Genomic DNA, 458,062 nt, shown 5'->3' with positions numbered 1-458,062 from the left:
AAAGACGCATGACCCCTTTTCAACGGCCTGTCCGCAGGCCTTTCCTCAGCCATGGAGACCAACCGTGATGCGCAAAACGCTATTGCTCGCCCTGTTTGCCCTGTTCAGCGCCAATCTGGCGCTGGCCGACGCCGCCTGCGACGCCAAGGCCGCCGACAAGAAACTGGCCGGCGCCGCCAAGCAAAGCTTCCTGAAAAAATGCGAGAAGGACACCGCCGCGGCCCAGGCCAGCTGCGACGCCAAGGCGGCCGACAAGAAGCTGGCCGGCGCCGCCAAGCAGAGTTTCGCCAAGAAGTGCGTGAAGGACGCGCTGGCCAAATAAACCGCGCCAGTCCATCGCGAAACGGCGGGGAGCCCGGCTTCCCGCCGTTTTTTTTGCGCCGCTTGCCGCAGCGCAAAAAAATAAACAATCCAGACGCCGAAAAAACGCCCAATCAACAATGACTTGGATGCAATAGTCTACACTTGAACAAGGTATGGCTTGTGAGTGTTGGCAATGAACTCGCTGTCTGGATACAACTCCTCTCTCTCGTCTTTCGACAGTCTTTTGCCGAACTTGAGCAGTTTGTTGTCCAGCGGTTTGCTGCTGGGCGCCAACAGCAGCACCGGCAGCGCCTCGGCCAGCTCCACCGCCGACCCCATCCAAGTGGAACTGTCCGGCCTCGGCCAGCTGATGTCCATCCTCAATACCTTCCAGAGCAGCTTGCAGCAACTGTACGCTCCGGAGTTGCAATACAACAACAGCAGCGCCAGCAGCAGCAATCCCGGCGTGGCCAGCGTCAGCGCCGCCAGCGGCGCGCAGAACGCCAACTACCTGCTGACCGTGTCGCAGCTGGCGCAGGCGCAAAGCGCCAGCACCAGCTTCACCCTGCCGGATACCAGTTCCACCTCGGTGGGCACCGGCAGCCTGACCATCACCACCGGCAGCTACACCTACACCAGCTCGACCTCGGCCAGCAGCTTCACCGCCAACGACACGCCGGTAACGGTCAGCATCACCAACGGCACGCTGTCCGGCATCGCCAGCGCCATCAACGGCGCCAATGCCGGCGTGGTCGCCAACGTGATCCAGAACGCCTCCGGCGCCTATCAATTGCAGGTCAGCGCGGCCAGCACCGGCAGCAGCAACAATTTCCGCATCGCCGTCAGCGACAACGACGGCACCAACACCGACCAGAGCGGCTTGTCGCGCCTCGCCTTCGATCAGACCCTGGCAGTGGGCAGCGGCCAGAACCTCACTCAGACCCAGAGCGCGCTCAACGCCGCCTATACCGTCAACGGCGCATCGGCTTCCAGCAGCAGCAATTTCGGCATCCAGCTGGGCAGCGGCGTATCGGCCAACCTGCTGGCCACCGGCAGCAGCACCATCTCGGTCAACATCGACTTCGGCCAACTCAATACCAACGCCCAATCGCTGGCCACCGCCTTCAATACCGCGCAGGGCAGCATCAACAGCCTGCTGGGCAACCAGGTCAGCTTCAGCAACGATCCCATCGCCAGCCAGCTGCCCCAGCTGCTGAATCAACAGGCGCAAACCACCTACAGCAACGGCAGCTCGCTGCTGACCTCGCTGAGCCAGATCGGCCTGAGCTATCAAAGCCCGGCGCAATACGGCCTGGGCGGCACGCTGAACCTGAACGTCAGCTCGCTCCAGGCCGCCTACAACAGCGACTCCACCGGCACCGCCAATCTGTTGTACGCGGTGGAGCAGGCGCTGAACTCGCTGGCCAACAGCTATACCACCTACGGCAACGGCTCGCTGGTCAACGAGACCAACGCCTTGCTGAAACAGCAACGCACCAACCAGCTGGCCAGCAACACCCCGCTGACGCCGAACACCTTCCCGTTCAACCTGAACGACCTGCTGCAGACCAACAGCAATCTGTCGGCCCAGCAGATCAGCGGCCTGGCCACCTACGCGCTGGTCTACTCGCTGGGCGCGCCCTACGCGCTGGACTCGCTGCTGGTAGGCCAAGGCCTGGGCCTGTCTCCCAACGGCACCTTCTCCGCCACCGCCTGATCGCCCGCTTTTGACCCTGCCCGTGTTTTGCGCGTAAAATTCATCGGATGATTGGATGAATTAGAAGACCCAGATGAATCCGAACCCCGCAATCAAACGCTCGCTGGTGGATATCGCGCTCGACAGCCTGGGCCGGCAATTGGCCGACGGCCGGTGGCCGGTGGGCAGCCGCATCCCCACCGAGCCCGAATTGGCCGACGAGCTGGGCATCAGCCGCAACACCGTGCGCGAAGCCGTGCGCGTGCTGCTGTACGCCGGCCTGCTGGAAGTGCGCCAGGGCGATGGCACCTATGTCCGCGCCACCGTCAATCCCGGCGAGGCGATGCGCGCCATCAGCCGCGCCAGCCTGCGCGAGCACCTGGAAGTGCGCTGCCTGCTGGAGGAAAGCGCGGCGCGCCTGGCCGCCCTGCGCGCCGGCGCCGATGACCTGGTCCGCATCGAGGCGACGCTGCATACCCTGGCCCGCCAGGCCGACGATACGCCCGAAAGCTACGCCGAGCGCGACATCGCCTTCCATCTGGCCATCGCCGACGCCAGCGGCAACCAGGCGCTGGCCGGCCTGTACCGCTATTTCTCGCGCGCGGTGCAGCAAAGCGTGCAGGACGCCATCCGCGACGAAGCGCTGCCGGATCCCGGCCTCGCCGAGCACGCCGCCATCTTCGAAGCCATACAGCAAAAGCGGCCGGACGCCGCCGGCGACGCCGCCGCCGCCATCACCCGCCCGTTGCTGGCCACCTTGGACCAGTTGCTGGCCGCGCAAAACCAATAACCAGGAAACGCCATGCCCGACCGCGATATCCAAAATCCGCCCATCGCCGACGAATTGCTGATCGACGACGACGCGCCGCCCGCCACCAGCCTGCCTGCCAGCCGCGGCAGCGCGTTGTTGCTGTTGCTGGGGCTGGTGCTGGTCGGCCTCAACCTGCGTCCGGCGCTATCCAGCCTGGCCCCGGTGCTGGCCATGGTCAGCCGCGACACCGGGCTGACCCCGGCGCTGGCCGGCCTGCTCACCACGCTGCCTGTGGCCTGCTTAGGGCTGTTCGGCCCGCTGGCGCCGCATCTGGCGCGCCGCCTGGGCAGCGAAAAAACCATCGCGCTGGTGCTGGCGCTGCTGGCGGCCGGCATCGCGCTGCGCACTCAACTGGGCGTGTTCGGCCTGTTCGCCGGCTCGGCGCTGGCCGGCGCCGGCATCGGCGTGATCGGCGTGCTGCTGCCCGGCATCGTCAAACGCGACTTCGCCAGCCGCGCCGGCCTGATGACCGGCGTCTACACCATGGCGCTGTGCCTGGGCGCGGCGCTGGCGGCGGGCTTCACCGTGCCGGTCGCCGAGCATTTCGGCCGCGACTGGCGTCCGGCGCTGGCGCTGTGGGCGCTGCCGGCGTTGCTGGCCATCGCCGTGTGGTGGCCGCAGCTGAAAACCCGCCACGCCGCCGCCGCCGGCCAATGGCAGGTGCGCGGGCTGCTGCGCGACCCGCTGGCCTGGCAGGTGACGCTGTTCATGGGCCTGCAATCGTCGCTGGCCTACATCGTGTTCGGCTGGCTGCCGTCCATCCTGATGGACCGCGGCCTCAGCGCGATGGAAGGCGGACTGATGCTGTCGCTGTCCACCATGGTGCAGGTGCCGGCCTCCTTGCTGGTGCCGATGCTGGCGCACCGCTGCCGCAACCAGCGCCCGCCTATCGCCATCACCTTGCTGGCGGTGATCGCCGGCTTGCTGGGCATGCTGTACGCGCCGACCGGCAGTCTGCTGCTGTGGGCGATTTTGCTGGGCTTCGGCCAAGGCGGCCTGTTCAGCACCGCGCTGAGCCTGCTGGCGCACCGCTCGCCGGACCAGCACGTGGCGGCCCACCTGTCGGGCATGGCCCAGGGCATAGGCTATATGCTGGCCTCGCTCGGCCCGTTCGCGGTGGGCGTGATCCGCGGCCACAGCCACGCGGCCTGGCCGCTGGCGATGCTGTTCTGCCTGATCGCCGCCGCCGCGCTCACCGTCGGCATGCTGGCCGGCCGCAAGCGGCTGGTGGGCGTGCGCGCGGTCGCCGTCTGAATCCGCTGCCGAATGCGAAAAGCCCGCCGTGAAGGCGGGCTTTTTCATGCCGAAAGCGGCCGGACTCAGCGCGGCTTGGCGACGATGCCGTAGCGGCGCCACAGCGCCACCAGCTCTTCGCGCGCCAGCGGCAGCTCCGCCTCGCCAAGACGCAGGCTAGCGGGCAGGCTGTCCGCCGCGCCGTCCCAGTCCGGCAGCGCCTCGTCCAGCAGGGCAGGCAGATCGCGGTCGTCCACCACCGCCAATTCGCCGCCTATCTCCAGCAGCAGCATGCCGTCCGGCGTCAGCCAGGCGGTGCGCGCGGCGACATCGTCGTCGTAAGGCAAGGTGCTCCAGCCCCTGGGCGTGCGCCGGGCCGCCAGCGGCGCCGCGTCCAGCGTCACGTAAACCTTCTGCGGCCCGTTCTGCACATAACAGCGCCCCTGGCCATCGCGGCCGTAGTTGCGGTTGAAGAACTCCACCATCGCCTCGTGCTGCAGCCGTTCGTCCTTGATCCACCACTGCCCGCGCGCGTCCAGCCGCAGCCAGCCGAACACCGCCGGCACATTGGGCCATTTGGCCATCGCGGCCAATACCATTGCGTCCATCCTGCTTCTCCCGCGGGCGCCGCCCGCCTGTTTGTTCTTGCCCGCTCAAGCCGCCGCGCGCAGCGCGGCCAGCGGCGGCGCGCGCGTCACCCTGCCCACCAGCGGCCAGCCCGTCAGCGTCACCACCAGCACGCCGCCGCCCATCCCCAGCGGCAGCAGCCACCAATTGATCAGCACCGGCAGCGAAAACAGCTTCACCGCCGCCAGCACGCCTATGCCCATCGCACCCAATGCCGCCAGCAGGCCGGACACCGCGCCCAGCCACACCAGCTCGGCCAGCACCACGCTGCGCAGCTGGCGGCGCGAGGCCCCCAGCGCGCGCATCAGGCCGATGTCGGCCAGGCGCTCGTCGCGGGTGGCCGTCAGCGACGCCCACAGCACCAGCACGCCGGCGGCCAGCGCCAGCAGGAACATCGCCTCGATGCCGCGCGTCAGCTTGTCCACCATCGCCCTCACCTCCGCCAGTATGCTGCCGACGTCTATCACCGTGATATTGGGGAAACGCTCCACCAGCGCGCTGGCGAAGGATTCGTCCGCCGCCTCCAGCCGGAAGCTGGTGATCCAGCTGGCCGGCTGCTGGCGGAATTGCCCCGGCGTGCCGATGACGAAGAAATTGACGCGGAAGCTGTCCCACGGCACTTCGCGCAGGCTGGTGACCTTGGCGCGGTAAGTGGTGCCGGCCAGGTCGAAGGCCAGCGTGTCGCCCAGGCGGATGCCCAGCTTGTCGGCCAGGCCGCGCTCCACCGAGAACTGCGGCTTCACCCGCTTCTCGTCCGGCCACCATTTGCCGGCCGTCACCTGGTTGCCCGGCGGCAGGTCGCGGCGCCAGGACAGATTGAACTCGCGCTCGGCCAGCCGGCGCGCCTGCTCGCTGTCGTAAGCGGCCGGCCGCACCGGCTGCTCGTTGATGGCGATCAGCCGCGCCCGCGCCATCGGCGACAGCTCCGGCTGCGGCCTGCCGGCGACGGCGAAGGCATCGCGCAGCGCGTCCAGCTGGCCGGGCTGGATATTGATCACGAACTTGTTGGGCGCGTCGGCCGGCACGCTGCGCTGCCAGGCGCCGATCAGGTCGTCGCGCACGACGGTCAGCGTCAGCAGCGCCATCAGCCCGACCGACAGCGAGGCGATCTGCAGCACCGCCAGCCAGCGCCGCCGCGCCAGATTGGCGATGCCGAAGCGCCAGCCCACCTTGCCGCCGCGCGGCAGCCGCCGCAACAGCATCACCATGCCCAGCGCCAGCGCGCCGGCCACGCCGAGAAAGCCCAGCATCGCCGCCAGCAGCCAGCCGGCCAGCGCGAACTCCCCCACCTGCCAGGATGCCAGCCCCAGCAGCGTGGCCAGCGCCAGCACCGGCGCGATCACGCCCTGCCGCGTCGGCGGCAGCTCATTGCGCAGCACCGCCGCCGGCGACACGTCGCGGATGCCCATCAAGGGCGGCAGCGCCAGGCCGGAGAGCAGCAGCAGCGCCGCCAGCGGGCCGATCAGCCACGGCAGCCAGCCGGGATCGGGCAGCATCTCGCCGACGTAGCCGCTGAACAGCTGCATCAGCCCCAGCTGGATCAGGAAGCCGGCCAGCGTGCCCAGCAGGCCGGCCAGCAGGCCCAGCAGCAGGAACAGGCTGACGAACAGCCCCCACACCTCGCCCGAGCCCAAGCCCAGGCAGCGCAGCACCGCCACCTGCTGCCAATGGCGCTGCAGGTAGCGGCGCACCACCAGCGCCACCGCCGACGCCGCCAGCGCCACCGTCAGCATCGCGGTCAGGCCGAGGAAGCGCCGCGCCCGCTCCAGGCCGGTGCGGATTTCCGGCCGCATCTCTTCCACATCCTCCAGCCGGCTGCCCGGCGGCTTGCGCGCGCTCAGCCAGCCGCGGAAAGCGGCCACCTTGCGGTCCTCTCCGGCGAACAGCAGCCGCCAGCGGATGCGGCTGCCTTCCTGCACCAGGCCGGTGGCGGCCAGGTCGGCGCTGTTGAACATCAGCCGCGGAATGAAGTTGTAGACGTCCATGCTGCCGTCCGGCTCACGCACGATCAGGCCGGACAGCTTCAGCTGCAGATTGCCGACGCCGATCTCGTCGCCCAGCTTCAGCTTGAGCCGGCTCATCAGCCGGGCATCCATCCAGGCCTGGCCCGGCTGCGGCTGCAGGCGGCCACTCTGTTCGCTGCCGTCGGCCAGCCGCACCGTGGTTTCGCCGCGCAGCGGGTAGCCGGCGCTGACCGCCTTGTACTGGGCCAAGGCGGCCTGGCCTCCGGCGAAGGCCATAGACGGGAACACGATGTTGTCGGCCATCGCGAGGCCGCGCCTGCGCGCCTCGGCGCGGATGGCTTCCGGCGCCGGCGCGTTGCCGCTAAGCACCAGATCGGCGGCCAGCAACTGGGTGGCCTGGGTGGTCAGCGCCTTCTCCACCCGGTCGGAGAAGAAGGCGACGCTGCTCATCGCCGCCACAGCCACCAGCAGCGCCAGGCCGAGTATGGTCAACTCGCCCGACACCAGTTCGCGGCGGATGAAGCGCAGCAGCAGGGTCAGCCGTCCTCGCAGCGTCATCCGGCGCGCGCTCCGTTCAGCTTGCCGTCCACCAAGCGGTGGATGGCGTCGCAGCGGCTGGCCAGCTCGTTGTCGTGGGTGACCAGCACCAGCGCGGTGCCTTGCTCGGCGTTCAGCTGGAACAGCAGGTCTATGATCTGGCGGCCGGTGTGCGGATCGAGATTGCCGGTGGGCTCGTCGGCGAACAGCAGGCCGGGATGAATGACGAAGGCGCGCGCCAAGGCCACCCGCTGCTGCTCGCCGCCGGACAGATGGCGCGGATAGTGGCCGAGGCGCGCCGCCAGCCCCACCCGCTCCAGCATCTGCCGCGCCGCCTCGCGCGCGTCGTTGCGTCCGGCCAGCTCCAGTGGCAGCATGACGTTTTCCAGCGCGGTCAGCTGCGGCAGCAGCTGGAAGTTCTGGAACACGAAGCCCACCCGGTCGCGCCGGAGCAGCGCGCGCGCGTCCTCGCTCAGCCTGGAGAGCGGCTTGCCGAACAGCGCCACCTCGCCATCGCTGGGATGGTCCAGCCCCGCCAGCAGCGACAGCAGCGTGGACTTGCCGGAACCCGAGGTGCCGACGATGGCCACGCTCTCGCCGGGATACAGGGTCAGCGAGGCGCTGCGCAGGATGTGCAGCACGTCGCCGCGGAAATGCACCTGTTTGGCCAACTCCCTGGCGGCCAGCACCGCCTTTTTCTCTGGATTGCTCATGCGCTCTATCGTTTGCAAGATACTGTTCCCCTTGTTGCTGCTGTGGCAGCTGCCGGCGCACGCCGCCACCATCCTGGTGTACGGCGACAGCCTGTCGGCCGGCTACGGCCTGGCACCCGGCCAGGGTTGGGCGGCGCTGCTGGCCCGCGAGCTGGCGCCGCGCCACAAGGTCGTCAACGCCAGCGTGTCCGGCGAAACCAGCGCCGGCGGCCTGTCGCGCCTGCCCGACGCGCTCGCCCGCCACAAACCGGACGTGCTGATCCTGGAGCTGGGCGCCAACGACGGCCTGCGCGGCCTGCCGCTGGCCGACATGCGGCGCAATCTGCAGCAAATGGTGGACCTGGCCAGCCAGCGCGGCGCCCGGGTGCTGCTGGTGGGCATGGCGCTGCCACCGAACTATGGCCCCCGTTACGGCGCCGAGTTCCGCGCCGCCTACGACGAAATCGCCAAACGCAACCATCTGGCCTATGTGCCGTTGCTGGTGGCGGGATTCGCCGGCGACCTGGCCAGCTTCCAGCCCGACGGCCTGCATCCGCGCGCCGAGAAGCAGAGCACCATGATGCGCACGGTGAAGGCGAAACTGCCAGTGAAATAATCCAGCAACAAGATTGACTTGTTCGCATCAGCACGAACAAAATAGGCCAATCGCATAATAACATCCGCCGGCCGCGCCCCGGAGCTTCGCCCCGCGAAATTTCCCGCCCTGCCGGCCCACCCACATGCCCGATCATCCCCCCTCGCTCTGGCAGCGCTGGCTGCGGCCGTACCGCGGCCTGCCGGCCGGCGTCTACATCCAGACGCTGTGCAGCTTCATCAACAACGTCGGCGGCATCTCCAAGCTGTTCCTGCCGCTCTACCTGCGCGAAAGCTACCACCTGCCCTACAGCCAGATCGGCGCGCTGATGGCCTTTTACGGCGCCGGCATGCTGGCCGGCTCGCTGAAGGGCGGCAGCCTGAGCGACCGCTTCGACAGCCGGGCGCTGGCGGTGCTGGCGCTATCGCTGTCCGGCCTGTGCATGCTGTTGCTGGCGCTGCGGATTCCGGTGTGGCTGTTCATGCCGGTGCTGGTGCTGTCCGGCATGGCCGACGGCGGCTTCCGCCCGGTCAACCAGCGGCTGGCGCTGGAGCCGTGCACGCCGCAACAGCGTCCGGTGGCGCAGGGCATGATGCGGGTGGCGTTCAATCTGGGCGTCGCCATCGCCGGCATCAGCAGCGGCTTTCTCGCCGCCTACGGCTACCAGTGGGTCTACGCCGCCAACGCCGGCGGCACGCTGCTGGCCGCCTGCTGGCTGGCCTGGTCGTACAGCCGCCGCCGCGCGCTCACCCTCCCCGTCCGCCGCGATGAGGAAAGCGGCGGCGCGCTGGCGGGCCCTTGGCGCGACGTCAGCTTCCTGCGCAGCATCGCCGCGCTGATCCTGGTGACGCTGGCTTTCGACCAGATGTACGTGACCCTGGCGCTGTTCCTGCGCGAACACTACCAGCTGGGCGCGCAGTGGGTCGGCTACCTGTTCACCGTCAACGGCCTGATGGTGGTGGCGCTGCAGATCCCGATCAGCCGCCGCATCCTGCGCTGGGGGCTGGGGCGCAGCACCCAGCTGGGCATCCTGCTGACCGGCTGTTCCTTCCTGTGGCTGAACGCCGGCCACGGCGCGCCGTGGGCGGTGCTGATGATGGTGACGCTGACTTGCGGCGAGCTGCTGCTGTCGCCGTGCTACGCGCTGCTGGTGATGCACCGCTCCGAAGGCCGGCTGCGCGGCAGCTATCTGGGCCTCTACAACGCCGCCTGGAACGGCCGCACCCTGGTGGCGCCGGCGCTGGGCACCGCGCTGTACGGCCATTTCGGCGGCGCGGCGCTGTGGTGGCTGTGCGCGCTGGCCGCCTGCCTGGGCGTGGCCATCCAGCACGGCGCGCTGAAGAGGATGCTGAGCCCGGCCGCAGCCTGAGCGCGCGCCGGCGGCCAAATAAAACACCCCGCCGGCTTGCGCGGGCGGGGTGCGGGACGGAATCCGGATCAGCCGCGGATTACAGGTCCTTGGCGTTTTCGGCCAGGTAGGAAGCCACGCCTTCGGCGGACGGCTTCATGCCCTTCTTGCCCTTGTTCCAGCCAGCCGGGCACACTTCGCCGTGCTCTTCGGTGAATTGCAGCGCGTCAACCATGCGCAGCATTTCGTCGACGTTGCGGCCCAGCGGCAGGTTGTTCACCACTTGGTGCTGCACCACGCCGGACTTGTCGATCAGGAAGGAGCCGCGGAAAGCGACGCCGCCATCGGCTTCCACGTCGAAGGCCTTGCACAGGTCGTGCTGGATGTCGGCGACCAGGGTGTAGCCGACTTGGCCGATGCCGCCCTTTTCCACCGGGGTGTTGCGCCATGCGGCGTGGGTGAACTGGCTGTCGATGGACACGCCGATCACTTCCACGTTCTTGGCCTTGAAGTCGGCCAGGCGGTGGTCGAAGGCGATCAGTTCGGACGGGCACACGAAGGTGAAGTCCAGCGGGTAGAAGAACACCACGGCGTACTTGCCGGCGGTGGCTTGCTTGAAGGAGTAGTTGTCAACGATCTGACCATCGCCGAGCACGGCGGAGAAGGTTTTTTCACCAGCGAAGAACGGGGCTTGCTTGCCAACGAGTACGGCCATTTGGATCTCCTTAAAGGTCTTGGTATGACAACGCTTCCCTGATCGGGCATCGGAAAACGTCGCGGAATGCGAGGCTTTATAAATCAGCCTGGCCAGGCCCGGCAAATTGTAAATCGATATCGTTGCGATAAAGTTTTGCAATCGGCGCCGGGCGCGCGGCCGGCCGGCGAAACGCCGCTGATCTATCCGACCAAGATGGGGGTGCCGAGTTCAGCTTTCAAGCCCGCTGCCGTCTGCGCGGCCGCCGCCGGGCGCAAAAAAAAACGGACAGCGAACTGTCCGTTTCATCTTGGCTCCGGCCGGGCTCAGGCAGTCGGCTCCGCCTTCTGGCGCAGGCGCAGGTTCAGCTCGCGCAGCTGCTTGTCGTCCACCGCGTTCGGCGCGTTGGTCAGCAGGCACTGGGCGCGCTGGGTCTTGGGGAAGGCGATCACGTCGCGGATCGATTCCGCGCCGCACATCAGCGTCACCAGACGATCCAGGCCGAAAGCCAGGCCGCCGTGCGGCGGCGCGCCGAACTTCAGGTTGTCCAGCAGGAAGCCGAACTTGTTCTGCTGTTCTTCCGGGCTGATCTTCAGCGCGCCGAACACCTTCTCCTGGATGTCGGCGCGGTGGATACGGATGGAGCCGCCGCCGATTTCCCAGCCGTTCAGCACCATGTCGTAGGCGCGGGCCAAGCACTTGCCCGGATCGGTAGCCATCAGATCTTCGTGGCCCGGCTTGGGGCTGGTGAACGGATGGTGGCAGGCGGTCCAGCGGTCGGCTTCCTCGTCGTGTTCGAACATCGGGAAGTCCACCACCCACAGCGGACGCCATTCGCGCACGAAGTAGCCGTCCTTCTCGCCGCGCTCGTGGCCGATCTTGATGCGCAGCGCGCCGATCGCCTCGTTCACCACCTTGGCCTTGTCGGCGCCGAAGAAGATGATGTCGCCGTTTTGCGCGCCGGTGCGCTCGATGATGGCCTTGATGCCGTCGGCGGACAGGAACTTCACGATAGGCGACTGCAGGCCCTCTTCGTTCAGCTTGGTGATGTCATTGACCTTGATGTAGGCCAGGCCCTTGGCGCCGTAGATGGCGACGAACTGGGTGTAGTCGTCGATTTCCTTGCGGCTGATGCCGGCGCCGTTCGGCACGCGCAGGGCCACCACGCGGCCATTGGCCATATCGGCGGCGCCGCGGAACACCTTGAACTCTTCCGACTTCATCACGTCGGTCAGTTCGGTGAACTTCAGCGAAACGCGCATGTCAGGCTTGTCGGAGCCGTAGTAGAACATGGCGTCGCCGTAGGTCATGCGCGGGAAGATCGGCAGCGTCACGCCCAGCACGTCGCTGAAGATCTCCTTCGTCATGGTCTCGGTGATGTCCATGATCTGGTCCTCGTTCAGGAACGAGGTTTCGATATCGATCTGGGTGAATTCAGGCTGGCGGTCGGCGCGCAGGTCTTCGTCGCGGAAGCACTTGGTGATCTGGTAGTAGCGGTCGAAGCCGGCCACCATCAGCAACTGCTTGAACAGCTGCGGCGATTGCGGCAGCGCGAAGAACTCGCCCGGATGCACGCGGGACGGCACCAGGTAATCGCGGGCGCCTTCCGGGGTGGAGCGGGTCAGCATCGGCGTTTCGATGTCGATGAAGCCCTGCTTGTCCAGGTGGTTGCGCACGCCCATCGCCACCTTGTAGCGCAGGCGCAGGTTCTTCTGCATCGCAGGGCGGCGCAGGTCGATCACGCGGTTGGTCAGGCGGACGTTTTCCGACAGGTTCTCGTCGTCGATCTGGAACGGCGGCGTGGCCGCGGCGTTGAGGATCTCGATTTCCTTGGCCAGGATTTCGATCTCGCCGGAGATCATCTTGCTGTTGGCGGTGCCGGCCGGGCGCTCGCGCACGATGCCGCTGATCGACAGCACGTACTCGCCGCGGCTGCTGTCAGCCAGCTTGAATGCTTCCGGGGTGTCCGGATCGATCACTACCTGCACCAGGCCTTCGCGGTCGCGCAGATCGATGAAGATCACGCCGCCGTGGTCGCGGCGGCGGTGCGCCCAGCCCTTCACGGTTACGGTCTGGCCGAGGTATTTTTTATCGATAAGTCCACAGTAATCGGTACGCATTGGGTAAACCTTTTTATTGAATCCGGTGAATCTCCCGCGAGGGAGGAAGGCGTTTAGGGGCTAGACAGGGTGACGGCCTAGCCCTGCCGATTATGTTCGTCATTCAGGCGCGGACGCTGGGCGCCCGGCGGCGGATTGGGCACCACCACGCCCATCGAGATGACGTACTTGAGCGCGTCGTCGACGCTCATGTCCAGTTGGCGAGTGTCGCTGCGCGGCACCACGATGAAATAGCCGGAAGTCGGGTTCGGCGTGGTCGGCACGTACACGCTGACCAGTTCCTCGCCGTTCTCCGCGTGGCGGAGGATTTCCAGGGCCGGCGTGCCGGTCTGAAAGGCCACGGTCCAGGCGTTCTGGTGCGGCCAGCGCACCAAGAGCGCGTTCTTGAACGCGTTGCCGGAATCGGAGAACAGCGTGTCGCTGACCTGCTTGACGCTGTTGTAGATCGAGCGCACCACCGGGGTGCGCGACAGCAGGCCGTGCCAGAAGGCCACCAGCTTGCGGCCCAGCACATTGGCGGCCAGCATGCCGGTGCCCATCACCACCAGCACCGCGAACACCACGCCCAGGCCCGGCACATGGCGGCCGAACAGCGCCTCGGGCCGCCACTCCACCGGCAGCAGCGTCAGCGTCTGGTCCAGCGAGCCGATGATCAGGTTCAGCACCCACAGGGTCACCGCCAGCGGCAGCCAGATCAGCAGGCCGGCGATCAGATACCCCCGCAGGGTCATTTTTATCTTTGGCGATACCGACATCAATCGCAACCGCAGCCGGTGCCGCAGCTATGGCCGCCGGAACTGGCGGCGCCGCCCGCGGCGCTGGAGGAGGAGCCGCCCTTGAAGTCGGTGGCGTACCAGCCCGAGCCCTTCAGCTGGAAGCCGGCGGCCGACAGCTGCTTGTGATAGTCGGCGCTGCCGCAATCGGGACAGGCCGCGAGCGGAGCGTCGCTCAGTTTTTGCAGATGCTCTTTGGCGACGCCGCAGGCGCCGCAACGATATTCATAGATCGGCATAGTTTTATTTCCCCGCCAATTGACCACAATGGCATAATACAACCGGATGCTGCACTGCACCACAGCTGGAACTAAACTGCGCGCAAGGCTGACTGTACAGGTGCGGCCACCTGCTTTCAAACTCAAGTGCGCCGCCTCGCAAACCTGCGATTATATCCGACTGAAACGGCAATACAAAAACCACTTTTACATCATCGCATCGCAACACCGTCCTGCAACGCTATCCCGGAGGTCTACATGGTTTACCAAGAGGGTCAGATGGAAAGCATTCGCAACATTCTCGCCGGCAAGAAGGGACTGATCGTCGGCATCGCCAACGAGAACAGCATAGCCTACGGCTGCGCCAGCGTGCTGCGCCAGCTGGGCGCGGAATGCGCGGTCACCTATCTGAACGAGAAGGCCGAGAAACACGTGCGGCCGCTGGCCGAGGCCTTGCAGGCGCCGCTGTTGCTGCCGCTGGACGTGGAGCAGCCGGAGCAGATGCGCGCGGTGTTCGAACGCATCGCCGGCCACTGGGGTGAACTCGACTTCATCATCCACTCCATCGCCTACTGTCCGGCCGACGACCTGCACGGCCGCGTGGCCGATTGCTCGCTGGCCGGCTTCCAGCAGGCGATGCGGGTATCCTGCTACTCGTTCATCGAAATGGCGCGGCTGGCCGAGCCGCTGATGAAAAAGGGCGGCAGCCTGATCACCATGAGCTACTACGGCGCCGACAAGGTGGTGGAGAACTACAACATCATGGGGCCGGTCAAGGCGGCGCTGGAGAGCGTGTCGCGCTACCTGGCCAACGAGCTCGGCCCCAAGCGCATCCGCGTGCACGCGGTATCGCCCGGCCCGCTGAAAACCCGCGCCGCCTCCGGCATCGCCCATTTCGACCAACTGATCGAAGACGCCATCGCCCGCGCGCCGCAAAACCGCCTGGTCGACATCGAAGAAGTCGGCATGACCTGCGCCTTCCTGATTTCCGACGCCGCCAGCGGCCTGACCGGCCAGACCATTTATGTAGACGGCGGCCACCACATCAAGGCTTGAGGAGCTCAGCATGACCCACGACGACCACGCTTTCGACGACATCCTGCAGCAAGCCCGCCAGCTGGGCGCCCTGCCAATGGCGGTGGCCCACCCCTGCAGCCGCGAATCGCTGCTGGGCGCGGTGGAGGCCGCCGAAAACGGCATCGCCACCCCCATCCTGGTGGCGCCGCTCGCCAAGCTGAAAAAACTGGCCGGCGAACTGGAAATCGACCTCAAGCGCTTCGAATGCATCGATGTCGAGCACAGCCACGCCGCCGCCGAACGGGCGGTTCAACTGGTGCGCGACGGCTACGCCGACATCCTGATGAAGGGCAGCCTGCACACCGACGAGTTCATGAGCGCGGCGCTCGCCCGCGATACCGGCATCCGCACCGACCGGCGCATCAGCCATGTCTGGGTGATGAAGGTGGAAAGCTACCCTCGCTACCTGTTCATCACCGACGCCGCGATCAATATCGAACCGGACCTGGTCACCAAGCGCGACATCTGCCAGAACGCCATCGACCTGACCCACGCGCTGGGCATTCCCTGCCCCAAAGTGGCGATACTGGCGGCGGTGGAAACCATCAATCCGGACATGCGCTCGACGCTGGACGCCGCCGCGCTGTGCAAAATGGCCGACCGCGGCCAGATCACCGGCGCGGTGCTGGACGGTCCGCTGGCCTTCGACAACGCCATCTCCAAGGAAGCCGCCCAGAGCAAGGGCATCGTCTCGGCGGTGGCCGGCGATCCGGACATCCTGCTGGTGCCGGACCTGGAGGCCGGCAATATGCTGGGCAAGCAGCTGACCTATCTGGCCAATGCCGCCTCCGCCGGCATCGTGATGGGCGCGCGCGTGCCGATGGTGCTGACCAGCCGCGCCGACGACGCCAGCGGCCGCCTCGCCTCCAGCGCCATCGCCAATCTGCTGGCCCACACTCGCCGGCAGGACGGAGAACGGCCATGAGCGCCTGCCTGCTGGCCATCAACGCCGGCTCGTCCACGCTGAAGTTCCGCGCGTTCAGCGCCGACGGACAAACGCTGCTGGCGCGCGGCATGGTGGACCGCTTCGGCGCCAAGGACGCCAGGCTGAGCCTGGCCGACGCCAAAGGCCAGCAACTGGACGAGCGCGGTCTCGGCGATGCCGCTCACGACACCGCGCTGGCGGCGGTGCTGCACGGCCTGGCCGACCAAGGCCTGGAAGCGCGGGCGCTGGCGCACCGGGTGGTGCACGGCGGCAGCCGCTTCCTGCAAGCGGTGAAGATAGACGCCGACGTCCGCGCCGCGCTGGACGACTACATCGCGCTGGCGCCGCTGCATCAGCCGGTCAGCCTGGAAGTGATCGACGCCTTCGCCGGCCTGGACAGCCGCCTGCCGCAAATCGCCTGCTTCGACACCGCCTTCCACGCCGGCCAGCCCGCCATCGCCACCCGCTTCGGCATCGCCCGCCACTGGCACGACGAAGGCGTGCGCCGCTACGGCTTTCACGGCCTCTCTTACGCCGCCATCGCCCGCCGCCTGCCGGAGGTGGGCCTCGCCCACGCCAAGGTGGTGGTGTGCCACCTGGGCAGCGGCGCCAGCGCCTGCGCGATCGAATCCGGCCAGAGCGTGGCGTCCAGCATGGGGTTTTCCGCGGTGGACGGCCTGATGATGGGCACCCGCCCCGGCTATATCGACCCCGAGGTGATCCTGTACTGGCAGGAGCACGAGGGCATGGGGGTGAAGGACGTGCGACGCGAGCTGTACAAGAACTCCGGCCTCTTGGGGGTATCGGGCATCTCCGCCGACATGCGCGAACTGCTGGCCAGCGAGCAGCCGGCCGCGCGCGAAGCGGTGGAGCTGTTCTGCTACCGCGCCGCGCGCGAGGCGGCCAGCCTGGCGGCGGCGCTGCGCGGGCTGGACGCGCTGGTTTTCACCGCCGGCATCGGCGAGCATTCCGCCGAGGTGCGCGCCAGGATACTGCAGCAGCTGTCCTGGCTGGGCTTCGAGCTGGACCACGCCGCCAACCTGGCGCACGCGCGCCGGCTCACCACTGCCGGCAGCCGCCTGCCGGCCTATGTGCTGCCCACCGACGAAGAAGGCGAAATGGCCCGCCAGGCGGCGCGGCTGCTGTAGGCGACGAAAAGCCCCCGCGGCGCGAAGCCGGCGGGGGCAGTTCCAAACACAAAAGGCCCCGCGTTGCGGAGCCTTTGCGTATTCTTTTCAGCCTGGGCTGAAGATCAGGCCATTGCCTTGACCTGAGCGGACAGACGGCTCTTGTGACGAGCGGCCTTGTTCTTGTGGAACACGCCCTTGTCTGCAATGCGGTCGATCACTTTTTCGGAAGCGTGGAATACTACCTTAGCGGCAGCCTTGTCACCGGCTTCGATTGCCTTGAGCACTTTCTTAACTGCGGTACGGAACGCAGTACGCAGGCTGGCGTTGTGCGCGCGCTGCTTAAGGGCTGTGCGTGCACGCTTGCGAGCTTGTGCGCTGTTAGCCATGAATCTATCTCCTGATGAGCGGAATCTGAAACTCGCGATTCTAAGCCCTAAACTCAGGTTTTGCAACAATAAACGGGCCGGCGTAAACTAGCGCCCTTGCTCAACCCGCCCTGTGTTGCCTAATTCCCAATGAACCTGCTCAAGGCTCTGGCTGCAGTCAGCAGCATGACCATGGTGTCCCGCGTCCTCGGCCTGGTCCGCGATACCCTGGTTGCACGAACTTTCGGCGCCGGCCTGTCCGCCGACGCTTTCAACGCCGCTTTCAAGATTCCCAACATGCTGCGCCGGCTGTTCGCCGAAGGCGCGTTTTCCCAGGCCTTCGTGCCGATACTGGGCGAATACAAGCAGAACAAGACCCACGAGGAAACCCGCGAGTTCGTCGCCAAGGTGACCGGCGTGCTGGGATCGGTGCTGCTGCTGGTGACCGCGATAGGCATGCTGTTCGCGCCGCTGATCATGTGGATCTCGGCGCCGGGCTTCTACCGCGAGCCGGCCAAGGCGGCGCTGTTCGCCGACATCCTCAGGGTGTCCTTTCCTTATATCTTTTTCATTTCGCTGTCGTCGATGACCGGCAGCATCCTCAACAGCTGGGGCAAGTTCTCGATCCCGGCCTTCACCCCCACCTTCCTGAACCTCAGCTTCATCGTGTTCACGCTGGCCTTCACCCACTACTTCCATCCGCCGATCATGGCGCTGGCCTGGGCGGTGTTCGTCGGCGGCTTGGTGCAGCTGGTATGGCAGCTGCCCTTCCTGAAACAGATAGGCATGCTGGCGCGTCCGGTGTTCGCCTTCCGCGATCCCGAAGTCTGGCGGGTGATCCGCCAGATGGGCCCGGCCATCTTCGGCGTGTCGGTAGCGCAGATCTCGCTGCTGATCAACTCCACCTTCGCCTCCTTCCTGCCCACCGGCAGCGTGTCGTGGATGTATTACGCTGACCGGCTGATGGAATTCCCGTCCGGCGTGCTGGGCGTGGCGCTCGGCACCATCCTGCTGCCGTCCCTGTCCAAGCACGCCGCCAGCAAGTCCGACGCCGAGTTCAGCGTGCTGCTGGACTGGGGCATCCGCCTGTCGCTGCTGTTGGCGGTGCCGGCCACCGTCGGCCTGGGCCTCTTGTCCGGCCCGCTGCTCTACACCATGTTCATGTACGGCAAGTTCAGCGCCCATGACGCGCTGATGTCGCAGCAGGCGGTGATCGCCTACTCCTTCGGCCTCCTGGGGCTGATCCTAGTGAAAGTGCTGGCGCCCGGCTTCTACGCGCGCCAGGACATCAAGACGCCGGTGCGCATCGCGGTGACCACGCTGATCGCCACCCAGGCGATGAACCTGGCCTTCGTGTTTCCGCTCAAGCACGCCGGCCTGGCGCTATCCATCGGCCTGGCCTCCTGCCTGAACGCCGGCCTGTTGATGCACACGCTGCAAAAACGCGGCATCTACCGCCCAGAGGCCGGCTGGAAAAGCTTCCTCGCCAAATTGGCCACCGCCATCGCGGCGATGGCCGCCGCGCTGCTGGCGGCGCAATGGCTGCTGCCAATAGACTGGCACGGCCACGCTTGGCTGCGCGCGCTGTGGCTGCTGCTGCTGGTCGTGATCGGCGCGGTGGTCTACTTCGCCGTGCTGTTCGCGCTGGGCTTCCGCCCGCGCCAATTCATGCGCCGCGAGCATTGAGCATGCGCCGGACGCTTGACTTGCTGCCGCGCGCCGAGCGCCAGGCGGCGGCGGTGCTGCTGGTCAGCAGCCTGTGCATGGTCTGGCTGCAGTATCCGGCCAACCGCTACTGGATGCTGGAAACCCTGGCGCTGGCGCAGCCCCGGGCGGCGGACGCCTTCCGCGCCGCCGTGATCGCCAATCCGCATACCGAGCTGTTCCGCGCCGCCTACTGGGCGCTGGCCAGCATCGCCGGCTATGCGCTGCTGCCGCTGCTGCACATCAAGTTGAAAGGCGAGCGGCTGGCCGACTACGGCGTAGCCTGGCCGGACCGCGCCGCGCTGAAAACCGACCTCAAGCTGTTTCCGCTGTTTTACGCGCTGATGCTGCCGCTGGTGTGGTGGGCGTCGGCGCAGCCCGGCTTTCTGGCGATCTACCCGTTCTTCCGCCTGAGCCCGGGCGAGACGTTGTGGCCGCACTGGCTGCTGTGGGAGCTGCTGTATTTCGCCCAATTCGCCGCGCTGGAGTTCTTCTTCCGCGGCTATATGGTGCACGGCCTGAAGCCGCGCCTCGGCTGGCTGGCGATTTTCGTGATGATCATTCCTTATTGCATGATCCATTTCGAAAAGCCGGCGCTGGAAAGCCTGGCCGCCATTCTCGCCGGCGCGGCGCTGGGCTGGCTCAGCTACCGCTATAAATCAATCTGGCTGGGCGTCGCGCTGCATTGCAGCGTGGCGCTGACCATGGACCTGATGGCGCTATGGCGCAAGGGCCTGCTGTAAAGGAAACCGATATGAGCACACACGCCACTCCCGAACATTCGCCGCTGGGCAAAACCGTCAGCTATCAGGATCAGTACGATCCCAGCCTGCTGTTCCCGATCGCGCGCCAGACCAAGCGCGACGAGATCGGCGTGGCGGAAGCCGCGCTGCCGTTTGCGGGCGTCGACATCTGGACCGGTTTCGAGCTGTCCTGGCTGAACGCGCGCGGCAAGCCGCAAGTCGGCATCGCCACCTTCCGCATCCCCGCCGCCAGCCCCCGGCTGATCGAGTCCAAATCGTTCAAGCTGTACCTGAACAGCTACAACCAGACGCGGATGGACAGCGTGGACGCCCTCGCCGCCCAACTGGCACGCGACCTGACCGACGCCGCCGGCGCGGAAGTCGCCGTCTCCATCGCGCTGCCGCAAGCCTTCGCCGCCGAACAGGTACGCGAACTGGCAGGCGAGTACATCGACGACCTGGACATAGAGGTCGACCACTACGCGCCCTGCCCCGAGATTCTCAAAGCCGACGCCGCCGACATCGTCAGCGAAACCCTGTGCAGCAATCTGCTGAAATCCAACTGCCTGGTCACCGGCCAGCCGGACTGGGGCAGCGTGTCCATCCGCTACACCGGGCCGAAGATAGACCGCGAGGCGCTGCTGCGCTACCTGATCGGCTTCCGCCAGCACAATGAGTTCCACGAGCAATGCGTGGAGCGCATCTTCGTCGACGTGCTGCGCGCCTGCGCGCCGACCGAGCTCACCGTCTACGCCCGCTACACCCGCCGCGGCGGCCTGGACATCAACCCCTGGCGCAGCAACGCCGACGCCGCGCCGACGGACAATATCCGCACCGCGCGGCAGTAAGGGCCCGCGTTGGCCAAAACAAAAGGGATGCCTGCCGGCATCCCTTTTTTATGCGCCTGGCCCGGCGTCAGAACGGCGCCGGCGCCTCGAATTCCATTTCCTCGAAAGTCACCGGGTGGCGCAACACCAGCCGGGACGCGTGCAGCAGCAGGCGGTCGGCCTTGGCCAGCGCCTCCGGCGGCGCGTAGATGTCGTCGCCCAGGATCGGGTGGCCCATGTCCAGGTGCAGCATGTGCATGCGCAGCTGGTGGGCGCGGCCGGTTTGCGGGTCCAGCTCCACCCGGGTGATGTCGCGGCCGGTGTCGCGCGAAATCACGCGGAAATGGGTGATGGCTTCCTTGCCGTGCTCCAGGTCTACTTTCTGCCGCGGCCGGTTCGGCCAATCGATGAGCAGCGGCAGGTCGATGACGCCGCTGTTGTTCTCGACGATACCGTCCACCACCGCGATGTAGCGCTTCTTCACCTTGCGCTCCATGAAGGCGATCGACAGCGCGCGCTGCATCTCCGGGCCGCGCCCCATCACCACCAGGCCGGAAGTGGCCATGTCCAGCCGGTGCACAGTCAGCGCGTCCGGATACGCCTTCTGCGCGCGGCTGATCAGGCAGTCGGCCTTGTCCTCGCCGCGCCCCGGCACCGACAACAGGCCGCTGGGCTTATCCAGCACCAGGAGGCAGCTGTCGGCGTAGATCACGGAAAGGCCGGTGTCCGGCGGCGGATTGTAGTGTTCCAGATTATGTCTTTGCATGGCTAACGGCTTTGAAAATCGATTGGCGGCGATTATCGGCGCTAAAGCCTTTCGCCACAAGCTGTTACCGTCTTTTCTCCGCGGCGCTGTCACTTGAAATCCCGGCGAGCTGCCGTCACCCTGTCCTGACAAGACGACAAAGGACGCATCATGACGGAACGCTTCTATCAAGACCCCTACCAGACCCGCCTGTCCACCCGCGTGCTGTTCCACGACGACGCGGGCTTGATCCTGGAAGACACGCTGTGCTACCCGCTGGGCGGCGGCCAGCCTGGAGACAGCGCCATGCTGACGCTGGCCGACGGCGCCGCGCTGCGCATCGCCGACACCCGCCGCGACCGCGATACCCGCGCCATCCTGCACCAGACCGACGGCGACGCCCGCCTCGCGCCGGGAACCGAAGTGACGCTGGAGCTGGACTGGGAACGCCGCTACCGCCACATGCGCATCCACACCTGTCTGCATTTGCTGGGCGTGGTGATCCAGGCCGGCGTCACAGGCGGCAACATGACCGCCGAATCCGGCCGCCTGGACTTCGCGCTGCCGGAAGGCATGGAGCTGGACAAGGAGCATATCGAGGCCGAGCTGAACCGGCTGGTGGCCGCCGACCTGCCGCTCGCGGTGAAAATGACCAGCGGCGAAGCGTTGAAGGCCCAGCCGGAGCTGATCCGCACCATGTCGGTGACGCCGCCTCTGCACCTGCCGGAAATCCGGCTGATCGAAGTAGAGGGCGTGGACCTGCAGCCCTGCGGCGGCACCCATGTGGCGCGCACCGGCGAAGTCGGCCGGGTGCGGGTGAAAAAGATAGAGAGCAAGGGGGCCCGCAACAAGCGGGTGGTGGTGGAGCTGGCGGATTAAGCGAAAACGGGAGCCTTGGCTCCCGTTTGCGCATGCGGCCGGCGGCTCAACGCGCGTCCAGCGCCATTTCGTGTTCCGGCTGCTCCGGCTTCTCGTCCAGCGTCATCCGGTGCAGCCACGGCGCGATGATGATGGTGAGCAGCGCGATCGCCCCGGTCACCACGCCGATCTGGGTGAACACGCGGCTGTAGATCTCCAGCGTGGCCAGCGGGCTGGTGACGTTGTCCGGCGCGGCGGTCAGGCCCGCCACCCAGCCGGCGATCACCGACGACGCGGCCGAGGTCAGGAACCATGCGCCCATGATGAAGCCCATCAGACGCTGCGGCACCAATTGCGCCACCATCGCCAGGCCCAGGCCGGAAATCAGCAATTCGCCCACGCTCTGCAACAGATAGCTCAACACCATCCAGTTGGACGATACCAGGCCTTGCGCGTTGGCGTACTTGGCGCCCAGCGGCAGCACCAGGAAGGCGCCGGCGCACAGCACCATGCCGATCGCGAACTTGTGCGGCATCGGCAGCCGGTTGCCCAGCTTGTTGTAGCAGACGGCGAGCAAAGGGCTGGCCAGCATGATCCAGAACGGATTCAGCGATTGGAACTGCTCCGGCTGCACCGGGATGCCGAACAGCGTGTGCTCGGTATTGTGGATGGCGAAGAAGTTCAGCGACAGCGGCATCTGGTTATACAGCACGAAGAACACCGTCGCCTGCAGCATCAGGACGGCGGCCACAATCATCTTCTTGCGCTCGGCGCCCTTCAGCAGCAGCGTTTCCTTCACGTACAGACCCACCACGCCGATCGACAGCGCGGCCAGCACCACGTTGGCGATGATCTCGTGCTTCAGCAGCAGCGCGGCGGCGCCACAGGCGACCACCACCCCGGCCAGCACCGCCAGCCAGGTGGACAGCTTGGGTTGGCGGAAGTCGGCGTCGGAACCGTAATGCTTCACCCAGCCCTGCATCAGCAGGAAGTTGGCGACAGTGATCAGCATGCCCACCACCGACAACGCGAAGGCGTGGGCGTAGCCGAACTTGTCGGCCAGCCACGGCGTGGCCAGCATCGACAGCAGCGAGCCGATGTTGATCGCCATGTAGTACATGGTGAAGGCGCCATCCAGCCGCGGATCGTTTTCCTCGTAGCACTTGGACAGCAGCGACGACGGGTTGGCCTTGAACAGGCCGTTGCCCACCGCGATGGTGCCCATGCCCAGGTAGAGCAGGCCGATATGCTCGGCCGACGCGGTCACCATCCCGTAGCCGGCGGCCAGCACCAGCGCGCCCAGCAGTATGGTCCGCTTGGTGCCCAGCACCTTGTCGCCCAGCCAGCCGCCGACGGCGATCAGGCCGTACACCAGCGCGATGAAGGACGAGAACAGCGTGAACGAGTCAGCCTCGCGCAGACCCAGCGCCTTGACGAGGTAGACGGCCAGAATGCCCTGCAGGCCGTAGAAACCGAAACGTTCCCAGAATTCGATCGAGAAGATCAGGTAAAACGGCTTGGGCTGCCGCAGGGGGTTGAGCGCGGTCGACGTCATGAATAAGTTCCTCGCGATGCCACGGCTGCGATGCCCTGAAGGGCCTCCACGGCGGCAACGACGACGACGGACGCTCAGCGCGCCGGCCGTTGCCGGTCGCGCCAAGATGGGACAGACAGTGGTCACTACTGAAAAATTAAGCAAACTTCCGCCATCAATCAGAAAAACACCGAAATTGCAGGCATCAATCGATGAAAGATAGCATTCAGGAACTATTGATGAAGCATATGGACCTTGCTGTCAATGCGGGATGCCGCCAACAGGCCAAAATATCCCAACAGCACTGGCAACATATAGTTAAGCATTAGATAATTTAACGTGGAAATTATTATTTTTCACAGCAAATACGATTTATATTTCTTTTTGTAAGAAATTTAAGCATTTAATTGCAATTTTAAGCGGCGCATTGAAATCACCCCCTTGCCGCCCCTGGCGGGTCCGGCATCGCACAACCTGGCCAAAAGAACAGGACAGCCGGCATCCCCACGGACTATTCCTCCAAGTACATGCCAGAAGAAAGGACGCCCGCCATGCCGCTGCCCCGCCTCAGCCTCGCGCTGCTGTGCCTGCTCGCCTTGCCAGTCCGCGCCGCGCCGAATCCGACTTTCGATCCCACCCCGCTGCCCTGGCAGGAACTGGCGGCCCGCCTGCGCCACACCTATTACACCGGCGGCGTCCACAATGAAAAATGGTGCCTGCCACCGTTCAACTGCACCTATCCGCGCAGCCCCGGCCAGCCCAGCAACCCGCTGTTCCCCAAATGGTGGGTCAGCGACTGGACCATGTACCGGGTGTTCAAGAACTACGAGCAATACCCGCCGCCGTACAGCTCTCCACCGGCCGGCCTGAGCCCCGACGATTATGAAGTGTCCTACGGCGCCAGCTACTACGACGCCAGCTACGTACCGGCCGACGGCGACGGCAAGGGCGCGATGATGGAACACTACGAGAAGCGCTGCTTGCCCATTTTTCCCGGCAGCAACCACTACAGCTGCAGCTTCGTCTCGCTGGGCAACAAGGCCTATTTCCTGACCTACGCCGACCGCCTGCCGGGCATGCCGCAATGCTGCCAGTTCTCGCTGAACAACCATCCGCCGCGGCAGGACTTCATCCGCCACCTGCCGTACAACAAGGCGGAAAGCAGCCACCTGGACAACAGCCTGCAAGCCTATTCGCGGCTGGTCGGTCCGCAGAAGATCCTGTTCGGCTACGCCTTCTACAAGCAGGCCGCCCCCGACGCCGACGGCGGCAAGCCTTATCGCCATCCGCAATCGTTCTACTTCTCCGGCGACCCCAGCCCGGAGCCGGACGCGCCCATCGTCAGCCAGAACTACAGCCACTTCCGCGCCGAAAAGCCCGATCCGGCGCAAACCTGGGACCAGGTGGCGCAAATGTGCCCGGCCAAGCCGCAGTGGTGCTGCCTGTTCGCCAGCGACTGTCCGGACAAGCCGGCCACGCCGGACGAAAACAATCCCAAGTCCTGGGCCACCGCCCGGCCCTAGGCCAGCAAGGCGGCCAGCAGCCGCTCTTGCGCGGCCGCTTGCCGCCGCAGCGAATCGGCGAAGCGTCCCGGCAGCGGCGACGCCGGCCGATATTGCGGCAGGGCCAGTTGCACGCTGAAGGGGATGGATGCGGCCAGCGGCCTAGCCACCAGGCCATCGCCGGCCTCGGCCAACGCGGTCAGCGGGTTGACGATGGCCACGCCCAGCCCCAGCCGCACCATCGCGCACACCGAGGCGGCGCTGTGGCTGGACAGCTGCATGCGCCGCGACACCCCCTCGCGCGCGAACCAGGCATCCACCTGCTGGCGGTAGCTGTCGCTGGCGGCCAGGCTGATGAAGGACAGCCCGGCGAAGTCGGCCGCCTCCAGCCTGCGCTTGGCCGCCAGCGGATGGCCAGCCGGCAGCACGCACACTTCATCGCCCTGCCACAGCGTCTGCGTCTGGCAACCGGCCGGCGCCTGCTGCTGCTCGGTCAGCCCCAGATCGAAGCGCTGCGCCGCCAGCCAATCCTCCAGCCATGGCGACTCCTGCGGGCTGATGTCTATGCCGACATCGGGAAATCCGGCGACAAAGTCGGCGCACGCTGCCGGCAGCAGCGTCTGGGCGAACACCGGCAGGCAGGCGATGGCGAGCTGGCCTCCGGCGAACTGGCGGATCGCCGCCGCGCTGCCGACGATGCGCTCCAGGCCGATGAAGCTGCGCTCCACTTCGGCAAACAGCTGCAAGGCTTGCTGGGTGGGCCGCAGCCGTCCCCGGCTGCGTTCGAACAGCGCCAGCCCCAGCAATTGCTCGCAACGCGCCAGCTCGCGGCTGACCGTGGGTTGCGAGGTATGCAGCAGCCGCGCGGCGCCGCTGACGCTGCCGCTGGTCATCACCGCGCGGAACACTTCGATATGACGCAGATTGACGGACACAGCCGCTCCCCCTGGAAATCAGCCCATATCATAAATGAAAGATATGGCCACAAATTGCTATTTTATTTTTATGGAAAAGCGGCTGATGATGGGAAAAACCCATCCGGAAGCCCCAGCATGCACGCATTCGACACCCGCCAGCTCGCCGCCATCGCCCAGCAATACGGCGCGCCGCTGTGGATCTACCACGCCGACACCATACGCCGGCGCATCGCCGAACTCTCGCACTTCGATACCATACGCTATGCGCAGAAAGCCAACTCCAACACCCACATCCTGCGCCTGATGCGCGAACAGGGCGTGAAAGTGGACGCGGTGTCGCTGGGCGAGATCGAACGCGCGCTGGCCGCCGGCTATCAGGGCGGCGCGCAAGCCGACATCGTCTTCACCGCCGATGTGCTGGACCGCGCCACGCTGGCGCGGGTGGCGGAGCTTGGCATTCCGGTCAACGCCGGCTCGATAGACATGCTGAGCCAGCTGGGCGCGGCCTCCCCCGGCCACCCGGTATGGCTGCGCATCAATCCCGGCTTCGGCCACGGCCACAGCCAGAAAACCAATACCGGCGGCGAAAACAGCAAGCACGGCATCTGGCACGCCGATCTGGAGCTGGCGCTGGCGGAGATTCGCCGCCACCGGCTGCAACTGGTCGGCATCCACATGCACATCGGCTCCGGCGTCGACTACGGCCACCTGCAGCGGGTATGCGGCGCGATGGTGGAGCTGGTGCAGCGGCTGGATTGCGACATCGAGGCCATTTCGGCCGGCGGCGGCCTGTCCATCCCCTACCGCGACGGCGACGCCCGCATCGACGCCGATCATTACTTCGAGCTGTGGGACGAGGCGCGCCGCCAGATAGCCGACCGGCTCGGCCATCCGCTGCGGCTGGAAATCGAACCCGGCCGTTTTCTGGTAGCAGAATCCGGGGTGTTGCTCAGCGAGGTACGCGCGGTAAAAAACATGGGCAGCCGCCGCTTCGTGCTGGTGGATGCCGGCTTCAACGACCTGATGCGGCCGTCGCTTTATGGCAGCTACCACCACATCACCGTCCTCGATGCGCAGGGCGCGGCGAAATCCGGCAGCGTCGACACCGTGGTCGCCGGCCCGCTGTGCGAATCGGGCGATGTGTTCACCCAGCGCGAGGGCGGCACCGTGGAAGCCCGGCCGCTGCCGCCGGCCGCGGTCGGCGACCTGCTGCTGTTCCATGACGCCGGCGCCTACGGCGCGACGATGTCCTCCAACTACAACAGTCGGCCGCTGCTGGCCGAAGTGCTGGTGGATGGCGGCGCGGTGCGCCAGATCCGCCGCCGCCAGACCATGGCCGAGCTGCTGGCGCTGGAAGCCTGAGCCGCCGCCGGCAAACGTGAAAAAGCCGGGCAATGCCCGGCTTTTCGCGCATCCCGCCTGGATGGAAGACTCAGTTCTTCAGTTCCATCTTGTTGATCACGAACTTGACGCCCGGAATCTGCTCGGCGATCTGGCCGGCGCGGAACATCTGCTGGTCGTCGCTCATTTGGCCTTCGATCGTCACTTCGCTCTTGTTGCTGCTCACTTTCAGGCCCAGCGCCTTCAGTTCGGCATCGCTATCCAGCGCCTGCTTGACGGAGGCGGCCAGCTCGGCGTCGGTCGGCGCGGCAACCGCAACGGCGCCTTCGGCATAAGCCTGAGTGGCGAAGGCGCCCGAAAAGGCCAGTGCGGCCAACAGCAGGGTTTGGCTTGCAAAACGTTTCATCATTTTCTCCAGATTTCTCGCGACAAATGCCGGCTGGCGCAATTCCCATCCGGCGCACCACACGGAACGGCTCCATGTTAGCGATGAAACTTTTCCGTTTTGTTGCAGCTCAATGACACTGAGCTGACTGCGGCATTCCAGCGACACGCTGCGCGACCCGCAGGTTACAATCCATCCCATTCATCAAGAGAAGGCCGCCCGGCCAGTAGGCATGACCCATATCCTGTCCCCGAAACGCTGGCCGCTATGGCTGGCCTTGCTGCTTCTCGCCGGTTGCGGCACCACTACGCCGACCGGCAGCCTCCCCTCCCTCCCTAGCGCCGGCGGCGGCGACGCCAGCAGCCTGGCCGCCCTGCCCGCCTGGAACACCCAGACGCTGGGCGACACGCTGCAAGGCCTGCGGCAAAGCTGCAAGAGCCTGCAGAAAAAACCGGCTTGGCGCGGCGTGTGCCGCGAAGCCGGCCAGTTGGCCGACAACGATGGCGACGCGGTGCGCCGCTTCTTCGAAAACCGCTTCACCGCCTGGAAGCTGCGCGACGGCAGCCGCGACAGCGGCCTGATCACCGGCTATTACGAGCCGCTGCTCAGCGGCAGCCGCACCCGCTCCGAGCGCACGCCGTGGCCGGTATACGGCGTGCCGCGCGACATGGTCAGCGTCGACGTGCCGATGAGCCAGCGCAACCGCGGCGCGCTGCGGGCCAGGCAAATCGGCCCGAACCGCCTGGCGCTGGCCGCCGGCGGCGATATCGAAGTCAACCCGGCTGATTTCCCGGCCGATCCGCGCGGCATCCGCCTGAAGGGCCGCTTGTCCGGCTCGCGCCTGCTGCCCTACTTCACCCGCGGCCAGATCAATCAGGGCAGCATCGCCGGCAGCGCGCCGGTGCTGGCCTGGGTGGAAGACCCGGTGGAGCTGTTCTTCCTGCAAGTGCAAGGCTCCGGCCGCATCCAGCTGGACGACGGCAGCTTCATCCACGTCGGCTTCGCCGACCAAAACGGCTATCCCTACCAGTCGATAGGCAAATGGCTGGTCGACCAGCGCCAGCTGACGCTCTCCGACGCGTCGATGCAAGGCATCAAGGACTGGCTCGCGCGCAATCCGCAACGCCGCGACGAGCTGTTCGCGGTGAATCCCAGCTACATCTTCTTCAAGACCACCCCGGGCGACAACGGCGGGCCGGTCGGCGCGCTGGGCGTGCCGCTGACCGGCGGCTACAGCATCGCGGTCGACCCCCGCTACATCCCGCTGGGCGCGCCGATCTATCTGTCCACCACCTGGCCGCACTCCGCCGAACCGCTGGTGCGGCTGGTCCACGCTCAGGACACCGGCAGCGCCATCAAGGGCGCGTTGCGCGCCGACCTGTTCTGGGGCTACGGCACCGAGGCTGGCATGTACGCCGGGCGGATGAAGCAGCAAGGCAGCTTGTGGCTGCTGCTGCCCAAGGGCCTGTCGCCGTCGGCGACGCTGTAAACGAGCGCGGGGGCCGCCCGCCCCCGCGTTTTCCTTCCGGCCCCAAGCGCAAGCCGCCCAGCCGGATCCGCACGCATTCGATGCTGGGCATCCGCCGCGCTCAGCCCTCCACCTGTTCGCCGATGCGGCCCAGCCGCTGCAGCCTGGCATTGATCGCGCCGCGGCTGCGGCCATGGTCGGCCGCGATCTGCTTCAGCGGCAAGCCGGAATCGAAAGCCTGCAGCAACTGGGTCTCCTCCAGCTCCGACCAGGGGTGGCCGGCATGGTCTGGCGGCGCGCGCCGCGCCCGACCATCCATCATTTCCAGCGCCCGCGCCGCCAGAAACAAGGCCCGGATCACTTCGGGCTGATCAAACACCGCCAGCGGCGGCAAGGGTTGGCCGCCATCCGGATCGACTCCATTGGCGAGGGCTTCGATTATGCTGCGGGCTTCGGTTGGCGACATGCGCGGGCTCCCGGAAAACGCGATGGCGAGGCGAATGCTGGCGAAACAACCGCAAAATCATAGCAGCGCGAAGCCACCCGGCCGCCTGTCAGTTCAACCACTCCTCAGCGCCGGCAAGCGGCCACCACCGCCTGGCTCACCGCGCCGCTGTCCACGTCTTCCAGCCAAGCCGCCACGCCGCTGAACTCCGGCCTCTGGCCGGCGGCGAACGCCAAATGCCTGCTGAGCGCGGCATGGCCGCCGCCATCCAGCGCGAACGGCCCCCACAGGCCGCGCACCACTGCATCATGCCGCAGCAGGCTGCCGCGGTTCTCCCCCGCCTCCACCCAGCTTTGCAGGCCATTCTCAAACAGTGCCAGCATCAGCCTCTGCCCCGTTTTCACCGGCGTTTGCGCGCGCAGCGTCACATCCACCCCATCCGCGAACGTCCGGCTATCCAGCTGCAGCGTCGCGCCAGACGCGCTCTGCGGCAAGGCCTGCGCCAGCTCGCCATCGCCGCCGGGCCGCCAATCGCGGCCGTTGAGCAAGAACTGCGGCGTGTAAACCACCGCGCCGCCCGCCTGGGCGGCATGCCGGCGCTGACGCTCGGAATAAGCGGCGCTGGCGAAGCGGTCGCGCCAGCCCAAGCCGTCCCAGTAATCGACATGAAAGGCCAGCGCCAGCGCCTGCCGCCCATCGACAAAGGCCGGCGGCAGGGCCGACAGCCAGCGCTCGGCCGGCGGGCAGCTGCTGCAGCCTTCCGAGGTATACAGCTCCAACAGGGAAACCTGGCGCGCGGGGCCGGACTCGCCATGCGCCCGGCACGGCGGCGAAGCGGCCGGCGCGGCCCACGCTGCGGCGGACAGGCAGCAGGCGATGAATATGCGGATCATGCGGCGCTCCCGGCGACAATACGCTTGTTAGTCGGGCGGACTTGCGCGGCCTTACAGGCAAAGCGGCATCCGCTCCGCTCGCGGCCGGCCTCCTCGCCGGCGCGCAACGCAGCGCCGGAAGCCCGCCGCATGGAATGCGGGAAACGCAAGCGCGGAGCTTCGCCGAAATCCGCAGGCGGCAGGATGCAATGCCATTCCATCAAGACAGCGGCAGACTAATCTAGATAAGACAAAATCCGCTTCATGCTTTTTGAAAAGCCGCACGCATCCACAGGCCGGGAATGAAAAAACAATCGGAACCGTCGCTTGCCGCGAGAATAGGGAACGGAAAAGAAACTAAAGAAAATCGCAGCGAGAAAACAAATTGGAAAGGAAAAAACGACCCGCGCCATTCAAAAATTGATGTCCACGCCAGCGGCTGGCGGATAAACCCGACATGACGGCTCAATTGATAGCGCCCGCATGCCGCAAACAGCGGCCAGGGTCATTCGGCGGCGGGTTTCGGCCCTCATTAGCTGCGCAAAGCCCGCAAACCAGGAAAATCACCCGCTTTGAAGCCACAGCCGCCGCTATTCGCCGCCTAGGCTTACCGCCGGAAATGCGAAACGGCTTACGGAATAAACCGTAAGCCGCCGTATTATTTGGTGGCCCCCCCGAGAGTCGAACTCAGCACCAACGGATTATGAGTCCTAAATTCAAACCATATCCAGGCGGTGACATGTGTTGACAAAATCAACATAACCAATTGCTTTAAAAGTAAAAAATACAACCCATCACAAAAAAAATAGATGATAAGAATTGACCCAAAGGCACTCAACAGCCCTACAATAAAGCATGTAGGGCATATCATGGCACGCGTTCCACTAACCATCAATCGAATCGAAAAGCTTTCTTGGTCTGTCCCATTCCCCGTGGACACTAACTTAAGGTGGATAATCCCCACCAAGGAGCAGTGTTCATGATCAAGACCAGACGTACTTTCCCGGAGGCCCTCAAGCGCGAAGCGGTTGAGCAGGTACTTGCCGGCACCCCGTTACGGCATGTTGCCCAAGCCTTCGACATTACCGAGTCGCTGCTGGGCAAGTGGAAGCGTCAACTCCAAGACGCAGGACCCGATGCCTTCCCTGGCCGAGGCAAACAGACCGGTGAAGCCGCCGAGCTCAAGCGACTGCGGGATGAACTGGCCCGCGTTACCATGGAGCGCGATGTCCTAAAAAAGGCGCTCGCCATCTTCTCGCAACCCATGAAGTGAAATTCCGCGCGATTCAGGCGCTGTCGGACCGCTACCCGGTAGCCCCGATGTGCCAACTGTTTCGTGTGTCCCGCAGTGGCTACTATGCGTGGCTACACCGCCCACCTTCGGCGCGAGAGATGGCGAACCGACAACTACTACGTGAAATCCGGCTGGTGCATGCCGAGGTCAATGGTATTTATGGCCATCGGCGTATTCATGCCGAACTTCTTGCACAGGGCTTCGCCTGCGGGCGGCATCGCATCGCGGGCCTGATGCGGCGAAACGGTATCAGGGTTAGAACTCGTAAACATTGTCGACCCGTCAGTGGTGGTCAACACCTTCTACCCGTGGCGCCTAATCTGCTGCAGCGACAATTTGCTGCTGGTGGCGACATCAATCAGCGTTGGGTGTCGGATATGACCTATATCCGGACCGGTGAAGGGTGGCTGTACCTGGCGGTGGTGCTCGACTTGTACTCCCGGGCGATAGTGGGCTGGGCCATGCATCATCGAATGCAGCAAGAACTGGTGCATGCTGCCCTGACGATGGCAGTGGCGCGCCGCCAGCCTTCAGGAGAGGTGATTCTGCATTCGGACCGCGGGAGTCAGTACTGTGCCTTTGACTACCAGGCATTGCTGAAACGGCACGGAATGGTACCGAGCCACTCCCGCACCGGGAACTGCTGGGATAATGCAGCGATGGAGAGCTTCTTCCGTTCATTGAAGTCGGAACGTGTTTATCTGACCCACTACCGGAGCTACGAGGAGGCGCGTACGGATGTGTTTGATTACATCCGCTTTTACAATCACCAACGACGTCATTCAACCCTGGGGTATCTGACCCCGGTTGAATTCGAACGCCGCCGTTCAGAGCTTAGTGCTTAACCCTCTGTCCATGGAGAGTGGGACAGACCATCCTGGGGATGGCAGGCAGGCGCGGAATCCTATGGCTATGTAGTATTTCTGATGAATCAGAAAGCCGTCCGCTATCTGAAAAAGTCCATGGGTTGGGAAATCGGCACCGGCCCCAGCGTAGTCGTGGTTGATGCCGGCAAGGCGAAAAACTTGAGCTCGACGACATTGCGCAACGACGCCTATGCCTTCATCTTCGACCAGGAAGGCCTGATGGCCAGCCTGAGCATAGAAGGCACCAAGATTTCGCTCATCAAGCGTTAAGCCCAGCCCATCCCAATTTGATGCCGCCTTGTCGTACCATCGGCACAGCTAAAGGCGACGCTCCTACTCTAGAAACCATGGGGCGCCAGGCCAAATGATTTGGCATGTGCACTCCAACGCACAGACCGCTACCCATCCTTGCCTCACGCTCCGCAGTACTGAACTCTGTTCCATCGCAGGCGCTCAACCTTGAAGCCGAGTACGAATCACGCGTGAAGGAGTCTCCCATGCCCAGATACCACATCAAAACCGAACGCAACACCGCGGGACATTTTGTTGGCTGGTCTGTCCACAATGCCCAGCATCCTCCGCCTTCGCATATCTATCCCTTGTACGAGATGGCGGAGTCTGAAGCCATGCGGCTGGAAAGGGAGAGCAATGGGCAAGAGGCTGCCGTCACGCCGTCGCTATCTACCATCGCCCCCCTCCTGCATCGCCGCTGATGGGAGTGACTGCAAAGCTTCCTTGTGATCTCCGACGCAGACGAACGCGGCCAACAGGCAGATGAGCATAGAATGGACTTGACGGTTCAAGAGAGGAAAAACTGCAATTGCAGCGGATAGATCAAGCCTTGCAACGCATACGCGACGGCAGTTACGGCTACTGCGCAGTCAGCGGCGAGCCCATCGGAATAGACCGCCTTCAGGCTCAGCCCACCGCTACGCTATCGCGCGCTGCCCAGGAAAAACTGGAAGCCCGGCAAAAACAGAGCTAGTTATTCTGCTATGGCAGGGGCCCGGACAGGCGTTGATACTCCTTCTTCACCACTTCGTAGCATTCGCAGGTGCGCTGCTCCAGCCCAAAACGATCGAGAATGGTGATATGCCCCCGCACATAGCGGATCAAACCGGCCTTCTGCAACTTCAGGGCGGCTTCGGTCACGCCCTCGCGGCGGACGCCCAGCATATTGGCGATCAACTCCTGGGTCATGACCAACTCGTCCCCGGCCAAGCGATCCAGGCTCAACAGCAGCCAGCGGCACAATTGCTGATCCAGCGAATGGTGGCGATTGCAGACCGCGGTTTGTCCCATCTGGGTGATCAAGGCCTGGGTATAGCGCAGCAGCAAATGCATCATCGGCCCCGCGCGATTGAACTCGTCTTTCAAGGCCTGCGCTTTCAAGCGATAGCCATAGCCAGCGCTTTGCACCACGGCACGACTGGGCGTGGTCTCCCCCCCCATGAACAGGGCGATGCCGACAATCCCCTCCCAGCCCACCACCGCGATTTCCGCCGAAGCCCCATCCTCCATCACATACAGCAGCGACACGATGGCTGTCGTTGGAAAGTAAACATGGCTCAGCGCGCAGTCCGGCTCGTACAGCACCTTGCCCAAGGGCATTTCTACCGGCTCCAGATGCGGGCGCAGCCGCAACCACTCGGACTCCGGCAGTCCGGCCAGCAAACCATTCCGCCTAGGATTATCGTCGATGGTCATCATCACTCCCGAGTGAGCACGCACTGGGCCGGCTCGCATGAATCGGCAATTATCCAGCATATGCAATACCGTTAATATTTACTATGGCTGCCAATCACTGCGCGCTATGTATGACAGCGTACAGATCAATCGCGGGAAAAGCGCCAATTCTCAAGAACTGTCACAAGCTGTTTACGATCCGTTTCCGTCTGCGGCCGGTGTCTGCCGGATGGAACGCGCCGCCTGGAGCATCGCCATGAACTCCATCACCTTACCACCTTGTTCCTACCAGGCGCGCTGGCCAATTCCCAGGGCTATCTAGCGCCGGCCATTGTGCTATGGGTGGCCGCCGCCATCGTGTCGCAATCCTTACGCATGGCCAATACCTGGCAAAAGTGTGTGGTGTTGCGCGCCGGCAAACTGCGCGGAGTCAGCGGACCAGGGCTGTTCCTGATCATCCCGGTGGTAGACAACGTGGTGGCAACCATAGACGAAAGAATCCAGACCACCACCTTCAATGCCGAACAGGCCTTGACCCGCGACACGGTGCCAGTGAACCTGGATGCCATCATCTTCTGGCATGTCCACGACACGCAAAAGGCGGCGCTGGCCATCACCGATTATCGCCAGGCGATAGACCGCGTGGCGCAGACCTCGCTGCGACGAAATGACAGGCTCGTCGATGCTGGGCGTGCTGCTGAGCGACCGCCACAGCACCGACCAGGAACTGTGCCGCAAGGTAGGCGAAAAGACGACGGAATGGGGCATTACGGTGCACTCAGTGGAAAGCCGCGACGTCGCCATACCAGTGGTGCGGCAGGACTCGATGTCGCGTCAGGCGCAGGCCGAACGAGAAAAGCAGGCCCGCATCATCTTGGGGTCCGCCGAAGCCGAAATCGCCAACAAGTTCGTCGAGGCGGCCAATGTCTATGCCGACCACCCGGCCGCGCTGCAATTGCGGGCAATGAACATCATCTACGAAACCACCAAGGAGCGCGGCACCACCATTCTGATCCCGAGCACCATTGTGGACAGCCTGAATCCAATGGTCGCCGCTGGCACAAGCCGCGCCTCCAGGCGACAGGCCACGCCCCACGCCTCCGCCAACCACGCCAACCCGGTCGAATCCACCGCATTGAAATAAAGTCCGGTATTTGAAACGCTGCTTGATAGACCACATCGACCACCCACTAATTATTCCTGATCGGAATTCGGTGCCGCCTCGCGCAATATAATCGCCGGAAATAGGACAACCCACGCGAGGCGCTGCACAAAAACGCTACCCGGCCGGCCCATTCTTCGCATTCAGCATACTGCTAGTATCCAACCTCTTCAGATCAATATCTGCTTAGTCATCCCCCAATCGACGTCACCAACCTGATTTTCCACTATGTACGTTATCGAACAGACCATCCAAAAACCGAATGCCAATCTACAGATTCTTAATGGCTGCCTGGAGATCATGCGATGAAAAACGATATGCAATTACAACAGGATGTAATAGCGGAACTTAATTGGGACCCATCTATCAATGCCACCCATGTAGGCGTATCTGCTAGTGATGGCGCGGTAACGCTAACCGGACATGTCAGCAGTTATGCCGAAAAATGGGCAGCGGAGCGCGCGGCGCTGCGCGTAGCCGGCGTCAAAGCGCTGGCCATTGAAATGGATGTCCAATTACCGAATGCAGACCGGCGTGACGATGCCGATATATCCCGATCAGTCGCCAATCTACTGCAACAAATGGCTGAAATACCTAAAGAAGGTTTGCAAGTCATGGTGGAAAAGGGTTGGGTCACGCTATCTGGAACGGTGGAATGGGATTATCAGCGCCAAATCGCTACACGGATGGTACGACATTTACTGGGTGTCACCGGCGTGAGCGACAATATCGCCATCCGCCCCAAACTATCCATGAACGAGGTGAAGGGTGGTGTGGAAAATGCGCTTCGCCGCCGGGCCATAGCCGATATGGACAGCATTTCCGTAACCATTCAGGGAGCAGATGTGATTCTGAATGGTTCAGTGCATAGCTGGTCTGAACGCGAATTAGCCGATCATGCCGCCTGGGGCATGCCGGGCGTACATCAGGTGATCAATAGAATCAAGGTAGTAATCTAGATCAATATGACAAAGGCATTTTAAATCATGCATCCTTAAAGGAAATATCATGAGCTCAGCACAATCCCCAGTTTATGTTTACAACACCCATCAAGAAGCGGAGGATGCCATCCGCCTGCTAAGCAAAGGTGGTTTCGACGTAAAAAAACTATCTGTCATTGGGAAAGGCTACCACAGCGAGGAAAACCCGGTCGGTTTTTATACCGTAGGCGACAAAATGAAAGCCTGGGGAGGCATAGGCGCATTTTGGGGTGGTTTATGGGGATTACTGCTTGCTCCCGCGGTTTTCTTTTTGCCTGGCGTGGGAATGGTTGCCATGGCCGGCCCGGTTGTTGCAGCACTGGTCGGTGCCCTGGAAGGCGCGGCGATTGTGGGCGGGGTATCCGCATTAGGCGCTGCGCTGACCCGAGTTGGCATTAACGCCGAACAGGCAGTGAAATACGAAACCGCGCTGAAAGCCGATAAATATGTGCTGGTGATACACGGTGGAGAAGCCGACGTTGCCAAAGCGCATGCCATTCTAGATATTTCGACGGGATGGAAAGAAGCCTAATTCGAGTAGCACCATACAGCTACCGCGCTATCGGAATCTCAACACCCATTTAGAGCCGATAACAAAATTTCTCAATAACCCGTAAGCAAATCAGGGAGCAAGCTAGCTGTTGCATCCCAGACGATTTACTGAGTAAACGCCTCTGGAAACTTACCCTGGCCCGCGAGGGTTTGGGTAAGCTCCTGGAAACGTTCAAGGCCCAGACAAGATGATCGTCAAACTGCTCAAACAAGCCCATCCGTCAGGAAATTCGGCAAGCAACCGGCACTCTGGCCGAACTAGCCGCTCGCTACAACGTCACCATGGACACCATCCGAAAATGGAAGAGCCGCGACAGCGTCGAGGATCGTTCCTACACAGCGCACCGCTGCAGCCCCCCCTGACGCCAGCCCAGGAACGCATCGCCGTCAAACTTGCAACCCAAAAGCAAAACGACTTACAGCTCTTGCTGTAAGTCGTTGTTTTATTTGGTGGCCCCCCCGAGAGTCGAACTCGGCACCAACGGATTATGAGTCCATACCAACAGGCAACTTTGCCTCACAATGCATAACTTTACAAAGGCTTAGTCACTATCATCTAACTTTAGAGCTTCATCAGCTGACAATAGCGTTGATCCTTCGTTGTACTTTTTGTCCCACTCCTCGCTTCCCCACTCCATCCCAACTGGCGCGGCATCAAGCCATTCTCGCTCTTCCTGAGTAAGCGGCGGATAGTACACATCTACTCGTTTTCTATTGGGCATTGTCGGCTCCCCGAGCATAAGACCGTGGGGCTTTGCCCCACACCCCACAAACGACCGCGTTTGATCCTCGCGGGCTGGGGTGAATACCCCAGCCCCTTATTCAGCGTATCCTGCTTGCGCTTGTCAAGGGCAAGACAAGTGGCCTGCGGCCACCCTTGACAAGAGAATGACATCAACTCAATCCAAAGCAATTCAAATTCTGGCACGCCAAAAAAATCTAAACTTCAAAGTATTTACTAAGCAACGTTTGAAAAGGATAGGATTTAATCATATCTTGCATATCAGATCTAATCATAGAAAAATCATCGCAATTTTCGACGAGGTACTGATAGATTTCTTTTAACGCATTAATCGAGTCAAATCTATCTTTCAAAAGACCAGGATCATTATTTAAGTTAAACGCCTTTAGCGTTTCATCCACCCTCTCCTTATCTAAAAGACCAATACCACTCCGAGGAATTATCCTCCCCTGCTCATCAATATTTACATAATCAACAAAGTAATCCACATCCGGCTTTATAAGCTTTTCTGGATTATATTTTGGAGATTTTGGACCATCCTTATACTGACCGCAGCGAGTATTTTCCTTGCAGGATCCAAACAAATTACTCCAATCAAAAGTTAGCTTCGGATATGTTTTTTTATCTTTGAAATGTTCAATTTGCTGCTTTGAAGAAGAAACTTTAGATTCACAATAGGCACAATAATCCCCTTGCATTACATTCAACACTTGCCGGATATCCGCCTTATCTTGAGGCGAAACGCTACCCCAATTATCTCTACCATGCTTATATTTAGACAAGCAAACTGGAGCCAATGGACGAACTAGCTTCTTCATATAAACTCACTTATTTTCTTTACTTATTCTTCTTTTTATTTCATTAAATTTTATATCTGCCAACAATTTAATCACCACAGGGTGATCATTACCAAAATGGCTCTGCAAATGATTGCGCAAATACTGAGCACGCTCATCATCCTCACTATTTTCAGATAGCTTCTGGTAAAACTCTTCTAGCATCGCAGTTTCTTCAATCTCGGGGGAGGAGGATGTAGACATGATATGAGCTAAAATATCTACACTACCGACACCCTTAGTTTGCCACGTTACTGGCTGAACAACTGGATCACCTTCTGAATTCAACACAATCTGCCGGATAGAATTTTTATCGACAGTCGAAAGTACTTGAGGACTATGCGTCGTGATAATAAATTGAATTTTAGGGAATATACTTCTAAGCTTGAGAATAATATGTTGCTGCCAGCGAGGATGCAAATGCATTTCTATCTCATCAATGATAACAATACCTTTCCCATCCAGAGGATTCTCTCGATTAGGATTTAGCATTATCATTCGCCTAGACAAATCAGCCACTATCAAAAATATTGATTTTTGCCCATCAGAAAGCTGATTAAAGGAAACCTCTCTATTTTCTATTTTTATAGCAAACCCTGCTCTTTTTAGATCCACAAAAACATCTTGCACCTCAGGAAGCGCAGCTTTCAAGGCTTTTTTTACAATATTAATATATTCTTCAGCTTGATTATTACCTAATGCCAGATTTTTAAGTTCTGGCACTGAATTCTTATAGAGCGCCCAAAGAGGACTATCCTCCGCAACCAATCCACTTTCCACAAGTCTTTTAATCTCATCACCAATCGATCCATCAATAGTGACAAGACTGTTTTCTGCTGAAGGCGGCTTCACACCTTCACCTGCAAAAAAAATAAACCATTTAGAGAAGCTTGATATATCCCCCTCACCACCTAAGCAATCTTTGTATGCATAGAGTCGCGAAGATGGATTGGCATTAACAACTACGCCCAAATTCGAATCGACCTTTGACTTTGATCTGATGGTCGAATAGTAAGCAAAGACTGGCAGATTTATCTGAAAATGCGAGTTAGTGATTCGATACAAGTCAGCAAGTTCTCTAATCTCCTCCAAATTACTATCCTGCTTCTCCTCTGCACCAAGAACAGCTCTTTTTAATGCTGAACTATAATAATTATTTCTTTCCAGCACAAAATCAGCACCAACCTCAGCATATCTCGCGCTATCATTTTTAATATCCAGAAGCGATATTCTCTGGGCGGCCTTACCTTCTTTCTCAATCGTTGATGGAATCCACGAAATTATTTTCGCCATTCCATCCACAATAGATGTTTTACCAACGCCATTATCCCCGATAATAACCGTAAGATATTCATCAAAATTCAATTCAAAATGAGAAAATCGCCTAAAATCAAAAAAACGCATCTTATGTAAAAATAAACGGGCATCGTTTTGCTCAAGAATTTTTTCAAATTCTATAATTAGCTCTTCTGCATGATCATCTCCAGCAATAATTTGATTCTTGTATGAACGATATAATTTGGGGATATAGTTTTTTCTCTTTTTGCTTACTTGAATCGATTTTTCTACTTTTATTGATTTAATTCCTTTTTCTGACACAACATTACTCCTTATGTATTCTCTTCAAAACATCGGGACCATATTTTTTAGCCAATGAATTTATAAATACAGGCTCTATATGACTAACATGAGAAAGCAGGCCCTTCAAATGCAAAATCTCTTCATAATTCATCCTTCCCAATTGATATTCATGAACAAGGTGCTTTATATATCTTTTTCGCTCGCGCCCTACTGAAATGGTATCTGAATTAGACAGAGTAACACCAGTCACATGACGGTTATGCGCCCTTGATGAGAATTTTGTTTTAGCATTATTAAGCACAACTCTATTCCCAAACTCTGAAAAAAGAGTGTCTCTCACCAATTCTGGAATCTTAAATAAAGCCCCTTTTTCATTAGTAGAGAAAGTTAAATCATCAGCATATCGAGTGTATGATATATGGTTGATTTTGCAATATTTTGAAATAACGACATCAAAAAATAACATGCAAAAATTTGACACCATGGGAGACGAAGGAGCTCCAACACTAAGAACCAACTTCCCTCCTTTCCTTTTACTTGGACACCAAAAAAGCAACTGATCAATTAAAAGCCGCTCCCCTAGAGAAGATGGCTCACAGACCTCTTCATGCAGGTGGTAAACTTTCCAAAATATATTAGGGTCAATCGAATTAAAGAAGTTCTCTAAGTCTAGCTTGAGTAAATATTTTTTATCCACATGCGCTAATGCATTATCTTTGATGCTTAACCCTTTTCTATACGCCATAGCACAAGGATGTATAGCTAGCGGCATTAATTCTAAAAATGCACGCTGATATTTCTTAAGCTCTTTTGAAGGGTGCGCAATTAATCTATAGCCATGTGTTCGCTTAGGTATTGTATAGACCCGATATTTCAAAGAAGCACTAGCCAGGAATTTTTTAACTGCGCTAGGAGACTTATCTAACTTTCCAGCTAGTGATTCGATAATTCCCACAGAGATACTCCTTTAAAAAAAAAGCCCAAGAAAAATCTTGGGCTCCCACTCTCTACTAGAGGAAGCGAAAGACTCGCATCCTAAATGAGGAACGAGTTTAGGATGCGAGTCTTTCGCAACCCCAAACCGTTCAATAAATTAGAGTCTGGCTAAACACCCGACTGGACATAGAGTCCTAAGCTAGAGAGCCTTCTAAGTTTACTCCAATCAAAGCGTGGCAACAAATCCACTCTAGAACAGGCAAGAAAAACCACAATTATATCAACCACATGCAGACATTTCTGTGGGGGGACTGCCTGCCTCTACACTACTCCGAAGGTTGCTTGGGATGCTTACGATGTCGCTTCGACACACGTCGTTGACTCCCGGCGTACAACGCAACCAGTGCGAACACAACTACAACGACAATGAGTCCAACTAATGACTCCACAGCCATACAACTCCCCCCACCAAGGTTTCGCATGCGAAATCCTAGCTCTGCTGCCAGAGCAGGCAACATAGAGAACGCCCATGCTCACCTCATTGCAGCAGCTTGCGTCGGGCCTCTGCCAATGGCAAGTACTCGATCAGGTATCCCTCTTTTTCCCATATAGGGCGTTTTTCCGCAAGAAACGGCGCATTCGCCTTGTTGTCACGAACCATCATGAGCCGATGTCCTTCAGGTGTCGTTACGAGGTAGGCATAAGTGGCATAGGTGTACTCGGTCAAGTTCAGGGGACCATCCGGTGTCGGCATGATAATCGGGTCTTGCTTGTGGTCAGACATGTCATGCCTCCAGAATCAAACGACGAATCAGCCAGAGCGCAGTTGCCAAAGCCAGCCAAAAGTAGCGGGTTTGCCAGAAGATGCTGCGGTGGCGTTCGTCCCATGCCACCAAAATCCAGTTCAAAAGCATAGTGGTTCCTTTCTGTTGTCGATGCTTTACGGCATCGTGCTCGGTCCTGCGCTGTTGCCGCCGCGGCATGCTGTCCTCGCTCCGCTGCGGGAGCTGCCACGCCGGCAACAGCGGAGGGGATCAAATCGGCGTGGCATCCTCGACTTGCACCAACACCACGATTTCGCTATTGCTCAATTGCTTCGCGTTGCTCACAGCCCAGGATGTGAAGGGGAAGAAGCTGCGGTCTTGTGTCTCCTTCTGTGTCTTGAGGCCGCCGATGACGTATACGTCGCCGGGCTTTGCATCGAAGGTCGTGGTCAGGTTGCGCGTCATAAGCGTGGGCGAGCTATTGACCCCGGTCTTGGTGGGAACGAAGTTGGAGACTTCCTGGTTAAGTTGCAGGCTGACCACTTCACCGCGGATCTGTGGCCGGGCCTCGATCACGATCCCTGACGGCTTGTAATCGACGGACTGGACCGGATTGCCCTTGCTGTCGTAGCTGACCTGGCCAAGGACGGGAACGTTTTCACCGGATTGGAAGCGAGTCTGCTGACCATCTGCGGCCAACACATCCGGGCGCGTGACGACATTGAACCGACTATCCATGGCAAACAGCTCGGCCAGAACATCCAGCGATGTGGACTGCAAGCGGAATACCGACGAGCCGGCCACGGCCGCGTCAGCCGCTCCGATGTGTAGCAACAGCTTTTGCGAAGCACTGCGAATGACGGCCCCCAGATTGAAACCCTCGTTGTTACCGCCGCTGACCTCGTAAACGACCGCCCGGACACGCACTTGCTTGGCCGGCGTATCCAGGCTGGCGAGATAGCCTTTCAGCTTGGCTACTTCCTCTTCGGTACCGTTGAAAACCAGCGTATCGGTCGGCCGGCTTTGCAAGCTCAACGGGGAGTCACCTTTGTCGTTACTGGCCTTGGGGGTACCGTCGCTACGCGGAGCCGGGCGGTTTTGTACGAAGTGGCCGGTAGCGAACAAACCGCCGATCAGGTCGCCCAGGTAGTTGGCATCACGATAGCGCGGGTGATAAATGAACACTTGGTCGGCAATGGGCTTTTCACCGTCTTCGCGCAATCGAATGAAGTCCACACCGCTACGCCGCTCCACGACGAAACCGGCGCTACGCATCGCCTCCAGGAACATGCTCTTTGCCTGTGCAGGCGGGATGCGCTCTAGCGACATGGTGAATACCGCATCCGACTTGGCTGCCTTAGGGTCAATGACGAATGGCGACTTCTGGATTTGGGTGTAGTAGGCCATCACGAGGTCGCTGACCGGGATACGGTCGAAGGTCATCGAAATGACGGGAATCGGTTTGCCAAATGCTACGGCGGGCGGTAACAGCGTGGCTAGGCATAAACCCCGCGCAATGGAACCCAGCAAGGACAGAGCAGCCAGCGGGCGCGAAACATTCATTTGGGCAACGCCTCCCCGAGCAACGATGAATCACTCTTGGCCGAACCAGACGAAAACGAGACAGCCTGGCCATCTACCTCGGCAGAGGTGGCAAATCCGTCAGGCACGAATCTAGTCGGCGTCACCGTTTGGATGCCTTCCGGGGTTCTGACCAGCACACGTATGCTCTCCCCGGTGGACAAGTAGCCCACGAGGGCTACCCTGCTTTTCCGCGAAGAAGGCTTACCGGCAGATAGCTTTTCCTCCAGCAAGCCGGAGGATGCAGCATTGGCGGTTTGCTTGGTTTGCGGTACCGCCGGCTTGTGGGAATCGCCCAGCAGATAGGGAGCAAACACACTGTATAAGCCATAAAGGCCAGCAGCTGGCGCAAGCAGCGCGCAGCTGAAAACCAGCACGTTTTTCTTAGTAAAGAGTGTGGCACGCCCATCTACCTTGACCTCTTTACCGACGCCGCCGACATGCGAGTCATACAGCCCGAAGTAATCTTTGTCGTACTTGGCCTGATACTGGCTGATGACATCCTTGATGCGCATCTTGTGGCCTTCGTAAATAGTGATCACATAGCGATTCTTCCAATACGGGATGGCCGCGAGCGCGGTGTGCTTTTTCATGTGGAAAGTCTGCTGAATCGTAGCTTTGACAAAGCGGTTCAGCGATGTGTCGATGTCCTGGCAGAGAAAGACCAGATCGCAGGTCACACCCGTGACCGGGTGGGCATAGTGCCGATGCATGCGGAAGAACTTCTTGTGCTCTTCGGATAGCTTGCGATCCGGGCCATGGGTTTCCCAGGCCTCATCGATCACCACTAGATCGCCGGGTCTGACGAAGCTATCAACCTCGCCGTTGGTGGCCAGCAGCAACTCGGGATCAAAGAAAAAATTCGGTGCCAGGATGATATCCGGTGTGAGCGGGATGATTTCTCCGAGTGTCGCCTCTGGTTTGGCAAGCGCCTTCCGCTCGATCAGGTCGTGAATCTTGTCCTGCCGGATGTTGCGGATATTGGTGAGCACCCGCCGCCCCTGGGCGATGGCGGGGACGATCACCGATTTGACCGCTTCGAATGACTTGCCAGAGCCTTGCAAGCCGCAATAAACGTACATGGCCATGATGGAGTTCCTTAGCCGATGACTGGCAAGCGCCGGATGAGAAAACGGCTGATAGAGGCGCTAACGATCAGCGGCAAACCATATTGAAGTTGCAGGAGACTGGCGTAGTACCAGACACCTGCCGGCACAGCCCGAATCAAGCCGGACAGATTTAACGCATTGGGTAGTGCATAGCTGATGACTTCGGCCAAGATTTTCACTACGAAGAACATGCCAAAGGCGACCACGAACTTGACCAGGACCGAGCGGAAAACCCATCCCAAGGCGGTCCAGATTGCCGATTGCAGAAATGCCCACATGGCTATGCCCTCAATACGATAAAAAACGCCATCAGCCCCCAGCAGGCAGCAAAGACAGGCTCCAGAATAGGACGAACCTTCTCGAGCATGGCGCATTGCTCATCCAAGTGATGCACCGCCCCTTCTCGGAAAAAGGACAAGTCCAGATCAACTGAAGGGCATTGACCATCGCCGGAAGGCAAGGTCACGCCCTTCAATGGGTTCAAGGCATCAATGACGGGCTGCATGATCTGTAAACCGGTAGGCGTCTCTTCCAACTGCGGTTCAGCTACCGTCGGCGCAGTTCCAAGATCGACGGTTGCGCCTTGGCTACCGGTGCCCGTATTGGTAGTAGCGCCAGTACCACCCCATGTTCCAGGCAGAGTAATTGATGGGTCCCAATATGGCGTCCCGGGGCGGGCATCGGCCCAGCCGGCCGGAGCCTGATCATTAGAGCCAACCGCAATAGGAGCTAATGCCCCGCTCAGCGGAGTAGATACACCAGTAGCCTTGATATCGGATGCGCTGATCGAATTGGGACGGGATAAATCCGGAGGCCATGCAAGACCTGGCGCACGCTGTCGCGCATCATCTATTGCTGAAGAAAGCGCGGCAGCAATAAGTGCAGGGTTCACTTGATCATTGGCACGAGAGTCCGGCAAGTCTGATGCTGCAAGAGTATTGCTAGTGATTGGCCGAGGTTGATAGCGTAGGTCCTTCAACAGCTTGGGAGGGGTCTTCTCCATGATAAGGACCAGTTGGTAGATATGGTTATCACCGACATAGCCAAGTCCTGTGCAGGCCGAAACGCTATAGCCAGAAGCATCCAGAGTGCCGCGGGGGCAGTTGCAAACAGTGTCCGGCGTTGGACAAGCATATTGCTTGGTACGCAGGAAGATCGCGGTGTCACCATTGGGACGATTAGCAAAGACTGCATCGTTGGGGTAGCCCATCACCATCAGAGCATCCACCAGGCTGGATGAAGGTAAGGCACGTGTTGGCATCTGCGACAGGTCCATACTCGGACCAGAGAATGTAACGCTGGCACCGTCACCATGTACCAATACCCCTGGCGTTTGCTCATCGAATACCCCGGTATTCACGGCCATCATCAGCGGCGCCGCTAACACTACTGACTTCCCCAAGAATCGAACAGCTGACGAACGGGCAACTGTTCGCATGATCTGTGCGCCAAGCTGGGTATTCACTTTGAGCGTGGCCAGTTTGTCAGCCAATGCAGCGCCCATTGCTGCGTTGACAGCGACAGATGAGGACGGCATTCCATTCACCAGGGCAGAACCGGCTAAAGCGCCCTGAGACAGCACAATGGCAGCGCCACATAGTAAACGCTTCATATGGATTTGAGCCCTTGGACCACAGCATTCCCGCAAGAGACGCCCAGTGCGAAAGCAGCCAGATACCACCATTCAGCAGCCATGTGCATTCCTTCAACAGATTGATCAGTCGAAATGCCCGGACTTTCGCATGCGAAAGTCCGGGTCCGGACGCTTAGCCCTTCATGCGCTTGCGTACAGCATCGAAAGCGAAGCCGATGGCAACCAGGCCGATCATGCTGATGCAGATCGAGGCAACGGCTTGGGCTACCTTAGCGACAGGGAATGCAGCCACGAAACTGTCGATAAGCGCCGCAGTATCCACGCCGCTAGTAGCCGGAGCGGGGTCCGCAGCAAAAGCGAGCGCCGGGACGGCCAAGATGGCAACCAGAGCAAGTTTTTTGATATGAGCATTGGTGTGCATTGCGTTTTCCTTTTAAACACGGGTTTTGAACGGTTTGAACAAGAAGGCCCCATAACGGGCAATAACCCAGCTCGATACAACCATGGCAAAGGCAAACGCCCAGAAAACGCCAGCGGTTTGCCAGTTGACCGATTGGGATTTCTGCATCGCGGCATACTCCTGCGGCGAAAGCAGTACGAGGGTCTGGCATTGCTCGATCTGGGTCGTATCCAGATGCAGCAAGCCGGACTCATCAGAGCGGACACACTGAGCCATGGGGTGGCCTTCGCAGGTGCGTCGCAGAATTGGATAACCGGGGAAAAGTTGGGTCTGAACTGAAATCCAGCCCAACGCTATCCGATCGATTCACGAGGCCGGGCAGCTGTGGGCGGTTTGCCCCTCCCCTCAGATCGGCCCTAGCTTCGACAAAAGTGGGTTCCGTACAGTTATTGACACTAGTCGAACTAACTGCGGGCTCGCTTCGCTCGCGGTTAGGTGCGAACTCGACCGTCCATTCATGGCGTCGGGATTGAATGAAGACACCATCCTCGCAGTCAGCGACACCCAGAATACGAACTCCGACTTCCTCGCCATACCGGTTTGTACGGCCGGTTTCGCGACATAGCCGTATGGGCAAATCACTCAACCTAAGACCAGTGCCACCCAGCGCTCGCACGAAACCCGCCCAATCACCAGCATCGGCAGCTTCAGCTGCCCGGCTGATCACTTCACTGTCTATCACCGTGCCGTCGTTCGCAGCGATACGCCGCAGCTCGCGCCACAAGGTGACAGGCGCGACGCCAACCTGCTGGAACTGGCGAATGCCCCAGCACGATGCCCAAGCCAGAACACGTTCGGCAGCCGTGACCGTATCCATGCCGTCGAAGTTAACGCCCACCGGCTCGCCATCGCTTTTCTTGCCATCCACGTTCTTGCAAACATACTTGGCGACGTAGCCGGCGGCCGTACCGCGCTTCCAATCGATTTCGATGCACTTGAAGCGGGCCTCGACATTGCCGGCCAGCTCCTCACGATCTTCACGAGTGGCATATTCGCGGAAGATCGCAGCCAGTTCGTCGGCCTGGCTGGCAGAAACAAAAAGCAGCAAGTGCCAATGCGGGCAAGCATCGTGATGCGGCTCGGCAATGCGGAAGCCATAGGGGGAAATCTCGCGGCGATGCAGTTCCGCACGGATGCAGGCGTAAACGCCCGATAGGTATTGCTGGGCTTGGCGCGGCGTTCTGCCGCAATATTTTGTGTTCTCGATGACCCCGCCTTTGTTGAGCTTGCGGAAGGCATGGAAGCGAGATGGGCAGGTAATTGTCAGGAAAAGCGCCGCATGTTCCAGGGAGCGGGCAATCGCCTCAAAACCGGCAATACGGGTCATCAACTCCGCGCGGCGGTTATCTGGATTCGAGACGGACAGGTCGGCCAACTCGGCCAGCGTGAATTCGTCGCCCAGCTCATTGAAAGCAACCAGGCTTTCCAGCAACGAGCGGTTGCGGCAACGTTGCGAGCGGAAGCGGGCCAAGGTGTCATTAGACACATACAGCCCAGCCCGCTGATTGACCAGGCCGGTGCGGATGGATTCCGCCTCTACCTTGCGGGCCACACCACGCCGAAAAACCTTGCGCCAGAAGCCTTCATCGGTCAGGCGTTTGAAAATACTTTCGTGGCTCACGCTCCGCTTGCCTGGCGGCGGTAACCGCGTGCACCCTTCTGGCGCTTCTTCATCATCGAAGAAGAAAACATCGCGCTCCGCCAGGTAGTCGGCCAAGCGCTGGAAAAGTGATATGTAGTCGGAGCCACTGCACAGTCGCTGCACGGAGAGAATGTGCTGCACGGTTTCCTTGGCGGCCTGGCATAGTTCGGCATCGCTGGCACCCAACTTGAGAGCACCGCCGATTTCCACGAGGTGATCACGGCAATCTTGCACATAGAGGTTGGCGGCACGACGGGCATCGCCGTCGTACCGGAACTCCTCGGAAAAAAGCAGCTTGTTATGCTGCCGCCGAATCCGCTTGGCGAACTGCGTGGGAACAGTGCGGAGCCAGCTATCCACCCACTCACGATCTTCCACGAGGCAGGCGCGGCGGTATTCGAGTGACAGCGGGTGCAGCATGATCAGTCCTCGAGAGCGTAGTAGCTATTCACAACTGGCCGGCGAGAAAAGCGCTCGCCAGTTTCCTTGTCGGTGTAGACAAACGATTTGCCACGATAGCCACCACAACTCACAAGGCATTCGATAGTCTCTCCCGACTGGCCTATCCGCTTTTTCGAACGAACTTCAACAGTAGCCGGCGGGCTATATTCATCTGGTGCCGGCAGAGTGACCTCGGTGTAGAAAAACTCCTCCGACTTACGGATCGTATTCACGCGTCCGCGCAGAACAGACTGATTGGGCTTCAAATTCAGCTTGATGGCTTCTTGAGGGGTGCTCATTTGGATTCCTTCCTTAAAGATTCATATGTACGTGGGGCTTAAGAGAATTCTTTTTCCAGGCAGCGCTTTCGCAGAAGCTCCAAATTGACCAAGGAGTACTTGCCAACAGAAACAACGGGGAGGTAGCCCTTGTTGACAAAGCCAACTACGACCCCGACAGGGAGCCCTACTAGCTCTGCAAAGCGCTCTCTAGTCACCAACGGAGGGGCATAGTTGTGCGACGAGGCTGCAACGGAAGTCACGCCCATCAACGACGAAGGTGGTTGTGCGGCATGCGGCCATGTACTATGACTGGATGTAATTTGGGACATAGTGTAAATTTAGCTCCATGCAAAATCTGCATGGTGCGAAATTACCATCAACGGTAAGAATACGCAATGAGCAACGAGACAAAAATCGAGGAACGGCTGCGTGCCGCCATTGAACAGATCGCACCCAACCAAACAGCTCGTTATGACTTGCTGAGCACAGCAACCAGGATTGCAAGACACAAATGGGTGAACTGGGTTAACAGGAGACAAAGCCTATCAGTCGAGATGCTGGAAGCATTCCTGACCGGCTGGCCTGAGATGGCAAGTTGGATAGCAACTGGTGCTGGGACAAAGCCAAGCCCGCATATGGATCGGATCGACGAGATAGTGCTTGGTCGAAACGATCAAGGGCAGTCTGTAACAAATATTCCCCACACAGTATCCCAGTATGGCAAAGGCACCCCACCTGCATTTGAGTGGGGTTATGACGGTAGTGGCCCGCGCGAACTGGCGATGAACATCTTGCACATAATGGGGATGTCGTCCCCGGTAGCCGATTACTTCGCGAGACATTTCACAGAGCGGTTTCTATTGGGCATCCCGCAAGAAGGAGGAAGTATCGATATCAAGCTGGTTCAAAACTGGCTGCAAGAAATCAAAGAGGATATCCAGAAGAAGACAGATGAACATCGCAGGCTTGAAGAGCTCAGGCAAGCACATGAAGCGCAGGTCAGAGACGCGATGGAGAAATTCAATGCAGGAAAGGAATAACAAAGTATCAAATGGCAATCAAACCAGTGAAGACAGGCTGGCAGGTCAACATCCAGCCAGGAGGAAGGGGGGCCAAGAGGTTTAAGAAGACATTTCCCACGAAAGCAGAAGCTGTAGCGTGGGAACGATATGTAAGGGCAAAGGCCCAGCAGGAGCCCGAGTGGGCTCCTGCCAAGAAAGACCCTCGCTCACTCTCCGAACTTGTTGACCTCTGGTTTCAGCACCATGGTTCAGGCTTACGATCTGGACAAGGCACGTACCAAAGGCTACTGCTCATGTGCCAAGCGATGGGCAATCCACGCGCCGAGACTTTTTCCGCAGACCTATTTGCGGCCTATAGGGCAAACCGGCTCGCGGACGGAATCTCCGCCAGCAACATGAATCGTGAGCATGCCTACATGAGAGCCGTTTTTAACGAGCTAACTAGGCTTGGCTTATGGAAAAAGGAAAATCCGCTCCAGAAGCTACGCTCCTTCAAGATACAGGAGCGGGAGCTCTCCTACCTAACCGCAGAGCAGATACAAGCTCTGCTCCAAGCATTGCAAACCGGCCGTAACCCGCACGTCCAGCTCATCGCCAAGGTGTGCTTGGCAACTGGCGCGCGCTGGGGAGAGGCTGAGGCCCTTCGCAGATCGCAAGTCAGGAATGGGGTGATCCAGTTTGTACAAACCAAATCATCCAAGGCGAGAGCCATACCGATTACATCGGAGCTAGAGAAAGAACTGTGCGATCACCATCGGGAACACGGCAATGGAGAAAGGCTGTTTGAAACCGCCTTCTCCGCATTTCGAGAAGGGGTGGAGCGCGCCAGCCTGAAGCTGCCGACGGGACAGCTGACCCACGTCCTTCGCCACAGCTTTGCCAGTCACTTCATGATGAACGGCGGCAATATCCTGGTGTTGCAAAGGGCGTTGGGCCACCACAACCTCACCATGACCATGCGCTACGCCCATCTTTCACCTGACCATTTGAGCGAAACCCGCATGCTGAACCCGCTACGCGCGTTGAACCTTTGTTGAACCCGACAAAGCAAAAGGGGTTGCGCTTGCGCGCAACCCCTTGATTTTTTGGTGGGCCCCCCGAGAGTCGAACTCGGCACCAACGGATTATGAGTCCGCTGCTCTAACCAGGCATGAGCTAGAGGCCCAGAGCGCGCCATTATAACAGTAAAAAACAAAAATCCCCAAGCGCTTTATTCAAGATGCTTGGGGATTCCTTAGCCGTCAAATGCCGCTTTACTGGCCGCCCGGCTCGTTGTCGAGGAAGCTGCGCAGGCGTTCCGAACGGGTCGGATGACGCAGTTTGCGCAGCGCCTTGGCTTCGATCTGGCGAATCCGCTCGCGCGTCACGTCAAACTGCTTGCCCACCTCTTCCAGCGTGTGGTCGGTGTTCATGTCGATGCCGAAACGCATGCGCAAAACCTTGGCCTCGCGCGGGGTCAGGGTGTCCAGCACTTCCTTGGTGGCGTCCTTCAGGCTGGAATACATCGCCGCGTCGGACGGAGCCAGGTTGTTCTGGTCCTCGATGAAATCGCCGAGATGGGAATCGTCGTCGTCGCCGATCGGGGTTTCCATGGAGATGGGCTCCTTGGAAATCTTCATGATCTTGCGAATCTTCTCTTCCGGCATCTCCATCTTCTCGGCCAGCTCCGCCGGATCCGGCTCGCGGCCGCTTTCCTGCAGGATTTGCCGCGAGATGCGGTTCATCTTGTTAATGGTCTCGATCATGTGCACCGGAATGCGGATGGTGCGCGCCTGGTCCGCGATGGAGCGGGTGATCGCCTGGCGAATCCACCAGGTGGCGTAGGTCGAGAACTTGTAGCCGCGGCGGTATTCGAACTTGTCCACCGCCTTCATCAGGCCGATGTTGCCTTCCTGGATCAGGTCGAGGAACTGCAGGCCGCGGTTGGTGTACTTCTTGGCGATGGAAATCACCAGACGCAGGTTGGCCTCGATCATTTCCTTCTTGGCGCGGCGCGCCTTGGACTCGCCGGCCGACATCTGGCGGTTGATTTCCTTCAGCGCCTTGATCGACAGCATCGCGCGGTCCTGCAGGTCCGACAAGCGGGTCTGCTTCTCGATGATCGCGTGCTTGAAGCGGGTCAGCGCCTCGCTCCAGGCCTTGCCGGACGAGATTTCGCTCTCCACCCAGTCAAGATTGATCTCGTTGCCCGGGAACACCTTGATGAAGTGGGCGCGCTCCATGCGCACGCGGCTGACGCAGATGTCCTGGATGTCGCGCTCGTAAGTGCGGATCTCGTTGACGCGGCCGCGCAGCGACTCGCAGAGGCTTTCCACCTGGCGGGTGGCGAAGCGGACCAGCATGAACTCGGTGGTGATCGCGTCCTGCAGCTCCAGGTATTCCTTGCTCTGATGGCCCTTGCTGTTCAGCACCTTGACCATCTTGTCGAACAGCAGGCGCACGCCGGCGAAGTGCTCCAGCGCTTCTTGCTTCAGCTCTTCCAGATTGGCGGCGGCGTCGGCGTCGGCGTCGACTTCCTCGGCGTCCTCCTCCTCGTCCTCGTCCTCTTCCAGCAGCTCGTCTTCGGCTTCCGGCTCGGCGTAGGCGGCTTCGTCGCCGCTGGGCGCGTTGAGGTCGATGAAGCCATCCACCACCTCGTCGACGCGGATTTCATCGCGCGCCACGCGTTCCATCAGCTCCAGCACCTCGGCGATGGTGCCGGGGCAGGCGGAGATGGCCTGGATCATGTACTTGAGGCCGTCTTCGATCCGCTTGGCGATTTCGATTTCGCCTTCGCGGGTCAACAGCTCGACCGAACCCATTTCGCGCATATACATGCGCACCGGGTCGGTGGTGCGGCCGAATTCGGAATCCACCGACGACAGCGCCGCCTCGGCTTCTTCCACCGCGTCCTCGTCGGCGACCGCCGGCGTGGCGTCGGACATCAGCAGGGTTTCGGCGTCAGGCGCTTCTTCGCATACCTGGATGCCCAGACCGGAAATCATCGTCACGATGTTTTCGATCTGCTCCGCGTCGGATACGTCTTCCGGCAGGTGGTCGTTGATTTCGGCGTAGGTCAGATACCCACGCTCCTTGCCCAGGGCGATCAGCTGGCGCAAGCGTTTCCGCTGCTCTTCCAGGCTCATCACCTCCTGTTGGCTGTCCTGCACATCTTTCTGGTTTTCGGGAGAGGCCGCCATTTCGCTTCCTGCTTGAAAAAAAGCCGAAAAAAACAGTTGATTATAACACAACTACCTGGGTTTTTCCGCCGAACCTGTTAGTTCGGCGACGAGAACATTTCCCGCAACAACTGGCCGAGCAGGGCTTTCTCCTCGGAGGTCAGCCCTTCGTGCCGGTCCTTCTGTTTTAGCCGCTCCAGCTGGGCCGCATGCAGCATTTTCAGCAGCCTGGCGTTGCCGTCCTGGAACTGCTGCCGGTCGTCCGCGCCGGGGTCGGCGAACTCGTCCGGGTCCTGCATCGCCTGCTGCAGCACGCTGTCGATCAAGCCCTCGTAGGGCGTGCCGCGCAAGCCTTCCACCAGCTGCGCGGTATTGGGCTCTTCGCCGTGCTCCTGCACGCGCTCGGCCAGCATCGCGAAGCAGGCCAGCTCGTCCGACAGCGCCAGGCTGTCCGGCAGCCGCACGTCCGGCGCCCAGCCGGGGTTCATCAACAGCCACTTGATCAGCTTCCTGACCATTGAGGTATTCATCACCCGCTGCGACTCGGCCGGCAGCTTGTAATCTCGCCTGCCGCTCTTGCCGCTTGCCTGCCGCGGCTTGCCGCCGGTCAGCATGTCGAACTCGTCGACCTCCACGCCGGCCAGTTCGGCCAGGCGCTTCTTGATGATGAAGCCCAGCGCCGGCGCGCTGATCTGCGCCAGCAGCGGCGCCGCCCGCCGTATCAGGTCGGCCTTGCCTTCCGGCGTGCTGAGATTGACCTCCTTGCACAGCTCGCGGGTGAAATACACCGACAAGGGCAGGCTTTGCTGCTCCAACACTTCCTCAAACGCATCGGTGCCGAATTCGCGCACATAGCTGTCTGGATCGTGCTCGGCCGGCAGGAACAGGAAGCTCAGCGCCTTGCCGTCCACCAGCTGCGGCAGGCTGTTCTCCAGCGCGCGCCAGGCCGCCTTCTGCCCGGCCTTGTCGCCATCGAAGCAGAAGTACACCTGGTCGGCGTGCTTGAGCAGCTTGCGCACATGCTCGCCGGTGGTGGCGGTGCCCAGCGTGGCCACCGCGTAGCCGACGCCGTACTGCGCCAGCGCCACCACGTCCATATAGCCTTCGACCACCAAAACCCGGTTCTTATCCCGTATCGCCTGGCGCGCCTCGTACAGGCCGTACAGCTCGCGGCCCTTTTCGAACAGCGGCGTTTCCGGCGAGTTCAGATACTTCGGCTCGCCCTTGCCCAGCACCCGCCCGCCAAAGCCGACGATGGCGCCGCGCTGATTGCGGATCGGGAACATCAGCCGGTCGCGGAAGCGGTCGTAGCGGCGGCCGCTGTCCTCCGCCACGATCACCAAGCCGGCCTCCACCAGTTTTTCGTCCTGGTAGTTGGCGGTGATCGCCTCCAGGTTCTGCCAGCCGTCCGGCGCGTAACCCAGCCCGAAACGGGCGGCGATCTCGCCGGACAGGCCGCGGCCCTTGCAGTAAGCCACCGCGTTGGGCCCGCCTTTCAGCTCGCGGCGGTAGTAGTCGCTGGCCATTTGCATCAGTTGCTCCAGCGACACCTGCTTCTCGCGCGCCTTGCGGCTGGCCTCGGGATTGACCGCCCGCTCGTCGGGCACCTGCATGCCTATGCCTTCGGCCAGCAGCTTGACGGCGTCGACGAAGCCGACGCCCTGGTACTCCATCACGAAGCCGATGGCGGAACCGTGGGCGCCGCAACCGAAGCAGTGATAAAACTGCTTGCTGGGACTTACCGTAAATGAGGGCGATTTTTCCTTGTGGAAGGGGCAGCAGGCCATATAGTTCTGCCCGCCCTTCTTCAAGGGGACGTAGCGGTCCACCACGTCGACGATGTCGACGCGGGACAGCAGTTGATCGATGAAGTCCTGCGGAATCAAGACAGCGCGGCCCGGCTACGCTCAGGCGCTGAGCGCGGCCTTGATCCAACCGGACACCTGCGCCATGTCGGCGCGGCCGGCCAATTGAGGGCGCAGCGCGCCCATCACCTTGCCCATGTCCTGCATGCCGGCGGCGCCGGTGTCGGCCACGGCCTTGGCGATCAGCGCCTCGATCTCGGCCTGGCTCAGCTGCTGAGGCATGTACACCATCAACACATCCATCTCGGCCTGCTCCTTGGCCACCAGGTCCAGGCGCTGCGCGCTCTGGTATTGGGCGATGGAGTCACGACGCTGCTTGAGCATCTTGTCGATGACGGCGGTGATGCCGGCGTCGTCCAGCTCGATGCGCTCGTCCACTTCCTTTTGCTTGACGGCGGCCAGCAGCAGGCGGATCGCGCCCAGCTTGTCGGCTTCCTTCGCCTTCATGGCGGACTTCATGTCGTCGGTGATTCGAACTTTGAGGCTCATGGTCGTGCTCGCTTGGGATTCAGGCGCTGCGGCGGCAGCGAGGAAAAGGCGGGAGTACAAATGGCAAAACCGCAGGCATGGCCTGCGGTCCTGCTTGGTGCCGGGAAAACTCTTAGTAGAGTTTCGGCGGCAGCATTTGGCTGCGGATGCGCTTGTAGTGGCGCTTAACCGCGGCGGCGTGCTTGCGCTTGCGCTCGGTGGTCGGCTTCTCGTAGAACTCGCGGGCGCGCAGTTCGGTCAGCAGACCAGTCTTTTCCACAGCGCGCTTGAAGCGACGCAGAGCAACTTCAAACGGTTCGTTCTCTTTAACGCGAATATTCGGCATTTACTTAAGGGTCCTTAGATTTCTTTAGGGCGCGGCCAGGGCCGCTGCCTGTAAAAACAGCATTTTAGCAATGTTACTGCATTTGTAAAAGTCTGAAACGACAACGTCAGGTCATCTTGTGGTGTTTTGCGCGTTCGGGCGCGGCCAGCCTGGGCCATGAACATCACGACTTGACGGAAGAAATCACCCCCTCACTAGGAGAACTTGGCGTTGCACTATAAAAACGTTTCGGCATCCGGCCGGCCTGATAGGCGGCGCGGCCAGCTTCCACGGCCAGTTTCATTGCGCGCGCCATCAACACCGGATTGCGGGCGCCGGCAATCGCGGTATTCATCAGCACGCCGTCGCAGCCCAGCTCCATCGCGATCGCCGCGTCGGAAGCGGTGCCGACGCCTGCGTCCACGATAACGGGGACCTTGGACTGCTCGATAATCAGTTGCAGGTTCCACGGATTCAGGATGCCCATGCCGGAGCCGATCAGGCTGGCCAGCGGCATGATCGCGCAGCAGCCTATCTGCTCCAGCTCGCGCGCGATGATGGGATCGTCCGAGGTATAAACCAGAACATCGAAGCCCTCCGCCACCAGCACCTCGGCGGCCTTGAGGGTTTCCTTCACATTGGGGTACAGATTGTTGGGATCGCCCAACACTTCCAGCTTGACGAAACGGTGGTCGTCGAGCAATTCCCGCGCCAGCCGCAAGGTGCGGATGGCATCCTCGGCGGAATAGCAGCCCGCCGTGTTGGGTAGCAGGTTATACCGGCTTTTCGGCAAAAAGTCCAACAAATTCGGCTCGTTAGCGTTTTGCCCCAGGTTCACCCGGCGGATCGCCGCGGTGACGATCTCGGTGCCGGACGCGTCCAGCGCCGCCGCGGTCTGCTCGAAATCCTTGTATTTGCCGGTCCCCACCAGCAAGCGAGAACCGAACTCCCTGCCGGCTATCACCAGTTTATCGTCCACCTGCGTTCCTTTTCTTCCGTTGACGTCGACATGGCGCGGGCGGATGGTCTCAGCCGCCGCCGACCGCCACCACGATCTCCAGCACATCCCCGTCCGCCAGCAGCTCCGCCGCATGCTGGCTGCGCGGGACGATCTCGCCGTTGCGCTCGATGGCGATGCGCTTGCCGCCCAGCTGCAGCGCGTCGACCAGCTCGGCGAAGGTGGCGATGCCGGCGAAACTGCGGTCTTCGCCGTTGATGCGCAAATTCAATTGACTCATCTTCTCTCCACGCGTTGCACCACCGCCAGCTGGCGGACGGCGTTCAGCACGCGCTCCAGGTGCTCGACGCCTTCCACCTGCAGGCGGAAGTGGATGTTGAACAGGCCGTCGCCGTCGCGGCTGCTGTCCTGGGTGTCGGCGCTTTCGATATTGGCCGACGCCTGCGAGATGGCGGTGGCGATGTCGGCCAGCGCGCCGCGCTCGTTGCGCGACAGCACGCCGACAGTGACGCCGAACATCCGGTCGCGCTGCGCCTCCCAGTTCACTTCCAGCAATTTGTCGTGGTCGGCGCGGCGGGCGTTCGGGCAATCGACGCGGTGTATCACCAGGCCCTGGCCCTTGGTGATGACGCCCAGTATCTCGTCGCCCGGCAGCGGGTTGCAGCACGGCGACAGCTGCACCATGCCGGCCTCGTTGCCGCGGATGGTGATCGGGCCGACGCGCACGCCCTCGCCCAGGCGCTCGCCGGCCAGCTCCAGCATCCGGCGCGCCACAACGATGGGCAGCAGCTTGCCGGTGCCGATCTCGGCCAGCACGTCGTCGAAACTGCTCATTTTCTCGCCGTAGGCGGCGAAATACTCGACCCGCAGGTCGTCGCTGACCGCCAGCGGCGTGGTGGCCAGCGCGCCCACCGCCTGGCGCAGCAGCTTCTCGCCCAGCGCCACCGCCTCTTCGCGCTGCAGGCTCTTCAGGTAGTTGCGGATGCCGGAGCGGGCGCGCCCGCTTTGCACGAAGGCCAGCCACGACGGATTGGGCTTGGCCTGGGTGGAGGTGATGATCTCGACGGTGTCGCCGTTGCGCAGCACGGTGCGCAGCGGCACCAGCGCGTGGTTGACGCGCGCCGCGATGCAGCGGTGGCCGACATCGGTGTGCACCGCGTAGGCGAAATCCACCGGGGTGGCGCCTTGCGGCATCACCATGATCTTGCCCTTGGGGGTGAACACATAGACCTCGTCCGGGAACAGGTCGATCTTGATGTGCTCGAGGAATTCGACGGCGTCGTCGCTCTCCTCCTGCATGTCCAGCAGCTTCTGCAGCCACTGGTGGGTGCGCTGCTGCGCGGTGTTGACGCCGCCGCCGCTCTTGTACATCCAGTGCGAGGCGACGCCGGCCTCGGCCACGCTGTGCATCTCGCGGGTGCGGATCTGCATCTCCACCGGCGTGCCGTAGGGGCCGAACAGCGTGGTGTGCAGGCTCTGGTAGCCATTGCCCTTGGGGATGGCGATGTAATCCTTGAACTTGCCGGGAATCGGCTTGTACAGGCTGTGCAAGGCGCCCAGCGCCAGGTAGCAGGCCGGGATGTCGTTGACCACCACGCGGAAGCCGTAGATGTCCAGCACCTCGGAGAAGGACAGGTGCTTCTCCTGCATTTTCTTGTAGATGCTGTAGAGGTTCTTCTCGCGGCCCTTGATGGTGGCTTCGATATTGCTTTGCACCAGCCGCTGGCTGACCGCCTGCAGGATCTTGTTCACCACTTCGCGGCGGTTGCCGCGCGCGGCGCGCACCGCCTTCGACAATACGCCGTAGCGGTGCGGGTGCAGATGTTTGAACGCCAGGTCCTGCAGTTCGCGGTAGACCTTGTTCAGGCCGATGCGGTTGGCGATCGGCGCGTAGATTTCCAGCGTTTCCAGCGCGATGCGGCGGCGCTTGTCCTCGCGCATCGAGTCCAGCGTGCGCATATTGTGCAGCCGGTCGGCCAGCTTGACGATGATCACGCGGATATCGCGCGCCATCGCCAGCACCATCTTGCGGAAGCTTTCCGCCTGCGCGGCTTCCTTGGTCTGGTATTCCAGCCGCTCCAGCTTGGAGAGACCGTCGACCAGATCGGCGACGATCTTGCCGAATTTCTCGATCAACGTCGGCTTGGTGACGCCGGTGTCCTCCAGCACGTCATGCAGCAAGGCGGCCGCCAGGCCCTGCACGTCCAGCCGCCACTCGGCCAGCATCGTGGCCACCGCCAGCGGATGGGTGATGTAGGGCTCGCCGCTCTTGCGGGTCTGGCCTTCGTGCGCCTCGCGGCTGACCGCGAAGGCCAGCTTGAGCAGCTCGATGTCTTCCGGCTTGAGGTAACGCCCGGCATTCTCGAAGAATGCCGCCGCGTCGGAATCGATCAGGGCGTTGTAATCAATGCCTGTCTCTATGCCGGTGCCCATCGTCCGCTCCGTCAGCTATCAGGCCTTGCCGCGGTTGAGGATTTCCTTGCCGACATGGCCGGCGGCGATCTCGCGCAGGGCGACCACGGTCGGCTTGTGGCGGCCCGGCTCGACAAAGGCGCTGGCGCCGGAAGCCACCTGGCGCGCGCGGTAGGCGGCGGCCAGAGTCAGGTCAAAGCGGTTCTGGATGCGGTCCAGGCAGTCGTCAACAGTAATGCGGGCCATGGTTTCTCTCGGATGGATTAAAGGTTGCAGGGTTCACTATATCGAATTTTCGCCTTTGCAATACAGCAGCGGCGGACTATTTTTACTGCGCGCCGGCCGTGCCCATGCGGCGGAACATCTCGGCCAGGCGGCGGCACTGCGGCCCGCTCTTCAGGCGCTGCGCGCGGACGATGCTGATCAGGTCCTGGCGGGCGCGCTCGAAGTCGTCGTTGACCACGATGTAGTCGTACTCGGCGATCTTGTCGATCTCGGCGCGGGCAGAGGCCAGCCGGCGCAGGATCACTTCCTCGGCGTCGGTGTCGCGGCCGCGCAGGCGGCGCTCCAGCTCCTCGATCGAGGGCGGCGCGATGAAGATGCCGATGGCGTCGGGAAACACCGCGCGCACCTGTTCGGCGCCCTGCCAGTCGATTTCCAGCAGGATGTCCTGGCCGGCCTCCAGGCGGCCGCGAATCCACGGCGCGCTGGTGCCGTAGCAGTTGCCATACACCTCGGCGTGCTCGAGGAAATCGCCGCGCTCCACCATGGCGTCGAACACCGAGCGCTCGACGAAGTGGTAATGCTTGCCGTCGATCTCGCCCTTGCGCGCCGCGCGGGTGCTGTAGGACACCGACAGCTCGACGCTGGGCTCGGCCTGCAGCAAGGCGGCCACCAGCGAAGTCTTGCCGGCGCCGGACGGCGCGACCACGATGTAAATGTTCCCGATAAGCTGGCTCATAAATACAAACGTTTGCCGGAGAGTAATTTTTCAGGATAGCACAGCGGCCCGGCAATTGTTAAGCAAAGACATATTTTCACGTCAAGATTTAGGCGTTTGAACGCTTGCTGGCCGATAATGCCGCCGTTTTCATACCCCTGTAACTCGCCCGGAGTACCGCTTCATGCAACTGCTGGAAAGCTTGTTCAAGCTCAAGGAACACGGCACCACGGTGAAGACCGAAGTCATCGCTGGCTTCACCACCTTCCTGACCATGGCCTACATCATCCTGGTCAACCCGCTGATCCTGTCGAGCACCGGCATGGACCTCAACGCGGTATTCGTCGCCACCTGCCTCGCCGCCGCGCTCGGCACCGCCATCATGGGCCTGGTGGCCAACTACCCGATCGCGCTGGCGCCGGGCATGGGCCTGAACGCCTACTTCACCTTCAGCGTGGTCAAGGGCATGGGCCTGTCGTGGGAAACCGCGCTGGGCGCGGTGTTCATCTCCGGCCTGGTCTTCCTGGCGGTCAGCCTGTTCAAGGTGCGCGAGGCCATCGTCAACGCCATCCCGCAATCGCTGAAGTTCGCCATCTCGGCCGGCGTCGGCATGTTCCTCGCCATCATCGCGCTGAAGAACGCCGGCGTGATCGCCGCCCATCCGGCCACTTATCTGACGCTGGGCAACATCCACAGCCCGACCACGCTGCTGGCCATCCTGGGCTTCTTCCTGATCGTGGCGCTGGAATACCGCAAGGTGCCGGGCTCCATCATCATCGGCATCCTGGTGGTGACCGTGCTGTCGATCGCGCTCGGCCTGTCGCCGTTCAAGGGCATCGTCGCCCCGGTGCCCAGCATGGCGCCCACCTTCATGGCGATGGACATCAAGGGCGCGCTCAACGCCGGCCTGATCGGCGTGATCTTCGTGTTCTTCTTCGTCGACCTGTTCGACACCACCGGCACCCTGGTCGGCGTGTCGCACCGCGCCGGCCTTTTGGACAAGGACGGCAAGCTGCCGCGGCTGAAGCGCGCGCTGATGGCCGACTCCATCGCCATCACCGCCGGCGCCGTGATGGGCACCTCGTCCACCACCGCCTACATCGAATCCGCCGCCGGCACCGCGGTGGGCGGCCGCACCGGTCTCACTGCGATGGTGGTGGCACTGCTGTTCCTGGCCGCGCTGTGGCTGTCGCCGCTGGCCGCCACCGTGCCCGCCTACGCCACCGCGCCGGCGCTGTGCTACGTCGCCGTGCTGATGGCGCGCGGCCTCGCCGAAATCGAATGGAACGACCTGACCGAATCCGCGCCGGCGGTGATGACCGCGCTGGCGATGCCATTCACCTTCTCCATCGCCGACGGCATCGCCTTCGGCTTCATCAGCTACGCGGTGATCAAGATCCTGGCCGGCCGCTTCGCCGACCTGAAGCCGGCGGTGCTGGTGATCGCCGCGCTGTGGGTGTTCAAGCTGGCTTTCTTCGCCTAAAAGCACAATAATCGGCTTGCAAATCTGGCCTGCCGCCTTTGCGGCAGGCCTTTTTGCTGAGCGCCGCCCGTCGGCAAACCACGCAGTCTCTTGATTTCGAAGTACAATAGCGCCATGGAAAACCTCAGCAATCTCGACTACTCCAGCTACCTGAAGGGCTGGATCCGCACCGTGCCCAACTGGCCGCAACAAGGCGTGATGTTCCGCGACATCACCCCGCTGCTGCAAAACCCGAAAACCTTCCGCATGCTGATCGACATCTACGTCCATCGCTACATGACCGAGAAGGTGGACCTGGTGGCCGGCCTGGACGCGCGCGGCTTCATCATCGGCTCGGTGCTGGCCTACGAGCTGAACGTCGGCTTCGTGCCGATCCGCAAGAAGGGCAAGCTGCCGTTCACCACGGTGGAAGAGGAATACGAACTGGAATACGGCAACGCCGCGGTGGAAATCCACACCGACGCCTGCAAGCCCGGCGACCGCGTGGTCCTGATCGATGACCTGGTGGCCACCGGCGGCACCATGCTGGCCGGCTACAAGCTGCTCAAGCGCATGGGCGCCGACGTGCTGGAAGCCGCGGCCATCATCGAATTGCCGGAACTGGGCGGCGGCCAGCTGGTGCGCGACGGCGGCCTGGACCTGTTCACCGTCTGCAGCTACAAGGGCCACTGAGCCCGCGCACGCGAACCAGGAGCCTCCGGGCTCCTTTTTTTGCGCGCGCAAAAAAGCCCGGCGCAAGGCCGGGCAAGGGACACGGAGTCATACCGTTGCTCAATTCTGTTCCAGCGACACCTTCACCGCCTGGCCCTTGACCCGCAGCTTCAGCGGCGCGCCGGGAGTATTGGCCCAGTCGCCGCTGACCTTGCTGGCCTGTCCGCTGACCTGGTAGTCCAGCTTGGCGGCCTTGCTACCGGTGAACTCCAGCTTCACCATCTGGCCGTTGACATCCACGCTGGCTGCCGGCTGCGCGCCCTGCAGCGCGATGTCCGCCTTGATCGCCTGGCCATCCAGCGCCACCGCGCGGCTGGCGCCGTCGAAGTCCAGATTCACCGCGTTGCCCTTCAGCCGCAGTTCGCCGACCTGGCCCTTGACGTCGCTCTTGACCGCCTCGCCGGACAACCTCACCGCGCCGTATTCGCCGTTCAAATCGACATGCAGCGCCTGGCCCCGCATCTGCACCTGGTCGAAGCGGCCGGACACGTCGCCGTCCACCGCCTTCAAGTCGACATCCAGCTTCTTGCCCGGCTTGACGTTGCCGCGTATCACCAGCCGGCAGCGCTCCGCCGCCACCGCGCCCAGGTCGATCCGGAAGGTCAGGTCGCCGCCCTGGCGGGTGGCCGCCACCTTGCAGTCGGCGTCGGACCAATTGCGCTTCTCCAGGCTCAATTTATACGGTTTGGCGGCGTCGGCGGTCAGCTCCAGCCGGGCGGCGTCGCCGCGGAAAATCAGCCGGTCGATGTTGCCGGCCTCCTCGGCCCGGGCCGCGCCGCTGCCGATCAGCAGCAGGCAGGCGGCGGTCTTGGCGATATCCATCATGCGTCTCCTCGTCATGGTTCAGTGCAGGTACAGCCAGTAGCTGGCGACATTGACCGCCACCGCGGCGGCGGCGGCCAGCGCGTGGATCGCCAGCTGGCCGCGGCTGTGGCGCAGGATGCGGCGGCGGGCGAAGGCGGCGGCGGCCAGCTGCCGGGTTTCGGTCAGGATCGCCAGCAGGCGGTTTTCGCTGCCGCGGTCGGATACCGCGTCGCGGATGTAGCAACGGTAGTCGTTGAGAATCTTGCGCAGCTCGGCTTCCGGCAACCCGACCAGGGTCAGTTGCAATTGCTGCAGGCAGGCATCGTTTTTCATGATCAACACTCCCAATGGATGGCGAAGCTCTGGTTCAAGCCGCGGCGTTTTCGCGGTCCTTGCCGGAAACCAACTCGATTTGATACTTCACATAGGACACCAGCACGCGCCAAGTCAGCCGGGTCAGCCACACGCAGAACACCAGTCCCAGCGCGCCGGCCAGCAGCAGGCCCAGTCCGACGATGGCCGCGCTCATCCCCACCGACATCCCCGGCAGCGCGTCCAGATGGACAAAGCTGATGCCGTCCTTCACCGTGATCTTCTTCTCGCTGATCTCCAGCACGCTGTTGCCGTCTTTCAGCACCGTCAATCCATGCGGGCCGCTGGCCTCGATCTTCACCTCCTGGCCGCCGGCCGACGCCTGCAGACTGGTCAGCCGGCCGTTGTCGTCGACCCGGAACGCGGCCTGGTCGCCGCCGCTGCCGCTGTAGGCCAGCGCCGCCACCGCATGGCTGTTGATGCTGACTTCGTCGTCGTCCGTCTGCTGCAGCAGCAGGCGCGCCGGCTGGCTGGCGTCCACCTTCAGGCTGTCGCCGTTGCGGCTCACCACGATGGGATCGCCCTGGCGGGTAGTCAGCCGGATCGTGCTGCCGGAGTCCGGCTCCAGCACCAGGCGGCCATGCTCGATGCGGAACTCGCCCGAGGCCGAGCCGTCGTCCGCCTTGACGTCCACCAAGCCCGGCGCGCCGCGATGGCCGATATCCAGGCTGTCGACGCTGAACTCCGGCCAGCCGAACAGGCTATGGCTGCCCCAGCCCAGCACCACAGCCAGGCCGGCCACCAGGAAGCTGACCGACACCACGTAGCCGATGGTCAGGAACATCAGGTAGACCATGAAGGGAATGGCGAGGAAGAAATTCAGCACGCCCAGCCCGGCGATCGACGCCACCACTCGCGACAGATTGCCGAAGGAGCGGTGCTGCTCCCATTGCCGGTAGTGGTTCTGCGCCTTCAGTTCGCGCGCCAGCTTCTGCGGGCTGCCCAGCGCCGCCACCACGTCGGCCTCGTCGCGGCCGTCGGCCAGCGCGTCGTTGAAATACTCTTCGTAATCGGAGAGGATTTCGCGCACCATTTCCGGCCTCTGCCCGGACAGCGCCCTCTCCAGCTGCTGTAAAAAGTCCTTGCGAGTCATTGCGATGTCCCTTCAGTCGAGGCCGCCGGTTCGTCCCGCAGCACGTTTTCCACTTCCGTCACAAACTCCTGCCATTCCTGGCGCATCACTGCCAACTCCCGCCGCCCGATATCCGTCAGCTTGTAATACTTGCGCGACGGGCCCGACGACGACTCCACCAGGTAGGTGCTGACCCAGGACTCGTTCTGCAGCCTGCGCATCAGCGGGTAAATGGTGCCTTCGCTGATCTCCATTCCCTGCGACAGCTTGCTAACCAGTTCGTAGGCATAGCTGTCCGCCTGCGACAGCACCGCCAGCACGCACATGTCCAGCGTGCCCTTCTTCAATTGCGTTTTCATCTTTAACCTTCCTAGCCGACTGGCAATACACGATACCTTGCATTACAAGGAACCAAGGTGGACTGCTGCATCCGCATCTGTGACTGAACTGTATGACAAGATACCTTGCATCGCAAGGTATCTTTCATTGCAGAATGGCATGCCGATGGCAATGACGTTTTTCCGCCACAACATTGTCATCCCTGCTGCATTGCAAAAACCGGATCAGCAACCATACTTCAGCCATGCTTTTGTCTTCGCCAACGACATGAAACGGGAGAAACGCGTAATGGCTGAATCCGCAAAACCCTCCATCGCCCTGGTGTTGGGCGGCGGCGCCCCCAACGCCACGCTGATGGCCGGCGCGCTGGTGGCGCTCACCGAAGCCGGCGTCAGCTTCGACATCATCTCCGCCTCCGGCGCCGGCGCCATCGTCGGCCTGCTCTACGCCGCGCCGCGGCAGGGCGATGCCATCTCGGCGCTGAGCAAGCTGGCCGATCTGGGCGTGTCCGATCCCATCTACAATCTATTTCCGGTCAACTACAAGGTGTTCAACAAGCCGGGCAGCCTGGCCGACGCCTGGCGCCGGCTGCAATCGAGCAATCCGCTGCTGCAGGCCATCCAGAGCCAGGCCGACCAGGGGCCGGCGCAAAGGCTGCTGGCCGATTGGACCTCGCTGCTCCTGGCCAGCTTCTGCCCCAGCAGCCTGGCCAGCGACAGCCAGGGCCTGTGCGCGCACGTGCCCTTCATCGAGCAGGTGGTGGACTTCGCCAAGCTCAAGGACATCCGTCCCGAGTTCTACCTGAACGCCTACAACATCAGCCACGGCGCCATGCGTTGCTGGGACAAGCGCGAGGTCACCCACGAGCACTTCCTGGCCGCGCTGTCCTTCCCCTTCATCTATCCGCCGTACCCGCTGGAGGACGGCTATTACATCGAAGGCGCCGCCATCGACACCCTCAACTTCAAGCGCCTGTTCGAACTGCATCCGCACATCGACTACACCGTGGTGTTCGACGTGCTGGGCAGCGACCGGCTGCTGCACCCGCCGCGCAATCTGTACGACGCCTGGGTGCAGTCCATCATCGCGCCGCTCACCGCCATCGCCCGCGACGACCTCAGGCTGTTCGAGGCGCTGCACAACCGCGACGAGCAGGGCCAGCCGCGCACCGAGGTGCTGAGAATCAATTTCGACGCCCACATCGGCAAGGAAAGCGCGCGCGAAGAGCTGGACTGGTCGTACTCCAACCTGGCCAGGCTGTACCAGGCCGGCTACCAGGCCGGTAAGGACGCCTGTCGGCAGCATGCGCGGCAATTGGGCATCCAGGCCTGAGCTGCGTAGTTGCAACTATTCAATCCGGCGAAGCGGCCGGTTACTCTGAAGCTGGCGCGCGCGACCGCTGCGCGGATTTCCAGGAGGCAGACCATGGCACTACCCACCGCAGTCAACAGCCAGATCACCGACGCTGTCACCCAGGCCAACGTCAAGGTGGTGGGCGACGCCCCGGCGATGGCGATAGGCGACCTCTACCAGTCCATCGCCCACTCCGCCGGCATCCTGTACGAAAACGCCGCCTCGTCGCAGCAGCCGCTCGCCATCGCGGGCCAGGCCGCCAGCAACCAGGGCGTGATCCAAATTTACAGCGTGGACGCCGGCGAGCCGGCGCTCGGACCGATGGACGCGGCAGAGCTGGAAGCGCTGATCCGCCAGCTCAAATCCGAATAGCGCCGCCGCGCCGCATAGAAAAAGGGCTGCCGGATGGCAGCCCTTTTCTCTCGTCAAACCGTTTCGTTTCGAGCTAGCTTAGTACCAGTCTATGCCGGCCTTGGCGGTGGAAATCACCGTGCCGGCCTCGCCCTTGACGATCTTTTCGATGTCTTCCAGCGCGCCGATCACCGCCTTCTTGCCGGTCAGGCGGGCGAACTCGCAGGCGGCCTCCACCTTGGGGCCCATCGAGCCGGCGGCGAAGCCCAGCTTGTCCATCTCGTCCGGATGCGCATGGCGAATGGCCTTGGCTTCCGGCGTGCCCCAGCCGACGAACACGCTTTTCACGTCGGTGGCGATCACGAAGTAATCGGCGTCCACTTCGCGCGCCAACAGCGCGGAGGCCAGGTCCTTGTCTATCACCGCCTCCACGCCGACCAGCTTGTCGCCCTGGTACATGGTGGGTATGCCGCCGCCGCCGGCCGCGATCACCACCACGCCCTTCTCGATCAGCCACTTGATCGGCCGCATCTCGAAAATGCGCTTCGGTTTCGGGCTGGGCACCACGCGGCGGAAGTACTCGCCATCGGCCTTCACCGCCCAGCCCTTCTCCACCGCCAGCTTCTCGGCTTCGTCCTTGGAATACACCGGGCCGACGAACTTGGTCGGGTTCTTGAACGCCGGATCGTTGGCGTCCACTTCGGTCTGGGTCAGGATGGTGGCGATCGGCACTTCGAACGGCAGCACATTGCCCAGTTCCTGCTCCACCATGTAGCCGATCATGCCCTCGGTCTGTGCGCCAAGCACGTCCAGCGGATACGGCGTCACCTTGCCGTCCACGTGGCGCGCGTAGGCGTCGTTCTGCAGGCCCAACAGGCCCACTTGCGGCCCGTTGCCGTGGCACATCACCAGATTGTGGCCCAGCCGGGTGACGGCGGCCAGCTGCTCGGCGGCCACTTTGACGTTGGCGCGCTGGTTATCGGCGGTCATGGCTTCGCCACGACGCTGCAGGGCATTGCCGCCCAAGGCTACGACGACTCGCATATTCTGTTCCTCGGTCTTGCCGGGCCCGCCGCGCGTGGCGGCGAGCCGCGTTCTGAATGTGAAACCGGCCAGGGCTCCCGGTCAGGGAAGCCTTGGCCGGCGAAGTTGCTGCGGATGGCTAGCGCTGGATCATTCGCCCAGCGTGGCCACCAGGATGGCCTTGATGGTATGCATGCGGTTTTCCGCCTGCTCGAAGGCGATGCAAGCCTCGGACTCGAACACGTCCTCGGTCACCTCGATGCCATTGGCCAGCTCCGGATACTGCGCGGCGATTTCCTTGCCCACCTTGGTTTCGCTGTTGTGGTAGGCCGGCAGGCAGTGCATGAATTTCACCTGCGGGTTTTCCGCGGCGGCCATCAGCGCGCTGTTGACCTGGTACGGCTTCAGCAGGCGGATGCGCTCGGCCCACACTTCGGCCGGCTCGCCCATCGACACCCAGACGTCGGTGTGGATGAAATCGGTGCCCTTGACCGCGGCCTTGGCATCTTCGGTCAGCGTGATGCGGGCGCCGGTCTTGGCAGCGATTTCGCGGCATTCCGCCACCAGCTCGTCGGTCGGCCACAGGTGCTTGGGCGCGCCGATGCGCACGTCCATGCCCAGCTTGGCGCCGATCACCAGCAGCGAGTTGCCCATATTGTTGCGGGCGTCGCCAAGATAGGTGTAGCGGATCTGCGAGATCGGCTTGTCGCTGTTTTCCCACATGGTCAGCACGTCGGCCAGCATCTGGGTCGGATGCCATTCGTCGGTCAGGCCGTTGTACACCGGCACGCCGGCGAACTTGGCTAGCTCGTTTTCCACCATGTGCTGGTCGAAACCGCGGTATTCGATGGCGTCGTACATCCGGCCCAATACGCGGGCGGTGTCCTTCATCGATTCCTTGATGCCGATCTGCGAGCCGGACGGCCCGAGGTAGGTGACGTTGGCGCCTTGGTCGTAGCAAGCTACTTCAAAAGCGCAACGGGTGCGGGTGGAGGTCTTTTCGAAGATCAGGGCGATGTTCTTGCCCTTCAGGTGCTGCTGTTCGGTGCCGGAGTACTTGGCGCGTTTCAGGTCGCGGGCCAGGTCCAGCATGTAGCGGATCTCGCGCGGGGTGAAGTCCAGCATGCGAAGGAAGTTACGGTTGCGCAGATTGAAAGCCATGATGTTGCTCCTGATTAGAGTCTGGGCAAGCCGGCCGTCGCTCCCGGAGGAGCCGGCGGTCAACCTGTCGTATTACAAACAAACTAGATGCGGATTTCTTTTTCCGGCCGGACGCGCCGGCCGGGACAACAGCCTTACAGCTTCACTTCGTCGCGGATGATCGGGCAGGTCATGCAGTGGCCGCCGCCGCGGCCGCGGCCCAGTTCGGAAGCCGGAATCTCGATCACCTCCACGCCGTGCTCGCGCATCAGGCGGTTGGTGTAGGTGTTGCGGTCGTAGGCCACCACCACGCGGCGGTCCAGCGCCACCACGTTGTTGCCGTCGTCCCATTGCTCGCGTTCGCGCTGGTAGGCGTCGCCGCCGGTCTGGATCACGCGGATCTCCTTCAGCCCCAGAGCCTGGCGCACCACTTCCACCAGTTTCACGCCTTCATGGCGCTCGAAGCGGATCTCGCCCTCGCGGTCGCCGGCGTAGATGCTGGTGCAGGTGATTTCATCCACCACGTCCGGGAACACCGACAGCAGGTCGATGTCGAGGAAGCTGAACACGGTGTCCAGGTGCATCGCCGCGCGCGATTTCGGCATCTGGCAGGCGATCACGCGCTTGGCGCCGCCCTCGCGGTGCAGCACGCGCTTGGCCACTTGCACCACCGCCTGCGGGCTGGTGCGCTCGCCCATGCCGATCAGCACGGTGCCGTTGCCGATCGGCATCACGTCGCCGCCTTCCAGCGTGGCTGGGCCGTGATCGGAATCGCAACCGCCCCACCAGATGTTCACCTTGCCGGCGAAGTACGGATGGAACTGGTAGATCGATTGCAGGATCAGCGTTTCCTGGCGGCGCGCCGGCCAGTACATCGGGTTCAGCGTCACGCCTTCGTAGATCCAGCAAGACGGGTCGCGCTGGAACAGGCTGTTGGGGATAGGCGGAATCACGAATTCGGACTGGTCGAGATAGCCGCCGAACAGGCCTTTCGGGTCGAACGGCAGCTCGAACTTGGCGATGCCACCCACCAGGTGGTCGGCCAGCTGCGACGACGGCATCTCGTTCAGCCAGCTGCGCAGATCCTGCAGCATGCCGATGCCGACGTTGTCAGCCTTGACCTTGCGGTCCAGCACCCAGTTGCGGGCGGCCTTGTCGTCCAGCACCTTGGCCAGCGCGTCGTGCACTTCGATCACTTCGATGCCGCGGGCGCGCATCTGCTCCACCATGTAGGCGTGGTCACGCTGAGCGCGCTCCACCCAGATCACATCATCGAACAGCAGGTCGTGGCAGTTGTCCGGGGTCAGGCGCTTGTGGGCGAGGCCGGGACGGCACACCATCACGGTTCGCAGCTTGCCGCACTCGGAATGAACACCAAACTTGGTCATAACGATACTCCTTGAGTCTTGTTTGACTTCAGGGGCGGGCGATCCGCCCCCACGACTGGTTTCGAAATCTTTCGCTTACAGGCCGATCTTGCCGACGGCCAGCATGTAGGCCGCGATCACCGCCAGCACCACCACGATGGCGGCCAGCGCGGCTTCGATCAGGTTGAACGGCTTCTGGCCCTGCTCCTTCTTGGCCCACAGGTAGAACAGCAGGCCAGGGGCGTACAGCACCATCGACAGGAACAGGTATTTCGGACCGGCGGCGTAGATCAGCCAGCCGCCGTAGACGGTGGCCAGGATGGCGGTGCCCAGCTCCTTGCCGCGGCCCTCGCCTTGGGCATAGCCTTCGCCGCGTTGCGCCACCAGCCAGGAGTAGCCGGCGCACAGCAGGTAGGGAATCAGAATCATCGAGGTGGCCAGCGACAGCAGTGCCAGGTAGCCGGCCGAACTGAACAGCGTGATGATCAGGAACAGCTGGATCAGGCCGTTGGTCAGCCACAGCGAGGCGGCCGGCGTGTCGTTGCCGTTGACGGTGCCGAACACCTTGGGCATCACGCCGTCCTTGCCGGCGAGGTAGGGCGCTTCGGCGGCCAGCAGCGTCCAGGCCAGCAGCGCGCCGCCGACGGAGATCACCAGGCCCGCGTTCATCAGGTTGGCGCCGAAGGTGCCGAAGGCCTTCTGCAGCACGTAGGCGGTGGACGGGTTCTTCAGCGCGGCAAGCTCAGGCTGGGTCATCACGCCCAGCGACAGCACCGACACGGCGACCAACAGCGCGATGGTCAGCAGGAAGCCGATCACGGTGGCCTTGCCCACATCCTTCATGCTTTCGGCGCGGCCGGAGAACATCGAAGCGCCCTCGATGCCGATGAACACCCACACCGTCACCAGCATGGTGCTCTTCACCTGGTCGACGATGGAGCCGAGCTTGGCGTTGCCCCAGAAGTCCAGGCTGAAGGTATCGACCTTGAAGGCGAACACGATCAACAGAATGAACAGGGCCAAGGGCACCAGCTTGGCGATGGTGGTGATGGTGTTGATGAAGGCTGCGCCATGCACGCCGCGCAGCACCAGGAAGTGCAGGCACCACAGCAGCACCGAAGCGCAGGCGATGGCGGTGGGCGTATTGCCATCGCCGAAAGCCGGAATCCAGAAGGCCAGCGCCGAGAACATCACCACGAAGTAGGACACATTGCCTATCCAGGCGGAAATCCAGTAGCCCCAGGCCGAGTTGAAACCCATGTAGTCGCCGAAGCCGGCCTTGGCGTAACCATATACGCCGCCCGACACCTCAGGCTTGCGCGAGGCCAGCATCTGGAACACGAAGGCCAGCGCCAGCATGCCGACGAAGGTGATGGCCCAGCCTATCAAGATGGCGCCGGCGCCGGCGCCGGCCGCCATGTTCTGCGGCAGGGAGAAGATGCCCCCGCCTATCATCGAGCCAACGACCAGCGCCGTCAGCGCGCCCAGCTTCAGCCTGGGCGCGGCGCCTTCGGCCACACCGGCTTGGCTTGCAGTTTCTGTGGACATTTTCGTTCTCCGATCTGAGATGTGAAACCGAGCATTCCGTACTGTTTTATTATTAAATTCTTATCATCTGAAATAATGGTATACCCGTTAAAATCAGGCTTTCCAGGCATGTCGTGTATTCAGTTGACCTACATCAAGCGGGCTTTCCCGCGCCGCCCTCGACCTCATGCAGATGCGACCAGGCCTTACGACAAGGCGTCACGGCAACTTACCGAAAGGGGATGCCGGCGCTGGCGCCGCGGCCAGATTCAGCATAGCCGGAGGGGGGTGAAACGGAAGCCGGCATCGCCAACGCCATGACCTTGGACAAAAACTACAGAATTTCAGGCTGTATTGAAGTGAGGAACAGCGGAACAGGCGCGGCCTGTCAGGACAAATGCGATCGGCGCGGCGGCCAAATCATGCGTCCGCCATGCTTAGACAGACTCCCGGGCGGCGCGGAAAGTTCAGCCTGCGGGCGCAGCCTGGCGGCGGATAAAAAAAACGGATACGGCCCACCACCGTATCCGCCAACACACACATCAAGAGGAAATGCCAAACTGCAGGGATAAAACCTTACTTGCCGGGCTTGTTGATGTTCTTGAAGATCATCCACAGCGCGCCCAGCACCACCAGCATCGTCACTACGATAGTCAGCAGGCTCAAACGGCCCACGTCGTCAGACATCAACAGGGTCAGCAATTCCATGATTACTCCTCCCGGCCCGCGGCCTCAGCTCCTTGCTGACGACATATTACCCACTCAGCCATGTCGGAAATTGACCCACATCAAATGCCAGAACCCAGCCATTTGATGCAGAGCAAATAAAAAAGCCCTCGGCGGCGGCCGAGGGCTTTCTGTATGCAAATCAGTGTTTTATCTGTCTACTTGCCGCCATTCATGTCCTTGGACAGGAAGAAGGCGTCGGAGAAGAACTCGTCTTCCGGCAAACCGCGCTCGCGGGTGAAGCTGCCATGCGCCGCCTCCACCATCACCGGCGCGCCGCAGGCGTAAACCTGGTGGCCGGACAGGTCGGCGAAGTCTTCCAGCACCGCCTGGTGCACGAAGCCGGTGCGGCCGCTCCAGTTGTCTTCCGGCAGCGCCTCGGACAATACCGGGATGTAGCGGATGTGCGGGTGCGCCGCCTGCCAGCTCTCGGCCAGATCGGCCATGTAGAGGTCGGCCTTGCTGCGCGCGCCCCAGTAGAACAGCATCGGACGCTGGATGCCGTGATGGATCGCATGCTCGATGATGCCCTTCACCGGCGCGAAGCCGGTGCCGCTGGCGATGAAGACGATGGGTTTGTCCGACTCCTCGCGCAGGAAGAACGATCCCAGCGGGCCCTTGAAGCGCATGATCTCGCGCTCCTTCATCTGGCTGAACACGTAGTCGGAGAACGAGCCGCCGGGCTGGTGGCGGATATGCAGCTCAAGGAAGGCGTCGTCGTGCGGCGCGTTGGCGATGGAGAAGCTGCGCTTCTTGCCGTCCTTCATCAGGATGTCGATGTATTGGCCGGCGCGGAACTGCAGGCGCTCCGACACCGGCAGCTTCAGCTTCAGCACCGCCACGTCGTGGATCTTGTCCATCTTCTCCACGCGGCACGGCAGCGTCTTGATCTGGATGTCGCCGGCGCCGGTCACTTCGCGCACCTCGATGCTGACATCGCCCTGCGGCCGCGCGCAACAGAACAAGGCCATGCCCTGGGCGCGTTCGCCGGCCGACAGCGCCTTCTCCTGGAAGCCGTCCTGGCTCACTTCGCCTTCCACCACCTTGCCTTTGCAGGCGCCGCAGGCGCCGTCTCGACAACCGTACGGCAGGCCCACGCCCTGGCGCAGCGCGGCTTCTAGAATGGTTTCGTGCGCTTCCACACCGAATGCATGCCCGCTGGGGAGCACCTTCACCTGGCAAGTCATATCGTATCTCAATCCCGAATTCTGGCTAAAATGCACACCATGCGTACTTTGCTGATTATCGGCGCCGGCGATGTGGCCCGCCGCGCCCTGCCCTCTTTGCTCGCCCATTGGCGGGTGCTGGCGCTATGCCGCCACCCCGCCGCCGCCGAATCCTGGCGGGCGCTCGGTGCCCGGCCCATCCTCGGCGACCTCGACCGCGGCGACAGCCTGGCGCGGCTGGCCGGCATCGCCGACGCCGTGCTGCTGTGCGCGCCGCCGCCGCCATCCGGCGCGGAAGACCCGCGAATGCGCAAGTTATTGTACGCGCTGGCAAAAGGCGACAGCATACCACAGCGATTTGTCTATATCAGCACCAGCGGCGTTTACGGCAACGCCAACGGCATGCTGATAAATGAAACTGCGGCGCTGCTGCCACAAAGCGAGCGCGCCCGGCGCCGCGTCGACGCCGAGCGGCAATTGCGCCGCTTTGTTGGCCGCCACGGCGGCGCGCTGACGATATTGCGCGCGCCCGGCATCTACGCCGACGACAGGCTGCCGCTGGCGCGCTTCGCCAACGCTTCGCCGCTGATCGTCGACGCGGAGGACAGCTACAGCAACCACATCCACGCCGACGACCTGGCCAGCCTGTGCGCCGCCGCACTGCGCCGCCGCCAGGGCATCCGCGTCTACAACGCCTGCGACGACCTGCCGCTGCCGGTCAGCCGCTGGTACCGCCAGTTGGGCGCTACGCTCCAGCTGCCCAGCCTGCCCGAGCTGCCGCGCGCCGAAGTCCAGGCGCGGGTGACGCCGCAGCAGTGGTCGTTCCTCGCCGAATCGCGCCGGCTGGACAATCTGCGCATCAAACGGGAATTGGGCGTGCGGCTGCGCTGGCCCAGCGTGCTCGACTATCTGGCGGCGCTGGCCCAGGATGAGCCGCGCAAGGCGGCAATACTCGCAAGCCAGGCCAAGATTCGGTAACATCGCGGTTTTTTTGAGTTTTCAGCAGGCCAGCAAAATGGAAAATCCGGCTTTCAATCGCGCGATCCGCAGCTTTGTGCTGCGCCAGGGCCACCTGTCCGCAGGCCAGCAACGGGCTATGGACGAAGGCATGCCCAAGTGGGGCATAGCCTACCATCCGGAGACGATCGATCTGGAACAGGCCTTCGGCCGCGCCGCGCCCAAAATCCTGGAGATCGGCTTCGGCATGGGCGGCGCCACCGCCGAAATCGCCGCCGCCAACCCGGGCAACGACTATCTGGGCATTGAAGTGCATGGCCCCGGCGTAGGCAATCTGTGCAAATTGATCGCAGAGAAGGAATTGACCAACCTGCGGCTGATGCGCCACGACGCGGTGGAAGTGCTGGACAATATGCTGGCCGACGGCTGCCTGGACGGCGTGCACATCTTCTTTCCCGACCCTTGGCACAAAAAGCGCCACAACAAGCGCCGGCTGATCCAGGCGCCGCTGGTGGAAAAGCTGCTGCGCAAGCTGAAGCCGGGCGGCTATATCCATGCCGCCACCGACTGGGAAGACTACGCGATCCAGATTCTGGAAGTGATGAACAGCGTCGATGGCCTGGAAAACAGCGCCGACGGCTACGCGCCGCGGCCGGACTACCGTCCGCTGACCAAGTTCGAAGCCCGCGGCATCAAGCTTGGCCACGGCGTGTGGGATGTGATCTTCCGCCGCAAATAAGCCTCGCCCATCGCTCGCGGCCCGCCTTGGCGGGCCGTTTTCATATCGATCACCTCGCCAGCAAAGCCTTGATGTCGTCTACCAGCTCATGCGGCTCCACCGCCGGTTCGTAACGCTTCACCACCCGGCCGCGCGCGTCGATCAGGAATTTGGTGAAGTTCCACTTCACCGGATGCGGGTGGTCGGAGTCCGCCTGGGTTAGCCAGCGCCACAGCGGATCGGCGCCGGCGCCGTTGACTTCCAGCTTCGCCATCAGCGGAAAACTGACGCCGAAGCGGCTCTGGCAAAAAGCCAGGATCTCGTCGGCGCCGCCCGGCTCCTGGCCGCCGAATTGGTTGCAGGGAAAGCCGAGCACCGAGAATCCCTGGCCGGCGAAGAAATCCTGCAGCTCCTGCAAGCCGGCGTACTGGCGGGTGTAGCCGCATTCGCTGGCGGTATTGACCACCAGCAGCACTTGGCCGCGATACGCCGACAAGTCGCAGACGGTGCCGTCCGCGGCCCGCGTGGTGAAATCGTAGAACGTGGCCATCGCAACCTCCATCCCGTATAATGCCGCAGCCCGGAACGGCAACCGCCTGCGGCCCGACACCCCAGGCCCGGGCAGGCGGAAGCCCCGCCGCGCCCCAGTCAGTCACCCCCGAGGTTCATATCCATGCTGTTCAATCCCAGCCGCCAGGACGCCCGCCGCTTTTTCTTCGATACCTGGAGCAAGTCCAAATCCGGCCAGGCTTTGTCCGATCTGGAACAAATCGTCCTATCCATTCTTATAGACCACCCTGAGTATCATCCCATCCTGGAAAACCCGGAGGCCTTCCTGGAACAGGAGTGGACGCCGGACATGGGCGAGACCAATCCCTTCCTGCACCTGGGCCTGCACGTCGCCATCGCCGAGCAGCGCTCGATAGACCAGCCCTTCGGCATCCGCGCGCTGTACGCGCAGCTGGCGTTGCGCCACGGCGACGAGCACCGCGCCCAGCACGAAATCATGGAATGCCTGGGCGAGATGATCTGGCACGCCCAACGCTACGGCTGCGGCCCCGACGTCAACCGCTACATTTCCTGCGTGCGCGGCAAACTGGGCATGGGCGAGGAAGAACAGCCGCGGGTCAACCCCAACGATGTCCCTGACTAAGCCTGGCGCGGCCGACAAAAAAACACCGTGGAGGAGGACCGGCCACGGTGCAACAAGCGGGGCAACTCAAACAGCCACGGCTGTTCAAGCCTTCCCAACATAGTCAGAAAATCAAGCGATATCAAAATCTTTTTAAATAAAATCAATAAAATAGACACTGTCATCTCGAATAAAAGCCGGCTATCCCATCAGAAATAGCCAGCTTTTATCAATTCTGATTTTTCCTGCTTAAATATTCTCTTACACAATCCGATTGCGCGCCTCGCCGCGGACAAAGGCTTCGATATTCTCCGCCAGCTGCGCCGCCAGCCTGCGCATCGCTTCGGCGCTGGCCCAGCCCACATGCGGGGTGACGATCAGATTGGGCAGCCGCGCTTTCAACAGCGGATTGTCCGGCGCCGGCGGCTCGCTGCTCAGCACGTCGAAACCGGCGCCGCCCAGCTGGCCGTACTTCAGCGCCGCCACCAGATCCGCCTCGTCCACCAGGCCGCCGCGCGCGGTGTTGATCAGGATGGCGCCCGGCTTCATCGCCATCAGTTCCGCCTGCGCGATCATGCCGCGGGTTTCGTCGGTCAGCGGACAGTGCAGCGACACCACGTCCGCGCGCGCCAGCGCCGCGTCGAACGGCACCCGTCCTTCCCTGGCCAGGCCCGCGCCCTTGCGCTCGGCGAACAGCACCTCCATGCCGAAAGCGCGCGCCATCGCGGCCAGTTCGCCGCCTATGCCGCCCGAGCCGATGATGGCCAGCACCGCGCCGCGCATCTCGCGTATCGGCGCGCCGAAATGGCAAAACTGCTTGGCCTGGCTCCATACCCCGGCCGCCACGTCGCGCTGGTAGGCCGGCAGGTTTTTCATCAGCGCCAGCATCAGCGTCAGCGCATGCTCGGCCACGGTGTGGTCGCCGTAGTGGCGGACATTGCACACCGCGATGCCGCGCTCGCGGCAGGCCTCGACATCCACGTGGTTGTAGCCGGTGGCGGCGATGGCGACCAGCTTCAGCCCCGGCAGCCGCGCCAGCGCCTCGCGGCCGAGCGGCACTTTGTTGCTGATCAGCACTTCGGCGCCGGCGGCGTGCTCCAGCAGCTGCTCGGCGGCGGTGGCCGGATATTCGCGGTAATGGGCGGGGAAGCTGAAAACGGGAACCGGGACAGGCAGGCTGTCCCGGTCCAGAAATACAATGTTGCGAGAAGTCATTGCGCGGCGGTCATCGCTCGAAAGTGATCAAATCCCGATAAGCATGCCAGCTGGCCAGCGCCAGCACCGGCATGATGATGATCAGGCCCAGGTAATAGGTGGCGAAGCCCACCACCGTCATCGCCACAATGATAACGGCCCATAGCCCCATCGTCAGCACATTGCGGAACACCGCCTGCACGCTGGCTATCATCGCGGTGATGGTGTCCACTTCCTTGTCCAACAGCAGCGGGATCGACACCACGCTGACCGAGAACACGACCTGGGCGAACAGGAAGCCGACGGCGAAATAAGCGATCAGGAATTCCAGATTGTCCGGATTGAACGCGTCGGCGACGATCTCGTTGAGGTTGGGCAGCGCCGCGGTGTCGTAAAACAGCGCGAACATCAGCAGCGACACGCGGAACCAGCCGAACACCAGCACCGCCAACAGCACCGCGTACAGGCTGAAACCCGGCATGTTGACGCGCCAGGCCGCCATGCTGTGCAGCAGCTTCACCCGGCCGTGGCCATCAAAGGCCTCCATCTGCTTGGCGATGTCGTAGATGCCGATGGCGAGGAAGGGGCCGGCCAGCAGGAAGATGGTGGCGAAGGTGATCACCAGCTCCGGCGCCTGCTCGGCGTAAACGCCCAGCAAGTAGCCCATCAGCACGAACACCGCGCCGTAGAACAAGCAGTCGGCCGGCGCTTTCTGGAAGTCGCGGAATCCTTTCTTCAACCACACAAACGGCTGCGAAAACGCTACCCGGCGCGCGACTGGGCGCACAGGAGGGACTTCATGTTGAGTGACATCCATGGCATACCCCTTGCATCGCGTGGAAAGACAGAGACATGGCGCTCTGAATTTCGTTATATGCCACCCCGGGGAAAACACAAAGACGCCGCCGGACTGCTACAATCCGGCGATCAAACCCAATCACGCGCAAGGAAACGCCATGAGCGAACTGATCATCGAAGAACTGGTTGTCGGCGAAGGCGCCGAAGCGGTAGCCGGCCAGGAAGTCACCGTCCACTACACCGGCTGGCTGACCGACGGCACCAAATTCGACTCCAGCAAGGACCGCATGCAGCCGTTCAGCTTCCCGCTGGCCGCCGGCTACGTGATCAAGGGCTGGGACCAGGGCGTGCAAGGGATGAAAGTCGGCGGCAAGCGCAAGCTGACCATCCCGGCCGAACTGGGCTACGGCGCCCGCGGCGCCGGCGGCGTGATTCCGCCCAACGCCACCCTGGTGTTCGAAGTGGAACTGCTGCAGGTGGGCTGATCGTCCCCGTGGCTTAGCCCATGAAAAAGGCCATCTCGCGATGGCCTTTTTTGTTTCCCGGACGGCTATTTCTTCGCGCAGGACACCCGGCGGCGCTTCAGCCAGACCCCGCCCACCACCAGCAGCAGCAGCGCCACCGCGCCGAGAATGCCGGCCTGGCCGCGATGGACCATCGTCATCAGCCATTCGCGGTTGGCCGCGCCGTAATAACCGAGGTATACCCACACCGGCACCGAAATCAGCGCGGCGAAGCCGTCCATCAGCAGGAAACGCCAGTAAGGCACGCGCCGGGTCATGCCGGCAGTGATGAAGATGGGGGAGCGCAAGCCCGGCAGGAAGCGGGCGACGAACAGCACCCAGTTGCCGTACTTGGCGAACTTCTCCTGCACCGCCTCGAAACGCTCCTGGGTAAGGATGCGGGCGATCGGGCGGAATTTCAGCACCTTGTTGCCGAAGGTGCGGCCGGCCATGAACATGATGCCGTCGCCCACCAGCACGCCGGCCATGCCCACCAGGAACATGTAATGCACATTGGTATACCCCAGGCCGGAAATCACGCCGCCGGCCACCAAGGTAATGTCCTCTGGAATCGGCACGCCGAAACCGCAAACCAGCAACACCGCAAATACAGCCAGGTAGCCATAACCGGTGAAAAAGTCGAGAAGTATCTGCAGTGTATCCATTATTGTTCCGTCTGCCGGCAATCAAGTCATCACGACCAGGCGGCCGGCAGTTCGGCAAAAGTCCAAGAACGGGGGTGTATAATAGCACACCTCTAGTTCACGATTTCTTGACATGACACGCCCTATCCGGCTGGAGATTGACCTCTCCGCCATCCGCCACAATTTCCTGTTTACCCGCCAGCGCGCTCAAGCCAAGCGCCTGTTCGCCGTGGTCAAGGCCAATGCCTACGGCCACGGGATATTGGACACTGCAAAGGCGTTGGCCGACTTGGCCGACGGTTTTGCCCTGCTCAATATCGAAGACGCCGTCGCGCTGCGCGAAGCCGGCATCGATCGCCCCATCGCGCTGCTGGAAGGCCCGTTCGACGCCGCCGAAGCCGCCGCCATGGGCGAATATCGGCTCTGCGGCGCCGTGCACTCACTAGAACAGATGGCTTGGCTGGCCAAAGGTTCCGCCGCGCGGCCGGCGGAAGTCTGGCTGAAGATCAACAGCGGCATGAACCGGCTGGGCTTCCGCCCCGAGCAAGCCGGCGACGCGCTGGCCCGCTTGCGCGCCGAACCCGCCATCCGCCCCGCCGCCATCATGACCCACTTCGCCACCGCGGACGAAGCCTATGGCGTCGACGAGCAGTGGCGCGACTTCGCAACGCTGGCCCGCGACAGCGCCCTGCCGGTCAGCGCCGCCAACTCCGCCGCCCTGCTGCGCCATCCGCATACCCACGGCGACATCGGCCGCCCCGGCATCGTCCTGTACGGCGCTTCGCCGTTTGAGGACTCCACCGGCGCGGCGCTGGGCCTGCGGCCGGCGATGACGCTGTCGGCCGACATCATCGCCGTGCAGCAGCTGCGCAACGGCGACGCGGTCGGCTATGGCCGCCGTTTCGTCGCAGACCGCGACATGCGCATCGGCATCGTCGCCTGCGGCTATGCCGACGGCTATCCGCGCATCGCCGCCAACGGCACCCCGGTGGCGGTGGACGGCGCGGCCAGCGGCACGGTGGGCCGGGTGTCGATGGACATGCTGGCGGTGGATCTCAGCCATCTGCCGCAGGCCGGCGTCGGCAGCCGCGTCGAGCTGTGGGGGCCGCAAGCGCCGATCGAGCGCGTGGCCGCCGCCGCCGGCACCATCAGCTATGAGCTGATGTGCGCGGTGGCGGCACGGGTGCCGCGCAGCCTGCGCGCTTAAGGCATTCCGCCAGCAGCGGCCCCGCCAGCGCCCCGCAGGCGTGGGCCGACCACAATATCGGCAAGCCGCCGGCCCCCGGCTGCGGCCAGGTCCATTGCCAGGCCAGCCGCAACAGCAGCAGCGCCGCCAGCAAGCGCCCCGTCCAAACGGCCCGCCCTTGCCACGCCAATGCCGCCCACCAGCCGTACAGCACGCCGGACGCGCCCAGAAACGGCCCCGCGCCCGGCAGCAGCAGTTGCGCCCAGGCTATCGGCCACGGCAGCAGCAAGGCCAGCCAGCACAGCATTCGCGCCTGGCCCGCGCCGCCTATCCCGGCCAGCAGCAGCAGGCCAGCGCAGTTGAGCGCGGCATGCCGCCAATCGGCATGCACCCAGCTGCCGCTCCAGGCGCGCCACCACTCTTCGCTCAACGCCGGATCGAAACGCCAGCGCCGCGCCGCCGCGCCCAGCGGCAGGCATAGCGGCAACAAGGCCGGCAGCAGGCTGGACGGCAATCTCACCGCCGCCGTCGGACAGCCAGCAGGCCGCCCAGTCCCAGCAAGGCCAGCAGCAGCGGATCGGCGGCCGCTACGCTGCCGGCGGCCCCCGCCGGGCTCGCCGGCGATGGCGGCAACGATGGATCCTGCCGCTGCGGCGCGCCCGCGGCAGCCTGCAGGTCGACATACGAGGGATCGTGGTCGGACGAGCGGTAGGCATCGGTGGCGTAATAGTTTTGTTGTTGCGCGGCCGATTTGAACTCGCTGCCGTATTCCAGGACGCCGGGTTCGTCGGCGTTGACATGCCACTCCCCCGCCCGGCTCACCCATTGCCCCAGCGTCGCGTCGGCCAGCACGTGATCGAGATTGCCGGACTCGCCGCCGTAGACATAGGAATAGGCGTCGGGCTGGAAACGCGCCAGCTGGTTGGCTAGCCCGCCCTGCTCCAGAATCCGGATCGGGTCTTCCTTGGCGTAGGCGTTCATGTCTCCCATCACCAGCAAGCCGGACTGCGGCCCCTGCGCGCGCGCCTGCGCCCATTTCAGCAGATCGCGCGCCGCCTGCGAGCGGGTGAGGTTGCAATTGCCCTGGCCGTCGCCCAGATCGATATCGGCCACGCCGTCCACCTGGCTGTCGGCGCAGCTGCTGCCCTTGGATTTCAGATGATTCACCGCCAGCGTCAGCTTTCTGCCGTCGCCCAGCGCGAAAGTCTGCGCCAGCATCGGCCGATTGCGCGCTGGGTCGCCCACCGCCACCACCTCGGCCGCGCCTTGCGGGCTCAGCCGCGCCGGCCGGTACAGCATGCCGGGCGAGATGGCGTCGCTGCCTATCCTCTCCGCGCCGGGAGCGGCGAAGCGGTACTGCTTGTCCGCAGGCTGGCCATCGTTCAGCGCCGCCGCCAGTTCCTGGATCGCCGACTGCGGACCGAAACCGTCATTCTCTATCTCCATCAACCCCACCGCGTCGGCGTCCAGCGCGCGGATGGCGCTGACGATCTTGGCTTTCTGCCGCAGGAAATCGGCGCGGGTCTTCGCGCCGCGCGCGGTGGGAAAGCCGCCGCCCAGTCCGTCGCCGTTGAAGAAGTTGAGCACATTGAAGCTGGCGAGCCGCAATTGGCCCGCCAGCCGGGCCGGCGCCGCCGGGCGCGGATTGGCGGCCACTACGCGCGGCAAGTCCAAGGGCTGGATGCGGTAGCCGCCGTTGCTGAAGGACACCACGCCGGTCAAGCCGTCCAGACGGTCGCCCACCCGCAGCGTGTGGGCCGCGGACAGACCGCCCGGGCCGGGCAGCCAGGCGTCGGCGTTCTGCCAGGTTTTGCCATCGTCCAGCAGCAGCCGGTCGCGCAGATTGGCCGCGCGCAGCGCCTGGGCCGCGGCGCTGCCCGGCGGATGCAGCTGGGTCGGCAGCCATTGCCGCGACTGGCTGGACAGCATCAGTTCGCCGTAGCGGCCGTAGTTGTAGCTGTCAGCCACGTACAGCGGCTGCTCTAAAGCCACCGCCATGCCGGCCAGCGCCTCCAGCTGAGCCGGATCCCCGCTCAGCGGCAGGCGCAGCGGCGTCAACGCGAGCGCGCCTTGCGCGCCGCAGGCTTGCACGTCGGCGGCCGCCGCCGGCTGCAGCTGCGTTTCGCTGCCGGCGTCGCCCTTGCGGGCGAACTCCACCACCTTGCCGCGCACGCCGACCACATCGCCGCGCCTCAGCACCGGCACCGCCAGCTTGCCGGTGTAGACATAGATGCCTTCCGAGGTGGCCGGGTCCTGATCCTGGTTTTGCGGCGCTTCCTGCATGAAGAAGCCCACCGGGCCGTCCTTGCCGTAGAGCAGGCCGCTGACCACGCCCTGCGCGACAACGGTCTGACCCTGCAGCGGACTGGCGGCGCCCGCGCCCTGGATCTGGTGGATGCGTTGCGTCGCGGCCGTCGAACAGGCCGCGCCGGCCGGCAGGCTGGCCGCGGCCAGCAACAAAGCCAACCCGCCGCGCGCGGGTTGGCTGGTGAACAATCGCTTCATTTTTATAGGTCATCCCGAGTGAAGGAGCGGCAATTCTAGCCGCCACGATATGACATTAGGATTTAATCCTGCTAAAAATGAAGGGATTTACAAAAAAAATGCCAACCCGGACAGGTTGGCATTACACGAGAAAACGGCGGCTCGGACCGTCAGGCCACCCGTTCGATCGCCTGCGCGATGGCGCGCGCCCAGTTGTCAGCCAGCGACTTGTCGTCGGCCTCCACCATCACCCGCACCACCGGTTCGGTGCCGGACGGACGCAGCACCACGCGGCCGCGGCCCTGCAGCGCCGCCTCGGCCTCGGCCAGCGGCGCCGCCGCCGCCTGCTTCCAGTCGCAGCCGTTGTGGCGCACATTGATCAGCGTCTGCGGAAACGGCTGCCAGTCGCTGCAGATTTCCGCCAGGCCAAGGCCCAGCTGCTTGACGCTGGCCAGCACCTGCAGGCTGGAGATGATGCCGTCGCCGGTGCTGTGCTTGTCCAGGCACAGGATGTGGCCGGACGCCTCGCCGCCCACCTGCCAGCCATCGCCATGCAGCATTTCCAGCACGTAGCGGTCGCCGACCTTGGCGCGGCCGAAGGGCACGCCCTGCTTTTGCAGCGCCAGCTCCATCGCCAGATTGGTCATCACGGTGCCGACCACGCCGCCTTTCAGTTCGCCCTTCGCCGCGCGCGCCTTGGCGATCACGTAGATCAGCTGGTCGCCGTCGTAGACGCGGCCGGCGGCGTCCACCATGATCAGGCGGTCGCCGTCGCCGTCCAGCGCGATGCCGAAGTCGGCATGGTGTTCCAGCACCGCCAGCTGCAGGATTTTGGGATAGGTGGCGCCCACCTTGTCGTTGATGTTGTAGCCATTGGGTTCGCAGCCGATTTCCACCAATTCGGCGCCCAGCTCGTGGAACACCTTGGGCGCGATGTGGTAGGTGGCGCCGTTGGCGCAGTCCACCACCAGCTTCAGGCCCTTCAGGCTGAGCTCATTGGGGAAGGTGCTCTTGCAGAACTCGATGTAGCGCTCGGCGGCGCCGTCGATGCGGCGGGCGCGGCCCAGCTCCTGCGACGGATTGGTCGCCATCGGCTGCTCCAGCATCGCTTCGATCTCCAGCTCCAGCGCGTCATCCAGCTTGTTGCCGCCTTCGGCGAAGAACTTGATGCCGTTATCCTGGAACGGATTATGCGAGGCCGAAATCACCACGCCGGCTTCCAGCCGCAACGCGCGGGTCAGATAGGCGATGCCGGGCGTCGGCAGCGGGCCGGTCAGCAGCACATTGACGCCGGCGGCGGTGAAGCCCGCCTGCAGCGCGGCCTCCAACATGTAGCCGGAGATGCGGGTATCTTTGCCGATCAGCACGGTGGGACGGCTGTCCCGGTCGTGGTTGACCAGCACGCGGCCGGCGGCGTAACCGAGCTTCATCACGAATTCCGGGTTGATCGGAAACTTGCCGACCTCGCCACGCACGCCATCGGTGCCAAAGTATTTGCGACTCATCAGTGTTCTCTATCGTCGATTGAATGCCGGGTCGATGTCGGATCCCGGACAAAACCTGCGCCATTTTGCCATCAGCGCGGGGACAAAAACCAGTTTCAGATCAAGATTCCCGCAAGGCTTGCCATAATTGCAGCGCCTGGCGGGTAGCCTTGACGTCGTGCGCGCGGATCACCGCCGCGCCGCGCCGCGCCGATTCCAGCGCCGCCGCCACGCTGGCGCCCAGGCGCTCGGCCGGCGTTTCCTCGCCGGTGATCGCGCCCAGCATGGACTTGCGCGACAGACCCACCAACTGCGGCACGCCGGCGATGCGCTCGATCTCGTCCAGCCGCTTGAGCAGCGCCAGGTTGTGCGCCAGCGTCTTGCCGAAGCCGAAGCCCGGATCCACCAGCAGCCGTTCGCGGGCGATGCCGGCGTCCAGGCACAGCTGGACGCGGCGCTGCAGATAGCCTGCCACCTCGGCCACCACGTCTTCGTATGCCGGCTTGTCCTGCATGCTGTCCGGATTGCCCTGCTTGTGCATCAGGCAGATGGCCGCCTGGCTGCCCGCCGCCAGCGCCAAGGCGCCTTCGTCCTCCAGCGCCGACACGTCGTTGATCAGGTCCACCGCGTCCAATGCGATCGCCTCGCGCATCACCGCCGCGCGGCGGGTATCCAGCGACAGCGGCGCGCCGATGCCGCGCAGCTGCTCCAGCACCGGCAGCACCCGATCCATCTCTTCTTCCGGGCTGACGAAAGGCGCGCCGGGGCGGGTGGATTCGCCGCCGATGTCCAGAATGTCCGCGCCTTCGGCCAGCATCGCCTCGGCTCTGGCCAGCGCGGCGTCGACGCGGCTGAAGCGGCCGCCGTCGGAAAACGAGTCCGGCGTGACGTTGAGGATGCCCATCAGCAGCGGGCGCGACAGATCGAGCGTGAAACGCCCGCACAGCAAAGTTTTCATGTCACTCTCTAATCAAGGCGCGGCCAGCGTCGTTTGGCGGCTGACGCAAGCGGGGAAAGGCCATTTATGGATGCAAAAAACCGGGCAAGCCCGTAAAGGCTTGCCCGGTTAGGATACGGATCCGGTTATCAGACTTCCTGGGCCGGATCGGACGTCGCCTCGACCGGAGCCGTCGGCTCGGCCGGCTTGTCCTCCGGCTTGGCGGCGAAACTGCTGCCCGGCTTCGGCGGACGCGGCGGCTTGCCGTCCATGATGTCGTTGATCTGCTCGGCGTCGATGGTCTCGAACTCCAGCAGCGCGGCGGTCATCGCCTCCACCTTGTCGCGGTTCTCGTCCAGCAGGCGGCGCGCCAGCGCGTACTGCTCGTCGATGATGCGGCGGATTTCCTGGTCCACCTGCTGCAGCGTCGCTTCCGACAGGTTCTTGTGGGTGGTGATCGAGCGGCCGAGGAACACTTCGCCCTCGTTTTCGCCATACACCATCGGGCCCAGCTTGTCCGACATGCCGTAGCGGGTGACCATGTCGCGCGCCATCTGCGTCGCGCGTTCGAAGTCGTTGCTGGCGCCGGTGGTCATCTGGTTCATGAACAGCTCTTCGGCGATGCGGCCGCCGAACAAAATGGCCAGACGGTCCATCAGGTAGCCGCGGTCGTAGGCGAAGCGGTCCTGCTCCGGCAGCTGCATGGTCACGCCCAGCGCGCGGCCGCGCGGGATGATGGTGACCTTGTGCACCGGGTCGGACTTCGGCAGCAGCTTGGCGACCACCGCGTGGCCGGACTCGTGGTAGGCGGTGTTCTTCTTCTCTTCCTCGGTCATCACCATGCTGCGGCGCTCGGCGCCCATCATGATCTTGTCCTTGGCGGATTCCAGGTCTTCCATGTCCACCAGGCGCTTGTTGCGGCGGGCGGCGAACAGGGCGGCCTCGTTGATCAGGTTGGCTAGGTCGGCGCCGGAGAAGCCCGGCGTGCCGCGCGCGATCACCTCGGCGTTGACGTCGGCGGCGATCGGCACCTTGCGCATGTGCACGTTCAGGATCTGCTCGCGGCCGCGGATGTCCGGCAGCGGCACCACCACCTGGCGGTCGAAACGGCCCGGCCGCTGCAGCGCCGGGTCCAGCACGTCCGGACGGTTGGTGGCAGCGATCACGATCACCGTGGAATTGGTGTCGAAGCCGTCCATCTCCACCAAGAGCTGGTTCAACGTTTGCTCGCGCTCGTCGTTGCCGCCGCCGAGGCCGGCGCCGCGCTGGCGGCCGACCGCGTCGATTTCGTCGATGAAGATGATGCACGGCGAGTTCTTCTTCGCCTGCTCGAACATGTCGCGCACGCGGGCCGCGCCGACGCCGACGAACATTTCCACGAAGTCGGAGCCGGAGATGCTGAAGAACGGCACCTTGGCTTCGCCGGCGATGGCCTTCGCCAGCAGCGTCTTGCCGGTGCCGGGACTGCCTGCCAGCAGGATGCCGCGCGGGATGCGGCCGCCCAGGCTCTGGTAGCGGGAAGGATCGCGCAGGTAGTCGACGATCTCCTTCACCTCTTCCTTGGCCTCGTCGCAGCCGGCCACATCGGCGAACACCACGGTGTTGGCGTCCTGGTCCAGCATGCGCGCCTTGCTCTTGCCGAACGAGAACGCGCCGCCCTTGCCGCCGCCCTGCATCTGGCGCATGAAGAACACCCACACGCCGATCAGCAGCAGCATCGGGAACCAACTGATGAAGATGCTCATCAGCATCGAAGGCTCTTCTTCCGGCTTGGCGGAGAAGCGCACGTTGTTCTTGATCAGGTCGCCCACCAGCTCCGGATCATACGGCGCATAGGTGGAGAAAGCCGTGCCGTCGGTCAATTTGCCCTTCAGCCATTGGCCGCGCAGCGGATGCCCCTCGATGGTCAGGGATTGCACTTTGCCCGACTCGACATCGCTGACGAACTGCGAGTACTCGAGCTGGTTCTGGGTGTCCTGGCGCTTGTTGAACTGATTGAAGACTGTCATCAGCACCAGGCCGATGATTACCCAGATGGCGATGTTTTTGCCGATATTGTTCACGAGTAGCGGACTCCTCTGTGCCCTGACTTTTTGGTTGCTTGTAGTAAATTGCTACGATTGTACGCCCCGCGGCAACTTGTGTCAGCGGCGACCCTTGCCCAGCAGATAGATTTCACTGGAACGATCGCGCGATGCCTTGGGTTTGCGGGTGACCACCTCGTCGAACAGCTCGCGCATGGCCTTGAGGTAGGACTGAAAATCGCTGCCCTGGAACACTTTGACGAGAAAGTGGCCGCCGGGTTTCAAATGATCGCGCGCAAAATCCAGAGCCAGTTCGCAAAGCAGGAAGCTTCTGGCCTGATCGATGGCGCTCATTCCTGACATATTGGGCGCCATGTCGGAAATTACAAGGTCAAGCGCCCGGCCGTCCAGCAAAGCTTCGAATTGTCTGAGCACGTCCTCTTCGCGGAAGTCGCCCTGGATGAAGCTGACGCCCGTCACCGGGTCCATATCCAGGATGTCGAGCGCGAACACCTTGCCCTGCTCGCCGACAATGCGCGCCGCCACCTGCGACCAGCTGCCCGGCGTGGAGCCGAGGTCGGCCAGCACGGTGCCGGGACGAATCAGCTTGTCCTTGTCGTTGATTTCCAGCAGCTTGTAGGCGGCGCGGGCGCGGTAGCCATCCTTTTGCGCCATCTGCACATATTGATCGTTGACGTGTTCCTGCAACCAGGAGTTGCTGCTCTTGCTTCTTGCCATCGTGGCGGATGCTTTCTGTCGGTTCAATCGTCAGGATAGCCGAATTGGCCGCTTTGCATCGCGCTATCCTGTTGTTTTTCGGTTATTTCAGGCCCGGACTTTGGGTACGGGGCCAAATTCTAGTAGAATCGGGTTTTGCTTTGAATTCCCTAGTTTCCATGAAAATTGACCTCAAGCCGTTTCAGCGCAAGTACCTGCAAGGCCTGGCGCACGGCATCGACCCGGTGGTGATGGTAGGCAACAACGGCCTGACCGAAGCCGTAGTCCGCGAAATCGCCATCAGCCTGGACGCCCATGAATTGATCAAGGTGCGCGTGCAAGGCGACGACCGCGAAGCCCGCGTCGCCATGTTCGAGCAGATCTGCGAAGAACTGGGCGCCGCCCCGGTTCAGCACATCGGCAAGCTGCTGGTGCTGTGGCGCCCCAGCGACAAGCAGCGCATCGCGCTGCCGAAGAACAAGCAGGCGCTCAAGGGCTGAGCGCCGCGCGCCGGATGTGAGAAAGCGGTGGCCGCGGCCACCGCTTTTTCTTTGCCCCGCCGCCGGCCGCGCTAGCCGCGGTCCTGCCAGACGTAGGCCAGGCCCAGCAGGCTCTGCAGCAGGTAGATCAGGCTGGAGATCGCGTGCCAGGTGGCGAAGCCGCCGCCGAACAGGCCTTCGGCCGCGTGGTTCATCTGCTGCTTCAGCGTGACGATGATGGGGGCCACGCCGAACTGGTTGATCAGCGTGCAGACCAGCATGCCGACGATCAGCCAGAAGCCGCCGTGCTTGAGCCCGGCCACGCCGTTGCGCCACACCTGGTCCACCAGCAGGATCACGCCGCACACCAGGCCCACCCAGGCGATGACGGCGAACAACCTGCCCGCCACCATGCCGGCCGTGGCCGCGTCCAGCGACTTGAACAAGACCGGCGCCACGATGATGCCGATCACCCACAATCCGCCAATCCAGAAGGTTTTGGCGAGAGCACGCAAGCCGTCCATCTTTCCCCCAAACTCGGCAACGGTCGCGGCCGGAAAAAACGCGCGGAACAGCGTGCCGCGCGTCGTTCAGGCCGGACTCAGATGTATTTGACGTCCAGTACTTCGTATTCGCGGATGCCGCCCGGCGCCACCACTTCGGCCACGTCGCCGGCTTCCTTGCCGATCAGCGCGCGCGAGATCGGCGAATTGACCGACACCTTGCTGACCTTGATGTCGGCTTCGTCGTCGCCGACGATCTGGTAGGTGACGCTCTCTTCGGTTTCCAGGTCCATCAGGTCGACCGTGGCGCCGAACACCACGCGGCCATCGGCGTCCAGTTCGGACGGATTGATGATCACGGCGTTGGACAGCTTGGCTTCCAGCTCGGCGATCCGGCCCTCCACGAAAGCCTGGCGCTCCTTGGCGGCGTCGTACTCGGCGTTTTCCGACAGGTCGCCATGCGAACGCGCTTCGGCAATGGCCTCGATCACCGCCGGACGCTCGATGCTCTTCAGGCGTTGCAGTTCTTCCTTCAGAAGCTCGGCGCCGCGTACAGTCAACGGGACTTTGATCATTACAGTATTCTCCACAGGCGGTTGTCCGCCTTCATCAAAAGCACAAGCCGCCGTACGGGACGGCGGCTTGCACAAGCGGGTTTCAGCGGGATTGTAACGGCAAATCGCCTCTACATCAAAGCCTACCCGTCAATACCCCTTCCTCAGCCTCGGATCTGCGCGTGCAGCTCTTGCACGCTGTAGACGTCGAAGGCTTCGGCGTGCTTCATCCCCACGCACACCGCCTTGGCGGCGGACAGCGTGGTGTATTGCGGCACCCGCGCCTGCAGGGCCGAGCGGCGGATGGAGTGGCTGTCCTGGATCGCCAGGCGCTTTTCATCCACGGTGTTGACCACCAGATCCACTTCGCCGTTCTTGATCATGTCGACGATGTGCGGACGGCCTTCGTTCACCTTGTTCACCACCTGCACGATCAGGCCGGCCTCGGTCAGATGCTTGGCGGTGCCGCGCGTCGCGCAGATGCCGAAGCCCAGCCGTTGCAGTTCGCGCGCCACGTCCACCGCGCCGTTCTTGTCGGAGTCGCGCACCGACAGGAACACCTTGCCGGTCTTGGGCAGGCGGTCGCCGGCGCCCAGCTGCGCCTTGACATAGGCTTCGGCGAAGGTCTTGCCCACGCCCATCACCTCGCCGGTGGACTTCATTTCCGGCCCCAGGATGGTGTCGACGCCCGGGAACTTGATGAAGGGGAACACCGCTTCCTTCACCGCGTAGAACGGCGGAATCACCTCGCTGGTGAAGCCTTGATCGGCCAGCTTGATGCCGGCCATCGCGCGGGCGGCGATCTTGGCCAGCGGCGCCGAGGTCACCTTGGAGACGAAGGGCACGGTGCGCGAGGCGCGCGGGTTCACTTCCAGCACGTAGATGGTTTCGCCCTGAATCGCGAACTGCACGTTCATCAGGCCAACCACATTCAGCGCGCGGGCCATCGCCACGGTCTGGCGGCGGATTTCATCCTGCAGCGCCGGGAACAGGCTGTACGGCGGCAGCGAGCAGGCCGAGTCGCCGGAGTGGACGCCGGCTTGCTCGACGTGCTGCATGATGCCGCCGATCACCACCTGCTCGCCGTCGGACACGCAGTCGACGTCCACTTCGATGGCGTCGTTGAGGAAGCGGTCCAGCAGCACCGGGCTGTCGTTGGACACCTTCACCGCCTCGCGCATGTAGCGCTCCAGATCGGCCGGCTCGTGGACGATTTCCATCGCGCGGCCGCCCAGCACGTAAGACGGACGCACCACCAGCGGGTAGCCGATCTCCTCGGCCAGCGTCATCGCCTCGGCCGGCGCGCGCGCGGTGCGGTTCGGCGGCTGCTTCAGGCCCAGCTCCTGCAACAGCTTCTGGAAGCGCTCGCGGTCTTCGGCGGCGTCGATCATGTCAGGCGTGGTGCCGATGATGGGCACGCCGTTGGCCTCCAGCGCGCGCGCCAGCTTCAGCGGCGTCTGGCCGCCGTACTGGACGATGACGCCGAACGGCTTCTCGATGCGGCAGATCTCCAGCACGTCTTCCAGCGTCAGCGGCTCGAAGTACAGGCGGTCGGAGGTGTCATAGTCGGTGGACACGGTTTCCGGATTGCAGTTGACCATGATGGTCTCGAAGCCGGATTCGCGCAGGCTCAATGCCGCGTGCACGCAGCAGTAGTCGAACTCGATGCCCTGGCCGATGCGGTTCGGTCCGCCGCCCAGCACCATCACCTTCTTGCGGTCGGTGGGCTGGGATTCGCACTCTTCCTCATAGGTGGAGTACATGTAGGCGGTATTGGTGGCGAACTCCGCCGCGCAGGTGTCGACGCGCTTGTACACCGGATGCAGGCCCAGCGCCCAGCGCTTGGCGCGCACCGCGGCCTGATCAGAGCCCAACAATTCGCCCAGGCGGCGGTCGGAGAAGCCCTTGCGCTTCAGGCGGCGCAGCTCGGCGTAGTCCAGTTCCTCGATCTTGCGGCCGCCCAGCGCTTTTTCCTCGCCGATCAGGTCCTCGATCTGCGCCAGGAACCACGGGTCGATCTTGCTGACGGCGTGGATGTCGTCGCGGCTCATGCCGATGCGGAAGGCGTCGGCGACGTATAGGATGCGCTCCGGCCCTGGGGTGCCCAGCTCGTGGCGGATGGCGGCTTCGTCGGTGGTGACAGGGTCGAAGCCGGACAAGCCGGTCTCCAGGCCGCGCAGCGCTTTCTGCATCGATTCCTGCAGCGTGCGGCCCATCGCCATCACTTCGCCCACCGACTTCATCTGGGTGGTCAGGCGGTCGTCGGCCTGTGGGAATTTTTCAAACGCGAAACGCGGGATCTTGGTGACCACGTAGTCGATCGACGGCTCGAACGAAGCCGGGGTGGCGCCGCCGGTGATGTCGTTCTTCAGCTCGTCCAGCGTGAAGCCCACCGCCAGCTTGGCGGCGATCTTGGCGATCGGGAAGCCGGTGGCCTTGGACGCCAGCGCGGAGGAACGGCTGACGCGCGGGTTCATCTCGATGACGATCATCTCGCCGGTGGCCGGATTGGTGGCGAACTGCACATTGGAGCCGCCGGTATCCACGCCGATCTCGCGCAGCACCGCCAGGGAGGCGTTGCGCATGATCTGGTATTCCTTGTCGGTCAGCGTCTGCGCCGGGGCCACGGTGATGGAGTCGCCGGTGTGCACGCCCATCGGGTCGAAGTTTTCGATCGAACAGATGATGATGCAGTTGTCGTTCTTGTCGCGAACGACTTCCATCTCGTATTCCTTCCAGCCCAGCACCGACTGCTCGATCAGCAATTCATGGGTGGGGGAGGCTTCGAAGCCGCGCTCGCAGATCGCCAGGAATTCTTCCTTGTTGTAGGCGATGCCGCCGCCGGAGCCGCCCATGGTGAAGGACGGGCGGATCAGCGTCGGGAAGCCCACCTTGGTCTGCGCTTCCAGCGACTCTTCCATGGTGTGGCAGACGAAGGACAGCGGGCAGGACAGGCCGATCTTGGCCATCGCCTCCTTGAAGCGGCCGCGGTCTTCGGCCTTATCGATCGCGTCTTCGGTGGCGCCGATCAGCTCGACTTTGTATTTTTCCAGCACGCCGTGCTTGGCCAGGTCCAGCGCGCAGTTCAGCGCGGTCTGGCCGCCCATGGTCGGCAGGATGGCGTCCGGACGCTCCTTGGCGATGATCTTCTCCACCACTTTCCAGGTGATGGGCTCGATGTAGGTGACGTCGGCCATGTCCGGGTCGGTCATGATGGTGGCCGGGTTGGAGTTCACCAGGACTACCTTGTAGCCCTCCTCGCGCAGGGCCTTGCACGCCTGGGCGCCGGAATAGTCGAATTCGCAGGCCTGGCCGATGACGATGGGGCCGGCGCCAATGATCAGGATGCTTTTAATGTCGGTACGCTTTGGCATGGTCTTAACTCTATTTCAATAATCAATTCGGTCTGGCCGCGCGGCAGCCCGCGCGGCGCCCTCACACTCAACCCAGCCCCGCCGCCGCCAGCTTGGCGCCGAAGCCGACGAACACCGCGCCCACCGAGCCGCCCAGCGCCGCCGACAGCTTGCGGCGGCGGCGGAAGGCCGCGGCCAGGCGGTTGCCGGCCAGGATCAGCAGCGTCATGTAGCTCAGGCTGCACACCTGCACGATCAGGCCCAGGCCGGCGAAAGTCAGCGCCGGGTACGGGTAGCCCGGATCGACGAACTGGACGAAGAAGGACACGAAGAACAGGATGGCCTTCGGATTCATCAGGCTGATCAGCAGCGCCTTGCGGTACGGATGGCCGCTGGCCAGCGCCGACGGCGCCGCCGACGCTTCCTCGCCGCGCCGCATGCGCCGCCAGCCGACGATGGCGCCCTTCACCATATTGAAGCCCAGCCAGGCGAGATAGCCGCCGCCCAGGTACTTGATCACCGCGAACAGCGCCGGATTGGCCTGCAGCAAGCCCGCCGCGCCGATGGCGGCCAGCGTCATCAGGGTGAAGTCGCCGCTCATCACGCCGGCGGCGGCGGAAAAGCCGGCGCGGATGCCGCGCTGCGCCGCCACCGACAGCACGAACATCATGTTCGGCCCCGGCAGCAGGACGATGATCAGCGTGCCGATCAGATAGGTGGTGAGGTCGGTAATGCCTAACATGCTGTGCTCCGGATCACTTGCGCTCGGTCATCGCGCCGATGAAACGGTCGAACAGGTAAGCCACGTCCTCCGGTCCCGGACTCGCTTCCGGGTGGCCCTGGAACGAGAACGCCGGACGATCGGTCAGCGCGATGCCCTGCACCGTGCCGTCGAACAGCGAACGGTGGGTGACGCGGACATTGGCCGGCAGGCTGGTTTCATCGACCTGGAAGCCGTGGTTCTGGCTGGTGATCATCACGCGGCCGGAGTCCAGGTCCTGCACCGGGTGGTTGGCGCCGTGGTGGCCGAACTTCATCTTGGAGGTCTTGGCGCCGGAAGCCAGGCCCAGCAACTGGTGGCCGAGGCAGATGCCGAATACCGGCAGCTTGGTTTCCAGGATTTCGCGGATGGCGTCGATCGCGTAGTCGCACGGTTCCGGATCGCCCGGGCCGTTGGACAGGAACACGCCGTGCGGATTGAGCGCCAGCACGTCCTTGGCCGGGGTCTGGGCCGGCACGATGGTCAGCTGGCAGCCGCGCTCGGCCAGCATGCGCAGGATGTTGTGCTTGACGCCGAAGTCGTAGGCCACCACGTGGAAACGGGTGGACGACTGCACCTGGTAGCCGGCGCCCAGCTGCCATTGTTTCTCGGTCCAGGCGTACGGTTTACGGCAGCTGACAACCTTGGCCAGGTCCTGGCCGGCCATGCTGCCGAAACCGCGGGCCAGTTCCAGCGCCTTGGCCTCGTCGATGTCGCCGGCCATGATGCAGCCGGCTTGCGCGCCCTTCTCGCGCAGGATGCGCGTCAGGCGGCGGGTGTCGATATCGGCGATGGCGACGACGTTATGCTTTTTCAGGTAGTCGGACAGCGAGTCTTCGGCGCGGAAGTTGCTGTGCAGCAGCGGCAGATCGCGGATGATCAGGCCGGATGCAAAAACGGCGCTGGATTCGGTATCTTCCGAATTCGCGCCGACGTTTCCGATATGGGGATAGGTCAGAGTGACGATCTGCCTGGTATAGGAAGGATCCGTGAGGATTTCCTGGTAACCGGTGATGGCGGTATTGAATACCACCTCGCCGACCGTGTGGCCAGCGGCACCGATAGCACTACCTTTGAAAAGCGTGCCGTCAGCCAAGACAAGGATTGCGGGGGTGTTTGACACTGGCTGGCTCCTGTTGCATTTGCCTGGGCGCTTGTACAAAAACCGGCTGCGCCGGTTTCGTTTTCCACCCTGGGATTTTCGAATTTCTTATGTGAATAACGGGACTGAGCGCCTTGCGCCAGTCCCGTTTGGATAAACCTTTCTATAATATCGCGCATATTGCAATCGCACAATACGCCAACCGTCATTTTTTGCAAAAAAACCGTCACATCCCCGGCTTCACCTGCCAGCTGACGCTGGTGGGGCCCGCCGGCTGGCCCAGCATCAGCAGCAGCGGCTTGAGCGCGTCGTACTGTTCCGGCGGGCTGTCGGCGGTGCCCGCCATGCTGAAGGCGCCGCCGGCCGGCCAGTTGCCCTGGCCGTTGATCATCAGCGGCCCTTCCAGCGTGGACAGCGTGAAGTTCAGCCCCTGCGGCGTGCCGGCGGCGTCCAGCTGGTAGCTGCCGAAAGGCAGCACCGTGGTCAGCGGCGACGCCGCGCCGCGCCAGGCCAGCTGCACCGCGCCGCTGACTTCCTTGCCTTGGCGCGCCAATTGGGGAATGTTCAGCTGCAATTCGCCACCCAGCCTGGCCGCCTGCCAAGTTTTGGACAGATTGGCCAGCGCCGCCACCGGCATCGACAGCGCCAGGCCGCGCACTTCCTGCTTGCCCAAGCCCAGCTGCAGCAAGCCCGGCTGGCCGGCGCTGTCCAGATGCCAGACCAACAGGCCGGACAACAAGGCCTTGGGCTGCCATTGCCAGCCTAGCGGGCTCATGCCCTGCACTTCGCCGGCCGGCCCCAGGTACACCAGCTGGGCGCCGCCGTTCCAGACCGTGCCCCTGGCGTCGCTGACGCCCCAGCGGCCATCGCTCCAGCGCGCCACCGGCACCGCCAGCAGGTTGGCCGGCAGCGCCGACAGCGCGCCGGCCAGCAGCAGGACAGCCAGCCCCAGCCACTTGATCATCCGCCGCCTCATGCCGCCGCTCCCGCGTGCGCCAGCAGCGCCTTGATCTTGACCTGGCCCGGCACCGGCTGCGCCTCCATCTTCACGTTCACCACCCGCACCTGCTGCTGCGCCGCCAACACGCCGGCGAAACGCACCCAGGCGTCGAACCCCACCACGCCTTCCATGTCGACGCCGGACTCGCCGTCCTGGCTGAACTGCAGCGCGGCGACCGCCAGGCCCTGGCTCTTGGCGGTCTGCTGCAATAGCGGAATCAGTTCCTTGGCCGGCAGCGGCGTCTGCGCCGGCTGGCGCTTGAGCTTGTCGGCCTCGGCGGCCAGGCTGCGCACCGCGCCCAGCTCGGCCTGCAGCCGCGCCACCGACGCGCGGTTGCGCTGCAGCGAGGCGCTGGCCGGCTCCCACACCGCCAGGTACAGCAGCGCCGCGCCCAGCACCAGCGCCATCGCCGCCAGCAGGCGCTGCTCGCGCGCGCTGCGTTGCTGCCAGTAGTCGAGAAATTGTTGCTTGTAGGCTGTCATCACGGCTCCCGCGCCACCACCAGTTGTTTGCTGCCAGGCTGGCTGCTCGTCGCATCCAGCATGATCTGGCGCGCCGCCAGCACTTTGCGCCAGCGCGCCAGGCTTTCCGCCGGCACCTCGTTCACCTGCAGCTTCAGCCGGCCGGCCTCGTACTCCAGCGAGCGCGCTTGCAGATCGCGGCCGCTGGCCGCGGCCAGCGCGCCCATCAGCTCCAGCATGTCGTCGCGCGCCGGCAAGCCGTGGCTGAGCCGCAGCTTGTCGACCGCGCGCGTCATCAGCAGCGCGCTGCTGCCCGGCATCGCCTGGCCGCCGGTCCACGGCGCGGCGGCGCTCTTGATCTGCTGCGACAAGCTGTGCTTCTGCCAGGCGTACCAGCCGGACTGGCACAGCGTCAGCAGCAATTGCGCCGCCAGCAGGCCGCCCAGCAGCCAGCCGGCCCGCTTCAGCGACGGCGCCCAGTCGCGCCAGCGGCGGTTGGCCGCCAGCTCGCCCTGGGCGAAGTCGAAGCCGCCCTCGCGTTTCCCTTGTTTCCAGTCGTGGGCTGCGCCGCGCGCGCTGTCGCCCTGCCAGCCCGGCAGGCGGCTCAGCAGCTCCTCGGGACGCTCCACGCCGTGCAGTTGCAGCCGCGCCGGCGGCGACAGCGCCAGCAGCGAGGCGAACAGCGCCTGCTCCACCGCCGCGCCGCCGCGCGGCAGGCAGGCGGCGTACGGCGAGGCCGCGCGCACCAGATAGCGGTCGGCCAGCGCCGTCACGCTCCAGCCGTCGGCCGGCGGCGGCGGCAGCAGGCACTCCTCCGGTACGATGCGGTCGCACAAGCGGCCCAGGCTTTTCAGCATCGCCACCGCTCGGCGCAGCGCCGCCGCCTCGGTCACCGCCACCAGGCGGCGGCCGTCGGCCAGCGTCGGCCCCGGCGCGTACAGATTGGCGCCCGGATCGTTGCCCAGCCCCTCTTCCAGCGCGAAGCCCATCACCGCCGGCGTCGGCTGCTTCACCGCGTCCGGCAGCCTGGCTTCGGCGAACAGGGTGCGGCCGGCCGGCAGCACCAGTTCGCAATGGTCGGCCTTGGGCCAGCCTCCCGGCGCGCTGTCGCCCTGGGCGCTCAGCTCGCCGCGGGCGCCCAGCAGCGCCCAGGGCAAGCCCGGCTCGCTATCGGGCCAGCCCGCCCGCAGATAGAGTCGCAGCGTCGTCATGTTTTTCTCCACCGGGCCGCGCCGACTGGCTGCGGCCGTCATTGCCGTCCTGCCGCCACAACAGCTTGACGGCGTTCGGGCTACTGTAAATCATCGCTCGCATCTGCAGGCGCGCCTTGCCGAAGCTGGAGCGGCTGTCGAGCTGGAAATAACTGGACGCGGCGCCGTAGTCGGTGTCGGCGACGGCCACCGCGCCCGGCAAGCGGGCCTTGAAGTCGGCCGCGTCCTTGAAATAATTGCTCTTGCGCTGGTTCAACAGCACCAGCAGATTGCCGTCGCCTATCCCCGGCAGCAGCGTCTTCATCACCATGTCGGTGGCGGTATTGACGTTGATCTGGCTGACGCCGGGCGGCAGCGCCGCCACATGCGGCGCCAGCTTCTCCATCACTTCCGGCGTGTAGCCGGGCAGCCAGCGCAGCATTTCCACCCGCAGCAGCGGATGGTTGGGCTGCGGCGCGGCCGCGTTGCCGCTGTCTGCCGCCGGCTGGCGGCCATCGTCCTCCCGGCCGCCGCGCAGCGACTTGAGCAGCGGCTCCGACAGCTTGCTAGGCAGCCCCAGCGTCACCAGCAGGCGCTTGTAGAACACCACCTGGCGGGTATTGGTCTGGCCGTTCGCCACCAGCGAATTGAGATTGAAGCGGCCTTGCAGGTCGGACAGCGAGCCGCTCACCTTCACTCCCTGGGCCTCGGTTTGCGGCAAGGGCTGCGCCCACAGCTGCGACAGCGCCACCACGCCGTTGCCGGCCGGCCCGCTGTTGAAGCGCAGAATCTCCATCGCCCAACCCAGGCCGGCGTCGGCCACCAGCCGCAGCTGCGCGCGGCTCTTGTCGTTTTCCAGCTGGTGCCACCACAGCCCCTGCTGCCACAGCACCAGGCTGGCCGCGGTGGTGGCCAGCGCCACGATCAGCAGCGCCATGATCACCGCCATGCCGGATTGCCGCCGCCTCATGGCAGGCTCCAGATGCGGCGCACCGGCTGCTGCCCCGGCATCAGCACCCGCATTTCCAGCGCCCGCGCCACCCGGCCCTGAGCGGCATCGCCCATCGGCCAGGCGTCCTGCCAACTGCCGTCGTTCAACATCACCCGCCAGCTCACCTTCATGTCCGGCCCCAGCAGCGCGTAGCGGATCGGCTCGCCGCCGCCGGCGTCGCCGGCAGACCAGCTGAGGCCGCCGCCGCCGGCGTGATAGGAAATGCGCTCCATGCCGCCCAGATAGCGGGCGGACACCGACTCCAGCACCAGCGACTGGCCCTTGCCGTCCTGCAGCAGCGTCAGGCTGCTGGCGCCCAGCGCCAGCCCCTGCTGCTGGTCTCCGGCGCTGGGCTGCGGCTGCTGGCCGCTCAGGTCGCTCTCCAGCCGGCGGAAGGCGCGCGCCGCGTCCACCCATTGTTCGCCGGTCTGCATCAGCCGCTCGCGCGCGATCAACAGCGAGCCGAACGCCTTGTAACCCATCACCGACAAGATGGCCAGCAGGCTCATCGCCACCAGGATTTCCAGCAGCGTCATGCCGCCCTGCCCGCGCGCGCTCAACCGCCGCTCCCGGCCGTCTGGTGCAGGTAGCCGGTGACTTCGGCCAGCACGTAGTGGCCGCTGCCCGGCGCCAGGATGCGCACCACCACCTTGCGGAAATTGGGATTGGGAGTCGGCGTGATATCGCGCTCCCAGCGCCAGGCGATGCCGTCCTCCTTGCTCTCGCCGGCCTGCTGCCCGGGTTCGGGGAACTGCCGCAGCGCCTGCAGCGCGGCGATCTGGTTCTGCGCCTCCCAATTGGCCTGCATCCGCCGCTCCATGCCTTCGGCGTTGTCGGCGGCGAGGCCGGTGGCGCGCAGCAACGCTCCCAGCGCCACCGCGATGATGGCCAGCGCCACCAGCACTTCGAACAGAGTGAAACCTTGCTGCCGCCTCATGAGCCGTCCGCCACCGTCACCCGGCCCAGCGGCGACTGCAATATCGTCAAGCGCCGGCCCGCGCCGCCCAGCCTGAGCGCCAGCGTCGCCGCCCGGCCGTCCTGCCACAACAGCAGGGGCCTGCCCGCCGGCCAGGGCTTGCCGTCCAACAGCACGCCCTCGCCCTGGATGCCGTCCGGCCAAGGATGCTCAGCCAGCAGGTCGTCGCCGGCCGCCACCCAGTTGCCGTCGTCGTCCTGCCGGCTGAAGGCATAGCCCTTGGCGTTCCAGCTCAAGGCCAGCGTGTCGCCCATTTCGGCGGCGTCGCCGGCTTGCTCCAGCACCCGCGCGAAGCGATAGGCCTCGTCGTTCAGCAGACGATGGGTGTCGGGCCGCAGGCTGAGGGTCACGGTGGTGGCCAGGACGCCGATGATCAGCATCACCACCATCACCTCGATCAGCGTGAAGCCGCGCTGGCGCGGGCGCATCATGCCGGTTCTCGCTCAGGCGCGCTTACTTGCCGCTGTCCCAGTTGCCGATGTCGGCGTCGTTGCCCTCGCCGCCCGGCTCGCCGTCGGCGCCGAAGCTCCAGATGTCGATTTCGCCGTGCGTGCCCGGGTTGGCGTACTGGTAGGCGTTGCCCCACGGGTCTTTCGGCAGGCGCTCCAGGTAGCCGCCCGGCTTCCAGTTCTTCGGCTCCGGCGCCGCGGTCGGTTTCTGCACCAGCGCCGACAAGCCCTGGTCAGAGCTGGGATAGCGGCCATTGTCCAGCCGGTACAGCTTCAGCGCCTGACTGATGGCGCCGATGTCCTGCTTGGCGGCGACGATGCGCGCCTCGTCCGGACGGCTCATCACCTTGGGCACCACCAGCGCGGCCAGCACGCCGAGGATGACGATCACCACCATGATCTCGATCAGGGTGAAACCGCGCTGGGCGGTACGTTTCAACTGTTTCATCGCTTCTCCATCATTTGATCCGGCGGCGCTTGGCCATGCCGGGTTGCTTCCAATTTCCGAATATCCGTCAAACAGCCGGGCAGGATCTCATCCTCCCGGCCTGCAAGTCATTTTTCCTGATCGAGCGCCTGTTGCAGCAGCGTCTGCAGCGCGTCGACGCGCCGGCGCAGGCTGATGCACTCGCGCAAGGCCGACACGGCAAACAGATAGCCCGCGATGGCCGTCACGGCCAGCAAGGCCATCCACGCTCCCGACTGAAGAAAAACCACGGCGCCGATGCTGGCGGCAACCGCCAGCCATAGCGCCGGATGCCAGGCCTGGATGGGCAAGGGCCGCCGCGCCGCCAGCGCGGCGCGCGCCTTGTCCCTATCCGCCACCGCGTCCAGCAATTTCCGGTATTCGCGGTTGCGGATCGGGTCGGCGTCCAGCATCTTGTCTTTCGCCATGGGCACGGCTCAATGCACCATCTGGTTCATGTCGATGATGGGCATCATGATCGCCAGCACGATCAGCAGCACCATGCCGCCCATCACCAGGATCAGCAAGGGCTCCATCAGCGTGGTGAAGGTGGCCAGCTTGCGCTCCACCTCCTGTTCCTGCTGCTGCGCGGCGCGGTCCAGCATCTGCGACAGCGTGCCGCTGGCCTCGCCGCTGGAAATCAGGTGGATCAGCACCGGCGGGAACTGCTTGCTGGCGTTGAGCGCGCGCGACAGCGACACGCCTTCGCGCACCTTGGCCATCGCGTCGGCCACCGCGTCCTGCATCGGCAGCATGGTCATCAGGCCGCGCGCGGTCTCCAGCGCGGTCAAGAGCGGCACGCCCGAACCCACCAGAATGGACATGGTGCTGGCCATGCGCGCGGTGTTGAGCGCGCGGAACAGGCGGCCGAACACCGGCAGCCTCAGCACCCAGGCATGGAAACGGCGCTTGAGCAGCGGCGCGCGCAAGGCGCGCACCGTCAGCGCCACCGCCGCGACGATGGACGCCAGCAGCAGCAGGCCCCATTGGCGCAGGAAATCGCTGCACGCCACCAGCGCGCGGGTGAGGAAAGGCAGCGATTGCTTGGTCTGCGCGAACACGCTGACCACCTGCGGCACCACATAGGTCATCAGGCCGGACACCACCAGGATGGCGACGAAGGTCACCACCGCCGGGTAGGCGAGCGCCAGCGTCACTTTCTGCTGGGTGTTCTGCCGCTTATCCAGGTATTCCGCCAGCCGCGCCATCACCATGTCGAGGTGGCCAGACTGCTCGCCGGCCTGCACCAGCGAGCGGTACAAGGGCGAGAACACGCCGGGCGCGGCGGACAGCGCCTGGGCGAAGCTCTTGCCTTCCAGGATGTCGCTGCGCAGCGCCGCCAGCACGGTGCGGGCGCGCGGGCTTTCCGCCTGCTCGGTCACCGCGGTCAGCGCCTTCTCCAGGGTCAGGCCGGCGTTGAGCAGCGTCGACAGCTGCTCGGTGAGCATCACCAGCTCGGCGCGCGGCAGGCCGCGGCGCAACACATTGCTGCCGGAGTTGCCGGTCTTGGCGTTGACGCTGTCCACCGCCACCGGCAGCAGGCCGCGCTCGCGCAGCTGCGCGCGGGCGGCGCGGGCGGAGTCGGCCTCCAGCAGGCCATTCTGCTCCTTGCCGGCCGCATCGTAGGCGGTGTATCGGAAGGCGGCCATATCAGCTTCTCGTCACCCGCAGGATTTCTTCCAGGCTGGTTTCGCCGGCCTTGACCCAGCGCAGGCCGTCGTCGCGCAGGCTGCGCATGCCGTGGCGCTGCGCGTGGTCGCGCAGCCGCTGCTCGGAGGCGCGGTCGTGGATCAGCCGCTGCATGGTGTCGTCCACCAGCATCAATTCATACACGCCGTAGCGCCCCTTGTAGCCGGAGTTGCCGCAGGCCGGGCAGCCCACCGGACGGTAATGAATGGCATCCGGCTCGTCTTCCAGCGGCACCGGATGCGGCGCCTTGCACTGCGGGCAGACGCGCCGCACCAGCCGCTGCGCCATCACGCCCAGCAGGCTGGAAGCCAGCAGGAAGGGCTCCACCCCCATGTCGGTGAGGCGGGTCACCGCGCTGGCGGCGTCGTTGGTGTGCAAGGTGGCCAACACCAGGTGGCCGGTCAGCGACGCCTGCACCGCGATCTGCGCGGTTTCCAGATCGCGGATCTCGCCTATCATCACCACGTCCGGGTCTTGGCGCAGGATGGCGCGCAGCGCCTTGGCGAAGCTCATGTCTATCTTGGGGTTGACCTGGGTCTGGCCGACGCCGTCCAGGTGGTACTCCACCGGGTCTTCCACCGTCATGATGTTGGTGTGGCTGGCGTCCAGCCGCGACAAGGCCGCGTACAGCGTGGTGGTCTTGCCGGAGCCGGTGGGGCCGGTGACCAGCAGGATGCCGTGCGGCTGGTTGATCAGCTTGTCCACCGAGGCCAGCGTGTCGGCGGCCATGCCCAGGGTGGCCAGGTCCAGCCGCGCGTTTTCCTTGTCCAGCAAACGCAGCACCACCCGTTCGCCGTGGCTGGTCGGCAGCGTCGACACCCGCACGTCCACGGGCCGGCCGCCCAGCCGCAGCGAGATGCGGCCGTCCTGCGGAATGCGCTTCTCGGCGATGTCCATGCCGGACATGATCTTGATCCGCGACACCATCGCCGCGTGCAGCGCGCGGTGCGGGCTGACCACGTCGCGCAGCGTGCCGTCCAGACGGAAGCGCACCACCGAGCGATCCTCGAAGGCCTCGATGTGGATGTCGGACGCGCCGTCGCGCAGCGCCTGGGTCAGCAGCGCGTTGATCATGCGGATGATGGGCGCGTCGCCCTCGCTTTCCAGCAGGTCCTCCACCGTCGGCAGCGACTCCACCATCTGGTTGAGGTCCATGTCCTGGCCGATGTCGTCCACCATCTCCGCCGCCGCGCCGTCGCGGCTGGCGTAGTGCTCGGACAGCCGCTTCTCGAACTGGGCCTGCGTCAGCGTCTCCACCCCCACCAGCGTGCCGCCGTGCAGGCGCAGCGCCTCCGCCCACGCCGCCGGCCGCGCGTCTTCGCGCAGCAGCAGCTGGCGGCCGCTTTCGCCGTCCAGCAGGATCACGCCGTTGGCGCGGGCGAAGGGGAAGGCCAGCAGCGGCATCAGCGTGGGCTTGTTCATTTCGGCACGGCCTTCACGTCCCGCTCCAGGCTGGCCTTGATCCCGCCTTCCGGCAGCGACTGGATCGCCGACTCCAAGTCCAGCGGCAGTTTTTTCCCGTCGCGCTTGAGATCTCCCAGGATGTACTGGTAGCGATCCTGCGCGATGACGCGGCCGTCCTGCTCGCCGCGCAGGATGGTCGGCTTGAGGAATATCATCAGGTTGGTCTTGTTATGGGTCTTGGCGCTGTAGCGGAACAGCGCGCCCAGCCAGGGGATGTCGCCCAAGAGCGGCACCTTCTGCTCGGCGTCGTCCACCTGGTCCTGCAGCAGGCCGCCTATCGCCAGGATGCTGCCGTCGTCGACATTGGCGATGGTTTCCAGCACGCGGCGGTTGGTGGTGGGGCCGGCGTTGCTCCCGGCGTTCAGATTGGGGCTGGACGCCACCAGGCTGGCGGTTTCCTGCAGGATCTTCAGCCGGATGCTGCCGCCCTCGGAAATCTGCGGCGTGATTTCCAGGTTGAAGCCTATGGTCTTGCGGTCGTAGCTGGTGGTTATCACCGGCTGGCCGCTGGTGCTGCTGCTGGGCGTGCTCTGGTTGCCGATCGGGATCGGCACTTCCTGGCCGATCAGGATGCGCGCCTTTTCATTGTCGGTGGCCAGCAAGGAGGGGCTGGCCACCACATTGCTGCCGCTCTCGCTTTCCAGCGCCTTGGCCAGCGCGGCCAGATTGCCGTGCCGGATCCAGCCCAGGTTCACCCCGCCGGAGCCCGCCAGGCTGGTGGCCAGTCCGCCGACGCCGCCGGCGGCCAGCGCCGCGCCGGCGCCGATGATGGAGGTGCCGCTGGTGCCGCTGGTGGTCGCGCCGGAGAAGTTGGTGCCGCCTATCACCGCGCCGCCGGCCGCCTGCCACTGCACGCCTAGTTCCATCGCCCGGGTGGCCGACACCTCGACCACCAGCGCTTCGACCAATACCTGGGCGCGGCGCTTGTCCAGCATGTCGATCACGTTGCGCAGGTTCTGGTACATGCTGTCCGGCACGTTGAGGATCAGCGCGTTGTTGGTGGGGTCGGCCTGGATCATCGAGCCGCCGCCGCCGGCGCCGCTGCTGGCGCTGTCGTTGACCAGCGGGCTGGCCGCCGCCGGCGCGTTGGCGTTGGCCGGCGCGCCGCCTACCGCATTATTGCTGGCGCTGCTGCCCAAGCCGGAGCTGGAAGTGTTGCCGCTCAGCGCGCTGCTGCCGGCCGAGCTGCCGCCGTTGGTGGTGACCGCGGTGCGGCCCTGCAGCGGGCCCGGATCGCCGGTCAGCAGCGCGCGCAGCGTCTGCGCCACCTTGCCGGCCTCGGCGTTCTTCAGGTACACCACCCGGACGTTGGAGCCGGCCTGGCTAGGTTGATCCAGCATTTTCAGCAGGCTCTTGATCTTGCCTATTTTGCCCGGGGTGTCGGCGCGCACCATCAGCACATTGGCGCGCGGGTCGGCCAGGATGGTGGTCTTGCCGCCGTCGGCGCCGCCTTCCTGCATCAGCTTGTTCAGGGTGTTGGACAACTCCACCGCCGAGCCGAACAGCACCGGCAGCACCACGGTGTCGCCGGCGGCGGCGGACTCCACCGATTCGATGATGGATTCGATGCGCTGGATGTTGTCCGCGTAGTCGGTGACGATCAGCGCGTTGGATTGCGGATAGGCCGCCACGGTGTTGTTGGGCGAGACGATGGGGCGGATCACCGGCACCAGCTGGTTGGCGTTGCTGTTCTTCAACGCGAACACCTTGGTGATCAGCCGGTCGCCGTCGCCGCGCGGAATGCCGCGGCTCGCCTTGGCATGCAGCTTGGCGTCGGCCTCCGGCACGATCTTGACCACGCCGTTGCCCTCCACAGCGGCGAAGCCCTGCAGCCGCAGCGACGACAGCAGCACCTGGTAGGACATCGCGCGCGGCACCGGCCGGCTGGAGACGATGTTGACCGTGCCCTTGACGCGCGGGTCGATGATGAAATTCTTGCCGCTGATCTCGCCTATCGCCTTGACCACGGTCTCGATGTCGGCGTTGACGAAATTGAGCATGACCGTGTCGTTCTGCGGGGCTGCCAGCAGTTGGCAGCTATATGCCAGGGCCAGGGTGGCGACGAGTTTGGAAATTCGCATTGCACTCTCTTATTGGCGAATCATCGCGGCAGGATCGACCGCGGGTTGGGGCGGAGTATCGGGTACGGAATTCTGGCTGGGGACAGGCACCGGCACGGCGCCGGGACCGGCCTGCGGCGCCTGGCCGGGTTGCGGGGGCGGCAGCGGCTGTCCGGCATCGCCGTCGCCGGCAACCGCGCCGCCGCTGCGCGCCTGCAACGGCACGAATTGCTCATTGCCGCCGGAGCGGATGGTGACGCCATTAGGCGCGACCTTCACCAGCTCCCAGCCGTCGGCGGTCTGCTTGCCCTGCAACAGCGGCTGGCTGTGGCCGTTGCTGTCTATGATGGCGAAGCCCTCCACGCCGGGCCGGGTCGGCGCGTACACGCCCAGCAAGCGTATCGGCGGCGGCGCGGCCACCGGCTGCTGCGGCGCCTCGCCAAACCAGTGCGCCTGCGCGGCGGCGGCCGCCGCGGTTTGCGGCTGGGCCGGGGCGAGGGTGCGGTAGGTCTGCGCCGACGGCGCCAACAGGGCGGTCAGCTGCTGGCCCAGCCAGAACGCGGCCAGCCCCATGGCCAGGACCGGCAGTCCCTTGTGCCATTGCCGGCCAGGCAGCGTCCAGCGGCTGAAATCCGGCTTGCGACCCAATCTTGTCTTATCCCCAGAACCCATCGGCTTCCCGTTATAAAAATTATGCTGAACAGCTGTGGCTGCAGGCTTGCTAGATTAAGCAGCAAGAGGGTGCTTTTGCAATAGCCGGCTCGCAGATTTGATGACAAGTGGAAATTCAGCCATTGTTAATATTTACAGCCAGACAACCCAGTTCTTGGTTTCACGCTCATTGCCAATGGATTTACCGACACGTAAAAGCAAATTTTTGGCATTTTCGCATAAAAAAACGCCACGGCAAGGCCGTGGCGCCGTCTCTGGTTTTTTTCCGCTCAGAACTGGCTGTCATCCAGCGCCAGCGCGCTGTCCGCGCCATGCAGGATGGCGGCGGCCAAACCGGATACCTGCGGCAGCAGATGCTCGGCGAAGAAGCGCGCGGTGACGATCTTGGCATTGAGGAATTCGACGTCGGCGTCGGCCTCCTGCAATTTGTCCTTGGCGATCAATGCGGCGCGGCCCAGCTGCCAGCCGCCCAGAACGATGCCCATCAGCTTCAGGAACGGCACCGAGCCGGCGGCCGCCAGCTGCGGCTGGCTGCCGAAGGTCTCCAGGATGAAGGCCACGCAGCGCTCGGCGTCGGCGCTGGCCGCTTCAAGATTGGCAGCGATGCTGGCGAACCCCGCCGCCTGCAGCTTGGCGACCGTGGCATGCGCCTCGCCCAGCAGCGCGCGCGCGGCGACGCCGTGATCGGCAGCCGTCTTGCGGCCGATCAGGTCCAGCGCCTGGATGCCGGTGGTGCCTTCGTAAATGGCGGTGATGCGGGCGTCGCGATAGTACTGGGCGACGCCGGTTTCCTCGATGAAGCCCATGCCGCCGTGCACCTGGATGGCCAGGCTGGTGATCTCGTTGGCCTGCTCGGTATTCCAGCCCTTGACGATGGGAATCAGGAAATTCAGCAGCGCCTGGTTGCGCGCGGCTTCGCCCGGCGCCGGGTGGCGGCCGGCGCGGTCCAGCGCGGCGGCGGTATAGAAGGTCAGCGCGCGCTGCGCCTCGATCTGGGCGCGCATGGTCATCAGCATGCGGCGCACGTCCGGGTGCTGGATGATGGGCACGCCGGCCGGGTCCGGCGAGCCGACGGCGCGGCTCTGCACCCGATCGCGCGCGTACTCCACCGCTTTCTGATAGGCGCGCTCCGACACCGCCATGCCCTCGATGCCCACGCCCAGCCGGGCGTGGTTCATCATGGTGAACATGTAGTTGAGGCCCTTGTTGGGCTCGCCCACCAGGTAGCCGACCGCGCCGTCGTTGTCGCCGAAGCTCATCACAGCGGTCGGGCTGCCATGGATGCCCAGCTTGTGCTCCAGCGACACGCAGCGCACGTCGTTGCGCGCGCCGAGCGAGCCGTCGGCGTTCACCAGGAACTTGGGCACGATGAACAGCGAGATGCCCTTCACCCCGGCCGGCGCGTCCGGCAGGCGCGCCAGCACCAGATGGACGATGTTCTCGGCCATGTCGTGCTCACCCCAGGTGATGAAGATCTTCTGGCCGCTCACGCGGTAGCTGCCGTCCGCCGCCGGCACGGCGCGCGAACGCACCTGGGCCAGGTCGGAGCCGGCTTGCGGTTCGGTCAGGTTCATGGTGCCGGTCCACTGGCCGCCGGCCATCATCGGCAGGTAGATCTGTTTCAGTTCATCGGAGGCGTGGTGATGGATGGCCTCCACCGCGCCCAGCGTCAACAGCGGCGCCAGCGAAAACGCCAGGTTGGACGCGCACCACATTTCCTCCACCGCGGCCGCCACCAGCGCCGGCATGCCCTGGCCGCCGAACTCCTCCGGCGCGCGCAGGCCCACCCAGCCGGATTCGACATATTGCTGCCAAGCGTCCTTGAAGCCCGGCGCGGCGGTCACGTCGCCGTCGCGCCACTTGGCGCCCTGGTCGCCCTGCTTGTTGATCGGCGCCAGCACGCCCTCGGCGAACTTGGCCCCTTCCTCCAGCACGGCGTCCACCAGCTCCACCGAGCATTCGCCGTAGCCCGGCAGGCCGCAGATCGCCGGCAGCTCGGCCAGCTCGTTCAGTACGAAACGCATGTCCTTGACGGGTGCTTGGTAAATCATCGCCCTCTCCTCTGTTTTCTCGCGTTGGCCCGACTAGACCGGGCCGTGAAAAAGCCGGCGCTCCCTGATTGGGCGCCGGCTGCTGTTGTGGGTTCCGGCGGCTATGCTGCCTGCTCGGTCGGGGGCGCTTGCGGCCGCGCCCCCGGCTGCCGATTATTTCGACAGCTCGGCGATCAGCTCCGGCACCACCGTGAACAGGTCGCCGACGATGCCGTAATCGGCCACCTGGAAGATCGGGGCCTCTTCGTCCTTGTTGATCGCGACGATCACCTTGGAGTCCTTCATGCCGGCCAGGTGCTGGATCGCGCCGGAAATGCCGACCGCGAAGTACAGTTGCGGCGCCACCACCTTGCCGGTTTGGCCGACCTGGTAGTCGTTCGGCGCGTAGCCGGCATCGACAGCGGCGCGGGAGGCGCCGACGGCGGCGGACAGCTTGTCGGCCAGCGGCTCGATCACCGCCTTGAACTGCTCCTCCGAGCCCAGCGCGCGGCCGCCGGAGACAATGACCTTGGCCGAGCCCAGCTCCGGGCGGTCGGACTTGGTCAGTTCCTGGCCGACGAAGGCGGACAGCTGGCCGTCGGCCGCGGCGGCGATGCTTTCCACGGCGGCGGAGCCACCCTGGCCGGCGGCGTCGAAGGCCGTGGTGCGCACGGTGATCACCTTGATGGCGTCAGCCGACTGCACGGTGGCCAGCACGTTGCCGGCGTAGATCGGGCGCACGAAGGTGTCGGCCGATTCGATGGCGACGATTTCGGAAATCTGGGCGACATCCAGCAGCGCGGCGACGCGCGGCAGCAGGTTCTTGCCGAAGGACGAAGCCGGGGCCAGCACGTGGCTGTAGCCCTTGGCCAGGTCCACCGCCAGCGCGGACAGGCTTTCGGCCAGGCCGTGCGCGTAGTGGGCGGCGTCGGCCAGCAGCACCTTTGCCACGCCGGCCACGCTCTTGGCGGCGTCGGCGGCGGCGGCGGCGTTGTGGCCGGCCACCAGCACGTGCACTTCGCCGAGCTTGGCGGCGGCGGTGATGGTGTTCAGGGTGCCTGCTTTCAGGCTCTGGTTGTCGTGTTCAGCGATAACGAGAATAGCCATGTCTTACAGCACCTTTGCTTCGTTCTTGAGTTTGGCGACCAGTTCGGCGGCGTTGGCCACCTTGATGCCGGCGGAACGCTTGGCCGGCTCGGCCACTTTCAGCGTCTTCAGGCGCGGAGCGGCGTCGACGCCCAGATCGGCCGGCGTGGTCTTGTCCAGCGGCTTTTTCTTGGCGGCCATGATGTTGGGCAACTTGATGAAGCGCGGCTCGTTCAGGCGCAGGTCGGCGGTGACCACCGCCGGCAGGCGCAGCTTGACGGTTTCCAGGCCGCCGTCGATCTCGCGGATCACTTCGACGGTTTCGGCCGCCACGTCCACCTTGGAGGCGAAAGTGCCTTGCGCCCAGCCCAACAGCGCGGCAGTCATCTGGCCGGTCTGGTTGGCGTCGTCGTCGATCGCTTGCTTGCCCAGAATCACCAGTTGCGGCTGTTCTTTGTCGGCCACCGCCTTCAGCAGCTTGGCCACCGCCAGCGGCTGCAGTTCGGTGTCGGTTTCCACCAGAATGGCGCGGTCGGCTCCCATCGCCAGCGCGGTGCGCAGGGTTTCCTCGCACTGCTTGACGCCCATCGAAACGACGACGATCTCGCTGACCTTGCCGGCTTCCTTCAGACGCACAGCCTCTTCCACGGCGATTTCGTCGAACGGGTTCATCGACATCTTGACGTTGGCGATGTCTACGTCACTGCCGTCGGCTTTGACGCGGACTTTCACGTTGTAATCGACAACGCGCTTCACTGCGACTAGAACTTTCATATTCCTCCAGCAAACATCTGTGGGTTAATCGAACGCGGAAGGCAACGACGGCCAGCTGAGCCTGATTATGCCCCAAGCAAAATTCAAACGAGCGTTTGGTTTGTGCGCCAGCGCATGGCGCGTGGTGAAAATGCAACTCGGCGTCGATAGTACGCCATTTGCCGGTGGTTTGCATTTCAGGCGGAAGCTGTCACAATGCACCGCAGCATTTCCCTGTCATAACCAGCGGGAGTCCTCATGACCGTCTATTTCGAAGACATCGCCGTCGGCGACAGCGCCGAAGCCGGCAGAACCCTCACCGAAGCCGACGTGCTGCTGTTCTCCGCCGTCAGCGGCGACAACAACCCTGTGCACCTGAACCAGGTTTACGCCGCCGCCACCAAGTTCGAAACCCGCATCGTCCACGGCATGCTGACCGCCAGCCTGATCTCCGGCGTGATCGGCACCCAGCTGCCCGGCTACGGCACCATCTACCTGTCGCAATCCACCCGCTTCAAGTCCCCGGTGCGCATAGGCGAAACCGTCACCACCCGGGTCAGCGTGGTGGAGCTGTTTCCGGAAAAGAAGCGGGTCAAGCTGGCCACCCAGTGCCTGGTGGGCGACAAGGTGGTGTTGGAAGGCGAGTCGCTGGTGATCGCGCCGTCGCGCGGCTGAGTCAACAGGACTCGCCGTGCCGGGCCAGCGCCCAGCGCACCGGTTCGGCCACCAGCTCGTCGGGAAAGTCCAGCCGCCGCCGCAAGGCGGCGATCACTTCCGCAGAGCTGGGCGCATTGCCCAGCCCCACCGCCAGATTGGACAGCCATTTGTGATAGCCGATGCGGTAAATGGGACTGCCCGCCATCCGCTCGCGAAAATCGTCCGCGCTCCAGCCGAACAGTTCTACCAGACTCACGTCGTCCAAACCATGACGCACCGCAAAATCGGTTTCCGCCGTCTGCACCGCGAAACGGTTCCATGGACAGAACAGCTGACAGTCGTCGCAGCCGTACACTCGGTTACCAATCAAAGGGCGCAATGCCTGGGGAATCGCGGCCTTCAATTCTATAGTCAGGTAGGAAATGCAGCGGCGGGCATCCACTGAGTACGGCTCGACGATGGCGCCGGTGGGACAGACGTCCAGGCACTTGCGGCAGCGGCCGCAGTGGCCGTCCTCGGCGTCGTCGGCCGGCAGCGGCAGATCGGTGAGGATTTCCCCCAGGAAGAACAGCGAGCCCTGGCGCTTGGTCAGCAGCAAGGTATGCTTGCCGCGCCAGCCAAGGCCGGCCTGCGACGCCAGCGCCACCTCGGCCAGCGGCGCGCTGTCGGTGAACACCCGGTAGCCGAAAGCGCCGGCGGCGGCTTCGATGCGTTCAGCCAGCTTCTGCAGCCGGTTGCGCAGCACCTTGTGGTAGTCGCGGCCCAGCGCGTAGCGCGACAGGTAGGCGCGCGACGGGTCGGCCAGCACTTGCTCGGCCGCCCGCGCCGCCGGCCAATAGTTCATCCGCAGCGAGATCACCGACAGCGTGCCCGGCACCAGCTCGGCGGGGCGCAGGCGCAGCGCGCCATGGCGTTCCATATACTCCATCTCGCCATGGAAGCCCGCCGCCAGCCAAGCCGCCAGCCGCTGCTCGGCCTCGGCCGGCAGGCTGGCGCGAGTGATGCGCGCCTCGGCGAAGCCGGCCTCGACGGCCCAGGCTTTGATTTGGCGCGACAATTCGGGATAATCCGGTTTTTGAGGAGGATTCTCAGTCATGGCGATGGATGATACCAGCGTTCACAGCGGCAGCTTGCCGGACGAGGGCGCGACCCTGGCGCTGGGCGCGGCCTTCGCCGCCGCCGCCGCCCCCGGCCTGACCGTGCAGCTGCACGGCGACCTGGGCGCCGGCAAGACCACCTTCACCCGCGGCCTGCTGCGCGCGCTGGGGCATGCCGGCAAGGTGAAAAGTCCCACCTATACCCTGGTGGAAAGCTACGCCCTTAACGAATATAGTGTCCACCATTTCGATCTGTACCGCTTCGCCGATCCGGAAGAGTGGAACGACGCCGGCTTCAGCGAATACTTCGGCCAGGACAGCCTGTGCCTGGTGGAATGGCCGGACAAGGCCGGCGACCTGCTGCCGCCCGCCGACATCGTGCTGGAACTTGCCGTAGCCGGCGAGGGTCGCACTTATCATTTCAAAGCCCAGACTCAAACCGGACAGTCATGCCTCAATCGACTTTCGACCCCAAGCGCCGCGCGCTGCTAGGCGCAGCCGCCGCCACCTTTTTGCTCGCCGTCAGCCGCAATGGTTTCGCTGCCGGCAGCCAGATCGTCGCCCTGCGCATCTGGCCCTCCTCCACTTACACCCGCATCACGCTGGAGTCCAGCGCCGCCATCCAGTACAAGCAGTTCACGCTGGCCAATCCCAGCCGGCTGGTGATAGATCTGCAAGGCGTGCAGCTGAACGGCGTGCTGAAGGACATCAGCGGCCAGATCGCCGCCGCCGATCCCTATATCGCCACCGCCCGCGCCGGCCAGTTCGACCAGGACACCGTGCGGCTGGTGCTGGAACTGAAAACCGACGTCAAGCCGCAGGCCTTCTCGCTGACGCCGGTCGCCGAATACCAGCACCGGCTGGTGGTGGACCTGTACCCGGCCAGCGGCCAGCAGGACGACCCGCTGCTGGCGCTCTTGCAGGACTACAACAAGGGCAAGCTGGAACAGCCGCCGGCGCAAGTGAAGCCCAAGGCCAAGAACAACGGCCGCCCCATCATCGTGATGCTGGACCCCGGCCATGGCGGCGAGGACCCCGGCGCCATCGGCATGGTCGGCACCCGCGAAAAGGACGTGGTGTTGAAGATAGGTCATCAGCTCAAGCAGCTGATCGACGCCGAGCCGAATATGCGCGCCTACATGACGCGCAGCGACGACGTCTTCATCCCGCTGGGCGTGCGGGTGGCAAAAGCGCGCAAGCTCAACGCCGACCTGTTCGTCTCCATCCACGCCGACGCCGCGCCCAACCGCGCCGCCCGCGGCTCGTCGGTGTTCGCGCTGTCGGAAAAGGGCGCCACCAGCGCCTTCGCCAAGGCGCTGGCGCAGACGCAGAACGACTCCGACCTGATCGGCGGCGTCAAGATAGGCAGCAAGGACAAATACCTGGCCCACACCTTGCTGGACCTGACCCAGACCGCCACCATCAACGACAGCCTGAAACTGGGCAAGACGGTGCTGGGCCAGCTGGGAGGCCTCAACAAGCTGCACAAGAACGCGGTGGAACAAGCCGGCTTCGCGGTGCTGAAAGCGCCGGACATTCCGTCCATCCTGGTGGAAACCGCCTTCATCTCCAATCCGGACGAAGAACAGCGCTTGCTGACCGCCGAATTCCAGCAGCAGATGGCCAACGCCATCTTCAGCGGCGTCAAGCACTACTTCGCCTCCGGCGCCGCGCTGGCCGCCCGCGCCTGAGCGCGCCGCCCCAAATGAAAACCGCCGGTCTCTGCCGGCGGTTTTTTTATCGTCTGACGGGCGCGGCTCAATGCGCCGGCGGCAGGGCGTCGCCTGACGGCGACTCTTCCTCGGCCGGCACCTTGTACGACTCGCTGGCCCATTGCCCCAGGTCGATCAGACGGCAGCGCTCGCTGCAGAACGGACGGTAGCGGCTTTGCGGCTCCCAGCGCACTTCCGCGCGGCAGGTGGGACAGGCGACGATGCGGACGGAATCGGACATGAAACTCAGAATTTGCAATTGGTGAGGTAAAACTCGACATCCTGCTCGATCTGGCGCGGCCGGGCTTCGCCGGTGACCGCGTTGATGAAGCGGATGTTGAGCGCGTATTTGTTGGCCGACAGCTCGGGCAGCAATTCGAGATTGTCATCGTAGGCGACGCGGATCAGCTGCACCACCTTGCCGCCCGACATCTGCTGGAACGCGCCCTTGCGCGCGACGTAATGATGGGTCTTGCCGCTGTCGCGCAACAGCCGCAGCAGGATGTCCGACGCGTCGGCGGTGGGCATCAGCGGCGCCGCCCAGCGCAGCAGGTCCTGGCGGCGCGTCTCCGCCGAGCGCTGCTGCCACAGGTGATAGGACGGCAGGTCGAACTGGCAGGTGCCGCCGGGAATGCCGGCGCGCTGCTTGATGGCCATCAGCCATTCGTTCTCGCGCAGGTTCTGGCCGAATTTCCCTGTCAATGCCAGCAGCTTGCCCGACGCCCGTTCGATTTCCTCCAGCACGCCTTCCAGCGTCTCCTCGGCCACGTTGGGATTCTCGCGCAGCGCCTCCAGCACCTGCTTCTGCCGCTCCAGCTCCTGCAGCAGATCCGCTTTGAGATCGGCGCGCGAGGCGGTCTCCATCAGCTCGAACAACACCAGCAGCGCGGCGTGGTGATCGTAAGGGTCATCCTTGCCGACGAAGTAGGACAGCCGCCCATACAGGTATTCCAGGCGAAGCAGAATACGGGTGCGCTCGGTGACAGGAAATTCAAAACTGATCACGGCAGATCTGCCCTTCTCCAAGGCTTGCAGCAAGCCTATAACAATGCATTGACAAGATTTGCCAGATAATAACTGTGTTTGGCATCAACTTGAAGCCTCAATTCTGCCAAGCCGCCATTGTTGTCGATGATATCGTCGGCCAACTGGCGCCGACGCTCCCGCGGCAGCTGCGCGGCCATGATCGCGCGCACCGCGCTTTCCTCCAGGCCGCTGCGCCGCATCACCCTTTCCAACTGGATCTCCTCGCGACAATCCACCACCAGGCTGCGCGCCAGCAAGGGCGTGTAGCGCTCGCTCTCGAACAGCAGCGGCACCACCAGCAGCGCGTAATCGCCGCGCGCCGCCGCCAGCTGCCGCAGGCTTTCCTCATGGATGGCGGGATGGAGGATCGCCTCCAGCCGGCGCCGGCAAGCCGGATCGGCGAAGGCCAATTCGCGCATCGCCGCCCGGTCCAGCGCGCCGTCCGCCGTCAGCGCCGCGGCGCCGAATTCGCGCGCGATCGCCGCCATCGCCGCGCCTTGCGGGCCGGTCAGCTGATGCGCGATGCGGTCGGTATCCACCACCGGCACGCCCAGCTCGGCAAACCTGTCGGCCGCGGCGCTCTTGCCTGAGCCTATGCCGCCGGTCAAACCGACTACCGGGATAGCCATGTCAAATATCCATTTACGATTTGCGGCCCCCACACCAGCGCGATCCAGCCGGCGGCGGCGAGATAGGGGCCAAACGGGATTTCCTGACCGGGGCCGATCCGCGAGGCGCAGCGCATCGCCAGCCCGCACACCGCGCCCACCAGCGACGACAGCAGCACGATCAGCGGCAGCATGCCCCATCCCAGCCAGGCCCCCAGCGCCGCCAGCAGCTTGAAGTCACCGTAGCCGAAGCCATTCTTGCCGGTCAGCAGCCGGAAGCCATGGAACACCAGCCACAGCGACAGATAGCCGAATGCCGCGCCCCATATCGCATCGCTCAGCGGCACCAAGCCGGTGTGCAGGTTGAAAAGCAAGCCGCCCCACAGCAGCGGCAGAGTCAGGCTATCCGGCAGCAGCTTGGTGTCCAGATCGATGAAAGCCAAGGCCAGCAGGCAAGCCGTCAGCGCCAAAGCGCCGGCCAGCGGCCAGCCCCAGCCCAGCGTCCAGGCCAGAAAACCGAACATCGCCGCGCACAATGCCTCCACCAGCGGGTAGCGCAGGCTGATCGCGACGCCGCAAGCGCGGCAACGGCCGCGCAGCAAAACAAAGCTCAGCAGCGGCACGTTCTGCCAGGGCCGCACCGGCGCGCCGCAAGCCGGACAATGCGAGCCGGGCCGCCACAGATTGCAGCCCGCCTCGCCCTCCATCGCCGCCGCCGCGCCCTGCGCCGCCAGCCGCAATTCGGGAAAGCGGCGGTTTTCCGCCAGGTATTCGACGCTGTCCGCCAAAAACTCGCCATCCAGCATCTGCGGCAGCCGGTGGATCACCACATTGAGAAAGCTGCCCACCAATAAGCCCAACACCAGCGCCACGCCCGTCAGACAACCCGGATGCGTGGCCAGCAACCACGTAATATCCTCCAGCATCAACCCACCACCTGACCCATTTTGAAAATAGGCATGTACATCGCGATCACCAGACCGCCGATCAATACCCCCAGTATCACCATGATGGCCGGCTCCAGCAGGCTGGACAGCGCGGCCACCGCATTATCCACTTCTTCTTCGTAAAAGTCGGCCACCTTGTCCAGCATCTGGTCCAGCGAGCCGGACTCCTCGCCTATCGAGGTCATCTGTAGCACCATATTGGGGAACAGATCGGTGCGCTGCATCGAATAGTTGAGACTGGAGCCGGTGCTGACATCAGCCTGGATCCGGCGCGTGGCCTCGGCGTACACCTGGTTGCCGGCGGCGCCGCCCACCGAATCCAGCGCCTCCACCAGCGGCACGCCGGCGGAAAACAGCGTGGACAGCGTGCGCGCCCAGCGCGCGATGGTGGCCTTGCGGATGATGTCGCCTATCACCGGCAGCCGCAGCAGGATGCGGTCCATCTGCTCCTGCATCTTGGGGGTGCGTTTGAACGCGTAAAAGAAGGCGAACAGGCCGCCGAAAATCGTGCCGAAGATCAGCCACCAGAAATGGACGAACTGATCGGACAGCCAGATCACGAACAGCGTCGGCGCCGGCAGATTGGCGCCGAAGCTGGAGAACAGGTCCTTGAAGGCCGGGATCACGTAGATCATGATCACCGCGGTGATGATGAAAGCGGTGCCGACGATGGCCGACGGGTAGATCATCGCCGACTTGATCTTGGCCTTGATCGCCATCACCTTTTCCTTGTAGGTGGCGAGCTTGTCCAGCAGCGTGTCCAGCACGCCGCCGGTTTCGCCGGCGGCGATGATGTTGCAGAACAGCTTGTCGAAATACAGCGGGCGCTTGCGGAAGGCCTCGGCCAGCGACAGCCCGGTTTCCACGTCGGCGCGCACCTCCAGCAGCATCCGCGTCACCGCCGGATTGCTGTGGCCTTTCGCCGCGATGTCGAAAGCCTGCAGCAGCGGCACCCCCGCCCGCATCATCGTCGACAGTTGGCGCGTGAACAACGCAATGTCCTTTTCGGTGATCCGCTTGCCGAAGCCGGTGCGGCGCTTGCGGATTTTGGATACGTTGATGCCTTGGCGCCGCAATTGAGTCTTGGCCACGGTTTCCGACTCGGCGCGCAATTCTCCGCGTATCGCCTTGCCGGCCCGGTCTTTCCCTTCCCATTCCCAGATGTAGCCGGGATTCGTCTTTTTCGCAGCTGTCGTCGCCATCGATCCAACCTTCCCTGTCTGCATGCCATCCGCGCTTGAAGACCGTACGCGCTCAGTCGTTGGTCACCGCTTCGATTTCCGCCAGCGAGGTCACCCCGCGCTTGACCTTGAGCAAGCCGGCGTGGCGCAAATCAACCATGCCCTCCTGCAGGGCCAGGTCGGAAATATCGACCGCGGTGCCGTTTTTCATGATCAGCCGCGTCATCGCGTCGGTGATCGGCATCACCTCGTAAATGCCGGTGCGCCCGCGATAGCCGGTATTGCGGCACTCCTCGCAGCCGACCGGGCCATAGGGCTGCCAGCTGCCGTCCAGGTCTTCCTTGCGAAAGCCGGCGCGCAGCAGCGCCTCCTCCGGAATGTCGACCGGCTTCTTGCAATGGCTGCACAGGCGGCGCGCCAGCCGCTGCGCCATGATCAGCAGCACCGAGCTGGCGATATTGAACGGCGCCACCCCCATGTTCAGCATCCGGGTCAGCGTCGCCGGCGCATTATTGGTGTGCAGGGTGGAAAATACCATATGGCCGGTCTGCGCCGCCTTGATCGCGATGTCGGCGGTTTCAAAGTCGCGGATCTCGCCCACCATGATCACATCCGGGTCCTGCCGCAGGAAAGCCTTCAGCGCCGAAGCGAAAGTCAGGCCCGCCCGCTCGTTGACGTTGACCTGGTTGATGCCGGGCAGGTTGATCTCCACCGGGTCCTCCGCGGTGGAAATATTGGTGTCCGGCCGGTTCAAAAGGTTAAGGAAAGTATACAGCGACACCGTTTTGCCGCTGCCGGTCGGCCCGGTCACCAGCACCATGCCGTAGGGACGCGCTATCGTCGTCATCAGCAGCTGTTTTTGTTCCGGCTCGAAGCCCAGCTGCTCGATGTCCAGCGTCGCCGCCGACGAATCCAGTATCCGCATCACGATCTTTTCGCCATACAGCGTCGGCAGCGTGCTGACGCGGAAATCGATGGCGCGGCTCTTGGAGATCACCAGCTTGAGGCGGCCATCCTGCGGCAGACGCTTTTCCGAAATGTCGAGCTTGGAAATCACCTTGATGCGCGAGGCGATCTTTTCCTTCAGGATCAGCGGCGGCTGCGCCACCTCCTTCAACTCGCCGTCTATCCGGTAGCGTATGCGGTAATACTTTTCATACGGTTCGAAGTGGATGTCCGACGCGCTGCCGGCAATGGCGTCCAGCAGCATCTTGTGGATGAATTTGACCACCGGCGCGTCGTCCACCTCCACCTGGGGACCGCTGTCTACCTGGGCGTCCGGATCGGCGAACTCCAGGTCGCCGAAATCCTCGTTTTCCAGCTCCTTCAGCGCCGAGGTGGAATTGTCCTGATAGCGTCCCAGCGTCTTGGACAGCTTGTCATCCTCGACCACGACGATTTCCACCGTCAGACCGGTCTTGAAGGTGATCGCGTGATAAGCGGAAGTCTGGGTGGGGTCGGAAGTGCCGATATAGAGCTTGTTGCCGCGCTTGAGCAGCGGCAGCAGGCGCCGGCTGGCGATCAACTCGTCGTCGATCAGCCCCTTGGGCAGCTGTTCGGTATCCAGAGAGCTCATGTCCAGCAAGGGGTAGCCGAAAACCCGCGACGCGAATACCGCGATGTCCCGCGCGCTCATTTTCTTGCTGAGTATCAGTTGCTCGACAAAAGTGATATGCGAAGCGCCCGCCTGGCGCATGATGGCGTCCGCGTCCTGCTGCAGCAGCATATTGTGCTGAACCAGGGCCCTACCCAGGCCGGAAATCCCTGCCGAAGCTTCCATAGGCGAAATCGATCCAGTTTTGACGTTGTGGTCACGATCAGGCGCAGGCTGTGACGATATTATATGCAAAATCCGGCCGCGCCTCCGCCGCGAATCCCGCCAGGCCTGCCGCGGCATCCGAATCGGGTGGGGCAAACGCCATATTGCCATGAAAAAGGGACTGCCGAGGCAGTCCCTTTTCGATAGGCGAAGCGCCGGATCAGAAGTGGTGAATCAGGCCGAGGCCGAAGGAGCTTTCGTTTTGCGCGCCTTGCAGCTTCCAGTTGACGTGGCCGTAGGAGGTGTAGACGTCGGTGCGCTTGGACACCGCGTAATCAAGGCCCAGCACCCATTGGTCGTAGCCGGAGTTGCTCACGTCGCCGAAGTTCGCCAAGTTGACATTGTAACCCTTGGCATAGCTGAGGTACGGAGTGAAGGCGCCGAAGGTGTAGCCGCCGGTCAGCGCGATTTCACGCGTGCGCCCCAGTTGCACCGTCTTGGAATTCACCAGCCCCGGATTCTGCGCAACCAGGCCAGCCAAGTTCGCGCTCGCGGCGTTGCCGTTGTACAGCAGCCCGCCATTGTCGGTAATGCTGGTAGCCACGCCGCCCGCCGAGTTGATGCCTACATAGCCGCGCACTTGCTGGAAGCCCAAGGCTACGTAGATGTTGTTGGCGTTATAGCCGCCCTCGAAGCGGTGCCAGTCCTTCAGCGAGGCCAGCTCGCTCGGGGAACCCCAGCTGCCGAAGTTGTACTTGCCGAAGAAGCCGGAGTTTTCATAGCTCAGGCCGATGTTGGAGAACTGGCCGTTGGTCACGATGCCGGCTACGTTCTTGCGAGCCTCGTCCGCCGCGTACAGCACGGAGATGTTGAAGCCGTAGAACTCGGGGCCGTCGTAGCGGACGGCGTTGTTGTGGCGACCGTCCACGCGGGTGAACATCGCCAGGCCGCCCACGCTGGGCGCGCCGCCGAATGTCGCGCCGCCATTGTTGGAGTAATGGCCCGGGTCAACCTGCTCCATGTCGGAGTTCGCGTAGTCGGACAGTTTGCCGACGCGCACCTTGCCCCAGCTGTCGCCGGCCAGGCCGATGAAGCTGTCGCGGGTGCCGAAGCCGGTGCTGTTGCTGCCGTCCATGTTCAGGCGGCTTTCCACCTGCCAGATCGCCTTCAGGCCGCTGCCCAGGTCCTCATTGCCCTTGAAGCCGATGTAGGAGACCCAGTCATTGATCTCGGTGCGGGATTGCAGGCCGCCGGCCTGCAGCGCGCCGCCGAACGACGTGGTGTTGGCGTTGTAGGTTTTCAGGGATTCGACGCCGGCCGCGATGGTGCCGTAGATGGTGACGTCCGCCATGGCGGCGGCAGGCAGGGCGGCCAGTGCGAGTGCGATGAGCTTCTTGTTCATTGCAGATCCTTTCAAGTCAGTTGATTTTGTCCTGTTGACTTCGCGGCAGCGCCGTCTGTCCGGACATTTATGTGCCGACGGTATATTCCGCCGATCGCTGAAAGCAATATAAGACCGGCGTTGCAAAAAAACAAAGCTCACCCAGGAAAGACCAGTGAAAATTACCAAAAAAACAACAGCATCCCGCTAAACCATTGTTAACAAATAGTTCTAACTCGACCAGAACCTGCCAAACGGCGATGGAAAAACAACAAAACCATCCAATTGTTTCAATTTCACAACAGTTAATTTCCCGCCACGGCCGGTTTTCCCAACCCGCCATAAATCGCGAATGCATGAAAAAACCGCCAGTCGGCGGCTCGCTGACTGGCGGTGATGTCGGCCGCGCCGGAAAGGCCGGCGCGAATGCGGGGAAACTACTTGGCGGCCACCGGCTTGGCGCCCGGTTTGGCGGCCGGCGCCGCGCCGCCCACGGTCAGGTCCTTGCGCAGCTTATCCAGCGTCTTGTCGCCGATGCCGGAAACCTTCTTCAAATCATCCACCGTCTTGAACGGACCGTTTTTGGCGCGGTAGTCGATGATAGCCTTGGCCTTGGCCGGGCCGATTCCCTGCAGCGCCTCCAGTTGCGGCGCGGTGGCGGTGTTCAGGTTGACGGCGGCCCAGGCGAAATTGCACAGCAGCATCAGGCCGGCAAAGGCAGCGAACAGCTTCTTCATGGCAAACTCCTTGATTGAAGGTGCAAGACGGGTTTTGTCATTGAATGGACATCGCAGCGCTCAGCCGCGCTGCAGGATCAATTCTAAAACCACCTTGCTGCCCACGTATGCCAGCATCAATGACAGGAAACCGGCCAGCGTCCAGCGTATCGCCACCCTGCCGCGCCATCCCTGCAGGCGGCGCCCCAGCAGCAAAGCCGCGAACAACAGCCAGGAAATCACGCTGAACACGGTTTTGTGGGTCAGCGCGGCGGCCTTGCCGAACACCTCTTCGGAGAACACCACCCCCGTCACCAGCGCCACGGTCAGCAGCAGGAAGCCGACGGCGATCACCTGGAACATCATTTTTTCCAGCGTCAGCAGCGGCGGCAACTGCCGCGCCAGCAGCGACATCCGCTTATGGTGCAGCGAACGCTCCAGCAACAGCATCAGCACCGCGATCAGCGCGCCGATGGCGAACAGGCTGTAGGCCAGCATCGACACCAGGATGTGCAGCACGAAGGCCGGATTGGACAGGTCGCTCACCATGTGGCGGCCGGGGAAGGCGATGGCGAAGGCCAGCGCGGCCATCGCCAGCGGCATCATGAACAGCTGCAGGCCTTCCACTCGATAAAAGAAGCTGCAGGTCCAGTAAATCAGCAGCATGATCCATACCATCACCCCCAGCGCGTGGCCGACGCCCAGCGACAGACCGCCGCTGACGCTGAGCGGCGCCACCACCACCAGCGCCTGCACCAGCAACAGCACGCCAAGCAGGCTGTGCTCCACCCTCGGATTGCGCGGCCAGCGGGCCGTGCCCCGCCAGTTGGCCAGGTAGTGCCAGGTAAACGCCCCGTAGGACAGGATCAGGAACAGCGACAAAACGAGCAGGATGCTGGTCATATTATTTATGGAGTGTGATCAAATCCGGGCGCTCACCCGGCGGCTCGTGGTAAAATCGACAGTTTGAAAGTCTACACCAACCTGCCGTCCGGTGGCAGAGAGTAAGGACAGCACCATGCTAGACAACCTGACCAACCGCCTGTCCGGCGTGATGAAAACCTTGCGCGGCAACGCGCGGCTGACCGAATCCAACATCCAGGACGCGATGCGCGAAGTGCGCATGGCGCTGTTGGAAGCCGATGTGGCGCTGCCCGTCGTCAAAACCTTTATCGCCCAGGTGAAAGAGCGCGCGCTGGGCCAGGACGTGATGGGCAGCCTGACCCCGGGCCAGGCGCTGGTCGGCGTGGTCAACGAAGAGCTCGTCAAGCTGATGGGCGACAAGAACGACGAGCTTAACCTGGCCGCCGTTCCCCCCGCCATCGTACTGATGGCCGGCCTGCAGGGCGCCGGCAAGACCACCACCGTCGGCAAACTGGCCAAAAGGCTGAAGGAAACCCAGAAAAAGAAGGTGCTGGTGGTTTCGGCCGACGTCTATCGTCCGGCCGCCATCGAGCAGCTGAAACTGCTGGCCGCGCAGGTCGGCGTCGAATGGTTCCCGTCCGACGCGGCGCAAAAGCCGGTCGACATCGCCCGCGCCGCGATAGACCATGCCCGCCGCCACTTCTTCGACGTGCTGCTGGTGGATACCGCCGGCCGCCTCGCCATCGACGAAGCGATGATGGACGAGATCAAGGCGCTGCACGCCGCGGTCAATCCGATCGAAACGCTGTTCGTGGTCGACGCGATGCAGGGCCAGGACGCGGTCAACACCGCCAAGGCCTTCAATGAAGCGCTGCCGCTGACCGGCGTGATCCTCACCAAGATGGACGGCGACTCGCGCGGCGGCGCCGCGCTGTCGGTGCGACACGTCACCGGCAAACCGATCAAGTTCATCGGCGTCGGCGAGAAGGTCGCCGCCATCGAGCCCTTCCACCCCGACCGGATCGCCAGCCGCATCCTGGGCATGGGCGACGTGCTGTCGCTGATCGAGGAAGTGCAGAAGGGCATCGATCAGGACGAAGCCGCGGCGATGGCCAAGAAGCTGAAGTCCGGCAAGGGTTTCGACCTGGAAGACTTCAAGGCCCAGATGCAGCAGATGAAGAAGATGGGCGGCATGTCCAATCTCTTGGAAAAGATGCCTGGGCAGATCGGCCAGATGGCCAAGGGCATCCAGGGCGCCGAGGCGGAAAAATCGATGCGCCGCATCGAAGGCATCATCAACTCGATGACGCCGGACGAGCGCCGCAAGCCGGAACTGATCAAGGCCAGCCGCAAGCGCCGCATCGCCACCGGCTCCGGCGTGACGGTGCAGGAGGTGAACCGTCTGCTGGCCCAGTTCGAGCAGATGCAGAAAATGATGAAGCAGTTCTCCTCCAAGGGCGGGCTGATGAAAATGATGCGCGGCATGAAGGGCATGATGCCCGGCATGTAAGCGAAAACAAACGGGCGCCAGTCGCCCGTTTGTTTTGAGATGAAGACAAGCTGCGAATCGGCGGCAAGCCCGCGCCGACCCGCTACATTGAATAGCACGCAGCGAAGGCATGGCCGACATGCCCGACGCCCGGCTTAGCGCCGTTTGTATTGCAACCTGCCGCTGTTTGGCAAACCACGTTTGGAAATACCCCGCATGAATCTGACTACGTTGACCGCCCTGAGCCCGCTGGATGGCCGCTACGCCAGCCAGGTCGAAGCCCTGCGCAACCTGTTCTCCGAGTTCGGTTTGATGAAATGCCGCGTCAAGGTGGAGCTGGAATGGCTGAAGATGCTGGCCGCCGAGCCGGGCATCGAAGAGGTCAAGCCGTTCTCCGACGCCACCATCCGCGAAATCGACGACGTGATCGCCAACTTCAGCGTCGAGCACGGCGAAGAGGTGAAGGCAATCGAAGTCCGCACCAACCACGACGTCAAGGCGATCGAGTACTGGCTGAAGGAACGCCTGTCGGGCAACCCGGAAGTGATGGCCGCCAGCGAATTCATCCACTTCGCCTGCACCTCCGAAGACATCAACAACCTCAGCCACGCGCTGATGCTGAAAACCGCGCGCAACACCGTGCTGCTGCCGACGCTGGACGAAGTCATCCACAAGCTGCAGAAGCTGGCGCACGAGCTGGCGAATGTGCCGATGATGTGTCGCACCCACGGCCAGCCGGCCACCCCGTCGACCATGGGCAAGGAACTGGCCAACGCCGTTCACCGCCTGAAGCGCCAGCGCGAACAGCTGGTGCACCAGGAAATCCTGGGCAAGATCAACGGCGCGGTGGGCAACTACAACGCCCACCTGGTGGCCTACCCGGACATCGACTGGGAAAGCCTGTGCGGCCGCTTCGTCACCGGCCTCGGCATCACCTTCAATCCGTACACCATCCAGATCGAGCCGCATGACTACATGGCCGAGCTGTACCAGGTGGCGATGCGGGTCAACACCATCCTGATCGACCTCAACCGCGACATCTGGGGCTACATCTCGCTGGGCTACTTCAAGCAAAAGGTGAAGAAAGACGAAGTGGGCAGCTCCACCATGCCGCACAAGGTCAACCCGATCGACTTCGAAAACTCCGAAGGCAATCTGGGCATGGCCAACGCCATCATGGGCCACCTGGCGGAAAAACTGCCGCTTTCCCGCTGGCAGCGCGACCTGACCGACTCCACCGTGCTGCGCAATATGGGCGTCGGCTTCGGCTACACCATGCTGGGCCTGAAGTCCTGCCTGAAGGGCCTGAACAAGCTGGAGATCAACCCGGCGCTGATCGCCGCCGAGCTGGACAATGCCTGGGAGCTGCTGGCCGAGCCGGTGCAAACCGTGATGCGCCGCTACGGCATCGCCAACCCGTACGAGCAGCTGAAAGAGCTGACCCGCGGCAAGGGCGGCATCACCCGCGAGACGCTGCACGCCTTCATCAAGAGCCTGGACCTGCCGGAAAGCGTCAAGGCCTCGCTGCTGGAACTGACCCCGGCCAACTACCTGGGCAAGGCCGAGGAGCTGGCGCGCCGCATCTGACGCGCCGCCGTCCCGCACCGCCACGCGCCGCCTGCCTGCAGGCGGCGTTTTTCATTGCCGCGCGCCGCGCGCGCATCCCCGCCTCCATCCGCTGCGGCATGTTCGCCGCACGCGCCTGGCCCATCCCGCCGCCTATCACAGAATTTTGTAGTCAAAAAGGTAATTGCACCTGACAATGTAGTGTGAATAACACCAAAAATTATCAAAAAAGCTTCGCTGCAACAGGACGCAAGGCCCCGCGCCGGCGCAACCACCCCTCACCCGGGTAACCTGAATAGAGAATGGATGATCATGCAATCAATGTACGACCAATCCTCGAACACCCCATCCACCGACGACAACGACGCCGCGACCGCCTCCCCGCCGCCGGTGTCCGCCCGTCACCTGCTCAGCCTGAACGAGCGCGGCCATGCCGGGCTGTACCAGTACTTCATCGAGCACGACACCAACCGCATCCTGCAGCATCTGGACACGCTGCGCGGCATGGCCTTCACCCAGGACGCCGAAGACGGCCAGGTCGGCCCGCCGGAGCGGCCGTTCCCGTCGGTCTGCCTGATCGGCCTCGGCCGCTGCGGCTCCAATATCGCGCTGGACGTGGCGACGCTGGTCTACAACGCCCGCAAGTTCTACCTGAACGAGTTCAACCAGGACGACAAGAGCGCGCCGGAACAGGAGCAGCGGCCGCGGCGCTGGATACGCCGCAACCTGCTGTCGCCGCACAAGGCGGCCAAGCCGGCCTTCCTGATCGAGCCGATGGTGATGCTGGGCGACCTGGACAAGGACATCAAGGGCCGCATCCGCTTCTCGCGCCGCGGCGAGCAGGGCGACTTCATCAACAACTACAACAAGCTGAAGATCATGGACCTGGCCGAGGTCCACGCCGGCGGCGCCGGCAACGCGCCGATACTGGGCCAATACCTGGCCAAGATCATCCTCAACAAGGACACGCTGAGCTTCTCCGATCCGGACTGGACGCTGATCCATTCCTATCTGGTGGACTCCTGCGGCATCAAGGCCAACCAGTCGCGGCTGTACTTCTACATCTTCAGCGCCGGCGGCGGCACCGGCTCGGGCATGGCCTCGGAATTCGGCCTGGCCCAGCAGTACGCCTACATGAGCAAGACCTTCGAAACCCGCAGCGAAGGCAAGCCGGAGCAAGCCGACGACTACAGCTTCGTATTCGAGCCCATCTTCACCAGCGGCATCTGCATCCTGCCCAATATCTCCGGCCAGCACGCCGAGGGCTCGGAAGCGCTGCACATCAACGCCGGCCGGCTGCTGTGCAAATACCTGTCGGAAGAGTGGGACTTCTCCTACAACTTCGACAACGAGGAAGCCGGCGCCGAAAGCGTGATGCGTCGGATCCGGCCGTGGAACGCGATGATGCTGATCTCCAACGACATCATGCGCTACGCCGAGGAAAACGACGCCGGCAGCATCGAAAACCTCGATGTCAACGCGATGGAGCGCCACGCCAACCAGTACATCTCGCAGCAGATCTTCAACATCCTCACCGCCCAGGCCGTCACCAGCGACTACGACGAAAACTACTTCCTGCGCGCCGGCATCGACATGGGCGAAACCATACGGCTGGACGCCAACGACCTGTTCATGAGCCTGGCCGGCCCGGTGGCGGTGGCTTACGCCGAATCGGTGGTGTCCGACCCGCTGGGATCGGACGGCTTCGTCAACAAGCTGGACATCGACGACCTGTTCTTCCGCTCGATCGACCTGCCGCACTTCAACCAGCAGACCCAGGCGATAGAAGGCATCAGCCTGCTGCCGATAGAATCGGCCAGCTACCGCGCGGCGCTGGCCGACTACAAGCAGTCCGGCTACGCGGCGGAAAAACTGAACCAGCTGTTCTTCTTCCAGAACTGCTCGTCGGTGGTGGCCATCCTGTCGCTGCCCAAGGGCTACAAGCTGTCCTACCTGGACCTGAACCGCCTGAAGCGCCACCTGAACGACCTGTTCCCCAGCACCACGCTGAAGCGCTACGCGCTGGTGATAGGCGCGTCCACCAATCTGTCCCTGACCACGCTGGTGGCGAAGAGCCCCTGCCTGAGCGACGACTTCCTCACGCTGATCGTCGCCTTCATCAAGCGCTGCTTCGCCCACGGCAACCACCGTTTCGACGACAGCCTGGACAAGACGATACTGGACCTGATCACCGCCGAGCATTTCGATGAAACGGTGCTGGAGCGGCTGCTGAACGAGTACGAGAATCCGGCCAAGATCCTCGACACCAACTGGTTCGCCATCAAGCCGATGTACGAGAAGAAATACCGCGAGCTGATCCGCGACTCCAAGAAGTTCGTCTCGATCAACGACATCCGCCTGACCCGCGAGCACGTGCAAAAAGCGGTGTGCTATCTGCGCGAGATCTACCGCCACCGCATCGGCAAGACCCGGGTGGTTTCGCTCAACACCTACGCCCGCAGCAAGCACGCCTGAGCCGTCCGGCGCGCCGCTGCCAACCCCGCCGCGCCCGATGCGCCGCGGGGTTTTTACTAGCCGAAATAGTAAAGTAGATTATTTTTTTACTACGATGGGAAAAAGTGTCAACGGCATGGCCGCCTGGCCAGTTAATGCAGCTTGGACCCCTGGCGATGCGCCGCGGCGTCCGCAAGCACAATCCGGCCCCAAACCGCGCCAAAGCTGACATAAGCTGCAACAAGGGCGGCCCGGATTGCCATCGGCACCACCGGCCAGCCCGCGCGGCTCATGCCTGCTTGGGCGGCCGCTCGCCGCCCCCAGCCATGCGCCCGCCGCGCGCGCCGCAATCAAGAGGCAACACGTCCAGATGTGGATTGTAGAAACGGCCCTGAAACGGCCCTATACCTTCATCGTGATGGCCATCATCATCCTGCTGGCCACGCCGCTGGCGATCATGCGCACGCCGGTGGACGTGCTGCCGGAAATCGACATTCCGGTGATCAGCGTGATCTGGGGCTATGGCGGCTTGCCGCCGCAGCAGATGGCCGACCGCATCACCCAGATTCATGAACGGGTGCTGACCACCACCGTCAACGACATCGAGCACATCGAGTCACAATCGCTGTCCGGCATCGCCATCATCAAGATCTTCTTCCAGCCCGGCGTCAACATCCAGACCGCCATCGCCCAGGTGGTGGCGGTGTCGCAGGCGGTGGTCAAGCAGATGCCGCCCGGAGCCACCGCGCCGCTGATCATCAAGTACACCGCCTCCAGCGTGCCGGTGATCCAGCTGGGGCTGTCCAGCAAGACGCTGTCGGAACAGGACGTGTTCGACACCGCCGTCAACACGCTGCGGCCGCAGCTGGTGACGATACCGGGCGTCGCCATCACCTATCCCTACGGCGGCAAGGTGCGCCTGCTGTCGGTGGACCTGGACACCCGCGCCATCGCCGCCAAGGGGCTGACGCCCGCCGACGTGGTCAACGCGGTCAACGCGCAAAACCTGGCCCTGCCCTCCGGCACCGCCAAGATCGGCGGCACCGAATACGATGTGGCGCTGAACGGCTCGCCCGACACCATCGCCGGCCTCAACAACATCCCGGTGAAGACGACGAACGGCGCCACGGTATTCCTGCGCGAAGTGGCGCACGTGCGCGACGGCTTCTCGCCGCAGACCAATATCGTCAAGCAAAACGGCCAGCGCGGCCTGATGATGTCCATCTATAAAAACGGCGGAGCCTCCACGCTGGACGTGGTCGGCCACCTGAAGGAAAAGCTGCCCGGCCTGCTGCCGCTGCTGCCGAAGGGCATCCAGGTCAGCCTGCTGGCCGACCAGTCGATCTTCGTCAAAACCGCGGTGGAAGGCGTGATCCACGAGGCGCTGGTGGCCGCCGCGCTGACCGCGGTGATGCTGCTGCTGTTCCTCGGCAACTGGCGCACCACCTCCATCATCGCCGTCTCCATCCCGCTGTCCATCTTCTCGTCCATCGTCGCGCTGCACGCGATAGGCGAGACCATCAACGTGATGACGCTGGGCGGCCTGGCGCTGGCGGTGGGCATCCTGGTGGACGACGCCACGGTGACGATAGAAAACATCGAGCGCCACCTGCACATGGGCTCGCCGCTGTACACCGCCATTCTGGACGGCGCCGGCGAAATCGCCATCCCGGCTTTCGTCTCCACGCTGTGCATCTGCATCGTGTTCGTGCCGATGTTCTTCCTGGAAGGGGTGGCGCGCTATCTGTTCGTGCCGATGGCCGAGGCCGTGGTGTTCGCGATGCTGGCTTCCTACGTGCTGTCGCGCACGCTGGTGCCGACGCTGGCGCTGCTGCTGATGGGGCACCAGCACCGCGGCGGCCGCGTCGACGCCTGGATCCACCGCGTGCACGAGCGCTTCAATGCCCGCTTCGAGCGGCTGCGCGAAACCTATGTGCACCTGCTCAGCCACCTCTTGACCCACCGCAAGCGCTTCATCGCCGGCTTCCTCGGCTTCTGCCTGGCCTCCTGCGCGCTATACCTGCTGCTGGGCCGCGACCTGTTCCCGGAAGTGGACACCGGCCAGATCAAGCTGCACGTGCGCGCGCCCACCGGCACCCGCATCGAGAACACCGCCATCCTGGCCGACCAGGTGGACGCCGAAATCCGCAAGGCGATCCCGCCGGAAGACCTGGACTCCATCATCGACAACATCGGCCTGCCCTACAGCGGCATCAACCTGTCCTACAGCAACTCCGGCACCATAGGCACGCTGGACGACGAAGTGCTGATCTCGCTGAAGCCCGGCCACCGCCCCAGCGCAGGCTATGTCGACGCGCTGCCCAAGGCGCTGGAAAAGCGCTTCCCCGGCGTGGAGTTCTTCTTCCAGCCGGCCGACATCATCACCCAGATCCTCAACTTCGGCTCGCCGGCCGCCATCGACGTGCAAATCGTCGGCAAGAGCCAGGCCGACAACGCCGCCTTCGCCGGCCGGCTGCTGACGCGGATCCAGGCGGTGCCGGGCGCCGCCGACGTCCACGTGCACCAGCGGCTGGACGCGCCGTCGATTCGGCTGAACATGGACCGGACCCGGCTGCAGGGCATGGGCATCGCGCCGTTCGACGTGGCGCAGAACCTGCTGCTGCCGCTGTCCGGCAGCCAGCAGACCCAGCCGGCGTTCTGGCTGAATCCGGCCAACAGCATCGTCTACAACATGCAGGCGCAGACGCCGCAGTACCAGATCGGCACCCTGGACCAGTTGATGCAGCTGCCGATCAACCCGCCCGGCGGCCACGCCGCCAGCCAGCAGACGCTGGGCAATCTGGTCACCGCCGCGCCGGGACGCGAAGCCGCCATCGTCACCCGCTACAACATCCTGCCGTCGATCGACATCTACGCCAGCGCGCGCGGCCGTGACCTGGGCTCGGTGGCCGCCGCCATCCAGCGCATCATCGACGAGGAAAAGGCCCACCTGCCCAAGGGCAGCCAGATCCACATGCGCGGCCAGGTGGAAACCATGCAGTCCTCCTACCTGGGCCTGTCGGTCGGCATTCTCGGCGCCATCGTGCTGGTCTACCTGCTGATCGTGGTGAATTTCCAGTCCTGGCTCGACCCCTTCATCATCGTCAGCGCGCTGCCGGCGGCGCTGGCCGGCATCGCCTGGATGCTGATTCTCACCGGCACCGACCTGTCGGTGCCGGCGCTGACCGGCGCCATCATGACCATGGGGGTGGCCACCGCCAACAGCATCCTGGTGGTGTCCTTCGCCCGCCAGCGGCTGGACGAGGGCCTGCCGCCGCTGTCGGCCGCGCTGGAAGCCGGCGCCACCCGGCTGCGCCCGGTGCTGATGACGGCGCTGGCGATGATCATAGGCATGATCCCGATGGCCATCGGCTTCGGCGAAGGCGCCGAGCAGAACGCGCCGCTGGGCCGCGCGGTGATAGGCGGCCTCCTGTTCGCCACCGTCTCCACGCTGCTGTTCGTGCCGGTGGTGTTCGCCAGCTTCCACCGCCATCTGGCCAAACGCAAACAACAGGCGGCCGACGCGCCGGCTGCCGCACAGGACGCATGACATGACCGAATCCCGCCATGCCCACCAGGGCCTGCCCGAACTGCATTTGCACCATGAACGCCGCGGCGCGGTGGCGCGCAAGGCCCGCGTCGCCGCCGCCGTGATCGTGATCCTGCTGCTGGCCGGCCTCGCCCGCACGCTGCTGGTGCGCCACGCCGACGCCGCGGCGCTGGCCCGGGAGGCCGAGCGCCGCGCGGTGCTGACCGTCAGCGTGGTCACGCCGTCGCCCGCCCGCGCCGACGCCCGCCTCACCCTGCCCGCCACGCTGCAAGGCATGGCCGAGGCGCAGATCTACGCCCGCACCAACGGCTACATCAAGCGCTGGTACAAGGACATCGGCCAGCCGGTGAAAAAGGGCGAGCTGCTGGCCGAGCTGGACATTCCCGACATCGACAAGCAGGTGCAGGAAGCCCAGGCCAATTTCGGCCTGGCCAAAACCGCCTACCTGCGCTGGAAGACGCTGCGCGCGCAGGACGCGGTGTCGCAGCAGGAACTGGATGAGAAGGAAAGCGCCTACCGCCAGACCGAGGCCGAGCTGAAGCGCCTGCGCGACCAGCAAGACTTCGCCCGCGTCGTCGCGCCGTTCGACGGCATCGTCACCCGCCGCAACATCGACACCGGCAGCCTGGTCAACGCCGGCAACGGCGGCAGCGCGCAGGCCCTGTTCGCCACCGCCCAGATCGACCGCCTGCATCTGTACGCCTACGTGCCGCAAGCCCAGGCCGGCGCCATCCGCGTCGGCGACAAGGCCGACATCGCGCGCCAGGAAGCGCCCGGCCAGCCTAGCGTCGGCAGGGTGGCGCGCACCGCCGGCGCCATCGACCCCGCCACCCGCACGCTGCAAGTGGAGGTGGAAGTGGCCAACGCCGGCCATGGCCTGCTGCCGGGCCAATACGTCGACGTGTCGTTCAAGCTGCCCAACGGCGGCAAGCTGACCCTGCCCACCAACACCCTGCAATTCGGCGCCAAGGGCAGCCGCGTCGCGCTGGTGGACGCCCACCACCGGGTCAAGCTGCAAACCGTGGCGCTGGGCACCGACTACGGCCACGAGGTGGAAATCAAGGCCGGGCTGCAAGCCGGCGACAAGGTGATCGTCAATCCGCCGGACTCGATCCGCGACGGCCAGGCGGTCGCCATCGCCGCCGCCGGGGAGTGAGGCGATGCGCGCCCTTCCCCTGCTGATCGCGCTGAGCCTTGGCGCCTGCTCCGCCGTCGGACCCGATTACGTCCGCCCGCCCAGCGAACTGCCGGCGCAATGGAAAAGCGGCGACGGCTGGCTGCCGGCCGCCCCCGCCGACGCCGAGCCCAAAACCGAATGGTGGCGCACCTTCGGCGACGACGAGCTGAACCGGCTGGAAGCCGAGGCGCTGGCGCGCAGCCCGACGCTGCAGGCGGCGCTGGCCCGGCTGGACCAGGCCGAAGCGCAAAGCCGCGTCCATGGCGCGGCCGCGCTGCCGGCCGTCAGCCTGGGCGCCGCCGCCGCGCGCAGCCGCGTCTCGGCCGACCGGCCGCTGTCCAGCTACGGCAGCGTCAACAGCAGCGCCGTGCAGAACGACCTGAAGCCGACGCTCAGCGTCAGCTATGAGATCGACTGGCTGGGCCGGGTGCGCCGCGACATCGAAAGCGCGCGCGCCGGCGCCGAACAAGCCGCCGCCGACCGCGCCAACGTCGAGCTGCTGCTCACCGCCCAGCTGGCCAGCGCCTACCTGCAGCTGCGCCAAGAGGACGAGGAAATCCGGCTGTTGGACGGCACCATCGCCGCGCAGCAGCGCGTGCTGGAGCTGACCCGCATCCGCCATCAGGCCGGACTGGCCGCCGCCGGCGACGAAGCGCTGCAAGCGGCGGCGGTGAGCGCCAGCCGCGCCCAGCGAGAATTGCTGCTGAACCAGCGCCGCGTCGGCGAAGACCTGCTGGCCACGCTGAGCGGCGCGCCCGCTCCCGCCTTTCGCCTGGCGCCCGGCGCGCTGCCGGCGGCCATGCCGGCGGCGCCGGCCGGCGCCCCCAGCCAGTTGCTGCAGCGCCGGCCGGACATCGCCTCGGCCGAACGCGCGATGGCGGCGGCCAATGCCCAGATCGGCGTGGCCAAGGCAGCCTATTTCCCGCAATTGACGCTGACGCCGACCTACGCCGGCAGCGAATCGGCGTCGCTGGCCGGCCTGTTCTCCACCCCGGCGCTGATCTGGTCCATCGGCCTGCAAGCCAGCCAGACCGTGTTCGACAACGGCAAGACCCGCGCCAATGTCGGCTACGCCGAAGCCGGCTACCGCGCCGCGCTGGCCAATTACCGCCAGACCGTGCTGCAGGCGGTGCAGGAAGCCCAGGACGCGCTGGGCGCGCTGCGCGGCCTGGACGAGGCGCGCCGGCAGCAGGACATCGCCGTCCGCAATCAGGACCAGGCCTATGCCATCACCCAACTGCGCTACCGCGAGGGGCTGGACAGCGCGCTGACGCTGGCCATCACCCAGCAAAGCCAGCTGGCGGCCCGGCGGACGCTGGCGCAACTGCGCGGCAGCCAGTTGATCGCCAGCGTCAGCCTGCTGAAGGCCCTGGGCGGCGGCTGGCAAAGCGGCGATTGAATTCGCATATTCTGCAATTGCATTCTGTAAATCGTAATAAAACTGCTACAAAGAATGGAACAGGCCGCTCGGCCCCTTCGGGCTGAGCGGACGGTTTCACAGCGGCAGGCTTTCTTCCCCTCCCCCGCGGCATCCTGCCGCGCGGCGCCGTTCCAGGCGCGATGCCCACCGCAAAACCATGTCAATAAAATGGTCATAAACTCCGTATCGGAGTACGATAAAAAAATACCGACCGCAGCACTTGCATGAAATGGGAATATCAGCATCCTGCCAATCGGCGGATCGCCTGGAGGAGATGGACGATGGAAGTCACCCGACGCCAGCTGTTCAAGCTGACCGCCGCGCAGCTGGGAGCATCCAGCCTGGTCGCCATGGGTTTCGCGCCGCAGCTGGCGCTGGCCGAAGTGCGACAGTTCAAGCTGATGGGCGCGCGCGAAACCCGCAACACCTGTACCTACTGTTCCGTCGGCTGCGGCCTGATCCTGTACGGCCTGGGCGACGGCGCCAAGAACACGCACGGCGAGATCTACCATATCGAGGGCGATCCGGACCATCCGGTCAGCCGCGGCTCGCTCTGTCCGAAGGGCGCCGGCCTGCTCGACTTCATCCACAGCCCCAAGCGGCTGAAATACCCCGAAGTGCGCGAAGCCGGCAGCGGCGAGTGGAAGCGAATCAGCTGGGACGAGGCGGTTTCCCGCATCGCCCGGCTGATGAAGGACGACCGCGACGCGCATATCGTCGAGAAAAACGCCGCCGGCGTGCCGATCAACCGCTGGCTGTCCACCGCGATGCTGACCGCCTCGGCCGGCTCCAACGAAACCGGCATCATCTCGCAGAAATTCATCCGCAGCCTGGGCATCGTCGCCACCGACGCCCAGGCCCGTGTCTGCCACGGCCCGACGGTGTCGGCGCTGGCCTCCACCTTCGGCCGCGGCGCCATGACCAACAGCTGGGTGGACATCAAGAACGCCGACTTCATCCTGGTGATGGGCGGCAATGCCGCCGAGGCGCACCCGGTGGGCTTCAAGTGGGCGATAGAGGCGAAAAAGACCCGCGGCACGCGGCTGATCGTGGTGGACCCGCGCTACAACCGCACCGCCTCGGTGTCCGACCTCTACCTGCCGATCCGCGTCGGCTCGGACATCGCCTTCCTGGGCGGCGTGATCAACTGGCTGATCAAGCACGACAAGATCCACTGGGACTACGTCAAGGCCTACACCAACGCGTCGCTGATCGTGCGCGACGACTACCGCTTCGACGAAGGCCTGTTCTCCGGCTACGACGCCGCCAAAGGCAAGTACGACAAGAGCAGCTGGAACTACGAGCTGGGCGACGACGGCTACGCCAAGACCGACCCCACGCTGCAACACCCGCGCTGCGTCTGGCAGCTGTTGAAGCAGCACTACGCGCGCTACACGCCGGAAGTGGTCAACAATATCTGCGGCACGCCGGTGGACGGCTTTCTGCAGGTGTGCAAGGAACTGGGCGAGACCGCCCGCCCGGACCGGGCCGGCACCATCCTGTACGCGCTGGGCTGGACCCAGCACACCACCGGCACGCAGAACATCCGCACCATGGCGATGATCCAGCTCCTGCTCGGCAACGTCGGCATGCCCGGCGGCGGCGTCAACGCGCTGCGCGGCCACTCCAACATCCAGGGCCTGTCCGACCTGGGCCTGTTGTCCACCAGTCTGCCCGGCTACCTGACGCTGCCGAGCGAAGCCGACCACCCCGACCTGGCCACTTATCTGGCCAAAACCACCCCCAAGACCCTGCAGGCCAACCAGTTCAACTACTGGAGCAACACGCCGAAGTTCTTCGTCAGCCTGATGAAATGGATGTGGGGCGACAACGCGAGCAAGGACAATAACTGGGGCTACGACTGGCTGCCCAAGTGGGACAAGATGTACGACGTGCTGCACATGGCGGAGCTGATGTACCAGGGCAAGATGAACGGCTTCATCGTGCAGGGCTTCAACCCGCTGGCCAGCTTCCCCGACGCCGCCAAGGTGACCGAGGCCTTCTCCAAGCTCAAGTACATGGTGATCATCGACCCGATCGCCACCGAGACCTCCACCTTCTGGCAGAACCACGGCGAAGCGCACGACGTCGACCCGGCCAAGATCCAGACCGAGGTGTTCCGGCTGCCGTCGACCTGTTTCGCCGAGGAGGACGGCTCCATCGTCAACTCCGCGCGCTGGCTGCAATGGCACTGGAAAGGCGCGGAACCACCGGGCCAGGCGCGCGGCGACAACGAGATCATCGGCGAATTGTTCGTCGCCATCCGCGACCTTTACCGCAAGGAAGGCGGCAAGCTGGCCGAACCGATCCTGAAAGTGAACTGGAACTACCGCGACCCCAAGGCTCCGACGCCGAGCGAGCTGGCGATGGAGATGAACGGCAAGGCGCTGGCCGACCTGCCGGACCCGGCCGACCCCAGCAAGACCTTGGTGAAGAAGGGCGAGCAGATTCCCGGCTTCGCCGTGCTGCAAGACGACGGCCGCACCGCCTGCGCCTGCTGGATCTTCTCCGGCTGCTGGCCGCAGGCCGGCAACCAGATGGCGCGCCGCGACAACACCGACACCGGCCTCGGCAACACGCCGGGATGGTCGTGGTCGTGGCCGGCCAACCGCCGCATCCTGTATAACCGCGCCTCCTGTGATCCGTCCGGCAAGCCGTGGGACCCCGCGCGCAAGCTGATCAGCTGGAACGGCGACAAATGGGTGGGCGGCGACGTGCCGGACTTCAAGGCCGACGCCGCGCCGGACTCCGGCATGATGCCCTTCATCATGAACCCCGAGGGCGTGGGCCGGCTGTTCTGCGCCGACAAGCTGGTGGACGGCCCCTTCCCCGAACACTACGAGCCGATGGAAAGCCCGATCGGCACCAACCCGCTGCATCCTAAAGTTGTCTCCAGCCCGGCGGTGCGGCTGTTCGACAGCGACAAGAAGCGGCTGGGCACGCACAAAGACTTCCCCTATGTCGGGACCACGTACCGGCTGACCGAGCACTTCCAATTCTGGACCAAGTCGGTGCTCTTGAGCGCCATCGCCCAGCCCGAGCAGTTCGTCGAAATCGGCGAGGCGCTGGCCCGCGAAAAAGGCATCGTCCAGGGCGACATGGTCAAGGTCAGCTCCAACCGCGGCTTCGTCAAGGCCAAGGCGGTGGTCACCAAGCGGCTGATGGCGCTGAAGGTCAACGGCCAGACCGTGCACCAAATCGGCATCCCGCTGCACTGGGGCTGGGAGGGCGTGGCGCGGCCGGGCTATCTGACCAATGCGCTGCCGCCCGCGGTCGGCGACTGCAACACCCAGACGCCCGAGTACAAGGCCTTCCTGGTCAAACTGGAAAAACTGTAAGGAGCCGCCGCCATGCCATTGCAATCCCTGGATATCAAGCGCCGCTCCGCCAGCCCGACCGAAAGCCCCAAGGTCCGCCAGACGCTGGAAGTGGCCAAGCTGATCGACACCTCCACCTGCATAGGCTGCAAGGCGTGCCAGGTGGCCTGTTCCGAATGGAACGACATCCGCGAGGAGGTCGGCCACAACATCGGCGTCTACGACAATCCCACCGACCTGTCCGCCAAGGCCTGGACGGTGATGCGCTTCGCCGAGGAGGAAAGCAACGGCAAGCTGGAATGGCTGATCCGCAAGGACGGCTGCATGCACTGCGCCGACCCGGGCTGTCTGAAAGCCTGTCCGTCGCCGGGCGCCATCGTCCAGTACAGCAACGGCATCGTCGATTTCCACCAGGAAAACTGCATAGGCTGCGGCTACTGCATCGCCGGCTGTCCGTTCGACATCCCGCGCATCAGCAAGGAAGACAACAAAGCCTACAAGTGCACGCTGTGCTCGGATCGCGTCGCCGTCGGCCTGGAGCCGGCCTGCGTCAAGACCTGTCCCACCGGAGCCATCCAGTTCGGCTCCAAGGACGACATGAAGGAAGTGGCGGCGGAACGGGTGGCCGACCTGCAGCGGCGCGGCTATCAGCATGCCGGCCTGTACGATCCGCAAGGCGTAGGCGGCACCCACGTGATGTACGTGCTGCACCACGCCGACAAGCCGGAGCAGTACTCCGGCCTGCCCAACAACCCGGAGATCAGCCCCACCGTGCAATTGTGGAAGGGCTGGCTCAAGCCGCTGGCGACGATAGGCATCGCCGCCGCCGGCCTGTTCGGCTTCCTGCACTACATCACCGTCGGCCCCAACCGCGCCGACGGCGATGAGGAAAACGAAACCCGCGAGGAGGATAAGCGATGAAGGAAAAACTGCTGCAACGCTACAGCGCCGCCGAGCGGATCAACCATTGGATCGTCGCCATCTGCTTCGTGCTGCTGGCGCTGTCGGGACTGGCGCTGTTCTACCCGGCCTTCTTCTGGCTGACCGGCGTGTTCGGCACGCCGCAGCTGGCGCGCATGGTGCACCCCTTCGTCGGCGTGCTGATGTTCGTCGGCTTCTTCGTCCAGTTTTTCCGCTACTGGCGGCGCAACCTGATCAACGGCCAGGACATCCAGTGGATGCTGGCGGTGAAGGACGTGCTGCGCGGCCATGAGACGGTGGAGGTGGGCAAGTACAACGGCGGCCAGAAGGCGATGTTCTGGACCATGACCCTGTGCGTGGCCACCATGCTGGTCACCGGCGTCATCGCCTGGCGCCAGTACTTTTCCGGCTATTTTCCCATCCCGGTGATCCGGCTGGCGCTGCTGCTGCACGCCTGGGCCGCCACCGCGCTGATCGCCAGCATCATCGTCCACGTCTACGCCGCGCTGTGGGTGAAGGGCACGATACGGGCGATGGTGGAGGGGGTGGTCACCCATGCCTGGGCCAAGAAGCACCATCCCGGCTGGTATAAGGAAATGACGGGGAAGAAATAGCGAGTGTCCGCTGCGCGGACGACATGTTTAGGTGCCGGTTCCGCCCGGCAGACGGGCCAGGGGCTGAGCGGCCAGCCCTATCGCTGAGTGAATCGAAGATTCACACGCAGAGGCAATCCCAGGCCGCCCCAACAGCGCGGCGAAACCCCGGCACCAAACCCATTCCCAAGGAGCCGCCGGAACTAGCGGGGCGCTAACGTCGCCCCGCGTCGAACAACCGGCGTCTTAAAACCTTAGAAATGGCTTTGGAGCCGGCTTGCGCTGATGGGGAATCAGCCACGTCGACTCGATCCTAGCGTCGATAAAGATCGATTTCTTACGATGTAAATGGCAAACAATCTCAAAGCCTCAATATCAACCATGACACCCACCCAACCCATCCTCCCCGCCGAGCAGATCCGCGCCGGCGACGCCCCGCTGATGAGCCTGCCCGTGCTGCGGCCGCCGCCCGACATCTTCGCCCGCCGCGCCGCGCGGCTGCTGCAATTGGCCGACGGCCACGCGATGGCCGATTTTCTGCGGCTGTGCGCCGCCATCTGCCAGCAACAGCAGGCGCTGCACGACGCCTCCCGGCTGGATCCGCGCTCCGCGCTGGAAAAACTGCTCCAGTCGCTGGAGTCGGAACTGCCCGATCCGGTCCGGGGCTCTGCGGGCCTCTTGCTGGCGCAGGACGCCGCCGCGCTCAGCCGGCTGGCGGAACATCTGCTCAACGGCGAGTATCCGACGGACGGCCCGCTGTTCGCCGCCTTGCCGCTGCTGGGCGCCGCGCTGCAGGCGCAGGCCACGCGCAGCATCCGCCAGCGCCCGCTGCCCGAGCCGCAAAGCCAACAGGCGAGGTGCCCGTGCTGCGGCGGCCTGCCCTTGGCCTCGCTGCTGCTGCGCGGCGACAGCGGCCATGCCCAGCGCTACGTGCTGTGCTCGATGTGCAGCCATGCCTGGCCGGTGGGGCGGGTGCGCTGCCTGTCCTGCGGCAACAGCCGGGACCTGCATTACTACTCGCTGGCGGCGCAGGACCATGTCCCCGCCGCGCCCGACCATCAGCAACCGCACCAGGCGCGCGGCGCGCGCGAAGTGGAAGCCTGCGGCGAGTGCCATGGCGCGCTGAAGCAGATCTCGCTGCTGCTGGACACCAGCGCGGAAGCCGGCGCCGACGACCTGGCCAGCCTGGCGCTGGACCTGCTGGCCGGCGAGGCCGGCTTCGCCCGCATCGGCTTCAATCCGCTGTTTCTGCCTGGCCGGGAGCCGGCTTGAGATCCGCCCGCACTTGAGCCGCGGCCCCCGGCGCGAGATACTTGCCGTCAAACCGGCAATCACTCGCATGGACGCACGCATGACCCACCGCATCGTATTTGTAGAAGACGACGCCGATCTGGCGGAACTGATCAGCGACTTCCTGTCGCGCCATGAAATGGAAGTGGTGGTGGAGCCGCGCGGCGACGCCGCGCTGGACACCATCGCGCGCCAAGCGCCGGACATGGTGCTGCTGGACATCATGCTGCCCGGCAAGGACGGCCTGTCGATCTGCCGCGAGCTGCGCCCCAAGTTCGACGGCCCCATCATCATGCTGACCTCGCTGGACAGCGACATGAACCAGATCTTGGGCCTGGAGCTGGGCGCCAACGACTACATCCTGAAAACCACGCCGCCGTCGGTGCTGGTGGCGCGGCTGCGCGCGCAGCTGCGCAATCTGCGCCCGGCGCAAACGGCCGCGGAAGCGCAGCAGCCGGCCAAGGGCTCGCGCAAGGCGGTGTTCGGCCAGCTGTCGATCGACCCGGTCAGCCGCGACGTGGTGCTGGCCGGCGAGAAGATCCCGCTGTCCACCTCGGACTTCGACCTGCTGTGGCTGTTGGCCAGCCACGCCGGCGAAACGCTGAACCGCGACGTGCTGCTGAAGGAAATGCGCGGCGTCAGCTACGACGGCCTCGACCGCAGCATAGACGTGGCCATCTCGCGGCTGCGCAAGAAGCTGGGCGACAACCCCAGCGAACCGTTCCGCATCAAGACGGTGCGCAACCGCGGCTATCTGTTCTCGCTGTCCGGCTGGGAGTAAGCGCGGATGCGCCGTCTTTTCATCCAGTTCTACCTGCTGCTGATGTCCTGTTTCCTGGTGGCGGTGATCATGGTTGGCGTGGTTTACAAGCAGGCGGTGGACGATGTCGGCGAACGCTACCTGGCCGACCTGCTGCGCACCACGCTGTCGCTGATCGAGGCCGACCTGCGCGGCGTGCCGGAGGACCGCTGGAGCGAAACCCTGGCCAACGCCGACTACGGCTTCACCTTCCGCGTCAAAGTGGAAAAGATGAGCAACTACATCCTGGACGACGAGTCCAGGCAGGCGCTGGACCGCGGCGAAATCGTGATGCTGGAGGACAAATACCTGTTCCTGCAAAAGCTGCAGGACAGCAATTACCTGCTGGTGGCCGGCCCGCTGCGCTACCTGTTCTTCCTGCATAGGCTCAAGTGGTTCGACTACGCGCTGCTGGGCCTGTTGGGCCTGTCGCTGGCGATACCGGTGTTCCTGTGGATGCGGCCGCACTGGCGCGACCTGGTGGCGCTGGAGCGCGCCTCCGGCCGGCTGGCCAACGGCGACCTCTCCGCCCGCGTCGACCTGCCGCCGCACTCCGGCGTCCAGCACCTGGCCGTGGCGTTCAACCACATGGCCGACAACATCGGCGCGCTGATCAACAGCAAGAAAACGCTGACCAACGCCGTCGCCCATGAGCTGCGCACGCCGCTGGCGCGGTTGCGCTACCGGCTGGCGCTGCTGGAGGGCGACGAGGAGTCCAAGGAGCGCCAGGCGATAGAACGCGACCTCACCGCCATCGACAAGCTGGTGGAAGAGCTGCTGTTCCACGCCCGGCTGGACCGCCCGGAAGCGCCGCTGAAGCTGACCAGCTTCAACGCCATCCCCTGGGCGCGCGACCGCATCGCCGGCCAGGCGGCGCTGGCGCAGGAAATCCACTGGATAGAACCAGTGGGCGACACGCTGGAAATCATCGCCGACGAGCACCTGATCACCCGCGCGCTGGACAATCTGCTGTCCAACGCCCGCCGCCACGCCGGCTCCATCGTCGCCACCCATATCCTGATCGACAAGCAGCACTACTGCATCATCGTCGACGACGATGGCCCCGGCATTCCGGCCGAAGACCGCGAGCGGGTGTTCGACCCCTTCGTGCGGCTGGACGAGAGCCGCGGCCGCAAGACCGGCGGCCACGGCCTGGGCCTCGCCATCGTCGCCGGCATTGCCCGCGCCCATGGCGGCGACGTCAAAGTGGAAAGCTCGCCGATGGGCGGCGCGCGCTTTTTGCTTCGCTGGCCGACAGCCTGATGTACATTTTGTAACATAGAGATACACGCCTCCCCTAGACGCTCCCCCTTGCCATAGATAGCATCACGGCCTGAATTAGGACTTTTACGGGTCCGTTTCACCCCAATCGAAAGAAACTTAGGAGTTTCGTAAATGAAAAAGCTGGCTCTGCTCGCCCTGACCGCTGCTTTCAGCCTGGTATCCGCTAACGGTTTCGCCGCTGAAAAAGCTGCTGCTTCCGCTCCGGCCATCCACAAGGCCAAAAAAGTTGAAAAGAAAAAAGTAGCTTCCGCTGCTCAAAAAGCTCAAGCCGCCAAGGCTGACGCTTCCGCTCCGGCTAAAAAAGCTGCCAAAAAGCACGCTAAAAAGCACGTAGCCAAGAAAGACGCTTCCGCCGCTCAGAAAGCCCAAGCCGCCAAGGCCGACGCTTCCGCTCCGAAAGCCAAGAAGGCTCACAAGCACGCCGCTAAAAAGCACGCTGTGAAGAAAGAAGCTTCCGCTGCTCAAAAAGCTCAAGCCGCCAAGGCCGACGCTTCCGCTCCGAAAGCCAAGAAGGCTCACAAGCACGCCGCTAAAAAGCACGCTGTGAAGAAAGAAGCTTCCGCTGCTCAAAAAGCCCAAGCCGCCAAGGCCGACGCTTCCGCTCCGGTAGCCAAGAAGGCTCACAAGCACCACGCCAAGAAGCACGCTGCCAAGAAAGAAGCTTCCGCTGCTCAAAAAGCCCAAGCCGCCAAGGCCGACGCTTCCGCTCCGAAAGCCAAGAAGGCCAAGAAGCACGTAGCCAAGAAAGAAGCTTCCGCTCAGAAAGCCCAAGCCGCCAAGGCCGACGCTTCCGCTCCGGTAGCCAAGAAGGCTCACAAGCACCACGCTAAAAAGCACGCTGCCAAGAAAGAAGCTTCCGCTGCTCAAAAAGCACAAGCTGCCAAGGCAGACGCTTCCGCTCCGGCTAAAAAAGCTGCCCACAAGCACGCTAAAAAGCACGTAGCCAAGAAAGAAGCTTCCGCTGCTCAGAAAGCTCAAGCAGCCAAGAAAGAAGCTTCCGCTCCGGCCAAAAAAGCCGCTGCTAAAAAGCACGCTGGCAAGAAAGCCGCTGCTTCCGCCGCCAAGTAATTGACGCGCGAACGCCGCGGCTTTTCAGTTGCGGCGCTGTATTGCACGGGGCGCTCTGCGCCCCGTTTTCATTGCCAGGTGCCATCCGATGAAGCTGCCACGCCTTGCCCTCTGCCTGTCCCTGCTATCCACGCTCGCCCATGCCGCTCCGCTCAGCAAGGAGCACCGCATCCTGTTTTTCGGCAAGGACGACCGCGTGCTCGAACATCCCGACCACATGCCCTGGCAAACCGTGGGCCAGCTGGAAACCCGCTCCCGCACCATCTGCACTGGCACCCTGGTGGCGCCCGACGTGGTATTGACCGCCGGCCACTGCTTCGTCGACGAAAAGGGACGCTTCGACCCCGCCGTCAGCTTCACCGTGGGCCTGTGGGGCAATGAATACCAGGCGCTCAGCCGCATCAAGGAAGTGCAGGTGGACAAGGCCTTCCTGAAAGGATTGATCCACAAACGCGATGGCCTCTACATCCCGCCGCGCATCGCGCCGCGCGATTTCGCCTTCGTCCGGCTCGCCACGCCGCTGGGCCACAGCCAGGGCACCGTGCCGGTATTCTCCGGCGACGCCCAGGCGCTGAAGACGCTGTTGGCCAAGCAAAACTGGACCATCACCCAGGGCGGCTACCCGGTGGACGACCAGCGCCACCTGCGCGTGCACCACGGCTGCAAGGCCACCAAACTGCGCGACGACGGCCGCCTCACCCATCGCTGCGACACGCTGGAAGGCAATAGCGGCTCGCCCATCTTCGTCATCGACGCCAAGGGCCAGGCCACCATCGTCGCGGTGCAAAGCTCGGCGCCGCCGGCCTCCCGCCGCAAGCTGGAGGACAATATGAGCGTCTCCGCTCCGATGTTCCGCCAGGCGCTGCAGGCCTTCATCGCCAAATCGGCCAAGCCCGCCAAGCCGGCAAAATCGGCCCGCCCATGAAAAAAGCCGCCCGATGGGCGGCTTGTCGCATCTGCGGCGCGAACGCGCTCAGCCGGCCAGCGCCTGGCGCTGCAGCGCCAGCAATTCGCCTATGCCCTTGCGCGCCAGCGCCAGCATCGCCAGCATCTCCTCTTCGCTGAACGGCTCGCCTTCGGCGGTGCCCTGCACTTCGACGAAGCGGCCGCTGCCGGTCATCACCACGTTCATGTCCGTTTCGCAGGACGAATCTTCCGGATAATCGAGATCCAGCACCGGCTGTCCCTGATAGACGCCCACCGAGATGGCCGCCACCTGGTCGCGCAGCGGGCTGGCGTCCAGCTTGCCTGCCCGGATCAGCCCCTGGATCGCGTCGGCCAGCGCCACGTAGGCGCCGGTGATGCTGGCGGTGCGGGTGCCGCCGTCGGCCTGGATCACGTCGCAGTCGATGACGATCTGGCGCTCGCCCAACCTGGCCAGATCGATCACCGCGCGCAGCGAACGGCCGATCAGGCGCTGGATTTCCTGGGTGCGGCCGGATTGCTTGCCGGCGGCGGATTCGCGCCGCATGCGGCTGCCGGTGGAGCGCGGCAGCATGCCGTATTCCGCCGTCACCCAGCCCTGGCCCTTGCCCTTGAGGAAGGACGGCACCGTCTCCTCCACGCTGGCGGTGCAGATCACCTTGGTGTCGCCAAACTCCACCAGCACCGAGCCTTCGGCGTGCTTGGTGTAGCCTCGGGTCAGCCGCACGACGCGCATCGCGTCGGCACTACGTTGGGAAGGTCGCATGATGGCCTTGTCAAAGAAAGTGGAAACGGCGGCGATTATACCAGCCTCCGCCGGGCGGCCGGGCTCAGCTGCCCTTGCCCACCTGGCTGGCCAGGATTTCCTGATGCATGGTTTCCAGATTGGACTCCAGAATCAGCCGCCCGCCCTTCTGCGGCGGCGTCTTCTCGGTATCCAGCACATCGTCGCGATCGCCAAGCTCCACCGAATCGTCCAGCAGCGTGACCGCCAGCGCGGACAGATTGTCGCCGCCGGCGCCGGCGCGCCGCTCCGCCACATTGATCAGCGCCGGCAACACCTGGTTGACGTGGCGGCCGGCGAACACCTTTTCCATCTCGCCGTCCTGCACCTGCGACCACAGGCCGTCGGTGCACAACACGATGGAACAGCCCGGCCCCACTTCCTGGCGCTCGCCGATGTCGATGTCCGGGTCGCTGGTCGCCCCCAGGCAGTTGTAGATCTTGTTGCGGTCCGGGTGGGTTTTGGCGCCCTCCTCGCTGAGCAGGCCCTGGTCGATCAGGCGCTGCACCTGCGAATGGTCGCGCGAGCGCAGCCGCATGCCCTGCCCGTCCAGCAAGTAGAGCCTGGAGTCGCCGACATGGCACCAATACAGCTGGCCCTGCTGGATGATGGCCACCACCACGGTGGTGCTGGGCACGTCGGGCAGCCGGTGGTCGGCGGCGTATTCCAGGATCACCTGATGCACCGAACTGATGGCGTTGACCAGGAAGCGGTTGGGATAGCTGAGCGTCGGCGCGGCCTGCTGGTAGAACAGCTCGCTGAGTAGGTCCACCGTGATCTGCGCGGCCACTTCGCCGCGCATATGCCCGCCCATGCCGTCCGCCACCACCAGCATCACCGTATCGCGCGAATGCGCCAGCGCCAGCCTGTCCTGGTTGTAGCTGCGCCCTCCTATCCTGCTCTCCTGGAAAATCGACAGTTTCATTCGGTCCCCTCTCGATGGCGCCCGCCGGTCAGGCCGCGGATCCAGCCGACCAGCTTGTTGCCGTCGCCGGGCGGCGGCTCCGGCTGGCTGTATTCCGTCTCCTGCAGCCGCTTTTGCACCTCCATCACCGTGGCCGGCCGCAGATCCGGCGCCAGCGCCAGGCAGCGGTCGCACAATTCGGTCAGCTCGCGCGAATACAAGTGCCGGAACGCCTTGCCGGCCGGCTCCAGCCCATCCCGCTCCAGCCTCTCTCTGGCATTCGGCGGCGTGGCGCCGCCCATGCAAACGTACAGACAGGCGCCGATCGCGTAGATATCGGTCCACGGCCCCAGCGGCTGGTCTTTCTCATACTGCTCCGGGGCGGCGAAACCCGGCGTGTACATCGCGGCGAAATGCTTGTCGCGGCGCGACAGCGTCTGCCGCGCCGCGCCGAAGTCCAGCAGCAGCGGCACGCCGTTGCGCCGCAAATAGATATTGGCCGGCTTGATGTCCAGATGCAGCAGGCGCTGGCTATGCACCTCGCGCAGGCCGGACAGCAGCGCGGCGAACCACTTGCGGATCAGCCTTTCCTCCATCCGCCCCCCCGCCAGCTCCAGCTCGCGCCCCAGCGAGCGGCCGTCGGCGTACTCCATCACCATGTACACCGTCTGGTTGGCGCGGAAAAAATTGCTCACCCGCACCACGGTCGGATGCGCGATGCCCGACAACACCCGCCCTTCCTCGAAGAAACACTTCAAGCCCAGGTTGAAGGCGTCCCGGTCCATTTCGTGCGGCACCGTCACCTCGCCCTCGCGGTTGCGGTCGGCCAGGTTGCGCGGCAGATATTCCTTGATGGCGAACTTGTGGTCGTCATCATCCAAAGCCAGATAGACCACGCTGAAGCCGCCAACCGAAAGTTGGCGCACTATGGTGTACTCGGCGAGGCGGTAGCCTGCCGGCAGCGCGGTTTGCTTGCTGGATTGAGTCATCGGATGGCAGTTGTTATAGTGTCCACTGGCCCTGAATTGAGCTTAGCAAAGCAATTCGGGCCCGGCATTTGGAAATTGGACAGATACAGGAGCCCCGCATGATTCTGAGCATGACCGGCTTTGCCGCCGCTACCCGGGAATTCCCTGGCGGCATGTTGAGCCTCGAAGTTCGCGCCGTCAATCACCGTTACCTGGACGTGCAGATGCGCCTGCCGGAAGAGCTGCGCATCATCGAACCGCAGCTGCGCGAGCAGATCGCCGCCCGCGTCACCCGCGGCAAACTGGAGTGCCGCGTCGGCCTCAACCAGGTGGACAGCGCCGCCCCCACGCTGGAACTGAACCAGGCCTTCCTGAGCCGCCTGCTCGAGGTCTCCCGCGAAGTGCAGCAGCAAAGCGGCGAGAACAAAGGCTTGTCCGTCGGCGAACTGATGCGCTGGCCCGGCGTATTGAAAAGCAACGAACTGGCGCCCGAAGTGCTGCAACAGCTGTGCCTGGCGGCGCTGCAAACCGCGCTGGCCGACTTCAACGCCTCGCGCGGCCGCGAAGGCGAAAAACTGAAGGCGGTGCTGATCGAGCGCATCGAGTCGATGGAAGCCATCGTCGCCGCCATCAAACCGAAGCTGCCGCAAATCCTGGACAACTACATGGCCAAGCTGTCCGGCCGTCTGCAGGAAGCCCTGGGCAGCGTCGACGAAGACCGGCTGAAGCAGGAGTTCGCGCTGTTCGCGCAGAAGATAGACGTGGACGAGGAGCTGTCGCGCCTCACCACCCACCTGTCCGAAGTGCGCCGCATCCTGAAATCCGGCGGCCAATCCGGCAAGCGCCTGGACTTTTTGATGCAGGAACTGAACCGCGAAGCCAACACCCTGGGCTCCAAATCGGTCTCCACCGACACCACCCAGGCCTCGGTGGAACTGAAGGTGCTGATCGAGCAAATGCGCGAGCAGATTCAAAACATCGAGTAACACCTCACAACATCTCATCCCGTCTCACCGCAAGCGCCAAAGCCCCGTAAACCGGGGCTTTGTCATTTCATGATGTGACCTCCTCCCGCAAAAACGTAGCTGCGAAAAGTAGAGATTTCTGGCATAAGGCAGGAATGCCTACAGGAGCCGGGTCAGTCCAACATGCCCGAGCAGGCGCTGATCTTCCTGCGCCCGGCTGGAGCGTGGAGAGGCGATCCAGGCGTAGTAGCCACTGCGCCGAACTGGTACTGAATCTATTCCATAGGCTTAACTCTGTGTAGCTTCATGCTGAGCTCAGCTAGCTCAACAGCAAATTCGGGCGTAAGGATGATCGTTTCCTGCTCTAACCAACGTTGGGTTTCTTTAAGACGCAGAAGAGTCGGATGACTAAGGACAGTGCAGTCAGGCCAAGGAGCCCTGAAAGGTAGAGAGTGCGTATCTACTACCACAGCCGTGGCATCCGGAATCCAAAATACCGGATGCCGCTCGGCCACCTCCAAAGCTTCAGGAATTCGTATACCGTTGGGATCTAGGTCGCCGAAATGAACCCAAGGAATTTCAGAAGGTAGGCAGCCAATGAGTCGTGATGCCAGGGCGGTGTTCCAACCAGGGGAGTGAAGGAGCAGACAGCCTGGCGGTTTTGGGAGATCGACGAAAGTACCGAGGTTTTCGACTGTCAGGATGAAGTCGGGGAATGTGCCGATGAACTGCCACTCGGCATCGAAGGCGCGCTCTGGCAGAATTACCTCGGTTGTGAGGCGCTGCCAGAGTGTGAGATCGAAGTACTCCCCACTAGGCCCCTGGAGGCAAAGGCCGTCATTGACCCGGGCACGCAGAAGGTCATCCGTAGTGAGCGTCACTCCTGTGGGAGTAGCCGTTTCCCTCGACTTTGAGTGAGCCCCGGCGAATGCCGACCAGGTCTTGCGATTCAGGCGCTTGATGCCAGTAGGCAGGTCGAGATGCTCCCGACGAAGCTCACGTAGGCCGGCTGCGCTGGCTTTCTCGTTCAGGCCAGTAAAATGAGCTTCCGCGATAGCGTAGTCCGGCCAGCGCACAGCCAGGTAGTGGCGATAGTCCGTCAGCCGAACAGGAACCAGTTGGAAGATATCTTTCCGCTCCCGGATTGGGATCACTATCCCAAGGTCGTCTAAGTGTTCGATCAGGGGGGCGCTGGTCACCGCACGGCGAATCTCCCCTTGAAGGAGGAGGTTCAGGGCCAAAGCCCGCAGCTTGTCGTCGTCCCACCTCATGCGATGATGCGCTGGCCGCGGATCACGACCTGTTCGCGTTTGTTAACCTCCTGGCGCTGGAGGATGAAGATGGTCGAACGGCGGGGGCGCTCGAGGTCCGGCGCAGCGATGAGTGACTGGACATCCATGCGCTGGCAGAAGTCAGTGAAAGTGTCGAGCGCGTTCTGGTCGAGGCGTGTCGCTTCATCGAGCAGCACCTGCTGCATGGAGAAGCCCGCCGCCTTGCCGCTGATGCGCTTGGCCTCCTCGTTCCAAGTGCGCAGGATCATGATGAGGATGGCTGAGCCGACGCCGATGGCTTCACCGGTTGAGAGGCTGTCACTGACCGGCTCCCACACCCCCGTGATGCGCAGGACCTCAATCTTTAGGTTGAGGTAGTTCCGGTAATCGAGAATCTGGGCTCCGAGGATATTACCGCCGGCGATCTTCTTGTAGAGCCCAGACAGCACATCCTCAAGTGGAATATCCGTGTCGAAGAGGCTGTCCATTCCTGTGTCCTCGAGCGCCGCGAGCACACGCTTCATGGTCTCATTTTCCTCGAAACGGATCTGTACACCGCGGATAGAGCCAAAAGCGACAGCCTTCAACTCGTGGTTTAGCTTGGTGATCAGGCGGCGTGCGCTTTGAATGCGGGCACCAATGGCACCAGTGATGCCCACCGACTGGGTGCGCAGTTGGGACTCCTGAGCATCCAGGGTACGACGCAGTTCACCCATCTTATCCGCCATCTGGGCAAGCGCGACCTGTGGATCGTCGCTGGTGGCGATATTGCGAGGAATTCGTTGCTCGATATGACGATGCACCCGCTCCCAGATACGCAGAGTTAGGATGGCGCGACGTTCCTCTTGCAGGTCGGCAGTCTTGATCAGGGCTTCGACCTCCGCCGTGACGGTCGGATAAGCTTTTAGGCGCTCGATCAACTTGCCACCTTCGGCCCGTGATTCCGCAAAGGCCTGGATCGGATTACCGATCGTGTCAAAACGTTCCCGGTTTTTCTCGCTGTCAATCTTGCCCGTCAGGCCGACAGCGGCGATGGTTTTCCTCAATTCGCGCAAGGCTCGGCGTTCGGTGCGGATCGTATCGAATGCATCCCAAGATTTGCTCTGGGCCGCAGCCAGCGCCTTGTTGGCCGTGTCCAGTGCCGTTTCCAGGCGACCCTTTTGTTCGCTGGCCTTCTGGTGCCGATCGTAAGCTGCGTCTCGGGCTGTCGCCGTATTCTGGACAGTAGCCTTGGCGAACTCAAGTTCTTCGTCTGTCCCTTGCAAGCCCAGTGTCTTGAAGTTGTTTTTCGCTTTGGCTTGTTCGCCGCCTATTACTTGATGCTGCCGATAGGCTTCGCCATACGCGTCATGGGCCTTGCGCAAACCTTCCCGCATCACCTCGAGATACTTGAGCGTACGCTCCCTGTGCCCTTCCGCAACATCAAGCTGGGCCTGCAAAGACTCCATGATGCTCGACTGCTCATCATGAACACGCTTTTCTTCGGCATAGGCAAAGTGAGGGAGTACAGTCACCAGGCTTGCCAGGGAGTCGCGCTTTATGTTGAGCGCTACTCGCTGCTTGCTCCATTCGTTGACCTGGGCGGCCAGGCGTTCCCGCTCCCGGGAATCTGGCACTTTCCGGAGGATCGGCAGATCCTTGAGGATGGTTTGCACCGGCCCGTGGAAGCGCTGCACCCGGTCTTGCGCCGCTTGGGCAGCTTCGAGTTGGGCCGACAGTCGGCGCACTTCCTCGGCATAATTCGGGGGGTCGATCAGGTCTTTTTGCGGCTCCAGGCTCTGATATTTCTTTTTACGAGTGGCCACTTCGGCAAGTTGCCGCTCGAAGTTCACCAGGGTATTTTTGAGTGAGTTTCGGGCGATTTCTAGGCCAGTCAGCCGAGACTTTTCACTGGTAAGTGTCGGTTCGGGGTCGGGAGCCCAGGCGCCCTTTCCCAACGCTAATAACTGGTTTCCAAGTGATATGCGGCGCTTCCACAAGAGCTCGGTTTCGCTCAGATCGCGTAGGCGTGCCTCGTCTGCGCTTAACTGTCCCTCGAGTCGCGCAATTTCCGCCTCTCGTGCGCGTCGTCCGAGGGCCGGCCGCTCGGGACGACGGGTGACACGCACCCCCTCGATGTCGCCCAAATGCTCCTCAATGATTTCGCTATCCCCCACGGACTGGGCTTCTCGTTGATGCGACACCGCCTCCTCAGCAACAAACAACAGATTGTCTGGCCGATCAAGAAATTCAGTGGCCTGCTTGGCCGCTAGGGCTGGGGCGCTGACTACGATTGCTTCTACCCAGGTGCCAAGGCGAGCCTCAGCGACGGCGGCGTCCTCAGCGCTCAATTCGTCGAAATAGCTGGCAAAGAGGGTACCGTCCAGATGTTCGGCTAGGGCACCGATCCGCTGATCGAGCATGCCGGACTGGCTTCTCAACGCGTCGATGCGCTCCCGGATTCGGCGGATGCTGGACTCGAGCTGGACCCGAGATTCATGTACTTCCTCGGCCGCCTGCTGCCAGGTGTGCCACAGGGCTTCGCACTCTGTACGGACCTGCGTCTCTTCCAGCGCTACCCCACCGTCTCCCAACTGCGTGCGCAATTCGCTCGCACGCCGGAATTGACGAGCGGCTTCCTCTAGGTCTGGCAAGGCTTCCTTGATATCGGCAATCTGCTGGTTGGTTTCGGCCAGCGCATCGCTCTGGACCTGCTTTTCGGCCTCTAACCGTTCGCTGGTCGCATTGGTCAGGGCAATGTCATCCTCCAGCGCTGCCCGCGACGTGATGCCAAGGGTACGAGCGGCCTCCTGAATGGTTGCTTGTTGGCTAGCCAGCTGTTTCGTTCGGATGAGTGATGAGGAGAGCGTCTCCGCCGTTGCGGCCAAGGCCTGCATCTCGCGCAGCCAGCTGTCGAGACGCAGCGCCTCCGGGTAGGCCTCCTGGGGTCCCACGCCCTCACGCCCATCATCAGCCAGGATCCGGTTCAGTTCGACCAGCAGCCGATCGAAGTTCTTCTTCTGGTCGTCAAACGCATCCAAGTCGGCTTCGGTGCGGGTCAGATGCTCTGTGATATTGTCATACCGGGCATCGTATTCTTCATTGTAGGCCTTCGCTTCATCCGGCCGCAGCTTGGAATTGTTTAACGCCGCTTGCGCCGCGGCCAGGCACTTCTGAGCTGCCTCGAAAAGCATCGCCCGCTTGACTAGCGCCTCCACCGCCTTGTTGAGATCACCTAGTTCGCGAGAAATCCGACTGGTCTCTGCAGAGGCCGCCTTGTCCGCGGTGGTCGCCGCTGTTTCATCGGCTTGTGCTTTGTCCAACGCCGTCTTTGCCTGGAGGCTTTCCGCTTCGAGGTCAATGAGGCGCTCAGCCCGATTCTCGATTTCGATCCGCAGTTCCCAGGCCGTTTTCGTCCTGTCACGCTCCTCAATGGCCTTTGTCACAGCCTTGTCCGCCGCTTGATAGGCGTCCTTGAGATCCACCTCCTCCTGGACGATACGCTTCAAGTCCGCTTGCAACGATTCGGCTGTAGCTCGTTCTTCCCGTACCAAGACTTTCTGGTCGTTCCACTTCTGCTGCGTCTGGCCGTATTTGCTGAGCGCACCGTAATAGGCGTACGACGACATCTTCCAGCCGGCGTCAAAGAGGCCGCTGATCTCGGCGTGGGCCGAGGAGGCCTGGTCGAGTTCGTGCCGGGTGTGTCTGCATTGTCCCAGGCACTCGCGCAGGTTGGTGACGCGGCGTTCGAGCGACTGGTCTTCGGTGAAAAGGTAATTCCGTAGCCCGCTGCGGGTGAGGGTGGCGAGCGAGGAGCCTGACATGGAGCTCGCCAGGATTCGGTAGAAGCGTTCCTGCTCCTCGTAGTTCATCATCGGCATAGGGGTGATGCCGGCCTCGTAAAGGGCGCGCATATAGTTCTGCAAGGTACTGTGAGTCGTCACCTTGCCGCCCAAGAGGGCGAGGTGATCCTTCAACTGCTGGTAGGTCGGAATCCGGATGAGGCTACTGTCGCGCACGAGGAAGGCGTCGTACGGATCGACCATCTCAGGCAGGCCTTCGAGGGTGAAGAGCTTGAGGTCGATGTGGGGCATGTTACCGCGGGTGAGCAACACCCCGGCCCAGAGGCGCGTACCCTTGGGTGTCTGCCATTCGAGAAGGGTGTAGCAGGGGCCCTCCCCCAGGCGCCCCCAGAGCGTCGCGTCACCTGCCTTGCCAGCCTCGTCGCTGGTCACGTTCTTGAACGAAAGGAACCGCAGGTTCGGAATGATGGCCGTCAGGTACGCAGCCATCACTGTCGTCTTGCCGGCGCCATTTGGTCCCTGGAGACCCGTTAGGTGGCGATCGATCTCGAAGCAGTGAAAGAGGATGCCTTTCCAGTTGGTAATGATGAGGCGTAGGGCGTGGGCGCGCTGCATTGGGCCTCCTTAGGCGTTGTCCAGGGAGTCCGCATCCAGGAAATTGGACGGCTTGTCGGCGATTTCTTCGATTTCTCCCTCGCGCAGGAGACGCGTCAGGGCATCACCGAGTGATTCGCTGCCCCGTACTGGATCGGCAAAGCGCATGATCGAGATGTACGGCACGGCCACGGCGGTCTCGCCCTGGCCCTCTCGATGGATGAAACCCAGGCGCTTCAGCTCGGCGAGTGACGAGCGGACGACTTCCCGGAGCTTCCGGGCATCGACTGCGGTGTCTTTGCCGCGCCTACGCTCAATGTAGCCGAGAAGCCGCTCCTGGCCGAGGATATGTTCCATCAGTTCGATGATGCTGGACTCCGGAATGCGGCCGTTGTCGGCGAGCCACTTCGGGTCGAGGCGCATGAGGGCGAGAGTCTGGCCGACCAGCATATCCACGGCGGAGAGGTGCCGGTTACCTAGGGGCGGCGGCACGTGGTTCTTGTCGGGAAGGAGATAGAAGTAGCCTTCACTGCCGCACACAAGGCGGACGTTATACGCCTCATAGAAGCGCTCGAGATAGGGCTGCGCAGTGGCAATGAAATCATAGAGAAAGATGTCGGGGCTCGCTGAGATATGCTTGCCACGGCGCAACTCCAGATCAGCCTTGGCAAACTGGGGATCGGCGATCACATCGGCAATGGTTTCATAGGCCAAGGTCGGACTCCTTTTCAGGCCGCGTGGTAATTTGAAGCGACTGGGCTTCCAGCCTCGGCGTGAAGGAAATCCAGGCCTGGCGCACGATTTGGTTCGGTACGATCCCAAGGCGCAGGAGGCTCGGTGTGGCGCGGGCGAGCAGCGTGAACCACTGCTCGTCGGTAAATCCAGTAGCTTCCTCGAGCACTGCGGCGACGAGATCGATTTGCCCGGCCTGTTCGAGTCGCTCGACCAGGCGCTCAATAATCACATTGATCGGGTCATCGAGGGGCGCCTCGTAATTCTCGATCCCCCTCCGGTTGAGCATCTCTTCCTCAAGTTGTAGCACCGTCTCAGGGGTAGCGCGTTGGACTGTGCGCAGGTGCCGGAAGGGATCCGGCTCGACGCCCAGGAGGGTGTAAGGGTGGGAGGGGTATTGCCGCAACTGGTCCCTGAGGCGCGTGCGCAACCGATTGTCCGGATCCACCTGGATCACCAGGCGGATGTATTCGTTCACAGTGCGGAAATAATCGGTCCAGGCATTGATCCGGCTATCGCTCCAGGCACGGATGCGCAGGAGCTGGTTCCGGGCTCGTTCTGTGAGTAGGGTGACCTCGGCTGGACACGCGTCGATATCCCCGATTTCCAGAAGCATGCGGCTCAGGGATTCTGTGTGCTCGGCCAGCACAGCGTTGAGTTCCCTCAGGGTATCGCCGACGCTCACCAGCATGGCCGTACAGGTATCGACCGCCTTGGCCCAGCTCTGCTCGAAGAGCTTGCTGATATCGGTCCGCAATTGGATATGAATGGCGTCCAACCCGCGTTGGCGCTGGTCGATGGAGGCAACCAGTTGAAGCACAACAAAGCGCAGAGGCATTACTACCTGCGTTTCCCAGTGCGCAGTGTCTCCGCCAGCTTGTGCCGCCGCCACGATGGCAGCGAGCTCGGTGCGCATCCGAACCAGCATGAACTCCAGGCTTTGCCTGGTCAGGACCCGCTCACCTTCCATGTATTCGCCCAATGCCATTCCGAGCGGGGAGAGCGTAAATTCACCTTCGGTACTGACGCCACCTAGGTCTGTGCGTAAGAGGAGGCCTTGAAGCTTCAGGCGTGCAATGAGGCGCGTGCTGCGCTGTGCTATTGTTTCGGGATCACCATGGATCAGTTCGTTCAGCGGTATGTAAAGCTCGCGCAGCTTCCCCTCATCGACCACCGCTTCAATCCGGTCGTTCAGAAAGGCATGGATACCTGCAATGAAAGTGAGCTCCTCCTTGCCGAGGTCCAACGCATAACCGGCGTGCCAGGCTTCTGCCATGATTCCCGGTATGGTTAGCACTTCATCGGTCGAATTGCCGACAGATTCGCTGCTCGGTATCGTCCCGTCGGGCAGGGAAGGTTTAGCAATCATGGAATTATTCTTTTGGCGTAGAACTCGATTCTACGCCTATCCTATAAAGGTTGGTCAACACAGGATGATTCTAAAAGACCGGTTACGACCTCACAGATACGCCAACAAACAGAGCACTCTTCATAATCGTGTACCCAAGGGTGTACCCAAACGAAAAACTCGAATAAACAAACCCAATAGCAGAAATGGTCTGTCCCATTCCCCGTGGACACTAACTTAAGGTGGATAATCCCCACCAAGGAGCAGTGTTCATGATCAAGACCAGACGTACTTTCCCGGAGGCCCTCAAGCGCGAAGCGGTTGAGCAGGTACTTGCCGGCACCCCGTTACGGCATGTTGCCCAAGCCTTCGACATTACCGAGTCGCTGCTGGGCAAGTGGAAGCGTCAACTCCAAGACGCAGGACCCGATGCCTTCCCTGGCCGAGGCAAACAGACCGGTGAAGCCGCCGAGCTCAAGCGACTGCGGGATGAACTGGCCCGCGTTACCATGGAGCGCGATGTCCTAAAAAAGGCGCTCGCCATCTTCTCGCAACCCATGAAGTGAAATTCCGCGCGATTCAGGCGCTGTCGGACCGCTACCCGGTAGCCCCGATGTGCCAACTGTTTCGTGTGTCCCGCAGTGGCTACTATGCGTGGCTACACCGCCCACCTTCGGCGCGAGAGATGGCGAACCGACAACTACTACGTGAAATCCGGCTGGTGCATGCCGAGGTCAATGGTATTTATGGCCATCGGCGTATTCATGCCGAACTTCTTGCACAGGGCTTCGCCTGCGGGCGGCATCGCATCGCGGGCCTGATGCGGCGAAACGGTATCAGGGTTAGAACTCGTAAACATTGTCGACCCGTCAGTGGTGGTCAACACCTTCTACCCGTGGCGCCTAATCTGCTGCAGCGACAATTTGCTGCTGGTGGCGACATCAATCAGCGTTGGGTGTCGGATATGACCTATATCCGGACCGGTGAAGGGTGGCTGTACCTGGCGGTGGTGCTCGACTTGTACTCCCGGGCGATAGTGGGCTGGGCCATGCATCATCGAATGCAGCAAGAACTGGTGCATGCTGCCCTGACGATGGCAGTGGCGCGCCGCCAGCCTTCAGGAGAGGTGATTCTGCATTCGGACCGCGGGAGTCAGTACTGTGCCTTTGACTACCAGGCATTGCTGAAACGGCACGGAATGGTACCGAGCCACTCCCGCACCGGGAACTGCTGGGATAATGCAGCGATGGAGAGCTTCTTCCGTTCATTGAAGTCGGAACGTGTTTATCTGACCCACTACCGGAGCTACGAGGAGGCGCGTACGGATGTGTTTGATTACATCCGCTTTTACAATCACCAACGACGTCATTCAACCCTGGGGTATCTGACCCCGATTGAATTCGAACGCCGCCGTTCAGAGCTTAGTGCTTAACCCTCTGTCCATGGGGAGTGGGACAGACCAGAAAGGCTTTTATCAACCTACTCAGCAAACAAATTCATCACGACGCGTCACTGCGTGTCAGCGAAATCACAGAAGCCCCTCCAGCCGGGGCTTTTCTGTATCCCCTGGCCTTTTCCTGCGCCTGCGTCCTCAGCAGCCACCGCCACACCGCGGCCCCCTCCGCCTGAAATACCATTTAATGACATCAAATTATTTAAATAACTCTTAACAATGGCGGCAAGGTTTGTGACTCAAGCCAGGCTGGCCGGCGACGATAACGGGTTTATGCCGTGATGCATCCGCACCGCAAGCCACGCTCGATCACAGTGGCAAGCCGGGCAAAGACGACGTTGGACAGCAATGACACCGGCCCCCGCCGGTTTGAATGGAAAAGGAAACATCATGAGCGTAAGCAGCATCGGTGGCGGCGCATCCAACTGGCCCGTCCAGAACAGCGGTTCCGCCACTTGGCAGCAGAACCAGCAAAACTTCCAGCAGCTGGCTTCCGCGCTGCAGTCCGGCAACCTCGGCCAGGCGCAATCGGCCTACTCCAGCCTGACCGCCAACCTGCCGAATGGCGGCAACGGCTCCGGCTCGCAGAGCAACAGCCCGTTCGCCCAGCTTGGCCAGGCGCTGCAAAGCGGCAATCTGCAAAGCGCGCAGCAAGCCTTCCAGACGCTGCAAAGCCAGCACTCCGGCCACCACCATCGCCATGGCGGCGGCGGCGGCGGCGAATCGAGCGGCGCCGACGCTTCGACCTCCACCAGCGCTTCCAGCAATAGCGGCGGCACTGTCGGCTCGCTGCTCGACACCACTGCTTGATACCGCCAGCAAAACGCCCGCCCCACGCGGGCGTTTTGCTTTGCCAAGCCGGCGGCGATGGCCAGCCTATCGGTGTCCTGCTGCAGCACTGAGATATATCCATCCGCTTTCGCCGCCTCTAGAACATTCCGGCCTGCCCGCAAAACAAAACCGCCCTTCCAATAGGAAAGGCGGTCTTGTTTTGGTCGCGGAGATGCGCCGCGGCAGCTCAACAGGAAGCGACTTCCAGGCCATGCTCCTGGAAGTAGCGGGTCCAGAACGGGCTGGCCTGGATCATTTCATCCAGCCGCCGCGCTAGCGCCTCGCTTTCGTCAAACTTGCCCATCAGGTTTTTGCACTCGATCACCTTGTACATCGCCAAAGCATGGTCATTGCGCAGCAGCAAGACATTGCTGAAGGTTTCCAGCGCCCGCTCGTAATTGCCGTACTTCAAATCGGAGTTGCGCAGGAAGTTCATCTCCAGATTGATATCGTAGGCGACGGCCTCTATCTGCGCCGGCGTGAAGTCCTTGGTTTCGACGACGCATTTCTTGTAGCCTGCCATCCGGATATCGCCCTTGATCTGGCCATTCTTCACCGCATTGATATACATCTCGCTGCCGGCCAACGGCGTGGCGACATTGATTCGATACCAATTCGCATCCAAAGAGCGCAAAAACTCCCTGGTATCGTCGATATCGCGCAGCGTTTCGCCCGGCATGCCGATAATGATGTTGCAGTCGGTATAAATGCCCAAATCCCGGCAATCCTCGACCACCCGATTGGTAATCGACAGCTTCAGCGGTTTTTTCATTACCTCTTTCAACACCCGCGCGCTGCCAGACTCGACCGCCAGCGTCAATTGACGCACGCCGGTTCGGTACAGCTCCTCCAGCATCGGCCGATCCAAAGCGTACAAGGCCAAGGCATTGGGGAAAAAGCAAACCAGGTTCAGCTTTTGCGCGATCTTCAGCACGCTTTTCGCCCAGTCCTTGTCCCACAGGAACATATCGTCCTCTATCACCAAGGTATTGGGCGAATACCGTTCGCATAAATCGAAAAGTTCGCGCTCGATTCTCTCGATGGAAAAGCTGCGCATCTTGCGACCATGCACGGTATGCGCGGCGCAGAAGGTGCAATGGAATGGGCAGCCGCGGCTACCCATATAGGTTATATAGTTTGTTCTATCCCCAATCGAGGTATAGGCTTTGATGGTAGGGTTAAGATGATACGCCTCCAGATCGATGCAATCGTAATCAAGATCGGGAATTTCATCGAGATTGGAGATGAAGTTATGCTGGTAGAGGGCGCCGGCCTTCACGCTCTCCCGAGTCACCCACTGGGCGGAGGCATTGCAGTAATCCTGCTTGTTTTCCGCCGCCATCAGCTCCGACAGGGGCAACTCCCCTTCTCCGAAACAAAGCGCGTCAAAAGCCTCTGGACTATCCGCAAACACTTCGCGATACATGGTTGTGGGGAGGTTGCCACCGCAAATCCGGAATGCCTGAGGGAAAATCTGCTTCGAAATATCCGCCAAGCTCAAAAGATTTTCATACCCGGTGATGAACAAGGAGGAAAAACCTATCAGATCCGGCTCAAAACCAGACTTCTTCACAGAGGACAGCACTCTTTCAAACCAGTCATGAAAGGAAGTGGCGTCAGGATCATCCCAAGTCTGGTGTATTTCCGTGTTGAAATCGATTACCTTGACTTCAGCATCGCATTTTTCCTTCAGCCATGCGCTGATGGTCAACACGCCAAGCGGGACGTCGGTAATCAGCACGCCATATCTCTTGCCGTTCGCGTGAGTCCAATACTTGCTATTGGCGGATGGATTGACAAAAGCCTCAAAGGTAATGTTAGGCGGGATAATCAATAAACACTTGGAAGACATTGTTGACCTCGCGAACATGTAATCAATCCAGGATGCATCGCCTTTCAAACATCGACATGATAGCGCCAAGCAGCCGGCGCCACAGCCCTTATCCTGCTCTCCACTTCTATCGGACAATAGGGATATACCTTGAGACAGCCATTTCTTCCACTCGCCCCGCCTTGAGAGAGCCGCCGGACAAGAATGGGAAAAAGCAATACAAAATGCTCATTCCAAGACATAAAATGCACAACTCAACCAATCACTGAGCCTGCTTTAAAAAAACATTGCAAACAGCACGCCCTAGGCTAGCGCCGCGTCTATCAATATATGCGCTGAGATGCGCGTAAAAATCAAGCCGTCAATGCAGAAATCGATAGCGCGCGCGAGCGCCGGGCGGCGCCGAGAACATCGCCGACCCCGCCTGCGCATCCGCACCACTCACCGCCCGGCCGCGGCATCCGCCACGCGCCGCAGCGCGCACCCGCGCGGTTTGGACCGGCCGCAGCCCAGCAAGAGAATGACATTCGCACAAAAAAATCCCCATATCGGCAAAGCTGAGGCTGTCGCACCACGTCAGCGCCAGGATCGGGACAAAAAGGTGCTTATTTAGCTTTCTTGCTGCCGGAAAATCACGGAAAATAAGGCTTTACCCTTCGCGAAAGACGCACACCATGACCAAAGCCGAACTGATTGCCCTTCTCTCCGACAAGTCCGGCCTCAACAAGGCCGATGTACTGCGTGTTCTGGGCGCCTTCGACGAAGTGCTGCTGGACACCCTGGCCAACAACGGCGAGCTGAGCATCGTTGCCGGCAAGTTCAAGGTGAAGGAAAGCGCCGCCCGCACCGGCCGCAATCCGAAAACCGGCGAAACCATTCAAATCGCCGCCAAGCGCAAAGTGGCGTTTGTTGCCAGCAAGCAGCTGAAAGACCGCATCGCCTAAGCTTTGCGCGATCGGCAGATATGAAAAACGGGCCGGTTTCACCGGCCCGTTTTGCGTGTGGGCGCCGCTCAGTTCTGCTGCCAGATCAGGCGGGCGATAGCGGAAGAGTCCAACTCCCCCTCGCCTTGCCCCACCAGTTGGTCTATCAGTTGCATCGTCCGTTCCGCCGCCGGCAGGCTGATGCCCTGCTCGCGCGCGGTATCCATCACGATGTGCATGTCCTTGGCGTGCAGCTTGGCTTTGAAGCCCGGCGCGTAATTGTCGTCTATCATCCGCTGGCCATGCACGTCCAGCACCCGGCTCTGGGCGAAACCGCCCAACAGCGCCGCGCGCACCGGCGCCGGGTCAACGTCGCAGGCCCGCGCCAGCTTGACGATTTCCGCCACCGCCGCCACCCCCACCGCCACCGCGATCTGATTGCACGCTTTCGCCACCTGGCCGGCGCCGCTGGCGCCGATGTGGGTGATGGTCTGCCCCATCGCCTGCAGCGCCGGCCTGGCTTTCTCCAGCGCCTGAGCGTTGCCGCCCGCCATGATGGTGAGCGTGCCGTTGATCGCGCCGACTTCGCCGCCGGATACCGGGCAGTCGAGAAATTCGACGCCATGCTCGGCTAGCCGCGCGGCGATCCGGCGCGCGCCGTTGGGGGCGATGGTGCTCATGTCCACGCATACCAAGCCGGGCCGCGCGCCTTGCGCCGCGCCGCCCTCGCCCAACAATACGGACTCGACGTCAGCGGTATCCGACACATTGGTCACCAGCACTTCCACCTGCCCAGCCAGCTCCGCCGGGCTATCGGCCCAGGATGCGCCGGCCGCCAGCGCCTCGGCGGCGCTCTCCTTGCGCCGCGCCCATACGCTGACCTGATGGCCGGCTTTCAGCAGGTTGATGACGCAAGGGCGGCCCATGATGCCCAAGCCGATGTATCCGATATGCATGCCAGTCTCCGATTGATCGTCCTTGATCGGCAGAGCATAGGCGATTGCGCAAAGCTGCGCCAGCAGGGGATGCGGGAATCAGATCAGGGATTGCTGACCGGGGTTTTGCGGCCCGCCAGCCAGTCTTCGAACTCGGCCTGGCCATCGCCGGCCTGCCGTTCCAGGTAATAGACGAAGGCCAGGATTTCAGCCACCGCGCGGTAGAGTTCGGGGGGAATGTGCTTGTCCATGTCGACCTGCATCAGCAAGGACACCAGTTCCGGCGAATCGTGAACGAACACGCCGGCCTCCTGCGCGCATTCGATGATGCGCTGCGCCATCTGGCCGTAGCCTTTCGCCACCACGCGCGGCGAGCGCTGGCCATCTTGATAGGAAAGCGCCACCGCCGAACGGCGCTTGTCGTCATTCTGCGGGTTCATTCTGATTCACCACCAAGCTGGCCAGCGTCAAACCGGCGGCCGCCATGCCGTTTTGCAGCCGGGCCGCGTTCTGCTGAATTCTCTGTCCGGTTTCGCCTTCGTCGGCGCTGAATGAAACCTGGACCGACTGGCCGACCATCCGCACCCGCACCGCCATGCCGCCCAAGGCCGGCAGCTCCAGCGCCAGGCTGGTGTTCCAGACCGGGATATCTTCCTGGCCATCGCCGCGGCGCTCGTTCTGCAGCGCCTCCTGCTCGATTTGCAGCTGCATCGGCTGCCCAGGCCAGGCCATGCCCTGGAACTGCACCGCGCGGTTCTCCAAACCATCCAGTTGCCGCTGCACCAGGCCGCCCAGCTCCTGCAGCTGGGGCCGGGTCTGCGACTGGCTGGTCTTCGAGCCATCGTCCAGCGCCAGCGCATGCAAGGTCAGCGTCAACTTGGCTTGCGGCTCCTGCTTGAGCTGCTCGATCGGATGCAGGCCGTTGCTGAAATCCTTCAGATGCGACTCGTAAAACAAACCGCTTTGCTTGACGTCCTGCTGCAGCTGCTTGGCCAGCACCGCGGGCGGATGCTCGGCGGCATCCAGTTGCAACGGCTTGCTGGGCGCGGCGGATTCGTCGGAAGCGCCAAGCAGGGTGGTGAGGTAGCGCGACGCCTGGCTGAGCTTGACCGCCACCGAGCCGTCCTGCGCCGGCGGCGCATCCTTGCCGCCCTCTTGCAGGGCGAAGGTGAGAGCCGGCTCCAGCGAAACCACTTTCAGATTCAGCGTATCGCCGGATGGATTGACGCCCGGCGGCAGGCTGAGGGTGAACAGCCCATTCTTGATCAGCACCGCCAGCTGGTTATTGCCCAGTTGATCGGCCACTTTGGCAGTCAGCAACTCGCCTATCATCAGCGATGGCAGGCGGGAAGGCTGAACCAGCGCCTCCAGCAAGCGGGCGCCGTCTACCGGGGCCCTCAGCTGGTTCAGGGTTTGCGCGCCTTGCGTGGTGGTGGCGATCGCATTGGGCAGTGAAGGAATCATGAAGTGGGACTGTTACGATAAAGTGAGACGATCAACTCCGCTTCGCTGCGGGAAATGCCGCAACGCGACGCCACTTCGGACGCGGTGAGCCCCTGGCGTATCATTTCGATCGCCTGATTGTACGGGCTGAGTCCCGGCGCCGCCTGCGCCTGGTGCTCGCTCCGCGATTGCAGCCGGGCCACCTCGCGCTGCAGCGAGCTGATCTGCTGCTGCTGCTGATCCAGGTACAGCGAAGTGAGGCTGTCGCGCTTGCTTTCCAGCCGCTGCAGCCTGCCGAAAAGGTAGACCATGGCAACCGCCAGCGTCAGCCAGAGCACGACCATCAGATATGGGAAGAAGGCGCCGGACATGGAAAATTCCCCTCGGGTGAACATCCGCATTGACTTTAAGTGTATGGCGAAATACGGCACAACCCAAGTCAAAACCCCATCACCCGACAAGCAGTTGCGGCGCTTTTACGGCCAGGCCGCGCATCCGGCCGGCAGAGCCGGCATCGCTCACGCCTTGTATTGCCGGCTTAGCTTGGAACTCTGGCTCAACGCCCTCAGCTCATGCTTGACCTGCTCGGCCCAGGAAGCGATTTGCTGCTGGGTTTGCACCCGCAAGCCAAGCACCCGGCGCAAGGTATCGCGTTGTGCGCCGCTCAATTGCTGCGATTCGCCGGCCTCGAGCCGCTTCAGCAATTGCTGGGTGTAGGCTTCCTGGCTGCGGTACAACTCCACGAATCGGGGCCGATCATGGCTGCGCGCCACCTCCAGCGTTTGCGCCGCCAGCGGCTCCAGCGCGTCGATCAAATCTGCCAGCCCCTCGGCGCTCATCGCGAATTGCTGCTCCATGGCTGCCGTCACGCTCCCGATTGCGCGCTAGCGTCGTGCTGCTTCGCCGCGTTGGCCTTATCCACCTGCTGCCATGCCGGCAGGATGGTTTCCAGCAGGCCGCGGACTTCGGCGATGATTTCCTTGTCGTTCTTCAGGCTGGCCTTGGCCAGGCGAAGCTTCATGTACAGGTAGAGATCGTTGAGGTTGGCCGCGGCCTCGGACGCCTGATCCAGGTCCAGGGCGATCCGCAGCCCTTCCAGGATATCCACGGTCTTGGAGATCATCCGCGCCTTCTCGTCGAAACGGCCGGCATCCATCGCGATGCTCGCCGCGCCCAGCGCCTTGATGGCCCCTTCATACAGCATCACAACTATGCCAACCGGGCTCGCTCCGTATACCGCAGTTTTCAAGGCGTCATTGGCGTAAGCCTGATTGAACTGCTTGAGCATTCGCGAATTCAGCATGGGTCACCATCATTTCTAAAGCTACCGGACGGCTTATGCCGCCCGGCGTGATCTTACTTGGAAATCAGGTTGAACAGGCTGTTCGAACCCGACTGCATCTGGGCCAAAGTCTTGTTCAGCGCCGTGTATTGCTGAATCAGCTGGGTTTGCTTGGAGTCCAGCCTGGCCTGAAGCGAACTCTGCAGCTGGGTTTCGGTGCTGACCTTGCTCTTGATCGTGGCCCGGCTGGTTTCAATCAACCCTGTCGGCCCCAGCATGCCGTTGATCTCGGTATTGAAACGCTGGGCGAAACCGGTGTTGGCCGGGTTGCCGAACAGATTGGTCACCGCTTGCTTGTCTTTTTTCAGGGCGTCGTTGAACGCGGTCTGGTCCAGCTTCAGGGTGCCGTCCTTCTGCAACGAGATGCCCGCCTGCGACAGGAACGCCACCGAATTGACCGGATCCGCGCCCGCCACCGGCGTGGACAATACCTGCTGCAGCCGGGTCTGGATATCCAGTATCGACGCATTGCCTTTCATAGCGCCGGAACGGGCGGCCTTGACGTCGCCGACCACCTGGTTGTACGCGTCGACAAAAGCCTGGAGGTTCTTGCCGACCCCGGCGCTGTCCGGCGCCAGCGACACCGTGAACGTGCCGGCCTTGTACAAGTCGACTTCCGCGCCGGGAACCGCGTTGGACACCTTGTTGCTGCCGGCGGTGATGGCCACGCCATTCACCGTCAGGCTGGCATCCTGGGCATCCTGCGATTCCTTGGCGCCATTGTCGCTTTGCGACAGCCCCGCCAGCGTCGAACCGCCGGTCTTGCCGCTATCTGTGCCGCCGCCGGTGATGGTGAACTTGTTGTCGTTGCCCGATTCCGACGAAGCCAGCACCAGCTTGTACTGGCTGCCGTTCTGCACGATGGTGGCGTTCAAACCGATGCCGGCCGCGTTGATCTTGTCGTTGATCGTCTGCAGCGACACCGCTTCGTCCGGCTTGTCGCGCAGCTTCACGGTCTGCGTCTTGCCATTGATCTGGAAGGTCAGCTGGTCCGGCGCGCCGGCTATCGTCGCTTTCGGATCGGTAATATTCTTCCCGCCGGACTGGTCGAACACCAGCTGCCGGTTGGTCGCCAGATTGCTTACCGAAATCTGGTAGGTGCCGGCATTGCCGCCGCTGGTGGTGGAAACCGCCGCCATCGACGCATCGCTGACCGACGCCTTGAACACTTGCAGAAAACGGCCGGACGACAGGCTCGTCATGGCGGTCTGCAGGGCCGACAACGACGAACTGAGCTTGCCGACGGTGCTGAGCTGGGTGTTGTATTGGTCCGCCCGGCCCTGGCTTGCCGTCAACGGCTGTCTTTCAATCATCATCAGCTGGCTGACGATGCCCTGAACATCCAATGCACCCACGGAACTGGTAATGGCTGTCATGTTATATCCATGTTATAGCCGCATCGGGACAGTGAAATCAGGCTTTGTCCTTCAGCAAAAGTCCTTTGAAGTCGCCGATCGCCTTCGCGATGCGCAGCGCTTCCTCGGACGGAATCTGACGAATCACCTGGTTGTTCGCCTTGTCGACGACCTTGACCACGGTCGCGCCGGTGTCCTTGTCGACGGAGAACTGCAGGGAGCTATTGTACAACGATGCCGCAGTGTTCAGCTGGTTGACCGAATCCTGCAGTTGCTTGGGATCGGTCTGCTGCTTCTGCGCATCGGCGGACGACTGTTGCTGCTGGCTCTGCCCAGCCGCAGCGACAGCCTGCGCGGAATCCGCCAGAACCGATTGGTTCGGGTCGGAGGAAGGCGCCTGCGCCAACTCTACCAGTTGTTGACGTGGCGCCGGGGCGTTCGCCGTGTTGATGGAAGGCGACAAAACAGAAGGGATTTGCATGATCACGCTCCTCATGACCGCAGCTCCGGTTGCCCGACCGGAGCTGCAGACTGGCTTATACCATCAGTTTACACTTACTGCAGCAGCGTCAGCGCGGACTGGGGCAGGGTATTGGCTTGTTTCAGAATCGATGCGCCGGCCTGTTGCAGAATCTGGTTCTTAGTCAGGTTAGCCGTTTCCGAGGCGAAGTCCACATCCACGATACGGCTGTTGGCTGCGGTCAGGTTTTGTACGTAGTTTTGCAGGTTGGCCACAACAGCGTCAAACCGGTTCTGTACCGAACCCCAAGTCGAACGCACGGTGGAGATTTCCGCGATGTCGCTGTCCAGCGTGGACAGGATGGCCGACGCGCCGGACTGCGTGGTGATGTTGATGGTGCCGGTGGCGGTCAGCGACGAGTTGTAGCTGCACAGCACGCCGGCAGACGTCATGTCCACCGAGGAAATCGAAACCTGGTTGCTGCTGGCGCCGGACGAACCCACCTGGAAGGTCAGAATCGCGCTGCCCGACAACAGCTGAGTGCCGTTGAACTGGGTGGTTTGCACGATACGCGAAATTTCCTGGGTCAGCTGGTCCACTTCGCTTTGCAGCTGCGAACGGTTAGTGTTGCTGACGGAGCCGTTGGACGCCTGCACCGCGATTTCGCGGATACGCTGCAGGTTGTTGGCGATCTGCCCCAACGCGCCTTCAGCGGTCTGCCCGACGGAAATACCGTCGTTGGCGTTGTTGATCGCCTGGTTGTTGCCGTTGATGGCGGAAGTCAGAGTCTGCGAAATGGCCAGACCTGCGGCGTCGTCCTTGGCGCTGTTGATGCGCAGGCCGGAGGACAGACGTTGCAGCGACGTGGTCAGCGACATCTGGGAATTGTTAAGGTTCAGCTGGGCTTGCAGCGACGCTACGTTAGTATTGACGGTAATGGCCATGATGACTCTCCTGATACTCAGTGTGGGCAAAGAGGCTTGCTTACACTGCATATCGGCCGGCACATTCCGAACTTTACGGTGAAAATGTGAATTTTCACACTTTCATTCCCGCTGCCGTCTGCTCCCGCTTTGTCTTTATCGCTGTCCTGTTCGCATTCTCCCTGGCTTCCAGCGCCTTCGCCGCCTCCCCGGGGAGGCGGCGAAACCTTCATTCAAACCCTTATTGCAGCAGGGTCAGCGCGGCTTGCGGCAGCGAGTTGGCCTGCTTCAGGATGGAGCCGCCGGCCTGCTGCAGAATCTGGTTCTTGGTCAGGTTGGCGGTTTCCGACGCGAAGTCCACGTCCATGATGCGGCTGTTGGCGGCAGTCAGGTTGGCGGTGTAGTTCTGCAGGTTGGCCACCACCGCGTCGAAGCGGTTCTGCACCGCGCCGAAAGTGGAACGCACGTTGGAGATCTGCGAGATGTCGGCGTCCAGCGAGGACAGCACCGCGGAAGCGCCGCCCTGGGTGGTCACGTCGATGGTCTTCACCGCGCTCAGCGAAGCGTTGTACGACTTCAGCGTGCCGCCGGAGGTCAGGTCGGTGGCGGATACCGATACCTGGTTGTCGGTCGAGCCGGACGAACCCACCTGGAAAGTCAGCGTGGCGCCGCCGGACAACAGCTTGGTGCCGTTGAACTCGGTGGTCTGCACGATGCGCGAGATTTCCTGGGTCAGCTGGTCCACTTCGTTCTGCAGCTGCGAACGGTTGGTGTTGCTGACCGAGCCGTTGGACGCCTGCACCGCGATTTCGCGGATGCGCTGCATATTGTTGGCGATCTGGCCCAGCGCGCCTTCGGCGGTCTGACCGACGGAGATGCCGTCGTTGGCGTTCTTGATCGCCTGGTTGTTGCCGCGGATGGCGGACGACAGGGTCTGGGAAATGGCCAGACCGGCGGCATCATCCTTGGCGCTGTTGACGCGCAGGCCGGAGGACAGGCGCTGCAGCGACTGGTTCAGCGAGGAGCTGGAGTTGTTCAGGTTGATCTGGGCCTGCAGCGAGGCCAGGTTGGTATTGACGGTGATTGCCATTTCATTCCCCTTATCGGCCCAGAGGACCATCGAAAGTTCTTGCCTGTTGCAAGCAAGATCGGCCGACTTCGGAGAATGCTGACGAAAATGGTAATTTTACCAACAAATGCCGCGCATTCGCGGCAAACCATGAAAAATGGCCCCGGAGGGCCATGGGAGAAAACCGCGCGGCGGCGCGCCTAACCGTGCAAGATGCGGAACCAGTCTTCGTAATGGTCTTCCAGCCAGTAATGGCGGTTGAACCAGTCGCGCAGCGCGTCGCCCTCGCGCGCGGTGGCGTCCATATCGTGGGCGCGGGCGCGGATGGCCTCGATCCAGGCTTCGGCCTGGTTGGGCACCCGGCAGACCGGCGCGTCGTTGGTCTGGTAGGGATAAATGTCGGAACACACCACCGGCCAGCCCAGCACCCCATACTCCAGCAGCCGCAGATTGCTCTTGGCCTCGTTGAACGGGTTGATCTCCAGCGGCGCCACCGCCAGATCCAGGTTCAGACTGGCCACCTTGGCGGCGTAGTCGGCGAAGGTGACCGCATGATGCACTTCGGCGACGTAAGGACGGAACTGCGGCAGGCACATGCCCATGAAGACCCAGTCCACTTCCTTGTGCGTGGCGCGGATCACCTCGTGGATCAACTCCAGGTCGCCACGGTGCTGGCCGGCGCCGACCCAACCCACGCGCGGCTTGTCGCCGACGCGGCGTTCCGACTTCAGATCGCCCCAGATCGAGCGGCGCAGCCGGTTGGGCACCACCGCCACCTCACCCACCATCTTCTGGATGAGATCGGCCAGCGGCTGGGTGGACACCACCGCCGCGTCGCACAGCTTCAGCACGCGGCGCAAACGCTGCTTGGCGTCCGGATAGTGGCGCGACCAGTGGTCATACAGGCTGCTTTTCTCCGGCACGCCGCCGACCAGGTCGTCCAGGCCGAACACGATGCGCAGATCGGGGATATAGCGGCGATAAGCCTCCATGGTTTCATAGATGTAGTCGCTGATGCCGGTATGCAGCAACAGCGCGTCCGGTCCCTGGCGCACCAGCTCCACCACGGTGGGAATGCCGGCAGAGGGCTGGTGGATTTCGCCGTCCAGCTTGCCTTTCTCCTGCAGCACCTGCAAAGGCTGGCTCAAGCGGTATTCGCCGCTGCCGCCCGGCACCGGGATGCCCAGCACCTTTTTGCGCCCAGGCAGCTTGGCGTCCCAGGCGACGATGCGGTCGGACTCGATCGCCACTCGCTTGGTGCGCAGCGACAAGTGCCGGTTGAAGCCCGGATCGTTGCCCATCACCGGCAGCCAGCGCGCCAGCATCGCCTCCATCTCCTCGCGCTCGCGCACCGCCGCCTTCAGCGCGGGGCGGGGATCGGTGGTGACCCGGCCTATGCTCTTGGCGTGGTGGTGGTACAGCACCGCGTAAGGAGTGTAGACGTTGCGCAGGCCGCCGGCCTGGATCTTGAGGCAGAAGTCGACGTCGTTGAAGCAGACCTGGAACACCTCTTCGTCCATGCCGCCCACCGCTTCGTAGATCTGCTTCTCCACCATCAGGCACGCCGCGGTCACCGCGGAATAGTTCTGCATGGTCAGGCTGCGATTCAGATAGCCCGGGTACAGGTAGTCCATATCCTCGAATACGTGGTCCGCCACCGAATACATGCCGCCGGGCATGCCCAGCACGATGCCCGCATGCTGCACGCGGCCGATCTCCGGATAGAGCAGGCGCGCGCCCACCGCGCCGACGCCCGGCTGCTGGGCGGTAGCCAGCATGCGCTCCAGCCAGTGCGGGAACACCACTTCGGTGTCGTTGTTCAGCAGCAGCAGGTATTCGCCGCGCGCCTCGCGCGCGCCGAGGTTGCATTGCGCGGAGAAGTTGAACGGCGCGTCGTAGCTGAGGATGCGGATCCGCCCCGGATAGCGCGCCTGGACCTTTTCGTAGAACTCGAAGGTTTCCGGATCCTGCGAGGCGTTGTCGACGATCAGCACTTCGAAATTCTGGTAGCCGGTGATGCCGAACAGGCTGCTCAGGCAAGGCTCCAGGCATTCGAGCTTGTCCTTGCTCGGGATGATCACCGATACCAGCGGCGAGGCCAGCAGCTGGTATTCGTAGTAGAAGGTTCCCGCCACCAGGCCCTCGTCCACCGACGCCGGCAGGCCGCAGCGGCCGATATGGCTTTCCAGCGCCACCCGGCGCGAGGCATTGCCCAGGCTGTCCATCTTGGGATCCACCCACGGCAGCGACACCAGCACATCGTCGACATGGCCGATGGCGCCGCGGTCCCAATTTTCGTATATCCGCAGCAGCGCGTCGTAGCAATGCGCGCGCGGATACGGCTGCATGCCGCCGATCTTGGCCAGGGTCTCGCGCTGGAACGCCACCGCGTAGCTGGTGTAATCCATCGACCGCAGGTACTCCGGCGAGAAATCCGGCAGGAAGGACGGGCGGAAGCGCTTGCCCATCGGCGACACCACGTCATGGTCGGTATAGATCGCGCCGTATTCCGGATGCGCGTGGATCTCCTCGCCCAGCCGCGCCAGCGCGTTCGGCTGCAGGCGCGCGCCGGCCGGCAGCAGCATCACCCAGTCTGCCGGCACGTCGGCGATGATGCTGTTGATCACCTCGGAAACCTGTTGCTCGTCGTCCATGCTCGCCAGTTGCACCCAGCCCAGGTTCGGGCTGCTGCTGAACACCGGGTCCGGCTCCGGCGCGTCGGACACCACGATCAGCCGCCAATGGCGGTACAGCAGGTTTTCCATCGCGGTGAAGCTTTCCGACAAGCGCGTCAGGCGGTTGCTCGGCGCCAGCAGAATCAGGTTGAACACCGGCACCTGCTTCCAGGCCATCATCATCCGCTCCGCCAGCTGTTCGGCGTGCACTTCGCGGATCTGGCGGCGTTTCACCCACTTGCGGTAGGCCTTCAGGCCATCCACGTCGTTTTCGGCCAATGCGTGCGTGACGATGCGGCCCGGCTGCGCCAGCGGCTGCGGCTTGAGCGCTTCGGGCAGCAGCGCCGCGTACTGGGCCAGCAAATCGCCCACCCGCGGCTCCAGCAGCCGGTTCTCCAGCACATGGCGGCGCGCGGCGGCGGCTTGCTCGGCGCGCAGCGCGGCATCGTCGATCAGCTTGCTGATCCCGGCCACCCAGCCTTCTTCGGTATTGTCCGCCACCATCGCCAGCCCGCTGTCCTTCAAACCGGCGTAGGCGGTGACATCGGACACCACCGCGGCCGCGCCGACCAGCGCGTACTCCAGCCACTTGATGTCCGATTTGTAATCATTGAATTCGCTCTGCACCAGCGGCGCGATGCCGATGTCGATCTTGAGCTTGGCCAGTTCGGACAGGTATTCGTTGTAGGTGACGAATTCCGGCACCTTGCGCACATCCTTGATGCCGACGAAATCGGGAGGCACATCTCCCCAAAACACGAACTTCACCTGGCCGGCATACTCGTGGTAGATCCGCAGCAGCGCCGACGAAATCATTTCAACGTCTTTGGCGTGAGTGCTGGTGCCGGCGAAGCCGATGGTGACCTGGCCGCTATGCGGCAGCGGCTCTACCACCCGTTCGGTCGCCAGATGGTTATGGAACACGAAGACCTTGTCGTTGTAAGGCTTGACCTTCTCAACCAGCGCTTCGGTCGACACCGTCACCAGCGAGCACTGCGGCAGCAGCCACTCGATCCCCTTGAACGACGGCTCGCAGATGCTGTACATCACATGCTGCTCGGACATGTCCAGCAGCCAGTCATCCACTTCGTAGACGATGGGCTTGCCCGACGCGACGATCATTTCCAGCAAGGGCCGGAACTCCGGATAGGGAAACAGGCGCTGGACGATGAACATGTCCATCGCGTCGACGAAATCGCGGTCCTCCTTGAACGGGTACACGCCCTCGTAGCTGTGATCGGCCTGGTTCTTGAAATGGTAGGCTTCCAGCACCGGCGACATCAGGCAGAGCGGATCGCCAAGTCTCAGTTTGTAGCAGGCGGCATCCTGCAGATCTCGCGTCAGAACGCCGACGCGCGGTTTACGGATTTGGGATGGTTCCACGTTATTTTCCTGAGATTCCATGGCGGCAGCTCGCCAGGTCATGAATTGAATCGGGTCCGCAGCCGGACACCCCGGACGGCAATACAGCAAGAACGCACTCGAAGCGAACGAAAGAAAAGGGCCTGCCGGCCCTTGAGCGAAAACCGCGCCGCGGCGAAGCCCCGCGCTCCCATCGGAGCGGAGCCGCCGCGGCCGTCAGGCCGATCAGCGCCACTATAGCAGCCCGCGCCGTGGCGACGCCATGCCGGGCAATGCCGCCCATCGGTCCGCGTCGCCGTTCCGCCTCAAGCCTGGGCGGCCAGCGCGATCGGCGCGTCGCCTTCCGGCGCGGCGCGCGGCAGCAGGATTTCGGCCAGCAAGCCGTAGTTCTCCTCCGACCAGTCGTCGGGATTGACGCCATCCAGGCCGAAGATCCAGGCCCAGCGTCCCCAGAACGAGCTCTGCACCGACTGCAGGTAGCAATCGCGGTGGTGTTGGGCCAGGTCAAGCCGGCCCAGCCCGCGGTAACACTCCGCCAGGTAATAGTGGGCGAAGGCGTGGTCGCTCTTCAGGCGAAGAACGTTCTTGAGCCCCCGTTCCGCCCATTCGTAATTGCCGCAGCGCAGATCGTAGTTATGGACGAAATTCAGATCCAGGTTCATGAAGTACTGGTATTCCTGGATGAACTCGGCCGAGAAGTCCTCGGTATTGATGACCGCGGTGCGGTAGTCCGACCCCAGGCTATTGATCTTGATATAGCCCTTCTCTTTCGAGATTTCGTGGATCTCGCTGCCGACGATGGGGCTGGCGCAAGCGATGTTGAACCAGTTGGAGGCGATCTCGCGCAGATTGCGGCGCGCTTCTTCCAGATCTTCCTTGGTCTCGCCCGGCATGCCGATCAAAATATTGGTATTGGTGTAGATGCCCAGCTCGCGGCAATCCCTGGCCACCCTCTCCGAGATCTTCATCTTCAGCGGCTTCTTCATCTGCTTCTTCAGCACCTTCTCGCTGCCGCTTTCCACCGGCAGCACCAGGTGCCGCACGCCGGCGTCCCAGAAGGCCTGCAGCATCGGACGGTCCAGCGCGTACAGCGTCAGGCCGTTCTGATACACCGACTGCAGGTTCAGCGACTTCACGATGTCCAGTATCTTGTACACCCGGTCGGAATCGGCCATCAGGTGGTCGTCCTGGAAGATGACGGTTTCGGCGCCGTAATGCTTGACCAGCCGGGTAAAGTCCTCCTTGACCCGCTCCAGCGAGTGATAGCGCATCGACCTGCCGTGGGTGCGGTGCGAGGCGCAGAAGGTGCACAGGAAGGGACAGCCGCGCGATGTCATCACATGGAAGCCGCGCGTCTTGTCCAGATTGTGGTAGGAGGCCACCACCTGGTTGATTTCATGCTTGTCGATGTCGCACAAGTCGTAATCGAAGAACGGGATTTCATCCAGGTCGTCGATGAAGTCGTGCTTGGGAACCAGCAGCGCCTCATCCATCACATTGCTGCGCGTGATCCATGCCGACGAGCTGGCCAGGAAGGCCAGCGGATCTTCCGCCTGCAACAGGTTCAGCATCGGCTTTTCGCCTTCGCCGAAGCACAGGCCGTCGAAGAAGGTGCAACCCATGTCGCGGTAGATCTGCTCGTAGCTGTTGGTGGGGATATTGCCGCCGCCGACCACGATGCTGTCCGGCCATACCTCGCGCGCCATCCGGCCGCAATCCATGAAGTTGGCGAACGAGGGGCTGAACAGCGAGGAGACGCCGACGAAGTCCGGCGCGAAATCCTCGATCTGCCGGAAGAAATGGCGGCACAGCGCTTCGAACGAATCGAAGGGCACCGCGTCCAGCGCGTTGACCTCGGCGTTGAAGTCGATCAGCTTCACATCCAGCGGCAGGAACTTCTTCAAGTACGCCGAGATGGACAAGGGCCCCAGGGGCAAATCCGTGCGCGGGATGTTGTAGACCTTCCCATCGGCCTTGGCCAGCTGCACATTGTAGAACTCGGGCTTGGTGAACGAGTCCCAGGAAATGTGCATGGGCACGACAAACAACAGTTTTTTCATCCCACCCTCCTCGATCAACGTCCTGCCGCGCCGCGGGCGCGTCCCGCCAGGCAGGCGTTCATCCTCATCCCTTAAGATTACAAGAAAAAAACCGGCGCCCATCCCCAACGCGCGGCCGGCATACCCCGCTGTCGGCGCGGCGGGCCGCATCGACGTCAAACCTGCTTCATCCTGCAAAGCGGCAGGCGCCGCGCGCGGCGACCGCCCCTTACTCTGCTTTATCGGCCAAGCGCCTCCAGCCATGAGGGCAAATGCGGGCCGAGCATGCAATTTTCCTTGACCCAGGCCTTCAACCGCTCGCCTTCGCGGCCGGCCCGCTCCAGATCGCGCGCGCGTTCGAGCAAGACCTGGCTCCACGCCGCGGCCTCGTTGTCCGCCCGCGCCACCGGCGCTTGCGCCAGTCCCGGCCAGTCATCCAGCGCGCTGCACGCCACCGGGATGCCCAAAGCGCCGTATTCGAGCAGCCGTCGCCGCCCCGCCGCCTCGCGGCGGCCATCGGCGTGCTTGGGCATCACCGCCAAGTCTATTCCCAGGCTGGCCAGCTTGCGCGGGTAATCCTCGCTTGCCAGGTCGAAGGGATGGTATTCCGCCAGGTAGGGATGCAGCGCATCCGGACAGTGGCCGAATACGATCCAGTCGATCTCGCCGCCGGTGGCGAGGATGATCCCGGTGAGCAGCATCAGGTCCTCCACCTCGGCCTCCGTGCCGCTCCAAGCCACGCGCGGCTTCTTGCCCATGCCGCGCAGCGAGATCAACCCTTCCCAGCGCGCCTCGTCCAGCGCCTCCGGCACCAGGCGCACATCCTCGCAGAACGCGCCGGCCAGCGCCCGCAGCGCTTCGGTCGGCACGATGATCCTGTCCGCCTCCCGCGCCAGCGCCCGCAACATCGTTCTGGCGTAACGGTCGCTGACAGCGCCGCCGGCGTCCAGATCGTCCAACACCAGGATGGACAGCATGTCCGGCCGGCTGCGGCGGCTCAGACGCAGCCAATCGAGGAAGCCAGGCTCGAAGCGCGCGGCTTGCACCAGGACATCGGACGCCAGGCGTTCGAGCTCGCCGGCGCTGGGCAGGCGCTGCCCGGCCGGAAGCATGGTGGCCAGCAGCTTGCCGTCATCCATCAAGCGCAGCAGCGGCGCCCGCAAGCGGGCGGCGCCGGCCGGCGACGTGCCCGGCAGCATCAGCACGCGGGCGCGCTCGTAGAAATCGGGGTCCCACTCGGCGGAGTAGACGTTCTCCACCTGGAAAGCCTGCCGGCTGTCCAGACTCAAGTGCCGGTTGTACGCCGCGTCATGCCGCAGCCAGCCATACCAGCGCCGGGACAACGCCTCCTCGTCCAGCCTCGCCGCGAGAGGGGCCGCATCGGGCTGCCGCAGCGCGGACACGAACGGCGTCCAGACAAGCAGCTTGTCGGCGGCGCGGATCTTCAGGCATAGATCGACGGCGGCGCTGTCGGCATCCTCCAACGAGGCGTCGAGCCCGCCGATTTCCTCATACAGCGCGCTGGACATCAGCAGGCAGTCCAGCGGCACGGCTCCCGGATTGTGCTCGATCAGCTGGCGGCCCAGATCGCCGGGCGCCGCCGCGTCGGCGCCGTCGAACACCGATGCGGCGCCGGCGTCCGCGCCCAGCAGCAGCGGACCGCGCCAGACCGTTTTGCCGTCGGCTCGCAGCAGGCGCGGCGCCGCGGCGCCGACGCCTTGGCGCGAGGCCAGGCCAAGCAGGTCCGGCAACCAGTCGCTCCGGCCCACTTCCACCCGGCTGTCGAGGAACAGCAGGTAATCGCCGCTCGCCGCCTCGGCGCCCAATTGATAGCGTCCGGCCAGCGACAACTCGGAGGCGCACGCCACCCGCCGCGCCGCGGCAGGCAGCTCCGCCGCCGCCGGCGTCACCGCCAGAATCTCGCAAACCTGCTCCCAGTCCGCCGCCAACACGGCGTCGATGCTGGACGACAGGCTGACGCCGTCGCCGGCGTCGGCGATGATGACGGAAACCTTGCACTGGCCGGCCGCCAGATAGCGGATATGGAAGCTGCCGACTGCCGCCCCCGGCTGGATGACGGCCGCGCCGCCCTGCCGCTCCAGGTGCGCGGCCAATGCCCGCTCGCGCGCGGCGGCGGCGTCGGCCGGCTCGGCCGCCGCCGCTGGCAAATGCACCAGCATGTCGGCGATATGGCCGATGACCCGGCCGCCGTAGGCGTCATGCAGCCGCCACAAGGCGTCGCAGCCATCGGCCGCCGGCGCTTCGGAGAAAGCCCCGGTCTCCTGCAGCGCCTCGCGGCGGAACCAGACGCTTGGGCTGATGTAGTCGGCACCGCGCTGCAGGTCGAGATTGAAGTCCGGCTTGAACACCGGCCGGCAGCGCTTGCCGTCCGCGCCCAACTCGTCGCAGTCGCTGTAGATGGCTTGCCATTCCGGATGCAGCGAAGCGTGATCGCCCAGCGACAGCAGCGCGTTGACCGCCAATTCGGCGCCTGCCGGCAGCACCGTGATCCAGTCGCACGGCAACGCCCCTATCACCGCGGCGAAAGCCTGGGTCAGCTGGCTGGGATCGCGGGCGTCGTCTATGCGCAGCCAACCCAGCACGTCGGAGCCCTGGAAAGCCGCGTGCGGCCAGTCGAAGTCGGCGATGAAGATCAGTTGCCAATGCTTGTACAGCTGCTGCCCCATCGAGCCGATGGACTTCAACGCCTCCTGCTGGCGATCGGCGGTCAGCGGCATCAGAACGATGAAGCGGGGCTGGCTGCCCCAGCTGCGCACCATTCTTTCGGCGTGGATTTCGGCCTGCCACGGCCGCAACTCATTGCGCGCGATCCAGGCGTCGTAGCGGGCCTGCTCCGGGCTGGCCTGCGCGGGCTTCAGCGAAGGGAAGACAATCTCGTTCGGACCGCCCTGCGGCATCTTTTGCGACGCGGCGATGAAGCCCTCGAGCTGCTGCAGCAGCTCGAGCTGGTATTGGTGATAAACCTGCTGATAGTCCACCACCTTGCCATGGGCGGCGGCGATCGCCTGCGGCGTGTCCTCGAAGGTCACGCCCGGCAGCGCCAGCCCCAGCGCCAGCCCCGCCCGCTCTTCCGGTTTTTTGGAAAACACCGTTTCCATCACCACCACCGGGCAGCCGCACAGCAGCGCCTCGGAGATGATCGCCGAATTGGCGAAGGTGTACAGCACCTTGCCCTGCCTCAACAGCGCGGCCAGCTCCTCATGGCTTTGCGGCCACTCGTAGGTGATGACGTCGGTGTTCTGGAACAACGCCGGGAAATCCCGCTCCGCGTGCTTGTAGCGTCCCGGGTAAACCAGCACCCGGTGGCGGCTGTCGTCGTGCGGGTTGTCGTCGTTGTTGAAGATGGCGGTGTCGATCGATGGGATGAAAATGAAGGACGGGTCGGGATACTTGGCGTAATCGACATAATCCTGGTGCCAGAACACCAGCAGGTCCGACGGATCGTAATCCTTGGGGCCGCCCAACAGGCCGGGGTGGTTGAGAATGTAGCGCGCCACCGCCTTGCCGTTGAGCGGATTGCCATGCACCACTTCAGGGTAGACGACGATGGGGGAACGCCCGCTGGCTTTATGGCGATCGACGATGTCCTGGGTCAGATACGGCGTTCTGAGCTTGGGATCGGTTTCGGGGGAGAAGACATAGGCCTCCTCCCCCAGCTTGTTCAGGTAATGGCACAGCAGGTGCATGGCGCGCACGCCATTGGAGACCCGGGTATAGCCTGGCGCGCATATGTAGTAGGGCTGGTGACGCTCATTGTAGAATTTTTTTTCGATCTGCATATTCGCTTGCTTTCATGAATTCCAAGCATGGAAACCAGGGCCAGCCGCCGCCGCGCGGCCGGGTTTCCGAATCAGCGGCGGCGCCGCGGATGGGCATCGCGCGCAGCCGCCGTTCAGGCTCCGGCAAACGCATCGACGGAAAACCGTATCGCGTCGCCCAGCGGCGTCCAGGGCGCGAGGCCCAGCTCCGCGCGGGCGCGGCCGATATCCGGCAGGTACAGGTTGCGCGCCGGATTGCCGACGCTGGCGTCGGATTGCCCCAGAATACGGACTTCGGCGGCGGGACACACCCGGTCCCTGACCTCGCGCGCCAATTCGGCGATCGTGATCGCGGCATCCGATCCCACATTGAAGACCCTGGCCCCCCCCTCGCGCTGCAGCAGCGCCAGCATCCAGACCACCAGATCTCCCATGTACAGATAGGAGCGCGACGGACTGCCGTCCCCCGTTATGATGATAGGATGCCCGCGCATCGCGCACTGGATGAAATTGCCTATCGCGTAATGGATGTCCAGCGGCATGAAGGGGCCGACGAAGGCGAAGCAGCGCGCGACGCTCAAATGCCAGCCATGCTGCTGCGCATAGGCGGCGCAAAGAAACTCGGCCGCACGCTTGGCCTGGCCCAGCGCGGTGATCGGGTCCATCGTGTCCGGCGCGAACGGGTCGTCCTCGCGCAGCGGCCGGCCGGCGAGCGACGGCCCGTAGGCCGCGCCGGAGCTGGTGAACAGAAAATGCTCGGGCTGGGCCTCGGCGGCAAAGTCGAGCACGCGGCGGGTGCCGCTGACCAGCGTGTCGAATTTGTTCAGCGAAGTCTCGCCGCGGAAGGTTTCATGCGCCGAGGTGGTGGCGGCATGAATGAAGTGGCTGAAACGCTCCCTGGGAAAGGAGAAGTCGCGCACGTCGCCGACATGGAAACGGATGGCCGGATTCGCCGCCAGATGCGGCGCCTGCCGGGTGAAGGCCTCCGGATTGCGGCTGAGCGCCAGCACCCGGATGCCGGCGTCCAGCCTGGCGTTGGCATGGGCGATGGACTCCAGGATCCAGCGGCCGAACCAGCCGGTTCCGCCGCTGATGAACAGCGACGCGCCGCGCAGGCTGTCCCAGAGCTCGGGTTTGCGGCCCAGAATGGCGTCGAGATCCTGCTCCAACGTGCGCGGCGGCATGAGGCGGTGCAAAGCCATGCGCCTGGCGACTAACCCAGCACGACCAGCGCGCTGGCCCAGTATTCCGCCGCCTGGTCGTTGTGGACGCGGCGGTTGAAGGTCAGGTCGTAGCCATAGGCTTCGAAGTGATAGCCGACGCCGGCTCGCTCCGCCTCCAGGCCGGACAGCCACAATAGCGGCGGATAGCCTTCCTTGCGCAGCAGCAGGTCCGGCGAGCCGATGAAGGCGGCGCAGCTATCGTAGCCGCCTGCCAGCAGGAATGGCGCGGGCAGCGTTTCCAGCTGCTCGATCGCGGCCGGCACCGAATATTCCAGCAGGCAGGGGAAATAGAAACCGACCACCGGGCCTTGGCGCATCGCCTCTATCAGGCGGTCATGGCGCGCCCCTTCCGTCGGCGTCAGCAGGCCGGAGAGGCTGGGCTTGTGATGGTTGACGAAGCTGTACTGCGGCAGCTCGGCGTCGTACACGCTTTTCACCGCCGGCAGGTAACGCTCGTCCAGCGCCTGGCCGATATCGTCGTGCGCCGCCTGCGGCAGGAAGAAAGGCACATGCGCGCCGTTCAGCAGCCGGCGGCCGTCGGCGTCGCTCTCCAGCTTGGCCAAGATCGCGCGGGCTCGCTGCTCGAAAGCCGCGGCGTCCAGGCCTTCCGCCGCGCCCAGATGGCGGCTGATGCGCTGGTGGATGGCCGCGTAGTCTATCCGCGGCTGGTGCGGCAGGAAATAGCGCCGGGTCTGGCGGTGGCAGGCGGCCTGGGTAGCCGGATGCGGCAGGCAGCGGCCGTTGTCGTCGAAGCGCGGCGCGCTCTCGACGGCCGGGGTCATGACTGGTGCGTTCATTCGGAAAAGCCTTTACCGTGATTCTGTAGGTCGTGCCGTCATCAATCGTACAGGGAGTCCTGGTCGGAGAAACCCTGCCCCCACGGCAGCGGCAGGAACTTGGCGCCCGCGGTCTTTTCCGTGTGGATCTTGATGAACTTGGGATCTTCGCCGATCAGGCAGTCGGGCCGGTGCGGCCCCAGCCACGGGTTGCGCATGCCGCGCGCCAGCACTTCCTTCAGCGATGTCTCGCGCAGGTTGCCGATGGAGAAATCGATGTACGGGCACGGCGTCACTTCCATCGTCGAAGTGACGGTGATGATGCCCTTGACCGTGATGCAGCCCTTGTGCGAACCATAAGACGGCGTCATGTGCGAGAAGACGTTGTACTCCTTCTCCAGCTGCCGCAGGATGTCGGCGTCCTCTTTCTCGATGACGAATTCCGGGTGCTCGGTGCACGAGCCGGTCGGCTTGGCGTAGGACACGTAGAGGCCGATGCCGCGCTGGGTGACGTATTCGCACATCCGGCGGAATTCTTCGGTCTTGGCGCGGCCTTTGACCAGCACGGTCGACAGGATCAGGTTCAGCCCGGCGTCCAGGCAGGCGTCGACGGCGCGCATCACCCGCTTGTACGAGCCGGGCTTGTTGCGGAAGTTGTCGTGGTCCTTCTCGACGAAGCTGTCCAGCGAGATCTGCACTTTCTCGACGCCGATCGCCTTCAGATGCTTGGCGCGCTCCAGATCTAGGAACCAGCCGTTGCTGTCGGTGATGATGTAATGCTTTTCCGGATCGAGGGCTTCGATCACCTGATCGAAATCCTTCATCACCAGCGGCTCGCCGCCGGTGATCACGAAACGGGCCAGCCCCAGTTCGTCGGCCTGGCGCGACAGATTGCGAATGTCGTCGTAATCCATCTTGCTGCGGGTATCCACCACCTTGATCACATTCTTCAGGTGGCGGTCCATATAGTATTCAGCCGAGCAGTGCGTGCACTTGAAATTGCACAGATAGCTCTTTTCCAGGCGGATGATCGGGCTGATCTCGCCGCGTTCTTCCATTTCGGCGATGCGCGCCAACTTGGCCGCGACATAAGGCTTGCGCCGGGCGAGGTCGTTTCGTTTCGCCTGCTCTGCCTGGCTCAGCGCCAGGTTGGTGGTGTCCAGAGGAGCGTTCATATGGTGTCTCCTAACCATCGCGGCGGCGCAGCGGCCGCGAGCCTTTCGCGATGGCAGTCAGCTGTTTCGAGTGTATCAGAGAGGCTATGCAGAATGGCGCTTCTGCCTATTTATCTGTTTGCGCATTTCTACTGATGGTCTTCGGCATTTTCGGCCAAAACTTGAATCGGCGGGCTTTGCCGCATGGCGGGGTCGTCGTCGATATAGCCGCGGTAGACCTGCTGCACCGGCAGCAGGTCGTCCGGACAACGCGCGTGCCACGCCCAATCGCCGGCGCGCGGCGCCGCCGGGTCGAAGCGGCGCGCGGAGTCGGGCGGCGTGGTCAGCCGGCAGGCGTGCAGCAGCGAGATGAAATGGCCGCGGACGTCGCGCTTGGGGATCAGCATCTCGTGCCGGCACAAGGGACGCGGGTCGAAGCTGACCTCGGCGCCCAGCTCGTGCGCGGCGACGGCGGCGATGCGGTCGGCCGAGCTTTCCTTGAAGCGGATGATGCCGCCCGGGATATGCCAGCCGGGGCCGCAGAAGCGGTCGTCGCGCCAGGTCAGCAGCGTCCGCCCCTGTTCGTCGCGGATCAGCAGGTCGACATTGATCATCGGCGTCAGGCTGCTGACGAACAGGAAAATCTCCTCAGGCAGCCCTTCGCGCGCCGAGCCGACCGCCTGCCGCAGCGTGTCTATCGCGTCGAGTATCGCCTGTTGCCGGTCTGCCGGGTGTTTATGCATCGCCAGCCTCCGGGTCAACGGTTTGCAGGCGGTTGTCGGCCAGGAAGGCGACGGCGAAGCGCGCGCCGTGGCGGGCCTGGATCTGGCGCACCACCTCGGCGGAATAGCTGGCCGCCAGCACGATCACCGCGTCCACCTCTCCGTCCTGCAGCCGCTCCGGCGCGACGATGGGCAGATGGGTGGCCGGCGTGTAGCGGCCCTGCTTGAACGGCGCCGAATCCAGCACATAGCGGATGCGGCCGGCGACGCCCATCAGGCTGATCAAGGACAGCGCCTGGTGGCCCGCGCCCCAGATCGCCACCCGGCCCGGCGCGAAGCGGCCCAGGAATTCGTCGAACGACGCGCGCAGCGCCGTCTCGCAGGCGACCAGCGCCGACAGCCGCTGCGGCGCGCGTTTGCGGACCGTGGCCGACAGCACGTAGTCGTGCCAGGCGGCTCGGCAGTCCAGCACTTCGAAGCCGTTGGCCTCCAGCAGGCCGGTCAGCGTGCGCTCGGTGAAGTAGAACAGGTGGTCCGGGATGAATTCGGCGAACAAGCCCTTTTCGACGATCATGTCGAAATTCGGCACTTCCACCATGCCGACGGCGCCGTCGGCCAGATTGGCGGCGATGCCCTGCAGCGTCAGGTGCGCGGCCGGGATGTGTTCGAGGAAGTTCAGGATCATGAAGCCGTCGAACGGACCGTCCGCCAGCCTCGTTTCCGGACTGTCCACGAAGCCCCGCTCCACCCGCAGGCCGGCCTGGCCGCAGGCTTCCACCGAGGCCGGCAGATGCTCGACGCCATAAGCGTCCGCGCCGGCCTCGGCCAGCAGCGACAGGTATTCGCCGCGGCCGCAGCCCACCTCCAGCACCTTGCGCCCGGCCAGGCCGTGCCCGGCCAGCCAAGCGCCGAACTGCGCCAGCCGGAAGGCGCGCATTTCCGGCGAGATGCCGGCGGCGCGGATCACGTCGCGCCAGTACGGCACCGGCTCGGCGTCCAGTTGCAGCAGCCCGCAGCCGCCGCACTGGCGCAGTGCCAGCTCGACGCCGCGGTCGTCGGCCAGCCGCTCAGCCGCCGGCAGGCCCTGGGCGGCGGCCGGCATGTCGCGCTGCACCAGCAGCGGCTCATCGAACAGCCGCTGCGCGCAGATGCGGCAATGCGTGATGGCAGCCATCGCTCAGCCGCCCCGCTGGGCGGCTTCCGACGCCGGCAGCAAAGGAATCAGCATTTCCGCGCGCAGTTGCTCCAGCGGCAGCAGCGGCGACATGTCCTCCAGCGGCATCGACAGCATCGAGCCGTCCGGCTGCGGCAGCGCGGCGGCTTTGGGCTGCAGCGTCTCGTTCTCGTTCAGCCGCACGTCGCACAGTATCGGGCCTGGGTGGGCCAGCACCTTGGCCAGGCCTTCGGCCAGCTCCTCGACGCGCTCGATGCGCACCGCCGGCAGGCCATAAGCCTCGGCCAGCGCCAGCAGGTCCGGAATCGCCACCCCGGCCTCCGGGCCGGTGCCGATGTAGCGGCTATCGAAATAATTGCGCTGGGTGTTGCGGATCGACGCGTAGCCGTTGTTGTTCATGATGAACAGGCGGATCGGCAGTCGCAGGGCCTTCAGCGTGGCCAGCTCCTGCAGGTTCAGCTGCAGGCTGCCGTCGCTTTCCAGCGCGATCATCGGCTGGGAGCCATTGCCCAGGCAGGCGCCTATCGCCGCCGGCAGGCCATAGCCCATCGAGCCGAGGCCGGAAGTCAGGAACACCCGCTGGCCCGGCTTGTTGCGGAACACGGTATAGAACACCTCGACCGCCAGGCCGGAGCTGCCGGTGGAAATCAGCGTGTTTTCCGGCGCGGCGTCGGACAGCGCGTCGACGAAATGGTAGTGGCTGATCTGGCCGCTCGCCGGGAACGGCGCGCCGTCCTGCACCGGGTAGCGGCGCTTCCAGCCGGCGCAGCGGTCCAGCCACGGCTGCCACCTGGACTTGGGCAGATGGTCTGCGGCCGCCAGCAGGCCCTCCAGACAGGCTTTGGCGTCCATCGCCAGCGGCAGGTCGATTTCCATCTCCAGCTTGGCGATCTCGGCGGCGTCGACGTCCACCACCACCTTGCGCGCGGCGCGGGCGAAGCCTTTGGGGTTGTAGGCGGTGAGAATGTTGTCCAGCCGGCTGCCGATGGCGATCAACAGGTCGCAGTTCTGCACCGCGAAGTTGCCGGGCCGCAGCGCCACCACGCCGGGGCGGCCGGCGCACAGCGGGCTGTCCCACGGCATCAGGTCCATCGCGTTCCAGGTGGCGGCCACCGGCACCTGCAGCGCTTCGCTCAACCGGCGCAGCGCGTCGGCGCCGCCGGAAATGCGCACGCCGTGGCCGGCCAGGATCAGCGGCCGCTCGGCCTGCTTCAGCAAATCGGCGATGGCGGCAACATAGTTCTGGGCGGCCGGCGCGGCGTCCGCTTCCGGCTGCCAGCCAGGCAGGCTGTCCGGGTCGATGCGCGCCGCCTGCACGTCCAGCGGGATGTCCAGCCACACCGGGCCGGGACGGTCGCTGTGCGCCAGGTGCAGCGCCTGCTCCAGGTGCTGGCGGATGGCCTGCGGGTCGGTGACGGTGACCGCGTGCTTGGTCACCGGGCGCGCCATGGACACCACGTCCACTTCCTGCACGCCCTTCTGGCGCAGGCCGCTGCCTTGCAGCAGGTCGGCGCGCTTCACCTGGCCGGAGATCACCAGCAGCGGCAGCGATTCGATCCAGGCGCCGGCCACCGGCGTCAGGATGTTGGTGGCGCCGGGGCCGGTGGTCACCATGGCGACGCCGGTGCGCTCGGCCAACCGGCCGTAGGCCTCGGCGGCGATGCCGCAGGCCTGCTCGTGGTGGCAATGCACGGCGGTCAGATCCGGCTGCAGCGCCAGCGCGTCGTTCAGATGCATCGCGCCGCCGCCGGGCAGCAAAAACACGTGGCGCACGCCGCGCGCGGCCAGAAAATCCATCACGTAGTCCGCCAGGCGGACAAGTTTTGCGCTCATGCTTACATCCAGTAGGTCAGGCGGGTCTTGCGGTCCTTGTTGGCGCTGATCCGCTCGTCGGTATAGTAGGAATCGTCGACGTAGTGGGTGGACGAGATCTCCTCGAACACCACCCCGCCCCGGGTATGGAAGCGGTGGCGCACGCCGCGCTGCACGGTGATCACGTCGCCGGCCTGCGCCTGGCGCTCCTCGTCGTCCAGCCAGATGGTGATGTCGCCGTACAGCACGATGAAGGTTTCTTCCTTCTTCAGGTGGTACTGCTCCGGATGGGTCTGCTCCGGCAGCATCACGATCAGTTTCTTGCAGTACTCGCGGTTGATCACCGTCACCATGGTCAGGCCGAACTCGCTGAAACGCTCCATGCCGTAATGATGGGAAATCTCCAGGTCGGAACGCCCGGGCACCACGATGTTGGCGGTCTTGAACAGCGCCTTCACGGCATCCACCGTCTTCATCACCCTGTCGCGCAGGTGCTGCGGCTGCAATTGCGCGCTCAGCACCGGCGCGTCGGCGGCGATGTCGGCCGCGGCGGTGTAATGGGTGTACTTCGACCATTCATTGGCGGTCAGTTGCCCTTCCACCGGCGGGAAGGCGAAGGTGACGTTGTCTTCGGTCAGGCTCTCCCCCGCCTTGATCGGCCGGGTGGCGAACACGCCGCGGCGCAGCGAGCGCAGGCTGGCCTGCTCCACCGTCGACGCCGGGTCGCAGCCGCCGTCGCCCAGCATGGCGAAGGCGCGCGCGGCGGCCTGGATCCAGCGCCGGATCTGCTCCGGCGTGGCCGAGTAATTGTTGACGCCGTACGCGCCGGTCGGCAGGCCGACGTGCTTTTCGAACACCGTGGCACCCTGGGCGATGGCCAGCATCACCGGCTCCATCAGCTCCGGGTCTTCGTGGGTGGAATAGCCGATGCGCACGCCGGCGTACTGGTCGCGCAGCTGGCGTATCCGCGCCAGGTGCAGATTCTCGTTCGGGGTCGGGTACTCGGCCACGCAGTGCATGATGGTCAGGTCCTTGTCCCGGTGCAGCATGAAGCTGACCACGTTGTCGATGTCCTCGCGCCGCGCGCCGGCGGTGGAGGCCACCACCGGCTTGTCGCTGCGAGCGATGCGCTCCAGCAGCGGCCAGTCGGTGAACGAGCAGCTGGCCACCTTGATGATCTCGATGCCATGCGCTTCGATCAGGTCCACCGACTCCTCATCGAACGGCGTGCAGATGGTCTTGAAGCCATTGGCCTTCATCTCCCGCACCAGCCGCAGCATCTGCTCCGGCGCCAGCCGGGTTTCCTCGAAGCGCTTGACGTATTTGACGTCGTCGCGGCCCTTGAAGCTGGGGTGGATGAAGGTGTCCAGATTGCGGTACTGCAGCTTGAAGCCGAAGTCGAAATCGAAGCCCTGGCAGGATTCGCGGATGGCGCGGATCAGCGCGATGCCGTGCTCGACGTCGCCCATGTGGTTGTTGGCCATCTCGAAGATGAATAACGGCTTTCGCATGATGGGCCTCTCTTTCAATCAAAATTGGCGCCGAGGAAGGTTTCCAGCTTCCCGGCGGCGAAATCCAGCATCTGCTGGCTCAGGCCCGGATACAGGCCGATCCAGAAGGTGTCGTTCATGATGCGGTCGGTCACCGGCAACGGCGTGGCGCAGCGGTAATTGCGGCCTTGCATATAAGGTTGCCGGGTCAGGTTGCCGGCGAACAAGAGACGGGTGCCGATCCGGTGCTGATCCAGGTAATGCAGCAACTCCACGCGGCTGACCTGCGCCTCCGGCTTCAGCGTCAGCGGAAAACCGAACCAGGATGGCTCCGAACCCGGCGTCGCCTGCGGCAGCGTCAGGAATTCGGCGCAGCTTTGCAGCCGCTCCGACAGGTAGGCGAAATTGCGCTTGCGCGCGGCGATGAAGCCTTCCAGCCGGTCCATCTGCGCCAGGCCGCAAGCGGCCTGCATGTCGCTGATCTTCAGGTTGTACCCCATATGGGAATAGGTGTACTTGTGATCATAGCCGCAGGGCAGCTGTCCCAGCTGCCAGTCGAAGCGCTTGCCGCAGGTGTTGTCCTTGCCCGGCGCGCAATAGCAGTCGCGGCCCCAGTCGCGCACCGATTCCATGATCTGCCTGAGCAGCGGATCGGCGGTGAACACCGCGCCGCCCTCTCCCATGGTGATGTGGTGGGCCGGGTAGAAGCTGAGCGTGCCGATGTCGCCGAAGGTGCCGACCTTCTGGCCGTTGAAGGTGGAGCCGAGCGCGTCGCAGCAGTCCTCCACCAGCCACAAGCCGTGCTTGCGGGCGAAGGCGGCTACTTTTTCCAGATCGAACGGGTTGCCCAGCGTGTGGGCGATCATGATGGCCTTGGTGCGCGGCGACAGCGCCGCTTCCAGCAGCTCGGCGTCGATATTGTAGGTCGGCAGTTGCACGTCGACGAACACCGGCACCGCGCCATTCTGGATGATGGGATTGACTGTGGTGGGGAAGCCGGCCGCCACGGTGATCACTTCGTCGCCCGGCTGGATCGCGCGCGCGCCGAGCTTGGGCGAGGTCAGCGCGGTGAAGGCCACCAGATTGGCCGACGAGCCGGAGTTGACGGTCAGCACGTGCGGCAGGCCGATGAACTCGGCCAGGCGAGCCTCGAAAGCCGCGTTGAAGCGCCCGGTAGTCAGCCAGCCATCCAGCGCGGCATCCACCATATTGACGATTTCATCGGCGCCTATCACCTTGCCCGAGGGCGGCACCGCGGTCTGCCCCGGCAGGAAGTCAGCCTGGGCCAGGCGCGCTTCGGCGTGTTGACGCGCCAGGGCGAGGACGGCCTCTCGGCTAATATCGGTCATATCGTGATTCTCTCTGCTTAAACACGCGAGTAGGCCGCGATTTGTTCAATGGTGAAGGCCCGCATGTCCGCGCCGCGCCGCCAGGCGCGATGCCAGTCCAGCGTGGCAGACAAGGCCTCTTCCAGGCTCCAGCGCGGCGTCCAGCCCAGGCGCCGGCGCGCCTTGGCGCTGTCCAGCCTGAGGATGCCCGCCTCGTGCGGATGATCGGCGCCGTCGCGGTGCCAGCCGCCGCCGCCCCATAATCCGGCCAGCGTGTCGGCGACCCAGGACACCGGACGGTTGCTGTCGTCGGCCGGGCCGAAATTCCAGGCGGAGGCGGCGTCCGGCTGCCCCGCCGCCAGCCGCTCGGCCAGGCGCAGATAGCCGGCCAGCGACTCCAGCACATGCTGCCAGGGACGCACCGCGTCGGGGCTGCGGATGGCCAGGGAGCGGCCTTCGGCGAAGGCCTGCAGCAAGTCTGGCACCAGCCGGTCGGCCGACCAGTCACCGCCGCCGATCACGTTGCCGGCGCGGGCGGTGGCGATCGGCGCGCCGCCCGGATAAGAGCTGCGGTACGCCGCGCACACCAGCTCGGCGCAGGCCTTGCTGCTGCTGTACGGGTCGTGGCCGCCCAGCGCGTCGCTCTCGCGGTAGGCCCACGGCCACTCGTGGTTTTCATAGCATTTGTCGGTGGTGACCACGACGACGGCTTCGACGCCGGGACAGCGGCGCGCGGCCTCCAGCAGATTGGCGGTGCCCATCACATTGGTGGAGAGGGTGCCCAGCGGGTCGGCATAGCTTTGCCTCACCAGCGGCTGCGCCGCCAGGTGGAAGACGATGGAGGGTTCGGCGCGAGCCAGCGCGGCGGATAGCGCGGCGGAGTCGCGGATGTCCGCCAGTTCCGACGCCGCCGCGTCGCCTACGCGCGCGGCGTCGAACAGCGACGGCCGCGCCGACGGCGGCAAGGCATAGCCATGCACCCGGGCGCCCAGGCTGTCCAGCCACAGGCTGAGCCAGCCGCCCTTGAAGCCGGTGTGGCCGGTCAGGAAGACGCGGCGGCCGGACCAGAACGCGGCGTTCACCACTTTTTCCACGGTGCCTCCCCGCTCTGCCACAGCTCCTCGAGCAGGTTCTTGTCGCGCAGCGTGTCCATAGGCTGCCAGAAGCCGTTGTGCTCGTAGGCGGCCAGTTGGCCGCGGCTAGCCAGCGTTTCCAGCGGCTCGGTCTCCCAGACGCACTCGTCGCCGTCTATCAGATCCAGCACCGAGGGGTTCAATACGAAGAAGCCGCCATTGATCATGCCGCCGTCGCCGCGCGGTTTTTCCTTGAAGCATTCGACGCGCTCGTTGCGGATGTCCAGCGCGCCGAAACGGCCGGGCGGATGCACCGCCGTCACGGTGGCGTCCACGTTCTGGCTGCGGTGATAGGCGATGGCTGCGCCGATGTCGACGTCGCTGACGCCGTCGCCGTAGGTGAAGCAGAAGTCCCGCTCGCTCTCCAGGTGCTTGCGCACCCGCCGCAGGCGGCCGCCGGTCTGGGTGCCTTCGCCGGTGTCGACCAGCGTCACGCGCCAGGGCTCGGCATGGCGCTCATGCACCAGCATCTGGTTATTGCACAGATCCAGGGTGACATCGGAATTGTGGAGAAAGTAATTCGCGAAATATTCTTTTATCACATAGCCGCGATATCCCAGGCAGATGATGAAATCATTGATCCCGTGCGCGGAATAGATTTTCAAGATATGCCAGATGATCGGTTTGCCGCCGACCTCAATCATGGGCTTGGGACGCAAATGCGACTCTTCACTGATGCGCGTGCCAAGACCCCCGGCCAAAATCACGGCTTTCATACATCTCTCTCTTGTTGCACCCAGACCATATCAAACAAATGGGATCATCCATTGCCATGCAAGCTAGGTTATCGGCGTCGTCGGGAAAAGCGCGCCATGCGAACGCCGGCGAACCGCTGTTTCCCCCCGGCCGCACAGCTAATCCAGCGCCTGCGCGGGCCAACCTGCCCTGTGCTGATTATCGGCATCAACCGCGCGGCACTTGAGACAGCCCCGGCAATCTCCCAAATGGAATGTCGTCCCTGGCCGAACGCCGCGCCTGCCTCGCTCCACGCGCCGCAAGGAAGCGGCGATTCCGCTGCCCTCCTCGATGCGCCGCTGAAAGGTATACAGGTCGGCCGCGGATGGCAAGCGCGCGTCGCGGCCTGAAAATCGCCAAAAGCATATTTAAAATAAAAAAGCTCGCCTTTAGCATGCCGCCGCGTCATTTTCTCCCCGCCCGCCCGCGCGACGCGCGGGCGGATGCCCGGCGTCAGTTGGCGAAACACGCCTGCAGGGTGTGCATCAGATCTTGCACGCTCTTGGCCGCCACCGCCGGGTCGAACTCCACCCGCGCGTTGCTTCCCTTGCCCGCCGCCCAGTTGCTCACCAGGCACAGGTGGGCGTACGGCAGGTCCAACTCGCGCGCCAGCGCCGCCTCCGGCATGCCGGTCATGCCGACGATGTCGGCGCCGTCGCGCTCCAGCCGGGAGATTTCCGCCGCGCTCTCCAGCCGCGGCCCCTGCGTGCAGGCATAGACGCCGTCATGCACGCCGCTGATGCCGGAGGCCTGGATCGCCGCGCGCAGCCGCTGGCGCAGGCTGTCGTCGTAGGGCGAAGTGAACTCCGCATGCACCACCGGCCGCTCCGGGCCTTCGAAATAAGTGTGCTTGCGGCCCCAGCTGTAATCGATGATGTCGTGCGGCACCACCAGCCGGCCGGGCGCCATGTCGGGACGGATGCCGCCGACGGTGCCGATGGCGATCACGCCCTTCACGCCCTGGTTATGCAGCGCCCACAGGTTGGCGCGGTAGTTGATTTCGTGCGGCGCCAGCGAATGGCCGTAGCCGTGCCTGGCGATGAACACCACGTTTTGCTTGGCCAGCTTGCCGAAAGTCAGCGCGCAGGAGGGATCGCCGTAAGGCGTGCGCACCACCTGCCGGTGCGTCACTTCCAATACCGACAGCTGGGCCAGCCCGCTGCCGCCGATGATTGCCAACATATCCGTCTCCCCTCTTGTCATTGTGCGCAGCCCCGCCAGCAGCGCGGCTGTCGTTCCGATTATGTCTGAAAATCGCCCGGCTGCGGGCGGCAAATCGGCGCGCGGACGCGCTGCTTGGACAATTTCCTTGAAGTTGCGCATGCGCTGCCCTCACCCGCTCCGCATTGCCACCTGGGACCGCGCGGCCGATTTCGCGCGCGGCATTCTTCCGGCATGACTTCCTGCTTGCCGATTCAAATGATAATAGTTATCATTAACAAATGAACTCGAACCACAATAAATCCACGCCAAAAACGGACCCGCCGGCCGCGCCGCAGCTGCTGCACAGCCGGCAGCTGTTCGGCGCCGGGCGGGAAATCCTGATCGAGCATCAGGGCGAGATCTACCGTCTGCAGCTCACCCGCAACGGCAAGCTGATACTGATCAAGTAATACCCGCGAGCCAGCCGACGCCAGCCAGCGGAAACGACAACAATACCGGAGTTTCCATGGCCCTGTTCCGCGCCCCCCCCTTGATGCTGAGCCTGGCGGCAGCCTGGCCGGCCTTCGCCGACCCCGCGGCGCCCACGCTGGACGCCGTGCAGGTGACCGCCCACCGCAGCGAGAAGCCGCTGGCCGAAACCGCGCCCAACGCCAGGGTGGTGTCGCGCCACAAGCTGGACGACCGCCTGATCAACGACATCGCCGACGCCGCCAAATACGAGCCCGGCGTCGAAGTGGCCACCGACCCCAACCGCCGCGGCAACGCCGGCTGGACCATACGCGGCATCGACGGCAACCGCATCCTGATGCTGATCGACGGCGAGCGCCTGCCGGAAGCCTACGCCGGCGGCGGCAACGGTAACGGCGCCATTTCCGGACGCGACTTCGTCGAACTGGAAACCCTGCGCGCGATCGACATCGTCAAAGGCCCCACCTCCAGCCTGTACGGCTCCGACGCCATCGGCGGGGTGATAGGCTACCGCACCAAAACCGTCGACGATTTCGTGCCCGAAGACAAGGGCGTGGGCGGCAGCTTCAAGGGCTTCGGCGCCAGCGCCGACAACAGCTGGGGCGGCACCGCCGGCGTCGGCGTCAAGGGCGAGCGCGCCGACGCGATGCTGATCTACACCCACCGCAATGGCCATCAGGCCGACAATCAGGGCGGCAACGACAGCAGCAGCGCCGCCCGCACCACGCCGAACCCGCAGAACTGGCACAGCGACAACGTGCTGGCCAAGCTCGGCTACAAACTGACCGAGCAGCAGCGGCTGGAGCTGACGCTGGAGCATTATCGCCGCGACACCGACACCAATCTGCTGAACACCCTTTACCCGGCCTATGTCTCCAGGGGCCGCCCGGTGCCGGCGCAGCTGGCCCAGACCGCCGCAGACCGCACCCAGCGCGACCGCGTGTCATTGGGCTGGGAAGGCAAGCAGCTGGGGCCATTCGAACGCCTGTCCGCCAAGGTCTACCAGCAGAAGCTGGACAACGCCGACGACAGCTTCGCACGCTACGGCGACGGCAGCAGCGTCGCCTCCAACTACGGCTTCGAACAGAAAATCCTTGGCCTGAGCCTGGACGCAGAGCAGCGCTTTGCCGCGCTGGCGGCCGAGCACCAGCTGCTGTGGGGCGTGGACTTGTCCCGCACCGACACCAGCCGGCCGCGGATGAAGACGCAGTACAACGCCAACGGCAGCACCAGCAACGTCATCGGCGGCGAAACCTTCCCGAGCAAGACCTTCCCGGACAGCACCTCCGACCGCGTCGGCCTGTTCATCCAGGACGAGATGAAATTCGCCAACGGCATCGCGCTGTCGCCGTCGCTGCGCTGGGACCACTACAAGATGAACACCCAGCCCGACCAGGCCTATGCCAACAGCGGCGGCCAGGCGGTGCCGTCGTTCAGCGACGGCGCCTTCTCGCCCAAGCTGGGGCTGAGCATCCCCTTCGCCGGCCACTACACCGGCTTCGCCCAGCTGTCGTCTGGCTTCCGCGCGCCGCCGTTCGACGACGCCAACATGGCCTTCGTCAACCGCGCCTACGGCTACCAGGTGATCGCCAACCCGAATCTGAAATCGGAAACCAGCCGCGGCGTCGAACTGGGGCTGAAGGGCCAGTGGGACAGCTTCGACTTCGGCCTGACCGCCTACCAGAACCGCTACCGCGACTTCATCGAACAGCAAAGCCTGGGCACGATAGGCGGCTTGCTGACCTACCAGTACCAGAACATCGGCCGCGTCGACATCAAGGGCGCCGAAGCGCGCGCCGCCTGGCGCTTCGCCCCCGGCTGGCAGACCCAGGCCTCCATCGCCTACGCCCACGGCGAGGACCTGGACAGCCATGCGCCGCTCGCCTCGATCGCGCCGCTGTCGGCGGTGCTGGGCCTGCGCTACGACCAGTCCGGTTTCGGCGGCGAGGCGCTGCTGCGCGCCGCCGCGCGCAACACCCGCACGCCGGCAGTGTCGCTGCCACCGCCGTCCACCGCGCAGACCGCCGGCTTCCAGGCGCCGGGCTACGCCACGCTGGATCTGACCGCCTACTGGAAACCGGCCAAGGGCACCACCGTGCGCGCCGGCGTGTTCAACGTGTTCGACCGCAAGTACTGGAAAGCCGCCGACGTGCGCGGCCTGGCCGCAGGCGACGCCACGCTGGACCGCTACACCCAGCCTGGCCGCAACGTCAGCGCCAGCGTCGAATACCAGTTCTGATCCACCCGCCCCGCGGGCGGCCGATGCCGCCCGCTCCTCCACAGGAGAAAACCATGAGCCAGCTATGGGACCGCTACCAGACGCTCAAAGCCAGCCAACCCCGACTGCGCGCGCGCGACGCCGCCGCCGCGCTGCAGGTCAGCGAATGCGAGCTGACCGCCGCCGATCCGGCCGCCACCCCGCTCAGGGCCGAATGGCCGGAAATCCTGGCCGCGCTGGCGCCGCTGGGCCGGGTGATGGCGCTGACCCGCAACCACGCCTGCGTGCATGAGACCAAGGGCGACTACGCCAACGTCGAGATCGACGGCAAGGTCGGCCTGGCCATCAACCCGGTGATAGACCTGCGCATCTTCCTGTTCCACTGGCGCCACGGCTTCGCGCTGCGCAGCGAGACGCCCCGCGGCGTCCAGCGCAGCCTGCAGTTCTTCGACCGCCACGGCGAAGCGATGCACAAGGTCTACCTGACGGAAGCCAGCGACATCGCCGCCTACGACGATCTGGTCGCGCGCTTCGCCGCGCCCGCCGCCGCGCTGGAGCTTGAGCCGGTCGCGGCCGCCGGCGCCGAACAGCCCGACGAAGCCATCGACCGCGACGCCTTCCAGAACGAATGGCAAAGCCTGAGCGACGTCCACGCCTTCCACCCCTTCCTGCGCCGCTGGCAGGTATCGCGGCGCCAGGGTTTCCGCCTGGCGCCGCCGGGCCAGGCCTGGCGCGTGCGCGAGGACGCGGTGGAACAGCTGTTGCGCCGCGCCGCCGCCACCGCGACCCCCATCATGGTGTTCGCCGGCAACCGCGGCATGATCCAGATCCACACCGGGACGATAGTCAACGTGCAAGTGGTGGGCGACTGGCTCAATGTGCTGGACCCCGATTTCAACCTGCACCTGCGCACCGACCTGATCGCCGAAGCCTGGATCACCCGCAAGCCCGGCGACAACGGCGTGGTCACCTCGCTGGAGCTGTTCGACGAGCAGGGAGAGTCGCTGGCCACCTTCTTCGGCGAACGCAAGCCCGGCCGTGCCGAGCGGGCCGAATGGGTGAAGCTGCTGGGCGAGCTGCCGCCGCTGGAGCAAGAAGATGTCGCGTAAGACCATGCTGGCCGGCGCGCTGCTGGCAATGCTGGCCCTGCCCGGCCACGCCGCCGAGCGGCTGGTGGTGGTGACGCCCGACATCGCCGAGATCGTCGTCGCGCTGGGCGCCGCCGGCGACGTGGTCGGCCGCGACCGCAGCAGCAAGGAGCCGCAACTGGCCCATGCTCAGGTGGTGGGCTTTTCGCGCGCGCTGAACGCGGAAACCATCGCCGGCCTCAAGCCCACCCTGGTGTTGGGCAGCGCCGCCGCCCAGCCGCCGACGCTGTGGCCGCAATTGAAGCAGCTGAAGCTGCGGGCCGAAGAGGTTTCCGCCCGCGAGGACGGCCGCGACTTCGCCGACGCCATCCGCAAGGTGGGCCAACTGCTCGGCCGCGCCGACGCCGCCGCCAGGCTGGCGGCCGACTGGCAGCAGCGGATGCAGCCGCGGCCGGCGCGCGCCGTCCGTTACTTGGTCAGCTACGACGGCAGCCTGGTGGCCGGCAAGGACACCGCGCCGGATACCCTGATCCGCGCCGCCGGCGGCGTCAACGCCGCGGCCGGCATCAGCGGCTTCAAGCCGCTGGGCCGCGACGCCTGGCAAGCGCTGCGGCCGGACGTGATCATCCTGGGCAGCCACACCGCCGCGGTCTACGGCGGCAAGGACGCCTTCGCCAAACGACCGGAAATCGCCGCGACCCCGGCCGGCAAAACCGGCCGCATCTATCTGCTGCCGCCGCAGCAGGCGATGCTGATCGGCCTGGACAGCCCGGCGGTGGTCGAACGGATGGTGAGGATGTGAGCGCCGCCCGCCGCTTGTTGTGGCCGGGCCTGATACTGGCCAGCGTCGCGCTGCCGTTGCTGGCGCTGTCCAGCTCCGCCGGCCAGTTGGCCTGGCCGGATCTGGCCGACCCGCTGGTCAGCCAGCTGCGGCTGCCGCGCATCGCCGCCGCGCTGGGCGTGGGCGCGGCGCTGGCCGCCAGCGGCGCCGCGCTGCAGGCGCTGTTCCGCAATCCGCTGGCCGATCCCGGCCTGATCGGCACCTCCAGCGGCGCGGCGCTGGCGGTTATCGCCGTGCTGGCGCTGGGCTTGTCCGGCCTGACGCTGCCGTTGGCGGCTTTCGGCGGCGGCCTGCTCGCCACCTGGCTGATCCTGCTGCTGGCGCGGCTGGCCAAGGGCGGCATCGCCGGCCTGCTGCTGATGGGGCTGGTGGTGGGCGCCTTCTGCGGCGCGCTCTCCAGCCTGATCCTGTTTCTGTCCGACGACCTGACCCTGCGCTCCGCCAGCAGCTGGCTGGCCGGCAACCTGGGCTCGGCGCTGCCCGGCCGGCTCGGCCTCTGCCTGGCCGTATCCGCGTTGGGCATCGCGCTGTTGTGCGCGATAGGCCGCGACCTCGACTGCCTGCTGCTGGGCGAGGAAAGCGCCCGCTCGCTGGGCATCGACACCCGCCGTACCCGCCGGCTGGCCGCCATCGGCGCCGCGCTGGCCACCGGCGGCGCGGTCGCGCTGTCCGGCGTGATCGGCTTCGTCGGCATGATGATCCCCAACGCGCTGGCGCTGCTGGTGGGCGGCTGCCGCCGCCGGCTGATCCTGCTGTCCGCCTGGGCCGGCGCGCTGTTTTTGCTGGCGGTGGACACCCTGGCGCGCAACCTCGCCTGGCCGCTGGACCTGCCGGTGGGCCTGATGGCCGCCTTCGCCGGCCCGCCCTTCTTCATCTGGATTTTCCGCCGCCAACAAGGGAGCCGCTCCGATGCCTGACACCTACACGCTGAAAGTCCGCGAACTGGATTACCGGATAGGCGGACGCGCGCTGCTGAGCGACATCCGCCTGGACCTTCCCGCCGGCCAGGTATCCGCGCTGCTGGGGCCCAACGGCGCCGGCAAGACCACCCTGCTGCGCCTGCTGGCCGGCCTGGCCGCGCCCAGCCGCGGCGCGGTGCGGCTGGCCGGCCAGTGCGTGTGCCGGATGGACGCGCTGCAGCGCGCGCGCCGCATCGCCTGGGTGCCGCAGCAACTGCCGGCCGACATTCCGCTGACGGTGGCCGAATTCGTCGCGCTAGGGCGCATGCCCCACCTCGGCGCCTTCGCCCGCCCCGGCGCGGACGACCGCGCGGCGGTCGCGGCGGCGCTCGCCACCGTGGAAATGGAGCCATACGCCGGCAAGCGGCTGGAGCAGCTGTCCGGCGGAGAAAGGCAAAGGGCGGCCATCGCCCGCGCGCTGGCGCAGCAGGCGCCGGTGATCCTGCTGGACGAGCCGACCAACCACCTGGACCTGCGCCATCAACACCAGCTGCAACAGCTGCTGCGCCAGTTGGCGGGGCAAGGCCGGACAGTGGTGCAGGTGCTGCACGACCTGACGCTGGCCGCCGACTACGCCGACCGGGTGGCGCTGCTGGAGAGCGGCCGGCTGGTGGCCGCCGGCGCGCCGTCCCAGGCGCTGACGCCGGAGCGGCTGCTGGCGGTGTACCGCTGGCCGGTGCGGCTGCGCCACCACGCGCCGCCGCAAGCGGCCTGAGCGCGCCCATGAAAAAAGCCGCGCCGGATGCCGGCGCGGCTTTGTCGGACATCGAGCCTGCGTCTTACTTCAGCGCGTAGATGGCCGGCAGGTTGCGCCAGGCGCCGCGCACGTCCATGCCATAGCCGAACACGTAGCGGTCCGGCACGTCCAGGCCGACGAAGTCCGCCTGCATCGGCTTTTCCTTCGAGATCAGCTTGTTGGCGAACACCGCGCTGAAGCAGGCCTTGGCGCCCATCTCCATCACCTTGTCGCGGATGGCGGCCATGGTGTGGCCTTCGTCCAGGATGTCGTCCAGCACCAGCACCACGCGGTCGCGCACGTCTTCCTTCGGCGCCTGGCGCCATACCAGTTCGCCGCCATGGGTCTTGTCGCCGTAGCGGGAAACATGGACGTAGTCGAAGTCCAGCGGGAAGGCCAGACGCGGCAGCAATTGGCCGGTGAACACCACCGCGCCGCCCATCACCGACAACACCAGCGGGTATTCCTCGCCCAGCTTCTCGGTGATTTCCACCGCCATCCGGTCGACGGCGGTGCTGACTTCCTCGGCGCTGAACAGCACGTCGGCGCTGTTGATCAGCCCGCGGGCTTCGGAAATATTAGGCATGATGACTCCTTGACAGAACAGGCGGCGCCGCCGGGCTGCGGCGGCGCGAATGGAAAAACAATCAGTTGCGCTTCAGGCCGTCCAGGAAGGCGGCGAACTCGTCGGCCACCTCGTGGTGCTTCAGGCCGTAATTGACGGTGGCTTTCAGGTAACCCAGCTTGGAGCCGCAATCGTAACGGGTGCCCTTGAACGGCAGCGCCAGCACCGGTTCGCTCTTCAGCAGAGCGGCGATGCCGTCGGTCAGCTGGATTTCGCCGCCGGCGCCGGCGCCGGTGTTCACCAGCTTGTCGAAAATGCGCGGCGTCAGGATGTAGCGCCCCACCACCGCCAGGTTGGACGGCGCGTCTTCCGGACGCGGCTTCTCGACGATGTGCTCGACGGCCTGATGGCCATGCGCATCGGTCTTGACCTTGACGATGCCGTAGGAGCTGGTGTCCTGCGGCGCCACCGTCTCCACCCCCAGCACCGAGGAGTGGGTTTCGTCGAACAGCCGCACCATCTGCTCCATCGCGCCCGGCGCGCCTTCGATCAGGTCGTCGGCCAGGATCACCGCGAACGGCTCTTCGCCCACCACCGGACGGGCGCACAGCACCGCGTGCCCCAGGCCCAGCGCCTCGGTCTGGCGGATATAGATGCACGACACCGACGGCGGAATGATTTCCTGCACCAGCTCCAGCAGCTTGTGCTTGTTCTTGTATTCGAGTTCGGTTTCCAGCTCGTAAGCCTTGTCGAAGTGATCTTCGATCGAGCGCTTGTTGCGGCCGGTGATGAAGATCAACTCGGTCATGCCGGCGGCGATCGCCTCCTCCACCGCATACTGGATCAGCGGCTTGTCCACGATGGGGAGCATCTCTTTCGGACTGGCCTTGGTGGCCGGCAGGAAGCGGGTGCCCAGACCGGCAACCGGAAACACGGCTTTGGTGATCTTTTTCATCTCGATTCCGTAACGCAGTGACGATTTCAACAACGACAGCGCCGCATTCTAGCTCGACTTGGCTTCAGGTCAAAATGCCCATTGCTTCGACAAGGCCTCGCTCAGTTCGCGGACCAGCGGCTGCCAGTTTCCGGGCTGAGCCTGCCGCCATAGGCGCACCGAGGGATACCACGGCGCGACCGGCGCCTCCGCCAGGAAGAACGGCGCGCTTTCGGCGCGCAGCAGCGCCCACACCGGCTTGCCCATCGCGCCGGCCAGATGCAGGATGGCGGTATCCACGCAAACCACCAGATCCACCTGCGCCAGCAGCGCGGCGGTATCGGCGAAATCGTCGATGCGGCTGGCGCGGACGCATCCACGCAGCTCGTCCGGCACCGCGCCGGGCTGCAAGGCGATGAAATCGATATCCGGCGCTTGGCAGATTTCGGCGAACTGCGCGGGCGGAATCGATTTATGCTGGCGTCCGAGATCCGCCACGCCGACGCCCCAATGGCCGCTTTCCCACACCACGCCCACCCGGCGCCGCTTGCCGGCCGGCAAAACCGGCGGCGCCCCGTCCGGCAAACGCAGGTACGGCGCGGTCGGCAAATTCTCCAGCGTGACGCCCAGCAAACCCGGCAATGACATCAGCGGCAGCTGGCAATCGTGCTCGGGCGCCGCGTCCGCCTCCAGCAAGGTCAGGCCCTCGAACTGCGCGAACAGGCGGTGGAACGAGCGCGGGCAAGCGAACAGCAGCCTGGCCTGCGGATGGGCGCGCCGCAGCTGCGGCAGGAATCTCGCCATCTGCAAAGTGTCGCCCAGGCCTTGCTCGGTCCACAACAGCAGGGTGCGCGCGCCCAGCGCGTCTCCCTGCCAGCGCCTTGCCGTCAGCCTTGGCCGCAGCACGCAGCGCCAGCGCGCTTCGTACAGGGGCCAGGCCTCGGCGTATCGGCCGGCCGTCAACAGCGTGATCGACTGATTGAACTGCAAGGTGGCGTCGTCCGGCGCCAGCGCCAGCCCTTTTTGCTGCACCGCGATCGCCTCGTCCAGCAGCAGCGCGCAGCTGTAGGCGTTGCCCAGGTTGCTGTAGCGCGCCACCGACGGCCCGCCCAGTACCAGCGCGCGCAATTGGCAGTCGATGGCGTCGCGATAGCGCTGCTGGTGCTGGCGGACAATGCCGAGATTGACCCAGGCGTCGAGATGGCCCGGCTCCGCGGCCAGCACCTCTTGCAGCAAGGCCGCCGAGATGTCCAGCTCGCCCAGCTCCTTCAGCAGCACCGCGAGATTGCTCTTGATGTTGCACGACGTCGGGTTCAGCGCGGCGGCCGCCAGATAATCATCCAGCGCGCCGGGCGTGTCCTCCAGCTGCAGCCTGGCGTTGCCGCGGTTGGCCAGCGCCTGCCAATCCTGGGGGTTCAGCGACAGGCAGCGGTCGAACGCCGCGATGGCGCCGGCCCAGTCGCCATGGGCGGCGCATTGATTGCCTACCTCGAAATCCGCTGTCGCCATCATGCTTGATGTCATCCCGCCCTCTCTCAGTTGCCCGACAACAACGCCTGCAGGCCGGCTTCGTCCACTACCGCGACGCCCAGTTCCTGCGCCTTGGCGAGCTTGCTGCCCGCCTCCTCTCCCGCCACCACGTAATGCGTTTTCTTCGATACGCTGCCCGACACCTTGCCGCCGGCCGCCTCGATCAAGGCCTTGGCCTGGTCGCGGCTCAGCGTCGGCAAGGTGCCGGTCAGCACCAGCGTCTTGCCGTCCAGCGGCAGCGCCGCCGCCTCGGCGGCCTGCGGCAGTTCGGCCAGGATGGCTTCGCGCAAGCCGGCCAGACGGCTCAGCGACTCGCGCCGGCCCGGCTCGTCCAGCCAGTCGGCCAACGCGTTCACCACCTCGGCCGGCAGATCCAGCTCCAGCAGCGCGCGCCGTTCACTGGCGGCCAGCCAGGCCAGGCTGCGCTGCGCCGCGAGTTGCTGGCTGCGCACTTCGGTCAAGCGCGGAATGCCCAGCCGCGCCAGCAAGGCCGCGTCGTCCAGCCGCTCGCGCAATCTGGGCGACGGCGCATGCTCGTCGGCCGGGCGCACCTCGGCCAGCAGCGCGTCCAGCGCCTTTTCATTGTTGTCTTCGGCGAAGAAGTCCGCCAGCGATTCCGCCACCACCGCGCCGATGTCGGGCAAGGCGGCGAACAGCGCCGCCGGGCAGCGGCGGATCAACGCCATGCCGCCCAGCCAGTCCGCCAGCGTCTTGGCGGTGGATTCGCCGACATGGCGGATGCCCAGCGCGAACAGCAGCCGCGCCAGCGGCGGCGCGCGGCTGGCGTCTATCGCCGCGATCAGGTTTTCCGCCCACTTGCTGGCCACCTTGCCGGCCTTCACCGTTTCCGGCGTGACGCCCTCGTCCTCGTCGGCGCGGCGCTTCATCTCCAGCAAGTCTTCCAGCTTCAGCCGGTACAGGTCGGCCACGCCTTTCACGTAATCGTATTCGACCAGCTTGTCGATATAGCGCTCGCCCAGGCCGTCGATGTCCATCATGCGCCGGCCGGCGAAATGCTGGATCGCCTGGCTGCGCTGGGCGCGGCAGGACAAGCCGCCGGAGCAGCGGGCGATCGCCTCGCCCTCTTCGCGCGCCACGTGGCTGCCGCACACCGGGCAGGCGCTCGGCAAACGGTAGGCCGGGTATTGCGGCGCCTCGCCGGCGCTGAACAGATCGCCGCCCTCGGCCGGCTGCATCGGCCGGCGCTCCAGCACCACCGACACCACCTCGGGAATCACGTCGCCGGCGCGGCGCACGATCACCGTGTCGCCGACGCGCACGTCCTTGCGCCGCACTTCGTCCTCATTGTGCAGCGTGGCGTTGGTGACGGTGACGCCGCCGACGAAGACCGGCTGCAGCCGCGCCACCGGGGTGATGGCGCCGGTGCGGCCCACCTGCTCCTCGATGGCCTCGACCACCGTCAGCGCCTCCTCGGCCGGGAATTTATGGGCGATGGCCCAGCGCGGCGCGCGCGACACGAAGCCCAGCGCGTCCTGCTGGTCGCGGCGATTCACCTTGTACACCACGCCGTCGATCTCGAACGGCAGGCCGGCGCGGCGCGCCTGCACCGCTTCGTAGTAAGCGGACAGCCCCGCCACGCCCTTGACCACCGGCCGCAAGCTTTCTTCCACCACCGGGAAGCCCAGCTGCTTCAGCCAGGCCATTTCGCCGGCGTGGGTGTCCGGCCAGTCCGCGCCCGCCACCTGAGCGATGGCGTAGGCGAAGAACGACAGCCGGCGCTGCGCGGTGATGCGCGAATCGAGCTGGCGCAGGCTGCCGGCGGCGGCGTTGCGCGGATTGGCGAAAGTCTTGTCGCCGCGCTCGATCTGATCGGCGTTCAGGCGCTCGAAGTCGCGCTTCAGCATCAGCACCTCGCCGCGCACCTCCAGCAGCGCCGGCGGATTCGCGCCGTCCAGCTTCAAGGGAATGGCGCGTATCGTGCGCACGTTCTCGGTCACCTGCTCGCCGGCCACGCCGTCGCCGCGGGTGGCGGCGCGCGTCAGCACGCCGTTTTCATACAGCAGCGAAATGGCCAGACCATCGAACTTGGGCTCGGTGGCGTACTCGACCTCGGCCGCGTCCAGGCCCTTGCGCACCCGCTCGTCGAACTGGATCAGCTCGGCATGGCGCTCTGCCGGGTCGGCCAGCTGCATGTCGGAAAAGGCGTTGGCCAGCGACAGCATCGGCACCGCGTGCACGACGCTGTCGAATTCCGCCAGCGGCGCGCCGCCGACGCGGCGGGTCGGGGAATCGGAGAGCGCCAGTTCCGGATCGGCCTCCTCCAGCGCCTGCAGTTCTCGGAACAGGCGGTCGTATTCGGCGTCCGGCACGGTCGGCGCGTCCAGCACGTAGTATTCGCGGCCGTAGCGGTTCAGCAGCTCGCGCAATTCGGCGGCGCGCAGTTGGTTTGCGGTCATGGGAAGCTCTCGAACGGCAAAAGGGCCGGCAAGGCCGGCCCCGTCATCATAAATTCATCGCTCAGGCGAACAGGCGCAGGGCGGCGACGCTGCCCGGCGCGATGCCCCTGTCGTCCATGCTGCCGTAAATGTGCAGCAGCTGGTCGCGGATGCGGGCCAGGCCGGTTTCGGTCAGCACCCGGCGGTTGTCGTCCACCAGCTGCGCGTCGAATTCCTGGGCCAGGTGCTTGGCGAAGTGCACGGCGCGGTCGAACACATCTACGCCGCCGGCCACGCGCGGCACGTCGAACAGCAGCGTCAGCGCCGGGAACGACTTGTCCAGCAAGGTATGGAAAGTGAACGGCATCTGATCGGCCGCCACCAGCGAATACAGCGTGTTGCCGGAGTCGGCCAGGTAATGGAAGGCGCCGTCCGGCTCCAGCTGCAGGCCGGCGGCTTCGGCGAAGCTGCGCAGGCGCGCGCCCTCGATCGAAGCCTGAGGCACGATGTTGATGCCGATCAGCACGTCGACGTCGGCGCAGAAGCGGTCCAGTTCGCGCGCCGCCACCAGCTTTTGCTGGCGCTGCGGGAAGCTCACCGCCGCGTCGTGGTCCTCGGCGAAGCGCGACACCTGCTGGCAGAAGGCGGCCAGCTCCTGCTCGCCCACCGCGCCGGAGCGGTCCACCATCTGCATGCTGACGTTGATCTGCTTGTAACGGGTGCCGGGCAGCGCCTCGGCCACTTTCCACAGGCCGCGCTCGGTTCGGCCGATCAGCTGGGTGCGCTTTCCGACATTGAAGCGCGGCATCGCCGCCAGCTCGTGCGGCTCATGGAACATCACCTCGGCGATGAAATCCAGCGACGGGTCCAGCATCGCCACCACCAGCGCCTGGTGGTCGGCGGAGTCCATCGCCAGCTCGGCCTCGTCCTCCTCGTCCATCACCGGCACTTCCACTTCCTGCAGCGCGGGTTCGCGGCGCGGCGCCGGCTGCGGCTCGCGGACCGGCGCTTCCGCCGGCGGAATCTCGAACAACGGCTCGTCGTCCTCTTCCGGTGCCCTCTCCGGCTCCAGTTCCGCATCCAGCAGCACCGGCTCCATCCGGTCGGCTTTCACGCCGTCGCGGACATTGTTCTTCGGCACATCCAGCAGCACGTCGCCATGCGGGCGCGCGAAGGCCTGGTGCGTCCGCTTGCGGAAGCGCCATTCCTGAAACATGTTGAAACCCAGCACCAGGGCGATCACGCCGCCGCCCAAAATCAAAACACCAATCTGCAATTCGCTCATTAGCCAGTCCGCATTAAGGCGAATAATCGAGGCTGCCAGCCGCGCCCGTCGGCGATCCGGCCTGTCAGCCTCCCTCGATCCTGTCACCGCCTCGGCCGCAGCCATTCGGCGGCCGGCCCGTTCTGCAGCGGGCATTTCAGGCTCATTATAACGAAAGCCCGCCGCAGCGCGCCATTTGGCATTGCAAAAACGCTTGACAAACCCCCGACGCGAAAATGCCATTGCCAAGACGGCTGGGCCAAGCCATTAGACCAGCTACGCATTTCCCCGCAACCCTGTATAACGCTCAGGAAAATTCGCCAGGATGAATATGACATTTCAGACAGGCGAATTTATCCGGATCGCGTGCCAGAATTGGAGATAACTCTGTTACAGGGCCGTACTAGTCTGTACAACACTGCTTAGAACAGCACGGGGACTCTTTACGATGAAAAAATCCGACCAAGCCAGTTTCCTGCCTGTCGTACGCGAATTGTCGCGCACTTACCAGGCCTTTGAACAGTTCGCCAGCTTCAACATCCGCCGGCTGGGACTGACACCGCCACAGTTCGACGTGGTTACCACCCTGGGCAACAGCCAGGGCATGAATTGCAAGGAGCTGTCCGACCACACCCTGATCACCAAAGGCACCCTGACCGGCGTGCTCGACCGCCTGGAAGACAAGGGCATCGTCACCCGCAGCATGCAGCCCAACGACCGCCGCAGCGTATTCGTGGCTTTGACACCCCACGGCCAGCAATTGTTCAGTCAAGCCTTTCCGGCCCACCTCGACTACATGCACAACGCTTTCCTGCATTTCGGCGAGCAAGACCTATCCGGCTTCTGCAACGAACTGGGCCGCCTGCGCGCCAGCTTCAGCCAGGCATTGGAGCAACAGGAGAACGAGCCGGCCTAAGCCTAAGCAAGCCTCCTCCCGCTCAGGCGCGCCGCCTCACTGCCGGAAGCTCACCGGGATGGTCAGCACCGATTCCGCGGCCACTCCGCCGCGCCTGGCCGGCGCGAATCGCCAGCGCGCCACGGCGTCCATCGCCGCCTGGTCCAGGCGCCGGAAGCCGCTGCTGCGCGCCAGCGTAACCTTCAGAGCCCGGCCATTGACGCCGACTCTGACGCTGAGCAAGACCTCGCCCTCTTCTCCCAGCTGCAGCGACCGCTCCGGGTAAGGGGGCTGCGGATTCTCCAGATAGGCTGGACGGTAAAGCGCCTCATGGTCACCATCGCTCTGGCCTTCGTCCTTTGCCTCCATCCCGCCCGTAGCCGAAATCTGCCCGCCTCCCGCCGCATCAGTCGCGGCGGCCGCGGCATTTGCAAAACGGCCAGCCGGCGCAGACTGGGGCCCCGCGACGCCGGCGGCAAGCGATCCGGCCCCGGCATGTTCAGCCCTCTGCGACTGCCGGGCTGGCATCGCCGGCCGGCTTCCAGCCAAACCACCTCCGCCGCGCAGCGCGCCCGCGGCATGCGCAGCCGCAGCGCTCCCCGCCGCCAGACGAACCGCCAGCGGCGGCTCGGGCTGCGCCGGCACGGCATCGCGCGCCGGCCAGCTTGCCCAAATCCAGACTGCCAGCGCATGCAGGACCAGCGACAACAGGCAGGCTCGCCTCAACGTGAACATCGCGGCGCTCAGCAGCGCATGGCAGCGCCCAGCCGGCTGTAATGCCACCAGGCCAGCGCCATGCACAGCAGGTAAAACAGGAAAAACATCGCGAACGCCGGCAAAAAGCCGCCGAACCAGCTCAGCGACGAGCCGAAGGCCTTGGGAATGACGAAACCGCCGAACGCCGCCATCACCGAACTGACATTCATCGCCGACGCACCGCGCCTGCCGCCGCGGGCATAGGCCTGCAACAGGCTTTCGCCGCGCCGCTGCGCCTCGCGCCCGGCCAGCAACAGAAACACCTTGGGCGCCAATTGATAGGACGAGCCGTTGCCGACGCCGGCCGCGAGGAAAATCAGCTGGAACATGCCGAGAAACAGCCAGAACGAGCCGCCGCTGCCGGCCGACGGCAGGCTGAGATACACCCCGACGGTGCCCAGCGCCATCAGGAGATTGCTGGCCACGGTGGCGATGCCGCCGCCGATCCGGTCGCCCATCCAGCCGCCCAGCGGCCGCGCCAGCGCGCAGGCCATCGGGCCGACGAACAGATAGGGGCTGGCGTCCACTTGCGGAAACATGCTGCGCGCCAGCAGCGGAAAAGCGGCGGAAAACCCCAGGAAGGTGCCGTAGCTGCCCATGTACAGCAAACAGATGTACCAGGTGTGGGCGTCGCGCATCGCGTCCAGCTGGTCGCGCGGGGTGATGCGCAGCTTGGGCAGATCGTGCGCGTACAGCAGACAGGCCAGCGCCGCCAGCAGCACCAGCGGCAGCCAGACATAGGCGGCGTTCTGCAGCCAGACGTAATGCACGTCGCCGCCCCGGCCCCATACCTGCGGCTCGCCGGCATGCAGGCCGAACAGCGGATAGAGGATGCACAGCGGAATCAGCAATTGCGCCACCGACACGCCGAGATTGCCCAGCCCCGCGTTGATGCCCATCGCCAGCCCCTTTTCCGACTTGGGGAAAAAGAAGCTGGTATTGGACAAATGCGAAGCGCTGGCGCCGCCGCCCACGCCGCACAAGCCGGCAACTAGCAACAGTTGCCAGAACGGCGCGGCGATGTCCTGCACCACCGCGCCCACGCCCCAGGCCGGCAGCAGCAGCAGCAGCGTCGACAGGCCCAGCCACAATCCGCCGCCGACCCAGCTCCAGGCCCAGGAATAGATCAGCCGCATCAGCGCCCCCACCAGTGGCGGGATGGACACCAGCAGGAACTGCTGTTGGTCGGAAATGAGAAAGCCCACCGCCGGCAGATTGACCACCACCATGCTCCACATCATCCAGATGTTGAAATTCAGATGCAGCGAGAAGGTGGACAGCCACAGATTGCGCCGGGCGATGCCGCGGCCGCGGCTCAGCCAGAAAATGACGTTTTCCGGCTCCCAGCGTTTGATGCTTACGGTCATGGCTACACTTCCACAATGGCGAGAACGCGCCGGCGGCGAGCGACGACGCATTCCGTTCGGATCCGCAGAATGGTTTCGATCAGGCCTATCAAGGCGGCGCAGTATGCCATCCGGCCGCCTCGCGCCCTTTGCGCCGCGTCAATAGTGGAATCAGGCGGTCTCGCGCATCTTCAGCGCTTCGACGATGTCCACCGCGACGATGCGGCTGACGCCCTGTTCCTGCATGGTCACCCCCACCAGCTGCTCGGCCATTTCCATGGTCAGGCGGTTATGGGAAATATAGAGGAACTGGGTGCGCTCCGACATTTGCTTGACCAGGTCGCAGAAGCGGCTGGTGTTGGCGTCGTCCAGCGGCGCGTCCACCTCGTCCAGCAGGCAGAACGGCGCCGGGTTCAGAGAAAACAGCGAGAACACCAGGCTCATCGCGGTCAGCGCCTTTTCGCCGCCTGACAGCAGGTGGATGGTGCTGTTCTTCTTGCCCGGCGGCTGGGCGATGATCTGCACGCCGGCGTCCAGCAGGTCTTCGCCGGTCAGCACCAGCTCGGCGCGGCCGCCGCCGAACAGCGTGGGGAAGAATTCGCGCATCTTGGCGTTGACCGCCTCGTAGGTGGCTTGCAGCATCTCGCGGGTTTCGCCGTCGATCTTGGCGATGGCCTCCTCCAGCGTCGCCATCGCCTGGTTGAGGTCGTCGGACTGGCTGGCCAGATACTCGCCGCGCTTTTTCGCCTCTTCCAGCTCTTGCAGCGCCGCCAGGTTGACCGCCCCCAGCCCCTCCAGCGCCCGCGCCAGCCGGGCGATTTCCGCGGCCAGCGCGTTCGGCTTCACCCCTTCGTTGAGATCGGCCAGCAGCGCCGCCTCGTCGGCCTCGGCCTGGGCCAGCTCCTCGGCGAAGCGCTCCATCGCCAGCCTGGCCTCCTGGTGCTTGAGCAGCCAGTCCGAACGCGCCTGGCGCAGCGCCGGCAGCGCGGCGTTGGCTTCCTGCTGGCGCTGGCCCAGCTCGCGCAGCCGCTCGGTCAGCTGGTTGAGCCGGTCGCGCGCGGCGGCGAGGCCGCCTTCGCGGGACTCGCGCTCGGCCAGCGCCTGCTGCAGCGCCTCTTCCGGCACCGCCTCGTCGACGGTTTCCGACTCGGCGGCCAGCGTCTCCAGCCGTTCCTGCAGCTGCTCGTCGCGGTCGGCCAGCTCGCGGCCGCGGCGCGACAGTTCGGCCACCTTCTGCTCGGCGCTGTGAAGCGCCAGCTTGATCTCGTGCAGCACGCGCTCGGCGTCGCGCGCCTTGTTGCGCGCCAGTTGCAGGCCGGTTTCGGCATTCAGCCGGTCCAGCCTCACCTCTTCCAGCTGCAGCGCCAGTTCCTCCAGCGTCAGCGCCGCTTCCTCGCCCATCAGTTCGGCCTCGGCGATGCCGTCGTCGGCGTGCGCGCGCTCTTCCGCGATGCGCTGGCGCTCGGCCTCGATCGCCGACAAGCGCGCCGCGCCCTGGCGCGCCGCCTGGTCCAGCTTGACGTGCTCCAGCGTGGCGGCGTTCAGCTCCGCCTCCAGCCGGGTCAGCGAGCCCTTCTGGCCGCGCACCGCCTCGGCCAGCATATTGCCCATGCTCAAGAGGCTGTCGCGCTTCTTCTGCATCGCTTCGATTTCCGGCCGCCAGGCCTCGGCGCGGGCGCTGGCTTCGTCCAGCTGCCGCTTGCGCGCCATCAGGCCGTCGCCGCTGGCTTCGGCGTGGTAGCGCACGCTGGCGGCATCGACACGATGGCCCTCCGGCGTCAGCCAGCATTCGCCGGCCGCCAATTCGCCGCGGCGCGCCAAAGCGGCATCCAGCGTGTCGGCCAGGTACACGCCGGCCAGCCAGTCGCCCAGCGCGGCATCGAACGGCGCTTGCGCCTTGACCTCGGCCAATAGAGCCGGCCAGCTTCGCGCCGGCAATCCGGCGGCGGCCGCGCGCTTGCCGTCCACCAGAACCAGCGCGGCGGGCGGCTGCCCGGCCGGCAGCGCGGCGGCGCGGGCGGACAGGCGTTCGCCCAGCGCCGCTTCCAGCGCCTGCTGCCAGCGCGCGTCGATCTGCAGCGACTGCCACAGTTGCGGCGCGTCGGCCAGGCCATGCTGTTCCAGCCAGCCGGCCAGTTGCTCGCCGGCCGCCTCGCGCTGCAGCAGCGCCGCCAGCGCGGCGGCCTCTGCCTCGGCGCGCGCCAGCTCGGTGCGCTTGGCCGCCAGCTGCTGGTCCAGTTTTTCGCGCTCGGCAGCCAGGTCGGCCTGTTTGGCCTCGTCGGCCACCAGCCGCGCCCGCACCGCGTCCAGCGCGGCCCTGGCCTTGGCCACTTCCTGCTGCGCCGCTTCCAGCGCGGCGTGCTCCGGCAGGTTCAGGTCCGACAATTCGCGCGTCAGCGCGGCGTCGCGGCCGGCCAGTTGCTGCATGCCGCGCTGCCAGTGTTCGATCTTCTGCCGCGACAGGTCGCGCTCGCGGGTGAGGTTGGCCTGCTGGGCCACCATCTGCGACTGCCGCTGGTCCAGCACGCGGAAGGCGGCCTCGGCGCCCGGCAGTTCGTCGGCGCCGTCCTCCAGCGCCATCTGCGCCTCTTCCTGCCTGAGCTGCGCCTCTTCCAGCCGCGGCAGCCAATCGTCCAGCTCGGCCTCCACCTGCTGGCGGTTGTCGGCCAGTTGCTGGCGTTCGCTGCGCGCCGCCGCCAGGTCGCGCTCCAGCCGCTGCCGGCTCTGCTCGCGGTGGCGCTGCGCCTCTTCCAGCCGCGCCAGCTGCGCGTTGGCCTCGAACAGCTGCTGCTGCGCCTCGTGCACCGCGTCGCTGGCGGCGAAATGGCTTTCGCGCACCGTCTCCTGTTCGGTTTCCAGGTGGGTGGCCGCGCTCTCCAGCGCCGCCTCCTCGGTTTCGATGCGCGCCAGCTCGGCGCGGGCGGCCGCCTCGTTGCGCGCCGCCTCCTCGCGCCGCGCCAGCGCCAGCAGGTTCTGCTTGTGGGTCAGCGCGCCCTTGAGGTCGTGATACTGGGACGCCACTTCAGCCTGCTCGGACAGGCGCTCCACTTGGCGCTCCAGCTCCTGCTGCAGGTCGGCGATGCGCTCCAGGTTGGCGCGGGTGTCGGTCAGGCGGTTTTCTGTCTCGCGGCGGCGCTCCTTGTACTTGGACACGCCGGCCGCCTCTTCCAGATAGGCGCGCAGCTCTTCCGGCCGCGCCTCGATGATGCGCGAGATCATGCCCTGCTCGATCACCGCGTAGCCGCGCGCGCCGACGCCGGTGCCGAGGAACAGGTCGGTGATGTCGCGCCGCCGCACCTGCTGGTTGTTGATGTAGTAGCTGGATTCGCCCTGGCGGGTCAGCACCCGCTTGATCGCCACTTCGGCGTACTGGCCCCAGGGGCCGGTCAACTGGCCGTCGGCGTTGTCGAACACCAGCTCGACCGACGCCCGCGACACCGGCTTGCGAGTGGACGAGCCGTTGAAGATCACGTCCTGCATCGACTCGCCGCGCAACTGCTTGGCGGACGATTCGCCCAATACCCAGCGCACGGCGTCGATCACATTGGACTTGCCGCAGCCGTTGGGGCCGATCACCGCCACCAGTTGGCCCGGCACCGCGATGCTGGTGGGGTCGACAAATGACTTGAAACCGGCAAGCTTGATATGGGTCAGGCGCAAGACATCCTCACTGCTCGTATGTAGAGATTAAGCCAAAGCGGCATTTTATCAGGCCCGCCGCGCCAGCGGTGCGGCATGGCGGCCCCGGCCGCGCCGGCGAATTTGCGCTGGCCTGGGGCTGGGGCAGTTGTGCCATAATGGCCGTATGGAACCCTTATCGCTGTGCAATCATTTCCTGATCGCCATGCCCGGCATGGGCGATCCGCTGTTTGCCAAGTCGCTGGTCTACCTGTGCGAGCACGGCGAACACGGCGCCATGGGCCTGATCGTCAACAAGCCGTCCGGCATCGCCATGGCGCAGCTGTTCGACCAGATCGACCTGCCGCTGGACGACGAGGACACCCGCACCGGGGTGGTCTACTTCGGCGGCCCGGTGCAGCCGGACCGCGGCTTCGTGCTGCACCAACCCTCCGGCAACTGGCAGTCCAGCCTGATGGTCACCGACGACATCGCGCTGACCACCTCCAAGGACGTGCTGGCGGCGGTGTCCGAAGGCCGCAAGCCCGAGCGGCTGCTGATCTCGCTGGGTTACGCCGGCTGGTCGGAAGGCCAGCTGGAGCAGGAAATCGCCGACAACGGCTGGCTGACGGTGCCGGCCGACCCCGCCATCATCTTCGAACTGCCCTGCGAAGCCCGCTACGACGCCGCGATGGCGCTGCTGGGCATCGACCCCACCCTGCTGTCGTCGGAAGTCGGCCATGCCTGAAGGTTGCGTGCTGGCTTTTGATTTCGGCGAGCGCCGCATCGGCGTCGCCGTCGGCGACGCGATGCTGGGCATCCCCCACCCTCTGGCTACCATAGACACCGCCGTCACCGACGAGCGCTTCGCCGCCATCGGCAAACTGATAGGCGAATGGCAGCCGGCTCAGTTGGTGGTGGGCCTGCCCATGCACCCGGACGGCGTCGAACACGAAATGAGCGCGCTGGCGCGCCGCTTCGCCAACCGGCTCAAAGGCCGCTTCGGCCTGCCGGTATGGCTGGTGGACGAGCGCTATACCTCGGTGATCGCCGAGCAGCTGCTGGAAGAGGCCGGCGTCAAGAAAGGACGCAAGCAAAAACCGGCGCTGGACCAGGTGGCCGCGCAGGCCATCCTCGCCGGCTGGTTCGAGCAGCCGGGCACCGCAGTTTGATGCCGGCCAGGCTCTTCGCCCTGCTGCTGCTCGCCGCCAGCGTCGCCGGCTTCTGCTGGTTGTGGCGCCAGGCGCAGCTGGCCAACGCGGCGCGCGATTGGCCGATCGCGGCCGGCGTCGTGGAGCGCAGCGCGGTGGAATGGCGGCAGCGCCGCGGCGGCGACAACAGCGATCAGCGCGAGTACCGCGCCGACGTCGTCTACCGCTACCAGGCCGGCGGCCAGCACTACCGCGCCGGCAATATCCGCATCCCCGACGCCGGCTTCGGCGGCAGCCAGACGCTGGCCCAGGATACCGTCAGCCGCTATCCCGCCGGCGCGGCGGTACGGGTGCGCTACAACCCCGCCAAACCGCAGCAAGCCTGCCTGGAGACCGGCGCGCACTGGAGCCTGCGCGCCGGCCAGTTGCTGATGCTGCTGTTCGCCGCCGCCGGCGTCGCCCTGCTGCTCCGCCGCTGAGCCCTTCGCCACCGGGCGCCCGGTTCCCCTGCCAGAGAATCTCCGCAAGCCATTGTTTTGTTAGAAGCTATTAAGCGCCATTGAGTCGGGCGGGCAAACTGGCGATACTGATAGCGATGGCAGATTCAGCGGAGGGCCCCGCCATGAGCATCAGTCAAACCACGCAGATTTCACTGGCGAGCGCCGCCTTGCTCAACGGCGGCACCGTGCCGTCGCCGGTGGTGCAAAACGGCAACGCCACGCAGGCGCTGGCCGCCCAGGCGGCCCAGCTGTCGCAGGAGTCCAGCGTGGTGACGCTGCTGGGCGGCGGCGACAGCAGCGGCGCCACCTACGACCCCGCCGGCATGCTCAACGGCTTCGCCACCGCCGGCGTGCTGCAAGGCAGCGCGCTGAGCCCGAGCAGCGGCGAAAGCGCGCAGGACAGCACCGATCAGCAGGTGCTGGACCAAACGCTGGGCGTCAGCGGCGCCGCATCGTCCGGCCTCAACGGCAACTGGGCGACGGTGCTGCAAAGCAATCCGGCGCTGGCCGGCCAGGCGGTGGCGGACAGCACCAACGGCAATATCGTCGACACCCTGGCCTAGCGCCGGCCATGAAAAAAGCCCGGAATGCTCCGGGCTTTTTCGCGGGCCTCAGCGGCTGCCCTGCTTGCGGCTTTCCTTCTCTTTCAGCTTTTCCTCGCGCAGGATCGCGCGCTCGGCGGCGATGGCCTTCGCGCGCTTTTCCCACGCCAGCCATTCATCCGGGCGCTCCAGCGTGATGCGGCCGACCTGGCCGTCGCGGAAGTCGGTCAGCACGATCTCCGCCGCCTTCTGCATATTGATGCGGCCGCCGGACAGCACCGCGCCGCGCTTCCTGCCTATCATTTCCAGCACCTGCCAGTCCTGCCGGCCCTCCACGTCGTCCAGCTTGTAGCGCGCGCTCAATTCCGGCGCGTAATGGACCAGCAGATACTTCAGCAGCTCCAGCGTCACCTCTTCCTCGTCCATCGCGTTGCGGCCCACCGCGCCGCTGGCGGCCAAATTGTAGCCGCCCTCCTCCACCTCGATCTTCGGCCACAGCATGCCGGGGGTGTCGAACAGTTCGAAGTCGTCGGCCAGGATGATGCGCTGCTCGTTCTTGGTGACGCCCGGCATATTACCGGTCTTGGCGATCTTGCGGCTGGACATGCTGTTGATCAGCGTGGATTTCCCTACGTTGGGAATACCGCAGATCAGCACCCTGAGCGGCTTTTCCAGGCCACCGCGGTTGGGCGCCAGCTCGCGGCAGGCCGCCACCAGCTTCTGCGCCGGCGCGCGCTCGCCGGCGTCCATGCCCAGCGCCTGGGTATGGGGCTTGGCGTTGTACCAGGCCAGCCACTGCTGGGTGATAGCCGGGTCGGCCAGGTCCTGCTTGTTCAAGATCATCAGCCGCGGCTTGCCCTTCGCCATGCGGGCCAGCATCGGATTGGCGCTGGAAGCCGGCAGGCGGGCGTCCAGCAGCTCGATCACGACATCGATTTCTTTCAGGCGCTCGGTAATATCCTTGCGCGCCTTGTTCATATGGCCGGGGAACCATTGGATTGCCATTGTCAACGCTTTCTAATCGGGTCCAGCAGATAAGTCAGACCATTGTGGTCGAGTTCTTGCATCAGTTGCAGCAGCCGGCCGATCTCGCCGGGCGGAAAGCCTTCGCGGGCGAACCAGTTCAGGTAGTTGCCCGGCAGTTCGCAAATCAGGGTGCCCTTGTGCTTGCCGAAAGGCATGACGCGGGTGGTGAGGCTGAGCAGGTCTTCGGCTTGCATGATGGCAGGTATAGATTGAGGCTGGGCATTGTGCCAAAGCCGGCCAGCGCCGGCCAGGCTTGATATGGCGCAATCACGCAGCGGGTTTCGCTTTGGGCCGGCGCGGCGGCGATTTAGCATGTCGGCGCGACACCTGCGGCCGGCGCTGGTCCGGCCAGGCTTTTCGGTTCGCGCAGAGCCGTTTGCGGGCGCTTCGGCGCCCGCCTTTTCACGGCTGCGGCATGGGCTTGCGGTCGTTGAAATACAGGAAGCCCTTCACCACGCGGTAGATGTACCAAACCCACACCGCGAACAGCACTACGCCGCCCACCAACAGCCACAGCGTGGCGAAGCCGACGACATAGCCGAGCAGGGCCAGCCAGAAGGTGCGGATCTGCCATTCGAAATGGCTTTCGTACAAGGTGCCGCGCACATCGTCGCGCTTCACGTAGTTGATGATCACGCCGACCAGCGCGGTGACGCCGACCAGCAGGCTGACCGCCTGCAGGATGTACACCGCCAGCGTCAGATTGTTCAGCTTGCGTTCGCCTTCGTCGTGCAGCTCCAGCTCCATGCATCTTCTCCCGCGGGGTTAGCAATTCAGCAATTTTTCGAAACGCCCGGCCAGGCCGGCGCGCGCGCGGCGGCTGGCGTCCAGCGCCGCGGCGACGCCGCGGCCGGCGCCAGGCTGAGCCGGCCGCGGGCTCCAGCCCTGCAAACCGCCTTCGCCGCGGCCCCCGGACAGCAAGACCGGCAGCGCCGGCCGCCACGCCAGGCCGGCAGCAGCCGCCAGCTCCGCCGCGCGGCGGTTGGCGTCATCCAGCGCCGCCAGCTCGTCCAGCCCCAGCGCCACCTGCCGCCATTCCAGCAGCAGAATGCGCGCCGCCAACCAATCGGCCGGTTCGGCCAGGCGCGGCGGCAGGCCCTGCGCCGGCAAGCCGCGCCGCAGCGCCAGGCGCAAGGCCAGCAGGCGGATTTCCGGCAGCATGGACTCCAGCAGCGGCGCGCCGCCATCGCAAGCCGCCAGCCAGGAAGACAACTGCCCGGCCGGCGGCCCGGAGCGATAAGCCAGCCACTCGCCGTCGGTCACCAGGGCGACCGGGTACAGCGTGGACTCCGCCATCGTGGCGGCCTGGCTGCGGGCAAGGGAAAAGGCGTCTCTGACTTCGTTCATGGCAGGTGTCTCCGGATCGGGAACGGTGCGGTCGGACCGGAGAACATTCGCTTCTTGCAAGATCAAAAAAACAAATGCCACCGGTAACCGGCGGCATTTGTCGGGAATGTGCTCGCAGACCTCGTCGTCTTGGCCAAGCCTATCCCTGGCGCCGCCAGGATGAGCGGTACCAATAGGAATAGCGGTGGAAAAGGACGGCATTTCGGTCAGTCATGCCCAGCATGCTGCCAATGATGGCCGCCGCCGTCAAGCCATAGTTCCGGCGGCGGGGCGCGGCAACAAGCTGATCCCGCAAGAAAAAACCGGGCCGTCCTCGCGGAGCGGCCCGGTTTCGCGGCGCGGCGCGCGGCTTACATATTGGGGTAGTTAGGCCCACCGCCGCCCTCCGGCGTCACCCAGTTGATGTTCTGGGTGGGGTCCTTGATGTCGCAGGTCTTGCAATGCACGCAGTTTTGCGCGTTGATCTGCAGCCGCGGCTTGCCTTCGTCCTGGCCGACGATTTCGTACACGCCGGCCGGGCAGTAGCGCTGCTCCGGCGCATCGTACAGCGCCAGGTTGACCGCCACCGGCACCGACGCGTCCTTCAGCTTCAGGTGCGCCGGCTGGTCTTCGCTGTGGTTGGCGTTGGAGATGAACACCGAGGACAGGCGGTCGAAGGTCAGCTTGCCGTCCGGCTTCGGATAGGCGATCGGGCTGAACTCATAGGCCTGCCTCAGCGACTCGTTGTCGGCGTGCTTGTGGCGCAGCGTCCACGGCGCGCGGCCGCGGAACAGGAAGGTGTCCAGCGCCGAATAGATCATCGCCGGCCACAGGCCCCAGCGGAACGACGGGCGGATGTTGCGCACCTTGTAGAGTTCGGCATGCGCCCAGCTCTGCTGGAACTTGGCCGAATAGGCCTTGGCTTCGCCGCCCTGCGCCCGCGCCTCGTCGCCCAACAGCTCGAACACCGCCTCGGCCGCCAGCATCGCGGATTTCATCGCGGTGTGGGTGCCCTTGATCTTGGGCACGTTGAGGAAGCCGGCGGTGTCGCCGATCAGCGCGCCGCCCGGGAAGGTCAACTTGGGCAAGCTCTGCAGCCCGCCCTCGGTCAGCGCGCGGGCGCCGTAGGAGACGCGGCGGCCGCCCTCGAAGGTTTTCTTGATCGCCGGGTGGGTCTTGAAGCGCTGGAACTCCTCGAACGGCGACAGGTAGGGATTCTGGTAATCCAGGCCGACCACGAAGCCGACCGCCACCAGATTGTCTTCCAGGTGGTAAAGGAAGGAGCCGCCATAGGTGGCAGTGTCCAGCGGCCAGCCCACGGTATGGGTGATGTGGCCGGGCTGGTGATGCTCCGGCTTCACTTCCCACAATTCCTTGATGCCGATGCCGAAAGTCTGCGGATCGGCGCCGTCGCGCAGCTTGAAGCGCTCGAACAGCGTCTTGGTCAGCGAGCCCCTACAGCCTTCGGCGAACAGGGTTTGCTTCGCCCACAGCTCCATGCCCGGCTCGCCTTCCTGGTCGCCGTTCTTGCCGGTGCCGACCGCGCCGGTGGCCACACCCTTGACCGAGCCGTCGGCGTGGTACAGCACCTCGGCCGCGGCGAAGCCCGGGTAGATCTCCACACCCAGGTTTTCCGCCTGCTGGCCCAGCCAGCGGCAGAAGTTACCCAGGCTGACGATGTAGTTGCCGGCATTGTGCATCTGCGGCGGCGTCGGCAGCTGGATGGATTCGGTTTCGGTCAGGTAGAGGAAACGGTCGGACAGCGCCGGCGTGTTCAGCGGGGCGTCCAGCTCTTTCCAGTTCGGCAGCAGCTCGCTGAGCGCGCCGGTTTCTATCACCGCGCCGGACAGGATGTGGGCGCCGATTTCCGAGCCCTTCTCCAGCAGGCAGACGCTGACTTCGCGGCCCTGCTCGGCCGCCAGCTGTTTCAGACGGATCGCCGCGGACAGGCCAGAAGGCCCGCCGCCGACGATCACCACGTCGTATTCCATGTATTCGCGTTGCACCGTTTCTCCTTTGCGCCCGCCGGGACTTATTGATTTGATTGACATCATGCTATGAAGCGAGGATGCCGTCAAAATCAAACAAGCGTTTAAACGGTGCCACTGTTGCGCAATGCGACAATGTCCGATTCGCCATAACCCAGCGTGCGCAAAATCTGCTCAGTATGTTCTCCCAGAGCGGGAGGGGCTAGATTGTACTCGACTGGCGTGCCGGAAAGTTTGATCGGACACCCTACCAGCGGCACTTCTTGTCCGACATTATCCTCCAAAGCCAGCTGCATGCCGCGCGCCTCGGCCTGCGGATCGGCGAAAGCCTCCTCCACGTCGTTGATCGGGCCGCAGGGCACGCCGGCCTTGTCCAGCTCCTTCAGCCAGTGCTCGCGCGAATGGTGGCGGAACGCCATCGCCAGCAGCGGCACCAGCTGGGCGCGGTTCGCCACCCGCTGCGGATTGGTGGCGTAACGGGCGTCGCGCGCCCACTGCGGCTGGCCGATCAGCCGGCATACCTCGGCGAACTGCTTGTCGTTGCCGCAAGCCAGGATGAAATGGCCATCCGACGCGGCGAACACCTGGTAGGGCACGATGTTGGCGTGGGCGTTGCCCAGCCGCGGCGGCACCTTGCGCCCCACCAGCCAGTTGGACGCCACATTGGCCAGCATCGCCAGCGAGCAGTCGAACAAGGCCATGTCGATATGCTGGCCGGCGCCGCTGCGTTCGCGGGCGATCAACGCCGCCTGCACCGCATTGGCGGCGTAGAGGCCGGTGAACAGGTCGGACACCGCCACCCCCACCTTGTGCGGCTCGCCGTCGGCCGGGCCGGTGATGCTCATCAGGCCGGACATGCCCTGCACGATATAGTCGTAGCCGGCCAGGCCGGCATAGGGCCCGCTCTGGCCGAAGCCGGTGATCGAGCAGTACACCAGCCGCGGATTGACGGCTTTCAGGCTGGCGTAATCCAGCCCGTACTTCGCCAAGCCGCCCACCTTGTAGTTTTCCAGCAGCACATCGGCCTCGGCCGCCAGCTTGCGCACGATTTCCTGGCCGGCCGGCTGGCTGATGTCCACCGTCAGCGAACGCTTGCCGCGGTTGGCGCACAGGAAATAGGCTGCCTTGCCGTCGGGCAGGCTGGGCGGCGCCCATTGCCGGGTATCGTCGCCGCTGCCCGGCTTTTCTATCTTGACCACATCCGCGCCCAGATCGGCCAGCAGCTGGCTGGCCCACGGCCCGGCCAGCACCCGGCTCAAATCCACAACCTTGATACCCGCCAACGCTCCTGCCATCGCGCTCTCCTTGTTCTGGCCGCCAAGATCCATGGCGCGCCTGTCCGCCGCTAAAAAAAAGTGGCCCGGCAAGCCGGGCCCCCAAAGGACAGACAGGAATCAACGGCGCGGCCGGCCCTCCGGCCGCGCCGGCTTATCAGGCAAACGCCTGAATACCGGTCTGGGCTCGGCCCAGAATCAGGGCATGCACGTCATGCGTGCCCTCATAAGTGTTGACCGCCTCCAGATTCATCACGTGGCGGATCACATGGAATTCGTCGCTGATGCCGTTGCCGCCGTGCATGTCGCGGGCGACGCGGGCGATGTCCAGCGCCTTGCCGCAGTTGTTGCGCTTGATCAGCGAGATCATTTCCGGCGCGGCGCGGCCTTCGTCCATCAGCCGCCCCACCCGCAGCGCGGCTTGCAGGCCCAGCGCGATCTCGGTCTGCATATTGGCCAGTTTCAGCTGGATCAGCTGGTTGGCGGCCAGCGGCCGGCCGAACTGCTCGCGCTCCAGCGTGTACTGGCGGGCGGCCTGCCAACAGAACTCGGCGGCGCCCATCGCGCCCCAGGCGATGCCGTAGCGCGCCTTGTTCAGGCAGCCGAACGGCCCTTTCAAACCCTTGACGCCGGGCAGCAGCTGCTCGTCCGACACCAGCACGTCGTCCATCACGATTTCGCCGGTGATGGAGGCGCGCAAGGAGAACTTGCCGTGGATGGCCGGGGCCGACAGGCCCTGCATGCCCTTCTCCAGGATGAAGCCGCGGATTTCGTCGTCGTCATCCTTGGCCCAGACCACGAACACGTCGGCCGCCGGGCTGTTGGTGATCCACATCTTGCTGCCGGACAGCAGGTAGCCGCCGTCCACCTTGCGGGCGCGGGTCTTCATGCTGGCTGGGTCGGAACCGGAATCGGGCTCGGTCAGGCCGAAACAGCCCAGCCACTCGCCGCTGGCGAGCTTGGGCAGGTATTTGTCTTTTTGCGCGTCGGAGCCGTAGGCCCAAATCGGGTGCATCACCAGGGACGACTGCACGCTCATCGCCGAGCGGTAGCCGGAATCCACCCGCTCCACCTCGCGCGCCACCAGGCCGTAGGCGACATGGCTGAGGCCGGCGCAGCCGTAGCCTTCTATGGTGCAGCCGAGGAAGCCCAGCTCGCCCATCTCGTTGATGATCTCGCGGTCGAAGCGCTCTGCGCGGTTGGCGGTCAGCACCCGCGGCAGCAGCCGCTGCTGGCAGTAGTCGTGCGCGCTTTGCTGCACCAGCCGCTCTTCGTCGCTCAATTGGTCCAGCAACAACAGGGGGTCTTCCCAGACGAAGGGCGCGCGCTGCGAGGATGCTGCCATATGCTTTCTCCCGATTAATTCCGCATTGCGGAATTGAATTTCACCATGCAAAATAGACTAAACACTCTGGCCGCGACTTGTAAAGCGATTTGCTCGTCATGCCGGCTATCTTTTGTCGTGATGGGGAACAAGATGCAACAAACAGAAGACCGGCAATTCGTCACCGCGCTGGCGCGCGGCCTGGAAATGCTGGCGGCGTTCCGCCCCGGCGAGGGCGCGTTGTCCAACCAGGCGCTGGCGCGCCGCACCGGCCTGCCCAAATCCACGGTGTCGCGGCTGAGCTACACGCTGACCCGGCTCGGTTATTTGCAGCAGGAAGGCGACGGCGGCCCGTACCGGCTGGGGCTGGCGTTGCTGGCGCTGGGCTCGGCGGCGCTGGCCGGCTACGATCTGCGCGCGGCGGCGGCGCCCTTGATGCGCGAATTCGCGCTGGCCAACAATGTGTCGGTGAGCCTAGCCCTGCTGGACGGCAGCGATATGGTGTATCTGGAAACCTGCCGCAGCCAGGCGCGGGTATCGGTGCAGCTGGCCACCGGCTCGCGGGTGCCGCTGGCCACCACCGCGATCGGGCGCGCCTATTTCGCCGGCCTGCCGGCCGCCGAGCGGCAAGCGCTGCTGCCGCGGCTGGCGCAGCGCTACGGCGCGGAATGGCCGCAACTGGAGCAAAGGCTGGAGCAGGCCTGCGCCGACTACTCGCGGCACGGCTACTCGGCGTCTTTCGGCGAATACGAAGCGGATGTGATGGCGGTGGGCACCCACCTGCCGGCGCTCTTGCCCGGCCAGCCGGCGATGGCGCTCAACGCCAGCGGCCCGGCCTTCGCCTTCGACGCGGCGGCGATGCGCGAACGGATCGCGCCGGCCTTGCTGGCGCTGCGCCAGCGCATCGCGCCGACGGTCTGAACGCCAGGAACGCCGCGGCCCGCTTGCGCGGGCCGCCGGGTTCAGGCTGACTGGATGTAATGCACCAGGTGGTTGATCACCTGCGCCTGCTCGTCTATCGTCGCCCGCACCAGATCGCCGATCGACAGCATGCCCAATACGGTCTGGTCTTCCATCACCGGCAGGTGGCGGATGCGCTTTTCCGTCATCAGGCTCATGCAGTCGTCCAGCGTCTGCAGCGGCGTCACGTACACCACGCGGCTGGTCATGATGTCGCGCACCTTGGTCCCGGCCGAGGTGCGGCCCTGCAGCACGATGCGGCGCGCGTAGTCGCGTTCGGAAAAGATGCCGACGATGTCGCCGGACTCCATCACCAGCACCGCGCCGATATCGTTTTCCGCCATCACCTGCAGCGCCTGGAACACGGTGCTGTCCGGACTGACGTACACCAGCGCCCGCACCGGTTTGCCATCCAGCAATTGTCTTACGGTTTGCATGTCGCCTCCCCTTTTTATAGCCTGTGGCACCGCCGCGCGCGGCGGTATGCCATAACTATAGATCACCGCCGCGGCAGGCGGCGGCGGGGATGGGTCAGGCGCGGATCATGGTGCCGACGCCGGCGGCGGTCAGGATTTCCAGCAGCAGCGCGTGCTTGACGCGGCCGTCTATGATGTGGACCGCGCCGACGCCGTTCTTGGCCGCGTCCAGCGCCGAGCTGATCTTCGGCAGCATGCCGCCGGAAATGGTGCCGTCGGCGAACAGCTCGTCGATGCGCTGCGCGGTCAGCCCGGTCAGCAGCTGGCCCTGCTTGTCCAGCACGCCGGGCGTGTTGGTCATCAGCACCAGCTTTTCCGCCTGCAGCGTTTCCGCCAGCTTGCCGGCCACCAGGTCGGCGTTGATGTTGTAGGCCTCGCCGTCTGCGCCGACGCCGATCGGCGCCACCACCGGGATGAAGTCGCGGCTGTCCAGCAGCGACACCAGCGACGGGTCGATGGCTTCGATCTCGCCGACCTGGCCGATGTCCACCGCCTCGTCGCCGTCGGCCTTCAGGAACAGCTTGCGGGCGCGGATGAAATGGCCATCCTTGCCGGTCAGGCCCACCGCCTTGCCGCCGTGCTTGTTGATCAGCGACACGATTTCCTTGTTGACCAGGCCGCCCAGCACCATCTCCACCACTTCCATGGTTTCCTTGTCGGTCACCCGCATGCCCTGGATGAACTCGCCCTGCTTGCCGACCCGCGCCAGCAAGTCGTTGATCTGCGGGCCGCCGCCGTGCACCACCACCGGATTCATCCCCACCAGCTTCAGCAGCACCACGTCCTTGGCGAAGCCCTCTTTCAGGGCCTCGTCGGTCATCGCGTTGCCGCCGTACTTGATCACGATGGTCTTGCCGGCGAACTGGCGGATATAAGGCAGGGCCTCGGCCAGGATGTTCGCCTTCTCGGCTGCGTCTGTTGCCACTTCATTTCTCCTTGCTAGCGGATCGCTTTCACCAACCCTAAACGGCTGGCCGGCGATTTCGGATTACGGTGTCGCATTTTAATCACGGCAATTGCTGAACTGTGATTTATTAATTGCCGAACCCTGATCGAAAGGCCTACAGTGCCGGCATTACTGAACAAGAATTCAGAAAGACCGCCATGACCGACACCGGCAACAGCCGCTGGCAGCGCAAGAAGGACGCCAGGCCCAGCGAAATCCTGGACGCCGCGCTGACCTTATTCGTCGAAAAAGGCTATCTCGCCACCAAGATGGAAGACATCGCCCGCGCCGCCGGCGTCACCAAGGGCACGCCTTACCTGTATTTCCAGAACAAGGAAGACATCTTCAAGGCGGTGGTGCGCGAAACCATCGTCGCCCGCGTCCACGCGATGAGCGCGCAACTGGCCCAAGTGCACGGCGTCGGCAGCAGCGAACTGCTGTTTCTGGCGCTGGACGATTGGTGGACTCATATCGGCTCCACCCGCGCCGCCGGCCTGTGCAAGCTGATGGCCGCCGAGGCCACCAATTTCCCGGAGCTGACGCGCTTTTATTACGACGAAGCCATCCTGCCGGCGCGCCAGTTGCTCGGCCACATCATCCAGCGCGGCATGGACAGCGGCGAATTCCGCCCGGTCCATCTCGATTACGCGATCGACGCGCTGACCGCGCCGATGATGATGACGATGATCCTCAGCCACTCGTTCGCCCTGGTGCCCGGCTGTTGCGACAGCATCAAGGACAATCCGCTCGAATTCCTCAAGACCTCGCTGCGGTTGACGCTGCAAGGCATGCACCAGCCCGCGCCCCAGGACGCCCGCCCATGAAACACATAGTTCCCCTCGGCCTCGCGCTCGCCGCCGCGCTTGGCCTTTCCGCCTGCAAGGGCCAAACCGCCGCGCCGGAAGACATTCGCCCGGTGCGCTACGCGGTCGCCGGCGGCCATGCCGAAACCGGCGGCGACAGCTACGCCGGCGAAATCCGCGCCCGCCACGAGACCCAGCTGGCGTTCCGCGTCGCCGGCAAGGTGGTGGCCAAGCTGGTCAACAGCGGCGAGCGCGTGAAAAAGGGCCAGCCGCTGGCGCGGCTGGACCCCAGCGACTACCAGCTCGACCTCGCCGGCAAACAGGCGCAGCTGGCGGCAGCCGAATCCGACCTAGCCCAACAGCAGCTGAACCTGAAGCGTTACCGCGAGCTGCTGGCCAAACAGTTCATCAGCCAGGCCCAGGTGGACGGCCAGCAGAACGGCGTCAACGCCGCCCAGGCCAAGGTCAACCAGGCGCGCGCCGCGCTGTCCGCCAGCCGCAATCAAACCGCTTACTCGACGCTGACGGCCGACGCCGACGGCGTGGTCAGCCAGATGCAGGCCGAACCCGGCCTGGTGGTGGCCGCCGGCCAGCCGGTGGCCAAGCTGTCGCAGGACGGCGCGCGCGAAGTGGCGATCCAGGTGCCGGAAAACGCGCTGGAGCGGCTGCGCGCCGCCGGCGTGTTCCAGGTCAGCCTGTGGAAGGGTGGCGCGCCGCTGCAAGGCAAGCTGCGCGAACTGGCCGCCGACGCCGATCCGGCCACCCGCACCTATCCGGCCCGCATCGCGCTGTCCGGCGACAGCCGCGCGCTGCAGCTGGGCATGACCGCCAATGTGCGCGCCCCCGGCCAGGCCGCCGCCGGCGCGCTGCGCCTGCCGCTGACCGCGGTGCTGGACCTGCAGGGCAAACACTATGTCTGGACCATAGACGCGCAAAGCCTGCGCGTCAGCCGCAAGCCGGTCAGCGTCGGCGCGGCGGACAACGACAGCATCGCCGTCACCGACGGCGTGCGCGCCGGCGACAAGGTGGTGACCGCCGGCGTGCATCTGCTGCGCGAAGGCCAGCGCGTCAAGCTGCTGGATCGGTGAGGACGCGGCGATGAAGAAACTGAATCTCTCCGAATGGGCGCTGCACCACCAGGCGCTGGTGCGCTACCTGATGGTGATGCTGATGCTGGCCGGCGCCTGGGCCTACACCCAGCTGGGCCAGAAGGAAGACCCGGAATTCACCTTCAAGGCGATGCTGGTGCAAGCCAACTGGCCGGGCGCCACCACCTTGCAGATGGAGCAGCAGGTCACCGACAAGCTGGAGGAAAAGCTGCAGGAGATGGGCGAGATCGACTACGTGCAAAGCTATACCAAGCCGGGCGAAAGCCTGCTGGTGGTGTCGCTGCGCGAGAACGTGCCGCCCAAGAACGTGCCGCAGCTGTGGTACCAGGTGCGCAAGAAGCTGGGCGACATCGCCTACACCCTGCCCGCTGGCGCGCAAGGGCCGTTCTTCAACGACGAGTTCGGCGACACCTTCGGCAATATCTACGCCTTCAGCGGCGACGGCTTCAGCTATGAGGAGCTGCGCCGCTACGTGGAAGCCTCCAAGCAGGAACTGCTGCGCGTGCCCGACGTAGCCAAGGTGCAGGTGCTGGGCAAGCAGGAGCAACGCATCTACGTCGACCTGTCCAGCGCCAAGCTGGCCAGCCTGGGCCTCGATACCCGCGTGGTCTGGCAGGCGCTGCAGCAGCAAAATGGCATGACGCCGGCCGGCACCTTCGAAACCGCCTCCGACCGCATCTGGGTGCGCCCCAGCGGCCAGTACGGCTCGGTGGAAGCGGTCGCCGCCACGCCGGTCAGCGTCGGCGGCAAATCGTTCCGGCTGGGCGACATCGCCAGCGTCAAGCGCGGCTACATCGACCCGCCCGCCACCAGCGTGCGCTTCAACGGCCAGCCGGCGCTGGCGCTGGCCATCAGCATGAAGAGCGGCGGCGACGTGCTGAAGCTGGGCGCCAACCTCGACCAGGCCATCGCCGGCATCCAGGGCAAGCTGCCGCTGGGCGTGGAAATCCACGCGGTGTCGGACCAGCCCAAGGTGGTGCACGACGCGGTGGGCGAATTCATGCGCTCGCTGGTGGAGGCGGTGGTGATCGTGCTGGCGGTCAGCTTCTTCAGCCTGGGCCTGCGCACCGGCGTGGTGGTGGCGCTGTCCATTCCGCTGGTGCTGGCGATGACCTTCCTCGCCATGTATTGCTTCAACATCGATCTGCAGCGCATCTCGCTGGGCTCGCTGATCATCGCGCTGGGCCTCTTGGTGGACGACGCCATCATCGCGGTGGAAATGATGGCGCTGAAGCTGGAGCAAGGCTGGAACAAGTTCCAGGCCGCCACCTACGCCTACAGCAGCACGGCCTTCCCGATGCTGACCGGCACGCTGATCACCGCCGCCACCTTCCTGCCGGTGGGCCTGGCCAAATCGATGGCCGGCGAGTACGTGTTCAGCCTGTTCGCGGTGGTCGGCATCGCGCTGGTGCTGTCGTGGATAGTCGCGGTGGTGTTCACCCCCTATCTGGGCTACAAGCTGCTGTCCAGCCATGCCCGCCACGAAGAGGTCGACGTCTACCAGAAACCGTTCTACCTGCGCTTCCGCGCGCTGCTGGGCTGGTGCCTGGACCACCGCAAGACGGTGATCGCCGCCACCCTGGCCGCCTTCGTCGTGTCCTTGTTCGCGTTCAAGCTGTTCGTCGCCCAGCAGTTCTTCCCCTCGTCCAACCGGCCTGAGCTGATGGTGGACATGTGGCTGCCGCGCGGCGCCAGCTACCACGCCACGCTGGAGCAGGTGGAAAAGATGGAAAAGCTGGCCCGCGCCGATCCCGGCGTGGCCAGCGTCACCAGCTATGTCGGCAGCGGCAGCCCGCGCTTCTACCTGCCGCTGGACCAGCAGCAGCAGCACACCAATTACGCGCAGCTGATGGTGATGACCCGCGACGAGCATGTGCGCGAAGCGGTGAAGGCGCGGCTGGAAAAGATTTTCGACAACGACTTCCCGCTGGTGCGCGGCCGCGTCACCCGGCTGGAAAACGGCCCGCCGGTCGGCTACCCGGTGCAGTTCCGCGTGATGGGCCCCGACCACGACCAGGTGCGCAAGATCGCCGACCAGGTGGAAGCGCTGGTGCGCAAGCACCCGTCCACGCTGCACGTCAACCAGAACTGGGGCGAGCAGGTGAAGGCGCTGCGCATAGACATCGACCAGGACAAGGCCGCCACGCTGGGGCTGTCGTCGCAACAGCTGTCGCAGCAGCTGCAGATGCTGATCTCCGGCAGCGCCGTCAGCGATTACCGCGAAGGCAACCAGAGCATCGCCATCGTCGCGCGCCTGAACCCCGGCGAGCAAAGAGACGTCGCCGCGCTGGGCAATCTGATGGTGCAGACCGCCAGCGGCCGCTTCGTGCCGGTATCGCAGATCGGCCATATCCGCTACGAACCGGAGGAAGGCATCATCTGGCGCCGCAATCGCCTGCCCACCATCACCGTCAGCGCCGACGTGGTCGACGGCGTGCAGGGCGCCGACGTTTCCACCCAGCTGTCGCCGGGCATGGCCGCGCTGGAGAAGACGCTGCCGCTGGGCTACCACATCGAGGCCGGCGGCACGCTGGAGTCCAGCGGCAAGTCGCAGCAGGCGATCGCCGCCGTCGCGCCGTTGATGATTGTTGTAGTTCTGACACTCCTGATGCTGCAGCTGCAGAGCTTCCAACGCACGCTGATGGTGGTGCTGACCGCGCCGCTCGGCATGATAGGCGTCACCCTGACGCTGATCTTGTTCCGCGCGCCTTTCGGCTTCGTCGCCATGCTGGGCGTGATCGCGCTGTCCGGCATGATCATGCGCAACTCGGTGATCCTGGTGGACCAGATCGAGCATGACATCCGCGAAGGCATAGACCGCTTCGAGGCCATCATCGGTTCCACCGTGCGGCGTTTTAGGCCCATAATGCTGACGGCATTGGCGGCCATTCTGGCAATGATTCCGTTGACCCGCAGCACGTTCTGGGGTCCGATGGCGGTGGCCATCATGGGGGGCCTGCTGGTGGCCACCGTGCTGACCCTGCTGTTCCTGCCGGCCCTGTACGCCCAATGGTTCCGCGTGTCGCGCGACGAGCGGCAGCCAACACTTCCACAGCAAGAATAACGAGCACCAGATGAAGAATACCCGCCTCACCTTATTGGGCAGCCTGCTGATGCTGGGCCTCGCCGCGCCCAGCCAGGCTTTCGACCTGGTCGGCGCCTGGCAGGCCGCCCGCGACTACAACGCCGATTTCGCCGCCGCGCGCGCGCAACGCGAAGCCGGCCAGGAAAAACGGGTGCAGGGCCGCTCGCAACTGCTGCCGCAGGTCAGCCTGAACGGCAGCTACGCGTACAACAACCCGCTGCAGCCCAACCGCATCGCCGACGCCTTCGGCAACGTGGTGGGCAACACCCCCTACGAAACCCACGGCTACACGCTGGGGCTGCAGCAGCCCTTGTTCGACGCCGGCAAATACACCGGCTACAAAAAAGGCGAGATCGGCACCCGCCTGGCCGACACCACCTTCGACGCCGCCGAACAGCAGCTGATCCTGGACATCGCCCAGGCCTATTTCGACGTGCTGCGCGCCCAGGACACGCTGGCCGCCACCCGCGCCAGCAAGAAAACTTATCTGAACCTGCTGCAGCAGGCCAAAACCGCGTTCGAGGTCGGCACCGCCACCATCACCGACACCAACGAGGCGCAGGCCGGCTACGACGGCGCCGTCGCCCAGGAAATCAACGACGCCAACAACCTGGAGCTGGCGCAGCACAATCTGCAGCGGCTGACCGGCCTGGAGCCCGGCGCCATCCAGACCGTGCGCGACCAGCTGCCGCTGGACCCGCCCAAGCCCGCCGGCCTGGACGCCTGGCAAGACCTGGCGCTGCGCAACAGCCTGCGCATCAGAAGCGCCGAGCAAAACCTGCAGCTGGCCGAGCAGACCGTCACCGAGAAACGCGGCAACCACCTGCCCACCGTCACCCTCAATGCCGGCTACGCCGACAATGTCAGCAACCAGTACGGCAACTATCCGCATACCCGCGGCAGCAATGTCGGCGTCACCGTCAGCGTGCCGCTGTTCGCCGGCGGCGGCATCAATTCCCAGGTGCGCGAAGCGGTGGCGCAGCGCGAAGCCGCGCGCGATCAGCTGGAATCCACCCGCCGCCAAGTGCGGGAGGACGTGCGCAAGGCATTCCTGGGCGTGACCAACGGCGCGGCGCTGGTGCGCGCCCAGCAGCAGCTGCTGCTGTCGGCCAAAAGCAAGGTGGACTCCACCCGGCTGGGCAAGGAAGTGGGCATCCGCACCAGCATCGACCTGCTGCAGGCGGAGCAGGCCTACTACACCGCGGTCACCAGCCTGGCCAACGCCAAATACAGCTACCTCACCGCCAAGCTGGCGCTGGCCCAATCCGCCGGCCAGCTGGCGCCGCAGGTGCTGAACGAGGTCAACCAAGTCATCGTCCGCTAAACTCCGCTGCCCTCGCCGCCGCATGCCCCGCCATGCGGCGCGCCTTCCCGCTGTGCCACTCCCGCCACAAGTGTTTAACTTTTTATTGCATGTGTAGCTTTTTGCTAAACACGCTCATAGAATGATCCGCTAACGCGCCGGCATGCCGCCGGCCCGATACCGACAACGCCGAGGCATCGCCAGCCGATCGCCGCGCGGCCCCGAGGAGACCTCCATGAGCCAGCAGCAACTGATGCAACGCAAAGCCGACGCCACCCCGCGCGGCGTGGGCGTGATGTGCGGTTTCTTCGCCGAACGGGCGAAGAACGCGGAAGTGTGGGACACCGAAGGCCGGCGCTACATCGATTTCGCCGGCGGCATCGGCGTGCTCAACACCGGCCACCTGCACCCGAAAGTGGAAGCCGCGGTGGCGGAGCAGCTGTCCCGCTTCAGCCATACCTGCTATCAGGTGGTGCCTTATGAATCGTACATCCGCCTGGCGGAGAAGCTGAACGCGCTGACCCCGGGCCAGCACGCCAAGAAAACCGCGCTGTTCACCACCGGCGCCGAAGCGGTGGAAAACGCCGTCAAGGTGGCGCGCGCCTTCACCGGCCGCCCGGGCATCATCGCCTTCGGCGGCGCCTTCCACGGCCGCAGCCTGCTGGGCATGGCGCTCACCGGCAAAGTGGCGCCGTACAAACTTAACTTCGGCCCCTTCCCCTCCGACATCTACCACGCGCCCTATCCCAGCGCGCTGCACGGCGTGTCGATAGCGGAATCGCTGACCGGGCTGGAGCGGCTGTTCAAGTACGATATCGACCCGGCGCGCGTCGCCGCCATCATCTACGAGCCGGTGCAGGGCGAAGGCGGCTTCTATCCGGCCCCGGCGGAATGGGTGAAAGCGCTGCGCGCGCTGTGCGACCGCCACGGCATTCTGCTGATCGCCGACGAAGTGCAATCCGGCTTCGCCCGCACCGGCAAGCTGCTGGCCAGCGAGCATTTCGACGCGGTGCCCGACCTGATCACCATGGCCAAATCGCTGGCCGGCGGCTTTACGCTGTCGGCGCTCACCGGCCGCGCCGAAATGATGGACGCGCCGGCGCCGGGCGGCCTGGGCGGCACCTATGCCGGCAACCCGCTGGCGGTGGCCGCGGCGCTGGCGGTATTGGATGTGATCGAAAGCGAGAAACTGCTTGAGCGCGCCCAGCGCCTGGGCGACGCGCTGAAGGAAAAACTGAACGGCCTGAAAACCGCGGTGCCGCAAATCGCCGAAGTGCGCGGCCTGGGCGCGATGATCGCCGTGGAATTCAACCAGCCCGGCAGCCACACGCCCGACCCTGACTTCGCCAAGAAGGTGCAACAGCACGCGCTGGCCAACGGCCTGATCCTGCTGACCTGCGGCGTCTACGCCAATGTGGTGCGCTTCCTGTTCCCGCTGACCATCGAAGACGAGATCTTCGCCGAGGCGCTGGGCAAGCTGGAAGCGGCGCTGAAAGCCTGATCGACTGACACTATTCTCCCCTGCGAGCGGTCGCGCCTGATGGCGCTTCCGCTCGTTTGCACAAGGAACACCCCGATGCTCACTCTGCAAGACGCCAAGCTGCTGCGCCAGCAATGCTATCTGGACGGCCAATGGCTGGATGCCGACAACCGCCAAGCCATCGCCGTGCAAAACCCTGCCACCGGCGAAACCATAGGACAGGTGCCGAAAATGGGCGCAGCCGAAGCCGAGCGCGCAGTGGCCGCCGCCGCGCGCGCCTTCCCGGCCTGGAAGGCCAAGAGCGCCAAGGAGCGCGCCGCCATCCTGCGCCGCTGGTTCGACCTGATCATCGCGCACCAGCAGGATCTGGCCGTGATCCTGACCTCCGAACAAGGCAAACCTCTGGCCGAGGCCAAGGGGGAGATCGCCTACGGCGCCAGCTACATCGAGTGGTACGCCGAGGAAGCCAAGCGCGTCTATGGCGACATCGTGCCCGGCCCGGCCGGCGACCGCCGCGTGCTGGTGACCAAGGAGCCGATCGGCGTCACCGCCGCCATCACGCCGTGGAACTTCCCCAGCGCGATGATAACCCGCAAGGCCGCGCCGGCGCTGGCCGCCGGCTGCACCATGGTGGTCCGCCCGGCCAGCCAGACCCCGCTGTCGGCGCTGGCGCTGGCCGAGCTGGCCGAGCGCGCCGGCATTCCGCCCGGCGTGTTCTCCGTCATCACTGGCGGCTCCAGCGAAATCGGCGCGGTGCTGACCGGCAGCGATACGGTGAAGAAGTTCTCCTTCACCGGCTCCACCGAAGTCGGCCGCAAGCTGATCGCCCAGTGCGCCGGCACGGTGAAGAAGGTATCGATGGAGCTGGGCGGCAACGCGCCGTTCATCGTATTCGACGACGCCGACCTGGACGCCGCAGTGGAAGGCGCGCTGATCTCCAAATACCGCAACGCCGGCCAAACCTGCGTTTGCGCCAACCGCCTCTACGTGCAGGACGGCGTCTACGACGCCTTCGCCGAAAAGTTCGCCGCCGCCGTCGCCACCTTGAAAGTCGGCAACGGCCTGGAAGCCGGCGTCAGCCAAGGTCCGCTGATCGACCAGAACGCCGTCGCCAAGGTGGAAGAGCACATCGCCGACGCTCTGGCCAAGGGCGGCAAGCTGATCGCCGGCGGCAAGCGCCACGCGCTGGGCCACACCTTCTTCGAGCCGACGCTGATCGCCGACGTCACCAGCAATATGAAGGTGGCGCGCGAGGAAACCTTCGGCCCGCTGGCGCCGCTGTTCCGCTTCCAGACCGAGGAAGAAGCGATCCGCCTGGCCAACGACACCGAGTTCGGCCTGGCCAGCTATTTCTACGCCCGCGACGTCGGCCGCATCTTCCGCGTCGCCGAAGGCCTGGAGTACGGCATGGTGGCGGTCAACAGCGGCCTCTTGTCCAACGAGGCCGCGCCGTTCGGCGGCGTCAAACAATCCGGCCTCGGCCGCGAAGGCTCCAAGTACGGCATCGAAGACTATCTGGAAATCAAATACGTGCTGCTGGGCGGACTGGACCGCTGAGCGGCACGCCCCATGACAAGAGCCGCCCGGCATGCCGGGCGGCTCTTGTCGTTTCGCGGTTGGCGCTCAATGCGCGCCGCTGGTGTCCACCTTGCCCTGCGGCGCGCCCGGCTTGGCCAGCCACACCACGCCGATCAGACCCAGGAACATCACCGCCGATCCCCAGAATATGTCATTGGCCGCCAGCATATAGGCCTGGGTGCTGATCTGACGCTCCAGCAGCTGGTAGGACTGGCTCAGGCCATACCCCATGTCCGACAGCTGATTCAAGCTGATGCGGGTGGCCGCCGAGAACGACGACACCGATTCGCCCAACTGCACGTGATGCAGGCTGGCGCGGCTGTCCCACAAGGTGCTGGCCGCCGACGCGCCGAACGCCCCCGCGGTGATGCGGGCGAAATTGGCCAGACCGGAAGCCGCGGCCAAGCGTTGCGGCGGCAGGCCGGACAGGGTCAGCGCGGTCAAAGGCACGAAGAAGGTGGCCATCGCCGCGCCCTGGATGAACTGCGGCAGCATGATGGTGGCCACGTCGGCCTGCATATTGAAGCGCGAGCGCAGGTAGCAAACGATGGCGAACACCAGGAAAGCGAAGCTGGCCAGCACGCGGGCGTCGAAGCGGCCGATGTTCTTGCCTATCGTCGGCGACAGCAGCAGCGCCAGAATGCCCACCGGCGCGCTGACAATGCCGGCCCAGGTGGCGGTGTAGCCGGCGAACTGCTGCAGCCACAGCGGCAGCAGCACCAGGTTGGCGAAGAAGATGCCGTAGCCCAGCGACAGCGCCAGCGAACCGATGGCGAAATTGCGGCTCTTGAACAAGGTCAGGTCGACGATGGGATGCTCTTCGGTGATTTCCCAGATCACGAACAAGATGAATGCGACCAGGGCCGCCAGCGCGAGCGCCACGATCTCGCCGGAACCGAACCAGTCCAGCTCCTTGCCCTTGTCCAGCATCACCTGCAGGCAGCCGACCCAGATGATCAACAGGCCCAGGCCCATGCGGTCTATCGGCTTCTTCACCCGCGGCGACTCGTAATCGCGCAGCAGCACCCAGGTGAGCCAGGCGGCGAACAGGCCGGTAGGCACGTTGATATAGAAAATCCACGGCCAGGAGATATTGTCCGAAATCCAGCCGCCCAGAATAGGCCCCAGCACCGGCGCGATCATGGTGGTCATCGCCCACATCGCCAGCGCCATGCCGGATTTTTCCTTGGGGTAAGCCTGCAGCAGCAGGGCCTGGGACAGCGGAATCATCGGCCCCGCCACCGCGCCTTGCATGATGCGGAACAGGATCAACGACTCCAGGCTGCTGGCCATCCCGCACAGCAGCGACGCGATGACGAACAGCACCACCGAGGCCACGAACAGCCGCACCTGGCCGTAGCGCTGGGTCAGCCAGCCGGTCAGCGGCACCGCGATGGCGTTCGCCACCGCAAACGAGGTGATCACCCACGTTCCCTGGCTGGCGCTGACGCCGATATCGCCGGCGATGGAGGGAATGGATACGTTGGCGATCGTGATGTCCAGCACGTTCATGAATGTCGCCATCGCCAGCGCGATGGAGGCCAGCACCAGCCTCATGCCGGTCAGCGGCGTCGTTTGGGCAGCTGCACTCATGCTTTTCTCCTTAACGGCTCAGGTTGGCGGCGATGATGTGCTTGGCCATGTCGTCGGCGGCGGCGGCCTGCTCCTGGTACACGCGGGTTTCCGCCACCGCGCGCGCCGGCGCTGCGCTGGACAGCTGCGCGCCGCTCTGGTCCTTGACCTCCACCTCGGCCTGCATCGACAAGCCCACGCGCAGCGGATGCGCCTTCACCTCGGCCGGATCCAACGCCACCCGCACCGGCAGCCGCTGCACCACCTTGATCCAGTTGCCGGTGGCGTTCTGGGCCGGCAACAGCGAGAAGGCGCTGCCGGTGCCCGCTCCCATCCCCACCACTTTGCCGTGGTACACCACGTCCTTGCCGAACAGATCGGCGCTCAGGGTCACCGGCTGGCCGATGCGCATATGGCGCAGCTGGCTTTCCTTGAAGTTGGCGTCCACCCACAGTTGATCCAGCGGCACCACCGCCATCAGCGGCGCGCCGACGCTGACGCGCTGCCCCACCTGGGCGCTGCGGCGCGCCACATAGCCGCTCACCGGGGCGACGATGGCGGTGCGCGCCAGCGCCAGCTCAGCCTCCTTCAATTTGGCCACCGCCTGCACCACCGCCGGATGCTGCTGGATGCCGCCGGCGCCGGACAGCGCGCGGCTGCTGGCCAGTTGCTCTTGCGTCGAATTCAACGCCGCCTCGGCGGTCTGCACCGTGCCCTGGGCGTGGCGGATTTCCTCGGCCGATACCGCGCCGCTGCCCGTCAGCTCCTGCCGGCTGGCCAGGTCGGCCTTGGCCCGGGCCAGTTCGGCGGTCTTGCCGGCCACATCGGCGGCGCGGGACGCTTGGGTCGTGTACAGGGTCTGGGTCTGGCGCACCACCTGCGCCAGCTGCGACTTGGCTTGGTCCACCGCCAGCTTGGCGTCGGACTGGTCCAACTGCACCATCACGCTGCCGGCCTTGACGAAATTGGTATCGTCGGCGCGGATCGCCACCACGGTGCCGGCGGTTTGCGGAGTCAGTTGCACCACGTTGCCGGCCACATAGGCGTCGTCGGTGCTTTCCAGATAGCGGGCGGAAGCGAACCAGTAGCTGCCGTAAGCCACCGCCGACACGGCGAGGCCGGCGGCCAGCATCAGCACCAGGCTCTTGCGGCGGGCCTGCAGATTGGCGGCGGGTTGGTTGGAGGCCGGCAGGGTGGCGGTTTGAGTGGTCATGTTGTTTTCCTTTGCGCGATGTGAATGAGGTTCAGGCTTGCTTGGATTCGGCGAGGGACAGATCCAGACCGCCCCCCAGCGCATGATTGAGACGGATCGCGGTTTGCAGCCGCAGAGCCTGCAGATCGATGTCCGCGGCCTTCTGCGCCAGCAGCCGGTCTTCGGCGCCGATCACCGCCAGATAGCTGGACAGGCCCTTGCGATAACGGCTCTGCGCCGCCTGGTCGGCGGATTCGAGCTGGCGCAACGCCGCCTCGTGCTGGCCCTGGCGATTGGCCAGCGAGCGCCAGTTGCCGACCTGATCGGCGACATCGCGCAGCGCATCCAGCACCAGTTGGTTGTACAAAGCCACTTCGGCGTCGTAGTCGGCGTTGCGCAGCGCCAGGCCCGCCCGCAGCCTGCCGGCGTCGAACAGGGGCAGATGGATCGCCGGCCCCAGATTGAAGATCTGGCTGCCGCCCTTGAACAGATCGGACGCGTTCAGCGCGTCGCCGCCCACGCCCGCCATCAGGTCGATGTTCGGGTAGAAATCGGCCTTGGCCGCCTGGATATCGTGGCTGGCGGCCTCGAGACGCAGCTTTTGCGCCGCCACCTCCGGCCGCCGGGCCAGCAAATCGCTTTCCAGCCGGGCGGGCAGGCGCAGCTCGCCGCCCATCTTCAGCGTCGGCCGGGCCAGAGCCTCGCCAGCGGCCGGATCCATTCCCGCCAGCACCGCCAGCCGGTGCCGCAGCAGCACCGCCTGGTTGCCCAGCGCCTCCACGTCCGCCCGGGCCATCGACACCGACGCGCCGGACTGTTTCAGCTCCACGTCCGAATCCAGGCCAGCCTTGAGCCGCGACTCGCGCAGCGCCACTTCGCGCTCCCGCAGCTGCACGCGCTGTTCCGCCAGCGCTTTTTGCTGCTCCAGCCGGGCCAGTTCGACATAGCTCTGGCTGACCGAGCTGGCCAGCGCCAAGCCCACGGCCTGCGCCTCCAGCCGGGCCGCGTCGCGGCGGTTCAGCTCGGACAGGGTGCGTTCGCGGTTGCGGCCCCAGAAATCGAACTCATAGTGGAAATCCAGCCCCAGCTCGACCGAGTTGTAGCTGCTGCCGGCCAGCGGCGCCGGGAAGGCGCCATGCGCGCTGAAACGATGGCGCGACGCCACGCCGTTCAGATCCAGCTGCGGCCCTTCGGCTGCGCTTTGTCCGGCCAGGAAGGCCCCGGCTCGCTCCAGCCTGGCTTGCGCCTGAATCATCGTGGGAGAGGCGCTCAGCGCGCGCTGGATCAGATCGGACAATTGCGCATCCTGGAAGCGTCCCCACCAGGCGGCCTCTGGCCAGGCCGCTTGCTCAGCGACCGCCGCCGCCGACGCCGCGCCCAGCTTGAGCGTTTCCGCGGCCAGCGGCCGCGCTTGCGGCGCCAGGCCATGATCGCTGGCGCAGCCTGCCAGCAGCAGGCTGGCGCACAGCGTGGTCAACCACAGTTTCTTGTTCATGTTCGCCTCCTGATCCTTGCCATGGCTTTTACTGCCATGGCAGGGATTCAGTTAAAAAAAATTCAGGGGTTGAGATTCGCGCTCAGCTGCGCCAACAAACGTCTCAGCGCCGCGAAATCGTCGGGGTGGAAGTTGACCAGCGCCCGGTTGAGCACCTCCACCGCCGCGTCCACCAGCTCCGGCCGCAGCTGCCGGCAGATGCTGGTGGGCTTGACCAGCACCACGCGCCGGTCATCCTTGCTGCGCAGACGGTGGATGAAGCCCTTCTCCTCCAGGCGATCCAGCATCCGGGTCATCGACCCGGTATCGCATTCCAGCTGCCGGCACAGATCCGAGGCGCTGCGAACCTCGCCGCTCAGCACCCTCATCAACACCTTCCATTGCGCGGCGGTGAGTTCGAGCGGCTCCATGCGCTGGTCGATCTGCCGCAGCAGCTGGTGGTGCAGACTGGCGATCTGCTGGCCCAGGCTGGTGTCGATGCGGTAGGTTTCCGCGCTGTAAGGGGTGAAGAGCGGCGAGGTCGCTGCGTGTTCCATGGACTTTCCTTTCCAATCAGAGCGTTTTGCCGGCTTCGGACGGCAAACCGCTTTGGACATACAGCAGAGACGACAGCGTGATCAGGATCAGCGTCATGTGCACCACCTGCACCGCGCCTTGCTTGATCCAGTAGCCGAACCACAGGCCGCCGCAGGCGAACCACAGCCACAGCAACAGGAAGCAGGACAACGCGGCGATGGCCACCACCCTGGCCTGGCGGAATCGGCGCAGCTCATTGCTGACCACCGCGCGGGCAAAGGCCAGCGCCGCCGCCCACAATCCGGCGGCCACGCACAGCTGGAAGCCGATCACCGCGTGCAGCAGGCTGGGCACCCATTTGGCCGGCCAGGCATGCCAGACCAGGCCCTGCCCCAGTTGATGATCCATCGACAGCAAATCCATCGACAGCATGTGGCCCAGCAGTACCTGGTTGGTGCCCGGATCGGTGATGTTGTTGAACACCGCGATGCTGAGCCAGGCGGCGAGGCCGGCCAGCAGCAGCAGGCGGCTGATTGCGGCAATGCGAATAGACATGACGGTTTCCTTAGAAAGAAACGGAAGGCTTGAGCACCGGCCAACCGCGTTGATTGGCCGCGCGCACCAGTTCCGGATCGCGGGCCACCACCGATGGGTGGCCGACGGTTTCCAGCAATGGCAAGTCGGAAATGTGGTCGCCGTAGCCGTAGCAGACGGCGGCATCGGAGCCGCAACGCGCCAGGAAGGCCAGTACCGCGGCCTGCTTGCCGGCGCCTATGGTCTGCGGCGACAGCAGTTCGCCGGAGTAGCGCCCGTTTCTGACCTCCAGGCGGTTGGCCAGCACATGGCGCACTCCCAGCGCCTCCGCCAGCGGCTGCAGGATGTCCACCGACGAGCCGGAAACGAAGACCGGCTCGACGCCATGGTCGATATGTCTTTGCAGGGCGTTCAGCGCCGGGCGGATGTAAAAGCCATCCTGGCTCGACACTTCGGCGAACCACGCCTTGGCGGCGGCGGCCAGTTGCTCGGGCGCATGGCCGGCAAACTCGCGGAAGAAGGCGCGATTCACCTCGCTGCGGTCGCAGCCGCAATCCAGCAGGTCCTGCAGCCGGCGGCGGGCGCGCCATTCCTGCAGGCGGCCCAGCACGGGGCCGAAGCGGCGCAGAAAGTAGTAGCGGCGAAAGCTGAACATGCTTTTCATATCGATCAGCGTTTCGTCGACATCGAAAAACGCGAAGCGGGCAGTATCCATATCAGGCTCCACGGGCCGGCCAAACCGGCCCCGGGTCGGTTGCGGGATGGGCGGTCAGGCAGCCAGCGCCTTGGCTTCGGCCGGGGCCAGGCTCAACGCCTGGCGCGCCTCTTCCAGAACCGCGTTCAGCGCTTTCTCAGCCAGCTGTCTCTCGCGGGGCGCCAGATAGGCATCGTCGAAGACCGCGAACTTGACCGCCATGCTGGCCGCCGGCTTGCCGTTCTGCCACACCTCCATGTTCGCGCTGAAGTTGTAGCGGCCGGGGCGCGGCTGCTCGCTGGTCAGCACCGTGTAGCGGATGCTGGCCGGCAGCGGGAAGGCGAACTCGAGGAAGCTCATATTCATTTCGTTGATCACGAAATAACGTTTGGACGGCGCATTCTCATCCAGGCAATGCGCTTCGGTGGTGGCGATGAACATCTGGCGGCAAGCCTCGGTCAAGACCATGCCCTGCACATGGAACCCGGTCAGATGGTCCAGCAGCAGTTCGCCATGCGCGTCGAGCAGCAGGTCGGCCTCGAAGTGATGGGCATCGACCCGGCGCGGCGTCGAAATCAGGATGTTCTCCGCCTTGTGCTTGTGGGAGAGCGCGCGGCCGGCCGGCGCTTCGCAGCTCCACAGCCGCCAGTGCGACAATTCCTCAAGCAGGCCGAGGCTGCTGCCCAGCGCGTACACTTGGTCGCGCTGCGCCTGGTTCAGTCCCTGGCCGGCCACCAGGCGGCTGCCCCTCAGCTCCTCCAGCTGGTTGCTGCGCAGCTGCGCCAGCAAGGTTCCCAGCGTTTGCACGCCTTCCAGTTGCGCGAAAGTGGCGAATTCGTCGGCTACGATCAGCTGAATGGTCATATTGATTTTTCCTCTTTTATTTCAAAGTCTTACAGTTGATTTTTTTTTGGAATGAAAACGGTTCACATTGTCTACTGGCTCAGGCGGTCAAACGCTCGGCGACCCAGCTGTCATGCAGCCATTTTTCGGTCTGGCGCTGTGCCCTGAGGAAATCCCACACCACATCCCGTTCGAAAGTCAGCACCTGGCCTTGCGCGCCGACTATCACCCAGAAATAGCGGCCATCCTTGCTATTGCGGCATTTCACCTTCATGCCGGTCAGCGTCCGGGCGCTCTTGCCGCCGTGGCCGTCATCGACCAGGAACATCTCGCCATGCGGCTTGATCCACTGCAGCGACAAGCCATCGATCAGATCGGGCGCATGCTCGTCCAGATAAGCCACTGCATGCCGATATGCCTCACGCTCGTCGGGCAGCGCCGCGGAAATCAGGTCTTGCGCAAAATGCGTGGCCCCCAGCAAGCCGCCCTCTTCCGCGATAAGCAAGCTGAAATGCTCGCCGCCCAGACCCGTGTTCAATCCATCTTCGCGCTCATAGCGCAGGTGCCAGGCGGAGCGGCCATCCACGCGGACTTGCTGAACCTTGGCCAAGCTGTCAAAACCTGCCGGCGGCGTCAGCCACTCGCCAACCGAAGCGGGCAGGACATGTTGCAGAAGTGCTTGCATCGTGTTTCTCCAGGGGTGATAAGAAAATTGAAAACTCGATTCCATCCAGGCCAATGCCAGCGCGTCGCCCTGCCGCTGGGCGGCTGCCTCAACAGTATTTAGCTGATAACAATTTAGCATGCTAAATATAATCCCTAAATAAAGGCCGCACTGCGGCCTGGCCGATGTATGACTGTTCATGCGGCAGCAAACGCCTGCTTGATCAGTCTACGCAGATAATGCTGACTCACGATCCGAGCACTGCCAAACGCTGAGCCCACCTTGTGTCTCAGCTCATGATCATAGGATATTTTCTCGGCTATCATTTAGCAAGCTAAATAATGCATAGACAGAACTTTGCATCTCAAGCTGTTACCAATTCGCATCACACTACCCAAAACAAATTTTAAAACTCATTAAAATTCAAATAGTTAAAAATATTAAATGACATTGCCATTTTTGCCACAGCATTCAAAAATGGCTTGAGCAGAATGTTTCCGATCGCAACCTCTGCAACATGTCCCTTCCCTTTTACCCCGCGGACGCGCAACCGCCACCCCTCATAGCGCCGCAAGCGGCAGGATTGGCGCAACGCAACGTCCATGGCGCGTCGGCATGCCGACGATGAGGGAAGACAAAAGCGGGAAAGAGACACCGGAAACGCAAAGAAGGGATCCGCTCGATGGCCAACCAGCGAATCATGGACACGCGAAGTGAAGAGGCTAAGCGATTGGGGACACGAAGCAAACGAGTGAATCGAGGCGGACGTTCACATGCGGCGCCTCGCTTCCCACTCGACGGCATAGATGAAGCGCCGACATTCGACCAAGGCGCCAAGGCCTTAGCATTGACCAGATACGGTCTGGTCGGGATCGCGTCATTGCCGTCATGGCAAAGCGGTAATGGGAATCACGCCAGGATAGCGGCGGCCGGCAGCGGCGGCGTCAAAGGCCGCGGCGCGACTCTTGACCAGGATATTTCAACAGCAGCAAGCCGGCGGCTGGACCACCCAGCCCTGAAGCGCAGCTTGCCAAGCAAGGCAGGTACAGACCCATCCATGCCCTTTGCACGCCTCCCGGCGGCGCAATGAACATCAATTCGACAGCGCAGCGGTTTCCCGGCCAGACTCGGCATGCCTCAACGCTTGAGTCAAGCGCGCCATCAACTCGCATAATTGCAGACGATCGGCCGTGTTGAAATCACTCATCAAGCGCGCCACCCACAAATAGTGATCAGGCAGCACCTGCGCCAGCAAGGTCTCTCCCTCCGGCAGCAAGCGCACGATCCAGGCTCGCCTATCATTGGCGTCTTGTTCACGCCGGCATAGATCCGATCTTTCCATGCGATCGATGATGCCTGTCATCGTAGGAGAGGAGACGCTGACGCCTTCCGCCAACTTCCCCAGGCCCAAACCGGACGGATTGCGCTTTAGCAGCAGCAAAACAAAGAATTTGGTCTGCGACAGGCCATGGCGAGCCAGATTAGCCTCAAACGCCAGCATCATGTCGCTGGTCGCCTTGGCGACCTGCAACCAAGTCTGCACCCCCTCCAGGTCCGGGTTATGGTATTCCTTGGCAAACTTGGACAAGGTTTCGAAACTGGGCAGGTCTTTCAACTCAAACATAGTCATGATTTACACACCAAATTAATATGGCGCCTCAAATTTAGCAGGCTAAATATATATAGTCAAATAGAGTATTTGTTTATCATTCCCTGCCGCTGAAGCCGCCCTCCTTCGCCGAACGAACGACGGCTTGCTCACCTGGATCGCCAAACCCCTCTCGTCAGCCTGGCGCATACATCGGCATGCGACAAGCTTGCAATCGTAGGCCCGACAATGGAAGCCAATCATACAATCCAAATATCCGGCCGTAGAGCAGAACCTGAACTTTATGACTAAATAATTATATTATTTCCACATAAATCTGCAAAAAATAGCACAACCCGCACTATTAAATATCACAACGCAGCACAAAACCATGCACACGACTGGCGCCTAGCCGCACCAGCTGAAGCGTTGAAACAAGGCCCGCGATCGGGCAAGCGGCACGTCGACTGCCCAGTCAAAGCCCGCCAGGCGCCTGACGGGCAGCGGGATGTGCCCCCTCGCGGGGACTGACGGATGGGCAGCGGCGACGGACGGTCGCCGCGGGGGAACGGGGAGAGGACGGCAAGGCCGAAACGACGCCGCCCGGCGGGCGGGGCAGAAACGCAGAAACCCCAGCTCATCGAGCTGGGGTTCTGTATGGGGCGTCTGGCGGTGTCCTACTTTCACATGGCGAATGCCACACTATCATCGGCGCTAAGGCGTTTCACGGTCCTGTTCGGGATGGGAAGGCGTGGGACCACCTCGCTATGGCCACCAGACATAAACTGTACAAACTTAAAGAAGCCCGAACCCGTCTCTCAGACAGATTCGCATATATTCGGTATTTGACGTACGTCGCACATCCACTCTCTTGTGTCTCAGTTTCCCAAGCCACTCAAATGATAGGATCAAGCCTCACGAGCAATTAGTATCGGTTAGCTTCACGCCTCACAGCGCTTCCACACCCGACCTATCAACGTCCTGGTCTCGAACGACTCTTCAGGGAGGTCAAGCCTCCAGGGAAGTCTCATCTTCAGGCAAGTTTCCCGCTTAGATGCTTTCAGCGGTTATCTCTTCCGAACTTAGCTACCCGGCGATGCCACTGGCGTGACAACCGGTACACCAGAGGTTCGTCCACTCCGGTCCTCTCGTACTAGGAGCAGCCCCCGTCAAACTTCCAACGCCCACTGCAGATAGGGACCAAACTGTCTCACGACGTTTTGAACCCAGCTCACGTACCACTTTAAATGGCGAACAGCCATACCCTTGGGACCGGCTACAGCCCCAGGATGTGATGAGCCGACATCGAGGTGCCAAACACCGCCGTCGATGTGAACTCTTGGGCGGTATCAGCCTGTTATCCCCGGAGTACCTTTTATCCGTTGAGCGATGGCCCTTCCATTCAGAACCACCGGATCACTATGTCCTGCTTTCGCACCTGCTCGACTTGTCGGTCTCGCAGTTAAGCTACCTTTTGCCATTGCACTATCAGCACGATTTCCGACCGTACCTAGGTAACCTTCGAACTCCTCCGTTACACTTTGGGAGGAGACCGCCCCAGTCAAACTGCCTACCATGCACTGTCCCCAATCCGGATCACGGACCAAGGTTAGAACCTCAAAGGGGTCAGGGTGGTATTTCAAGGTCGGCTCCACCAGAACTAGCGTCCTGGCTTCAAAGCCTCCCACCTATCCTACACAAACCACTTCAAAGTCCAATGCAAAGCTACAGTAAAGGTTCACGGGGTCTTTCCGTCTAGCAGCGGGTAGATTGCATCTTCACAAACACTTCAACTTCGCTGAGTCTCAGGAGGAGACAGTGTGGCCATCGTTACGCCATTCGTGCGGGTCGGAACTTACCCGACAAGGAATTTCGCTACCTTAGGACCGTTATAGTTACGGCCGCCGTTTACTGGGGCTTCGATCAAGAGCTTGCACCCCATCACTTAACCTTCCAGCACCGGGCAGGCGTCACACCGTATACGTCCACTTTCGTGTTGGCACAGTGCTGTGTTTTTGTTAAACAGTCGCAGCCACCGATTCTCTGCGACCTGTCAAAGCTTCGGACGCGAAGTCCTACACCTCAACAGGCATACCTTCTCCCGAAGTTACGGTATCAATTTGCCGAGTTCCTTCTCCTGAGTTCTCTCAAGCGCCTTAGAATTCTCATCCTGCCCACCTGTGTCGGTTTGCGGTACGGTTCTTGTGCAGCTGAAGCTTAGTGGCTTTTCCTGGAAGCGTGGTATCAGTCACTTCAGGTCCGTAGACCCTCGTTATCACGTCTCGGCGTTAAAGAAGAGCGGATTTGCCTACTCTTCACGCCTACCGGCTTGAACAGACTATTCCAACAGTCTGCTGACCTAACCTTCTCCGTCCCCACATCGCACTGCACAAAAGTACGGGAATTTTAACCCGTTTCCCATCGACTACGCTTTTCAGCCTCGCCTTAGGGGCCGACTCACCCTACGCCGATGAACGTTGCGTAGGAAACCTTGGGCTTTCGGCGAGCGGGCTTTTCACCCGCTTTATCGCTACTCATGTCAGCATTCGCACTTCTGATATCTCCAGCATCCCTTACGAGACACCTTCACAGACCTACAGAACGCTCCCCTACCACGGACGCTTACGCGCCCATCCGCAGCTTCGGTTATCAGTTTGAGCCCCGTTACATCTTCCGCGCAGGACGACTCGACCAGTGAGCTATTACGCTTTCTTTAAATGATGGCTGCTTCTAAGCCAACATCCTGGCTGTCTATGCCTTCCCACTTCGTTTACCACTTAACTGATCATTTGGGACCTTAGCTGGCGGTCTGGGTTGTTTCCCTCTTGACGATGGACGTTAGCACCCACCGTCTGTCTCCCATGCTTGCACTTTCCGGTATTCAGAGTTTGCCATGGTTTGGTAAATCGCAATGACCCCCTAGCCATAACAGTGCTTTACCCCCGGAAGTGATACATGAGGCACTACCTAAATAGTTTTCGGGGAGAACCAGCTATCTCCGAGTTTGTTTAGCCTTTCACCCCTATCCACAGCTCATCCCCTAGTTTTGCAACACTAGTGGGTTCGGACCTCCAGTGCGTGTTACCGCACCTTCATCCTGGCCATGGATAGATCACTCGGTTTCGGGTCTACGCCCAGCAACTAAAGCGCCCTATTCGGACTCGGTTTCCCTACGCCTCCCCTATTCGGTTAAGCTTGCTACTGAACGTAAGTCGCTGACCCATTATACAAAAGGTACGCAGTCACGGAACAAGTCCGCTCCCACTGTTTGTATGCATCCGGTTTCAGGTTCTATTTCACTCCCCTCCCGGGGTTCTTTTCGCCTTTCCCTCACGGTACTGGTTCACTATCGGTCGATCACGAGTATTTAGCCTTGGAGGATGGTCCCCCCATATTCAGACAGGATTTCGCGTGTCCCGCCCTACTTCTCGTATGCTTAGTACCAAGAATGCGTTTTCGTGTACGGGGCTATCACCCACTACGGCGGTCCTTTCCATGAACCTTCCACTAACGCAATCTCTATCACATACAGGCTGTTCCGCGTTCGCTCGCCACTACTTACGGAATCTCGGTTGATTTCTTTTCCTTCAGCTACTTAGATGTTTCAGTTCGCTGAGTTCGCTTCCTCTGACCTATGTATTCAGTCAGGGATGACCCCTAAGGGCCGGGTTTCCCCATTCGGATATCGCGGGATCAAAGCTCTATTGCCAGCTCCCCCGCGCTTTTCGCAGGCTTACACGTCCTTCATCGCCTGTGATCGCCAAGGCATCCACCAGATGCACTTAGTCGCTTGACCCTATCATTTCAGCAGCCTAAGCCACTAAAACAACAAGTGTGTTTGTGCGACGACTGCACCGCCCCTTTTGATATGGCGACGCAGCCTTTGATACAATCAAATACCCAAGATGACGATTCATTCAACGAAAGACTTAACTCTCGCTGTTTGTTTCGCCGTCTTAATATATTCGGCTTCTTCAGTTTGTTAAAGATCGGGCGTATTGCTGAGCAGCTTTCGCTGCACGCGAACAACGCAAACAGAATCAAACTCGATCAAGTTCGTTTTTGTTTGCACTGTAAGTGGTGGAGGATGACGGGATCGAACCGACGACCCCCTGCTTGCAAAGCAGGTGCTCTCCCAACTGAGCTAATCCCCCAACTGGTGGGTCTGGTAGGACTCGAACCTACGACCCCTGCGTTATCAACACAGTGCTCTAACCAGCTGAGCTACAAACCCAGTCAACTTCTCAGCACTGAATCTCTTCGATCCAGCTGCCCTTAACGCGAATAACCGATAGGCTGTAAGTGCTTGGCGATCGCCTTCTCTAGAAAGGAGGTGATCCAGCCGCAGGTTCCCCTACGGCTACCTTGTTACGACTTCACCCCAGTCATGAATCCCACCGTGGTAAGCGGCCTCCTTGCGGTTAGCCTACCCACTTCTGGTGAAACTCACTCCCATGGTGTGACGGGCGGTGTGTACAAGACCCGGGAACGTATTCACCGCAGCATGCTGATCTGCGATTACTAGCGATTCCGACTTCACGCACTCGAGTTGCAGAGTGCGATCCGGACTACGATCGGTTTTATGAGATTGGCACCACCTCGCGGCTTAGCGACCCTCTGTACCGACCATTGTATGACGTGTGAAGCCCTGCTCATAAGGGCCATGAGGACTTGACGTCATCCCCACCTTCCTCCGGTTTGTCACCGGCAGTCTCATTAGAGTGCCCAACTAAATGATGGCAACTAATGACAAGGGTTGCGCTCGTTGCGGGACTTAACCCAACATCTCACGACACGAGCTGACGACAGCCATGCAGCACCTGTGTTACGGCTCCCTTTCGGGCACCAAGATATCTCTACCAAGTTCCGTACATGTCAAGAGCAGGTAAGGTTTTTCGCGTTGCATCGAATTAATCCACATCATCCACCGCTTGTGCGGGTCCCCGTCAATTCCTTTGAGTTTTAACCTTGCGGCCGTACTCCCCAGGCGGTCAATTTCACGCGTTAGCTACGCTACCAAGGATTCAAACCCCCAACAGCTAATTGACATCGTTTAGGGCGTGGACTACCAGGGTATCTAATCCTGTTTGCTCCCCACGCTTTCGTGCATGAGCGTCAGTGTCATCCCAGGGGGCTGCCTTCGCCATCGGTATTCCTCCGCATCTCTACGCATTTCACTGCTACACGCGGAATTCTACCCCCCTCTGACGCACTCTAGTCTTGCAGTCTCCAATGCCGTTCCCAGGTTGAGCCCGGGGCTTTCACATCAGACTTGCAAAACCGCCTGCGCACGCTTTACGCCCAGTAATTCCGATTAACGCTTGCACCCTACGTATTACCGCGGCTGCTGGCACGTAGTTAGCCGGTGCTTATTCTTCCGGTACTGTCATCCCCGCCAGGTATTAACCAGCGGGATTTCCTCCCGAACAAAAGTCCTTTACAACCCGAAGGCCTTCTTCAGACACGCGGCATGGCTGGATCAGGCTTGCGCCCATTGTCCAAAATTCCCCACTGCTGCCTCCCGTAGGAGTCTGGGCCGTGTCTCAGTCCCAGTGTGGCGGATCATCCTCTCAGACCCGCTACTGATCGTCGCCTTGGTGAGCTCTTACCTCACCAACTAGCTAATCAGACATCGGCTGCTCGTATAACGTGAGGCCTTACGGTCCCCCACTTTCCCCCTCAGGGCGTATGCGGTATTAATCCGGCTTTCGCCGAGCTATCCCCCATTACACGGTACATTCCGATGCGTTACTCACCCGTTCGCCACTCGTCAGCGGTGCAAGCACCCTGTTACCGTTCGACTTGCATGTGTAAAGCATGCCGCCAGCGTTCAATCTGAGCCAGGATCAAACTCTTCAGTTCAATCTCATAGCAAATTTTCTGGCACGCAAGTTCAAAGAAATAAACAAGTATCTCTTGTCTCTTGCAGTGCAAGTTTTTGGCTTTCGCCAAACACTTACACCTATCGGTTATTCTGTCTGTTAAAGAGCGGTGCCGATCGCTGCGTCGTCATCACCGGAACCGTTTCGTTTCCGCTGTTTCGTTCGCTGCGTCAGCTGAGGAGGCGAACTATACGCCCGGGACCCGCACCCGTCAACACCTTTCGCGATAAAAAATGAACTTTCTTCGACCAGCCCGCGCAAGGCATTGATTTACAAGAAAAGCCGTGAGAAAGAATTTCAGGCCCGCAGCCATTGCGGCAAGAAAACCGCCACAGTCGGACCTGGCTGGCCACCGGAAATGCGGCGTCGGCTACGCGCCAACAGGCGATTCTGCTACGCTTCCATGCGTTTGGCACGCGACGTGCCTGCCGTGGACACTCTATATATGCTCAAATTCGATGTGCTGATTATCGGCAGCGGCCTGGCCGGCATGACGCTGGCGCTGCATCTGGCGGAAAAACGCAAGGTGGGCCTGATCACCAAACGCGACCTGCTGGAAGGCAGCTCCACTTATGCCCAAGGCGGCATCGCCGCCGTGCTGGATACCGACGACTCGGTGGAAGACCACATCCGCGATACGCTGATCGCCGGCGCCGGCCTGTGCAATGAAGACACCACCCGCTTCATCGTCGAGCACTCCAAGGAGGCGATAGACTGGCTGATCGAGCTGGGCGTGCCCTTCACCCGCGACGACGAGCATCAGACCGGTTATCACCTGACGCGCGAAGGGGGCCACAGCCACCGCCGCATCATCCATGCCGCCGATGCCACCGGCGCCGCGGTGACCAGCACGCTGGGCCAGAAGATCAAGGCGCATCCGAACATCACCGAGCTGGAACACTATATAGCGATAGACCTGATCACGTCGCAGAAGCTGGGCCAGGACGGCAAGCGCGCTTACGGCGTCTACGCCTTGGACAAGAACAGCGACGAAGTCGTCACCATCGCCGCCCAGCACACCATCCTGGCGTCCGGCGGCGCCGGCAAGGTTTACCTCTATACCACCAATCCGGATACCGCCACCGGCGACGGCATCGCGATGGGCTGGCGCGCCGGCTGCCGCGTCGGCAATATGGAGTTCATGCAGTTCCATCCGACCTGCCTGTACCACCCGCATTCCAAATCCTTCCTGATCACCGAGGCAGTGCGCGGCGAAGGCGGGATTCTGAAACTGCCGGACAGCACCCGCTTCATGCCGCAGCACGATCCGCGCGGCGAGCTGGCGCCTCGCGACGTGGTGGCGCGCGCGATAGACTTTGAAATGAAGAAGCACGGCCTGGACTGCGTCTACCTGGACATCTCTTATAAGCCGGCGCAATTCATCAAGGAACACTTCCCCAATATCTACGCCCACTGCCTGGAGTTGGGCATAGACATCACCCAGCAGCCGATACCGGTGGTGCCGGCGGTGCACTTCACCTGCGGCGGCATCGTCACCGACCTGGCCGGCCGCACCGACGTGGCCGGACTGTACGCGGTGGGCGAAGTGGCGCATACCGGCCTGCATGGCGCCAACCGCCTGGCCAGCAACTCACTGCTGGAATGCCTGGTGATAGGCAAGGCCGCGGCGGCCGACATCCAGGCGCAGGACACCATCAAACTGCCGGCGATTCCGGCCTGGGACGACAGCCGCGTCACCGACCCGGATGAAGAAGTGGTGATCTCGCACAACTGGGACGAGCTGCGGCGCGCGATGTGGGACTACGTCGGCATCGTCCGCACCAACAAGCGGCTGGAGCGGGCGCTGCACCGCATCGATCTGCTGAAGGGCGAGATCGACGAGTACTACAGCCACTTCCACGTCAGCAATGACCTGATCGAGCTGCGCAACCTGGTGCAGACCTCGGAGCTGATCGTCCGCTCCGCGCTGCTGCGCAAGGAAAGCCGCGGCCTGCACTACAGCCGCGACTATCCTGACCTGCTGCCGCAAGCCCGCGACACGGTGCTGGAGCCGCCCCCGCGCCAGGACTGAGTCCACCGCAAACCAAGCGAAACGGCCGCCGTGCCCTGATTAAGGCGTGGCGGCCGTTCTTTATCTACGGCTTCACTCTTCGTCAGGATGATGGGTACGCATGAACGGCGGCGCCGCCAGCACGCCGGGCACGTCAGGGTTGGCCAGGTTCTGCATCACTTTCTGCGCCACCAGCTTCAATTCGTACATGATGCCCAGCGCGGCATCCAGCTGATTCGGTTCGCCGTTGAAGGTGCGGTTCAACGCCACCAGCAGGTTTTGATACGCCTGATAGAACTGCGCGCCGCTGACCGCCGCGCCGCTGCCCTTGGCGTAGTCGGACAAGGCGGCGTTGGGCAGCAGCGGATAAACGCCGGTCTCATCCAGCGGCACCGGCTCGCCGCTGTACGACCAGCCGGACACGCTGGCCGGGTCGCGCACCAGGCGCTTGCCGTAATAGATCTCGCCAAACTTGAAGTAATGGGCGTAGCCGCCTCTCGGGTCTTCCTTTGGGTTGATCTTGTCGTCCTGGATCTGCAGGCCTTCGCCCTGGCGGACGATGGTCATGATCGCCGCCCGGGCGGAGCCGATATCGTAAACCTTGCCCTCCGGATGGCCAGGCACCTCAGGCGGGAACCACTTGCTGATATCCACTTGTTGCTCCAGCCTCGGGCGGGCGAAACAGGGCACCCCGGCTGCCACCAGCTCTTCCAGCTTGTGCAGAATGGCCATATAGAAGTCGCCGATAGACTCGTAGCCGGAGTTGTCGGCCAGTTCCGGCGCCGTCTCACCCGGCAGGATGGCCTCGGTATCCGGCCGCTCCACCGCCATGAAGACCTCGAACGCCTGCAGCCGGGTCAATGACTTCAGCGTTACCGTCAGCCCCTCGTCGACGCACATCGGCAGCGGCCCCGGATACTGCAGGCTACGGCCGTCCGCCACGATGTCCGGGTTGCCGCCGATCGCGATCAGCGCATTGGCCGCCAGCGTCATGTGCAGCATTTCCTCCACCACCACCGACTGCACCAGCGCGCGCGACGCCTGGTTCTGGCCCGGCATCACCGAGAACTGCGCGGTCAGGTAAGGCGGGATGGTGGCCAGTTCCAGCCGCACCGCGCCGGCCAGCATTTCCCGCACATCCTCAACGGAAGCGGCCGCGCGCAGCTTGGCCATCAATTCTGGACGAATTTTCAGCATGGACTTTTCTTTCTTTTGATCTGGCGATGGGGTGACCGGCTCAGCGGCCGGCCTTGCGGCTCTTGCTGGCGGTGGGCGCGGCGCGCGCGGCGGCGATGTCCGCCTCGCCGGGCATCGCGCTGGGCCGCAACGGACAACGTTTGCCGAACATCAGTTGCCGGTCCATGGTGTTGCCGGTGCGGTCCATCACATCCTGAAAGTAATTGATCAGCATCCGCCGCTTGCTGGACGACAGGTCGCGGGTGACCGGCATCTGGTCCGGATCCTCGATCGGCTTGTCGAACACGAAGCGCATGATGGCGGCGCAGGCATCGGCCACGCCCTGCTTGGAAAAGTCGAACAAGCCCTGGCTCATCACCGGGTAGAGATTGGCGTATTGCTGCAGGATGGGTTGCACGTCTTCCCAGCGCGGGTGTTCCAGGTTCACCTGCTGCCCCGGCTGCGGATAGGTGCTGAACACCATCAGCGCCAGATTGTCGTAAGGCTGCTGCACCGCCGGGTTGTCGCCGGCGAAGTTGTAATTGACGGTGAACAGCTGGCCGTCCATGTATTCGCGCGGCGTCGCCATGAACTCGGGGCCGTGCACCGTGAACTGCGCGGTGCCATCGGCGCCGGTCACCACTTCGCGCGGCTCGATGCGGATCGCGCCGCCGGGCACATTGTTGACGGGCAGCAGCGCCCGCGGCGTGGTGGCGGCATCCGGGCTGGTGGGCGTGTTGTCGTAATCCAGCGCCGGGCCCGCCGCCCAGAACTCCATTCTCGCCCCCGCCGCCGGCTGGCCGTAGGTAGCCGCGTACAGGGTGGTGACGAGGCGGTTTTTCGCCGGATCGTTGGGGTCCAGCCGAGTGGCGAAGTCCTCGACCCTCACCTCATTACCCAGCAGCGCCTCGCGCACGCAGACCTGCGCGTTGCCGTTGCTGTCATTGATCTGGATGATGGCCAGCGGCTGGCCCTCGGTCTGGCGCAAGGCATCGCCGCTCAGCGGCAGCGACTGGATGCCAGCCTGCACATTCTGCAGCGCCTGCGAAGTGTCCACCGTTCCCAGGTAAATGTAATCGCCCGGCCCGATTTCGGCGTCCTGCGCGGTCAACGCGTTTTTCAGGATCGCGTACTGCAAAACGCCCAGGTCCTTGACCTGGTTATCCGGCCCCAGCGGCAAGGCGTTGCTCAGGTCCACCTGCAAGCTGCTGCTGGCTCGGTCTATGTAAGAGGAAAAACAGCCGATGCCATTGCTGCTGACCAGGTCGGAGCCCTGCTGGGTAGTGGGCATGAAACGGCGCCCCAGGATGAAGGAGCGCGGCTGTCCCGCATGGACAGGACCTATGGCGCCCAGCACCGTGCCGTAGCCGAAGCGCGGGTTGGACGCGTCCATATTGTAGCCATAGGTGCTCAGGCGGACAGATAGCCGCCCCTGCTCGCTGACCCGGATCAACTGATCCAGCAGGGGACTGTCGAAATCGTCCAGATGCCACTCGACATTCGTCAGCACCGACTGAAACATCGCCGAAGCGCCGCTGTCACCGCCACCGCTGCCGCGGGTGAACCACAGGTCGCGAAACGGGTTGCTTTCGTAGTCGGCGGTCATGATGGGCGTGCCGTCCGGCCTGAGCAGCGATACCGCCAGGCCATAGAGATTGGACGCCAGCTGCCAGTCCGGATCCAGATCCACCATCTTGCCGGAAGGCTTGCCGATGGCGTTGCCCACCGTACAGGACAGCAGCGGGTCGAGCCCGGATTCAGTGATCAGCACGCCGTCCGGCCCGCGCAGGCTGGTGACCTGGCAGTCGGCGAAACGCATGATGGCGGTGCCGGTGGGATGCCACCAGCCGTTGTACGACTGCTTGGTCTGGAAATCCTGGAACGCGGGCTCGAAATTGTCGATGTCGTAGTGGCGGGGGTCGTTGTTGACGGTGGAGACATCGGCCTGGAAACTGCCGGCGAACGCCAGCCGGGGAAACTGCAGATAACTCATATCGGCTCCTTGTACGCATGGAACTGCCTTAAAGAGGAAGGGCTGCACCACTTGCATCGGATGCATGCCGAGGCAATCGCCATGTCGCGCAAGGGGGAATTTCCAAAGCATGCGGCAGGTATAGGTAGCGACCGTAAGGACAGCAATGGCCTTTCAGACAGGTGACAGCAAGGCCATCGTTGCAGGAGCACGATGACAATCCGCGCCCGGACTTGCCGCCGCGCGCGCCGCGCCCTAGAATCTACGCTTCAGATGGAGATGGCATTCCTCCGCCAACCGCCCGCAAGGGCTGATGATGCCTACAGCGTTCCCTGGCCAGGGAAGCTGTGGGCGCGCCCCGGTTTTCTCCTGTCCAGGTTTGTTCAATGCGATCAGACGATGGACTTCCATGCCTTACACCCAACTCATCCGCCGGCTCGCCCCGCTGCCCCACCTCGGCAAATGGCTGTTGCTGTCCGGCATCGTGGCCGCGCTCGCCGGCTGCGCATCCGCTTTCTTCCTGCTGGCGCTGGACTGGGCCAGCCGCTGGCGCCTGGCCCATCCCGCGGCCATCTGGCTGCTGCCCGTCGCCGGCTTCGCCGTCGGCTGGCTCTATCTGCGCTTCGGCCGGGAAGTGGAGGCCGGCAATAATCTGCTGCTGGATGAAATCCACGATCCCCGCCGCATCATCCCGCTGCGGATGGCGCCGCTGGTGCTGGCGGGAACCATCGCCACCCATTTGTGCGGCGGCTCGGCCGGACGGGAAGGCACCGCGGTGCAGATGGGCGGCGCGCTGGCCGACCAGCTCAACCGCTGGCTGCCGCTGCGGCCGGCAGACCGCGGCATCCTGCTGAGCGCCGGCATCAGCGCCGGCTTCGCTTCGGTATTCGGCACGCCGCTGGCCGGCGCCGTCTTCGGCCTGGAAGTGCTGGCCATCGGACAACTGCGCTACGACGCCATCCTGCCCTGCCTGCTGGCCGCGGTGGCCGCCGACAGGCTGGGCTTGGCGCTGGGCATCCAGCACAGCCATTACGCCATTCCCTTTGTCCCGCCCCTGAACGCCTGGAACATGCTGGCCGCGGTGCTGGCGGGCGTCGCCTTCGGCCTGGTCGCCAGGCTGTTCTCCAGCGCGACCCACGCCGTCGGCGGAGCGTTCAAACGCTTCATCCGCTACGCGCCACTGCGGCCATTGGCCGGCGGCGCCATGGTGGCCGCCGCCGCCAGCCTGCTCCCGGCCGACGCGTATCTCGGCCTGGGCCTGCCCACTCTCGCCGCCGCTTTCCAGCAGCCGCTGCCCAGCTACGACTTCGCCGGCAAGCTGGCCTTCACCGCGCTGACCCTGGGCGCCGGCTTCAAGGGCGGCGAGGTGACGCCGCTGTTCTATATCGGCGCGACGCTGGGCAACGCGCTGGCGCCGCTGCTGCAGCTGCCCTTCCCCCTGCTGGCCGGCATGGGCCTCGCCGCGGTGTTCGCCGGCGCGGCCAACACGCCGCTGGCCTCCACCGTGATGGCGATGGAGCTGTTCGGCCCCGAAGCCGGCGTCTACGCCGCGCTAGCCTGCGTGGTCAGCTATCTGTGCTCCGGCCACGCCGGCATCTACCGCGCGCAGCGGGTGGCCCAGGCCAAGCACGGCGCGTTGCCGGCGCAAATCCGGCTGGCCGATCTGCCAGCCTGGCGCGCGGCGCGATCCTCCGCCCGGCCGGATTGAAGTCGGCAAGAATCGGAATGCCCGCCGGCGCGGCATCGCGGAAACTGGGGCCTCATTCCTTTCATCAGACATGAGGCCGCCAAATGGGCTTGCTAGACCGTAAAACCGCCATCATCACCGGAGCCAGCTCCGGCATCGGCCGCGAGGCCGCCCTGCTGTTCGCCCGCGAGGGCGCCAAGGTCGTCGTCGTGGCGCGCCGGGGCCACTTGCTGGATAGCCTGGTGGACGAAATCGCCGCCGCCGGCGGCCAGGCCGCCGCGCTGGCCGCGGACGCCAGCGACGAGCGCGCCGCCCAAGCGATGGTGGAACTGGCGCTGGGCCGTTTCGGCGCCCTGGACATCGCCTTCAACAACGCCGGCGCGCTGGGCGCGCCCGGCAGCCTGCCCGATCTGGCGCTGGACGACTGGCGCCGCACGCTGGACGCCAACCTCACCAGCGCCTTCCTCTGCGCCAAATACCAGATTCCCGCCATGCTGAAACAAGGCAAGGCCTCGCTGATCTTCACCTCGTCCTTCGTCGGCCACGCGGTGGGCCTGCCGGGCATGGCGGCCTACGCCGCCGCCAAATCCGCGCTGGTTGGCCTCACCAGATCGCTGGCGGCGGAGTATGGCGCGCAAGGGCTGCGGGTGAACGCCCTGCTGCCCGGCGGCACCGATACCGAGATGGGGCAGGCGGCGACGCCGACCGCGGAGCAGCGCGCCTGGGTGGAAAACCTGCACGCGCTCAAACGGCTGGCCAGCCCGGCCGAAATCGCCGGCGCCGCGCTGTACCTAGCGTCGGACCTGTCCGGCTTCACCAGCGGCGCGGCGCTGTTCGCGGACGGCGGCGCCAGCAGCGCCCGCGGCTAAGCCAGCGGCCGCCTCACCAAAAGCGCTTGGCTCGCTCCAGGCGCGCCAGCGCCCGGCCCAGCCGCTGCCCGGCCTGCGCCGCCGCCTGGGCCAGCCAGCCATCGACAAAGCCCGCCGCCCGCGCCAGCTCGCCATCTTCCGCCGGGCCGCACTGCGCCAGCAGCGCCCGGCCCGCCGCCGCGTCGTGAATCGCGCCCAACAGGTCCTGCACCCGCTGCAGGCGGAACAGATAGCGCGCCGCCGCGCCGGCGTCGAACAATGGCGCGAAGAATTCCGCCGCATAGCGCAGCGCCTTGGCTTGCTTGCGCAACTGATGCAACTGTTCCGGATCCAGCGTCCGCCAGCGCTCCGCCAAGCGGCGCAGCCCGCGCCGCCGCCGCCGCAGAATCCGCCGGGCGAAGCGCCGCAGCTTGGCGTCCGCGTCCTCAAGCTGCGGATGGCGGCAAGACGACAACAGCCTCTCACAGCAAGCCGACTCCAGCGCTGCTTGCGCCTCGCGCCGGCAGCGCTCCGAGCGCTGCGCCAAGGCCTGCCGCAGCTTGCCTAAGCCTGCGCCGCCGCCCGCCGCGGCCTCTGCCGCCGGCAGCGCCTCCACTAGCAGCACGTCCAGATCGCGCGCCTGCCCGAGCTGGCCGGCCAGCCATTTCAGATCGGCGGCCGCCGCATCCCCATCCGCGTCGCGGGCGGAGAATATCTTGCGCGCGCAGCGCAACCGGCGCAGCGCCACCCTGGCCTGGTGCAGGCACTCATGGTCGACGCCGGCCTTGGCGCCCGCCAGATTGGCCTGGAAATGGCGCAGGCATGCCGCCGTCACCACCCGGCCAGCTTGCCGGGGCGACATCGCCGGATGCAAAGCCGGCGCCCGCATCCTTTCCGCCACAGCCCTCCCGCCAGCCATGCTTGCCTCCCCTCCGCCACACCAGCTTTCCGCGCGCATTACGCATCCATCATCCAATATAGCCAGCGCGCTTGCCCGCCCCGGCGTCATGCTTGCCTGGCAAAACATCCTGGCCAGCCTAGTCAAAATTCATAAAGTATTTTTCATATCAAGTAGTTACTTATTCGCAAAAGTCGTATGTATGAGTTGCCGTAAAAAATCAAATGGCATATAAAAGCGTTTGTTTGACCGCCTGTCCGCAGCGGCGACCGCCGCGCTACTTCGCAACCATTTCGGAGAACGCTTTGAAAAACGCAAGCGCAAGACAGCTGTCCACCATCCTGAAAACCTGCCTGCCCCTGCTGGCCGCGCTGGCTCTGGCGAATCAGGCCGCGGCCCAGGGCTCCCATGCCGGCGCGCCGGCCCGGCAAGCCGCCCATCTCCAGGCCTGCGGCGCGGCCTGGGATGCCGCCGCGCCCTATCCCGCCGGCAGCCTGGCCAGCCGCGGCGGCGTCAACTACACCGCCGCCTACTGGACCCAGGGCAATGCTCCGTCGGCGGACAGCGCGGGAGCCGGCCAGCCCTGGATAGCCGGCGCCAGTTGCCGGCCGGCGGCCAAGACCGCCGCCAAGGCGGCCGACCATGACGCCAACTTCTCGCCGGCCACGCTGCAGTTTCTCAAGGCCAACACCGGGCTGGACGGCGAGCAGTGGGACAACATCATGAAGCTGATCAACAAGCCGGAGCAGGACTCGCTGGATTGGACCAAGTTCTACGGCTACTGCGAGGACATCGGCGACAAGCGCGGCTTCACCATCGGCATTTTCGGCGCCACCACCGGCGGCCCCAACGACGGCGGCCCGGACGCCCCTGCGCTGTTCAAGGCATTCGACGCCGCCAGCGGCGCGGCCAACCCATCGATAATCGGCGGCTTGAACCGCGCCGGCGCCCACGGCGCGATGCAGGGCGCCATTCTCAAGATCAGCGACGACAAGAAAACCTTCTGCAACAAGATAGGCGCGCTGCAGAACAACGCCGCCTGGCGCGAAGCGATGTGGCGCACCTTCTACGCCGTCTACATCCAGTTCAGCGTCCAGCAGGCGCGCCAGCGCGGCTTCAACAGCGCGCTGACGATAGGCTCCTTCGTCGACACCGCGCTGAACCAGGGTGCCAGCGGCGATTCCGGCACGCTGGCCGGCGTGCTGTCCCGCTCCGGCAACAGCGCCGACGAGAAAACGTTCCTGACCCGCTTCTACGCCGAGCGCAGCAAGATCGTGGACAGCAACGACTACAACCAGCCGCCCAACGGCAAGAACCGCGTCAAGCAGTGGAGCACCCTGCTGGGCATGGGCGAGACCGACCTGAAGAACGCCGACGCGGTGGTGCTCAAGGTGACCGGCTGGCAGATGAAGTAAGCGCAGCCGCCGGGCTGGCGCCCGGCGGCTTTTCCGGCCGCGCCGGCTATTCCCTCAGCCAGCGCCAGACATAAGCCGGGTCGCGGCGGATGTCAGTTTGCGTGTATGGCAGGCGGATCCACTGCTTGCGGCTGAAGCGCTCGGTCTGGTCGCCGCTGTGCGGCGAGTCCGGATCGCTGGACTGCGAATAGGTGAGGAAAGCTTCTGCCTGCGGCAGGCCGGACTCGAACGACACCGCCATCAGGAACGAGGTGCCGGATTCCGGATTGAGTTCGCCATTGCCGCCCGGCCCGCTTTCGATGACGTTGTAGACATCTTCGCCGCCGCCGCCGTGGATCGGGATGCGTTTGCCGCCGCGCGCCGCGCGCTGGATCTCGCCCCATGGCCTGGAATAGGCGATGCCGGCGGCCTGCAAATCCTTGACCGCGTCGAACAAGGCCGCGCGCGCGGCGCTGGCCACCGCCGCATCGCCGATGCGCAACCCGCGCGGCGTCTGCAGCGGACGCGCCGGGTCGAAAGGCTGCGCCCAGTAGGCCACGCCGCTGCCGTTCAAGCGTCCGCGCCAGGCCTGGAACAGCGGCCATCCCACGCTATCCAGTTCGGCCTTGCCATCCCAGCGGGCCAAGATCCGGCAAGCATCCGCCGGCACCTGGCCGCTTCCCGACGTACGACATAAGCGCTTGAGATCGTCCAGCAACAGCGACGCGTAGTAGGAGCGGTTGGACAAGCCCATTTCCTGCAGCGCGTCCAGAGTGAAGCGCTGCTCGCCAAGCCGGCCCAGTATTTGCTGCAAGCCGTAGCGGGTGCGCGCGCCCTGCACGCCGCCGGCCGCGCTGACGATGTCCGGGTAGCCGGTCAGCGGCCGCGCCGGATTGGTCAGCCAGGCGCTGTCGTTGCTGTTCTGCACGAAGTCGCGCCGCGCCAGCGTCGGCAAATCCCTGGCTGCGAAGATGCCCGGCTGCGGCGTGCCAGCCGTATTGTCCCAGCGGCAGGCGGCGCGCGCGCCATCCAGCACCATCACGCCCTGGGCCAGCAAGGGCCGCGTCGCCGCCGGCATGCAAGCCTGCTGTTTTGCCGCGCCGACATTGGGCACCACGGTGACGTCGCCGAAGTAAACATTGCCGGCGCGGTCCGCCGCCAGGGTATGCACCCAGGGCAGGCCCAGCGTCGATTCCACCGCGGAACGCAGCTCCGCCAGCGAGCCGGCCCGGTTCATCCGCCACCAGGCATCCAGCATCCTGTCGTTGTCCTGATTGGCGTCGGCCAGCGCGTAGGCGCTTGCGGCGTCCCAATCCAGTTGCCCCGGAAACGCCACCACCGGCCCCCACTCGCTCAGATAGAAGGTGTGTTGCAAGCGCTCCGGCGCGCCATTGGCGTCGCGGCCGACAATGCTGACCGTGACCGGCCGCAACGGCTTGGCCACGCCATCGACGATGTAGCGCGTCGGATCGCCCGGCGCCAGGCGCAAGGCGAACAGCGTGGAGTGCAGCGAGGTGTTGACGGTATGGGTCCAGGCGACGGCGCGGTTGAAGCCGATGTTCACCACCGGCAGCCCGCCCAGCGAAACGCCCATCGCATCCACCTTGCCCGGAATGGTCAGATGCTGCTCGTAAAAGCGGTAAGCGCCGTTCCAGGGGAAATGCGGATTGGCGTACAGCATGCCCGCGCCGGAATGGGTGGCTTCGCGCCCCAGCGCGATGGCGTTGGAACCCACCGGCCGGCGCTTGCCATACAAACCGCGCAGCGGTTCCTGGCCGACCGGCAGCCGCTGCTTGCGCGCCGCGCCGGCAGTCGGCGGAACCGCCGCCTGCAAGGCGCCGATGTATTGCGCGCCGGACGAAGTCACCGCGTAGCGCCGCATCATGCGGATCATGTCCAGCCGCTCCAGCGGCCGCGCCCACGGCTGGTTGCGGCAGGCCGCCGGCAAGCCGCCGACGCCGGTTTCGCGCAGATAGCGGTTCACCCCGGCCACATAGCCATCGAGCAGACTCCGCACCGCCTCCGGCTGGCGCGCGAAACTGGCGCGGAAATTCGCGTCGCTGTTCAGGAAGGCGTAGTAGAAATCGCTGGCGGCATTGGGTATCTGTCCGCCATCCGGACTGGCGTAACTGCCCGCCGTGCCGAAGTAGCGGGAACGCTGGCCGCGGGCGGTCGCCATCTCTTCCGCCAGTTGGCAGAAATTGTCCTGCGCATAAGCGTAGCCGGCGCCGTAACCGAGGTTGCCTTCATTGCTGGCGGTGATGTGCGGAATGCCGAACGAAGTGCGCTGCACCAGCGCCTGATAGCCGGCATCGGCGCGCGCCGACGCCGGCAGGCAAGACAAGATGGACAAGGCCGTGCAGCCGGCGATGAGCGGTTTTGACACGATGATTCTCCTGCGATCGCGCGCCGCAGCCGGCGCGTCGGATTAGAGAGGAATCCGCGCCGTCGCAGAATGCCGGCGACATGCTTGGACCACTCGATTCTACGCATGAAAATTCAACTGGCATATCAGGAAAGATGGAGATGCCGTCAGCGATCAACCGCGGATGGCTCGATGCCGAGCCCGCTTAGGAATCTCCCGCCACGCCAAGGTTTGCCAGCACCCGGGCGGCGTTCTCCTTGCAATCCATGTCGTCCGGCTTGGCGGCGATCATCTGGATCAACGCCTGCAGATGCGCCTTGCTCTGGGCCAGCCGCGCCTGCAGCGCTTCGATATCCGCCACCTTGCGGCGCAGCGCGGACAGCAGTTCCTCATGCCGCCAGGACTGGAAATCGCCAGGCAGCAGCTGCCTGATTTCGTCCAGCGTGAAGCCGGCCTGCTGCGCGTCGCGGATGATCGACAGCACCGCCAGCGCTTCCGGCGGGTAGTCGCGGTAGCCATTCACCTGCCGGCTGGCCATCTTCAGCAAACCCTTGGACTCATAGAAGCGGATCGCCGACGCCGCCATGCCGCTGCGTTTGGCCAGTTCGCCGATTTTCATGCGCGCCCCCGCCCTGCCCAGGCTAAGGATTGCGAGACGGCGACGGCCGCCGGGACGGCTTGCTGGACAGTGGACATGGGCGGCGCCTCCGGATGACAGGACATTGCGCCACGCCTCCGCTAAGGGAGGATGGCTGATGCCATGCTAAGCTTAAAGTCAGCTTGAATGTCAACCTGGACCTTGCGGATCCCACGCCCAGCGTCCCGCGCGCTGAGCGATGAGCCCAATAGCCCGCGCGCCGCCGGGAACGGAATTTTTTGCGTCGCCAGGCTTGACCTTAAAGCGCGCTTTAATCCTATCGTGCAGCCATCCCCCCCTGGAGAGCACGATGAACCCCTTCGCTTCGCTGACACTGCCGAATGGCAGCTTGTTGCCCAACCGCCTGGCCAAGGCCGCCATGGAGGAGAACATGGCCGACCGCGACCACGCGCCGTCCGAAGCATTGATCCGCCTGTACCGCGCCTGGGCGGAAGGCGGCGCCGGGCTGATCCTCACCGGCAACGTGATGGTGGACCGGCGCGCGATGACCGGCCCCGGCGGCGTGGTGCTGGAGTCGGAGCGATTCGGCGTCCGCTTTGAGCAATGGTCCGCCGCCGCCCGCGCCCGCGGCGCGCAGATCTGGATGCAGATCAACCACCCGGGGCGCCAGATGCCGGCCGCGCTGGGCCAGCCCACCCTGGCGCCGTCGGCGGTGGCGATGGCGCTGGGCAATTTTTCCAAGCAGTTCGCCGCGCCGCGCGCGATGAGCGAGGCCGACATCGCCGACGTGAAAGCCCGCTTCGTCAACACGGCGCGGCTGGCGGAGCGGTTCGGCTTCAACGGCGTGCAGATCCACGCCGCGCACGGCTACCTGATCAGCCAGTTTTTGTCGCCGATCACCAACCAGCGCGCCGACCGCTGGGGCGGCAGCCTGGAAAACCGCGCCCGCCTGCTGACCGACATCGTGCGCGAAGTGCGCGCGGCGGTGCGTCCCGGCTTCGCCGTGTCGGTGAAGCTCAATTCGGCCGACTTCCAGCGCGGCGGCTTCAGCGCCGACGACGCCAAACAGGTGACGGCCATGCTGAACCCATTGGGCGTGGACCTGATCGAGCTGTCCGGCGGCAGCTACGAAGCGCCGGCCATGCACGGCCAGACGCGCGACGGCCGCACGCTGGCGCGCGAAGCCTATTTCCTGGAATTCGCCCAGGACATCGCCGCCGTCGCGCGGATGCCCGTCATGGTGACCGGCGGCATCCGCCGCTACCCGGTGGTGGAGCAAGTGCTGGGCAGCGGCGTCGCCGTGGCCGGCATGGCCACCGCGCTGGCGATAAACCCCAATCTGCCCAATGCCTGGCGCAGCGACGCGACGGCCGCGCCGAGACTGCGCGCCATTCCCTGGAAAAACAAGGTGCTGGCCTCGGTCGGCTATATGGCGATGGTGAAATACCAGCTGCGCCGCCTCAGCCAGGGCAAGCGCGCCCGGCCGGACGTTGCGCCAGTCCTGGCGCTGTTGCAGCAGCAATGGGACGCCAAGATCCGCACCGGCCGCTATCGCCGCTGGATCCAGCGCCAAAGCGCAGCCGCGTGACGATGGCGGGCACGGCGACAGGAGGGCCGTCCGATCGCGCCCGGACATTCGCCCCCGGCAGCTCCACCGCCGCTCGGTTGTTTGCTGCATGCGGGCAAGTAAGCCAGGCGCGCGGGCTACAGGCTTTGCAAGTAGATGGCCAGATTGTGCAGATCGTCTTCGCTGAGGTCATGGACGATGGCCTGCATCGCCGCCGCCGCGGGCCGCTGGCGCGTGGAGAAGACCCGCAGTTGCTTGATCAGATAAGCCGCGTGCTGGCCCGCCAGCCGGGGCGCCTGTTCGCTGCCTTCGCCCCGCGCGCCATGGCAGGCGAAGCAGGCCGGCACGCTGTCGCCCTTGCCGCGCAGGAAAATCTCCTTCCCCGCCGCCAGTTCAGCGGCCGCCGCCGGCGGCGCCGGATTGGGCTTGGGCGTCTGCGCGGCGAAATAGCCGGCCACGCCGGCGATTTCCGCGTCTTTCAAGCCGCCGGCCACGCCCCACATATAGTCGTGCGCCGCCTGGTCGCTGCGGCTTTGCTCGCGGAACAGCTGCAGCTGCTGCTGCAAATACATGGCCTGCTGCCCCGCCAGGCGGGGAAACAGCGGCGAAACGCTATTGCCGTCCGCGCCGTGGCAATTGGCGCACCAGCCGCGCGCCAGCGACTCCGGATCTTTGTCCGCCAGGGCCACGCCTGCCGACAGCAACGCGCCGCACCAGCCTATCATCCATAGCGTTTTCATCGCACTCCCCTGTCAGAAGGCTATCCAGGTGTAGAGGTAGGTGACGTTGTTGTTGCGGGCGTTGCGTCCATTGCCGTCGTAATTGGCGCTGGCGCCCTGATACTTCAGAAAGCCGGTGTACTGCAGGCCCACCCGCCAATTGGGCTGAATCATGTAGTTGAGCTCGGCGATGCAGCCATTGGTATTGGGGCTGCCGGTAATGGGATAGACGATATTGTCGGCCGAACCGGTTTCAGAAAAATACGCCAAGGTCAGGCCATACCTGCGCTGATACCAGTAACTGCCCTTGATGCGGAAAGCGTTCAGCTGGCTGCCGGGATTTTGCACCGCGCTTCCCACTTGCGACGCGTCCCAAACGGTCCGCTCGTGGATGTAAGCGGCTTGCGCGGTGAACACATGCGGCTCGGACAAATACTGATACTGCGCGTCCAGGCCGGTATCGCGGTAGTGGTTGGTCGGCGAGCCGGGATCGGAAGGGTCGGTATGGACTCGCGCGTCCAGACCGAAAACGCCAGCCTCGATCGAGTGTTCCCTCCAATCATGGCTGTAGGCGAAACGCCCGTATGGATTGGTGCCGTCCAGCCGGTTGCTCAAGGCCACCCCGCTTTTGAACAGCGACGCGCCGCCCTTGGCCACGCGGTATCCGCCCAGCTCGAAGTACCAGGCTTTATTCAGGAATGCGTAAGCGCTGAGGCCGGCCGTCTGTTGCGCCAGCCCGCCCTCGATCAGCGTGGCCGGCGGCGCAATGCCCCAGGCGCCGGTCAAGTGGCTGCTTTGATAGGGATAGCCGAAGGCCGGCATCGTATTCCAGGCATCCTGCACCGTGGGATTGTTGTTGAGCGACAGTCCGTAGATCAGGTCCAGATCGCTGTTGGCGATGTGGTCGCTTAGCCGCCAATCGTTGTTGTCCGCCACCGTGTGGCCCGAAAAGTCCTGCGCGCCGGGATTCTGGTTCAACGCGTTGAAAGTCCATTGCGAGAACATGCCGACATGATCGCCGATCTTGCCCGCCACAAACAGGCTGCCGCCTTCTATCACCCCGTCGTTCTGCCTGGGATAGGCGCCGTCATTGCCCTGGGTGTTGCCGACATGGGAAATCGAGGCCTGGGCCATGGCCGCCAGCGGAAACAACTTGGCGGCGCCCAAAGTGTAGCCGGACAGCTTAAACAGCCTGCCATACGGCGTCAGTTCCGGAAAGCTGACGTGGCAGGCGATGCAGGCCTCGCCGGTCTGCCGCGCATAACTCGGCAAGGCCGACGCCGCCGCGGACCACAGCCAGGCGGCGCAAGCCATGAGCGCCCAGAGCCGCTTGAACAGATTCGTCGATCGCATTTGGCGCTCCCGGATGCTTAATCTGCAATGCTTCCGTTATAGGGACCGCCCAGCGGCTTGCCGCGCCAATAGCGAGCGGAAATTGATCTATCCCAAACAAAATCCGCCTCTCTCCTGCCGCTCCGCGCCCAAACGCGAGTGCTCAGCCCTTCAACATGTCCAGATAGCGCCGCGCAGCGCCCCATTCCTCGCCCGCGCGGCTGATCGCCGACAATTCCGACACCAGCGGCGAGCGCTCCGCCAACCGGCGATAAACGAGATTCGGCGCCGCCATTTTGCGCACCGGCGCGGGCACCAGGGCCAGACCCAGGCCCGCCGCCGCCAAGGCCAGCACCGACATGGTGCTGCCCACCTTGTAAGCGATGCGGGGTTCTGCGCCCAACAGCTGGCGCAACATCGGCAACTGGCCCTCGTCGTCGCCGTCTGCGGCGTAAACGATGAACGACTGCTCCCGCAAATCGTCCACGCGCAATGTCCGGCGCGCGGCCAAGGGATGCTGGCCGCCCATCGCCACCTCCCAATGCCAGCTGCCTGCTGGCCTGGCCTGCAGCCCGGCAGGCAGCGGATGGCCCAGCTGCGGGCAATAGCCGACGTCCAGCCTCCCCGCCAGAAGCGCTTCCAACTGCGCCGCCGGCGCCATTTCATGCAAGTCCACCGCCACATCCGGCCAGGCCGCATGGAATGCCAGCAAATCATCTGGCAAACGCCCCGCCGCCACGGCATTGCCGACAAAACCTATCCTCACCACGCCGGTTTCGCCGCGCGCGGCGCGGCGCATCACGTTCTTGGCGCGCTCGGCCTGCTCCACCGTGCGCCTCGCCTCGATCAGCAAAATTCTCCCGGCGTCGGACAGCTCCACCTTGCGCGTGCTGCGGTCAAACAGGGTGACGCCCAGCTCGTCCTCCAGCGCCCGGATCTGGGCGCTCAAGGCCGGCTGGACGATATGCAGCTTTTCGGCGGCCCGGCCGAAATGGCCCTCGTCGGCAACCGCCAGGAAATAGCGTAAATGGCGTAGTTCCATGCGCTCAAACTCATCACTGAAAATGATCAATATTGAAATTTAATCTATTGGAGTGATTTTTCAAACGCGCCTACTCTGAGCATCAGACGCCGCGCCGCGGCGCCATGAATCAGGAGCCACACCATGACCGCGACTCAACGCATCGATGTCCATCAGCATGTCGTCCCCCCATTCTGGGCTGACGCCCTGCCCGCCCACGGCGGCGACCCGTCCGGCTGGAAAAGCCCGGAATGGAGCCCCCAAAGCGCCATCGCCTTCATGGACAGCCAGGGCATCGCCACCGGCATGCTGTCGCTGACCGCTCCTGGCGTGCAGGGCTGGTCCGGCCAGTCCAAGCTGGACATGGCCCGCCGCGTCAATGAATACACCGCCGGCCTGGTGGCGCGCCACCCGGACCGCTTCGGCAACTTCGCCACCGTGCCGCTGCCGGACATCGAAGGCTCGCTGCGGGAGATTGAATACGCGTTCGACACGCTGCAAGCGGACGGCGTGGTGCTGCTCAGCAACTACGGCGGCCAATACCTGGGCGATCCGGCATTCGAGCCGGTGTGGGCCGAACTGAACCGGCGCCGCGCCACCGTGTTCATCCATCCTGGCAAACCGGCCATCGACGCCATCGCCGGCATGCCCGGCCCGCTGGTGGACTATCCCTTCGATACCACCCGCACCGCAGTGCAGATGGTGCTGAACGGCACGCTGGCCCGCCATCCGGACGTGAACGTCATCCTGTCCCATGCCGGCGGCTTTCTGCCGTACGCGTCCCATCGCTTCGCCGAACTGGCTCAGGGCGTGCGCGATGATGTTCCGGCGACAGCGGAATTGCTGCGCCTGTTCCAGCGCTTCCATTTCGACACCGCGCTCTCTTCCGGCCCCGCGGCCCTGCCCAGCCTGACCGCCTTCGCCGGCGTCGGCCGCATCCTGTACGGCAGCGACTACCCCTACGCGCCGGCGGAGGTTGGGGCATCATTCACCGCCAAGCTGGACGCATGCGCTGAACTGTCCGCGGCGGAACATGCCGCCATCAACCACCGCAACGCGCTGGAGCTGTTCCCGCGGCTGGCCAAAGTCCGTGGTTTAGCCGCATGAGACCGGGCACGGGCCAGGACGGCGTATCTAACAAGAAAAGCCTTGCTGGGCCGTGCTTCTAGAAGGTGATGGGAGAGAAACGGGGGATGTCTTTGGGACGAGGAGCGGCAAGAAATGCCAAGCGGCAAGCATGCGCAGGCCGCGCCGCCAGCTTCTGCGCGGCCGGATCAACATGTCGACAGCGCTTCCTGTGACCGGCACCATAAGCTGGCCGCGCACGAAATTCCGCGCAAGCTTGGTTCATGGCAAACAGAAACGGCGGGAATTCACCCGCCGTTTACGAGAGCGCTTTAGCCAGCCTTGCCAGCTGGAATCTGCTGGGTGATGCAGTGGATATTGCCGCCGCCAAGCAGTACCTCGCGCGCAGGAACGCCGACAATTCGGTACTCCGGGAAGATCTCCTGCAAGCGGCTGGCCGCCGCGGCATCGGTGCGCTCATCCAGCAGCGGGAAAATGATCTGTCCGTTGCTGATCAGGAAGTTGACATAAGAAGCGGCCATGCGCTCGCCAACCTCACGCGGCACCGCCTGCCCGCTAGCCACCACGCCAGCCGTTTCATCCTGCCCATAGAACAAGGGGCCCGGGGCCAGCATCTTGTGGATCTTGAGCTGGCGGCCCTTGGCGTCGCGCGCTTTGGACAGCACTTCGTAGGCGGCCTGCGAACGCGGATACTGCGGATCCTGCTCATCGTCGACCCAGTGCAGCACAACCTCGCCAGGACGGGCAAAGCAGCACATATTGTCGATGTGGCCGTCGGTTTCATCCATGAACACGCCTTCCGGCAGCCAGATGAAGTGCGTCACGTCCAGATACTCGGAAAGCAGGGCCTCGATCTGGGCTTGGGACAAATCCGGATTGCGATTGGGATTGAGCAGGCATTCCGCGGTGGTGAGCAGCGTGCCTTCGCCATCGACATGAATCGAGCCGCCCTCCAGCACCAGCGGAGCCGCGTAGCGATCAAAACCATGATGGGCCAACACCTGGCTGGCCACTTCACTATCCTGATCCCAAGGATGGTACAGCCCGCCGTTGAAGCCGCCCCAGGCATTGAACTTCCAGTCCACGCCGCGCAGATGGCCCGCCTGATCAATCACCATGGTCGGTCCGCTGTCGCGCATCCAGCAGTCATCGCTATTCATTTCCACCAGCGTGACTTCGGCCGGCATCACTGCGCGCGCCTGCGACATGAACGGTTCCGGCACGGCCATGAACACAGGCGTGGCCGCGGAAATGGCTTTGGCGATGGCGGCAAAGACCTGTTGCGCCTCGCGTCCGGCATGGCGCCAGTTATCCGGGCGCTGCGGCCAGATCATCCATACCGCCTGATGCTCGGCCCACTCGGCCGGCATGTGGAAACCATCGGCGGCCGGAAGACTATTGTGCGTTTTATTGTTCATGTTGATCACCATCGGCTTGATAAATGCCATCAGAAGTATTCAATGAATCGTGCATTTGCGGATGACAGACTCGGCGCGTCTCCCGATCTGCGCGATGCGGCGGCTCGACCAATGCACATTCGCCGGGCGGAACCGCCTGCTGGAACGGCAGATTTCCTCTGCGATGAACGACGAAGTGATTGACAGACGCAGTCTATGTAGCGCCAAACTATTCAGCAAATGAACAATACGAATACTTTCATAAATACGGTGAATGGTGTGAAGCTGCATCAACTGGATCTGAACCTGCTGCTGGCGCTGGATGCCCTGATCAGCCTGCGCAGCGTCACGCGGGCGGCAGAGAAACTGTTTGTCAGCCAGCCGGCGATGAGCCACTCGCTCAACCGCTTGCGGACCTTCTTCGACGACCCGCTGCTGGTGCGCTCGCCGCATGGCATGCTGCCGACGCAAAAAGCGCTCTACCTGCAACAGGGCGTCCATCAGGCGCTCAGCCTGCTGCAAAGCCATTTCAGCCAGCCGGAGGCCTTCGACCCGGCCACATCGGCGCGCCGCTTCACCCTGTGCACCACCGATTATGTAGAGTGCGTGCTGATTCCGCCACTGGTGAAAAAACTGGCGGAGGTCGCGCCCAATGTTCATATCGACATCACCATCCTGCGGGAAGACATACCGGAACTGGCGCTTGCCGACGGTGAGGTCGACTTCCTGCTGGGTTTTGACGAATACATGTCCATCCCCAGCTATCTGTGCCGGGAAACCTGGCTGAACGAGCCGCTGATCGGCATCTTGCGCCATGGCCACCCGCTCCAGAGCGATAGGCTGACACTGTCGGATCTGATCGCCTTGCCGCATGTCTTCCACGCGCCGCTGGGCAATCAGGGGTCGCCAATGGATGATTTTCTTGCCGCGCGCGGCTTGCAGCGCAAGATTTCGGTGCACAGCCAAAGCTATATGGCCGCAGCCGCCATCGTCAGCAACACCGATCATTTGTTTATCCTGCCCAAGAAAGTCGCGGCGATGATGGCGGGCTACTGGCCGTTGAAGATGGTGGCGTTGCCGGAAGAGTTGCCAGGCTATCACCTCAACTGCATCTGGCACCCAGTACAGGATAGTCATCCGGCGCTGCACTGGCTGCGCGATTTGATGCGCAAGCTCATCGAATCCGATGATGCGGCCCCGGTATTCGCCGTATGAATGAGTGCATTAAAATGAATCATTTTCCCGCATGATGCTATCTCTTGTAGATTAGCCGCCATATTGCAGAACAACCCATGCGCGCGCCGGCTGCCGTGCGGCCCCTGAGCGCGCCCACCCGCCTGCGCAAACCGGAAACGGTCGCCGCGATGGGCGTGAAATCCGTCTTTTGAGTGGAGGTAGTAGCATGATCGAGGTTACCGAACTATCCATTGCCGAGCTGCGCGCGGCGCTCGAATCCGGGCGTACGACAGCGGTGGAACTGGTCAAGGCCTATCTGGCGCGGATAGCGGCCTACGATGGCCCCGCGACGGCGACCAGGCTCAATGCGGTGGTGGTACGCAATCCGGATGCGATCCAGGAAGCCGAGGCATCCGATGCCCGCCGCGCCCGTGGCGAAACGCTGAGCCCGCTGGACGGCATCCCCTACACCGCCAAGGACAGCTATCTGGTGAAGGGGCTGACCGCCGCTTCCGGCAGCCCGGCGTTCAAGGATCTGGTGGCCCAACACGATGCCTTCACCATCGCGCGCCTGCGCGCAGCCGGCGCCATCTGCCTGGGCAAGACCAATATGCCGCCGATGGCCAACGGCGGCATGCAGCGCGGCTGCTACGGCCGCGCCGAAAGCCCCTACAACGCCGACTACCTGACGGCGCCGTTCGCCTCCGGCTCTTCCAATGGCGCCGGCACCGCTACGGCCGCCAGCTTCGCCGCCTTCGGCATGGCGGAGGAAACCTGGTCGAGCGGCCGCGGCCCGGCCTCGAACAATGGCCTGTGCGCCTATACGCCGTCTCGCGGGGTCATCTCGGTGCGCGGCAACTGGCCGCTGACGCCGACCATGGACGTGGTCGTGCCCTACGCCCGCACCATGGCGGACTTGCTCGAAGTGCTCGACGTCATCGTCGCGGACGACCCGATCAGCCGCGGCGACCTATGGCGCCTGCAGCCCTGGGTGAAGATTCCCAAAGCCTCCGAGGTCCGGCCGGATTCCTATTCCGGCCTGCTGGCCCAGCCCGACATCCTTAAAGGCAAGCGCTTTGGCATACCGCGCATGTACATCAACAAGGACGAGCTCGCCGGCACCAGCGAGAAGCCCGGCATCGGCGGCCCGACCGGCCAGCGCATCCATACCCGCGCGTCGGTGATCGACCTCTGGGAAGCCGCGCGCCAGGCGCTGGAAGCCGCCGGAGCCGAAGTCATCGAAGTGGATTTTCCGCTGGTTTCCAACTGCGAAGGCGATCGTCCCGGCGCGCCCACCGTATTCAACCGCGGCATCGTCTCGCCTGAGTTCCTCAATGACGAGCTGTGGGAGCTGTCCGGCTGGGCTTTCGACGAGTTCCTGCGCGCCAACGGCGACCCCAAGCTCAACAAACTGGCCGACGTGGATGGTCCGAAGATATTCCCGCACGACCCTGGGACCTTGCCCAACCGGGAAGGGGATCTGGCCGCAGGCATGGACGAATACGTCAACATGGCCAAGCGGGGCCTCAAGCCCTATGACCAGATTGCAAGCGTGCCGGATGGTCTGCGCGGTCTGGAAAAGACCCGCAAGCTGGATCTGGAAGACTGGATGGATGCGCTGAAGCTGGACGCGGTGCTGTTCCCCACCGTGGCCGACGTCGGCCCGGCTGATGCGGACGTCAATCCGCGCTCCGCCGACATCGCCTGGAGCAACGGCATCTGGGTAGCCAATGGCAACCTCGCCATCCGCCATCTTGGCGTCCCGACGGTTACCGTGCCGATGGGGGTGATGGCGGATATCGGCATGCCTGTGGGGCTGACTTTCGCCGGGCGCGCCTATGATGACAACGCGCTGCTGCGCTTCGCCGGCGCCTTTGAAGCCACCGGCAACAAGCGCATGATCCCGCCGCGCACGCCGCCGCTGGCTCAATGAGCGCCAGCCAGGGCAGACCAGGACTGCTGTTCAGCCAGTAGCAGTGGGTTGGAAGCTATCATTGGACTGCCCCGGCGCCTCCCTATGCTTGGCCGCAAGGTGGCCACGCGCGGACGGGCCGGCTCAACGCTTGCCGGCCGCCTCTTCTCGCCGGCGCTTGGCCTCTTCCAGCAGGTAGACCTGGTAATCGTCCAGATCGCCCGAGAAATCGCTGACCCCGCCGCGCGACACCATCCAGAATTCATCGCACACCGCCCGCAGCAACGCCCGGTCGTGGCTGACCAGCATCACCGAGCCTTCGAACTCGTTCAGCGCCACGCTCAGCGCCTCGCGGGTGGCGAGGTCCAGATGGTTGGTCGGTTCATCCAGCAGCAGCAGGTTGGGCCGCTGCCACACGATCATGCACAGCACCAGCCGCGCCTTCTCGCCGCCGCTCATGCTGCCGACCGGCTGCTTCACCATGTCGCCGCTGAAGTTGAAAGTGCCCAGGAAATTGCGCAGCCCCTGCTCGCGGCAATCGTTGGCCGGCGGCCGCATCGCCGCCGGGGTGTCGCGCGCCAGACGGAACATGTGCTGCAGCGGATCGTCCTCCGGCCGCAGCACGTCCAGCTCCTGCTGCGAGAAGTAGCCGATATTGAGCCCCTTGCCGCGAATGATCTCGCCGCCGACCGCCTGCAGCGCCTCGGCCACGGTTTTCACCAGCGTCGACTTGCCCTGGCCGTTGGCGCCGAGAATGCCGATGCGCTGCCCGGCCAGCACGGTGCGGTTCACGTTGCGCACGATCACCGTCGGCGGCGTGCCTTCCGGCGCGCCCTCCGGCGCCGGATAGCCGAACGCCGCGCCGGTCATCGACAGCATCGAGTTCGGCAGGCTCTGCGGCTCTTTGAATTCGAACTGGAACTCGGCATCGGCCAGCACCGGCGCGATCTTCTCCATCCGCTCCAGCGCCTTGACACGGCTCTGCGCCTGCTTGGCCTTGCTGGCCTTGGCCTTGAAGCGATCGATGAACTTCTGCAGGTGCGCCATCTTTTCCTGCTGCTTGGCCTGCGCCGCCTGCTGCAGGACCAGCTGTTCGGCGCGCATGTCCTCGAACTTGCTGTAATTGCCGCCGTAGCGCACCAGCTTGGCATTGTCGACGTGTAGCGTCACGTTGGTGACGGCATCGAGGAATTCGCGGTCATGGCTGATCACCACCATGGTGCCGGCGTACTGCTTCAACCACGCTTCCAGCCATACCAGCGCGTCCAGATCCAGGTGGTTGGTCGGCTCGTCCAGCAGCAGCAGGTCGGACGGACACATCAGCGCGCGCGCCAGTTGCAGCCGCATGCGCCAGCCGCCGGAAAAGCTGTTCACCGGCTGCTGCAGCTCGGCGACGCTGAAACCCAACCCGAGAATCAGCGCCTGCGCCCGTGCCGGCGCGTCGTGGGCGCCGGCATCGTTGAGCGCGGTATAGGCGTGCGCCATGCGCATGTAGTCTTCGCCGGCCTCGGCCTCGGCCACCTCCTGCTGCGCGGCGAGCAGGGTGGTATCGCCTTCGACCACAAACTCGGTCGCCGTCTGCGCCGTTTCCGGCATGTCCTGCGCCACCTGCGACATGCGCCACTGCGATGGGATCGACACATCGCCGCCGTCTTCGTGCAGCGAGCCGTTCAGCACCGCGAACAGCGAGGATTTGCCGGCGCCGTTGCGGCCGACCAGGCCGACTTTCTCACCGGGATTGAGCGTCACCGACGCGTTGTCGAGCAGGACTTTGGTGCCGCGGCGCAAGGCCACGTTTTTCAGAATGATCATGGGAGGCGCCGTGCGGCGGCAGAAAAAAGGTTACGCCGCGACCGGCGACAAGGCGGGAAGACGACAGAAAAGTGGCCAACGTTGGCCGCATCATGACAATGGTGCAGCGGCAGCGGCGCGCCGCCGCATGCCGCAAAGCAATAAAAACGGCACGGCGCAGATGGTAACACGCCCCTGCGCGCCCCAAAGGGGAAGAAAGCTGACGTTCGATGCCGGCGACAGCGAAATGGCCGGCATGTGAATCTGAGCAGACGTTCAGGACACATGGGATGACAGCCCGCATTGGCCGAACAGCAGCCCCGCGTATCACCCAGTCCCCCTGACAAGTACCGCACTCTTCAATAGGGAACCATCTGCTACTCATGTCGGCGGCCGATCAGACACCGCAGGCCCCCTCTGATCCGCGGCCTCACGACTCTCCGTCATCGCGGCGATGATCGTCCGCCATGCCGTCGAAACAGACTCGCAGCATATGCCTGACGATGTCTTCGTCCTGGTATTTCCCATAGACGCGCAAGTACTCCACCGCCGGATCGCAGGTCCGGGAGTAGTAGCTGTACAGGATCACGTCAGTCGGCATATCCGCCCTTAGCTCTCCCTGCCGCTTGGCCTGCTCGACGATGCCCTGCAGCATTTTGTGCAGCTTGATCGCCCGGCTGACGTAACGCAGGCTGCGCGTCAGCATGGCGCGCACCTGCGGACTGGTCGAGGGCAGGAACGGCAGCCCGCCGGCGAGGCGCATGCCAAGCGCCCAAGCCAGCAGATCGCGGAGGCGGGCAAGCGGGCTCAACTCCGGCGCCTGCCGCGCCAGAAAATCCTGGGCGTCGTCCAGCAAGCGGATCATCACCTCGGTCGCCAGCTCATCCTTGGATTTGAAATGCTTGTACAGGCTGGGCTTGGAAATCCCCGCCTCGCCGGCCACATCGTCCATGGTCATCAGGTCGAAACCCTTGCTCGCCAGCATCCGCGTGGTGGCGTCGAGCACCGCCTGCTCGCGCAGCTTGAAAGCCTGATCCTTGAAGCTGAGCCTGCCTAGTATACCCATCGGTAACACCTTTTACTGATCAGTAGCATTTTTTTCAAATTGGTTTTATCCTGAATATAAAGCAGCGCCGGCGCACTGCCAACCGGCGGATTTCCTACCTCGCGACAGGACGACATGGTGAACGCCTCATCGCCACAACGCATCGCCGTGATAGGCGGCGGCATCGCCGGCCTTGCCACGGCTTACTTTCTTTCCCGACGGCACGCGGTGACGCTGTTCGAAGCCGCCGATTATCTGGGCGGCCATACCCACACCGTCGATGTCACGGTCGACGGCCGCGACTTCGCCGTCGATACCGGCTTCCTGGTATTCAACGATCGCACCTATCCCAACCTCATCGCCTTGTTTCAGGAGCTGGGCATCCCCAGCCATCCCAGCGACATGTCGTTCAGCGTCTCGCTGGGCCAGGGCCGGCTGGAGTGGGCGGGGCGCGATCTGGACAGCGTGTTCGTCCAGCGCCGCAATCTGCTGTCGCCCGGCTTCTGGGGCATGCTGTCCGACATCCTGCGCTTCAACCGCGAGGCGGAGCGCAATCTGCGCCGCGCGATCGAGGCCCCGCAAAGCCTGGGGCGCTTGCTGGACGCGGACGGATACGGCGCGCGCTTTCGCCGCCACTACCTGCTGCCGATGGCGGCGGCGATCTGGTCCAGCCCCTGCCGCGACATCCTGTCCTTCCCGGCCGAGACTTTCCTGCGCTTCTGCCTGAACCATGGCCTGCTGCAGCTGCGCGACCGGCCGCAATGGCGCACGGTGCCGGGCGGCGCCCGGCAGTATGTCGAGAAAATCGCCGCCAGCCTGGCCGATGTCCGGCTGTCGACGCCGGTGCTGCGCGTCAGCCGGGTAGATGGCCGCGTGCGCTTGCTTGCCGCCAGCAGCGAAGAGACTTTCGACAGCGTCGTCTTCGCTGCCCATGCGCCGCAAACCCTGGCCATGCTGGCGGATGCCGATGATTTGGAGCGCAAGATGCTGTCCGCCGTCCGCTATCAAGCCAATGAGGCGGTGCTGCATACCGATGCCTCTTTGCTGCCCCGCCGCGAAGCGGCCTGGTCAGCCTGGAATTTCCTGTCGGACGACGATGACGACAGCCGCGCGGTGGGCGTCAGCTATCTGCTCAACCAACTGCAGCCCCTGCCTGTCGCCACGCCGGTGGCGGTCACGTTGAACCCGCCGCGCGCCCCCGATCCGGCCAAGGTGCTGGGCCGCTACCATTACCAGCATCCGCTGTTTGACGCCGCCGCCATCGCCGCGCAAAAGGCTTTGTCCGGCCTTCAGGGCCGCCACGGCTGCTGGTTCGCCGGCGCCTGGACCGGCTACGGCTTCCACGAGGATGGGCTGAACTCCGCGCTGCGCGTGGCGCGGGATTTTGGGCTGGCCCCGGCCTGGGCGAGGTTGGAGAAATGATCGGCGCCTATCTGTTGACCGGGCAGGTGATGCACCGCCGCTTGCGGCCGGCGCCCAATCGCTTCGTCTATCCGGTTTTCTGCTTGTGGCTGAATCTGGCCAAGCTCGAAAGCCTGCGCGGCTTCTGGTTTGGCGTGGACCGCTGGCGGCCGCTGTCGCTGCGCACGCGCGACTACGGCCCGCGCGACGGCTCGCCGCTCTTGCCGTGGATACGCGCGCGGCTGGAGGAAGCCGGCCTGCCCGCCAACGGCGAGGTCTGGCTGCAAACCTTTCCGCGCGTGTTCGGCTATGTGTTCAACCCGGTCAGCTTCTGGCATTGCCACAACGCCTCCGGTCAACTGATCGCGGTGCTGGCCGAGGTGAACAATACCTTTGGCGAAAGGCATGGCTATCTGTTGAGCCAGACCGGCGGCGGCCCCATCTCCGCCGCCAGCCAGCTCTCATGCCGCAAACTGCTGCATGTCTCGCCGTTTTGCCGCATCGAAGGCCATTACCGCTTCCGCTTCCATCAAAGCGGAGACCATGCGCTGGTCCGCATCGACTACCACAACGACGCCGGGCCGCTGCTGCACACCGCCATCTCCGGCCGCCTGTCGCCGCTGACGCCGGGAACCGCCGCGCGCGCCCTGCTGCGCCAGCCGCTGCTGACTCTGGGCGTCATCGCCCGCATCCACTGGCAGGCGCTGCGGCTGTGGCTCAAACGCGTGCCCTTTTTCCGCAAACCTCATCCCCCCGCCGCCGCGCTCAGCCGCGGCCAGGAGTTGAAACCATGAGCGCAAGCCAACCCATCGCCCTGTCCCGCCCTGACATTCCCGCCGCCGGGCGGGCGCTGCTGGCCTTGTTGTCGAAACTGCGCCACGGCAGCCTCAAAATCGTCACGCCAGATGGCGAAGAGCTGTGGTACGGCGCGCTCAAGCCGCAGGCCGACGCCGAGCTGACGCTAGCCGACTGGCGCGCCTGCCGCCGCATGCTGTCCGGCAACGACATAGGCTTTGCCGAGGCATACCGCGACGGCTGGCTGGACAGCCCCGACCTGACCGCGCTGTTGCGGCTGGCGCTGCGCAACGAAGACGCGATGCAGCTGGGCGAATTGGGCCGCTGGGCCGCGCGCGCGTGGCACAGGCTGCGCCACCTCTTGCGCGTCAACAGCCGCCGCGGCAGCCGGCGCAACATCCATGCCCATTACGATATCGGCAACGATTTTTACCAGCTGTGGCTGGACCCCGGCTGGACCTACTCCAGCGCCTGGTTCGACGGCGACTACCGCTTGTCCCTGGCCGATGCCCAGGCGCGCAAGTACCAGCGCATCTGCGATCAATTGCAACTGCGCCCCGGCATGCGGGTGTTGGAAATCGGCTGCGGCTGGGGCGGCTTCGCCGAGCATGCCGCCCGCTTGGGCGTGGCCGTGCACGGCATCACCATCTCCGACGCGCAGCTGGACTTCGCGCGCCGCCGCCTGGTCAACGAGCCGCTGGCCATACTGGAGCACCGCGACTACCGCGACCTCTCCGGCCAGTACGACGCCATCGTGTCGATCGAAATGTTCGAGGCGGTGGGCGAGCGCTACTGGCGCGGCTATTTCGACACCCTGCGCCGCTGCCTGAAGCCGGGCGGCCAGGCGCTGGCTCAGAGCATCACCATAGAAGAGTCGCGCTTCGAAACATACCGCGCCAACGCCGATTTCATCCAGACCTTCATCTTTCCCGGCGGCATGCTGCCCAGCCGCGAACGCTTCTTGCGCGCGGCGCGGCAAGGCGGCCTGGCCTGCCGCGGCCGGCTGGATTTCGGCCCCGACTACGCGGAAACCCTGCGCCGCTGGCGCGATGCTTTCGAGGCCAATCTCGCCGCCATCCGCAGCCAGGGCTTCGATGAGGCCTTCATCCGGCTGTGGCGGCTGTATCTGTGCTACTGCGAAGCCGGTTTCGACGAAGGCCGCATCGGCGTTTCGCAATTTCTGCTGCAAAGGCATGCGTGATGCCGCGCGCCGCTCTCGCCTCCTTGCTGGCCTTGCTGACGGGTTGCGCCGGACCGTCGGCGGCCGATTACGCCGCCAACCGTCCCGCGCTGGACCCCGGCCGGTTTTTCCTCGGCAAAACCGAGGCCTGGGGCATGTTCCAGGATAGACAGGGCCGACTGCTGAAGCGTTTTACCGTGGACATGGACGGCGAGCGCCAGGGAGACGAATTGGTGTTGACCGAGCGCTTCCGCTACAGCGATGGCAGCCGCCAGCAGCGCGTGTGGCGGCTCAAGCCGCTGGGCGCAGGACGCTGGCGCGGCCTGGCCGACGATGTGGTGGGCGAGGCCGCGGGCGAGACTGCCGGCAACGCGCTGCGCTGGCGCTACACGCTGAAGCTGCCGGTGGACGGCAAGGAATACCAGGTGCAGTTCGACGACTGGATGTTCCTGCAGGACGAGCGCAGCCTGCTCAACCGCGCCGAGATGAGCAAGTTCGGCTTCCGCCTGGGCGAAGTCACGCTGTTTTTCCGCAAGCCGGAGCCGCGGCCGTGAGCTTGCGCCTCAATCCCGCCATCGCCGACTGGCATGCGCGCCGCGTCTGGGTGATAGGCGCGTCCAGCGGCATCGGCGCCGCGCTGGCTACCGAACTGCTGGACGCCGGCGCCGAGGTCATCCTGTCGGCGCGCCGCGCCGAGCCGATGCAGGCGCTGGCCGCCGGCCGCGCCGGCGCGCGCGTGGAAACGCTGGATGTGACCGATCCGGCGGCCTGGTCGCGCGTCTGGCAGCGGCTGGAGCGAAACGGCGCGCGGCCCGACCTGGTAGTGTTCTGCGCGGCCGATTACCGTCCGCAGACCTGCCTGGACCTGCATGCAGACGAAACCCGCCGCCTGCTCGACACCAATCTGCTTGGGGTCTACCACGGGCTGGAAGTGGTGCTGCCAGCGCTGGCGCGGCATGGACGCGGCGGCGTGGCGCTGATCGCCAGCGTGGCCGGCTACGCCGGCTTGCCGGGCGCGGCGGTGTACGGCCCCGGCAAGGCGGCGCTGATCAATCTGGCGGAAATCCTCTACACCGAGCTCAGGCCGCGCGGGGTGGCGGTTTATCTGATCAATCCCGGCTTCGTCGCCACCCCGCTCACCGCCAAGAACGATTTTTCCATGCCGGCGCTGCTCACCCCGCGCCAAGCGGCGCAAAGCATCATGCGCGGGCTCGAGCGCGGCGCGTTTGAAATCCACTTCCCGCTGCGCTTCACCGCATGGCTCAAACTGTTGCGGCTGCTGCCTTACCGGCTGCGGCTGCCCTTGCTCGCGAGGCTGGCTCGACCATGAAACGCATCCCCTCCCAAGCCGACTGGCAGGCTTTGCTTGACTGGTACCAGACGTTGACGCCGGACACCTTGCCCGATATCGGCCACTTCTACGCTGAAGACGCCCGCTTCAAGGACCCGTTCAACGACGCGCGCGGCATCACCGACATCCAGGCGGTGTTCCGCCACATGTTCAAGACGCTGGAGCAACCGCGCTTCACCATCATCCACGCGCTGCGCGACGGCGGCCAGGCTTTCATCACCTGGGATTTCGACTTTGTCTACGCTGGACGCAAGGTCAATATCCACGGCGGCAGCCATCTGCAGTTCGACGCCGGCGGCAAGATCACGCTGCACCGCGACTACTGGGACGCGGCGGAAGAACTGTTCGAGAAAATACCGGTGCTGGGCCTGCCGGTGGCCTGGCTGCGCAAGAAACTCAAGGTGGTGTGATGGCGGCGCGGACCTTCAAGGGCAACAAGGCGGCGCTGCCGTCCAAGCCCTGCGCCGGCTGCGGCCGGGCCATGAGCTGGCGCAAGAAATGGCGCGCCAGCTGGGATGCCGTGCAGTATTGCTCGGAGCGCTGCCGCCGCCAGAAAGGCAAAGCCGCATGACCACCTTGCGGCTGATCCTGGGCGATCAGCTCAATCCCTGCCACAGCTGGTTCGCCGAGCCCGACGCCAATGTGGTGCACGTGATGATGGAAATCCGCCAGGAAACCGACTACGTGCGCCACCACGCGCAAAAAATCCTGGCCATCTTCGCCGCGATGCGCGACTTCGCCGCCCAATTGAAAGCGCAAGGCCACCGCGTGCGCTACGTCGCGATCAACGACGCCAGCAACCGCCAGTCGCTGACCGGCAATCTGGACGCGCTGATCTTCCATTACCGCGCGGCGGCGGTGGAGTACCAGGCCCCGGACGAGTGGCGGCTGGACCGCCAGCTGGCGGAGTGGGCGGCCGGCCTGCCCATGCCCTGCCGCATGGCGGACAGCGAGCACTTCTACACCGCGCGCGGCGAGGCGGCGGCGTTGTTCGGCGCGCGGCGGCAATGGCGGCAGGAAACCCTATATCGCCACCTGCGGCGCCAGCACGGCATTTTGATGGACGAAAACGCCGAGCCCGCCGGCGGACGCTGGAATTTCGACGCCGACAACCGCCAGCGCTGGCCCGGCGATCCGCCCGAACCAGACGATGCGCGTCCCGAGCATGACCACAGCCGGCTGTGGCAAACCATTGTCGGCGCCGGGGTGGCCAGCTTCGGCCAGCAGCAGGCTGACGCGCTGCGCTGGCCGCTCAACCGCGCCGAGGCGCTGGCGCAGCTGCGCGCCTTCGTCGAACACGGGCTGCCGCACTTCGGCGCCTATCAGGACGCGATGAGCCCGCGCGCGCGGCGGCTGTTCCATTCGCTGCTGTCCTTCGCCCTGAATGTGAAAATGCTGAACCCGCGCGAGGTAGTGGACGCCGCCGTGTCCGCCTGGCAGGAGGGCCGCGCGCCGCTGGCCGCGGTGGAAGGCTTCACGCGGCAGATACTGGGCTGGCGCGAATACGTGCGCGGCGTCTATTGGGCCAAAATGCCCGGCTACCGCGACAGCAACGCGCTGGCGCACCAGCTGCCGCTGCCGCGCTGGTTCTGGGACGGCGACACCGGCATGCGCTGCCTCGCCCACGCCATCGGCCAATCGCTGGAAGACGCCTACGCCCACCACATCCAGCGGCTGATGGTGATAGGCAATTTCGGCCTGATCGCCGGCCTGTCGCCGCAAGCGCTGCACCAATGGTATCTGGGCGTCTACATCGACGCCTTCGAATGGGTGGAGCTGCCCAACACGCTGGGCATGAGCCAGTTCGCCGACGGCGGGCTGCTGGGCAGCAAGCCTTACGCCGGCAGCGCCGCCTATATCGGCCGCATGGGCGATTACTGCGCCGGCTGCCGCTACCGGCCCAAGCAGCGCGTCGGCGCCGACGCCTGCCCGTTCAATGCCTTGTACTGGGACTTTTTCCAGCGCCACCGCGCGGAGTTGGCCGGCAATCCGCGGCTGGCCCTGGTCTACCGCCAGCTGGACAAGCTGCCGGAAACCGAGCGCGCCGCCATAACCGCGCGCGCCGGCTGGCTGCAAACCAATCTCGACTCACTATGAGACAACCATGCTGAAAAAACCGCTCGAGCTCATCGCCCTGATCCTGCTGCCGCTGACCGGCTGTGACACCGCGCCCCCGCCCGGCATCGCCCCGGCGCGGGGCTTCCAACTGGAACGCTACCAGGGCCGCTGGTATGAAATCGCCCGCCTCGATCACCGCTTCGAACGCGGCCTGCAGGCGGTGAGCGCCGACTACAGCCGCAACGCCGACGGCAGCATCCGCGTGGTCAACCGCGGTTTTGACGAGGCGACCGCCAGCTGGCGCGAGGCGGTGGGCAAAGCCTGGTTCAACGGGCCCGCCGATGTCGCCTCGCTGAAAGTGTCGTTCTTCGGACCGTTCTACGGCGGCTACCATGTGGCGGCGCTGGACCCCGGCTACCGCTGGGCGGTGGTGGTGGGGCCGGACAAGGATTATCTGTGGCTGCTGTCGCGCGATAAACAAGCCGCCCCCGCCGCCAAGCCGGCGCTGCTGGCGGTGGCAGCCAAGCTAGGCGTGCCGGCCGACAAGCTGATCTGGGTGAGGCAGGACCGTGGCGGCAACTAGACGGCTCAATCCGGAAAAATTGCTGCTCAGCAAGTGGACCGCCGCCGCGCCGCGCGACAAGGAAAAGCACTTTCTGGTGGTGGCGCTGGGCCGGCCGGCGCCGGATGCCGCGGTGGAGACGGTGACGCTGGAGGCGGTCTACACCCGGCGCCGGCAAACCATGGCGTGGCAGGCGCTGCGCGACGCGGACCAATGGCTGCAGGGGTGGAAATGAAAGCCTGGCCATGGCGGCGAGGCATGCCCTTGCCTCGCGCCGGCAATGTTTTTATCGTTTAAGCATGTCTTCGCATCCATCTTCATGGAGTGTCGCCATGGAATTGTTCGATACCTTGTCCGCCCAGATCCGCCATATGCGCCTGCCGCTGTTCGCGGTCAGCCTCAGCGCCGTCCCCTGCCCCGATACCCCGCTGCTGCTGATGCTGCATTGGCATGGCTTCCGCAAAGCCGCCGCCGACCGCGCGCCGGCTGGCCAAGCCTCGCTGCGGCAAGTGCCGGCGTCGGCCTTGCAGCTGACGCGCAGATGGAGCGCGCTGTCGCGGGTGGAGGAGGAGATTCTGGACGCGGCCTGGCAACTGGGCGCCTGGAGCCTGCTGCGCGACGAGCGGCGCGGCTGCAACACCATGGGCGCCGCCGCCGGCGAGGAGCTGGCCTGCCGCCAGGCTTTTGGCGACTTGCCTGCCATCGACGACCAGGAAAGCGTCGTAGCCGAAGCGCCCGACGCACCGGAGCTGATGCGGCTGGCGGCGAGCCGCGGCTATGTTTGCTGGCAGTTCCGGCCGGTGCATGGCGGGCTGTGGCGCGAGCTGGCCGAAGACGACACGCTGGGCGAAGATGGCTTACGCCAGCCCCCTTGCCCGCTGGCGCCGCGCGTCTGCCGCGGCGGCAAGGCGGCCCGGACCGAATACCGTTTCGGCCGCATCGAGCGCGTCATTTTTTAGCCGCATTTTTTCTGAAAAAAACCTCTTGAAAAGTTTTTGGCCCGCCCTTACTTCGTCATTCGTCAGCCCATCAGGCTGAATTTGACCGGCAAGCGCGGGCATCTTCTCGCCTGCGGCAAGCCGGTCTTACCTACCGTTTCCCATGATCTGAATCGCACAGGAGATTGATATGCAAATCCGTCCTCTGCACGACCGGATTATCGTCAAGCGGGTCGAAAAGGTCCGCCAGACAGCATCCGGCATCGTCATTCCCGATAGCGCCGCGGAAAAACCCGAACAAGGCGAAGTCCTCGCGGTCGGCCCCGGCAAACGCTTGCCTGACGGCACCTTGCTGCCGATGCAAGTGCAGGTAGGCGACTTGGTCTTGTTCGGCAAATACGGCGGCCAGACCGTCAAGCTGGACGACCAGGAATACCTGGTGCTGCGCGAAGAAGACGTCTTCGGCGTGATCGAAGGCGCATCCGAATCCGGCCGCAAGGCTGCTTGATTTTCCCCATTCATCACAGGAGTTAAACCATGGCTGCGAAAGAAGTCCGCTTCCACGACAACGCCCGTGAACGCATCGTCAACGGCGTCAACGTGCTGGCCAATGCGGTGAAAGTCACCCTGGGGCCGAAAGGCCGCAACGTGCTGCTGGCGCGCAGTTTCGGCGCGCCGCACATTACCAAGGACGGCGTGTCGGTCGCCAAGGAAATCGAACTGAAAGACCCGTTCGAAAACATGGGCGCGCAGATGGTGAAGGAAGTAGCCTCCAAGACCGCCGACGTGGCGGGCGACGGCACCACCACCGCCACCGTGCTGGCTCAGGCCATCGTGCAGGAAGGCATGAAGTACGTCGCCGCCGGCATGAACCCGATGGACCTGAAGCGCGGCATCGACAAGGCCGTCCATGCCGTCATCAAAGAGCTGCAAATCCTGTCCAAGCCGGTGACCAACAGCAAGGAAACCGCCCAGGTGGCGGCGCTGTCCGCCAATTCCGACGAGGCCATCGGCAAGATCATCGCCGACGCCATGGACAAGGTGGGCAAGGAAGGCGTGATCACCGTCGAGGACGGCAAGTCGCTGGACAACGAGCTGGCCGTGGTCGAGGGCATGCAGTTCGACCGCGGCTACCTGTCGCCCTACTTCATCACCGATCCGGAAAAACAGACCGCCGTGCTGGAAGACCCGCTGGTGCTGCTCTACGACAAGAAGATCAGCAATATCCGCGATCTCTTGCCGGTGCTGGAGCAAGTGGCCAAGGCCGGCAAGCCGCTGCTGATCGTCGCCGAAGACGTGGAAGGCGAAGCGCTGGCCACCCTGGTGGTGAACAGCATGCGGGGCATCCTGAAGGTGGCCGCGGTCAAGGCCCCAGGCTTCGGCGACCGCCGCAAGGCCATGCTGGAAGACATCGCCATCCTGACAGGCGGCGCCGTCATTGCCGAGGAGACCGGCCTGACGCTGGAAAAAGCCGGCCTGGCCGAGCTGGGCAACGCCAAGCGCGTGGAAATCGGCAAGGAAAACACCACCGTCATCGACGGCGCCGGCGACAAGGCCAAGATCGACGCCCGCGTGCAAACCATCCGGGCGCAGATCGACGCCGCCACCAGCGACTATGACCGCGAGAAGCTGCAGGAACGCGTGGCCAAGCTGTCCGGCGGCGTGGCGGTGATCCGCATCGGCGCGGCCACCGAAGTGGAAATGAAAGAGAAGAAAGACCGCGTGGACGACGCGCTGCACGCCACCCGCGCCGCGGTGGAAGAAGGCATCGTGGCCGGCGGCGGCGTCGCTCTGTTGCGCGCCCGCTCCCATTTGGGCGAGCTGAAAGGCGACAACGCCGATCAGGATGCCGGCATCCAGATCGTGCTGCGCGCGCTGGAAGCGCCGCTGCGCGCCATTGCCGCCAATGCCGGCGACGAGCCGTCGGTCATCGTGAACAAGGTGCTGGAAGGCAAAGGCAGCCACGGCTACAACGCCGCCAGCGGCCAGTTCGGCGACCTGGTGGAAATGGGCGTGATCGACCCGACCAAAGTAACGCGCACCGCGTTGCAAAACGCGGCTTCCATCGCCAGCCTGATCCTGACCACCGACGCCACCGTGGCCGAAGCGGCGCAGGACAGCAAGGCCAACGCTGCCGCGGAGCTGGACTACTGATCCGCTGACCTAGCCCCTTTCGTCATTGGCCCGCGCTCAAGCGCGGGCTTTTTTTCGCTTAGACCCGCCAACAAAACCTGTCGATAAATCGCATGCAGATCAATGAGAAAGCCAGCTTGAGCCAGCTAGCCAAGAATGGAGGCGTTCCACCACCCAACGGTAGCGGCCCAATCTCTCGCTGCTTCCCACCCCGCGACGAGCAATTCGCACCAAAATTCCGCGTCGGCTCAGGTGTTCACGGCGACGGCGGTAGTCGTAGCCTTTATCAGCTTGCAACTTGCAGGGCTTTTGTCTGGGCCGTCCCGGCAAACCAGGAACCTCAGGCATCGCATCAAGCAAAGTTTCGAAGACCATGGAATCATGCCGGTTGGCGCCGGTAATGCTCAGCGCCAGTGGCAAACCTCGGCGATCTGCGATGATGTGCCGTTTGCTGCCGCATTTACCTCGATCGGTGGGGTTGGGGCCGGTCTCTTGCCCCCCGGTGGTTGGCAACGCTAGCCCCATCAATGCTGGCCCGGCTCCAATCAATTTGATCGTGTTGGCGCAGTTGTATCAGCAGGGCTAGATGTAGACGATCCCAAACGCCTAGCGCTTGCCAATCCCGCAGCCTTCTCCAATTAAGTCATTCCACTGCCAAAACCGAGTTCCTACGGGAGATCCTCCCAAGGAATGCCGGTGGTGAGAACAAACAAGATGCCGCTGACGACAGCAAAATCATCCAGCCTCGGACGCCCACCCCGGCGGGAGCGCGGTGGTGGAGAAAGTAGCGGCTGCAAAGACTTCCGGAGCTTCTGACTGACGACTTTCCGTTTCATCCTCGCTAGATGTGGTCGTGCCTATCTGGCATCAAGGGGTTTTGTTAGCGGCTCTAAGTGGTTTGGACTGTCCCGACGACCGGGCCAGTCTACCTCAGTCCCCTTCTAGACAAGCTTATCCAGCTCATCCTCGCTTGAGCTGGGGGTATTTTATAATACGCTCAACACCTTCTTTCACCATGATCAGCGCTACTTTCCGGATCATTTCCCTCATACTTTTCTAGTACGGCTCAATCCGGTGCCCGCGATCATCTCCCCCAGCCTTGGCCTGTCATTATAGACAGGCACTATTACTTGCTATGCGCTCAACGCTAACCTAGCCTGCAGAGTACATTTCTCAATTCAATATGATTGTCTAATTCACAATTGATTGATCACAAAAAACCATTCTGCCTTTTCACAATAGACAGCTTGGCGCCAAATGCAGCACAGTCCAAAATTTCGCTTTGTCAAATATTTTAAAGATTTTTCGTTACCCGCAACATAGCTTGACATTGCCCGTAAACCCAAACGTTTCCCTTGCTCCGTTTAAACCAAGCCACCACCCAATCTGACATGCAGAGGAAATTTTTCCATCTCGATACATCCAAGGGGAGGTAAAAGGTAAAAATTCATCACAGTCGCTTCACCAGCATGCGCTTCAGACGAGTGAGCCGACGTCACCGCCAATTTCACTCCCTAGGCGCATATTTATCACGCATTCTAAGCGAGTTCACCAGACATGGCTCAATACAAGGTTTATTTAAGTGGAGCTCCCAGAGTAATCGAGGCCAACGCCACAGACTCCCTGCGTAGCCTGCGGGATAAACTGGGAGGTCTGGCCAACGACTATAACTTTGTCTACCTCAACGATTTCACCGGCAACAAAACCATACTCAATGATAGATCGGTAGAGACCAGGCAAAGCATCAGCAAGGCCACTTTCAATGACAACATGATCATCATGACGCTCACCATGGGGTCAAAAACCGACCTTTTCGGTATGCGGACGGACTGGCTGACCGATAGACATATTGGTGTCAAGGTTTCGTTAAACAACTCCGATCCCAACGCCATTCGACAGAATGATGGCAAATTCCAACCTGTCATGCTGACCGATGTCCAGCCCTCCAACCCTGGCTCCAATGCCTTCTACTCGCGCGCGGTCATCTGCGAAAAAGGCTCCATCGTCGGCTTCAATATCAGCTCATGGGGGGCCGCGGGCTTCGGCTACAACATCTCCAGCGACAAAGACACTATTTGCGATGGGCTATACAACTGTTTCGGCAACGAGCCCAACCGTAAGGCGACTTCCTCATTGCTACGCTACCAAAGCTCCAAAAACACTATCCAGATCGAAAGCACCCAAGTGCTGGGCATTCCGACCTCGGATATCATTCACTACCAAAAAGTAACCGTGAAAACCTGGCGTCTCACCAAATACAGCAAAAACGGCCAAACCTACTCCAGCGACATGCAAGCGCCAGTCATCACCGCGCCGGGCCAAACCATGGCGCGTTTCCTATCCGGTAGCCTGGAAACCCAACTGCTGGCGGAAAGCGGCAGGAGCGGCTTCGACCCCGGCCCCGTCGGCGGCGACACTTTCGTGCCAGGACAAAGCATAGAAACCGGTGCCCCCAGCCGCGGCCCAGAGTCCCAGCAAAATTTTGGCAGCATCTACGATCTGCGCGAAGACGACCGCCACACTACTGTATTGGGTTCTGTAGTCTTTTATTTCTTCGTATTCAAGGATCGCGCCTCCGCCGACAGAGTCATCAACGTTTTGAATTCGCCAAACCCAGGCGCAATCGGCTAAGCAGACGCAAGCCAGCAAACTTTTTCAAGGAGTACACACGTGACATTCGCACTAGTGTTGGTGGAAAAGACAAACGGCGAGAAAAGAAATTTCCGGCTTGAGCTCGAGGCGACGCTGAGAACCACCCGGACCAAGCTGACTGAGGCCAGCTTCATGTCTGCCAGCGACGACTTTCTGGTCAATAATGCGCCTATCGACCGCAACGACGAAACCGAATTGCAGCTAAACGACCTGTGGACCTCCAGTGAAGCCAAAGTGCTACGGATCGGATCTGCCGATAACGGCCTGCCGGTGCCTGACAAAACAGTCGATCGCTACAACAAGCTAGATACGCAGCAGAAGCTGTCCCTGTTTAACAACCTGCAGATCTACCATGGCATCACGGTTTCACCAGAGAACGGCTTTGGTCGAACCTTCAAGGCCTGCATCTCCAGTTGGCAACCCAACCAGCTTCCGGCTGCGATCATGCCCAATTTCATCACCAAGGTCGTGGTGGAATCCACCTTCAACGAAGTTTCGCACAGTCTGACCACATCCAGCGTGGAAAAAGGGTCGGTCTCGCTGACCACACCCTATGGTGGGGGCGAAAGTGGATTCGAATACGCCAAGAGCCAAACCACTGAATCCAAGAAGGTAACGGAATATCTAAGCGCCAAATTCCTGGTAAACAAAGTGGTGCTAGACGTCGACATCGCTAATCTGCAATTAGTAGAGGACTTTGAGCAACAAGTTCTGGATGCTGTCCGTTCCTCTCTTCCCATAGACCAGTACGACAAATTGATCCGCGTGCTGAACGAGCGCGGCTACTACATACCCAAGCGCTTCACACTGGGCGGCTCCATCACCTCCACCGAAACCACCAAGGTTTGGGAATACTCCGAGTCCGAGAGCGAGAAACGCGAATTCTCTGTTGGCTTCAAAATTGCGATAAAGGGCTTTGGTGGCGGCGGCGACTATTCGAATAGCCAAGGCAGCGAAAGCTCCAATAGCCAGACCTCGAAATACTCCAACCTTACCCTGTCCAAGAAGGGCGGCCAAGCCGATGCGAGCAATTACGCCGAGTGGACCAAAACGCTGAATCCGGCTATCAATTGGGATGTGATCAGCTATGACGAGCTATACCCCACCCTGGCGCTGCTCAAAGACAAGCGACTGCTGCATTTCTGCTTAAACGTGCTGGAGAATTACTACACCTATCCTACTGTGATCGACAAGCAGAAAATCATTCACATCGGCCAATATGTCACTCGCGTTCAGTCCTTGCTGTCCTCTAGCGGAACAGGCATAGGCTGAGGTCTACATCACCGCGTGAACTAAGCGCTAGGTAAGTTATCACCAAAACTTATTTGAAGCTGCGTAAGTACGCTTGGGGCTAAGCGAAGCCCAACATTCTCGGAATGTCCACGGTATGCGTTGGGCTTCGCAAGCTTCTTGCAGGTGGTCTGTCCCACTCCCCATGGACAGAGGGTTAAGCACTAAGCTCTGAACGGCGGCGTTCGAATTCAACCGGGGTCAGATACCCCAGGGTTGAATGACGTCGTTGGTGATTGTAAAAGCGGATGTAATCAAACACATCCGTACGCGCCTCCTCGTAGCTCCGGTAGTGGGTCAGATAAACACGTTCCGACTTCAATGAACGGAAGAAGCTCTCCATCGCTGCATTATCCCAGCAGTTCCCGGTGCGGGAGTGGCTCGATACCATTCCGTGCCGTTTCAGCAATGCCTGGTAGTCAAAGGCACAGTACTGACTCCCGCGGTCCGAATGCAGAATCACCTCTCCTGAAGGCTGGCGGCGCGCCACTGCCATCGTCAGGGCAGCATGCACCAGTTCTTGCTGCATTCGATGATGCATGGCCCAGCCCACTATCGCCCGGGAGTACAAGTCGAGCACCACCGCCAAGTACAGCCACCCTTCGCCGGTCCGGATATAGGTCATATCCGACACCCAACGCTGATTGATGTCGCCACCAGCAGCAAATTGTCGCTGCAGCAGATTAGGCGCCACGGGTAGAAGGTGTTGACCACCACTGACGGGTCGACAATGTTTACGAGTTCTAACCCTGATACCGTTTCGCCGCATCAGGCCCGCGATGCGATGCCGCCCGCAGGCGAAGCCCTGTGCAAGAAGTTCGGCATGAATACGCCGATGGCCATAAATACCATTGACCTCGGCATGCACCAGCCGGATTTCACGTAGTAGTTGTCGGTTCGCCATCTCTCGCGCCGAAGGTGGGCGGTGTAGCCACGCATAGTAGCCACTGCGGGACACACGAAACAGTTGGCACATCGGGGCTACCGGGTAGCGGTCCGACAGCGCCTGAATCGCGCGGAATTTCACTTCATGGGTTGCGAGAAGATGGCGAGCGCCTTTTTTAGGACATCGCGCTCCATGGTAACGCGGGCCAGTTCATCCCGCAGTCGCTTGAGCTCGGCGGCTTCACCGGTCTGTTTGCCTCGGCCAGGGAAGGCATCGGGTCCTGCGTCTTGGAGTTGACGCTTCCACTTGCCCAGCAGCGACTCGGTAATGTCGAAGGCTTGGGCAACATGCCGTAACGGGGTGCCGGCAAGTACCTGCTCAACCGCTTCGCGCTTGAGGGCCTCCGGGAAAGTACGTCTGGTCTTGATCATGAACACTGCTCCTTGGTGGGGATTATCCACCTTAAGTTAGTGTCCACGGGGAATGGGACAGACCAAGAAGACTACCGCTGGCAGATGGCCGTCAGGCCACCAAACCCTTGCGTCTGCCATAACAGATAGGGCCATAATGGCCACTTAGTCGGGCTTTGAGCGCTGCAGCAGAGTGGCGCGCTTGAGGGCAAAGTAGTGCTCGGCCTCCTCATGTGAAACACCGGGCCGGGGATCATCCAGCGCGGCCTGGACGGCTTGGCGAACGTACTCGTTATAAGAAATCGCAGATTCGGGAGCGAGAGGGATGGGCTCTGGCAATGGCATGGGGTCTTCTCCTGACTTTCGCTACTAGTGTATTGCAGAAGGAGCGTTACATGGCAACCACGATTAAAAGCACAGCACGTCGCATGGCAGGAGGCACGGGGCATAAGCACATCACATAACCGAGCTTATCAGCCGAGTGGTCTTGGAAAAGTTGCTTGGCCAACTCCAGGCAGCCCCACACAGCCCCACACAGCCCCCAGGATGGGGCCACAACAACGCTCAACTAGCGACTCGGACCAGACATGCAGCCCTCCTGAGGGCCAGCCGATTTCAGTTCATGGAAAATCGTCGTCCGGCATAGCAAGCCCATCTGACATACATGCGCTCCGACATCACATCCGATAGTCGCCCAGGCGCCTGAGCACATCTCTGCCCAATACATCAGCAAAGAGATGCAGCAACTCCCCCTGAGAATAGGCAAATTTCTGCCGGAATGGCGACTGCTCCAACCAACACGCAAAGGCCTCGCGACCACTCAAGTAGTCGCTGCGATTGAGCCGTAGCCGGGCCTCAGCAATCAGACACAAGATAACGGTGCCGGCTTCCAAGGTGGGCGAAGCAATCAGCTCGGCGCCGAGCTCTCGAATCCCCTCCCGACTCCGCCAGAATTCCTCGCGCGCGTGGCGCTCATCGATCAGTCGGTAGCGCCACTGGCCTTTCAGTTGCAAGTACACCTGCTGGATTTCTGGCCAAGTTAGTGCTTTCCGTTCGAGTACTGACCAGAACAGGTGACGATACCAGGCTGCCGTGCCGGGATAGTCCTGCTCGACCACACTGATCACCGAAGCCTGACCCGTGGGGCCATCGTCCTTTGGGCTGACCAGTCCCTTTTGATACTTATGCCAGAGACACTGCCGCTGCCTTTTCCCCTGCGGGTTAGCCGGCGCATAGAAACGATCCAGGTCGGCCAGCGGGGCACAAGACACCTGCTGAACCAGTTTCACCCACGTCACCACCCGTAATTTCTCATAAGCGCTACGCCGCGGACGCCCTCGCTTTTTCATCGCTCCCACAGCCCCACTCCATGCCTAATGGTAGTGGAAAAGAATTATCAATAATATTCCGAATTTAGAAAAGGAACTTAACCAGCAAGGCCCAGCTAAATTTAGGTAAGAAAGGCCTAAAACCCTTACCAGGCAAGGAAAGCAAACCCAAAACCCATCATTAAAAATGAATGCGCGATGCGGTTTTAACCAGCAAAAACTACAAAAAATGCGGCTTCAACCCCTTGTTTTCGACTCGACGTCTTACATCGTGAGCTCTCCTGAGGCGCATTTTGCACCGCAGGGAAATGGAAGGAGCCATAGCCGGATCACGACATTATCGATACAAACAAAACGGCCCAGGAAGGTGTCCTGAGCCGTTTGATGCCGCTCATCCAGTTTGCCGACTAGATAAGCGCAGCATACAACAGACCGCGTTGAATTCAAGCGGCCTGGAGGTGCCTGCATCTTGCCGCATCGATAGCGTCCCAGCCACGGCTCCGCGTGAACGATTTCACACGGAGAGTATCGTCATGTTCAACCAGCAAGCACTCGAAGCGTTCTACCTTCGACAACAACTCGGCATCCGCGCGCGCAAGGCCATCGAACGCGTCCGAAGCCATCCCCCCAGCCGCCGCGTGCGCAGCAGCGCCGGCAATGTCGCCTGCCGCTTCCCCAGCAAAAAAATGAACTGCGTGATCCAGGCGGAGAGCCACCACAATGAACTCGGCGCCATCTACCTGTGGGAGCGCGACCCTGACGTCTACGAGTTCTACGATCAGCCGGATCCGATCAAGCTCAGCTACACAGCCGAGTCCCGCAAGATCAGCTACATGCACACCCCGGACTTCTTCCTGATATCCGAAAACTTCACAGGTTGGGTGGAATGCAAACCGGAATCGAAGCTGCAAAGCCTGGCCAAGAAATACCCGCAGCGTTTTCGGAAGATCAACGGGGAATGGGTGAGCCCTCCGGGCCAAGCCTATGCCGCGCAGGTCGGCCTGGGTTACGCCCTGCGCTCCTCCCAAGAAAACAATGGCGTGCTGATCCGCAATCTCAAGTTTCTGGACGACTACTTCGATGCCGAAGCCATGGAGCCATCGCCATCCGAATACGCCCTGGTCGACCAGCTCTTCCAACTGCGCAGCTGCTACAGCCTGCATGAACTCCTGCTGGCGGAGCCGCGCCCCCTTCCAGACACGATCTACAAAATGATCGTGGAGGATGAACTCTACATGGATCTGAGCGTAAGCCTGCTCAGCGATCACAGTCATGCGCTGATTTATCGCGACTACAACACCGCCCTGCTGATCCAGCAACAGGCACGCAGCGCATGCCAAGTCCATCCGATCAGCTTCGAAGCGGGCAGCAAACTGCTCTGGAAGGGGCAATCCTGGGAGGTCATACATCAGGAGCAAGACCAGCTCACGTTGGCCTCCTCCTCCGGGCAAATACTCCCGCTAGCCTGGGAGTCAGTCCAAGGACTGCTCGATCGCTGCGAACTACAGGCCGACGCTGAAGCAGAACAGCTCTCACTGAAAAATCAGGCTTTCGCCAAGATGTCGAATCATAGCCGCGCAGACTTGCTGAGCGCCAAGCTGCGCCTGGACAAGCTTGAAGGCCGGAGCGCCACTTCGGTGCGGAGCTTACGCCGCTACCGCCATAACTATCAGCAGGCGAAAGACCTCATGGGGAACGGCTTTGTCGGCCTGATCGACCAGACCGCGCGCAAGGGCAATCGAACGCCTCGCTTATCGGAAGTGACCGTGGAGCGGATGAATACCGCGCTGCGGGAGCACTACCTCAACCAAAGCAACGCCAAATTGTCCATGGCCTACGCCATGCTACTAGGACAGTACGTAGATGAGCCGGATGCGGCGCCCAGTATCAAAGCTTTTCGCAAAGCGTTGAAACGGATGCGCACCCATTATGAGGTCAAGCTCATCCGGGAAGGCAGCAAAGCGGCTTACAACCAGAAAGAACTGGTTTGGACCGAAGCTGCAGTCTTTCCGCCTCATGGAGAGTGCCCCTTCGATATCGCTCACATCGATCACACCCAGATCGACCTGATGGGCCGTGAACTGGGCCCAGACAGTAAACCTCAACGTCTCTGGCTCTCGGCAATGATCGATGGCTACTCTCGCATGGTGCTGGCCAACTACTTCAGCTACGGCACCCCCACGTCCATCAACACCATGATGCTGATCCGTCAATGCGTGCAAAGGCATCATCGACTGCCAAGCACCATCGTGACGGACGGCGGCAAGGACTTCGCCTCCACGCATGTAGAAACGCTCCTGGCCTCGCTCTACATCACCAAGAAGACACGTCCTCCTCATGCCCCGCGTTTCGGCGCCACAATGGAACGCCTGTTCGGCGTCCTGAATCAGGAGATCTGGCACAACCTGAGAGGCAATACCCAACTGCTACGGGATCCAAGATCCTGCTCTCCCAGCCATGATCCGCGAAAACTAGCGGTCTGGAGCCAGGAGAAAGTCGAAGAGTACTTCGAAAAGTGGCTGAACGACGTCTACGAAGTGAACCAGCACACCTCTCTACAAGCGTCGCCCCGGCGCGTCTTCGAGACTGGCTGCTTCACATCCGGGGCCCGTGCGCACACGCGCATAGCCTGCGATCTGGCCTTCTTGATTCATTGCCTGCCTCAAACCAAGGCCAAGGGACACGCCATCCACGGAGGCCGCGGCATCAAGCATAACAATCGCTACTACTGGAACAATGCGTTCCGCCAGCCGGAAGTGCAAGCCACCAAAAAGATTCCCGTGCGCTATGACCCCTTCGACCTATCCACCGTCTACGCGCAGATCAATGGCGAATGGCTGAGCTGCCGCAGCCAGGACCGCACTCGTTACCAGGATATGAGCGAGCACGCCATTCGCCACGAGGCGCTCGCAGACCATTTGCTTACCGTACAGACGTCTGAAAAGCGGATCGAAGACGCCAAACGCAAGGCCGATTTCTATCGCGAGGTCCATCACGCCGAAGCCGCCCAAGCTGAAGAGCACAAAAAGCTGGCGACTCAGGAACACGTTGCAGAACCCACCACCCCGCCCCCGCCGATTCTCCCATCGCACCATACGCTGACGGTTTTCGGAGATTTCTGACATGAACACACTGCTCAATCAAAACCAGGAACAGAACATGCGCGAAGCCCACGTAGCTGACTTTTTGAGCCGGAGGATCAACCACCCCAAGCTGAACGACGCGCTGAAACAGCTGGAAGACACGCTATGGCAGAAGTCGCATCCTGACATCATGGTACTAACCGGACCAACCGGCGTCGGCAAGTCCACCCTCGCGAAGAAACTGGAGCAACGGATCCAGGAGCGGTTTGCCACAGACATGCGGCGCCAAGTCGACATGGTCCCCGTGCTCCACCTGTCGATTCTTTCCGCCGGCAGCAGCACCTTCAACTGGAAAGAGCTTTACAGCCGGATGCTGCAGCAACTGAGCAGCGTCAGTCCCCAGCTCACGCTGCCGTTCGACACGGACGAGATGATGCTGATCGATGAGCCGATCAAGCTGGGGCGCTCGGCGCCGACGGCGAACAGCCTGCAAAGCGCGCTCGGCAAGGCCGTCAAAAAACGCGGCGTGCGCGCCATCATCCTCGACGAGGCCAACCAGCTCCTGCTCGGCCATAAGGCGCAGGAGCAAAGTCGGCAGTACGAAATCCTCAAATCGCTGGCGGCCAGCACCAGCGCCGTCATCATCCTGGTCGGCACTTACGATCTGCTGTCCATCCAGGAGCAGAGCGCCCAGCTGGTGCGGCGCACCCGCATCATCAAGCTGCCGCACTACCACAGGACCGACAAGGATGACTGGGAGTCCTTCTGCTCATCGCTCAGCACACTGATCTCATGGATGAATCTGCCCCGCCAACCAGACCTGCTCCACAAAGCAGAGTATTTCTACCTCAAATCGGCAGGTTGCATCGGCATCCTGAAGCCCTGGTTGGATAGCGCATACGAGTACTGCCGCGAACATGGACTCGATCAACTCGACATGGATGTGGTCGAGCAATTGGCTCCAGAAAACCGCTCCATTCTGACCATTCTGAAAGAGGCCCAGGCAGGGGAAATCCGCCTGCAGGATATCCCTATGGATGAGCTACGCCAGCACTGCCTGCTTGGCGAAAAGGACTACAAGGAGTCGCATCACTACCGCGATGGCGACAACCACCGCTATGGCAAACCAAAACAGAAACGCAGACCCGGGGAGCGCCATCCCACTCGCGATCAAACCGGTTGGAGACCTTGAAAGGGCGCGGATCATGGACAGGAATCACAACGTCCCCAACCCAAGCGCGCTGTTCGTCTTGCCGCCCATGCAAGGCGGCGGCCGCGCGACGGAAAGCCTGCTGTCGTATCTGGTGCGGCTGGCACATGCGCACCAGATCGACGTACGGCGACTGGTTCGCTACACGGTATGGCCGGTACTGCCGCTAGACGGTTCCGGCCTAGCCATCTCGTTTTACCGGGAGGACGCCAGAACGGTAAACGGCATCGGCCGCTATGCCTACGCATTTACCCAGGCCTTAGAGCGGCTCACCTCGGTACAGGGCCTGGAAGGTCTTACCTTCCAGGCCTGGAAAGGCGTGATCCCGGAAATCGGCGCCGGTTTTCTGGCCAAGGAGGTACGCTGGTGCCCCGCCTGCCTGGCAGAGCAACGGCACCAGCGCGTTGACAGCCACTTCCCGCTGGTCTGGTCCTTGGATGCCTACCGGGTGTGCACCCGGCACCACCGACAGCTACAACACCTGTGCCCCTGGTGCGGCAAGCGCCAACAACTGATCCCACACTATCCGGACCAGGCACGCTGTACCCACTGTTGCGGTTACCTCGCGCCGGCATCCAGCCTGCAAACGCAAGAAAGCATCCAGGAAGCCGACCTGCACCGCGCCCACTCACTGGAAAGCATGATCGCCACGCCTGAAGGCAGGATCATGCCCACGCAGCCGCAGCTGATGGCCATCCTGCAAACCGCGGCGGAACGCTGGACTGAAGGGGAAAAGAAGAAACTGTCGCTGATGCTGGGCCTGGGCGACCGAGCCATCGGCGGCTGGGCCAACAAACAGCAGAAGCCGGCATTTCCACAGTTGCTCCAGATCGCAGGCAAGCTGGACATGACGCTGTACCAGCTATTCACCCAGCCTCTGCCGGATCAGGCGCCAAGCAGCGCCTCACCCGCCCCTGCAAAGGGCAAACCACACCCTGCTGCCCAACGGAGCAAAGCCACTCTCGAATCACAGCTTCGCCAGCAGCTCAATGCCCCCAACACCACGGAACCAGTCTCCCGCATCCTGAAGCGCATCGGCGTGACGCGTAGCTACGCCAAATATTGGTTTCCAGAACTGTTGGCACAGCTAGCGCACAAGCACCAGCAGTCACAACAACAGGCCACTGCCGAACGCCAGATAGAAGACGTGGAACGGGTAGGCAGAATCTTCAGGAACCTCGTCGCCCGCGGGGACTATCCGAGCATCCGCCGGATGTCCCAGGCCCTGCGGCCTTATCGGCTATCGCTGCAACGCGGACCGCTGCGCGAGGAGTACAACAAGCTGCGGGAAAAAATTAAAGTATTAATGCGTTAACGCAAAGCTCTTAAAATGACGAGCCGTTAATTTAATGCTGGAATTTAAAAACAGTTAAAACATAAATCCGAAAATAGCTCTACCGATAAAAAACAAGAAGATAATGGCAACATAAACCAACGTCCCTTGAGGGAAAGAGCTAGCACACGACAATAACCAATTCGGAGTTGGCTCGTTAGCATCCAAGTCTGTTTTTAAAATACGCCCATCCAATATAAATGGAAGCCAATAATCCTTGACAATTCCATTAGCCTCATCAAAAAAACCACTATGCCCAACATCATGAAATCGATCAACTATCCCATAAGATCCAAAACCATTCGACCCACTAATTCCATACCCCCACGAAGACAGTTTTGCCAAAACTGGCAACTTATCTTTAACGCCTATGTCATTAACTATGAGTTTTGGTTTTGTTGGCAGCAAAGACCAATCAAAGTCCTCTCGAACAACAGAACCACAAAGCAAAAGTTTGGAAATCGATATGTGATTGTTTTCTCTAAGGATACGGTTTATTATATAACTTCCAAAGCTATGAGCCACCACAATTAATTCTGCATCAGCATTATCTCTCATTACAGCCTGGAGGCCTTTTAAAACTCTTGCAATTGGCTTTTCACGAGTTTGAAAAGGAATGATAAATCGAAGCAAATCAAAATAAAAATATTTAAGTTTTACGACCTCTACATCAGCAAACTCAGCAAGTGCTTTTTCTACCTTCCCTTGCCAAGCCGCAAATGTTCTGATCCCATGGACCAAAACAACAATCTTCTTGGCTCTCGGAGGTGGCAATCCAACTTCATTTAAAAGGGCAAATAAATTTTCCGCTCTACTTCTTTGATCCTCAGATAAACAACGTAGATATTTTTGAAATATCTTCAGCTGTTGATGAGAGGGTATCTCTTTTAAAGAAAGCAGAAATTCAATAATGGCGTTTTCGTCGACCATGAGTTCTATTTGAATTCGTAATATGTTTTGATATTATCAAAATCCACCACAACTCGCCGTCCCGTCCTAAAATCGTCAAGTTCTTCAGGAATATCTACAATTGAGTCATAATCTGGACCAATACCTCCACCAGATTCAGATTCAACTCTAATGACCCGCCTGATTAACTTTTTAGAAGTTAAACTATCCATAATAGCTACAAAAGCACCAAAAGAATGCGGGCGAACTAGGCTAAATATCCTAGCCGTCGGTAAAACCTTAACGGCTTTATAAGGCTCGATGGGAAAAACCAAATCTGACAATCTACTGATTGCCTCTTCTTCTTGGGGAAATTCAGCTATTAAGTAATCTAATTTGTCGGAGGACATAATTATAGTCTCCTGGCGTGCACCTTGCCGTAAGAATAAATTCATTTATCTCACCAGTTAACTGAACATGAATATCCTTTGTTGGCACTAACTCATTTTCCCGGCGAACAAACCAGAAATTCGAGCTATCACAATAACCATCATGCTCCATAAATGAATTTATTGAACTAAGAACACCGCTATCATTTGAAAGACTGGCACTTTCTTTCCCTGTCGATGCCTTCATAACATTGCCATTATCATTGCGCATTGACAGATCAGAAGACCTTACGACATCAGACAGCTTTTCTTTCTCACTCCAAAGACGGCCTTTAATTACTCCAAGATCAAGCTTATTATAGATCTTATCAAAAGCAATTTTATCCGACTCCAATAAGAACGGTTGCAATAACAATAATAATTGAACGACTGACTTGCGATAGGCTGTTGAGTTTGTATGGGATGCAATTCTCAACTCTAAAACCCCATCACTATTCAGCTTGGCAACATTTACTGTTCGCTTTGGCAGCACAGAATAAAAAACTGCAACAATATTTCCACGCTGCCTCTCTCTCAACACCTTACGAACATATCTCGTTTCTGTTACTTTCAGTACCAAGGCAGTGCCAGCCTCGCCAGATATTACCCAGCGCACATCTGTCAAAGTTGGGATACTGGGCAAATCTAAAACATCTGGGCTATCAATTAAATGCCCTTTACCTATTGCAGTCAATCTAGAGTGGACAAACTGCTGATCTATTAGTTTCTTTGCCACGCTCGCATCTACAGTCCACAACTGAACATGCTGATGCCCACATTCCTCCGCATCTCGCAGCAATTTAATCAAGTCATCTTCTGTCAATTCATGCTTTTCCAAAGCAGGCTTTATTCTTTTTTCAATCATTTGCTCCCAACTGGGCGCAGAAAAAGTAAGCTTTTTGTGCTTCAAATAATTTGAAACAACCTCCAAACTTGTATTCTGCTCCAGCAATTTTAGCAGAACTTCAAGCTTATTCCTATATATTGGGGCATTCAAAATATTCGTTCCTCACAAAATTGACATTATTACAACAACCAGTGACTATTTAAATGAAGCCAAAAGAAATAAAAATCATCGCTAAATTAAATAAAATTCAGATACAGATTTTTTAAAAATCACATCCAATTAATAAGCAGCGACAATCTATGGCTCCCATTCTCACTCAGCCAATATGCTCAATAAGCATAGGCATCATTTACTATATATTCAGGCAAAAATACACTTAACTATCTATTCAGAATTAATCAACTTGACTGAATAGAGTCACTTCCCTGCCTAAGAGAAGTCAGTAAACAGCCGAAACAGAATTTAGCTCTAAATCACGCTAAATTGTATGCAAAAAAAGTCTCAATCGGAACGATCTAGAGAGCACTGCAATTTATGATAAACGACTACAAGCATAGATAGCTAGGGAGACTTTGCATCTTAAATATTTGATTTAATATTTTTATCTCATTACAAATAAATGCTTAATGCTCAGAATCCCCATGTTCCAACACTTACACGACCTACATAAGAAGAATCCTACCTATCAAAAACATAGCCTCGCCAACATCAAGAAGACTAATTTTTCAGATGGAACCATAAGCTGGCCAAACTCAATGACTTGCCCCCATAAGCTGGCCAAGACCTAGGACAGCGTTTCAAACGAAGAAAGTCTTGCCGGGCAATGTTTTCAGAAGAGGGTGAGGGAGAGAAGCGGAAAAACTTCAAGACAGAGGACGATCGGATGGACGAAACGGGAAGTATAAGCTGGCCGTTTCGGCCAACTTATGCTTCCCGTCACACACGCTGCCAAGCCCTTGATATTCCTTGGTGGACCGAAAGGGGATCGAACCCTCGACCTCTGCATTGCGAACGCAGCGCTCTCCCAGCTGAGCTATCGGCCCATTGCGCCATGATAGCACAATGGCATTTTCATTCAACCACCCTGCCCGCCAGCGGCAGCGTGAACCAGAACACGCAGCCGCCGGCCGGGCTGCTGACCGCGCCGAATTCGCCGCGGTGGAATTCCACGATGGAACGGCAGATGTTGAGGCCTATGCCCATCCCTTCCGGCTTGGTGGAGTAGAACGGCGTGAACAGGTTGTCCTGCATGCCGGCGGCGAGACCGGGGCCGTTGTCCACCACCTCCACCCGCCATTTGCCTTCGCCCACGCAGGTATGCAGCTGCACCGACGGCTGCGGGGTGTCGGCTTCCACCAGCGCTTCCACCGCGTTTTTCATCAGGTTGAGCAACACCTGCTCGATCAGCACCGGGTCCATGTCCAGCAGGCAGGCGCGGCGGTCCGGCTCCAGCTGCAGGCTGACGCCGTGCTTGGCCGCCAGCGGTTCGGCCAGGCTCAGCGCCCGCGCCACCGCCCGCGCCGGGTCCACCCGCTCCAGTTGCGGCTCGTGCTTTTTGACGAAGGCGCGAATGCTGCTGACGATTTGCGCCGCCCGCCGCGATTGTTCGGCGATGGCATGGATGGCGTCGCGCACGCCGGCCGGCAGCTCCAGCTGTTCCGGCAGGCGGCGGCTGACGCCGGCGGCGTAAGTGTGGATGGCGGTGAGCGGCTGGTTCAGCTCGTGCGCCAGCGTCGAGGCCATTTCGCCCATCGCGATCAGCCGGGCGGTGTTCTGGAAACGGTCTTGCTGCGCCTGTTCGCGCGCCTCGCGGCGGCGGTCTTCGGACACGTCGCTGAGTATCGCCAGCCAGGCCGCTTCGCCGTTCACCCATTCGATGCGGCGACGGCGGATCAGCAGGCAGCATTCGCCGGCGACGATGAATTCCTGGCCGTACTCCTCGTTTTCCGGGCCGGCCCTCAGGCCGGGCAGCAGCACGCAGCACGGCGCGTCGGCGTCGCCCACCAGCCATAGTTCGGCGAAGCCGGGGTTGGCGTACAGCAGCTGGCCGCTGCTTTCCGCCACCACGCAGACGCCGGCGGCCAGGCCGTTCAGCACGGTGAGGAAGCGGCGGTGGGCAGCGTCCATTTCCTTGCGCTGGCGCTGGCGTTCGGTGATGTCGAACATCGAGGCGATCCAGCCGTGCTGGCTGCCGTCCTCCCGCACCAGCGGCGTGGCGAACAGCCGCACCACCAGCGTGTCGCCGCGCTTGCGCATCAGCGCCAGCTCGAAGCCCTGCTCCGGTTGGCGGTTGTCGCGCACCGCGTCCATCGCGTCGGCCAGCACGCCGTGCTGATCGGCCGGCCAGAACGGGTGCGGCGGGTAGCTGCCCACCAGCTCTTCCGGCGCGAAGCCCAGCATGTCGCAGAAGGCGCGGTTGACGCGGACGATCTCGCCTTCCAGCCCTATCGCCACCAGGCCGCTCTTCATCGAATCCTCTATCGCCTGCCTGAGCGACACTTCCTGCGCCAGCTTCTGCTCCGCCGTGGCGCGCTCGCGCATGTGGCGGCGGATGCGCCACACCGCGTACCACAGCGTCAGCAACAGCAGCACGATCACGCAGGTGAGCACCGGCAGGGTCAGGCCCAAGCCGCTGCGGTAGGCCACCGCGCGCAGGTAGAGGCCGTAGCCGGGCGGGTCGAAGCTGGTCTGGTGCGAGATATTGCCCGGCCGCTCGGCGGCGTCGAATTTCTGCGCCAGCGTCTTGCCGCCCAGATCGAGAATACTGATGTAGTTCTTGGAGGCGATCCACCACGGCACCTGGTGGTAAAGCAGCCCGTCCAACTGATAGGAGAAACGCAGCCCGCCCAGCAGCTGGCCGTCGCGCACCACCGGCACCGCCAGGTCGAACCGGTATTTGCCGTCGGCGCCCTGGTAAGGCGCGCCGTAGCTGGAGCGCAGCAGCCGCGACGCACGCCACAGGCCGTCGAACTCGGCCGGCCCCAGGCTGCGGCGGTCGCGGCGGATGCCGTGCTGGTCCCATTGCACCTGGTTGCTCGCGTCCACCCGCTCTATCGTCAGCAGTTCGGGATTTTCCCGCATGTAGAACGCGGCCAGATGGGCGAAGCGCTGGCTGTCCACCTTGCCGGCGGCGATGTCCCGCGCCAGGCCGTCAGCCCATTCCTGGTGGCCTTCCAGATGCATGCGCAGCGATTGCTCCAGCCACAGCACCTCCTGGATCAGATTGTCCTGCTGCTCGTCGCGCCAGTCGCGGTACACCAGGTAGCTGAGGCTGCACAGCGCCAGCAGCAGCGCGATCAGCGCCAGGCTGACGCTCAGCCACAGCAGGCGCGGCGCGCGGCGGATGCGGGAGTCGGGTGCGGACATGGGCGTCACATTGCAAGGTTAAGATGCCGGATGATAACAAGCCCGCCGGCCCGCGCCGTGAAAAACGGCATGCTGGAATTCCCTAATGGCAGAGCGGGGCTAGAGCTTCTACTTTATGCAAAATAACACCGGCAAAACCGGGGTTCGCATACATAACTAAAGCTACAAAGCTATTTGGAGACGCTCTCATGAAACGCAAATACGCCGCGCTGGCCATCTGCGCCAGCCTCACCCTGTCCGGTTTCGCCCAGGCCGCCGGCGAAATCGTCATCAAATTCAGCCACGTGGTATCGCCGGACACCCCCAAGGGCAAGGCCGCCGAATACTTCAAGAAACTGGCCGAGCAACGCACCCACGGCCGCGTGAAGGTGCAGGTCTACCCCAACAGCCAGTTGTACAAGGACAAGGAAGAGCTGGAAGCGCTGCAGCTGGGCGCGGTGCAGATGCTGGCTCCCAGCCTGGCCAAGTTCGGCCCGCTGGGCGTGAAGGAATTCGAAGTGTTCGACCTGCCCTACCTGTTCGACAGCTACGACGAAGTCAACAAGGTGATGCACGGCCCGATCGGCAAGCAGCTCTTGGGCAAGTTGGAGAGCAAAGGCATCAAGGGCCTAGCCTACTGGGACAACGGCTTCAAGAATTTCTCCGCCAACAAGCCGATCAAATCCCCGGCCGACCTGAAAGGCATGAAGATCCGCATCCAGTCGTCCAAGGTGCTTGAGGAAGAAATGCGCACGCTGGGCGCGCTGCCGCAGGTGATGGCTTTCTCCGAGGTATACCAGGCGCTGCAGACCGGCGTGGTGGACGGCACCGAGCTGGAAGCCTCCAACCTCTACACCAGCAAGGCCTACGAGGTGCAGAAGAACCTGACGCTGACCCAGCACGGCTTCCTCGGCTACGCGCTGATCGTCAACAAGAAGTTCTGGGACGGCCTGCCGGCCGACGTGCGCGGCCAGCTGGACAGTGCGGTGCAGGACGCTACCGTCTACGCCAATCAGATCGCCAAACAGGAAAACGAAAAAGCCGTCGCCGCGATCAAGGCGTCCGGCAAGACCAAGGTTTACGTCCCCACCCCGCAAGAGCGCGAAGCGTTCAAGAAGGCGCTGGCGCCGGTGCACCAGAAGATGGCGGCCCGCATCGGCCCGGACCTGCTCAAGCAGATCTATAAAGAAACCGGCTTCAACCCCAACAAGTAAGCAAGCCCGCGCGCCCAGCGCCATGGCCGGACGGCTTGCCGTCCGGCCGTTTTCCCGCACTTAGGAAACATCGTCATGCTCAAGTTCCTCGACCACCTCGAGGAGTGGATGATCGCCTGTCTGATGGGGGCCGCCACCCTGATCACGTTCGTCGCGGTGCTGCACCGCTACGGCTCGGGCATTCCCACCCTGCAACCCTACCTCGCCCACATCAACCTGTCGTGGGCGCAGGAACTCACCGTCTACCTGTTCGTCTGGATGGCCAAGTTCGGCGCCGCCTACGGCGTGCGCACCGGCATCCACGTCGGCGTCGACGTGCTGATCAACCGCCTGCCGGACAAGACCCGCGGCCGCTTCATCGTGTTCGGCCTGTTGGCCGGCGCGCTGTTCACCGGCACCGTGGCCGTGATGGGCGGCAACTTCGTCTGGGAGATCGGCCACACCGACCAGACCTCGCCCGACCTGGAAGCGCCGATGTGGCTGGTCTATCTGGCCATTCCCGCCGGCTCCAGTCTGATGTGCTTCCGCTTCCTGCAAGTGGCCTGGAACTTCGTCAAGACCGGCGCGCTGCCCAAACACGACCACGGCCACGTCGACGGCATCGAAGGCGACCCGGCGCTGGACAATCTTCATCCGCATGACAAGCAAGGAGGCCGGCCATGAGCGCGCTGATCATCTTCGGCCTGTTGATGGCGCTGATGCTGACCGGCATGCCGATCTCCATCTCGCTGGGCCTGACCGTACTCACCTTTTTGTTCACGATGACCGAGGTGCCGATCACCTCCGTCGCGCTGAAGTTGTTCACCGGCATCGAGAAGTTCGAGATCATGGCGATCCCGTTCTTCATCCTGGCCGGCAATTTCCTGATGCACGGCGGCGTGGCGCGGCGGATGATACGCTTCGCCACCACCCTGGTCGGCCACTGGTACGGCGGCCTCGGCCTCGCCGGCGTGGTGTCGTGCGCGCTGTTCGCCGCCATCACCGGCTCTTCGGTAGCCACCGTGGTGGCGGTCGGCTCGATCATCCTGCCGGCGATGCTGAAACAGGGCTACCCGGCCCGCTTCGGCGCCGGCGTCATCACCACCTCCGGCGCGCTGGGCATCCTGTTCCCGCCGTCGATCAACCTGGTGATGTTCAGCATCGCCACCGCCGGCATGGACGTCACCGGCCCCAACGGCATGAGCGTGTCCACCGCCTCGGTCGGCCAGCTGTTCATGGCCGGCGTGCTGCCCGGCCTGTGCCTGTCGGCGCTCTTGGGCCTCACCACCTGGTATCGGGCGAAGAAGTTCGACTACCCGCGCCTGCCGCGCGCCAGCTGGAAGGAGCGCTGGGAAGCCTTCCGCGACTGCGTGTGGGGCCTGCTGCTGATGGTGCTGGTGATAGGCGGCATCTACACCGGCATCTTCACCCCCACCGAAGCGGCGGCGATGGCGGCAGTGTACGCCTTCGTGATCGCGGTGTTCGTCTACAAGGACATGGGGCTGAAGGACGTGCCCAAGGTGCTGGTCAACGCCGCGTCGATGAGTTCGATGCTGCTCTACATCATCACCAACGCGGTGCTGTTCTCCTTTCTGATGGCTTCCGAGCAGATTCCGCAAAGCATGGCGGCGTGGATGGCCAGCCAGGGCTTCGGCGTCGTCGCCTTCCTGCTGCTGACCAACATCCTGCTGCTGGCGGCGGGCAACTTCATGGACCCGTCGGCCATCGTGCTGATCATGGCGCCCATCCTGTACCCGGTGGCGGTGAAGCTGGGGGTCAACCCGGTGCACTTCGGCATCCTGATCGCGGTGAACATGGAAGTGGGCATGTGCCACCCGCCGGTGGGATTGAACCTTTACGTGGCGTCGGGGATCACCAAGATGGGGATCACCGAATTGACGGTGGCGGTGTGGCCGTGGCTGCTGACCATGCTGGGCTTCCTGCTGGCGGTCACATTCATCCCGGAAATCTCGCTGTGGCTGCCGCGGGCGCTGGGCATGATGAATTGAAATCCCAGCATAGAAAACATGCCGACGCGATGGGCTCGCCCATCGCGTTTTTTGTCTGACACGGCATAGCCCGCATCTGGCTTAAGTCTTATAATGCGAGGCTAAATCTCCCTTACATCCAACAAAAGAACATCTCTCAATCAGGAGCCTGCGAATGGACGAGCAACTGCGCCAAAGCGCGCTGGAATTTCACCAGTTCCCAACCCCGGGTAAGATCCAGGTCGCGCCGACCAAGCCGCTGACCACCCAGCGCGATCTGGCGCTGGCCTACTCCCCCGGCGTGGCCGCTCCCTGCGACGCCATCGTCGAAGACCCGCTCAACGCCTACAAGTACACCGCCCGCGGCAACCTGGTGGCGGTGATCTCCAACGGCACCGCGGTGCTGGGCCTGGGCAACATCGGCGCGCTGGCCAGCAAGCCGGTGATGGAAGGCAAGGGCGTGCTGTTCAAGAAATTCGCCGGCATCGATGTGTTCGACATCGAAGTCAACGAGCTGGACCCTGACAAGCTGGTGGACATCATCTGCTCGCTGGAGCCGACCTTCGGCGGCATCAACCTGGAAGACATCAAGGCGCCGGAGTGCTTCTACATCGAGAAGAAGTGCCGCGAGCGCATGGGCATTCCGGTGTTCCACGACGACCAGCACGGCACCGCCATCGTCGCCGCCGCCGCCGTCCTGAACGGCCTGCGCCTGGTGAAGAAGGAAATCGGCGAAGTGCGCGTGGTGGCCTCCGGCGCCGGCGCCGCCGCCATCGCCTGCCTGGACCTGCTGGTGGCACTGGGCGTGAAGCGCGAAAACATCACCATCTGCGACTCCAAGGGCGTGGTCTTCGTCGGCCGCGACGAGAAGCTGGACGAGTCCAAGCTGCGCTACGCCATCAAGGACAACGGCTGGCGCAAGCTGGCCGACGCGATGGTCGGCTCCGACATCTTCATGGGCCTGTCCGGCCCGCGCCTGGTGTCGCAAGACATGGTCAAGTCCATGGCCCGCGACCCGTTGATCCTGGCGATGGCCAATCCGGAACCGGAAATCCTGCCGCCGCTGGTGAAGGAAGTGCGTCCGGACGCCATCATCGGCACCGGCCGTTCGGACTTCCCGAACCAGGTCAACAACGTGCTGTGCTTCCCCTTCATCTTCCGCGGCGCGCTGGACGTGGGCGCCACCACCATCAATGAAGAGATGAAGCTGGCCACCGTGCGCGCGATCGCCGACCTGGCGATGGCCGAACAGAACGACGTGGTCGCCACCGCCTACGGCGACCAGGAGCTGTCCTTCGGCCCGGAATACGTGATTCCGAAGCCGTTCGACCCGCGCCTGATCGTCAAGATCGCCCCGGCCGTGGCCAAGGCCGCGATGGAGTCCGGCGTCGCCACCCGCCCGATCCAGGACTTCGACGCCTACGCCGACCAGCTGGCGCAGTTCGTCTACAAGACCAACCTGTTCATGAAGCCGGTGTTCTCCCAGGCCAAGAAAGACCCGAAGCGCGTGGTCCTGACCGAGGGCGAAGACGAGCGCGTGCTGCACGCCACCCAGGAGATCGTCACCCAAGGCCTGGCCAAGCCGATCCTGGTGGGCCGCCCCAGCGTGATCGAGAAGCGCATCGAGAAACTGGGCCTGAAGATGCGCCCGGGCGTCGACTTCGAGCTGGTCAACAACGAATCCGACCCGCGCTTCACCGAGTACTGGAAAGACTACTACCAGCTGACGAAGCGCAAGGGCGTGTCGCAGGAGCAGGCGCGCCGCCGCGTGATCGGCAACACCACGCTGATCGGCGCGATGATGGTGCGCCGCGGCGACGCCGACGCGCTGATCTGCGGCACCTACGGCCCGTACCGCCAGCACTTCGACATTCTGGAGAACGTGCTCGGCTACGCCAACGAAGACAAGGTGGCCGGCGCGATGAACGCGCTGATCCTGCCGACCGGCAACATCTTCATCACCGACACCTACGTCAACGCCGAGCCGAGCGCGGAACAGCTGGCCTCCATCACCAAGATGGCGTCCGAGTCGATCAAGCGCTTCGGCATCCAGCCGAAGGCCGCGCTGCTGTCCAACTCCAGCTTCGGCGCGCTGAACACGCCGTCGGCGCAGAAGATGCGCGCCGCCTTCGACCTGATCCGCGAAGCGCAGCCGGAACTGGAAATCGACGGCGAGATGCAGGGCGACGCCGCGCTGGTGGAAAGCATCCGCCAGCAGGCGCTGCCGGACTCCACGCTGAAGGGCTCGGCCAACCTGTTGATCATGCCGAACGTGGAAGCCGCCAACATCAGCTACAACCTGCTGCGCGTGTCGGCGTCCGACGGCGTGACCATCGGCCCGATCCTGATGGGCATGGCCAAGCCGGTGCACATCCTCACGCCTATCGCCTCGGTGCGCCGCATCGTCAACATGGTGGCGCTGGCGTCGGTGGACGCCCAGTGCTGATCGTCGGCTGAGCCATCCAGGCTTATACTGAACGGGCAAGCGTCGCTTGCCCGTTTTTTTTGCCAGGAAACCGCCATGAGCCAAGACAACGATCCGTTCGCCCTGTTCCGCCAATTTTGGCAGCAAGCCACCCCGCCCGGCATGCAGGCTTTCCTGCCGCCGATGTCGGAAGAGGAGATCGACCGCAAGCTGGCCGAACTCAAGGTGGTGGAAGGCTGGATGACGATGAATCTGGGCGTGCTGTCGATGCAGATCAAGACGCTGGAAATGCAGAAAAGCGCGCTGCACTCGATGCGGCCGAAAGAGCCCCCGGCAGGCTGAACCCGCCTCGCCGGGCAGGCGCGGCCGGCGCGTTCCCGCAGCCACGGGATAAAACCGCACAGACCATCATGACAAAATGGTCAGGCGTCACATACAGTCACACTAGACTACACAACAATTAACAAATTTATATGCGGATTTAACTTATCCTTACGACCTTAAGGATGAGGTTCCACATGACTGTAATCAATTCGGTGGATCTGTTCTGGTCGCTGGCTAGCGGGGAATTCTCCCAAAGAGATGGCTTTGACGAGGGCAAGAACCGCTTCAAGTTCGTCCTCCGCGGCATGCTGACGCTGCCCTGGACCCTGCGCTGGCTGGAAACCTTCCGCTCGCAGGCCCTGCTGACCTATCTGCGGCGCAACCCGCGCCTGGCCTGCAAGCTGCACCGCCCCTATCTGTACCGCTCGCTGAACGCGCGCGGCAAGCTGCAGGCGCTGCAAGCGCATTACCAGTTGTTGGAGCAGCGCTTCTGCGAGCCGGCGCGCGGCCTGCTGCTGTCCAATCAGCCGGTAGCGCTGGCCGCCCTGACCGGCAAGAACGACGGCGCGCTGCACGTGCTGCTGACGCAGCAGCACACTTTCGACAAGGAAGGTGAAATGTCGCTGCAGGTGTGCAATGCCGAGCGCGTGGCGCTGGCCACCCTCACCTTCACCCTGACCCGACGCGGCGAAGACTTGGTGGTGATGGTGGGCGGGCTGCAAGGCCCGACCAAGCCGCACGGCGCCGAAAGCGTGCAGCTCGCCACCAAGCTCGCCCATGGCCTGTTTCCCAAGCGGCTGGCGATGGAAGCGCTGACGGCGCTGGCGCGCAAGATCGGCGCCGACGAAATCCTGGCTGTCGGCAAGGCCGAGCATATCTACAGTTCCTGGCGCTACCGCCGCAACTTCTTCGCCGACTACGACAGCTTCTGGGAAACGCTGGACGCGGAGCCGATGGAAGGCGGGCGCTTCTTCCGCATCCCGCTGACGCTGGCGCGCAAGGCCATGGCGGATATCGCCAGCAAGAAACGCGCCGAATACCAGCGCCGCTACGCGCTGCTGGACGCGCTGTCCGCCCAGACCCAGACGGCGCTGTAAAACCGCTCAGGGCCGGGTCAGGCTGAAGGCCGGCTGACCCAGGCTGTAGCGGTCGCCACCCAGCTTGCCCACCGCCTGCAGCGCGACATCGTCTATCGCGCCCTCATTCCATACCCTGTCCGCCACATGGATGTGGCGCACTTCCGCCAGCACCAGATTGCCGGCACCGGTGCCGTGGCCGAAGGTCAGGCACTGGTGCAGCGTGCACTCCAGCCGCACCGGCGCCTCGGCCACGCCCGGCGGCTTCACCGTGACGCTGTCCACCTTGGCCACGCTGGCCAGCTCGAACTCGTCGACATCGGCCGGATAGCCGCCGCAGCTGACATTCATCGCCTCGGCCAGCGCCTGGCTGACGATGTTGACCACCAGCTCGCCGGTCAGGCGGATATTGGCCAGCGTATCCTTGTCGCGCTCCGAAGCCTGCTTGAGTATGCTGATCCCCAGCAACGGCGGGTTGATGCTCATCACATTGAAAAATGAAAACGGCGCCAGGTTGCAAACGCCCTTCAGGTCCTGGGTGCTGACCCAGGCGATAGGACGGGGCAGCACGCACCCCACCAGCAGTTGATACAGATTCGTCCGCTCCAATTGCTGCACATTGAACTCCATCTGGTTCTCGCACCGTCATTAATACCATGATGCCATCATTCTAATGTGCATGGCGTGCCGAACACCAGCCGCACGGCGTCGGCGATTCAACTGGTTTGCCACAGCGCCAGCCGGTAAAATGCCGGGATGAACGCACCCCGCTTTGTCCATCTTCGCCTCCATTCGGAGTTTTCCATCACCGACGGCGTCGTCCGCCTCGACGACGCGGTGAAGCGCGCCGTCAAGGACGGCATGCCCGCCTTGGGCATGTCCGACCTGATGAACCTGTTCGGCATGGTCAAGTTCTACAAGAGCTGCCGCAACAAGGGCATCAAGCCCATCGTCTCGGCCGACATCTGGCTGGAAAACGAGGAAGACCGCGACAAGCCGTACCGGCTGCTGCTCACCGCCAAGAACCGCGAGGGCTACCGCCGGCTGTGCGAACTGCTGACCGAGGCCTTCAGCCACAACCAGTACCGCGGCCGCGCCGAGATCAAGCGCGCCTGGCTGGAGTCCGGCGACAACAGCAACCTCTTGTGCCTGTCCGGCGCCCATCTCGGCGATGTCGGCATGGCGCTGGCGATGGCGCAGCGCGAAGAAGCGCAACGCCGCGCCGCCTACTGGGAAAAACTGTTCCCGGGCTCGTTCTATCTGGAAGTGCAGCGCGTGGACAGCGCCCAGGTGGAAAACGTGGTGCAGGCCACGCTGTGGCTGGCCGGCGAAATGGGCCTGCCGGTGGTGGCCACCCACCCGATCCAGTTCATGGATCCGGACGATTTCAAGGCGCACGAAGCGCGGGTCTGCATCGCCGAAGGCTACACGCTGGGCGACAAGCGCCGGCCGCGCGCCTTCAGCGAGTGCCAATACTTTCTCAGCGCCGATGAAATGCTGGCGCGTTTCGCCGACATTCCGGAAGCGCTGGCCAACACCGTGGAAATCGCCAAGCGCTGCAATATCAGCGTGGTGCTGGGCAAGAACTACCTGCCGCTGTTCCCGACGCCGGACGGCATGTCGCTGGACGACTTCCTGGTGCACGAGGCCAAGCGCGGGCTGGAGGCGCGGCTGGCGCAGCTGTACCCGGACGAGGCAGTACGCCGGGAAAGGCGCCCCGAGTACGACGAGCGGCTGAAATTCGAGTGCGACACCATCATCCAGATGGGCTTCCCCGGCTACTTCCTGATCGTGGCGGACTTCATCCAGTGGGGCAAGGCCAACGGCTGCCCGGTAGGCCCGGGCCGGGGTTCCGGCGCCGGCTCCTTGGTGGCCTACAGCCTGTCGATCACCGACCTGGATCCGCTGAAATACGCGCTGCTGTTCGAGCGCTTCCTCAATCCGGAGCGGGTGTCGATGCCCGACTTCGACGTCGACTTCTGCCAGGAAAACCGCTGGCGGGTGATCGAATATACCCGGCGGAAATACGGCGAGGAGGCAGTCAGCCAGATCGCCACCTTCGGCACCATGTCGTCCAAATCGGTGATCCGCGACGTCGGCCGGGTGCTGGACCTGCCCTTCGGCCTGTGCGACCGCCTGTCCAAGCTGATTCCGCTGGAGGCCAACAAGCCGCTGTCGCTGACCAAGGCGATGGAGATGGAAGCGCAAATCGGCGAGATCATCGAAAACGAAGGCGCCGGCGAGCTGATCGAACTGGCGATGAAGCTGGAAGACCTGACGCGCGGCATCGGCATGCACGCCGGCGGCGTGCTGATCGCGCCGGGCAGGCTGACCGACTTCTGCCCGCTCTACATCGCCAGCGGCGAAGGCGCCTCTCCGGTTTCCCAGTTCGACAAGGACGACGTCGAGCAGATCGGCCTGGTGAAGTTCGACTTCCTGGGCCTGCGCAACCTCACCATCATCGAGCTGGCGCAGAAGTACATCAAACAGGTCAGCGGCGAGGACGTCGATGTCGCCCACCTGCCGCTGGACGACCGCGACGCCTACAAGGTGTTCGCCAGCGCCAACACCACCGGCGTGTTCCAGTTCGAGTCCAGCGGCATGAAAAAGATGCTGATGGAGGCCAAACCGAGCAAGTTCGAGGAAATTATCGCCTTCGTGGCCTTGTACCGCCCCGGCCCGATGGACCTGATCCCCGACTTCATCCAGCGGATGCACGGCGCCAAGTTCGAATACCTGCACCCGCTGCTGGAGCCGGTGCTGGCGCCCACCTACGGCATCATGGTGTACCAGGAACAGGTGATGCAGTCGGCGCAGGTGATCGGCGGCTACAGCCTGGGCGGCGCCGACTTGCTGCGCCGCGCGATGGGCAAGAAGAAGGTCGAGGAGATGGTGGCGCAGCGCGCCATGTTCGTCGAAGGCGCCGGCAAGCAGGACATCCCGGAAGCCAAGGCCAACGAAATCTTCGACTACATGGAGAAATTCGCCGGCTACGGCTTCAACAAGTCGCACGCCGCCGCCTACGCGCTGGTGGCCTACCACACCGCCTGGCTGAAGGCGCACCACTGCGCCGCCTACATGGCGGCGACCATGTCAACCGAACTGGACAACACCGACCAGCTGAAGATTTTCTACGACGACGCCACCGACCACAAGAACGGCCTGGTGTTCCTGCCGCCGGACGTCAACCACAGCCACTACCGCTTCGTGCCGGTCAGCCGCAAGGAAATCCGCTACGCGCTGGGCGCGGTGAAGGGCAGCGGCGAATCGGCGGTGGACCACATCGTCGCGATGCGCGAGGCCGGCGGCCCGTTCGCCAACCTGTTCGACTTCTGCAAGCGCACCGACAAGAAGCTGGTCAACAAGCGGGTGATCGAGGCGCTGATCCGCGCCGGCGCCTTCGACTCCATCGAACCCAACCGCGCGCTGTTGTTCGCCAACGTCGGCCTGGCGATGGAGGCGGCGGAGCAGGAGCACGCCAACGCCAACCAGGGCGGCCTGTTCGACATGTTCGGCGACGACGTCGCGCCGGCGGTGGAAATGGTGGCCACCCGGCCGTGGAGCGACGCGGTGAAGCTGGCCGAGGAAAAGCTGGCCATCGGCTTCTACCTGTCCGGCCACCCGTTCTCCGCCTACGAAAAAGAAGTGCGCGCCTTCATCAAGACGCCGCTGTCGCGGCTGATACCCAACAAGTCGCCGCAGCTGCTGGCCGGCTTCGTCACCGGCATCCGCGTCAAGGTGGGCAACCGCGGCAAAATGGCCTTCGTCGAGCTGGACGACGGCAGCACCAAGCTGGAGGTCAGCCTGTTCGCCGAAAGCTTCGAGACCAACCGCGACAAGCTGAAGGAAGACGTGGTGCTGGTGGTGGAAGGCAAGGTCAGCGAGGACAGCTTCGCCGGCGCCGGCCGCCTGCGCATCATCGTCGACAAGCTGTACAGCCTGGGCGAAGCGCGCAGCCGCTACGCCCGCAGCCTGGCGCTGCAGCTGTCCGGGCAGGTGGACGTCGCCCGCCTCAAGTCCGAGCTGCACCCGTTCAAGAGCCAGGACGCCGGCTGCCCGGTGCGGCTGCATTACAATAACGGCGAGGCCAAAGGCGACCTGATGCTGCCGCCGGAATGGGGGGTGCGGCTGGACGACGGGCTGCTGCTGGCGCTGTCCGACTGGCTGGGTGAGAACCGGGTCAAGGTGATGTGGTAAGCGCCGCCGCCAGATGCCGTCCGCCGCCGGCGGGCGGCATTTTCATTGGCGCAAACCGGCATCCATCACGCCGCCAAGCCACGCGCGCCAGGCTAGACGGCCTGGCATTTCGTACAGCGACTGTACGTCCGCGGCATACCCTTTCCGCAAAATTCCCCAATCAAAGCAGGGGCTTCCCGCCACGAGGCCGGCATTGCCGATGCCGCGCTGAGCGACTAATCAGCCACAAACGCGAGAATTCGCTTATGATGGGCTAAGGTGCATGATCGGCCGGCCTTTGCCGACCTGAGCCATACCGCACTGAAAACACCCGTTTCCTGGAGATATCCCATGTCTAATCGCCAATCCGGCACCGTAAAGTGGTTCAACGATGAAAAAGGCTTCGGCTTCATCACCCCTCAAGGTGGCGGTGACGACCTGTTCGTGCATTTCAAAGCTATCGAAAGCGATGGTTTCAAAAGCCTGAAGGAAGGCCAGACCGTTTCCTTCGTGGTTGAAAAAGGCCAGAAAGGCCTGCAAGCCGTACAGGTTCGCGTCGAGTAATCGTCCGTCCAACGGAAAAACCCCTGTCGACATGACAGGGGTTTTTTTATTGCCCGGCCGCCGCGCTCAACCGCTGACGCTGGCGGCGCCGTTTTCCACATGGCCGACCAGGCGGCGAATGAAACTGGTGTCGTTGCTGCAGGTGACGGTGAAGTCGTACCAGCCGTACACGCCGGATAGGTTCCAGCTCAGCAGCTGGCTGCCGCCGCCGTTGACGCTGACCTGCTGCGGCGCCCCGCCGCCATAGCCGTTGGCGCTCACCTGGAAAGTCGCCGCGACCTTGCCGCCATTGTTCAGCTGCAGGGTCAGCTGCGGCACGCCCTGCACCACCGACACGCCGCTCACCGCCTCCAGCACGCCGGCCGCGCTGTGGATATTGCCGGCGAAGCGGCGCAGGAAGCCGTTGGGGCCGTACAGGGTCAGGTCGTACCAGCCGCCGCCGTAAGTCTGCACATGGAAGTAGTCCTGGATGTTGCCGCCGGCGGCCACGTCATATTGCCACGGGCCGTCCAGCCGGTACTGGTTGGCGTAGATGGCGTAATGGGCACCCTGGCTACCGCTGTTCTGCATGTGTATCCACACCATGCCGCCGGCCACATCGGTGCTGGCGTAGGCATTGCACTGGTAGGGCAAGGCGCGCGCCGGACGGCGGCCCGCCTCCGGCTGCGGCATCTGCCCCGGCACCGGCGCGGTCGGCGCCGGCCAGCCCTTGCTTTGCTGCGCCTGGGTCAGCAGCGCCGCGGTGTCCGGGAAAGCCGGCAGGCTGGTATTGCTGCTGCCGAAATCCAGCGCCGCGGTCAGATCGCCGCACACCTGGCGGCGCCAGGCCGAGATATTGGGTTCCTGCACCCCGCTCCAGGTTTCCAGAAAGCGCAGCACCGAGGTGTGGTCGAACACCTGCGAGCAGACGTAGCCGCCGCGGCTCCACGGCGACAGCACCAGCAGCGGCACCCGCGGCCCCAGGCCGATCGGCGCGCCGGACACGAATTCGCCCGCGGTGCCGGACGGCGGCACCGGCGGCGGCACGTGGTCGAACAGGCCGTCGTTCTCGTCGTAATTGAGCAGCATCACCGTGGAGGCCCAGACATCCGGATTGGCGGTCAGCGCCTGCAGCACCTGGTCCACCAAGTAGGCGCCGGCGGCCGGAGGCGCGCTGGGGTGTTCGGAATAATCCTGCGGCGCGACGATCCACGACACCTGCGGCAGCGTGCCGTTCACCGCGTCGCTGCGGATGGCCGCCACTAGGTCCTTCACCGAATTGCCGCTGACCTTGGGCACCGAGCTCATGCCGCGGTCGTGCAGCGGATTGCCGGGCTTGGCGTTGCGGTACTGGGTGAACCAGGCCAGCGCGTTGTCGTCGAAATTGTCGCCGACCACCTGGTACACCTTCCAGCTGACGCCGGCCGCCTGCAGCCGCTCCGGATAGGTGGTCCAGCTGTAGCCCTTCTCGCTGTTGTCGGTGACCGGGCCGCCGTTCTTGCCGGCGGCGTCCACCGTGCCGCTCCACAGGTACAGGCGGTTGGGATTGGTCGGCCCCTGCTGCGAACAGAAATAGCCGTCGCAGATGGTGAAGGCGTCGGCCAGCGCGTAGTGGTAGGGAATGTCGGCGCGGTTGAAGTAGCCCATGGTCAGGCCGGTCTTGGCCGCCACCCAGCCATCGTATTTACCCTGGTTCCAGGCGGCGTGGGTGCCGGTCCAGGAGTGGTCGAGGTCGGTCAGGTATTGCGCGTTGGTGCGGCTGCTGTCCAGGTGGAAGGGAAACTCGCTGGACAGCAGATGCGGCTGGCGGAACACGCTGCTGCCGTTTCGCAGCTGCAGCGCGCTGCGGTCGCCGAAGCCGCGCACCCCGCGCAGCATGCCGAAATAGTGGTCGAACGAGCGGTTTTCCTGCATGAACACCACCACGTGCTTGACCGCGGACAGGCTGCGCCCGGCGGGGCGGATCGCCATCGCCGCGGCCAGCCCGGGCGGAATGGCGCCGGCGGCGACGCCGGCGGCCGACAACTTGAGAAACTCGCGACGTGACAACTCGCTCATGACAACCCTCCGGAAATGTTCAGGTTTGATGACCATGGCAATTCTGGCCAGCGCGCAGTGTGCTTTCTCAATATTTAGATTTGATTAATGGGATCAGGCTCCTCCCGGTGGTCTCTATCCGCGCGGCGCGGCTTCGCGCCCGGCGGGCATGCCGCCTCACATGCCGGCTTTTCTCATATTGGCCAGTCCGTTGGCCACGCCTTGCCGCCCCAGTTCGCGTTGCTGATCGCGCAGCTTGCCCAGCACCGCCAACATCGACTCCGCCTGCGCCTTCACCTGGGGAGAGGCGTACGCCATCCGGCCGCTGTCGTCGATCGACCAATAGTTCTTGTTCGCGGTCAGATATTGCGTGGCCGCCGCCATCTGGTCGATCAAGGCGAACTCCAGCGTCCAGATTCTTTCCGCCTGATAACGGCTTTTGGCCATGCCGGCGCTCACCCCGCGCATGAAGTCTTTCTTCGCGGCCTTGCTCAGTTTCAGCTTGCCGAGGTTGTCCTCCAGGCATCCGGGAACCGCGTCCATGTCATAACGATGGCGCTGCGCGGCCGCGCGCAGGTTCTCCACTATCGTCCTGCTTTCTTCGACGGCGTTGTCCTCGCGGATTCTTTTCATATCCAGCAAGACCGCGGCCCCGGCGCGCTGCAGCTCCAGGCTGTAATCATTGCGTTTCTGCAACTGCTCGTTCATGCACTGGCGCACCAACGCCTCCATTTGCCCGGCGCGGCCCGATGCGGCCGGCGTCAGGCTAAGCATGGGAACGCGATTGGGCACATCATCCTGCATTTGCTCGTACCTATCCTTCAGCTCCGCGGACAGCGGCGTCGCCGGTTCGTCCGCCGCCAGCGCCGCGGCGGCATGGCCCGCCATGCCCAGCGCCAGCGCGGCGTACGCCGGCCACTTTCTGCCAACCCGGCACTTTCCCCCAAAACCAGACACATTCATCATGCTGTTTCGCGCCAACCAATGCGGACGCGTTCCCTTCGATAGTAAAAGATCAATGATATCAAAACCCTTGCGCCGCCTCAGCCGGACTTTACCGGCTGGACGCCTTCCATTAGGCTGCGCATTCCAACAAAAACACGAAAGCACTCCATGCGACTCCGCCAGGCCCGCCGCGCCGATCTCGACGCCATCTTCGCCATCGAACAAGCCGTGTTCGGCAGCCACGTCTACCCGGACTTTTTCTTCCGCCAGGCGCTGGACCTGTGGCCGGACTGGTTCTGGCTGGCCGAAGACGAACGCGGCGCGCCCATCGGCTACGCGCTGGGCGCGCCGTCCCAGGAGCCGGACCAGCTGTGGCTGCTGTCGCTGGCGCTGCTGCCCGCCTGCCGCGGCAACGGAACCGGCAAGGCCTTGATGCAGGCGGCGCTGGCGGCCATGCGGCCGCGCGCGCGCAGCATCCGCCTGACGGTGGACCCGGCCAATCCGGCCGCGGCGCTGTACCAGCGGCTGGGCTTCGCCGCCGTCGGCCACGAGCCGGACTATTTCGGCCCCGGCGAGGCGCGCTGGCTGATGCAATGGCAAGCGGCCGCATCCGCCTGACATGCGCTACACTCGACTCTTTGCCCGATTGCCCGCCGCATGAAGCCCGCACCCTGCCAGCGACTGCTGGTCCTCCTCACCATCGCCGCCTGTCTCGGCTACTACCTGATCCTGGCCGCGCGCCCCGGCTGGCTGGCCTGCCGGCTGGCCGGCCTGCCGGTTTCCATTCTGCTGGCGCTGGCGCTGCTGTTGCTGTTCTGCCTGATCGCCGCGCTGCACGGCGGCTCGCGCGATGAGGACGCATCATGAGCCACGCCCAGCTGCTGTTCACCGCCCTGATCCTGCTGACGCTGGCCATCACCGCCGCCGCGCGGCGCCGCACCGCGTCCCTTAATGATTTCTATACCGCCGGCGGCCACCTGCCGGCCTGGCAGAACGGCCTGGCGCTGGCCGGCGACTACCTGTCCGCAGCGGCCTTCCTCGGCGCCGCCGGCATGTATCTGGGCCAGGGCTACGACTCGCTGGCCTACGCGGTGGGCACGCTGGCGGGCTGGCCGCTGCTGTTGCTGCTGCTGGCCGAGCCGCTGCGCCGGCGCGGCCGCTATACCGTGGCCGGCGTGCTCAGCCAGCGCTTCGACCACGCCGGCGTGCGCCTGGTCAGCATCGCCGGCTCGCTGACCGTGACGCTGTGCTACCTGGTGGTGCAGCTGGTCGGCGCCGGCAAGCTGATCGAGCTGCTGTTCGGCCTGCCCTACCTCGCTGCCGTCGGCCTGGTGGGCGCGCTGATGATGGTCTACGTGGCGCTGGGCGGCATGCTGGCCACCACCTGGGTGCAGATCAGCAAGGCCAGCCTGCTGTTCATCTGCGCGCTGCTGCTGGCCGGCGGCGTGCTGGCGCGCTTCGGCGGCAGCCCGGCGGCGCTGTTCGACGCCGCGGAGAAACTGCGCGGCGCGGCCGCCTTTCTGCCCAGCCAGGCGCTGGCCGACCCGGTGGAGATGCTGTCGCTGGGCCTGGGGCTGAGCCTGGGCCTACTCGGCCTGCCGCATGTGCTGATGCGCTTCTTCACCGTGGCCGACGCGCGCGCCGCGCGCCGCTCGGTCGGCATCGCCACCTGGCTGGTGGCCGCCTTCTTCGCTCTCAACATCGTCATCGGCTACGGCGCGATGACGCTGGTGGGACCCGACGCGCGCTTCCACGGCGCCGACGGCAAACTGCTGGGCGGCGGCAATATGGCCGCGCTGCACCTGGCGCGCCTGCTGGGCGGAGAAACCGCCAGCGCGCTGGTGGCCGCAGTCGCCTTCGCCACCATCCTGGCTGTGGTGTCCGGCCTGGCGCTGGCCGGCGCCAGCGCCGTCAGCCACGATCTGTACGCGGTATGGCTGAAGCGCGGCCAGGCCGAGCCGCGCCGGGAGCTGCGCGTTTCGCGACTGGCCACGCTGGCGCTCGGCCTGTTCGGCATCGTTCTGTCCACGCTGTTCCAGCAATTGAACATCGCGGTGATGATGGGCCTGGCCTTCGCCATCGCCGCCTCCGCCAATTTCCCGCTGCTGCTGCTGGCCTTGCGCTGGCAAGACCTCACCGCGCGCGGCGTGGTTTGGGGCGGCGCGGCGGGCATCGCTTCGTCGCTGGCGCTGATCGTCTGCGGCCCGGCGGTGTGGGTGGCGGCGCTGGGCCACGCCAAACCGCTGTTCCCCTACGCCAATCCCGCGCTGTTCTCCGTGCCGCTGGCCTTCGCCGCGGCATGGCTGGGCTCCCGCAACGGCGCGGCTTCCACCAACACCTGAAAGCGCACTCCATGAGCAATCTGATCCTGTACGGCAACCGCTACTCCGGCCACAGCTACAAGGTGCGGCTGGCGCTGATGCTGGCCGACATCTCGCACGACTATGTCCATGTCGACATCTCGCAGCCGCGCGCCGAACGCCTGGAAGATTTCCGCGCCGCCAGCCGCTTCGGCGAAGTACCGGTGCTGGTGGCCGACGGCGTGCCGCTGTGCCAGTCCAACGCGATACTGCAATGGCTGGCCGACAGCTACGGCGCGCTGGGCGGCGCCCTGGGCGAGCGCCAGCGCGTGCGAGAATGGCTGAACTGGGAAACCAACCGGCTGGGCCTGTCGCTGCCCAATCTGCGCTACTCGCGCCTGATCGCCCACTACGAACCGGCGGTGGAAGCCTGGCTGGAAACGCGGCTGCGCGCCGATCTGGCGGTGCTGGAAACCGAGCTGGCCGAGCGCCGCTACCTAGCCGGCGACCAGATCAGCATCGCCGACGTGTCGCTCTGCGGCTACCTGTGGTGGCTGGCCGACACCGGCCTGGCCATCGCCGACTGGCCCCATGTCCAGGCCTGGCTGGCCCGCATCGCCGCCCAGCCGGGCTGGCAGCATCCGGACGAGCTGATGTCTCCGGACATTCCGGAATAAGGCGCGCGGCGCCAGCAGGCGATAGACCTGCGCCGCGGCGATTGGACAAACACAGAGAAATAGAGAGCCCCCAGATGAGCCGACCCTCTTGTATCCGCCATTGGCGAGAATTGGAAAAAACCGAACCCAGCCGTTATCCGGACAGCCAGGAGGACCTGGCCCGCGGCGCGCCGCTGGGCCGCCATTTCGGCTTTGCCCGGCTGGGCATCCACCACGAGCGGCTGGAACCCGGCCAGCGCACCAGCTGGCCCCATGCCGAAAGCACCGAGGACGAATTCATCCACGTGCTGGAAGGCGAGCCCGACCTATGGCTGGACGGCGCGCTGCACCGGCTGCAGCCGGGCGATTCGGTCGGCTTCAAGGCAGGAGACGGCCAGGCCCACACCGTGATCAACAACACCGAGCAAGCCGTCCGCCTACTGGTGGTCGGCGACGCCACCCGCGCCGACAACCAGGTCCACTATCCGCGCCACCCGGCGCGCAACGCCGCCATCGGCAAGCTGCACTGGGCCGCCGCGCCAGCGCGGCCGGACGGCGGCCACGACGGTCTGCCGGACAAGCTGCGCGACAGCGACGGACCGTTCTGAAACCGATGGACAAAATGCTGACGCTAGCCGATCCGTCCTTGCTGGACATTCCCGTGGCCGGCCATGCCGAGCCCTTCGTCGACCTGGCCGCTTATCCGGACTGGGCGGTGGACCGGAGCCGCAGCCAGATCTCCAGCCGCAGCCCCCATTTCCTGAAAGCCAGGCAGGCGGTGGCGGAACGGCTGCGCGACGCCGCCGGACGCTTGCCGGACGGCCTGCGCCTGTACGTCAAGGAAGCCTACCGGCCGCTGGCGCGCCAGCGCCGCTCCTACGACGAGCATCTGGTCCGCTTGCGTGGTCTGCAGCCGGAACTGGACGAGGCGGCCTTGCTGCGCGAGGCCAGCCTTTACGTCGCGCCGCCGGCGGTGGCGCCCCACCCGACCGGCGCCGCGCTGGATGTGACCTTGATCGACGCGGCCGGCGCGGAGCTGGACATGGGCTGCCCGTTCAACGCCGACGCCGAGGAATCCCGCGGCGCCTGCTACACCGACAGCCCGGGCCTCTGCGCGCAAGCCCGCGCCAACCGGCGCATACTGATCCTGGCGATGCGCGACGCCGGCTTCGTCAATTATCCGTCCGAGTGGTGGCACTGGTCGTACGGCGACCGCTACTGGGCGGCCGTCAGCGGCGCGCCGGCCGCGCTGTACGCCGCCGTCGACGAAAGCTTTCTGGAATCCGCATGAACGACTTCCTGCAGCAACTGGCCGCCATCATCGGCCCGCAATACATCCTGACCGCCGCCGCCGACACCGCGCCGTTCACGCTGGACTGGCGCCGCCGCTACCAGGGCGCGCCGCTGGCGGTGGCGCTGCCGGGCTCCACCGCCGAAGTCGCCGAGCTGGTCAAGCTGTGCCGCGCGCGCAAAGTCGCCATCGTGCCGCAAGGCGGCAACACCTCCACCTGCGGCGCGGCCACGCCGGACGGCAGCGGCCGCCAGCTGATCGTGGGCATGCGCCGGCTGCGCGCCATCCGCGCCCTGGACGGCGACAACAACACGCTGACCGTGGACGCCGGCGTCACGCTGCAAGAAGCCCAGCAGGCGGCCGAAGCCGCCGGCCGGCTGTTTCCGCTGGCGCTGGCCTCGCAGGGCAGCTGCCAGATCGGCGGCAACCTGTCCACCAACGCCGGCGGCGTGGCGGTGCTGCGCTACGGCACCATGCGCGAGCTGGCGCTGGGGCTGGAAGTGGTGCTGCCGGACGGCCGCGTGCTGGACCAGTTGCAAGGCCTGCGCAAGGACACCACCGGCCTCGACCTGAAGCAGCTGTTCATCGGCGCCGAAGGCCAGCTGGGCCTGATCACCGCCGCCACGCTGAAGCTGTTTCCGCTGCCCAGCGCCCATGCGACCGCGATGGTCGGCGTAGAAGACATCGAGACGGCGATAGCCTGGCTGAACCGGCTGCGCCACCGCTTCGGCGACCGCCTCACCGCCTTCGAAGTGATGGACGCCAATTGCCAGCAGGTGCTGCAACGCCACCATCCCAGTCTGATGCCGTTTTCCGCGCCGTGGCTGGCGCTGATCGAGCTGTCCGACGGCGGCGATCCGGCCGAGCTGAACGACGCGCTGGTGGCATGGCTGTCGGCGCAGCACATGCTGGACGGCGTAGTGGCGCAAAACGAAACCGAACGGCGCAAGCTGTGGACGCTGCGCGAGGAGATATCTGAAAGCCAGCGCAAGGACGGTCCCAGCATCAAGCACGACATCGCGGTGCCGACCTCGGCGCTGCCGCGGCTGGTGCGCGACTGCGCGGCGGATCTGGAGCGGGCCTTCCCCGGCGTGCGCATCGTCGCCTTCGGCCACGCCGGCGACGGCAATCTGCATTACAACGTCAGCTACACCCGCCCCGGCAATGCCGAGCTGTTCGACGACGAGCCGGCGGTCAACGCCATCGTCTACGACCACGTCTACCGGCTGGACGGCACGCTGGCGGCCGAACACGGCGTCGGCCAATTGAAGAAGGACTGGCTGGTCCGCTACAAAGACCCGCTGGCGCTGGAATTGATGCGCGGCATCAAGCGGGCGCTGGACCCGGACGGCTTGATGAATCCGGGCAAATGGCTATGAGCGCGGCGGCGGCCTAGCCGACGTCCAGCCGGGCGATGGCCGCCGCCCAGTCCTCGCCGCGGCGCTGGCGAACCAGCCGCAGCGACGGGTACCACGGCGTGGCGTCTCCCTGCTCGCCCCAGCGCCAGTCGGTGTGCTCGCAGGACAGCAGCAGCCGGCACGGCACCCCCAGCGCGCCAGCCAGATGGGCCATCGCGGTGTCCACCGCGATCAGCAGGTCCAGCTGCGTCAGCAGCGCGGCGCTGGCGGCGAAATCGCTCAACCCCGACCCCAGCTCCAGCGCGCCGTGCCGGCCGGCCCATTCCTTCTCTTCCGGGGTAGGGTCCGGCTGCACGCTGATCCAGACGGCGTCGCGCCGGCACAGCGCCTCCAATCGCTCAGGCCCCGGCAGCGAACGGCAATGGTCGAACGGATGGGCGGCATGGCCGCGCCACAGCAAGCCTATCCTGCGCCCGCCGCGCGGCAGGCGCCGGCCCCAGTCCTCGGCCAGCGCGGGATCGGCCCGCAGATAGCTGGGCAGCGACAGCGGCTCGGCCTGCAGCAGGCCGGGCAGGCTCATCGAAAACACATGGCAGTCGTGCGGCGGAAAGTCGGGGTTCACCCGGCGGATAGGCAGGCAAGCGTCGGCCAGGCCCTGGGCGGCGAACAGCGGCAGCAGCGCCTCGCGGCACATCAGCGTCAGGCGGGCCGGCCCGAGCTGGCGCAGCAGCGGCAGGTAGCGGAAAAACTGGATGGCGTCGCCGTAGCCTTGCTCGAACACCAGCAGCAGATGCCTGCCCGCCAGCGCCTCGCCCTGCCAACGCGGCGAACCCGGCTGCGGATAGTGGCCGGACTGCAGCCTGGCCTCGTGGTTTCGCCAGCCGGCCTGATACTCGCCGCGCGCCAATTGCAAGTAGCCCAGGTTTTGCCGCAGCCGGCGGTGCCGCGGCGACAGCGCGAGGCCGCTGCGCCAGGCGCGCTCCGCCTCCGCGCCGCGCCCTTGCTCCAGCTGCGCCACTCCCAACAGGCATAGCCAGTCGACATTACCGGGCGCTGCCAGCAACGCGGCGCGCAGCAGGGCTTCGGCCTCGGCCGGCCGGCTGGTGGCCGACAGCAGCGCCGCCAGATTGCCCAGCACCGCGTCCGGCTGCAGCGCATGCGCCCGGCGCAGGCAGTCCTCCGCCTCGGCCCAGCGCCGCCGCTCCATCAGCAGCAGGCCAAGATTGTTCAGCGCCGCCACATGGTTCGGCTGTCGCCGCAGCGCGGCGCGCAGCAGCGCCTCGGCCTCGTCGGCGCGGCCCAGCTCCACCAGCAGCTGGCCCAGCAGCTGCTGCGCCTCGGCGTCGTCCGGCTCCAGCGCCAGGCCGCGCCGCAGATAGTCGGCGGCCTCCTCGCGGCGCTCCAGCTGGCGCAGCAGCCGGCCCAGGTTGTAGTGCGCCAGCGCCGACTGCGGCCGCAGCGCCAGCGCCTGGCGGAAACAGGCTTCTGCTTCCGCCGCCCGCCCCTGCTCCAGCAGCAGCGTGCCCAGATTGCCCAGGCTGGAGGCATGGCCGGCGTCGCGGGCCAGCTCCGCGCGGTAGTGCGCCTCGGCTTCGGCCGCGTGGCCGCGCTCCGCCTGCAGGCAGCCCAGGTTGTAATGCGCGTCCGGCGTGGCCGCGTCATGCTGCAGCGCCTGGCGCCAGCATTGCTCGGCCAGTTGCGGCTGATCCAGCCGGACGGCGCAGACGCCCAGCAAATTCCACAGCGGCGCGTTGGCGGGTTCGGCCTGCAGGCCTTGCTGCGCGGCCTGCAAGGCGGCGGCGAGCTCGCCTTCGGCCAACAGGCGGGCGGCGCGCAGGGTATCGGCGGACAGGGGCGGCATCGGTTTTTCCCGCAAAGAACTTGTTCGGATAATCGACGCAAAAACGCCGCCTGGCAAGGCGGCGCTGGCGGACGCGGCAGCCGCGCTACAGGCGGAACTTATTGAACTCGGCGTCCATCTTGCCGGCGTTGCCGGCCAGGCCCTGCAAGGTGCTGCTGACGTTCTGCAGCACATCGTCGTTTTCCAGCACGTGGCCGTTGATCGCTTCCGAGCTTTGCGCGATCAGCGTGGTGGCCTTGTGCTGCTCCTGGGTGGAATTGGAGATTTCGCTCATCTTGGCCACCACCTCCAGCATGGACGCGCGGATGGCTGCGATATTGTCCACCGCCTCGCGGGTCAGGCCGACGCCTTCGTCCACCGCCTGCACCGTGGAGTTGACGTCGCCCACGGCGCGGCCGGTTTCCTCGCGGATCGCGCCCACCATATTGGAGATTTCCAGCGTCGCCTGGGCGGTGCGCTCGGCCAGCTTGCGCACTTCGTCGGCCACTACCGCGAAGCCGCGGCCCTGTTCTCCGGCGCGCGCCGCCTCGATCGCCGCGTTCAAGGCCAGCAGATTGGTCTGGTCGGCGATATCGCGGATCACGTTGGTGATGCCGGAGATTTCCTGCGAGCGCTTGTCCAGCGAAGACAGCATCTCTTCCAGGCCGCGCACCGACTGCACGGTGTTTTCCATGCCGGACGACAGGCGCTGCATATTGTCGGCGCTGGAGGCCAGGTTGTGGCCGGTGGCGCTGGCCAGCTCATCGGCCTGGCGCGCGCTGTCGGCGATGTGGGAGATGGAAACGGTGATCTGCTCCAGCGTGGCGGCGTTGGACGAGGACACGTCGGAAATGTGGCGCGAGCTTTGCGCGACGTCGGCCACCAGCTGGCTGGCGTCCTGCACGCCGCCGACCACGCCGGCGGCGTCGCCCTTCAGGCCGCGGAACAGGTGGCCCAGCTGGGCGACGAAGGTATTGAACGCGCGCGCGGTGGCGGCGATTTCGTCCTGGCCGTCGTCCTTCAGCCTGAGGGTCAGGTCGCCCTGGCCGCGGGCGATGTCCTCCATCGCCGCCTTCAGCCGCGTGAGGCCGGCCAGCATCTTGCCTATCACCAGGCTGGCGAACGGGATCATCAGCGCGAACACCAGCAGCGTCAGCCCGCCTATCGTGTACAGCAGGGTGTGCAGCGGCGCCAGGATCTCGTCGCGGTCGGCCACCAGCGCCAGCACCCAGCTGGTGCCGGGGATCGCCTGGGCGGAAATCAGCATGCTCTTGCCTCCGATGTCGACATCGGAGGCCTTGTCGTTCTGCACCAGCTGCGCCAGCTTGTCGGCGCTCAGCGCCGGCACTACGCTGGTGATCGGCTTCAGCGTCAGGTCGGCCTGCGGGTGGGCGATGACGGTGCCCTTCTTGTCGACGATGAAGGCATAGCCGTTGCCGCGCACCTTCAGCGACAGCACCGACTTCACCAGCGCGTCCACCATCACGTCGCCGCCGACCACGCCGGCGAAGGCGCCGTTGTGATTGAACGGCGCGGCGATGGTGACGGTCAGCTTCTTGGTGGCCTCGTCGACATAGGGGTCGGTGACGATGGGCTGGCCGGCGGCCTGGGCCTGCTTGTACCAGTCGCGGTCGGCCACCTTGTAGTCGGCCGGGGCCACCCAGTCGTCGGAGAACAGCGTGCGGCCGTCGGCGTAGCCGGCGTAGTTGACGTTGAAGCCGCCGGCCTTGGTGCCCACCTTGAGGAAGCGCAGCGCGTCGGCCTCGCCGGCCACCGCGGTCTGGGCGACGATCTGCTGTTTCTTCTCTCCCAGCCAGGTGGTCACCACCGAGCTCTGCCCCTTCAGGCTGGCGGCGAATTCGTTATCCAGCCCCTCCAGGATTTCTGATCGCATCTGCGTGAAAACTATGGTCACCAGGACCAGGCCGAACAACGCCATCAGCAAGGCGTTGAGCGCTATCAGACGGCTGCGCAGTGATTTCATGTCGTTCCCTTTGGTTCTGCCGGCGCGGCCCAGGCGGGCATCGCCATCCCCGGACGGATTCATAATGATTTATTGGAAAACCTTGTCGATACGCTAAACCAGGCCGGGCCAACGGCGCTTGATAAAGCTCATGCGGTTTTAATTATGATAGGTGCAAGCGGAAGATCAGTCGATGTGAATACCACATGCGCAGCGGCATAAAAAAACACCCCTGCGGCTAAGCGGCAGGGGTCAACACGAGGAAGAAACATCGGACTGGCTGTGGCCAGCGCGATATTTCGAGGGGCTAACACCTCAAAACCTTGCGGTTCTCAGTGCAGCCGCCATTCTAGCGCAATTGCTCTACAAAAATCCACAAAAATAGAGCAAATAATCCATTCTTCATTTTTCCGGCCAGGCGTGGTCGCGGAATTGCTCGCGCAATTTCATCTTCAGCAGCTTGCCGGTGGCGGTGTGCGGCAGCTCGTCGACGAAGGCCACGTCGTTGGGCGTCCACCACTTGGCGATCTTGCCGTCGAAGAAGGCCAGCAGCTCGTCGCGGCTGGCCCGGGCGCCCGGCTTCAGCGTCACCACCATCAGCGGGCGCTCGTCCCACTTCGGATGCTGCACCGCGATCGCCGCCGCCTCGGCCACCGCCGGATGGCCGACCAGGATGTTTTCCAGATCGATGGAGCTGATCCACTCGCCGCCGGACTTGATCACGTCCTTGGTGCGATCGGTGATGCGCATGAAACCATCGGCGTCTATCGTCACCACGTCGCCGGTGTGGAACCAGCCGTCGGCGCTGTGGTTGGCGTCCAGTTCGCGTTTGTAATACTGCGACAGCACCCAGGGGCCGCGCACCTGCAGATTGCCGAAGGAGACGCCGTCGTGCGGCAGCGGCAGGCCGGCGTCGTCGACGATGCGGATGTCCACGCCGTAGATCGGCCGGCCCTGCTTGGTCAGCAGGCTGCGCGCCTCGGCCGGGGCCAGAGCGGCGTGCTTGAGCTTGGGCGTGCAGGTGGTGCCGCAGGGCGACAGTTCGGTCATTCCCCACAGCTGGCGCATTTCCACGCCGTGCTCCGCCAGTTGCTCCACCATGCTCTCCGGCACCGCCGAGCCGCCGGCGATCACGCGCTTGAGCGGCGAGAGCGGCAGCTTTTCGCGCTGGCAATGCTGCAACAGCTGCATCCACACCGTCGGCACGCCTATGGTGGTGGTCACCCCCTCCGTCGCGATCAGTTGCTGCAGGCTGGCGCCGTCCAGCTTCGGCCCCGGCAGCACCAGCTTGCTGCCGTTCATCGCGCAGCTGTAGGGCAGGCCCCAGGCATTGGCGTGGAACATCGGCACCACCGGCATCACCACCGCGCGCGCCGAGATGTCGAAGCTGTCCGGCAGCGAGCTGCCGAAGGCGTGCAACACGGTGGAGCGGTGCGAATACAGCACGCCCTTGGGGTTGCCGGTGGTGCCCGAGGTGTAGCACAGGCTGGAAGCAGTGTTTTCGTCGAAACGCGGCCAGCTGTAGACGTCGCTGTGGCTGTTCACCAGGTCTTCGTAGCTTTGCAGATTGGGAATCGCGCTATCCGCCGGCAGGTGGGCGTGGTCGGCCAGCAGCACGAAATGCTCGACGCTGCGCAATTGGCCGGCCAGCTGCTCCACCAGCGGCAGGAAGCTCAGGTCGAACAGCAGCGCCTTGTCTTCGGCATGGTTGATGATCCAGGCGATCTGCTCGGCGAACAGCCGCGGGTTGACGGTATGGCAGACGGCGCCGCTGCCGGACACCGCGTAGTAGATCTCGAAATGGCGGTAGCCGTTCCAGGCCAGCGTGCCGACCCGGTCGCCGCCCCGCACGCCCAGCGCCTGCAGCGCGTTGGCCAGCTGGCGGGCGCGGCGGGCGGCGTCGCGGTAGGTGTAGCGGTGAATGGGGCCTTCCACCGTGCGCGATACGATCTCGGTATCGGCATGGAAGCGCTCGGCGTGCGCGAGCAGGTCGGAAATCAACAACGGCTGGTCCATCATCTGTCCATGCAGCATCTTGCCTCCCCCTGTTGTCGGTATGGAATCCGCAAGTTACGCCGCATTGGAGCGCCGGCTCCAATCATATTTTCTGATGGCCGGCCATTGCCCGATTTATATATTCGTCATGGCAATTGACTCAGCTTTTCACCGGCTTTTTGGCCAGCATCCGCTGCAGCGTGCGGCGGTGCATATTGAGCGCGCGCGCGGTGGCGGAGATGTTGCCGTCGTTTTCCGCCAGCACCCGCTGCAAGTGCTCCCAGGTGACCCGGCGCAGCGACATCGGCTGCGGCGCCACCGACAGTTCCGGATTGGCCGCCTGCTGCTCGAACGCCGCCAGGATCTCCGCCGCGCCGGCCGGTTTGGCCAGGTATTGCACCGCGCCCAGCTTGGTGGCCTCCACCGCGGTGGCGATGCTGGCGTAGCCGGTCAGCACCACGATGGCGCTGCCGGGGCTGGCCGCGCGCAGCGCCGGCAGCAGCCTGAGGCCGCTGTCGCCGGCCAGGTTCAGGTCCAGCAGGATGCGCGCCGGCCCCTGCGCCGCCAGCCGCAGCGCCTCGTCGGCGTCGCGGGCGCACTGCACCGCGTGGCCGCGCCGCGCCAGCGAGCGCGCCAGCACCATGCAGAAGGCCTCGTCGTCGTCTATCAGCAGGAAGTCGCTCATGCCCGCTCCTTCAGCGGCAGCTCGATGCGGGCATGGACGCCGCCCTCGGCGCGGTTGTCCAGGCTCAGCGTGCCGCCCAGCCTGGCCAGCGTGGCGTGGCTGAGCATCATGCCCAGGCCCAGGCCGGCCGGCTTGGCGGAATCCAGCGGCGTCAGCCCGGCGCGCGCCAGCTGCGCCTCGCTCAGGCAGCCCTGGCGGTTGACGATGTCCAGCGACAAACGGCCGCCGCGCAGCCGCGCCGCCACCGCCACCTCGCCGCCGCCCGCTTCCGCCGCGTTGTTGATCAAGTTGAACAAGGCCGGCCAGAACGCCGGGTCCAACCACACCTCCGGGTCCTCGCCCTGCGGCGCCTGCCATTCCAGCCTGACGTCCGGCCGCAGGCTGCGCCAGCCTTCCAGCCGCTCCGCCAGCGCCGCGAACAGCGGCCGCGGCCCCGACTGCGGCTCGGAGCCATGCTTGAGGCGCGCCAGCGTGGCGCTGCAGCTGGTCAGCTGCGCGCGCATCAGGCGCAGGTCCTGGCTCAGCGCCTCGTCCTGCGCCCGCTCGCTGATCAGCTCGTCCACCAGCAAGGTCAGGGTGTTGAGCGGGGTGGACAGCGAATGGGCGGCGCCGGCCGCCTGCATGCCCACCGCCAGCAGCTGCTCGTCGCGCAGCTGGGTTTCCCGCGCCTCGGCCAGCGCGCTGTCGCGCTTGCGCAGCTGGCGCGCCAGCCGGGAGACGAAGCCGCAGATCAGCAGCGCCGACAATGCGAAAGTCAGCCACATCCCGGACAGGTGCAAATTGAAGGCATAGGCGGCGTTGCCGCCGTTCAGCGGCCAATCCAGATGCCACTCGAACAGCAGGCCGTAGGCGGCCACGCTGAGCCAGGCCAGCAGCCAGGCGAACCAGCCGGGCGACAGCAGCGCCGCCAGCAGCACCGGCGGCAAGTAGAGCGAGGCCAGCGGGTTGGCGGCGCCGCCGCTGAAGGCCAGCAGCTCGGTCAGCACCAGCACGTCGGCCAGCAGCCCCAGCCGCAGCGCGTGCTCGGCCGCCAGCCCCCAGGCCGGCAGCCGCGGCAGCAGCAGGTTGACCGCGGCCAGCGTGGCCAGCGCCTGGCCCGCCAGCAGCCAGGGCAGCTCCACCTGCTGCAGCGCGCAGCCGGCCAGCACCGCCAAGCCCAGCAGCAGCATCAGCCAGCGCAGCCGGCGCACGCGCAAACCGGCCTGCCCGGCGTCGTCGGCCTGTCCCGGCCTGAATATCGGATTCCGCATCATGCCGCCACTTTACCACCAAGCCCCGGCGGAGCCGCTGCGACAATATGCCGCATTCCTGGCCAGGATGGTTTGCACTAGCATCGCCGCGAACTTAAAACAAATTCACACTTTCCCGATGACGCTGAAAACCTCCCTGCTGCCCTTGCCGCTGGCGCTGGCGGTATGCCATGCCTTTGCCGCCGACCTGCCCACCTTCCAAGGCGACCGCATCGTCGTCACCGCCGTCCAGACCGACCAGCCGCTGCGGGTGGAGACCGATCCGCGCGCGCCCCGTCAGCCGGTGCCGGCCGGCGACGGCGCCGACCTGCTGAAAACCATTCCCGGCTTCGACGTGGTGCGCAAGGGCGGCAGCTCCGGCGATCCGCTGCTGCGCGGCCTGGGCGGCTCGCGCCTCAACATCCTGGCCAACGGCGGCTTCGTCTACGGCGGCTGCCCGGGCCGGATGGACCCGCCCACCGCCTACCTGTTTCCCGACGCCTACGACAAGCTGGTGGTGATCAAGGGGCCGCAGTCGGTCAAATACGGCGGCGCGCTGATCAGCGGCGCGGTCAGCTTCGAACGCAAGACCAAGCCGTTCGACGAGCCGGGCCTGCGCTTCGGCGGCAGCCTGCTCGCCGGCAGCGCCGGCCGCCAGGACGCCTACGCCGACCTGACCGCGGGCGGCAAGCTCGGCTATCTGCGGCTGATCGACTCGCACAACCAGGCCGGCGACTACCGCGACGGCGACGGCCGGAAAGTGCATTCGGCCTACCGCCGCGACAGCCAGAGCGTGATCGCCGGCTTCACGCCGACGCGCGACACCACGCTGGAAATCTCCGGCGACTTCAGCAACGGCCGCGCCGCCTACGCCGACCGCATGATGGACGGCAGCCAATTCGACCGCCGCGCCTGGGGCTTCAAGGCCGAGCAGCGCAATCTGGCGCCGTGGCTGGATGCGGTGCGGCTGACCGCCAACCGCAGCTACGCCGACCACGTGATGGACAACTACACGCTGCGGCCGCTGGCCGCCGGCAAGCCGCCGCGCGCCAGCAACCCGGACCGCAAGACCGACGCCGCCAAGCTGGAGGCCGACCTGGCGTTCGCCGGCATCGAGCTGACCGCCGGCGTGGACTGGCAGAACGACCGCCACACCAGCCGCGTGGGCGGGCTCGACTACGCCAGTCTGCCGCGCGTGCCGGATCAACACATTGAACGCGCCGGTTTCTACCTGGAAGGCGACACCCCCCTGGGCGGCGGCAAGCTGGTGGCCGGCTGGCGCCACGACCGCGCGCGCGCCTACTACGACGCCGCCGCCGGCCGCGGCGAGCAACTGCAGGATTACCGGCTGTTCAGCGGCTTCGCCCGCTACGAATACCGACTGGGCAGCTGGACGCCCTACGCCGGCGTCGGCGTCGCCGAGCGCGCGCCGGACTACTGGGAGCGCAGCTATGTCGCCGCCAGCCGGCCGGTGCTGCAGCCGGAGCGCAATACCCAGCTCGACATCGGCGCGCTGTACAAGAGCGAACGGATCCAGGGCTCGCTTTCCGGCTACCTGAGCCGCATCGACGACTTCCTGCTGGTCGACGACAGCGCCGCCCAGACCACCCGCAACATCCAGGCCTACCGCTACGGCGTCGAGGCCGACGCGTCCTGGCAATTCGCGCCGCAATGGCAACTGTCCGGCAGCGCCGCTTACAGCTGGGGCGCCAACACCACCGATGGCAAACCGCTGGCGCAGACGCCGCCCCTGAGCGCCAGCGTCAGCCTGGCCTGGGACAACCAGACCTGGGCCGCCGCCGCCGTCTGGCGCGTGGCCGCCGGGCAAGACCGCTACGCCATCGGCCAGGGCAATATCGCCAGCCAAGACATCGGCCCGACGCCGGGCTTCGCCACGCTGTCGCTGAACGGCGGCTGGCGCGTCAATAAGGCGCTGAAGCTCACCGCCGGTGTCGACAACCTGTTCAACCGCGCCTACGCCGAGCACATCAGCAGCGGCGGCGCCGACGTGGCCGGCTATGCCCGCACCACCCGCGTCAACGAACCGGGCCGCACGCTGTGGCTGAAGCTGCAGGCGCACTGGTAATGCCTGGCGTAGGGCGGAAGCCCGGCAAAGCCGGGCGTTCCGCCGCTCGCCATCAACCGCCAAGCAGACCGGCGCTCGCCTAAACGCATGCGGGGCACGGCGTAAAGCGACTGCCTGCGACCGATGGCGGATCGCCCCATGGGGCATCCGCCCTACGGCTTGCATAACAATAAATGGAGAACCGTGATGAACAAGCGCTGGATCCTCGTGCCCGGGCTGTGCCTGGGCCTGTCCGCCTGCCTGGGCGGCGGCGTCAGCAGCAGCGACAGCCCGCCCCAGAACCAGAATCAGACCCCGCCCCCCGGCTACGGCGGCGGCAACACCACCGTCCGCTTCGCGCTGAAATCCGGCAGCCAGCCGGTGAGCTGCAACAGCCAGCTTAGCGGCATGGGCGTCGGCCAGGCCAACGCCACGCTGGCCGAGGGCATGGTCTACGTCCACGACGTGGCCCTGGTCAACAGCCGCGGCCAGGAAGTGCCGCTGCAGCTGGACCAGGGCAATAAATGGCAGTATCTGAACCTGGCCCTGCTGGACTTCGCCGGCGGCAGCTGCAAGGACCCGGCGCGCGACGACGGCGACACGCCGGTGGGCAAGCCGCTGCCGGGCAGCAACAGCGAGGTGACGGGCAGCGTGCCGGCCGATACCTACACCGGCCTCAGCTTCAAGGTGGGCGTGCCGATCTCCGCCAAGAACGCCAAGGGCGAGGAGGTGGCGCTGAACCACCAGCCGGCGCACAGCCCGCCGCACCCGATCCTCGGCGTGTACTGGCTGATGTGGGAATGGCAGTCCGGCCACCGCTTCATGCGCATCGACCTGGCCCCGAGCGGCGGCGTCAAGCGCGCCGACGGCTCCAGCGCCGACCGCTGGGCCTTCCACCTTGGCTCCACCGACTGCCAGGCCGACAACGCCATCGTCGGCGGCTACCGCTGCGGCAAACCCAACCGCTTCAAGGTGAGGTTCGACCGCTTCGATCCGCAAGCCGACCGCGTGGTGCTGGACGTGCAATCGCTGTTCGCCGGCAACGACATCAGCCGCGACGACAGCGCCGACTTCGGCTGCAAATCCAACGCCACCGACGCCGAATGCCAGCCCATCTTCGATCGCCTGGGCCTGCGGCTGAACGAAAGCCGACCCGGCGCCGGCGACGGCGGCCAGCCGCTGGGCGACGGCCGCAACCCGCGCGTGTTCCGCCTGGAAAAGGCCGCCTCATGAGACCGTTCGCCGCGCTGCTCCTGGCCGCGCTGCTGGCGGCCTGCGGCCGCGAAGCGCCGCCGCCGGCCCCGGTCGGGGACTGGCATTGGCGGCTGCCGCCCGGCGTGTCTCCGCCGCCGGTGCCGGCCGACAACCCGATGAGCCAGGCTAAGTTCGAGCTGGGCCGCCGCCTGTTCTACGACAAGCGGCTGTCCGGCAACGGCAGCGTCAGCTGCGCCAGCTGCCATCCGCAGGCCAAGGCCTTCAGCGACGGCGTCGCGCTGTCGCTGGGCGCCACCGGCGAGCGCACCCTGCGCAACGCCCAGCCGCTGGCCAACGCCGCCTGGCGCAAAAGCTACACCTGGGCCAACTATTCGCTGACCACGCTGGAGCGGCAGATGGACGGCCCGCTGTTCCGCACCGAGCCGGTTGAGATGGGCATCAACGACGGCAACCTGCCAACGGTGCGGGCCCGGCTGGGCTCGGACCCGCGATATGCGAGCGAATTCGCCCGTGTGTTTCCCGGTGAGGAAAAACCCCTGAGCCTGGCCAATATCGTCAAGGCCATCGCCACCTTCGAGCGCGGCATCGTATCTTTCGACTCGCGCTACGACCGCTACCAGGCCGGCAAGGCCGAACTGTCCGCCGCCGAGCTGCGCGGGCTGAACCTGTTCCGCGCCGACAAGAGCCAGTGCCTGCGCTGCCACGGCAGTCCGGACTTCGACGACCAGATGGCCGGCCATGGCGACGGCCTGCCCTTCCACAACATCGGCCTCTACAACGCCGACGGCAAAGGTAGCTACCCGTTTCCCAACCGCGGCACTCTGGAGCTGAGCGGCAAGCCGGCCGACATGGGCCGCTTCCGCAGCCCCAGCCTGCGCAACGTCGCGCTCACCGCGCCCTATATGCACGACGGCAGCGTGGCGACGCTGGAGGACGCGGTGCGCATCCACGCCGACGGCGGCCGCGACAACGGCAAGCTGGGCGACGGCCGCCGCAATCCGTGGAAAGATCCGGCCATCGGCCGCATTAGGCTGACGCCCGCCGAGCAGGCCGACATCGTCGCCTTCCTGAAAACGCTGAGCGACGAAACCCTGACCCGGGATCCGCGGCTGTCCGACCCGTTCGCCGCCGCGCGGCGATGACGCCGGCACTCGTCGCCGGCCGGCCAGTCTGCTACGCTGGTCATCTTTTGCCTTCCCTTGAGCGCGGATGAAGACTCCCTACCTGAAAATCCTGGCCTGCGGCCTAACCCTGTTCATCCTGCTGGGCCCGCTGGTGGCGCTCTTGGCCAGCGGCGTGGTGCCGATGATGGCCTACCTGATGGGAGCGGTGCCGGCCTTGATCTTCGGCCTGATGCTGTGCCTGCTGCGCATCATCCTGGCCGCCCCCATCGCCCGCTGGCAAAGCCTGTGGCCGGCCTGGCTGCTGGCGCTGGCGGCCTTCGCGCCCGGCGCCTTCAGCGGCAGCCTGATCACGCTGCTGTACGCCCGCGTGGCCGAACCGCTGCTGTACAACGACTGGATGACGATGTACCTGGGAGCGATGGCCGGCGGCGTCTGCAACGCGCTGTTCTGGCGCATGCGCTTCGGAGCCGGCAAGCCGCTCCCCCCCCACGAGAACTAGAGAAAGAAGAAAATGCCCCATTGCGTGATCGAATGCCCGGCCGAACTGGCGCAGGCGCCGCAGATAATGCCGCTGATGCAAGCCGTGCATCAGGCCGCCGTCGCCAGCGGCCTGTTCGAAACGCCCGACATCAAGGTGCGGGTGCTGCCCTCGGCGCACTACCTGGTGGGCGGCCAGCCCGACGCCTTTGTGCACGTGACCACCCACATTCTGGCCGGCCGCAGCGAGCAGCAGAAAAAACAGCTGGCCGACGCCGTCGCCCGCGCGGCCTGCGCCCAATTGCCGCAGGTGGCGATGATCACCAGCGAAGTGCGCGACATCCAGCGCGAAGCCTACAGCAACCGCCGCCAGGCGATGGCGGGCTGATCGTTCCGCGCCGCTGGCTTCTCTCCGGCGGCCCTCCTGTGGCGGCGCGGCAACGCCGCCGCGCCCGCTGGCGGCCCCCTCCCCCGGCGCGCATGCCCCCCGCCGCCCGCTCGCGGTTTCCGCCTTTCCCACGCCAATCAATTCATCGCGCTGTCAACAAAGTCTCATCCGCCTGTCACCTTGCCCCAGCAGCATGGGCCATCGCCCCGGCCCACGGACACCGCCATGCAGCCAGACTCCGCCTCCGCCGTTTCGCGCCGCCTGCGCAGCATCTGGATTTCCGACGTGCACCTCGGCACCGCCGGCTGCCGCGCCGACCATCTGCTCGACTTCCTGCGCGAACATGAATCCGACTACCTGTACCTGGTCGGCGACATCGTCGACGGCTGGCAGCTGAGGAAATCCTGGTACTGGAAGCAGAGCCACAACGACGTGGTGCAAAAATTGCTGCGCAAGGCGCGCAAGGGCTGCCAGGTGATCTACATCCCCGGCAACCACGACGAGGCGGCGCGCCAGTACTGCGGGCTGGATTTCGGCGGCATCTCCATCCGCCACGAGGCCGAGCACCTCACCGCCGACGGCAAGCGCCTGTTGGTGCTGCACGGCGACGAATTCGACGGCGTGATCCAGTACGCCAAGTGGCTGGCCTATGTCGGCGACAATCTGTACACGCTGATCCTGCAGCTGAACCGCGGCTTCAACTGGGTGCGCACCCACCTGGGCCTACCCTACTGGTCTTTGTCGCAATACCTGAAACACAAAGTGAAAAACGCGGTCAACTTCATCAGCCAGTTCGAAGCCATCCTGGCCGGCGAGGCGCGGCGGCGCGGCTTTGACGGCGTGGTGTGCGGCCACATCCACAAGCCGGAAGTGCGGATGATAGACGGCATTCTCTACGGCAACAGCGGCGACTGGGTGGAAAGCCTGTCGGCGCTGGTCGAGCATCTCGACGGCCGGCTGGAAGTGCTGCACTGGACGGCGCTGACCATAGGCTCGTCCATCGAGGAATCGCCAGAGCCCATCCCTTCGGAGGAATCCACATGCGCATCATGATCGTCACCGACGCCTGGAAGCCCCAGGTCAACGGCGTGGTCCGCTCGCTGACCGAAACCGTGCGCGAGCTGGACGGCTTCGGCCACCAGGTCAACATGATCACGCCGCTGGAATTCCGCACCGTGCCCTGCCCCACCTATCCGGACATCCGGCTGTCGCTGCTGCCTTACCGCCAGGTGGCGCAGCGCCTGGCCGGCTTCGCGCCGGACGCCGTCCACATCGCCACCGAGGGGCCGCTGGGCCTAGCCGCCCGCCGCTACTGCCTGCGCCATGGCCTGGCCTTCACCACCGCCTACCACACCCGCTTCCCGGAATACATCCAGGCGCGCTGCCGGCTGCCGCTCGCCATCAGCTATGCCTGGATGCGCCGCTTCCACAACGCCTCGCAGGCGGTGATGGTGCCCACCCGCTCCATCGCCGACGACCTGGAGCAGCGCGGCTTCCGCAATGTCAGGCTGTGGAGCCGCGGCGTCGACACCGCGCTGTTCACCCCCGGCGAGCGCCAGCGGCTGGACGACACCGAACCGCCGCGCTTCGTCTACATCGGCCGGGTGGCGGTGGAGAAAAACATCGAGGCCTTCCTCAAGCTGGACCTGCCCGGTTGCAAATGGGTGGTCGGCGACGGCCCGCTCTTGCCGCGGCTGAAACAGCAATACCCGGAAGTGCATTTCGCCGGCGTGTTTCCGCAACACGAGCTGGCGCGCTTCTACCGCGCCGCCGACGTGTTCGTGTTCCCCAGCCTCACCGACACCTTCGGCCTGGTGCTGCTGGAGGCGATGGCCTGCGGCACACCGGTGGCGGCGTTTCCGGTGGCCGGCCCGCTGGACGTGGTGGGCGACTCCGGCGCCGGCGCGCTGGATTGGGACCTGCGCGCCGCCTGCCTGCAAGCGCTGGAAATCGACCGCGGCCATGTGCGCCAGGTGGCGGAGCGCTATTCCTGGCAAGCCGCCAGCCGGCAATTCGAATCCCATCTCAAGCCCAACCCGCCGGAAGCGGCGCCCGCGCCGCAGGCCGCGGCGGATTAAAAAATCCTTGCTTCAGCAGCTGTAAGCGCTATATTGGAAAAGTTGAAGCAACCGGAAGGGAGACGGATGTGTCAGGCGACAATACCCGGCCACCTTGCGCTCAACCCGGCATTGCGACCGCCCCAGACTGAACCGGCGCGCGGTCGACACCATCGGTGCCAGCAATGCCCAAAACAGCATCCAGGACGGATGCGCGGATTATCCAAAGGCCGCCGGCCAGCCAGACATCACTTGCAGATTCATGACGAGCACGCGGGAAGTTGATGATTGAAGACCACGGAAACGCCGTTTCCGCTTACACGCCCATCGAGGGCAGGATGATGTGCCGGCAGTATCGTGAATCGTAAAGCACCGGCAATCTGTTCCAAGCTTCAACGAGCATGCCTTTGCAGCGGCATGCGATGCAGTGAATCCGCTCCGCGCCGTTTCATGATGGTTCCCAAGCGCGACTGCGATGTTTCGTCTCAGTAAGTCCAAAGAGGGCGTCCCACCACCGGGACGCCCTCTTCCTTATGGAGATACAAGCTTGATATTGCTCAGACAAATAACTGCCGGTGCTAAAAAAATCGTCAAACAATCTTCCAGAGATTGGCCGCTGTCGGTTAACATGCGACCATCACGCTTGGCCTGAAATCCTGGCCCAGCTCCACTCACGATAGCGTCCGCCCATCCGGGCCGGCGTCGTCCCAAGCACAAACGGCAGCCGCGGACAGCGTCCGCGCCGCCATGCGATACCCGAAGCCGCAGGAACAAGCAGGGGGCCGGCGAAACGGGTTAAAATCCTTGCAACGCAATATTTTTCGATCTTTTGGATAGCGAGCCGCACGAGATATGTCCTCTCCCAATTTGTCCGCTGAAAAAGTCCTGTCGGTCCATCACTGGAACGACACCCTGTTCAGCTTCACCTGCACCCGCGACGCCGGCCTGCGCTTCATCAACGGCCAGTTCGTGATGATAGGCCTGGAAGTCAACGGCAAGCCGCTGATGCGCGCCTACTCCATCGTCAGCTCCAACTACGAAGAGCACATGGAGTTCTACAGCATCAAGGTGCAAGATGGTCCGCTGACCTCCCGCCTGCAGCACCTGAAGGTGGGCGACACCGTGATGATCAGCAAGAAGCCCACCGGCACCCTGGTGCAGGACAACCTGCTGCCGGGCAAAAACCTGTACCTGCTGTCCACCGGCACCGGCCTCGCGCCGTTCATGTCCATCATCAAGGATCCGGAAGTCTACGAACGCTACGACAAGGTGATCCTCACCCACGGCGTGCGTTGGGTCAGCGAGCTGGGCTACCACGACTACATCACCCAGGAGTTGCCGGAAAACGAATTCTTCGGCGACATGGTGAAGGAAAAGCTGATCTACTACCCGACGGTCACCCGCGAGCCGTTCCGCAATGAAGGCCGCCTGACCGACCTGATCACCAGCGGCAAGCTGTGCGCCGACATCGGCCTGCCGCAATTGAATCCGGAACACGACCGCGTGCTGATCTGCGGCAGCCCGAGCATGCTGCACGACCTGTGCGAAATCCTGAACGGCATGGGCTTCAAGGAATCGCCGCGCATGGGCGAGCCGGCCGACTACGCGATCGAACGCGCCTTCGTCGAGAAATAAGCGCTCCGCCTCGGCGGAACGACAACAGCCCCGCAGGCTTGCGCCGCGGGGCTGTTTCTTTGTCGGGACGGAAAAATCAAACCGCCTGTCGCGATGCCAGGCAGCCAAAACAAAGGGAGGCCGAAGCCTCCCTAGTTTTTATGCGAGCCAGACCGGAGTCTGGTTTGATTACTTGGCGGCCGAAGCGGCAGCCTTCTTGGCCACGTGATGCTTCTTGGCGTGGTGCTTGTGAGCCTTCTTGGCTACCGGGGCGGAAGCGTCGGCCTTGGCGGCTTGGGCTTTTTGCGCGGCGGAAGCTTCTTTCTTGGCGGCGTGCTTCTTAGCGTGGTGCTTGTGCGCCTTCTTGGCTACCGGAGCGGAAGCGTCGGCCTTGGCGGCTTGGGCTTTCTGAGCGGAAGCTTCTTTCTTCACAGCGTGCTTTTTAGCGGCGTGCTTGTGCGCCTTCTTGGCTACCGGAGCGGAGGCGTCGGCCTTGGCGGCTTGGGCTTTTTGCGCGGCGGAAGCTTCTTTCTTGGCGGCGTGCTTTTTAGCGTGATGCTTGTGCGCCTTCTTGGCTACCGGGGCGGAAGCGTCGGCCTTGGCGGCTTGGGCTTTTTGCGCGGCGGAAGCTTCTTTCTTGGCGGCATGCTTTTTGGCGGCGTGCTTGTGAGCCTTCTTGGCTTTCGGAGCGGAAGCGTCGGCCTTGGCGGCTTGGGCTTTTTGCGCGGCCGGAGCGGAAGCGTGCTTCTTCACGCCGACTTTCTTCTTCACGACCTTCTTGACCGGAGCGGAGGCGTCAGCCTTGGCTGCCTGGGCCTTCTGGGCGGAAGCGGTGACTTTCTCGGCCTTCTTGGCGTGGTGGATCTTGGCCGGGGTTTTCTTTTCGGCTTTCTTGGCGGCCGGGGCTACCTTGGCGGCCGGGGCGGAGGCCGGAACGGCTTGAGCGGCGAAACCAGCGGCGGAACTCAGGCCAAATACGGCGGACAGGGCAAGAAGGGTCAGCTTTTTCATGATTCATCTCCAGGTCGGTAACGGAGGCTTTCGGCCTTCCGGAGGCACCGTGTTTGGTGTTTCCTTGAGACGTATCCTAGCCCTGCCCCTTCCTGCCGTCTGTTAGTCGCATGTAAGGCCATGTAACGCTACGTACATGCCGCAGTTTCAGTCTTTGCGCCGCGCCAGCGCGATCTGGTACACGCCGCCGAACACCGTGCGCTTGCTCCAGTCGAAACGCTCCGCCTCGCGCGCGTAGGCGCGGATCTCCTGGTTCCACAGCGCCTCGGCGAACGGCTCCAGCGCGCGGTTCACCCATTTGAGCAGCCAGCCTATCGGCTGCCACGGCTGAGGCCGGTGGTAATCGACGAACAGCGCGCGGCCGCCGGGCGCCACCTGGGCCAGCATATTGCCGACGATGGCGGCCTTCATCTCCTCCGGCACCTCGTGCAGCAGGAAGAAGCTGCACACCAGGTCCTGCTTGCCGTCGGTGTGATAGCGGGCCGCGTCGGCGCGCACCACTTCGGCCTGCGGCAGGCCGGCCAGCTTGCCTGCGGCCAGTTCCACCTGGATGGGCGTGACGTCGGTCAGCGTGAAGCGGCCGGCCTCGCCGACGCGCGCGGCGGCGCGCTGCACCAGGTCGCCGTAGACGTGCGCCACCTGCCACACCCGCTCCCCGGGCCGGATTTCATCGAGATAGGCGCGCATCAGCCGCTGATCGTTGCCGAACAGCAGCGTGCGCACCACCAGCTTGTGGTCCAGCAGCCTGGCCTTGCGCGGATTGACGTAGGCCCAGTCGTAGACCTCGGTCATGTAGGCGGGCACGTCCTGATAGTAGGGGTCGCCCGCGCTGGCGCGGGTATGCAATGTGGTCATGGTGGGTTACCGGCGGATGAGTGACGAAACCAGCTTAGCAAGCGGCGCGGCCCGCCGGCTTGAGCCAGGCCAAACCTTGGCCCGACCACCCGGAAGGCATATTCCATCATCGTTATAAGCGCCGGCAGCGTCCGGCGACAGCCGCCGGCCCCGCCAAAAGGAACGGCCCGGCGTCAAAGCCGGGCCGTCGCGCAGCCATCGCCAGGACCGAATCAGTCGGCCAGGGTCAGCACCACCGGGGTGTGGTCGGACGGGCGCTCCCACTTGCGCGGCGCCTTGTCGATCTCGCAGGACGCTGCGCGCGGCTTGAGCGCGTCGCTGACCAGGATGTGGTCGATGCGCACGCCCTTGTTGCGGCGGAACATCATCTGGCGGTAATCCCACCAGCTGTACTGCTTCTCCTCCTGGTTGAACAGGCGGAAACTGTCGGACAGGCCCAGGCCGATCAGGCGGCGGAAGGCCTCGCGCTCCGGGGTGCTGCACAGCACCTGCTCATGCCAGCCTTCGGGGTCGTAGACGTCGCGGTCTTCCGGCGCGATATTGTAATCGCCCAGCAAGAGCAGCTGCGGATGCGCGGCCAGCTCGGCGGCGACATGGCCTTCCAGCTTGGACAGCCATTCCAGCTTGTACGGGTATTTGGGCGAATCCACCGCCTCGCCGTTGACGAAATAGGCGCAGATCGTGCGCACGCCGGCGATGGTGGCGGTGATGACGCGGCGCTGCTCGTCGCCGTAGCCGGGAATGCCGGACACCACGTCCTCGATCTCCAGCGGCGCCTTGGCCAGAATGGCCACGCCGTTGTAGGTTTTCTGGCCGAACCAGACCGCGCGGTAGCCGGCGGCCTCGATCTCGGCCAGCGGGAAGACGTCCTGATCCATCTTCAGCTCCTGCAGGCACAGCACTTCCACGCCGGTGTCGGCCAGCCATTGGATCACCTGCGGCAGGCGGACTTTCAGGGAATTGACGTTCCAGGTGGCAAAGCGCATCGGCGGGTTCTCCGGAAAGGGACTAAAGGCCGACACCATAGCAGCAGCGCGGCCGGCTGTGCAGGGTTCGGCGCATAAAAAAACGCCCCCGCATGCCGCGGAGGCGTGTAATAGACACTTATCACTACCCCTGATACGCGTCTGGCTCGCTTGCTGCTCCGGAAGACAACCCTGAGCAAGTGATTAGAGCCGGCCCGTCGCGGAGGAGTTCCGGAAGTTTCCGATTTTTTTACGCGGCGTCCGCCACCATGCCGGAATGGCGCAGCAGCGCGTCGATTTCGGGGTCGCGGCCGCGGAAGGCGCGGAACGACTCCAGCGCCGGACGGCTGCCGCCGACCGCCAGAATCTCGTTCCAGAAGCGCTTGCCGGTCTCGGCGTCGGCGCCGCCCACTTCCTCGAACGCGGCGTAGGCGTCGGCCGACAGCACCTCGGCCCACTTATAGCTGTAATAGCCCGCCGCGTAGCCGCCGGCGAAGATGTGGCTGAAGCTGTTGGGGAAGCGGTTGTAGGCCGGCGGGATGTTCACCGCCACCTCGGCGCGCACTTCGGCCAGCAGCTGCAGCCAGTCGCCGCGCTCGGCGTCGAAGTTGCTGTACAGCGTCAGGTCGAACAGCGCGAATTCCAGCTGGCGCACGGTGGCCATGCCGCTCTGGAAGTTCTTGGCTGCCAGCATCTTGTCGAACAGCGCGCGCGGCAGCGTCGCGCCGGTTTCGGCATGCGCGGTCATGCCCTGCAGCACGTCCCATTCCCAGGCGAAGTTTTCCAGGAACTGGCTGGGCAGCTCCACCGCGTCCCATTCCACGCCGTTGATGCCGGACACGCCCAGCTCGTCGACGCGGGTCAGCATGTGGTGCAGGCCGTGGCCGAACTCATGGAACAGCGTGATGACTTCGTCGTGGGTGAACAGCGCCGGCTTGTCGCCGACCGGGCGGGTGAAGTTGCAGGTCAGGTAGGCTACCGGCGTCTGCAGCGCGTCGCCCTTCAGGCGGCGGCCGCGGGCGTCGTCCATCCAGGCGCCGGAGCGCTTGCCGTCGCGGGCATATAGATCGAAATAGAAGCTGCCCAGCAGCTCGCCGTCCTTCAGGATGTCGTAGAAGCGCACATCCGGATGCCAGACCGGCGCGCCGCTGTCGCGCACTTCCACGCCGAACAGCTTGTTCACCACGCCGAACAGGCCTTGCACCACCTTGGCCTCGGGGAAATACTGCTTCACTTCCTGCTCGGAGAAGGCGTAGCGCGCCACGCGCAGCTTTTCCGCCGCGTAGGCCAGGTCCCAGGCCTGCAGCGTGTCCAGGCCCAGTTCGGACTTGGCGAAGGCTTCCAGCTCCTGGCGATCCTTCACCGCGAACGGCTTGGCCTTGGCGGCCAGGTCGCGCAGGAAGGCGATCACCTGTTCCGGGCTTTCCGCCATCTTGGTGAACAGCGACAGCTCAGCGAAATTGGCGAAGCCCAGCAGCTGCGCCTCTTCGCGCGCCAGCTGCAGCTTTTCGCGGATGATGGGGCCGTTGTCGCGCTCGGCGGGGCCGAATTCGGACGCGCGCTGCACGTAGGCCTGGTACAGCTTCTCGCGCAGCGCGCGGTTGTCGGCGTACTGCAGCACCGGGAAGTAGAACGGGAACTGCAGCGTGATCTTGTAGCCCGGCTTGCCGTCGCCCTCGGCCGCGGCGGCGAACAGCTCCAGCGCGTCTTCCGGCACGCCGGCCAGCTCGGCCTTGTCGTCGAGATAAAGGGTGAAGGCGTCGGTGGCGTCCAGCACGTTCTGCTCGAATTTGGCGGACAGCTCGGCCAGGCGGGTCTGGATCGCGGCGAAGCGCTCTTTGGCCGCGTCGTCCAGTTCTGCGCCGGACAGGCGGAAGTCGCGCAGATCGTTTTCCACTATCTTCTTGCGCGCCGCGCCGTACGACGCGTACTCGCCGCCGCCGGCCAGCGCCTTGAAGCGGGCGAACAGGTCCAGGTTCTGCCCCATCTCGGTCCAGAATTCGGAAATGCGCGGGATGTTGGCGTTGTAGGCCTCGCGCAGCTCCGGCGTATTCACCACCGCGTTCAGGTGCCCCACCACGCCCCAGGCGCGCGACAGGCGCTCGGTGGCGTCGGTCAGCGGCGACACGAAGCTGTCCCAGCCCGGCTCGCCAGGCTCCGCCGTCAGCCTGGCCACCGCGGCGCGCGCTTCCTCAAGCAGCGTCTCGATCGCCGGTCCGATGTGCTCGGGGCGGATTTCGGCAAAACGCGGCAGACCGGAAAAATCGAGTAGGGGGTTCTGGCTCATGGCTTCAACGTCCTGTTTGGTGAGGCTGATATGATAGGGGAATTTGCGCGCCGCCGGGCGGCGCCGGCACAATTCGGTCATGACCGAGATGAGGACAAAACGATGAAAAGCAATATCCGCCCGTACGACGGCCACCACCCCGACATCGCCGCCGGCTGTTACATCGACCCTGCCGCGGTGGTCATCGGCGAAGTGGCGCTGGAGAAGGGTGCCTCCGTCTGGCCGTGCGCGGTGCTGCGCGGCGACGTCAACCATATCCGCGTCGGCGAAAACAGCAATGTGCAGGACCACGCCATGCTGCATGTCAGCCACAAGACGGCGTCCGACCCGGCCGGCGCGCCGCTGATCATCGGCAAGCATGTCACCATCGGCCACCATGTGACGCTGCACGGCTGCACCATAGGCGACGAAGTGCTGATCGGCATCGGCAGCATCGTGCTGGACCGCGCGGTGATCGAGGACCGGGTGCTGATCGGCGCCGGCAGCCTGGTGCCGCCGGGCAAGCGGCTGGCGTCCGGCTACCTGTACCTGGGCAATCCGGTGAAGCAGGCGCGGCCGCTTACCGACAAGGAACTGGCCTACTTCAAGTACTCCGCCGAGCACTATCTGCGCGTGGCCGACAAGCACAAAGCCAATCTGGAGGACTGAGCCATGCATCCGACACCCCAGGCGCATGACGCCGAAGAGCTGGAATACGTGGGTTTCTGGCTGCGCGCGCTGGCGTCGCTGGTCGACACCGCGCTGCTCTTGATCGCCTCGCTGCCGCTATGGTGGCTGCTGGAGCCGAAGGCAGCGCCGGAACCGGCCGCCGGGACGCTGGATTTCTCCACGCTGCTCGGCATCGGCGGCCTGGGCGACATCCTGACCAACTACCTGCTGCCGGCGCTGGCGGTGATCCTGTTCTGGCTCTACAAAAGCGCCACGCCGGGCAAGATGATGCTGGGCGCGCGGGTGGTGGACGCCGACAGCGGCCAGGCGCTGAAGCCCGGCCAGGCGGTGCTGCGCTACCTCGGCTATTTCGCCGCCGCCATTCCGTTCTGCGTCGGGCTGATCTGGGTGGGGCTGGACCCGCGCAAGCAAGGCTGGCACGACAAGCTGGCGCGCACGGTGGTGGTGCGGCCCAAGCGCCGGGTGGAAGCCGTCTCCTTCCAGCCGCCGCGCTGAGCGTCAGCGCGGCGCCGGGGCGGGCGCAGCGAAGCGAACCTGCGTATCCGCGCCGCGCGCCGCCGCCGGCAGGCGGAACCAGGCCAAAGCCTGGTTGAGCCCGCTGGCCGACGCCGCCAGCTGCAGCATCAGCGGCTCCGCCTGCCCCATCTGGCTTTCGATGTCGTGCGCCAGGCTGGCAAGCTCGTGGCCATGCTGGCGAATGCTGCCGCCGGCGCGGCTTTGCCGCTCGCGCGCGTCGCTAATGTCCTCCATCAAGCCGGCCAGGCCGGACAGCGCGCCGTCCACCGTATCCAGCGCCTGCTCCAAGGCCAGCTGCGCATCCTGGCTGTCGCGGCTGGCGCTGCCGGCGGCGGCGATCGCCTCGCCCAGCGCGCCCTGCGCGCGCTCCATCTGCCGCAGGCTGTCGAAAATGCCGCTGGTGGCCGCCGCCGTCCGCTCCGACAGCTTGCGCACCTCGTCCGCCACCACCGCGAAGCCGCGGCCGGCCTCGCCGGCCCGCGCCGCTTCTATCGCCGCGTTCAGCGCCAAGAGATTGGTCTGGTCGGCCACCTCGCGGATCAGCGCGCTGATCTGGCCGATGGCGCCCACCGCCCGCCCCAGCTCGCGCATCTCGCGGGTGGCGGTATCGATGCGTTCGGCCAAGCGCTGCATGGTGGCGACATTGCGTCCGCCCAGCTCGCGCGCGCCGCCGGTGACCGCCGCGGCGCTGCGCGAACTGTCCTGCGCCGCTTCGACATGCTGCGCCACCCTTTCGGCGTGGCCGGCGATCTCGCCCGCCGCCTCGTTGCTCAGCCGGCTTTTCTGCGTCTGCTGCCGGCTGGCGTCGGCGCTCTGCCGCGTCAGCAGCTGCAGGCGCTGGCTGTCGCGCAGATTGTCGCCGGCATGCCGCCGCACCTCGTCCAGCAGCCCGGCCAGTCGGTCCAGGAAACGGTTGATGCGCGCAGCGGCATGGGCCAGCTCGTCGCCGCCGCTATCCGGCAGCCGCACGCCCAGATTGCCCTCGCTCAGCGCGTCGGCGGCCCTGGCCATCGCGCCCAGATGGCGCTTGAGCCGGCGCGCCAGCGTCAGCTGGATCAGCACCACCAGCGCGCTGGCCAAGGCCAGCGGTCCCAGGATCAGCGGCGCGAGCCAAGATAGCGCGGCCGCCAGCTCGGCTTTCTCGCGCCGCAGCTCGCCGTCGCGCCTGGCCACCTGGCTGTCGATCTGCGCCGCCAGCGGCGCCAGGTCCTGCTGATATGCCTGCTCCGGTATCGACAGCGCGTCCTGCGGCGCGGTTTCGGCGATATGGATGGCGCTGGCCAGGTTGCGGACGTAAGCCTGCCAGTGGCCGCGCAACGCCGCGCCTAAGGCCTGGCCGTCGGCCGCCGGCAAGTTGGACTGGATATCCCGTTGCAAATCCGCGACTTGCCGCTGCGCCGCCTGCAAGCGCAAACCGGTTTCCGGCAGCAGGGGATCGGCGCGCGCGAACGACAGCGCGATGGCCTTGAGCTGCTGCAAATCGCTGGCCAGTTGCTGCAGGCGGTTGTAGTTGTCGACATGGCGGGTGAAAGCATATAGCTGCTGCCCGGTGACCGATATCACCAGCGCCAGGCTGGCGAGGGTAAAGGCGATGGTCAGCCACAAGCGTTTGATCAGAGACATGGCGGGTGTTGCGTGAGACTTCGGGGACCCCATCGTAGCCGCCATTGATGACACAAAGATTTCAAGACATATAAGTTGTAGCAAAAATTGTTCACATTACGTTACAATCCGCGCACCCGAAAATTCGGGTCGATATGTCGGACAAAATTCAGAGAAACGCCCGCAGTCGGGGGCAACATCATGATTTCCGTCGTCGGCCGCTGCCGGCCGTTTCGACCCCCCAGGCCGCTGCGGCGCTTCCGCCGACGCGGTCCGCCTGCCCAGCAGGCAGGCGCGATTTACATAAGACCGGGCCCACCCGGCTATGTGGGCAACCTCCTCCGGACACGTCTGGCGCGTGCGCGCCGCCCCGGCAGAGTCGTTGCCCGTCATCGTTCAAATGACAGGAGATTCGCCCTTGCAACAACAACACTCCCGCCACATCGGCCCGGTTGCGCTGATGCTGACCGGCCTGGGTTCCATCATCGGTTCCGGCTGGCTGTTCGGCGCCGCCCACGCCGCGCAGATCGCCGGCCCGGCCGCCATCGTCGCCTGGATCGTCGGCATGGTGATCATTCTTTCGATCGCGCTGAGCTACGCCGAACTGGGCGCCATGTTCCCCGAATCCGGCGGCATGGTGCGCTACGCCCGCTACTCGCATGGCTCGCTGCTGGGCTTCATCGCCGCCTGGGCCAACTGGATCGCCATCGTGTCGGTGATTCCGATCGAAGCCGAAGCCTCGGTGCAGTACATGAGCACCTGGCCCTACGAATGGGCGCACAACCTGTACCGCAACGGCGAGCTGAGCACCATCGGCCTGTCCTTCGCCGCGGTGCTGGTGATCGCCTACTTCCTGCTCAACTACTGGGGCGTCAAGCTGTTCGCCAAGGCCAACAGCGCCATCACCATCTTCAAGGTGATCGTGCCGGCGGTGACGGTGGGCGCGCTGGTTTACAGCGGCTTCCACTCGGAAAACCTGAACAACCCGGCGCTCGGCGGCTTCGCGCCGTTCGGCTGGGCCAGCGTGATGACCGCGGTGGCCACCAGCGGCATCGTGTTCAGCTTCAACGGCTTCCAGAGCCCGATCAACCTGGCCGGCGAAGCCCGCAATCCGGGCAAGAGCGTGCCCTTCGGCGTGGTCGGCTCCATCCTTCTGGCCGCGGTGATCTACGTCGCGCTGCAAGTGGCCTTCCTCGGCGCGCTGTCGCCGGCGGAACTGGTTCACGGCTGGAAGGGCCTGGACTTCAGCTCGCCGTTCGCCCAGCTGGCGATGGCGCTGGGCCTGAACTGGCTGATGATGACCCTGTATTTCGACGCCTTCGTCAGCCCCAGCGGCACCGGCGCCACCTATATGGCGTCCACCTCGCGGATGATCTACGGCATGCAGCGCAACGGCACCATGCCGGCCATCTTCGGCCGCATCCACCCGCTGTACCGCATCCCGCGTCCGGCGATGTGGTTCAACCTGGCGGTGTCCTTCGTATTCCTGTTCTTCTTCCGCGGCTGGGGCACGCTGGCGGCGGTGATCTCGGTGGCGACCGTGATCTCCTACCTGACCGGCCCGATCAGCGCCGCCGCGCTGCGCCGCTGCGCGCCGGACCTGCCACGCCCGCTGCGCCTGGCCGGCCTGAACATCGTCGCGCCGTTCGCCTTCGTCTGCGCCTCGCTGGTGCTGTACTGGGCGCGCTGGCCGCTGACCGGCCAGATCCTGTTCCTGATCGTGGCCGCGCTGCCGGTCTACATCTGGTACCAGGCCAAGGCCGGCTGGCCGGAATTCTCCCGCGAGCTGAAGGGCGCGATGTGGATGGTGCTCTACCTGCCGACGATGGCGCTGCTGTCCTGGATCGGCAGCACCGACTTCGGCGGCCTCGGCATCCTGCCGTACGGCGTGGACATGGCCGTGGTGGCCGCCGCTTCGCTGGGCTTCTACTTCTGGGGCGTCAACAGCGGCTGGTACACCCGCTACCTTCGCGACGAGCACGATCCCAAGCTGGTGGAGGCGATGCAGGCGGAAAACCAGCCGTCCGGCAAGCCCGCCGTCCAGCGCGGCTGATCCCGCGGGCCTCGCCCATGAAAAAAGCCGCCCTCCCGGGCGGCTTTTTCTTTTGCCAGAAGCCGACGCTTACAGCGCGGCCAACGCGGCGGCGTAGTCCGGCTCGTCGGCGATCTCGCCCACCAGCTGGCTATGCAGCACCTTGTTGTCGGCATCCAGCACCACCACCGCGCGCGCGGTCAGGCCGGCCAGCGGGCCGGAGGCCAGCTTGACGCCGTAGGCTTCGGCGAAGGCCGGATTGCGGAAGGTGGACAGGTTCACCACGCCCTCGATGCCTTCGGCGCCGCAGAAGCGTTTTTGCGCGAACGGCAGGTCGGCCGAGATGCACAGCACCACGGCGTCGGCCAGGCCGGCGGCCTTCTCGTTGAACTTGCGCACCGACATCGCGCAGGTGGGGGTATCCACGCTCGGGAAGATGTTGAGGATCTTGCGCTTGCCGGCGTAGGTATCCAGCGTCACTTCCGCCAGGTCGCCGCCGGTCAGTTGCAGCGCCGGCGCCGCGGCGCCTTTGGCCGGCAGCGCGCCCGCCACTTCCACCGGATTGCCGCGCAGGGTAACAGTTGCCATGTCTCAGTCCTTTTCAGGGTTGGGGATGGCGCTAGTGTGGGGCAAAGCCGGCGGAATGCAACCCCATGCCCGATATGGTTGCCGTGGATACCGCCCGGCCGCCGACCATCCCCACCCGCACTAAATGCCCAACTGGCCTAAATGGCGGCGAAAAATAAAACCATTCGTTATATAAAGAGCGGGTGACGCCGCTACCGTGGCGCCACGGCAAGCAAATGGGATGCGCGCTTACCGGCGCCATCAACCGTCATCCGATTTCACAGGAGTCCACATCATGGCTAACCAACTGGATCGCGATCAAAAGGCCGGCTTGTTCATCGTCAGCTACAACGTTTTCAAACCGGGCGTAGACGGCGGCTACAAGCTGCAGTTGAAGCTGTCGGTTTATCCGCCGTCTCGCCGCGTCAGCGGCGAGGCCGTCATCACCCACGCCACCGCCCAACCGCTGGTATTCAAGAGCCCGGTGCAAGGCCATTACGAGGAAAACGGCAGCAATATCGAGCTGTTCCTCTTCGGCCACCAGCTGCCGCAGGCCCAAGGCCAGCATCCGCAGCAGCAAGCGCACGCGCCGCTGGGCGAAGACTTCCACTTCGACGGCCAGCTGAAGGGCGGCTGGCAGGCCGACGCCGGCTCCAAGGCCCGCTACGCCTTCCTGCAAAACGGCCACTGGACCGAAGTGAGCGGCCAGGACATCCATTTGTCCGATGAGCTGCGCCACGCCGCGAAGTCGCTGAACCTGCGCTAAGCGCCGCAGGCCATCGCGCCGACCGCCAGCGCCTCCGGGCCTGGCGGTTTGCCCATTTTCGCCGCCGGCCTGTCCGTACTGCCATGCCCGGCGGCGCAATGCCGCCAACCGTGCTTGCATGCTGGATTAATATGCTTTTGCAGGCCGCGCCGCCGAGCGGGGCGCGGCTCCGCCCACCTCATCAGGGAGAATTCAGATGCAAGACTCGCCCATCGTCCGCGCGCAGCCGGAACTGGATCGCCGCGGCTTTCTGCTGGCCGCGGCCGGCAGCCTGGCCGCCATCGCGCTGCCCGCGTGGTCGCCGCGCGCCCGCGCCTCCTCCGCGCACGCGCTGCCGCCGCTGCCCTACGCCGACAACGCGCTGGAGCCGGTGATCTCGGCGCGCACCATAGGCTTCCACTACGGCAAGCATCACAAGGCCTATCTCGACAACCTGGCCAAACTGACAGCCGGCCGCGACTACGCCGATCTGTCGCTGGAAGACATCATCGCCCGCTCGGCCAAGCAAGCCGGCGACGCCGCCATCTTCAACAATGCCTCCCAGCTATGGAACCACACTTTCTACTGGAACAGCATGCGGCCCAAGGCCGGTGGAGCGCCGCCGCAGGCGCTGCGCGAGCGGATCGAGGCGTCGTTCGGCAGCGTGGATGCCTGTAAACAACAGCTGGCCGGCGCCGCCATCTCGCAGTTCGGCAGCGGCTGGGCCTGGCTGGTTCAGGACGGCGACAAGCTGCGCGTGGTGAAGACCGCCAACGCCGACACCCCGGCCACCGCCGGCCTGACGCCGCTGCTGAACGTCGACGTCTGGGAACACGCCTACTACCTGGACTACCAGAACCGCCGCGCCGATTACGTCAACGCGGTGCTGGACAAGCTGGTCAACTGGGAATTCGCGCAACAGAACCTGAAAGCCTGACCACCCTCACAACTGGTCGTAGACGCCGCCCAGCGCGCGCAGCACCGCGGCGGCGGCGTCCAGCGACCGCTCGTCCATATCGCGCAGCGCGCGCTCCAGCACCTCGGCCAGCAAACGCTCGCGCTCGCGATGGCGCGCCAGGCCCAGTTCGGTCAGTTGCACCAGCACCGAACGCTTGTCCAGCAAGGACTTCGCCTTCTCCACATAGCCCTGCTCGCTCAGGCCGTTCACCAACTGGGTGACCCCGGCGCCGGTGGTCTCGGTCAGTTCGGCCAGCCGCGCCACCGGCAGCGCCCCCTCCTCGGCCAATATCCGCAGCACTCTGGCATGCGACAGCGACAACGCGCCGGCCTGGCGCGTGGCGCGGCCGCGCAGCCGCGCGTCGGCGGCGCTCAGGCTGTAGGCGGCGCGGCTGAGACGCGCCAGCGCCTGGCGGCGGGCGTCTTCGGCCGCGCTGGACGCAGCGTCCCCTTGGGGCTTGGTTGACATGGGTTCCGGCTCCGCAATAATATAACTAAGTACTTAGTTATTTTTTGGTACGATCAATATACGAGGTGAAAATTATGTCACGTTCAGAAGCGCAAAGCTGGTCGCTGGACATCGCGCTGGCCCAAGGCGGTTTCGACGCCCTGCACCCGGAAGGCAAGAACACCCTGCTGCAGCTGGGCCACGACCCGGCGGATTTCGACGCGGTGTTCGCGCAGGTGAAAAGCGGCGCGATGCTGCCCAAGGCCTGGGCGGAAGTGGCCGCCCGCGCCGAACGGCGCGCCGCCCACTACGAGCGCGACGGCTACCGCCGCACCGCCGCCGACCTCTATCTGCGCGCCGCGGTGATGTGGGGCCGCGCCCAGTACTCGATCTTCGATGCCGCCGATCCGCGCAAGCTTGCCTTGCGCGCGCGCTGCAATCATTGCGTGGAGCGCATCGGCGAGCTGCGCGGGGGCCGAGTGCGGCGGGTGGAAATTCCATTCGAGGGCGGCGTCATCCACGCCTTGCTGCACCTGCCCGACGGCGAAGTCCGCCAGGCGGCGGCGGTGATCCTCGGCCCCGGCATGGACATGATCAAGGAAGACTATCTGTACGCCGCCGAGCGCTATTACACCTCGCACGGCATAGTGGCGCTGTCGATAGAAGGCCCCGGCCAGGGCGAAAGCCGCGCCGGCGGCCTGACCGTCACCCTGGATAACTATGAGCGGGCGCTGGAAGCCTACGCCGGCTACCTGGCTGGCCTGCCCGAAGTGGACGCCGGCCGCATCGGCATGTTCGGCATCAGCATGAGCGGCTATTGGGGACTGCGCGCGGCCGCCGGCCGCACCCGGCTGGCCGCGCTGGCCTCCTACGAGCCGGTGTGCGGCGACTTCCTCACCATCTTCGAACGCGCCCAACCCAGCTTCAAGAAAAACTACATGTATATGAGCGGCTATCAGGATGAAGCCCGCTTCGACCGCGACCTGCGCGATCAAATGCCGCTGGGCGCGCTGGCGGCCGACATCCGCATCCCGGTGCTGCTCGGCATCGGCGAATTCGACGAGCTGACGCCGCTGGAACAGGCGCTGGCCTGCTACCAGCGCATCCGCGCGCCCAAGGAGATGCGCGTCTACGAAAACGAATTCCACCCGCTGGGCGGCGTGGCGGCCGAAGTCTTCCGCTACGGCGCGGAATGGCTGGAGCGGGCGTTGAACGGCGACCCGGCGCTGCGCGAAGCCGGCCGCGACATTCGCCACTATCTGCGCCGCGACGGCCATATCGGCGACGGCAGCGCCGCGCCGGACTGGTGGCAAGGCGCCGACCCGACCCGCCTGAGCGGAAACGGCTGACTCCGCCCCGCGCCAGGCAAAGCCCTTGCGCCTGCGCCACCGCTTGGTGCGCACGGTATTCGCCGACGATGGAGGAAGCGTGTAGCGGCCGCTAGCGGTTCACACCCCCAAGCCTATCGGCGCACGGCAGCGCTGCTCGATCTGCCGCCCGAGCGCGTTTGCCTGGTGGCGGCGCGCGATGGCGACCTGGCCGCCGCGCGCCGCTGCGGCCCCCGCACCGCCTTCGCCGCCCGGCCGCGAGCGTTCTGCCAGGAACAGACGAGCGATCCGGCGATCGGCAGGATTGGGATTGGCAGGCGGCAGATCTGCCGAAGCTGGCTGGCATGCTGGGCGGCTGAGCCGCGCAGTCCGGGCCCATGCGTGAAAAACGGGGCCGCTTTCGCCGCCCCGTTGCTGTTTACGCCTGCTCGCCGCCATCCACCCGGCGCCGCGTCTGCAGAATCGGCGGCGCCCAGGTTTCGCCGGGCCGCTTCTTGCGGGTGGCCAGGGTCAGCTCCGACGGCGCGAAGATATTGATGTTGTGGGTATTCGGCGTGGTGATCAGGTACTGCGCTTCCGTCGCCTTGAGGAAGCCGGCCACGCGGTCGATGTTGAAGATGTCGAGGTGGGCGAACGGCTCGTCGATGAAGACGAAGCCGGACGGATTGGACTCGTCCATCATCAGGCCGATCAACAGGATCAGCGACTTCATCACCTGCTGGCCGCCCGACGCCTCGCCGTCGTTCATGCCCATCATGCCCTTCTGGTCGAAGTTGAACTTCAACACCAGCCCGGCCTGCGCCAGCACCGCGTCGTCGTTGGACAGCTGCGGCAGCTCCACTTCCACCTGGATGCCGGCCAGCTCGCCCAGCCGCTTCACGTTCTGGCCGTAAGCGCGCACGGTGGCGCGCAGCTTGCCCATATAGGCGGCGCGCGCCTCCTCGGTCAGCTCGCGCGAACGATCCACCTCGCCCTGGCGGCGCTGGCGCTCGCGGTCGAGCTGGGTCAGGTCGTCCACCAGCTTGTCCTTCAGCATCAGCACCGCTTCGTCCTGCTCCCAGTCGCCGTTCTGCAAACGCTCTTCCAGATAGCTCAGCTGATGGCGAGCGTCGGCGGCGGTGTCGAACTCGTTTTCGAGCGCGGCGACGTTGTCCGCCGCCAGCGCCGCGTCCGGCAGGCGCTCGGCCCACTCGCGCAGCTCGCCGATCAGCCGGCGCAGCTGGCGGCGCGCCTGTTCCACGTCCTGCAGCTTCTGCTTGTACTTGGACAGGCTTTCCATCTCGCGCTGGCAGACGCGGTCGTGCGCCAGCCGCGCGTCGCCGTGGCGCTGGTCGGCGGCGTCCTTCTCCGCGCCGGCGTCGGCCAGCGCCGCGCCCTGGCGGGCGATCTCGGCTTCCAGCTCGGCCTTGCGCGATTCCAGCGCTGAAAACTCGTCGGCGCGGCTGTCGAGTTGACGGATGGCGTCCATGCCGCCCAGGTACTCGGCCAGGCCGGCCGCCTCGCGGGTGGCGGCCACCAGCCGCTCCTCGTCCGCCAGGATGCGCACATTCAGCGCTTTCAATTCGTCGCGCACCGCCAGCAGCCGCGACTGCCGCGCCGCCTCGCCGAACGCGTACTCGTGCGCCGGCACGCCGATATGGCGCGCGCCGCGGCGTTCGCGGAAATAGCCGTCGCGGGTGATCCAGTCTCCTTCAGCGCTAGCGCCTTCTAGTGCGCTCTCCACCCGCGTCACGCTGTTCATCTGCCGGTACAGCCATTCCGGCGCGTCGGCGGAGAAACGCACCACTTCCAGCAGGCTGCCCTTGGCGGCGCGCGGCGGCGCGGCGCGCTCCGGCACCACGAAATGGCGGTAGCGCAGCTTTTCGCCGATTTTCCACGCCTCGCGGCGGTCGGACTCTTTGTCCAGCAGCACCACATGGCGGTAGCCGCGCAGCAGCGCTTCCACCGCGCCCTGCCAGTTGGAATCCATCACCTCGACGATGTCGGACAGCATCGCGTGGGCGATGCCGGCCTCGTCCAGCGCCGCCTTGAACTGGCGCACATCCTCCGGCGAGCGGCCGCGGCCCACTTCCAGCGCCTGCAGATGCTCGGAACTGTCCTGGCGCTGCTTTTTCAGCCCGCGCAGGCCATCCTTCAGTTGCTCCGCCTCGGCGCGCAGGACAGAGAGCTTGTCGGCCAGCTGCGCGGCGTCGGCGCCGTACTCCTTGCCGGCCAGCGCTTGCAGCCGGTCGCGCTCCTTCAACTGGCCCGCCACACCGGCGTGCTCGCCCTTGGCCTTCATGAAGGCTTCCTGCGCCGCCAGCCGCACCGTTTCCGCCGCGCCGCGCGCCTCGCTGGCGCTCACTTCCGCCGCCTTCAGCTTGGCCACCAGCGCCAGGGTGTCGCCGTGCTCGACGCGCGCCTGGTTCAGCACGTGGTAGCCGGCGCGGTAGTCGCCCCATTGCTTGCCGAAGGACGCCTTGGCGTCCAGATAGGCCAGCACCGGCAGCGCCTCGTCGCGCAGCCGGGCGATGCCGGTTTGCAGCTGCCTCCATTCCAGATAGCGGTTGGCGCGGTTCTTCATCGCCTCCACCCGCACTTGCAGCGCCTCTTCCTGGCGGCTCAGCGCCTCCAGCTCCAGCTCGGTGGCGCGCTGCTCGTCGCGGGCGCGCTGGTAGTTGTCCAGCACGTCCTTGTCGCCGAACACCTGGAACACCAGGTCCAAGAGCTGGCGCGGGCTGTATTCGGTCAGCTTGTCGGTGTCGCCCTGCTCCAGCGCCAGCACCTCGGCCACCGCCGGGGTCAGGCCGGCGGCTTCCAGGCGGCGGCGGTATTCCTGCACGCCCAGCCATTGCGCCTGGCCCTCGGCGTGCTCCAGCGCGATGTCGCCGTCCAGGATCGCGTAGTGGCGCACCCAGTCGCCGCCCTGCTTCTTGATCCGGCACAGCAGCGTCACGGACTCGGACACGATGGGGAAGAACGGCGTCGGATACAGGCCGCCGCTGGGGCGGCGCGGATTGTCGACCACGCCGCGCAGATAGGCGAAGGCTTCCTTGTTGTTGCGCACATAGCGCTTGTAGTCGCGCTTGCCGGAGCATTTGATCGCCAGCAGCGTGCGCATCGCGTCGAGCAAGGTGGTCTTGCCGGAGCCATTAGGCCCGATGATGGTGACGATCTGGGCGTCCAGCGGCACGCTCAGCCGCTGCCAGAAGTCCCAATGCACCATTTCCACCGATTTCATCTGGAACATCAGCGCGCCTCCCCGTCGGCCGCGTCGTCCGCCGGCAGCTCAAACAGCGGGCCGGCCGACGCCATGTCGTCGTCCGCGCCTTCTTCTTCGATTTCGTCGTCGACTCGCTTATCCACCAACATGTCGCGGCCCTCGCGCCGCAGCAGCACGTCGGCCAGCGCGCCCTCGATGATGCGCGGCGCCAGCTGCGCGTAGTCGATCATCAGGTCCAGCATCGGCCCCTCGTCCAGCCAGCGGTTGCGGCGCACGATGAAGCCCAGGTTGACCAGCCGGCCCAGATTGGCGCTGAAACGGGTGCGGCCGCCCAAAGCCTTGCCGAAGTCGGCGTACAGCGCGTCTTCGGAAATGCCGGTGGACACCGTCTCGCCGGTTTCCAGCGGCTTTTGCGCGCCGAACATGTCGCTCTGGCTCTCCTTGCCGGCCTCGACGCGGGCGATCTGCCGCTCGCGCTTGGGCAGGATGATCAGCGCCCACAGGATCACCAGCAACGCCACGCCGTCGCGCGGCAGGCCCAGATTATTATTGAGCCAAGCGTCGCCGGAGCCGAACACCGGCTCGGTCATCTCCGGCAGCAGCGCCGCGGCGATGTGCTCGGCGTACGGGTTCTCCACCAGGCGCAGGCCGACGGCGGCCAGGCTCTTGTCCAGTTCGGCGCGGAAGATGTCGTCCAGCAGCGCCTTCTTCGCCAGCGCGTCGCCACGAGGCACCACGCGGTGCGCCAGCAGGCGGGCGGTGAGGGTTTTGATTTCTTGTTCCATGTCTATTCTTTGCTTGCCCGCCCGGTATGGTCCGCGCGCGGTGTATCCATCATGGGCCGGCGCGGCCGCCGTGGGCCACCAGCCTGGCGTCGGACAGCGTCGCCACCTCCGGGTGGTCCGGCGCTATCACGCCGTCGCCGCCCTGCAGGCTGAACGGCAGCTTGGCCAGCGCGGCGACGATGCTCTGGTCGTTGCTGGTTTCCGGGTCGCCGATCAGCGACAGCAGCGACAGCCGGTAGGCGGTTTCGTTGTAGCTGCCCGCCAGCACCGCCTGGCTGATATGGGCATCGGCGGCGCCGCTCATGCCCAGCTCCAGCAGCAGGTCGTACATGTCTTCGGCCTCCAGCAGGCGCTCCATTTCCGGCGCGTCGGCCAGCGGCGCGGCCTCGCCGCCCGGCAACACGTGGGCGCCGGCCTTGGCGCGCTCGCGGGCCAAGAGCTCGAACTCGGCCACGTCGGCCAGCTCCGGCGTGGACAGGAAGGCCGGCTCCGGACAGATGGACCAGGCGCCGGCCAGCTTGCCGGCCAGCGTGGCCGCCCCCTGGCGGCGCAGCCAATCGGCGATGTCGGTGGAGGTGAGGCCGGAATTGCCGAGGTGCACGCGCTGCGCGGCCAGTTGCGCCAGCCGGCGCTCGAAGGTGCCGGCCAAGGCCAGCATCCGGCTTTGCGCCAGCGCGATGGCCTGCGCCTGGTTCAGCACGGTCAGGCTCAGCGTGTCGTCCTGCGTCAGCCCCTTCACCACCTCGGTGGACTTGGCCACCCAGCGCCACACCGCTTCCAGCCGGTGCTGGGCGGCGCGGATGCGGAATTCGGACTGCGACTCCAGCGCCTCCTCGAATTCCGCGTACAGCTCGTTCAGCCGCGCCAGCAGATGCCGCAGCGCCTCGTCGGACACCTGGCCCACCGCCTGGCCGGCCGCCACCTGGCTAGCCAGATAGCCCAGCTCGACGTCGTCGCCGGAAAAATCGATCAGGGTAGCCAGCGCCGCCAGCGCCACGCGCGCGCCCTCGGACAGCTGGTAGACGCCGCCGTCGCTGTCGTAGACCAGCAACTCGCCCTCGCGCAAACGCCCCAGAATGGTGGCCAGTTTGGTATCGTTAAGATAAGAGAAGCGCCGGGCGATTTCCTGCGGCGTCCACAACGGCGCCTCGGCGCGGCCGCCCAGTTCGCGCAGCACCAGGAGGCGCATCAGCACCTCTTCGTCGCCGCCGCGGAACAGCGTGACGAACACCGACAGGTAGGACCAGGCGCCCTGCAGCCGCGATACCGCCTGCAACGAGCCGGGCTCGATGCCGGGCTGGAAGAAATCGGACAATGAATCCAAGCGCGCTCCACGGACGGGGATGAATCAAAGCAGCGATTGTCCCGACCGCCTGCCGCTTAGTCAACGCGGCGGCGCGTTTTATGCCGTAGGCAAGCCAATAACAATCCAATGAGGAGACCCCATGCTAACCCGCCACCATCCGCTGCTGTCGCCCAGCCTGGGCAGCCAGCGCGCGCTGACCAGCTTCCACTTCGGCCAGGCCGGCCGCGGCGAGAAAGTGCACATCCAGGCCAGCCTGCACGCCGACGAGCTGCCCGGCATGCTGGTGGCCTGGCACCTGAAGCAGCGGCTGCTGCAGCTGGAAAGCGAAGGGGCCATCCTGGGCGAAATCGCCGTGCTGCCGGCCGCCAATCCGATCGGCCTCAACCAGAACCAGCACAACCGCCTGCTGGGCCGCTTCGAGATGATGAGCGGCCAGAACTTCAACCGCCACTACCACGCGATGGCGCAGCCGGTGTTCGCCGCCGTGCGCGGCCAGCTGGGGCCGGATCCCAGGGCCAACACCCGCCTGATCCGCGCGGCGATGAAGGAAGAACTGGCGCGCCAGCAGCCGCAGAGCGAGCTGCAATCGCTGCGCCACGCACTGCATAGCCTGGCTTTCGACGCCGACATCATGCTGGACCTGCATTGCGACAGCCGCGCCGAGCTGCACGTCTACACCGGCACGCCGCTGTGGGACCAGTGCGAGCCGCTGTCGCGCTATCTGGGCGCCTGCGCCAGCCTGCTGGCGGAAGACTCCGGCGATCAGCCCTTCGACGAAGCCTGCAGCCAGCCCTGGTGGCAGCTGCGCGAGCTGGCGGTCCAGGCAGGCATCGACGCGCCGATCGAGATGGCTTGCCTGGCGGTGACGATAGAGCTGCGCGGCGAAAACGACGTCAACCATGAATACGCCGCCAAGGACGCCGAAGCCATCATCCATTTCCTGCAGCATCGCGGCGCGATCGCCGGCGACGCGCCGCCGTTGCCGCCGCTGCGCCACCCGGCCACGCCGCTGGCCGGCTCGGAAGACCTGCTGGCGCCGCATGCCGGCGTGGTGGTGTACCGCGCCGCGCCCGGCAGCCTGCTCAGCCCCGGCGACCTGGTGGCCGACGTGATAGACCCGCTGAACGACACTGTCAGCCAGGTCTGCACCCAGCGCGGCGGCGTGCTGTACGCCACCAGCGACCGGCCCTATGCCACCGCCGGCCTGGGCCTGGCCAGGGTGGCCGGCAGCACCGCGTTCAAGAGCGGCAAGCTGCTGACCGCCTGACGGAATTTTTGCCGGCGGCGGCCATCCAACCGCTTTTGATCCGCCGCCCGGACTTTCGCCATGAAACCCTCGCTCCCCGCCCTGCTGCCGCTGTTGCTGCTGCCCTTGCTGTCCCCCGCGCCGGCCCGCGCCGGCGACGCCGCCACCGCGGTGTTCGCCGAACTGCCGGCCCAGCCCGCCTACCACGCCGCCTGGCAAACCATGCTGGCCGGCGAGAAAAAGGTGCCGCGCTGGGTCAGCCGCGCGCGCGCCACCAGTTCGCCCTACCAGGCCGCCAGCATAGACGGCCAAAACTATCTGGCCGGCGAAATGTGCAAGCCGCATGATTGCAGCGCCAACCGCTTCTACGGCGTCTTCCGCGCCGACAAGCGCCAGGCCTGGGGGCTGCTGGTGACCGTGGCCGACGTGCCGGACGCGGTGGAGCATCCGGCCCGCCATGCCCGCTACCGCTGGTTCGGCAAACCCGGCGCCAAGATCAAGGCCTATCTCAACGATCAGCTCAAAGCCGATCCCAACTGGAAATGAAACAATGAAGATTCTCGCTATCGCCGCCATCCTGGCGCTGGGCCTGGCCGCCTGCGCGCAAACCCCGTCCGCGCCGCCGCGCGCCGTCGGCATGGCCAATCCGGCCTCGGTGTTCTGCGTGCAGCAGGGCGGCACGCTGCTGCCGCAAAAAGACGCCAACGGCGGCGAATACGCGCTGTGCCGGCTGGCCGATGGCCGCGAAGTGGAAGAATGGACGTATTTCCGCGAAATGCATCCGCATTGATCCCGGCCCGCCGACGGGCTTGAAATCGAGGCAAGGCCGTCGCGCGCCGGCTTATCCACAGCCATCGGGAAATATCGAAGATATCCACAGCGACAGGCAAAAACAAACCCGCCGGCTAACCGCTCCGGCGGGTTTCCCACCCCCTTTGGCAGGGATGGTTTTACTTTAGACTACCGGACAGGAAAGCTTTCAGCCGTTCGCTCTTGGTATTGCCGAACACTTCGTCCGGATGGCCTTCTTCTTCCACCAGGCCCTTGTGCAGGAACATCACGTGGTTGGACACGTTGCGGGCGAAGCCCATCTCGTGCGTCACCACGATCATGGTGCGGCCTTCCTCGGCCAGCGCCTGCATCACCTTCAGCACTTCGCCCACCAGCTCCGGGTCCAGCGCCGAGGTCGGCTCGTCGAACAGCATCACTTCCGGCTCCATCGCCAGCGCGCGGGCGATGGCCACGCGCTGCTGCTGGCCGCCGGACAGGTGGGCCGGATACTTGGCCTGGGCGCGTTCGTCCAGGCCCACTTTTTCCAGGTACTTCTTGGCGCGGGCGACGGCCTCGTCGCGCGGCAGGCCCAGCACGTGCACCGGCGCCTCGATGACGTTTTCCAGCACCGTCATGTGGCCCCACAGATTGAAGTGCTGGAACACCATCGCCAGCTTGGTACGCATGGTCTGCAGCTGCTTCTGGTCGGCCGGGATCAATTCGCCGCGCTTGTCCTTCGCCAGGCGGATTTCCTCGCCGTTGAGGGCGATGCTGCCCTGGTTCGGCTTTTCCAGGAAGTTGATGCAGCGCAGGAAGGTGCTCTTGCCGGAACCGGACGAGCCGATGATGCTGATGACGTCGCCGGCCTTGGCCTTCAGCGAGATGCCTTTCAGTACTTCGTGGTCGCCGTAGCTCTTGTGAATGTTGCTGATGTTCAGCTTGTCCATCTTGAATTCCCCAGTCATTCTCAGCTCTTGATCGGACGCAGGTAGGCGAGCCAGCGCGACTCCGCCTTGCGGAACAATCCGACCAGGATAAAGGTGATGCTCAGATACAGCAGCGCGGCCAGGCCAAAGGCGTTGAAGGAATCGTAGGTGGCGGCGTTGGCGTCGCGCGCGACCTTCAGGATGTCCGGCACGGTGGCGGTAAAGGCCACGGTGGTGGCGTGCAGCATCAGGATCACTTCATTGCTGTAGGCCGGCAAAGCGCGGCGCAGCGCCGACGGGATGATGACCCGGCGGTACAAGGTGAAGGTGCTCATGCCGTAGGCGCGCCCGGCCTCGATCTCGCCGTAGGGCGTCGCCTTGATCGCGCCGGCGAAGATCTCGGTGGTGTAGGCGCAGGTATTGAGCGCAAACGCCAGGATGGTGCAGTTGTAGCCTTCGCGGAAGAAGTGGTTGAGGAAGCCTACCTCGCGCACCACGTCCAGGCTGTACATGCCGCTGTAGAAGAACAGCAGCTGCACGTAAAGCGGCGTGCCGCGGAACACATAGGTGTACAGCCACACGCTGCGGGCCAGCCATTTCACCTTGGACACCCGCGCCACCGCCAGCGGCACCGAAACCACGAAGCCGAAGGCTATCGACAGCACCAACAGCCACATGGTAACAGCCAGGCCGGACAGGTGGTAGCCGTCGCTCCACAGAAACGCGCGCCAATATTGCTGGATGATGTCTATCATAGCTCGGCCTCCCTCACGCCCATCGAATAGCGGCGCTCCAGCTTCATCAGCACGAAATTGGACAGCGTGGTCAACAGCAGGTAGATGGCGCCGGCCACCAGGGTGAAGAAGAACACCTTGTAGGTGCTCTTGCCGGCGTCGACAGACGCCTTCACCACGTCGGCCAGGCCGATGATGGACACCAGCGCGGTGGCTTTCAGCATCACCTGCCAGTTATTGGAAATGCCGGGTAGCGCGAATCGCATCATCTGCGGGAACTGCACGCGGCTGAAAACCTGCCAGTGGCTCATGCCGTAGGCGATGCCGGCCTCGATCTGGCCCTTGGGCACCGACAGGAAGGCCCCGCGCAGCGTCTCGGTGAAATAGGCGCCGTAGATGAAGCCCAGCGTGACAATGCCGGACACGAACGGGTCCAGGTCGATTTGATCGATATGCAGCGCATCGGTCAGCTTGTTCATGCCGATCTGCAGGCTGTAGAAGATCAGCAGCATCAGCACCAGGTCGGGCACGCCGCGCACCAAAGTGGTGTAGATGGTGGATAGCCCGCCCAGTACGGGATTGCTGGACAATTTTGCGCCTGCGCCCGCCAGGCCGATGACGAAGGCCAGCAGCAGCGACAGCACCGACAGCTCCAGCGTCACCAGGGTCCCCTGCCAGATAATGGGACCGAATCCGTCCAGAAACATGATGTTCCCCCTTCGAGTGGCCCGCGCCTGCGGCTTATCTTGCCGGATGGCGGCGGGTCCTCCAGATTAATACGCCCCGGCGGACCGGGGCGCATCGCAACAGCAGACGGGCGGCGCGCCGCCCGTCCGTCAGCACTTAGTTGCCGTATACGTCGAAGGAGAAGTATTTCTTCTCGATCTTCTTGTAGGTGCCGTCTTTCAGCATGCCGGCGATGGCCTTGTCGATGGCGGCCTTCAGGTCGGTGTCTTCCTTGCGCAGGCCGATGCCGGCGCCTTCGCCCAGGGTTTGCGGATCGACCAGATCCTTGCCGGCGAAGGCGAAGCCCTTGCCTTCAGGCTTTTTCAGGAAGCCCATGTCGGCTTGCACCGCATCCTGCAAGGACGCGTCCAGACGGCCCGCGGTCAGGTCGGCCAGCACCAGGGTCTGGTTCTGGTAGGGAACCACTTCCACGCCGGCCGGCGCCCAGTGTTTCTTGGCGTAGGCTTCCTGGATGGTGCCCTGCTCCACGCCCACGCGCTTGCCCTTCAGCGATGCCGGGGTCGGCATCAGGCCGGCGCCGGTCTTGGCGATCATGCGGGTCGGGGTGTTGAACAGTTTGGCGGAGAAGGCGATTTCCTTCATCCGGGCTTCGGTCATCGACATCGACGACAGCACGCCGTCGAACTTCTTGGCCTTCAGCGCCGGGATCATGCCGTCGAAGTCGTTCTCCACCCATACGCACTTGGCTTTCATGCGCTTACAGATTTCGGTGCCCAGGTCGATGTCGAAACCGACGATCTGGCCGTTGGCGGCCTTGGATTCGAACGGCGCGTAGCTGGCGTCCACGCCGAAACGCACTTCCTTCCAGTCCTTGGCGTAAGCCCCCATCGATGCGGCCACCAAACCTACGGCCAGCGCAGCAAGTGCCTTCTTCATGTGATTCTCCTCATCAAAGCAAACTTCTTTGTTGGTCTGTCCGGCTTGTGCCGGACTTTGTCTCCCAGGCAAACCGCGCCCGGACCGGGACAGCAAACTGCAATCGATGCCACGTGGGCGGCCAGCTCCGCTGCCGCGGGGATGGCTGCACCATGTTATATAGTTAGAGCAATTTGTCTAGCAAGCCCGATTTTCTGAAAATGCCATCTTCATCGATGAAGCATATGGCGCTTCACTTAGCAGAATTCATGCCATCTCTATGGAAAACCGGCTGCCGCCGTGGTGTTTGTCTGAGGACAAAATACAACATCCAATCGACTTGAGAAGTAACGACACGTGAAGAGATCGGTGTACAGCAAAGCGACAAAAATTGGCAAAAACCCGTCAAACCCCTGCATTTTGCCCAATATGAATAAAAAAACGGGTCAGATATGCCTCTGACCCGTTTGCTTACCACATAAACATGAACCTGCCGTTACGCTTGGTCGCCTTCTGTTGCCGATGACGGCGCTTCCGGCGCGATCACGGTCTGGCGCGCAGCGGCGGCGGCTTCGCGCTCCTTCTCCGCCTGCTTGCGGGCGGCGGCGCGCACCACGTCGAGGTAAGCCATGATGGCGAAGGTCAGCTCGCGGGTGCCTTCGTGGTTCAGCGCGGAGATGGAGAACACGCGCGGCGCCTTGATGTCGAAGCCATCGCTGTCGTCCGGCTTGTCCGCCGGCCAGCCGTAGGCGTTGAGGAAGGCCGACACCGTCAGTTCGCGCTCGTCCGGCGGCAACATGTCCACCTTGTTCAGCACCAGCCAGCGCGGCTTCTCATGCAGCTCTTCGTCGTACTTCTTCAGCTCTTCGACGATGGCGCGCGCCTCGCGCACCGGGTCGACATCCGGATCGAACGGGGCGATGTCCACCACGTGCAGCAGCAAACCGGTGCGCTGCAAGTGCTTCAGGAAGCGGTGGCCGAGGCCGGCGCCTTCGGCCGCGCCTTCGATCAGGCCCGGAATGTCGGCGATCACGAAGCTGCGGCTGTCGTCCATCCGCACCACGCCCAGATTCGGGTGCAGCGTGGTGAACGGGTAATCGGCCACCTTGGGGCGCGCGGCGGAAACCGAGCGGATGAAGGTGGATTTGCCGGCGTTGGGCATGCCCAACAGGCCGACATCGGCCAGCACCTTCAGCTCCAGCTTCAACGTGCGCTGCTCGCCCTGCTCGCCCGGCGTGCATTGGCGCGGCGAACGGTTGGTCGACGACTTGAAATGGATGTTGCCGAGGCCGCCCTTGCCGCCCTTGGCGATCATGATGCGCTGGCCGTGGTGGGTGAGGTCGGCCACCAGCTCGCCGGTGTCGTGGTCGGTGATCACCGTGCCCACCGGCATTTTCAGCTCGATGTCGTCGCCGCCCTTGCCGTAGCAATCGGCGCCGCGGCCGCGCTCGCCATGTTCCGCCAGGTATTTCTTGACGAAGCGGAACTCCACCAGGGTATTGACGTTTTCGTCAGCTACCGCGAACACGCTGCCGCCCTTGCCGCCGTCGCCGCCGTCCGGGCCGCCGAACGGGATATATTTTTCACGGCGGAAACTGGCCACGCCATTGCCGCCGCGGCCGGCCATCACTTCAATCCGGGCTTCATCGATGAACTTCATGTCTACAACCTCTGTATCTGCGAGGAGTCAGGGGTCAGGACTGGCGCCAGCCCTCACGCCTTGCCCCTCGGTATGAAAAAAGCCCTATCGTAGGATAGGGCTTTCTCGGATGCTGGAAAGCGAATTATTCGCCGTCAACACCGGTGTACGGAATCACGTTAACGGTCTTGCGCTGTTGCGCGCCCTTAACGGTGAATTCAACGTAGCCATCAACCTTGGCGAACAGGGTGTGATCCTTGCCCTGGCCAACGTTTTCACCAGCGTGGAAGCGGGTGCCGCGCTGACGCACGATGATGGAACCAGCCGGAATCAGTTCGCTGCCGTAAACCTTAACGCCCAGGCGTTTGGCTTCGGAGTCACGACCGTTGCGGGAGCTACCGCCTGCTTTTTTGTGTGCCATGACTGTTTATCCTTACTTCGAAATCGCGTCGATGCGGATTTCGGTGAAGTTTTGACGATGACCCTGGTGTTTCTGGTAGTGCTTACGACGACGCATCTTGAAGATGCGGATCTTGTCGCCACGACCGTGGGAAACAACGGTGGCCTTAACAGTGGCGCCGGCAATCATCGGGGCGCCTACAACAACCTGTTCACCGTCAGCAATCATCAGCACTTCTTCAAGTACGATCTGGCTGTCGACGTCTGCAGGTATCTGTTCTACTTTGAGTTTTTCACCAACGACAACCTTGTACTGCTTGCCGCCGGTTTTTATGACCGCATACATTCGCATGAGCTCCTGATTTGAAAATCCCCACGCCTGTTGCGCAGGGAACGCGAGAATATACGTGCCTGAAGTCAAGTTGTCAATGATTTCATCAACTTAAGGCCCCACTACGGTGGCATGGCGAGCGGCGGGCCTTTTCTGGTAAGATTCTGCACTTTGGCGTAGCCATCGCAACGATACTGGTTGAAAACGTGTCCACCCCGCTTTTCCGTACCCTGATAGCCGACGACATGCAGACGGTAGACCGCGTCATACGCGCCCGCCTGCACTCCGACGTGGTCCTGATCCGCCAGGTGGCGGAATACATCATCTCCGCCGGCGGCAAACGCTTGCGCCCGGCGCTGACCCTGCTGTCCGGCCGCGCGCTGGGCTACCAGGGGGAACACCTGTTCGAGCTGGCGGCGATGATAGAGTTCATCCACACCGCCACCCTGCTGCACGACGACGTGGTGGACGAATCCGACCTGCGCCGCGGCCGCAAGACCGCCAATGCGCTGTTCGGCAACGCCGCCAGCGTGCTGGTGGGCGACTTCCTCTATACCCGCGCGTTCCAGATGATGGTCACCACCCGCAACATGACCATTCTGGAAGTGATGGCCGAAGCCACCAACATCATCGCCGAAGGCGAGGTGCTGCAGCTGTTGAACATCGGCAACACCGACGTCAGCGAAGACGAATACCTGAAGGTCATCCAGTACAAGACCGCCAAGCTGTTCGAAGCCGCCGCCCGCGTCGGCGCGCTGATCGCCGACGCCGCGCCGGAACAGGTGCAGGCGATGGCCGACTACGGCATGTACCTGGGCACCGCCTTCCAGATCATCGACGACGTGCTGGACTACAGCGGCGACGCCGAAACCATAGGCAAGAGCCTGGGCGACGACCTGGCCGAAGGCAAACCCACGCTGCCGCTGATCTACACCATGCGCCACGGCAGCCCGGAAGCCTCCTCCACCGTGCGCGCGGCGCTGGAAAATGCCAGCCGCGACGGTTTCCAGGATGTGCTCGCTGCGGTACAATCCTGCGGCGCGCTGGACTACGCCAAGAACGAAGCCACCAAAATGGCCGAAAAGGCCATCGCCGCCTTGCAAGCCATCCCCGATACGGAAACCCGCCAAGCTCTGACCGAGCTGGCCCGCCTGTCGGTGGACCGCAGCGCCTGACCACAGTTTTCCGTCGTGTCTCCGTAGTTAAATGGATATAACGGCCCCCTCCTAAGGGGCAGTTACAGGTTCGATTCCTGTCGGGGGCACCACCCACACTTCCAAAGCAGTCCAAGAAAGTCCACAAACCCGCGCCAAATAAGGCTTTGCGGGTTTTTTTACGTCCAAAGCCGTCCGAAACCATCCAGACAAAGCCGGGGGTACGTGGGGGTATGATTGGTGGTATCTTGTGTACCCCCACATTTCGATACCCCCACAACAAGGAGTACCCCCATGCCCCTTACCGACGCCGCCATCAAAAGCGCCAAGCCCCGCGAGGATGGCAAACACCTCAAGCTCACGGATGGACAAGGGCTGTCGCTATGGGTCATGCCGACCGGCGCGAAGTATTGGCGGCTGAAGTATCGGATCAACGGCAAAGAGAAGCTGTTGGCGCTGGGCGTCTACCCGGAAGTGAGCCTGAAGGTAGCCAGACTGAAGCGCGATGACGCCCGCAAGCAGATCGCCGATGGCGAAGACCCAGCTGCGATGCGCAAGATGGATAAGGTGATCAAGCTGGCAGCCGCCGCCAACACCTTTGAAGCCATCGCGCTGGAGTGGCATGAAAGGGAAAGCCACGAATGGTCCGCCGCCCACAGCGAGCGCGTCCTAGCAGCCATGAAGACCCACATCTTCCCTTACATCGGCGACAGGCCAATCCACGAGATTCGCCCGCTGGAGCTGCTTGAAGTGCTGCGCAAGGTGGAAAGCGCCGGCAATATCGACACCACCAAGCGCCTGCGGCAACGCTGCTCAGCCGTCTTCCGCCTGGCCATCCTGACCGGCCGCTGTGACAGCGACCCAGCCGTGCCGCTGACTGACGCCCTCAAGAGCCAGCAATCCACCCCTCGCAAGGCGCTGATGCGCGAGGACATCCCCGCTTTCCTGGAAGCGCTGGAAAAATATGACGGTAGCGTGCGGACTAAGCTGATGATGAAGCTGATGCTGCTGACCTTCACCCGCGTCGGAGAGATGGCCATCGCCAGGTGGGAAGAGATCGACTTCGACAAGGCGCTGTGGACCATCCCGCCAGAGCATCGAAAGCTGCCGGAAAAATCCAAGAAAACTGCTCCACCTCACCTTGTACCTCTTTCACTCCAAGCCATTGAAGTGCTAAAACAACTACATGGCATAACCGGTGGTCGTGAACACCTTTTCCCGAATCGCAATAACCCACGCCGCCCAATGTCACCAGAAACCCTACGACGCGCACTGCACAGCATGGGGTTCAAGGGGAAGGCTGATGTACACGGGTTTCGCTCCACGGCATCAACAATTTTAAATGAGCAGGGATTTAACCCAGATAGCATAGAACGACAACTTTCGCACATCGAGAGCAACAAGGTTCGAGCTGCTTACAATCGAGCAGAGTACTTGGAAGAAAGAAGAAAAATGATGTGCTGGTGGGCTAAATTTCTTGTGCAAATTAAAAGAAGCTAGCTCCACACAAAATTATAAAATTTAATGGGGGAAATTAACATGGGAGCCTTCATCAGAAAAAATTGAAATTCATTTCACACCACTCGAAGTTGCAAAATTAAATCAAACCCTGCAATACCATCCCTTATTAGAGAAGACAATGGCTAGCTTATTTTCAGAAAAAGTTGAAAAAGATGATTTCGACAAATTCAAGATAGAGCTGAACGAAAGACTAAACCGGTTATCCAGTGAAATCAAACTAAAAACAACAGATCTAGAAGAATCAGCAATATCGTCAGCAAACAATATAACCGCAATTGAGAATAAAACGATTGAAGCTGATCAGAGAATATCCTCAAACATTAACACTATTGAAACCTGCAAAAGCCATGCGGAATCTCTATCCCAAAGCATGCAAGAGCTAAAAGAGAAAACTGAAAATCTCAATCAGGATTTACAGAACAAGCTAAGAGAAGTCTCTACTTTATATGCCGAAGTATTCGCATCTAAAGATAAGGTTTTCTCTTACGAAAAAGATGTTGAGACAAAAATTCAATCTATTAATCAATATTTAAATGAAAGCAAAACCCTTCCCGAAAATGTAGAAAATGCAAAAAAACTGTTATCGGACTGCCAGGGAATTACAGGCACAATAGCCGATTTATTAAATCACGCCATAAAGAGAAAGTCGGAAGTTGACGAAATATACAAATCAATATATGGTCAAGATGTAAAAAGTTCTGAAGGGCATACTGAGCATACCGATGGCTTAAAAGATGAGCTTGAACGCTCATACCAAAGAGTATCTGAAAATATAAAAAAAATTGATGACGAAATTCAGAAAATCATTTCAACATCAAATGAGAAACATGAAAATGCCTTGGCTGAAAAAAAGGAGGAATTTGACAAAATCACCACTACAGCACAAAACGAATACTCCTCCATTCATGAGCAGTTACTTAGCTTACTCCCAGGAGCTATGGCTACGGGATTAAGTGCTGCATATGAAAGTAAAAAAGACGATGAAACAACATCCTTAAATAAATTCGAAAATAACTTTACCAATGCAATACGATTAATGATGGCAATCTCCCTAATTCCACTCGGAGTTGACATCTACCTATTAGGTGTACAGGGAAAAGATTTAGTCCACGTAATAAAAGACACTCCTAGTTTAATTATCGCGATTCTACCTCTTTACTTCCCAGTTCTATGGCTAGCATATTCATACAATAAAAAAATTAATCTTTCAAAAAGATTAATAGAAGAATACACTCATAAATCTGTTCTTGGAAAAACATTTTCTGGCCTATCAAATCAAATTGACACTCTTCAACAACAAGAGTCAATCAAGAACGATTTACGCACACGCCTACTTTTCAACGTCCTACAAGTGAGTGCAGAAAACCCTGGCAAGCTAATCACAGACTACAACAAATCGGATCATCCAATTATGGAAGCACTCGAAAACAGTTCCAAGCTATCAGGATCCATTGATGCCCTAACTAAAATCCCAGGATTAAGCTCTCTCGTCAAAACCTTATCAGAGAAAAATGATGAGATATTCAACAAGCAAGCCAAGAAAGTAGAAGATGGCATAAATGCAAATATAACAATTGAAGGAAAGCTAACAGCAGAAGCAAATACAAAATCAAATGAAGAATCCACATCCTAACTAACGCTGCATAGCCCCAGCGCGCGCCATCGAAGCCCCGCCTCGCCCCCGCGCTTCATGTGCCGCTAATCATGCACCTGCATGACCCCGCGCCAGGCCCGCACCGTATGGCCTGGCGCGCTGTTTTTCCCCTGCCAAGATTCATGCGTTTTCATGCAGTCTATGCATGCCGTCGCCGTTTTCGCTGACTGACGTTTCCGCTCCTCCCTCTCTCTTTCCGCTTAAATTGGCCGCCGAGTGTGTCCGGTGCCGTCCGTATGCGTCCGATGCAGTTCAGTGATTCACATTTTCCGCTGTCTATTTCGCTTTTCCCGCCTGTCGTCAATAGCCAAATCTGCGTTTTTCCGGCATTTCAAGTTTCGTTGTTGTGTGGCGATTCCACACAACAAGCCCGCCAAACTCGATTTGAAATTTCTGAAATACTGCATTCGCTGATCGGCGTATCCGATTGCATCCACAGATATTCAGTCAAAACGATAAGGACAAATCCAATGACCGCCATTGCCCCTTCGCTCACCGCCCAGCCGCTGCGCTTTCTGCGCTTGCCGGAAGTCATTTCCACCTGCGGCTTATCCCGCTCGTCGGTATACGACGCCATCAAGCGCGGCAGCTTTCCGGCTCCGATGCTGCTGGGCGGTAAAAGCGTGGCCTGGCTGTCGTCTGAAATCGATGTCTGGATGGCTGGACACATCGCCGCCCGCCACGCCTAACCCCCAATAAACGCACCCGGACTCAGAACATGCATATCCAGAACCCCAACACCCATGAAACCGTGGCCTTCGCCGTCGCCGGCCTGACCGAGCGCCTGGCCGCCTTCGAACAAGACCTCAACGCCTGGCAGAACCTGGCCGATAACGCCGCCCGCCGCGTCCAAACCGCCGAAGCGCTGCGCAGCGAAACCGAGCAGGCGCGCAAGGACTGCCGCCAGGCGATGCGCTCGTCCTTGGGCATCCCCACCAAGGCGGTGCGCGAGCTGAAAGGCAAGGAAATGGCCAATCTGGAATTGGCCGAAGAGACGCTGAAGATCGCCGAGGAAGAAAAGATTCAGGCGGAAATGCAGCAGGAAAGGCTGTTCGAGCAGCGCCAAACCCTGGTCAAGGAGCGCCAAACCCTGGTCAAGGAGCGCGACGCGCTGCGCCGCCAGTATTGGGATGCGGTGCTGGACGACCAGATCACGTAATGGGCCTACCCACCGGTAAAAATCAAAACCCGCGCAACCTGAGGCTGTGCGGGTTGAATGTTTCATTACATCCCACTGCGTTCCATATCCCATCTACACACATGACAGCCTATCAAGTAGCTCTCGGCCCTCAGCTTCCTAACGCATGACTCACAACAGACCACTGCCGACACGGCAACGCATCCTAGGCGCCACCCTCCACCCGGTTGCGGCCGCCGGCCTTGGCCTGGTACAGCGCCTGGTCGGCGCGCTTCACCACCGCTTCCGGCTGTTCATCGGCACGGCCGGCCACCGCCAGACCGATGCTGACGGTGATGCGGCCGACATCCGGCGCTTGCGATTGCTCGACCACGGCGCGGATCTTCTCCGCCAACACCGCCGCGCCTTCGGCATCGGTGGCCGGCAGCAGCAGCAGAAATTCCTCGCCGCCGTAGCGCGCGACGAAATCGGTGGCGCGGGCCGCCTGGCGGATGACTTGGGCGAGATGGGCCAGCACGCGGTCGCCGGCGTCGTGGCCGCAGCTATCGTTGACGCGCTTGAAATGGTCGATGTCCAGCAGCAGCACGGCATAGGGTTCGCCGCTGCGGCCATAGCGCTGGTGCTCGTCCTGCAGCTGCTCGTTGGCGGCCATGCGGTTGTTCAGGCCGGTCAGCGCGTCGTTGCGCGCCAGTTTGGCCAGCTGTGTGGCCTTGGCCACCAGCAGCCGGTTGGCCTCGCGCAATTCATTGGTGCGGTCTGCCACCGCGCCTTCCAGGCTGGCATTGATGTCGGCCAGTTGCTGCTTGCGGGCCAGCAGCGCGGTGGTCATTTCACGCATGGATTCCGACAGCTGGCGCAGCTCTTGCGCGCCGCCATGGATTTCCCAATCGGCCCCCTCTTCCCCGCGGCCGACGCGCTCGGCGATCTCCGCCAGTTCCTCCAGCGGCCGGCTGAACGAGGTCGCCAGCCGGTACACCGCCGCCATCAGCAGCACGCTGGCCGCCAGCCCCAGCAGCAGCAATACCCCGCGCAGCTGATTCAAGGCCGCCAGCGCCTGCTGCCGCGGCTGGCGGACAATCACGCGCCAGCCCACCCCGGCATGCTGCGCCCAGGCTTCGCTGTACAGGTAGTCGCCGCCGTCCGGCCAGGCGCCCAGGCGGAAGGTTTGGCCGACGGGCAGCGGCGCGGGCGCCCGCGTCCGCCCTATCGCCTCGAACGGCGACAGGATGTTGTTCTGTTTATCGACGATGAAAGCCTCCAGCCCGCCCTTGGCCGGTAGCCGCGTCCGGATGATTTCTTCCACCCAATCCCATAGCGCGTGGGTAGCCAGCACGCCGCGCAGCTTGCCCGAGGCGTCGTACAGCGGCGAAGCGAAGTCGACGAAGCGCAGCGGCTCGCCCTGGAGCTTGGCCGACGGCAGCAGCTTGGCCAGCAGCACCGCCTGGTGGATGTCGCCGACGAAAGGCGCGTGCCGGCCCTGGATGAACCACGGCCGCTTGGCCACGCTTTGGCCCAGCAGCATGCCGCCGGTGGAGGACAGCACCTTGCCCTGAGTGTCGGCGACGCCGATCCAGGCGTAGTAGCGGTAGGTTTGCTTGGTGCGCTCCAGGCTTTGGCGCAGCTCGTCGCCATCCAGCGGCGCGCTGACGTAGGTGGGCGTCTGCGCCAGCAGCATCACCTCGCGGTGGCGTTCGCGCAGATTGCTTTCTATCGCCTGGGCGATGCTGCCGGTCAGGCTGCCCATCGCTTCGCCCTGGTCCCGCAGCATGCGCTGGGACAGCACCTGATCCAGGCACAGCCCTGCCACCAGCGCCGAGGCGAGAAACAGCCCCCCAAACAACGCGGCCAGCCGCAAGCGGAAACTGCCGGGCAAGGCGAAACGATGATGGCTCATTGCTACCCTTCGCTCAGGACTAGGACATGGATGCACTATCCTACCCCAAAGCGCGCCGCCTCTTTCAATGCCCGGCCGCCCCGGTTAGCCACCGCGTTCCGCCAGCAGCCGGCGCGCCCGCGCCTGCCCGGCCGTGGAAATGGCCAGCGCCGCCGCCACCAGCAGCGCGGCCGCCGCGAAAGTGGCGCGCATGCCGGCGGCCGCCGCTTCCGCCGGCCCGGCGCCGGAGTGGGCCGATGCCGCCGCGAATACCGCGCCCAGCGCCGCCGCGCCGGTGATCAAACCCAGATTGCGCGACAGGCTGAGCATGCCGGCCGCCACGCCGCGGCGCGCCGCGCCGGCGTTCGCCATCAGCGCCGTATTGTTGGCCGCCTGGAACAGCGCGTAGCCGGCGGTGGTCATCCCCATGGGGCAGAGATAGCCGAATATGCCCAGGCTGGACGGCAGCAGCGCCAGCAGAAGCGTCCCGCCCAGCATGCCCAGCAGGCCGGCGCGGCTGACGCGCCCGCCGCCGAAACGATCGACCAGGCGGCCTGCCGGCACGCCGCAGCAGGCAGACAACAGCGGGCCGACCGACAACGCCAGCCCCACCCGCGCCGCTTCCAGCCCCAGCGCGCGGGACAGGTAAAAGGGCCCGACCACCAGCGTGGACATGATGACCGTGGACACCAGCGCGCTCATGGCCAGACCCGCGGCCAGCTCCGGTTGGCGCAGCATGGCCGGCTGCAGCAACGGCGATGCCGCGCGCGCCTCCACCCGGATGAACAACGCGGCGCCGGCCGCGGCGGCCAGCAGCAAGCCGCCGCCCAGCGCGCCGAAGCGGCCTTGCCCCTGCGTCATCGCCAGCGCGTAAGCCGCCAGCGTCAAGGCCAACAACAGCGTGCCCAGCGGGTCGAAATCCTGGCGTCCGGATTTGGCCGCCCGCCGGTCGGCCGGCAGGTAACGGCGCGCCAGCGCGAAATTGACCAAACCCAGCGGCACGTTGACCAGGAAAATGGCGCGCCATCCCAGGCCCGCGGTCAACAAACCGCCCAGCGACGGCCCCAGCGTGGTGCCGATGGCCGACATGCTGCCCAACAGCCCCATCGCGCTGCCTGTCCGCCCCTGCGCCGCCGCCTCCCCAGCCATGGCGATGGCCAGCGCCATCATCACCGCCGCGCCCAGCCCCTGCGCCGCGCGGGCGGCGATCAAGGCCGGCAGCGTCGGCGCCAGCCCGCACAGCAGCGACGCCGCGGTGAACAGCGCGATGCCCGCCAACAGCAGACGGCGGCGGCCCAGCAGGTCGCCCAGCCGGCCGACGCTGACAATCAGCGTGGTCACCGCCAACAAATAGGCCAGCACGATCCATTGCGCCTGCTGGAAGGTGGCGTCCAGCGCCTGCGCCAGCGCCGGCAGGCCGGCGTTGGCGATGCTGGTATCCAGCGAAGGCATCAACATGGTCAGCGCCAGGCTGGCCACTGCCCAGGCGGCCGACGGCGCCGCGCCGGCCTCACGATTATCCGATTTCAAAGTCCGCTCCTTGCCATTGCGCGCGGCCCGCCGCGCGGGGCCGCATGCCAAGCAAGGTAAACCCTGGCCAGAGATGGCGGAAGGCGCAGCATTTGCATTTCATTAATGCACACGACGCCATATATGCTAAGGTCCAGCCATGTCCAAACCCGATTTGAACCTGCTGATCGCCCTGGACGCGCTGCTGGCGGAAAACAATGTGGCGCGCGCGGCCAAGCGCTTGCGGCTCAGCCCGTCGGCCATGAGCCGCACCCTGGCGCGCCTGCGCGAAACCACCGGCGACCCCTTGCTGGTGCGCGCCGGCCGCAGCCTGACGCCCACTCCGCGCGCGCTGGCATTGCGCGAGCAAGTCGGCCGGCTGGTGGAAGAAGCGGAAGCCGCGCTGCGCCCGGCGCAGACGTTGGATCTGGCGCAGCTGGCCCGCACCTTCGTGCTGCGCGCCAACGAAGGCTTCGTGGAAAACTTCGGCCCGGCGCTGCTGGCGCGCGTCGGCGCGCAGGCGCCCGGCGTGCGGCTGCGCTTCGCGCCCAAGCCGGACAAGGACAGCGGGCCGCTGCGCGACGGCAGCGTCGACCTGGAAATCGGCGTGGTGGGCAAAGCCACCGGACCGGAAGTGCGCGCCCGCGCGCTGTTTCGCGACCGTTTCATCGGCGTGGTGCGCGATGGCCATCCGTTGGCGCAGGGCGAAATCACGCCCGCCCGCTATGCGGCCGGCCGACATGTGCTGGCATCCCGCCGGGGCCTGGAGCGCGGGCCGATAGACGACGCGCTGGCCGCGCTGGAGCTGGAGCGGGACATCGCCGCCACCGTGGCCGGCTTTTCCAGCGCGCTGGCGCTGGCGCGCGAATCCGACCTGATCGCCAGCGTGCCGGAGCGCGGCACCGGCAAGCTGCGCGCCGGCATGTTCAACTTCGCGCTGCCGCTGGCCGCGCCGGAAATCACCGTTTCCATGCTGTGGCACCCGCGCCTGGACGCCGATTTGGCGCACCGCTGGCTGCGCGGCTGCCTGCTGGCGGTGTGCGAGCCGCCGGCTCAAACCGGATGCACGCCGCCATCCAGGCTAGCCGCCTCGCGCTGCCGCTGATGGCGCTGCTGGCCGCCGTCCCGGCGCGGGCAATGGACTGCGCCGCCCCCCGCCTCAGCGGGGCGGAAACATGGATCTGCGCCACGCCAGCGCTCTTGATGGCGGACATGAGCCTCAACGACAGCTACCGCATCGCGGCATTGCTAGCCCCATCCCGGCCGGCGCTGCGCCGGGAACAACAGGCCTGGCTGCGCGCGCGCGAACAATGCCGCGACCAGCGCTGCCTGCGGCAAAGTTATGTCGACCGAGCCCGGCAGCTGCGCGCCCGCATCCGCGACTGGGCCCAGCCCTGCGCCGTCGACCCGCGCCGCATCCTCGGCGACTGGGAAAGCATCCGCAGCGGAACCTTCGACCAATTCCAGCTTGCCCCCGGCCATCGGTTCCACAGCTGGCTGCACCAGCGGCCAGAATTCAACGACAAGCCATGGACCTTCGCCGCTAGCGATTGCCGTCTGAGCATCGGTGCCGGCCGCGACGGGATCGCATTCGCGTTCCTGCTGGCCCAGCCCCGGCCGGACCGGCTGATCCTGATCGACTCCGGCAGCCTGGATGCCCAGCTGTATAAAAAGCTGCGCTAGGAAACCGCCTGCGCCGCCCGCCGCCCCGCGCGCCAGGCGGAATAGCCCAGGCACAGCAAGGACGCCGCGCTCAGCAAGTGCTTGCCGCTGGTCATCGCGCCGCCCGCCCAGGCTATCGGCGGGTAAAAATCCGGATAGGAAACCAGATCGATATAGCTGCACAGGTTTTCCAGCGCGTCGGCGCCCGCCACCATCAGCGGCAGCAAGTTGAACCAGCCGGGCCGCGGCAGCCGCCGGCGCAGCAGGCTGATCAACAAGGCGAAGCCGGCGCCGTAGCACAGCAGGAACAGCGTGTCGAAAGCCAGAAAATGCAGATAGCCCTGGCGGCCAGCCGCGCCGTAAGCCGCCAGCAGCGCCCGCACCGCGTCGGCCGAATACCAGGGCCGCAAGTCCAGAATGGGCTGGCCATACAGGCGCGCCAGCCGGCTGACCGACAGCGCGGTGTCGGAGAAGTTGAACAGCCAGGCCAGCGCGGCCGCCGCCAGCAGCAAAACCAGCGCGGCGGGCGCCGAAGAGCGGCGGTACAGCCACAGGCTCAGGCCGCGCATGCGCCGCCCTCCGCCGCCACCTCCTGGCCGAGCTGCCGCAGCGATTGGGCCAGCGCCGTGTCCAGCGGCGTCGGCGTCCAATCGCCCAGCCGCGCGCGCAGCGCCCGGCCATCCAGCGCATGCGGACGCCGCCACAGGTAGCGGTTGCCCCACATCGACCGCAGCATCGGCGAGAACGGCCGCATCAGCCCCAGCCAGCCCCAGGGCAGCGCGCGCGCGCGCAGCGGCCGGCCCAACACCCGCTGCAACGCCTCCTGCAGCTGCCGGCCAGTCAGGTCGTGGCCCGGCATCATCATCCGGTTGAAGCCGCGGATGCCGGCGCGCTGGTCGGCCAGACGGGCAAAGGCCTCGGCCAGGTCCGCCAGATGGGTCCAGGCGTGGACGCTGTCCAGCGGGCCGGGGTAAGTGAACACGCCACGTTGCAGGCCGGCGGCAATCACCTTGTCGAACCATACGCCGGTGCCCTGGCCGAAGAAATCGCCGGCGGTGAGCACGAAGCTGTCCAGGCCGGGCGCCGTCGCCAGCCGCCGCTCCATTTCGATGCGGATGGCGCCGAACACATGGCCCGGCGCGGCCGGCGTGCCTTCCGTCAGCGTCGCCGGCAGGCTGGAGCCGAAGTTGTAGACCGTGCCCGGCAACAACAGCAGCGCGCCGGCCGCCTGCGCCGCGGCGATGGCGTTGTCCAGCATAGGCAGCGCGTCGCGCCGCCAGCAGGCCTGGGTGTATTGCGAAGGATTGAGCGCGTGCGCCACCACCTGGCAACCGCGCGCGGCGGCGAGGATCGCGGCGCGGTCGTGGCCGTCGCAATGGACTTCCTCCACCCGGCCCTCGCCGCGCCAGCCGGCGCGCGTTTGCGCCCTTACCTGCCAGCCCCGCTCGCGCAGCGCTTGAACCATCGCCATGCCGAAACGGCCGTTGGCGCCCAATACCAGTGCTTTCCGGGTATCCATCCGTCTGCTCCTCTCTCATAGGGAAGCCTCATTCTCTGGCTTCCGGCCAGGGCGAGGAAGACGCATAATGGGATACTGGATATGCATTTTTGAATGACTGAATCATGGACTGGAATCTGGTGCAAGCCTTCCTGGCGGCGGCGGAAGCCGGCTCGCTCAGCGCGGCGGCCGACAAGACCCGGCAAAGCCAGCCCACGCTGAGCCGGCAAGTGGCGGCGCTGGAAGCCGCCATGGGCGTGAGCCTGTTCGAACGCAGCCCGCGCGGCCTGCGGCTGACGCAGGCGGGCGAAGCGCTGCTGGCGCCGGCCCGCGCCATGCGCGCGGCGGCGGCGGAGGTGGCCACCGCCGCGGAACAAGGCCGGCAATTGCTGCCGGGCACGGTGCGCGTCGCCGCCAGCGAGATGACCGCCGCCTACCTGCTGCCCGACATGCTGAGCGCGCTGCGGCGCGACTACCCGCAGATCGCCATCGACATCGTGGTCAACAACGGCCTCGACAACCTATTGGAGCGGGAGGCGGACATCGCCATCCGCCATGCCAGGCCGGCGCAGGGCGCGCTGATCGCCCGCCAGCTGGGAGAGCTGAAAATCCAGGCCTGGGCGCACGACAGCTACCTGGCGCGGCACCCGCCGCTCAAACGGCTGCAGGACTACGACTGGATAGGCATGGACCGTTCCGATTTCCTGCTGCGGCGGATGCGGGAAGCCGGTTTCGACGTGGATCGCGACTTCTTCGCGCTGCGCTGCGACAACCAGGTGGTAGGCTGGCAGCTGGCGCTGGCCGGCGCCGGCGTCGCTTTCGCGCCGGCGGCCACCGCCAGCCGCTTCCCCGGCATGCGGCCGGTGCTGCCCGAGCTGGCGCAAGGCATGATGCCGGTGTGGCTGGCCTGCCACCGCGAACTGCGGCAAAACGCGCGCATACGCTGCGTGTTCGATCATCTGGCCGCCAGCTGGCAAAACCTGCTGGCTAGCCAGCCGCCAGCCGCGCTTCGCCACTGAGCGCGTTCCGGCGCGCCGCCAGGCACAGTCCCAGCAGCAGGCAAGCGATCCCCGCGCCGACCAGGCACACCCCCAGCCAGCCGGCATAGGCGTAGGCCAGGCTGGCCGCGCCGGAACCCAGCGCGCCGCCGAGGAAATAGCTGACCAGGTAAACCGTGGTGATGCGGCTGCGCGCCTCCGGCGCCAGCGCGTAGATCACGCTCTGGTTGGAGATGTGCAGCGCCTGCACGCATACATCCAGCAACAGCACCCCGGCCAGCAGCGCCGCCAGCCATTGGCCGCCCAGCCACAACAGGCCGAAGGCCAACAGAATGCCCAGGCAGCAGCAACGCGTGACCAGCCCGCCGCGGCCGCGGTCGGCCAGGCGGCCGGCGCCGCTGGCCGCCAGCGTGCCCGCCGCCCCCACCAGGCCGAAGGCGCCGATCTGCGCCTCGCTGTAAGCGTACGACGGCTGGCTGAGCAGAAAGGTCAGGCCGGTCCAGAACAGGCTGAAGCAGGCGAAGGCCAGCGCGCCGTACAGCGCGCGCAGCCGCAGCGCCGGATGGGCGCGCGCCAGCGTCAGCAGCGAGGCCAGCAGTTCGCGGTAGCGCAGCGGCGGCTTGCCGCCGTCGCGGGGCAGCGCCCGCGCCAGAATCACGGTGAACAGCAGCACCACCGCGGCGGCCAGCCAGTACACCAGCCGCCAGCCGCCCAGCTGGGCCACCAGGCCGGCGAAGGTGCGCGCCAGCAGAATGCCCAGCAGCAGACCGCTCATCACCGTGCCCACCACCCGGCCGCGCTCGCGCTCCGCCGCCAGCGAGGCGGCGAACGGCACCAATAGCTGCGCGGCGCAAGTGCACAGGCCCAGCGCCACGCAGGCCGCCGCGAACCAGGCGAGGCCCGGGCTCAGCGCCACCGCCAGCAAGGCTAGCGCGCTGCTGCCCAGCAGCGTCACGATCAGCCGGCGCCGGTCCGACACATCGCCCAGCGGCACCAGCAGCAGCAAGCCGCAGGCATAGCCCAGCTGGGTGAGGGTGACGACGAAGCCCAGGCTGGCGGCCGGCTGGCCGAAGCCATGGGCGATGACCGCCAGCAGCGGCTGCGAATAATAGATGTTGCCGATGACGGCGCCGCAGGAAACCGCGAACAGCAGCGTCATGGCGCGGCTCAAGCCGGGGGAAGGGGTATCCATGTCCATCCTTGGGGAAAACGGAAAAACAAAAACGGCCGCGTCGGAAACGCGGCCGCCGGGGGCCGGATCAATAGGGCTTGTTGGGCAGGAATTTGCCGTCCAGCGTGATCACCGCGCGCTCGCCGCCTTCGGGATCGGCCACTTTCTGGATGTCCAGCCGGAAGTTGATGGCGCTGATGATACCATCGCCCAGTTTCTCATGGACCAGCGCCTTCAGCGTGGTGCCGTAGATCTGGATCATTTCGTAAAAGCGGTAGATGGTGGGGTCGGTGGGAATGCCGCCCGGGATGCTGCCGCGCAGCGGAATGGCCTGCAGATTGGCGGAATCCGCCGCGTCCAGGCCCAGCTTGTCGCACACCCGGTCGGCGGCGGCCTTGGGCAGCGCGTGCTGCCCCAACAGGGCGGCGGTGACATAGGCCAGGCTGAGGCCGGTGCCGGCGGCCAGCTGCTCCCAGCTCAGATCCTGCAAAGCCTTGGCGGCGATGATGCGGGCGGTCAGTTCGACGCGGGCGTCCTGGGTGGTATGCGATTGCTGCATGGTATTTCCTTTCTTGGGTGAGGCGCGCCCGGCGGGCGCGGGGTGCGATGGCGCTCAGGCGGCGCGGGTATGTGGAAAGTCGCCCAGCGGGACAAAGCGCTTGGCGGCGCCGTCCAGCGTTTCGATGTTGCCGGTGCCGATGTCGTAGACCCAGCCGTGCAGGCGCAGCCGGCCTTGCTCCAGCGCCACGGCCACCGCCGGGTGGGTTTTGAGGTTGGCCAATTGAGCGATGACGTTTTCCCTGACCATGTCGCTCAGCCTGGCTTCGGCCGAGGCGTGAGTTCGAGCGGCGTTGACCGCCTTGGCCGCGTCGGCGTGGCGCAGCCAGCCGGCCACCGCCGGCATGTGGTCGAGACAGGCGCAGCGGGAAATCGCGGTCATCGCGCCGCAGTCGGAATGGCCGCAGATGACGATGTCGCTGACGCCCAGCGCGGCCACCGCGTACTCCACCGTGGCGGTGACGCCGCCCGGCTCGGGGCCGTAGCCGGGCACGATGTTGCCGGCGTTGCGGATCACGAACAGGTCGCCCGGCTCCTGCTGCGTCAGCAATTCCGGCACCACCCGGCTGTCGGAGCAGGTGACGAACAGCACGCTGGGGCTCTGGCTGGAAGCCAGCTGGCGGAACAGCTCGGAACGTTTGGGGAAAGCTTCCTGCTGAAACTTGAGGAAGCCGTCGATGATGGCTTGCATGGGGGGTTCTCCTTGGCGGGTGAAACGATGGCGCAAGGATGAACCGATCAGACTATAGCGTCCAAGACTGATATAGAATCATATCAATAAGAAAAACCTATAGTTCATTCATGATACTCAGACACATCCGCTATCTGGTCGCCGTGGCCGAACACGGCAACTTCACCCGCGCCGCCGAGGCGCTGCACGTGTCGCAGCCGACGCTGTCGCAACAGATCCGCCAATTGGAAGATCAGGTGGGCGCGCCGCTGCTGGACCGCAGCGGCCGCGCGGTGCGGCCGACCGATGCCGGCGCGGCCTACCTGGAATACGCGCGGCGGGCGCTGCGCGAGCTGGCGGCCGCCCAGCGCGCCACCCAAGAGGTGGCGGACCTGTCGCGCGGCGCGCTCCGGCTGGCGATGACGCCCACGTTTACCTGCTATCTGCTGGGACCGCTGGTGGAACGCTATGCGGCGCGGCACCCCGGCGTGAAGCTGGAAATCCGCGAGATGACGCAGGATGCGATGGAGGCGGCGCTGGCAGCCGACGAGCTGGACCTGGGCATCGCCTTCGATACCGCAGGCGCGCCGGAAATCCAGCGCCAGCCGCTATTCGCGGAAAAGCTGTGCGTGGTGGCCGGCCCGCGCCACCGCTGGCGCGAGCTAGCGACGCCGTTGGACGCGCGCGCACTGGAACAAGCGCCGCTGGCGCTGCTGAGCGCGGACTTCGCCACCCGAGGCCATATCGACGCGCACTTCCGCCAGCTGGGCATCGCGCCGCGCGTAGCCATGGAGGCCAATACCATAGGCGCCATCCTGGAAACGGTGCGCCGCGGCGCCATGGCCACCATCCTGCCGGAGGCCATCGCCCGGCAAGACCCGGCCTTGCATGCGCTGGAAATGCGGCCGGCGCTGCCCGCGCGCACCGCCGCCCTGCTCTGCCGGCGGGACGGCTACCGCAGCGCCGCCGCCCGCGCCTGCCTGCCGCTGCTGGAAGAGCTGGCGGGACAACTGGCCTAAACGAAGCCGTAAAAAAACCGCATGGCGCTCACATGCGGTTTTCTCTCGAAGGCCGGCCTCACTCGGCCAGCGCCTCCTCCAGCGCGGCCGTGTCCTCATAGAAGTGATACAAAACGATTTTGCCGTCCCTCACCTTGCCGATCAGCGCCCAATCGCTGGCGAAGGGTTTGCCGGTGGCCACGCTGTAATGCCGCAGCCGGCCGTGCATCGCCGCGTGCTCGCCGTCGCCGAAAGCCGACTCCACTTCAAATTCGCCAGGCTTCAATTCGGCGGCGAAAGATTGAAACACCTGGGCCGCGCCGGCCTGCCCCCGGTAAGTGCCGTACAGGGACACCTTGGCGCTGGCCTGCGGCCGGCTGGGAATGAAAACCGCGTCATCCGCCACCAAAGCCAACGCTTCCGCCATCCGGCCGCTGAATACGTGGTCGAGGAAAGTCTGCACGATCTGAATGCTGCTCATACTGGCTCCTGAAAGTTGGAAAAACCGGACAAGGTCAATTTGCCTATGGCGTCGCCCCGCTCCAGCCGGGCATGGGCGTCGCCGAGCGCGCGGGCGGAAAGCTGGCCCAGGTGCTCGCGCCGGGTACTGCGTATCCGCCCGGCCTCCGCCAAAGCGGTCAACCGGGCCAGGATGTCCCCCTGCCGCGCCATGTCGGCAGTCTGGAACATGGAGCGGGTGAACATGTAGTTCCAGCTGAAGCTGGCGCTCTTGCGCATCAGCGCGTTGAGTTCGACCGGCCGGGAAAACGGCACGACATTGGCGATATGGCCGAACGGCGCGATCAGTTCGGCCAAGGCGGCGAAGTGCTCATCCGGGCGATTGAGCAGCAAAACGGATTGCACGGCCGGGATGCCGATGGCCTCCAGTTGCGGCCGCAAAGGCAGACTATGGTCGATCACCTCATGCGCGCCCATCTGGCGGCACCAGGCCGTGGACTCCGCGCGCGAGGCGGTGGCCACCACCCGCAAGCCGGGCACCAGCCGCGCCAGCTGGATGGCGATGGAGCCGACGCCGCCGGCGCCGCCCACCACCAGCAAGGTTCGCCCATCGGCCGGCGCGTCCGGCGCATAACCCAGGTGCTCGAACAGCGCCTCCCAGGCAGTCAGCCCGGTCAAAGGCAGGGCGGCGGCCTCCACCGCGCTCCAGTTGGCGAGACGGCGCGCCGCCAGGCGCGCGTCCACCAGCTGGTAGGCGCTATTGCAGCCGGGCCGGTTCACATCGCCGGCATAGTATATCGAGTCGCCGGGCTGGAACCACGCCGCCGCCTCAGCCCCGCAGGCCGCCACCACACCGGCGGCGTCCCAGCCGAGCACCGCCGCCTGGCCATCATCCGCCTTGCGCCGGCGCACGCGGCAATCGGCCGGATTCACCGCCACGGCGTCCACCCGGACCAACACATCCCAGCCAGCGGGCGTGGGCACCGGCAGGATCAAATCGCGCAGTTCGGCCGGCGGCGCGGCCAGGATGCCGACCGCGGGCATCTGCGGGGGAAGTCGGTCCATATCGGCCGCTCGCGTGAAATGAAGATGCCGTCAGTGTAGCGCCTTGATTTATTCGGCATAAGTCGAATAAATTGGCCACATCTGTGCATTTATGATCGGACTGCCATGCAATGGGACGATGTGCGTTATTTTCTGGCGCTGGCGCGCGAAGGCAGCCTGTCGGCCGGGGCGCGGGCCTTGGGGGTGGAGCACAGCACGATATCGCGTCGGGTGGGCCAGCTGGAAGCCGCGCTGGGGCTGCGGCTGTTTGATCGCCTGCCGCGCGGCTGGCAGTTGACCCAGGAGGGAGAAAGCCTGCTGCCGCAGGCCTTGGCGCTGGAAACCGGCATCGCCGGGATGCTGCGCTCGGCCTCGGCGAAGAACGCGCTGGCCGGCCAAGTGCGGCTGACCGCGCCGCCGCAGTTGCTCAACCATGTGCTGCTGCCGCTGTTGACGACGTTCCGCCAGCGTTACCCGGATATCGATCTGACTTTGCTAGGCGAGCGGCGCCGCGCCCGGCTGGAACAAGGCGAAGCCGACCTGGCGCTGCGGCTGGACGAGCCCGACACGCCGGAGCTGATCGCCCGGCCGCTGGCCCTGGTGGGCTACGCGCTGTATGGCACCGCGCGCTGGCGGCAAACCGAGGCAAGCGAATGGCTGTTCATCGGCTTCGACGACAGCCAGGCCGGCTTGTCCCTGAAGCGATGGCTGGGAGAACACGCCGGCGCGCGCCGGGTGGCGCTGCGCGGCAACGATCTGGATACCCATTTCCAGGCGGCGAGACAGGGCCTGGGCGTAGCGCTGCTGCCGCGCTTCCTGGCGCGCGCCGCGCCGGAGCTCGCCGAACTGGACAGCCCGCCGCCGCCGGACAAGCAGCTTTACCTGCTGATGCATCCGGACGTGCGCCGCGCGCCGCGGGTGCGCGCGCTGGCGGACTTCATCGCCGCGGCGCTGCCGGGCGCGCTGGCTTGAGCCGAATCAGCCCCAGCTGCCCCAGAACAGCCACAGCACGATGGGGCCGCCCAGGATCAGCCACTTCAGCAGATAGTAGGTGAAACGGCTCTGCGCCTTGATCCTCTTGCCGAACAGGCGCACCTGCTGAATGTAGCGGAAGGCGCGGTTGAGCGCGCCGACGCGGTCGCCGGCTTCGTTCGGCGCATTGGCCGCGCCCACCAGCACGCGGCTGACGATGCGGTTGATCACTCGCGCCGGCCAGAACCACATCGGCCGCTCCACGTCGCAGAACAGAATGATGCGGTTCTGGTCGGTGGTGTTTTCCGCGTAGTGCAGATAGGTCTCGTCGAAAATCACCGCCTCGCCGTCGCGCCAGCTGTATTGCTGGCCGTCCACGTCGATGTAGCAGCGGTCGTCGTTGGGCGTGATCAGCCCCAGGTGGTAGCGCACCGAACCGGCGAACGGATCGCGGTGGCGCACCAGGCGGCTGCCCGGCGGCAGCGCGGTGAACATCGCCGCCTTGATATTGGGAAACTGCTTCAAAAGCTCGGTGGTGTACGGGCACAGCGCCTGCGCGGACGGGTGGTCCTGGCCGTACCATTTCAGGTAGAAGCGCTTCCAGCCGGTCTTGAAGAAGGAATTGAAGCCCAGATCGTCGTACTTGTCCGAGGCCTTGATGTTGCCGCGGTCGTACAACGCCACCGCCTCTTCGCGGATCTTCTCCCAGTTGGCGGTCAGCGCCTGCAGCTCGGGGAAGCGCTCCACCGGCAGATACGGTTTGGGCGGCACCTTGGAAAACAGATACATGAAGCAGTTGATCGGGGCCATGATGGTGGAGTGGTCGCTCAACTGGCGCCAAAAACCAAGCCGTACGCGGCCGCGGAAATGAACGTAGACGGTGGAGAGGATGAAGATCGCCACCACCAGAATCTTGATATAAGGCATCGGGACTCCTGCGGAACTAAAAACGGCATGACTGCCGCAGCCAATCATTTTAAACGATGCGGCGCGAGGCGTAGTAGCCGACACTGAAATTAATAACAAAGGCCAGTACCGGCGCCGCGCGGCAAACGCCCGGCATAGGATCCGCGCCGCCGCAGCGCGGCCAGCCCCTCTCGCCGCCCCTGCGTCATGCCGCACACCGACAAACAACTTATATGACATGGCAGTATCGCCGGCGCTGCCATATAATGGCGCACAGGCGCTGCGAGCGGTTCGCGCCGCCAACAACAGACTGAACAGCGCATTCACCCGATCCACCCCGACAGACACGCGAAACCCTCGAACGGCAGCATGCTGCACGGACAGCACCGGCGGAACCCTAATGCCTTTTCAAACCTTGCGCCATTTCAAAAATTGGATTGTCGGCATCTTCAATCCGCCCTACCAGCTCTCGCTGTGCGAAATCCTGCCGGGCCGGCAAGGCGGCGGCACCGTCTACGTTTTCAAGCAATACGGCACCCACGACATCGTCAAGCTGAGCCATAAGGACATCATCGGCAATGTCCAGATTCTGGCCGCCATCAATCCCAAGGATTTGATCGGCATCGCGCTGTACGAAAACAACCTGAAGGAAGCCGCCGGCGAATGCCAGGTGCTGGAGACCATCCGCGGCAATCAATACCGGATCGCCAGCCACGGCCGCGAAGAGGTGTATTCCGGAGAAAGCATCTGCGGCAACCTGGACCTGTTCCAACGCCTGCCGCCGCACGAAATTTGCAAGATCGCCTACGAAACCGGCTTCAGCAAGGGCCGCAAGGTGTCCGGCCAACTGCGCGCGCTGGCCGAGCAGGGCCGCGCCGAAGCCGGCGCGGCCGCGGCCAATGTGGTGCCGCTGCGCTCACGCCAATGAAGTGGCCACCCGATAGCCGTCCGCGGAGAAGCTGAACAAGCGGTAGCCCTGGCGGTCGTCGATATCGATGTCGCTGGCCCCCGCCTGCCACTGGAAACAAGTGGCCGGGCCAACCTCCAGCATGCGGCCGCGGTAATCGATACTGTGAGCGCCATGCACATGGCCGCAGATCACCAGCTTCAGCCGCTCGGCCCGCGCCGCCTGCCAGAACTGCGAACTCTGGCGCAGCATGCAGTCGTCCAGCAATGGCGTCCCGACCGCCAGCGGATGGTGGTGCAGCACTACGGCGGCGTGGCCATCGTCCACCGCGGCCAGCCGCTCGCGCAAACGCGCCAGTTCGTCGGCGCCGATCAGCCCTTCGTCCAGCCCCGCCACGCAGCTGTCCACGCCGATGAAGGTCCAGCCGGCCAGCTTCACCTCATCCAGCGGCCGCAACAGCGGATAGCCGGCGAACACCTCGGCCATCGTCGAGCGGCAGTCGTGATTGCCGGCGATCCAATACACCGGCCGTCCGAGCCCGGCCAGCGCCTCGGCCGCCAGCCGGTACGACGCCGCGGACTCATCCTGCGACACATCGCCGGTGAGAAACACCGCGTCGACCGCGTCCGGCCCCAGCGCCCGCACCGCGGCCAATACCTTTTGCAGCGCCGCGTAGGTATCGCGGCCCAGCAACCGGCCGTCGCGCGCGGCGAACAAATGCAGATCGGTCAGTTGCAGGATATTCATGCCTTGGCGCTCTCAAAACGGTTGCGTTCAATGGCGCCGTCGCTATCGCGGAACACCGTCAGCGGATTGTAGGAAACTTCCCAATCGAAATAATCGGTGCGCTCTATCTTCTTGATCACCGACACCAGATAGTAGCCCAGCGGCAGCAGCAACACCGACATCACCACCTTGTACGACCAGGTGGTGGCGATGATGTTGACCAGCTCATGGCCGCTGTACTTGGAAGACAGGCTGATAGGATAGGCGGTGAGCAGCAGCACAGCCTGCGCCAGCATCGAGGCGATCAGGTAACGGGCGAAGAAGAAGCGGCCGGCAAAAAATATCTTCATCCGCGAAACGATGAAGCCATTGCAGAAATAGGAAGCCGGCACCGAAATCCAGGTGCCCACCATCACGCGCCAGAATTCGTGGAATAGCTGGTAATACTGCTTGGAGATGGCGTTGTTGTCCGGCTGGATCAGCGCGAAAGCGTTGAGAATCAACACGAACAGGGTCTGGCAAATCACGATGATCCAAACCGTGCGGCCGCCCAGCTTGTAGCCGTACACCTCGGTGGAAATGGTGGACAACAAATAGCACAGCGAAAACACGATGCCGCTGGCGGTGATTTTCAGGCTGAAGACATCTACGGTTTTGTACACCAGCGAATCACAGATAATCATGATGGTGACAGTCAAACCAACTATCAATCCATACAAGCGAAACTCGTTCAACGCACGCCTCCAGACAAGGTTTTGATGGCTTTCAACACCACGGCCAGCACCTGATAGTTTTTATAAAGCGACGGCGCCACATCGTTCTGTGGCGATATCGACGAAAACAGCAAAAAATCCTCTTCGACATACACCCGGCGCAGACAGGGAGAGTTGGCGCCTATCGTCACCAGCACGATATCGCCATCCTGCGGCCGGCTCTCCCGCACCATCACGAAAACCGTGCCCTGCGCGTAATGCGGGTACAGCGTGTCGTTATTGACCAATACCGCGAATAGCGGCCGCTCGGCATAGCCGACAACCTCCGCGCAATAATCTCCTTGGTCGGCGATACCGGTTTCGATGAAATCGCCGACATGGCCGATGCCGACCAAGGGCATGGAAAAAACCGCCTGCCGCGGCAGCGCCGACTGCTTGGCGCCGGATGCCGCCAATTCGCCGATGCTGACCTGGAAATAGCGCGCCAACTCGACCAGCGTGGACAAGGTAGGATTGCCGACGCCTCGCCGCAAATTGTTGATGGTGGCAATGCCCAGGCCGGTCTCATCGCTCAGCCGCACGGCATCCACGCCATGCCTTTGCATCAGGCTGGCCAAATTGCCAGAGATGACCGCCAACGGGTCATCATTCGCCGGCAGCGCCTTTTCCACTCCCTTCACCATTCGCTCATCCCAAAGCGTTGACAGAAACCGCCACCCCTCCCGCGAACCCTTGCCGCGACGCGATGGCGCGGCCGATCAGGCCGCCAAATATAAAGCGGCGAAACTCTCATTGCAAATACAAATCCGCCAGCATAAAGTACTAAGTGAGATAAAAAATTCTTAATTAATTCAAACAAGAAAGAAACTAATAAAAACTATTTCGGCACGGCGCGCCTGTTTACTGCCTAAGAAAAAATGATAATATAATATCAAGCGGGACAATAAAATGTTTGTCGCGCGATTTCCATAATTGCAGTCGAAATTTTTTATCCCAAACGTTGTCGCCACTCCGAGGTTGCTTCGCCATGCACAACCCAAACCTGACTGAATGCATTCATGAAGATGAATTCGCGGTAGACGTCATCAATGGAGAAAAGGTCCTGATCACCCTGCCCACCATGCTGGGTCAGCAAGGCAGCGAATGGGAGGGCTCGCCCATCTTCGGCAGGAGCTACCTGATGTCGCTGATCCGGCGCGGCATAGAAAACGACGTGCTGCACCCGGCGGATATCCAGCGCGCGCTGAGTCGCGAAGCCAGCCTGCGCGTCTGCTCGATGGAATGACCGGGAAACCCCGGCATGAAAAAGCCCCGGCGCGATCGCTCTGCGCCGGGGCTTGTCTTCAACTGGGCCGTTGATTAGAACAGCTGGTCCTTGACGTTTTCCACCGCGTCCTGGGCCGCCGGCTTGTCGTCGGCGGCCGGCGCGCTGGCGTCGTCGCCGCTGCCCGGCACCGTGCCCTGGTTGTCGATGTGCAGCTCCGGATTGGTCTTCTGGAACTCTTGGTAGTAGTACTCGTCGCCGCCGCGCTGACCGGCGCCCGGCTTCACCACGATGCCCTGCGGCACCGGCAGCTCGACTTCAGGCTGGCCCTTCAGCGCGTTGCCCATGTAGTTGATCCAGATCGGCAAGGCCGCGGAGCCGCCATAGCCGTAACGGCCCAGCGAGCGCGGCTGGTCGAAGCCCACCCAGGTGGCAGCCACCAGGTTGGGGTTGAAGCCGACGAACCAGGCGTCTTTCCAGTCCGAGGTGGTGCCGGTCTTGCCGGCCAGGTCGGTGCGGCCCAGGCTCATCGCGCGGTAGCCGGTGCCGTAACGCACCACGTCCCCCATCATCGAACGCATGATGAAGGCGTTGCGCGGATCGATCGCCTGCTGGGCGTTCTGGCCGGCCACCGTGGGCACGGTCTTGGCCAGCACGCGGCCGGACTGGTCTTCAATGCGGTCGATGAAGTAAGCCTTGGTGCGATAGCCGCCGTTGGCGAACACCGAATAGCCCTCCACCATCTGCAGCGGCGTCACCGAGCCCGCGCCCAGCGCCATCGGCAAGTAGGCCGGATGCTGCTTGGCAGAGAAGCCGAAGCGCTGGATGTATTGCTGCGCGTAATCGGTGCCCACGGCCATCAGCACCCGCACCGACACCAGGTTTTTCGACTGGGTCAGGCCGCGGCGCAGGGTGATCAGGCCGGAGAACTTGCCGTCATCGTTCTTGGGCTCCCAGTTCTGGCCGTTGATGCCGGGCACCGACAGCGGCGCGTCGTTGATCATGGTGGAAGGCGTGATGCCGCGCTCGATGCCGGACGAATAGATGAACGGCTTGAACGACGAGCCGGGCTGGCGCCAAGCCTGGGTCACGTGATTGAAGCTGCGGCGGTTGAAATCAAAGCCGCCCACCAGCGATTTGATCGCGCCGGTATGGGTATCCAGCGACACGAAAGCGCCTTCCACTTCCGGCATCTGCACCACTTCCCAATAGCCCTTGGCATTGGCCGACACGCGGATCACCGAGCCGCGGCGGATCTGCAGCTGCTGCGACGCCTTGCCGCTCAGCGCGCGGCGGGCGAATTCAAGGCCAGCGCCCTTGATGGAGATGGTCTTGCCGCCGCGCATATAGGCCTGGATTTCCGACGGGCTGGCCGACAGCACGATGGCCGGCAGCATGTCGCCGCTGTCGCGCAAATCGCCCATCGCCTCGTCCAGCGCCTCGGTCAGGTCCTCGCCGTCGCCGCTGGGCAGGTCGATGGTGCTTTCCGGGCCGCGATAGCCCATCTTGCGGTCGTAATCAACCAGGCCGGCGCGCAAGGCGTCATAGGCCCATTTCTGGTGGCGGCTGTCCAGCGTGGTGTAAACCTTGAAGCCCTCGGTGTAAGCCGCTTCCTTGTAACGCTCGTACATCGCCTGGCGTACCATTTCCGCAACATACTGGCCCGGCTGGCTGGTATCGGCGGCCTGGCTGGCCAGTTTCAGCGGCTCGTTCAGCGCCTCGTCGTACTGCGCCTGGGTGATGAAGTTGAGCTCGCGCATGCGGCGCAGCACGTATTGCTGGCGCAGCTTGGCGCGCTCGGGGTTGACGATGGGGTTGTAGGCCGACGGCGCCTTCGGCAGGCCCGCCAGCATCGCCATCTGCGCGACGCTGAGCTCGTTGATCGGCTTGCCGTAATAGGCCTGCGCCGCCGCGGCGAAGCCGTAGGCGCGCTGCCCCAGGTAGATCTGGTTGAAGTACAGCTCGAGGATCTGGTCCTTGCTCAGCGTGTGCTCGATCTTGAACGCCAGCAGCGCCTCGTTGAACTTGCGGGTGAAGGTTTTCTCGCTGGACAGGAAGAAGTTCTTCGCCACCTGCATGGTGATGGTGCTGGCGCCGGAGCGGGCGTGGCCGGACACCAGATTGCCGACCGCCGCGCGCATGATTCCCAGGTAGTCGATGCCGCTGTGCTGGTAGAAACGCTCGTCCTCGGCGGCCAGCACGGCCTGCTTCATCAGCTGCGGGACTTCGTGGATGCGGGAAAAGGATCGCCGCTCCTCGCCGAACTCGCCCAGCAGCTGATTATCGGCCGAATACACCCGGAGCGGGATTTTCGGACGGTAATCGGTGATTACATCAAGGCTTTGCAGGCGCGGATAAGTTATGATGATGGCAATTGCGGCGGCTCCCGCCAGCAGCACCACACCACCTAGAAACACGCCTGCCATTATTGCAAGAAATCGTCTGAGCATATTTACGATGGGCTTTCACTGGAAACAGGATTATAACGTCTTGTGAAAGCCAACAAGACAAACAATGGCGGCGACAGTGCGAAAATCTGTTGCACAAGACCGGATTGAGGCGCAGATGCTAGTCGATAAATTGAGGCTCGGGCGTCCATTGCTCGAACAACTGGGACTGGGGCAATCCCGCAACGCTTCCCTGCTTGGCCTGGACATCAGCAGCACGGCGGTCAAGCTGGTGGAGCTGTCGCGCAACGGCAAGAATTACCAGGTGGAGCGCTACGTGATCGAGCCGCTGCCCAAGGAGGCGGTCAACGACGGCAACCTGGTGGAAATTGACGGCATCGCCGAAGCGCTGCGCCGCGCCTGGAAACGTCTGGGCAGCCCGATCCGCAGCGTCGCCATCGCCATTCCCACTCCGATGGCCATTTACAAGAAGCTGCTGGTGCCGGTCAGCCAGACCGAAGAGCTGGACCAGATGATAGAGTCCGAAGCCAACCAGATCATCCCCTTCCCCCTCGACGAAGTGAACCTGGACCACCAGGTGCTGGGCCCCTCCCCGTCCAGCATCGACGACCTCGAAGTCCTGCTGTGCGCGGCGCGCAAGGAAAAGGTCGAGGAGCGCGTGGCGGTGGTGGAGATGGCCGGCCTGCGCGCCCTGGTGGTGGACGTGGAGTCATTCGCGATGATGACGGCGTTCGAGCAGATCCAGCACCAGCTGCCCGACCAGGGCATGAATCAGACTTTCGCCATGTTCGACATCGGCGCCACCCGCATCCACTGCAACATCATCCGCAACGGCCAGCAGATCTACTACCGCGAGCAGATGTTCGGCGGCCACCAGCTGACGCGCGACATCCAGCGCCGCTACAACATCAGCTTCGAGGAGGCGGAAAGCGGCAAGCGCAGCATGGCGATGCCCGACGGCTACGAATCGGAGCTGATGCACCCGTTCATCGATTCGCTGGCACAGGAAATCCAGCGCGCGCTGCAGTTTTTCTACACCACCGTCAGCGTGTCGCAATACCTGCGCGTCGACTACATCCTGCTGGCCGGCGGCTGCAGCATGCTGCCCGGCCTGGACGACGCGGTGGCCGGCCGCACCCAGATCAGCACCATGATCGCCAACCCCTTCACCACCATGGTGCAATCGAGCGCCATCCGCCTGAAAGAGCTGCTGATGGATGCGCCGGCGCTGCTGATCGCCTGCGGGCTGGCCCTCAGGAGGTTCGACTGAATGATACGGATCAACCTCCTCCCCCACCGCGAGCAGCGCAAGGCCGCGCACCGGCTGCGCTTCCAGCTGCTGCTGGCCGGCACCGCCGTATCGGCGCTGCTGCTGGTGGGCATCGCCTACCTGGTGCTTGAGCACCAGCTGTCGCGCCAGGAGCAGCGCAACCGCTACCTGCAGGCGGAAATCGGCCGGCTGGACGGCCAGATCAAGGACATCGGCAAGCTGAAGAAGCAGCGCGACGACCTGCTGGCGCGCAAACAGCTGGTGGAGCGGCTGCAGGAGGGCCGCAACGAGGCGGTGCACCTGTTCGACCAGCTGGTGCGCCAGACGCCCGACGGCGTCTACCTGCGCAGCTTCCGCCAGAACGGCAACCAGATCGTGCTGACCGGCTTCGCGCAGTCCGGCGCGCGGGTGTCCAGCTACATGCGCATGCTCGGGCAATCGGAAACCTTCGAGGCGCCGGTGCTGGTCGAGGTGTCATCGTCCATCGTCAACAACCAGCGCGTCAGCGCCTTCACCCTCAACGCCAGCCTGCGCCAGGCGCCCGCGGGCGGTCCGCAAGGAGCCAAGCCATGACGCTGGACGAACTGCGCGGACTCGACCCCAAGGACATGGCCAACTGGCCGCTGCAGGCGCAGGCGCTGATGCTGGCCATCCTGACGCTGCTGGTGGCCGGGCTGGGCTATTTCTTCGTGCTGGGCGATCAGCTAGACCATTTGAACCAGGCCCGCCTGCAAGAGGCCCAGCTCAAGCAGACCTTCGTCGACAAGAAACGCCAGGCGGTGAACCTGGACGCGCTGCAGCAGCAGTTGCGCGAGATCGACGCCTCCTTCGGCGCGCTGCTCAAGCAACTGCCCACCAAATCGGACATGGACACCCTGCTGACCGAAATCAACCAGGCCGGACTGGGGCGCGGCCTGCAGTTCGAGCTGTTCAAGCCCGGCAGCGAATCGCGCTCCGCCGAAATGGCCGAGGTGCCGATCAGCATCCGCCTGTCCGGCAGCTACAACGACCTCGCCGCCTTCGTCAACGACGTCGCCCAGCTGTCGCGCATCGTCACCATCAGCGACATTTCCCTCAACCCGGGCGGCGGCAAGGACAACCGCCTGACGATGGACGCCACCGCGCGCACCTACCGCGCGCTGGAGCCCAGCGAGCGCAGCGGCCTGCCCGCCGCCCAGCCAAAGTGAGGGACGCGCCAAGATGAAGAAAACCTGCGTCTGCCTGCTACCCCTGCTGCTGAGCGGATGCGGCGGCCCCGGCACCGAGGACCTGCAGCAGTGGATGGCCAGCAGCAGCCAGGGCCTGCGCGGCCAGATCGAGCCGCTGCCGCAGGTGCAGACCTACAAGCCGTTCAACTACCAGGCCTACGATCTGCTCGACCCCTTCAACGCGCAAAAACTACAGGCCGGCAAACAGCAGAATTCCGCCAACGCGCCCGACCTCAAGCGCCCGCGCGAGGCGCTGGAAAATTACGATCTGGACAAGCTGGCGATGGTCGGCACGCTGAAGCGGGGCGACTCGCTCTACGCGCTGGTGCGCACGCCGGAGGGCGCCATCTACCGGATCCAGCCCGGCAACTACGTCGGTCCCAATTTCGGCAAGGTGACCGCCATCCACGATTCGGAAATCGTGCTCTCCGAAACCGTCGAAGACCTGAATGGAGAATGGGTGCAGCGCGACAGCAGCCTGCACCTGGACGAACAAGGGCAAAACAAATGAAAAAGCTTGCGATCAGATGGATGGCGGGGCTGCTGCTGAGCCTGGCGGGCGGACTCGCCGCCGCCGGCCCGGCCATCACGGCGATAGAACCCGGCAAGGTGGACGGCAACCTGCAGCTCGTGCAGATCACCTTCGACGGCCCCGCGGTGCGGCCGGGCAGCTTCGCCATGTCCAACCCGCCGCGCATCGCGCTGGACTTCGCCGGCGCCAGCGTCAAGCTCGCCCGCCCCGCCATCAATATCGACAGCGCGCTGCTCAAGTCGGCGGTCGCGGTGGAGGCGCCCGGCCGCTCGCGGCTGGTATTGAGCCTGGCGCGCAACGCCTCCTTCCGCAGCGTGGTCAACGGCAACAAATTGCTGCTGACGCTGGACGGCTCGATGGCGCCGGCGCTGGATGCCACCCCGCAAGAGCAAACCTCGGCGGCAGCCCCCCAGGCCGCGGGCCAGGCGCAGATTGGCCAGGTCGGCCTGGACTTCCGCCGCGGCGCCAATGGCGAAGGCCGGGTGGAACTGGCCCTGCCCAACGCCAACACCCCGGTGGATGTGCGCCGCGACGGCAAAAACCTGGCGGTCGACATCGCCGGCGCGGTCCTGCCGCGCCAGCAGGTGCGCCGGCTGGACGTGACCGACTTCGGCACCCCGGTGGCCAAGGTGGATGCCGCCAACCAGGGAAACAACATCCGCATCCAGATCATCCCCCAGGGCGACTGGGACTATTCCTCCTATCAGACCGACGGCAAGCTGGTGGTGGAAGTGCGCCGCCCGGCGCCGGAAACGCTGGCCAACAGCGATAGCGGCAAGCCGGTATACAAGGGCGACAAGCTGTCGCTCAACTTCCAGAACATCGAAGTCCGCACCGTGCTGCAAGTCATCGCGGAATTCACCGGCCTCAACATCGTCACCAGCGACTCGGTCAGCGGCAACATCACCCTCAGGCTGAAGGACGTACCCTGGGATCAGGCGCTGGACCTGATCCTGCAGACCAAGGGCCTGGATCAGCGCCGCAACGGCAACATCATCCAGATCGCGCCGCGCGACGAGCTGCTGGCGCGCGACAAGCAGCTGCAGGAAGCCCGCCAGCAGCTGGCGACGCTGGAGCCGCTGCGTTCGGAAACCTTCGTGCTGCGCTACCGTTCGGCCGAAGACTTCAAGAAAGTGCTGGATGGCGACAACACCTCCGGCAAGAAAGAAAGCCTGCTGTCCGAACGCGGCAGCGTGCTGATCGATCCCAAGACCAACACCCTGATCGTCAACGACATCAACGCGGTGATCGACAAGATCCGCGACGTCATCGCCAAGACCGACATCCCGGTCAAGCAAGTGCTGATCGAGGCCCGCATCGTCGAAGCCACCGACAACTGGGAACGCGACCTCGGCATCCAGCTCACCTACGACCGGATGGACCCCAAGGGCATCATTTCGGGCAGCCCGCTGGGCACCGCGGTCAACAACGTCACCAACCTGAACACCGGCCAGCCCTACGTGATCCAGACCACGCCGGCCGGCGTCAACCTGCCCATCGCCAACCCCTCCGGCACGCTGACCGCGCTGTACAACGTCGGCCACTCGGTGATCCTGGGGCTGGAGCTGCAGGCAATGCAGGCCGAGGACAAGGGCCGCATCATCTCCAGCCCGCGGGTGATGACCGCCGACCGCCAGGAAGCGACCATCGAGCAGGGCACCGAGATTCCCTATCAGGAAGCCAGCTCCAGCGGCGCGACCTCGGTATCGTTCAAGAAGGCGGTGCTCAGCCTCAACGTCAAGCCGCAGATCACCCCGGACAATCACGTGATGCTGGACATCAAGGTCAACAAGGACTCGGCCAACTTCCAGCAAACCGTCAACGGCACGCCGTCGCTGACCACCGAGAAAATCGAAACCCAAGTGCTGGTGGACAACGGCGGCACGGTGGTGCTGGGCGGCATCTATCAGCAGCAACTGGACAATGTCGTCAACAAAGTGCCTTTCCTCGGCGACATACCGCTTCTGGGCGCGCTGTTCCGCAGCTCGCAGAAGATAGACAAGCGCAGCGAACTGCTGATTTTCATCACGCCCAAGGTGGTCAACGACCTGATCGTCGCGGGACGCTGACGGGCAGAGACAGAGCCGCGATCCATCGGCTACAATGGCTGCCATGGAGAGATTGGCAGGCAACTTTTTTCTGGTCGGCCTGATGGGCGCGGGCAAGACCACGGTAGGCAGGGCGCTGGCGCGCCGCACCGGCAAGACGTTCTACGATTCCGACCAGGAAATCGAGGCGCGCACCGGCGTGCGGGTCGCTACCATCTTCGACATCGAAGGCGAGCTGCGGTTTCGCAACCGCGAAACCTGCGTGATCCGCGACCTGGCCCAGCAGAGCGACATTGTGCTGGCCACCGGCGGCGGCGCGGTCCTGCGCCAGGAAAACCGCCAGGTGCTGATGCAATACGGCACCGTGATCTACCTGCGCGCGCCGATCGACGACCTGCTGGCCCGCACCCAGCACGACAAGAACCGTCCGCTGCTGCAAATCGCCGACCCCCGCGCCAAACTGGAAAGCCTGTTCAACGAGCGCGACCCTCTCTACCGGGAAATCGCCGACGTCATCGTCGACACCACCCAGCAAAACGTCAACCTGCTGGTCAGCCGCCTGATCGACCAGTTGCAGCCCCCCATCACCAAGGAAGCCGATTCGTGATCACCCTCGACCTGATCCTCCCCGACACCCGCTACCCGATACATATTGGCCACGGACTCCTGGAACAGGTCGAACTATTGCTTCCCCACCTGCCCATCCCCAAGGTGGCCATCGTCAGCAACGAAACCGTCGCGCCGCTGTACTTGGCGCGGCTGCGGCAAGCGCTTGAAAGCCGCGGCGTGGCCTGCGCCAGCATCGTCCTGCCCGACGGCGAAACGCACAAGGACTGGCAGACGCTCAACCTGATCTTCGACGCCCTGCTGTCCGGCAACGCCGAACGCAAGACCACGCTGATCGCGCTGGGCGGCGGCGTGATCGGCGACATGACGGGCTTCGCCGCCGCCTGCTACCAGCGCGGCGCGCCCTTCATCCAGATTCCCACCACGCTGCTGGCGCAGGTGGACTCGTCGGTCGGCGGCAAAACCGCGATCAACCATCCGCAGGGCAAGAACATGATAGGCGCGTTCTACCAGCCCAAGGCGGTGATCGCCGACATGGACCTGCTCGCCACCCTGCCCGACCGCGAACTGTCCGCCGGCCTGGCGGAAGTGATCAAATACGGCCTGCTGGGCGACGCCGACTTCCTTGCCTGGCTGGAAGACAATATGGCCAGGCTGAGGGCGCGCGACAGCGCCGCGCTGCAATACGCGGTGCGCCGCAGCTGCGAGATGAAGGCCGCCATCGTCGCCGAAGACGAAAAAGAAAACGGCGCGCGCGCGCTGCTCAATCTGGGACACACCTTCGGCCACGCGATAGAAGCCGGGCTGGGATTCGGCGCCTGGCTGCACGGCGAAGCCGTCGCCGCCGGCATGGTGCTGGCCGCCGCCGCCTCCGCCGAGCTGGGCTGGCTTGCCGCCGCCGACCTCGATCGGGTGCGCCGGCTGATCGCCGCCGCCGGCCTGCCGGTGACATCTCCCGCCATGCCCGTCCACCGCTGGCTGCAGCTGATGAGCCACGACAAGAAAGTGGAAGCCGGCACCATACGCTTCGTGCTGCTGCGCGCATTGGGCCAGGCCGTGATCCAACCTGGCCTGGCGGGCAGCCTGCTGGAGAAGATTCTGCGCGAAAACAGCTGAGTCCACGGCTGAGCGGCCCAGGTAGGGATTTATACGGATTGCCAAGCCGCCTTCCTCGTCAGAATAATCAACAGACTACATAAGATGTTGTACCACCGAGGGGGAGAAACAGAATGGATGTATTTACGGCCTTGGCCAGCAGCTTGGCCCTGATGCTTGTCTATTATTCGCTTCGCCAGTTCTGGCGTCGCCTGCGCTACACCAAGCCGGTCCACCGCGGCATCGATCCGGTTGGCGAAGCCGAAGTCTATCTCGCCTACGGCCGCACCAAAGAGGCGGTCCGGGTGCTGAAAGACTCCCTCAAAGACGATCCGGACAATCTCCACGCCAAAGTGGCATTGCTGCGCGCCTATTCCAGCGCCCGCAACAGCGAAGCCTATGTGTTGCTGGCGCGCGATGTGCAGGCGCAGGTGCAAGACCAGCCGGTCTGGCACACCATCCAGGAGAACGGCCGCCAGCTCGCGCCACAGGATCCGTTGTTCGACGCCAAGTTGTAAACCGGCCAGTCATGTAACTGATGCGCGCCCCAGTCGGCGCGCAACTCGAGCTTATACAAGCAAAACCGGCTACCAACGCGGCAGCACGGCACGTTGCCCAACTCAGCACCATCCTGGCGCACAATGCCCCGCGTAAGCCCACTCGCAGACGGAGGGGCGCTTCATGCCATTCGCAGTACCATCCACACCCCTCGCAAACGCAAAAAAACCACTCAAGGAGTGGTTTCTTTAACCGGATATCCGGCTATGGTTACGCTGATACCTGACTAGCCTTGCCATACTGCAATTTATATAAGGTGGACAGCAAAACCGCCTGTACCGTGGCATATACAGAAGCGTACATAACCAAGCCGAGCGTGATATGGGTGTAACCGACAATGAAAAAGATAACATTGCAAACCAGCCCAATCTTGCCGATCTTCACAAGCTCGGGCTCGCCTGAAACCGCCGCCTTCCAATAAGGATAGCTGCCCCCTACATAGAAAATGACATACGCCAGCAAACCGACCGAGCCCAGGCTGGCCGCATTGAAGAACAACTCGCCATGAGTATCAGCCGCATCCGCAACCGGAAGACCAACAAAGCCCTGCTCATATAGTGCATGCATCACCGGTGGTAAATCCCGGCCGACGCCAAAAATCGGATGCATCTTGAATATATGCCATGAAGCCAGTGCCATATCCATACGCATGCTTACCGAGCCATCTTTTTTTCCAACAAAAAAGGCATGGTATTCCGATACCGCCAAGTCTATGCGGTATTTGACGATTGCACTGCAGAAGTAAGACAGCACGAGAAGCGCGAACACAAGCAACAAAATACCGGCACAACTCTTCCAGTTAAAACCAAACACGGTTGTAAACAGGAATAGCGCTGCCACGACACCCGCAGCCCAAACCCCGCGCGACTCCGAAAAATACAGAACCAAGTATGTAGTTGCAATCACGACAATCGAGGCAACCCGATTCCAGCCACCAAGACTATATGAATAGAGGAAGAAAATCGTGCCAAACAACAAGCAGAATGCAGAATACGGAATAGTATTCGTAAATGCTGTCGCAATGCGCAGATCACCGCCATGGGTCATATTCCAATAGCCGAATATCAGCATCAAGAACACGGCAGCGGCAAAAATCCACCGTGCCGATTTCAGATCGAATCTGGCGCTATGGCACATCGCTACGAATAACGGAATAGCCAGCATGGTTCTGGAGGCTGAATCCGCGAAACGAAATCGAGGATCGCCGGAAATCAGCTCTCTACAAATAATCGCCAAGCCAAGAATAGACATGGCGAAAATCCAGGGCCTATACAAATCCCAGCATATCTTGAAATAGTTTTTCCTGAAAGAAAGGGCTATGCCAATCAAGGAAAGCAAGCAAGCCACTATCGTAGCGCTACCCCTCCAGACAAAACCCAATGCGATGACAATAAATGTCAATCCCCAAACAAGCCAATCATAACGTAAGTCGCGCTGACGCTCTATTGCCATATCAATCATCTCACCGCCCTCTTTAAAAGGAAAAATGGCCGTAAAGCCCATGGTGCCAACGAATAGAAGAACATCCTGATTTTAAAGCTCAAAGCGACTCCTGGTGCATCTACCAAATATTTAAACCTGCCCATCCAACCTGCTTGCTTTCTTAACATAAACTCAATCAGACACTCTTTTTGATAGAGGTTCACCAGATACGTCAGCAGTGCCGGCGTGGCATGCTTATTCCCAGCGACTTCTATCATATGCAACAACTCGATTTTGGTATTATCCAGCTTTTTAACAAATGCCGAGACAACAGCTTCAACAGTCAAGTGTCGCTTCTTATATGTCGTGCCCCCCCGCCTATACAACACCAACGGTTCAGGAATTGTCACAGCCCCACCGGCCCCAAACGCCCTAAAAGCCATGACCATGTCCTCAGCCACCACGCCTCGCGGTATGCCGGAAAATTCATCATATAGCCGCCGCGTCCATGCCTGAGCTGCTCCGATCAAAACCGGATGCCCCTGAAGCCAAGCATCCACGCTATTATAGTTCGCAAGGTCGTCAACCTTGATTACCCCATGCACATTACCAGCCGAATCCAAATCCTGTAGATAAGAAGCCAGCAAGTCGGGCTTTCGGCCATGCGCAAGCCAACAAGCCACTAATGATGAGACTCGTTGCGGCAACGAAATGTCATCGCCAGCGGTAACGACAAATAGCTCGCCTGAAGCATGAGATACCGCAACATTCAGATTAGCGCCGATTCCGACGTTGGATATATTGCAATTCAAAATCAGCTTATGCGGCCCCTGGTAGTTATCGCAATACGCCGATACAATATCAAAAGTTGAATCACTCGAACAATCGTCCGAAACAACAATTTCCAGATTGGCATAATCCTGAGAAAGCGCGCCTTTTAGCGCATCTAAAACATAATGCTCTTGATTATAGGTAATCAGGAGCATGGAAACTTTTGGCAGTGATTCCATCAGTTACTCCAACAATGCCAGCAAATCCAGCACATGATCTTCCAATGAATAAGGATAATGAATAGACTGGGATGCCAAGGAGGCCGGGTCTCTTTCCAAGTGCTTAGCCTGCCTGACCACTCGCTCCAGGCATGTCCTCAATGCCGCCGCATCCCGTTTGAAGACATGACAGCCTGGCTCGGACAATATTTCCGTCGCACCTACCGTATCGGCAAATAAAACGGGGGTGCCGCACAAAATTGATTCTGGGCCCACCATGCCAAATGCTTCATATTTTGAGGCCAGGATCGTCGCATCCGCCGCCGCATACAACGGGGGCATTTCATCGCAGAACCCTGCGTTGATAACCTTATCGCTTTTCAGCGGCGCTTTTCCCGCCGCTACCAACACAACATCTTCATCCATGCGACCAATCGCATCCAGGATGATGTCTGCGCCCTTCAAATCATGATTATTTGATGGAAACAAGAGCATGAACTGGTTTGGTCTGATACCAAGCTTCTGTCTAACCTCTTCGCGATTGGCCCTGGCATCCAATGAAAACTTGTGGGTGTCTACGGGAGGATATAAGACTTTTATTTTGGCCTCATCAATACCATAATATTTCTGGATTTCCTTCCCCACTCTCCCAGAATGAGAAACGATAGTCGATGCGCCAGCATAAAACCTGGTCTCATTCGCGATGGTCAATCTGTCATAAATACCAACACTGGATTTACCCTTGTCATTCAGGTGACCGATATGCGTACCACCCACAATCGCCAAGTCGACATCACCGAACACCCTTGATATGCCAATGGTTTTCCAGCCAGTTCGACAAGACCTCAGAGCCATACGTTCAAACAATATGTTATTTAGCCTGGAGAACGGTGTTCTATTTGGGAAAACCACGAAATCAAGGCCATTCGGGGGATCGGGCCAATTCACAACTCGCGCGATGACCTTTACCGGAATACCCCTGCGGCACAACTCCGCTATCACATCCATCACATAGCGTTCCATTCCACCGCCCTGGCGAATGGAGTGAAAGATAAAATTGATGCCAGAAATATCACTCATTCCGATTTTCCATTCGACAGCCAACCAGGATCAATATCCAATGAGGAAATACCTTTCAAGGCCTTGACATGCTCGCTGCGGATTGACGCCTCGAATCTTCTCCAGTTTTCACCCTCAAAACTTCTATCATTTTCCTTATGCCAGAGATGCAGAACCGGCATGGCGAAACGGCCATTCTTGATGCCCACTCCACTGCGAATCAAGCGAACAGCAAAGTCCGAATCCTCATAGCCCCAACCGGAAAATGTGGCATCAAATCCATCTACCATCAAATAATCTTCGCGCCAAACACCGATATTGCAACCACGCAGCAATTTCCAACTATCTTTTCTTTTCTTGCGCCACTTTGGCAAATCAAGCCGCAACCAACCCAAAAAATTGTTGATATTTTTCCTCAGCCGATGAGCAAGCCAGGAAAATCCCGTCCAATTGGATACCGGACGGCATTCACCGGAAACGTAGCTCAGGGTAAATCTTTCGGACATCAATACCCTATTGCCGGCGACCACCCAGCCGCGTTCGGCAAGCTTGGCGTGCTGAAACAGGAAGTCCGACTGTGGGATACAATCCCCGTCCAGGAATATCAGATAATCACCCCGCGCCTGCAGCGCCGCCCGGTTCCGAATCTCCGCCAATCGGAATCCCAAGTCCTCATGCCAAACATGCTGGAGCCGATCATGGAAAATCTTCTGATGGGCCTTCACCACCGCTTGGGTTGCAGGACCGGAGCCATCGTCGGCAACAATGATTTCCCAATCACCGGCAAGCATGCCCGATTGGTGGTGAAAACCAGACAATACTGCATCAAGCGCATCAGGCCGATTATAGGTACTGATCAAAACTGTTATTTTCATTCATCAAACCAGCCATATGAATTCAGACAGCAGATGCCTTGGAAACCTGCCGTAGCCGAAATAGCCTTGTGGCGAACACGGACACATCAGACCTTTCCGCTCCTTCTCAGCTCCAAAGCATGGGCATACTTCAGATAAGAACCGATGCCTTTGCACATCGACAAGGTCAAGCCATCCAAACCGGCCAGAAATCCCAGCTTGATCACATAGTGGCGGAAAAAAGCCCAGCCGCCATGCAGCGCCGGATGCCAGGGATAGATTTTCTTGCCGCTTTTAGCCAGGCCCACTGAAAGCCATTCGGCATACTTGCATTTTGCGATCATGTCCGGATAATTCCGGTACGAATAATGCGTAATATGAACCGCTACCTTCGTCGAAGTCGCCGCCTTGACACAAGTATGCGCGACAACCGGCGTGAAATCGGCCCGGTGGCGATTGAACAACCTCTTCACATAATCGGGGTATTGACCGGCATAAGGCGTGAAGCGGTCGCCAATATAATTGCGGCGACGCGTTTCGACCAGATCCACGCCCAGGGCGTCCAGATCGGTATTCTTCACATAAGCGATGAAATCCGGCTCCAACCTTTCATCGGCATCCAGATTCAGTACCCAGGCATGCCGGCAACGCGGCAAGCCCAGGCTTCGCTGAGGACCATCGCCCAAAAAAGGTTTCTGTACAATGACGGTCGCGCCTTCGGCCTCAGCCAGCGCAATGGTGCCATCGGTGCTACCTGAATCGACAACAACGATGTCATCACAAACCGCTCTCAACGACCGCAGGCAATCGACAATATTGTGCGCTTCATTAAGCGTTATCACCAAACCACTGATAGCCATCCGCATTCTTTCATCTCAGCTGCCAAATTGCAGCAGATATAGCTTTGAATAAATTCCCTGTTTGTCCAGCAGGTCCTGGTGTTTGCCGATCTCGGCGATCTCGCCCTGGTGCATCACTACGATGCGGTCGGCACTTTCTATCGTGGACAGACGGTGAGCAATGACGATCGTCGTCCGGTTTTTCATCAGATTATCCAGCGCCGACTGCACCAGCCGCTCCGACGCGGTATCCAACGCGCTGGTTGCCTCATCCAGAATCAGAATTGGCGCATCCTTCAGAATGGCCCGCGCGATCGCCAGCCGTTGTCGCTGGCCGCCGGACAGGCGAGTGCCGTTTTCGCCGATCAGGGTATCAAGCCCCTGCGGCATCGCCTCGATGAAGTCCAGCGCGTTGGCTGCGCGCGCCGCTTCGCGGATCCCGTCGCGCGTGACATCGCCCAAACGCCCGTAAGCGATGTTCGCGGCGACGGTGTCGTTGAACAACACCACATCCTGGCTGACCAGGGCGATCTGCTCGCGCAGGCTGACCAGGCTGATCTGCGTCAGCGGCACATCGTCCAGCAGTATCTGGCCGGCAGTCGGCTCGTAGAAGCGGGGAATCAGGCTGGCCAACGTGGTTTTCCCACCTCCGCTGGAGCCAACCAGCGCGATGGTTTCGCCAGCGCGGATGTCTAGGTTGATATCACGCAATGCCGGTCGCTCCGCGCCTGGATACTGGAATGACAGCTGCTTGAACCGGAAATTTCCTTTGGTCGAACCCAAACGGATCCGGCCCTCATCCGGCTCCGCACGCTCGTCCAGGAATTTGAACACGCTTTCCGCGGCGGCTAACCCCTTCTGCACCGTCTGACTAATGCTGGTGATGCGCTTGATCGGCGCGAACAGCATCAGCATCGCGGTCAGGAAGGACATGAAATCGCCGGCGGAAAAACTGCCATGCTGCGCCAGCGTGCCAGCGAAATACAGGATCACCGCCAGCGCGCAGGCGATGATCAGCTGGGTGACGCCGGTGCTGGCAGCGCTGGTAGCCCGCTCCTTGACCATATTGTGGCGGATAGACTCCGCCGAGCGGCTGAAGCGCTCGCTCTCGTAGTCCTGGCCGCCGTAAACCTTGACCACGCGCTGGCAGTCTATGCTCTCGCCCAGAATCTGGGTCATTTCGGCCATATCCTGCTGGTTTTTGCGCGACAGACCGCGCAGGCGCTTGCTGACGTAGCGGACACACCAAGCCACGATCGGCATCACCGCCAGGCAGATCAGCGTGAGGCGCCAGTCGGTTATCAGCAGCAAGGCCAGCAGGCCAATCACCGTGATGCCGTCTTTGATCACCACGGTGATCACATTGAAACCGGCCTCGCTGATCTGCGTCACGTCGAACACCACCCGCGAGACGATGCTGCCCGACTGGTTGTTGTCGTAGTAATTGACCGGCAGCCGCACCATGCGGGCGAACATTTCCTGCCTCAGCGTCTGCACCAGATGGCCGGACAGCCAGCTGGAAGTATATTCGTTGATGTAGCTGGTCAGGCCGCGCAGCATGAACAGGCCGACGATGGCCAGCGGCGTCCAGACGATGGCGTGTGGATCGCGGTTGACGAAGCCGCCGTCGATCAGCGGCTTCATCAGCCGGGCGAACATCGGCTCGGTAGCCGCCGCGATGGTCATGGTCAGCATCGACAGGATGAAGACCTTCCAGTAGGGCCGCAGGTACAGCATCACCCGCTTGTAGAGCGCGAAACTGGTTTTGTTATCTAAGAATGACATGGACGAATTCTATCGAAACTGCAGGTTGTGATTCCAATCGCCAATCCGGCTCGCTCGCTGATCTGATGGCATATCGCCGCAGCGTAACAACCGGAGTTCAGGCAAACATGTGCCGGCAGGTTTTTTTGTTAGCAAGCGTGACTCGGGCGGGTTTCGGCCAACAGCGACTCGACCTCGGCCAGCACCTGGGCCACCGCGATCCGCTCGATGCATTCGCTGCGCTCGCCGCCGCCACAACCGGCCAGATTGCAGGGTCGACAGGGCAGGTCCAGCGAAACCTGGCGATGCGGCACCCGCCATGGGCCCCACACTTTGTCCCGCGATGGGCCAAACAAGACCACCACCGGCGTTTGCACCGCCGCGGCAAGGTGCATGGGCAGGGAGTCGACGCCGATGAACAATCGCGCCTGCGCGATCAGCGCCGCCAATTGCTTCAACGACAGCTGTCCGCTCAAATCCACCACCGGCCGCCGCACCCCTGCCCGGACCTCGCGGATCATGGCGTTTTCCTCCGCCGACGGCGCGCCGCTCAACACGACCTGCCACTCTTGCTCATGCAAAGCGTTGATCAGGCCGGCCACCTTGTCCGCCGGCCAGCATTTGTAGAACCAGCGCGACCCCGGGTGAACCAGGATGAAACGGCCCGCCGCGACGCCATTGGCTTGCAGCAAGGCGCTCACGCTTTGCTCGGCTTCGGCGCCGGGCACCACCGAAAGGGCGGTTTCCGCTTCCTTGGGATAAATTCCCAGCCGTCGCAGCGCGTCGAGATGCCATTCGACGATATGGCGCTTGTTACCCAGCACCAGACCATGGCGGTGGGTGAAAGTTTTCCGGAAAAAGCGCCCGCGATCGGGGACGTCCGGCACCACCGACCAGCGCGGCTTCAGCAGCCTCACCAACGAGGTAGCGCGATTATTGTCGTTGAGCACCACGATCAACTGGTAGCCCCGCGCCTTCAGGCTCGAATACAGCGCCAGCTCATGGCGCAGCCGCGCCCAGGCGCCCAGCTTCTTCCAGCCGCGGTCTATGGTGAAGACATTGGAGATGGCCGGGTGCAGGGTCAGCATTTCCCGGGTTTCATGGTAGACCAGCGCGTCAATCTCGATGTGAGGCGCATGGTTTTTCAGCACGGTGAACACCGGCGAGGTCAGCAGCACGTCGCCGTGGTGCATCAACCTGATCACCAGCGCCCGCCTGACCTGGGATAGATCGATCGCGTCTTTTAGCATAAATAAAAACCGGGCTTAATCGCCCGGCTCTGCATTCAGCAGTTGCAGTAGATCGGCTATTTTATCAGGGTCTTCCGATCTGAGCATGCGCGTCGTGATCGAGGCGATCTCGTCCAGGTGGGTGGTCAGCACCTGTTGCTTCACCGACAGCAGATTGGCCGGATGCATCGAGAACTTGCGCAAGCCCATCCCCAGCAGCAGGCGGGTGAGCTTGGCGTCGCCGGCCATCTCGCCGCACACCGACACCGGCACATTGGCCTTGATGCCGCACTTGATGGTGTGCAGGATCAGCTTCAGCACCGCCGGGTGGATCGGGTCGTACAGGTGGCTGACGGTGTCGTCGTTGCGGTCTATCGCCAGCGTGTACTGGATCAGGTCGTTGGTGCCCACCGACAGGAAGTCGACCAGCTTGGTGAAGCTGCCGGCCACCAGCGCCGCCGACGGGATTTCTATCATCGCGCCCACTTCGATGTCTTCGGCGTAGCCTATGCCCTCGTCGCGCAGCTCCGACTTCGCGTATTCGAACTGCGCCAGCGCCTGCCGCAATTCCGGCAGCGAATTCACCATCGGGAACAGCACGCGTATCCGGCCATAGGCCGAGGCGCGCAGCAGCGCGCGCAGCTGGGCGCGGAACATCAAGGGCTCCGCCAGGCACAGCCGGATGCCGGTCAGACCCAGCGCCGGGTTGTCGGCCTGGTCGTGGCCCAGCCATTTCGGGCTCTTGTCAGCGCCCAGGTCCATGGTGCGGATGGTCACCGGCATGCCCTTCAGCGCCACCGCCACGTGGCGGTAGGCCTCGAACTGCTCGTCCTCGGTCGGCAGCGTGTCGCGGCCCAGAAACAGGAACTCGCTGCGGAACAGCCCCACCCCCACCGCGCCGGATTCGCGCACGTCATCGACGTCCTGCGGCCGCTCGATATTGGCCAACAGCTCGATCACCGAGCCGTCGCGAGTGACGGCGCTGGACTTGCGGATCGACGACAGCTTGCGTTTCGCGCCGCGCCAGGCCCGCTGCCGGCGCCGGTATTCGTTCAGCACCAGCGTGTCCGGGTTGATGATCACCACGCCCTGCAGGCCGTCGACGATGATCATCTCGTCCTCGCGGATCAGCTCGCGGCCGTGGTGCAGCGCAATCACCGACGGCAAATCCAGGCTGCGGCCCAGAATGGCGGTGTGCGAGGTGGCGCCGCCGACGTCGGTGATGAAGGCGGCGAAGTTGGAATCCTTGAAATACACCATGTCGGCCGGCGACAGATCATGCGCCACCAGGATGTGGTCGTCGACCAGGTCTTCCTGCGCCGGCAATTGCGGCGCGTCGCCGTCCAGGTTCTTGAAAATGCGCTCGACCACCTGCAGCACGTCGTTCTTGCGCTCGCGCAGGTAGTCTTCCTCGATGGCGTCGAATTGCTCGATCAGGTGGTCGCACTGCAGCTTCAGCGCCCATTCGGCGTTGCAGTGCTGCTTTTCGATGATTTCGCGCGGCTCGCGCGAGATGGTGACGTCGCCCAGCAGCATGATGTGCAGCGACAGAAAAGCGCCGAGCTCCGCCGGCGCGTTTTCCGGGATGCTGCCCCACAGCATCTCCAGCTCCTTGCGCGTGGCGCGCACGGCTTCGTCGAAACGCGCCTTTTCCGCCGGAATCTCGCCCTCTTCCAGCAAATAGTGCGCAACATCGTCCATGCTGCGCGAAATCAGATGGGCCCGGCCGATGGCGATGCCGCCGCCGATGGCCACCCCGTGCAGGATGATGCTCATTGTCCCCTCCCCTGGCGGGCCGATGTTATTGTCGCTGTGCCCGCCCCATTCCCGCCGCCGACGGCGGCGGGCTCCCTGAACGGCCGGGGAAAGCCGGCCACCCGCTCAGCGCCGCGTCACTCCGCTTCGTCAAAGCGGTTGTTGATCAGCGCGATCAGCGCCTCCAGCGCCTGCTGCTCGTCTTCGCCGCTGATCTCCAATTCCACCTTGGCGCCCTTGGCCGCGGCCAGCATCATCACGCCCATGATGCTCTTGCCGTTGACGCGGCGGTTGTTGCGGGCGATGAAGATATCGCTCTTGTAACGGCTGGCCAGCTGGGTGAATTTGCTGGACGCGCGCGCGTGCAAGCCCAGCTTGTTGATGATTTCGACTTCAGATCGCAGCATTTCCTTCCCCCGGGATAATGTAAAGCACGCCTTCCAGCCCGCCGGTGATCGCCTTGCTGACGACGATCTCCAGCGGCTGGCTGCTGTAGCACAGCGCTCGCACCAGCATCGGCAGACTGGCGCCAGCCACCGCCTCGACCCGGCCTGGGCGGATCAGCCTGCTGGCGATATTGGATGGCGTGCCGCCGTACATATCGGTCAGCACCATCACGCCGTCGCCCTGATCCAGCCCGTCCACCAGGCCCTGCGCTTCTGCCAGCTTGCGTTCCGGGTCTTCGGTCTTGTCCACCACCATCACCGCCAGATTGTCCGGTTCCCGGCCCAGGATGTGCTTGGCGCAATCGGCCAGGCTACGCCCCAGGTCTCCATGTGCAATTATCAGAACACCTACCATGCCTGAGTCTTCGAATTGGTGCGGCCCGGCGCCTGCCGGCCGCGTTATTTGAGCAAAGCTCGAACCGCGCGGGCCCGAATCCGCCCGCGCATCCGCAGATCAATCTTCCTGAATTGTAACAGCTGAATTCTCGCTGCGGCGGTACCAGGCCAGCTTGTCCGCCAATTCCACCACTTCGCCGACGATGATCAGCGCCGGCGAGGCGATGCCGTGCGAGGCCATCAGACCAGGCAGCGTCGATAAAGTGCCGCACACCGTGCGCTGGCGCGCGGTGGTGGCCCACTCCACCGCCGCCGCCGGCGTCGCCGCCGCGCGGCCGTTGGCGATGAAGGCCTGGCATAGCTCGGCCGCCGTCGACACCCCCATGTACACCACCACCGTCTGCTGCGGCCGCGTCAACGCCGGCCAGTCCAGCGCGATGCTGCCGTCCTGCTTGTGGCCGGTGACGAAGGTGACCGACTGCGCGTAGTCGCGGTGGGTCAGCGGAATGCCCGCATAGGCCGCCGCGCCGCTGGCCGAGGTGATGCCGGGCACCACCTCGAAGGCCACGCCGTTTTCCGCCAGCGTGGCGATTTCCTCGCCGCCGCGGCCGAAGGTGAACGGGTCGCCGCCTTTCAGCCGCAGCACCCGCTTGCCCTGCCGGGCTAGGTCCACCATCAGCTGGTTGATGTCGTCCTGCGGCAGCGCGTGGTTGGCGCGCGCCTTGCCGACATAGACGCGCTCGGCGTCACGCCGCACCAGCTGCAGCAGCTCCGGCGCCACCAGCTTGTCGTACAGCACCACGTCGGCCTGCTGCATCAGCCGCAGCGCGCGGAAGGTCAGCAGGTCGGGATTGCCCGGCCCGGCGCCCACCAGGTAAACCGCGCCGACGGTTTCCGGCCCCGCGCCGGCCAGGCGCCGCTCCATTTCCGCCGCCGCCTGCTCCTCGTGTCCGTTCAGCACCGCGTCGGCCAGCGGCCCTTCCAGCGCGTCCTCCCAGAAACGGCGGCGCTGGTCCACATCGGGAAAGCGCTGCTTGCTGCGCTCGCGAAAACCGGCGGCGAAGCGGGCCAGCCGGCCGTAAGCGCCGGGAATCAGGCTTTCCAGCCGCGCCCGCATCATCCGCACCAGCACCGGCACGCCGCCGCCGCTGGCGATGGCTATCATCAGCGGCGAGCGGTCGACGATGGCCGGCGTGATGTAGCGCGAGGCCTCGGCGTCGTCCACCACGTTGACCAGCACTCCCAGCGCCTCGGCATCGCGCGCGACGCGGCGGTTCAGTTCGTCGTCCTCGCTGGCGGCGACGACCAGGCGCTGGCCGCGCAGCTGCTCCGCCGCGTAGGCGCCGGCCAGGTGGGTCAGCTCGCCGCGGCCGGCCATTTCGGCCAGCTCCGGCGCCAATGCCGGCGCCGCCACCTGCAGCCGCGCGCCGGCCGCCGCCAGCAGCCGCGCCTTGCGCAGGGCGGCCTCGCCGCCGCCCACCACCAGACAGGGCTGCTGTTGCAACTTGAGGAAAATCGGGAAGAAATCCATTCAGCACTCCGCGCCGCGCGGCCGTCCGGCGGCCGCGGCAGCCATTTCGCTTGCCAGGGCGGAACCCTCCGCCTTTTCGTCATCAAGCATACTGTATTTGTTGCATAAATACGACGCTTGGCCGCGGCGGCGCAGAGTCCTGGACGGAACACCGGCTGCTGATGTCAAAATTCCCGCTTTGGTTTGCCGCCTTTCGCCTGGAGCGCTGTTTGACCCGCCGACCCTCCGCCTTGCCCATCCTCCCCTGTCTGCTCCCGCTCCTCGCCCAACCGGCCTGGGCCGCGGCCGGCCATGGCGCGTCGATGAGCCAGGCCGGCTGGCTGCTGGCCATGCTGGTCACCGCGCTCTGGCTGCGGGGCCGCCAGCAACGGCGCAAAGCCCGCGCCACGCTGCAGGACGCCTGCCTGGGGCTCTTGGAGTTCGATCTGGCGCGCCAATACGTGCGCGGCAGCGTCCATACGCTGCAACGGCTGCTGGGCCTGCCGGCGCACACCCGCGGCATGGACTGCGCGCGCTGGCTGACTCTGCTGCACCCCGAAGACCGCCCGCGCTTCGGCGAACTGCTGCGGCAGCCGCCGCAGATGCCGGAAGCCGGCTACGAAATGCGCATCCGCCATTACAGCGGCCACTGGGAATGGCTGGAAATGAGCCTGCAGCCGACCTGGCGCGCCGGCAAGGTCAGCGCGCTGACCGCCATCTGCCGCGTCATCACCGCGCGCAAGCACAGCGAGGCGGCGATGATGCGCCGCGAGCAGCAGTTCCGCACCCTGGTGGAAAACTCGGAAGACATCATCGCCCGCTACGATCTGGAGCTGCACTGCCTGTTCATCAACCGCAGCGTGTCGCGCTTCTCCGACCTGCCGCTGGAAGAACACCTGGGCAAGACCCCGCGCGAGAAAGGCTGGACCGACGAGGCCAGCACCCGCTTCGAAATGGAATGCCGCCAGCTGATCAACAACTGGGAAGCGCGCAGCTTCGAGCTGGAGCTGTACAAGGACCAGCAGCGCCATATCTTCGAAATCCGGCTGTTCCCGGAATTCGACAGCGCCGGCATGCTGAAGACCATCCTGTCGGTGGACCGCGAAGTCACCGCCAGCCGCCAGGGCGAGCGGCTGCTGGCGGAGGAAAACGCGGTGCTGGAAATGATAGCCGGCAACCATCCGCTGCCGCAGACGCTCAACCAGATCTGCCAGATGATGGAATCGCAGCAGCCGCGCGGCCTGTGCAGCATCATGCTGCTGGACGAGGACGGCGCCGCGCTGCGCTTCGCCGCCGGCCTCAGCCTGCCGCCGGCCTACCGCAAGGAGGTGGAGCGCGTCGCCGTCGGCCCCAGCGCCGGTTCCTGCGGCACCGCCGCGCACTGGAAGCGCACCATCGTTGTGGACGACATCCAGGAAAGCCCGCTGTGGGCGCACGCGCGGCACAAAGCGCAGCCCTTCGGCCTGCGCGCCTGCTGGGCCACGCCCATCTTCTCCAGCGACCGCCGCCTGCTGGGCACCTTCGCCACCTATTACCGCGAACCGCGCAGCCCGACGCCGGAAGAGCTGGCCCTGGCCCACCGCAGCACCCACATCATCGCCATCGCGCTGCAGCGCCACGGCCACGAGAAGCAGCTGTTCCGCCTGGCCACCCAGGACAGCCTGACCGAGCTGAGCAACCGCCGCCAGTTCATCGAGCTGGCCGACCGCGAAGTCGAGCGCAGCCGCCGCAACCACGGCCCGCTGACGGTGCTGATGATGGATCTGGACCATTTCAAGGACATCAACGACCTGCACGGCCACGCGCTGGGCGACGACGTGATCCGCCACTTCGCCCAACTGTGCCGCGAAGTCCTGCGCGCCAGCGATTTGTGCGGCCGGCTGGGCGGCGAGGAATTCGCCGCGGTGCTGCCCGACACCCGGCTGGAAGACGCCTTGCTGGTGGCGGAACGGCTGCGCGCCGCGGTCGCCGCGTCCCGGCTGCCGACCGACGACGGCGAGCTCGGCTACACCGTCAGCATCGGCGCGGCGATGCGGCTGCCGGCCGAATCGGACATCGACGAAGTGCTCAGCCGCGCCGACAAGCTGCTGTACCAGGCCAAGCGAGCCGGCCGCAACCGCATTTGCGCCGACCTGGACGCGCCGGCGGCGAATGCGCCGCTTTCCGGCTAGAATGGCGGCCTTTCCCACCGAACGCCCCGCCGTGAACCACTGGCACGCCGCCTACCTGTCCCATCCGCTGTACGCGCCGCTGCGGCCGCTGCTCGCCGGCCTGACGCCTAGCGACTGGCCCGAGCAGCCTGACTACGACCGCCTGCTGGCGGCCGCCCGCGCCGCCGGCCGCCCGCTGCCGCCGGCGCTGCGCTTCGTCTGCGGCCTGGAGCCGGATGGCTATTACGAAAGCCATATCGCGGCCACCGGCGAAGTGCCGACCCGGCGGCAAAACTGGCACGACTGGTTCAACGCGCTGGCCTGGCTCGCCTGGCCGCAGGCCAAGTCGGCGCTGAACCGCCGCCACGCGCGCGCTCTCTCGCGCGGCGAAACCCGGCGCGGGCCGCTGCGCGACGCCGCCACCCTGCTCGACGAATGCGGCGTGATCGTGGCGACAGCCGACCCGGAGCTGGGCCGGGCGCTGGACGACATGCGCTGGCGGCGGCTGTTCATCGAGCGGCGCGCCGACTGGGGCCGGAGCATAGCCGCCCACACGCTGGGCCACGCGGTGATGGAGATGGGGTTGACGCCGCACATAGGCTGGTGCGGCAAGGCGCTGATTCTGGAGGTGGCGCTGGACTTCTTCGCGCACGACGACGCGGCGCGGCAGCGGCTGCTGGATGCGGCGCTGGCGGCGCGGCTGGACGACGACGCCTTCCTCGCCAGCCCCCGCGCGCTGTGCCCGCTGCCGCTGCTGGGCATTCCGGGCTGGTGGCCGGACAACCAAGACCCGGCCTTCTACGACAATACCGGCTACTTCTGCCCGACGCGGCGGGCGAAATCCGCCACCGTCTCGGCCTGAAGCCCGCCGGTCAGCGGCGCCAGCAGCTCGGCCAGCGCCGCGCCCAGCGCATCGCCGCGTCCCAGGTCGCGGCGGTAGACGAATAGCTCGAACAATTCCGACAACGGGATCGCCGCCGCGCGTTTCATCAGCACCCAGGCGTCGCCCTGCCCCTTCTGCACATAGCCGCGCCGCGCCAGCTTGTCCAGCACCAGGCCCAGCTCGTCGTAACCCACCTTCACCGCCTGCCGCAGCTGCGGCGGCGTCATCGCCTCGCCGCGCGCATGGGCGGCATCCAACAGCAACAGCACCGCCAGCGCGTCCAGGAAACGGCGCTGCGGCTGATTGCGGCGGCGCCAGGCATCGCCCTCCCAGTAGGACAGCGCCGAGGTGAACACCGCGCCGGCCAGCACCACCAGCCACAGGCAATACACCCACAGCAGGAAGATCGGGATGCTGGCGAAGGCGCCGTACACCAGCTGGTAGCTGGCGATCTGGCCGATGTAGAAGCCGAAGCCGGCCTTGGTGGCCTCCAGCAGCACCGAAGTGGCCAGCGCGCCCCAGATCGCGTGCTTGATCGGCACGAAGCGGTTGGGCACGATGCGGTACAGCAGCGACAGCACCAGCGCGGTCAGCACGATGGTGCCGCCCGCCTCCACCAGGCTGGCCAGCAAGGGCAGGTTTTTCTCGAAGCGGGTGACGCGGAACAGCCAGCGCCAGGACAGCAGGCTGCCGCCCAGCACCAGCGGCCCCAGCGTCAGCACCGTCCAGTACACCATGCCCTGCTGCAGCCAGGGCCGGCCGCGGCGCACGCCCCAGATCGCGTTGAAAGTGCGCTCGATGGTGGACATCAGCATCAGCGCGGTGACGCCCAGCATCACGATGCCGGCGGCGGTGAGCTTTTCCGCGTTGTCGGCGAACTGGCGCATGTAGACGGTGATCACCTTGCCGGCGAACTCCGGCACCAGCGTCGACAGCAGCATGATCTTGAAGCGGGTGCTGTAGTCGGAAAACACCGGAAACGCCGAAATCACCGTCAGCGCGATGGTGAACAGCGGCACCAGCGCCAGCAGCGTGGTGAAGGTCAGGCTGCCCGACACCTGCAGCACGCGCAGGCCGCCCATGCGGCGCGCGAGGAAGCGGGCAAAGCCGAAATAGGGTTCGAATCGTTGGACTTGCATGGCCGCAAAGGTAATGGCAAAGCGCCGATGAGGCAAGCCGGCGCGCTTTGCCCTATCATGCGGCGATTATTGATGAATGCGAGGTTTTTCATGCTAGACATCCTGGTGCTGTATTACAGCCAGCACGGCGCCACCCGCGAGCTGGCCCGGCTGATCGCGCGCGGCGTCGACAGCGTGCCCGGCTGCCAGGCGCGGCTGCGCACGGTGCCCAAGGTTTCCACCGTGTGCGAGGCCAGCGAGCCGGCCATCCCGGAAAACGGCGCGCCCTACGTGGAAAAGCAGGATCTGATCGACTGCGCCGGCCTGGCGCTGGGCAGCCCCACCCGCTTCGGCAATATGGCGGCGGCGATGAAATACTTCCTCGACGGCACCAGCGGCGAATGGATGCAGGGCGCGCTGTCCGGCAAGCCGGCCTGCGTGTTCACCAGTTCGGCGTCGATGCACGGCGGCCAGGAATCCACCTTGTTGACCATGATGATCCCGCTGCTGCATCACGGCATGGTCATCGCCGGCCTGCCCTATTCCGAAACGGCGCTGGCGGCGACGCAAACCGGCGGCACGCCGTATGGCGTCAGCCATGTATCCGGCCTGGACAACCGCCAGGCGATCAGCGAGCACGAAAAGGCGCTAGCGCTGGCGCAAGGGAAGCGGCTGGCGGAGTTGGCGGTGAAGTTGGCGGCAAATTGAGGTGCGAGTAAGAAGCAGCCGATCTAAACAAACTGAAAATGAAGTGTGCTCACTTCTTGCCCGTTTTCGTCTTGGCATTAACGAGTGCTGAAGCCGCTAATCCTTTAGTTAATTTGCTTGTTGCTTTGCTTCTCAACGCCTTCGATGCGGCTGAAGCGACGGCTTTTGAAGTCCGAACAGAGTTTTTCTTACCACTCATAGCTTGGCTCCTTACATACCAACCACTACAAAATGTGCAAAAAATTAACCCAACACACTAGATATAGTAACAAAAAGGCCTAACTGCAAATATTCTCTCTTCGGGAGGATGAGACCGCTCCGCGGACAATGTTTGGGTGCCGGTTCCGTCCGGCAAACGGGCCAGGGGCTGTACGGCCAGCCCTGTCGCTGAGCGAATCGAAGATTCGCACGCAGAGGCGATCCCAGGCCGCCCCCGCAGCCCGCGAAGCCCCGACAAACAGACACTGGGCAAGGAGCCGCCGAAACTACATGCGTGCGAATCTTTGACTCGTCCAGCAGTACGCGCTCCCGTCGCGCGGCGTCGAACAAATCGGCGGCTTAAAACCTTGCCCAGCGCCTTTTTGCCGGCGCGCGCCAAAGGGAGAAGGGGCACGTCGCTCACGCTCTACCCCTTGTAGGGCGGAAGCCGCAACGGGGCGTTCCGCCATCTTTCCTTCGCTGAGACTTGTCCAAACGATTAGGGCCGAACCGACGCGCCCCTCCCCCATCAGAGCAAACCGTCTCCAAAGCCACTCCCAAGGTTTTAAGACGCCCTTTGTTTGAGCGGGGCGACGCTAGCGCCCAGCGAGTTGGGCGGCGCCTTGGGAATGGCTTGGGAGACGGGATTTCGCAGCGCTGCTGGGGCGGCCTGGGATTGAAAAGGAGCTGGCCGCGCTGCCCCCCCCTTTTCCGTCCGCCAGGCGGAACCGGCGCTCAAATTTCATCCGCGAAGCGGACACCAACCGGTGCGTCGCCCCTGCGGGGTGACGCACCCTACGACACCGCCAAGAAACTGCTAGGCGGCGCGCCCAATTCCCGCTTGAACATGGTGGCAAAGGCGCTTGGGCTGGCGTAGCCCAGGTCCAGCGCCACCTTCAGCACGCTGTCGCCGCAGGCCAGCCGCTGCAGCGCCAGCATCAGCCGCGCCTGGCGCCGCCACTGGCCGAAGCTGAGGCCGGTTTCGCGGCGGAAGCGGCGCTGCAGGGTGCGCGGGTCCAGCGCCAGCTCGCGCGCCCACTCGGCCGCGCCGCGCGCGTCGTCCGGTTGCGCCAGCCAGCCGTCGCACAGCTGGCGCAGCGCGGCCGATGACGGCTGCGGCAGCGACAAGGGCAGCACCTTGGCGCGGGCGATTTCCTCCAGCAGCAGGTCCATCACCTTTTCATCGCGCGAGCCGGCGGCGCACGGCACCGCCACCGCCATCGCCGCTACCACCAGCTCGCGCAGCAGCGGCGTCACTTCCAGCACGCAGCAAGCCTCGGGCAGGCCTTGCAGCTTGTCCTCGCGCACGTAGATGCTGCGCATCCGCACATCGCTGACCATCTTGACCTGATGCCAGGCGCCGATCGGCAGCCAGATGGCGCGCGTCGGCGGCACCACCCACTGGCCGCGCTCGGCGCTGACCAGCATCAGCCCCTCCACCGCGCACAGCAGCTGGGCGGTGGGATGGTTGTGGCGCGGCGTTTCCAGCCCCGCCGGATAGTCGCGCGGCTTGCCGCGCACCGGTTCCAGCCCGCGATCGAACTGGTTCAGATGGTCGAAGCTGTCCATGACGCCTCTTTCGACAAGATGAATGCCCTATTTTCGCAGGACCGACGAAAACGCGCTTGTTAGGATGAAGCCATCCCACCCGTACCGAGTATCGATTTCATGACCGCAAGCACCCAGCTAGCCGCGCCGGCGCAGGACACGCGCTTTCGCGTGCTCGGCGCCATCAGCTTTTCCCATTTTCTCAACGACATGCTGCAGTCGCTGCTGGTGGCGCTGTACCCGTTGCTGAAAGGCAACTACCACCTCAGCTTCGCCGAAATCGGCCTGCTGACCTTCACCTACCAGTGCACCGCCTCGCTGCTGCAGCCACTGGTCGGCATCTATACCGACAAGAAGCCGCAGCCCTACTCGCTGGTGTTCGGCATGGGCTCGACGCTGATCGGCCTGCTCTTGCTGTCCAGCGCCGGCAGCTTCCCGCTGCTGCTGCTGGCCGCCGCGCTGATCGGCACCGGCTCGTCCATCTTCCACCCCGAATCGTCGCGGGTGGCGCGGATGGCTTCCGGCGGCCGCCCCGGCCTCGCCCAGTCCATCTTCCAGGTCGGCGGCAACGCCGGCAGCGCCACCGGCCCGCTCTTGGCGGCGCTGATCGTGCTGCCGCTGGGCCAGGGCAGCGTCGCCTGGTTCAGCCTGGCCGCGCTGCTGGCGATGTACGTGCTGTTCCGCGTCGGCCAGTGGTACGCCCATCAGCACCGCCAGGCGAAGAAGGGCGCCGCCGCCGCCAAGCCGGCGCTGCCGCCCGGCCGCGTCAAGCTGACCCTGCTGCTGCTGTTGCTGCTGGTGTTCTCCAAACACTTCTACCTGGCCAGCATCACCAGCTACTACACCTTCTATCTGATCCACCATTTCCATATCGGCGTGCAATCGGCGCAGCTGCACCTGTTCCTGTTTCTGTTCGCCGTGGCCGCCGGCACGGTGCTGGGCGGCCCGATCGGCGACGCCATCGGCCGCAAGCGGGTGATCGGCTTCTCCATCCTCGGCATCGCGCCGCTGGCGCTGCTGCTGCCGCACGCCGACCTGTTCTGGACCTCGGTGCTGTCGTTTCCGATCGGCTTCATCCTGGCCTCGGCCTTCCCGGCCATCCTGATCTACGCGCAGGAGCTGCTGCCGGGCAAGGTGGGCATGGTGTCGGGCATGTTCTTCGGCTTCGCCTTCGGCATCGGCGGCATCGGCGCCGCGGTGCTGGGCGAACTGGCCGACCTGAATGGCATCGAGTTCGTCTACCAGCTGTGCGCCTTCCTGCCGCTGCTGGGCCTAGCGTCGCTGGCGCTGCCCGACCTGCACCGCCAGGCCAAGGCCTGACGCGGCGCTTGATCCAGCGCAAACTCCGACGGCGCGCCGCCGCCGGAGTTTGCAAACGATAATAGCTAGCATTATCATGTTTTTCTGCATCCGGCTCCGCCATGGGGCCAACCCGATAAGGAAAACATAATGCGTCGCTTCGTCTGCCAGCTGGCCATCGCCAGCGTAGCCCTGTCCGCCTCCTTCGCCGCCATGGCCAAGGAATACCCGATCGGCAAACCCACGCTGAAAAACGGCATGGAAATCGGCGCGGTCTACCTGCAGCCCACCAAGATGGACCCGGACGGCGTGATGCTGAAGCCGGAAGCTTCCGACATCCATCTGGAAGCCGACATCCACGCCACCAAGAACAACCCCAACGGCTTCGAAGAAGGCGCCTGGATGCCCTACCTAGTGGTCAAGTACGAACTGACCAAGGTCGGCGGCAAGACCCAGAAGGGCGACCTGATGCCGATGGTGGCCAACGACGGCCCGCACTACGGCGACAACGTCAAGCTGCAAGGTCCGGGCAAGTACAAGCTGAAATACACCGTGATGCCGCCGTCGGCCAACGAGCACGCCCACTTCGGCCGCCACGTCGACAAGGAAACCGGCGTCGCCCCGTGGTTCAAGCCGTTTGAAATCAACTACGAGTTCACCTTCGCCGGCATCGGCAAGAAGGGCGGCTACTGATTCGCGCGGCGGTAATGTGAACGCAAAGCATTATTGATTGCGATACAATGAAACGGCGCGGCCCGAAGAGCCGCGCCGTTTCACATTCCGGGATGAGGATTCGATGACTGTTCTGCGCCTGTTGGCCGCCGCCCTGCTGGCCGGCCTGTTCTCCGCTTCGGCATTGGCCGAGGAAATGCCGGTGTTCAAGCTGGAAATCAAGGATGGCTATTTCAAGCCCGCCCGGCTGGTGGTGCCCGCCGGCAAGAAATTCAAGGTGGACGTGATGAATACCGGCAAGACGCCGGCCGAGTTCGAAAGCACGCCGCTGCGCAAGGAAAAGGTGCTGGGCCCCGGCGCGGAATCCTTCCTGGTGTTCCAGCCGCTGTCGCCCGGCGAATACAAGTTTTTCGACGAGTTCCACATGAAGACCGGCCAGGGCGTGATCGTCGCCAAATAATCTCGCGGGAATCGATATGGGACAGGTACTTTTCATTGTCTGGCGCGAAAGCGTCGAGGCCTTGCTGGTGGTCGGCATTCTCAATGCCTGGATGAACCAGAACGAAGCCGGCCGCGCCGGCAAGCCCTATCTGTGGGGCGGCGTGGCGCTGGGCGTCGCGCTGGCCATCGCGCTGGCGGTGGCGCTGTTCGCGGCCAGCAGCCTGATGGCGGGCGCGCAGGATTACTTCCAGCTCGGCATGGTGTTCATCGCCGCCGCCCTGATCGTGCAGATGGTGCTATGGATGCGCGAGCACGGCCGCACGCTGAAGAAAGAACTGGAAAGCGGGCTGAGCGAAAACGCCCGCAGCGACAACTGGTGGGGGGTCACCGTGCTGGCCGCGCTGGCCATCGCCCGCGAAGGCAGCGAGGCCGTGGTGTTCCTGTACGGCATGCTGGCCGAAGCCCAGGGCATGGAGCTGGCCAAGATGGGCGTGGCCGGCCTGGTAGGCCTGCTGCTGGCCTTCCTCACTTTCTACCTGCTGCAGCTGGGCGGCAAGGTGCTGTCGTGGCGGCTGTTCTTCCGCGTCACCGAAATCATGCTGCTGCTGCTGGGCGCCTCGCTGTTCCTCAACGGTGTGGAGAAGCTGATCTCGATGGACATCCTGCCGCCGCTGGTGGACCCGCTGTGGGACAGCTCGGCGCTGCTTGACGACATGAGCCCGTTCGGCGGCGTGGTGGCTTCGCTCACCGGCTACCGCTCGCACCCGGCGCTGACCAGCCTGATCGCCTACGCGCTGTTCTGGCTGGCGATCTGGAGCCTGTTCCAGTGGCGCAACCGCCGCCAGGCCGCGGCCGCATGAAAGCGGATCCCAAGCGGCTGCGCCCGCAGCGGGTGATTCCCATCGTCGCCGCCCCCGGCGGCGGCTCCTGTAGCCCGCAACAGCCGCGCGGCCTGCTGGCGCTGGCGGGCATCTGGCTGCGCGACCACGCCGCGCTGCTGCGCAAGCTGCAATGGGCGGTGGTGCTGGTTTACGCCTTCCTGCTGATTGTCCCCGCCTGCCTGCCGCTGCCGGAAGACACCGCGCGGATGTGGGACAACCTGACCATCTTCGCCCAGTTCGTGTTCTGGGGCATCTGGTGGCCGTTCGTGCTGCTGTCGATGGTGCTGTTCGGCCGGCTGTGGTGCGGCGTGCTGTGCCCGGAGGGCGCGCTGTCGGAATGGGCGGCGCGCAAGGGCATGGGACGGCCGATTCCGCGCTGGATGCGCTGGGGCGGCTGGCCTTTCGTCGCCTTCGTCCTCACCACCGTCTACGGCCAGCTGGTCAGCGTCTACCAATACCCGAAAGCCGCGCTCTTGGTGCTGGGCGGCTCCACCGTGGCCGCCGTCGCCGTCGGTTTCGTCTACACCCGCGGCAAGCGCGCCTGGTGCCGCCATCTGTGCCCGGTCAACGGCGTGTTCGGCCTGTTGTCCAAGCTGGCGCCGTTGTACTACCGCGTCGACGAGGCCGCCTGGAAAGCCTCGCATGAGCGGACGCCGGCGGTGGACTGCGCGCCGCTGCAACCGCTGCGCCACATGCAGGGCGGCAGCGGCTGCCATATGTGCGGCCGCTGCAGCGGCCATCGCGACGCGATCGAGCTGAGCCTGCGCCCGTCCAGCGACGAAGTGGTGAGGGTGGCGGAAAAAGAAGCCGATGGCTGGCAGACCGCGCTGATCGTCTACGGCCTGCTGGGCGTGGCGATGGGCGCCTTCCACTGGACCATGAGCCCCTGGTTCGTATCGCTGAAGCAAGCCGCGGCGGAATGGCTGGTGGACCGCGACATCATGTGGCCGCTGGACACCGGCGCGCCGTGGTGGCTGCTCACTCACTACCCGCAGCACAACGACGTGTTCTCCTGGCTGGACGGCGCGTCGCTGATCGCCTATGTCGCCGCCACCGCGCTGGTGCTGGGCAGCGGCATCCTGGCCTGCCTCGCCTTGTCGGTAACCGTTTCCGGCCGCTGGCACACGCAACGCCTGCACCATCTGGCGCAGGCGCTGATCCCGCTGGCCGGCTGCGGCGTGTTTCTCGGCCTGTCGGCGCTGACCGTCACCCTGCTGAAGGCCGAAGGCTTCGCCATGCACTGGGTCAACGATGCCCGGCTGGCCTTGCTGGCCGGCGCCAATCTGTGGGCGCTGCGGCTGGCCTGCGCCATTCTGTCGCGCTGGAGAGGCGGCCTGAGCCGCCTGGCGGCGCTGCTGCCGTTCTGCGGCGCGCTGGCGCTGGTGGACTGCGCCTGGGGTTATATGTTCTGGTGGTGGTGACGGCGGGCATCGGCGCCGCCATTCCCCGCTCAACGCCCCTGGCCGCGTCCGCCGCGCCAGGGGCATTTGCTATCCGGAGCGGCGCGGAAGCGGCTCTTGGTTGGCGCCGCGCGCTGTGCGATAACACAGTATCCCCGTCCGTTTAGGAGCCGCCATGCGGCGTCTGCTGCCTCTGGTTTTCGCGCTGTCGCTCGGCGGTCCGGCCGCTGCCCAGCCGGCCGTCGAGCTGGCCACCGGCGAGTGGCCGCCCTACGTCTCGCAAAGCCTGCCGCAGGACGGCGTGTTCTCGCAGATCGTGCGCCAGGCCTTCCAGCGCGCCGGCTACTCGGTGCATTTCACCTATCAGAGCTGGCCGCAGGCCGAGGCGGCGGCCAAGGCCGGCCGGGCTGCCGCGGCGTTTCCCTACCGGCCGACGCCGGAGCGCGAGCAGGATTTCGACTTCTCCGCGCCGCTGATGCGCTCCACCAGCTATCTGTTCTATCACAAGCCCCACATGCCGCACCCGCCGCCGCAGTTCAAATCGTTAGACGAGCTGCGCGGCTACCGCGTCGCCGTCCAGCTCGGCTATTGGTACATTCCGCTGTTCCAGCAGCACAAGCTCAATACCCTGCTGACCAGCGACGAAGTCAACGCCTTGCGCCAGTTGCAGCTGGGCCGCCTGGACCTGGCGCCGATGACGCTGGAGCGCGGTTTTTTCCTGATCCACAGCGCGCTGCCCGGACATGAAAAGGAATTCGGCTACATCCCGACGCCGCTGGACAAGGAAACGCCGCTGGGGCTGATGTTCTCGCGCGGCTATCCGCAGGTGGCGCGCATCCGCGAGGACTTCGCCCGCGCGCTGGAGTCGATGGAGAAAGACGGCACGCTGAAGGCGATCTACCAGCGCAACTTCCCGGAAGTCACGCCGCCGCGTTGACCAGCGTGGGATTCAGCACCCGGATCACCTCCTGCGGGCTGACCCCTACCAGGAAGCCGCGCTTGCCGCCGTTGAGGTAGATGACCGGCAGCTCGGCGATGCTGGCCTCCATATACACCGGCATCGGGTGGCGGGTGCCGAAGGGGCTGGTGCCGCCCACCTGGTAGCCGCTGTGCTTGTCGGCGGTTTTCGGGTCGCAGGGATGGACTTTCTTCGCGCCGATCTGCTTGGCCAGCATGCCGGTGCCCACCTCGCGGTCGCCGTGCATCAGCACGATCAGCGGACGCTTGTTGTCGTCCTCCATGATCAGCGTCTTCACCACCGCGTGCTCGTCGACGCCCAGCTCGCGCGCCGACACCGTGGTGCCGCCCTTGTCCTCGTATTTGTACAGGTGTTCGGTGTAGTCGACCTTGTGCTCGCGCAGCGCGCGGACGGCCTGGGTGACGGGGGCCTTGCTGGACATGATGTGTTCCCGATGCGAAACGCCACACTTTAAAACCCGGCCGCCACCTTGCCAAGCGGCGGGATCAAGCCTTGCGCGCGCGCCACCACAGCCGCAGGCCCAGCAAGCAGGCCAGAACAGCGGCGTAGATCAGCGGCTGGGTGACATCCTTCTTCACCAGCCACCAGTAATGGGTGACCGCCAGGATCGCCACCGGGTACACCAGCCGGTGCAGCTTGCCCCAATTGCGCTTCAGCCGCCGCATCCAGCCCTGGGTGGAGGTCAGCGCCAGCGGCGACATCAGCGCGATGGCGGCGAAGCCGACGGTGATGAACGGCCGCTTGGCGATGTCCTTCAGGATGTGGTGCCAGTCGAAGAACTGGTCCAGCCAGATATAGGTGGTGAAATGCAGGCTGGCGTAGAAAAAGGCGAACAGGCCCAGCATGCGCCGGCATTTCAGCGGCCAGGCCTGGCCGCTGAGGCGGCGCAGCGGCGTCATCGCCAGCGTGGCCAGCAGCCATACCAGCGTCCAGGTGCCGGTGGAGCGAGTAATGAACTCCACCGGGTTCACCGCTTCGCCCATCAGCACGATCCACGCCGCGCGCATGAGCGGCAGCAGGCAGGCGATGAACAACAAAACCTTGCCGACGGCGAGGCGGCGGTCGGCCGGGGCGGCGGGCGTTTTCATGCGCAGCGTCGTCATCAGTAGTTCTTTCTCAGGTCCATGCCGCGGTACAAGCCGGCCACCTGCTCGGCGTAGCCGTTGAACGGCAGCGTCTTGCGCTTGAAGAATTCGCCGATGCGCCGCTCGGATGCCTGGCTCCAGCGCGGGTGGTCGACATCCGGATTCACATTGGAATAAAAGCCGTACTCATGGGCGTTGGCCATATTCCAGCTGGTGGCCGGCATCGTTTCCTGCAGCCGGATGCGGACGATGGACTTGATGCTCTTGAAGCCGTATTTCCACGGCACCACCAGCCGGATCGGCGCGCCGTTCTGGTTCGGCAGCGCGTTGCCGTACAGGCCGACAGCGAGGATGGCCAGCGGATGCATCGCCTCGTCGATGCGCAGTCCCTCGCGGTACGGCCAGTCCAGCACCGCCTGGCGCTGGCCTGGCATCTCGCTCGGCCGCTGCAGCGTCTCGAACGACACGTATTTGGCGCGCGAAGTGGGGTTCATCTGCTTGATCAGGCTGGCCAGCGGGAAGCCCACCCAGGGGATGACCATGCTCCAGCCCTCGACGCAGCGCAGCCGGTAGACGCGCTCTTCCAGCGGAAACTTCAGCAACTCCTCGATGGAGAAGCGGCGCGGCTTGGCCACCTCGCCGTCCACCAGCACGCTCCACGGCCGGGTATGCAGGCTGCCGGCGTTCTCCGCCGGATCGCTCTTGTCGGTGCCGAATTCGTAATAGTTGTTGTAGCTGGTGATGTCCTTCAGGCTGTTGGGCTTGTCATTGGCCGCCAGCTGCGACAGCGGGCTTTTCCTGGCGTTGAGCCCGGCCAGCGTTTCGGCCGACAGCAACAGTCCGGCGGCGCCGGCCATGAACTGGCGGCGGTTGAAGTACACTTTTTCCGGCGTGATTTCCGACGGCAAGTGGTCGGCGGGTTTTCTGATCAGCATGGCGGCGCTCCTGTCGTTTCCACTTGGTCGGCTCAACACGCTGATTCTGACACCAGGCGGGATCAACCGTTCAGCGTTAAAGTGTTAGCAAAGACTATCCCGGCCCGCTTGGCCGGCGCCAATGCCGTCATGCTAAACTGCGGCCGCCGCCGCGGCGGCGCTTCCGTGCCGTTCACACCAACAATTACAGATCAGACAATGTCATGAAGAAACAACTCGCCATCGCCCTGACCGTGGGCAGCCTGCTGCTCTGCCAATCCGCCCTCGCCCGCCGCGAGCCGCTGGAACAGCCGCAACGCGTCACCCTGACCGCGCCCAACGGCGACGTCGGCAAAACCAAGGCCGCCATCATCCGCGCCGCCAGCGGCCTGCAATGGAATGTCGTGGCCGACCAGCCCGGCAAGCTGACCTTCAAGCATGTCAAAGGCAATATCGTGCTGGTGCTCGATGTCAGCTATGACGCCACCGGCTATCAGGTGCGCTACGCGTCCAGCGAAAACCTGAGCTACCAGGAAACCGAAACCGGCGCCCGCGTCCACCCCACCGTCAACCGCTGGATGGACAATCTGGTCCGCCACATCGGCGGCGACCGCACCGATGGCGACGACGACGACAAGCCGGCCAGCGCGGCCGAGTAAGCGCCCGCCCATGCAACCGGCCAAGCGCCTGTCCGGTTGCCCCGCTCCCCCCAGCCCCGCCTCTTTCCATGCCATCCAAGCTGAAATACCAGATCCAACCCGCTCCGGAGGTGGACACCGCCACCTTGCGCCGCCTGCACGCGCTGCGGCTGGCGCAGTTTCCGTTCCGCCGCGCCGACCCCGCGCGCGAAGCCGCCATGTGGCGCGAATTTCAGGATAGCTATCGACAGCGCGCCGCCTGGTCGGTGATTTTCCGCGACGCCGACGGCGCGCCGCGCGGCTTCTGGCTGGCTGTCTGCGAGCGGCCCCGGCCGCCGGCGCCGCGCGGCGTGCTGCTGCGGGTGGATTATTTGTATACCGAACCGGGCTGGCGCGGCAGTTCCGTATTGATCGCGTCCACCCTGAGGCTGCTGTGGCGGACCAAGCTGCAAGCGCCCGGCCTGCCTCTATGGTTCGGCTGCATCTGTTTTCCCAATAGTTTCATCCGGGTGGCGGCCACCTTCGAACAGGTGCGCACGCTGGCCGACGCGCCGCTGGCGGCCGCGGACCGCGCCTTGCTGCTGCAGCTGGGCGCCGACGCCGCGGGCGCCCGTTGGCGCGCGGCCAGCGGCCTCGCCGACTTCAGCGACCATCATCCGCCGGCGCTGGCCGCCGGCATCGCCGACACGCCGCGCCTGGCCAGGCACTTGGCCCGCTACGAAGCCGCCAACCCGGACTGGCGCCGGGGCATGGCGATGCCGATGTTCTGCCGGATCGGTCTGGCCACCGCCATCCGCGGCGTCTGGCACACCCTGCGCCGCGCCTGGCGGCGCAAGCGGGCGGCCTGAGGCTACAACTGGTGCCAGCCCAGCCAGTACAGCGCGCAGAACAGGGCGGCGCTGATCAGCAGCGCGATGGCCAGCGCGGAAAACAGCTCGTGCAGCGTGCGGCGCTGGCTGGGCCGCAGCAGCCAGCGCGCCACCGCCCACAGCACCAGGCACAGCACGAAAAACTTGAACAGGCGTCCAAACATGATGGCAGTCGGCGAGGAAGTGCCGCGATTATCCCGGCGCGATCTCTCCCCGCGCAAGCCCGGCTTGTGGATATAATCGTCCGGTAGCCGCAGGAGACTTCGCCCAGCCTGCCCCGACAGAGGGCGGCGGACGAAGATAATTAGAAGAGGCCACCACCACTTATGACCGACACCAACTGTTCGGTAGGCATCGTCGCGCCCCAGGACGCCGTGTTCGATGTCCCATTGCCGCTGGCGAGCGGCGCCGTGCTGCCCAGCTACCAGCTGCGCTTCGAAACCTACGGCGCGCTCAACGCCGGCCGCAGCAACGCCATCCTGATCTGCCACGCGCTGTCCGGCCACCATCACGCCGCCGGCCGCCATCACCCGGACGACAAGGCCGCCGGCTGGTGGGACAATATGATAGGCCCCGGCAAGCCGATCGACACCGACCGCTTCTTCGTGGTCGCCATCAACAATCTGGGCGGCTGCCACGGCAGCACCGGCCCCTCCAGCGTCAACCCGGCCACCGGCCAGCCCTGGGGCTCCGCCTTTCCCGTGGTGACGGTGGCGGACTGGGTGACTTCGCAGACGCGGCTGGCCGACCGGCTGGGCATAGAGCGCTGGGCGGCGGTGATAGGCGGCTCGCTGGGCGGCATGCAGGCGCTGCACTGGAGCATCGCTTATCCGCAGCGCGTCGCCCACGCGCTGGTGATCGCTTCCGCCCCCAAGCTGTCGGCGCAAAACATCGCCTTCAACGACGTGGCGCGCCAGGCCATCCTCACCGACCCGGAATTCCACGGCGGCGACTTCTACGCCCAAGGCGCGGTGCCGCGCCGCGGCCTCAGGCTGGCGCGGATGCTGGGCCACATCACCTATCTGTCCGACGACGGCATGGGCGAGAAATTCGGCCGCATGCTGCGCTCCGGCGAATACCGTTTCGGCTACGATGTGGAATTCGAGATCGAAAGCTATCTGCGCTACCAGGGCGACAAGTTTTCCGACTACTTCGACGCCAACACCTACCTCTTGATGACCAAGGCGCTCGACTACTTCGATCCGGCCAAGGAGCACGGCGGCGACCTGGCCGCCGCGCTGCGCCAGGCCAGCGCCAGCTTCCTGGTGGCCAGCTTCACCAGCGACTGGCGCTTCGCGCCGGAACGCTCGCGCGAAACCGTGAAGGCGCTGATCGCCGCCGGCAAGCGCGTCAGCTACGCCGAAATCGAATCGGCGCACGGCCACGACGCCTTCCTGATGACCGACCCACCCTATGTGGACCTGATGCGCGCCTACCTGTCCCGCGTGGCCGAGGAGGCGAACGCATGAACCATCCCGCTCTCCGCCCCGACCTGCGGATCATCTACGACTGGATCTCGCCCAGCAGCCGGGTGCTGGACCTGGGCTGCGGCCGGGGCGAACTCCTGGCGGCGCTGCAGGACGGCAAGCAAGTGCAAGGCTACGGCGTCGATTTCGACGTCGCCAACGTGGTCGGCTGCGTCGCCGCCGGCGTCAACGCCATTCAGGGCGACCTGGAAACTGGCCTCGCCGAATTCGAGGACCAGCGCTTCGACCACGTGGTGCTGTCGCAAACGATACAGGCGATGCGCCATACCGAGGCCATCCTCAACGAAATGCTGCGCGTCGGCCGCGAGGCCATCGTCAGCTTCCCCAATTTCGGCTATTGGCAAAACCGCTGGCAGATCCTGCAGGGCCACATGCCGGTGTCGGACACCATTCCCTACCAATGGTACGACACGCCCAACATCCACTGGTGCATGCTCGGCGATTTCGAGGCGCTGTGCGCGAAGAACGGCATACGCATCGTCCAGAGGGTGGTCATGGACAAGGGCAAGCGGGTATCCTTGTTGCCCAATCTGCGCGGCAGCCTGGCCTTCTACCGGGTGGCGCGCGGCTGATTCCGCCTCGCACAAGGAGAGATGCATGCGCCTGCTGCTGGCCATTTTCCTGCCCTGGCTGCAGTTCTTCACCATAGGCCGGCCGTTCGCCGGCCTGTTCTGCCTGGTCCTGCAACTGACTCTCATCGGCTGGATTCCGGCCGCGCTGTGGTCGGTGTACGCGCTGAGCCAGTACAAGACCGACCAGAAAATCGCCAAGGCGCTGCGGCGCTGACGCCGGCCCGGGCCGGCCCCGAATCCGGGGCCGGCCGCGTCCCGCAACCCCACACCACAAGAAAACCATGACCCTGGCCTCCATCCACTGGCGGCGCGATGTGTTCTCCCGCGCCATGCTGGTTTGCGTATTCACCGGCTTCGCCTCCGGCCTGCCGCTCTACACCCTGATCAACCTGCTGCCGGCCTGGCTGCGCAGCGAGGGCGTCGACCTCAAATCCATAGGCCTGTTCGCGCTGATCGGCCTTCCCTACACCTGGAAATTCCTGTGGTCGCCGCTGATGGACCGCTACGCGCTGCCGCTGTTGGGCCGCCGCCGCGGCTGGATGCTGGCCAGCCAGCTGGCGCTGCTGTTCGCCCTCGGGCTATTCGGCCTGTTCGACCCGCGCGCGGACATCTGGAACATCGCCGCGCTGGCGCTGGCGGTCGCCTTTTTCTCGGCCAGCCAGGACATCGTGCTGGACGCCTTCCGCCGCGAAATCCTCAGCGATGCCGAACTGGGGCTGGGCAACACCATCCACATCAACGCCTACCGGCTGGCCGGCCTGGTGCCGGGCTCGCTGTCGTTGATTCTGGCCGACCGCATGCCCTGGGGCGGGGTATTCGTGGTCACCGCGCTGTTCATGCTGCCCGGCGCGCTGATGACGCTGCTGGTGAAAGAGCCCAGCCTAGCCGCCGGCAGCCCGAAGACGCTGCGCGAAGCGGTAGTGGAGCCGTTCCATGAGTTCGTCACCCGCCAGGGCTGGCAGGGCGCGCTGTGGATATTGGGCTTCATTTTCCTGTACAAGCTGGGCGACAGCATGGCCACCTCGCTGGCGACGCCGTTCTATCTCGACATGGGCTACGCCAAGTCGCAGATCGGCCTGGTGGCCAAGCATGCCGGGCTGTGGCCGGCGGTGGCCGGCGGCCTGCTGGGCGGGCTGTGGATGATCAAGATGGGCATCAACCGCGCGCTGTGGGCGTTCGGCATGGTGCAGGTGCTGTCGATTCTGGGATTCGCCTGGCTGGCCAGCCATGGCCGTTTCGACAGCGTCGGCGCCGAGCAGCTCGGCATGCTGGCCGCGGTGATAAGCTTCGAGGCGCTGGGCGTCGGCCTCGGCACCGCCGCCTTCGTCGCCTTCATCGCCCGCAGCACCCATCCGGCCTACACCGCCACCCAGTTCGCGCTGTTCACCAGTCTGGCCGCGGTGCCGCGCACGCTGGCCAACGCCGCCACCGGCTACATCGTCGACTCTATCGGCTGGACTTCGTTTTTCTTCCTGTGCACCGCGCTGGCGATTCCGGGCATGATGCTGCTGGTGAAAGTGGCGCCCTGGGGCGACGACCCGGCGGCCAGCAAGGCCTGAGCCTTCACGGCCGGCACTGCTCGCCGCCGCCGTCCTGGCGGCACTGGCGGATATTGCCATCCTGGTCCAGCTTCAGCAGCCACTCCTCCAGGCCGGAACCGGTTTTCGCCCTGGCCTCGATGATGAAGCTGGTCTGCTCGACATTGTCGGCCGACGGCAACGCGCTGCTGAAGCCGATATCGAAAGCGGCGGTCTCGATCACCGGCAATGCCGGCCAGGCCAGCGGCCCCTCCTGGTGAAACACGCCGTGCTCGTGATACCAGCGCTGCATGAAGTGGTTGTCCTCCAGCAAGGCCGAGCGCGCCTCCTCCAGCCGGGCGCGCTGCAAGTATGACTGGTAGCCCGGCAGCGCCACCGCCAGCAGCAATGCGGCGATCGCCATGCAGCCGACCAGTTCCAGCAGGCTGAAGCCGCCGACATTTGTCTTCATTCCCTGCGCTCCTCCCAGTTCAAACGCCGCCCCGCCGCCTCGCCGTCGCCCACCCGGTACCAGCTTTGCAGGGTGACCGAGCTGTAAGGCGTGCGGCCCCAGGCCCGCACCGTGATCCGGTACAAACGCCCGGGCGATCCGTCCCGCGCCAGGAAGCCGGGATCGATCAGCTCCACCACGTAGCGCGGATTGGCCCAGCTGAGCCCGCCGCTGCGCACTTGCTGCGGACACCTGGACTGCGCCGGCTCCGGCTCCAGCGGAAAGGCGCGGCTGTTGCCGCAGGGATGCAGCAGCGGCACCGCGCCGTTCGCGCGGCGTTCCGGCGGTTCCTTGGGCTCGCACAGGCCCTTGCCCTGCGGACCATGGCAGTTGGGCGGAAACAGCCGGCCCTCGCCATACAGCTCCGCCGGCCGGGCGGCCAGGGCCGCCATGTCCAGCCGGCGGTCCAGCCGCCACACCCAGTCCTCGGCGCCCAGCAGCGCCTGCCGCGCCAACAGCTGCGCCCGCCGCCGATCCTGGACATTGTCCGCCAGCCGCTGCGCGCTGATCGTCAGCTGGGACGAGGACAAGGCCAGCATGCTCAGCGCCGCCAGCAAGGACAACACCAGCAACAAAGCGCCGCCGCGCTGGCGGCTGGCCCTCACCGCGCGCCTTAGCATGGCTGCAACGGCGTCAGCGCCGCGTCATGGCTCAGCTTGATCACCTTGTCCTCCCCGCTATCCGGATACCACTCCATCGTCACCCGCGCCGCCGCCAGGCGGCCGGCCTCGCCAGCCGTCAACGAGTCGATGCCGCGCCAGGCCCAGCGCGCATCCGGCCCGCAGCCGGTTTGCGCCAGCACCCGCAGCGACAGCGACTTCACCCCATCCAACGCCACCCGCTCGCCGCCGTCGGCGATGCCGCCCAGCGCATCGCGCATCAGCAACTGCCCCGATCGCCCCGGACGCAGCAGGCGGTACTGGCGCTGCCGCGGCAGCCACAGCTGCAAAGAGGGCAGGTGCAAGCTGCCCGCGGCCAGCGCCGGAGACAGCTCCAGCGACGGCGTCGCCGCGCCGCCGCTCCAGCTTGCCTCGCCTCCGGCCAAGCGCAGCGATTGTCCGCAGCTGACCAGCCGGCTCTCGCGCCAAGCGCGCCAGTCGCTGTCCTGCGGCTCCAGCAGCAGGCGGCTCAGTCCGCCCGCGTCGTCCAGCACCGCCTGCCGGTGCCGCAGCCAGCGCCCGGGCAGCGACAGCGTCCACGCAGTCTGGCCGAAATCCTCGCGCCGCCAGGCTTCTTGCGCGCATCCCAGACGGCCGTGCATGGACAAATCCTGCGCCAGCTGCCGCATCGCCCAGCGCGCCTCCTGCCGCCGCTCCAGGCCCTGTCCGGCCAAGCGCACCGCGCGGTCGGCCACCCCGTAAGACGACACCGCCTGCGCCAGCACGTAAGACAGCAAGGCCAGCGCCACCAATTGGCCCAACAACAAGGAACCGCGCTGCCGCGCGCGTTCAGGGCTGCAGCGGCCAGACACCGGCATGCTCCTGCCATTGCCGGCCGGCGCGGCTGCGCCAGGCCACCCGTATCGCCAACTCCCCCTGCGCGCCGCAGCCCGGCCGGGCGAGGGTGGGCGGCACGCCGCCGTCGCCGCGGCACACCACCGCCCTCACCTGTTCGGCGCGGCTGCTGCCCGCGCGCAGCGCCTGCTTGAAATGGCCGAGATCGGCGGCCGCCAGCTGCGCGGAAGTGCACGGCCCCGCGCACTCGCCAGCCGTCAGATGATCGTCATAGCCGCTTTCCAGATAATGCGGCCACAAGCTGTCCGGCCGGGACTGGATGGCGCTGGCCAGGTCGGCCACCGCGTCGTCGATGCGGCCGCGCAGCTCGGCGTCGCGCACATGCTGCAGCGAACGCGCCAGCATGCCGGCCAGCGCCAGCAAGGCCAGCATCCACGCCAGCAGCGCCACCATGGTTTCCAGCAGGCCGAAGCCGGCCTGGCGCCGCCTAGCCGCAATCATCGGACACCTCTCCCAGCCTGGCCCGCCCATCCTCAGCCAGCGTCAGCGCCAGGCACTGGCGGCCGCCGGACAGACGGAACACCATGGCGCCGGCCTCGCGCAAGCGTCCCTCCGCCGTCAGCGTCAATTGCCGCGCCGGCGCGCGCACGGCCACTCGGGCGCCGTCGAACATCGCCAGCTTCAAGCGTTCGCCGCTGTCGTAATAGCCATTGCCGGCGCCGCGGTCGGCGTAGACCAGCGCGCCCTCCGGCCAAACCGCCTGCGGCCCCGCCTGAGGCGGCAGGCAGCCCTGCAGCTCGCGGTTGCGTTTCAGATTGGCCGCGCACAGATAAACCGGCTGATTGCGCCGCAAGGCCTCGGCGCGCGCGTATTGCAGGCTGCCCAGCAAGGCCAGGCCATGGCCGCGCAGCCGCTGCCGCTCCAGCGAGCGGTCGAGCAAAGGCAGCGCGCTGCCGCTGCCGATGGCGACGATGGCCAGCACGGTCATCCATTCCAGCAATGAAATCCCGGCCTGCTTGGCTATGCCCATGCTTTCTCCGCGAATGACGGAACAGCCCACAGTCTGGAAAAACATCGCGAACTCCGCCGCCTCCCCTGTCCCAAAGCCGGAAAACGGCCATGGTCGGCCAGACCAAAGTTCAGGTTGGAAGTGATGCGAAAAGGAAAATCCCCGGCGGAACCGCTGGACGAAAAAACGGCGTCCGCAGACGCCGTTATGATGATTTGCCGCTGGCGCTCAGTGCGCCGCCTCCCAGCTGTCGCCAGCGCCGACCTCGGCCAGCAGCGGCACTTTCAGCGCCGCCGCGCCGGCCATGATTTCCGGCAAACGCCGCTTGACCAACTCCAGCTCGGCCTGCGGCACCTCCAGCACCAGTTCGTCATGCACCTGCATGATCAGCTTGCTCTGCAAGCCGTCGCGCTCCAGCCAAGCCTGCACCGCGATCATCGCCAGCTTGATCAGATCGGCGGCGGTGCCCTGCATCGGCGCGTTGATCGCCGCGCGCTCGGCGCCGGCGCGGCGGCCAGGATTGGACAGCTTGATGTCGGGCAGGTACAGGCGGCGGCCGAACACCGTTTCGACATAGCCCTGCTCGCGCGCCTTCTCGCGGGTGGTCTGCATGTACTCGGCCACGCCCGGATAGCGCATGAAGTAGCGGTCGATGTACTGCTGGGCGGCGCTGCGCTCGATATCCAACTGGGCGGCCAAACCAAACGCGCTCATGCCGTAGATCAGGCCGAAGTTGATCGCCTTGGCCGCGCGGCGCTGGTCGGACGTGACCGCGCCGAGATCGACGCCGAACACCTCGGCCGCGGTGGCGCGGTGGATGTCCTCGCCGCTGGCGAAGGCCTTCAGCATGCCCTCGTCGTCGGACAGATGGGCCATGATGCGCAGCTCGATCTGCGAATAGTCGGCCGACACGATCTGCCAGCCGGCCGGCGCGATGAAGGCTTCGCGCACGCGGCGGCCCTCGGCGGTGCGCACCGGGATGTTCTGCAGATTGGGATCGTTGCTGGCCAGGCGGCCGGTGATCGCCACCGCCTGTGCATAAGTCGTATGCACGCGGCCGGTCTGTGGATAAATCAGCGTCGGCAGCTTGTCGGTGTAGGTGGACTTCAGCTTGGCCAGGCCGCGATACTCCAGAATGCACTTCGGCAGCGGATGGTCCAGCGCCAGTTGCTCCAGTACCGACTCGTCGGTGGAATAGCCGCCGCTCGGCGTCTTCTTGACGCCCTTGGTCGGGATCGCCAGCTTGCCGAACAGGATCTCCTGCAGCTGTTTGGGCGAGTTCAGATTGAATGGCTGGCCGGCCAGCTCGTAAGCTTGCTGCTCCAGTTCCAGCATCTGGCTGCCCAGTTGGTGGCTCTGCGCCGCCAGCTTGTCGCGGTCGATCAGCACGCCGTGGCGTTCCATCTTGAACAGCACTTCGGCCACCGGCAGCTCGATGTCGCGGTAGACCTTTTCCAGATCGCCGGACAGCTCGCCGGCGAAATACTGGTTGAGCCTGAGCGTGATGTCGGCGTCCTCCGCCGAATAATTGGCGGCGATGTCGACGTCCACCTCGCCGAAACCGATCTGCTTGGCGCCCTTGCCGCAGATGTCCTCGTAGCTGACGGTGTTCTCGCCCAGATGGCGGCGCGCCAGATCGTCCATATTGTGGCGCTGGTGGCTTTCCAGCACGTAGGAGGCCAGCATCGAATCATCGGCGATGCCGCGCAGGGCGATGCCGTGGTTGGCCAGCACGTGGCAGTCGTACTTCAGGTTCTGTCCGCACTTTTTCTGGCTGGCGTCCTCCAGCCACGGCTTGAGCTTGGCCAGCGCGGCATCCAGCCCCAGCTGCTCCGGCGCGCCGGCGTAGTGGTGGTCCAGCGGCAGGTAGGCGGCATGGCCGGCCTCCACCGAGAAACTGACGCCGACGATGCGCGCCTGCATCGGATCGAGGCTGGTGGTTTCGGTGTCGAACGACACCACCCTGGCCGCCGCCAGTTTTTCCAGCCAGGCGTCCAGCTGGGCTTCGGTCAATATCGTTTCGTAATGGCGCGTCAGCGCGGCTTCGGCCGGGGCGGCTTGGGCCGCCGGCGCTGCGGCCGGTTCGGCGAACATGTCGCCCTGGGCCTGATCGCCGCGCGGCGCGGCGGGCGCGTCCTCGCCGCGCTGGGCGACAGCCGGCATCTCCGCCCCCTCGGTCACCTCGCGGTAGAAGGTGCGGAAGCCCAGATCCTGGAACAGCTCGGCCAGCCGCGGCTTGTCCTTCCGGCCGTGCTGCAGGCCCGGCAGGCCGTGCGGCAAGTCCGTCGCCAGGTTCACCTCGCAATCGATGGTGATCAGCCGCTTGCCCATCGGCAGCCAGTCCAGCGCGGCGCGCAGGTTCTCGCCCACCTTGCCGCCGACGCTATCGGCCTGGGCGACGATGGCGTCCAGGCTGCCGTATTCCTCCAGCCACTTCACCGCGGTCTTCGGCCCGCACTTGTCGACGCCGGGCACATTGTCGACCTTGTCGCCGATCAGGGTCAGGTAGTCGATGATCCGGTTCGGCGGCACGCCGAACTTCTCCTTCACCCCGGCTTCGTCCAGCAGCTCGTTGGTCATGGTGTTGACCAGGGTGACATCTGGCGTCACCAGCTGCGCCATGTCCTTGTCGCCAGTGGAGACGATCACCTTCATGCCGGCCGCCGCGCCCAGGCGCGCCAGCGTGCCGATCACGTCGTCCGCCTCCACCCCCGGCACCACCAGCATCGGCCAGCCGGAGGCTTGCACCACGTCGTGGACCGCCGTAATCTGGGAGGCAAGCTCCTCGGGCATCGACGGGCGATTGGCCTTGTATTCGGGGTACAGGTCGTCGCGGAAGGTCTTGCCCTTCGCGTCGAAGACGCAGGCGCTATAATCGAATTCAACCTCCTTCTCCAGCCGCCTGAGCATGTTCACCATGCCATAGACAGCCCCCACCGGGCGGCCATCCGGGGAACGCAAATCGGGCATCGCGTGAAAGGCGCGGTACAAGTAAGAAGAGCCGTCGATCAATAACAATGTTTTCATAAAGAGGCAGAAGTATGAGCTTGTCCGATAAGTTGCCGCAGACCAGTGACCGTCACGCCATGATGCAGCGCTTCCGTTCCCGCGAGGCCTGGCACGTGATGAAGATATTGTCGGAGTTTGTCGAGTCGGCCGAGGAACTGCAAGGCATTACCCCGGCGGTGAGCATATTCGGCAGCGCGCGCACGCCGCGCGATCACAAATACTACAAATTGACCGAGGACGTGGCGCGGCGTCTGTCCGATTCCGGCTTCTCGGTGATATCCGGCGGCGGCCCCGGCATCATGGAGGCCGCCAACAAGGGGGCATTTTACGGCAGAAGTCCGTCGGTGGCGCTCAACATCGTGCTGCCGCACGAACAAAAACCCAACGATTACCAGGACCTGTCGGTCAAGTTCAACCACTTCTTCAGCCGCAAGGTGATGTTCGTCAAGCACGCCATCGCCTACGTGGTGATGCCCGGCGGCTTCGGCACGCTGGACGAGATGTTCGAGGCGCTGACGCTGATCCAGACCGGCAAGAGCCGCAAGATTCCCATCATCCTGTGCTGCAGCGAATTCTGGACCGGCCTCTTGGACTGGGTGAAAGACCGCCTGGTCAGCGAAGGCATGATCAACCCGGACGACCTCAACCTGATCCAGCTGATCGACGACCCGCAGCAGATCGTCGACACCATTTTCAAACACTACGAGACCCGCGGCTTCGACGCCTTGCCCGAAGAGCGCGAGCAGCTGCTCAACCTGTAACCACCGCATACCAATCAATAAGGACAAACCATGCGCCGCCTCACCGCCCTGCTTCTACTCCTGCCGCTGGCCCCCGCCTTCGCCGCCGACGCCCCGGCGCCGGCCAAGGCGGTGGTGCCTCCGCCCCCCGTCATCAGCCAGGACAACTCCGCAGAACCCGAGCCGGAAGTGCGGCTGATCCAGAAAGGCGACGAGAAGATCGAGGAATACCGGCTGAACGGCCAGTTGTACATGGTGAAGGTGACGCCAGGGCACGGCGTGCCGTATTACCTGATCGACGACAACGGCTCCGGCACCATGAAACAGGTCGACCCCGCCACCCGCATCATGATCCCGCGCTGGGTGCTGGTTCGTTTCTGAGGAGCAGGCATGTCGGTTTACACCACGGTCAGCCGTGAAACCCTGCAACAGTGGCTGCAGGGCTATGCGCTGGGCCAGCTGCTGGAGCTGCAAGGCATCGCGGCGGGCATCACCAATACCAATTATTTCGTCACCACCACGCACGGCCGCTATGTGCTGACGCTGTTCGAAACCCTGCAACTGGACGAACTGCCGTTCTACCTGTCGCTGATGAGCCATCTGGCCAGGCACGGCGTGGCCTGCCCCGCCCCCATCGCCGACCACACCGACCGCTTCGCTTCGACGCTGGCCGGCAAACCGGCCTGCCTGGTCACCTGCCTGCAGGGCGCGGACGTCAGCGCGCCCACGGCCGCCCATTGCCGCGCAGTCGGCGAAATGCTGGCGCAGATGCACAAAGCCTCCGCCACCTTCCCGCTGAAAATGCAGAACCCGCGCGGACCGCGCTGGTGGAGCCGCGTCGCGCAGCAGCTATACCCGCAGCTGCCGGCCGAGGAAGCGGACTTGCTGCGCGCCGAAATCCAGTTTCAGGACGGGCACCGCTTCGACCATCTGCCGTCCGGCGTGATCCACGCCGACCTGTTCCGCGACAACGTGCTGATGAACGGCGAGCAGATCGCCGGCTTCATCGACTTCTACTACGCCTGCAACGACATCCTGCTGTACGACGTGGCGATCGCGGTCAACGACTGGGCGCGCCGCGACGACGGCAGCCTGGACGACGCGCTGGCGAAAGCGCTGCTGGACGGCTACCAGTCGGAGCGGCAGCTGAATCCGGACGAGCGCGCCAGCTGGCCGGTGATGCTGCGCGCCGCCGCGCTGCGCTTCTGGGTTTCGCGGCTGCAGGATCTTTACCAGCCGGCCAGCGGAGAACTGACCTATACCAAGGACCCCGCGGTTTTCCGGCAACTGTTGCGAGACCACGGCCAACGCACGGTCTTCTGGCTGGATTGACCGCCTTTTCCGATGGCCGCATTGCCATGTTCACAATGTTGTCATCGGATTCCACTTGAAAAGTGTGAAAATTCACTTAACATCAGTGATGAGTAGTAGCTGTTTTCCGGATTCCCGTAGTTCAACCTGAGCAAAGGATTCATCATGCTGCTAAAAAAAATCATCACCGTTACCCTGGCCGTCATGCTCGCTAGCCCGGCGTTCGCCGCCGGCGAAGAAACCGTCGGCGGCACTGCCGGAACCGCAGGCACGGCCGGCACCGCCACCGCCGGCACCGCAGGCATCGCCGGCACCACCGCCGGCATCGCGGGCCTCAGCGTCGGCACCATCGCCGCCATCGGCGCAGCCGTCGCCGCCGCCGTCGCAGTCTCCAGCAACAGCAACTCCTCGTCCTCCCACTCCGCCGCCACGCACCACTAAGCGCCGGAGCGCCGTGATTACGCGGCTCCTCGCCAGGCAGGCGGATGGCTGTCATCACGCCTGCCGGCTTTGACTCTCAAAACTAAAAAATAGCAAAGCATCGCATAGTGTCGTTTGCGTGATATGAAACGCAGCAAAAATCTGCCGCCAGCAAGGCCGTATGATTGACGCGACTCAAGGGGCTGTTCTGAAAACTTGATCCATTCCGCATCTCCGCCAACCGCGCGCCGTCAGAAAATGCGCCGCGGCGGCGGGCGCGCACAGGATCATCCTCTTGGTTTTCCGCTTCCCCTGGCCCGTTGGCGATGGATACAAGGGGGCCGCCGTTCAGGCCGGCAATAAGCAGCGATGGCTGCATCGAATAAATCCAGGCCGCAGCAATGCAGAACAAATCCAGACGCTATCTGGCTTCGGGGGTGTTACAAGGGGGCTTGCCGCTGCTTTTCGCCTGCAGCGCCATCGCCCAACCATCGCTGACCGGGCAGATGGGCTATGTCAACATGCCGTCGGCCCGCGTCGGCGAAGACGGCACCTTCAGCCTTGGCTACGGCTATGACAAGCCGTACGGCGTGCTATGGACTTCCACCACGGTGCTGCCCTGGCTGGAAGTGTCGGGACGCTACACGTCCATCTCCGGCATTCCCGGTTTCGACAATCCGCAGTATGGCGGCAATTACGGCAGGTACAAAGACAAGGCCATAGACTTGAAATTCAAGCTGTGGGACGAATCCGCGCTGATGCCGGAAATCTCGCTGGGCACGACCGACATCGTCGGCAACCGGCTATGGAAAAGCACCTATCTGGTCGCCAGCAAGAATCTGCTGCCCGGCCTGGAGGCTTCGCTGGGCTATGGCAAGGACCGCATACAAGGCGCATTCGGCGGCCTGCGCTATACGCCGCAAGCGCTGCCCAACTGGTCGCTGGTCGCCGAGTACGACGCCAACAACTACCGGCAGGATCCCTACGAATCCAGCACGCTGGCCGCCGACCGGAAAAAAGGCCCGGTGGTCGGCATCGAATACCAATGGGGCTGGCTGGGCCTGCAAGTCGCCCGGCAGAAAACCCTCAACAGCGTCAATGCCCACATCGACATCCCGCTGAACGTGAAGGAGTTCGTGCCCAAGATCCAGGAGCCTGACTACTTTCGCGGCGGCCCCGACCTGCCTTCACGCCCCACGCTGGCGCAATGGAAGGACAGCGGCGACTACGCCAGCCAGCTGGCAACCGCGCTCGCCAAGCAGGACTTCAAGAACATCCGCATCGCTATGCAGCGCGACGCGCTGGTGCTGGAGCTGAGCAACAGCCGCATCTCCAATGTCGGCCGCGCTGTAGGCCGCGCCGTGCGCACCGCGCTCTATTTCGCGCCGCTGGAAACGCGCGAAATCAAGGTGGTTTACACCGAGTTCGAGCAGCCGGTCGCCACATACAGCTTTTACGACATGCCCACGCTCAACGACTACTTGCTGGGCAAGGCCAACCGCGCCCGCTTCCTGGAAACCGTCAACATCCGTCCGGGCCGCGACGAGGAAACCCAGCCGCTGGCCAGCCAGTCGCTGGCCCAAGGCCTGAAGGAAAGCATCCAGCTCAACCTGCTGACCAACCAGGAGGGCGACCTGGTTCAAGTCACCAGCAACGACGCCGAAGACAACCATTTCCACATGGCGCCGAAATTCGGCGTCTATTTCAACGACCCCAGCGGCGCCTTCCACTACGACATCATGGCCGAGGCCACCTACAAGCGCCGGCTCGCCAAGGGTCTGTATCTGGACAGCGCGCTGAGCGCCGACCTCTACAACACCATCACCGCCGTGACGCAACCGTCCAACAGCCTGCTGCCGCACGTGCGCTCCGATATCGCCGACTACAAGCGCGTCAAGGCGCCCAAGCTGAACCGCTTCATGCTCAACCAGTACATGACGCTGTCGCCCAATACCTATGCCCGGGCTTCCGTCGGCATCTACGAGGAAATGTACCGCGGCGCCGGCGGCCAGATCCTCTACTACCCCGGCGTGAAGAACTGGGCGGTGGACTTGACCGTGGACGCGCTGCAGCAACGCGACGTCCAGGGCTGGTTCGGCAAGCGCGACTACCAGACCATCACCGCGCTCGCCGCCATGCACTACCAGCTGCCGCTGGGCGTCACCGCCACCGTGCGCGCCGGCCGCTTCCTGGCCAAGGACGACGGCGCGCGGCTGGAGTTGAAGCGCCGCTTCCACTCGGGCATAGAGGCCGGCTTCTGGTACACCAAGACCAACGGCAACGACATCACCAGCCCCGGCACGCCGTCCAAGCCTTACAACGACAAGGGGATGTTCTTCACCATCCCGCTCAACAGCCTGCTGACCTTCGACAGCCGCACCGCCGGCGACTTCTCGCTGTCGCCGTGGACCCGCGACGTCGGCCAGATGGTGATGACCCCGGGCGACTTGTACGAAATCCTCAGCGACCCGAAGCGCGACATCAACGCCTACGACGGCCTGGGCAATTTCGCCGAACGCCCCGACGAGCAGAACCTGCCCGCGGTCAATCCGCCGCAGCCCAGCTACCACCCGTGGCCGATGATCCGGATGCGGCTGGAAGATTCCGGCACTCAGTGGCTGCAAATGGACGACAAGGCCGCCGCGCTGGGCACCATCGGCTTCGCCACCCTGACCGCGATGGCGCTGGACCGGTCGGTCAACCGCGCCTTCCAACAGCATGAGCAGAACCGCCTGGTGAAGGACTGGGGCAAGCTCGGCAAGGACCTGCCCTACGCCGCGGCGGCCCTGTCCGGCGCGGCGTTCGCCTTGGGCGACGACAGGCTGAGCAACACCGGCCTGATCGCGCTGGAATCCAGCGCCGCGGCAGTGGCAGGCAGCGAGCTGCTCAAAGGCGTGGTCAACCGCGCGCGGCCCGACGCCGGCGCCGGTCCCTGGAGCACCCAGCCGTCGGGAGAATCGCGGCTGCAAAGCAGTTTCACCTCCAACCACGCCGCCGTGCTGTTCGCCGCCGTCACCCCGTTCGCCAAAGAATACGACCAGCCCTGGCTGTACGGCGTCGCCGCCTTCGGCTCGGTCGGCCGGCTGGCCAGCCGCGACCACTGGCTGTCCGACGTCACCGTCGGCGGCTTCCTCGGCTACCTGGTGGGCAACTGGCTGTGGCAGGCCCAGCGCGACGACAGCCGTTACCGCAGCAATGTGATCGTCAGCCCCAAGCAGGTAGGGGTGCAGCTTCAGATACCCATCCAATAAGTCTCAATAGCGGGAAGCCAAGCCATGACTGCAAGCATCTTGAAATCGAGCGGAAAAACCCTATTGGCGCTATGCCTGCTGGCGATCAGCAGCTGCCCGCAGGCCGCCGGCAACGTCAGCTACCCCAGCACCACCATGCCCGGCTATGAAACCGACAACAACAACGGGCTCCCCGCGATCAACAGCCTGCCCACCGGCCAGCAGGCATTCGACAAGCCATTCCCGCAACTACAACAACAGAACGGCCGGAGCAACCAGGCTTATCCGCAGCGCAACCAGCCTTATCTCGACGACAACGGCTACGAACTGAACCCGTTGAACGGCAAACCCAAGCTGCCGCCGTTCGCCGACTATGTCCAGAAAGCCACCGAGCAGACCCTGCCGATTTTCGGTAGCAAGCTGTTCCGCAACCCGTACAACAATTTCGAGTCGGCGGACGGCGTGCAGGTCAATCCCGACTACGTGATCGGCAACGGCGACCAGCTGCAAATCAAGGGCTGGGGAATGGTGGACATCGATCTGACCATGACGGTGGACCGCAACGGCGCGATCTACCTGCCGCGCGTCGGCAGCGTCGCCGTCGCCGGGGTGCGCTACCGCGATCTGCAAGGCGTGCTGAAGAAAAGCGTCAGCCGGGTATTCAACAATTTCGACCTCAGCGTCAGCCTGGTGCAAAGCCGCTCGGTGCAGGTGTATGTGGTGGGCCATGCCCGCCAGCCCGGCAGCTATACCCTCAACGCGATGAGCACGCTGCTGAACGCCCTGCTGAAGGCCGGCGGGCCGGACGACAGCGGCAGCCTGCGCCGCGTCGCGCTGATGCGCGGCGGCAAGGAGGTCGCCAAGGTCGACCTGTACGCGATCCTGGTGGATGGCGACAAGTCAGAGGATCAAACCCTGCGCGATGGCGACGTGATCCAGATTCCCGCCGCCGGCCCGCGCGTGGCCCTGCTCGGCGACGTCAAGATTCCGGCCATCTACGAATTCCGCGATGGCGACAACGTCGGCAACCTGCTGCACTGGGCCGGCGGCCTGGAGTCCGCCGCCGAAGGCAAGGAGTTGTGGATAGAAAAGAGCGTGAACAACCGCTTCCTCAATCTGGCGCATGTGCAGAACGACGATCGGCAGCTGTCCGGCATCGCGCTGAAGGCCGGCGACATCTTCCGTCTGCACGTGCCGGGCGCGCAGCCGGTAAGCGTGCAGAAGAACGACGAATTCGTCAGCGTCGGCGGCGAAGTCGGCCACACCGGCACCTTCCAGATCCAGAAAGGCGAAACCTTGCGCCAGCTGATCATGCGCCTCGGCGGCGTCAACGATGACGGCTATGTGTTCGCCACCCAGTTCAAACGCGAAAGCATACGCCAGATGCAACAGCAAAAACTGGACGAAGTGTCCGCCCGCTTCGAGAAGGAGCTGGAGCAAAACGCCGCCGGCCGCCTCGGCAAGCTGACCGACAAGGACGCGATCGCCTCGGTGACGGCCGAGGTGGAGCGCCAGCGCCAGATCGCCGCCAAAATGCGCGAAATCAAGGCCGAAGGACGCGTGGTGCTGGAGATGAAAGATGCCAACGCCCAGGTCAAGGACCTGCCGGATCTGGAGCTGCAGGATGGCGACCAGGTGGAAATCCCGCGCCGGCCCGGCACAGTCAACGTGCTGGGCGCGGTCTACCAGAGCAACGCCTTCATCTACCGGCCGCAACGCTCGGTCAGCGACTACCTGACGCTGGCCGGCGGCGTGGTGGACAGCGGCGACAAGTCGTCGATCTACGTGCTGCGCGCCGACGGCACCGTGGCCAGCAGCAACAATGGCAGCTGGTTCTCCGGAGTCGGCGGCAAACGCATCAATCCGGGCGATACCATCGTCGTGCCGGAAGAACTGAACGCCGGCAGCTGGACCCAGTCGTTGAAGGAGTGGACCTCCATCCTGTATCAGTTCGGCCTCGGCGCCGCAGGCCTGAAAGTGCTGAAGTGAGCATGAACCCGACAGCGAAGGAGACGCAGATGCAAACCGCAACCGATGGGCGCGCCAAGGACGAAGTCGACCTGCCGACCCTGCTGGCGCAGCTGGCGCGCCACAAGCGCTGGATCGCCTCCAGCACCTTGCTGTTCGGCGCGGCGGCGCTGGCCTACTGCCTGTTGGCGAAACCGGTTTTCACCGCCACCACCAGCATCATGCCCCCGCAGCAGCAAAACAACGGCATGAGCGCGCTGCTGGGCCAGCTGGGCGGGCTGGCCGGCGCCGCCGGCGGCCTCACCGGCCTGAAAAACCCGAACGACCTCTATATCGGCATGCTGCAAAGCCGCAGCGTGGCCGACAAGCTGATCCAACGCTACCAGTTGAAACAGCGCTACCAGCAGGACACCATGGACGCGACGCGCAAGGCGCTGCAAGGCCTGAGCAGCTTCGCCAACGGCAAGGACGGGCTGATCAGCATCAGCGTCGACGACGGCGACCCCAAATTCGCCGCGGCGCTGGCGAATGGCTACGTCGAGGAGCTGAAGGCGGTGAACCAGTCGCTGGCGGTGACCGACGCCGCCAAACGCCGCCTGTTCTTCGAACAGCAGCTGAAGCAAACCAAAGACCTGCTGACCGAAGCCGAAAGCGAACTGCGCAAAACCCAGGAAAAAACCGGCATGGTATTGCCGGAAGGCCAATTGCCGGCGATCGTCGGCTCGGTCACCCAGCTGCGCGCCAATATCGCCGCCAAGGAAGTGCAGCTGGAAGCGATGAAGAGCTTCGCCACCGCGCAGAACCCGCTCTACATACGCGCCGAGCAGGAGCTGGCCGGCCTGCGCGAGCAGCTCGCCAAACTGGAAACCGGCGACGGCAACGGCCGGGACATGCTGGTGCCAACCGGCAAGGTAGCGCAAAGCGGACTGGAATATCTGCGCCGGCTGCGCGAAGTCAAATATCAGGAAACCATTTTCGAACTGCTGTCCAAGCAATACGAGCTGGCGCGGATAGACGAAGCCAAGGACTCTTCGCTGATCCAGGTATTGGACGCCGCCGTGCCGCCGGAGCTGAGAAGCAAGCCGAAACGCAGCCTGGTGCTGGCGCTTGGCCTGTTCGCCGGCTTGCTGGTCGGCACCCTGGCCGCTCTGCTGCGGGCCCGGCTGGACGAGCGCGGCGCGCGGCGCGGCCCATCCCAGGCCGAACCCGCGTTCGCGCTGAAGAACAACGGCTGAGCGGCGCGCGGCCCGCCCACGCGGCTGGCCGCGCCCTTCAGCGCCCTATCGCCCGCATCCGCAAGCGGTAGCCCATCCGGCAGACAAAACCCAGCGCCAACAGCACGCACATCGCGCAGGCCAGCCGCAGCGGGCTGCCCCAGGCCAGCGGCGCCAGCGCCCCCGCCACCAGGCTGGACATCATGGTCTGGCAGAACCCTTGCAGCGAAGACACCGTGCCGCGCAGCGAAGGAAACTGGTCCATCAGATTGAGCGTGATGGACGGCGCCGCCAGCGACATGCCGGTGGTGTACAGCGCCAGCGGCAGCACCGCCCACGGCAGCGTCAGCTGATCCGCCGCTAGGTTGTAGGCCAGATTGGCCAGCGCCGCGGCGAACATCAGCCAATAGCCGCGCGACACGATTTCGCGCTGAGAGGCATGGCCCGCCATTCTGCCGGACAGGTAGGCGCCGAACATGATGCCGGACACCACCGGGCCGAACATCCACAGAAACTGGCTGGGCCCCAGGTGCAGGTGCTGCATCAGGAATACCGGCGCCGACGGCACATACAGGAAGAAACCGGCGAAGTTGAACGACACCGCCGCCGTCAGCAGCTGGAAATCGCGCTTTTTGCCCACCTGCCAGTAATTGGCCAGCAGATAACGGACCTTCAGCGGCTGCCGCGCCTCGCGATGGTGGCTTTCCTCCAGGCCGAACCAGCACAAGGCGAACAAGGCGAAGCCGACCAAGGCCATGAACACGAAGATGGAGTGCCAGCCGAAGGCGCCGAACAACCAGCCGCCCACCACCGGCGCGATCGCCGGCGACAAGGAAAACAGCATGGTCACATGCGACATCAGCCGCTGCGCCTCGGCGCCGTCCAGCTTGTCGCGGATGATGGCCCGGCCGACCACCAGGCCGGCGCCGCCGCACAAGCCCTGCAGGCCGCGGAACAGCAGCAGCATGCCCAGGCTGTCAGACAGCGCGCAGCCAAGCGAAGCCAGGCCGAACAGCAGCGTGGTGGCCAGCACCACCGGCCGGCGCCCTATCGCGTCGGAAATGGACCCGTGCCACAGCATCATCAACGCGTAACAGAACAGATAAACCGTCAGCGCCTGCTGCATCTGCAGCGGCGAGGCCGCCAGGCTGTCGCCGATGGCCCGCATCGCGGGCAGGAAGGTATCGATGGAGAAAGGACCGATGGTGGATAGAGCTGCCAGCAGGAAAACCAGGCCGAAATGGCTGCGCGTGGATGAGGGCATGGGAAAATAATCATAGATAATATCGTCATGTTAACGATAAGCACTCCGCTTGCCAAACACCAGCCGCAAAGCTTGGCAGGCTCGGTCTTTCATGCCACGATGCCGCTACCTTCCACACGCGCAGCGAGCGGATTCCGCCGCCATAACAAGGGAGAAGCCCGATGATCCGTCTTTACCACAATCCCAAGTGTTCGAAATCGCGCGCGGCGCTGGCCCTGCTGGAAGAAGCGGGCGCCGAAGTCGAAGTCGTCGAATACCTGAAGCACCCGCCCAGCGCCGAAGAACTGGACCGACTGCTGCAGCTGTTGGGCATGGAGCCGCGCGAGCTGATGCGGCAGAAAGAGGAAGAGTACGCCGACCTCTACCTTGACGACATCACGCTGGAACGCAAACACCTGATCGCCGCGATGGTGGACAACCCCAATCTGATCGAGCGCCCGATCGCGGTGGGCGACGGCCGCGCCGTCGTCGGCCGGCCGCCGGAGCAGGTGCTGCTCCTGCTGTCCCGCTAAGTTTCCCGCCTTCCCCCTGCGGCCTGCCCTCCGGCAGGCCGTTTCGCATTCCGTTCCCTATCCGCCAAGCATGCCAACGACATTGACGCAACAGTCTAAGCCGGCAAGTCATTAGCGGGGTTATTATTTCTTGCAAAATAATACCGCGCGTTACTAAAATATCCACATGAGCCCAAACAAGTCCTTTGCCCAACTGGAACAGGCGATCAACCACGTCGAGGCCCGCTTCCCAGGCGTGCCGCGCCAGGAAGTGATCCTCACCCGGCTGATTTTCCATATCGTGCCGCGGCTGAGCGCCCACATGTGCGAGAGCCTGAAGCAGCACGGCCTGAACGAAACCGTCTGGATGGCGCTGTTGGCGCTGTACGCCTGCCCGAACCAGGCGCTCAATCCCAGCGACATCAGCGAGACGCTGGACTCCTCCCGCACCAATGCCACCCGCATCGCCGACGAGCTGGTGAAGAACGGCTGGGCCGCGCGCTCCGCCAGTTCCGAAGACCGCCGCAAGATCGTGCTGGAGCTCACCGCCGCCGGCGTGGCGCTGGTGGAAAGCCTGCTGCCCTACTCGCGCGAAGTCCACAAAACCCTGTGGGCCGACTTCGACAGCGAGGAGAAAGCGCTGCTGGAACGACTGATGCGCAAGCTGCTGAGCAAACTCGGCGGCTGAATCCGCAAGCACTTTTTTCGCTCAAATAATAACCAGTGTGATTATCATCAGATATATCACTGCATCGCATACATCATTGATGGAGACCGACAAGGTGAACAAGAAATCTTGGCCACAGACCGCCGGGGTGCTGCTGATCAGCGCCGTGCTCGGCGGCTGCGCCAGCTTCGGCCCCGATGTCACCCCCGATCAGGCGCTGAGCGCCGAACAGCTGAAGCTGGCCGCCCCCGGCAAACAGAACCTGAGCGGCAACTGGTGGCAGCAACTGAACGACCCGGCGCTGAACCAGCTGGTGGACAGCGCGCTGAAAGACGCGCCGTCGCTGAAGCTGGCCGCCGCGCGCCTGCGCCAGGCCCGCGCCGCCGTCGGCATCGTGGAAAGCAAGGATGGCCCGCAGCTGGACGCCACCGCCAATGTCGCGCAAATCCACACCGACCAGCTCAAGCCGCTGCTGCATGAAGACTACGTCACCGCCTACACCGCGGCGCTGGTCGGCAGCTGGGAATTCGATTTCTGGGGCAAGAACCACGCCGCGGTCAGCGCCGCGCTGGGCCAGCAGCAGGCCATCGCTTTCGAAGGCGAGCAAACCCGGCTGATGCTGACCCAGGCGGTGATCGCCCAATACACCCAGCTGCAGCGCAGCCAGGCCCAGGCCGATCTGCTGGCCCAGCGGCTGGCCATCGCGCAAAGCCGCGAGAAGCTGACCCAGGCCCGCATCAACGCCGGCCTCCTGCCCGGCGACAATCAGCGCGGCAACGAAGTCTCGATCGAAAAACTGCTGCAGCAGCAAAGCGCGTTCGCCAACGACATCGAGCGCAGCCGCCACGCGCTGGCCGCGCTGACCGGCCAGGGGCCGCAAGCGCAAGCCGCGCCGCAGCCGGGCAAACTCGATCCGGCGCCGGTGCCGCAGCTGGACAGCCTGGACGCCAACCTGCTGGGCCGCCGTCCCGACATCGCCGCCCAGCGCGCGCGCGTCGAGGCGATGGACAGCTCGGTCAAGGAAGCCCGCGCCGAGTTCTACCCCAATGTGAAGCTGACGGTGTTCGCCGGCCAGACCTCGCTGGAAATGGACCAACTGTTCAAGAGCGGCTCCTCGCTGTGGGGCTTCATGCCGGCGATCAACCTGCCGCTGTTCCACTCCGGCCAGTTGCAATCCAACCTGTCCAAACAGCAGGCCGGCTACGACATGGCGGTGCAGCAGTACAACCAAACCGTGCTGGACGCGCTGCGCGACGCCGCCGACTCGGTGTCCGGCTGGCAGAACAGCCAGCGCCAGCTGAAGCAGGCCGAACGCGCGCTGGCCAGCAGCCGCAAGGCCAACGACGCGATGGCATCGCGCCTGCGCGCCGGCCTGGTCAACAAGCTGTCGCTGCTGGACGCGCAAGACGCGCTGCTCGGCCAGCAATCCGCCTACATCGACGCCAAGGCCGCCAACCGTCTGGCCTGGGCCTCTCTGAACACCGCGCTCGGCGGCGGCTTCCAAGCCCAGCCCGCCAGCCACTAAGGACATCATCGCAATGGATCAGAAACTAGAAACCGCGCAAAGCCGCAAACGCAATCTGCTGGTCGCCACCACCCTGTTCGCCGCCATCGCCATCGGCTACGGCGCTTACTGGAGCCTGGTGCTCAGCCACCAGGAAAACACCGACGACGCCTATGTCGCCGGCCATCTGGTGCAGGTCACCCCGGAAGTCGGCGGCACCGTCGCCAAGGTGCTGGTGGACGACACCCAGGCAGTCAAGGCCGGCCAAGTGCTGGTCAGCTACGACAACAGCGACGCCGAACTGGCCTTCGAACGCGCCCGCAACGAATTCGCCCAGACCGTGCGCCAGACCCGCCAGCTGATGGCCAACACCCAGCAGCTGGACGCCCAGGTGGCGTTGCGCCAGGCCGAACTGTCCCGCGCCGAAGCCGACCTGAAGCGCCGCAAGCTGCTGGCCGGCAGCGAGGCGATGTCGGCCGAAGAGCTGGGCCACGCCGGCGACGCCGTCGCCGCCGCCCAGGCCGCGCTGACCGCCGCCCAGGAGCAGGCCAAGGCCGGCCTGGCGCTGGTGGGCAAAGACGCGCTGGCGCAGCAGCCGGCGGTGAAGGCCGCCGCCAGCCGCCTGAAGGAAGCCTGGCTCAATCTGCAGCGCACCGAGATCAAGGCGCCGCTGGCCGGCACCATCGCGCGCCGCAACGTGCAAGTGGGCCAGCGCATCGCCGCCGGCACGCCGCTGATGGCGGTGGTGCCGCTGGAAAACCTGTGGGTGGACGCCAACTTCAAGGAAGGCCAGCTGGCCAAGATCCGCGTCGGCCAGCCGGTGGAGATCAAGTCCGATCTCTACGGCGGCAAGGTGGTCTACCACGGCAAGGTGCAAGGCCTGTCCGCCGGCAGCGGCAGCGCCTTCTCGCTGCTGCCGCCGCAAAACGCCACCGGCAACTGGATCAAGGTGGTGCAGCGCGTGCCGGTGCGCATCGCGCTGGACCCGCAGGAGCTGAAAGACCACCCGCTGCGCGTCGGCCTGTCGATCGACGCGGTGGTGGACACCAGCAACCAGGACGGCAAATCGCTGGCCGAAGCCGCGCCGGCCGCCGCCGCCAGCGAAAACAACAACACGCTGCCCGACCTGAAGCAGGCGGACAAGCTGGTGGCCGAGATCCTGGCCGCCAACGCCGTGGCCGGCAAGTAAGGAATCCGTCGCCATGAACCATCCGCCACTGACCGGCTCGAAACTGGTCTGGATCACGCTGGCGCTGTCGATGTCGGTGTTCATGCAGGTGCTGGACACCACCATCGCCAACGTGGCGCTGCCCACCATTTCGGGCAACCTGGGCGCCGCCACCAGCCAGGGCACCTGGGTGATCACCTCGTTCGGCGTGGCCAACGCCATCTCGGTGCCGCTGACCGGCTGGCTGGCCAAGCGCTTCGGCGAGGTGAAGCTGTTCACTGCCTCCACCCTGCTGTTCGTGCTGACCTCCTGGCTGTGCGGCATGTCCAGCAGCCTGGAAATGCTGATCCTGTTCCGCGTGCTGCAAGGCGCGGTGGCCGGCCCGATGATTCCGCTGTCGCAGAGCCTGCTGCTGTCGTGCTATCCAGCGGCGAAGAAAGGCATGGCGCTGGCGCTATGGGCGATGACGGTGATCGTCGCGCCGGTGTTCGGCCCGATTCTGGGCGGGGTGATCAGCGACAACTGGCACTGGGGCTGGATCTTCTTCATCAACGTGCCGGTGGGCCTCGCCGCCGCCTTCATTTCCTGGCGCATCCTGAAGCCGCGCGAAACCGACACGGTCGACTTGCCGATCGACAAGATCGGCCTGGCCTTGCTGGTGATCGGCGTCGGCTCGCTGCAGATGGTGCTGGACCGCGGCAAGGAGCTGGACTGGTTCAACTCCGCCGAGGTCGTCACCCTGGCGGTGGTCGCCGCGCTGGCGCTGGTCTACCTGGTGATCTGGGAGCTGGGCGAGGAACACCCCATCGTCGACCTGTCGCTGTTCAGCCAGCGCAACTTCACCGTCGGCACCGTCGCCATCAGCCTGGGCTTCATGCTGTACTTCGGCGCCGTGGTGCTGCTGCCCTTGATGCTGCAGACCCAGCTGGGCTACACCGCCACCTGGGCCGGCCTCGCCGCCGCGCCCATCGGCCTGATCCCGGTGGTGCTGTCGCCCATCATCGGTAAGAACGCGCACCGCTGGGACATGCGCTGGGTGGTGACGGTCAGCTTCAGCGTCTACGCGATCTGCTTCTTCTGGCGCAGCAACTTCAACACCGACATGGACTTCTCCTACGTGGTGTGGCCGCAGGTGGTGCAAGGCATAGGCGTGGCCTGCTTCTTCATGCCGCTGACCACCATCACGCTGTCCGGCCTGCATCCGTCGCGGATCGCCAGCGCGTCCAGCCTGTCGAATTTCCTGCGCATCCTGGCGGGCAGCATCGGCACCTCGATCACCACCACGATGTGGGACCGCCGCGAGGCGCTGCACCACTCCAAGCTGACCGAGCACGTGACGCAGTACGATCCGGAGTCGGTGTCTTGGTTCGGCGCCATGAGCAAGCTGGGCCTGAACCCCGGCCAGCAGCAGGCGCTGACCCAGCTGCAGGTCACCAAGCAGGGCTACATCATGGCCGCCAACGAGATATTCTGGGTCTCCGGCATCCTGTTCGTGCTGCTGATCGCGCTGGTGTGGCTCGCCAAGCCGCCATTCACCGCCGCCGGCGGCGACAGCGGCGCGCACTGAGCGCCAGCGCCAAAGAAACGGGCAAAGCTTCGCGGCTTTGCCCGTTTTTCATTGCAGATGCCCGCCGAAGGCCGCCATGCCGCGGCTGGCCGACTTGTCGCGGTGCTGCACCCGGTACAGCGTGCGCGTCAGCGGCGGCAGGTCGGCGTCCACCGCCACCACCGCGCCGGCGGCCAGCAGGTCGGCGATCACATGGCGCGACAGGCAGCTGACGCCCAGCCCCGCCGCCACCGCGTGCTTGATCGCCTCGGAGTGGCCCAGCTCCATGCTGATCGCCAGCCGGCTCAAATGCGGCAGCAGCACCCGCTCCACCTCCTCGCGGGTGCCGGAGCCGGCCTCGCGCAGTATCCATTCCGCCTGCGCCAATTCCGCCGCCGCCACCTTGCGGCCGGCCAGCGGATGGCCGGCGGCGGCGAACACGATCAGCTCGTCCTGCCGCCACGGGCTGGCCAGCAGCTCCGGATGGTGGCACGGGCCTTCTATCAGGCCGAAATCGACGCGGAACGCCGCCACCGCTTCGACGATGTCGCGGGTATTGGCCACTTCCAGCTCCAGCCGCGCCCGCGGCCAATCGCGGCGGAAAGCCGCCAGCAGTGGCGGCAGCAGGTAATTGGCGATGGTAGTGCTGGCGCCGATACGCAGCGCCAGCGCGTCGCCGTCGAACAGGCCCTGCACATCGGCGGCCGCGTCCAGCAAGGCGCGCGCGCGCGGCAGCAGCAGCCGGCCGTGCTCGTTGAGCAGCAGCCGGCGCCCGACCCGGTCGAACAGCTGCGCGCCCAGCCCCTGCTCCAGCTTGCACAGCGCCTGGCTGGCGGCCGACTGGGTCAGCGCCACCCGGTCGGCGGCGCGCGTCACCGTGTCCAATTCCGCCACCGCCACGAATACTTCCAGCTCGCGCAGGCTGATGTGCAGGCTCATCCGTGTCTCCGCCGTCAATTAATCGGTTTTACTACTGATATCTATTAATTTTATCTGTTTTTCTACTGATATACAGCGGTGTATCTTGGTCATATAGCAAAGAGGCATTAACTTATGACCAAACATTCAAACATCCTGCCCGGCCTGCTGCTGGCGCTGGGCCTGGCCGCCGCCGCCATCTGGGCCGCCGAGCTGCCGGCGATGAAAAGCCTGGGCCTGTCCGCCCTCACCCTCGCCATCGTCGGCGGCATGGTGATCGGCAACACCGTTTACCGCTTCATCGCCGGCCCCAGCCACCACGGCATCGCCTTTTCCAAGCAAAAGCTGCTGCGCGCCGGCATCATCCTGTTCGGCTTCAAGCTGACCTTCCAGGACATCGCCGCCGTCGGTTTCTCCGGCGTGCTGATCGACGCGCTGGTGCTGACTTCCACCTTCCTGCTGGCGTTTTGGGTCGGCCGCAACAAGCTGGGCCTGGACGAGCAGAGCGTGATCCTGATCGGCGCCGGCAGCTCGATCTGCGGCGCGGCGGCGGTGCTGGCCACCGAGCCGGTGCTGAAGGCGCACGCCGAGAAAGTGGCGGTAGCGGTGGCCACCGTGGTGGTGTTCGGCACCGCGGCGATGTTCCTGTGGCCGCTGATGTACGAGGCGGTGCGCTATCTGGGCATTTCCGAATTCAGCTACGGCCTGTTCGCCGGCTCCACCATCCATGAAGTCGCCCAGGCGGTCGCCGCCGGCAAGTCGGTCAGCGACGCGGCGATGAACACCGCCGTCATCACCAAGATGATACGGGTGATGATGCTGGCGCCGTTCCTGATCGGCCTGTCCGCCTGGCTGGCGAAGCGGCACCGCGGCAACAGCCACGAGAAGACCGGCATCACCATCCCCTGGTTCGCCGTCGCCTTCCTCGCCGTGGCCGGACTCAACTCCTTCAACCTGCTGCCGCACGCGCTGCTGCGACAGATCATCGCGCTGGACAACCTGCTCTTGGCCGCCGCGATGGGCGCGCTGGGCATCACCACCCACCTGTCGGCCATCCGCCAGGCCGGCAGCAAGCCGCTGCTGCTCGCCAGCATGCTGTTCGGCTGGCTGATCGTCGGCGGCGGGCTGATCAATGCCGGCGTGGCCATGCTGATCCGCTGAAGCCTTTGCCGGCGCGTCGCGCCGGGTCGTTTTACCGGGACACTATCGTCATATAAGATATTGCCAATTTATTGACATAGATTCCCCGCATGCGACACTGGATCATCGCCCTGCTGGCCCTGCTGCTGGGCACGGCCGCCGACGGCATCGAGCTGGGGCTGAGCCTGGCGGCCATCGCCGGCATCGCCAGCCTGGCCTTCGGCAAATCCGCCGGCGCCGGCGGCAAAAGCGAAATCATTCCCGGCCAACCGCCTTCCCGCGCCCTGACCTTATGGCAGATGCAGCAGCGGCTGGAGGCGCTGGAGATAGAAGTGGAGTTGCTGCGCGAGCAAGCGCGCGCCCGCTCAGACGCCGCCCCGGCCGCGCCCGACTACAGCTGGCGGCCCGTGGAGCCGGACGAAGCGCCGCCGCCTGCCCCGCAGGAACCTCCGCCGCTCCCCGCGCCAGAACCTCCTCCCCAGGAGCCGCCGCTCGAGATCGAGTGGGAAGAGGTCGGGCCGCCTCATGCCCAGACCCCGCCGGCGCCTCAACCCGTCCGCGCCGCGCCGGACATCGCGCCCGCAAGACCCTCCGCTCCCACCCTGCTGGAGCGCGGCTGGCAGTACGCGCGCGCCTGGCTGCTGGGCGGCAATAGCGTGGTGCGGGTCGGCATGCTGCTGCTGTTCTTCGGCTTCGCCTTCCTGCTCAAATACGCGGCCGACAACAGCCTGCTGCCGATAGAGCTGCGCTTGGCCGGCGTGGCGCTGGGCGGTTGCGCGCTGCTGGCCGCCGGCTGGCGGCTACGGCTGAAGCGCCGCGGCTACGCGCTGATCCTGCAAGGCGGCGGCGTCGGCACGCTGTACATCACCGCCTTCGTCACGCTGAAGTTCTTCCAGCTGTTGCCGCCGGGCCTGACGTTGGCCTTCCTGGTGCTGCTCGGCGCCGCCAGCGCCTGGCTGGCGATACGCCAGGACGCGCCGTCGTTGGCCGGGATGGGCATCACCGGCGGCTTCCTCGCCCCGATCCTCACCTCGACCGGCGGCGGCAGCCACGTGCTGCTGTTCAGCTACTACGCGCTGCTCAACGCCGGCATCTTCGGCATCGCCTGGCGCAAGTCCTGGCGCAGCCTGAACCTGCTGGGATTCTCCTTCACCTTCGTCATCGCCACCGCCTGGGGCGTGTTGCAGTACCAGCCGGAGCAGCTGGCCAGCACGCTGCCCTTCCTGGCGCTGTTCTTCGGCTTCTACCTCGGCATCGCCGTGCTGTACGGGCTGCGCCAAGGCCTGGCCCTGCGCCATTACGTCGACGGCACACTGGTATTCGGCACGCCGCTGGTCACCGCCGGGCTGGCGGCCGGCCTGCTGCGCCATACCGATTTCGGCATGGCCTGGTTCGCGCTGGCGTTGGCCGCGGTCTATCTGCTGCTGACCTTCTGGCTGCGCCGCCGCGCCGCCTTGCCGCTGCTGGCGGAATGCTTCCTGGCGTTGGGCGTGATCTTCGCCACGCTGGCGGTGCCGCTGGCCTTCGATGGCCGCGTCACCACCGCGCTGTGGGCGGTGGAAGGCGCCGGCCTGCTGTGGGTCAGCCTGCGCCAGAATCGCCGCCTCGGCCTCTGGTTCGCCCTAGGCCTGCAGCTGTGCGCCGGCGCCGCCTGCCTGAGCCATCTGCCCGCCCAAGCCGATGGCTGGCCGGTGCTGAACGCTTCGCTGATCGCCTGCCTGCTGCTGGCAGCCTCCGGGCTGTTCAGCGGCTGGCAGTTGCAACGCCGCGGCGGAAACGCCGCCGTGCCGCCGTCCTGGCTGGCCGTCTGGGCCGGCCTGTGGTGGCTGGGCGGCGGCATCCGCGAATTGAAGCTGTACCTGCCGGCCGGTTACCTGGCCGACGGCGTCATGCTGCTGCTCTGCGCCAGCGCGCTGGCTTGCGGCCTGCTGCGGCGCCGGCTGGACTGGAAGCTGCTCGCCTATCCGGCGCTGGCGCTGCCGGCGCTGACGCTGGGCTGGAGCCTGCTCGGCGCCTTGCCTTACCTGCAGCGGCTGTCGGAACTGGGTTGGCTGGCGGCGCCCGCCGCGCTGGCCGCTTCGCTATGGCTGCTGCGCCGCCACGAAGAGGAAACCGCCGACGCCGGCTGGCTGCACGCCTGCTGGCAATGGGCGCTGGTCGCGCTGCTGGCGCGCGAAGCCGGCGGCTGGCTGTGGCAATGGCTGCCGGACGGCGTCTGGCGCCACGTGGCCTTCCCGTTCGCGGCCAGCGCGCTGCTGTTGCTGGGCGGACCGCTGAGCCTGCTGGAATGGCCGGTGCGCCGCCACCGCGCCGCCTACCTCGGCTACGGTCCGGCGCCGCTTTTCCCGGCGCTGGCGGGCTGGATGCTGTGGTCGCTGCTGTCCGACGGCAATCCGGCCCCGCTGCCGTGGCTGCCGCTGCTCAATCCACTAGACCTCGCCGTCGGCTTCAGCCTGCTGGCGCTGTGCGCCTGGCTGCTGCGCCTGAACCGGCACTGGCCGACGCAGCCGCGCGCCGCGGCCGCCTGGCTGCTGTGCCCGGCCATCCTGCTGGCGGTCAGCGCCGATGTGCTGCGCGCCTTCCATCACTGGGCCGGCCTGCCCTATTCGCTGGACATGCTGTGGAGCGCTTCCGACAGCCGCATCGTTCTGGCGCTGGGCTGGTGCGCGCTGGCGCTGCTGGCGCCGCGGCTGGCGGCCGGCCGCGAGAGCGGCCGCGTCGTCGCCTGGTGGAGCGCGGCCGCCGGCGCCGTCCTGCTGCTGTGGATGCTGCTGGCCAATTTGGAAACCGGCTCGCCGCTGCTGCTGCCGTGGCTGCCCTTGCTCAACCCGCTGGAGCTGGCGCAACTGGCGGTGCTGGCCTGCGTCTGGCTCAACTGGCGCCGCGCCGGCTTCCCCCGCCCCCGCTCCTTGCCTTGGCTGGACTACGCGATCGCGGCCTGGCTGCTCGCCTTCGGCTGCGCCATCGTGATGCGCGCCTTCCATCACTGGCAGGGCGTCGACTACCGGCTGGACGCCGCCTTGCGCTCGCCGCTGCCGCTGACTGTGCTGATGCTGTGCTGGGCGCTGCTGGCCCTGGCCGCGCCGCGGCTGGCGGCCGGCCGCGAGGGAGCGGCCGCGGTGACCGCCAGCCTGCTGCGCCTGCTCAGCCCGGTGCTGCTGCTGTGGAGCGTGCTGGCCAACCTGCAGGGCGAGCGGCTGCTGCCCTTGCCGCACCTGCCGCTGCTGAACTTGATGGATCTGTCCCAACTGGCCGTATTCGCCGCCTGCTGGCTGAACTGGAAACGCGGCCTGCTGCGCTGCGCGCCGCTGGAGCCCTGGCTGCGCTGGCTGGCCGGCGGCTGGCTGTTCCTGTTCGGCAACGCCGTGGCGCTGCGCAGCCTGCACCATTGGCTGGACATCCCTTACCGCTTCGGCGCGCTGCTGCACTCCACCCTCGCCCAGGCGACGCTGTCGCTGGGCTGGACGCTGGCGGCGCTGGGCCTGATGGTGGCCGCCACCCGCCGCGGCCAGCGCCTGCCCTGGCTGTGCGGCGGCGCCTTGCTGATGCTGGTGGTGGCCAAGCTGTTCGCGGTGGACCTGGCTTCGGTGGGCAGCATCGCCCGCATCGTCAGCTTCATCGGCGTCGGCCTGCTGTTCCTGCTGATCGGCTATCTGTCGCCGCTGCCGCCGCGCGCCCACCAGCCGGAACAGGATAGGCCGTGACCCGCGCCGCCGGTCATCCTGACGCGCGGCCATCCTCGTCTCGCCGTCTCCCGCCCGGCCGGATCGGTTGCCGCCTGATCCGCGAGCCAGCCGGCCAAAACCCACGGCAGAAATGAGAACGCCCGGCTCAAGCCGGGCGTTCTCCAAAGCGACCGCGCTAACTCAGCACGGGCATTTCTTCATGCTCTTGCCGCCGTAGCGCTGCTCCTGGCAGTAGCGGAAGAACTCCTCGCGGCTCATCACCTGGGCCTCCGGATCGAAACGGCGGCGGCGGCCGACGTACAGATCGTAGTCGCGCTGCCCCACCATCAACCGGGCGGTCTGCACCATCGCCCGCCATACCTCAGCCATCCACGCCTCCTTGCCGGTAAACCGCCGGCACTTCCTTGGCCGTCGCCCACTTCACCGCCAGCGACTTGCGGATCACATGGATGCCGAACACCAGCATCGACAACACCACCGCCATGAACATCGCGGTCAGCGCGGCGTCCACATAATCATTGAAGATGATCTGCTGCATCTGCGCCATGCTTTTCGCCGGCGCCAGCAACTGGCCCTTGGCCGCGGCTGCGGAGAATTTGTCGGCATGAGTCAGGAAGCTGATCTTGGGGCTTTCATGGAACAGCTTCTGCCAGCCCGCCACCAGAGTGGCCAGCAGCAGCCAGGCGGTGGGAATGGCCGTCACCCACACGTAGCGGGTCTTCTGCATTTTCACCAGCACCACCGTGGCCAGCATCAGCGCGATGCCCGCCAGCATCTGGTTGGCGATGCCGAACAGCGGCCACAGCGTGTTGATGCCGCCCAGCGGGTCGACCACGCCCTGGTACAGGAAGTAGCCCCAGGCGCCCACCGCCAGGCCGGTGGCCACCAGGTTGGCGCCCCAGGACTCGGTGTTGGCCATCGGCTTGATGAAGAAGCCCAACAGGTCCTGGATCATGAAGCGCAGCACCCGGGTGCCGGCGTCGACGGTGGTGAGGATGAACAGCGCCTCGAACAGGATGGCGAAGTGGTACCAGAACGCCATCATCGCCTTGCCGCCTATCGCCCCGGACAGGATGTGGGCCATGCCCACCGCCAGCGTCGGCGCGCCGCCGGCCCGCGACAGGATGGTGTGCTCGCCGACGTCGGCGGCCAGCTGGGTCAGCATGTCCGGCGTGACGATGAAGCCCCAGCCGGAAATCGCCTGGGCGGCGTCGGCCGCGGTCTTGCCGATCAGCGCCGCCGGGCTGTTCATCGCGAAGTAGACGCCCGGGTCCAGCACGCAGGCGGCGATCAGCGCCATGATGGCGACGAAGCTTTCCACCAGCATCGCGCCGTAGCCTATCATCCGCGCCTGGGTTTCGCTCTCCACCAGCTTGGGCGTGGTGCCGGAGGCCACCAGCGCGTGGAAGCCCGACACCGAGCCGCAGGCGATGGTGATGAACAAGAAGGGGAACAGATTGCCGGCGAACACCGGGCCGCTGCCGTCGATGAACTTGGTGACCGACGGCATGTGCAGCTGCGGCGCCACGATCAGGATGCCGATGGCCAGGCCGACGATGGTGCCGATCTTGAGGAAGGTGGACAGGTAATCGCGCGGCGCCAGCAGCAGCCATACCGGCAGCACCGAAGCGATGAAGCCGTAGCCGATCAGCGTCCAGGCCAGCGTGGTGCCCTTCAGCGTGAACAGCGGCGCCAGCGTGGCGCTCTTGGCGACGTCGCCGCCGTAGACGATGGCCAGCATCAGCAGGATGAAGCCCAGCACCGACACCTCGCCGATCCTGCCCGGCCGGATGAAGCGGGTGTACACGCCCATGAACAGCGCGATCGGAATGGTGCAGGCGATGGTGAAGGTGCCCCACGGGCTGTCGGCCAGCGCCTTGACCACCACCAGCGCCAATACCGCCAGCAGGATCACCATGATCATCAGCACGCCGATGGAGGCGATGACGCCGGGAATGTCGCCCAGCTCCTGGCGTATCATCTCGCCCAGCGACTTGCCGTCGCGGCGCATCGACAGGAACAGGATCATGAAGTCCTGCACCGCGCCGGCCAGCATCACCCCGACCAGAAT

At 64.1% G+C, this 458,062-nt stretch carries 419 protein-coding genes, 6 tRNA genes, 3 rRNA genes, 3 pseudogenes and 1 riboswitch (2 of these 432 cut by a window edge); of the genes and pseudogenes, 187 read left to right on the top strand and 244 right to left on the bottom strand.

The window, feature by feature from the left end; all coding sequences use genetic code 11:
* From modB to U6115_RS05740, 5 genes are all read left to right on the top strand, one after another.
* A protein-coding gene (gene modB, locus U6115_RS05760) for a molybdate ABC transporter permease subunit (protein WP_043576654.1) crosses the window boundary here: on the top strand, positions 1–12 show its end. The gene continues 663 nt to the left of window position 1, outside the view; the window shows 12 of its 675 coding nt (coding positions 664–675); its start codon lies off the left edge, out of view; the stop codon is at positions 10–12.
* A gap of 55 nt (positions 13–67) precedes the next feature.
* On the top strand, positions 68–322 hold the full coding sequence (locus U6115_RS05755) for a hypothetical protein (protein ID WP_043576656.1): 255 nt from the start codon (positions 68–70) through the stop codon (positions 320–322).
* A 246-nt stretch (positions 323–568) separates the two neighbouring features.
* Entirely contained in the window at positions 569–2,020 is a 1,452-nt protein-coding gene (gene fliD / locus U6115_RS05750) for a flagellar filament capping protein FliD (protein ID WP_157889285.1), read from the top strand.
* A gap of 73 nt (positions 2,021–2,093) precedes the next feature.
* Positions 2,094–2,789: a FadR/GntR family transcriptional regulator gene (locus U6115_RS05745; protein ID WP_043576660.1), complete on the top strand. Its 696-nt coding sequence runs from the start codon at positions 2,094–2,096 to the stop codon at positions 2,787–2,789.
* 12 nt (positions 2,790–2,801) lie between these two features.
* On the top strand, positions 2,802–4,064 hold the full coding sequence (locus U6115_RS05740) for a CynX/NimT family MFS transporter (RefSeq protein ID WP_043576661.1): 1,263 nt from the start codon (positions 2,802–2,804) through the stop codon (positions 4,062–4,064).
* A gap of 65 nt (positions 4,065–4,129) precedes the next feature.
* Here the strand turns inward: U6115_RS05740 and U6115_RS05735 are convergent, their stop codons facing one another.
* The 3 genes from U6115_RS05735 to U6115_RS05725 are packed head-to-tail and all read right to left on the bottom strand — an operon-like array spanning position 4,130 to position 7,884.
* The gene (locus U6115_RS05735) at positions 4,130–4,651 is read right to left on the bottom strand and encodes a DUF2946 family protein (protein ID WP_043576663.1); all 522 of its coding nucleotides are present in this window, start codon (positions 4,649–4,651) and stop codon (positions 4,130–4,132) included.
* Between the two features lie 45 nt (positions 4,652–4,696).
* Positions 4,697–7,192: an ABC transporter permease gene (locus U6115_RS05730; RefSeq protein WP_043576665.1), complete on the bottom strand. Its 2,496-nt coding sequence runs from the start codon at positions 7,190–7,192 to the stop codon at positions 4,697–4,699.
* Positions 7,189–7,884: an ABC transporter ATP-binding protein gene (locus tag U6115_RS05725; RefSeq protein WP_043576668.1), complete on the bottom strand. Its 696-nt coding sequence runs from the start codon at positions 7,882–7,884 to the stop codon at positions 7,189–7,191. The genes U6115_RS05730 and U6115_RS05725 overlap by 4 nt, the downstream gene beginning before the upstream one ends.
* Between U6115_RS05725 and U6115_RS05720 the strand changes: the two genes are divergently transcribed.
* Together U6115_RS05720 and U6115_RS05715 are read left to right on the top strand one after the other, a co-directional pair.
* On the top strand, positions 7,883–8,479 hold the full coding sequence (locus U6115_RS05720) for an arylesterase (protein ID WP_047236554.1): 597 nt from the start codon (positions 7,883–7,885) through the stop codon (positions 8,477–8,479). The two genes, U6115_RS05725 and U6115_RS05720, sit on opposite strands and share 2 nt — an antisense overlap.
* A 124-nt stretch (positions 8,480–8,603) precedes the next feature.
* A complete protein-coding gene (locus U6115_RS05715) occupies positions 8,604–9,827 on the top strand; it encodes an MFS transporter (protein WP_043576671.1) in 1,224 nt (407 codons plus the stop codon).
* Positions 9,828–9,906: 79 nt separating this feature from the next.
* Here U6115_RS05715 and U6115_RS05710 read toward each other — a convergent pair whose 3' ends face one another.
* The 4 genes from U6115_RS05710 to U6115_RS05695 form a co-directional block, all read right to left on the bottom strand.
* A complete protein-coding gene (locus U6115_RS05710) occupies positions 9,907–10,521 on the bottom strand; it encodes a peroxiredoxin (protein WP_043576674.1) in 615 nt (204 codons plus the stop codon).
* A 305-nt stretch (positions 10,522–10,826) separates the two neighbouring features.
* Positions 10,827–12,620 carry an aspartate--tRNA ligase gene (gene aspS, locus U6115_RS05705; RefSeq protein WP_043576676.1) on the bottom strand — a complete coding sequence of 598 codons (1,794 nt, stop codon included), beginning with the start codon at positions 12,618–12,620 and terminating at the stop codon, positions 10,827–10,829.
* A gap of 77 nt (positions 12,621–12,697) precedes the next feature.
* Positions 12,698–13,351: a DUF502 domain-containing protein gene (locus U6115_RS05700; RefSeq protein WP_230623388.1), complete on the bottom strand. Its 654-nt coding sequence runs from the start codon at positions 13,349–13,351 to the stop codon at positions 12,698–12,700.
* Between the two features lie 23 nt (positions 13,352–13,374).
* Positions 13,375–13,632, bottom strand: coding sequence for an FmdB family zinc ribbon protein (locus U6115_RS05695; protein ID WP_043576678.1), 258 nt, complete (start codon positions 13,630–13,632; stop codon positions 13,375–13,377).
* A 258-nt stretch (positions 13,633–13,890) separates the two neighbouring features.
* Between U6115_RS05695 and fabI the strand changes: the two genes are divergently transcribed.
* From fabI to U6115_RS05680, 3 genes are read left to right on the top strand one after another with little or no spacing between them, the layout of a single operon-like run.
* The gene (gene fabI / locus U6115_RS05690) at positions 13,891–14,667 is read left to right on the top strand and encodes an enoyl-ACP reductase FabI (protein ID WP_043576763.1); all 777 of its coding nucleotides are present in this window, start codon (positions 13,891–13,893) and stop codon (positions 14,665–14,667) included.
* 10 nt (positions 14,668–14,677) lie between these two features.
* Positions 14,678–15,613: a phosphate acetyltransferase gene (locus U6115_RS05685; RefSeq protein ID WP_043576682.1), complete on the top strand. Its 936-nt coding sequence runs from the start codon at positions 14,678–14,680 to the stop codon at positions 15,611–15,613.
* Entirely contained in the window at positions 15,610–16,761 is a 1,152-nt protein-coding gene (locus U6115_RS05680) for an acetate/propionate family kinase (RefSeq protein ID WP_043576685.1), read from the top strand. The genes U6115_RS05685 and U6115_RS05680 overlap by 4 nt, the downstream gene beginning before the upstream one ends.
* A gap of 104 nt (positions 16,762–16,865) precedes the next feature.
* On the opposite strand, the gene rpsT is transcribed toward U6115_RS05680, so the two are convergent.
* Complete coding sequence (gene rpsT, locus U6115_RS05675; RefSeq protein ID WP_043576687.1) at positions 16,866–17,129, bottom strand: 30S ribosomal protein S20; 264 nt, start codon at positions 17,127–17,129, stop codon at positions 16,866–16,868.
* Positions 17,130–17,258: 129 nt separating this feature from the next.
* On the opposite strand from rpsT, the gene murJ reads away from it, so the two are divergent.
* From murJ to queF, 3 genes are read left to right on the top strand one after another with little or no spacing between them, the layout of a single operon-like run.
* A complete protein-coding gene (murJ, locus tag U6115_RS05670) occupies positions 17,259–18,794 on the top strand; it encodes a murein biosynthesis integral membrane protein MurJ (protein WP_043576690.1) in 1,536 nt (511 codons plus the stop codon).
* Positions 18,795–18,796: 2 nt separating this feature from the next.
* Positions 18,797–19,555, top strand: a complete 759-nt coding sequence (locus U6115_RS05665) for a CPBP family glutamic-type intramembrane protease (protein ID WP_052258109.1) — start codon at positions 18,797–18,799, stop codon at positions 19,553–19,555.
* Positions 19,556–19,566: 11 nt separating this feature from the next.
* Positions 19,567–20,403: an NADPH-dependent 7-cyano-7-deazaguanine reductase QueF gene (queF, locus tag U6115_RS05660; protein WP_043576692.1), complete on the top strand. Its 837-nt coding sequence runs from the start codon at positions 19,567–19,569 to the stop codon at positions 20,401–20,403.
* A 67-nt stretch (positions 20,404–20,470) separates the two neighbouring features.
* Here queF and U6115_RS05655 read toward each other — a convergent pair whose 3' ends face one another.
* Entirely contained in the window at positions 20,471–21,148 is a 678-nt protein-coding gene (locus U6115_RS05655; protein WP_043576695.1) for a pseudouridine synthase, read from the bottom strand.
* 150 nt (positions 21,149–21,298) lie between these two features.
* Between U6115_RS05655 and U6115_RS05650 the strand changes: the two genes are divergently transcribed.
* Complete coding sequence (locus tag U6115_RS05650) at positions 21,299–22,006, top strand: alanyl-tRNA editing protein (protein ID WP_043576697.1); 708 nt, start codon at positions 21,299–21,301, stop codon at positions 22,004–22,006.
* A 46-nt stretch (positions 22,007–22,052) separates the two neighbouring features.
* On the opposite strand, the gene dtpA is transcribed toward U6115_RS05650, so the two are convergent.
* On the bottom strand, positions 22,053–23,540 hold the full coding sequence (gene dtpA, locus U6115_RS05645; protein ID WP_043576699.1) for a dipeptide/tripeptide permease DtpA: 1,488 nt from the start codon (positions 23,538–23,540) through the stop codon (positions 22,053–22,055).
* Positions 23,541–24,070: 530 nt separating this feature from the next.
* Between dtpA and U6115_RS05640 the strand changes: the two genes are divergently transcribed.
* Positions 24,071–25,042 (top strand): hypothetical protein, encoded by a 972-nt coding sequence (locus U6115_RS05640; protein ID WP_052258110.1) that lies wholly within the window; start codon positions 24,071–24,073, stop codon positions 25,040–25,042.
* On the opposite strand, the gene U6115_RS05635 is transcribed toward U6115_RS05640, so the two are convergent.
* A complete protein-coding gene (locus U6115_RS05635) occupies positions 25,039–25,956 on the bottom strand; it encodes a LysR family transcriptional regulator (protein WP_043576701.1) in 918 nt (305 codons plus the stop codon). The genes U6115_RS05640 and U6115_RS05635 overlap by 4 nt on opposite strands.
* Before the next feature lie 117 nt (positions 25,957–26,073).
* Between U6115_RS05635 and lysA the strand changes: the two genes are divergently transcribed.
* On the top strand, positions 26,074–27,300 hold the full coding sequence (gene lysA, locus U6115_RS05630) for a diaminopimelate decarboxylase (protein WP_043576702.1): 1,227 nt from the start codon (positions 26,074–26,076) through the stop codon (positions 27,298–27,300).
* 70 nt (positions 27,301–27,370) lie between these two features.
* On the opposite strand, the gene U6115_RS05625 is transcribed toward lysA, so the two are convergent.
* Positions 27,371–27,685: a BON domain-containing protein gene (locus U6115_RS05625; protein WP_052258111.1), complete on the bottom strand. Its 315-nt coding sequence runs from the start codon at positions 27,683–27,685 to the stop codon at positions 27,371–27,373.
* 211 nt (positions 27,686–27,896) lie between these two features.
* On the opposite strand from U6115_RS05625, the gene mltA reads away from it, so the two are divergent.
* A complete protein-coding gene (gene mltA / locus U6115_RS05620; protein WP_043576706.1) occupies positions 27,897–29,153 on the top strand; it encodes a murein transglycosylase A in 1,257 nt (418 codons plus the stop codon).
* 100 nt (positions 29,154–29,253) lie between these two features.
* Here mltA and U6115_RS05615 read toward each other — a convergent pair whose 3' ends face one another.
* The 3 genes from U6115_RS05615 to U6115_RS05605 form a co-directional block, all read right to left on the bottom strand.
* Positions 29,254–29,598 (bottom strand): hypothetical protein, encoded by a 345-nt coding sequence (locus tag U6115_RS05615; protein ID WP_043576707.1) that lies wholly within the window; start codon positions 29,596–29,598, stop codon positions 29,254–29,256.
* Between the two features lie 104 nt (positions 29,599–29,702).
* The gene (locus tag U6115_RS05610; RefSeq protein WP_043576709.1) at positions 29,703–30,470 is read right to left on the bottom strand and encodes a DUF1223 domain-containing protein; all 768 of its coding nucleotides are present in this window, start codon (positions 30,468–30,470) and stop codon (positions 29,703–29,705) included.
* 241 nt (positions 30,471–30,711) lie between these two features.
* Positions 30,712–30,918: a hypothetical protein gene (locus tag U6115_RS05605; protein WP_146008361.1), complete on the bottom strand. Its 207-nt coding sequence runs from the start codon at positions 30,916–30,918 to the stop codon at positions 30,712–30,714.
* A 510-nt stretch (positions 30,919–31,428) separates the two neighbouring features.
* Between U6115_RS05605 and U6115_RS05600 the strand changes: the two genes are divergently transcribed.
* From U6115_RS05600 to U6115_RS05580, 5 genes and pseudogenes are all read left to right on the top strand, one after another.
* Positions 31,429–31,722 (top strand): transposase, encoded by a 294-nt coding sequence (locus U6115_RS05600; protein WP_043580908.1) that lies wholly within the window; start codon positions 31,429–31,431, stop codon positions 31,720–31,722.
* Complete coding sequence (locus U6115_RS05595; RefSeq protein WP_101527469.1) at positions 31,719–32,588, top strand: IS3 family transposase; 870 nt, start codon at positions 31,719–31,721, stop codon at positions 32,586–32,588. Before U6115_RS05600 ends, U6115_RS05595 begins: the two co-directional genes overlap by 4 nt.
* 39 nt (positions 32,589–32,627) lie before the next feature.
* Positions 32,628–32,879: pseudogene (locus U6115_RS05590) on the top strand (YSC84-related protein); the annotation flags it as partial.
* A gap of 227 nt (positions 32,880–33,106) precedes the next feature.
* Entirely contained in the window at positions 33,107–33,322 is a 216-nt protein-coding gene (locus U6115_RS05585; protein WP_059184195.1) for a hypothetical protein, read from the top strand.
* A gap of 107 nt (positions 33,323–33,429) precedes the next feature.
* Entirely contained in the window at positions 33,430–33,594 is a 165-nt protein-coding gene (locus U6115_RS05580; protein ID WP_309137400.1) for a TraR/DksA family transcriptional regulator, read from the top strand.
* A gap of 8 nt (positions 33,595–33,602) precedes the next feature.
* On the opposite strand, the gene U6115_RS05575 is transcribed toward U6115_RS05580, so the two are convergent.
* Positions 33,603–34,319, bottom strand: a complete 717-nt coding sequence (locus U6115_RS05575) for a Crp/Fnr family transcriptional regulator (protein WP_258239169.1) — start codon at positions 34,317–34,319, stop codon at positions 33,603–33,605.
* A gap of 351 nt (positions 34,320–34,670) precedes the next feature.
* Here U6115_RS05575 and U6115_RS22775 point away from each other — a divergent pair.
* The 4 genes and pseudogenes from U6115_RS22775 to U6115_RS05555 form a co-directional block, all read left to right on the top strand.
* Positions 34,671–34,901, top strand: a pseudogene (locus tag U6115_RS22775) (SPFH domain-containing protein); the annotation flags it as partial.
* Between the two features lie 76 nt (positions 34,902–34,977).
* The gene (locus U6115_RS05565) at positions 34,978–35,439 is read left to right on the top strand and encodes an SPFH domain-containing protein (RefSeq protein WP_230623462.1); all 462 of its coding nucleotides are present in this window, start codon (positions 34,978–34,980) and stop codon (positions 35,437–35,439) included.
* A 323-nt stretch (positions 35,440–35,762) separates the two neighbouring features.
* The gene (locus U6115_RS05560) at positions 35,763–36,416 is read left to right on the top strand and encodes a BON domain-containing protein (protein WP_043581282.1); all 654 of its coding nucleotides are present in this window, start codon (positions 35,763–35,765) and stop codon (positions 36,414–36,416) included.
* Positions 36,417–36,465: 49 nt separating this feature from the next.
* Positions 36,466–36,969, top strand: coding sequence for a DUF1269 domain-containing protein (locus tag U6115_RS05555; protein WP_043581279.1), 504 nt, complete (start codon positions 36,466–36,468; stop codon positions 36,967–36,969).
* A gap of 468 nt (positions 36,970–37,437) precedes the next feature.
* Here the strand turns inward: U6115_RS05555 and U6115_RS05545 are convergent.
* From U6115_RS05545 to U6115_RS05480, 14 genes are all read right to left on the bottom strand, one after another.
* A tRNA-Ile gene (locus U6115_RS05545) sits at positions 37,438–37,506 on the bottom strand.
* Positions 37,507–37,928: 422 nt separating this feature from the next.
* Positions 37,929–38,549, bottom strand: a complete 621-nt coding sequence (gene ptuB / locus U6115_RS05540; RefSeq protein ID WP_080770373.1) for a retron Ec78 anti-phage system effector HNH endonuclease PtuB — start codon at positions 38,547–38,549, stop codon at positions 37,929–37,931.
* A gap of 6 nt (positions 38,550–38,555) precedes the next feature.
* A complete protein-coding gene (locus U6115_RS05535; protein WP_146008362.1) occupies positions 38,556–40,166 on the bottom strand; it encodes an AAA family ATPase in 1,611 nt (536 codons plus the stop codon).
* A 4-nt stretch (positions 40,167–40,170) separates the two neighbouring features.
* Positions 40,171–41,103 carry a retron St85 family RNA-directed DNA polymerase gene (locus tag U6115_RS05530; protein ID WP_080770371.1) on the bottom strand — a complete coding sequence of 311 codons (933 nt, stop codon included), beginning with the start codon at positions 41,101–41,103 and terminating at the stop codon, positions 40,171–40,173.
* 519 nt (positions 41,104–41,622) lie between these two features.
* On the bottom strand, positions 41,623–41,868 hold the full coding sequence (locus U6115_RS05525; RefSeq protein WP_043578805.1) for a hypothetical protein: 246 nt from the start codon (positions 41,866–41,868) through the stop codon (positions 41,623–41,625).
* 1 nt (position 41,869) lies between these two features.
* Positions 41,870–41,998, bottom strand: coding sequence for a hypothetical protein (locus tag U6115_RS05520; protein ID WP_255361861.1), 129 nt, complete (start codon positions 41,996–41,998; stop codon positions 41,870–41,872).
* Between the two features lie 120 nt (positions 41,999–42,118).
* Complete coding sequence (locus tag U6115_RS05515; RefSeq protein WP_080770301.1) at positions 42,119–43,411, bottom strand: type II secretion system protein GspD; 1,293 nt, start codon at positions 43,409–43,411, stop codon at positions 42,119–42,121.
* Positions 43,408–44,517: a zonular occludens toxin domain-containing protein gene (locus tag U6115_RS05510; RefSeq protein WP_052258242.1), complete on the bottom strand. Its 1,110-nt coding sequence runs from the start codon at positions 44,515–44,517 to the stop codon at positions 43,408–43,410. The genes U6115_RS05515 and U6115_RS05510 overlap by 4 nt, the downstream gene beginning before the upstream one ends.
* Positions 44,518–44,528: 11 nt before the next feature.
* Positions 44,529–44,816, bottom strand: coding sequence for a DUF2523 family protein (locus U6115_RS05505; RefSeq protein ID WP_043578799.1), 288 nt, complete (start codon positions 44,814–44,816; stop codon positions 44,529–44,531).
* Positions 44,817–44,818: 2 nt separating this feature from the next.
* Positions 44,819–46,150, bottom strand: coding sequence for a hypothetical protein (locus tag U6115_RS05500; protein WP_146008363.1), 1,332 nt, complete (start codon positions 46,148–46,150; stop codon positions 44,819–44,821).
* A 154-nt stretch (positions 46,151–46,304) separates the two neighbouring features.
* Positions 46,305–46,553 carry a hypothetical protein gene (locus U6115_RS05495; RefSeq protein ID WP_043578785.1) on the bottom strand — a complete coding sequence of 83 codons (249 nt, stop codon included), beginning with the start codon at positions 46,551–46,553 and terminating at the stop codon, positions 46,305–46,307.
* A 12-nt stretch (positions 46,554–46,565) separates the two neighbouring features.
* On the bottom strand, positions 46,566–46,775 hold the full coding sequence (locus tag U6115_RS05490; RefSeq protein WP_043578782.1) for a hypothetical protein: 210 nt from the start codon (positions 46,773–46,775) through the stop codon (positions 46,566–46,568).
* A 10-nt stretch (positions 46,776–46,785) separates the two neighbouring features.
* The gene (locus U6115_RS05485; protein WP_052258240.1) at positions 46,786–48,654 is read right to left on the bottom strand and encodes a replication endonuclease; all 1,869 of its coding nucleotides are present in this window, start codon (positions 48,652–48,654) and stop codon (positions 46,786–46,788) included.
* Between the two features lie 2 nt (positions 48,655–48,656).
* On the bottom strand, positions 48,657–48,974 hold the full coding sequence (locus U6115_RS05480; RefSeq protein WP_043578780.1) for a hypothetical protein: 318 nt from the start codon (positions 48,972–48,974) through the stop codon (positions 48,657–48,659).
* Between the two features lie 377 nt (positions 48,975–49,351).
* Between U6115_RS05480 and U6115_RS05475 the strand changes: the two genes are divergently transcribed.
* Both U6115_RS05475 and U6115_RS05470 read left to right on the top strand, forming a co-directional pair.
* Positions 49,352–49,996, top strand: coding sequence for a DUF6166 domain-containing protein (locus U6115_RS05475; protein WP_146008364.1), 645 nt, complete (start codon positions 49,352–49,354; stop codon positions 49,994–49,996).
* 11 nt (positions 49,997–50,007) lie between these two features.
* Positions 50,008–51,015 carry a phage integrase gene (locus U6115_RS05470; RefSeq protein ID WP_043578777.1) on the top strand — a complete coding sequence of 336 codons (1,008 nt, stop codon included), beginning with the start codon at positions 50,008–50,010 and terminating at the stop codon, positions 51,013–51,015.
* 49 nt (positions 51,016–51,064) lie between these two features.
* Here U6115_RS05470 and U6115_RS05465 read toward each other — a convergent pair.
* The 10 genes from U6115_RS05465 to gmk form a co-directional block, all read right to left on the bottom strand.
* Positions 51,065–51,143: transfer RNA gene (locus U6115_RS05465), tRNA-Ile, on the bottom strand.
* An 88-nt stretch (positions 51,144–51,231) separates the two neighbouring features.
* Positions 51,232–53,157: an RNA polymerase sigma factor RpoD gene (gene rpoD, locus U6115_RS05460; RefSeq protein WP_043578774.1), complete on the bottom strand. Its 1,926-nt coding sequence runs from the start codon at positions 53,155–53,157 to the stop codon at positions 51,232–51,234.
* A 77-nt stretch (positions 53,158–53,234) separates the two neighbouring features.
* Positions 53,235–55,022: a DNA primase gene (dnaG, locus tag U6115_RS05455; protein ID WP_043578771.1), complete on the bottom strand. Its 1,788-nt coding sequence runs from the start codon at positions 55,020–55,022 to the stop codon at positions 53,235–53,237.
* Between the two features lie 21 nt (positions 55,023–55,043).
* Positions 55,044–55,490, bottom strand: coding sequence for a GatB/YqeY domain-containing protein (locus tag U6115_RS05450; RefSeq protein ID WP_043578768.1), 447 nt, complete (start codon positions 55,488–55,490; stop codon positions 55,044–55,046).
* A gap of 112 nt (positions 55,491–55,602) precedes the next feature.
* On the bottom strand, positions 55,603–55,815 hold the full coding sequence (gene rpsU / locus U6115_RS05445; protein ID WP_043578765.1) for a 30S ribosomal protein S21: 213 nt from the start codon (positions 55,813–55,815) through the stop codon (positions 55,603–55,605).
* A gap of 163 nt (positions 55,816–55,978) precedes the next feature.
* Entirely contained in the window at positions 55,979–56,773 is a 795-nt protein-coding gene (locus U6115_RS05440; RefSeq protein WP_043578762.1) for a thiazole synthase, read from the bottom strand.
* A 49-nt stretch (positions 56,774–56,822) separates the two neighbouring features.
* Positions 56,823–57,032: a sulfur carrier protein ThiS gene (gene thiS, locus U6115_RS05435; protein WP_043578759.1), complete on the bottom strand. Its 210-nt coding sequence runs from the start codon at positions 57,030–57,032 to the stop codon at positions 56,823–56,825.
* Entirely contained in the window at positions 57,029–59,185 is a 2,157-nt protein-coding gene (locus U6115_RS05430) for a RelA/SpoT family protein (RefSeq protein WP_043578757.1), read from the bottom strand. The genes thiS and U6115_RS05430 overlap by 4 nt, the downstream gene beginning before the upstream one ends.
* 18 nt (positions 59,186–59,203) lie before the next feature.
* Positions 59,204–59,410: a DNA-directed RNA polymerase subunit omega gene (gene rpoZ, locus U6115_RS05425; protein ID WP_043578754.1), complete on the bottom strand. Its 207-nt coding sequence runs from the start codon at positions 59,408–59,410 to the stop codon at positions 59,204–59,206.
* Between the two features lie 82 nt (positions 59,411–59,492).
* Complete coding sequence (gene gmk, locus U6115_RS05420; protein WP_043578748.1) at positions 59,493–60,125, bottom strand: guanylate kinase; 633 nt, start codon at positions 60,123–60,125, stop codon at positions 59,493–59,495.
* Positions 60,126–60,288: 163 nt separating this feature from the next.
* On the opposite strand from gmk, the gene U6115_RS05415 reads away from it, so the two are divergent.
* Both U6115_RS05415 and U6115_RS05410 read left to right on the top strand, forming a co-directional pair.
* The gene (locus U6115_RS05415) at positions 60,289–61,587 is read left to right on the top strand and encodes an NCS2 family permease (RefSeq protein ID WP_043578744.1); all 1,299 of its coding nucleotides are present in this window, start codon (positions 60,289–60,291) and stop codon (positions 61,585–61,587) included.
* Positions 61,588–61,701: 114 nt separating this feature from the next.
* Complete coding sequence (locus U6115_RS05410; RefSeq protein ID WP_043578832.1) at positions 61,702–62,259, top strand: adenine phosphoribosyltransferase; 558 nt, start codon at positions 61,702–61,704, stop codon at positions 62,257–62,259.
* A gap of 99 nt (positions 62,260–62,358) precedes the next feature.
* Here U6115_RS05410 and U6115_RS05405 read toward each other — a convergent pair whose 3' ends face one another.
* Genes U6115_RS05405 through U6115_RS05390 form a run of 4 tightly spaced genes read right to left on the bottom strand, consistent with a single transcriptional unit; the run spans position 62,359 to position 64,905 of the window.
* On the bottom strand, positions 62,359–63,123 hold the full coding sequence (locus U6115_RS05405) for an AsmA family protein (protein ID WP_043578741.1): 765 nt from the start codon (positions 63,121–63,123) through the stop codon (positions 62,359–62,361).
* A gap of 18 nt (positions 63,124–63,141) precedes the next feature.
* Positions 63,142–63,435: a DUF1700 domain-containing protein gene (locus U6115_RS05400; RefSeq protein ID WP_047237190.1), complete on the bottom strand. Its 294-nt coding sequence runs from the start codon at positions 63,433–63,435 to the stop codon at positions 63,142–63,144.
* A 34-nt stretch (positions 63,436–63,469) separates the two neighbouring features.
* Complete coding sequence (locus U6115_RS05395) at positions 63,470–64,567, bottom strand: DUF1700 domain-containing protein (protein ID WP_043578736.1); 1,098 nt, start codon at positions 64,565–64,567, stop codon at positions 63,470–63,472.
* Positions 64,564–64,905, bottom strand: coding sequence for a PadR family transcriptional regulator (locus tag U6115_RS05390; protein ID WP_043578734.1), 342 nt, complete (start codon positions 64,903–64,905; stop codon positions 64,564–64,566). Before U6115_RS05390 ends, U6115_RS05395 begins: the two co-directional genes overlap by 4 nt.
* A gap of 268 nt (positions 64,906–65,173) precedes the next feature.
* Here U6115_RS05390 and U6115_RS05385 point away from each other — a divergent pair, with 268 nt between their 5' ends.
* Positions 65,174–66,217 (top strand): patatin-like phospholipase family protein, encoded by a 1,044-nt coding sequence (locus U6115_RS05385; protein WP_043578731.1) that lies wholly within the window; start codon positions 65,174–65,176, stop codon positions 66,215–66,217.
* 93 nt (positions 66,218–66,310) lie between these two features.
* The gene (locus U6115_RS05380; RefSeq protein WP_043578729.1) at positions 66,311–66,610 is read left to right on the top strand and encodes a RebB family R body protein; all 300 of its coding nucleotides are present in this window, start codon (positions 66,311–66,313) and stop codon (positions 66,608–66,610) included.
* 78 nt (positions 66,611–66,688) lie between these two features.
* On the opposite strand, the gene arcC is transcribed toward U6115_RS05380, so the two are convergent.
* The 6 genes from arcC to U6115_RS05350 all read right to left on the bottom strand — a co-directional run bounded on the left by arcC (position 66,689) and on the right by U6115_RS05350 (position 73,559).
* Complete coding sequence (arcC, locus tag U6115_RS05375; RefSeq protein ID WP_043578724.1) at positions 66,689–67,633, bottom strand: carbamate kinase; 945 nt, start codon at positions 67,631–67,633, stop codon at positions 66,689–66,691.
* Positions 67,634–67,762: 129 nt separating this feature from the next.
* Complete coding sequence (locus U6115_RS05370; RefSeq protein ID WP_043578722.1) at positions 67,763–68,773, bottom strand: ornithine carbamoyltransferase; 1,011 nt, start codon at positions 68,771–68,773, stop codon at positions 67,763–67,765.
* Positions 68,774–68,907: 134 nt separating this feature from the next.
* Positions 68,908–70,140, bottom strand: a complete 1,233-nt coding sequence (locus tag U6115_RS05365) for an arginine deiminase (protein ID WP_043578720.1) — start codon at positions 70,138–70,140, stop codon at positions 68,908–68,910.
* A gap of 75 nt (positions 70,141–70,215) precedes the next feature.
* The gene (gene arcD, locus U6115_RS05360) at positions 70,216–71,667 is read right to left on the bottom strand and encodes an arginine-ornithine antiporter (protein ID WP_043578718.1); all 1,452 of its coding nucleotides are present in this window, start codon (positions 71,665–71,667) and stop codon (positions 70,216–70,218) included.
* A 555-nt stretch (positions 71,668–72,222) separates the two neighbouring features.
* Positions 72,223–72,354, bottom strand: coding sequence for a DUF3149 domain-containing protein (locus tag U6115_RS05355; protein WP_080509377.1), 132 nt, complete (start codon positions 72,352–72,354; stop codon positions 72,223–72,225).
* A gap of 176 nt (positions 72,355–72,530) precedes the next feature.
* The gene (locus U6115_RS05350; RefSeq protein WP_043578715.1) at positions 72,531–73,559 is read right to left on the bottom strand and encodes a CDP-6-deoxy-delta-3,4-glucoseen reductase; all 1,029 of its coding nucleotides are present in this window, start codon (positions 73,557–73,559) and stop codon (positions 72,531–72,533) included.
* A 39-nt stretch (positions 73,560–73,598) separates the two neighbouring features.
* Between U6115_RS05350 and U6115_RS05345 the strand changes: the two genes are divergently transcribed.
* Positions 73,599–74,516 carry an SDR family oxidoreductase gene (locus tag U6115_RS05345; RefSeq protein WP_043578829.1) on the top strand — a complete coding sequence of 306 codons (918 nt, stop codon included), beginning with the start codon at positions 73,599–73,601 and terminating at the stop codon, positions 74,514–74,516.
* A gap of 37 nt (positions 74,517–74,553) precedes the next feature.
* Positions 74,554–75,234 (top strand): tRNA (guanosine(46)-N7)-methyltransferase TrmB, encoded by a 681-nt coding sequence (trmB, locus tag U6115_RS05340; protein ID WP_043578712.1) that lies wholly within the window; start codon positions 74,554–74,556, stop codon positions 75,232–75,234.
* A gap of 49 nt (positions 75,235–75,283) precedes the next feature.
* Here the strand turns inward: trmB and U6115_RS05335 are convergent, their stop codons facing one another.
* Positions 75,284–75,763: a glutathione peroxidase gene (locus U6115_RS05335; RefSeq protein ID WP_043578709.1), complete on the bottom strand. Its 480-nt coding sequence runs from the start codon at positions 75,761–75,763 to the stop codon at positions 75,284–75,286.
* A gap of 123 nt (positions 75,764–75,886) precedes the next feature.
* Between U6115_RS05335 and U6115_RS05330 the strand changes: the two genes are divergently transcribed.
* The gene (locus tag U6115_RS05330; RefSeq protein WP_174459581.1) at positions 75,887–76,366 is read left to right on the top strand and encodes a DUF1841 family protein; all 480 of its coding nucleotides are present in this window, start codon (positions 75,887–75,889) and stop codon (positions 76,364–76,366) included.
* 240 nt (positions 76,367–76,606) lie between these two features.
* Here the strand turns inward: U6115_RS05330 and U6115_RS05325 are convergent, their stop codons facing one another.
* Positions 76,607–77,560, bottom strand: coding sequence for a D-2-hydroxyacid dehydrogenase (locus U6115_RS05325; RefSeq protein WP_043578699.1), 954 nt, complete (start codon positions 77,558–77,560; stop codon positions 76,607–76,609).
* A 10-nt stretch (positions 77,561–77,570) separates the two neighbouring features.
* Positions 77,571–78,284, bottom strand: a complete 714-nt coding sequence (locus U6115_RS05320) for a DUF2189 domain-containing protein (protein WP_230623415.1) — start codon at positions 78,282–78,284, stop codon at positions 77,571–77,573.
* A 211-nt stretch (positions 78,285–78,495) separates the two neighbouring features.
* Here U6115_RS05320 and U6115_RS05315 point away from each other — a divergent pair, with 211 nt between their 5' ends.
* Entirely contained in the window at positions 78,496–78,822 is a 327-nt protein-coding gene (locus U6115_RS05315) for an FKBP-type peptidyl-prolyl cis-trans isomerase (RefSeq protein ID WP_043578692.1), read from the top strand.
* A gap of 65 nt (positions 78,823–78,887) precedes the next feature.
* Here the strand turns inward: U6115_RS05315 and U6115_RS05310 are convergent, their stop codons facing one another.
* On the bottom strand, positions 78,888–79,505 hold the full coding sequence (locus U6115_RS05310; protein ID WP_043578689.1) for a DedA family protein: 618 nt from the start codon (positions 79,503–79,505) through the stop codon (positions 78,888–78,890).
* Positions 79,506–79,617: 112 nt separating this feature from the next.
* Between U6115_RS05310 and alr the strand changes: the two genes are divergently transcribed.
* Positions 79,618–80,691 (top strand): alanine racemase, encoded by a 1,074-nt coding sequence (alr, locus tag U6115_RS05305; RefSeq protein WP_043578686.1) that lies wholly within the window; start codon positions 79,618–79,620, stop codon positions 80,689–80,691.
* Here alr and U6115_RS05300 read toward each other — a convergent pair.
* The 6 genes from U6115_RS05300 to rlmE all read right to left on the bottom strand — a co-directional run bounded on the left by U6115_RS05300 (position 80,633) and on the right by rlmE (position 88,337).
* Positions 80,633–81,190 (bottom strand): rhomboid family intramembrane serine protease, encoded by a 558-nt coding sequence (locus tag U6115_RS05300; protein WP_160309801.1) that lies wholly within the window; start codon positions 81,188–81,190, stop codon positions 80,633–80,635. The two genes, alr and U6115_RS05300, sit on opposite strands and share 59 nt — an antisense overlap.
* Positions 81,187–83,175, bottom strand: coding sequence for an ExeM/NucH family extracellular endonuclease (locus U6115_RS05295; RefSeq protein WP_080770298.1), 1,989 nt, complete (start codon positions 83,173–83,175; stop codon positions 81,187–81,189). The genes U6115_RS05300 and U6115_RS05295 overlap by 4 nt, the downstream gene beginning before the upstream one ends.
* A gap of 149 nt (positions 83,176–83,324) precedes the next feature.
* A complete protein-coding gene (glmM, locus tag U6115_RS05290; RefSeq protein ID WP_043578681.1) occupies positions 83,325–84,659 on the bottom strand; it encodes a phosphoglucosamine mutase in 1,335 nt (444 codons plus the stop codon).
* A 100-nt stretch (positions 84,660–84,759) separates the two neighbouring features.
* The gene (folP, locus tag U6115_RS05285; RefSeq protein ID WP_043578678.1) at positions 84,760–85,596 is read right to left on the bottom strand and encodes a dihydropteroate synthase; all 837 of its coding nucleotides are present in this window, start codon (positions 85,594–85,596) and stop codon (positions 84,760–84,762) included.
* Between the two features lie 128 nt (positions 85,597–85,724).
* Complete coding sequence (gene ftsH, locus U6115_RS05280) at positions 85,725–87,638, bottom strand: ATP-dependent zinc metalloprotease FtsH (protein ID WP_043578675.1); 1,914 nt, start codon at positions 87,636–87,638, stop codon at positions 85,725–85,727.
* An 81-nt stretch (positions 87,639–87,719) separates the two neighbouring features.
* A complete protein-coding gene (gene rlmE, locus U6115_RS05275) occupies positions 87,720–88,337 on the bottom strand; it encodes a 23S rRNA (uridine(2552)-2'-O)-methyltransferase RlmE (RefSeq protein ID WP_043578672.1) in 618 nt (205 codons plus the stop codon).
* A 158-nt stretch (positions 88,338–88,495) separates the two neighbouring features.
* Between rlmE and yhbY the strand changes: the two genes are divergently transcribed.
* Entirely contained in the window at positions 88,496–88,816 is a 321-nt protein-coding gene (gene yhbY / locus U6115_RS05270) for a ribosome assembly RNA-binding protein YhbY (protein ID WP_043578669.1), read from the top strand.
* A 71-nt stretch (positions 88,817–88,887) separates the two neighbouring features.
* Here the strand turns inward: yhbY and U6115_RS05265 are convergent, their stop codons facing one another.
* From U6115_RS05265 to U6115_RS05165, 21 genes are all read right to left on the bottom strand, one after another.
* Positions 88,888–89,319, bottom strand: coding sequence for a DUF4149 domain-containing protein (locus tag U6115_RS05265; protein ID WP_043578666.1), 432 nt, complete (start codon positions 89,317–89,319; stop codon positions 88,888–88,890).
* Between the two features lie 77 nt (positions 89,320–89,396).
* On the bottom strand, positions 89,397–89,873 hold the full coding sequence (gene greA, locus U6115_RS05260) for a transcription elongation factor GreA (RefSeq protein WP_043578663.1): 477 nt from the start codon (positions 89,871–89,873) through the stop codon (positions 89,397–89,399).
* 143 nt (positions 89,874–90,016) lie between these two features.
* Entirely contained in the window at positions 90,017–93,226 is a 3,210-nt protein-coding gene (carB, locus tag U6115_RS05255) for a carbamoyl-phosphate synthase large subunit (RefSeq protein ID WP_043578660.1), read from the bottom strand.
* Positions 93,227–93,293: 67 nt separating this feature from the next.
* Entirely contained in the window at positions 93,294–93,947 is a 654-nt protein-coding gene (gene leuE, locus U6115_RS05250) for a leucine efflux protein LeuE (RefSeq protein ID WP_043578658.1), read from the bottom strand.
* A 13-nt stretch (positions 93,948–93,960) separates the two neighbouring features.
* Entirely contained in the window at positions 93,961–95,088 is a 1,128-nt protein-coding gene (gene carA, locus U6115_RS05245) for a glutamine-hydrolyzing carbamoyl-phosphate synthase small subunit (RefSeq protein ID WP_043578823.1), read from the bottom strand.
* Positions 95,089–95,293: 205 nt separating this feature from the next.
* A complete protein-coding gene (locus U6115_RS05240; RefSeq protein WP_043578656.1) occupies positions 95,294–96,031 on the bottom strand; it encodes a type II secretion system protein N in 738 nt (245 codons plus the stop codon).
* An 8-nt stretch (positions 96,032–96,039) separates the two neighbouring features.
* Positions 96,040–96,549, bottom strand: a complete 510-nt coding sequence (gspM, locus tag U6115_RS05235) for a type II secretion system protein GspM (RefSeq protein ID WP_043578653.1) — start codon at positions 96,547–96,549, stop codon at positions 96,040–96,042.
* Positions 96,549–97,739 (bottom strand): type II secretion system protein GspL, encoded by a 1,191-nt coding sequence (gene gspL / locus U6115_RS05230; protein WP_043578650.1) that lies wholly within the window; start codon positions 97,737–97,739, stop codon positions 96,549–96,551. Before gspL ends, gspM begins: the two co-directional genes overlap by 1 nt.
* The gene (gene gspK / locus U6115_RS05225) at positions 97,696–98,688 is read right to left on the bottom strand and encodes a type II secretion system minor pseudopilin GspK (protein ID WP_080509373.1); all 993 of its coding nucleotides are present in this window, start codon (positions 98,686–98,688) and stop codon (positions 97,696–97,698) included. Before gspK ends, gspL begins: the two co-directional genes overlap by 44 nt.
* Complete coding sequence (locus U6115_RS05220; protein WP_043578639.1) at positions 98,685–99,269, bottom strand: type II secretion system protein GspJ; 585 nt, start codon at positions 99,267–99,269, stop codon at positions 98,685–98,687. Before U6115_RS05220 ends, gspK begins: the two co-directional genes overlap by 4 nt.
* Positions 99,266–99,646: a type II secretion system minor pseudopilin GspI gene (gene gspI / locus U6115_RS05215; RefSeq protein ID WP_043578637.1), complete on the bottom strand. Its 381-nt coding sequence runs from the start codon at positions 99,644–99,646 to the stop codon at positions 99,266–99,268. The genes U6115_RS05220 and gspI overlap by 4 nt, the downstream gene beginning before the upstream one ends.
* The gene (locus U6115_RS05210) at positions 99,643–100,116 is read right to left on the bottom strand and encodes a prepilin-type N-terminal cleavage/methylation domain-containing protein (RefSeq protein ID WP_043578633.1); all 474 of its coding nucleotides are present in this window, start codon (positions 100,114–100,116) and stop codon (positions 99,643–99,645) included. Before U6115_RS05210 ends, gspI begins: the two co-directional genes overlap by 4 nt.
* Positions 100,117–100,138: 22 nt before the next feature.
* Positions 100,139–100,582, bottom strand: a complete 444-nt coding sequence (gspG, locus tag U6115_RS05205) for a type II secretion system major pseudopilin GspG (RefSeq protein WP_043578630.1) — start codon at positions 100,580–100,582, stop codon at positions 100,139–100,141.
* 107 nt (positions 100,583–100,689) lie between these two features.
* A complete protein-coding gene (locus tag U6115_RS05200) occupies positions 100,690–101,028 on the bottom strand; it encodes a hypothetical protein (protein WP_043578627.1) in 339 nt (112 codons plus the stop codon).
* Positions 101,029–101,037: 9 nt separating this feature from the next.
* A complete protein-coding gene (gene gspF, locus U6115_RS05195) occupies positions 101,038–102,249 on the bottom strand; it encodes a type II secretion system inner membrane protein GspF (protein ID WP_043578624.1) in 1,212 nt (403 codons plus the stop codon).
* 1 nt (position 102,250) lies between these two features.
* Positions 102,251–103,711, bottom strand: coding sequence for a type II secretion system ATPase GspE (gene gspE, locus U6115_RS05190; RefSeq protein WP_043578621.1), 1,461 nt, complete (start codon positions 103,709–103,711; stop codon positions 102,251–102,253).
* Positions 103,708–105,834: a type II secretion system secretin GspD gene (gspD, locus tag U6115_RS05185; protein WP_043578619.1), complete on the bottom strand. Its 2,127-nt coding sequence runs from the start codon at positions 105,832–105,834 to the stop codon at positions 103,708–103,710. The genes gspE and gspD overlap by 4 nt, the downstream gene beginning before the upstream one ends.
* Before the next feature lie 9 nt (positions 105,835–105,843).
* The gene (locus U6115_RS05180; RefSeq protein WP_043578617.1) at positions 105,844–106,461 is read right to left on the bottom strand and encodes a type II secretion system protein N; all 618 of its coding nucleotides are present in this window, start codon (positions 106,459–106,461) and stop codon (positions 105,844–105,846) included.
* A gap of 293 nt (positions 106,462–106,754) precedes the next feature.
* On the bottom strand, positions 106,755–108,536 hold the full coding sequence (locus tag U6115_RS05175) for an acyl-CoA dehydrogenase (RefSeq protein ID WP_043578615.1): 1,782 nt from the start codon (positions 108,534–108,536) through the stop codon (positions 106,755–106,757).
* Positions 108,537–108,689: 153 nt separating this feature from the next.
* Positions 108,690–109,622 carry an electron transfer flavoprotein subunit alpha/FixB family protein gene (locus U6115_RS05170; RefSeq protein WP_043578611.1) on the bottom strand — a complete coding sequence of 311 codons (933 nt, stop codon included), beginning with the start codon at positions 109,620–109,622 and terminating at the stop codon, positions 108,690–108,692.
* Positions 109,623–109,625: 3 nt separating this feature from the next.
* The gene (locus U6115_RS05165) at positions 109,626–110,375 is read right to left on the bottom strand and encodes an electron transfer flavoprotein subunit beta/FixA family protein (protein WP_043578607.1); all 750 of its coding nucleotides are present in this window, start codon (positions 110,373–110,375) and stop codon (positions 109,626–109,628) included.
* 237 nt (positions 110,376–110,612) lie between these two features.
* On the opposite strand from U6115_RS05165, the gene U6115_RS05160 reads away from it, so the two are divergent.
* Positions 110,613–111,029: a MaoC family dehydratase gene (locus U6115_RS05160; protein ID WP_043578604.1), complete on the top strand. Its 417-nt coding sequence runs from the start codon at positions 110,613–110,615 to the stop codon at positions 111,027–111,029.
* Between the two features lies 1 nt (position 111,030).
* Here the strand turns inward: U6115_RS05160 and queG are convergent, their stop codons facing one another.
* Positions 111,031–112,068, bottom strand: coding sequence for a tRNA epoxyqueuosine(34) reductase QueG (queG, locus tag U6115_RS05155; RefSeq protein WP_326912747.1), 1,038 nt, complete (start codon positions 112,066–112,068; stop codon positions 111,031–111,033).
* Between the two features lie 43 nt (positions 112,069–112,111).
* On the opposite strand from queG, the gene tsaE reads away from it, so the two are divergent.
* Together tsaE and U6115_RS05145 are read left to right on the top strand one after the other, a co-directional pair.
* Positions 112,112–112,600, top strand: coding sequence for a tRNA (adenosine(37)-N6)-threonylcarbamoyltransferase complex ATPase subunit type 1 TsaE (tsaE, locus tag U6115_RS05150; protein WP_369816073.1), 489 nt, complete (start codon positions 112,112–112,114; stop codon positions 112,598–112,600).
* A complete protein-coding gene (locus U6115_RS05145; protein ID WP_043578595.1) occupies positions 112,558–113,799 on the top strand; it encodes an N-acetylmuramoyl-L-alanine amidase in 1,242 nt (413 codons plus the stop codon). The genes tsaE and U6115_RS05145 overlap by 43 nt, the downstream gene beginning before the upstream one ends.
* A 67-nt stretch (positions 113,800–113,866) precedes the next feature.
* Here U6115_RS05145 and yacG read toward each other — a convergent pair whose 3' ends face one another.
* The 9 genes from yacG to U6115_RS05100 all read right to left on the bottom strand — a co-directional run bounded on the left by yacG (position 113,867) and on the right by U6115_RS05100 (position 122,341).
* Entirely contained in the window at positions 113,867–114,061 is a 195-nt protein-coding gene (yacG, locus tag U6115_RS05140) for a DNA gyrase inhibitor YacG (RefSeq protein ID WP_043578592.1), read from the bottom strand.
* Between the two features lie 5 nt (positions 114,062–114,066).
* Positions 114,067–114,825 carry a cell division protein ZapD gene (gene zapD / locus U6115_RS05135; RefSeq protein ID WP_043578820.1) on the bottom strand — a complete coding sequence of 253 codons (759 nt, stop codon included), beginning with the start codon at positions 114,823–114,825 and terminating at the stop codon, positions 114,067–114,069.
* 35 nt (positions 114,826–114,860) lie between these two features.
* Positions 114,861–115,475 carry a dephospho-CoA kinase gene (gene coaE, locus U6115_RS05130; RefSeq protein WP_043578588.1) on the bottom strand — a complete coding sequence of 205 codons (615 nt, stop codon included), beginning with the start codon at positions 115,473–115,475 and terminating at the stop codon, positions 114,861–114,863.
* Complete coding sequence (locus U6115_RS05125; RefSeq protein ID WP_043578586.1) at positions 115,460–116,380, bottom strand: prepilin peptidase; 921 nt, start codon at positions 116,378–116,380, stop codon at positions 115,460–115,462. Before U6115_RS05125 ends, coaE begins: the two co-directional genes overlap by 16 nt.
* Entirely contained in the window at positions 116,380–117,603 is a 1,224-nt protein-coding gene (locus tag U6115_RS05120; protein WP_043578583.1) for a type II secretion system F family protein, read from the bottom strand. The genes U6115_RS05125 and U6115_RS05120 overlap by 1 nt, the downstream gene beginning before the upstream one ends.
* Before the next feature lie 52 nt (positions 117,604–117,655).
* Positions 117,656–119,362, bottom strand: coding sequence for a type IV-A pilus assembly ATPase PilB (gene pilB, locus U6115_RS05115; RefSeq protein WP_043578580.1), 1,707 nt, complete (start codon positions 119,360–119,362; stop codon positions 117,656–117,658).
* Positions 119,363–119,561: 199 nt separating this feature from the next.
* Positions 119,562–120,743 (bottom strand): porin, encoded by a 1,182-nt coding sequence (locus U6115_RS05110; protein ID WP_043578577.1) that lies wholly within the window; start codon positions 120,741–120,743, stop codon positions 119,562–119,564.
* 416 nt (positions 120,744–121,159) lie between these two features.
* The gene (locus U6115_RS05105) at positions 121,160–121,459 is read right to left on the bottom strand and encodes a ComEA family DNA-binding protein (protein WP_043578575.1); all 300 of its coding nucleotides are present in this window, start codon (positions 121,457–121,459) and stop codon (positions 121,160–121,162) included.
* Between the two features lie 60 nt (positions 121,460–121,519).
* Positions 121,520–122,341, bottom strand: a complete 822-nt coding sequence (locus U6115_RS05100) for a cytochrome C assembly family protein (RefSeq protein WP_043578572.1) — start codon at positions 122,339–122,341, stop codon at positions 121,520–121,522.
* Between the two features lie 115 nt (positions 122,342–122,456).
* Between U6115_RS05100 and ffh the strand changes: the two genes are divergently transcribed.
* The 14 genes from ffh to U6115_RS05030 all read left to right on the top strand — a co-directional run bounded on the left by ffh (position 122,457) and on the right by U6115_RS05030 (position 144,155).
* Complete coding sequence (gene ffh, locus U6115_RS05095) at positions 122,457–123,812, top strand: signal recognition particle protein (protein ID WP_043578569.1); 1,356 nt, start codon at positions 122,457–122,459, stop codon at positions 123,810–123,812.
* Between the two features lie 195 nt (positions 123,813–124,007).
* Positions 124,008–125,378, top strand: coding sequence for an adenylosuccinate lyase (purB, locus tag U6115_RS05090; protein WP_043578566.1), 1,371 nt, complete (start codon positions 124,008–124,010; stop codon positions 125,376–125,378).
* A gap of 285 nt (positions 125,379–125,663) precedes the next feature.
* A complete protein-coding gene (locus U6115_RS05085; protein ID WP_043578563.1) occupies positions 125,664–127,832 on the top strand; it encodes a hypothetical protein in 2,169 nt (722 codons plus the stop codon).
* A gap of 349 nt (positions 127,833–128,181) precedes the next feature.
* Entirely contained in the window at positions 128,182–131,361 is a 3,180-nt protein-coding gene (locus U6115_RS05080; protein WP_043578561.1) for an efflux RND transporter permease subunit, read from the top strand.
* A 1-nt stretch (position 131,362) separates the two neighbouring features.
* On the top strand, positions 131,363–132,517 hold the full coding sequence (locus tag U6115_RS05075; protein ID WP_047243305.1) for an efflux RND transporter periplasmic adaptor subunit: 1,155 nt from the start codon (positions 131,363–131,365) through the stop codon (positions 132,515–132,517).
* Between the two features lie 4 nt (positions 132,518–132,521).
* The gene (locus U6115_RS05070; RefSeq protein WP_043578550.1) at positions 132,522–133,937 is read left to right on the top strand and encodes an efflux transporter outer membrane subunit; all 1,416 of its coding nucleotides are present in this window, start codon (positions 132,522–132,524) and stop codon (positions 133,935–133,937) included.
* Positions 133,938–134,239: 302 nt separating this feature from the next.
* A complete protein-coding gene (gene fdnG, locus U6115_RS05065) occupies positions 134,240–137,296 on the top strand; it encodes a formate dehydrogenase-N subunit alpha (RefSeq protein WP_080770295.1) in 3,057 nt (1,018 codons plus the stop codon).
* A gap of 12 nt (positions 137,297–137,308) precedes the next feature.
* Positions 137,309–138,196, top strand: a complete 888-nt coding sequence (gene fdxH / locus U6115_RS05060; protein ID WP_043578547.1) for a formate dehydrogenase subunit beta — start codon at positions 137,309–137,311, stop codon at positions 138,194–138,196.
* Positions 138,193–138,810: a formate dehydrogenase subunit gamma gene (locus U6115_RS05055; protein WP_043578544.1), complete on the top strand. Its 618-nt coding sequence runs from the start codon at positions 138,193–138,195 to the stop codon at positions 138,808–138,810. The genes fdxH and U6115_RS05055 overlap by 4 nt, the downstream gene beginning before the upstream one ends.
* 360 nt (positions 138,811–139,170) lie before the next feature.
* A complete protein-coding gene (fdhE, locus tag U6115_RS05050) occupies positions 139,171–140,061 on the top strand; it encodes a formate dehydrogenase accessory protein FdhE domain-containing protein (protein ID WP_043578541.1) in 891 nt (296 codons plus the stop codon).
* A gap of 79 nt (positions 140,062–140,140) precedes the next feature.
* On the top strand, positions 140,141–140,860 hold the full coding sequence (gene rstA / locus U6115_RS05045) for a two-component system response regulator RstA (RefSeq protein ID WP_043578811.1): 720 nt from the start codon (positions 140,141–140,143) through the stop codon (positions 140,858–140,860).
* Positions 140,861–140,866: 6 nt separating this feature from the next.
* Positions 140,867–142,141 carry a two-component system sensor histidine kinase RstB gene (gene rstB / locus U6115_RS05040; protein WP_043578537.1) on the top strand — a complete coding sequence of 425 codons (1,275 nt, stop codon included), beginning with the start codon at positions 140,867–140,869 and terminating at the stop codon, positions 142,139–142,141.
* Between the two features lie 132 nt (positions 142,142–142,273).
* Positions 142,274–143,230, top strand: coding sequence for a hypothetical protein (locus U6115_RS05035; RefSeq protein ID WP_146008365.1), 957 nt, complete (start codon positions 142,274–142,276; stop codon positions 143,228–143,230).
* Positions 143,231–143,318: 88 nt separating this feature from the next.
* The gene (locus U6115_RS05030) at positions 143,319–144,155 is read left to right on the top strand and encodes a trypsin-like serine peptidase (RefSeq protein WP_047238636.1); all 837 of its coding nucleotides are present in this window, start codon (positions 143,319–143,321) and stop codon (positions 144,153–144,155) included.
* Positions 144,156–144,203: 48 nt separating this feature from the next.
* On the opposite strand, the gene rph is transcribed toward U6115_RS05030, so the two are convergent.
* From rph to U6115_RS05015, 3 genes are all read right to left on the bottom strand, one after another.
* Complete coding sequence (rph, locus tag U6115_RS05025; RefSeq protein ID WP_043581304.1) at positions 144,204–144,920, bottom strand: ribonuclease PH; 717 nt, start codon at positions 144,918–144,920, stop codon at positions 144,204–144,206.
* A 64-nt stretch (positions 144,921–144,984) separates the two neighbouring features.
* On the bottom strand, positions 144,985–145,863 hold the full coding sequence (locus U6115_RS05020; protein WP_043581302.1) for a PP2C family protein-serine/threonine phosphatase: 879 nt from the start codon (positions 145,861–145,863) through the stop codon (positions 144,985–144,987).
* On the bottom strand, positions 145,860–146,831 hold the full coding sequence (locus tag U6115_RS05015; protein WP_043581299.1) for a serine/threonine protein kinase: 972 nt from the start codon (positions 146,829–146,831) through the stop codon (positions 145,860–145,862). The genes U6115_RS05020 and U6115_RS05015 overlap by 4 nt, the downstream gene beginning before the upstream one ends.
* A gap of 98 nt (positions 146,832–146,929) precedes the next feature.
* Here U6115_RS05015 and U6115_RS05010 point away from each other — a divergent pair, with 98 nt between their 5' ends.
* Complete coding sequence (locus U6115_RS05010; RefSeq protein WP_043581297.1) at positions 146,930–147,796, top strand: YicC/YloC family endoribonuclease; 867 nt, start codon at positions 146,930–146,932, stop codon at positions 147,794–147,796.
* Between the two features lie 254 nt (positions 147,797–148,050).
* On the opposite strand, the gene U6115_RS05005 is transcribed toward U6115_RS05010, so the two are convergent.
* The 4 genes from U6115_RS05005 to U6115_RS04990 are packed head-to-tail and all read right to left on the bottom strand — an operon-like array spanning position 148,051 to position 155,523.
* Positions 148,051–149,046 (bottom strand): Wadjet anti-phage system protein JetD domain-containing protein, encoded by a 996-nt coding sequence (locus tag U6115_RS05005; RefSeq protein ID WP_052258456.1) that lies wholly within the window; start codon positions 149,044–149,046, stop codon positions 148,051–148,053.
* The gene (gene mukB / locus U6115_RS05000; RefSeq protein ID WP_043581296.1) at positions 149,043–153,443 is read right to left on the bottom strand and encodes a chromosome partition protein MukB; all 4,401 of its coding nucleotides are present in this window, start codon (positions 153,441–153,443) and stop codon (positions 149,043–149,045) included. The genes U6115_RS05005 and mukB overlap by 4 nt, the downstream gene beginning before the upstream one ends.
* Before the next feature lie 9 nt (positions 153,444–153,452).
* On the bottom strand, positions 153,453–154,136 hold the full coding sequence (locus U6115_RS04995) for a chromosome partition protein MukE (RefSeq protein WP_043581294.1): 684 nt from the start codon (positions 154,134–154,136) through the stop codon (positions 153,453–153,455).
* Positions 154,126–155,523 (bottom strand): hypothetical protein, encoded by a 1,398-nt coding sequence (locus U6115_RS04990; protein ID WP_080770375.1) that lies wholly within the window; start codon positions 155,521–155,523, stop codon positions 154,126–154,128. Before U6115_RS04990 ends, U6115_RS04995 begins: the two co-directional genes overlap by 11 nt.
* A 251-nt stretch (positions 155,524–155,774) precedes the next feature.
* Here U6115_RS04990 and U6115_RS04985 point away from each other — a divergent pair, with 251 nt between their 5' ends.
* The 3 genes from U6115_RS04985 to U6115_RS04975 all read left to right on the top strand — a co-directional run bounded on the left by U6115_RS04985 (position 155,775) and on the right by U6115_RS04975 (position 157,765).
* Positions 155,775–156,068 carry a transposase gene (locus U6115_RS04985; RefSeq protein ID WP_043580908.1) on the top strand — a complete coding sequence of 98 codons (294 nt, stop codon included), beginning with the start codon at positions 155,775–155,777 and terminating at the stop codon, positions 156,066–156,068.
* Complete coding sequence (locus U6115_RS04980; protein WP_101527471.1) at positions 156,065–156,934, top strand: IS3 family transposase; 870 nt, start codon at positions 156,065–156,067, stop codon at positions 156,932–156,934. Before U6115_RS04985 ends, U6115_RS04980 begins: the two co-directional genes overlap by 4 nt.
* 411 nt (positions 156,935–157,345) lie before the next feature.
* Positions 157,346–157,765 carry a hypothetical protein gene (locus U6115_RS04975; protein WP_043579815.1) on the top strand — a complete coding sequence of 140 codons (420 nt, stop codon included), beginning with the start codon at positions 157,346–157,348 and terminating at the stop codon, positions 157,763–157,765.
* Positions 157,766–157,973: 208 nt separating this feature from the next.
* On the opposite strand, the gene U6115_RS04970 is transcribed toward U6115_RS04975, so the two are convergent.
* On the bottom strand, positions 157,974–159,527 hold the full coding sequence (locus U6115_RS04970) for a B12-binding domain-containing radical SAM protein (RefSeq protein ID WP_160309861.1): 1,554 nt from the start codon (positions 159,525–159,527) through the stop codon (positions 157,974–157,976).
* A 764-nt stretch (positions 159,528–160,291) separates the two neighbouring features.
* Here U6115_RS04970 and U6115_RS04965 point away from each other — a divergent pair.
* Positions 160,292–160,561: an HU family DNA-binding protein gene (locus U6115_RS04965; protein WP_043579811.1), complete on the top strand. Its 270-nt coding sequence runs from the start codon at positions 160,292–160,294 to the stop codon at positions 160,559–160,561.
* A 68-nt stretch (positions 160,562–160,629) separates the two neighbouring features.
* Here U6115_RS04965 and U6115_RS04960 read toward each other — a convergent pair whose 3' ends face one another.
* The 24 genes from U6115_RS04960 to U6115_RS04845 form a co-directional block, all read right to left on the bottom strand.
* The gene (locus tag U6115_RS04960; RefSeq protein WP_043579809.1) at positions 160,630–161,496 is read right to left on the bottom strand and encodes an NAD(P)-dependent oxidoreductase; all 867 of its coding nucleotides are present in this window, start codon (positions 161,494–161,496) and stop codon (positions 160,630–160,632) included.
* Between the two features lie 83 nt (positions 161,497–161,579).
* Positions 161,580–161,915 carry an EscU/YscU/HrcU family type III secretion system export apparatus switch protein gene (locus U6115_RS04955; RefSeq protein ID WP_043579807.1) on the bottom strand — a complete coding sequence of 112 codons (336 nt, stop codon included), beginning with the start codon at positions 161,913–161,915 and terminating at the stop codon, positions 161,580–161,582.
* Positions 161,899–162,939, bottom strand: coding sequence for a flagellar hook-length control protein FliK (fliK, locus tag U6115_RS04950; RefSeq protein WP_052258343.1), 1,041 nt, complete (start codon positions 162,937–162,939; stop codon positions 161,899–161,901). The genes U6115_RS04955 and fliK overlap by 17 nt, the downstream gene beginning before the upstream one ends.
* The gene (locus tag U6115_RS04945) at positions 162,936–163,289 is read right to left on the bottom strand and encodes a DUF2802 domain-containing protein (RefSeq protein ID WP_043579805.1); all 354 of its coding nucleotides are present in this window, start codon (positions 163,287–163,289) and stop codon (positions 162,936–162,938) included. Before U6115_RS04945 ends, fliK begins: the two co-directional genes overlap by 4 nt.
* Before the next feature lie 147 nt (positions 163,290–163,436).
* Positions 163,437–163,775: a flagellar protein FliT gene (gene fliT, locus U6115_RS04940; protein ID WP_043579802.1), complete on the bottom strand. Its 339-nt coding sequence runs from the start codon at positions 163,773–163,775 to the stop codon at positions 163,437–163,439.
* An 8-nt stretch (positions 163,776–163,783) separates the two neighbouring features.
* On the bottom strand, positions 163,784–164,221 hold the full coding sequence (fliS, locus tag U6115_RS04935; RefSeq protein ID WP_043579800.1) for a flagellar export chaperone FliS: 438 nt from the start codon (positions 164,219–164,221) through the stop codon (positions 163,784–163,786).
* A gap of 53 nt (positions 164,222–164,274) precedes the next feature.
* Positions 164,275–165,636 carry a flagellar filament capping protein FliD gene (gene fliD, locus U6115_RS04930; protein WP_043579798.1) on the bottom strand — a complete coding sequence of 454 codons (1,362 nt, stop codon included), beginning with the start codon at positions 165,634–165,636 and terminating at the stop codon, positions 164,275–164,277.
* A gap of 37 nt (positions 165,637–165,673) precedes the next feature.
* A complete protein-coding gene (locus U6115_RS04925; protein ID WP_043579796.1) occupies positions 165,674–166,096 on the bottom strand; it encodes a flagellar protein FlaG in 423 nt (140 codons plus the stop codon).
* 74 nt (positions 166,097–166,170) lie between these two features.
* Positions 166,171–167,019: a flagellin N-terminal helical domain-containing protein gene (locus U6115_RS04920; RefSeq protein ID WP_043579794.1), complete on the bottom strand. Its 849-nt coding sequence runs from the start codon at positions 167,017–167,019 to the stop codon at positions 166,171–166,173.
* 220 nt (positions 167,020–167,239) lie between these two features.
* Positions 167,240–168,088 carry a flagellin N-terminal helical domain-containing protein gene (locus tag U6115_RS04915; protein WP_043579837.1) on the bottom strand — a complete coding sequence of 283 codons (849 nt, stop codon included), beginning with the start codon at positions 168,086–168,088 and terminating at the stop codon, positions 167,240–167,242.
* A gap of 179 nt (positions 168,089–168,267) precedes the next feature.
* A complete protein-coding gene (locus tag U6115_RS04910) occupies positions 168,268–172,125 on the bottom strand; it encodes a glycosyltransferase (RefSeq protein WP_230623433.1) in 3,858 nt (1,285 codons plus the stop codon).
* Positions 172,126–172,409: 284 nt separating this feature from the next.
* Positions 172,410–174,164 (bottom strand): B12-binding domain-containing radical SAM protein, encoded by a 1,755-nt coding sequence (locus tag U6115_RS04905; RefSeq protein ID WP_230623432.1) that lies wholly within the window; start codon positions 174,162–174,164, stop codon positions 172,410–172,412.
* A gap of 218 nt (positions 174,165–174,382) precedes the next feature.
* Complete coding sequence (locus U6115_RS04900) at positions 174,383–177,943, bottom strand: glycosyltransferase family protein (RefSeq protein WP_043579792.1); 3,561 nt, start codon at positions 177,941–177,943, stop codon at positions 174,383–174,385.
* Between the two features lie 113 nt (positions 177,944–178,056).
* Complete coding sequence (locus U6115_RS04895; protein WP_043579790.1) at positions 178,057–179,106, bottom strand: NAD-dependent epimerase/dehydratase family protein; 1,050 nt, start codon at positions 179,104–179,106, stop codon at positions 178,057–178,059.
* Positions 179,107–179,135: 29 nt separating this feature from the next.
* Positions 179,136–179,942 carry a hypothetical protein gene (locus U6115_RS04890; protein WP_080770324.1) on the bottom strand — a complete coding sequence of 269 codons (807 nt, stop codon included), beginning with the start codon at positions 179,940–179,942 and terminating at the stop codon, positions 179,136–179,138.
* A gap of 41 nt (positions 179,943–179,983) precedes the next feature.
* The gene (locus U6115_RS04885) at positions 179,984–181,096 is read right to left on the bottom strand and encodes a radical SAM/SPASM domain-containing protein (protein WP_043579785.1); all 1,113 of its coding nucleotides are present in this window, start codon (positions 181,094–181,096) and stop codon (positions 179,984–179,986) included.
* A 128-nt stretch (positions 181,097–181,224) separates the two neighbouring features.
* Positions 181,225–181,818, bottom strand: a complete 594-nt coding sequence (locus tag U6115_RS04880) for an NUDIX domain-containing protein (protein WP_052258342.1) — start codon at positions 181,816–181,818, stop codon at positions 181,225–181,227.
* On the bottom strand, positions 181,811–182,971 hold the full coding sequence (locus tag U6115_RS04875; RefSeq protein WP_043579783.1) for a class I SAM-dependent methyltransferase: 1,161 nt from the start codon (positions 182,969–182,971) through the stop codon (positions 181,811–181,813). Before U6115_RS04875 ends, U6115_RS04880 begins: the two co-directional genes overlap by 8 nt.
* Positions 182,972–182,974: 3 nt before the next feature.
* The gene (locus U6115_RS04870) at positions 182,975–184,804 is read right to left on the bottom strand and encodes a thiamine pyrophosphate-binding protein (RefSeq protein ID WP_043579781.1); all 1,830 of its coding nucleotides are present in this window, start codon (positions 184,802–184,804) and stop codon (positions 182,975–182,977) included.
* Positions 184,805–184,806: 2 nt separating this feature from the next.
* The gene (locus U6115_RS04865; RefSeq protein ID WP_043579780.1) at positions 184,807–186,294 is read right to left on the bottom strand and encodes an N-acetylneuraminate synthase family protein; all 1,488 of its coding nucleotides are present in this window, start codon (positions 186,292–186,294) and stop codon (positions 184,807–184,809) included.
* A 14-nt stretch (positions 186,295–186,308) separates the two neighbouring features.
* Positions 186,309–187,622, bottom strand: a complete 1,314-nt coding sequence (gene rfbH / locus U6115_RS04860) for a lipopolysaccharide biosynthesis protein RfbH (RefSeq protein WP_043579778.1) — start codon at positions 187,620–187,622, stop codon at positions 186,309–186,311.
* A 17-nt stretch (positions 187,623–187,639) separates the two neighbouring features.
* The gene (gene rfbG / locus U6115_RS04855; protein WP_231882436.1) at positions 187,640–188,716 is read right to left on the bottom strand and encodes a CDP-glucose 4,6-dehydratase; all 1,077 of its coding nucleotides are present in this window, start codon (positions 188,714–188,716) and stop codon (positions 187,640–187,642) included.
* Positions 188,680–189,450, bottom strand: coding sequence for a glucose-1-phosphate cytidylyltransferase (gene rfbF, locus U6115_RS04850; protein WP_043579774.1), 771 nt, complete (start codon positions 189,448–189,450; stop codon positions 188,680–188,682). The genes rfbG and rfbF overlap by 37 nt, the downstream gene beginning before the upstream one ends.
* Before the next feature lie 472 nt (positions 189,451–189,922).
* Entirely contained in the window at positions 189,923–190,651 is a 729-nt protein-coding gene (locus tag U6115_RS04845; RefSeq protein ID WP_043579772.1) for an S-methyl-5'-thioinosine phosphorylase, read from the bottom strand.
* Positions 190,652–190,911: 260 nt separating this feature from the next.
* Here U6115_RS04845 and hemP point away from each other — a divergent pair, with 260 nt between their 5' ends.
* The 6 genes from hemP to U6115_RS04815 are packed head-to-tail and all read left to right on the top strand — an operon-like array spanning position 190,912 to position 196,922.
* On the top strand, positions 190,912–191,082 hold the full coding sequence (gene hemP, locus U6115_RS04840) for a hemin uptake protein HemP (protein ID WP_043579770.1): 171 nt from the start codon (positions 190,912–190,914) through the stop codon (positions 191,080–191,082).
* A gap of 56 nt (positions 191,083–191,138) precedes the next feature.
* Positions 191,139–193,340: a TonB-dependent hemoglobin/transferrin/lactoferrin family receptor gene (locus U6115_RS04835; protein ID WP_043579768.1), complete on the top strand. Its 2,202-nt coding sequence runs from the start codon at positions 191,139–191,141 to the stop codon at positions 193,338–193,340.
* A 53-nt stretch (positions 193,341–193,393) separates the two neighbouring features.
* The gene (locus U6115_RS04830; RefSeq protein ID WP_043579766.1) at positions 193,394–194,428 is read left to right on the top strand and encodes a hemin-degrading factor; all 1,035 of its coding nucleotides are present in this window, start codon (positions 193,394–193,396) and stop codon (positions 194,426–194,428) included.
* Positions 194,418–195,209: a heme/hemin ABC transporter substrate-binding protein gene (locus U6115_RS04825; RefSeq protein ID WP_043579764.1), complete on the top strand. Its 792-nt coding sequence runs from the start codon at positions 194,418–194,420 to the stop codon at positions 195,207–195,209. The genes U6115_RS04830 and U6115_RS04825 overlap by 11 nt, the downstream gene beginning before the upstream one ends.
* Positions 195,206–196,165, top strand: coding sequence for a FecCD family ABC transporter permease (locus tag U6115_RS04820; RefSeq protein ID WP_076098151.1), 960 nt, complete (start codon positions 195,206–195,208; stop codon positions 196,163–196,165). The genes U6115_RS04825 and U6115_RS04820 overlap by 4 nt, the downstream gene beginning before the upstream one ends.
* Complete coding sequence (locus U6115_RS04815; RefSeq protein ID WP_043579762.1) at positions 196,158–196,922, top strand: ABC transporter ATP-binding protein; 765 nt, start codon at positions 196,158–196,160, stop codon at positions 196,920–196,922. Before U6115_RS04820 ends, U6115_RS04815 begins: the two co-directional genes overlap by 8 nt.
* A gap of 64 nt (positions 196,923–196,986) precedes the next feature.
* Here U6115_RS04815 and U6115_RS04810 read toward each other — a convergent pair whose 3' ends face one another.
* The 5 genes from U6115_RS04810 to U6115_RS04790 form a co-directional block, all read right to left on the bottom strand.
* Complete coding sequence (locus U6115_RS04810; RefSeq protein WP_043579760.1) at positions 196,987–197,529, bottom strand: hypoxanthine-guanine phosphoribosyltransferase; 543 nt, start codon at positions 197,527–197,529, stop codon at positions 196,987–196,989.
* Positions 197,530–197,590: 61 nt separating this feature from the next.
* Complete coding sequence (gene galU, locus U6115_RS04805) at positions 197,591–198,463, bottom strand: UTP--glucose-1-phosphate uridylyltransferase GalU (RefSeq protein ID WP_043579758.1); 873 nt, start codon at positions 198,461–198,463, stop codon at positions 197,591–197,593.
* Positions 198,464–198,532: 69 nt separating this feature from the next.
* The gene (locus U6115_RS04800; protein WP_230623431.1) at positions 198,533–199,954 is read right to left on the bottom strand and encodes a tetratricopeptide repeat protein; all 1,422 of its coding nucleotides are present in this window, start codon (positions 199,952–199,954) and stop codon (positions 198,533–198,535) included.
* Between the two features lie 23 nt (positions 199,955–199,977).
* Positions 199,978–202,389: an NAD-dependent DNA ligase LigA gene (ligA, locus tag U6115_RS04795; protein ID WP_043579753.1), complete on the bottom strand. Its 2,412-nt coding sequence runs from the start codon at positions 202,387–202,389 to the stop codon at positions 199,978–199,980.
* Between the two features lie 61 nt (positions 202,390–202,450).
* On the bottom strand, positions 202,451–203,653 hold the full coding sequence (locus U6115_RS04790) for a cell division protein ZipA C-terminal FtsZ-binding domain-containing protein (RefSeq protein WP_043579752.1): 1,203 nt from the start codon (positions 203,651–203,653) through the stop codon (positions 202,451–202,453).
* A 427-nt stretch (positions 203,654–204,080) separates the two neighbouring features.
* Between U6115_RS04790 and U6115_RS04785 the strand changes: the two genes are divergently transcribed.
* A complete protein-coding gene (locus U6115_RS04785) occupies positions 204,081–204,548 on the top strand; it encodes a MarR family winged helix-turn-helix transcriptional regulator (protein WP_043579750.1) in 468 nt (155 codons plus the stop codon).
* Between the two features lie 36 nt (positions 204,549–204,584).
* Here the strand turns inward: U6115_RS04785 and U6115_RS04780 are convergent, their stop codons facing one another.
* The 3 genes from U6115_RS04780 to smc form a co-directional block, all read right to left on the bottom strand.
* On the bottom strand, positions 204,585–205,235 hold the full coding sequence (locus U6115_RS04780; protein WP_181243153.1) for an energy transducer TonB: 651 nt from the start codon (positions 205,233–205,235) through the stop codon (positions 204,585–204,587).
* Positions 205,236–205,270: 35 nt separating this feature from the next.
* Positions 205,271–206,650, bottom strand: a complete 1,380-nt coding sequence (locus U6115_RS04775; RefSeq protein WP_043579746.1) for an MFS transporter — start codon at positions 206,648–206,650, stop codon at positions 205,271–205,273.
* 150 nt (positions 206,651–206,800) lie between these two features.
* Positions 206,801–210,289, bottom strand: coding sequence for a chromosome segregation protein SMC (smc, locus tag U6115_RS04770; protein ID WP_043579744.1), 3,489 nt, complete (start codon positions 210,287–210,289; stop codon positions 206,801–206,803).
* A 145-nt stretch (positions 210,290–210,434) separates the two neighbouring features.
* On the opposite strand from smc, the gene U6115_RS04765 reads away from it, so the two are divergent.
* The 4 genes from U6115_RS04765 (at position 210,435) to U6115_RS04750 (ending at position 212,461) form a co-directional block, all read left to right on the top strand.
* Positions 210,435–210,995 carry a YqgE/AlgH family protein gene (locus U6115_RS04765; RefSeq protein WP_043579742.1) on the top strand — a complete coding sequence of 187 codons (561 nt, stop codon included), beginning with the start codon at positions 210,435–210,437 and terminating at the stop codon, positions 210,993–210,995.
* Positions 210,988–211,419 carry a Holliday junction resolvase RuvX gene (gene ruvX / locus U6115_RS04760; protein ID WP_043579740.1) on the top strand — a complete coding sequence of 144 codons (432 nt, stop codon included), beginning with the start codon at positions 210,988–210,990 and terminating at the stop codon, positions 211,417–211,419. Before U6115_RS04765 ends, ruvX begins: the two co-directional genes overlap by 8 nt.
* Positions 211,419–211,877, top strand: coding sequence for a DUF3592 domain-containing protein (locus tag U6115_RS04755; RefSeq protein ID WP_043579737.1), 459 nt, complete (start codon positions 211,419–211,421; stop codon positions 211,875–211,877). Before ruvX ends, U6115_RS04755 begins: the two co-directional genes overlap by 1 nt.
* A gap of 143 nt (positions 211,878–212,020) precedes the next feature.
* On the top strand, positions 212,021–212,461 hold the full coding sequence (locus U6115_RS04750; RefSeq protein ID WP_043579735.1) for a hypothetical protein: 441 nt from the start codon (positions 212,021–212,023) through the stop codon (positions 212,459–212,461).
* A 48-nt stretch (positions 212,462–212,509) separates the two neighbouring features.
* Here the strand turns inward: U6115_RS04750 and ylqF are convergent, their stop codons facing one another.
* From ylqF to U6115_RS04715, 7 genes are all read right to left on the bottom strand, one after another.
* On the bottom strand, positions 212,510–213,445 hold the full coding sequence (gene ylqF, locus U6115_RS04745) for a ribosome biogenesis GTPase YlqF (protein ID WP_043579733.1): 936 nt from the start codon (positions 213,443–213,445) through the stop codon (positions 212,510–212,512).
* Between the two features lie 2 nt (positions 213,446–213,447).
* The gene (locus tag U6115_RS04740) at positions 213,448–213,660 is read right to left on the bottom strand and encodes a DUF3820 family protein (protein WP_043579731.1); all 213 of its coding nucleotides are present in this window, start codon (positions 213,658–213,660) and stop codon (positions 213,448–213,450) included.
* Between the two features lie 208 nt (positions 213,661–213,868).
* Positions 213,869–214,213 (bottom strand): DUF4870 family protein, encoded by a 345-nt coding sequence (locus U6115_RS04735; RefSeq protein WP_043579729.1) that lies wholly within the window; start codon positions 214,211–214,213, stop codon positions 213,869–213,871.
* An 18-nt stretch (positions 214,214–214,231) separates the two neighbouring features.
* Positions 214,232–214,813, bottom strand: coding sequence for a hypothetical protein (locus U6115_RS04730; protein WP_052258338.1), 582 nt, complete (start codon positions 214,811–214,813; stop codon positions 214,232–214,234).
* A 350-nt stretch (positions 214,814–215,163) separates the two neighbouring features.
* Positions 215,164–216,783: an electron transfer flavoprotein-ubiquinone oxidoreductase gene (locus U6115_RS04725; protein ID WP_043579827.1), complete on the bottom strand. Its 1,620-nt coding sequence runs from the start codon at positions 216,781–216,783 to the stop codon at positions 215,164–215,166.
* A 101-nt stretch (positions 216,784–216,884) separates the two neighbouring features.
* On the bottom strand, positions 216,885–218,075 hold the full coding sequence (locus tag U6115_RS04720; protein WP_043579727.1) for a CaiB/BaiF CoA transferase family protein: 1,191 nt from the start codon (positions 218,073–218,075) through the stop codon (positions 216,885–216,887).
* A 136-nt stretch (positions 218,076–218,211) separates the two neighbouring features.
* Positions 218,212–219,399, bottom strand: a complete 1,188-nt coding sequence (locus U6115_RS04715; RefSeq protein ID WP_043579725.1) for an acyl-CoA dehydrogenase — start codon at positions 219,397–219,399, stop codon at positions 218,212–218,214.
* A gap of 132 nt (positions 219,400–219,531) precedes the next feature.
* Here U6115_RS04715 and U6115_RS04710 point away from each other — a divergent pair, with 132 nt between their 5' ends.
* A complete protein-coding gene (locus U6115_RS04710) occupies positions 219,532–220,299 on the top strand; it encodes an IclR family transcriptional regulator (protein WP_043579824.1) in 768 nt (255 codons plus the stop codon).
* A gap of 41 nt (positions 220,300–220,340) precedes the next feature.
* Here U6115_RS04710 and U6115_RS04705 read toward each other — a convergent pair whose 3' ends face one another.
* Positions 220,341–220,775, bottom strand: coding sequence for a CBS domain-containing protein (locus U6115_RS04705; RefSeq protein ID WP_043579723.1), 435 nt, complete (start codon positions 220,773–220,775; stop codon positions 220,341–220,343).
* Positions 220,776–220,869: 94 nt separating this feature from the next.
* The gene (gene argB, locus U6115_RS04700; protein WP_043579721.1) at positions 220,870–221,739 is read right to left on the bottom strand and encodes an acetylglutamate kinase; all 870 of its coding nucleotides are present in this window, start codon (positions 221,737–221,739) and stop codon (positions 220,870–220,872) included.
* Positions 221,740–221,918: 179 nt separating this feature from the next.
* Between argB and U6115_RS04695 the strand changes: the two genes are divergently transcribed.
* The 6 genes from U6115_RS04695 to gabD all read left to right on the top strand — a co-directional run bounded on the left by U6115_RS04695 (position 221,919) and on the right by gabD (position 231,097).
* Complete coding sequence (locus tag U6115_RS04695; protein ID WP_043579719.1) at positions 221,919–222,584, top strand: TetR/AcrR family transcriptional regulator; 666 nt, start codon at positions 221,919–221,921, stop codon at positions 222,582–222,584.
* Complete coding sequence (locus tag U6115_RS04690) at positions 222,581–223,651, top strand: efflux RND transporter periplasmic adaptor subunit (protein ID WP_043579716.1); 1,071 nt, start codon at positions 222,581–222,583, stop codon at positions 223,649–223,651. Before U6115_RS04695 ends, U6115_RS04690 begins: the two co-directional genes overlap by 4 nt.
* A gap of 10 nt (positions 223,652–223,661) precedes the next feature.
* A complete protein-coding gene (locus U6115_RS04685; protein ID WP_043579714.1) occupies positions 223,662–226,736 on the top strand; it encodes an efflux RND transporter permease subunit in 3,075 nt (1,024 codons plus the stop codon).
* A gap of 10 nt (positions 226,737–226,746) precedes the next feature.
* Entirely contained in the window at positions 226,747–228,081 is a 1,335-nt protein-coding gene (locus tag U6115_RS04680; RefSeq protein ID WP_043579712.1) for a TolC family outer membrane protein, read from the top strand.
* A gap of 214 nt (positions 228,082–228,295) precedes the next feature.
* Positions 228,296–229,561 carry a 4-aminobutyrate--2-oxoglutarate transaminase gene (gene gabT / locus U6115_RS04675; RefSeq protein WP_043579710.1) on the top strand — a complete coding sequence of 422 codons (1,266 nt, stop codon included), beginning with the start codon at positions 228,296–228,298 and terminating at the stop codon, positions 229,559–229,561.
* A gap of 75 nt (positions 229,562–229,636) precedes the next feature.
* On the top strand, positions 229,637–231,097 hold the full coding sequence (gabD, locus tag U6115_RS04670) for an NADP-dependent succinate-semialdehyde dehydrogenase (RefSeq protein ID WP_043579708.1): 1,461 nt from the start codon (positions 229,637–229,639) through the stop codon (positions 231,095–231,097).
* Between the two features lie 66 nt (positions 231,098–231,163).
* Here the strand turns inward: gabD and U6115_RS04665 are convergent, their stop codons facing one another.
* The 15 genes from U6115_RS04665 to U6115_RS04595 all read right to left on the bottom strand — a co-directional run bounded on the left by U6115_RS04665 (position 231,164) and on the right by U6115_RS04595 (position 246,078).
* Entirely contained in the window at positions 231,164–232,711 is a 1,548-nt protein-coding gene (locus tag U6115_RS04665; protein WP_043579706.1) for a DHA2 family efflux MFS transporter permease subunit, read from the bottom strand.
* A 10-nt stretch (positions 232,712–232,721) separates the two neighbouring features.
* Positions 232,722–233,903, bottom strand: a complete 1,182-nt coding sequence (locus tag U6115_RS04660; RefSeq protein WP_047237397.1) for an HlyD family secretion protein — start codon at positions 233,901–233,903, stop codon at positions 232,722–232,724.
* Positions 233,904–233,934: 31 nt separating this feature from the next.
* Positions 233,935–235,377 (bottom strand): efflux transporter outer membrane subunit, encoded by a 1,443-nt coding sequence (locus U6115_RS04655; RefSeq protein ID WP_043579704.1) that lies wholly within the window; start codon positions 235,375–235,377, stop codon positions 233,935–233,937.
* Between the two features lie 62 nt (positions 235,378–235,439).
* Positions 235,440–235,913 (bottom strand): MarR family winged helix-turn-helix transcriptional regulator, encoded by a 474-nt coding sequence (locus U6115_RS04650; RefSeq protein ID WP_043579702.1) that lies wholly within the window; start codon positions 235,911–235,913, stop codon positions 235,440–235,442.
* Positions 235,914–235,929: 16 nt separating this feature from the next.
* Positions 235,930–236,448, bottom strand: a complete 519-nt coding sequence (locus U6115_RS04645; protein ID WP_043579699.1) for a DUF2165 family protein — start codon at positions 236,446–236,448, stop codon at positions 235,930–235,932.
* Between the two features lie 10 nt (positions 236,449–236,458).
* Entirely contained in the window at positions 236,459–237,142 is a 684-nt protein-coding gene (locus U6115_RS04640; protein WP_043579698.1) for an HAD family hydrolase, read from the bottom strand.
* 54 nt (positions 237,143–237,196) lie between these two features.
* Entirely contained in the window at positions 237,197–237,985 is a 789-nt protein-coding gene (locus U6115_RS04635; protein WP_043579697.1) for an AfsA-related hotdog domain-containing protein, read from the bottom strand.
* Positions 237,986–238,064: 79 nt separating this feature from the next.
* Positions 238,065–238,829 (bottom strand): hypothetical protein, encoded by a 765-nt coding sequence (locus tag U6115_RS04630; protein ID WP_146008366.1) that lies wholly within the window; start codon positions 238,827–238,829, stop codon positions 238,065–238,067.
* Between the two features lie 205 nt (positions 238,830–239,034).
* Positions 239,035–239,232 (bottom strand): hypothetical protein, encoded by a 198-nt coding sequence (locus U6115_RS04625; protein WP_146008367.1) that lies wholly within the window; start codon positions 239,230–239,232, stop codon positions 239,035–239,037.
* Positions 239,233–239,721: 489 nt separating this feature from the next.
* Positions 239,722–240,258, bottom strand: coding sequence for a MarR family winged helix-turn-helix transcriptional regulator (locus U6115_RS04620; protein ID WP_197466010.1), 537 nt, complete (start codon positions 240,256–240,258; stop codon positions 239,722–239,724).
* Between the two features lie 622 nt (positions 240,259–240,880).
* Positions 240,881–240,995: ribosomal RNA gene (gene rrf / locus U6115_RS04615) — 5S ribosomal RNA — on the bottom strand.
* 125 nt (positions 240,996–241,120) lie between these two features.
* Positions 241,121–244,012, bottom strand: a 23S ribosomal RNA gene (locus U6115_RS04610).
* A 282-nt stretch (positions 244,013–244,294) separates the two neighbouring features.
* Positions 244,295–244,370: transfer RNA gene (locus U6115_RS04605), tRNA-Ala, on the bottom strand.
* Positions 244,371–244,373: 3 nt separating this feature from the next.
* Positions 244,374–244,450: transfer RNA gene (locus U6115_RS04600), tRNA-Ile, on the bottom strand.
* A gap of 92 nt (positions 244,451–244,542) precedes the next feature.
* A 16S ribosomal RNA gene (locus U6115_RS04595) occupies positions 244,543–246,078 on the bottom strand.
* Together the 16S, 23S and 5S rRNA genes with 2 tRNA genes alongside form the textbook arrangement of a ribosomal RNA operon.
* Before the next feature lie 465 nt (positions 246,079–246,543).
* Between U6115_RS04595 and nadB the strand changes: the two genes are divergently transcribed.
* The gene (gene nadB, locus U6115_RS04590) at positions 246,544–248,130 is read left to right on the top strand and encodes an L-aspartate oxidase (RefSeq protein WP_043581269.1); all 1,587 of its coding nucleotides are present in this window, start codon (positions 246,544–246,546) and stop codon (positions 248,128–248,130) included.
* 72 nt (positions 248,131–248,202) lie between these two features.
* Here nadB and U6115_RS04585 read toward each other — a convergent pair whose 3' ends face one another.
* Entirely contained in the window at positions 248,203–249,306 is a 1,104-nt protein-coding gene (locus U6115_RS04585) for a ferritin-like domain-containing protein (protein WP_043581267.1), read from the bottom strand.
* A 40-nt stretch (positions 249,307–249,346) separates the two neighbouring features.
* Positions 249,347–251,278: a hypothetical protein gene (locus U6115_RS04580; protein ID WP_043581265.1), complete on the bottom strand. Its 1,932-nt coding sequence runs from the start codon at positions 251,276–251,278 to the stop codon at positions 249,347–249,349.
* A 245-nt stretch (positions 251,279–251,523) separates the two neighbouring features.
* Positions 251,524–251,587, top strand: a riboswitch (Fluoride riboswitch).
* Between the two features lie 79 nt (positions 251,588–251,666).
* Here U6115_RS04580 and U6115_RS04575 point away from each other — a divergent pair.
* Together U6115_RS04575 and U6115_RS04570 are read left to right on the top strand one after the other, a co-directional pair.
* Positions 251,667–252,965, top strand: a complete 1,299-nt coding sequence (locus U6115_RS04575; protein WP_043581263.1) for a voltage-gated chloride channel family protein — start codon at positions 251,667–251,669, stop codon at positions 252,963–252,965.
* Between the two features lie 83 nt (positions 252,966–253,048).
* Complete coding sequence (locus U6115_RS04570; RefSeq protein WP_043581261.1) at positions 253,049–253,813, top strand: SDR family oxidoreductase; 765 nt, start codon at positions 253,049–253,051, stop codon at positions 253,811–253,813.
* Positions 253,814–253,826: 13 nt separating this feature from the next.
* Here U6115_RS04570 and U6115_RS04565 read toward each other — a convergent pair whose 3' ends face one another.
* Positions 253,827–254,654, bottom strand: a complete 828-nt coding sequence (locus tag U6115_RS04565) for a CHAD domain-containing protein (protein ID WP_157889395.1) — start codon at positions 254,652–254,654, stop codon at positions 253,827–253,829.
* Positions 254,655–254,995: 341 nt separating this feature from the next.
* On the opposite strand from U6115_RS04565, the gene U6115_RS04560 reads away from it, so the two are divergent.
* Positions 254,996–256,105 carry a chitosanase gene (locus U6115_RS04560; RefSeq protein WP_047258536.1) on the top strand — a complete coding sequence of 370 codons (1,110 nt, stop codon included), beginning with the start codon at positions 254,996–254,998 and terminating at the stop codon, positions 256,103–256,105.
* Positions 256,106–256,151: 46 nt separating this feature from the next.
* Here the strand turns inward: U6115_RS04560 and U6115_RS04555 are convergent, their stop codons facing one another.
* Together U6115_RS04555 and U6115_RS04550 are read right to left on the bottom strand one after the other, a co-directional pair.
* Positions 256,152–258,470, bottom strand: coding sequence for a penicillin acylase family protein (locus U6115_RS04555; protein ID WP_181243198.1), 2,319 nt, complete (start codon positions 258,468–258,470; stop codon positions 256,152–256,154).
* A gap of 184 nt (positions 258,471–258,654) precedes the next feature.
* Positions 258,655–259,068: a MerR family transcriptional regulator gene (locus tag U6115_RS04550; protein ID WP_043581258.1), complete on the bottom strand. Its 414-nt coding sequence runs from the start codon at positions 259,066–259,068 to the stop codon at positions 258,655–258,657.
* A gap of 328 nt (positions 259,069–259,396) precedes the next feature.
* Between U6115_RS04550 and U6115_RS04545 the strand changes: the two genes are divergently transcribed.
* A complete protein-coding gene (locus U6115_RS04545; protein WP_043581256.1) occupies positions 259,397–260,635 on the top strand; it encodes an NADH:flavin oxidoreductase/NADH oxidase family protein in 1,239 nt (412 codons plus the stop codon).
* A 116-nt stretch (positions 260,636–260,751) separates the two neighbouring features.
* Here the strand turns inward: U6115_RS04545 and U6115_RS04540 are convergent, their stop codons facing one another.
* The 3 genes from U6115_RS04540 to U6115_RS04530 all read right to left on the bottom strand — a co-directional run bounded on the left by U6115_RS04540 (position 260,752) and on the right by U6115_RS04530 (position 263,707).
* A complete protein-coding gene (locus tag U6115_RS04540; RefSeq protein WP_043581254.1) occupies positions 260,752–261,354 on the bottom strand; it encodes a c-type cytochrome in 603 nt (200 codons plus the stop codon).
* Positions 261,355–261,366: 12 nt separating this feature from the next.
* Positions 261,367–262,686, bottom strand: a complete 1,320-nt coding sequence (locus U6115_RS04535; RefSeq protein WP_053006777.1) for a hypothetical protein — start codon at positions 262,684–262,686, stop codon at positions 261,367–261,369.
* A 142-nt stretch (positions 262,687–262,828) separates the two neighbouring features.
* Positions 262,829–263,707, bottom strand: coding sequence for a LysR family transcriptional regulator (locus tag U6115_RS04530; RefSeq protein WP_043581252.1), 879 nt, complete (start codon positions 263,705–263,707; stop codon positions 262,829–262,831).
* Between the two features lie 123 nt (positions 263,708–263,830).
* Here U6115_RS04530 and U6115_RS04525 point away from each other — a divergent pair, with 123 nt between their 5' ends.
* A complete protein-coding gene (locus U6115_RS04525) occupies positions 263,831–264,793 on the top strand; it encodes an amidohydrolase family protein (protein ID WP_043581250.1) in 963 nt (320 codons plus the stop codon).
* Between the two features lie 290 nt (positions 264,794–265,083).
* Here U6115_RS04525 and aguA read toward each other — a convergent pair whose 3' ends face one another.
* Entirely contained in the window at positions 265,084–266,190 is a 1,107-nt protein-coding gene (gene aguA, locus U6115_RS04520) for an agmatine deiminase (protein WP_043581098.1), read from the bottom strand.
* Positions 266,191–266,448: 258 nt separating this feature from the next.
* Here aguA and U6115_RS04515 point away from each other — a divergent pair, with 258 nt between their 5' ends.
* Both U6115_RS04515 and U6115_RS04510 read left to right on the top strand, forming a co-directional pair.
* Positions 266,449–267,384 (top strand): LysR family transcriptional regulator, encoded by a 936-nt coding sequence (locus tag U6115_RS04515; RefSeq protein ID WP_043581061.1) that lies wholly within the window; start codon positions 266,449–266,451, stop codon positions 267,382–267,384.
* 187 nt (positions 267,385–267,571) lie between these two features.
* Positions 267,572–269,278: an amidase gene (locus U6115_RS04510; RefSeq protein WP_043581063.1), complete on the top strand. Its 1,707-nt coding sequence runs from the start codon at positions 267,572–267,574 to the stop codon at positions 269,276–269,278.
* Positions 269,279–269,401: 123 nt separating this feature from the next.
* Here the strand turns inward: U6115_RS04510 and U6115_RS04505 are convergent, their stop codons facing one another.
* Positions 269,402–271,069, bottom strand: a complete 1,668-nt coding sequence (locus U6115_RS04505) for an ABC-F family ATP-binding cassette domain-containing protein (protein WP_043581065.1) — start codon at positions 271,067–271,069, stop codon at positions 269,402–269,404.
* On the opposite strand from U6115_RS04505, the gene U6115_RS04500 reads away from it, so the two are divergent.
* Positions 271,068–271,310 carry a hypothetical protein gene (locus U6115_RS04500; protein WP_146008368.1) on the top strand — a complete coding sequence of 81 codons (243 nt, stop codon included), beginning with the start codon at positions 271,068–271,070 and terminating at the stop codon, positions 271,308–271,310. The two genes, U6115_RS04505 and U6115_RS04500, sit on opposite strands and share 2 nt — an antisense overlap.
* Before the next feature lie 168 nt (positions 271,311–271,478).
* Here the strand turns inward: U6115_RS04500 and U6115_RS04495 are convergent, their stop codons facing one another.
* A complete protein-coding gene (locus U6115_RS04495) occupies positions 271,479–272,114 on the bottom strand; it encodes a TetR/AcrR family transcriptional regulator (RefSeq protein WP_043581067.1) in 636 nt (211 codons plus the stop codon).
* A gap of 114 nt (positions 272,115–272,228) precedes the next feature.
* Here U6115_RS04495 and U6115_RS04490 point away from each other — a divergent pair, with 114 nt between their 5' ends.
* The 13 genes from U6115_RS04490 (at position 272,229) to groL (ending at position 282,532) form a co-directional block, all read left to right on the top strand.
* Complete coding sequence (locus U6115_RS04490; protein ID WP_043581068.1) at positions 272,229–273,515, top strand: NAD(P)/FAD-dependent oxidoreductase; 1,287 nt, start codon at positions 272,229–272,231, stop codon at positions 273,513–273,515.
* Entirely contained in the window at positions 273,512–274,288 is a 777-nt protein-coding gene (locus U6115_RS04485) for a DUF1365 domain-containing protein (RefSeq protein ID WP_043581070.1), read from the top strand. The genes U6115_RS04490 and U6115_RS04485 overlap by 4 nt, the downstream gene beginning before the upstream one ends.
* Complete coding sequence (locus U6115_RS04480; protein ID WP_043581072.1) at positions 274,285–275,490, top strand: SAM-dependent methyltransferase; 1,206 nt, start codon at positions 274,285–274,287, stop codon at positions 275,488–275,490. Before U6115_RS04485 ends, U6115_RS04480 begins: the two co-directional genes overlap by 4 nt.
* The gene (locus tag U6115_RS04475) at positions 275,490–276,023 is read left to right on the top strand and encodes a DUF3833 domain-containing protein (RefSeq protein WP_043581074.1); all 534 of its coding nucleotides are present in this window, start codon (positions 275,490–275,492) and stop codon (positions 276,021–276,023) included. Before U6115_RS04480 ends, U6115_RS04475 begins: the two co-directional genes overlap by 1 nt.
* Positions 276,020–276,799 carry an SDR family NAD(P)-dependent oxidoreductase gene (locus U6115_RS04470; protein ID WP_043581076.1) on the top strand — a complete coding sequence of 260 codons (780 nt, stop codon included), beginning with the start codon at positions 276,020–276,022 and terminating at the stop codon, positions 276,797–276,799. The genes U6115_RS04475 and U6115_RS04470 overlap by 4 nt, the downstream gene beginning before the upstream one ends.
* Entirely contained in the window at positions 276,796–277,230 is a 435-nt protein-coding gene (locus U6115_RS04465) for a nuclear transport factor 2 family protein (RefSeq protein ID WP_043581078.1), read from the top strand. Before U6115_RS04470 ends, U6115_RS04465 begins: the two co-directional genes overlap by 4 nt.
* On the top strand, positions 277,230–277,391 hold the full coding sequence (locus tag U6115_RS04460; protein ID WP_080770358.1) for a DUF2256 domain-containing protein: 162 nt from the start codon (positions 277,230–277,232) through the stop codon (positions 277,389–277,391). Before U6115_RS04465 ends, U6115_RS04460 begins: the two co-directional genes overlap by 1 nt.
* The gene (locus U6115_RS04455) at positions 277,388–278,917 is read left to right on the top strand and encodes a cryptochrome/photolyase family protein (protein WP_181243200.1); all 1,530 of its coding nucleotides are present in this window, start codon (positions 277,388–277,390) and stop codon (positions 278,915–278,917) included. The genes U6115_RS04460 and U6115_RS04455 overlap by 4 nt, the downstream gene beginning before the upstream one ends.
* Before the next feature lie 7 nt (positions 278,918–278,924).
* Positions 278,925–279,461 carry a lipocalin family protein gene (locus U6115_RS04450; protein ID WP_043581082.1) on the top strand — a complete coding sequence of 179 codons (537 nt, stop codon included), beginning with the start codon at positions 278,925–278,927 and terminating at the stop codon, positions 279,459–279,461.
* Positions 279,448–279,675: a TIGR02450 family Trp-rich protein gene (locus U6115_RS04445; RefSeq protein ID WP_043581086.1), complete on the top strand. Its 228-nt coding sequence runs from the start codon at positions 279,448–279,450 to the stop codon at positions 279,673–279,675. The genes U6115_RS04450 and U6115_RS04445 overlap by 14 nt, the downstream gene beginning before the upstream one ends.
* A 97-nt stretch (positions 279,676–279,772) precedes the next feature.
* Positions 279,773–280,399 (top strand): hypothetical protein, encoded by a 627-nt coding sequence (locus U6115_RS04440; protein WP_043581087.1) that lies wholly within the window; start codon positions 279,773–279,775, stop codon positions 280,397–280,399.
* Positions 280,400–280,568: 169 nt separating this feature from the next.
* Complete coding sequence (locus tag U6115_RS04435; RefSeq protein WP_043581089.1) at positions 280,569–280,886, top strand: co-chaperone GroES; 318 nt, start codon at positions 280,569–280,571, stop codon at positions 280,884–280,886.
* Between the two features lie 29 nt (positions 280,887–280,915).
* Positions 280,916–282,532: a chaperonin GroEL gene (groL, locus tag U6115_RS04430; protein WP_043581091.1), complete on the top strand. Its 1,617-nt coding sequence runs from the start codon at positions 280,916–280,918 to the stop codon at positions 282,530–282,532.
* Positions 282,533–282,590: 58 nt separating this feature from the next.
* On the opposite strand, the pseudogene U6115_RS04425 reads toward groL, so the two are convergent.
* Positions 282,591–283,347, bottom strand: a pseudogene (locus tag U6115_RS04425) (IS5 family transposase).
* Between the two features lie 721 nt (positions 283,348–284,068).
* On the opposite strand from U6115_RS04425, the gene U6115_RS04420 reads away from it, so the two are divergent.
* Entirely contained in the window at positions 284,069–285,142 is a 1,074-nt protein-coding gene (locus tag U6115_RS04420; RefSeq protein WP_146008369.1) for a hypothetical protein, read from the top strand.
* A gap of 39 nt (positions 285,143–285,181) precedes the next feature.
* Positions 285,182–286,435: an MAC/perforin domain-containing protein gene (locus U6115_RS04415; protein WP_059184237.1), complete on the top strand. Its 1,254-nt coding sequence runs from the start codon at positions 285,182–285,184 to the stop codon at positions 286,433–286,435.
* A gap of 175 nt (positions 286,436–286,610) precedes the next feature.
* On the opposite strand, the gene U6115_RS04410 is transcribed toward U6115_RS04415, so the two are convergent.
* The 4 genes from U6115_RS04410 to U6115_RS04400 all read right to left on the bottom strand — a co-directional run bounded on the left by U6115_RS04410 (position 286,611) and on the right by U6115_RS04400 (position 289,038).
* On the bottom strand, positions 286,611–287,480 hold the full coding sequence (locus U6115_RS04410; RefSeq protein WP_326912746.1) for an IS3 family transposase: 870 nt from the start codon (positions 287,478–287,480) through the stop codon (positions 286,611–286,613).
* Positions 287,477–287,770 (bottom strand): transposase, encoded by a 294-nt coding sequence (locus U6115_RS04405; RefSeq protein ID WP_043580908.1) that lies wholly within the window; start codon positions 287,768–287,770, stop codon positions 287,477–287,479. The genes U6115_RS04410 and U6115_RS04405 overlap by 4 nt, the downstream gene beginning before the upstream one ends.
* 144 nt (positions 287,771–287,914) lie before the next feature.
* Positions 287,915–288,094, bottom strand: a complete 180-nt coding sequence (locus tag U6115_RS22770) for an antitoxin PaaA2 family protein (RefSeq protein WP_043577140.1) — start codon at positions 288,092–288,094, stop codon at positions 287,915–287,917.
* A 332-nt stretch (positions 288,095–288,426) separates the two neighbouring features.
* Entirely contained in the window at positions 288,427–289,038 is a 612-nt protein-coding gene (locus tag U6115_RS04400) for a hypothetical protein (RefSeq protein WP_146008370.1), read from the bottom strand.
* 572 nt (positions 289,039–289,610) lie between these two features.
* Here U6115_RS04400 and U6115_RS04395 point away from each other — a divergent pair.
* From U6115_RS04395 to U6115_RS04385, 3 genes are read left to right on the top strand one after another with little or no spacing between them, the layout of a single operon-like run.
* Positions 289,611–292,199 (top strand): TnsA endonuclease N-terminal domain-containing protein, encoded by a 2,589-nt coding sequence (locus U6115_RS04395; RefSeq protein ID WP_043577133.1) that lies wholly within the window; start codon positions 289,611–289,613, stop codon positions 292,197–292,199.
* A 1-nt stretch (position 292,200) separates the two neighbouring features.
* The gene (locus U6115_RS04390) at positions 292,201–293,352 is read left to right on the top strand and encodes a TniB family NTP-binding protein (protein ID WP_043577130.1); all 1,152 of its coding nucleotides are present in this window, start codon (positions 292,201–292,203) and stop codon (positions 293,350–293,352) included.
* A gap of 13 nt (positions 293,353–293,365) precedes the next feature.
* Entirely contained in the window at positions 293,366–294,685 is a 1,320-nt protein-coding gene (locus U6115_RS04385) for a TniQ family protein (RefSeq protein ID WP_043577128.1), read from the top strand.
* A 54-nt stretch (positions 294,686–294,739) separates the two neighbouring features.
* Here the strand turns inward: U6115_RS04385 and U6115_RS04380 are convergent, their stop codons facing one another.
* From U6115_RS04380 to U6115_RS04360, 5 genes are all read right to left on the bottom strand, one after another.
* A complete protein-coding gene (locus U6115_RS04380) occupies positions 294,740–295,633 on the bottom strand; it encodes a hypothetical protein (RefSeq protein WP_146008371.1) in 894 nt (297 codons plus the stop codon).
* 5 nt (positions 295,634–295,638) lie between these two features.
* The gene (locus U6115_RS04375; protein WP_146008372.1) at positions 295,639–296,001 is read right to left on the bottom strand and encodes a hypothetical protein; all 363 of its coding nucleotides are present in this window, start codon (positions 295,999–296,001) and stop codon (positions 295,639–295,641) included.
* Positions 295,967–297,016 (bottom strand): hypothetical protein, encoded by a 1,050-nt coding sequence (locus U6115_RS04370; protein WP_146008373.1) that lies wholly within the window; start codon positions 297,014–297,016, stop codon positions 295,967–295,969. The genes U6115_RS04375 and U6115_RS04370 overlap by 35 nt, the downstream gene beginning before the upstream one ends.
* An 817-nt stretch (positions 297,017–297,833) precedes the next feature.
* Positions 297,834–297,909: transfer RNA gene (locus tag U6115_RS04365), tRNA-Ala, on the bottom strand.
* A gap of 28 nt (positions 297,910–297,937) precedes the next feature.
* Entirely contained in the window at positions 297,938–300,232 is a 2,295-nt protein-coding gene (locus tag U6115_RS04360; RefSeq protein WP_043577123.1) for a PAS domain-containing sensor histidine kinase, read from the bottom strand.
* Between the two features lie 188 nt (positions 300,233–300,420).
* On the opposite strand from U6115_RS04360, the gene U6115_RS04355 reads away from it, so the two are divergent.
* From U6115_RS04355 to U6115_RS04330, 6 genes are all read left to right on the top strand, one after another.
* Positions 300,421–301,425, top strand: a complete 1,005-nt coding sequence (locus U6115_RS04355) for a TRAP transporter substrate-binding protein (RefSeq protein WP_043577121.1) — start codon at positions 300,421–300,423, stop codon at positions 301,423–301,425.
* Between the two features lie 75 nt (positions 301,426–301,500).
* Positions 301,501–302,088 carry a TRAP transporter small permease gene (locus U6115_RS04350; protein WP_043577119.1) on the top strand — a complete coding sequence of 196 codons (588 nt, stop codon included), beginning with the start codon at positions 301,501–301,503 and terminating at the stop codon, positions 302,086–302,088.
* Positions 302,085–303,413 carry a TRAP transporter large permease gene (locus tag U6115_RS04345; RefSeq protein WP_043577116.1) on the top strand — a complete coding sequence of 443 codons (1,329 nt, stop codon included), beginning with the start codon at positions 302,085–302,087 and terminating at the stop codon, positions 303,411–303,413. The genes U6115_RS04350 and U6115_RS04345 overlap by 4 nt, the downstream gene beginning before the upstream one ends.
* 154 nt (positions 303,414–303,567) lie before the next feature.
* Complete coding sequence (locus U6115_RS04340) at positions 303,568–305,838, top strand: NADP-dependent malic enzyme (protein ID WP_043577113.1); 2,271 nt, start codon at positions 303,568–303,570, stop codon at positions 305,836–305,838.
* Positions 305,839–305,913: 75 nt separating this feature from the next.
* Positions 305,914–306,159, top strand: a complete 246-nt coding sequence (locus U6115_RS04335; RefSeq protein WP_043577110.1) for a PhaM family polyhydroxyalkanoate granule multifunctional regulatory protein — start codon at positions 305,914–305,916, stop codon at positions 306,157–306,159.
* Positions 306,160–306,335: 176 nt separating this feature from the next.
* A complete protein-coding gene (locus U6115_RS04330; protein WP_052258141.1) occupies positions 306,336–307,238 on the top strand; it encodes a VirK/YbjX family protein in 903 nt (300 codons plus the stop codon).
* Positions 307,239–307,244: 6 nt separating this feature from the next.
* Here the strand turns inward: U6115_RS04330 and U6115_RS04325 are convergent, their stop codons facing one another.
* Entirely contained in the window at positions 307,245–307,847 is a 603-nt protein-coding gene (locus U6115_RS04325) for a flavin reductase family protein (RefSeq protein WP_043577104.1), read from the bottom strand.
* A 126-nt stretch (positions 307,848–307,973) separates the two neighbouring features.
* Between U6115_RS04325 and dnaE the strand changes: the two genes are divergently transcribed.
* Both dnaE and U6115_RS04315 read left to right on the top strand, forming a co-directional pair.
* Positions 307,974–311,414 (top strand): DNA polymerase III subunit alpha, encoded by a 3,441-nt coding sequence (dnaE, locus tag U6115_RS04320; protein WP_043577101.1) that lies wholly within the window; start codon positions 307,974–307,976, stop codon positions 311,412–311,414.
* Positions 311,415–311,744: 330 nt separating this feature from the next.
* Positions 311,745–311,957 carry a cold-shock protein gene (locus U6115_RS04315; RefSeq protein ID WP_043577099.1) on the top strand — a complete coding sequence of 71 codons (213 nt, stop codon included), beginning with the start codon at positions 311,745–311,747 and terminating at the stop codon, positions 311,955–311,957.
* Between the two features lie 66 nt (positions 311,958–312,023).
* Here the strand turns inward: U6115_RS04315 and U6115_RS04310 are convergent, their stop codons facing one another.
* A complete protein-coding gene (locus tag U6115_RS04310) occupies positions 312,024–313,994 on the bottom strand; it encodes a phosphocholine-specific phospholipase C (RefSeq protein WP_043577097.1) in 1,971 nt (656 codons plus the stop codon).
* 156 nt (positions 313,995–314,150) lie between these two features.
* Positions 314,151–315,083 carry a hypothetical protein gene (locus U6115_RS04305; RefSeq protein ID WP_146008374.1) on the bottom strand — a complete coding sequence of 311 codons (933 nt, stop codon included), beginning with the start codon at positions 315,081–315,083 and terminating at the stop codon, positions 314,151–314,153.
* A 3-nt stretch (positions 315,084–315,086) separates the two neighbouring features.
* Between U6115_RS04305 and U6115_RS04300 the strand changes: the two genes are divergently transcribed.
* The 7 genes from U6115_RS04300 (at position 315,087) to U6115_RS04270 (ending at position 320,544) form a co-directional block, all read left to right on the top strand.
* The gene (locus U6115_RS04300; protein ID WP_043577093.1) at positions 315,087–315,536 is read left to right on the top strand and encodes a GNAT family N-acetyltransferase; all 450 of its coding nucleotides are present in this window, start codon (positions 315,087–315,089) and stop codon (positions 315,534–315,536) included.
* Positions 315,537–315,575: 39 nt separating this feature from the next.
* Entirely contained in the window at positions 315,576–315,785 is a 210-nt protein-coding gene (locus U6115_RS04295) for a hypothetical protein (RefSeq protein ID WP_043577084.1), read from the top strand.
* On the top strand, positions 315,782–317,260 hold the full coding sequence (locus U6115_RS04290; protein WP_043577081.1) for a sodium:solute symporter family transporter: 1,479 nt from the start codon (positions 315,782–315,784) through the stop codon (positions 317,258–317,260). The genes U6115_RS04295 and U6115_RS04290 overlap by 4 nt, the downstream gene beginning before the upstream one ends.
* 11 nt (positions 317,261–317,271) lie before the next feature.
* Positions 317,272–317,895: a glutathione S-transferase family protein gene (locus tag U6115_RS04285; RefSeq protein WP_043577079.1), complete on the top strand. Its 624-nt coding sequence runs from the start codon at positions 317,272–317,274 to the stop codon at positions 317,893–317,895.
* 110 nt (positions 317,896–318,005) lie between these two features.
* Positions 318,006–318,482: a cupin domain-containing protein gene (locus tag U6115_RS04280; RefSeq protein ID WP_230623401.1), complete on the top strand. Its 477-nt coding sequence runs from the start codon at positions 318,006–318,008 to the stop codon at positions 318,480–318,482.
* A 14-nt stretch (positions 318,483–318,496) separates the two neighbouring features.
* Complete coding sequence (locus U6115_RS04275; protein ID WP_230623400.1) at positions 318,497–319,165, top strand: M15 family metallopeptidase; 669 nt, start codon at positions 318,497–318,499, stop codon at positions 319,163–319,165.
* Complete coding sequence (locus U6115_RS04270; protein WP_043577069.1) at positions 319,162–320,544, top strand: FAD-binding oxidoreductase; 1,383 nt, start codon at positions 319,162–319,164, stop codon at positions 320,542–320,544. The genes U6115_RS04275 and U6115_RS04270 overlap by 4 nt, the downstream gene beginning before the upstream one ends.
* 13 nt (positions 320,545–320,557) lie before the next feature.
* Here U6115_RS04270 and U6115_RS04265 read toward each other — a convergent pair whose 3' ends face one another.
* The 5 genes from U6115_RS04265 to U6115_RS04245 all read right to left on the bottom strand — a co-directional run bounded on the left by U6115_RS04265 (position 320,558) and on the right by U6115_RS04245 (position 328,259).
* Positions 320,558–322,384 (bottom strand): tetratricopeptide repeat protein, encoded by a 1,827-nt coding sequence (locus U6115_RS04265; RefSeq protein WP_043577067.1) that lies wholly within the window; start codon positions 322,382–322,384, stop codon positions 320,558–320,560.
* A gap of 85 nt (positions 322,385–322,469) precedes the next feature.
* Positions 322,470–324,347 (bottom strand): methyl-accepting chemotaxis protein, encoded by a 1,878-nt coding sequence (locus U6115_RS04260; RefSeq protein ID WP_043577238.1) that lies wholly within the window; start codon positions 324,345–324,347, stop codon positions 322,470–322,472.
* 381 nt (positions 324,348–324,728) lie between these two features.
* Positions 324,729–326,360 (bottom strand): 3-(methylthio)propionyl-CoA ligase, encoded by a 1,632-nt coding sequence (locus U6115_RS04255; RefSeq protein WP_080770262.1) that lies wholly within the window; start codon positions 326,358–326,360, stop codon positions 324,729–324,731.
* 121 nt (positions 326,361–326,481) lie between these two features.
* Positions 326,482–327,006, bottom strand: coding sequence for a response regulator transcription factor (locus U6115_RS04250; protein WP_043577065.1), 525 nt, complete (start codon positions 327,004–327,006; stop codon positions 326,482–326,484).
* On the bottom strand, positions 327,003–328,259 hold the full coding sequence (locus U6115_RS04245; RefSeq protein WP_156504599.1) for an ATP-binding protein: 1,257 nt from the start codon (positions 328,257–328,259) through the stop codon (positions 327,003–327,005). The genes U6115_RS04250 and U6115_RS04245 overlap by 4 nt, the downstream gene beginning before the upstream one ends.
* A 115-nt stretch (positions 328,260–328,374) precedes the next feature.
* Between U6115_RS04245 and U6115_RS04240 the strand changes: the two genes are divergently transcribed.
* The 8 genes from U6115_RS04240 to U6115_RS04205 all read left to right on the top strand — a co-directional run bounded on the left by U6115_RS04240 (position 328,375) and on the right by U6115_RS04205 (position 337,196).
* On the top strand, positions 328,375–330,321 hold the full coding sequence (locus U6115_RS04240; RefSeq protein ID WP_052878039.1) for a TonB-dependent copper receptor: 1,947 nt from the start codon (positions 328,375–328,377) through the stop codon (positions 330,319–330,321).
* Between the two features lie 186 nt (positions 330,322–330,507).
* Positions 330,508–331,533 (top strand): MbnP family copper-binding protein, encoded by a 1,026-nt coding sequence (locus tag U6115_RS04235; protein WP_052258137.1) that lies wholly within the window; start codon positions 330,508–330,510, stop codon positions 331,531–331,533.
* Positions 331,530–332,657, top strand: a complete 1,128-nt coding sequence (locus U6115_RS04230) for a methanobactin export MATE transporter MbnM (protein ID WP_043577060.1) — start codon at positions 331,530–331,532, stop codon at positions 332,655–332,657. Before U6115_RS04235 ends, U6115_RS04230 begins: the two co-directional genes overlap by 4 nt.
* A 67-nt stretch (positions 332,658–332,724) precedes the next feature.
* Positions 332,725–333,138, top strand: coding sequence for a hypothetical protein (locus tag U6115_RS04225; RefSeq protein WP_043577058.1), 414 nt, complete (start codon positions 332,725–332,727; stop codon positions 333,136–333,138).
* A gap of 12 nt (positions 333,139–333,150) precedes the next feature.
* Positions 333,151–333,504, top strand: coding sequence for a 5-carboxymethyl-2-hydroxymuconate Delta-isomerase (locus U6115_RS04220; protein ID WP_043577056.1), 354 nt, complete (start codon positions 333,151–333,153; stop codon positions 333,502–333,504).
* 225 nt (positions 333,505–333,729) lie between these two features.
* Positions 333,730–334,557: a UDP-2,3-diacylglucosamine diphosphatase gene (locus U6115_RS04215; protein WP_043577055.1), complete on the top strand. Its 828-nt coding sequence runs from the start codon at positions 333,730–333,732 to the stop codon at positions 334,555–334,557.
* Positions 334,545–335,582 carry a glycosyltransferase family 4 protein gene (locus tag U6115_RS04210; protein WP_043577053.1) on the top strand — a complete coding sequence of 346 codons (1,038 nt, stop codon included), beginning with the start codon at positions 334,545–334,547 and terminating at the stop codon, positions 335,580–335,582. The genes U6115_RS04215 and U6115_RS04210 overlap by 13 nt, the downstream gene beginning before the upstream one ends.
* A gap of 831 nt (positions 335,583–336,413) precedes the next feature.
* A complete protein-coding gene (locus tag U6115_RS04205; RefSeq protein WP_043577052.1) occupies positions 336,414–337,196 on the top strand; it encodes a ferredoxin--NADP reductase in 783 nt (260 codons plus the stop codon).
* Between the two features lie 168 nt (positions 337,197–337,364).
* Here the strand turns inward: U6115_RS04205 and U6115_RS04200 are convergent, their stop codons facing one another.
* The 4 genes from U6115_RS04200 to U6115_RS04185 all read right to left on the bottom strand — a co-directional run bounded on the left by U6115_RS04200 (position 337,365) and on the right by U6115_RS04185 (position 342,293).
* Positions 337,365–338,186 carry a hypothetical protein gene (locus U6115_RS04200; RefSeq protein WP_052258135.1) on the bottom strand — a complete coding sequence of 274 codons (822 nt, stop codon included), beginning with the start codon at positions 338,184–338,186 and terminating at the stop codon, positions 337,365–337,367.
* Between the two features lie 147 nt (positions 338,187–338,333).
* Positions 338,334–339,041, bottom strand: coding sequence for a rhodoquinone biosynthesis methyltransferase RquA (gene rquA, locus U6115_RS04195; RefSeq protein WP_043577050.1), 708 nt, complete (start codon positions 339,039–339,041; stop codon positions 338,334–338,336).
* A gap of 212 nt (positions 339,042–339,253) precedes the next feature.
* The gene (xth, locus tag U6115_RS04190) at positions 339,254–340,027 is read right to left on the bottom strand and encodes an exodeoxyribonuclease III (RefSeq protein WP_043577048.1); all 774 of its coding nucleotides are present in this window, start codon (positions 340,025–340,027) and stop codon (positions 339,254–339,256) included.
* Between the two features lie 229 nt (positions 340,028–340,256).
* Complete coding sequence (locus U6115_RS04185) at positions 340,257–342,293, bottom strand: M3 family metallopeptidase (RefSeq protein WP_043577225.1); 2,037 nt, start codon at positions 342,291–342,293, stop codon at positions 340,257–340,259.
* 102 nt (positions 342,294–342,395) lie between these two features.
* Between U6115_RS04185 and U6115_RS04180 the strand changes: the two genes are divergently transcribed.
* Positions 342,396–342,941 (top strand): gamma carbonic anhydrase family protein, encoded by a 546-nt coding sequence (locus U6115_RS04180; protein ID WP_043577045.1) that lies wholly within the window; start codon positions 342,396–342,398, stop codon positions 342,939–342,941.
* A 3-nt stretch (positions 342,942–342,944) separates the two neighbouring features.
* A complete protein-coding gene (locus tag U6115_RS04175; RefSeq protein ID WP_043577043.1) occupies positions 342,945–343,457 on the top strand; it encodes an RDD family protein in 513 nt (170 codons plus the stop codon).
* A gap of 3 nt (positions 343,458–343,460) precedes the next feature.
* Here the strand turns inward: U6115_RS04175 and U6115_RS04170 are convergent, their stop codons facing one another.
* Positions 343,461–345,101, bottom strand: coding sequence for a methyl-accepting chemotaxis protein (locus U6115_RS04170; RefSeq protein WP_052258133.1), 1,641 nt, complete (start codon positions 345,099–345,101; stop codon positions 343,461–343,463).
* Positions 345,102–345,498: 397 nt separating this feature from the next.
* Here U6115_RS04170 and U6115_RS04165 point away from each other — a divergent pair, with 397 nt between their 5' ends.
* On the top strand, positions 345,499–347,133 hold the full coding sequence (locus tag U6115_RS04165; RefSeq protein WP_043577041.1) for an APC family permease: 1,635 nt from the start codon (positions 345,499–345,501) through the stop codon (positions 347,131–347,133).
* A gap of 69 nt (positions 347,134–347,202) precedes the next feature.
* Here the strand turns inward: U6115_RS04165 and tpx are convergent, their stop codons facing one another.
* Entirely contained in the window at positions 347,203–347,700 is a 498-nt protein-coding gene (tpx, locus tag U6115_RS04160; protein ID WP_043577039.1) for a thiol peroxidase, read from the bottom strand.
* A gap of 274 nt (positions 347,701–347,974) precedes the next feature.
* On the opposite strand from tpx, the gene U6115_RS04155 reads away from it, so the two are divergent.
* Both U6115_RS04155 and U6115_RS04150 read left to right on the top strand, forming a co-directional pair.
* Positions 347,975–348,445 (top strand): DUF1842 domain-containing protein, encoded by a 471-nt coding sequence (locus U6115_RS04155; protein WP_052258131.1) that lies wholly within the window; start codon positions 347,975–347,977, stop codon positions 348,443–348,445.
* 196 nt (positions 348,446–348,641) lie between these two features.
* Positions 348,642–349,361 carry a superoxide dismutase gene (locus U6115_RS04150; protein ID WP_080509499.1) on the top strand — a complete coding sequence of 240 codons (720 nt, stop codon included), beginning with the start codon at positions 348,642–348,644 and terminating at the stop codon, positions 349,359–349,361.
* 6 nt (positions 349,362–349,367) lie between these two features.
* Here U6115_RS04150 and U6115_RS04145 read toward each other — a convergent pair whose 3' ends face one another.
* A complete protein-coding gene (locus U6115_RS04145; protein ID WP_047237966.1) occupies positions 349,368–349,850 on the bottom strand; it encodes a MarR family winged helix-turn-helix transcriptional regulator in 483 nt (160 codons plus the stop codon).
* A gap of 74 nt (positions 349,851–349,924) precedes the next feature.
* Here U6115_RS04145 and U6115_RS04140 point away from each other — a divergent pair, with 74 nt between their 5' ends.
* A complete protein-coding gene (locus U6115_RS04140; RefSeq protein WP_197466002.1) occupies positions 349,925–351,178 on the top strand; it encodes an alpha/beta hydrolase in 1,254 nt (417 codons plus the stop codon).
* Between the two features lie 397 nt (positions 351,179–351,575).
* Here U6115_RS04140 and U6115_RS04135 read toward each other — a convergent pair whose 3' ends face one another.
* From U6115_RS04135 to U6115_RS04125, 3 genes are read right to left on the bottom strand one after another with little or no spacing between them, the layout of a single operon-like run.
* Positions 351,576–354,386 carry an ATP-binding protein gene (locus tag U6115_RS04135; protein ID WP_043577037.1) on the bottom strand — a complete coding sequence of 937 codons (2,811 nt, stop codon included), beginning with the start codon at positions 354,384–354,386 and terminating at the stop codon, positions 351,576–351,578.
* Positions 354,386–355,144 carry a hypothetical protein gene (locus tag U6115_RS04130; RefSeq protein ID WP_043577035.1) on the bottom strand — a complete coding sequence of 253 codons (759 nt, stop codon included), beginning with the start codon at positions 355,142–355,144 and terminating at the stop codon, positions 354,386–354,388. The genes U6115_RS04135 and U6115_RS04130 overlap by 1 nt, the downstream gene beginning before the upstream one ends.
* Before the next feature lie 49 nt (positions 355,145–355,193).
* Complete coding sequence (locus U6115_RS04125; RefSeq protein ID WP_230623399.1) at positions 355,194–356,468, bottom strand: hypothetical protein; 1,275 nt, start codon at positions 356,466–356,468, stop codon at positions 355,194–355,196.
* Positions 356,469–356,589: 121 nt separating this feature from the next.
* Between U6115_RS04125 and U6115_RS04120 the strand changes: the two genes are divergently transcribed.
* The 3 genes from U6115_RS04120 to U6115_RS04110 are packed head-to-tail and all read left to right on the top strand — an operon-like array spanning position 356,590 to position 358,486.
* Positions 356,590–357,717, top strand: coding sequence for a succinylglutamate desuccinylase/aspartoacylase family protein (locus tag U6115_RS04120; RefSeq protein ID WP_043577030.1), 1,128 nt, complete (start codon positions 356,590–356,592; stop codon positions 357,715–357,717).
* A 60-nt stretch (positions 357,718–357,777) separates the two neighbouring features.
* Entirely contained in the window at positions 357,778–358,242 is a 465-nt protein-coding gene (locus tag U6115_RS04115) for an inhibitor of vertebrate lysozyme family protein (protein WP_043577028.1), read from the top strand.
* 4 nt (positions 358,243–358,246) lie between these two features.
* Positions 358,247–358,486, top strand: coding sequence for a putative hemolysin (locus U6115_RS04110; protein WP_043577027.1), 240 nt, complete (start codon positions 358,247–358,249; stop codon positions 358,484–358,486).
* Between the two features lie 160 nt (positions 358,487–358,646).
* Here U6115_RS04110 and U6115_RS04105 read toward each other — a convergent pair whose 3' ends face one another.
* The 7 genes from U6115_RS04105 to rplU form a co-directional block, all read right to left on the bottom strand.
* Entirely contained in the window at positions 358,647–359,414 is a 768-nt protein-coding gene (locus U6115_RS04105; RefSeq protein ID WP_043577203.1) for an ABC transporter ATP-binding protein, read from the bottom strand.
* A 20-nt stretch (positions 359,415–359,434) separates the two neighbouring features.
* Entirely contained in the window at positions 359,435–360,148 is a 714-nt protein-coding gene (locus U6115_RS04100) for an ABC transporter permease (RefSeq protein ID WP_043577024.1), read from the bottom strand.
* Positions 360,145–360,834, bottom strand: a complete 690-nt coding sequence (locus U6115_RS04095) for an ABC transporter permease (protein WP_043577020.1) — start codon at positions 360,832–360,834, stop codon at positions 360,145–360,147. Before U6115_RS04095 ends, U6115_RS04100 begins: the two co-directional genes overlap by 4 nt.
* Positions 360,835–360,970: 136 nt before the next feature.
* The gene (locus tag U6115_RS04090) at positions 360,971–361,750 is read right to left on the bottom strand and encodes an ABC transporter substrate-binding protein (protein WP_043577019.1); all 780 of its coding nucleotides are present in this window, start codon (positions 361,748–361,750) and stop codon (positions 360,971–360,973) included.
* A 475-nt stretch (positions 361,751–362,225) separates the two neighbouring features.
* Positions 362,226–363,389, bottom strand: a complete 1,164-nt coding sequence (obgE, locus tag U6115_RS04085) for a GTPase ObgE (RefSeq protein ID WP_043577016.1) — start codon at positions 363,387–363,389, stop codon at positions 362,226–362,228.
* Positions 363,390–363,513: 124 nt separating this feature from the next.
* Complete coding sequence (gene rpmA / locus U6115_RS04080; protein ID WP_021476841.1) at positions 363,514–363,789, bottom strand: 50S ribosomal protein L27; 276 nt, start codon at positions 363,787–363,789, stop codon at positions 363,514–363,516.
* Between the two features lie 12 nt (positions 363,790–363,801).
* A complete protein-coding gene (gene rplU / locus U6115_RS04075) occupies positions 363,802–364,113 on the bottom strand; it encodes a 50S ribosomal protein L21 (RefSeq protein WP_039753142.1) in 312 nt (103 codons plus the stop codon).
* Positions 364,114–364,292: 179 nt separating this feature from the next.
* On the opposite strand from rplU, the gene ispB reads away from it, so the two are divergent.
* From ispB to U6115_RS04045, 6 genes are all read left to right on the top strand, one after another.
* Positions 364,293–365,273, top strand: coding sequence for an octaprenyl diphosphate synthase (gene ispB / locus U6115_RS04070; RefSeq protein WP_043577013.1), 981 nt, complete (start codon positions 364,293–364,295; stop codon positions 365,271–365,273).
* Between the two features lie 17 nt (positions 365,274–365,290).
* A tRNA-Arg gene (locus U6115_RS04065) sits at positions 365,291–365,365 on the top strand.
* Between the two features lie 181 nt (positions 365,366–365,546).
* Positions 365,547–366,752, top strand: a complete 1,206-nt coding sequence (locus U6115_RS04060) for a tyrosine-type recombinase/integrase (RefSeq protein ID WP_043577010.1) — start codon at positions 365,547–365,549, stop codon at positions 366,750–366,752.
* A 139-nt stretch (positions 366,753–366,891) separates the two neighbouring features.
* Positions 366,892–368,406, top strand: coding sequence for a hypothetical protein (locus tag U6115_RS04055; protein ID WP_146008375.1), 1,515 nt, complete (start codon positions 366,892–366,894; stop codon positions 368,404–368,406).
* A gap of 257 nt (positions 368,407–368,663) precedes the next feature.
* Positions 368,664–369,116, top strand: coding sequence for a helix-turn-helix transcriptional regulator (locus tag U6115_RS04050; RefSeq protein WP_230623398.1), 453 nt, complete (start codon positions 368,664–368,666; stop codon positions 369,114–369,116).
* Between the two features lie 29 nt (positions 369,117–369,145).
* On the top strand, positions 369,146–369,586 hold the full coding sequence (locus U6115_RS04045; protein ID WP_043577005.1) for a hypothetical protein: 441 nt from the start codon (positions 369,146–369,148) through the stop codon (positions 369,584–369,586).
* 184 nt (positions 369,587–369,770) lie between these two features.
* Here the strand turns inward: U6115_RS04045 and U6115_RS04040 are convergent, their stop codons facing one another.
* Entirely contained in the window at positions 369,771–371,459 is a 1,689-nt protein-coding gene (locus U6115_RS04040; protein WP_043577002.1) for a sensor domain-containing diguanylate cyclase, read from the bottom strand.
* An 84-nt stretch (positions 371,460–371,543) separates the two neighbouring features.
* Positions 371,544–372,968 (bottom strand): MFS transporter, encoded by a 1,425-nt coding sequence (locus tag U6115_RS04035; RefSeq protein ID WP_043577000.1) that lies wholly within the window; start codon positions 372,966–372,968, stop codon positions 371,544–371,546.
* A 139-nt stretch (positions 372,969–373,107) separates the two neighbouring features.
* On the opposite strand from U6115_RS04035, the gene U6115_RS04030 reads away from it, so the two are divergent.
* Together U6115_RS04030 and U6115_RS04025 are read left to right on the top strand one after the other, a co-directional pair.
* A complete protein-coding gene (locus U6115_RS04030; protein ID WP_052258129.1) occupies positions 373,108–374,052 on the top strand; it encodes a LysR family transcriptional regulator in 945 nt (314 codons plus the stop codon).
* Positions 374,010–374,630 (top strand): lysozyme inhibitor LprI family protein, encoded by a 621-nt coding sequence (locus U6115_RS04025; RefSeq protein ID WP_043576996.1) that lies wholly within the window; start codon positions 374,010–374,012, stop codon positions 374,628–374,630. The genes U6115_RS04030 and U6115_RS04025 overlap by 43 nt, the downstream gene beginning before the upstream one ends.
* Here the strand turns inward: U6115_RS04025 and U6115_RS04020 are convergent.
* Both U6115_RS04020 and U6115_RS04015 read right to left on the bottom strand, forming a co-directional pair.
* A complete protein-coding gene (locus U6115_RS04020; RefSeq protein ID WP_043576993.1) occupies positions 374,627–375,178 on the bottom strand; it encodes a hypothetical protein in 552 nt (183 codons plus the stop codon). The two genes, U6115_RS04025 and U6115_RS04020, sit on opposite strands and share 4 nt — an antisense overlap.
* On the bottom strand, positions 375,166–376,128 hold the full coding sequence (locus tag U6115_RS04015) for an NAD-dependent epimerase/dehydratase family protein (RefSeq protein ID WP_043576992.1): 963 nt from the start codon (positions 376,126–376,128) through the stop codon (positions 375,166–375,168). The genes U6115_RS04020 and U6115_RS04015 overlap by 13 nt, the downstream gene beginning before the upstream one ends.
* A gap of 104 nt (positions 376,129–376,232) precedes the next feature.
* Between U6115_RS04015 and U6115_RS04010 the strand changes: the two genes are divergently transcribed.
* The gene (locus U6115_RS04010) at positions 376,233–377,126 is read left to right on the top strand and encodes a LysR family transcriptional regulator (RefSeq protein WP_043576989.1); all 894 of its coding nucleotides are present in this window, start codon (positions 376,233–376,235) and stop codon (positions 377,124–377,126) included.
* Here U6115_RS04010 and U6115_RS04005 read toward each other — a convergent pair.
* From U6115_RS04005 to U6115_RS03995, 3 genes are all read right to left on the bottom strand, one after another.
* Positions 377,095–378,297 (bottom strand): MFS transporter, encoded by a 1,203-nt coding sequence (locus U6115_RS04005; protein WP_197466001.1) that lies wholly within the window; start codon positions 378,295–378,297, stop codon positions 377,095–377,097. The two genes, U6115_RS04010 and U6115_RS04005, sit on opposite strands and share 32 nt — an antisense overlap.
* Before the next feature lie 67 nt (positions 378,298–378,364).
* Entirely contained in the window at positions 378,365–378,835 is a 471-nt protein-coding gene (cynS, locus tag U6115_RS04000) for a cyanase (protein WP_043576986.1), read from the bottom strand.
* A 54-nt stretch (positions 378,836–378,889) separates the two neighbouring features.
* Positions 378,890–379,525 (bottom strand): carbonic anhydrase, encoded by a 636-nt coding sequence (locus U6115_RS03995; RefSeq protein ID WP_043576983.1) that lies wholly within the window; start codon positions 379,523–379,525, stop codon positions 378,890–378,892.
* A gap of 110 nt (positions 379,526–379,635) precedes the next feature.
* On the opposite strand from U6115_RS03995, the gene cynR reads away from it, so the two are divergent.
* Positions 379,636–380,523 (top strand): transcriptional regulator CynR, encoded by an 888-nt coding sequence (gene cynR / locus U6115_RS03990; protein WP_043576981.1) that lies wholly within the window; start codon positions 379,636–379,638, stop codon positions 380,521–380,523.
* 58 nt (positions 380,524–380,581) lie between these two features.
* On the opposite strand, the gene U6115_RS03985 is transcribed toward cynR, so the two are convergent.
* Both U6115_RS03985 and U6115_RS03980 read right to left on the bottom strand, forming a co-directional pair.
* Positions 380,582–380,983 carry a nuclear transport factor 2 family protein gene (locus U6115_RS03985; RefSeq protein ID WP_052258126.1) on the bottom strand — a complete coding sequence of 134 codons (402 nt, stop codon included), beginning with the start codon at positions 380,981–380,983 and terminating at the stop codon, positions 380,582–380,584.
* Positions 380,980–382,026, bottom strand: coding sequence for a zinc-binding alcohol dehydrogenase family protein (locus U6115_RS03980; RefSeq protein WP_230623397.1), 1,047 nt, complete (start codon positions 382,024–382,026; stop codon positions 380,980–380,982). Before U6115_RS03980 ends, U6115_RS03985 begins: the two co-directional genes overlap by 4 nt.
* Before the next feature lie 105 nt (positions 382,027–382,131).
* Here U6115_RS03980 and U6115_RS03975 point away from each other — a divergent pair, with 105 nt between their 5' ends.
* Positions 382,132–382,977 (top strand): LysR family transcriptional regulator, encoded by an 846-nt coding sequence (locus U6115_RS03975; protein ID WP_043576978.1) that lies wholly within the window; start codon positions 382,132–382,134, stop codon positions 382,975–382,977.
* Between the two features lie 6 nt (positions 382,978–382,983).
* On the opposite strand, the gene lpxO is transcribed toward U6115_RS03975, so the two are convergent.
* A complete protein-coding gene (gene lpxO, locus U6115_RS03970; protein ID WP_197466000.1) occupies positions 382,984–383,904 on the bottom strand; it encodes a lipid A hydroxylase LpxO in 921 nt (306 codons plus the stop codon).
* A 379-nt stretch (positions 383,905–384,283) separates the two neighbouring features.
* Between lpxO and U6115_RS03965 the strand changes: the two genes are divergently transcribed.
* Positions 384,284–384,811, top strand: a complete 528-nt coding sequence (locus U6115_RS03965) for a hypothetical protein (RefSeq protein ID WP_043576976.1) — start codon at positions 384,284–384,286, stop codon at positions 384,809–384,811.
* On the opposite strand, the gene U6115_RS03960 is transcribed toward U6115_RS03965, so the two are convergent.
* Genes U6115_RS03960 through U6115_RS03950 form a run of 3 tightly spaced genes read right to left on the bottom strand, consistent with a single transcriptional unit; the run spans position 384,800 to position 386,912 of the window.
* Positions 384,800–385,537 carry a metallophosphoesterase gene (locus U6115_RS03960; protein ID WP_043576974.1) on the bottom strand — a complete coding sequence of 246 codons (738 nt, stop codon included), beginning with the start codon at positions 385,535–385,537 and terminating at the stop codon, positions 384,800–384,802. The genes U6115_RS03965 and U6115_RS03960 overlap by 12 nt on opposite strands.
* A complete protein-coding gene (locus U6115_RS03955) occupies positions 385,534–386,199 on the bottom strand; it encodes a VUT family protein (protein ID WP_059184293.1) in 666 nt (221 codons plus the stop codon). Before U6115_RS03955 ends, U6115_RS03960 begins: the two co-directional genes overlap by 4 nt.
* A 47-nt stretch (positions 386,200–386,246) precedes the next feature.
* On the bottom strand, positions 386,247–386,912 hold the full coding sequence (locus U6115_RS03950) for a helix-turn-helix domain-containing protein (RefSeq protein WP_052258124.1): 666 nt from the start codon (positions 386,910–386,912) through the stop codon (positions 386,247–386,249).
* Positions 386,913–387,256: 344 nt separating this feature from the next.
* Here U6115_RS03950 and U6115_RS03945 point away from each other — a divergent pair, with 344 nt between their 5' ends.
* A complete protein-coding gene (locus U6115_RS03945; RefSeq protein ID WP_043576972.1) occupies positions 387,257–387,514 on the top strand; it encodes a hypothetical protein in 258 nt (85 codons plus the stop codon).
* Positions 387,515–387,588: 74 nt separating this feature from the next.
* On the opposite strand, the gene U6115_RS03940 is transcribed toward U6115_RS03945, so the two are convergent.
* The gene (locus tag U6115_RS03940) at positions 387,589–389,919 is read right to left on the bottom strand and encodes a penicillin-binding protein 1A (RefSeq protein WP_230623396.1); all 2,331 of its coding nucleotides are present in this window, start codon (positions 389,917–389,919) and stop codon (positions 387,589–387,591) included.
* Positions 389,920–390,091: 172 nt separating this feature from the next.
* Between U6115_RS03940 and U6115_RS03935 the strand changes: the two genes are divergently transcribed.
* The 8 genes from U6115_RS03935 to U6115_RS03900 all read left to right on the top strand — a co-directional run bounded on the left by U6115_RS03935 (position 390,092) and on the right by U6115_RS03900 (position 397,139).
* The gene (locus U6115_RS03935) at positions 390,092–391,171 is read left to right on the top strand and encodes a pilus assembly protein PilM (protein WP_230623395.1); all 1,080 of its coding nucleotides are present in this window, start codon (positions 390,092–390,094) and stop codon (positions 391,169–391,171) included.
* Positions 391,172–391,744, top strand: coding sequence for a PilN domain-containing protein (locus U6115_RS03930; RefSeq protein WP_043576967.1), 573 nt, complete (start codon positions 391,172–391,174; stop codon positions 391,742–391,744). It begins immediately after the preceding gene.
* A complete protein-coding gene (locus U6115_RS03925; RefSeq protein WP_043576965.1) occupies positions 391,741–392,358 on the top strand; it encodes a type IV pilus inner membrane component PilO in 618 nt (205 codons plus the stop codon). Before U6115_RS03930 ends, U6115_RS03925 begins: the two co-directional genes overlap by 4 nt.
* Positions 392,359–392,371: 13 nt before the next feature.
* Entirely contained in the window at positions 392,372–392,890 is a 519-nt protein-coding gene (locus U6115_RS03920; RefSeq protein WP_043576963.1) for a pilus assembly protein PilP, read from the top strand.
* On the top strand, positions 392,887–394,980 hold the full coding sequence (pilQ, locus tag U6115_RS03915) for a type IV pilus secretin PilQ (RefSeq protein WP_043576961.1): 2,094 nt from the start codon (positions 392,887–392,889) through the stop codon (positions 394,978–394,980). The genes U6115_RS03920 and pilQ overlap by 4 nt, the downstream gene beginning before the upstream one ends.
* Before the next feature lie 34 nt (positions 394,981–395,014).
* Positions 395,015–395,566 (top strand): shikimate kinase AroK, encoded by a 552-nt coding sequence (gene aroK, locus U6115_RS03910; protein ID WP_062961531.1) that lies wholly within the window; start codon positions 395,015–395,017, stop codon positions 395,564–395,566.
* Complete coding sequence (gene aroB, locus U6115_RS03905) at positions 395,563–396,642, top strand: 3-dehydroquinate synthase (RefSeq protein WP_043576957.1); 1,080 nt, start codon at positions 395,563–395,565, stop codon at positions 396,640–396,642. The genes aroK and aroB overlap by 4 nt, the downstream gene beginning before the upstream one ends.
* Before the next feature lie 113 nt (positions 396,643–396,755).
* The gene (locus U6115_RS03900) at positions 396,756–397,139 is read left to right on the top strand and encodes a type IV pilus assembly protein FimV (protein ID WP_230623394.1); all 384 of its coding nucleotides are present in this window, start codon (positions 396,756–396,758) and stop codon (positions 397,137–397,139) included.
* Between the two features lie 250 nt (positions 397,140–397,389).
* On the opposite strand, the gene U6115_RS03895 is transcribed toward U6115_RS03900, so the two are convergent.
* The 11 genes from U6115_RS03895 to cysG all read right to left on the bottom strand — a co-directional run bounded on the left by U6115_RS03895 (position 397,390) and on the right by cysG (position 409,403).
* Positions 397,390–398,682, bottom strand: a complete 1,293-nt coding sequence (locus tag U6115_RS03895; protein WP_043576955.1) for an O-antigen ligase family protein — start codon at positions 398,680–398,682, stop codon at positions 397,390–397,392.
* Entirely contained in the window at positions 398,637–399,611 is a 975-nt protein-coding gene (locus U6115_RS03890) for a glycosyltransferase (protein WP_047237136.1), read from the bottom strand. The genes U6115_RS03895 and U6115_RS03890 overlap by 46 nt, the downstream gene beginning before the upstream one ends.
* Positions 399,612–399,614: 3 nt before the next feature.
* Complete coding sequence (locus U6115_RS03885; protein WP_043576953.1) at positions 399,615–400,670, bottom strand: glycosyltransferase family 4 protein; 1,056 nt, start codon at positions 400,668–400,670, stop codon at positions 399,615–399,617.
* Positions 400,667–401,524: a glycosyltransferase family 2 protein gene (locus U6115_RS03880; protein WP_043576949.1), complete on the bottom strand. Its 858-nt coding sequence runs from the start codon at positions 401,522–401,524 to the stop codon at positions 400,667–400,669. The genes U6115_RS03885 and U6115_RS03880 overlap by 4 nt, the downstream gene beginning before the upstream one ends.
* An 86-nt stretch (positions 401,525–401,610) precedes the next feature.
* A complete protein-coding gene (locus U6115_RS03875) occupies positions 401,611–402,363 on the bottom strand; it encodes a glycosyltransferase family 2 protein (protein WP_043576946.1) in 753 nt (250 codons plus the stop codon).
* A gap of 15 nt (positions 402,364–402,378) precedes the next feature.
* Positions 402,379–404,127, bottom strand: coding sequence for a lipid A export permease/ATP-binding protein MsbA (msbA, locus tag U6115_RS03870; RefSeq protein ID WP_043576942.1), 1,749 nt, complete (start codon positions 404,125–404,127; stop codon positions 402,379–402,381).
* Positions 404,128–404,255: 128 nt separating this feature from the next.
* The gene (gene rfaQ / locus U6115_RS03865) at positions 404,256–405,311 is read right to left on the bottom strand and encodes a putative lipopolysaccharide heptosyltransferase III (protein WP_230623393.1); all 1,056 of its coding nucleotides are present in this window, start codon (positions 405,309–405,311) and stop codon (positions 404,256–404,258) included.
* 60 nt (positions 405,312–405,371) lie between these two features.
* On the bottom strand, positions 405,372–407,111 hold the full coding sequence (gene ptsP, locus U6115_RS03860) for a phosphoenolpyruvate--protein phosphotransferase (protein ID WP_043576937.1): 1,740 nt from the start codon (positions 407,109–407,111) through the stop codon (positions 405,372–405,374).
* Positions 407,112–407,227: 116 nt separating this feature from the next.
* Positions 407,228–407,497: an HPr family phosphocarrier protein gene (locus tag U6115_RS03855; RefSeq protein ID WP_043576934.1), complete on the bottom strand. Its 270-nt coding sequence runs from the start codon at positions 407,495–407,497 to the stop codon at positions 407,228–407,230.
* Positions 407,484–407,891: a PTS sugar transporter subunit IIA gene (locus tag U6115_RS03850; protein ID WP_043576932.1), complete on the bottom strand. Its 408-nt coding sequence runs from the start codon at positions 407,889–407,891 to the stop codon at positions 407,484–407,486. Before U6115_RS03850 ends, U6115_RS03855 begins: the two co-directional genes overlap by 14 nt.
* 99 nt (positions 407,892–407,990) lie before the next feature.
* Positions 407,991–409,403 (bottom strand): siroheme synthase CysG, encoded by a 1,413-nt coding sequence (gene cysG / locus U6115_RS03845; protein ID WP_043576929.1) that lies wholly within the window; start codon positions 409,401–409,403, stop codon positions 407,991–407,993.
* Between the two features lie 209 nt (positions 409,404–409,612).
* On the opposite strand from cysG, the gene U6115_RS03840 reads away from it, so the two are divergent.
* The gene (locus U6115_RS03840) at positions 409,613–411,553 is read left to right on the top strand and encodes a bifunctional diguanylate cyclase/phosphodiesterase (RefSeq protein ID WP_181243309.1); all 1,941 of its coding nucleotides are present in this window, start codon (positions 409,613–409,615) and stop codon (positions 411,551–411,553) included.
* Between the two features lie 31 nt (positions 411,554–411,584).
* Positions 411,585–412,394, top strand: a complete 810-nt coding sequence (locus U6115_RS03835) for a DUF3025 domain-containing protein (protein ID WP_043577178.1) — start codon at positions 411,585–411,587, stop codon at positions 412,392–412,394.
* Here the strand turns inward: U6115_RS03835 and U6115_RS03830 are convergent.
* Entirely contained in the window at positions 412,346–413,554 is a 1,209-nt protein-coding gene (locus U6115_RS03830; protein WP_043576925.1) for a YihY family inner membrane protein, read from the bottom strand. The two genes, U6115_RS03835 and U6115_RS03830, sit on opposite strands and share 49 nt — an antisense overlap.
* Before the next feature lie 90 nt (positions 413,555–413,644).
* Here U6115_RS03830 and wrbA point away from each other — a divergent pair, with 90 nt between their 5' ends.
* Entirely contained in the window at positions 413,645–414,241 is a 597-nt protein-coding gene (gene wrbA, locus U6115_RS03825; protein WP_043576922.1) for an NAD(P)H:quinone oxidoreductase, read from the top strand.
* A gap of 49 nt (positions 414,242–414,290) precedes the next feature.
* Here wrbA and U6115_RS03820 read toward each other — a convergent pair whose 3' ends face one another.
* A complete protein-coding gene (locus U6115_RS03820; RefSeq protein ID WP_155294748.1) occupies positions 414,291–414,440 on the bottom strand; it encodes a hypothetical protein in 150 nt (49 codons plus the stop codon).
* Positions 414,441–415,234: 794 nt separating this feature from the next.
* Positions 415,235–416,008 (bottom strand): AraC family transcriptional regulator, encoded by a 774-nt coding sequence (locus U6115_RS03815; RefSeq protein WP_043576919.1) that lies wholly within the window; start codon positions 416,006–416,008, stop codon positions 415,235–415,237.
* Between the two features lie 99 nt (positions 416,009–416,107).
* Between U6115_RS03815 and U6115_RS03810 the strand changes: the two genes are divergently transcribed.
* The 6 genes from U6115_RS03810 to U6115_RS03785 all read left to right on the top strand — a co-directional run bounded on the left by U6115_RS03810 (position 416,108) and on the right by U6115_RS03785 (position 421,617).
* Positions 416,108–417,307: an MFS transporter gene (locus U6115_RS03810; protein ID WP_043576917.1), complete on the top strand. Its 1,200-nt coding sequence runs from the start codon at positions 416,108–416,110 to the stop codon at positions 417,305–417,307.
* Positions 417,308–417,436: 129 nt separating this feature from the next.
* Positions 417,437–417,979 (top strand): iron transporter, encoded by a 543-nt coding sequence (locus tag U6115_RS03805; protein WP_043576915.1) that lies wholly within the window; start codon positions 417,437–417,439, stop codon positions 417,977–417,979.
* Between the two features lie 103 nt (positions 417,980–418,082).
* A complete protein-coding gene (locus U6115_RS03800) occupies positions 418,083–418,418 on the top strand; it encodes a cupredoxin domain-containing protein (RefSeq protein WP_043576914.1) in 336 nt (111 codons plus the stop codon).
* Between the two features lie 16 nt (positions 418,419–418,434).
* A complete protein-coding gene (locus U6115_RS03795; protein WP_043576911.1) occupies positions 418,435–419,259 on the top strand; it encodes an FTR1 family iron permease in 825 nt (274 codons plus the stop codon).
* On the top strand, positions 419,256–420,701 hold the full coding sequence (locus U6115_RS03790) for a 4Fe-4S binding protein (RefSeq protein WP_230623392.1): 1,446 nt from the start codon (positions 419,256–419,258) through the stop codon (positions 420,699–420,701). Before U6115_RS03795 ends, U6115_RS03790 begins: the two co-directional genes overlap by 4 nt.
* Before the next feature lie 154 nt (positions 420,702–420,855).
* Positions 420,856–421,617, top strand: a complete 762-nt coding sequence (locus tag U6115_RS03785) for a substrate-binding periplasmic protein (RefSeq protein ID WP_043576908.1) — start codon at positions 420,856–420,858, stop codon at positions 421,615–421,617.
* Here U6115_RS03785 and ybaK read toward each other — a convergent pair.
* The 3 genes from ybaK to msrP all read right to left on the bottom strand — a co-directional run bounded on the left by ybaK (position 421,601) and on the right by msrP (position 423,679).
* On the bottom strand, positions 421,601–422,080 hold the full coding sequence (gene ybaK, locus U6115_RS03780; protein WP_043576906.1) for a Cys-tRNA(Pro) deacylase: 480 nt from the start codon (positions 422,078–422,080) through the stop codon (positions 421,601–421,603). The two genes, U6115_RS03785 and ybaK, sit on opposite strands and share 17 nt — an antisense overlap.
* A 64-nt stretch (positions 422,081–422,144) precedes the next feature.
* Positions 422,145–422,762: a protein-methionine-sulfoxide reductase heme-binding subunit MsrQ gene (locus tag U6115_RS03775; protein ID WP_043576898.1), complete on the bottom strand. Its 618-nt coding sequence runs from the start codon at positions 422,760–422,762 to the stop codon at positions 422,145–422,147.
* The gene (msrP, locus tag U6115_RS03770) at positions 422,762–423,679 is read right to left on the bottom strand and encodes a protein-methionine-sulfoxide reductase catalytic subunit MsrP (RefSeq protein ID WP_043576895.1); all 918 of its coding nucleotides are present in this window, start codon (positions 423,677–423,679) and stop codon (positions 422,762–422,764) included. Before msrP ends, U6115_RS03775 begins: the two co-directional genes overlap by 1 nt.
* 203 nt (positions 423,680–423,882) lie before the next feature.
* On the opposite strand from msrP, the gene U6115_RS03765 reads away from it, so the two are divergent.
* Complete coding sequence (locus tag U6115_RS03765) at positions 423,883–424,317, top strand: hypothetical protein (RefSeq protein ID WP_043576892.1); 435 nt, start codon at positions 423,883–423,885, stop codon at positions 424,315–424,317.
* A gap of 68 nt (positions 424,318–424,385) precedes the next feature.
* Complete coding sequence (locus U6115_RS03760) at positions 424,386–425,144, top strand: hypothetical protein (RefSeq protein ID WP_043576889.1); 759 nt, start codon at positions 424,386–424,388, stop codon at positions 425,142–425,144.
* 2 nt (positions 425,145–425,146) lie between these two features.
* On the opposite strand, the gene U6115_RS03755 is transcribed toward U6115_RS03760, so the two are convergent.
* Positions 425,147–425,329 (bottom strand): protein MIGRI, encoded by a 183-nt coding sequence (locus U6115_RS03755; protein WP_043576887.1) that lies wholly within the window; start codon positions 425,327–425,329, stop codon positions 425,147–425,149.
* A gap of 162 nt (positions 425,330–425,491) precedes the next feature.
* Between U6115_RS03755 and metX the strand changes: the two genes are divergently transcribed.
* The 4 genes from metX (at position 425,492) to U6115_RS03735 (ending at position 428,783) form a co-directional block, all read left to right on the top strand.
* Positions 425,492–426,634: a homoserine O-succinyltransferase MetX gene (metX, locus tag U6115_RS03750; RefSeq protein ID WP_043576885.1), complete on the top strand. Its 1,143-nt coding sequence runs from the start codon at positions 425,492–425,494 to the stop codon at positions 426,632–426,634.
* Complete coding sequence (gene metW / locus U6115_RS03745; RefSeq protein ID WP_043576883.1) at positions 426,631–427,224, top strand: methionine biosynthesis protein MetW; 594 nt, start codon at positions 426,631–426,633, stop codon at positions 427,222–427,224. Before metX ends, metW begins: the two co-directional genes overlap by 4 nt.
* A 25-nt stretch (positions 427,225–427,249) precedes the next feature.
* Complete coding sequence (locus tag U6115_RS03740) at positions 427,250–427,438, top strand: YqaE/Pmp3 family membrane protein (protein ID WP_043576880.1); 189 nt, start codon at positions 427,250–427,252, stop codon at positions 427,436–427,438.
* 67 nt (positions 427,439–427,505) lie between these two features.
* Positions 427,506–428,783: an AmpG family muropeptide MFS transporter gene (locus U6115_RS03735; RefSeq protein ID WP_043576877.1), complete on the top strand. Its 1,278-nt coding sequence runs from the start codon at positions 427,506–427,508 to the stop codon at positions 428,781–428,783.
* A 4-nt stretch (positions 428,784–428,787) separates the two neighbouring features.
* On the opposite strand, the gene U6115_RS03730 is transcribed toward U6115_RS03735, so the two are convergent.
* The 6 genes from U6115_RS03730 to polA form a co-directional block, all read right to left on the bottom strand.
* Positions 428,788–429,213: a type IV pilin protein gene (locus U6115_RS03730; protein ID WP_043576874.1), complete on the bottom strand. Its 426-nt coding sequence runs from the start codon at positions 429,211–429,213 to the stop codon at positions 428,788–428,790.
* Positions 429,210–429,857: a pilus assembly PilX family protein gene (locus U6115_RS03725; RefSeq protein ID WP_052258120.1), complete on the bottom strand. Its 648-nt coding sequence runs from the start codon at positions 429,855–429,857 to the stop codon at positions 429,210–429,212. Before U6115_RS03725 ends, U6115_RS03730 begins: the two co-directional genes overlap by 4 nt.
* An 8-nt stretch (positions 429,858–429,865) precedes the next feature.
* Positions 429,866–430,723, bottom strand: coding sequence for a hypothetical protein (locus U6115_RS03720; protein ID WP_146008376.1), 858 nt, complete (start codon positions 430,721–430,723; stop codon positions 429,866–429,868).
* Positions 430,701–431,207 (bottom strand): hypothetical protein, encoded by a 507-nt coding sequence (locus tag U6115_RS03715; protein ID WP_043576870.1) that lies wholly within the window; start codon positions 431,205–431,207, stop codon positions 430,701–430,703. The genes U6115_RS03720 and U6115_RS03715 overlap by 23 nt, the downstream gene beginning before the upstream one ends.
* Entirely contained in the window at positions 431,194–431,736 is a 543-nt protein-coding gene (locus tag U6115_RS03710; RefSeq protein WP_043577173.1) for a GspH/FimT family pseudopilin, read from the bottom strand. Before U6115_RS03710 ends, U6115_RS03715 begins: the two co-directional genes overlap by 14 nt.
* A 207-nt stretch (positions 431,737–431,943) precedes the next feature.
* The gene (gene polA / locus U6115_RS03705; protein WP_080770259.1) at positions 431,944–434,742 is read right to left on the bottom strand and encodes a DNA polymerase I; all 2,799 of its coding nucleotides are present in this window, start codon (positions 434,740–434,742) and stop codon (positions 431,944–431,946) included.
* A 14-nt stretch (positions 434,743–434,756) separates the two neighbouring features.
* Between polA and U6115_RS03700 the strand changes: the two genes are divergently transcribed.
* The 4 genes from U6115_RS03700 to U6115_RS03685 all read left to right on the top strand — a co-directional run bounded on the left by U6115_RS03700 (position 434,757) and on the right by U6115_RS03685 (position 437,216).
* Positions 434,757–435,485: an LOG family protein gene (locus tag U6115_RS03700; RefSeq protein WP_021476877.1), complete on the top strand. Its 729-nt coding sequence runs from the start codon at positions 434,757–434,759 to the stop codon at positions 435,483–435,485.
* 30 nt (positions 435,486–435,515) lie between these two features.
* Positions 435,516–435,845, top strand: a complete 330-nt coding sequence (locus U6115_RS03695) for a DUF2782 domain-containing protein (protein ID WP_043576868.1) — start codon at positions 435,516–435,518, stop codon at positions 435,843–435,845.
* Positions 435,846–435,854: 9 nt separating this feature from the next.
* On the top strand, positions 435,855–436,796 hold the full coding sequence (gene thrB / locus U6115_RS03690) for a homoserine kinase (RefSeq protein ID WP_043576866.1): 942 nt from the start codon (positions 435,855–435,857) through the stop codon (positions 436,794–436,796).
* Positions 436,797–436,940: 144 nt separating this feature from the next.
* Positions 436,941–437,216, top strand: coding sequence for a hypothetical protein (locus U6115_RS03685; RefSeq protein WP_043576864.1), 276 nt, complete (start codon positions 436,941–436,943; stop codon positions 437,214–437,216).
* 82 nt (positions 437,217–437,298) lie between these two features.
* Here U6115_RS03685 and U6115_RS03680 read toward each other — a convergent pair whose 3' ends face one another.
* Positions 437,299–437,574: a hypothetical protein gene (locus U6115_RS03680; RefSeq protein WP_146008377.1), complete on the bottom strand. Its 276-nt coding sequence runs from the start codon at positions 437,572–437,574 to the stop codon at positions 437,299–437,301.
* Between the two features lie 22 nt (positions 437,575–437,596).
* Between U6115_RS03680 and U6115_RS03675 the strand changes: the two genes are divergently transcribed.
* From U6115_RS03675 to U6115_RS03665, 3 genes are read left to right on the top strand one after another with little or no spacing between them, the layout of a single operon-like run.
* Positions 437,597–440,446 carry a YjbH domain-containing protein gene (locus U6115_RS03675; RefSeq protein WP_043576861.1) on the top strand — a complete coding sequence of 950 codons (2,850 nt, stop codon included), beginning with the start codon at positions 437,597–437,599 and terminating at the stop codon, positions 440,444–440,446.
* Positions 440,447–440,470: 24 nt separating this feature from the next.
* The gene (locus U6115_RS03670) at positions 440,471–442,414 is read left to right on the top strand and encodes an SLBB domain-containing protein (RefSeq protein ID WP_043576860.1); all 1,944 of its coding nucleotides are present in this window, start codon (positions 440,471–440,473) and stop codon (positions 442,412–442,414) included.
* 29 nt (positions 442,415–442,443) lie between these two features.
* Positions 442,444–443,628: a GumC family protein gene (locus U6115_RS03665; RefSeq protein WP_230623391.1), complete on the top strand. Its 1,185-nt coding sequence runs from the start codon at positions 442,444–442,446 to the stop codon at positions 443,626–443,628.
* Between the two features lie 37 nt (positions 443,629–443,665).
* Here U6115_RS03665 and U6115_RS03660 read toward each other — a convergent pair whose 3' ends face one another.
* Entirely contained in the window at positions 443,666–444,871 is a 1,206-nt protein-coding gene (locus U6115_RS03660; protein WP_043576857.1) for a multidrug effflux MFS transporter, read from the bottom strand.
* Between the two features lie 161 nt (positions 444,872–445,032).
* On the opposite strand from U6115_RS03660, the gene arsC reads away from it, so the two are divergent.
* The 5 genes from arsC (at position 445,033) to U6115_RS03635 (ending at position 450,268) form a co-directional block, all read left to right on the top strand.
* A complete protein-coding gene (arsC, locus tag U6115_RS03655) occupies positions 445,033–445,383 on the top strand; it encodes an arsenate reductase (glutaredoxin) (protein WP_043576854.1) in 351 nt (116 codons plus the stop codon).
* A 166-nt stretch (positions 445,384–445,549) separates the two neighbouring features.
* Entirely contained in the window at positions 445,550–446,050 is a 501-nt protein-coding gene (locus U6115_RS03650; protein ID WP_043576852.1) for a MarR family transcriptional regulator, read from the top strand.
* Between the two features lie 94 nt (positions 446,051–446,144).
* Positions 446,145–447,554, top strand: coding sequence for an efflux transporter outer membrane subunit (locus U6115_RS03645; RefSeq protein WP_043577163.1), 1,410 nt, complete (start codon positions 446,145–446,147; stop codon positions 447,552–447,554).
* Between the two features lie 13 nt (positions 447,555–447,567).
* Entirely contained in the window at positions 447,568–448,722 is a 1,155-nt protein-coding gene (locus tag U6115_RS03640) for an EmrA/EmrK family multidrug efflux transporter periplasmic adaptor subunit (protein ID WP_043576849.1), read from the top strand.
* Between the two features lie 13 nt (positions 448,723–448,735).
* Positions 448,736–450,268 (top strand): DHA2 family efflux MFS transporter permease subunit, encoded by a 1,533-nt coding sequence (locus U6115_RS03635; protein WP_043576846.1) that lies wholly within the window; start codon positions 448,736–448,738, stop codon positions 450,266–450,268.
* Positions 450,269–450,316: 48 nt separating this feature from the next.
* On the opposite strand, the gene U6115_RS03630 is transcribed toward U6115_RS03635, so the two are convergent.
* Positions 450,317–451,186: a LysR family transcriptional regulator gene (locus tag U6115_RS03630; protein ID WP_080770257.1), complete on the bottom strand. Its 870-nt coding sequence runs from the start codon at positions 451,184–451,186 to the stop codon at positions 450,317–450,319.
* 114 nt (positions 451,187–451,300) lie between these two features.
* Between U6115_RS03630 and U6115_RS03625 the strand changes: the two genes are divergently transcribed.
* Both U6115_RS03625 and U6115_RS03620 read left to right on the top strand, forming a co-directional pair.
* Positions 451,301–452,326 carry a YeiH family protein gene (locus U6115_RS03625; protein WP_043576842.1) on the top strand — a complete coding sequence of 342 codons (1,026 nt, stop codon included), beginning with the start codon at positions 451,301–451,303 and terminating at the stop codon, positions 452,324–452,326.
* An 89-nt stretch (positions 452,327–452,415) separates the two neighbouring features.
* Complete coding sequence (locus tag U6115_RS03620; RefSeq protein WP_052258118.1) at positions 452,416–456,009, top strand: DUF2339 domain-containing protein; 3,594 nt, start codon at positions 452,416–452,418, stop codon at positions 456,007–456,009.
* Positions 456,010–456,171: 162 nt separating this feature from the next.
* On the opposite strand, the gene U6115_RS03615 is transcribed toward U6115_RS03620, so the two are convergent.
* Positions 456,172–456,360 carry a YbdD/YjiX family protein gene (locus U6115_RS03615; RefSeq protein WP_043576840.1) on the bottom strand — a complete coding sequence of 63 codons (189 nt, stop codon included), beginning with the start codon at positions 456,358–456,360 and terminating at the stop codon, positions 456,172–456,174.
* Positions 456,353–458,062 carry the 3' portion of a carbon starvation CstA family protein gene (locus tag U6115_RS03610; RefSeq protein WP_043576838.1) on the bottom strand. It continues 357 nt past the right edge of the window, so the window shows 1,710 of its 2,067 coding nt (coding positions 358–2,067); its start codon lies beyond the right edge, outside the window; its stop codon occupies positions 456,353–456,355. The genes U6115_RS03615 and U6115_RS03610 overlap by 8 nt, the downstream gene beginning before the upstream one ends.

Origin of the sequence: Chromobacterium subtsugae, assembly GCF_035919665.1 — a bacterium.
GTDB classification, from domain to species: Bacteria; Pseudomonadota; Gammaproteobacteria; order Burkholderiales; family Chromobacteriaceae; genus Chromobacterium; species Chromobacterium subtsugae.
This window is presented reverse-complemented; position numbering and strand designations above follow the sequence as displayed.

Bases quoted from the DNA above. Each gene is read 5' to 3' on its own strand.
- U6115_RS05755 (WP_043576656.1), top strand. From the start codon at position 68: ATGCGCAAAACGCTATTGCTCGCCCTGTTTGCCCTGTTCAGCGCCAAT.
- U6115_RS05745 (WP_043576660.1), top strand. From the start codon at position 2,094: ATGAATCCGAACCCCGCAATCAAACGCTCGCTGGTGGATATCGCGCTC.
- U6115_RS05740 (WP_043576661.1), top strand. From the start codon at position 2,802: ATGCCCGACCGCGATATCCAAAATCCGCCCATCGCCGACGAATTGCTG.
- U6115_RS05735 (WP_043576663.1), bottom strand. From the start codon at position 4,651: ATGGACGCAATGGTATTGGCCGCGATGGCCAAATGGCCCAATGTGCCG.
- U6115_RS05730 (WP_043576665.1), bottom strand. From the start codon at position 7,192: ATGACGCTGCGAGGACGGCTGACCCTGCTGCTGCGCTTCATCCGCCGC.
- U6115_RS05720 (WP_047236554.1), top strand. From the start codon at position 7,883: ATGCGCTCTATCGTTTGCAAGATACTGTTCCCCTTGTTGCTGCTGTGG.
- U6115_RS05725 (WP_043576668.1), bottom strand. From the start codon at position 7,884: ATGAGCAATCCAGAGAAAAAGGCGGTGCTGGCCGCCAGGGAGTTGGCC.
- U6115_RS05715 (WP_043576671.1), top strand. From the start codon at position 8,604: ATGCCCGATCATCCCCCCTCGCTCTGGCAGCGCTGGCTGCGGCCGTAC.
- U6115_RS05710 (WP_043576674.1), bottom strand. From the start codon at position 10,521: ATGGCCGTACTCGTTGGCAAGCAAGCCCCGTTCTTCGCTGGTGAAAAA.
- aspS (WP_043576676.1), bottom strand. From the start codon at position 12,620: ATGCGTACCGATTACTGTGGACTTATCGATAAAAAATACCTCGGCCAG.
- U6115_RS05700 (WP_230623388.1), bottom strand. From the start codon at position 13,351: ATGACCCTGCGGGGGTATCTGATCGCCGGCCTGCTGATCTGGCTGCCG.
- U6115_RS05695 (WP_043576678.1), bottom strand. From the start codon at position 13,632: ATGCCGATCTATGAATATCGTTGCGGCGCCTGCGGCGTCGCCAAAGAG.
- fabI (WP_043576763.1), top strand. From the start codon at position 13,891: ATGGAAAGCATTCGCAACATTCTCGCCGGCAAGAAGGGACTGATCGTC.
- U6115_RS05685 (WP_043576682.1), top strand. From the start codon at position 14,678: ATGACCCACGACGACCACGCTTTCGACGACATCCTGCAGCAAGCCCGC.
- U6115_RS05680 (WP_043576685.1), top strand. From the start codon at position 15,610: ATGAGCGCCTGCCTGCTGGCCATCAACGCCGGCTCGTCCACGCTGAAG.
- rpsT (WP_043576687.1), bottom strand. From the start codon at position 17,129: ATGGCTAACAGCGCACAAGCTCGCAAGCGTGCACGCACAGCCCTTAAG.
- murJ (WP_043576690.1), top strand. From the start codon at position 17,259: ATGAACCTGCTCAAGGCTCTGGCTGCAGTCAGCAGCATGACCATGGTG.
- U6115_RS05665 (WP_052258109.1), top strand. From the start codon at position 18,797: ATGCGCCGGACGCTTGACTTGCTGCCGCGCGCCGAGCGCCAGGCGGCG.
- queF (WP_043576692.1), top strand. From the start codon at position 19,567: ATGAGCACACACGCCACTCCCGAACATTCGCCGCTGGGCAAAACCGTC.
- U6115_RS05655 (WP_043576695.1), bottom strand. From the start codon at position 21,148: ATGCAAAGACATAATCTGGAACACTACAATCCGCCGCCGGACACCGGC.
- U6115_RS05650 (WP_043576697.1), top strand. From the start codon at position 21,299: ATGACGGAACGCTTCTATCAAGACCCCTACCAGACCCGCCTGTCCACC.
- dtpA (WP_043576699.1), bottom strand. From the start codon at position 23,540: ATGACGTCGACCGCGCTCAACCCCCTGCGGCAGCCCAAGCCGTTTTAC.
- U6115_RS05640 (WP_052258110.1), top strand. From the start codon at position 24,071: ATGCCGCTGCCCCGCCTCAGCCTCGCGCTGCTGTGCCTGCTCGCCTTG.
- lysA (WP_043576702.1), top strand. From the start codon at position 26,074: ATGCACGCATTCGACACCCGCCAGCTCGCCGCCATCGCCCAGCAATAC.
- U6115_RS05625 (WP_052258111.1), bottom strand. From the start codon at position 27,685: ATGAAACGTTTTGCAAGCCAAACCCTGCTGTTGGCCGCACTGGCCTTT.
- mltA (WP_043576706.1), top strand. From the start codon at position 27,897: ATGACCCATATCCTGTCCCCGAAACGCTGGCCGCTATGGCTGGCCTTG.
- U6115_RS05615 (WP_043576707.1), bottom strand. From the start codon at position 29,598: ATGTCGCCAACCGAAGCCCGCAGCATAATCGAAGCCCTCGCCAATGGA.
- U6115_RS05610 (WP_043576709.1), bottom strand. From the start codon at position 30,470: ATGATCCGCATATTCATCGCCTGCTGCCTGTCCGCCGCAGCGTGGGCC.
- U6115_RS05600 (WP_043580908.1), top strand. From the start codon at position 31,429: ATGATCAAGACCAGACGTACTTTCCCGGAGGCCCTCAAGCGCGAAGCG.
- U6115_RS05585 (WP_059184195.1), top strand. From the start codon at position 33,107: ATGCCCAGATACCACATCAAAACCGAACGCAACACCGCGGGACATTTT.
- U6115_RS05575 (WP_258239169.1), bottom strand. From the start codon at position 34,319: ATGATGACCATCGACGATAATCCTAGGCGGAATGGTTTGCTGGCCGGA.
- U6115_RS05565 (WP_230623462.1), top strand. From the start codon at position 34,978: ATGCTGGGCGTGCTGCTGAGCGACCGCCACAGCACCGACCAGGAACTG.
- U6115_RS05560 (WP_043581282.1), top strand. From the start codon at position 35,763: ATGAAAAACGATATGCAATTACAACAGGATGTAATAGCGGAACTTAAT.
- U6115_RS05555 (WP_043581279.1), top strand. From the start codon at position 36,466: ATGAGCTCAGCACAATCCCCAGTTTATGTTTACAACACCCATCAAGAA.
- ptuB (WP_080770373.1), bottom strand. From the start codon at position 38,549: ATGAAGAAGCTAGTTCGTCCATTGGCTCCAGTTTGCTTGTCTAAATAT.
- U6115_RS05525 (WP_043578805.1), bottom strand. From the start codon at position 41,868: ATGTCTGACCACAAGCAAGACCCGATTATCATGCCGACACCGGATGGT.
- U6115_RS05520 (WP_255361861.1), bottom strand. From the start codon at position 41,998: ATGCTTTTGAACTGGATTTTGGTGGCATGGGACGAACGCCACCGCAGC.
- U6115_RS05515 (WP_080770301.1), bottom strand. From the start codon at position 43,411: ATGAATGTTTCGCGCCCGCTGGCTGCTCTGTCCTTGCTGGGTTCCATT.
- U6115_RS05510 (WP_052258242.1), bottom strand. From the start codon at position 44,517: ATGGCCATGTACGTTTATTGCGGCTTGCAAGGCTCTGGCAAGTCATTC.
- U6115_RS05505 (WP_043578799.1), bottom strand. From the start codon at position 44,816: ATGTGGGCATTTCTGCAATCGGCAATCTGGACCGCCTTGGGATGGGTT.
- U6115_RS05500 (WP_146008363.1), bottom strand. From the start codon at position 46,150: ATGAAGCGTTTACTATGTGGCGCTGCCATTGTGCTGTCTCAGGGCGCT.
- U6115_RS05495 (WP_043578785.1), bottom strand. From the start codon at position 46,553: ATGCACACCAATGCTCATATCAAAAAACTTGCTCTGGTTGCCATCTTG.
- U6115_RS05485 (WP_052258240.1), bottom strand. From the start codon at position 48,654: ATGCTGCACCCGCTGTCACTCGAATACCGCCGCGCCTGCCTCGTGGAA.
- U6115_RS05480 (WP_043578780.1), bottom strand. From the start codon at position 48,974: ATGAGCACCCCTCAAGAAGCCATCAAGCTGAATTTGAAGCCCAATCAG.
- U6115_RS05475 (WP_146008364.1), top strand. From the start codon at position 49,352: ATGAGCAACGAGACAAAAATCGAGGAACGGCTGCGTGCCGCCATTGAA.
- U6115_RS05470 (WP_043578777.1), top strand. From the start codon at position 50,008: ATGGCAATCAAACCAGTGAAGACAGGCTGGCAGGTCAACATCCAGCCA.
- rpoD (WP_043578774.1), bottom strand. From the start codon at position 53,157: ATGGCGGCCTCTCCCGAAAACCAGAAAGATGTGCAGGACAGCCAACAG.
- U6115_RS05450 (WP_043578768.1), bottom strand. From the start codon at position 55,490: ATGAGCCTCAAAGTTCGAATCACCGACGACATGAAGTCCGCCATGAAG.
- rpsU (WP_043578765.1), bottom strand. From the start codon at position 55,815: ATGCCGAATATTCGCGTTAAAGAGAACGAACCGTTTGAAGTTGCTCTG.
- thiS (WP_043578759.1), bottom strand. From the start codon at position 57,032: ATGAGTCAATTGAATTTGCGCATCAACGGCGAAGACCGCAGTTTCGCC.
- U6115_RS05430 (WP_043578757.1), bottom strand. From the start codon at position 59,185: ATGGGCACCGGCATAGAGACAGGCATTGATTACAACGCCCTGATCGAT.
- rpoZ (WP_043578754.1), bottom strand. From the start codon at position 59,410: ATGGCCCGCATTACTGTTGACGACTGCCTGGACCGCATCCAGAACCGC.
- gmk (WP_043578748.1), bottom strand. From the start codon at position 60,125: ATGAGCCAGCTTATCGGGAACATTTACATCGTGGTCGCGCCGTCCGGC.
- U6115_RS05415 (WP_043578744.1), top strand. From the start codon at position 60,289: ATGCAACTGCTGGAAAGCTTGTTCAAGCTCAAGGAACACGGCACCACG.
- U6115_RS05410 (WP_043578832.1), top strand. From the start codon at position 61,702: ATGGAAAACCTCAGCAATCTCGACTACTCCAGCTACCTGAAGGGCTGG.
- U6115_RS05405 (WP_043578741.1), bottom strand. From the start codon at position 63,123: ATGATGGATATCGCCAAGACCGCCGCCTGCCTGCTGCTGATCGGCAGC.
- U6115_RS05400 (WP_047237190.1), bottom strand. From the start codon at position 63,435: ATGAAAAACGATGCCTGCCTGCAGCAATTGCAACTGACCCTGGTCGGG.
- U6115_RS05395 (WP_043578736.1), bottom strand. From the start codon at position 64,567: ATGACTCGCAAGGACTTTTTACAGCAGCTGGAGAGGGCGCTGTCCGGG.
- U6115_RS05390 (WP_043578734.1), bottom strand. From the start codon at position 64,905: ATGAAAACGCAATTGAAGAAGGGCACGCTGGACATGTGCGTGCTGGCG.
- U6115_RS05385 (WP_043578731.1), top strand. From the start codon at position 65,174: ATGGCTGAATCCGCAAAACCCTCCATCGCCCTGGTGTTGGGCGGCGGC.
- U6115_RS05380 (WP_043578729.1), top strand. From the start codon at position 66,311: ATGGCACTACCCACCGCAGTCAACAGCCAGATCACCGACGCTGTCACC.
- arcC (WP_043578724.1), bottom strand. From the start codon at position 67,633: ATGCGAGTCGTCGTAGCCTTGGGCGGCAATGCCCTGCAGCGTCGTGGC.
- U6115_RS05370 (WP_043578722.1), bottom strand. From the start codon at position 68,773: ATGGCTTTCAATCTGCGCAACCGTAACTTCCTTCGCATGCTGGACTTC.
- U6115_RS05365 (WP_043578720.1), bottom strand. From the start codon at position 70,140: ATGACCAAGTTTGGTGTTCATTCCGAGTGCGGCAAGCTGCGAACCGTG.
- arcD (WP_043578718.1), bottom strand. From the start codon at position 71,667: ATGTCCACAGAAACTGCAAGCCAAGCCGGTGTGGCCGAAGGCGCCGCG.
- U6115_RS05355 (WP_080509377.1), bottom strand. From the start codon at position 72,354: ATGGAATTGCTGACCCTGTTGATGTCTGACGACGTGGGCCGTTTGAGC.
- U6115_RS05350 (WP_043578715.1), bottom strand. From the start codon at position 73,559: ATGACTTGCCAGGTGAAGGTGCTCCCCAGCGGGCATGCATTCGGTGTG.
- U6115_RS05345 (WP_043578829.1), top strand. From the start codon at position 73,599: ATGCGTACTTTGCTGATTATCGGCGCCGGCGATGTGGCCCGCCGCGCC.
- trmB (WP_043578712.1), top strand. From the start codon at position 74,554: ATGGAAAATCCGGCTTTCAATCGCGCGATCCGCAGCTTTGTGCTGCGC.
- U6115_RS05335 (WP_043578709.1), bottom strand. From the start codon at position 75,763: ATGGCCACGTTCTACGATTTCACCACGCGGGCCGCGGACGGCACCGTC.
- U6115_RS05330 (WP_174459581.1), top strand. From the start codon at position 75,887: ATGCTGTTCAATCCCAGCCGCCAGGACGCCCGCCGCTTTTTCTTCGAT.
- U6115_RS05325 (WP_043578699.1), bottom strand. From the start codon at position 77,560: ATGACTTCTCGCAACATTGTATTTCTGGACCGGGACAGCCTGCCTGTC.
- U6115_RS05315 (WP_043578692.1), top strand. From the start codon at position 78,496: ATGAGCGAACTGATCATCGAAGAACTGGTTGTCGGCGAAGGCGCCGAA.
- U6115_RS05310 (WP_043578689.1), bottom strand. From the start codon at position 79,505: ATGGATACACTGCAGATACTTCTCGACTTTTTCACCGGTTATGGCTAC.
- alr (WP_043578686.1), top strand. From the start codon at position 79,618: ATGACACGCCCTATCCGGCTGGAGATTGACCTCTCCGCCATCCGCCAC.
- U6115_RS05295 (WP_080770298.1), bottom strand. From the start codon at position 83,175: ATGAAGCGATTGTTCACCAGCCAACCCGCGCGCGGCGGGTTGGCTTTG.
- glmM (WP_043578681.1), bottom strand. From the start codon at position 84,659: ATGAGTCGCAAATACTTTGGCACCGATGGCGTGCGTGGCGAGGTCGGC.
- folP (WP_043578678.1), bottom strand. From the start codon at position 85,596: ATGAAAACTTTGCTGTGCGGGCGTTTCACGCTCGATCTGTCGCGCCCG.
- rlmE (WP_043578672.1), bottom strand. From the start codon at position 88,337: ATGGCAAGAAGCAAGAGCAGCAACTCCTGGTTGCAGGAACACGTCAAC.
- yhbY (WP_043578669.1), top strand. From the start codon at position 88,496: ATGAAAATTGACCTCAAGCCGTTTCAGCGCAAGTACCTGCAAGGCCTG.
- U6115_RS05265 (WP_043578666.1), bottom strand. From the start codon at position 89,319: ATGGACGGCTTGCGTGCTCTCGCCAAAACCTTCTGGATTGGCGGATTG.
- greA (WP_043578663.1), bottom strand. From the start codon at position 89,873: ATGATCAAAGTCCCGTTGACTGTACGCGGCGCCGAGCTTCTGAAGGAA.
- carB (WP_043578660.1), bottom strand. From the start codon at position 93,226: ATGCCAAAGCGTACCGACATTAAAAGCATCCTGATCATTGGCGCCGGC.
- leuE (WP_043578658.1), bottom strand. From the start codon at position 93,947: ATGTTAGGCATTACCGACCTCACCACCTATCTGATCGGCACGCTGATC.
- U6115_RS05240 (WP_043578656.1), bottom strand. From the start codon at position 96,031: ATGATCAAGTGGCTGGGGCTGGCTGTCCTGCTGCTGGCCGGCGCGCTG.
- gspM (WP_043578653.1), bottom strand. From the start codon at position 96,549: ATGACAGCCTACAAGCAACAATTTCTCGACTACTGGCAGCAACGCAGC.
- gspL (WP_043578650.1), bottom strand. From the start codon at position 97,739: ATGACGACGCTGCGACTCTATCTGCGGGCGGGCTGGCCCGATAGCGAG.
- gspK (WP_080509373.1), bottom strand. From the start codon at position 98,688: ATGAGGCGGCGGCAATCCGGCATGGCGGTGATCATGGCGCTGCTGATC.
- gspI (WP_043578637.1), bottom strand. From the start codon at position 99,646: ATGAGGCGGCAGCAAGGTTTCACTCTGTTCGAAGTGCTGGTGGCGCTG.
- U6115_RS05210 (WP_043578633.1), bottom strand. From the start codon at position 100,116: ATGATGCGCCCGCGCCAGCGCGGCTTCACGCTGATCGAGGTGATGGTG.
- gspG (WP_043578630.1), bottom strand. From the start codon at position 100,582: ATGAAACAGTTGAAACGTACCGCCCAGCGCGGTTTCACCCTGATCGAG.
- U6115_RS05200 (WP_043578627.1), bottom strand. From the start codon at position 101,028: ATGGCGAAAGACAAGATGCTGGACGCCGACCCGATCCGCAACCGCGAA.
- gspF (WP_043578624.1), bottom strand. From the start codon at position 102,249: ATGGCCGCCTTCCGATACACCGCCTACGATGCGGCCGGCAAGGAGCAG.
- gspE (WP_043578621.1), bottom strand. From the start codon at position 103,711: ATGAACAAGCCCACGCTGATGCCGCTGCTGGCCTTCCCCTTCGCCCGC.
- gspD (WP_043578619.1), bottom strand. From the start codon at position 105,834: ATGCGAATTTCCAAACTCGTCGCCACCCTGGCCCTGGCATATAGCTGC.
- U6115_RS05175 (WP_043578615.1), bottom strand. From the start codon at position 108,536: ATGATTTACCAAGCACCCGTCAAGGACATGCGTTTCGTACTGAACGAG.
- U6115_RS05170 (WP_043578611.1), bottom strand. From the start codon at position 109,622: ATGGCTATTCTCGTTATCGCTGAACACGACAACCAGAGCCTGAAAGCA.
- U6115_RS05165 (WP_043578607.1), bottom strand. From the start codon at position 110,375: ATGAAAGTTCTAGTCGCAGTGAAGCGCGTTGTCGATTACAACGTGAAA.
- U6115_RS05160 (WP_043578604.1), top strand. From the start codon at position 110,613: ATGACCGTCTATTTCGAAGACATCGCCGTCGGCGACAGCGCCGAAGCC.
- tsaE (WP_369816073.1), top strand. From the start codon at position 112,112: ATGGATGATACCAGCGTTCACAGCGGCAGCTTGCCGGACGAGGGCGCG.
- U6115_RS05145 (WP_043578595.1), top strand. From the start codon at position 112,558: ATGCCTCAATCGACTTTCGACCCCAAGCGCCGCGCGCTGCTAGGCGCA.
- yacG (WP_043578592.1), bottom strand. From the start codon at position 114,061: ATGTCCGATTCCGTCCGCATCGTCGCCTGTCCCACCTGCCGCGCGGAA.
- coaE (WP_043578588.1), bottom strand. From the start codon at position 115,475: ATGGCTATCCCGGTAGTCGGTTTGACCGGCGGCATAGGCTCAGGCAAG.
- U6115_RS05125 (WP_043578586.1), bottom strand. From the start codon at position 116,380: ATGCTGGAGGATATTACGTGGTTGCTGGCCACGCATCCGGGTTGTCTG.
- U6115_RS05120 (WP_043578583.1), bottom strand. From the start codon at position 117,603: ATGGCGACGACAGCTGCGAAAAAGACGAATCCCGGCTACATCTGGGAA.
- pilB (WP_043578580.1), bottom strand. From the start codon at position 119,362: ATGGAAGCTTCGGCAGGGATTTCCGGCCTGGGTAGGGCCCTGGTTCAG.
- U6115_RS05110 (WP_043578577.1), bottom strand. From the start codon at position 120,743: ATGAACAAGAAGCTCATCGCACTCGCACTGGCCGCCCTGCCTGCCGCC.
- U6115_RS05105 (WP_043578575.1), bottom strand. From the start codon at position 121,459: ATGAAGAAGCTGTTCGCTGCCTTTGCCGGCCTGATGCTGCTGTGCAAT.
- U6115_RS05100 (WP_043578572.1), bottom strand. From the start codon at position 122,341: ATGACCAGCATCCTGCTCGTTTTGTCGCTGTTCCTGATCCTGTCCTAC.
- ffh (WP_043578569.1), top strand. From the start codon at position 122,457: ATGCTAGACAACCTGACCAACCGCCTGTCCGGCGTGATGAAAACCTTG.
- purB (WP_043578566.1), top strand. From the start codon at position 124,008: ATGAATCTGACTACGTTGACCGCCCTGAGCCCGCTGGATGGCCGCTAC.
- U6115_RS05085 (WP_043578563.1), top strand. From the start codon at position 125,664: ATGATCATGCAATCAATGTACGACCAATCCTCGAACACCCCATCCACC.
- U6115_RS05080 (WP_043578561.1), top strand. From the start codon at position 128,182: ATGTGGATTGTAGAAACGGCCCTGAAACGGCCCTATACCTTCATCGTG.
- U6115_RS05075 (WP_047243305.1), top strand. From the start codon at position 131,363: ATGACCGAATCCCGCCATGCCCACCAGGGCCTGCCCGAACTGCATTTG.
- U6115_RS05070 (WP_043578550.1), top strand. From the start codon at position 132,522: ATGCGCGCCCTTCCCCTGCTGATCGCGCTGAGCCTTGGCGCCTGCTCC.
- fdnG (WP_080770295.1), top strand. From the start codon at position 134,240: ATGGAAGTCACCCGACGCCAGCTGTTCAAGCTGACCGCCGCGCAGCTG.
- fdxH (WP_043578547.1), top strand. From the start codon at position 137,309: ATGCCATTGCAATCCCTGGATATCAAGCGCCGCTCCGCCAGCCCGACC.
- U6115_RS05055 (WP_043578544.1), top strand. From the start codon at position 138,193: ATGAAGGAAAAACTGCTGCAACGCTACAGCGCCGCCGAGCGGATCAAC.
- fdhE (WP_043578541.1), top strand. From the start codon at position 139,171: ATGACACCCACCCAACCCATCCTCCCCGCCGAGCAGATCCGCGCCGGC.
- rstA (WP_043578811.1), top strand. From the start codon at position 140,141: ATGACCCACCGCATCGTATTTGTAGAAGACGACGCCGATCTGGCGGAA.
- rstB (WP_043578537.1), top strand. From the start codon at position 140,867: ATGCGCCGTCTTTTCATCCAGTTCTACCTGCTGCTGATGTCCTGTTTC.
- U6115_RS05035 (WP_146008365.1), top strand. From the start codon at position 142,274: ATGAAAAAGCTGGCTCTGCTCGCCCTGACCGCTGCTTTCAGCCTGGTA.
- U6115_RS05030 (WP_047238636.1), top strand. From the start codon at position 143,319: ATGAAGCTGCCACGCCTTGCCCTCTGCCTGTCCCTGCTATCCACGCTC.
- rph (WP_043581304.1), bottom strand. From the start codon at position 144,920: ATGCGACCTTCCCAACGTAGTGCCGACGCGATGCGCGTCGTGCGGCTG.
- U6115_RS05020 (WP_043581302.1), bottom strand. From the start codon at position 145,863: ATGAAACTGTCGATTTTCCAGGAGAGCAGGATAGGAGGGCGCAGCTAC.
- U6115_RS05015 (WP_043581299.1), bottom strand. From the start codon at position 146,831: ATGACTCAATCCAGCAAGCAAACCGCGCTGCCGGCAGGCTACCGCCTC.
- U6115_RS05010 (WP_043581297.1), top strand. From the start codon at position 146,930: ATGATTCTGAGCATGACCGGCTTTGCCGCCGCTACCCGGGAATTCCCT.
- U6115_RS05005 (WP_052258456.1), bottom strand. From the start codon at position 149,046: ATGAGGTGGGACGACGACAAGCTGCGGGCTTTGGCCCTGAACCTCCTC.
- mukB (WP_043581296.1), bottom strand. From the start codon at position 153,443: ATGCAGCGCGCCCACGCCCTACGCCTCATCATTACCAACTGGAAAGGC.
- U6115_RS04990 (WP_080770375.1), bottom strand. From the start codon at position 155,523: ATGATTGCTAAACCTTCCCTGCCCGACGGGACGATACCGAGCAGCGAA.
- U6115_RS04985 (WP_043580908.1), top strand. From the start codon at position 155,775: ATGATCAAGACCAGACGTACTTTCCCGGAGGCCCTCAAGCGCGAAGCG.
- U6115_RS04975 (WP_043579815.1), top strand. From the start codon at position 157,346: ATGAGCGTAAGCAGCATCGGTGGCGGCGCATCCAACTGGCCCGTCCAG.
- U6115_RS04965 (WP_043579811.1), top strand. From the start codon at position 160,292: ATGACCAAAGCCGAACTGATTGCCCTTCTCTCCGACAAGTCCGGCCTC.
- U6115_RS04960 (WP_043579809.1), bottom strand. From the start codon at position 161,496: ATGCATATCGGATACATCGGCTTGGGCATCATGGGCCGCCCTTGCGTC.
- U6115_RS04955 (WP_043579807.1), bottom strand. From the start codon at position 161,915: ATGAACCCGCAGAATGACGACAAGCGCCGTTCGGCGGTGGCGCTTTCC.
- fliK (WP_052258343.1), bottom strand. From the start codon at position 162,939: ATGATTCCTTCACTGCCCAATGCGATCGCCACCACCACGCAAGGCGCG.
- U6115_RS04945 (WP_043579805.1), bottom strand. From the start codon at position 163,289: ATGTCCGGCGCCTTCTTCCCATATCTGATGGTCGTGCTCTGGCTGACG.
- fliT (WP_043579802.1), bottom strand. From the start codon at position 163,775: ATGGAGCAGCAATTCGCGATGAGCGCCGAGGGGCTGGCAGATTTGATC.
- fliS (WP_043579800.1), bottom strand. From the start codon at position 164,221: ATGCTGAATTCGCGAATGCTCAAGCAGTTCAATCAGGCTTACGCCAAT.
- fliD (WP_043579798.1), bottom strand. From the start codon at position 165,636: ATGACAGCCATTACCAGTTCCGTGGGTGCATTGGATGTTCAGGGCATC.
- U6115_RS04925 (WP_043579796.1), bottom strand. From the start codon at position 166,096: ATGCAAATCCCTTCTGTTTTGTCGCCTTCCATCAACACGGCGAACGCC.
- U6115_RS04920 (WP_043579794.1), bottom strand. From the start codon at position 167,019: ATGGCCATTACCGTCAATACTAACGTAGCGTCGCTGCAAGCCCAGCTG.
- U6115_RS04915 (WP_043579837.1), bottom strand. From the start codon at position 168,088: ATGGCAATCACCGTCAATACCAACCTGGCCTCGCTGCAGGCCCAGATC.
- U6115_RS04905 (WP_230623432.1), bottom strand. From the start codon at position 174,164: ATGAAAAAACTGTTGTTTGTCGTGCCCATGCACATTTCCTGGGACTCG.
- U6115_RS04900 (WP_043579792.1), bottom strand. From the start codon at position 177,943: ATGCAGATCGAAAAAAAATTCTACAATGAGCGTCACCAGCCCTACTAC.
- U6115_RS04895 (WP_043579790.1), bottom strand. From the start codon at position 179,106: ATGCCGCCGCGCACGTTGGAGCAGGATCTCGACGCCATTCTGGGCCGC.
- U6115_RS04890 (WP_080770324.1), bottom strand. From the start codon at position 179,942: ATGAACGCACCAGTCATGACCCCGGCCGTCGAGAGCGCGCCGCGCTTC.
- U6115_RS04885 (WP_043579785.1), bottom strand. From the start codon at position 181,096: ATGAACGCTCCTCTGGACACCACCAACCTGGCGCTGAGCCAGGCAGAG.
- U6115_RS04880 (WP_052258342.1), bottom strand. From the start codon at position 181,818: ATGCATAAACACCCGGCAGACCGGCAACAGGCGATACTCGACGCGATA.
- U6115_RS04875 (WP_043579783.1), bottom strand. From the start codon at position 182,971: ATGGCTGCCATCACGCATTGCCGCATCTGCGCGCAGCGGCTGTTCGAT.
- U6115_RS04870 (WP_043579781.1), bottom strand. From the start codon at position 184,804: ATGAGCGCAAAACTTGTCCGCCTGGCGGACTACGTGATGGATTTTCTG.
- U6115_RS04865 (WP_043579780.1), bottom strand. From the start codon at position 186,294: ATGCGAAAGCCGTTATTCATCTTCGAGATGGCCAACAACCACATGGGC.
- rfbH (WP_043579778.1), bottom strand. From the start codon at position 187,622: ATGACCGATATTAGCCGAGAGGCCGTCCTCGCCCTGGCGCGTCAACAC.
- rfbF (WP_043579774.1), bottom strand. From the start codon at position 189,450: ATGAAAGCCGTGATTTTGGCCGGGGGTCTTGGCACGCGCATCAGTGAA.
- U6115_RS04845 (WP_043579772.1), bottom strand. From the start codon at position 190,651: ATGTTGGCAATCATCGGCGGCAGCGGGCTGGCCCAGCTGTCGGTATTG.
- hemP (WP_043579770.1), top strand. From the start codon at position 190,912: ATGAACTCGAACCACAATAAATCCACGCCAAAAACGGACCCGCCGGCC.
- U6115_RS04835 (WP_043579768.1), top strand. From the start codon at position 191,139: ATGGCCCTGTTCCGCGCCCCCCCCTTGATGCTGAGCCTGGCGGCAGCC.
- U6115_RS04830 (WP_043579766.1), top strand. From the start codon at position 193,394: ATGAGCCAGCTATGGGACCGCTACCAGACGCTCAAAGCCAGCCAACCC.
- U6115_RS04825 (WP_043579764.1), top strand. From the start codon at position 194,418: ATGTCGCGTAAGACCATGCTGGCCGGCGCGCTGCTGGCAATGCTGGCC.
- U6115_RS04815 (WP_043579762.1), top strand. From the start codon at position 196,158: ATGCCTGACACCTACACGCTGAAAGTCCGCGAACTGGATTACCGGATA.
- U6115_RS04810 (WP_043579760.1), bottom strand. From the start codon at position 197,529: ATGCCTAATATTTCCGAAGCCCGCGGGCTGATCAACAGCGCCGACGTG.
- galU (WP_043579758.1), bottom strand. From the start codon at position 198,463: ATGAAAAAGATCACCAAAGCCGTGTTTCCGGTTGCCGGTCTGGGCACC.
- U6115_RS04800 (WP_230623431.1), bottom strand. From the start codon at position 199,954: ATGATGGCGACAGCGGATTTCGAGGTAGGCAATCAATGCGCCGCCCAT.
- ligA (WP_043579753.1), bottom strand. From the start codon at position 202,389: ATGACCGCAAACCAACTGCGCGCCGCCGAATTGCGCGAGCTGCTGAAC.
- U6115_RS04790 (WP_043579752.1), bottom strand. From the start codon at position 203,653: ATGAGCGAATTGCAGATTGGTGTTTTGATTTTGGGCGGCGGCGTGATC.
- U6115_RS04785 (WP_043579750.1), top strand. From the start codon at position 204,081: ATGAAAAAATCCGACCAAGCCAGTTTCCTGCCTGTCGTACGCGAATTG.
- U6115_RS04775 (WP_043579746.1), bottom strand. From the start codon at position 206,650: ATGACCGTAAGCATCAAACGCTGGGAGCCGGAAAACGTCATTTTCTGG.
- U6115_RS04765 (WP_043579742.1), top strand. From the start codon at position 210,435: ATGGAACCCTTATCGCTGTGCAATCATTTCCTGATCGCCATGCCCGGC.
- ruvX (WP_043579740.1), top strand. From the start codon at position 210,988: ATGCCTGAAGGTTGCGTGCTGGCTTTTGATTTCGGCGAGCGCCGCATC.
- U6115_RS04755 (WP_043579737.1), top strand. From the start codon at position 211,419: ATGCCGGCCAGGCTCTTCGCCCTGCTGCTGCTCGCCGCCAGCGTCGCC.
- U6115_RS04750 (WP_043579735.1), top strand. From the start codon at position 212,021: ATGAGCATCAGTCAAACCACGCAGATTTCACTGGCGAGCGCCGCCTTG.
- ylqF (WP_043579733.1), bottom strand. From the start codon at position 213,445: ATGGCAATCCAATGGTTCCCCGGCCATATGAACAAGGCGCGCAAGGAT.
- U6115_RS04740 (WP_043579731.1), bottom strand. From the start codon at position 213,660: ATGCAAGCCGAAGACCTGCTCAGCCTCACCACCCGCGTCATGCCTTTC.
- U6115_RS04735 (WP_043579729.1), bottom strand. From the start codon at position 214,213: ATGGAGCTGGAGCTGCACGACGAAGGCGAACGCAAGCTGAACAATCTG.
- U6115_RS04730 (WP_052258338.1), bottom strand. From the start codon at position 214,813: ATGAACGAAGTCAGAGACGCCTTTTCCCTTGCCCGCAGCCAGGCCGCC.
- U6115_RS04725 (WP_043579827.1), bottom strand. From the start codon at position 216,783: ATGGAATACGACGTGGTGATCGTCGGCGGCGGGCCTTCTGGCCTGTCC.
- U6115_RS04720 (WP_043579727.1), bottom strand. From the start codon at position 218,075: ATGGCAGGAGCGTTGGCGGGTATCAAGGTTGTGGATTTGAGCCGGGTG.
- U6115_RS04715 (WP_043579725.1), bottom strand. From the start codon at position 219,399: ATGGCAGCATCCTCGCAGCGCGCGCCCTTCGTCTGGGAAGACCCCCTG.
- U6115_RS04710 (WP_043579824.1), top strand. From the start codon at position 219,532: ATGCAACAAACAGAAGACCGGCAATTCGTCACCGCGCTGGCGCGCGGC.
- U6115_RS04705 (WP_043579723.1), bottom strand. From the start codon at position 220,775: ATGCAAACCGTAAGACAATTGCTGGATGGCAAACCGGTGCGGGCGCTG.
- U6115_RS04695 (WP_043579719.1), top strand. From the start codon at position 221,919: ATGACCGACACCGGCAACAGCCGCTGGCAGCGCAAGAAGGACGCCAGG.
- U6115_RS04690 (WP_043579716.1), top strand. From the start codon at position 222,581: ATGAAACACATAGTTCCCCTCGGCCTCGCGCTCGCCGCCGCGCTTGGC.
- U6115_RS04685 (WP_043579714.1), top strand. From the start codon at position 223,662: ATGAAGAAACTGAATCTCTCCGAATGGGCGCTGCACCACCAGGCGCTG.
- U6115_RS04680 (WP_043579712.1), top strand. From the start codon at position 226,747: ATGAAGAATACCCGCCTCACCTTATTGGGCAGCCTGCTGATGCTGGGC.
- gabT (WP_043579710.1), top strand. From the start codon at position 228,296: ATGAGCCAGCAGCAACTGATGCAACGCAAAGCCGACGCCACCCCGCGC.
- gabD (WP_043579708.1), top strand. From the start codon at position 229,637: ATGCTCACTCTGCAAGACGCCAAGCTGCTGCGCCAGCAATGCTATCTG.
- U6115_RS04665 (WP_043579706.1), bottom strand. From the start codon at position 232,711: ATGAGTGCAGCTGCCCAAACGACGCCGCTGACCGGCATGAGGCTGGTG.
- U6115_RS04660 (WP_047237397.1), bottom strand. From the start codon at position 233,903: ATGACCACTCAAACCGCCACCCTGCCGGCCTCCAACCAACCCGCCGCC.
- U6115_RS04655 (WP_043579704.1), bottom strand. From the start codon at position 235,377: ATGAACAAGAAACTGTGGTTGACCACGCTGTGCGCCAGCCTGCTGCTG.
- U6115_RS04650 (WP_043579702.1), bottom strand. From the start codon at position 235,913: ATGGAACACGCAGCGACCTCGCCGCTCTTCACCCCTTACAGCGCGGAA.
- U6115_RS04645 (WP_043579699.1), bottom strand. From the start codon at position 236,448: ATGTCTATTCGCATTGCCGCAATCAGCCGCCTGCTGCTGCTGGCCGGC.
- U6115_RS04640 (WP_043579698.1), bottom strand. From the start codon at position 237,142: ATGGATACTGCCCGCTTCGCGTTTTTCGATGTCGACGAAACGCTGATC.
- U6115_RS04635 (WP_043579697.1), bottom strand. From the start codon at position 237,985: ATGACCATTCAGCTGATCGTAGCCGACGAATTCGCCACTTTCGCGCAA.
- U6115_RS04630 (WP_146008366.1), bottom strand. From the start codon at position 238,829: ATGAACAGTCATACATCGGCCAGGCCGCAGTGCGGCCTTTATTTAGGG.
- U6115_RS04625 (WP_146008367.1), bottom strand. From the start codon at position 239,232: ATGGACGTTGCGTTGCGCCAATCCTGCCGCTTGCGGCGCTATGAGGGG.
- U6115_RS04620 (WP_197466010.1), bottom strand. From the start codon at position 240,258: ATGACTATGTTTGAGTTGAAAGACCTGCCCAGTTTCGAAACCTTGTCC.
- nadB (WP_043581269.1), top strand. From the start codon at position 246,544: ATGCTCAAATTCGATGTGCTGATTATCGGCAGCGGCCTGGCCGGCATG.
- U6115_RS04585 (WP_043581267.1), bottom strand. From the start codon at position 249,306: ATGCTGAAAATTCGTCCAGAATTGATGGCCAAGCTGCGCGCGGCCGCT.
- U6115_RS04580 (WP_043581265.1), bottom strand. From the start codon at position 251,278: ATGAGTTATCTGCAGTTTCCCCGGCTGGCGTTCGCCGGCAGTTTCCAG.
- U6115_RS04575 (WP_043581263.1), top strand. From the start codon at position 251,667: ATGCCTTACACCCAACTCATCCGCCGGCTCGCCCCGCTGCCCCACCTC.
- U6115_RS04570 (WP_043581261.1), top strand. From the start codon at position 253,049: ATGGGCTTGCTAGACCGTAAAACCGCCATCATCACCGGAGCCAGCTCC.
- U6115_RS04565 (WP_157889395.1), bottom strand. From the start codon at position 254,654: ATGTCGCCCCGGCAAGCTGGCCGGGTGGTGACGGCGGCATGCCTGCGC.
- U6115_RS04550 (WP_043581258.1), bottom strand. From the start codon at position 259,068: ATGAAAATCGGCGAACTGGCCAAACGCAGCGGCATGGCGGCGTCGGCG.
- U6115_RS04545 (WP_043581256.1), top strand. From the start codon at position 259,397: ATGAACCCCTTCGCTTCGCTGACACTGCCGAATGGCAGCTTGTTGCCC.
- U6115_RS04540 (WP_043581254.1), bottom strand. From the start codon at position 261,354: ATGAAAACGCTATGGATGATAGGCTGGTGCGGCGCGTTGCTGTCGGCA.
- U6115_RS04535 (WP_053006777.1), bottom strand. From the start codon at position 262,686: ATGCGATCGACGAATCTGTTCAAGCGGCTCTGGGCGCTCATGGCTTGC.
- U6115_RS04530 (WP_043581252.1), bottom strand. From the start codon at position 263,707: ATGGAACTACGCCATTTACGCTATTTCCTGGCGGTTGCCGACGAGGGC.
- U6115_RS04525 (WP_043581250.1), top strand. From the start codon at position 263,831: ATGACCGCGACTCAACGCATCGATGTCCATCAGCATGTCGTCCCCCCA.
- aguA (WP_043581098.1), bottom strand. From the start codon at position 266,190: ATGAACAATAAAACGCACAATAGTCTTCCGGCCGCCGATGGTTTCCAC.
- U6115_RS04510 (WP_043581063.1), top strand. From the start codon at position 267,572: ATGATCGAGGTTACCGAACTATCCATTGCCGAGCTGCGCGCGGCGCTC.
- U6115_RS04500 (WP_146008368.1), top strand. From the start codon at position 271,068: ATGGGAGGCGCCGTGCGGCGGCAGAAAAAAGGTTACGCCGCGACCGGC.
- U6115_RS04505 (WP_043581065.1), bottom strand. From the start codon at position 271,069: ATGATCATTCTGAAAAACGTGGCCTTGCGCCGCGGCACCAAAGTCCTG.
- U6115_RS04495 (WP_043581067.1), bottom strand. From the start codon at position 272,114: ATGGGTATACTAGGCAGGCTCAGCTTCAAGGATCAGGCTTTCAAGCTG.
- U6115_RS04490 (WP_043581068.1), top strand. From the start codon at position 272,229: ATGGTGAACGCCTCATCGCCACAACGCATCGCCGTGATAGGCGGCGGC.
- U6115_RS04485 (WP_043581070.1), top strand. From the start codon at position 273,512: ATGATCGGCGCCTATCTGTTGACCGGGCAGGTGATGCACCGCCGCTTG.
- U6115_RS04480 (WP_043581072.1), top strand. From the start codon at position 274,285: ATGAGCGCAAGCCAACCCATCGCCCTGTCCCGCCCTGACATTCCCGCC.
- U6115_RS04475 (WP_043581074.1), top strand. From the start codon at position 275,490: ATGCCGCGCGCCGCTCTCGCCTCCTTGCTGGCCTTGCTGACGGGTTGC.
- U6115_RS04465 (WP_043581078.1), top strand. From the start codon at position 276,796: ATGAAACGCATCCCCTCCCAAGCCGACTGGCAGGCTTTGCTTGACTGG.
- U6115_RS04460 (WP_080770358.1), top strand. From the start codon at position 277,230: ATGGCGGCGCGGACCTTCAAGGGCAACAAGGCGGCGCTGCCGTCCAAG.
- U6115_RS04455 (WP_181243200.1), top strand. From the start codon at position 277,388: ATGACCACCTTGCGGCTGATCCTGGGCGATCAGCTCAATCCCTGCCAC.
- U6115_RS04450 (WP_043581082.1), top strand. From the start codon at position 278,925: ATGCTGAAAAAACCGCTCGAGCTCATCGCCCTGATCCTGCTGCCGCTG.
- U6115_RS04440 (WP_043581087.1), top strand. From the start codon at position 279,773: ATGGAATTGTTCGATACCTTGTCCGCCCAGATCCGCCATATGCGCCTG.
- U6115_RS04435 (WP_043581089.1), top strand. From the start codon at position 280,569: ATGCAAATCCGTCCTCTGCACGACCGGATTATCGTCAAGCGGGTCGAA.
- groL (WP_043581091.1), top strand. From the start codon at position 280,916: ATGGCTGCGAAAGAAGTCCGCTTCCACGACAACGCCCGTGAACGCATC.
- U6115_RS04420 (WP_146008369.1), top strand. From the start codon at position 284,069: ATGGCTCAATACAAGGTTTATTTAAGTGGAGCTCCCAGAGTAATCGAG.
- U6115_RS04405 (WP_043580908.1), bottom strand. From the start codon at position 287,770: ATGATCAAGACCAGACGTACTTTCCCGGAGGCCCTCAAGCGCGAAGCG.
- U6115_RS22770 (WP_043577140.1), bottom strand. From the start codon at position 288,094: ATGCCATTGCCAGAGCCCATCCCTCTCGCTCCCGAATCTGCGATTTCT.
- U6115_RS04395 (WP_043577133.1), top strand. From the start codon at position 289,611: ATGTTCAACCAGCAAGCACTCGAAGCGTTCTACCTTCGACAACAACTC.
- U6115_RS04390 (WP_043577130.1), top strand. From the start codon at position 292,201: ATGAACACACTGCTCAATCAAAACCAGGAACAGAACATGCGCGAAGCC.
- U6115_RS04385 (WP_043577128.1), top strand. From the start codon at position 293,366: ATGGACAGGAATCACAACGTCCCCAACCCAAGCGCGCTGTTCGTCTTG.
- U6115_RS04380 (WP_146008371.1), bottom strand. From the start codon at position 295,633: ATGGTCGACGAAAACGCCATTATTGAATTTCTGCTTTCTTTAAAAGAG.
- U6115_RS04375 (WP_146008372.1), bottom strand. From the start codon at position 296,001: ATGTCCTCCGACAAATTAGATTACTTAATAGCTGAATTTCCCCAAGAA.
- U6115_RS04360 (WP_043577123.1), bottom strand. From the start codon at position 300,232: ATGTCCGCACCCGACTCCCGCATCCGCCGCGCGCCGCGCCTGCTGTGG.
- U6115_RS04355 (WP_043577121.1), top strand. From the start codon at position 300,421: ATGAAACGCAAATACGCCGCGCTGGCCATCTGCGCCAGCCTCACCCTG.
- U6115_RS04350 (WP_043577119.1), top strand. From the start codon at position 301,501: ATGCTCAAGTTCCTCGACCACCTCGAGGAGTGGATGATCGCCTGTCTG.
- U6115_RS04345 (WP_043577116.1), top strand. From the start codon at position 302,085: ATGAGCGCGCTGATCATCTTCGGCCTGTTGATGGCGCTGATGCTGACC.
- U6115_RS04340 (WP_043577113.1), top strand. From the start codon at position 303,568: ATGGACGAGCAACTGCGCCAAAGCGCGCTGGAATTTCACCAGTTCCCA.
- U6115_RS04335 (WP_043577110.1), top strand. From the start codon at position 305,914: ATGAGCCAAGACAACGATCCGTTCGCCCTGTTCCGCCAATTTTGGCAG.
- U6115_RS04330 (WP_052258141.1), top strand. From the start codon at position 306,336: ATGACTGTAATCAATTCGGTGGATCTGTTCTGGTCGCTGGCTAGCGGG.
- U6115_RS04325 (WP_043577104.1), bottom strand. From the start codon at position 307,847: ATGGAGTTCAATGTGCAGCAATTGGAGCGGACGAATCTGTATCAACTG.
- dnaE (WP_043577101.1), top strand. From the start codon at position 307,974: ATGAACGCACCCCGCTTTGTCCATCTTCGCCTCCATTCGGAGTTTTCC.
- U6115_RS04315 (WP_043577099.1), top strand. From the start codon at position 311,745: ATGTCTAATCGCCAATCCGGCACCGTAAAGTGGTTCAACGATGAAAAA.
- U6115_RS04310 (WP_043577097.1), bottom strand. From the start codon at position 313,994: ATGAGCGAGTTGTCACGTCGCGAGTTTCTCAAGTTGTCGGCCGCCGGC.
- U6115_RS04300 (WP_043577093.1), top strand. From the start codon at position 315,087: ATGCGACTCCGCCAGGCCCGCCGCGCCGATCTCGACGCCATCTTCGCC.
- U6115_RS04295 (WP_043577084.1), top strand. From the start codon at position 315,576: ATGAAGCCCGCACCCTGCCAGCGACTGCTGGTCCTCCTCACCATCGCC.
- U6115_RS04290 (WP_043577081.1), top strand. From the start codon at position 315,782: ATGAGCCACGCCCAGCTGCTGTTCACCGCCCTGATCCTGCTGACGCTG.
- U6115_RS04285 (WP_043577079.1), top strand. From the start codon at position 317,272: ATGAGCAATCTGATCCTGTACGGCAACCGCTACTCCGGCCACAGCTAC.
- U6115_RS04275 (WP_230623400.1), top strand. From the start codon at position 318,497: ATGCTGACGCTAGCCGATCCGTCCTTGCTGGACATTCCCGTGGCCGGC.
- U6115_RS04270 (WP_043577069.1), top strand. From the start codon at position 319,162: ATGAACGACTTCCTGCAGCAACTGGCCGCCATCATCGGCCCGCAATAC.
- U6115_RS04265 (WP_043577067.1), bottom strand. From the start codon at position 322,384: ATGCCGCCCCTGTCCGCCGATACCCTGCGCGCCGCCCGCCTGTTGGCC.
- U6115_RS04260 (WP_043577238.1), bottom strand. From the start codon at position 324,347: ATGAAATCACTGCGCAGCCGTCTGATAGCGCTCAACGCCTTGCTGATG.
- U6115_RS04255 (WP_080770262.1), bottom strand. From the start codon at position 326,360: ATGCTGCATGGACAGATGATGGACCAGCCGTTGTTGATTTCCGACCTG.
- U6115_RS04250 (WP_043577065.1), bottom strand. From the start codon at position 327,006: ATGAGCGACTTCCTGCTGATAGACGACGACGAGGCCTTCTGCATGGTG.
- U6115_RS04245 (WP_156504599.1), bottom strand. From the start codon at position 328,259: ATGATGCGGAATCCGATATTCAGGCCGGGACAGGCCGACGACGCCGGG.
- U6115_RS04240 (WP_052878039.1), top strand. From the start codon at position 328,375: ATGACGCTGAAAACCTCCCTGCTGCCCTTGCCGCTGGCGCTGGCGGTA.
- U6115_RS04235 (WP_052258137.1), top strand. From the start codon at position 330,508: ATGAACAAGCGCTGGATCCTCGTGCCCGGGCTGTGCCTGGGCCTGTCC.
- U6115_RS04230 (WP_043577060.1), top strand. From the start codon at position 331,530: ATGAGACCGTTCGCCGCGCTGCTCCTGGCCGCGCTGCTGGCGGCCTGC.
- U6115_RS04225 (WP_043577058.1), top strand. From the start codon at position 332,725: ATGAAGACTCCCTACCTGAAAATCCTGGCCTGCGGCCTAACCCTGTTC.
- U6115_RS04220 (WP_043577056.1), top strand. From the start codon at position 333,151: ATGCCCCATTGCGTGATCGAATGCCCGGCCGAACTGGCGCAGGCGCCG.
- U6115_RS04215 (WP_043577055.1), top strand. From the start codon at position 333,730: ATGCAGCCAGACTCCGCCTCCGCCGTTTCGCGCCGCCTGCGCAGCATC.
- U6115_RS04210 (WP_043577053.1), top strand. From the start codon at position 334,545: ATGCGCATCATGATCGTCACCGACGCCTGGAAGCCCCAGGTCAACGGC.
- U6115_RS04205 (WP_043577052.1), top strand. From the start codon at position 336,414: ATGTCCTCTCCCAATTTGTCCGCTGAAAAAGTCCTGTCGGTCCATCAC.
- U6115_RS04200 (WP_052258135.1), bottom strand. From the start codon at position 338,186: ATGAAAAAGCTGACCCTTCTTGCCCTGTCCGCCGTATTTGGCCTGAGT.
- rquA (WP_043577050.1), bottom strand. From the start codon at position 339,041: ATGACCACATTGCATACCCGCGCCAGCGCGGGCGACCCCTACTATCAG.
- xth (WP_043577048.1), bottom strand. From the start codon at position 340,027: ATGCGCTTTGCCACCTGGAACGTCAATTCCCTGAAAGTCCGCCTGCCG.
- U6115_RS04185 (WP_043577225.1), bottom strand. From the start codon at position 342,293: ATGAGCCAGAACCCCCTACTCGATTTTTCCGGTCTGCCGCGTTTTGCC.
- U6115_RS04180 (WP_043577045.1), top strand. From the start codon at position 342,396: ATGAAAAGCAATATCCGCCCGTACGACGGCCACCACCCCGACATCGCC.
- U6115_RS04175 (WP_043577043.1), top strand. From the start codon at position 342,945: ATGCATCCGACACCCCAGGCGCATGACGCCGAAGAGCTGGAATACGTG.
- U6115_RS04170 (WP_052258133.1), bottom strand. From the start codon at position 345,101: ATGTCTCTGATCAAACGCTTGTGGCTGACCATCGCCTTTACCCTCGCC.
- tpx (WP_043577039.1), bottom strand. From the start codon at position 347,700: ATGGCAACTGTTACCCTGCGCGGCAATCCGGTGGAAGTGGCGGGCGCG.
- U6115_RS04155 (WP_052258131.1), top strand. From the start codon at position 347,975: ATGGCTAACCAACTGGATCGCGATCAAAAGGCCGGCTTGTTCATCGTC.
- U6115_RS04150 (WP_080509499.1), top strand. From the start codon at position 348,642: ATGCAAGACTCGCCCATCGTCCGCGCGCAGCCGGAACTGGATCGCCGC.
- U6115_RS04145 (WP_047237966.1), bottom strand. From the start codon at position 349,850: ATGTCAACCAAGCCCCAAGGGGACGCTGCGTCCAGCGCGGCCGAAGAC.
- U6115_RS04140 (WP_197466002.1), top strand. From the start codon at position 349,925: ATGTCACGTTCAGAAGCGCAAAGCTGGTCGCTGGACATCGCGCTGGCC.
- U6115_RS04135 (WP_043577037.1), bottom strand. From the start codon at position 354,386: ATGTTCCAGATGAAATCGGTGGAAATGGTGCATTGGGACTTCTGGCAG.
- U6115_RS04130 (WP_043577035.1), bottom strand. From the start codon at position 355,144: ATGGAACAAGAAATCAAAACCCTCACCGCCCGCCTGCTGGCGCACCGC.
- U6115_RS04120 (WP_043577030.1), top strand. From the start codon at position 356,590: ATGCTAACCCGCCACCATCCGCTGCTGTCGCCCAGCCTGGGCAGCCAG.
- U6115_RS04115 (WP_043577028.1), top strand. From the start codon at position 357,778: ATGAAACCCTCGCTCCCCGCCCTGCTGCCGCTGTTGCTGCTGCCCTTG.
- U6115_RS04110 (WP_043577027.1), top strand. From the start codon at position 358,247: ATGAAGATTCTCGCTATCGCCGCCATCCTGGCGCTGGGCCTGGCCGCC.
- U6115_RS04105 (WP_043577203.1), bottom strand. From the start codon at position 359,414: ATGGACAAGCTGAACATCAGCAACATTCACAAGAGCTACGGCGACCAC.
- U6115_RS04100 (WP_043577024.1), bottom strand. From the start codon at position 360,148: ATGATAGACATCATCCAGCAATATTGGCGCGCGTTTCTGTGGAGCGAC.
- U6115_RS04095 (WP_043577020.1), bottom strand. From the start codon at position 360,834: ATGTTTCTGGACGGATTCGGTCCCATTATCTGGCAGGGGACCCTGGTG.
- U6115_RS04090 (WP_043577019.1), bottom strand. From the start codon at position 361,750: ATGAAGAAGGCACTTGCTGCGCTGGCCGTAGGTTTGGTGGCCGCATCG.
- obgE (WP_043577016.1), bottom strand. From the start codon at position 363,389: ATGAAGTTCATCGATGAAGCCCGGATTGAAGTGATGGCCGGCCGCGGC.
- rpmA (WP_021476841.1), bottom strand. From the start codon at position 363,789: ATGGCACACAAAAAAGCAGGCGGTAGCTCCCGCAACGGTCGTGACTCC.
- rplU (WP_039753142.1), bottom strand. From the start codon at position 364,113: ATGTATGCGGTCATAAAAACCGGCGGCAAGCAGTACAAGGTTGTCGTT.
- U6115_RS04060 (WP_043577010.1), top strand. From the start codon at position 365,547: ATGCCCCTTACCGACGCCGCCATCAAAAGCGCCAAGCCCCGCGAGGAT.
- U6115_RS04055 (WP_146008375.1), top strand. From the start codon at position 366,892: ATGGCTAGCTTATTTTCAGAAAAAGTTGAAAAAGATGATTTCGACAAA.
- U6115_RS04050 (WP_230623398.1), top strand. From the start codon at position 368,664: ATGCGTCCGATGCAGTTCAGTGATTCACATTTTCCGCTGTCTATTTCG.
- U6115_RS04045 (WP_043577005.1), top strand. From the start codon at position 369,146: ATGCATATCCAGAACCCCAACACCCATGAAACCGTGGCCTTCGCCGTC.
- U6115_RS04040 (WP_043577002.1), bottom strand. From the start codon at position 371,459: ATGAGCCATCATCGTTTCGCCTTGCCCGGCAGTTTCCGCTTGCGGCTG.
- U6115_RS04030 (WP_052258129.1), top strand. From the start codon at position 373,108: ATGTCCAAACCCGATTTGAACCTGCTGATCGCCCTGGACGCGCTGCTG.
- U6115_RS04025 (WP_043576996.1), top strand. From the start codon at position 374,010: ATGCACGCCGCCATCCAGGCTAGCCGCCTCGCGCTGCCGCTGATGGCG.
- U6115_RS04020 (WP_043576993.1), bottom strand. From the start codon at position 375,178: ATGCGCGGCCTGAGCCTGTGGCTGTACCGCCGCTCTTCGGCGCCCGCC.
- U6115_RS04015 (WP_043576992.1), bottom strand. From the start codon at position 376,128: ATGGATACCCGGAAAGCACTGGTATTGGGCGCCAACGGCCGTTTCGGC.
- U6115_RS04010 (WP_043576989.1), top strand. From the start codon at position 376,233: ATGGACTGGAATCTGGTGCAAGCCTTCCTGGCGGCGGCGGAAGCCGGC.
- U6115_RS04005 (WP_197466001.1), bottom strand. From the start codon at position 378,297: ATGGATACCCCTTCCCCCGGCTTGAGCCGCGCCATGACGCTGCTGTTC.
- cynS (WP_043576986.1), bottom strand. From the start codon at position 378,835: ATGCAGCAATCGCATACCACCCAGGACGCCCGCGTCGAACTGACCGCC.
- U6115_RS03995 (WP_043576983.1), bottom strand. From the start codon at position 379,525: ATGCAAGCCATCATCGACGGCTTCCTCAAGTTTCAGCAGGAAGCTTTC.
- cynR (WP_043576981.1), top strand. From the start codon at position 379,636: ATGATACTCAGACACATCCGCTATCTGGTCGCCGTGGCCGAACACGGC.
- U6115_RS03985 (WP_052258126.1), bottom strand. From the start codon at position 380,983: ATGAGCAGCATTCAGATCGTGCAGACTTTCCTCGACCACGTATTCAGC.
- U6115_RS03980 (WP_230623397.1), bottom strand. From the start codon at position 382,026: ATGGACCGACTTCCCCCGCAGATGCCCGCGGTCGGCATCCTGGCCGCG.
- U6115_RS03975 (WP_043576978.1), top strand. From the start codon at position 382,132: ATGCAATGGGACGATGTGCGTTATTTTCTGGCGCTGGCGCGCGAAGGC.
- lpxO (WP_197466000.1), bottom strand. From the start codon at position 383,904: ATGCCTTATATCAAGATTCTGGTGGTGGCGATCTTCATCCTCTCCACC.
- U6115_RS03965 (WP_043576976.1), top strand. From the start codon at position 384,284: ATGCCTTTTCAAACCTTGCGCCATTTCAAAAATTGGATTGTCGGCATC.
- U6115_RS03960 (WP_043576974.1), bottom strand. From the start codon at position 385,537: ATGAATATCCTGCAACTGACCGATCTGCATTTGTTCGCCGCGCGCGAC.
- U6115_RS03955 (WP_059184293.1), bottom strand. From the start codon at position 386,199: ATGATTATCTGTGATTCGCTGGTGTACAAAACCGTAGATGTCTTCAGC.
- U6115_RS03950 (WP_052258124.1), bottom strand. From the start codon at position 386,912: ATGGTGAAGGGAGTGGAAAAGGCGCTGCCGGCGAATGATGACCCGTTG.
- U6115_RS03945 (WP_043576972.1), top strand. From the start codon at position 387,257: ATGCACAACCCAAACCTGACTGAATGCATTCATGAAGATGAATTCGCG.
- U6115_RS03940 (WP_230623396.1), bottom strand. From the start codon at position 389,919: ATGGCAGGCGTGTTTCTAGGTGGTGTGGTGCTGCTGGCGGGAGCCGCC.
- U6115_RS03930 (WP_043576967.1), top strand. From the start codon at position 391,172: ATGATACGGATCAACCTCCTCCCCCACCGCGAGCAGCGCAAGGCCGCG.
- U6115_RS03925 (WP_043576965.1), top strand. From the start codon at position 391,741: ATGACGCTGGACGAACTGCGCGGACTCGACCCCAAGGACATGGCCAAC.
- U6115_RS03920 (WP_043576963.1), top strand. From the start codon at position 392,372: ATGAAGAAAACCTGCGTCTGCCTGCTACCCCTGCTGCTGAGCGGATGC.
- pilQ (WP_043576961.1), top strand. From the start codon at position 392,887: ATGAAAAAGCTTGCGATCAGATGGATGGCGGGGCTGCTGCTGAGCCTG.
- aroK (WP_062961531.1), top strand. From the start codon at position 395,015: ATGGCTGCCATGGAGAGATTGGCAGGCAACTTTTTTCTGGTCGGCCTG.
- U6115_RS03900 (WP_230623394.1), top strand. From the start codon at position 396,756: ATGGATGTATTTACGGCCTTGGCCAGCAGCTTGGCCCTGATGCTTGTC.
- U6115_RS03895 (WP_043576955.1), bottom strand. From the start codon at position 398,682: ATGGGCTTTACGGCCATTTTTCCTTTTAAAGAGGGCGGTGAGATGATT.
- U6115_RS03890 (WP_047237136.1), bottom strand. From the start codon at position 399,611: ATGGAATCACTGCCAAAAGTTTCCATGCTCCTGATTACCTATAATCAA.
- U6115_RS03885 (WP_043576953.1), bottom strand. From the start codon at position 400,670: ATGAGTGATATTTCTGGCATCAATTTTATCTTTCACTCCATTCGCCAG.
- U6115_RS03880 (WP_043576949.1), bottom strand. From the start codon at position 401,524: ATGAAAATAACAGTTTTGATCAGTACCTATAATCGGCCTGATGCGCTT.
- U6115_RS03875 (WP_043576946.1), bottom strand. From the start codon at position 402,363: ATGGCTATCAGTGGTTTGGTGATAACGCTTAATGAAGCGCACAATATT.
- msbA (WP_043576942.1), bottom strand. From the start codon at position 404,127: ATGTCATTCTTAGATAACAAAACCAGTTTCGCGCTCTACAAGCGGGTG.
- ptsP (WP_043576937.1), bottom strand. From the start codon at position 407,111: ATGAGCATCATCCTGCACGGGGTGGCCATCGGCGGCGGCATCGCCATC.
- U6115_RS03855 (WP_043576934.1), bottom strand. From the start codon at position 407,497: ATGCTGCGATCTGAAGTCGAAATCATCAACAAGCTGGGCTTGCACGCG.
- U6115_RS03850 (WP_043576932.1), bottom strand. From the start codon at position 407,891: ATGGTAGGTGTTCTGATAATTGCACATGGAGACCTGGGGCGTAGCCTG.
- cysG (WP_043576929.1), bottom strand. From the start codon at position 409,403: ATGGATTTCTTCCCGATTTTCCTCAAGTTGCAACAGCAGCCCTGTCTG.
- U6115_RS03830 (WP_043576925.1), bottom strand. From the start codon at position 413,554: ATGCAAGTCCAACGATTCGAACCCTATTTCGGCTTTGCCCGCTTCCTC.
- wrbA (WP_043576922.1), top strand. From the start codon at position 413,645: ATGCTAGACATCCTGGTGCTGTATTACAGCCAGCACGGCGCCACCCGC.
- U6115_RS03820 (WP_155294748.1), bottom strand. From the start codon at position 414,440: ATGAGTGGTAAGAAAAACTCTGTTCGGACTTCAAAAGCCGTCGCTTCA.
- U6115_RS03815 (WP_043576919.1), bottom strand. From the start codon at position 416,008: ATGGACAGCTTCGACCATCTGAACCAGTTCGATCGCGGGCTGGAACCG.
- U6115_RS03810 (WP_043576917.1), top strand. From the start codon at position 416,108: ATGACCGCAAGCACCCAGCTAGCCGCGCCGGCGCAGGACACGCGCTTT.
- U6115_RS03805 (WP_043576915.1), top strand. From the start codon at position 417,437: ATGCGTCGCTTCGTCTGCCAGCTGGCCATCGCCAGCGTAGCCCTGTCC.
- U6115_RS03800 (WP_043576914.1), top strand. From the start codon at position 418,083: ATGACTGTTCTGCGCCTGTTGGCCGCCGCCCTGCTGGCCGGCCTGTTC.
- U6115_RS03795 (WP_043576911.1), top strand. From the start codon at position 418,435: ATGGGACAGGTACTTTTCATTGTCTGGCGCGAAAGCGTCGAGGCCTTG.
- U6115_RS03790 (WP_230623392.1), top strand. From the start codon at position 419,256: ATGAAAGCGGATCCCAAGCGGCTGCGCCCGCAGCGGGTGATTCCCATC.
- U6115_RS03785 (WP_043576908.1), top strand. From the start codon at position 420,856: ATGCGGCGTCTGCTGCCTCTGGTTTTCGCGCTGTCGCTCGGCGGTCCG.
- ybaK (WP_043576906.1), bottom strand. From the start codon at position 422,080: ATGTCCAGCAAGGCCCCCGTCACCCAGGCCGTCCGCGCGCTGCGCGAG.
- U6115_RS03775 (WP_043576898.1), bottom strand. From the start codon at position 422,762: ATGACGACGCTGCGCATGAAAACGCCCGCCGCCCCGGCCGACCGCCGC.
- msrP (WP_043576895.1), bottom strand. From the start codon at position 423,679: ATGCTGATCAGAAAACCCGCCGACCACTTGCCGTCGGAAATCACGCCG.
- U6115_RS03765 (WP_043576892.1), top strand. From the start codon at position 423,883: ATGAAGAAACAACTCGCCATCGCCCTGACCGTGGGCAGCCTGCTGCTC.
- U6115_RS03760 (WP_043576889.1), top strand. From the start codon at position 424,386: ATGCCATCCAAGCTGAAATACCAGATCCAACCCGCTCCGGAGGTGGAC.
- U6115_RS03755 (WP_043576887.1), bottom strand. From the start codon at position 425,329: ATGTTTGGACGCCTGTTCAAGTTTTTCGTGCTGTGCCTGGTGCTGTGG.
- metX (WP_043576885.1), top strand. From the start codon at position 425,492: ATGACCGACACCAACTGTTCGGTAGGCATCGTCGCGCCCCAGGACGCC.
- metW (WP_043576883.1), top strand. From the start codon at position 426,631: ATGAACCATCCCGCTCTCCGCCCCGACCTGCGGATCATCTACGACTGG.
- U6115_RS03740 (WP_043576880.1), top strand. From the start codon at position 427,250: ATGCGCCTGCTGCTGGCCATTTTCCTGCCCTGGCTGCAGTTCTTCACC.
- U6115_RS03735 (WP_043576877.1), top strand. From the start codon at position 427,506: ATGACCCTGGCCTCCATCCACTGGCGGCGCGATGTGTTCTCCCGCGCC.
- U6115_RS03730 (WP_043576874.1), bottom strand. From the start codon at position 429,213: ATGAAGACAAATGTCGGCGGCTTCAGCCTGCTGGAACTGGTCGGCTGC.
- U6115_RS03715 (WP_043576870.1), bottom strand. From the start codon at position 431,207: ATGATTGCGGCTAGGCGGCGCCAGGCCGGCTTCGGCCTGCTGGAAACC.
- U6115_RS03710 (WP_043577173.1), bottom strand. From the start codon at position 431,736: ATGGGCATAGCCAAGCAGGCCGGGATTTCATTGCTGGAATGGATGACC.
- polA (WP_080770259.1), bottom strand. From the start codon at position 434,742: ATGAAAACATTGTTATTGATCGACGGCTCTTCTTACTTGTACCGCGCC.
- U6115_RS03700 (WP_021476877.1), top strand. From the start codon at position 434,757: ATGAGCTTGTCCGATAAGTTGCCGCAGACCAGTGACCGTCACGCCATG.
- U6115_RS03695 (WP_043576868.1), top strand. From the start codon at position 435,516: ATGCGCCGCCTCACCGCCCTGCTTCTACTCCTGCCGCTGGCCCCCGCC.
- thrB (WP_043576866.1), top strand. From the start codon at position 435,855: ATGTCGGTTTACACCACGGTCAGCCGTGAAACCCTGCAACAGTGGCTG.
- U6115_RS03685 (WP_043576864.1), top strand. From the start codon at position 436,941: ATGCTGCTAAAAAAAATCATCACCGTTACCCTGGCCGTCATGCTCGCT.
- U6115_RS03680 (WP_146008377.1), bottom strand. From the start codon at position 437,574: ATGCAGCCATCGCTGCTTATTGCCGGCCTGAACGGCGGCCCCCTTGTA.
- U6115_RS03675 (WP_043576861.1), top strand. From the start codon at position 437,597: ATGCAGAACAAATCCAGACGCTATCTGGCTTCGGGGGTGTTACAAGGG.
- U6115_RS03670 (WP_043576860.1), top strand. From the start codon at position 440,471: ATGACTGCAAGCATCTTGAAATCGAGCGGAAAAACCCTATTGGCGCTA.
- U6115_RS03665 (WP_230623391.1), top strand. From the start codon at position 442,444: ATGCAAACCGCAACCGATGGGCGCGCCAAGGACGAAGTCGACCTGCCG.
- U6115_RS03660 (WP_043576857.1), bottom strand. From the start codon at position 444,871: ATGCCCTCATCCACGCGCAGCCATTTCGGCCTGGTTTTCCTGCTGGCA.
- arsC (WP_043576854.1), top strand. From the start codon at position 445,033: ATGATCCGTCTTTACCACAATCCCAAGTGTTCGAAATCGCGCGCGGCG.
- U6115_RS03650 (WP_043576852.1), top strand. From the start codon at position 445,550: ATGAGCCCAAACAAGTCCTTTGCCCAACTGGAACAGGCGATCAACCAC.
- U6115_RS03640 (WP_043576849.1), top strand. From the start codon at position 447,568: ATGGATCAGAAACTAGAAACCGCGCAAAGCCGCAAACGCAATCTGCTG.
- U6115_RS03635 (WP_043576846.1), top strand. From the start codon at position 448,736: ATGAACCATCCGCCACTGACCGGCTCGAAACTGGTCTGGATCACGCTG.
- U6115_RS03630 (WP_080770257.1), bottom strand. From the start codon at position 451,186: ATGAGCCTGCACATCAGCCTGCGCGAGCTGGAAGTATTCGTGGCGGTG.
- U6115_RS03625 (WP_043576842.1), top strand. From the start codon at position 451,301: ATGACCAAACATTCAAACATCCTGCCCGGCCTGCTGCTGGCGCTGGGC.
- U6115_RS03620 (WP_052258118.1), top strand. From the start codon at position 452,416: ATGCGACACTGGATCATCGCCCTGCTGGCCCTGCTGCTGGGCACGGCC.
- U6115_RS03615 (WP_043576840.1), bottom strand. From the start codon at position 456,360: ATGGCTGAGGTATGGCGGGCGATGGTGCAGACCGCCCGGTTGATGGTG.